Here is a 461,373-nt window from a genome sequence, read left to right as displayed (position 1 = left end):
TATTTTATTCCCTGCTTGTGCTTCTAAATCTGTGGTTGAGCCATTAAAGTAATCCTCTATATATGCATTTGATTTAACAGATTTAGTTATACCCGGACTATGGAAATTACCATCAATCAGCAATACTTTTTTATTGACCAATGAATAGGCATACGCAAGGTTTGTGGCTAAAAATGTTTTGCCCTCACCATCTACCAGGCTATTGATCAATAATATTTTATGATGATCCAAATCCGTATCAACCTCATACCTTATGGATTGCATCAGGTTACGGAATTGCCTTATTTCATGGTCTGTATTCGGCCCTGTCCACAATTGCCGGAGATCTATACCTGAATTACTTAGTAAATTCAGATATCCAAGTACAGGCATGCCTGTGGCGTTTGCGAGCTCCCCCGGTGTTTTAATAGTGGTATCAAAAAAGTAAATAAAGAAGAATACAATTATGCAAAACACGAACATAATGATACCACTCAATATCACTAACAGCATTTTCTTGGATGGCTCAGCTATACCGGGCATGGCTGTCTCAACTTGCTTAAGCTGACCAATATAATTGGAGTCTAAACTGGTTTGATTGTATTTGTTAAGTATCTCCAGGAACTCCTTTTGCGCTACATCTACATTGCTTTCATCTTGCTGTACTACAGCTTCGTGTGGCACAATACCATCAAGTTCGGTATTTAAGCGCTTTAACTCATTTTGTATTGACCCTATTCCGTTTTTGGCAAGTTCGTAGGCTATTTGTAAGGAAAGACGCTGCGTTACAAGTGCCTGTTGATTAGCCAACGGACTGGTAATATACTTATCAGACGATTGCATGATCTTTTCATTTATAGCTTGCTGTAATGAATCGATCCTGCTTTTATAGGCAGGGTTAAAATCACTTTGTATATATTTTTGGTTCAGATCCTTTAATTGATCGGTAAGATTTACTATACTCTGGTTTACCGGCACCATTGCATTTTCAAAATACTTACGATCCTTAGGGTTAAAATGATCATCTATATTTTTTATGGCCGCCTGGTTGGCTATAGCTTCACGTTGGGCCTGCTCCAAGTGGGTTTCAAAATCAGCAAGTTGTGAGTAAAGCGCGCGTGATTGTTCGGGAAGGCTTAAGATCCTGTTCTTTATTTTATAATTTCTGAGCTCAATAATTTTTGCATTAAGCGTATCTCTTTTTGATTGTAACAGGTTACCCAAAAAACCAATAGCCCTGTGCTGGTTCTCTTTTATTGTGGTATTGTAATAGGTAATAAATTCCTGGGTGAGTGTGTTTACTACAAAGGCTGCCAATTCTGAATCATCGGTACTAAAATCCACATCAATAAAATCGCTTGATTGCGCGCGATAAATGCTTAACGTTTTTAATAAGGATTCATCATCATATTTCATCGAGGTTAGCAGGTTATGCAAACCTGCCTGATCCTGGTTATAAAGCGATAATTCTTTATGTTTTACATAAAAATCCTTGTAGGCTGCCAAAGCATGCGCACGTGCAGCTCCGTCCATGGTTGTGAAAAGCTTACTTGGCTTACGGAATGGCTCATTACTGGTTAGGTCATGGATCATTAATTGGTAAGATACCTGGTTAAGCATCTTTTTCGAACGCATGATCTCTATCAGGTTGTCAAAGTTCTGGGCTATCTGCGATTCCTGTTGTGCTTCATTATTGTTATTGCTTAGTGCCTGTTGACTTTTATCAACAATACCTGTAGCTATCTGCGCTTCTGAAGTGTAGATATCAGGTTGGTGGCGTACCAGGAAATAAGTGATTATGATAGTAATTAACGGAATTATTATCAGCGTTAGCTTATGGCGCGAAAGGATCTTAAAATAATTGCCTAGTTCCATTATTTTATATTTTCTAATTTATCGCCTAATAACTCTTCCAGATCTGATTTGGCTATAAGAAGATTTGCCTCAGCTGTTATCTTTGCCTGGTATGCGACAGTTAAATTTGTTTGAGCCTTGTTATAATTATCGTAAGTCTCCTCTCCCAGCTGGAATTTATGCTTCATATCCGTTAATACATTTGTAGCGTCCTGGCAGGTTTGTGTAGCAAGTTTTAGATTGGCTACAGTTTGAATATAGGTATAATATCTTTTCTTAACATTATTTGCCAATTGTAATAAATATTCATCCTGTTCGTAGTTTGCAACTTCCAGGTCGCCTTTCGCGGCCCTTATGGCATAAGGCTTTTCTAAAAAAGTACCCAAATTAAAAAATATGCCTATCTGTATACCATTAAAGTAACTGTAATTAGAGGTTCCGTTTGCGCCGGCAAGTGTGTTAACCCCCTGTGGCTGATAGATGTAGGAAAAAGTGAATGCATCAAAATAGGATGCTTTTGCCTTGCCAATATTACCCTCGGCAATTTTAATATGCCCCTGGTTAACCTTTACGTGAGGATAATTTGCTTTTGCAGCAGCTATTAATTTTTCAACATACGCATCTGATATTTCGGGAATTATGGATTCTTGTGCGGATGCTTTTTGGTATAGGATTATAAATGCAGTTAAAAAAAAAAGTAGTTTTATCTTATTCATATATGGTTAGGCGTACACCTGTTAATGCAATCAATAGCTTAAATTTATAAAAAATTAATTGCACACAAATATTAATATAATTATATGTAATAATATGCACCTAATTTAACGGATAGTAAATTTAATTAAATATACTTCAAACTCATTTAAAGTCTGCCTGAATATATTTAGCAGACCTGTTAAAACAGCTAAAGCTTGCTATTTTATGGTAGAACATAAAATAGCAAGCTTTAGTTTACAGGATGAATAAATAATTATTTTCCGGGCGGCGGGGGAACTGAATCTCTTTTAGCTCCCGGACCTGTACCTGGAGCGTGCATATCTCCGTGATGCATCATGTCGATACCACCCATATCTTTTACTTCATCAGGGTGTGGATTACCGCGGTGGCAGGTTAAGCATTTAATATCACCCATAACCATTCCTAATGAATCCTTTTTACCTTCAAAATATTTACTGTTTATTTTAGCCGTCATCTTAAACATTTCCCGGGCCATGTTCTTTTCCGGTTTTGCATCGCTGGCAAAATCCATTTTACCGTCATCGCCCTTTGCATGGCAAAAATTACAGTGCACACCTAATGCATGCGACCAATCATCCATTACCTGGTGAAGAGCCTCATGAGGTATGTTTTTGGGTAATACTTTCAGATTTTTAGGGCCTGGGTGATCCTCGGCGCTCATAGAGGTTAAGGCTGTAAAAGCAACCACCCCGAGCATACAGGTAATTGTTATAAGTTTTTTGTTGATAAGCATAAATTCAAGTTTGAACATCTAAGATATGAACAAATTTTTATGCAAATTGATTACAAAAAGAAATTTTATAAAAATGTTACCTGAAATTGCTCAGGCCGACTTCAATTCTTTATTCCGTCTGAAGATGGAAAGCAGGAAACCAATCACCATAATAACTGTACCTGTCCACAAGAAATTTATATATGGGAACTCAATGGCACGCATTACAATATATGCTTTTTTGCTTTCTGGCTGATCATAAACGGTGATCTCTACCTTGCTCTTGTCAGGAATGATCTTTGAAAGGCGCAGCTTTAAACCGGCATCATCAACCTTACGGGCAAAATCAAATACGCTGCCATTCTTCACCATAAATACCGGCTCAGCGTCGTATGATTTACCGTGTGATACAACTTTCAGTTCAGCGCCAACAGCAACATCATTTGGCCCCATCGGGATATTCTGAACATGCGCTTCTTTATTTAAGCTCTGCAGAATAATATAACCTTCGCGGAAAGGTATGGTATCCCCTACTTTTACCTCGTGAGGCACAGGCGGGTTATAATTAGCATCGTCATTTTCTTCCCCATGACCGGCATCGCCCTGCATTTCATCATCATATTTTATAGGTGCCATGCTCACATGGGTATACAGATCATGAAATAGATAGTGCTTAGTATCCGGCGATGAAACCAGCCCCATTTTGCGGTTGGCTTGTGAGTTTGGTTTTAAAGTAAACTCTTCAACAACTTTACCATTAGCATCTAAACGCTTATAATCAACCTTAAAATAATGGTTGGGCGCCTTAATCGAGTCGCCGTAATAGGTAACCATATAATCACCCATTTTCTGTGGCTCATTTTTGTAGAGCATTATGTTTTCGCGGGGATTGTTACCCTTTGCAAAGTCGGCACCGTACTCAAGTGTATCATTTTGGGAGATAACTTTACTGGTACCGGCAGCAATTAATGCCCCTACCATTATCAGCCCAAAACCTATATGCGCCACTGCTGAACCAGCGAGTTTTATTTTGCCTTTAAGTACATCGGCCAAAACTTTTGTATTGGCCATTAGCGTATATATAGCACCAAACATTACCAGTACAAACACAAAACGCAGGTGATATAAACCTGTTATGTATACGATAAGGCCGGTAATAACAGCTGAAAATACCAGGTAAATTACTGATGTAATAAAGAATCTTGTAGTATCTGTTTTCTTATATTTTAAAAATTGGGTAATACCTGCCAGTAATGTTACCACAACTGCAAAACCAGCCTGGAAAACATTATATAGCGTGACTGGATTAGTTGGCGGCGCTATATGTGTCTTAAACATAGCGTTCCAAACCGGGATAGAGGTTACCACGATAAGCTGAAGGCATGATAATGCTAAGAATATAGCACCAACAAACATCCAAAATTCACGCGAATAGGTTTCTTCTTCTTTTTTGCTAATCGGCAGTTCCTTCCACCTTAATACAACAAGGATTACAGCAATAATAAAGAATATGGCCACATCAACCACCAAATGCCAGAACATACCCAGATCGGTAAAGGCGTGAACTGAAGTATCACCCAAAATACCGCTGCGGGTAAGGAATGAAGCATATAATACCAGTATAAAACTGATCAGCGTTAAAAAGGTAGCTGTGAAATAAGAGTGACCAGTATTTTTATACACAATCATCACGTGTACAGCGCCAATTAGCGTTAACCATGGAATTAACGCGGCATTTTCAACCGGATCCCAGGCCCAAAAACCACCAAAGTTCAGTGATTCATATGCCCATAATGAACCCATGATAACTCCTGTACCCAATACCATAACAGCAAACAATGAATATGATATGGCAGGCTGAACCCACTCTTTATAGCGTTTTGTCCATAAACCTGCTATCGCGTAAGCAAATGGTACTACCATTGAGGCAAAACCCAGGAATAAGGTTGGCGGATGAATTACCATCCAGTAGTTTTGTAACAGTGGGTTTAATCCGTTACCGTCTTTTATGAACGATAAATATTCAGGGCGACTAAATATAGGCGCTTCTAAGGCTTCTCTTAATAAAATAAAAGGCGAACTACCAATTCGTTGTCCAAATATATCAATGCCTAAAAGCATTGATGATAATAAGGTTTGTGCCAGAGCGATGACAGTAAGCACTGGTTTTTCCCATGATTTTGCTTTCCATATCAGAATATTACCCAATACTGCCTGCCAGAAACCCCAAAGCCAGAAACTACCTTCCTGCCCTTCCCAAAAGCTGGAAATAATATAATATACAGGTAATGTACGGGATGAATGTTCCCATGCATAATGGTATTCAAAAAAATGACTATAAATAACATAGAACAAGCAAGTACCGATACCTACAACAGATATACTGTTTATAAAGTACCCTATACGCCCCATCCAAAGCCATGAATCATCCAGCTTATTGGTGCTGGTTGTGGCGAAGTAATAACTTATAGTTGAGAAAAGTGCGGAACCAAATGCGAGAATGATAAAAAATTGGCCTAATTGCCCTGGTAAAAGGTGTTCGCCCTGGTAAGCTATATTCATTAAATGCGATTAAATTGAGCCTTGTTTAGCGTCGGCTTCTGTAGTTTCTACTTTATCCTGTGTGTATTTAGACGGGCATTTCATTTGTATATGCGATGCATGGAACTCATTGCCCACCATACGGCCAACTAATACAATCTGTTCTGAACGTTCAAAATCCTGTGGTTTGGTACCCGTGAATACCACTTTGCTTTCAGTGCCCTTTTTATCTTTCATGTAGAAAGAAAAATAATTTGCATCCTTATGCGCATCATAATACAGTTCTTTTTGTTTATCTAAATAACCGATCACATGTAAATCACTTTGCGATTGTTTAGCCTCAGTAAAAGAGCCATAAGTACTTGAAGAACCATATGTGCTGATGATAACAGCTATCGCGATAGCAATAACTATGATACCAAAAATTGAGCTTTTTTTCATTAACGGTTTATCTGCTGTAATTCTGTACAAAAATACAAAACGCAAAGTTAATAAAGTTTATTACAAGACATTAATCTTATTTAGAATCATTATCGATAAATTTTCACATTGTCATGCTGAGGTACGAAGCATCTATTAACAAAGCAGCCTGTCGCAGGTAGATGGAATACGGATAGGTTCTTCGCTATCGCTCAGAATGACAGTTTTGTTGGGTAGCTGCTATAAAACAAAGAGCCGGCAACTGCCGGCTCTTTAAATAAATTAATATCAAACATTTCTCACGGCCAAACACCAAGGTTTTGGTATGACACCGCGATCTTATTGATAGCGCCCACAAATGCTGCGGTACGCAATGTGTCAATTTTTTCGGTATTCATAAAGGTTTCCCGTATCTCATGATATGAGCGGATCATGGTATCTTCTAATCCTGAGTTTACCAGTTCAAGCTCTGATGCTCCCTTTACAATGGTTGAACGTTGTACACTGTTTAATGCCACTCCGGTAATGCCTTCAACCATGTTTACAAGGTTTAAGTTGGAGTTTTCTTCAAAGCGCCTGTTCATACGGCCGAATGCAACGTGCGAAAGATTTTTCAGCCATTCAAAATATGATACCGTTACACCACCAGCATTGGCATACATATCAGGGATGATAAGTCCACCTTTTTGGTAGAATGCAGCCTCAGCTTCAGGTGTTGTCGGGCCGTTTGCACCTTCTGCTATAATTTTTGCCTGTATCTTGCCAATGTTTGCACTAGTGATTTGGTTTTCCAAAGCGGCTGGTACAAGAATATCACATGGTTGTTCGAGGCCTTCCATTGAGTCGATAAACTCTCTTTTGGCACCTGCATAACCTAATATTGATCCTGTTGCTTTACGGTGCTGAAAAACAGATTCAACATCTAGTCCGTCTGCATTATAAATAGCACCCTCATACTCACACAAGCCAACTACTATAGCACCAAACTCGGTAAGGAATTTAGCGGAATGATAACCCACATTACCCAAGCCCTGCACAATTACTCTTTTACCTGATATACCTGCTGTAAGGCCTATCTTCTGCATATCCTCGCCTACACTCACACACTCGCGAATGGCGATGGCTACGCCCCTGCCTGTAGCCTCACGGCGGCCTGCAATACCCTGCAATGCAATTGGTTTACCAGTTACAGCGCCCATAGCATCCAGTTGACCAGGATTCATGGTAGCATAGGTATCGGCAATCCAGCTCATTTCACGTTCGCCTGAACCGTAATCCGGTGCGGGAACGTCAATGCTCGGGCCAATAAAGTTTTTCTTGATTAGTTCTACTGTGTAACGGCGGGTAATGTTTTCCAGTTCGCCAACAGTATAGTTTTTAGGGTTGATCTTGATACCGCCTTTAGCACCACCGAACGGAACGTTTACAATGGCGCATTTGTAGGTCATTAAGGCGGCAAGCGCCATTACCTCATCCTCGTTAACCATTTCGCTATAGCGGATACCGCCTTTGGTTGGCGATTGATGGTGCGAATGCTCCACCCTCCAGGCATCAATTACCTCAAAACCATTTCCCTTGCGGATAGGGAAACGAAAACGGTAGACACTGTTGCATGATTTTATCTGATCCAATAAACCTGCATCGTGTTTTGTAAATGTTGCGGCGTGATCAAAGAACTTACACACATCACCAAAAAAGTGATTATCGGGAACGCCAACAGAATTATTCGTGGTCATAGAAATTTAGTTAAAATATTATATTGTTAAAAAACTGCGCAAATTTGGTACAATTATTATCAATATTGCAAATATAAAATAGATAGTGTTTGCTATACACATGGTAACAGCGGTACAAAATCTATGTTTAAACAAGTTAAACTAAATTTTTGAACTAATTTCCTTTTTCGACTTTTTTTAATCTTCTATCGATAGAGAACAGGAAAATGGCTAATCCCGCGAAAATAATGCAGATTGTAGCTATTACAACATATATTTTACCGGAGCTGCGAAACGCGTCGGCCATTTCAACAGATTTATCAGCCTGGGCAAAAACACCAAAACTGCTTAGTAGTAACAACAATAAAAAGGTTAATTTCTTCATATTAATTTATGGCATTCTTCTTATTCTCAACTAAACGGATACGGAAGCGAATAGTAGCTATCCATAGCGCTATAAAACTCCAGCCTAACATGGCCGGGTAAAAGGCAATTTTCATCCCGTTATCCAGGTCATATTTTCCAAAAGCGGGGTTACCACCACTGCCTGGATGCAATGAATCTGTCATCCTCGGTAAAACAAATATCAGCACTACCATTATAGGGAAAGCAAAAATATTGTAGATGGCCGAGATCTTTGCGCGCTTTTGTTCCTCATCAATAGAGTTACGTAAAACCAGGTAAGCACAATACAATAAAAATGCAATGGCTGCGCTGTTTTGTTTAGGATCACCACTCCAAAATTCGCCCCAGGTAAATTTGGCCCACATCATGCCGGTTACCAAACCTAATGAGTAAAATAACAGACCTGTGTTTACACATTCAACAGCTGCCAGATCGTATTCTTCTTTACCGGTATTTAAATATTTAACACTATAAAAAACTGATACCACAAAAACGGTCAGCATCCCCATCCACATAGGTACGTGGAAGTAAAGGTTTCTTATAGTTTCATGAAGTATGGGTAAAGTAGGTACAGGGAAAAGCAAACCTGTTATAAGCGTGGAAAACACCAGCACAACCGCTATCACTTTCCACCATGTTTGATAAATGAACTTCATATTAATTTGTGGCGACAAATGTAAGGATTATTAAACACGAATTGGTGCAATTTGCGCTTATTATTGTCCCGGCGTATAGTCAACAGGCAACAGATCGGAAAGCTTTGATTTTGACCATGTGCCTTCATACAACGGCGCTTCGTTGCCAAAAACTACCCCATTGGTATCAAACAAATAAGGTTTGGTTAAAGTAACTACACTTGTTTCATAATTAGGCATATCCAATGAGTGGTATACATCCTTAAAGTCAGTTTCTTCCCGCTTTTTGGTATAAACAACATACAGATAATAACCTGTATAGCTTACAGCGAACACACCCGATTTTTCGGTTTTGTAGAGAATATCATAATTATGCAAGGTATCCTTACTTAGGTCCTCCCTGTAATATTTTGATAAATTGGATAATGAGATCCAGTAATTTACAGAATCGCGCTTACCTTGTTGTGAAAAATATTTAACTTTTTGCTGTATCTCTTCTTCGCGCGGGCGGTTAGGATTTAGCATACGTGTAAGCCGGTACATCTGGAACCCTTCGTCACCTAACTTATCAGTATAAAGTGATCTGTAAAAATGCATGGGCGAGCCATAATATGCTTCTTCACGCTTCTTCTTCCACTCTTCCTGTTGCTTTTTGTTGCCGGGAAGCGGCTCAAAAAGCCTTTCACCCGAATATGATATAATATGCGATAGTTTGCTGCTGTTAAATTCCTTCACCAAAAATTTCACCCTGTAACCTAATGCATGATTTTCAACCACTAAAAAGTCATCAGTATAAGCCTCCAGATCCTGTTGTGAACGATGATATACCAGGGTCACGGCGTGGGGGTTCATCACTACGCAATATTTGGCATTATCGTCAGTACCGATAAAATCCTTTACAAACTGGGCATAGTTTTTCTTCCAGTCGGCATCGGTTGATATCACCACCTCATGCAATAATGTGTTACGGGTTGCCAGTTCGATATTTAATTTAATCGGCTCCTTGCCTACCAGTACACTTTGGGTATAATCTTCGTAGCCTACTATGGTAACTACCAGGGTATATTGCCCCGGTTTAAGACCGCTTAAAGTAAAACTACCCTCCTCGTTTGTTGCGGTGCCGGCAGTACTGTTACTTAAAAAAACATTGGCCTGCGGTACAGGGGCCTTACTGTCAATTCGGGTTACTTTACCTGTAATTACACCACTTTGAGCAAGCGTAATAAAAGGAAATAAAAAACATAGTAGAAATAGCCAGGAAACACGCATTTAATAAAAATACTTATAATATTTTTTGAAGATGCTAATAAAAGAATTACAAATGAATAAGAGATGAAAATTTTAATCGCATTCTAATCCCTTAATATTAAAGGATTAGAATGCAATGCTTTTTTTAGCTATTACATGGATTGCAGGAATTTTAAAGCCACGTCCCATTAGGTGATGACATATTCAGGAAAGTAGCTTTTGATTGCTCAGTCTCGCCTCAACAACTTCTAAATAAGTTATTTAGTCGCGCCATAAAAAAGGAAAAAGTAATAATGAAGTAGCTATAACTATCACGTTTATAGCACATAATACCCCCATATTACCATAGTTTAAACTACGCTCAAGACCATCCATTGCATTTTTACTTATTTTAATGAGCAATAAAATAACAGGAATAATTACAGGGAAACTTAAAATGGCCATCAATGTGCCATTATTTCCTGCTTTGGATGCGATAGCGGATATCATGGTAAATACTGTTGAGAAACTGATACTACCCAACAAAACTGACAGAAAATAAAATAAAGGATCGCCTAAAGTATTAGGAAAGAAAAGCAGATATACAATTAGTGCGAGTACAGTTAATAACGACATCAACAATATATTATATATAGTTTTTGAAAGGATGATAGCCTGCGGGCTCGCAATAGAATAATAATAAAGCAATCGTCCCCTGCTCTCCTGTACAAAGCTTTTTGTAATCGCATTTACTGATGCAAAAAGTATAATGATCCAGAAAAGCACATTCCAGGTGATCCTGTAATTTGCTGAATTGCTATTTACAAATCCCGCACTTAAACTAAATGAGATATAACAAACAAATACGGTTGATACGATATACAGCAATACTCCATTGAACGCGTATTTTGAGCGCCACTCCAGCAGAATTTCCTTTTTAAAAAGATCCCAGGTTTGTTGGATTAATTGCATGGGGGCGAAGATAGTGATTTGGTTGATTAAGTTAAATTAGGTTAATTTAGTTGGATTAGATTGACTTGGGTTAAAAATGCTAATATTGCACATAGCAATACAATGGACAACCACTCACTTAATCAACCCAATCAACTAGCAACCAACATTGCTTACTACCAAACCCCTGTTGGCGTTGCACGCATTATCGCTGAAGATGAGTTTATTGCATCCATATCTATCCGTGATGAAGAAATTGAGGTTACGTCAACGGGTGATCCGCTATTATTAAAAGCCATGCAACAACTGGATGAGTATTTTGCCGGCAAGCGTAAAGAATTTGACCTGCCTATTAAGCAGCATGGTACACCTTTTCAACAGGAAGTTTGGCAGCAATTGCTCCAAATTGATTACGGCACAACCATAACTTACGGGCAGCAATCTAAACTAATGAATAATCCTTTAGGTATAAGAGCCATCGCGGCAGCAAATGGTAAAAACAACCTGTGGATAGTAGTGCCCTGCCACCGCGTTATTGGCGCTGATGGCAGTTTAACCGGCTATGCAGGCGGTTTGTGGCGCAAAAAATGGTTACTGGAACACGAAGCCCGTATTATGGGCACGGGACAAACTAAGCTGGATTTTTAATCTTTAATAATTTTTGAATTTTACTATGCAGTTCAGTAGCCTGGAATGGTTTTGACAGCACATCATTCATCCCTGCCGAGATGGCTTCCTCCTGCTCATGATCAAGCGCGGCGGCTGATAACGATATTATTGGAATGCTTCTCTTAGGCTCCTCAAAATCAAGTCTTATTATTTTTGCAGCCTGGTAGCCGTTCATTACAGGCATATTGGTATCCATCAATATGATATCATAATGCTGCTGGCGCAGTTTATCAATAGCCTTACTACCATTATCAACTATTTCAAAGGCTACATTCCAGTCAGTAAGCATTTTTGATACAATAAACTGGTTAACCAAATTATCTTCAGCTACCAAAACGTTAATATCATTAAAAGGCTGCAGAATGCCTCCATGGGGATTATTGTCCGTATTTACCGGTTTGGGTTTATTAACTATTGTATACCAGTTACTAAAATTAAATACGCTCCCTTTGCCTATCTGGCTGCTAAATGTAAGCTCGCCGCCTTTTAGTTCAACCAGTTTTTTAACAATGGTTAACCCTAAGCCCGTACCGCCATATTTGGTGGATGTATCATCCTCAGCCTGTTCAAATGAATCAAAAATCTTTGTTAGCTTGTCAGATGCTATACCGATACCGGTATCCTCAACAGTGAATTTTAAATTAACTTTATCATTATGCTGTTGTATTACTGTTACTTTCAGTTTAACATGCCCCCTGTCTGTAAATTTAATGGCGTTACTTAACAGATTCATTAATATCTGGTTTAAACGCAGCGAATCCACATTCAAATATTCGGGAATCAAGGGATCAACCTCCAACAACAAATCGATCAATTTTTCATCAGCCTGGAATTTAAGCAGTTTGTGTACCGATTCAACCAATTCGGCTACATTATTGGCAGATCGTATAATACTAAACTTACCGGCTTCAATTTTTGATATATCCAGTATATCATTAATAACCTCAAGCAATGAGCGTGATGATGTTTCCAACAGATCAAGCATACTTATCTGTTGCTCATTAACCGGGGTTTTACGCAGCATTCTCGTTAAACCGAGTATACCATTAACCGGTGTACGCAATTCATGGCTCATATTGGCTAAAAAGGTTTCTTTTACTTTTTTGCCATATTCAGCCGCTTCTTTTGATTTCAGCAATTGCTCCAGGTAGCTTTTTTGAGGAGATATATCGCTGATATTTATAAATATACTTTTGTTTTTATAAGATGCGCGGCACTCAACCCATATGGTTCTTTTGTCAAAGGTTTCAAACTGAAACTCGGAAACAGAAAAGCTTAGATTATCTTTAATTATCTCACCTAATTTCTTTCTGAATGCCGGTCGTTCACTCTCTATGGCCCTATCAATAATACTTTTATGAATAAGCTCCGACGGTTTGTAACCCAGTATTTTTTCAACCGTCGGATTAATGGTCTGTACACGGAAACTTTGCGCATCAACCACGCATATGATATCAGCCGAGTTTTTTACTACGATCGAGAAATTTTCAAGCTCCTGATTTTTAATCAGCATCTCGGCCTGGTGACGGGCCAGTTGTATAAATGAATCTACTTTAGCTGATGTGATATATGGATCAAGTGGTTTGTACAAATAATCAACAGCGCCGGTATTTAAACCCTTTATCACGTATTTCGACTCTTTGGATATAGCGGTAACAAATATTACCATAATATCCTTTGTACGTGGGTTTGATTTAAGCATATCAACCAGTTCAAAGCCATCAATTTCAGGCATTTGAACATCAATCAATGCTATGGCAATGCTATTATCCCAGGCAATTTTCAGTGCATCATTGGGCGATGTAGTGGAAAATATGCGAATATCATTACGCTTCAATAATGCTTCAAGCGCAATAATGTTCTCTTCCTTGTCATCAACAATAAGAATATTAACAGGGGTCATTCATTAATATGATTTAGTTGATTAAAATTATTGTGTTTTTAAAAGTTCAAAGATATCGGTTGTACGCAAAATATAGTCGGCCGCCTTAATTTCAATTGCTGCATATGGCATCTGGGTCATTTCTGCATCCACGGGGTCCTGCACAATTGTTAGTGATCCGCAATCCCGGAGTTTTAGCAAACCCTCCGCACCATCCTGATTTGCACCTGAAAATAGTATTGCTGTACAATTATTCTTATATACATCAGCAGCGCTTTCAAAGGTTACATCAATTGATGGCCTTGAATACCATATAGCTTCTGAAACGTCCAATCCAAAACACTTTTCTTTTTCAATTAAAGTGTGATAGTTGGCAGGAGCTATAAATATTGTATTTTCCTTTATTAACTCCTTATCACTAATTTCTTTGAGGGACATACGGCTGTTATCTGCAAACAGTTTTTCAATTTCACTGAAGAAATTCTTTTTTCTGTGAATAACTATAATTACAGCTTTATTAAGATTTGCTTCAAAATTTTTCACAATCTGAAAAATCAGGTTAAATGAACCTGCCGATCCGCCAAGCAGCAAAACTTCTGACTTTTGCCAGCGCTGTATTATGTTATTATCAAGTGGCAATTTTCTGGTATATGTTTTCTTTACTATTAATTACTTTAAACTTCTTTTTGAATTTATCTGACCGGATGGTTTCCTTACTACCCATGCACAAAAAGCCAAGCGGCGATAAACTATTATAAAAAAGTTCTAAAACTTTCTCCTGCAATTCAGTTTCAAAATAAATAAACACATTTCTGCATGTAATCATTTGAAACTCATTAAATATAGCATCAGATACTAAGTTATGAATTGAAAACAATGTATTTGGTTTTAATTCACTATGAATTGTTGCAGCATCATACATGATCGTAAAATGATCTGTCAATGATCCTTTTAAACCCGAATACTGATAATTTTCGGCATAACTTTTTATCTTTTTCAGGCTATAAATCCCTCTACGTGCTTCTTTAAGCATTTCGGTATTGATATCTGTACCGTATATGAATGACTTTTTACTTAAACCAGCTTCACGCATTAAAATTGCCAGCGAGTAAACCTCTTCGCCCGATGAACAACCAGCACTCCATATTTTAATGTGCTGATAGGTTGACAAATAGGGTATTACCTGGCTGTTAAGCGCTTTATAGAATGAGGGATCACGAAACATTTCGGTAACGTTCACGGTAACCTCATCTAAAAACTCCTGAAAAAAAGCCTGGTCATTTACCAATATATGTTTAAGATCGTAAAACTCCAGTCGTTTATTCTGCATTATTCTCAGCACTCTTCGTTTTAAGGATGCCTTTGAATAGGAAGAGAAATCAAACCCATGAATTTTTTTTATCAGATCTATTAATTCATCTAATTGTGGTGCCGGCAAAATCCCTTGTTGACTTATCATATAATTTAGCTTCCTAACCACAACTGCATCAATGCTATCAACCTATCTATGTCAACCGGTTTTGTAATATAATCATTAGCTCCGGCTGCTATACATTTTTCACGGTCGTCTTTCATTGCTTTAGCTGTTAAAGCTATTACAGGTAATTTGGCCCATTTGTTTTGCTTACGTATATATCTGGTAGCTTCATAACCATCCATTTTTGGCATCATAATATCCATCAACACTATATCAATGTCATTTATCTGCTCTAATTTGGCAATAGCTTCTTCCCCGTCGTTAGCAATTTCAACTACAAAATCATAGCTTTCCAATGCACTGCTCAAGGCAAATATATTACGCATATCATCATCTACGATCAGTACTTTTTTACCTTTTAAAGCGTCTTTACCCTTATTCATTACCTTGGCTTTTGCGTTAGGTATTACTGCCCCCTTGCTGCTTGCTTCACTAATTTTATTCAGGAAAAGGTTTACTTCATCAATTAACCTGTCTGATGATTTACTTGTTTTTACCACCATAGCGTTTGCGTAATGCATCAGCCTGTTAACCGATATTTTATCAAGTTCCATGGCGGTATTGATGATAACCGGCAGTTCAATAAAGCGATCAACCCCTTTTATTTTATCCAGCAAATCAAGGCCTGATATATCCGGCAAATTTAGGTCAAGAATAACACACTGGTACTCGTTCTCATGCAGCATCCTGAATGCCGATTCGCCATCAAAGGCCTGGTCAACAGTTATACCCTGCCCTTCCATCATATCCTTCAGGGCCTGGCTCTGCGCCTTATGATCTTCAACCAACAATATCTGCTTGAATTTAGCGCCGCTTTGTAGCATTATATCTGTAAAGAGCTTATCAAGTGTACCTGTGTCTATCGGTTTTTTAAGGAAGCTTATAGCACCTTCACGGCGCACACGGTTAGCTGCCGCATCTCCTGCCGACATTAAGTGAACAGGGATATGCATGGTATCTTCTGATTGCTTTAACTCTTTTAGTATCTGCCAGCCATCTTTTCCAGGCAACATAATATCCAGAATTACAGCATCAGGCATATGCTCTTTGATGATCTCAACAGCATTGGTGCCTTCATTTACCATTACCGATTTATAACCATGATCGCGAGAATAATCATGCAAAATATTAGCGAAGTTTTTATCATCCTCAACAATAACTACCAGTGGGTCCCTATCTTCTGCTCTTGCTTTCTTTAACGCCGGTTTCAGGAATTCAGGCTTAGCATTAAAGGTTTCCACAGTTGGCAACAGGTCTTCCTCCACTACCGGTACTTGCTTAGCCTCAAAAGGAATAGTTAGTATAAATTCACTACCTACACCCGGCTCGCTTGTTAAAGTAATTACCCCGCCAAGTAATGTGGTTAATTCACGACTAATAGACAAGCCCAAACCGGTACCACCATACTTGCGGCTTGTTGAACCATCGGCTTGCTGAAATGCTTCGAATATTACTTTTTGTTTGTCTTTTGGTATACCTACACCCGTGTCTTTTATACAAAAGCTAAGTGTTTTTTCAATTGGACCGGGTACAACATTTACACTTATTGTTCCTTTTTCGGGCGTGAATTTAAAAGCATTTGAAAGCAGATTTTTAATTACCTGCTCAACCCTCACCTTATCGGTAAATATCAACTTAGGCACATTACCAACACTATTGTTAAATGTGATGTTTTTGTGCGATGCTACTTCAGCAAACAACATCTCCATATCTTTTAATATGTCGGTTATTTTTACCTGTTCGTTCTGCATCTCCAGCTTACCCGATTCAATTTTTGAAAGATCGAGGATATCATTGATCAGCGTAAGCAAGTCATTACCGGCATTGAAAATTACACTGGCATATTTTATCTGGTCTTCAGAAAGATTTAGTGGCTTATTATCTTTTAAGATCCGCGCCAGCACCAATATACTATTAAGCGGTGTACGCAGTTCGTGGCTCATATTGGCCAAAAACTCCGATTTATACTTGCCGGTAGTCTCCAGTTCCTGAACCTTTATATCAATAGATTTACGGGCTTCTTCAATGGCCTGGTTCTTTTCTTCCAACAAGCTTGCTTTTTCTTCCAGTTCGGCGTTGATGGCGCGCAATTCTTCCTGCTGTGTCCTCAACTCTTCTTCTGATGCTTCCAACATTTCTGTTTTGTTCATCAGTTCTTCGTTGGTAACACGCATTTCTTCCTGCTGTGCTTCCAGTTCTTCGGCCTGCTGCTGGGTTTCTTCAAACAGATCGTGCATTATGGTGCGTGCCTGCGCGGTATTAACAGCTATACCAATATCATTGGCAACAGCCAAAATATAATCACGGCTCTTGTTATCAAGGTCACCATTAAAAGCTATCTCAATAACCCCCTTTAACTGCTTATCAAAAAAGAAAGGCACAATCAAACTCTCAACAAGGGCCTCACTTATAATTGAGCTTTGCAGCGACATGGCGTCATTCAATTTGCCTTTTACAATCGCTTCTTTCCTGTTTTCAGCTGCCTGGCCAATCCAGCCTTCTTTTAGTTTGATTGATTTTTTTAAGGCGCTCAAATCATGGAATGCGTATGCCGCATATAGCTCCAAACGTTCTTCAGCTTCATTATATAAATAAAATGTTCCTGTTACCGCACTTGTATAATGGCATACTTCGGCAAGGATATTTTTAGCAAGCTCTTTTTCGCTTTGCTGGCCCTGTATTTTCTCATTAATGAGTCCAGTACCGGTAAGCAGCCAGTTTTTGGCCTCGTTTTCAGCTAAAACTTTCTCAAGCTCGATGTTGGTAACCCGTACCTCTTCTTCTATCTTTTTCTGCCGATCAAAGGTTTTTTGTATGTAGATGAATAATACAATAATAATAGCCAGGAAAATAAATGAGCCAATAAATATAGTTACAATAGTATAGTTTGCAGCACTCTGTGTTTTTGCACGCCCCTGGGCAAGTTCCACGTCTTCCCGTGTATTTATCCTATCTATAGTGGTACGGATGTCATCCATTGTCTTCTTACCGTTCAGCAACATATCATGTTGCCCCATATACGGTAACCCTACAACATCCCTTACATCAATATTATTTTTGATAAGCTCTAATTGCTTATTGGTCAACAGATAAAGTGAATCAAGATTTTTTTGCTGATGCGGACTTTGTACCGATAATGCTTTTAATTTATCAATATTTGTCTTAATAACCGGAAGCGCTGCTTTATAAGGATCAAGAAAAATAGGCTTATCCGTGGCTACAAAACCTCGCATGCCAGTTTCAGCATCTATCAGTTTTTGTAAAACGTCCCGTGAGGTATGGATCAATTGTTCACTATGCTCAACTTTAGCCTGGTCCTGCTCTAATTGCGTTATACTTAGATAGGAAAAAATAGCGACTAAAAAAACCAGAACTATGGATACTGCAAACCCAGCTAATACCTGGTTGCGGAAAGACAGTTTTAACATTTAATAAAGTTTATTAGTTACAAATATGCTGAAAAAACGGTATCCCCTAATACGTTAATCCACAACCTAAAGTTGTTAATTAATACGCAATAATATTAAACATCCAATTTAATATTATTTTTTCTATTACTTAAAACGCCAACTATGGCCAGTACTGAACCTATGCATAAAACATACCACCCCCATTTGAATCTAATTTTATCAGACAAATAGCCGGCAAGCGAATGAAAGGGGATAAAACTAAAACTGGTGTGGATCCTGAAAAGTGCCGCTATATAAAAAATAATAGTTAAACCCAATGTTATCCATGCAATCAGGCTTATCAACTTAATATTGCTAAATACCGTTGCAATTATACCAACAACCGCTATAAGTAAAAAAACCAAACCATATGGTTTATTTAGTTGGTACATAGTTTGGTTAAAGATACTAAAATGAAGTATAGGGCAAAAGGTTGCCACAATGATCATTATAAAACCTACAAAGGATATAAATGAACTAATGCGCATTGATAAACTATTTTTGGGTTAGTTCCATTTTATCCGCAAAATGGGCGCAATAATCTCTAAGGTCCTCTACTATGTTTTTTTCACCTGTAGCGCGCAAAAAACTATCGCCCATGGTTTGCAGGGTTTCATAAAAAAAGCGTTTCATATCATCAACAGGCATATCTTTTGTCCAAAGATCAATACGTAAGGTGTTTTTATAGCTCTGATCCCAAAGTGCCAGCATCATTGATTTAACCGGAAGCGCCTCTTTATTCTGTGAGTCAGTTGATTCCCACATAATGTTTTCAGGCACATTATTTTCGTCCATATCAATGGTCAGTTTTATTTCAGCTCTTTTTTTCATTCTTATTTAACAAGTAAAAATATAATAATGGTCAAAGTTATAAAGCTTAGCTCTACAATCCACAATTTTTTGATCTCGGGGAAAAAATTTCGAAGCATCAAATCTAAAAATGACACAACAAAAGCAAACAACAGGAATATCCATCCTATTGTACCACCCAGATGCGGCAGGTTAACACCGGTTATACTGGCGCCCTTTATCCATACGTAACCAGCCAGCAGTAAAAGTAACGCGCTGGCAAAATTTAATGGGGTTATTCTTAATTTCATGTACAAATTAATGCTTTTTCCTGAACTTTTTTGCACCGGCAGGTTTGCCATGCCTTGAACTTGGCTGCGCTTTTTCCCGCGCTGCTTTAAATTTTAATTTCTGGTTCAATGTTTTCTTTTCGTGGAAAGCGCCTTTAAAATCAGGATCATCACGACGCTTTTGCATATCGATCTCTTTGGCCTGATCCTGCTTCTCTTCATAAGGTGTAGCCTCGATAAAAACTTCATCAGGTATACCCGTGATAGGGATGGTTTGCCTGATGAGCTTCTCTATTTTATGCACATAATATTCCTCAGAAGGCGTGGCAAATGTAATAGCCTCTCCCGATTGAAAAGCCCGGCCTGTACGCCCAATGCGGTGTACATAATCCTCAATAACCACGGGCACATCAAAGTTTATAACATGGCTCACATCGCTCACATCAATACCACGCGAAGCAACATCAGTAGCTACCAATATTTTCACCTCATCGTTTTTAAATGAGTTAATACTATTGATACGGGTGTTTTGACCTTTATTAGCATGCAGTACCTTTACATCCTTCTCGCCGAATTTACGGAGTAGAAATTTATATACATCCTCAGCAACGGCACGGGTTTTACAAAAAACGATCAGTTTTTTAATATCATCCGGTTCATCCAACAGCTTTTTAAGCAGGTTGATCTTGGTTTTGATATTAGGCACATGATACAAATGCTGATTAACCGTTTGTGCCGGTGTGGCCTGTGGGGTAACCTCTATAATAGTTGGAAACTCCAGGAAATTATTAGAAAGCTGATGGATCTTATCAGACATGGTAGCCGAAAATAGTAGGTTTTGCCTTTTTACAGGCACCACCTCCAGTATGCGGTTAATCTGTGGCATAAAGCCCATGTCCATCATTTTATCAGCCTCATCCAAAACCAAAACCTGTAAAGTTTTGGTAACTATATGCCCGGCCAGATAAATATCCATGAATCGGCCCGGTGTGCCAACAATGATGTCGACCCCTTTATTGATAAGCTCAATCTGTGTTTTTGGGCCGAGGCCACCATATACTGATACTACACGCAGATCGGTATAAGCGGCAAATTGCTTTGCATTCTCCTCTATCTGCATAGCCAGCTCACGTGTTGGTGCTATGATAATGGCCCGCGCGTTATCGCCCTGGGCATATTTCAGCCTCATGATGATGGGCAATACATAGGCAGCGGTTTTGCCTGTGCCTGTTTGCGCAATGCCCATTACATCCTGCCCATTTAGTATAGGCGGGATAGCTTTTTGCTGTATAGGCGTAGCTTCGGTATAACCGGCATCGGCAATTGCGTTTAGTATTTGCCGGTTAAAATTAAAATCTTCAAAAGTTACAGCCATGGGGCAAAGATAAGGTTTTCTTTTAGTTGGGGAGTTTTTAGTCGGAAAGACCTCCGGAAAAGTCGGAAAGTCTGTAAGTCGGGAAAGTTCGAAAGTAAAGCCCTCATGTAAAACTAATCTTTCGGTCTTTCCAGACTTTCGGACTATAAAACCATTAATCTCTCGGACTTACGGTCTTTTCCGACTTTCGGACTATAAACTATAAAACTATATTTGCATTATGAGTTCTATCCTGATAAAATCCGCCACTATAGTTAATGAAAACAAGCAATTTGTTGCCGATATCTACATAAAAGATGGCTTTATTGAGCAGATCGGTAGCCAGATTAATAAACCTGCAGATAAGCTCATCAATGCCGAGGGCTTACATTTGCTGCCCGGTTGTATCGACGACCAGGTGCATTTCCGCGAGCCGGGATTAACGCACAAAGCAAATATTTATACAGAATCGCGGGCGGCTGTTGCGGGGGGTATTACCTCTTTTATGGAGATGCCTAATACTGTCCCTAACGCTTTAACACAGGAACTGCTCGAACAAAAATATGAGATAGGCCGCCATAACTCTTTGGCTAACTACTCATTTTTCATGGGCGCCAGTAATGATAATATTGATGAAGTATTGCGCACCGATATCAATAATGTTTGCGGCGTAAAGGTATTCATGGGTTCATCAACTGGTAATATGCTGGTGGATAATCCTAAAACATTGGAAAATATATTCTCACAATCTCCCATGCTGGTGGCTACGCATTGCGAGGATGAGGCAACTATCCAAAGTAATTTAAATCATTACAAGCAATTATTGGGCGATAATATCACGGTTAAGCTTCACCCTAAGATACGCAGTGCCGAAGCTTGTTATCTGTCATCATCAATGGCGGTTGAATTGGCTAAAAAGCATAATACAAGGCTGCATATTCTACATATATCAACTGAAAGAGAAACACACCTGTTTGCGAATAATATCCCGTTAAAAGATAAAAGGATAACTGCTGAGGCTTGTATCCATCATTTATGGTTTAGTGATGAAGATTATGAAACCAAAGGCAACCTGATAAAGTGGAACCCTGCAGTAAAAAAAGCCAGCGACCGTGAAGGCATCCTAAAAGCAGTTTTAGATGGCCATATTGATGTTATAGCTACCGACCATGCACCACATACAATTGAAGAAAAGGCATTGCCTTACTTACAAGCACCATCTGGCGGCCCATTGGTACAGCATGCATTGCCGGCAATGCTTCAACTACATCATGAAGGCAAGATCACACTTGAGCAAATAGCCGAAAAGATGGCACATAATGTGGCCGTATGCTTCCAGATAGAAAACCGTGGTTTTATACGTGAAGGATATTATGCGGATTTGGTGTTGATTAATTTAAACAAGCCATGGCAGGTAAGTAAAGAAAACATTCTTTACAAATGCAACTGGAGCCCTTTTGAAGGCACTGATTTTCAATCTAAAGTAATACATACAATTGTGTCAGGTAATTTAGCTTATAGTGAGGGTGTTATAATTGATAATTTACCGGGTAAAAGGTTGACTTTTGATAGGTATTAACCAAATTGTCATTGCGAGCGATAGCGTGGCAACCTCGTCGCTTGCATATTGAACGCGACGAGGTTGCTTCGTCGTTCCTCCTCGCAATGACACGGTTTTATATTACTCAATAATCTTCTTCAACCCATCAAACACAGTCTTCCAGTTCTGTTCTGAATGGTCAGCAGCTTCCTGGTTTTTAACACCATCTTGCGTGATAACCAAAGTAGTAACACCGTTGCTTTCGCTTAATTCATAGGTAATATTGTAGTAATTCTCAGGTATATTTTCAAGGCCCATCATACTGCTCCAGTAGGTGTATTTTAATAGTTTGGGCTCATCAATATCCAATATAATACCGCCGTCTTCATACTTATGGCCGTCCCACTCGCCGCTAAATGTAATTGGGCTACCAACTTCCCAGTCGGATTTTAGATCAGTACCAAAGAAATATTTTTTCACCGTAGCCGGATCGGTTAACCCGTGCCACACTTTTGTAATTGGTGCCTTAAAGGTGATGCTTGTTTTTAATGTTAGTGTTTCCATAGTTGTTTTTGTTTATATATTAAATTGCTCAGGCTGTAATTAGTTTTTCCTTTAACATATGCGAGCTGATCAGTTCAAAATCCTTTTCCCCTAGTTCAAAAAATCCGAAACGGAATCTATACCCCCATGAATTCTTGTTTTCAATAAAATCAAGCTGGTTTATTAATGGGGCAATAGGCGTTTCGCTGCAATCGTAGTAGTTAACATTACGTCTGTAGGGAATAAAATCTTCCGACATTTTATATTGATAGAGCTCCTCATCCTTTACCTGCCCTATTGCCGTAAAGGCCTGTAATGCCTTATCGCCGCTATAAGTTTGTTTAGGTGAATAAACTATCACCCAATCACCCGTATGCATTTTTTTTAATGATGATGATTTTCCGTGATTGGCCTGCATAAAGCCACCTTTAACACCTCTTGTAATATGATCTTTTGAGACCACCACAATCCAGTAACGTGCTTGCTTTTCCATATCTGTTTTAATTTTATAGAACAAATATGCGGCCAGCTATTGACAGCTGTATGTCAGCAGGAAAAAGAAAAAATTGATTGCGCTCGTCTGTGACGAGTGCTTAATATGTTTTGGCGATTGCATCGCCAGTAGCGTTACAAACGCTAACCCAGTTTAAGCACTCGTCACAGACGAGCGCAATTATGGTTACTATAGCGATGGGGTTGAAACCCATCACTATTTTACGTCTACAGATAACCGCTGAAGCATACTTTCTGAAAGAGCTATAACCCGCTCCCTTAATTTATCAGGCTTAATGATTTCGGCATGGTCGCCAAACATCATGTACCAGCGGGCAAAACCTTCAATAGATGAAGTAAGGAAAGTCATCTCAGTGATATTCCCCATCTTTTTTTCAGACACAAAGCCGCTGTAATATTTTTGATAATCCAGATTCCCATAAACAACCTTTTCAACCCGTATAATAATTGTTTCCAAATCCTTATCCTTAGCTGTTCGCGCTATATAATCTTTTAAGGTTGGGTGCTGACTGGTAAACTTTTTATCGCTTACACAAAGCTTATTTATACGGTCGATCCTGAAATCGCGGTAATCATTTCTTAAGCGGCAATAAGCGATCAGGTGCCAATAGGTATCAGCAAAAATTATACCCACAGGTTCAATCTCACGCGTTGTATGCTGCTGGCTGTGATGAGCAAAATAATCGATAACTATAATATGCTTTTGCGCTATGCTGTTCAGAATAGTTTGTATATAATCGTTATTGGTGCTTATTGGTTTATTTGAGCCTTTTAGAACTTCTATTTTGTTATCTATATCTTCAAGCAAATCCTTTTCAGTGGTTCGCAGTATCGCCTTTATTTTATACATAGCCGATTTATGATTGGCTATGGTTGATGCATCGGTCAGCTTCTCAACAAATTTTTCAGCAGTTAAAAAAGCGGTAGCTTCTTCCTTGGTAAACATGACTGGTGGCAAGCGGTATCCATCCATAATGGAATATCCCACACCAGCTTCGCCAATAATAGGAATACCGGCCTCCTCCAATGTTTTTACATCACGATAGACTGTACGTAAACTAATATTGAAACGTGCGGCAATATCGCCCGCTTTTACTACCCTGCGCGATTGCAGTTGTATTAAAATAGCTGAAATACGATCGATCCGGTTCATGTTCGCCAAATTAAATAAAACAAACTATATTAGATCAAGATTAATATGTTATGGATGATAAAATTATAACATTTGAAACCTATCATGACCCAATGCTGGCACATATTATCCGCGCCAAATTAGAGGCGCACGATATTCCCTGCTTTATTGAGGATGATCATATGTCGGGTTTAAACCCTGTATACAATCACGCCATAAGTGATATTAAGCTCAAGATATTTGAGCGCGACCTTCGCGAATGCCTGAGAATAATAGATGAAGATAATGAAATACTGCTGGAAGAAGATCTGGAGATAGATCCGGAAACAGAAATAGCTATTATTTGCCCGTATTGCGCATCAACCCATGTTATGCGCATCGAGCCTAATACCGCCCGACCAAGCTGGTTAAATGCCTTATATTCATTTTTTGCATCTATCTTGCCATTCTATTCCTCTAAACAATGGCATTGCGCTAACTGTAAACAGGATTTTGAATAAAAATGAATTTATCCACTATAAAAATTATTATAAAGATCGGCCTGGTTACCGCCGGTATTATTATTTTGTTCGAGGCAACCAGCCTGTTATTTATTTACAAGTATTTTAAGTTCGATTATTATTTAAGTGCTGTTGCGCTATTCTTTTTGCTTGCGGGATACACCGTATCAAAATATAATACTGCAGCTAAAAAACAGAGCACAGTTGAGCCAGATCCATTTTTAAACCTTACCAATAAAGAACAACATATTTTGCAATTAATAATTGAGGGAAAAAGCAATAAGGAAATTGCTGCCTTAAATTATGTTGAGGTAAGCACCATAAAAACACATATCAATAATATATATGCTAAACTTGGTTTAAACAACCGTAAAGAGGCCATAACCCAGTATAAAACCAGGTTTGCTACTGTTGATTACGCAAATATCCACCCTTTTTCCACCTGAAATATTTTGTTTCCGAACTTAATATCCCTCAGCTTTGCATCGTAAACTATTAACATTTTTATGAGATCAACTTTAAAATACGGAATAATAACCGGGGCAGTAGTGGGAATTTTTGCCATTTCTTTTTTTTCAATAGTCAACTGTGTTAACAATAGCGAGGGCTGGGGTATACAGGCTGCAAATATCAGGGGTATTAGTGGTTTACTTACTATCCTGATACAGGCTACGGGCATTTATGTAGCCATGCAAGCTATCAAAAAGCAACAGAATAATTCTTTAACCTACGGACAAGCCCTAAAAACCGGGATATTGATAGCAGTACTTACTGCTGTAATTACAGCCCTTTTCAGCTTTATTTATTGTGAATTCATTAATCCCGGTTATGCGCAGTATATGGTTGCTGAAGCTCAAAAGGTAATGATAGCCAAAGGTGAAACGCAACAACAGATCATCACTGATTCAGCCGCAGTAAGAAAAGAATTTTCAACCGGAGCACAGATTGGAGAGTCTTTAGTTGGGCAATTCTTTGTAGGAACGGTAATATCACTTATTATGGGATTATTCATTAAAACTAAAAAATAATATTTCCATTACATTTTGTGCTGATGTTTAGGCATCTCCACAGCTAATATTTATATTAGCGAAATGTATAACCGTCGCAAATTCATTAAAGTATCTGCTGCAACCGCATCAATTACAGCATTTTCACGCTCGGCTTTCGCCAGAACAATTAATAGTATTGAGCCTTCAGGGTTTCCCATTGTGATCTCCACATGGAATTTTGGGGTTGATGCTAACAAAGAAGCATGGAAAACGCTTGAAAAAGGCGGCCGTGCATTGGATGCTGTTGAGGCCGGTGTAAGGATTCCTGAAGCCGACATGAATAACCATACCGTTGGTCGTGCCGGTTACCCCGACCGCGACGGGCATGTTACCCTTGATGCCTGTATAATGGATGAATTTGGCAACTGCGGCTCTGTCGCAGCTATGGAAGACATAGCCCACCCTATTTCCGTAGCACGTTTGGTAATGGAGAAAACGCCACATATTATGCTGGTGGGCGATGGCGCTACCCAGTTTGCTGTAGAGCAAGGATTTAAAAGAGAAAAACTATTAACCCCGGAATCAGAAAAAGCATGGAAGGAATGGCTTAAAACGGCCAAATATGCCCCGGTATTGAATATTGAAGATAAACAACACGCACCCGGCAACCAGTATAACCATGATACCATTGGTATGCTGGCACTTGATGCTAAGGGAAATATCTCAGGTGCTTGTACGACCAGCGGCATGGCCTTTAAATTACACGGCCGTGTTGGCGACAGCCCAATAATTGGTGCGGGACTATTTGTTGATAACGAAGTTGGTGGCGCCACCTCAACCGGCGTAGGCGAAGAAGTGATACGTAACGTAGGCAGCTTTTTAGTGGTTGAGCTGATGCGTCAGGGTTATCACCCCGAGGATGCATGCAGGGAAGCCGTTAACCGCATCATCAAAAAGAAACCCGATACCGCTAAACAGATACAGGTTGGTTTTCTGGCTATTAATAAAAAAGGTGAACATGGCGCCTATGCCATACAGCCTGGTTTTGAATATGCAGTATGCAACAGCCAAACACAAGATTTGCTAATAAAAGGAAAGAGTTTTTATTAAATAAGTGTCGACCTGCACGAATAATTTAAGCTATATCTTATATTTACTGTTAAAATTACACTTAGCACTTTAAAGCCTCTAAAATTTAAACATGATTTCACTCGAAGTTTGCGCCAACTCCGTTACTTCAGCTGTTGCTGCGCAAAATGGTGGCGCTATAAGGGTAGAATTGTGTGAAAATTTAAAAGAAGGTGGTACTACCCCATCCTTTGGCCAGATATTAATGGCCCGTAAGCTGCTTCATATTAAATTATACGTACTTATCAGGCCACGGCCAGGTGATTTTTTATATAACGATCTTGATTTTGAGATCATGATGGCCGATGTAAGGTATTGCATTGAGGCTGGTTGCGACGGTATTGTAATTGGCATACTAAATGCCGATGGCACCATCGATAAAAAACGTAACGGCGAGCTTGTACGCCTGGCAAAACAATGGGGACTTGGGGTAACCTTTCACCGGGCATTTGATATGTGTGCCGACATGTACCAGGCCCTTGAAGATATTATTGAACTGGGTTTTGAGCGCATACTCACCTCTGGTGGTAAAACTACCGCAATGGAGGGCTCAAACATAATTAATCACCTGGTTGAGAAGGCTGCCGGCCGCATCATTATTATGCCGGGCAGTGGCATCAACGAAAACAATGCCGCCGACCTGGTGCATTTCACCGGCGTAAATGAGATCCACTCATCCGCCCGTACCCGCCTGCAAAGCCAAATGGAGTATAAGAACGATCATATCCTTATGGGGCAGGAAATTGGTGATGAGTATAGCCTGGATGTAACTCACGCCGGGAAAGTAAAAGCGATTTTGAGAGCGGTGAATGTATAATATTTAACAATTCCCTCCCATGGGAGGGGTGCGTAAGACTGCGATGTGGCAGGGAGGGATTTTATCGTATGCAAAGCTATTGGAATAAAACCCCTTCCTCCCCCTTCCCCAAGGAAGGAATCGCACAGCCTCTGCTTTTTAAAAGCATAAGACCCGTTGTTGGTGTCCTCACCAACAATTTCTACTCACCTAAAAGAAGCTCACCGGCAATACAATCTCTATCCTGTTCCGTCCTGTTCCACCAAAAATATCGGGATCAAGTAATCTGCTGTACCTTATACCAAACGAGATCGACTCCTGGTTGAACCATTGGGTATCAAAAAACAATTCAAGACCTGTCGACCGGAAAGTGCCTTTAAATTTGCTCCCATCGGTATAAAAATCAGTGGCATGAGTATAATCATAAAACAGGTTCCCGCGCAAGCGCAAAAAATAAATGGTATTAGCCACTCCCCAGTCAGGATAAGCGATCGGGAAATCATAGCTGGCGCTTGCCTTATTCATATCGTACAGATTTTCGGCTGTATAGCCCCTTGAAAACGGAAAATCATTTGAGAAATCGATCACATTGTTATCATTTCCCTTTTGCTGATGGGCCACATTGATGATCAGGTTATGGTTAACAAACAATCCCGGAAAATAAAAAGTACCATTAGCCAAAAACTGTGTTGCACTTATACCACTAATGGCATTTTTATAATTCAGGGTGATGCTTTGTCCAAACCGGGGATAAATATTCTGCTTAGCCTGTTGAATGCTATTGTTAAATACAATGTAATTATTCAGATAAGTATAGGAGATATCATTAAAATCATGCTGAAACGGCTGTTGAAAGTTAGTACTGCTATAATACAGATCACTACCTATAGCTAATGAAGTTGATAGCTTGCCACTACTCAGGTTCAGGGGTAGTTCCAGACCGCCATGTATAGTAGTTTCATTCCAGTACACATTTTCACCACGATAATAAGCACGCCTGTCAATGGTATAATCCGCACCGCCATCTATGTAAGGGAATAGCGCACCGTATATGCCATCAAACCCAAACTCTTTATAACCCTCGTTACGGTTATAAGTAAATGACAAAGCGGATTGAAAGGTATTCAGCACGTTTTCCCCGGAAAGTGAGAAGGTATAATTAGGATCACTGATATCAGGTATAAGACTATGAAAATTAAACAGGTGATACGATTTGTGATACTTAGTAACCTTTAATGAACTATCAACCACATTGGCTAACAGATCAGTTGATGAATCCCGTTTTAAGGCTGAGATCGCAAAATCAGGCATACCACCGGGCAGACTTACGTCTGGAAGGCTATTCCATTGAATGACACTCTTATCAGCCTCATGCATTTTATAACCAAATGCGGTAAAACTCACCCAGGCCATTTTATTGGCTGATATGGTAGGCTGGTAATTACCAATAGAGCTTTTCAACGAATCATTCGTAAGCTCATAAAGTTTATGATCGTTTACCGACAAGGCGAATAACTTATCATTTATACCTGATACTGCGCTAAAGTAAACAGTATCCCTATGTACTAAAGGGAACGCTATTGGTTGGTAAGTAAATGGCAGTAAATACTTAACATCACCTGTTTTTATGCTGATAAGCGCTAGCGACATTTTGCCTTTGTTATTTCTTACGGCGGAGATCAATCTATCATTATCGTAAAACTTTGGATAAGTAAAAAACAGGCCATCTTTATTGGGGATGGCCGTAATTAATTTACCATCATTCATATCCAATAAATGCAGATCGCTTTTGCCTGATGGCCCTACCTTAACGGCTATAATACGCTTACCATCCGCGCTAAATGATGGCGAAAAGTATTTAGATCTAACCGTTATCCTGTGCTCTTTCCCGGTTTTAACATCTACCACTATTATATCGCTATAATCGCGGTAATTCCATCGCAGGTCCTGCCGGTATGAGGCATAGGCTATTTTGCCATCATGATAATCGAAATAACTATCCAGTGAAAAATCCCGCACACTTATCTTTCGCTCCTTAGCTCCTGTTTTTACCACAAAAACCGGGATATGGTTATAAGTACTTTTCATGTAGATGATAGTACTGTCATTTACATACACAGGATATTCCTGATCGGCGATAAAGTGCTGGTTCTTTTTATACTTGTTACCGGCAAATTGCTGAGGCGTTTGGGTTATAAACTGTTGTTTGTAATAATTCAATCCATCATTCCTGAATTGCACAAAATCTACTCCGGCATACTTTTTAATTGCCCGCTCAAAAGGATAAAGACCGCCTTTGTAAGCCGCAGCATCATGTGTTACATTTTTCCAAAAGTAATCCCCGTATTTTTCACGACCGTAACTTACCAGCATATAGCCCAGCGGGTACCAATCGGGTGTATAATCAAGGTACGAACCGTTGCGCAGTTTCATATAGCTGTAATCCCTGCCATCGGCCCATAAGGCACGATATCCATCAAAAAAATAGGGGATCCTGCCCCTGCCCTGGTCACTTACATGGGTTTCATTAAAAACGGCATCGCCCTCAAAAAACCAGTTGGGGATAGACAACTCATTACCTACCGCCTGCCCGCCTTCGCCAAAAATGACATGTAGCACCTTTGACACACCTACATTAAAATTATTGTACTGCTGTACATGCCTGAACTCATGTATAGCCAATTGCTCGGGCCAGGGCAAACTACCAATAGCAAAGCTATTTTGATCTGGTGTTAAATAAAATTCACTTCGGAAAGGCGCCAGCTGCACGTAGGCATTGGCTATAGTGGTTTGGTTTTGCAGTAAAATGCTTACCTGCTTTTGTTTAAACCCGATGGTTGGCTGTATGACTTTGTTCATCTGCTCAACAATATTGGCCACCCGTAAACCGGCTGAATCTAACCCGAAGGGAAATATAACTTTTGCGGCAGGTGTATTTACCTGATCCCATTTGATGGATGGCGGGTTGCCACCAAACTCCTGTGCTTTGGTAATAGTAGCTGTGCCCACGAGGAGCAATAGCAAAAATGAACAGCGTAAAAAAGGGGGTATTACGGATTGCTTCATAGAGATGTGAAAGTAATCAGAATTTAGAGAAATAAAAGATTAAGGATATAATTGTTTTGTTACAAAGCCCCCTTGTCATTCTGAGCGATAGCGAAGAACCTTTCCGCGTTCATCAGGCGGATAAAATAGATGCTTCGTTCCTCAGCATGATAGGTTGTAGAAACAAATCCGAAATCGAACATCCGAAATTATAAATCCAAATGACACATCATCAGCTAAAACTAGCTACATTTGCCGCTTGTTAATATAGTACCATGGCTAAAGTGTCTATCAACCTGGCAACAGGTTCAATACAAAAGGAAGAAATTATTGTCGGCATTGATTTGGGTACCACCAATTCACTGGTGGCATTCATCAACCCTGATAAAAACCCGCAGGTAATAAATGATGCTGGCAAGGGCGTGTTAGTGCCTTCTGTTGTGCACTTTTCTAACACCGGTGATATCACTGTTGGTAACGAGGCCAGGGAATATTTAACAACTGATCCAAGTAATACTATATTCTCTGTAAAGCGTTTACTGGGGCGCTCCTATAAAGATATCGAGAACTACAAAAGCTTTTTCAGCTATAAAGTTATCGACGACGACAGCGAAAGTCTGGTGAAGATAAAGGTTGGTGACAAATTTTATACGCCGATAGAACTATCCGGCCTGATACTGAAAGAACTAAAAGCCCGTGCTGAACATGCACTAAAAACGCCTGTTAACCGTGCTGTAATTACCGTACCCGCTTACTTTAACGATTCACAACGCCAGGCAACCCGCGATGCAGGTAAACTGGCCGGACTGGATGTTTTACGCATTGTAAACGAACCTACAGCAGCTAGCCTGGCATACGGCATCGGCTTAAATCCTGAAGAAACTAAAACTATAGCTGTATATGATTTGGGCGGAGGTACATTTGATGTATCTATCCTGCAAATACAAAACGGCATCTTCGAAGTTTTGGCTACCAATGGTGATACTTTTTTAGGTGGCGATGATTTTGACAGCGCGATTGTTGATTACTGGATCGATAAAAATCAACTAAACAAAGCCGAACTGGTTGAAAACCATGAACTGGCCCAGCAATTACGTTTAAAGGCAGAAGAAGCCAAAAAATCATTCGCACATCAGAACCTGTTTAATGAAAAGATTGGTGAGATCTGGTGTACACTTGATAAGGCGACTTTTGAGCAGCTGATATTGCCTAAGGTTGAACAAACCATCACGGCCTGCCGTAATGCATTAAAAGATGCAAGCTTAACCATTGATAAGATTGATGAAGTGGTAATGGTAGGCGGATCAACACGTACAGCATTGGTTAAAAAGATGGTGGCTGAGTTTTTCGGTCGCCCGGTGCATGATGAGGTAAACCCTGATGAAGTGGTTGCCCTCGGCGCTGCAATACAAGCAGATATTTTAGCCGGTAACCGCAGCGATATTTTATTGCTGGATGTTACTCCGTTATCCTTAGGTATTGAAACTATGGGCGGCTTAATGGATGTGATCATCCCCCGTAACTCAAAAGTACCTACCAAGGCGGGCAGACAATATACTACCTCTATCGACGGACAGATAAACATGAAAATTGCTGTTTACCAGGGCGAACGCGACCTGATCAGCGAGAACCGTAAACTGGCAGAGTTCGACTTGAAGGGCATACCATCAATGCCGGCGGGTTTTCCTAAGGTTGATATTAACTTTTTATTGAATGCCGATGGAATATTAACCATACAGGCTATTGAACTACGCTCGGGCGTAAAACAACAGGTTGAAGTAAAACCAACCTACGGCATTACTGATGACCAGGTTGAACAAATGCTTTTGGATAGTATCACCCACGCTAAAGAAGATGTTGCCCAACGTATGCTGATAGAAGCCCGTACCGAAGGCGAACAAATGGTTTATACCGTTGAGCGCTTCATCCAGAAGAATAATAGCTTCTTATCAATAAGCGAACTAAGTGAAACCAATAAATTCATCCAAACCCTTAAAGAAGCCTTAACCAGCGGCAACAAGGATTTGATACACAAAGCCATTGATGAGCTTAACGAATTTACACGCCCATTTGCTGAACGTTTAATGGATGTGGCAATAAGTACAGCAATGAAGGGGAAGAGTATAGAGTAATTACTTTGTATTTGTTATTCTGAGCGATAGCGAAGAACCTGTACGCTGACTATACAAGTGTAAAGATTCTTCGCTATCGCTCAGAATGACAATTAAAGTAAAAAAAATCCCCGTTTCCGGGGATTTCTCATTTTAAAGATTCTTTATTTCTTCCTGTTCCTTCAACGCTGCAATATTATTGCTATTGCTGTAGCTATCGGTTTGGCTTGCAAAATCTTCCAATATCGCCGCAATGGTATCCAAATTATCAGCTACCCTTTGGTGCATATCCGGCAGGTCTTTTTCAAGCCTTTTATTGCCCAGATCGATATTGTCTACTTCTATTTTAGCAAGCTTTTGAATGATGGCCTGCTGACTATTTTTCAGATCTTCCAGTTCATGGACAATCTTCTCCATCAACGCAAATTTCTTTAACTTATCCATAGTGTTGTCGTTTTTAAATTATATCAATACAACCCCTATTCAGCTATTTTGTTTGATAATTTGGATTTGTAGTTTATAACTAATAATTTAGTTATATGAAATATTACATCATCCTAGTCCTTATTACCAGCCTTTTTCAACACGCGTTTTCGCAGGATAGCACTAAACAAAATAATGCTTTATTGCTTGATTATTACCAGAATCAACGCTTTGATCTTGCTGCTGATTATCTGAAACAAAACAACCACGAACCGATCACCAACATCAAAATATTAAAAGCCCTCGCCTACTGCAACCAAATGAATGGCAAACTACCTGAAGCCGAGACTTATTATGAACGGGTTTATGCCATTGATTCTACGAGCACCTCAGTATTGTATAGTTTAGGTAGTATCAACTTGCGCCGCGGGAACGAAATAAATGCAGAGGTATTTTATAAAAAGATCATTGCAAAAGACAGCACCAACTTTATTGTATACAAGCAATTAGCCAAGATCAGTCTGGATAAAAAGGACGTGATCCTCGCGGTAAACTATCTCATAAAAGCTAATAAGCTAAATCCCGAGGATGCGGATGTGGCATCGGATCTTGGTGATATGTATATAAGCATGAAAGCATATAATGCCGCCGAAAAGGTTTTAAACCGTGCCATCATAGCCGATCCTGAAAATATGATCTTACTCCAAAGCCTTGTAAAACTGGAATACAACCAGAAAAAGTGGTCGGAAACAGCAAATAATTGTGAGAAACTGGTATTGCTGGGTAATCAATCCAGCTCGATATTAACACAATTGGGCATAGCCTATTATAATTTAAACGAGTACAAATGCGGGATTGAAACATTTGGTCAGATTGCTGACATGGAGCAAACCGAAACAACTTACTATTTTACTGGCGCATGCTATAAAGCGTTAAAAGATTACGACAAAGCCATCAGTTACTTTCAAAAAACGATTACGCAGGGAATATCACCCAACATCAACAGTTATTACAGTGAAATAGCCGATACCTATGAAACACTCAAAAAATACAAAAAAGCGGAGATTGCCTACCAAAAAGCACTCCAATTTACCGAGACCCCGATAACCTGGTATTCGTTAGCTAATTTGTATGATACAGAATTGAAGAATAAAAGCTCCGCCATAAAATATTACAAGAAATTTTTGGCAACCAAGCCAGCGAAGAATCAGCAGAACTATATTGCGTATGCGAAGAGTCGGATTGAACTCCTGAGCAAGTAGGAACCGGGATTTCCACACACTGTCATTTCGAATGAGGTACGAGGAGAAATCTTCTTCGCAAGGCAAAACTGGATGCAAGTCGCAGAAGATTTCTCACTATCGTTCGAAATGACAGATACCAGACCACTATCTATTCATCAACCTCGCCACATACTTCCCAATTATATCAAACTCCAAATTCACAAATGAGCCTACGCGCACGTGCTGCAAATTGGTATGTTCAAAAGTATAAGGGATGATGGCTACGGAAAAAATATTAGCAAAGGAATTAACAACTGTAAGGCTGATACCATTTACACAGATAGAGCCTTTCTCAACAGTAACATTACCCACAGCGGCATCATATTCAAAAGTATATCCCCAGCTGCCGTCAAGCTCAGTAAAAGCCACGCAGGTAGCAGTTTGGTCAACATGCCCCTGAACAATGTGCCCATCAAGGCGCGCATTCATTTGCATGCAGCGTTCCAGGTTTACCAGATCTCCGGTTTTTAATTCACCTATATTGGTTTTATTCAGTGTTTCCTCAATGGCAGTTACGGTATGTTTGCCATCGGCCAATGCGACCACCGTTAAACAAACGCCATTATGCGCTACTGATTGATCGATTTTTAATTCAGCTGCGATAGCTGATTCCACTGTAATATGCAGGTTGCCATGATCGTGTTGCAGATCGGTTACCTTACCTAAAGTTTCTATTATTCCTGTAAACATATGCCCCCTTGCCCCCTAAAGGGGAAATTTTTGAAGCACAAATTTAGTTATTTACATATGAGTTTATTGTAAGCTATATAAAATGACACTACACTAATCAAAAAACTCCCCTTTAGGGGCTGGGGGCTAAAACTAATGCTGATACTTTTGGTTTTGTTACTTTAGTCATAACTATAACCTACCATGCCCAAACAAAGCGCCGGAATACTCTTATATCGAAAAATAAATAACATATTACAAATCTTCCTGGTACATCCCGGCGGACCGTTCTTTAAAAACAAGGACGAAGGCAGCTGGACAATACCCAAAGGCGAGTTTTTGGATGATGAAGAACCGCTTGCAGCAGCTAAACGCGAGTTTCAGGAAGAAACCGGTAAGCGGGTTGATGGCGACTTTATCTCCTTAGGATCTATTAAACAGAAGAGCGGCAAAACAGTGTATGCCTGGGCAATTGAGGGCGACATTGATCAAGAAACTATTGTAAGTAATGTTTTTGATTTGGAATGGCCTCCCCGGTCAGGGAAAATGATTTCTATCCCTGAAGTTGACAGGGCAGATTGGTTTGATATTGATATCGCGAAGCAAAAAATAAACCCAGCGCAAGTGCCTTTGATAGAGCGGCTAAATAAGCTATGAACTAAATATTAAATGATTTGTAACGTTTTTGTGTTTTTAACTATCTTAAGTGAAAATTCTAAACTATGAGGAAATTGTTATTGATCTGCTGCATATGTTTAAGCTGTTTGTTTGCCAATGCGCAATTAAATAAGGAATTAACCGATTTCCAAACCTATTCCAGGGAAATGAGCCAAAAGGTTAGCGAAGCTTCCAAAACGAAAAACAATGAAGCCGGAATTGCTGAAACCAATGAATGGCTCGATCATTATAACAATCTATCGCCTGAGGCAAAGAAAAGCATGATGGACTTTACCCAAAACATGTACTATAACCTGGCATGCTTCTCATCGCTGGAAGGAAAAAAGGCTGTAGCAATAATTTACTTTAAAAGATCAATAGCTGAAGGTTTCAGCGATTATAAACACGCATCAGTCGACAGCGACCTCGATAATATTCGTAATGAATCTAAATTCAAAGACGCCCTTCAACAACTGCATGACAAATTTGACTATGGTTATATATTAAAGCAAGCGGGCCCCTATACCAACTCAACTGCTGCTTTGCCAGCGTTTACTTATCAGTCATCATCTGCACCTGAATTGGTTGAGCTAAAAACCAAATTTAATCTAGACTCTGTGAGCGGTAACGGCGATGAGATAAGCAGGATGAAAAACCTGTTACACTGGGTACATAATGAGATCAGGCATGATGGAAATTCAGGTAATCCTAAATCAAAAAACGCTGCGGACCTGATAGCTGTCTGCAAAAAGGAAAATCGCGGTGTCAATTGCCGTATGATGGCTACCACCTTACGGGATGTTTACCAGGCCGAAGGTTTCCAGGCAAGGATAGTGACCTGCATGCCTAAAGACACGAACGATTTCGACTGTCATGTAATTAACGTGGTATGGTCAAAAACATTAAATAAATGGTTATGGATGGATCCTACCTTTAACGCTTATGTTAGCGACAGCAAAGGCAACTTGCTAAATATTGAAGAGGTTAGGGAACGGCTGGTTAAAGGCAGTGATGACCTTGTATTAAATGATGATGCCAACTGGAATAACAAGGAAAAAGAAACAAAAGATTATTATTTAGGCTATTATATGTCGAAAAACCTATACTGGATTAAATGCTCTGCCAAAAGCGAATGGGACCTGGAAACGCGCAAACCCGGCATGGCCTCAATTGAATATATTAACTTATATCCGGGCAATTACACTACCATATTTCAACCAAAGAAAGCTAACGGTGATATGGTAGAATATGCTGCTAATAATCCAGTCTATTTTTGGCAAAAACCGCAAATCATTAACTAACATAATAAATTTCAGATCCTCTCCTTTGGCTGTATTAGGAGAGGCTTTTTCTGTTCTTTACCCAATTACTGCTTTCTAAAGGAACACCATTGGTTAAATTAATCTTTTTCTCGCCTAATAACTTTTCCATAACCAAAGCAGCAATCAGCGCTTTATCCTCGTTATCTGTTTGTAGTACTTCGGGTGTAAAGTATTTCTTTACAAAATGAGTGTCGAAATTACCCGAGATAAACGCTTCATGCTGCATTACAAATTTACCGAACGCTAATGTAGTTGTGATACCGGTAATGCTGTATTCATCAATAGCGCGAATCATACGTCCAATAGCTTCCTCCCTGTCCTTGCCGTAAGTGATCAGTTTGGCTATCATAGGGTCATAATAAATGGGTATCTCCATACCCTGCTCAAAGCCATCATCAACCCTAACACCCGGTCCTTTCGGAGTCATATAGGTTTGCAATGTACCTATATCCGGTAAAAAATTATTGGCCGGATCCTCGGCATAAACACGCAATTCTATGGCATGGCCTTTTATTTCCAGGTCTTCCTGCTTAAAGCTGATGGCTTCGTCACGGGCTATCTTTATTTGTTCTTTTACCAGGTCGATACCTGTAATAAGTTCAGTTACCGGATGCTCTACCTGCAGGCGGGTATTCATCTCTAAAAAGTAGAAGTTTAGCTGGTCATCCATAATAAACTCCACGGTACCTGCGCCTGTGTAATTAACCGAACGCGCTACATCAACCGCGCATTTACCCATTGCGCTGCGGATCTCAGGTGTTAATACTGATGACGGCGCTTCCTCGATAACTTTTTGATGCCTGCGTTGCACTGAGCAATCACGCTCAAACAAATGCAGGATATTGCCGTGAGTATCGCCCAAAACCTGTATCTCAATATGCCGTGGCGATGAAACATAGCGCTCTATAAACACCGACCCATCACCAAATGCTGAAGTAGCTTCCGATACAGCCAACTGCATCTGCTCTTCAAAATCAGTAACGCTTTCAACTATGCGCATACCTTTACCACCGCCACCCGCGGCTGCTTTTATCAGGATCGGAAAACCAACCTCAACAGCACGTTCCTTGGCATCGTTTATATCTGTAATGGCTTCCTCCGTACCGGGAACCATTGGTATATTATATTTTAAGGCTGCGGCTTTTGCCGATAGCTTGTTACCCATTATCTCCATCGCCTCGGGCGATGGACCTATCAATATCAGTCCTGCTTCCCGCACCTGTCTTGCAAAGGCTGCATTTTCCGAAAGGAAACCATAGCCCGGGTGTATCCCCTCCGCTCCTGTTTTGCGGCATGCACTAATGATCTTATCCCCCACTAAATAGGATTGATTAGATGGCGCTTCACCGATATGCACCGCCTCATCCGCATAGCGCACATGCAGCGCGTCACGGTCGGCATCCGAGTAAACGGCAACCGTTTTAATACCCATTTCCCGCGCTGAGCGCATAATTCTCAAAGCAATTTCGCCGCGATTAGCAACCAGTATTTTTTGCATAAAGTAAATGTAGGAAAGAATCAGGAGTTAAGATTCAGGAATCAGGATTTTCTTTTTTCCCGGATTAAGTTTTCCGAATCCGTCAGTAGAACAGCTTCGGGCGAAAGCAGGCAAAACGATGGTGGCCCTGTGCGTAGCAGGGCATAGCATATTTTTACAGAAGCGTGGGCCTTGCGTGTAGCAACAGCGGGGTAAAAATATAACAGCCCCGGTTTTGCCTGATTTGCAGGGTAAAGGCTTTGTGCGGCAAAGAAGCATTTCTACTGACTTGATTTTTTGTTTCTTTTGTATCAAGACAAAAGAAATAGGCCTTAGCGGCTATGAGCGATACCATGCGACTCAACAGATATTCAAATCTGCAAGTCCGCTCTGTACAGTCAGGGATTGCTTCGTTCCTCGTAATGACGCTGTACAATTTGATAGTTTACATAGTATTTAATTATACAAGTTCATCCACCAAATACAAAATCGACTCATAATTCTCATTCACGGCCTGCGAGAGGGCCATTTCACAAGTTTTAGTCGATGAATAATACCCATCATATTTATGCTCACAAACCTCCAAAGCTTCGGGCATAGTAGCTGATTCTGTTAGTTCAGGAAATAAAAAGCCCCTGTCGCCAGCCATACCACAACAACCTGCATGCAATGGTACAGTTACTTTCGCTGCAAAGTAATTTGCCAAATGCACAAACTTATCCTGTGTATGCATTTTTTGCAATGAGCATACCGGGTGCAATACAATCGAACCTTTTTTTGCTGATACCTTTAACTGCGGCATTACCATATCATGCAGATAATCAACGCTATCAAATATATGCAGTTGATCATATTTTAGTTTATTATCAGCATTAAGCACCGGTCTTAGGTTTTTAAGCGAATAGGCGCATGAACTTACATCTATCACAATTTTTGTTGCGCCTTGCTTACTATCAACCCAAAGCTTTTCAATTATAGCATTGGCCGTATAAGCATCCTTATATCCTTTTGACGAGAATATCTGGCTACAGCAACTACCTGAAATATTTTTTGGTATCTCTACCTTAATCCCCGCTTTAGCAGATACGCTCAGGAAAGTTTCCATTATATTCTTCTTACTACCATTACCACTACCCAACATACGCGAAATACAGCTTGGGAAATACAGCACCTTATCTTTAACATTTGCCGGGTTATCTATTTTTTTTAATACTGACAAATCAGGCGGATAACTGATTTGCTCCGTCCATAAAGGTATCCCGCCAAACAGCTTTTTCATGCCGGATGTAAGATTGGTCATTGTACGTTTACCAAACAGTTTATTGACACCGGCACCTGCTTTTAATGCAAATCGGGCCAGCCAAACAGTAGTTTTAAAGTTTTTAGCAATAATTAAGGCTACTTTATTAGCAAAACCAGAATGGTTTTCTCTCCGTAAACGCTTAACCAGTTCACCTGTATTGATATCAACCGGACAGGCTGTGGCGCACAGGCCATCAACAGCGCAGGTATCCAAACCATCGTATTGATACTGGTTCAGCAGGATTTCATAATTTTGTGTATCCCCGCTTTGCTGCATCTTTTTCAGCTCTCGCCTTATGACTATTCTGCGCCGTGGTGTAGTGGTTAAATTACGGCTGGGGCATTTATGCTCACAGTAACCGCATTCGGTACACTTATCAACTTCTTCTTCAACCGTTGGCAGCAGCTTTATATTTTTTATGTGGACTTCCTTATCATCATTAATAATAACACCGGGATTTAGCAATCCTTTAGGGTCGATGGCTTGCTTCAATTGCTTCATCAGTAAATACAGCTCGCCGCCCCATTCAGTTTCTACAAAAGGCGCCATGTTACGGCCAGTACCATGCTCTGCCTTTAGTGTGCCTTCATGTTTATTAACTACCAGCTCCACCATTTCCTGCATAAAGCGGTCGTAGCGTTCAACTTCGCTTTGATCATTAAATGATGGGGTGATCAAGAAGTGAATATTACCGTCTTTGGCATGCCCGAAAACAATAGCATTGTTGTACTCATATTTTTTGAATAGCTTGTGCAGATCGAGTATTGCATCACCCAGTTTTGCTACAGGGAATGCTACATCCTCCAAAATCACAGTTGACCCGCTAACCCGCACTGCTCCAACTGATGGAAACAAGCCCTTACGGACTTTCCAATAGTAATCCTGCTCTTTAGGATCGCTGGTAAAAACAGGGGCCTGTAGTAATGCTAAGGATGGCACAACGCTCAAAAAGTCATTAACCTTTGCTTCCAGTTCCGCATAAGTACTTTCCTGGAACTCGATCAATAATGCAGCCGCATTCTCCGGCAGATTTTTAATAATCTCCGGCAGATCAGGTAAATGTTCAATGGCATAAAGTGATGCCCTATCCATTAGCTCAACCGCCTTTGCACCGGCATCAATTAAAGGTACCAACGCCTGGCACGAGGTATATATATTGGGGAAATATAATAGTGAGGTCGATTTATATTTATAATCAGGGATGGTTTCCAGTACCGCTTCGGCTATAAAAGCCAGCGTGCCTTCGGCGCCTATCAGCAAATGCGCTAAAATATCAAGCGGGTGCTCAAAATCAATAAATGAGTTGAGCGAGTAACCTACTGTGTTTTTCTGCTGATATTTTCTGCGGATCTTATCATACATGCCACCGTTTGCTGTTATTTCTTTTTTAGTTTGAAAGATGACTTCGCATAAATGCGTGCATTCAGTAGTAAAGCGAGTATAATCTTCTGGATTCTCGGTAGTAAACAGCTTGCCATCAGGTAAAATAAAGCGGATATGCTTTACAGTATGATAAGAATTTAACTTTACCCCGCAGCACATGCCGCTGGAGTTATTAGATAGTATGCCGCCGATCATAGCTGAATTAATACTCGCCGGATCAGGACCGATTTTACTTTTAAAAGGTTTAAGATAGGAGTTTACCATAGCACCGGTAATACCGGGCTGCACACGTACCAAAGCCCCATCAGCTTCAATATTCACCTTATCCCAATATTGGCTCAGGTCGACCAAAATGCCATCAGTAATGGATTGGCCGGATAAACTGGTGCCACCGGTACGGAAAACTACAGGAATATTATGCTGATCGGAAAACTTAAATAAAGCGATGATCTCCGCCTCATTTACAGGCTGCACCACAGCTTTGGGTACCAGCCTGTAAAATCCGGCATCCGAAGCATAAGAAACCAGGTCTATCAACCTGGTTTTTATTCGTTTCGCCGGTAATACTTCCTGTAATTGTTTGCCTATGTCCATCCAATAGCAATATTACAATATTTATTACGATGGCATATAATCAATAGTAAAATCTACTATTGCCCCCTCTTTAGGAAGCTGGGGGGCTCCAGGCCTTTAAAACTTGTTTTGAAGTACCCAAGCCTTCAATACCCAGTTCCACAACATCGCCGGCTTTTAAATATACAGGTTCAGGTTTCATTCCTAGCCCCACTCCCGGAGGCGTGCCTGTTGAAACAATATCGCCCGGCAACAGCGTCATGAACTGACTGATATAATGCACCAGGAAAGGCACATCAAATATCATGGTTGAAGTACTTCCATTCTGCATAGTTTTGCCGTTAACTGTTAGCCACATATGTAAGTTATTTACATCTCCCAGCTCATCTGCAGTAGCTATAAATGGCCCTACCGGCGCAAATGTATCGCAGCCTTTTCCCTTATCCCACTGGCCACCTCTTTCAATTTGGAACTCACGTTCGCTATAATCATTGTGTAAGCAATAGCCCGCCACATGATCCAGTGCGTTTTCCAGATCAACATAACTTGCTTTTTTGCCGATCACAAAAGCCAGCTCAACTTCCCAATCAGTTTTTACACTGTTACGTGGGATAGTGACATTATCATTAGGCCCGGTTAGTGCAGTTGTAGCTTTAAAGAATATGATAGGCTCTGCAGGTATCGGCGCATTGGTTTCCTTAGCGTGGTCTGCAAAATTAAGACCGATACATACAATTTTTGATGGCTTAAACACCGGTGCACCTAAGCGTACATCCTCAGGTAATTCTTCCAATTCGTTTTTATGTGATGCTATATATTCACTTAACTTTTGCAAGCCATCGCCGCCAAAAAAATCTTCATCATAATCTCCTGAAAATCCAGGCAGAGCGTATTTTTTATCATCAATTATTACACCCGGTTTTTCTTGTCCCGGGTTACCGTATCTTATTAATTTCATAGGTAAGTTTTAGTTGTTCAGTTTAGTAAATCCACCGTCAATGGCATAATCGTTGCCGGTAATAAATGAGGCCTCGTCAGAACATAAATATAATGCCAAATAAGCCACTTCTTCGGGCTTTCCCATACGGCCAATAGGCTGTGATGCCTGTAATTTCTTAAACATCTCTTCTTCTCTGCCCGGGTAGTTCTTGGTTAAAAATCCATCCACAAAAGGCGTATGCACCCTTGCCGGCGAAATAGAATTACAACGCACGTTATAACTCAAATAATCCCTCGCAACAGAAAGAGTCATGCCGTTTACTGCACCTTTGGTCATACTATAAGCAAAGCGGTCTGTTATACCTACCAGCGATGCTATTGAAGCCATATTTAATATCACACCACCTTTCTTTTTCAGGTGCGGAATAGCAGCGAATATGGTATGGTACATACCCTTTACATTCACCGCAAATAAGCGGTCAACAGCTTCAGGGGTAACCTGCTCTATATTGCCAATATGGGCAATACCTGCATTATTCACCAAAATATCCAACCCCGATTCTGCTATAATCTCTCCTATAACGTTATCAACCTGCTCTTTTGATGAAATATCACACTTTTTAAATGCGGCTTCGCCGGAGGCATCTGTAATTGCCTTTACCGTATCTTCCGCTCCTTTTTCATCCACATCAATAATATAGATTTTAGCGCCCTGCTGTGCAAATATGGTGGCTATCGCCCTGCCAATCCCGCTTCCACCGCCGGTAATTACCGCTACCTTGTTATCAAGCTTAAACATATAATTCTATTGTTAATTGTTCACGTAAAGGTGTAATAAAATGCCTCAAATTTTAGGAGACCCAAAGTATTGCATCTCTACAGTTTAATTAATTGGTGCAATTTATAAACGACAAATCTAATTCAAACTTATTTTATATCAGTTTTTATCTTAAATATCATCTTGGCTAATTTTGATACAATCTTTGCATAAAAACATAGCTTTTAACTCACATTCTGAACAAGGTCAGATAGCATAAAAAAGCCTCCTTGTTTAAAAGGAGGCTTTAAGCATTATATTAATATTATGATTACCAAACTTGCGCGCGCTCGTTCTCAGGGCGGTAAAGTTTGTCGCCGGGTTTAATATCGAATGCTTTATAAAAAGCAGGCGTATTATATAATGGCCCGTTAACACGGTACATCTCAGGCGAGTGCGGATCGGTGTTGATACGGGTACGCATTCTTTCATCACGATCTTTTATTCTCCATATCTGGGCAAATGATAAAAAGAAACGCTGATCGGGTGTTAAGCCGTCAATCTTTTTATCGCTTTTACCTTCAGGTGTATTTTTAAATGCCTGGTAAGCAATGGTTATACCGCCTAAATCGGCCAGGTTTTCCCCTATAGTTAATTGGCCGTTTACATGCAGGCCATTCAGTATAGTGTATTTATTGTATTGATCAATAACCACCTGTACTTTCTTTTTAAATTTAGCGGCATCTTCAGCTGTCCACCAGTCTTTCAAGTTACCATCTTTATCATACTGGCGGCCCTGGTCATCAAAACCGTGGGTCATTTCATGGCCGATAACCATACCAATAGCGCCATAGTTAATGGCATCATCTGCATCCTTATCAAAGAAAGGATATTGCAATATACCTGCCGGGAAAACGATCTCATTAAATGTAGGGTTATAGTAAGCATTTACTGTTGGTGGAGTCATACCCCATTCGGTTTTATCAACCGGCTTACCCGCTTTTTTTATCATTTCCTTATAATCATGTGCTGCTATGGATTCCTCATTGGCATAGTAAGTATCCTTATTGATCGCCACATCATCATACTTTTTCCATTTATCAGGATAGCCTATCTTTTTGGTGAAGGCGTCCAGTTTTTCAACTGCCTTTTTCTTGGTAGCCGGGCTCATCCAATCTAGGTTCTGGATACGCTCACGATAAACGCTTTGCAGGTTGTTTACCAGATCAAGCATACGTTTTTTAGCTTCCGGTGTAAAATATTTCTCTACATAGATCTGCCCTAATAGCTCGCCCAATCCCCCATCTACTGATTGAACAATTGTTTTCCAGCGCTCATGCTGTGTTTTTTGTCCGTTTAGTATTTTGCCTGAGAAATTGAAATGAGCATCCCTGAATGGTTTGCTTAACAATGTTGATGCACCGCTTAATGCATCAAAAGTTGCTTTATCTTTCCAAACATCTATCGGCGTGGTTTTTAATAAGCCATTAAGTGCTATATAATATTTAGGCTGACCAACTAATACGGTATCAGTTTTCAAATCCATACGGCCAAAGGCATCCTTAAGATCGATATCAGGAACCTGTTTCTGGAAATCAGTTAGCGTGAATTTATTGTAATTCTTAACCGGATCACGTAGCTCAACCGGTGATAAATGTGATTGTGCAATAGCTGTTTCCAGTTTTAATACGCCTGCTGCTTTTTTGCTGGCAGTAGCGGTATCAACACCTGTTAACGCAAACAATTTGGCAATATATTTAACGTAAGCGGCGCGTATTTTTACCGAAGCGGTGTCTGTTTTAAAATAATAATCACGCTCAGGTAAACCCAAACCTGTTTGGTCAAAATGGGCTGCATTTTTATTGCTGATCTTATCATCAGGCGATACATAAAAACCGAACAGGAAACCATCCCCGGTTTTAAAGCCATCAGCAGCTAATTTTATCAGATCTTTATAATCCTTAACTGCATTTATTTTAGCCAGTTGTGGTTTTATCGGGTCATACCCTAACTTTTCAATGGTAACGGTATCCATACCGCTTTTGTACAGGTCGCCTACCTTTTGCTCATTGCTGCCTGCAGCGTTATCTTTTGATGATACATCGTCCAGTATCTTGTGCAGGTTTTTCTCATTATCATCATATAATGTATAAAATGAGCCCCAGCCGCTTTCTGATGCCGGAATAACTGTATTTTTCATCCAGTTACCATTGGCATAGTTAAAAAAATTGTCACCTGGTTTTACGGTTGTGTCCATACCTGTTTTATCAAAAAACACGGTACGTTTAGTGGTGTCCTCACCACCTGATTGATTTTTACTGGTGCATGATATCGCAAGGAGCGCAGGCAAAGCCAGTAACATATAAGAATGTTTTTTCATTTATAATAATTTGGTCTGTTAATTTAGGATTGTAAAATTAATTTTATTAACTAGAAACCAAGTATTTTCAGGATAATTTTTATGCTGATTTTAATACTTTAACTGTTGAAACTAATAAAATCTATACTAATTTTGACTGATGCTCCAAGTTAGTGAACTATTTATTTACCCCATAAAATCATTAGGCGGTATAGCGCTTAATAAAGCAGTCGTAACCGAAAGAGGTTTTGAGTACGACAGACGCTGGATGTTGGTTGATGAGAATAACCGTTTCCTATCCCAAAGGGAAGTTGCGCAAATGGCCTTGCTGAAAGTAGATTTAAAGGATAACGGCTTGCAGGTCACCTACTCAACAGGCGAAAATATACTGATACCTTTTGAGCCTTTAACTCATGAAACCTGCCAGGTTGTTATTTGGGACGATACCTGTACAGCAATTTATGTAAGTAATTTGGTTGACGAATGGTTTACAAAAGTACTCGGCATCCCTTGCCGGCTAGTTTACATGCCCGATAATAGCAAACGCCAGGTTGATGAAGGATATGCCCCAATTGGACAAATAACTTCCTTTGCTGATGCTTATCCATTTATGATAATAGGACAGGCAACATTAGATGATCTAAACAGTCGCCTTGCCGAGGCATTGCCTATGGACAGGTTCAGGCCTAATATTGTATTTACGGGCGGCAAAGCGTTTGAAGAAGACCTATTAGATAATTTTACCATTGGCGATATTCGTTTCAATGGTGTTAAATTGTGCGCACGCTGTATATTAACCACTATTAATCAGGATAATGCAGTAAAAGCAAAAGAGCCATTAAAAACACTGGCTGGTTATCGCAGAAAAGACAATAAAATCTACTTCGGGCAAAATCTTATACATACGGGCAATGGAACAATTAAAGTTGGGGATGCAATTGGGGTAATAAATTACCATTATAATAATGAGAAGTTCCTGGTATAAGGTTTCGAGCTCCTCAAAATTGCCCTTTTTAACCAATAGTATCCGCAGTATTAAACCATTAAGCAATTTACATAACTAATTGATTAATATATATTTATGGCATTGTTTTTGAAACCTATTACTCGATTATATCGTAAATACGCTCTCATTTAACAAAAGATCATGAACTCAATAAATACTTTATTTGCACCGGTGCTAAAAGCAGTTGCTGCACTTGCAAACAACGGTGGCTTATTCAAAAAAAGGATAAAAAAACCTTTTGATCCAAAGATCACTATGGGTTTTAACTATATGCTGGGCATGTAAATTATAATTCGATCTAAAAAAATATAAATCTGATCTTATCTGATACTTGGATTATACATTTGCAAGTCAACACAAATCTTTTACTATATTTGGATTTGTATTTTTAAAAAATGTTATCAAAAAAAACCAAGTACGCTATTAAAGCTTTAGTTGTTTTGGGGAAAAATATGGACAAACCGCCCATGCAGATCTCAAAAATTGCCGAAGAAGAGCGAATACCAAAAAAATTTCTTGAACAAATACTATTAGACCTCCGCAATGCAGGTTTCCTTTACAGTAAAAAAGGTGCAGGTGGCGGCTATAGTTTAAATAAAGACCCCAAAGACATTTTCCTGGTAAGTATAATGCGCATTACCGATGGCCCTATTGCCATGGTACCCTGCGCAAGTCTTAATTTTTACCATAAATGTGATGAATGCCACCAGGAAACTACCTGCGGCATAAGAGATGTATTTGTTGAGGTGCGTGATGCTACCTTGAAAATATTATCCGAAACCAGCATAGCCGATATTATAAATCGGGAAACAACGCTGATATCTAACATTTAAACTATGGAGCCAGGAGTCAAGAACCGAGAATCAAGAGCTTTTTAACGCTATCTTGAATCATGACTCTTGAATCTTAATTCTTGACTCTTTTTAATAAACATTTTTTTGTAAAAAATCATTTTTTTAATTAAAAATCCAGTAATTCCCTATACTATATGTATATTTGGGCGTGAAAATAAATCATACTAATTGCCCTTGCTGTAAAATTAACTGCTATTGCTGTATGAACAGCGATAACCCATTGCTATAAGAGGAAAATAAACAGATACTATAACGCCTCTTTAGCCTTAAAGCCAAAGAGGCGTTTTTATAATATAATAAATACAAGAACATGCAGAGTTTCAGAACGGAACTGGAGAACCCGATAGTTGAGCAGGATATAATAGATCTTGAGAAAAAGATAAGAGCTTTTCGCGAAGGAAAGATACACGACGAAAAATTCAGGAGTTTACGTTTGGCCCGTGGTGTTTATGGTCAGCGCCAGCAGGGTGTACAAATGGTACGTATTAAATTACCCTTTGGTAAGATTACTTTCAAGCAGTTACTGCGTATTTCTGATGTATCGGATGAATACGCCAGCCGCAACCTGCACTTAACCACCCGTCAGGATATCCAGATACATTATGTAAGCCTTGACAGAACGCCTCAATTATGGGCCGAGCTGGAAAGAGACGATATTACCCTGCGCGAAGCCTGCGGTAATACCGTAAGGAATGTTACGGCCTCTCCTACTGCCGGTATCGATCCATTGGAACCGTTTGATGTATCACCTTATGCGCATGCAACTTTTGAATACTTTTTGCGTAACCCTATCTGCCAGGATATGGGCCGTAAATTCAAAATCTCGTTCTCATCAAGCGATCAGGATACTGCCTTCGCTTATGTGCATGATATCGGCGCTATCCCTAAAATAAAAGAAAACGGAGATCGTGGCTTTAAGATATTTTTAGGTGGGGGTCTTGGCGCCCAGCCTATGCTGGCTCACCTTGTTGAGGAGTTTTTACCTGAAGATCAGCTTATACCTTATATAGAATCAATTATCCGCGTATTTGATCGTTATGGCGAACGTAATAACCGTAACAAAGCACGCTTAAAATTCCTGATCCAAAAGATAGGACTGGATGAAGTTGTTCGTTTGGCTAAAGAAGAACGTACTGCTAATAAAGTAAAAACATACGTGGTTAACCGCGATACTATAGATCTGCCGGTATTACCACAGACAACAGAATATCCTGAAGTTACCATCAGCAACCCGTTGCGCTATGAGCAATGGTTAGCTACCAACGTATTTGAGCAAAAGCAAAAAGATTTTTACGGTGTATATATTAAAGTACCTGTTGGCGATATTCCAACTGACACTGCCCGCAAACTGGTTGATATTTTAAGACCATTAGTGGCTGATGAGATCCGCATCACCCAAAACCAGGGCTTACTGTTAAAATTTGTTCGTAAAGAAGCATTGCCTGCTTTATATAACGGCTTAACCGAACTGGATCTGTCAGCTCCGGGCTTTGATAGCCCTGCTGATGTAACCACCTGCCCGGGTACTGATACCTGTAACCTAGGTATCTCAAACAGCATGACCTTATCAAAGGTATTGGAAGACCTGATCTATAACGAATACGAGGAATTTATCTACAACCGTGAGATCAAGATCAAAATAAGCGGTTGTATGAACTCTTGCGGTCAGCATGGTTTGGCACATATTGGTTTCCACGGCAGTTCATTAAAAGCCGGAACAAGGGTACTGCCATCAGTGCAGGTATTATTAGGTGGCGGAACTGTTGGCGATGGTATTGGCCGCGCTGCTGATAAAGTGGTTAAAGTGCCTGCAAAAAGGGCTACCGATGTTTTAAGAGCCGTTTTGGATGATTTTAAAGCAAATTCAATTGCTGATGAAACCTTCCATAATTATTATGACAGACAGGGTAAGGATTATTTTTACCAGTTATTAAAACCATTGGCAAACCTTGCTACGTTGACTGAAGATGAATTTGTTGACTGGGGTCACCAGGAAACATTTGCTACCGCGATTGGTGTTGGTGAATGTGCCAGCGTTATAATTGACCTGGTAGCTACATTATTATATGAGTCTGACGAAAAAATGGGCTGGGCCAATAAAGCATACGAAAATGGTGCATGGGCCGATGCTATTTATCATTCATACAATGTATTTATCACTTCTGCTAAAGCTCTATTGCTAGATAAAAGTATCAGCAGCAGCACACAAGCCGGTATCATCCGCGAGTTTGATGCTCATTATGTTGATAAAGGTGAATTTGCAATCGACGGTTCATTTAGCGACCTGATTTTACAGATCAACAAAAATGAGCCATCGCACGAGTTTGCAGCAAAATATAAAGCTGCCGCCGAAGAATTTTTAGGTGCAAGCAAGGTTAAAAGAGGGGAATTGGTATAATAATGTCAGCTACTGAAATAAAGAAACTGGTTAAAGAACCACGCATTACACTAGTTGGCGCAGGCCCGGGCGATGCTGATCTGATAACCATAAAAGGCATTAAAGCTCTTAAAACTGCTGATGTGGTTTTATATGATGCCCTGGTGAATGAAGAGCTACTGGAATTTGCCCCTGAAAATGCTGTTAAAGTATATGTAGGCAAACGCAGTGGCGACCACTCCTTCTCTCAGGATAACATCAATAAGCTGATGGTTGATTATGCCCTTAACTATGGCCATGTGGTACGCTTAAAAGGCGGCGATCCATTTGTATTTGGTCGTGGTTATGAGGAACTGGATCATGCAGCATCATACAGCATTCTATGCGTAGTTATTCCGGGAATTTCCAGCTCGATAGCTGTTCCCGGCTTACAAAATATCCCGGTTACTCACCGCGGTTTAAGCGAAAGCTTTTGGGTAGTTACCGGCACTACTGCCGATGGCCGTATATCAGCCGACCTATACCAAGCTACCCGTACCAATGCTACTATTGTTGTATTAATGGGCGTACATAAGCTAAAGGAAATTACACAGCTGTTTAAAAACGAAGGCAGAAACAAACTGCCCGTTGCTGTGATCCAAAGCGGATCAACCGAAAACGAAAAAGTTGCCATTGGCATTATTGATACCATTGTGGATATTGTTGAAGAGAAGAAAATATCATCGCCTGCACTTATTGTAATTGGCGAGGTTGTATCTTTACACCCTATGTTCCAACCTATCAGGGAATTTTATGACATTGTTGCCGAAGGATAGTAGTTTAAAACTAATTCAGGATGATAATAGCGAGGGCAATCAATTGTTCCCGGTATTTATTAAACTGAATGAATTGCATACGGTGCTGATCGGTGCGGGTAATGTTGGTTTGGAAAAATTGACAGCTATCCTCAACAACAGTCCGCTTGCAAGAGTAACCGTTATTGCCAAAACTTTCGTGCCCGAGATTCATACTTTAGCCGGTGAGTTTGATGATCTTACCATCATCCAAAAAACATTTGCCGAAACTGATCTTGACAATGCCGATCTGGTAATTGCCGCTACCAATGATAACGAACTGAATACTTACATCCGCCAATCGGCACATGATCGTAAATTACTGATCAATGTTGCTGATAAGCCGGAACTTTGTGATTTTTATCTGGGATCAATCGTTCAAAAAGGTGATCTGAAAGTGGCCATATCCACCAATGGTAAATCACCAACGGTAGCAAAAAGATTAAAAGAAGTTTTAAACGAAGGCTTGCCTTCTGAATTGGACGTTACCCTGCAGCAAATGAGCGAACTGCGCAATTCGCTTTCTGGCGATTTCGCTTTCAAGGTTAAAAAATTAAACGAGGTTACTTCAGTATTGGTTGGTAAAAAACCGGAAACCAATAAAAACCTGATATGGCTAATTTGGAGTGCTATTATATTAGCTATAGGCATTTCAGCCGTGGCATTATGGTATAAAGAACCGACCTTTAAATTATACGTACAGGAAATTCATCCTGTATTTTATTATTTCCTGGGAGCCAGCTTTGTTTTCGCGCTGATAGATGGTGCTATCGGTATGTCATATGGTGTAACTACCACTTCATTCTCACTTACAATGGGTATCCCTCCTGCTGCAGCAAGTATGGGTGTGCATTTGTCAGAGATCATGAGTAACGGTATCGCCGGGTGGATGCACTACCGCATGGGTAATATCAACTGGAAGCTATTTAAAATGTTACTGATACCTGGTATTATAGGTGCTGTTTCAGGCGCGTATATACTTTCATCGTTAGAGCATTACAGCCAGTACACCAAGCCATTTGTATCGTTGTATACATTAATATTAGGTTTAGTGATCCTGTCGAAGGCATTTAACTTAAAACGTAAACGCGGCACAGAAAAAATAAAAAGAATCCCCCTGCTTGGTTTAGGTGGTGGTTTTATTGATGCTGTTGGCGGCGGCGGCTGGGGATCAATCGTGTTATCCACCTTAATAGCCGGTGGCCGTAACCCACGTTTTTCATTAGGTACAGTTAAATTATCACGTTTTTTTATAGCGCTGATGAGTTCGCTTACCTTCATTACCATGCTTAACGGTAACCATTGGGATGCTGTAGCAGGCCTGGTTATCGGCAGCGCGCTGGCATCGCCTATCGCAGCTAAAATATCAAATCAGATATCAACTAAAGCTATCATGGTATCGGTTGGGATAATTGTAATATTGATCAGTATTAAAAGCATTTTCGCTTTTTTAGTTAAAGTAATTTAAAAAATGAGTGCGCTTACAGAACATATAAAACAACAAATAACAGGGCTCGATCCAGTACAGGCATTAACCCTACTGGCTGAATCACATCCTGGTAAAGTTGTATTTTCAAGTAGCTTTGGATGGGAAGACCAGGTGATCACACACATGATCTTCGCTAACAATATCCCTATCAAGATATTCACCCTTGAAACTGGCCGGTTATTTCCTGAAACTTATTATGTTTGGAACCGTACCATGGAAATGTACGGCAAACCAATCCATGCTTACTACCCAAATAATGAACTGCTGGAGCAAATGGTAAATGCTAAAGGCCCGAATAGCTTTTATGAGTCGGTTGATAACCGTAAAGAATGTTGCGGTATCCGTAAGATCGAGCCCTTAAAACGGGCCTTGGCGGGCAACGAGATCTGGATTACCGGTATTCGTGCCGAGCAATCCCTAAACCGCCAGTTTATGCATGATGTGGAATGGGATGAGCAAAACAACCTGTTAAAATTCCACCCGGTTTATAGCTGGACATTGGACGAAGTAAAGAATTATATAAAACAACATAACATACCTTATAATACCTTGCACGACAGGGGTTTCCCCAGCATAGGTTGTGCGCCATGTACAAGAGCAGTGCGCGAAGGCGAAGATTTCCGGGCCGGCAGATGGTGGTGGGAAGATCAGTCGAAAAAAGAGTGCGGATTACATGGGGTAAATGAAATTGTAGAAAAATGAGTAAACATCAACTGGATTATTTAGACGAACTGGAAGCGGAGGCTATTTATATTTTACGGGAGGTAGCCGGCCAGTTTGAGCGCCCTGCCCTGTTATTTTCGGGTGGTAAGGATTCTATTACCCTGGTGCGTTTGGCTGAAAAAGCCTTCAGGCCGGGTAAGTTCCCTTTCCCACTGGTACATATTGATACCGGGCACAACTTTATTGAAACTATTGAATACCGCGATAACATGGTTAAACGCCTTGGCGAAAAACTGATCGTGGGTAATGTTCAGGATTCTATCGACCAGGGCAAAGTGGTTGAGCAAAAAGGAAAGAATGCCAGTCGTAATGCATTGCAAACAGTAACACTATTGGATACCATTGCCGAGCATAAATTTGATGCCTGTATAGGCGGCGCCCGAAGAGATGAGGAAAAAGCACGTGCTAAGGAGCGTATATTCTCTGTACGTGATGAGTTTGGCCAATGGGACCCAAAACGCCAGCGCCCTGAGTTGTGGAATATCTACAACGGTAAAATACACAAAGGCGAAAACGTTAGGGTATTCCCTATCAGCAACTGGACCGAGCTTGATGTTTGGAACTATATCCGCCGTGAAAAAATGGAATTACCATCAATCTATTTCGCGCATGAGCGTGATTGTATCACACGTGGCGGTCAGTTGATGGCTGCATCGCCATTCCTTAATATGGATGAAGAGGATGTGATAGAGCGTCGTAATGTACGTTTCCGCACTGTAGGTGACATGACCTGCACTGCAGCAGTTGAATCATACGCCTATGAAATTGACGATATAATTGACGAAATAAGTGCCTCGAAAATAAGTGAGCGCGGCGCACGTATGGATGATAAGGTAAGCGAAGCCGCAATGGAAGACCGCAAGAAAGGAGGCTATTTCTAATTTCGGAATTACAATTTAGGATGTCGGATTTATAAATCAAAAATTATAGATCCTAAACAATCCGAAATCAAATATCCGAAATCCGAAATTTCAATAATTATGGAAATACTAAAATTTATTACAGCAGGTAGTGTTGACGATGGAAAAAGCACCTTAATTGGCCGCTTATTATATGACAGCGAATCTATTTTGCTAGATCAGCTAGAAGCACTGCATAGCTCTAACCGCAAAAATGATGACGGTACCATCGATCTTGCCATATTAACCGACGGCCTTAAAGCCGAGCGCGAGCAGGGCATTACTATTGATGTTGCCTACAAATACTTTCAAACTGAAAAACGTAAGTTCATTATAGCCGATACCCCGGGCCATACACAATATACCCGTAACATGGTAACCGGCGCATCAAACGCCAACCTGGCTATTATTTTGATAGATGCCCGTAAGGGTGTTATTGAGCAAACTATACGTCATTCCTTCCTGGTATCCTTATTGGGTTTACCGCAGGTTGTAGTTTGTATCAATAAAATGGATATGGTTGATTTTAGCGAGGAAGTTTATAACGACATCGTTAAAAACTACCAGGCTCTGGCAACAAAAGTTGGTCTTAAGAATGTAGTTTTTATCCCCGTAAGCGCGCTCAAAGGCGACAACATCGTTAACAAATCAACAAATATCAACTGGTACAACGGCAAAAGCCTGTTGGACTACCTGGAAACTGTTGAGATCAATATTGATGATACCATAGCACATGCCCGTTTCCCGGTACAATGGGTTGTACGCCCGCAAACTGATGAACTGCATGATTACCGTGGCTACGCAGGCCGTATATCAAGCGGTTCATTCCGCATAAATGATAAGGTTACTGTTTTACCTTCAGGTTTTAGCTCAACTGTTTCAAAAATTGAAGTATTTGATAAAGAACCTGAAGAAGCATTTGCAGGCATGTCGGTAACTGTACATTTGAAAGATAATATTGACATCAGTCGTGGTGATATATTAGTTAATACTGATTATCAACCACAATTATCACAAGTTATTGAAGCCGACCTTTGCTGGATGGATACCCGTGCGCTGGATACCTCGCACACCTATTTTATACAGCACAACAGTAAAGTAACCCGCTGCCGCATACAAGAAGTATTACATAAAGTAAACATCAATACCCTTGAAAAGGAATATGATTCAGACTTTAAGCTGAATGATATCGGCCGTATCATCATCAAAACTGCTGATCCATTAGCATTTGACCCCTACCAGGTTAATAAAGCCAATGGCGGCGCTATTATTATTGATAGCCGTACCAATGTTACTGTTGGCGCTTTGATGTTAAGAGCTGTAGCTGACTAAGGATTTATTATTAGATATGAAAGGCGCATGATTACTTCATACGCCTTTTTTTGTTTACATCCCCTCACCTCACGAGCAATCCTCAACTGGCAGATGGGTGTCACACTGAGGTACTCGAAGTGTGAGGGTAAAGGCCTTTACGCATATGCTTCGAGTGCATGACCCAACCCACTCATTGTTGTAGAGATTTGCTTCGTACCTCGCAATCACGCTCTTTGATGCTTTTGTTTCGCTTAGTCTATAGCTAAAACAAATTATTTTCTTCTTTTTTTAAATAATTCTTGCACAGTAAAATTAAAGATATATATTTGTACTACTAAAAAGATAGACTTTATAGAAATACTAGACAAATGAGCACTCTTAGATTCCTTCAGCAAAAAAACAGTATCCGTTGTTATTCCCAAATAACAACTTGCTGCTGCTGCTGTATGTGCCATTGTTAATAGCCTCCGCTGCTACCCTCTTCGTTCAATACAAACTTCTTAATCAACAATAATTTTAAACTCTTTTAAACAAAGAACATGAAACACTCGTACTTATTAAAGCCCCTATTTTTATTTATACTCCTGTTTTCGTTTGCTGCAGCCAGAGCCCAGCAAAGTGATGACCTGCTAAATGTCCTCATCAAAAAAAATGTGATAACACAGGAAGAAGCCGATTCAATACGATCAGATGCCGCTATCAAAGAACAGAAGAAACGCGATAAAGACAAAGAAAACCAACATGGTATAACCATTGGTAGCCGCGCCTTACAGTTAAGCGGACTTGTACAAACCGAGTATGAAGGTTTTGAGCAAAAAGGTGTTAATAATACATTCCTGCTACACCGTGCCCGTTTGGATGTTAAGGGTGATATAAGTGATAGCTGGAGCTATGAGGTATATACCGAATTTGCCGGTACTACACCAAAATTATTAGATGCTTATACAACCTATAAAATAGCCGATTATTTAAAATTCACTGCCGGTCAGTTTAAAGTTCCTTTTTCACTTGAAAGTTTAATTTCTGATAGCCAGCTTGATTTCATCGACCGTTCACAGGTAGTAAACGCGCTTGCAGGCAGATCAACTGATGTTATCGGTAATCAAAACGGTCGTGATATTGGTATCACAGTGAGTGGCAGCTTTGCAAAAATTGATAGCCGTTACCTGTTTGATTATACATTAGGCGTTGTAAATGGTGCAGGTTATGATGTAACTACCGATAACAATAACCACAAGGATATAGTTGGCAGGTTAACTGTTCACCCTATTCAGAACCTGGATGTTTCAGGCGATTTTTATAACGGACAAGGTTATTATATAGTTGGCACAGCCAAAACTGCTACCAACAATAAAAGGAACCGCGAAGGTGTTGATGCCAGGTATACAATTGGCAATTTAGCTATACAGGCTGAATACGATAAAGGTACAGATGGTACTATCAAAAGAGATGGCTGGTATGGTCAGGCTACCTACTTTGTTCTCCCTAAAAAATTACAATTGGCAGCCAAATATGACACCTACGACCCTAATAACATTACGGCAGATGTTCGTACCAACAATTATACAGGTGGTATAAACTACTTCTTTAATAACTGGGCAAGGTTCACGGTTAACTATGTTGACCGTCGTGAAGAAGTTACCCAGATCAAGAATAATTTATTTGAAGCTCAACTACAGCTAACATTCTAACAAATAGATCATGAAAAACATATTAAATTCACAAACACTAAAGGTTGGTGTATTAGCAATAAGCACGCTGATTGTAACATCATCCTTTACAAAAAAGAATACTCCGCCTCCTGCTGATGACCTGCAGGGAACTATAAGCATATCCGGCGCGTTTGCCCTGTACCCTATCACCGTTAAATGGGCTGATGAGTTCAGAAAGCTGCACCCTAACGTAAAATTTAACATATCTGCGGGCGGTGCGGGTAAAGGTATAACCGATGCATTATCAGGTTTGGTTGATATTGGTTTAGCTTCACGCGATATCAATCCGGCTGAAGTAAAAAAAGGTGCCTACACTGTGTATGTAACCAAAGATGCCGTTATCCCTACCTTTAATACTGCAAACCCTGATGCACCTGCCTTATTAGGTAAAGGTGTTAAAAGAGCCCAATTTGCCGACATATTTGTTACCGGTAAAATAACCGACTGGAAACAGGTTGCAGGTAGGGTATCTGTTCCTATTCATATTTATACCCGCTCTGATGCTGCCGGTGCTGCTGAAACATGGGCTAAATACTTCGACAAAAAACAAGAAGATCTATTAGGAGTAGCCGTTTACGGTGACCCGGGATTGGCACAGGCTGTTAAAAAAGATCCTACTGCTATCGGCTTTAACAATATAGCTTATTTATATGATCTTAAAACCCGTAAGCAGGTAGCCGGTGTACATGCCTTGCCTATTGATGTTAACGGCAATGGTAAAATTGATGCTGATGAGAATTTCTATGGCACTATTGACGAATTAACAGATGCTATAGCTACAGGTAAATACCCTGCGCCACCCGCTCGTAATTTAGGCTTCCTCTTTAAAGGAAAACCGCAGAAAAAAGAGTTGATCGCATTCGTAAAATATGTATTAACCGATGGTCAAAAGTTTGTTGACGAGAATGGTTACATCGCCCTATCAAAACAAAAACTACAGGACGAACTTAAAAAAGTTAATTGAGTGCATTAGCGAATTAGTGATTGAGTGAATTTTCTCATCAATCACTAATTCACTAACTCACTAATTCACTCAATAAATATGCAACTACGCTTAATAAAAGATAAAATCATTTCAAAACTGATGCTGGTGTTTACACTGGCATCAGTTTCTATCGTTATAATCATAGGGATTGGTTTATATTACCGCTCCCTGCCTGTGCTAAATAATTCATCCTGGGGGCAACTACTAAGTTCCTCCGTTTGGAAACCTATGAAGGGGCTTTTTGGCTTTTACCCGTTCATTATGGGTACGCTATGGGTAACGGCTATATCCATTATCATCGCATTACCTTTGTGTTTGCTTACTTCATTCTATTTGTCTGAGTATGCGCATACACGTGTAAAGCGCATACTGATACCGTTTGTGAACCTATTATCAGGCATACCACCGGTTATATTCGGCGTTTGGGGCGTATTGTTTATTGTGCCATTTGTGCAAAATTATATAGCACCTCATTTTGTTGAATATTCAACGGGGTATAGCGTACTGGCAGGCGGACTTGTATTAGCGGTGATGATATTCCCGCTGATAGTAAGTATAGTGAACGAAGTATTAAATACCATCCCGCAGGAGCTAAAAGATGCCTCACTTGCACTTGGCGCTACCAAATGGGAAACTATTAAAAAAGTAACTATACGCAAGGCGCTACCGGGTATTGTAGCAGCAACCGTACTGGCCATATCCCGCGCTTTTGGTGAAACCATTGCCGTGCTGATGGTGTGCGGTAACAACGCGGTTGTACCACATTCAGTATTTGATACGGGCTATCCACTGCCTGCGTTAATAGCTAATAACTATGGTGAAATGATGTCGATACCTTTATATGATTCGGCTTTAATGTTCGCAGCTTTGCTGCTATTTATCATTATCCTGTTATTTAACGTGATATCCAGAATTATTTTAAACCGGTTGGAAAGGAACCTTGCAGGATGATCAAACGCAAATTAGAAGAACTTTTTATCAAGATACTGATGATACTGGCCACTATAATAGTGGTTGGCAGTTTCTTCCTGATAGTAGGTACTATATTTAGCAAAGGCGTGCCTTATATGACATGGGATATGATCACCAAAATACCCGGTGGTGGCTTCTATATTGGCAAGGAAGGCGGTGTATTAAACGCCATCATCGGCTCACTTTATGTGGCAGGCGGGGCGACTGTATTGGGGCTCATAATCAGTATACCCGTAGCTATATTCATCAATATGTACCTATCAGGCAAAAACTTCATCACCAATGTACTACGTACAGTATTTGATGTGCTATTCGGTATACCATCTATTGTTTACGGGGCTTTCGGTTTCCTTATCATGGTATATTTTGGTTTAAGGGCATCACTATTAGGTGGTATTATAGCAGTAACCTTATTAGTGATACCGCTGCTTGTGCGCACACTTGATGAAGTGATACGCACTGTACCCGGCGAGCTGCGTGATGCCGCCCTATCATTAGGCTCCACCCGCTGGGAAACAGCCAAAGTTGTGTTAAGGCAAATAAGGCCGGGAATTTTCACTGCTATCCTCCTATCCTTTGGGCGCGGCATTGGTGACGTGGCATCTGTATTATTCACAGCCGGATTTAGCGATAACATCCCTACATCCCTGCATGAACCTGCCGCTACCCTACCACTGGCCATATTTTTCCAGTTGGGCAGTCCGGTTGAGGAAGTTCAGGGCCGGGCTTATGCCTCAGCGCTTATATTAACTATCGTAGTTTTAATTATTACTGTTTTATCTGAAATACTGATAAAGAAGTTCTCCAAACATAAAATTTAATGACAAGTACTCCACATATCAGTGTTCAAAATTTAAATGTGCATATAGCCAACCAGCACATATTAAAGGATATCAGCATAAATATCCCCAATAAAAAGGTAACCTCAATTATTGGCCCTTCAGGCTGTGGTAAAACAACGTTATTAAAATCATTTAACCGTTTGCTGGATAACACTCCTGATGTAAAAATTACCGGTAAGGTTTTGGTTGATGGCGAAGATATTTATGACCCAAATGCAGAAATAACTCATATCCGCAAAAAAATGGGATTGCTATCACAACGCCCCTATCCACTACCTATGTCTATTTATGATAACGTGGCATACGGCCCGCGCATACATGGCAACCCCAAGAAAGCCGAGCTTGACGAATTAGTTGAAACACAACTAAAAGCAACCGGCTTGTGGAATGAAGTTAAAGACCGTTTAAAGGCCCCTGCTTCAAAGTTATCTATCGGTCAGCAGCAACGCTTGTGCCTGGCACGTGGGTTGGCTGTAGAGCCTGAGATCATCTTAGGTGATGAATCTACCTCAGCATTGGATCCTACCTCTACTCATATTATTGAGGATCTATTTATCGAGCTGAAAGAAAAATACTCCATAGTTTTAGTAACGCACATCTTAAGGCAGGCACGCCGTGTATCAGACTATATCATCTTTGTATACATGGGCAAGATCATTGAGTTTGGCCCGACTGAAGAAGTACTGCTTAACCCAAAACAAGAGCTGACTAAAGAATATGTAAAGGGCTTTATCAGTTAAAATCAATTGTTTAATGCAAGAAGAGCCTCTATCAGTCCCGATAAAGGCTCTTTTTATTTATAAAATATCTATTCAAAAAAATATCATTTTAATCAATATTTTATTATTATCAGTCATTTTTTGATTAAAATAAATCATTTTATATTAATTTATTCACAAAAAGCCTCATATTTGCTTATATACAATGTATTTAAAATAAATTTTAAATAAAATTGACCATTTTTATGATTTTTTGTATTAATTAAGGATAATTTATAGTCAATGTCATTCAATTACAATCGGATAATAATCAAAATTGGTTCAAATGTTTTAACGCAGAATGACGGCTTACCCGATATAAACCGCATAACCCACCTGGTTGATCAGATTGCATCTATCAAAAAACAAGGCAAGCAGGTTATCCTGGTATCATCCGGTGCAGTTGCCTCGGGCAGAAGCTTGATAACCATATCTGAAAAATATGATGCCGTAGCCGCAAGGCAATTACTGGCGTCAATTGGCCAGGTAAAGCTCATAAATACTTACTCTCAATTATTCGAACGTTTTAATATACTGTGCTCGCAGGTATTGGTAACCAAGGAGGATTTCAGGGACAGGATGCATTACCTCAACATGAAAAACTGCCTCGAACTGTTATTACAATGTGATGTTATCCCCGTGGTAAATGAAAATGATGTGGTATCAGTAACCGAACTGATGTTTACTGATAATGACGAATTAGCCGGGTTGATAGCGTCTATGCTGAATGCCCAGGCACTTATCATTTTGAGCAATGTTGATGGTATATATAATGGGGACCCTAAATTAGCCGGATCAAGCGTAATAAATGAGATCAATGGCGAAACGATTGATTTCTCATCATTCGTAAACTCCGGAAAATCACAATTTGGGCGCGGTGGTATGATCACCAAATCAACCATGGCACAAAAGGTGGCAGCGCTGGGTATTGCGGTTCATATTGCCAACGGTACAAAAGACAATATACTAACCGATGTACTAGATAATAATGTGACACACACACGCTTTATACCAAATAAAACAGCATCAGGGAAAAAAAAGTGGCTGGCACATTCTGAAAACTATGCTACCGGTATAGTACAGGTAAATGATGGTGCAAAAACCGCGCTCACATCAAACAGGGCTACCAGTTTACTTCCGGTGGGCTTGGTAAATATCCTGTCCGACTTTAAAAAAGGCGACATTATTAAGCTAGTTGATTGCGCCGAAAAACTCATCGGTTTAGGCATAGCTGAATATAGTGCTGATAAGGCCCGCGAAAGGATCGGCCAAAAAAACCAGAAACCACTGGTACATTATGATTATCTTTATTTGCAATGATTAGCACAATGAGCTACACCTCCTATTTTGAAAACGCGCTGATAGCCGGCAGAAAAACAAGCGCTGCTCCTGCTGTTATTAACCAGGTATTGGAAGACCTGGCAGCTGCTACCATTGCTCAAACCAGGTACTTGTTACAGGAAAATATTAAGGATCTTGACAGGATGGATCCAACTGATCCGAAATATGACCGCCTTAAACTTACGGAAAGCCGCCTACAAGATATTGCCAGTGATATATTAGCTATAGCCAAATTAGAAAGTCCGCTGGGTGAAGTGTTGTTGGATAAAATATTGCCAAATGGTTTACAAATCTCTAAAGTAAGAGTTCCATTAGGCGTAGCAGGCGTTATATACGAAGCGAGGCCGAACGTTACCTTTGATGTTTTCTCGCTTTGTTTTAAAACCGGAAATATTTGCGTTTTAAAAGGCGGCAGCGATGCTGACTTTTCAAACAGGGCAATTATGTCGGTAATACACCAGGTACTTGCAAAGCATAATATTGATGTAAATGCAGCCACCTTATTACCCGTTGAACGCGAAGCTACTGAGGCATTGCTCAATGCTATAGGCTATATTGATGTGCTTATACCGCGCGGCAGTCAATCTTTAATAAATTATGTCCGTAATAACAGCAAGGTACCGGTTATAGAAACAGGCGCGGGTATTGTGCATACTTATTTTGATGAAACTGGCGATCTGGAAAAAGGCGCAGACATTATCTTCAATGCAAAAACCCGGCGTGTAAGTGTATGTAACGCGCTGGATTGTTTAATCATACATAGCAGCCGGTTAAATGATCTGCCTAATATAGCTGAGCGCTTATTAGAGAAACAGGTAGAGCTATTTGCTGATACCAATGCATATGATGCTTTAGATGGCCACTATCCTGCCAATCTTTTAAATAAAGCAGAGCCTGAACATTTCGGCACAGAGTTTCTATCGTTAAAATTAGCTGTTAAAACTGTTGATAATTTAGCTGAAGCGCTGGATCATATTGCCCAATATGGCTCAAAACACAGCGAGGCTATTATTTCAGAGGATGGCGAAAACATTACCACATTCCTGAATAATGTAGATGCGGCAGCTGTATATGCCAACGCTTCAACAGCCTTTACAGATGGAGCGCAATTTGGCTTAGGTGCAGAGATAGGTATCAGTACCCAAAAATTACATGCCAGGGGGCCAATGGGATTAGATGAACTAACCAGTTATAAATGGATAGTTAAGGGCAGCGGACAAACCCGTAATCCATAAAATCAAATTAACTTTAACAAAATAAAAAAAGGTGCCTACCTTGAGTAAGCACCTTGTTTGTTGTTTTGTTTAGTCTTCTTTTTTTAGTTATTAAACCAGGTAATCAAGAATTGCAACAAAGCAAATGGCCACAAGGATTAATCCTTGTAATTTCTGTTCGATTGACAGTTGGGTTAGAGCTCTCATTTTGTTTATTTTAATTAGGGTATAGCAAATATAATTTGTAATGCATTTGTTACAACACGCAATTATATTTTTGCTAATTTTTTAAATAAAAAACCGTAACTCAGTATTCTCTTCAATTGTGCAATTATTTAATAAAATATTCGCAACAAATACGTCCCAATATTAAAATTTACCCTACCGAAAAAAGTGAATAAAACCTCATTTAAATGATTTAAACTTAGTTTTTCTGCTTATTTTCTAAAAAAAGGCTGTACAACCGTATTAAAGACAGGTCTTATTTAATTTAATTATTGCTTTACAAGCCAGTAATACCTGATTAGTGGAATATGCACAGGTCAATAAAATTAAGTAAACAGGCTCACACACATCTGATTAATCCAACGAATTATGTTGAGCAAAAAGAAGCAGGATGGCACCCGCCATTAACCTACAGGAAATAATAAATTATCTGCTGAGGCAATATATTAACTGGCTTACTTGATGTTTGTAGTTGCCCATAATAACTTGAATGGATATCCCAAAACACACACACCTACATTTTAGAGATAAAAAATCATTGTAAATATTCCGCTTGAGCGACGATTTGAAATTGCAAACAATCAAGAAAAATCCCATTCTTAATTCTGGTTCATCTGCTCCAAAATAATTAGGCTATTGGCTACATTTTGGTCTTTTTGAATTATCTTGATTTACAATAACGAAAGATAAATATCACAACGATAAATCTCAGCATATCTAAATAAAGTATTGATATAATCTACATAAATATTTGATTATAAATACAAATTAACCTAAAGTTAATAAGAGATTTATCCCCATTACCAATATTGCAACGGCAAATTATTAACAACTGATAATCAATTAAATAGTGTTTAGTCAGGTTATTTAAATTATCATACGCTCTACCTGACAATTGAAATACTAACTTTAGGACTCAATTATTACAACCTGATTTAATGATATTTAAGAAGATTGCAAGAGCCATTGCCTGGATAATATTGAGTTTTGTATTATTTATTTCAGTTTATCTGCTGGCCGTTTTTGTTTTATCTATGATCCCGGTTGCTAAAGAGCCCGGTACATCCAATAATGTTGCCATCTATATCCTCACCAATGGCGATCATACCGATGTTATTGTTCCGGTAAAAAATGCGGTGAAAGACTGGAGCACGGAGGTCAGATATCAGAACACCATAAGCCGGGATACTATCGCAAAATATGTGGCATTGGGCTGGGGCGATAAAGGCTTTTATCTCAACACCCCTACTTGGGCCCAGTTAAAATTCAGTGTTGCTTTTAGGGCAGCATTCGCTTTAAGCACATCGGCCATACATACTACATTTTGTAATGTGCCGCAAATAGGCACTGATTGCAAAAAGATCATTATCAGTAATAATCAATATGCCCGGTTGGTAGCTTATGTTGACAGCAGCTTTAAGAGAGATGCACAAGGCAATATCATCAACATAAAAACAAATGCCAATTATGATAGCCATGATGCTTTTTACGAAGCCAAGGGAAGTTACAATTTGTTTTACACCTGCAACACCTGGGCCAACAATGCCCTAAAAGCCTGCGGACAAAAAGCTTGTTTATGGACACCTTATGACAGAGGGATATTTTATCACTACCGTTAGTGAATGGTGAGTAGTTTATGCATTTCGAGCATCAAATACGCAACAAAACAAGATAACTATTCACCACTCACTATTCAACTACTCACCAGTACACAAAACTTACCCTTTCCTGACCTTCACCCCTATTAACCTAAATCACAATATCGTATCTTTGCGCCCAATATGAGTAAGCACGGCAGGATATTAGTGGCAATGAGCGGCGGAGTTGATAGTTCGGTAGCGGCAGTAATGCTGCATGAGCAGGGCTATGAAGTTATCGGCCTTACCATGAAAACCTGGGACTATGCCTCTTCAGGCGGTAGTTCAAAAGAAACCGGCTGTTGTAGTCTGGATAGCATTAACGATGCCCGCGCTTTAGCAGTTGGCTATGGTTTCCCGCATTATATATTGGATATCAGGAGTGAGTTCGGCGATTTTGTGATCGACAATTTTGTTGATGAATACCTGGCAGGCCGCACCCCTAACCCATGCGTTTTATGTAACACCCACATTAAATGGGAAGCTTTACTTAAACGTGCCGATAAGCTTGATTGCGAATTTATTGCAACAGGGCATTATGCCAATATCCGCTTACAGGATAGTGGCCGCTATGTAATATCAAAAGGTAAAGACGAAAACAAAGATCAATCATACGTGCTTTGGGGCGTATCACAAAAAAACCTGGCACGTACCAAATTCCCGTTAGGTAGTTATTCTAAACCTGAGATCAGGCAGCTGGCTATGGATATGGGACAGATTGAACTAGCCGGCAAAAGCGAGAGCTACGAAATATGCTTTGTCCCCGATAACGACTACAGAGCCTTTTTAAGGCACAAAGTGGAAGATCTGGAACAACGTGTAGCCGGGGGTAATTTCGTTTTAACAGACGGTACCATAGTGGGCAAGCATCAGGGTTATCCTTTCTACACCATAGGTCAGCGTAAAGGTTTAGGCATTGCTTTAGGGCAGCCTATGTTTGTTACCAATATCGATCCTGTTACCAATACCGTTGTATTAGGTACTGCCGATGCGTTGGAACGTAAACAAGCCTGGGTTAAAAATCTTAACCTTATTAAATACGAAAGCATCAATGAACCAATTGAAGCAGTAACCAAGATCAGGTATAAAGATGCGGGTACTCAAAGTACCATCCTGCAAATGGGCGAGCATATGAAGGTGGATTTCCATCATAATGTTTCGGGCATAGCCCCAGGCCAATCGGCTGTATTTTATGAGGGGAACGACCTGCTTGGTGGTGGTTTTTTAATGTAGATCTCAGTAGCCGTTCCTGTTTTAACATTATCCTTCATTGGCATAAAAACTGCCCGGTTGACACCATTTCGGCGCATCATTCCAAAAAACAAATTTGCGTTTCGCTTTCTTTATGTTTTATTTGCAAAAAATAACCTGATTAAATGGCTAAAAATCTATTAATAGTTGAATCACCGGCGAAAGCCAAAACCATAGAAGGCTACCTCGGCAAAGATTTTACGGTTAAGTCGAGTTATGGACATATTCGTGATTTAGTTAAGTCTGAAGATGCAATAGATATAGCTCATAACTTTGAACAAAAATATGAAGTTCCTGCCGACAAAAAACAGGTAGTTAGCGACTTAAAGAAATTAGCCAAAGAAGCCGACATGGTTTGGCTGGCATCGGACGAGGACCGTGAGGGAGAGGCCATATCGTGGCATTTATTTGAAACATTAGGACTAAAAGAAGCCAATACCAAACGCATTGTTTTTCATGAGATAACCAAGCCCGCAATTTTGCGTGCTATTGAAAATCCACGTAAAATAGATTACAACCTGGTAAATGCACAACAGGCCCGCCGTGTTTTAGACAGGCTGGTTGGTTTTGAACTTTCTCCTGTTTTATGGAAAAAAGTAAAACCATCACTTTCTGCAGGCCGTGTACAATCAGTAGCTGTAAGACTTATTGTTGATCGCGAACGTGAGGTAAATAAATTTAAATCGGAGGCTGCATTTAAAATTGTAGCCATTTTTGGTAAAGGCAAAGAGGCTTTTAAAGCTGAGCTACCTGAAAGGTTTGCCCAACAAGATGATGCAGAAAAGTTTTTACAAGATTGCATCAGCGCTGATTTTGATATAAACTCACTTGAAACACGCCCGGCAAAACGTTCACCCGCAGCACCTTTTACTACATCAACCCTGCAACAGGAAGCCAGTCGAAAACTGGGTTATTCAGTTTCGCGCACCATGCAGGTAGCCCAAAAGCTATATGAATCCGGACTTATCACCTACATGCGTACCGATTCCGTCAATTTGTCTGATACTGCATTAAATGCAGCTGCAGATGAGATCGTATCAGCATATGGTAACAAATATCACCAGCAAAGAAAATATAAAACCAAAAGTGCAGGCGCACAGGAAGCTCACGAAGCTATACGCCCTACTTACTTTAACCAGCATAGTATTGACGGTGATGGTTCTGAAAAACGTCTATACGACCTGATCTGGAAACGCGCCATTGCTTCACAAATGAGTGAAGCCCAATTTGAGAAAACCACCGCAAAAATCGGCATATCAACCCGTAAAGAGGAATTGGTAGCTAATGGAGAGGTGATGAAGTTCGACGGTTTCCTGAAAGTTTACCTCGAATCAAGCGATGAAGAGGATGAACCACAACAGGATGGCGAAAACGCCATGCTGCCACCTTTAACCAAAGGACAGCGCCTGGCCTTACAGGAGATGTCGGCTACAGAGCGCTTTTCACGCCCCCCTGCCCGTTATACCGAGGCCAGTTTGGTAAAGAAATTAGAAGAACTGGGTATCGGCCGTCCATCAACCTACGCTCCTACCATATCAACCATACAAAACCGTGGCTATGTGGTAAAAGAGGAACGTGAAGGCAAACAAAGAGCTTTCAGGGTATTAACGCTTAAAAGCGGCAATATAGTTAAGGAAGAAAAAGTTGAGAATACAGGTGCCGAAAAAGGCAAATTATTCCCTACTGATATTGGCGCAGTTGTAAACGACTTTTTGGTGTTATATTTTAAAGGTATTGTTGATTTCAACTTTACCGCCAGTGTTGAAAAACAGTTTGATGAGATAGCACAGGGATTGAAGGAATGGACGGATATGATCCGTACCTTCTATGATCCTTTTCACAAGGATGTTGAAAGCACCATACAAACTGCTGATAAAGCAACCGGCGAGCGTGAATTAGGCGTACACCCGATAAGCGGTAAAAAAATATCAGTACGTATCGGTCGATACGGTCCGTTTGTGCAGGTAGGTGAAAACGCAACCGATGCAGAGCCGGAGAAGCCTCTATATGCGAGTTTGCGCTCAGGCCAAAGCATTGAGACCATCAGCATTGAAGATGCCTTAGAATTGTTTAAATTACCTAAAAAGGTTGGCATTTTTGAGGACAAGGATATGACCGTTGCCATTGGCAAGTTCGGCCCATATGTAAGGCATAACAGCGCTTTTTATTCGTTGCCGAAAGGTATTGACCCGCTTGACCTTACTGAAGAGCAGGCAATTGAGCTGATATTGGAGAAACGCAAAAAAGATGCAGAAAAGCTGATCAAAGCGTTTGACGAAGATCCTACTGTAAAAATATTGAACGGCCGCTGGGGCCCCTATATTGAATTTGGCAAATTAAATGTTAAGATACCCAAAGACAAAGATCCGCTTGAATTAACCTTTGAAGAGTGTAAAGCACTGGCAGCTATTGCTGAAAAGGAGCCGAAAAAAGGTGGTAAAAAGTTTGCAAAGAAAAAATAATTCAGTTGACTGGTTGATTTAGTTGATTAGGTGAATAGTTTAATTTTATTCTCAACTTAATTAACTCAATCAACCGATATACCCAATCAACCAAAATGATTAAAGACCTTCCGGAAAACATTGTTGAGGATATAGCTATAGCGGTTGCGCTGGAGAAAGAGAGCGTTGAAACCAAGATCTGGTATGTATATTTAATAAATCTTAAAGGTGTACCGATTGAAAACGTGCTGGTCACCTCAAAAGGTTACGGTGAAAAAGATGGCGAACAGGTAAAGACCTCTACCCTGCGCCATATGTTCCCAATTGTTGAGAGCAATTCATTTGTATTGATAGAACCCATTGACGAGGCTACTTTCGGCCTCAATAATGAATACTGGCTGAGCTACTACATCGGCAAGGAGATCTACGATAAAAAATTCATCTTTTTACCCGAAAGCATAGTTGAGCTTAACTTTATAAAACTGCCGGTAGTGAATAAACCAGGGGTTATGATACGGTAATTCTCACTGTCATTTCGAACGATAGTGAGAAATCTTCTTCGATCTGCATTAGCGCAATTGCATGGTGCAAAAGATTTCTCCCCGTTCCTCGTCGAAATGACATTCAAATTTTATAATTTACCTCCATGCTTGAACAATACGACCTGCACAACCTGATGGTGCTTGATATTGAAACTGTACCCCAATACAGCAGCCACGATGAAGTACCTGAAAATTTCCAGAAATTGTGGGATAAAAAAACGCTAAGCCAGCGTAAAGAAGAAACCGCGGAAGATTTTTATGAACGCGCCGGTATATGGGCCGAGTTTGGCAAGATCATCTGCATCTCAGTAGGTATATTCACCGGGGGTAAAAAAACCGGACTACGCGTAAAATCCTTTTTCTCGCACGATGAAAAGGAATTACTGGAGAAATTCTCAGCAATGCTATCCAGCCAGCCCAGCAATTTGATCCTGTGCGCGCATAACGGCAAAGAATTTGATTTTCCGTACATATGTCGCCGTATGCTGGTAAATGGCCTAAAAATCCCTGTACAGCTGGAACTATCTGGCAAAAAACCATGGGAAATAAACCATCTGGACACTATGGAGCTTTGGAAATTCGGCGATTATAAAAATTACACCTCACTTGCCTTACTTGCCGCTATCTTTAATATCCCCACTCCTAAGGATGACATTGATGGCAGCCAGGTGGCGAATGTTTACTGGAATGAAAACCGGCTCGATCGTATATGTATCTATTGTCAAAAGGATGTAGTTGCTACTGCACAGTTGTTAAGGCGATATCGCGGCGAGGACCTGATAACAGACGATTGCATAACCATTGTTGAATAACCTAATAGTTTTAAAGAATACCCATGAATTTATCGCCCGATATCAGGTTAAAAAGAACTAATAATACTGACCCTGATTTTAACTCGCTGGTAAGCTTGCTGGATAAATTCCTGCAGGAATTGAATGGCGAAGCTCAGGCTGATTATACTCCACATAATAAACTGGATTACCTGGATACAGCTGTTGTAATTTATTTAAATGATAAACCGGTAGGCTGCGGTTGCTTTAAGCAGTATAATGATGATAGTGTTGAGATAAAAAGGATGTTTGTTAGTCCCACTGCGCGTGGTAATGGAATAGCATCGGGCATTTTAAAGGAACTGGAATTATGGGCAGCCGAAAAAGGTTTTAAATATACCGTACTTGAGACCCTGAAAACTAATACTGAGGCTGTAAATCTGTATAACAAACAAAACTACAAGGTGATTGATAATTATGGCCCATACATTACGTTAACAAATAGTGTATGCTTGCGAAAAGAGCTGCAAGGGATAGTTTAGCGTAAATGATTTTGCCTGAGTTCAGTTTTTAATTCCTGTATCTGCTGTTGGGCCTGGCGGTTTTCAAGGTAGAAATATATGGCGCAGGCAAGAAATATCTTACCTAACACAAATACGGCTGCAAATACCCATTTCCAACTCTTATGAATCGTCATATGGGTTGACTGTGACTCGGCTACCTCTATATAGTCCCTGTTTGCCGTTTTAAAATCGTAGCCATTTTCCTTGCCCGGTTCTTTAAGCCTTAGTTGTTCATATTCAGGTATAGCAGTTAATTCATTAATACTTGCTTCAATCTTACTCCAGGTTCCGGGCGGAGGCGTAATAGCCATTCGTTCAGCAATAAGTTCCAGGTCATTCTCTAACTCATGCAAAGCAGTTTGTACCTGAGGGTACTTCTCTTTAAAATGAAGAAGTTCCCGGGCCTCGGCTTCAGATGCCATACCCAGTACGTAAGTTTCCAGTATCCCACTTTCTATGTATTCCTGAATATCCACTACCCTTTTTTTATTATTATGAAAGCTTCTTTTAAAGCCATTCGTATCATTTCTTCTGATTTATTTAATTCTTCAGATAATTCTGCAATTGTTTTTCCGCAATAATAAGCGTTATAAAACACGTGCCTTTGTTCATGGGTCATTAAACCCAAAAACCTGTTACGCCCATTATATTTACTTAAATCCGCGCCGTTAAATTGACTGCTGTGTATTGTACCTATAGAATATTCCAAATATTTTTTAGCTAATTGCTGCAATTGGCCCCAGGTATTAGTTCCCTCATCAGCTAATTCGTTAATATGGTCAGGTATAAAATTGTAGATATTTATAAGGTGCTGTTCCGCGAGTTTATTATCTTTTACTATTTCATAAATATAACCAAACAGCATACCCGAGTACCTATCATAAAGCTCGCGTACATTGTATTGATATAAGTTTATTGATATTTGCTTTTCCGTCTTCAAATTAAAACCTGTCTCGCGCGCAAACGCAATATACCTTTTATCGGTATTGTTTGTTAAATTAACTAGTGTAGTATAAAAATAAGGTTTATGTTTTATATTAAAAAAATAATTAATAGCACACTATTTGTAAACAATATGATTTGTTGCCGGTTCATAATCTATAAACAGCATATCAACAGAAATTTCCGGGTAGATGAATATTTATAAACTAATACTTAGTCTATATAAACCCATTGAAAATAACCATGAAGTTGATTTATCCTGCCTGTATTACTGGTATAAAAACTACTTTAGTGCCTTAATACAAATAATAAATGCAAGCATATTTGTTAGGGATTGATATAGGCACTGGTAGTACTAAAGCAGTGGCTGTTAGTTTTAGTGGTGAGCCAATTGATGTTTCACAACATTATTATCCGGTTAAGAGCCCTAAGCCTGGTTATAGCGAACAGGATCCAGCATTAATTTTTGAAGCATTTATCAGTTGTATTACTGATACTGTAAAAAAAATTGGGTATCCGCCTTATGCTGTCAGCCTGAGCAGTGCCATGCACAGTGTTATTCCTGTTGATGCTGATGGAAAAGCGCTGGCTGATATGATTACCTGGGCCGATGCCCGCAGCGAGGATATTGCCCAGAAACTAAGAGCTACTGCACAGGGTGAGTTTATTTATAAAACATCGGGCACCCCTATCCACGCCATGACTCCGCTTTGCAAATTGATGTGGCTTCGGGAAAATCAAAATGCGTTATTTATTGCTGCACATAAATTCATTTCAATTAAGGAATATATATGGTATCAACTTTTTAATGAATTCCAGGTTGATTGTTCTATTGCTTCGGCAACAGGCCTGTTTGATATTATAAACCTTAAATGGAACCCGACGGCTTGCGATTTGGTTGGTATTACAGAGGATAAACTTTCGGAACCGGTAAATACAATTTATAAACGTGCTGATTTAAACAAGGGGCTCGCATTATCATTAAAGCTTAATACTGACACTCCATTTATTATTGGCGCCAGCGATGGGTGCTGCGCAAATTTAGGAAGTTTTGTTACTGAACCCGGAACAGCTTCATTAACCATAGGCACCAGCGGCGCTGTGCGTATTACAAGCAAACAACCCGTATATAATTACCCGGCCATGGTGTTTAATTACTTGCTGAAAAAGGAAACCTTTGTTTGCGGTGGTGCAGTAAATAATGGCGGCATAGCATTAAATTGGCTAATAAAAACATTCCTTAATAAACAATTGCCTGGCCACAGCGATTACGATACTGTTTTCAACCAGATTGCAACTATTGAAGCCGGAAGTGATGGCTTAATATTTCTACCTTATCTATATGGCGAAAGAGCACCCCTTTGGGATACCCAAAGCTGTGGCGTATTTTTTAATATTAAACCCCAACATACGCAGGCTCACTTTTTAAGAGCTGGACTTGAAGGTATCTGCTTTGCTTTGTATGATGTGCTCCAAACTGTGGAACAATCAGCGGCTCCAATTGATCAACTAAATATAAGTGGCGGTTTTATTACTTCAACCGTTTGGACACAGATGCTGGCAAATATTACCGGCAAAAAATTAGTAATCGTTCAACAGGAAGACGCATCTGCAATGGGAGCAATATTTCTTGCTATTGATGCACTTAATTTAGATCTGCATATCTCACAAAAACCACCAGTTACTGAAATGAGCCTGATACCCCATCAGCCCACTCATCAAGCCTACAATCAAGGCTTTTCTGCTTTCAAAACCCTGTACCAAAATTTGAAAGAAACGATGCATCTATTGCATAATATGTAATATTTATCATAACAAGAAAATATAATTTTCCCTATAGGAATATCTGCATATTTTTCTCGAAAACGCAAACTTTAATATTATAAATGTCGTATAATTTTCAATTATACAGTATCAAATCGTTAAGTTTAAGGGATTTTTAATGCATAAAAAATATCTTTTGGAGCTAGTAATAAATATTATTTTTTATTTATTATTTAGCCTTATTTGATGACAATAAGTGTATTATTTATTTATTATAATATTTTTTTCATCCAATTTTTTTAATCGGTTTTACAAAAAAGAGCATGGGGATAAAGCTGCATTTTAACAACCATTGTAAAGAGCTTTTGTAATGAAACAATTTCATTCAATATCAAACAATACAAGTTGCCAAACACGGTTTAGCACAGTGCTAAATAATAATTATAAAACTGACTTTCTTCAGCATTCATTATAATATATATGAAGAGTACTTTACTTGGTTTAATTTTTCTCTTTTCATCTTTCTTCGGTTACAGTCAATGTACTTTAAGTGCATCCATTACATCATCAAGCCCTAATCTTTGTCCGGGAAGCAGTGTAATTTTAACCGCTTCAGCATCAGCAGGCACACCACCATATAGCTATATCTGGAGCACAGGTGAAACAACTCCCAATATAACAGTAAACAAGGTTGGCACCTACACGGTTACAGTAACCGATAAAACTTCTGGCTGCCAGCCTGTTGTACAAAAAATAGCCATTACTAATGTCGCAAATCTTAATCCGCCAACTGCACAAAGTGTTACAGTTTGTCGTAATAGCCCCGCAACTTTAACTGCAACAGGGCCCGGTGGTGATTATCAATGGTACGACGCCCCCGTAGGTGGAAACTTCCTGCTAGACGGAAGTACTTATACTACTCAAAATATTACACAATTTGCTGTTTTCTATGTTCAAACAACAATTTCAGGATGTACAAGTGCAAGAACACCAGTATATGTAAACATTGTTAGCAATCCGATAGCTACAGGAGATACCGTATGTTCTGGCAGTACAGCTACATTATCAGCAACCGGTGCCGATAGCTATTCCTGGTATGATGCACCTTCGGGTGGTAATTTGCTAAGTAGTACTTCAACGTATACTACTCCCCCAATTACAAGCAATGTCAATTACTATTTAGTAGGAATTAAAAGCGGCTGTACCAGCTCAACAATTACAGTACCAGCAAGAGTAATCCCCACCCCTCCTACACCTACGGCTGCAAATATTACTATCTGTTCAGGTTCTTCGGCACACTTGCATGCTGATGCATCATCCGGAATATTTGACTGGTTTAATGTACCTACCGGAGGTACATCTTTAATTTCAAGTCCTGACTATACTACGCCTCAATTAACAGCCACAACCACATATTACGTACAAACATCAATAAGTCAATGTGTTAGTGTAAGAACACCTGTAACTGTTACGGTAAACCCCAACCCGGCACCACCAGTTGCACAAACAGATACCATTTGCCCTAACAACAGCATCATGTTAACGGCCAGCACTACACCTTCAGGCACATATCAATGGTATGACGCACCAACTGGTGGTACAATGCTGTCAAGTACGGTAACTTATACCACTCCGCTTCTTACTCATTCAACAACTTATTATGTTCAAAATAGTAATTCATCATGTACAAGTGGCCGTACACCAATAAATGTCGTTATAAACACGCCGCCTAATGCGCCATCAGCTTCGGAACCATTGATATGTGCCGGTTCAACAGCAACGCTAACGGCAACTGCCCCGGGAGGTATATACCAATGGTATGATAGCGCCAGCGGCGGAAAATTATTAGCTACTGATTCCAGTTATACTACACCAGCATTAACTACTACCACCACCTACTATGTACAAACAACAGTAAATGGTTGTGTTAGCCCGCGAAAAGCCGTGAAAGTTACAATACTTGCACCGGTGGCAGGCCCTAAAGCAGCAGGCACATCGGTTTGTTCGGGCAATGCCACATCGCTTACCGCATCGGGATTTAGTAGCTATACATGGTATGATAAAGCAACAGGTGGCAATTATTTATCATCGGGTGCAAATTATATTACGCCCGCATTAACTGCTACTACTACTTTTTATGTAGAAGGTACAACAATAAATGGCTGTGCTACTATACGTACCGCGGTAACAGTTACTGTTGATCCGGCTCCAACTGCCCCTAAAGCGGTAAGCGGCCCGCCAGTATGCCCTGGATCACCACAAACCCTGACAGCAAGCGCAAGCAGTGGTACTTTCCAATGGTATGATGCAGCCAGCAATGGAAATTTATTAGCCACCGGTGCAACTTATACCATACCTTCATTATCGGCAAGTACAACCTATTATGTTGAAAACATATCTCCTACCTCATGTACAAGTCAATTAACATCGGTTATTGCACAGGTGATCTCTATACCAAGCCCGCAATTTCAGTACTCATCAGGTACATTTTGTACCAGTGGCGGCGGGAATCAAACACCTAAAATTAACAACCCGGGTGGAACGTTTAGTGCTATACCTGCCACTTTGATTATTGCCCCTACAACAGGTACCATTAATACTACCTTAAGCCCCCAGGGGAGATACCAGATATTTTATTCAGAAGCTGGTACCTGTACATCAACGTCCAGTACCTTTATCACTATTACTTCAAATCCAAACCCTAAATTTACTTATGATAGCCCCGTTTGCCAGAGTGGCTCTAATCCTATAGCACTTTTCTCAGCCCCCGGCTCAGGGAGCGCAGGAGTATTTACTGCCTCATCTCCAAACCTGGTATTTTTTAATGCTAGTACAGGTGAAGTAGATCTGCAAAAAAGCAAACCGGGAACATATACTATAACCAATACCATATCAAGCGGGTCTTGTCCTACCGTTTCCGATCCGGAAACCTTAATTATTAGCCAGCCGATAATTTTAACTGCCGGCCCAAATCAATCAGTACCGGTTAATACTCCGGTTCAGTTAGCCGGAACTTTAAATGGCCCATCAGGTGTAACAGTAAAATGGACGACTGGCGGCAAAGGCACAATTACCAACCCTACTTCATTGAAAGCCATTTACACACCAAAGGCTGGTGAAACATCTGTAAAACTTACTTTAACCACAAGTAATTCTGAAGCACCCTGTGCTAATAAATCAGCTTCAGTAACCATAACATTCACTACCAGTACAGTACCTAAAGCACCAACTGCTACTACAAGCGTTACAATCTGCCCGGGCACCACCGCCACGTTAACCGCTACCGCTCCGGGTGGGGCTTATGTTTGGTATGCTGCTGCCACAGGCGGAACCCCATTAGCAACAGGAGCCTCATATACAACCCCTGCATTAACAAATCCTGTCACTTATTACGTACAAACAACTGTGGCCGGCTTAACGAGCCCCAGAACAGCAGTAACAGTTAATATTACAGCATTACCTGTTCAACCAGTAGTTGCGGCTATCGGGCCCATATGCAGTAATTCTTCAGCAACACTTACAGCAAGTAGTGCAGGATCGACAGCGGGCAACTATGCATGGTATGATGCACCTGTTGGTGGTAACCTGGTATCGGTAAGTAACCCATTTATAACGCCGCCTTTAACTTCAAATACATCATATTATGTACAAACTACAGGTAATACCTGTACAGATACAAGAACAAAGGTTAATGTTGTAGTTAATCCATTACCGCAGATAACAAGTGCTCCATCAGCTAATATATGCAGCAGCGAACCGCAAGCATATACTATAACCTCAAATATTGCTTCAGCTACCTTTGTATGGAAACGTGCAGCTGTAGCAGGAATAAGTAATCCGGCGGTTTCAGGTAAAACATCATCAAGCATTACTGAAACATTAACAAATACTACCCTATCGCCAATTAAGGTAACCTATTTGATCACTCCATTAGCTAACGGCTGTTCGGGCGCTGCATTTTCTTATGTTGCTACTGTAAACCCCGAACCATTTGTAAAAAGCGCGGCTGTGGCTACAGTATGTTATGGCATTTCCAGCAACTATACCGTTCAATTTAATGACCCTGCTACTACGTATACATGGACACGTGCAGCAGTACCGGGCATAACAAATTCACCGGTATCAGGGCAAACAGGCACTATACAGGAGGTTTTATTCAATAACACAAACGCTCCTATTAACGTAACGTATGTATTTAACTACCATAATTCAACCTGCGACGGTGTATCGTTCAATCTGGTAGTTACTGTTAATCCAGCAGTAACGATAACCAGTCCCAAAACCGGGGTAGCATGTAGCGGCGTACCTCAAAGCTATACTATTACATCAAACATACCATCAGCCACATTTACATGGGCACGTGCAGCAGTGGCTGGTATAAGTAACCCGGCTGTATCAAATCAAACAACATCATCAATTAACGAGGCATTGGTAAATACCAGCAGCGCGCCTATAAAAGTTAACTACATTATTACACCAATGAGTAACGGATGCGTACCATCAACACCATTCATCTATACAGCAACGGTTAATTTTGTACCTGCACCACCTACCTCAGCTACCAGCAACTCGCCGGTATGCTTAAATAGCACTATTCAATTGAGTACCAATCCAGTTCCGGGCGCAAAATACCTATGGACAGGGCCAAACGGCTTTACATCTACCTTACAAAACCCAACAATTGTTTCGGCTGCTAAAAGTGCCAGTGGCGTATATAGCGTATATCTTATTATTGGTGGATGTACAAGCCCGCCAAAAACTGATACAGTACAAGTTGATGATCCGCCTATTGCTACGGCAGGCGTCAGTTTTCCAACTTGCTTAGTGTCACCGTCAGTACCGCTTAATGGTACTATATCCGGGGGCACCAGTACAGGTATTTGGACAACCGCCGGTAGCGGAACGTTTTCACCTGAAGCCGATTCAATAAAAAATTCACATTACATACCTTCAGCCCAAGATATAGCAAACGGCAGTGTAGTGCTTACTTTAGCTTCCACCAGTAAAGATAATTGCGCCATTTCTACATCTTCCCTGACAGTAACATTCACGACATTTTCAGGTGAGAGCGCGGGAGGCAATATAACTGTATGTTCGCAAACTGAAGGCATCCAATTAAAAGGTTCAATAAAAGTTCCGGGAGCATCAGGCACATGGACAGGAGGAACAGGAAAATTTCTTCCAAATGCCACTGCTTTAAATGCTATTTATGTCCCAGGTGCTGATGATATAAAGCAAGGTTCAGTAAAGCTATATCTAACAAATAATTCAAATAGCAAATGTTATCAGCCAACTGATAGCCTGGTTATAACTTTCATGCCGCCACCAACCGTTAATGCCGGAGGCACCAGGTACGTGTTACGCGGCAGCAAAATAACTTTAGAGCCAACGGTAAGTGACCCAACTGTGAAGTATTTATGGACCCCGAAAATAGACATAGACGATAATACTGTAAAGAATCCCGTTATTACAGGAGATCAGGACCTCACCTATACCCTTTTGGTTACTGACACTTTGGGTTGCACCAGTACAAGTTCGGTTAATATTGTGGTATCGCCTCAATTAAACGTACCTAACGCATTCACACCTAATGGAGATGGCATAAATGACCAGTGGAACGTTGTAGGCCTGGTGGCTTATTATAACGCTACTGTTGATGTTTTCAACAGGTATGGCGCAAAGGTATTTCATTCAGTAGGATATAATACACCATGGGATGGCACCTATAATGGTAGCCCATTACCAATGGGTGTATATTATTATGTAATTGATACCAAAGTTAAAAGCCAGGTACTTTCCGGCTCTGTAACTATTGTTAAGTAATAAATTATTGAAATTAGGTATATAGCATGTGTTAAAATGCTATATGCCTAAACAATTATTATCCCGGTAAAATACGGTTGTGCATTTCAGATAATTTACGGTAGGAGCCGTTCCCCAAAAGTCAATTCTTTTAGTCAGAAAGTTAATACCCGGGGCATATTGTTCCCTTTCCGAGTCGTCGAGTACCATAACGCCTGTTGATTTAAGCGCCGATAAATTGTTTATACAGCAATTTACCCGATCTCTGCCGTCAACTATTATCATATCATACTGATTATCGGTTTGAGTTGCATATTTGCAATACGATCCCCCATATACTAATTCGCAATAAGATAATTTAACATTTGAAGGCATTGTGCTTTTTATTTTATCATACCAAAATTCATTATTTTCAACACTGTACACACCGGCAACTTTATCAGCATAATAAAGGGTTGAATTACCGCTCCCAAACTCAAAGATTTCAAAACCGCACTTAAGCCTTTCTTCTATAAATTTAATATAAGGATAGGTAACCCAGGGCAATGGTTTACCCGACTGATCAACAATAGTTCCTGTGCTTAATGAATTGATCCAGCCGATATCATACAAATAACCTCTCTTTTTAAACGCAAGCAATTCTTTCTCTTCCTTATCGCTTAGTAATGCGAGCAGTTTTTCTCTTTTCATAACAGAGGTTAAAATATAATATATCGCTTTCTTCATAGTATTTATTTGCGGTATTTAAAATTCAGATTTTAATCCGGTAAATGTAAGCATTCGTGCAACTTTGCGTTTTCTTGATACAGATCTGTTATAGTTGAATGATTGGCTACAGACGAGATGAATTAGTTACACTAACTTAACTCATTGTTAATGTTTAGTTAACAATCAAATCCAAATTATTATCTAACATTGTAATTAGCTATTAATCATTTAATTATGGAAAATCAAACACAAGATAAAATAATAAGCACAGGAGATGACCAGGAATTAAATTATTGGTCGAAAGAATTTGGAATAGCCAAAGAGGAACTGATCGCCGTATTTAAACAAGGCGGAACTTTCGCTTCAGCGGTAGAAAATTACGTCAAAAACCTCCAGTATTCTTTATAACTGGCCATAGTGTCAAGTCAACAGTATTTAGCTGTAAGTCTAAAGCCAGATTTCGTTCTTTTTGGATTTTGACTCAAGACTTTGGGCTCTCGACTTACGACATTTTATGATTGACGGACATACCTGATATTATTAAAATTTCAAGCAGAATTGCCAAGCTAATTAACCATTCTGCTTAAAATTTTAAAATTAATGCTTCAAAACCAAAAAGATATTCTTGGGCTACCTCCTATTGAACAATTGTATCTGATAACTAAAAGTTGCAGGCTTTGCATATGAGCAATACTGCTCTAATGGCCGTGAGCCGCAATCACACCAATTTTTCATAGCTAATCCGGCTGTCTTACGGATAACATTCAGGTTATTTATTGTATTTTCGTTTATGCATCACCTGGCCATTCAATTAACCATTCTTTTATCGGTCATCCTGTTTATTGTGATGCTGGCTCAAAAAATCAAGATCGCCTACCCTATTTTGTTGGTGTTAGCCGGTTTGCCGCTTGGTTTTGTGCCGGCACTTAGCGGTATAGAGATAAAGCCTGATTTGATATTTGTGATCTTTCTGCCCCCCTTGCTCTATGAGGCAGCCTGGTACACATCATGGAAAGATCTGTGGAAATGGCGAAGGGTTATCATCAGTTTTGCCTTTCCTATAGTGATCATTACCTCATGTGTGGTTGCATTTGTTTCTTCGGCTTTAATACCCGGGTTTACTTTAGCTACAGGCTTTTTGTTGGGAGGGATAATTTCTCCTCCTGATGCGGTTTCTGCTTCGGCCATTTTAAAAAACATCAAAGTTCCAAAACGATTTGTTACTATAGTTGAAGGTGAAAGCCTTATGAACGATGCCTCCAGTTTGGTGATCTTCAGGTTTGCGCTGGCAGCCGTTGCTACTGGTAGCTTTGTTTTTAGCCATGCCGCTACCAGCTTTGTATTGGTAATTGTGATGGGAATATTAATAGGGATTGCCGTTGGGCTGGTATTTTACGCCATCCACAGGTGGCTGCCAACTACCACTAATATTGATATAGTACTAACATTTATTACGCCTTATGCAATGTATATGATAGCTGAGGAATTTAATTTTTCGGGCGTGCTGGCAGTAGTAAGCGGTGGTTTATTCTTATCAATAAGGCGGCATCAGTTTTTGAGCAACCGCAGCCGGTTACAGGGTGTTAACGTATGGGAAGCCGTAGCTTTTGTGCTGAACGGATTTGTGTTTATATTGATAGGCCTTGAACTGCCAGTGATAATTAAGGGGTTAGGCCCTGGTGGTTTGCAACCCGCGATCATATATAGCTTGATAATTACCGGAGTCCTGATCATAACCCGTTTTGCCAGTACGTTTGGCGCAACTGTATTTACCATATTTATGGCCCGCTTTATTACCGTGCAGGACAAGAATCCCGGCTGGAAAGCACCCATATTGCTTGGTTGGACAGGCATGCGTGGTGTAGTATCACTGGCGGCGGCATTGAGCATACCGGTTACACTATCCTCGGGCGCTGCATTCCCTAACCGCGATATGATCCTGTTTATCACTTTTACCGTGATACTTGTTACGCTTGTTTTACAAGGACTTACACTGCCTGCCCTTGTACGGTTGGTTAACATGCCTGATCCGGATTATACCATATCTATGGAACAACAAAAACAGCTGATCCGCAAAAAACTTTCCGGTCTTTCGTTACAAATACTGCAGGAAAAATATGCCGATCAATTAGCCGGGAATGAAATGCTGAAATCCGTTCAGATTAAATTAACCGCGGATATGACCTTGTTAAAGGATTGGGAAAAGGAAGACGGTGTAGCACGTGCCGATGCTTTTTACAAGGATTACCGGAAAATTATGGCTGATATTATGCAGGAACAGCGAAACCTGTTAAAAACTCTGAATAAAAAAGATAATATCAGTGATGAGCTTATCCGCCAGCAATTGGATCTGCTTGATTTGGAAGAAGAAAAAATGAGGCAGCATTTCGCGTATGACGAAGAATGAGCCTCATTTCAAATTCCTGATTTGTGGGTTATTTTGTTATCATCTCCATATTCCCGCCATTCTTAAACAAATCGTGCGATACAAAGTAACCTTTACTCACTCTCCCGTTTACTTTTATGGCTGTTAATACCCTGCCTTTATTTGGTTTGGTAATGGTAAGTACCTTACCGGTACTTGTTTTCCATTTCACATCATCAAAAAGCGGAACGGTAACAATATACTTTGGATCGGTTGCTGAAAATGGATATAAACCTAATGAACTAAACACATACCATGACGACATTTCCCCCGCATCATCCATCCCGCTTAATTCCAGGCCCTGATCACCTATACCATACAGGTTGTTCATAATGTAATCGAGCATTTTCTGCGTCTTTTCAGGCTTGTTAATAAATATATAAGCAAAGGGGGCTTCATGATCCGGTTGATTACCCTGGCAATACTGCCCCACCATGGTTTCCACGTTACGGGCTATATAATTAGGGTTCCATGGCAAAGTAAACAACGAATCGAGCTTGGCTTCAAAGTTTTTGGGGCCGCCATATAACTTAATCAGCCCGGGCATATCATGCGGCGCATAAAAAGACACCTGCCAGGCATTGGCCTCGCGGTACATATATTCATAATACGGATACTGCGGATTAAAGTTTTTAACCCAGTCTCCATTCTCCAACCGGCCACGCATAAACCGGGTCGACGGGTCAAACACGTTTTTATAATTCTTTGACCTCGCCATTAAGATCCGGTAATTAGCTGTATCACCTAATTTTTTGGCTATCTGGGCAACTGAGTAATCATCATAGGCATATTCCAGCGTAGTTGAAACACCTGCTTTACCTTTTGTCTCTACTACCGGACTAGCTACATCCGGGTCAGATATATACCCCTTCTGCATGTATTCGGTAATGTAGGGACGAGTGCCACCAGCTACATTTGCATTTCTTAACAACAGTTTATAGGTGTCCCGGATATCGAAATCATCAATACCCCTTAAATAAGCACCGGCAATAGAGGATGCAGCATGATCGCCATGAAAAAACGTAGGGATAAAGCCGGTTTTATCCCCGATATCCTTCATAGATTTGATCACATCAAGCGTTACTTTTGGCGAGATGATTTCTAACAGTACATCCTTATTTCGATAGGTATCCCATAATGATGGAACGGTGTAATAATTAAAATCGGCTTTAACTACCTGACTTTTTGCATCAGTATATTCTCCATTTACATCACTGCGCAGGGCCGGCCACAAAAATGACCTGTACAGGCAGGAATAGAACATCCGTTTTTGTTTATCTGTTCCACCTTTTACCTGGATTTTTGACAACAAATTCTCCCAGGTGTTAGTAGCTTCATTCCTGATTTCGTCGAAGCTTTTATTACCGATCTCAGCTTCCAAATTTTGTTTAGCGTTTGCAGTGCTAACAAATGACAAGCCTATTTTAAGCTCGACAGGGCCACTGCTGCCATCAGCTAAATGAACCATGGCATAACCATCATGATGCCCTACCGCAACTGTATCAAGCTTAGCTATTTTAGTGTTTAGTTTGGCATAAAAGTAAATGTTCTCTCCATTTTGAAAACCCTCTATCGCATCATCCCCCACTTGTTTAATTGTCCAGTAGCTTACACGGCTATTGGCTTTTGCCAGATCGAAAAGTATTTGCCTGTCGGTATTATTTTTGTATTCGTATTTATGATAGCCGCATCTTAAGGTTGATGTAAGGCTCACATTTACCTTATAATCGTCAAGGTACACCTGGTAAAAACCGGGCGCCGAGCTTTCATTCTTATGACTGAACCTTGAACCAAATTTATTATCTGTCGGACTTGAAACCGGCAGTATAGGTATATTACAAAGGTTCCAATGTCCTTTATTAGTATGTGCAAAGCCATATATAACGGTATCCTCGTATTGATAACCCGCACCTGAGCCAAATGCAGTAATGGGACTTAACTGCACCATGGCATTTGGCATCGAGCTACCGGGAAACACCAATCCCGCCCATGAGCGCCAACCCTCTGGTAATTTATAGCCGAGAATCTTCGGATCATTAAGCGGCGCCGTACCGATGAAGGTATTCACATATTTGGTATAATTGGCTGTTTGCGCATGTACTGGCGTATAAAATGCTTTTAGCAATATTAGTGCTAAACCCAGTGTATATTTTTTTCTTATTTTCATTTTTAATATTGTATTACTTGTGGCAGAGGGATGATCTTACAGACTTAAAGCATATAATACTGCATTTATTGAATATCCGATTCCGCTTTTAGTTTGGCAGCCGCTTCAATCATTATCATACCGCTTAACTGCGTAGTGAGGTCAGTGCTACCTGATGGTTGTTGGGTCCAATCAGGGCTGATCATCAATGATGGCCGTGCAATGCCTTTAATATATAGTGTTTGTGCATTTTTTTGCAGGAAATTCGAATATTTAGTTTTATCAGCAGCATCAAGATCAGTCAATTCAATCAATAATGTCAGGTACCGCACCGCTACCCCCTTAAATAATCCACCATCACCCTGTCCTTCATTTTTTAATATACCACCTACTTCCAGATCCGGATCAGCAACCAGGTTATTTGCTGTGCGGATGGCATCCTGAAGATACATCTGATCTTTTGTGATATTATAAAGTTCAACGGCAGAGCCAATAAATAACCCCTGATTGTAGGTAAACACCCAGTTGTCGATTTTTCCGTCCTGATTACGGTTAATACCATCATAAACTACGCCGGTTGTGGGATCGACTAAAATAGTTTTCATCCAGGTATACAAACTTTTAGCTAAGGTAAGATCATCCTGATTACCTTGTAATTCATAAAAACGGCTGGCTAGTATGGTGGCATTACCTGTAGATGGTATGTTTTTATAATACAATTGCGTTCGTTGCCAGGCTATCCCTCCACCGGCAACATTATTTGATCCGCCTTTTATTTCGGTATATAATAGCTGAGCCGCATTCAAATAATCGGCATCTTTGGTAATATTATAATCGCGCAGGCTCGCATTGGCCAACCAGCCCATATCATCATAAAATTCATTGGGATATGCTCCGCCATTTGCTGCTTTAATGCCGTTAAGCAGCGTTTTCATACGCTGTGAATAATTGGTGCTGCTGGTTCTCAAATATGCATCGGTTAATACATCAAGCATATGCGCATTAGGCCAGTAATTGAAGGTATTATTACCGCTATTGTTCTGAATAAAGTAATTACGGTCGGCTGATATGAAAGTCACATATGTTTGGCTTTGCAATGAATCGGCCAATGCTGCATAATTATAAACAACAGCGTGTTGTTTTGTTGTATCTACAGGGATGGTTCCTCCTCCGCCCGAATCACTTTTTTTTGAGCAGGAGCTCAAAGCCACCAAAATACAAATGATTTGAACAGGCTTGAAGCTTTTAAATTTATTTGTTTTCATAAGATAGAAATTAACGGGTAAAGGGTTACAGCTAACGCCGCAACCCTTTTTATTATTAATGAAGGCTAATTGTGTTATTGTAGTTTGGTAAGCCCGGACTAAAGTTCACGTTTACATTCACGTTTTTATTATTGTCTGCAGGCAGTATCTTAAAACAAAAATTAAACTGTGAATTATCAACCAGGTACATATACCAGTATGATGCCGGCGTAGTTGAACTTGGGTCAGGATTATCTGAATTGATGCTTCCATACCATTCAGTTGATTGTACCCCAGCGGAGTTCATAATTGTAAACTGATATTTATACCTGCTATCGGCTCCATATGATTCCTGCGGAATAACCAGGGGCCAGTTATCCAGTTCCCACTGGCTATTGCCAATATAAGGTAGTGTAAACCAGATCTTCCCGTCGGGTGCCGACCAGAAGCCAACAGATACAATTTGAGTAAGCGTTGCAGCAGCATTGGTTAGATCGATAGAAATCCTGTACACAGCTTTGTTGCCTGTTACAGTGGTACTACCATTCAACACAACATTTATATTGTTTTGTATGGAGTAAGTGGTTGGCGTGCCTGTGGTTTTATCAATCATACTATAAGTACCTGCCTGTAATGATGTATACAATTCAAATACACCATCTCCTGTTTTCTTGAATGCAATAGCTTTTGATGCATTGGTACCATGCTCTGTAGCTGACCCGGTTAGGTAAAGCGAATCGGGCAGGACAGCAAAACCTGCCGGACGGGTGAGCTGCAGCGTGTGGCTGGTGGTGCTAAGTTTAGCGTTTGTTGCTTTAGAAACAATAACAGTCCACTTTAATGAGCCGGTAGTTGAGGCGGCTATGCCTGCCATTGATGCAATCGCATTTAATTGCTTTTGTGTGATGGTTGCCTGAGCCTGAACACCGGATCCATCAGAAAGCACTTTATAAACCGGATTGCTGAAATCACCACCGGCTTTATCAAAAGCTACTTCATACAATACCAAATCCTGGGTAGTGCTGGCATTCCAGTTAAATACTATACTTGGCCCAGTTGTCGGTTGCAGGTTAATACTTGCATTGTCGGTAGGTGCATTAAGCGTAGTTACCGGGGCTACTGTAAGGTCGAGCGCCCTTGTATCTTTTTTGCAGGAAGTAAAAGCTATAATGGTTATCATAACCATAAAGCTCATTTTTATTAATGTCTTCATTTTTTTCGATTTTATAGGTTATGAATTAATAGCCGGGATTTTGGGTTAAATTTTTATCAAGATTTAACTCCGACTGCGGTATAGGCCACAGGTAATTCTTTGTAGCATCAAAGTGGCGCAATTGCACCCTTATATATCCATTATCAACAGTTGGATCGCCATACCTGGCACCATGCGCATAACCATTAAGCACTGTTTCAGAAAGTTTCCACCTGCGGATATCCTCAGTTCTCAAACCCTCCATTGCCAGCTCAGTGCGCCTTTCACGCATAATGATATTGGTCATATCTGAATTTCCTGGATAGTTCAATGCATTAGGATCGGTAAAACCAGCCCTTTGGCGTAATGCCATGATAGTTTTATTCCAAACATCGGCATTCATTTGCCCAAGGCTGTTTTCAGCTTCGGCATAATCCAATAAAACTTCGGCCCATCTTATCATTTGCAGATTCAAGCCGGAAACAAATCCCGGCAGGTGATTAGGGTCGAAATATTTCCGCCAGTAGTATCCTGACTGTGAAACCGCTTCGTTCCCCGGTGCATATTCATTAAGCGGCGGTTTATTCGGATCTGTTCCTGGCTTTATGTAGATGATCTGTGTGGTGCCATCGGGATTTAACCATTTATACTGATCGTATACAATGGTAGCGGTAAGTCTTGGGTCGCGGTTTACATAAGGATTGTTTTGATCATAGCCTGATGTAGGGTCGGTAATAGGTTTTCCGTTGGTCATGATATAATCATTCACCAGCTCCTGTGTTGGTGCGAGACTATTTACTCGGGCACCCGTTGATATCGGCGCAAAATCAAAATCCTCAGACCATGCCCTGCCTGTTGTACCCGATGAATACTGTAAGGCGAGCATAGTTTCAGTATTTGTTTTGTTCACCGTTGCATCACTAAATAAAGCACCATAATTGCTGGCTAATGAGTAGTTTCCATAGGTAGATGGGTTATTCATTAGTTTTTCGCAAATGGTTACTACGTCCTGCATGCGGTTACCTTCATATAACAGTACTCGGGCCTCCAATGCCAGCGCAGCACCATTGGTTATCCTGCCATTATCAGCAGCAGCATATTGGTCTTTTGATGGTAAACCGGCAGCACATGCTTCCAGCTCACTGGTTACAAAACTTAGTACGGTAGCTCTCGGGCTCCTGCCAATCACTTTAGCCTGGTCTGGTGTTATAACACTGGTGATCAGCGGTACATCACCCCACCATCTCATTAAATTAAAATAATCCCATGCCCTTATAAAGCGCACCTCACATTTCATACGGGCAATTACATCGGCACCTAAGGTTTTATTCTGATCAACATAGGCCAAAAACAGGTTGCATGAGTTTATGGCCGAATAATAATACTTCCAATCATTAATAAATTTGGCTGTTGATGCGTTAAAACTTCCGGTAGCTATAGGGTCGTTACCACTGCCATATGCATTGTCAGACATATCATCATTATAAAAATAAAGATTGCTGTTATACATCAGGCTGTAGTTATTATTTAACGCGTTATTTACGTTTATGCTGGTAGTCCAAAAGTCCTGATCGGTAAACTTATTTGTAGGCACCAGGTCAAGCTTTTTGCAACTGCTGACAGCTATGATAGCCAACGTTGCAATGAATAATTTTTTAAAATATTTCATGGTATGTTATATTTTTAGTGAATTAAAAGGTCACGTCAAGTCCTAAGCCATAAAAGATTGGCATTGGGTATGAGCGTCCGCTGTTTGAAGGAGCCTGAAGGCCTGTATTATTATCAAATGTTGAAGTTTCAGGATCTATAAATTTAAGCTTGGTTAGGGTATACAGGTTTTGACCTATAAGAGATACCCTAAGCTTCTCGATACCGGCCTTTTTGGTCATATCCCTTGGAAATGTATAGCCTATATTTACATTTTTCAACCGTGCATAGGCAGCGTTGAAGCTATAAATATCAGAACCATCGCGCCAGTTATTGGTATTTGAATCAGACCCGATAGCAGCCAACCTTGGGTATTTAGCTCCCGGGTTTGAAGGAGTCCAGAAATCAGTCTGATTTTCAAACAAAGTATTACCATAATTATAATGGAATGGCTCAACATCTTCTCCTCTTATCAGCTCGGTACGTTTGCCAACGCCTTGTATAAATAACGACATATCAAACCCTTTCACTGCTATGCGATAGGTAAAACCAAATGTAAATTTGGGGAAAGGGTTTCCCAAAGGCACCATATCCCTCTGGTCAATAACACCATCCTTGTTCTCATCAACATATTTAAGGTCGCCGGGAGCAAGGTTCAAGCCGGCAGGTTTTGCTGAGCTTTGAACCTCTGCCTGGGTTTGAAATATGCCTGCAACTTTATAACCATAGTATTGCGTTACAGGGTCACCTACCTGCCTTAACAGTGAGTATTCGCCCAGGTTAACAATTTGCTGGCTGGCACCATAACTAAAGGCCAATAGTTTATTGCTGTTATTGGCAATATTAAAGCTAAAGCTTTGTGTAACAGCGTTTGTTCTAAGGGTGTATGAAACGGTAGCTTCCCAACCCCTGTTCTGTACCTTTGATATATTATAATCGGGGAAACCGGCACCAAAAAGTGCTGGAACATCTGAACGGGGAGCAAGTATATCGCTGGTTGTTTTATTAAAATAATCTAATGATACATTTAAGTTATTGTTTAAAAAGGCCGCATCCAAGCCTATATTTAAAGTAGCCGCTCTTTCCCAGGTTAAATCGGGGTTACCTAGAGAATAGCCTGAGCCACCAACAATAACATTGTTAAAGCTATAAGCATTTTGATAAGGAAAGTAAGTAGTTTGATACTGATATGCATTTACATTCTGATTACCCAGCACACCATATGATGCTCTGAATTTTAAGGTATTAACTACACTTTTTATTGGTTGCAGAAATGTCTCATCGGAAGCTATCCATGAACCTGCAATTGATGGGAAGAAACCCCACCTGTGCCCGGATGCAAATTTCGATGAACCGTCTTCCCTGAAATCACCTTCCAGAAAATAACGGTCTTTAAACGAATAATTTACCCTGCCGAAGAATGAATCGAGGCTGGTTTCTGTGGTGTTATTATTACTGTTGTGTGAATTGGCAGCATCAAGCGTAGTACCAGTGGTAGGTGTACCCAATTGTGGATCGGTATATAATTCCTGCAACTGAAAATCTGATGAGTTGAATGACTCATTTGATACGCCTAACAATACATGAAACTTATGATCCTTAATTTGCTTGGTATACTCACCAAAAACCTGTGAATTTATTAAAAGCTGCTTTAGGCTGTAATCATATACAGGGGTATTATTACCTGACACACCTGTTGGCACATCATTAACCTGTATAGTTCTACCAAAGGTACTGTTATCGGTAACTGTACCCCCTATTATACCAGTTAGCTTAAAGTTATTGCTGATGTTTAACTCACCTTTAAGCGTACCAAAAAATTCGTCGTTATCGGTTTGGTTATAGCCCCCCTCCCTTACCGCGCCCAATACGTTAAATTGTGATGATACCGGGTTGGTAAGGTAATTGCCGTTAGCATCCTGCCAGCTGTAATTATAAGGCACACGATCTGCATCAGCAAAAAGGTTATTATCGCCAACAGTATTTGTTTTGTTCCGGTTTTTATCATAACTCAGTATCAGGTTTACTTTAAACTTACCGATAATAGAGGTTTGGTTCATGCGCAGGTTATATTTCTGATAACCATAATCAGCACCCGAGCCGCCGTTACCTACTATATTGCTCCCCTGGTTTTGATAACCTCCTGAAATAAAATACGAGTTGGTTGCGCCACCACCGCTAACAGCAGCGTTCTCTGAGATTAAAGGCGCGTTCTTCAACACATGCTGCACATCCCAGGTACCATTACCTTGCTCTTGCAACTGCTGGATCTGCTCAGGGGTATACGCCGGCGACAAACCTGAATTTACCAGCGATTCATTTTTGTAATAAGCATTTTGCCAGGCATCTACCTTGTGCAAAAGCACATCCGGATGCTGGATACCGTAACTGCTATTGAGTGTAATACTTGGCTTTTCATTTATTTTACCACTTTTGGTAGTCACCAGGATAACACCATTTGCTGCGCGTGACCCATAAATAGCTGCCGAGCCTGCATCCTTTAAGATGGAAACACTGGCAACATCATTAGGGTTAAGGGTATTGATATTACCACCCACAATACCATCAATAACTACTAAAGGGGTATTATCGCCAGTAGTACCTACACCGCGGATATTAAGGTTTACGCCACTACCCGGATCGAGCGTAGTTTGCTGAACAATAAGGTTGGGTGACTCGCCTTGCAAAGCCTGCAACACATTAAGTACTGGTTTGTCGCCAATATCCTTTGCATTAACCTGGTTTACCGCACCTGTTAATGAAATTTTGGTTTGAGTGCCGTAACCAACAACCACAACCTCGTTAAGGTTAGCATTATATTCTTTAAGCTTTATGTTTATTGAACCGTTATCAGGTACCTGCACCTCCTGTGATAAAAAGCCAATAAAGGAAAACACCAGCACAGCTTTGTTCTCAGTTACTGTAATACTGTAATTTCCGTTCTTATCTGTAATAACTGCATTATGAGTATCCTTCTCCTTTACAGTAACACCTGGCAATGCTGCACCTGTGCTGTCTGTTACTTTGCCTGTAACTACCTTTGAGATTGCTTTTTCAATAGGCTTTACTGGTTTTTTAGTAATTAAGATGGTAGTATTTTCAATACTGTAAACCAATGGCTGGTTATTAAAACAAATATCCAGTGCCTGTTTTAAACTCATGTTGTTTAAGTTTAAAGTTACGGGCGAGGCTAAGTTTAACTCATCTTCATTATACAAAAAATCGTAACTGGTTTGAGCCTGAATTTTTGAGAACACCTCCCTAATAGTTGCATTTTTAACCTTTAAAGTAACCTTTTGGGCATACGTTGCCGCCGACACCTGCAGGAAGGTTACCATTAGCAAAATAAGGGTGAATTTCATGATGAGCAGTGTTTTATAGATGCGGCAAGGTCGCCTACCGCAAATAAAATCGGTAAAATTTTTATACATTTGAGTGTTAGATTAGTTAATGGATTGTATTAAGCTGCAACTGTTTATTATCTGACAAAGCCTTGAGCTTTACAGCCAGGGGCGTTACGAGCGCTCCTGGTTTATTTTTTACAGATAATTGTTAATTTGAAGTAATGATTTAGTTCATAACAATTATCCTCCTTCCTGTAATGGTAAAGTGTATCTTACCTACCTTTTCCAGATGTTGCAATAACTCTGCAATGCTTTTTGAGCGGTAAAACGTACCTCCAAATTTTTGATCGTCATAGTTACCATTGTATTCAATATCAACATCATACCAGCGCGATACTTTCTTCATAATACCGGTAATATTATCATGGTCGAATATAAAATAGCCATTCTTCCAGGCCATTACATCATCAATATTTGCATCAGCAATCATAATATTGTTTGAATTGCTATTTATAACAGCCTGTTGCCCGGGTTTAAGCAATGAACGATTTTGATTTTTTGTTACCTGCACCGATCCTTCAAGCAAAGTGGCCTTAATATTATGGTCATCACTATAGGCTTCAATGTTAAAATGCGTTCCTAATACCCTTACCTGCACGTCATCAATACTTACAAAAAATGGTTTGTCTTTATTTTTTGCCACTTCGAAGTATGCTTCGCCGGTAAGTTTAACATGACGCTCTTTGCCCGTAAATTCAGTAGGGTAACTTAATGACGAGGCTGCATTTAACCATACTTTGGTACCATCGGGCAGCACCACCTGGTATTCACCGCCTTTTGGGGTGGTTAGGGTATTGTAAGTTATAGCTTGATCAGTTGCTGCTGTATTGGCCTTGTACACAATCTGGCCATTGCGTGGTTTAAGTACATTAACTGAATTTGTTTTAGCCAAAACCCCGTTGTTTGCATTGGAAAGGTAGATCACCTTACCATTACCCATGGTTAAATAGGCTTTGTTTGAACCTGGTAGTATTTGCGTTTGTTGCGCTTTGACAATATTATTTTTAGTTACCTGTACATTTTTTTGATGTAAAAGATAAAGTACACCACCTGTTATCAATATTAACATGGCTGCTGCTACCTGTAGCCAGCGGTTTCTATTTATTATAAACAGGTTATAGCGCTCTTCTTTTTCGGAAGATGATCTTTTGAAACGTGAATCAGATTGGATGCGTTGTAAAATTTCATGGGTTTGCTGTTCTCCAAAGCTGGGGCCACTTTCCAGATCAATTAATTCAATAATAACTGCATCGGCAATTTTATCAGTACCGGCCTTATCCAGGTAGTCTAATAATTCAATACAATTGCTTTCACTTATAGTATCATTTAAATACTGGTGCAATAAGACTTGCAGCCGCTCTTTGTTCATACCTGGTGTTTATAATTTGCCTGAAATGGCTGGTTTATATAGTAGGAACAAAAAAACCAGGGGGTAGGACTAGTCGGCAGTAAAAAATATATTAATTATTTGTAAGATCTCTCTTTATGGCTCGTTTTTTTACTTTTCACAGGTTATATAAAACCTATCAAGTAGAATTGATTGCTAACTTGCGCGCTTAAAAGTTTGTTTAAGCATCCTATGAATTCCCCTTCTTTTAAATGGACGGTTTTGGTAACCAGTCTTGCTTTTGTAGTCGCGCAGCTTGATGTTTCTATCGTTAACCTTGCTCTACCGCAGATCGGGGGTGCCTATCATGTCGGTATTAGCACATTACAGTGGGTGATAGATGCTTACACATTGGCGTTCGCTATGCTCATGCTTTCGGCAGGCAGTATTAGCGACCGGTTGGGCTCGAAACGGATCTTCCAGATCGGGATGATCATTTTCGGGATAGCTTCGGCAGGTTGCGCCCTTGCGCCTAACCCCATCTGCCTCATCATTGCCCGGATCATCCAGGGTATCGGTGCAGCTATGATGATCCCCAGTTCGCTCTCCCTGCTCAACCAGCGTTTTGCACACGAACCCGACACACGGGCGCGGGCCGTAGGTTTGTGGACCGCCGCGGGTAGCGCGGCTATGGCAGCAGGGCCAACCCTGGGCGGCCTACTAATTGAGCTGGCCAACTGGCGATTTATCTTTCTGATCAATATACCTATCTGTTTGGCCGGTTACCTGATGAGTTTTCGCCTCGTGGATGCGCAAGTTAAAGTTTCAGCAAAACAGTTTGACATTGCAGGGCAGACTACCTGGGCACTCGGTATCACTACTTTGATAGCCACCATTATTGAATGGCCACGATTGGGTTTTGCAAACCCACTGATCATCGGCGGCTTAGCTTTCAGTGCAATCATGTTTGTTATCTTCCTGATCATTGAAAAAAAGACACATCACCCAATGATCCCCCTTCATTTATTTAAATCAGGCTCTTTCAATTCACTGCTGATACTCGGTGCTGTTTTAAACGGCTCCTATTATGGCAGTGTATTTATCTTAAGCCTTTATCTTCAAAAAGTGCTTCATTATAGCTCGCTGGCGGCAGGCTTTGCCTTTGTTCCACTTACTGTTGGCTTTGTGATATCCAATGTGGCCAGTGCCCGTGTCATCAATAATTACGGCCTTTGGAAACCTATATTAGCAGGGCTTATTTTATTTGCTGCTGGTTTTGCCGGCTTGTTTGTTGCCGGGACTTCTACCCCTTATTGGCAGCTTTTTTTTCCTTTCCTGATCATTTCTACCGGTATGGGGCTTGCCGTACCTGCCATGATTAACGGTATACTATCCAGTGTCGATAAAAAACTTTCCGGTACGGCTTCGGCCATATTAACAACAGCACGGCAAACGGCAGGCGCTATAGGCGTTGCAGTATTTGGCGCGATGGCAGTTGGAAGTAACAATGCGATCCTGGGTGGAGTTTTCAAAAGCGCGGCGATCTCCATCGGTTTCACGCTGATAGCGGTCATTTTTATTTACAGGCTGCTTAAAAAAAGCGCCCATTAATGCCATCTGTTTTCAAACATTGTTTGCCAAAGCGGGAATGCTTAATGGTGAAATAAGACAGCAATCACAAAAATCAGATCGGCGGTTTTTAAATGCGTTTTTAGTGTCTTGAGCGCTTGTATCATGTGGTTTTTAACCGTATTAGGCGAGATCTTTAATTCTTCGGCAATCTCTTTATAGGAGAGCCCCTCATTACGACTTAGTTTAAAAACCAACTGTTGCTGCGGGGGGAGTTTTTCAATTATTTTTTGAGTAAATACTTCCAGGTCATGCGCAATTACATCTTCTTCGGTTGAGTTATGCTCCTGTATTGTATTCCGGATCAACACGTTCCGTTGATCGGTTGATTTGCAGATCAGCTTTAATGAATTTATTGACAGGCGTTTGGAAATAACATATAAATAAAGCCATAAATCACCATCGGGATCTAGCTTATTCCTGTTTAGCCAAAGTGTAATAAATGTTTCCTGAACAATCTCCTCACTTTGGCCCTGATCCTTTAAAAAGCGATAGGCTAGCCTATAAGTTTTCGCACTGTAAAGCATATATACTGCTGTAAATGCAGTTTCATCCCCTGCAATTAATCGTTTAATGCTATTACTGTCAATAAATTTATTAATCACTTCGTCAGGTAAGTATAATTGGCGCTTTAAATTTAATAAGTATTATTTCGTATAAACAAATATTTTTTCCCAAACAATACACTATATGAATTGCTACAGCAATTTATATAGTGCTTTAACAAGTTATAATTATATATAGTTTATTGCAAATAATTATCCCCAGTTAAAATCAACTTCCCTGTTATTCAACTTCCATTTTTCTGGCTGCATGGTATCCATCCAATCCAGTGGTTCGCCCAAGGGTTGAATTTTTGCAGCCTGGGCAAAGGCTTTTTTTACCGCTGCTTTTTGTATTTCGCCCATCGCTTCAGGCTGTCCGGAAACGAAAAGCGGAGCGCCACTTTCAGCCAGCAATTGCAGCCATTGCTTATTTCTATCCCAGGCTATATCTGTGGTTATACCTACACAATCGCCATCTACTGCATAAAATTTATTATGCTGTGGCAGGCGGAATGCAAGGGTATTAACTCCCATTTTTCGTGTCCTGTCCCATTCTCTGCCGCTGGTATCATCTCCAATACGGCACATTTCAAATATGCCTGCACTCAGATGGCTCATGGTATTACAGCCTATTACGTAAATATCATCACCCGCGGCCTCGCGAATAGCCCGGTACAGGTCGAGAATGATCTCGGCAGTAGTTTTACTTCTGTCATTAAAATTCCAGCCCGGCGATGTGATACTATCTTTCATACTTGCGCCCCAGCGCCCGGTTATATCATAGGTACTAAAATCATGCTTCACCATTTCATAGCCCCATTGTTTGTATACATCAAAGTTGTGTTTAATGCGTTCTATATTTTCGGGGATGGTTGGGTCAAGCACCGGATTGCGTGGATCATCCCTGCCGGGGATTTTTGGGGCAAGTAAACTTGCTTTTTCGTCGTGGCGGGCACAAAGCGGGCGCATCCATAAACCGGGGCGCATACCTAGCTTCTTGATCTCATCACCCAGCAAATGCATGTCCTTAAACTTATCGTTAGGCTTTGAGAAATCATCGTTCCAGCCGCCATCACCGGGTAATAAAGGTGAATAGGTGGCCCAACCGGCATCAATCACTGAAAATGGTTTATTGCTGGTATCGGTAACCAACTCAGCCATCATAGTGGTGGTTTTCTTTATCAGATCGAATGAGTTATTGCCATAGGCAAAATACCAGTCGTTAATACCATAAATGGGTTTTTTAGGTAAACGAGGTCTTTCGCACATCATGCCGCAAAACCGGTGATCGGTATGGAATGGGTTTTCGCCGGCTTTTCCATCCGTAGCAATAATATCGGCAGCATGCAAAATACGGTTACCTAATAATACACCATTCCCGCCCGAATGGGTATCTAAAGTAAGCTCCAGGCTATCATCGCCTAAACCCCACCAACAAATACTGTTAGCGCCGGTTTTTACGCCAAAACAGGCTGTTTGCCTGCCATCATATATGATCACATACCATGGGTTTTTAACCCCTGCCCTATCTGTTTTCCATTGCAGGTCGCCGTACGAACGCTCCCAATGATCGCCCAGGAATTTAGCAGTTGATGGTGTATTATGTTTCCATTTTAAACGGACAGCATTTAATTGTTGTGTAGGCGAAGTAACGTAAACACCTTTAGCATTACTATTTGCCTTTACCGCTACTTCAATGTCCTTATACTTAAAAACAGATCCGTTAGTAACATCCAGCCGGAACCATTCATCGCCTGATTGCGCCCAAACTTCATCGGGCATATTAATGGCCATGGTTTGGGTCGATGTAGCATAGGTAAGCCCGCTTAATAAAATGGCTGTTGTGGTAGTCGCGGAAAGTTTAAGAAAATGTCGCCTTTGCATAATTATATAATTGAGTATACCTGTGTTATTTGTTATTCAGGGCCTCATGAATAGCTTTTTCAGCAAGGGGCTCCATTACCTTGTAACCATTAAGGTTAGGGTGCAGGCCATCTTTTGACAGATTAGCCGGCAGGCCTTTTCTGGCATCGGCCATAGCTGTAAAATAATCGAGGTAGGTTATTTTATTTTTATCAGCATACGTTTTTAACATTTCATTAAGCGCAGCTATCTGTGGCACGGGATCAATCGCCTGACGCCATGGTATAGTAAAGGCCGGTAATATTGATGAAATAACTACTTTAATATGGTTTGCCCTGGCTAGCTCAACCATTGAAATAATGTTGCCGAATATATCCTCCAATCTTTCAGGTCCGTTATTTTGAGCAATATCATTTATACCCGCAAGTATTACTACCACACTTGGCTTTAAATCAATCACATCCTGACGGAAACGCAGCAACATTTGCCCGGTTGTTTGCCCGCTGATGCCACGATTGAGATAAGAATTGGAGGCAAAAAATGTGGAATCATTATTTATCCAGAAATCAGTGATCGAGTCGCCGATATATACAACTCTTTTCTCGCCGGAAGAAGGGGGCGGTACTTTGCTGTTCACATCCTGATATCTTTTTAGATTGGGCCAGTCCTGCGCTTTAGCTGCGCCAATGGTAAATAACAGTACAAGTACAGTTAGGGCTCTTTTCATCATAATTGGTAAATTGGTTCTGCAATTTGCTAAAAAAGTTTTGCTAAATCGATACTATATTTACTTTTAATTAGATAAAAACATTGGAAGCCCAAGATCCCTGCTTTTAAAGCTTATTTAATACTATGCAGGATATATTACTGATTAAACTGGCAGACTAATCCATATTATTTAGATTCAGTTTTTGATTCAGCGCCATCCGCAACAGGAATATTTATGAAACTATCATTAAACCAATTTACTTTAAGTGGCGTGTTTGCATCATTTATCGTTTCTTTACTAACATCCTTGCCGGTACCATAATTAATTTCGGAGAATGAATTTTTCAGCACATTTAAAACAATTAACAAGCGGCTGCCTTTACTCATCTGTCTGCTCACCAGCCTTGTTCTGGTGAACGGAATAGATTCAATTTTGCCGGGATGCAGCAGTGTTCTTTTACTCATATCCTTTGCATAACTGGCACGCCCGATAAAATAAGATAATTCAAAATATTTACCGTCAGGCATTACTTCATATAATGCTGCGCATACATCCATATCTTTTTTATTGATCATTGCTTTAAATTCACCGCTGAACATACCATTAACAGCTACCGGCTTATCAAACGGTTTGCTGATAAAGAACAGCCCATTACTCCTGTCTAGGTTATCTTTTATAATAGGATAAGGATAATAATCCCCGTAACTGATTTTAGGGTCCGCAAAATTAATTACCTGACTAACTGAACTTTTTTTACTGGGTTTTATGGCTGATAAATCATAATTATTACCTTTTTTAAAGTTTGTTAAATACAGTTTTAGTTGATGATCAGCCATTTTTTCTATAGATGGCTTATGTTGCCATACGTTGCTACCCATTACTTCATAATTGATCTTATCTTTTAAGATTTCCGGCTTCTTCTTCCCTTTCAATATATAATCCAGCCATTGGAAAGTAATCTCCCTGGTACTGATCAATGCCACCGGATCAACTTTGTAATCCCGTAAAACCGGTACACCTCCCTGCTGTGTACCAAAATGATCATACGGACCTATGATCAAATAATGAACAGCTTTAGGATTATACTTCAAATGCTCCAGCATATAATGCAATCCAGAGATTTGCCCGTCATCGTAATAGCCCTCAAAGGTTAGCACAGGGATATTTATACTTGCGAAATCCTTTTCATAAGGCACCTGATCCTGCCAGTACTTATCATAATCAGGGTGTTTAAGCCAGCATTGCAACAATGGGTTTGGTGTTCCGTCTACGCTGTCAATTTTATTATAGGCTGCACCACTTGTGTACCAGTTACTATTCATGTTATGCCAGCGATTCGGGGCGTAATATATTTTATCATCCAAGTATTTATTGTCTGTAACATAAAATGCCCAGCCATAATTGGCGTTGATAAAAACATTGTTTTCCATCGGCAAGCCAATACCGGGGATTGCAGCTACATATGGCACAATTGTTTTAAGCGCTGGGTTATGGTATTTAGCAGCAGCCCATTGGGTAAAACCATTATAACTACCACCATACATACCTATTTTACCGTTGCACCAGGCTTGTTTGCTTATCCAGTCGATTATCGCATTGGCATCTTTACCATCATCTTCATACGGGACTATCTTTTCCGGACTTCGGCCTTTCCCCCTGGTATAGGCAATTACACCGGCATAGCCATAGGCAGCAGGTTCAACAATCCGTGTCCAATTGCTGCTATCGGCATAAATAGTATATTGCAAAACAGCCGGCTGCGGAATATTAACTCCCCTTTTTAATACAACTACAGCATTGATCAAAGCACCGTCCGGAGTTTTTATAAGTTTATCCTCAATAACATAACGTCTGTTGCAATCTTCCTTAATTAAAGGTTTTGAAATCACCTCAACATTTTGATAAAGCTGAAGCACATAATAGTTTCTGCAGAGCGATATTGCATCAGTAACAGTAAGGCTGTCTTTTTTCTCTGTAACTAGCAGCGAGTTCTGAAAATCGCTTTTCAGTTCATCAATACCATCAGATGAAATAAATGACCTATAACTTTTATAGGCGCTTTTATCATTCAATCCCTTAAATAAGCCCCGGAATAACTGGACGTACTCCATTTTAAAAGATGTGTTATTTTTCATCTGCTGTAATCTTGTTTCAGCAAATAACTCATCCTGTAGGTATTGCAGGTTTGTCGGTCCCGGGAACTGGCGTAAAGAGATAATGGTCACTTTTGCATCAGCATACTTCCCTGCAAGTATTTGCAGCCGGAATAAATTATCAAGGTAATTTTCCTGATTGCCCTGACTTTTATATTTCGATAAAACTTCAGTAGTCAATCCTGGCATTTGCCGGGCTATTGCTACACTATCAGTTGCAGCCACTTTTGTAAAATAGATTTGCTGCGCCATACAATAATTGGCTATAATAAGGCATAACAATGCCATACAGAGTTTTCTGTTCATAATTTTAGTCTTAATTTTTTTAATTGTTGATTACGTTCGCCCCATATTTTTGAGCTTTACCGACTGCCTTTCGGATACTTCAAACACCTCACCTGTTTTCATGCTGATGTTCATCCGGCCGCCCTGCACTATGTTTATTTTATCGATGAAATGTATATTAATGATCTGTGCCCGGTTTATCCTGAAAAAAACAGCTTCGTCAAGCTTTTTTTCCAATTGGTTTAATGAGCTTTTGAGGAACACCTTTTTATCATCAAAATATAACCGTGCATAATTATCCATTGATTCTATTAAATATACCTTGCTCCAACTGATAAAGTGATATTGCTGACGGTCTTTAACAAAGATCTGACTCTCGACTGTAGTATTTGCTACTTTTAATCTTAGCTGTTCAATAGCTTTAGCAAAGCGTTCTTCACGTACCGGTTTCATCAAATAATCAATAGCACTCACTTCAAAAGCTTTAACAGCATATTGATCAAATGCAGTAAGGAATATCACTTGAGGCACCTTATCCAACGATTCCAGAAGATCAAACCCTGATTTTTCAGGCATTTGTATATCTAAAAAAAGCAAATCGGGTTGTTTTAATTCGATCAGTAGTTTTGCTTCATCCGCATCCTTGGCCTCACCTATTATTTCAAAATCAGGATAATTTTCCAGTAGCCTTTTTACTTCATCCCTGGCGGTACGCTCATCATCTATGATAATAGTCTTTATCTTTTTCATGAGCGTGGGATAAGTATGGTTGATAAGACATTTCCTCCTGCCTCATTAATGATACCGAATTTTGCCAAACCTTTATATTGCAGCTGCAAACGCTCAGTTAAGTTCTTAATTCCTAAACCTTCATTTTGTTCATCCATATTAAATTCTCCCGGGTTTTGGACGCTGATATTAATGTAATTATCCACCACTACAACTTTTACGCTGACGAGGCCTCCGCTTTTTTGCCTGGCAATGCCATGTTTTATCGCATTTTCTGCAAGCGTTTGGATGCTGAAGCGCAGGATCAATGCATTATTCAATCGATCATCTGCCTCAATACAAAACTGCAAACGTTCTTCAAAGCGTAATTTTTCCAGCTCAAAATAATCTTTGACCAGGGCAAGTTCATCCTTTACAGTAGTTAGTAACACATCGTCGCTGTAAAGTGCCGTCCGTAACAGATCAGATAATAAGTCTATTGCCCTTCGTGCAGATTTGGGGTTTTCAATCACCAGGGCCTTTATATTGTTTAATGAATTGAACAGGAAGTGCGGATTAAGTTGTGCCGATAAACTACTAAGCTGTGCATCCTTGGCAATGATGGCTAAACGGGCATTTTCTTTTGCAATATTGATCTCCCGCTGTGCATAGTGGTACAAATGATAAGCCAGCAGCCAAATGGCCATTAATCTTATACCGGCCATTAACATAATCGCCCAATTAAGCCTAAAAAAAATCATAAATGCCGGTACATTGTCAGGCGCGAGCCAAAATCTGAATAAATAACTTTTAATTACCGTCACCAGTAAATAGGCCAAACCCATTACAAAAATTGCCGGAACAATCCGTTTTAATAGCTGGTTAAAATCTAGCTTTTGCCATTTGTGTTTAATTGCAAAAGGCAATGATATATTACTTTACACCAAGTAAAAATTCTTCATCACTTGAATCAAATATAGTTTAGAAAAGTGATAATTAAACTTCATTTAAGTTATTCACAATTATCTACGTCAATAATTTCTATATAATAATATGGAATGAGATATTCCAACAGGTTGTTGAAAACTAATATTGTTAGTAAGCGATTTATTGGGTATATTTAAATGTGACATAAAATAAGTCACATATTAAGTTATGGCTAACACTAAACAATCTTCAGCAAGTGAGGCATCAAAAGCTGGTAAAGTACTCAGTAATCCTAAATCTTCGGCTATTGCAAAAAGCCTTGCTGGAAGTGTAGTATCACAAGCCAGCGGCAAGGGTGGTAAAAAGTAAGTTAATTAAGATTAAACCCATTTCATGAAAAAACCTTGACTGCCTCCTGACGATTTCAGGAGGCTTTATTGATTGATAATAGGTAAATAAACATGTGGCTCTGGTCTGCTTTTTAGTTCATTTTAAAATTAGAAAAAATCCTTCTTTAGAGTCCAGATTATTTTAACTAAATCATCATTCTTAAAATCTATATCATTCTTATGATTTTCTACAGCATTAATAACAATAGATTGTTTAATCCAACGATTCAAAACAAATGCTTCTTCAGCATCTAAAAATGAGAATTGTAATATAGCTTTATCTTTATCAATGTTATACGATATGATATTGGATAATGGTATGCTTATTCTATTATCTCTTGGGAGATGTAAAAATACTCGCTTATTTGTAAGAATCATTCCATGTATGATGGTCATTAAATATTCACCCTTTAACAAATTATAATGATATGTCAGTGAGTTTAAAGTAATGTTAATTGAAGATGATTCAGTCGGAAAAGTCGTACCAAGTAAATCTTTAAGGTTTTTATTGTTAGGTATGGTAATCTTATCAAGATTATTAGAGTTAATTGAATTATCTAAAAATTCATCTACATCTATGATCAAATTATGAATATTGTTCATTAAGCTTTTTATATATACTGATTCAATGATTTATTTTAGACAAGATTTAGATATCCATCCTTTGGAAGATTTCATGGTTGTTGAATTTGTAAACACACAATAAACAAATCCATTAGATTCCTCCGAACCAACAATATTTTCACCTGCAACTAAATATCCTTTCCTTATAGATTGTACGTCAGCTGGGTTATTATAAAAATAGGCTCTATCGGTAGTTACTGTATATTGAATTTGTCTAGGCGAAACATTATTTGTTAATGTTGTATCGGCTAAAGAGGTATTAACGCTGGATGCTTGTCTTTGGGATGTATCTTTTGTTGCTGGAAGATTAACTTTACAAAAATTACTAAGTGCATTAACTGCGTATTTATTACCTAATTCAGCAGCTTTTTGCCAATCTGAACAGCCATTATCACTACCACCCATTTCATGCTTAGCAATACCCCTGTTACAATAATATTCACCGTTTTTAGGGTCAAGTTCAATTGCCTTGTCATATTCCATAATAGCACCCTCATAGTTCCTACCATAGGCCACTTCATTTCCTAATCTGAAATAATCTTGTGCAGTTGTGGGTTGTGTTGAGGGTGTATTATCAGATGTTGTAGTGGCAGCAGGCTCATTATAATTTTCTGAATCCTCAACTCTTTGCATAGAATCAACACGTCTATGGTCTGCTATGTTATTAGCTTTTTCCTCGTCATCTTGTGGTTTAATGACATATACATACAACAAGCCCATACAAATGAAAAAAGGGATCATAAAACCATCAACAGAATCTAACTTAATGGTTCTTTTCCCCAAATCAGGTCTTAAAAATTTGATGCCAGCTATGTAAAAAAGTATAAAATCAAGGGTATTATAAATTCTTTTAAAAATATAACCAAAGATTAGAAAGAAGGCTAAAAAGAAATAGCCAATTATATATAAAGTCATTAAAGCCTCAATATATCTCACTATCACTTTTATCGCCCAAGAATCTTGAATTCTCATATAAGGATTTTCAGGATTACTAAGGTACAAAATAATCTCAAAAATACAACATATCCGTTGTACAACATCCAAGTTGTTTACTATACTTATGTACTTCCAATGGAAAAGGAAGCACTACTTAAAAAACTTGGTGAACGTATCCGGGATATCCGAAAGGAAAAGGGTATTACACAGGTGCAACTTGCCCATTCCATAGGTAAAGATCAGCAGTCAATCCAACGGCTGGAAGCTGGTAATATTAATCCGTCATATTATTATCTATGTGAGATAGCTGAAGGATTAGATGTCAAATTGGAAGAAGTTATAAAAATCTGATGCTACTTCTTTTTTCCTGAATCAGGCTTCGGTGTGGCTATTAACAAAGTTTTATCTTTTATTATAGAACCTTCAGTAACTTTCACCGTAGTGGGTGGTTTTTTGGCAAAATTGATTTCTTGAAATTTCATAGAACTAAAGATAAACATTATTGATAAAAAGAAGGTAAGAAATACCGAAATCAACAAAAATAATCTACCATATCCAACTCTTTTTGCCCTGTGTTCATTGGTTTTGAAATTTCCATCTCTACAATCAGAAAACATTTCAGCTAAAAAATCATCGGTTTCTTTCTCTACAATAAGATCAGTTTTACCTTCGCTAATCAATTCATCTCTGAAGGCGTTCACATCATTACAAGCTGTTGGATGAGAATAGTCGTAGCCTATAGACCAGTTTGATATATTTACATATGACAATGTATAAGAAACTAAACTACATAGTACTGATATTAGTGTAAGAATTATTAAACCTAAATTTATATAACCCTCAAAGTTTAAAGTTATAGGATGATTAATAACTATGAAACTTACAATGCTTCCAACTCCTGTTAATATGGCGATAGGAATTAGTATTATGTCATCTAATTTATACTTCCACTCACGTTCTGAATTATATAAATCTCTAAAGGATTCAAGTCTCATGTTTTCGCTAATAAGGTTTGTAGTTTTACAGGTTCTATTTCTTTGAAATATACAAAATGTAATTAATAATAACCAAAATACTCCCATTTCTATAAATATCATGGGATAATTAATTAGTGTAAATATCTACTCAAATATTTCTTTAAGTCAAATTTTATTCCTATCTTTACACTATGATTTCGGACTTTAAAAGTATACTGGATTTAATCAAGACTTTCCCGTCTGAGCAGGAGTGCATCACACGCATGGAGCAGATTAGATGGAATGGTAATGTGATATCTCCATTTGACCCAGAATCTAAAATCTATAAGTGTGCAGGTAATAAATACAAATGCAAAAACACTGGTAAATACTTTAATGTAAAAACCAATACCATATTCGATAATACTAAAATTCCATTGGTAAAATGGTTCATGGCTTTGTATGTGTTCTCATCCCATAAGAAAGGAATATCATCTCACCAATTAGCAAAGGATATAGATGTAACTCAAAAAACTGCATGGTTTATTTTACATCGCTTGCGGTATGCTTTTAATCACCCTGATTTCAATATTAAGTTCACAGATGAAGTGCAGGTCGATGAAACTTATATGGGCGGTAGAGAGGCTAATAAACACAAAAAGAAAAAGGCTGGTGGCACACAAGGTAGAAATACAACCTCAAAAAAGCCTGTAATAGGATTAAGAGATAAAGATGGTCATGTCTATGCACAGGTTGTTAACGATGTAGGCCGTAAAACGATAGAAGACATTATAGACAAAATGGTTCCAGCGGGAGCAACAGTTTACACTGATGAATGGTTATCATATAATCGTTTGCATGAAAAGTATAATCATAAAAGAGTAAATCATGGTGCTAAACAATTCGTTAATGAAATGGCTCATACAAATGGTGTAGAGAACTTTTGGTCACATTTAAAGCGAGGCATTGATTCGCAATACCATTGGGTAAGCAAGCATCATTTACAGAGTTATGTGAATGAATTTGTGTTAAGATTTAACACAAGAAAAAAAGGAACGGCAGAACGTTTTGATTATATTTTATCTAATATTGTAGGAAGGTTAACATACGATGACCTAATCGATATTAAAAATGCCGCCCACAGAGTTAAAAATATTAAACCAACAAACCCTGCAATTGGGTGAAGCTAAAATAGCCTATTATCTATTAGAAGATAATCACGTTTACTTTTCTCAAAAAGACTTCAATAGTTATATCGGTTTAACTACTCCAACTGGAAAACCAGTATTATATCAAAATGATAAATCCATTTTTTTCAAAGATAAAGCAGGTGATTCTGATATTGCTGTACCATTGAGAAATATAATTACGGTGTGTGTTGGCAAAATAGAAGACAATATAAAAGGCGATAGCGATCCCAACGTACTATTCAAGTGCCTTTATATTTTATCTATTCTATCCGAAAAAGGACTTGATAAGTTAGAATCTGAAATCAAATCTGCAGAACCTGAGCAAGAGCCTGAGCCGGAAGTGAAATTTGATGATCTGCTTGCAGGGTTAATGAGAGTTCCTCCACCTAAAAAATCTAAATAAATTATTGAAATGGAACATTTTCAAACCTCAAAGAATATTCATTTGGCAATGGAAACTTTTTATGATTTAGGATATAATGATTTAGCAAATGATTTCTTTTTGTATTTAAAAAAATTAATTCAAAATGGTCATATTTTATGTATTTACTGGATAAATAGCCCTAACAAAGATGTATTAACTGAAATTCGTGATGTGATCCATTTAGATAAATTCAAAAATAGCTTAAAGTTACCTTTCCACTCAGTTTAAAAAACCAATGACCGACTTCACAGAAATTAACAAGTTAGATGAAATTCTTAAATTCATAGTTAACCAACCTAAGAATATAACATTCGGAGAAGTGAAAATAATCTTTAATTATCCAAATGAAAAAGAGATAGATGAGATTTTGCACAAACTGGAAAAAGATGGTTTTATACAAAGGATTAATGATTATAAAGACCCATCAAATCAGACTTTGCCCAACTATCTTTCCACTTTTGATGGAAGATTATTTGTTCATAGCGGAGGCTATAAAGCTAAAGCTTTGGAAAACGATAATAATCGTAAGTTGACTGATTCTGAACTTGCCCGGCACCAAATGCTGGATAATCATTTGGAAGCAAACACTTCCCGGCTGAACAGATTGACCTTATGGCTTGCGATTGGTACAATTGTTCTTGCTCTAAGTGAGATTGTGAAGTTTGTGATTTTTTGTCTTTCTTCCCAAAAAACTTTGTAATTAAATTTTTAAATATCTTCATTTAATATAAATACTTTCATTTGGTGTAAAGTAATATATCATTGCCTTGCAAAATTACGGTATAAGTGGGTGATCAATATGTAAACAAAAACATCTGACAAAAATTGAAACAGACCAATGAAAACATTAAAACGGCCGCCAGAGTATCCTATATAACTCCAATACAACGCAGCAACCGACCACCCGATAAGCTGGCATTTCCAATAAAGCGATATGGATATATTTTTTTTCAACTTGTGTTGCGCTGATTTATAAATCAAAGCAACACAATATACTTTATACTTAAAATATAAAGTACAGGAATGAAGTATTTTGGGGATGAGCGCAGTACCTGATTAATAAATCTATCTAAAATTCAACAACATAGCCCAATAAAAACTACTCAACACACCTTGATCGATTGTATATTCAGCAGTTTTGCTAATTTTTCAATTTTTGACGCAATATGTCCTTTCCCCACCGCACAATGATGTGCTGGACCATGAGCGTTCCAAGCCTCTACAAACCCTCTTGCTCCGATCGGAAACCTATAGCGGCTATTGGTATTACCAATTTCCAATATCGGACCAGCAACAGATTCAGCCTCGGCTATCAGTAATTGCACCTTGCCATCAACCGTTTCAATAACTGATAACAGGGTAACCGGGCCATGTTTAACAGACATCTCCACTGATAACCCGCTACCAACCTTACCATGATATACCTGTAAGGGTTTTACCTTTATTTTGCCTTCGGCAATAGCGGGGTGACAAGGCCCATCATGGCCCATTAATACAACATCATCTATAAAATCCATGGCATAATATTCCGTAAATGACCCGCCTGCACCAAAGCTATCCATTATCTTCATGGCCTGTGCATTCTTTATTTCATATTCGCCGGCCACAGGAATACCGCTTGCCGTTAGCAGGGATGTGCCCAGGATAACTGAACTCATAGTATCTTCATTTTGCGGGTTACCTGTTCCTTTATGATAATAAGCCAATGATCCTAAGCTGTATTTTTCAACTAGTTTATCAAGCGCTGCAGCGGTTATTGCTGCACGTTTTATTTCACTGGCAAGGCAATCTTCCTGTACGTCAAACCTGTTATAAAACGCTTCTATCTTTTTGCCGGCCTCCTGTTCACTTATCCCGTTTCTTAAACCGGATAGCTCATCAACCTCAATAATTTCAATATGACCGCCAAAAGTTGCGCATTGCAGCGTTAGATTTGAGTAGATATCCAACATACCGTTATAGTAATTACCCATAACACCGAGCCGGTTATAATACATGGCATGAGCTACTTTAGCGGCTGCAATCCATTCAGCAACCTCAGCCCATACAACAGGATCATTGTGCAACGTACCTGTAATCTGGTAAAAGGGAATATTTGACCGCTTAAAAACGTTAGCAATTTCAGGCACCGGGCACGCTGAACAAAAGCCAAGCCACTCACCTGTCATAGCTGTGCGATCTTTCATTTTATTAAACGCCGAATAATCAATAGCAGCTTCGGGTGCAAGGTTCAATACAATAACGGGTACTTTTGCCTTGCTTACAACCGGTAATACTGTTGATGATAAGGCATAAGTGGTAACATATAAAAATATCAGGTCTACCTCCTCGCGCCTAAATCGGCTGCCCGATTCAAATGCCTTTTCCGGCGTATCCACCAGCCCGAGGTTTACAACTTCGACACCATAGCCTTTTAACTTTTCATGTACCAAATCAACATAAGCGGCAAGGCGCTGTTCAAGCCCCTCAAATTGTTCCCAGTATGCCTGCAGGCCTATACCAAATAATCCGACCTTAAGCACAGGTTTAATATTTTTTTCAGTCATTTTTATTTTTCGCTGTATTGAATAGTAATTGGACTACAAGAAATTTTTAACGTCCCGGTTAACCTGCAACTACTGATCAATACGCATTCAATATTTTTTTTAAAATAATACGATGCCGAAAAACTTCAATAGCTGCTGAATCCCTAATCCTAAGGCTTCAGCGCTATTGGTATTAATTGGCAATCAAATGTATTTTGATTCAGAACGGCGAAAAATAGCTTATTTGATATTTGATATATAGTTTTTGATTCGAAATATTAATTATGTCATTTAGTTAATACGGTATAAAAATCTTAATAATTTTATAACATTGTTATAAACCAGCGGCATGCTTTAATGCCATGTATTGTCTTTTCATGATTTTGATTTATTTGCTTAATTTTCCGGGAGATGATTAATTATTATAAATATCTGCCAGTTAGCCAGGATGATGAAAACTGGGGATTATGTGTTTTAAACACCGGATGCACGCATGTGGAAGCTACAGGGTGCTACCCGTCAAAAACGCATCCCTCACACCATAATTTTGACTGGAGGAATGGCCGTATTTTAAACGAATACCAGATAATTTATATCACAAAAGGTAAAGGCATTTTTGAATCGGACCACTGCAAGATGAAAAACGTAAAAGCCGGCACACTTATCTTTCTCTTTCCAGGTGAAAGACATAGGTATAAACCGGACGATCAAACTGGCTGGGATGAATACTGGATAGGCCTTAAGGGAGAAATTCTGGACAATCTCGTTAAAAGAGATTTTTTCAGGCCGGAAACGCCCTGCTTATATATAGGGTTTAATGAAAATGTATTTAACTTATTTAATTGCATAATTGAAAAAACAAAGCAGGAGACTTCCGGATATCAACCCTCAATATCCGGCGCTGCGCTGCATTTGATGGGAAATTGTCATGCTATTACCAAACAGCATGCATTTGAATCGGAGGAAAATGAAGTAATTGTGAATCAGGCCCGGTTGTTATTTCGCGCCAATATCGCGGAAAATTTTTCCCCGGAGGAGGCCGCTGCTCAGTTGAATATTGGCTATTCCCGGTTTCGAAAAATTTTTAAAAATTACACAGGCTTGTCACCCGGGCAATATTATATTCAGCTTAAGATTGAGCAGGCAAAAGAGTTATTGAACCAACCCGGCATGTCTGTAAAAGAGATCGCGTTCAAATTAAACTTTGAATCTTATTTCTACTTTGCTAAGTTATTCAAAGAAAAAGCTGGCCTATCACCTACTGATTACAGAAAACGGGCAGCAGGGCAGCAATAATATGGTTGCCAGATGTAGCCGCGGACAAAACTAAAAAAGCCTGTTTTCTTAACGAAAACAAGCTTTTAATTAACTATTTGTTCCTATATCAATTGGTATAACCCCACATAGGTGGCACATCATCCGGCTTAGTGCCCCAGCTTTTGTTAGGCTTTGCGCCCATTACAAAATCAAGTTTACCTCCGTTCATAATATCTAGTTGGGTGATATAAGCTTTATGATAAGCTACACCATTCAGCTTTACCGATTGGATATAGCAATTTGCAGGTGAGCTGTTCTTCACTGTTACACTAAAAGTTTTCCCATTGCTCAATTGCATAACAGCATTCTTTAATATAGGCGAGCCAATAGCATAAACACCGTTTGCCGGGTTTACCGGGTAAAAGCCCATCGCACTAAAAGTGTACCATGACGACATCTGCCCACAATCTTCATTACCCTGATAACCTGATGAAGAATTGTTATACAACTCGTTTAAAACCTTAGCTACATAAAACTGGGTTTTCCATGGCTGCCCCGCATAATCATACAAATAAGCGATGTGATGGCTTGGCTCATTACCATGTGCATACTGACCTATAAAGCCAGATGCGTTTCCGTTTACATCACCCGGCTTGTTAGCCAAAGAAAAGAAGGTATCCAATTTAGCGGAGAATGATTGATTACCTCCCATCAATTTGATCAGATCGGGCACATTTTGCGGTACATACCAAGCATATTGCCAGGCATTGGCTTCGGTATAAGGGCTACCGCCGTTACCGCCATAATCCAGCGGGTTGAATGGGGTAACCCATTTACCATCCTTATTTCTGGCCTGGAAGAAACCGGTTTTAGGATTATAAAGATTTTTGTAAAAAGCTGATCTCTTCATAAAATGCTCATAATCCGCAGTTTTGCCTAGTTTTTTGGCTAACTGCGCTACGCACCAATCATCATAGGCCATTTCAACTGTTATAGATACCGATTGTGATTCAATATCTTCAGGTATATAGCCGTACTTTTCCCATGTGGTAAATGGCGAACCGGGATGATCCGTAGTTGCAGATGCCTTTATTGCTTCATAAGCCTTATCAATATTAATACCGGGGATACCTTTTAGTATGGCATCGGTAATTACCGGGATGGCGTGGTTACCTATCATACAATAATTCTCGTCGCCCCATAATTGCCATATGGGCAGGTAGCCATAGGTATCATATTGCCTTATCATGCTGTTAATAAATGCAGCTGTTTTCTCAGGCTGAATAAAAGTATACAGCGGGTGCGCGGCCCTGTAAGTATCCCATAAGGAAAAAGTAGAATAATGCGCCTTATCCGGTGCATTACCAATTGTAAGGTCTGATGCCTGGTAATCGCCATTAACATCTGCCACATTATTTGGCTGAGTAAAGGCGTGGTACAGACCAGTATAAAATATCTGTTTTTGTTGCAGGGTGCCGTCAACTTTTATCTTTCCCAATTCTGTTTCCCATTGGCTTGCACTTTGTTTACTCACCTGGTCAAAATCCCAACCTGCTAGTTCCGCCTGCATATTTAAGCGGGCATTCTGTATGCTAACCGGCGAAAGGGCTACTTTTACTAATATCTGTTCGTTATCAGTTGTATTAAAGTTTAAGGCTGCCCTTAGCGAAGTGCCATTAATTATCGGCATATTTTCAACACTTCTGCGGCCATTAGCCAGCACGGTGCTGGTGAATGGTTTGGAGAATTCAGCATGGAAATAAACCTTGCGCAACTTTGCCCAGCCGGTTAAAATACGGTAGCCTTCAATTGTTGTGTTATTCACTACCCGTATTTCGGCGCCAATAATGTGACATTGCCAGTAACTCCTTTTTTTATCCAGCGAATGGTTCAAATCAATAATAATATGCGCGCTGTCACTCTTTGGAAAAGTATAACGGTGTAACCCTACATGCGAGGTGGAGGTCAGCTCCGCATTAATACCATAATCTTTCAGCATTACCTGGTAATAGCCTGGTTTGGCTGATTCCTGCTGATGCGAAAAAGTGGAACGATAGCCGCTTCCCTTAACTTCGACTTTACCAGGATCCAGCTTAACCGCACCAGTGGTAGGCATTAATAAAACGTCAAACAAGTCGGCTACACCGGTACCGCTTAAATGGGTATGACTAAAACCGACTATGGTTTTATCATTATAATCGTAACCAGATGCCGGGTCGTCCGGCGCATCACGCGTATCCGGGCTCAATTGGACAAAGGCAAACGGCGTTGTTGGCCCCGGAAAATTACTACCTGAAAGGCTGTTTGTATCCACAGCTCCAGTGCCAATAAAAGGGTTTACATATTGAATTAAATTGCCCGGTTTGTTAGTTTGTGCGAATAATAACTGCCCTGAAAGTACAAAGGCGGTTAACAATATTTTTCTCATTATACGATATTAATTAAATACTTCGGCCGCTGTTAATTGTGCGGCTCCCCTCTTAAATCCCTCTTCAGTAGTTTATTTATGCCTGCTTCCCATAACGAATGCGAGTTCACCACCATTCAAAATATCAGCATGGCTGATGAAGTAACTCTTTAATGGTTTGCCGTTCAGTGTTATCTTTTGTATATAAACGTTTTTAGGGCTTTGATTCTTTACGTTGATGGTAAAGCTTTTGCCATCTTCCAGGTTAATGGTAGCATGGTCAACCGCCGGACTGCCAATGGCATACTGATCCGAGCCCGGAGCCACCGGGTAAAAGCCCAGTGAGCTGAAGATATACCAGGCACTCATCTGGCCGGTATCATCATTGCCGCCTAAGCCATCGGGAGTCGATTTGTACATCTTTGGCAGGATCATCCTGATCTTCTCCTGTGTTTTCCAGGGTTGATCCGTCCAGTCGTACAGGTAGGCATCATGGTGGCTTGGCTCGTTGCCATGCACATAGTTACCGATGATCCCATCCTTGGTGATGTCCTCTGTCTCTGCAAAGTATTTGTCCGGCAGGTCATAGCTGAACAAACTGTCCATATACGTAATGAAGCGTTTGTTGCCACCCATCGCTTTTATCAGTCCTTGCGGGTCATGGGGTACATATAGGGTATAGTTCCAGGCATTACCTTCTATAAAACCCATATCGATTGTTGTAAACGGATCGAACTTTGTTTTCCTGAATGTGCCGTCCGCCTCTTTCGGATGCATAAAGCCCGATTTAGGGTCATATACATTCTTCCAGTTTTGTGCATATTTTATAAACTGGTTGTAAATGTCTGTTCTGTTGAGCTTTTTAGCCATCTGTGCGATGCACCAATCGTCATATGCATATTCCAGTGTGGAGGATACTGAGTTAGCATCCTTTTCATCCGGGATATAACCATTGTCCATAAACAGGCCTATGCTTTGGTAATCCCGGTGGGTAGCCGTGGCGATGCAGGCATCCAGCGCTTTGTTGGCATCAAAGGGGGCGTTACCTTTTATCACGGCGTCCGCAATAACCGATACACTGTGATAACCGCTCATACACCAGTTCTCATTAGCGCTGTTGCTCCATACTGGCAGCATGTGCTCCGGGCTTTGTTCGTAATGGGCCAGCATGCTTTTGATCATATCGGCATTCCTGTCCGGCTCAATAATATTAAACAGCGGGTGCAATGCCCTATGGGTATCCCATAAACTAAAGGTGGTGTAATTGGTAAAGCCATCAGCCTGGTGCACGTTCTGGTCAAGGCCTTTGTATTTGCCATCCTCATCCATATAGATCGTTGGATTGATCATCGCGTGGTACATCGAGGTATAGAAGTTGATCTTATCATCTTCGCTTGCCTTGATCTCGATCTTATGCAGTTCCTTTTCCCATAATGCCTGGCCATCGGCCTTTACCTTTTCGAAATCCCAGTCTGGTACTTCTACCTGCATGTTATTTAATGCGCCATCCATGCTTACCGGCGAGATAGCCATTTTTATCTTGATCTTTTCCCCCTCATCTGTATTAAAATCAAACCAGGCCTTTATTTGCTTGCCTGCAATCTCGGGAAAGTTTTTTGTTTGGTTGAACTTAGCCCAGAAACCTTTATAGGGTTCTTTTGGAGTATAATTGGCAAAACCATGGGCGGTAAAATGTTTGTTGAATGCCATGGCAAAGTATAGTGTCCTCGTCCTGGCCCAGCCATTGGTTTGGCGGTAGCCTACCAGCGTGCTATCGTTCAATATTTTCACATAGGTCCACACGTTTTTGCCGGGATAGTTATAGATGCCCGCCATCAGGTCCAGTATAATATGGGCCTGCTCTGTTTTGGGAAATGTATATTGGTGAAAACCTACCCGCGCGCTGGTGGTCATTTCAGCGATGATGCCGCTGGCATCCAGCTTTACTTTATAATAATTAGCCTCGCTTACTTCATTCGCATGCGAGAAGCCTGACCGGTAACCGCTGCCGGGCTTATCGGTCGTACCGGGATTCAGTTGCAGCTTACCTACCGTAGGCATCACCAGGAAATCACCCAGGTCCGAGTGGCCCGTGCCACTGAAGTGGGTATGACTGAAGCCCACAATCGTTTTATCCGTATACTGGTAGCCCGCACAGTATTTATATACATCTGGATTATACTTACCGTTAAGGTCGTAGCTGAGCGTGTCTGTCTCCGGGCTCAACTGTACCATCCCAAATGGTACCGTAGCCCCAGGGAATACATGCCCCATACGATCAGTGCCGATTATGGGGTGGACATACTGTACTAAATTCGGGGTTTGGGCCGTAACATATAGCGCGGCTAAACAGAATACCGCTGTAAATATTTTCTTCATTCTTTTTAATTTTTCCCTGACAAGGAAAATGGAAAATCTTTGTCTTTAATGCCCCTGCTTTTATTGGGTACATCGCTCATCCCTACATTAATTACTGCGCCCTGCATCAAAGCTTTATGGCTTAACCAGTTATAATCATAAGGCACACCATTAAAAGTCATTGTAGTGATGTACTTATTTTTATCGCTGTTTGCCGGGGCATTGATAATTACTTTTTTGCCATCTTCTAACGACAAAGTTACTTTTTTAAACAATGGCGCACCTAAAACATACTGATCACTTGCCGGGGTTACCGGGTAAAAGCCCATTGCCGAAAAAACATACCATGCTGATGTTTGGCCATTATCCTCATCGCCGCAATACCCATCGGGTGTAGCTTTGTACATCCGGTTCATGGTTTCACGGGCCCAGTATTGTGCCTTCCAGGGTTCACCAGCATAATTGTACAGGTAGATCATGTGCTGTATAGGCTGGTTACCATGTGCGTATTGGCCCATATTGGCAATCTGCATCTCTCTTATCTCGTGTATAACACCTCCATAATAGGTGCTGTCAAAAATTGGCGGTAATGAAAATACCGAATCCAGTTTAGCCACAAACTTTTGTTTACCACCCATCAAATCAACCAGGCCCTGAATATCCTGAAAAACACCCCAGGTATAATGCCAGCTATTGCCTTCGGTAAATGCATCGCCCCATTTAAATGGATTGAACGGCGTTTCAAAACTTCCATCCTTATTTTTTCCGCGCATTAATCCCGTTTGCGGATCAAATAAATTCCGGTAGTTCTGGCTGTGTTTTCTGTATACTTCAATTTCTTCTTTTGGTTTACCTAAAGCTTTGCCCAATTCATATATAGCATAATCATCGTATGCATATTCAAGTGTCCGGGCTGCGTTCTCATCGATATTTACATCATAGGGTACATAACCCAGCTGATTATAATATTTTACACCATAACGCCCAACAGCTGATATAGGACCTTCATTATTGGCACCGTGTACCAGCGCATCATACAATGTATTAATATCATACCCGCGCAAGCCTTTAAGGTAAGCCTCGGCAACAACTGATGCCGAGTTATTCCCCACCATAATATCTGCATAACCCGGGCTCGACCACTCCGGCAGCCATCCACCTTCCTTATAATCGTTAACCAGGCCTTCCTGCATTTCTTTATTGATGGATGGATACACCAGGTTCAAAAACGGATAAAGTGCCCTAAACGTATCCCAGAAACCGGTGCCACCAAATAAATAACCCGGCATTATTTTACCGTTGTAGGGGCTATAATGTACAATCTGATTTTGGGTATTTATTTCATACAGTTTATTAGGAAAAAACAACATACGGTACATACATGAGTAAAATGTACGCATCTGATCAATACTTCCGCCCTCTACATTTACACGGTTCAATGTTTTGTTCCAAACTGCTTTTGCTTTTTGGCAGGTAACGTCAAAACTATCATTGCCTAATTCCCTTTTCAAGTTAAGTTCCGCCTGATCAAAACTGATGAATGACGATGCTACCCTTAAATTTACCACCTCGCCCTTTATTGTTTTAAAGCCGATAACTGCACCTGAGTGGGTGCTAGTTATTTCAAGAGAATCTTTGGCAATAGTTTTACCATGCCAGGTTTCGGCAATGGTGAAGGGTTTGTCAATATAAATAACAAAGTAATCTTTAAAGTTATCCATTTTACCACGGCTATACTTAGTGCTGTAGCCTATAATTTTCCCTTCTTTTGGTAAAATTTTTATATAAGAGGCTTTATTGAAAGCATCAACCACAATAAAGGAACTATCTGATTTCGGGAAGGTAAACCTGAACTGTGCAGCGCGTTCAGTAGGTGTAATTTCGGTAGTTACATCGGCATCGGCCAAATAAACGCTATAATAGTAAGGATGTGCTATTTCTGATTTATGCGAAAACCAGCTGGCCCGCCCATCCTGGTCAAATTTCATATGGCCGGTAACCGGCATAATCACAAACTGACCATAATCATTCATCCACGGGCTGGGTTGATGAGTTTGTTTAAAGCCCCTTATTTTGTCGGCACCGTAAGTATATTGCCAGCCATCGCCCATTTTACCTGTTTGTGGGGTCCAGGTATTCATGCCCCATGGCAATGCTATTGCCGGGTAGGTGTTTCCGTTAGAGAGATCAGGCTTTGAGTCTGTTCCCATTAAAGGGTTAATATAATCAACCAGATCATTGGCCTTTTCGGCTTGTTGCCCATATACAGATGCAACTATCAGCATAAAAAAGGCGCTAAAAAATAACTTCATTTAAATAATTGTTTGTTTTGATGTTTAATCAATAGTGATCAGCCACACGTATTTATAGCTATCAATATATTATACCATGTTTAAATTAGGGTTGGCTGAGTAAGCGGCCCAAAGTTCATCTAATGTTTTACCTGTGGCATTTTTCCAGCTGTTATCAGTAAAAGTGTGTGCACGTAGCTGTGCATCAAAATCCTTCACCAAACCTGCTTTTACATTATTTTCAACCCATACCAAAAAACGTGCGGTTACACGGTAAGCATTTTCATAGCTCTGGGTGCTTTTATAGGCAGGTAGCGTCCAGTTTGCACCGGCGTTATCTACGCCAAACTTAAAACGGGCATAATCAGCAATACCTTCGGTTAACCAGCCCGGGCCGTTGCTGTCGCCATAATCCTGTACAATATGCATCACTTCATGCGTAACCACATCAATATCTTTTGGATGTTTGGTCATATACTTCGAGCTGAAAACAACCCGGGCGTTAGCTGTAGCCGCTACACCCCCATATGCCGTATCAATAACAAACTTTACAGTTTTAGTAGCTTTTTTATTATAGGTTTTTGACAGCTTGGGATACACTTCAAAAAATGTTTCAACCAGTTTATCTATTACAGGTTGGCTAAAAGCTGGGTCCTGGTTTTCGACAGTTAAGATATAGCCTTTTTGCTTATATACTTCGGTTGATTGAGCGTAACTGTTATTAGCAAATGCAGCAGCGAATAACAGGCTGAAAAGAAATAGTTTTTTCATGAGCAATGATTTATACGAATTAATTTAAAATGCAAATTTAGTTGGGTAATGTAAATCCGGCACAGTGATTTGTACTGTACCGGATTAAATAAATAATATTTATATAGGATCTCTTGTAACGTGTGGCACATGAACTGTTATCAGGTAAGTACCTTGCTGGAAAAGCTGGAAAGCAAACCTCGGATTTGCGCTATAGATACGATCAGCAGTTGGTGTACTACCGGCATCGTACTTAACAAACTGGCTGGGAATACGGTAATATATAAGATAACCGTATGCCGATTGTTGAAAAGGGAAAGGCGTTATTTCAAAATTACAGGTTAACGATGTATCGGAAGCAATTAATGGATGGAACTTAGCATATGTTTCAAAATCACTCCGATCACCACGCGCAATAATTTCACCTTTACTCGGATTAAATGGCACACCATTTTCATCAACCAGTTTTAAAATAGCCAATGTACCTGTAGTGGACAACTGTTCAATAGTTACTAGAGGGTTACCGGTGTCTCCATTAGCCGTTGTGTTATCCTGGAACCATGCGCTACCCCCGGCATCAATTTCGTATGCAGGCCCGTCAAACAAGGTAAAAGTACCAATGTTCTTATAAATTTTTGACCCATTTTGATTGGTGGCTTTAATATCAAATTCATAAGTACCTAAGGGCACATTAGCTGTAGTTTGATAAAATGTAAATCCGCCGGTATGAATATTAAAGTCAAAACAAGGGCCGTCAACAAGTTTACGATGGGTGTTCAACAACGCTATTGTGGTATCTACATTAGGATTAAATATGGAAGTAAATACATAGTGATTTTGGGGACGATATACAGAGTCTGCATGCTTGTGCGTTGTCGCGTTCCGGATGTCAAGTAACTCATAAGTAACAGGTGCGCTTGAACCATCGCTGTTTACGGGGTCTGTTTGCACAACATTGCCACGTTGTATTTGAATGGGGCTATCCGGATATCTTATCTGGCTGCTCAAATAACCATTTGGAGCTTTTGTGCAGCTTACAACGCCACTGCATAAAGCGGCTGTTATAAAAACTTTATATAGTTTTTTCATATTATAAAAAATTTAACTCCTAATTATTTATTTACGTTATTAAAATAGGTGAAGGTGTGATCGTTACTCAGCACGTGTAAGACCCCGGTTGTAGTTAATATACCCGTGGTTTGACACAGCGTGTTTAAAATCTGGCTTGGATCAAGCTGTTTTACTGTTGTTGAGTCCAAAACCGGCGGAAGCGGGAAATCTTTGGTGGCAACGAGTTTACTCAGGTAAATATATTGAGGTTCTGTTGTAAATAAAGTACTGGTATAATCCGTAGTAGGTAATAGTTGAATCAACCTTACTTCCCCATCATCGGCTGTAGCAAGCGTTCCTGCGGGCGTTAAGTTATCCCTTGTAAATTTCCCTTTGAACATGTAAGCCCTTAACGAATCTTTTAAAGATGAAAAATTCAGGGAATCGAAAGTAAATTTCAGGTTTTCATTATTTTGCTCTGTTTGTAACTCCGCTTGTTTGGCGAGCACAAAATTATGGATGGAATAATTAGTAACTGCAAAAAATGTACCGCTTGAATTTACTTCATCTTTTAAATCCATTTTATTAATCATAATAACCAGCGTATCAAAAAGATGGTTAGTCTTAAGATAATCATAGGTTGTCATATTTACCTTAGCCGTAAATAACGTACCGCCGATAACATCACTTTTTTTGCAGGAATAAAATGCGGTGATTAAAAAAGCACATAGCGTAAAATATTTAAATGTTTTCATGTCTCTTGAGTTTTAAAAGATTAAAGTTTTCCTTGCCAGTAAGGGGTTTGTGTAAGGGTAAAATCGTCTTTAAACATATTGGGATCAACCGGCCATAACCAGCCACCCTTTGGTGAACCATTTAAAAACTGGGCCGACGAGAAACTTTGATTATAATTAGTAAGTTGTTTAGTCCGTACCAAATCATAATAAGATTGCCCTTCGTAAAATAATTCACGTAAGCGCTCTTCCAAAATTGCAGTGGCAAGAGCGGAACCGGCTCCTTGATATGGAACTGTATTAGCCCTGGTACGAATTTGGTTAAGCAGCGTAACAGCTTCCGCGTCCCTGCCTAAGTGATTAAGCGCTTCGGCACGTAATAACATGATATCCGCCAGGCGGAAAATAATGATGTTATTAGATAAGCGCGGATCATTTTGTGCTGAGCCATCGGCATACGTAATATTGCTGTATTTTATAGTTTGCCCAGCACTTGATGTTGGCTGATAAAAGAATTTGCGTATTCTTATATCATTTGTGTCTGTATACAATCTATTAAAATAACTCGTGTTCAAAGGCCACTCCAGGTAAGTTTTCTTAGCAAGGAATGGTGCCTCTAAAGTTGGTATATAACCACCGCCATTTAAAGCTAGGCCTTCATTCTGGCTGTAATCAATATTTATCTCAAAAATACCTTCTGCTGATTTTCCAATAAATATTTTGGAGTAATCGGCTGAGTCAAGAAGTGAGTACCCCCCCTGTGTAATAACCGCGTTGGTTGCTGTATCACATCCCGCGTAATCGCCCATCCATTCTTTAATGTGCGCCTGTAACGCCATTGCCGAACCTTTGTTAGCACGTACCGCTGTTTGACTTACGTCGGTGTAGCCGTACTTTAAATCAGCCTCAGCAATTTTCAAATCCGCAAGGCATTGCGCTAAAACGGTTGCAGCAGGTGAACGTGGAATGTTTACAGCTGTGCTAATATCCAAATCAGGAGCCAATTTAAGCGGCACGTCGCCCCATACCCTACTCATGTAAAAGTAGATGTATGCCCTTAAAAAATAGGCTTCACCGGTTATCTGTAATTTATCATCCTGGTTGGTAAATTTACTGATATCGATACCCGGAACTTTATTAATAATTAAATTAATTTGTTGTATCAGTTGATAATTACTTTGCCAGTTCCATATGCCGGGGCCTACGTTTAAGCCTGTAAACTGACCTAATGCAACATTAGCGTTAGCATCGTCATAAGCAGTATTAGGGCTAAACTCGCCTGCCGGAATGTCACCAAACACATAGTATGAATAATTATTCAACAGCGTTGACCTCAACAAAGCATAAGCGCCGGCTATTGCTGTATTGGCATCTTCACCATCGGTAAAATATGCACTGGTGAATGTTGCATCATGAGGCTGCAGATCTAATATTTTTTTGCAAGATACTGCACCAAATAAACAGGCTAGTGACACAGCGCTGATTATTGATTTCTTAAAATATTTTTTCATTTTCTTGATTTAATTGATGTGATACACTTATAAAGAAAGGTCTAATCCAAGCGTGAATTTTTTAGGTATTGGGTAACCATTACCATTATAAACCCCAAATGCGTCAACTGCTTCAGCATCAGGAACACCTTTTGCCTGAAAAATATGCAGGTTATCAACCATACCATATACTCTCAAGCGTGATAAACCCAGTTTTTTTATTGCGTCCGGGTTAAATGAATAGCCTATTGTTACTGTTTTAACCCGTAAATAATCACCACTTTGAAGCCATGCTGTACTCACTGCAGCATATTTGTAGCGCGTACCTGATACAGAACTCAATGAAGGATATTTCGCGTTATCGCCCGGGTTTTGCCAGTAGTTGATACCTGATAGATCAGGAAATGCACTGTTAACTAAATCATCATATACGTTTGAATTTCCATCATTTGTTGGAACCAAGTGTGATAATTTACCAACCAGGTAGTCGTTGTAAATTGTTCTGTCAAGCGTGAAAGTGCAAAACACAGTTAAACTCCAATTTTTATAAGAAAAATTATTGTTAACACCGCCTACAATTCCAGGATTAGGATTGCCGGATGCAACATAGTCATTCTGATCTAAAACGCCATCTCCGTTTTGGTCTTTCCATATCGGGTCACCGCCTTTAAAAGGATAGCCGTAAAAGTTTAACACCGCGCCTGTAACAGGATTTACAGGTACGTCGGCGTCAGTTTTATAAATCCCGGTTTGCTGGAACAAAAAGTACGTATTTATTGGCTGCCCCTGTCTTAAAATATAACTTGTCGATCCGCCGTTTATTAGAATATCGCGGCCTCCGTTCGGCAGCGAAGTGACTTCATTTTGATTGAATGCTATGTTAAAGTCTGTTTCCCACTGAAATGCACGGGAAGGTTTAAAATAATGTGCGATAAAAGTCATCTCCAAACCTTTATTCTGAGTCCCGATCGCATTGGTGGTAATTGTTGTATAACCTGTTGTTATCGGCACGTCAAGAGAAAAAATACCTTGTGCAGTACTTTTAACATAGGCGTCTGCTACAAAACTAAAACGCCCATCTAACATGGTAAGATCAATACCAATATTGGTTTGTTTTGAATGTTCCCAGGTTAAATCCTTATTACTTATACCACCATTAAAGTTGGGAGATATTGCAGGAATGCCGTTATAAGTGTAAGATAAATTTGCGCCGGTTTGCGGGCTGCTACTGCCAGGGAAAGACCCTGCACCAACGCTATAATTATTATACGATAAATAGTTATTCCCATCATCCGGCTGCCTGCCTGTGATACCAAAGCTTCCACGTAGTTTTAGGAGCGTAAGCCATGAAGATTGATCTTTCAAAAAGGCTTCATCGCTGATGATCCATCCCGCTGAAATAGATGGGAAAAACCCGGCTCTGTTTCCTGAGCCAAATTTAGAAGAGGCATCTTCATTCAATACGCCCGACAAAAGATATCTTCCTTTGTAATCGTAATTTAGCCTTAGGAATTCTGTTTCTATACCATTCTCCTGCAAATCTGAAAAAGCCGTTGAAGCGTTTTTATTAACTACATCAACCACACTGATCTGATCATTTGGTATACCATCAGCTTCTGCATCTGTTGCTCTATACTGATGATATTCCATATTTTGCCCCATTAATAAGTTGATATGATGATCTTTGCCAAGGTTGGTATTGTATTGTATTGTGTTACTCATCAAATAATTAAACTGATTGTCAGCAAAACTCGCGGCATACCCTTCACCGCTTAACCTGTACGCACCCGGCGTGTAAGTATCATGGCGGCTATTGGTTGCCTCATAAGAAATTACTGTATTAAATGACCATTTTTTAGAGATCTGCCAATTGATGTTTGGGCTAATTGAGATGCTATTACTGGTGTTATCGTCGGTGTTAATTGAGGTGTTACCAAAAATAAAGTTCTGCATAGCTGGTGATAAATACAGGTTGGATGATGGAAGCGGACTGGAAGCATAATAGCCACCAGTGAAAGGATCTGCTCCTCCGCTCAAATCACTGACAGATCGGGGCCGATCTAACCTATAATACCTGATCTGCGTGTTTATTTTAAAATTTGAGGCTAAATTCAATCCAATATTACTATTGAAGGTGTAGCGTTTAAGCCCTGATTTTTTAATTATACCATCCTCGTTATAATAATTTAACCCATAACGGTAAGTAACCTTATCATTTCCGCCACTTATTGCGAAATCATAATTATCCACTAACCCGGTTTGGTAAATCTGTTTTCTGTAATCATTGGCGTTATTAAATGCCGGGTTCAAAGTATCTGTTAATATTTGAGGGATATCTTTCAGATTACCATAATCGCCGTAATGTTCGATCAACGCTAATTTAGCCCTGGTTTCTGCAGCACCAGTTAATATTTTATCCAATGCAGGTTTATCAGTTATACCATGATAGGTTGAAAAATTAATTTTTGTTTTGCCGGCAACGCCCTTTTTGGTTGTGATTTCAATCACACCACTCGCCCCCCTTGACCCATATACCGCGGCTGCAGAAGCATCTTTTAAGATAGCGATGTCTGCTATATCGCTGATCGGGATACCTGCCAAAACATCTGTACCGGTTCCACTTCCATAACTGATGGCCGCAATATCATCGGTGGTTTGAGGCACACCATCAATCACATATAATGGACCGCTAACCGCCCTTGCAAGGCTTGCTTTTCCTGCTGCTGTTGTATTATCACTGCTAATGTTTCGAGCCACAGCAGTATTACCCCTTATAGCAACGGTACTACTAACACCAGGCTCACCTGAAAAATTCTGAACATCCAAACCCGCAACTCTTCCCTGAAGTAATGCATCAAATGTTGGTGCCGGAATATCTTCTATAGTTTTTGGATCCAGTGAAGTTATTGCCGCAGTAACACTCCTGCGCGATACCTCCTGATAACCAATTACAACTGCATCTTTAAGCATATGCTGGTCGTTCTTAAGTTCAACAACAAGGTTGGAGTTTGGAGCATTAACCTTAATAACCTCGGTAATATACCCTATCATTCGTATGGTGATAGTTTTACCGCTCTCAACGGTAATTGAAAACTTTCCGTTGTTATTGGTTGGAGTACCGTTGGTAGTACCGGTTATTATAACACTTGCACCGGGTAAAGGCCCGTTCATATCCTTTACTATACCACTTACAGTCACTAATGGCGCACTTCCTGTCGTACTTTGGGCATTAGCCGCAAATACCCCGGCAAATAGCATCGGGATAAGGCATATGCGGTAAAGAATTTTTTTGTAGAAAAATTTAATCATAATTAAAAAATTGATACGTAATGAATGATTGTTGACGTGCTGAGGCCCCGCCTCTGAGGCGGGCAGCTTTAACAGCTTACTTCTTGATTTTTACTTTACTCCTTTTTATCCATGCAAACACATTTATGTTAATGATCTTATATTTAGTTTGATAAAACGTTTTATCAAATGGGCAATAAAATCCCCTACCTGATAAAATCTGGAACGCATATTAAATAGCTCTGGAACGATATTTTGCCCGGAATATATTTTCTTCCGTGCTAAATTAGGACTGTATGATAAGAATTGATCTTACCGGTGATAAAACATGATAAAAGGTTTTACCAAATGCAATGGCCTATATTGGACAAGTGCATAATCCAAAGATATTATAGTAAAATGTTTTATCAAAATATTTTACTATAATATTACTAAATCGATATACTTTTATTAATTCTTCAACAATATGGCAATTTTATAGCCATAAAATGAAAGTTTTACTTTTATATATTATCAATAATTTAATAAAAATTAAACACCAGGAAGTTTCACAGTCAATCAGAGCAATAAAACTCATCAAAAGTTAAGAAATCAAAAAAAGAATTGTGTTTATAGGTGGGCCTATTTTATTTCACCAATAGTTAATAATTCGTTCTATACGGTACTTTTTGCTATGGTCGATCCGCGCTCAATTAGCTGCGCCGGGATCTGCAATTTTATTGTGGAGATATCGTATTTATCGTTAGTCATCTGAGCTAGCAGTACATCAATTGCCGACTTTGCAATTTCATAGGTAGGTTGCTTAATAGTGGTTATGCCGGGAGGGTAAAGGGTAAAAATTTCGTTATCATCAAAACTTATTATCGCCAAATCATCAGGAATATTCACATTAAGCTCGTTTATACTCTGTAACCCGGCAATACCAAGATAATTGGTGGTAAAAAATACCGCATCCATCTGGGGGTTTTGTTTAATAAATGTTTTTATAGCAGCTATTGCCTTTTTATTCTCCGTATCAAATGGCAGTTTGTATATCAGTTTAGCCTTCTCTGTAATATCATTTGCCTTTAAAGCATCCTTATATCCCTGCATACGGTCTTGCAATTGTACCAGATCCAGATCAGCAGTTACAAAACCAATATTTCTGTAGCCTGATTCGATAAGAAAATTAATGGCCATATAGGTGCTGTTATAATTATCAACCAACACATGCGGAATATCATGCCCGGGGAAATAGCCATCTATAAGCACTACCGGCTTGCCATTTTCAACAAGGGATTGAATTTCGGTTTCCAGGCCCTTCATAGGGGTAATTATATAGCCATCAACTAATTGCTGTTGCAGCATCTTAATCGCATCCCTCCCCTTTTGTATATTATTATTAGTACTGCAATATATAACACCGTAACCTGCTTTTTCGGCCACCTCCTCAATCACACGTGCCATGGCCCCGAAAAATGGCCCTCCTATGGTTTCCACTATTAAGCCAATAACTTTGGATACACCTGTACGCAATCCCACAGCCATCCTGTTAGGTTCATAACCTTCATTATGGGCTACTTCTAATATCTTTTGAGAAATTTCCTTACTGATACGCCCCTTACCATTTAATACAAAAGATACAGTGGTAATAGAGGTACCAGTAAGTTTTGCAATGTCCTTAATTGAAATTTTCCTTTTAATCATACAATTTGCACAAGGCAATTAACCGGGCTTATAATTTTAACAGCAACAAGCGTAATACAGTATAAAACTACGAAAAATACTCACTTGGTGTTTAAACACTTGCGCTTTTTTGAATCAAAGTACAAGTTGTTGATAAATCCTTTTACTAAAATAATTATTATATTATCGATACTTAACCTATATTGCAATTAACTAATAATTGGCGCTAATATTATATGCAGCATTTAATATTAATATGAGCATTACTCCTAAACTCAACCGTTTCGATCTATCCATGATTGTCATCAGCCTGGTTATAGGCATGGGTATTTTTGAAACACCAGCACAGGTGGCGCTCAATGTTAGCAACCCCTACCTGTATTTTGGTGCCTGGATTTTTGGAGGAGCCATCAGCTTATGCGGGGCACTTACTTTTGCTGAAATTGGTGCCCGCTACCCTACTACCGGCGGTTTTTATAAGGTTTTCTCGCATTGCTTTCATCCGGCCTTCGCCTTCATGATTAATTGGATAGTTGTGATCAGTAACGCAGCATCGGTAGCCGCAGTGGCCCTTATCGGTGCCGAATACCTAAACCCCTTGCTCCTGCCGCCGCATCTGCAACATACCATAGGTATTAAACTCATATCTATGACTTCAGTACTTATTCTTTATGGCAATAATTTATTCGGCATAAAAATGAGCTCACGGGCACAAAATGTATTTACAGTTTTTAAAATTGGATTGATACTGGTTTTGTGTACCAGTATATTTAAAAGCAATTCACTGGTGGTTGTAAATATGGTAAATACCCCATTGGTGCAAGATAACATAAGCGGTTTTGGTATGAGCCTGGTAGCTGTATTTTTTACTTATGGTGGCTATCAGCAAACTATAAACTTTGGGGGTGATAGCATCAACGCTAAAAGAAATATACCTAAAGCCATATTTATCGGTATGATCACGGTTATATTTCTGTACCTGCTCATCAATTTTGCTTATTTCAGGGCATGGGGGCTTGAAGGATTAAGGCATAAGCCCGCACTGGCGGCCACACTGGCAAGCGCCATTTTTGGCGATGTGGGATATAAGGTAACTTCCTTACTGATGTTTATTTCGGTAATGGCATTTATCAATGTAAATATCATGTCGAATCCAAGGGTATATTATGCCATGGCAGAAGATGGCATATTGCCTCAAAAATTCAAACAGGTTAATCAAAAGACTCAGGTACAGGTATTTGGCTTAAGCTTTTTTGTGGTAAGTGTAATATTTGTATTACTATTTGTTAACTCGTTTCAGAAAATCCTAAATTACGTGATGTTCTTTGATACCATCGGATTATCCACCGCGGCGGCATCCATCTTTATCTTACGAAAAAAGACCAGGCACCTGGATAAAACAGGTATTTATACCATTAAATGGTACCCGGCAATCCCTATTTTATTTATTACTACTTACTGGTTTGTTACCATAACTATTTTTATTAAAAACCCGATGGCCGCTTTCATATGCCTGTGTGCATTCATTGTCGGCCTGATCATATATTTTACTACTAAAGCCAATAAAAGCCCAATTAACCCCTCATGATGGACCTTTCATTTATACTTAATGAGCTTGGCGAAGAAAGAGATAACTATTTCAACGCAGTATCGCCGCCAATAATACAATCCAGCAATTTCAGCTTTAATACAGTAACGGAGATGCGCAATGCTATGTTAGATGAATTTGACACCAATTTATATTCAAGGGGCCAAAATCCAACGCTTACTATACTCAGGAAAAAACTGGCTGCTTTAGATGGTGCTGAGGATGCGTTACTGTTCACCAGTGGTATTGGGGCAATAAGCGTTCCCTTACTTACTTTATTAAAAACCGGTGATCACATTATTGCAATTGAAAACCCCTACAGCTGGACAGCCAAACTTTTTAATGATTTTTTGCCCAAATTTGGTATCACTACAACATTTATAAACGGGTGCGACTTTGATAATTTTGAAAAGGCTGTTCAACCACAAACCCGGCTTATTTACCTGGAAAGCCCCAACTCTTATAGCTATGAATTGCAGGATATAAAAAGAGTTGCTGATTTTGCGAAAGCCAGGGGCATTATGACGATGATCGATAACAGCTATAGTACAGCTTTATTTCAGCAGCCTATAGCCATGGGTATTGACCTGGTAGCGCAATCAGCCACAAAATACATTGGTGGGCATTCAGATGTAGTTGCCGGGGTACTTACCGGTAGCACAACACTTATTAAACAGATTTTCGAACACGAATTCATGAATTTAGGGCCTGCCATATCCCCTAATTCAGCATGGTTACTATTGAGAGGATTAAGGACACTACCGTTGCGTTTGCAACGAAGCTTTGAAAGCACAAAGATAATTACCGAATGGTTAAGCAAACATCCGGCTGTTCAACAGGTCATCTGGCCATTCAGCGCCGATTTTCCACAATCGGCACTAGCCCACCAACAAATGCTGGGTTGTAGCGGGTTATTCAGCTTTACACTAAAAGACAGCACATTTGCTAAAATTGAGCAATTTTGTGATCAGTTATCCCATATATTGATAGCTGTATCATGGGGTGGATACGAAAGTCTGATACTCCCTGTTATTGCATCGGTAAAAAAGCAGCAGTATGATTTGGATAACAAACAGCATCAGCTCATCAGAATGTACATTGGACTGGAAGATCCTGACTATTTGATTAAAGATATGCAGCAAGCTTTTGATCATATCGCCTGATTAACTATTCGACAACTAACTTGTAAATGAAACGCATATGAACAAATAAAAAATCCTGTAAATGTATAACTTACAGGATTTTTTATTTAACTCATCAATCAGTGGTGATCAATGTAATCCATTAAAACACCTACCGGGAATTTAGGATTATTCGGGAAACTTATAAGTAGAAATGATGAATTTATAAATAGATATATTACAATCATTCTGTTCTCAAACTCTTTATAGGGTTAACAATCGCTGCCTTTATAGATTCATAACTAACCGTAAGCCATGCGATGCCCAAAGCGCTAACGGAGGCCGCGAAGAATATCAGCCAGCTAGCATGGATATGATAGGCAAAGCCGGCCAGCCAGCTATTTACTGCATACCATGAAAGTGGTATAGCTATAAATATAGCGATCAGTATTAATCTGGTGATGCCGGAGGATAATAAATAGACAAGGTTAAACACCGATGCACCCAATACTTTACGTACACCTATCTCTTTGGTACGCTGCTCGGCCATGAAAGCGGATAAGCCATATAAACCCAGGCAGGATACAAAAATACCAAGAATAGCAAAGAGGTTAAAGATGTTGCCCATCTGTTGTTCTCCTTTATAAAGTTTGGCCAAATCCTGATCAAGGAAATCAAATTTGAAGGGGTAGGCCGGGTTGAGTTCCTGACTTATTTTTGCTAAAGCCTGTATAGTGGCGTTGGTTTTACCAGGTAACGTTCTTACCACTACAAAACCGCCCATTTTATTAAATGGCATAACTAACGGTTCTATAGCTTGCTGAACCGGTTTAAAATTAAAGTCTTTTACAACGCCAACGATAGTACCCTTGTTATCCCAAAGCGTTAATATTTTACCAACGGCGGTATTCGCATTTAAACCCATTACTCTCGCCATTTTTTCGTTAATCAAGTAGTTGTTTGAATCTGCTTTAAATTCTCTCGAAAAACTTCTGCCAGTCAATAACTTCATTCTGAATGTACGGGTAAAATCTTCATTAACAGCCATTACCGGGATAGACATCTGCGAGCTGGGATCTTTGCCATCCCAGTGTACGTTAAGAGTCCAGCTTCCCAGGTTGGTGGGCAGGTCAGAGGTGATTGCAAAATCACTGGTAAGCGGATTCCCTGACAATTCATTTTTAAAAGCTTGTTGCTTGCCCCAGATATCGCCCGCCATGGGTATATACAAAAGATTGGCTTTCTCGAAGCCGGGATTCCGGTCTCTGATAAATTTAAGCTGATTATAGATAACCACTGTGCCCACCAGCAATATGATGGAAACCATAAATTGGACAACGACCAAAGTATTGCGGAATAGTAAATTGCCACCCATTGATTTTACATTCCCCTTAAGTACTTTAACCGGGTTGAAGCCCGAAAGAAATAAGGCCGGATAACTACCTGAGATAAGCCCGGTTAATAAGGCAATGCCAAAAAGGCTTAACCAAAGCTTCACATCCCATAAATCAATAGCGAGTTTTCTGTTCGCAAGTTCATTAAATACCGGCAGAAACAGATTTACGATCAAAATTGCAAGCAATAAAGACAGAAAAGAAATAAATACTGATTCGCTTAAAAACTGCAGAATCAGCTGGCCGCGTACAGCTCCCGCTACTTTGCGTAAGCCAATTTCCTTGGCCCTCCGGGCTGAACGCGCGGTAGCCAGGTTCATGAAATTTATACAGGCTACTACAAGAATCAAAATAGCAATGATAAAAAAGATGTTTACATATTGCGCATTTCCGTGCCCTGGCAAATCGCCCAGTCTTTCGGGTGCCAGGTGAATTTTGGTTAAAGGCTGCAATTGGAACAAGGCCTTAGTTCCGGGACTATGCTTCTGAAAGATCTGGTCAATTTGTTTTTCCAGTCCTGATAAATTGGGAGCAGAGGGATTAAAACTTTCATCCAACTGAATATAATCCCAAAAATTGAAGTTATCCCATACATTATTTTTCAAATCATTATTCGTTCTTGCTAACGACGTCATTGGAAGAATGAAGTCGAATTGAAGATCGGAGTTAGCAGGAATATTGGCTAAAACACCCGTTACAATTAAGTTTTCCTGGTTATCTTTTCGTATTACTTTGCCAATGGGGTCTTGATTTCCAAAGTACTTTGTTGCCATTGCCTGTGTTATTAAAATGGCATCTACTTGTTTTAATGCGGTGGCACGGTCGCCTTTAACTAAAGGGTAGGAAAAAACATCCATGAAACTTGCATCGGCATAAAAAACATTTTCTTCCTCAAATTTCTTGTTACCTGTCTCCAGCAGGGCAGTATTGCTCGGTTGTATACGAACCATATTTTTCACGGCCGGTATTTCTGCTTTCAACCCACCGGGCATACCTGCCGAGTTGGCCGCACTTTTTGAATCACTAAATTCGCTGGTTATACGATAAATCTGGTTAGCATTTTTATGAAACTTGTCATAACTTAATTCATTTTGTACCCAAAGCAAGATCAGGATACTTGATGCAAGCCCTATGGCTAAACCTGTTATATTAATAATAGAATAAACTTTATCCTTTATTATATTTCTGTACGCAAGTTTAAAATAAGTTTTGAACATGGTTTTGCTGATTTAAATGAGCGGTTAATATATAAGCTACTAACGTAATGTTGTGATACTATTTAAAACCCGTGCCAATAATTTAACTCAATGATAATTAATATTTTACACAAATTTAGTAAACAATATCGTTCGAAAACGTTACAACAACTGTGCGGTTTTATCAGTTATAACCCGTCTGGAAATGGCTATACAGATGATGATCCCCAGATAAGGCTCCTGCCAGCGAATATTTGATTAGATAGGTTACTATAAAAATCCATCAATACAGAATGTCTTTGTTTTTTTGAAGATCAAACCCACAAGCATTTGCCAGATAAATTAATTATTGGGGTTAGCTGTAGTTGCGAAATCTTCGAGGAGGCGAAGTTGAATAAAATCGCGGAAAACAGCTGCCTAATAACCTAATAAAAGGATAAAGCCCCTACAATTACTCCATTTTATTCTCCTATTTTAGTAACAAAACGGCGCATTAAGCATTTAACACTAAATATCTGTTGTGGAAACTATACTGAACATCTCCGACCTTAGCAAAACTTACCAGAGCGCCGGGCGGTCACTGACCGTACTCGAACAAATAAACTTTTCAATAACAGCCGGTTCGACGAATGCGATTGTGGGCCCCTCAGGCAGCGGCAAGACGACACTGCTGGGTCTGTGCGCGGGATTGGACCGCTCCAGTACCGGCACTGTAGAGTTGAATAACATCAATTTAGGTCGGCTAAGCGAAGATCAGCGCGCGCAGGTCCGTAACCAGTACGTAGGCTTTATATTTCAGAACTTCCAGTTATTGCCCACCCTGACCGCCCTGGAAAACGTCATGGTGCCCTTAGAACTGCGTGGTGAAAAAAACTGCAAAGCAAGAGCGACCGAACTCCTGGACAAAGTGGGCCTGGCCGACCGCGGGCATCATTACCCGGCGCAATTATCCGGCGGTGAGCAGCAAAGGGTGTCTATAGCCAGGGCCTTTTCAAACCGGCCAAAATTATTATTTGCCGATGAACCCACCGGCAACCTGGATGCGGAGACCAGCGAAAAGGTGGTGAAATTATTATTTGACCTGAATAAAGATGCGGGAACTACGCTCGTTTTAATCACCCATGACCTCGAACTAGCTGCTAAAACGCAGCGTATCCTGCGCATCAAAGGGGGCCGCTTAATCGCCGACGAAAAAAACAACTAACAGGTCATGGAAAGCTCCCCTATCAATAATCAAAGAAAAATAAATATATCCTGGCTTTTTAAAATGGCCTGGCGCGACAGTCGTAAAAATCGTTCGCGGCTATTTTTGTTTATTTCAGCCATCATATTTGGCATCGCTGCGCTAGTAGCTATCTACGCCTTCAGGTACAATATACAAAACGATATCAACGCCCAGGCGGCCACCCTCGTTGGCGCGGACCTGGTGATCAGCAGTAATAAACCTGTCGACCCCGCTATGCAACCGCTGTTAGATTCCATCAGCCAGACCAGATCGCAGGAACGAAGTTTTGCATCGATGGTCTATTTTCCTAAAAGCCAGGGCACGCGGCTGGTGCAGGTACGTGCTTTACAGGGCGGCTTTCCGTACTATGGCACGATCGAAACCACGCCTTTAGTAGCGGCTGAAAAGTTCAGGAGCCATCAAATGGCCTTGGTTGACCGGACATTGATGCTGCAATTTAATGCCCATGTAAATGATTCGGTAAAGGTAGGTAACCTCACCTTTTTAATTGCAGGCATGCTGGACAAAGCGCCCGGACAAACCGGAATTTCTGCAAGCGTAGCGCCTGTCGTTTATATCCCCTTGCAATACCTGCAGCAAACCGGCCTTACGCAGAAAGGCAGCCGCGTCAGCTATAGTTTTTATTATAAGTTACCTGCCCATGTTAAGACAGGCCAGCTGGTAAAAAAGATCGATACCCGGCTGGATAAAGCGGACATGAATTATGAAACCATAGAAACACGTAAAGAGAGCACCGGACGCTCATTTGAGGACCTGTCCCGTTTTTTATCTTTAGTTGGGTTTATTGCCTTATTGCTGGGCTGTCTTGGCGTGGCCAGCGCGATACATATCTACATCCGCGAAAAGATCAGTTCTATAGCGATCATGCGCTGCCTGGGGGTGAAAGCGGTCGAGGCATTTTTAATATTCCTGATACAAATTGTGGGTATTGGTTTAATAGGCGCGGTTATTGGCGCGGCTTTAGGCACATGCGTTCAACAGCTACTGCCTTTTTTACTAAAAGATTTTTTACCCTTTACGATTTCGGTTGATATCTCATGGCTGGCTATAGGGCAAGGCATTTTGTTGGGGGTGATCATATCCATTCTTTTCGCTTTGCTGCCTTTAATTGCCATTCGCCATATTTCGCCGCTGAACACCTTACGGATGTCTTATGAAGATGTGAACCTTAGCGGGGATCCCCTCAGGTGGCTTGTTTACCTGCTTATCCTTTCTTTTGTAGTACTCTTTACCTTTTTTCAATTAGACAGCTGGCTGGGTACGCTATTTTTCACCATAGGTATCCTCATCGCTTTTTTAATACTTAGTGCTGTGGCATGGCTGTTAATGCGTTTGATGAAGTCAGTGATAAAAGCTTCGTGGAACTACCCCTTGCGGCAGGGCTTTGCTAACCTTTACCGTCCCAATAACCAAACCATGGTGCTTATTGTTTCCGTTGGTTTGAGCACCGCTTTTATCTGTACGCTGTTTTTTATCCAGCAGATTATCATTGGGCAGGTGACTTTGTCAACCAGCGGCAACCAGCCCAATATGCTCTTATTTGACATACAAAGCAGCCAGGAAAATTCTATCGCGGCATTAACACGGCAACAAAATATGCCCATCATACAGCAGGTACCCGTTGTGACCATACGTCTGGAACGGGTGAACGGCAAAACAGCCGCCGAAGTAAAAAAAGACAGCCTGATCAAAGTTTCCGCCAGGGCATTTGTCAATGAGTACCGGGTTACGTACCGGACTTCGCTCAGCCCATCCGAGAAAATAATGGAGGGTGCGTGGGTTGGCAAAGCGGAGCCGAATAAAGAAGTAGCGGTGTCGATTGAAGAGGGCTTTTCCAAACGGACCCATATAAATTTAGGTGACCACCTGGTTTTTAACGTTCAGGCTATACAGATGCCTGTTGTCGTCGGCAGTATCAGGAAAGTCAACTGGAATAAAATACAAACCAATTTCCAGGTGGTTTTTCCAGCCGGTGTATTGGAAGATGCCCCACAGTTTCATGTACTGCTTACGCGGGTATCATCGGCAACGGTATCGGCGCATTTCCAGCAACTGGTCGTTCGGCAATTTCCCAATGTTTCCATTGTCGATCTCGGCCAGGTATTAACTGTTGTCGACGACTTGCTGACCCGGATAGGTTATGTGATCAAATTCATGAGCGCCTTTAGCATCATTACGGGTTTAATTGTGCTCATCGCCTCCGTAAGGATCAGTAAATACCAGCGTATACAGGAAAGTGTGCTGCTCCGGTCATTGGGCGCCAGCGGGAAACAGATCTTTGCCATTACCGCTTTCGAATACTTGTTTTTAGGCATCCTATCCGCTTTAACCGGTATGTTAATTGCTATTATCGCCAGTTGGCTATTAGCTAAATATAGTTTCGAGGTGAGTTATAGTATCAATTATTTACTGGCTCTCGCCATCTTTTTTATCATATCGTTGTTAACAGTTATGATAGGTTTATTAAACAGCAGGAGCGCATTAACTCATTCACCGCTCGAAATATTAAGATCAAATGCTTAAGTCAGCTCATACCCATGAGATCCCTGGTTTATTATTGGCCCTGTTAATCATGGCCGGCTGCGGGCAAAAAACAAGTTCCGGTAATCAGGACACGGCAACTACTGAAAAACAGCCTGCCGCAAACAGCAGCACAAAAAACATTCTTTTCTTTGGTGACAGTTTAACGGCGGGTTATGGACTGGATGACCCCTCCGCTGCTTTTCCGGGTGTCATTCAAACAAAAATTGACAGTACCAAACTACCCTACAGCGTAGTTAACGCCGGCGTCAGTGGCGAAACCACCGCCGGCGGAAAAAGCCGTATTGATTGGGTATTAAAGCAGCCGGTAGCGGTGTTTGTGCTGGAACTGGGCGCAAATGACGGCCTGCGCGGCATTCCCATCAAGGAAACAGCCGATAACTTACAGACCATCGTTGACAAAGTTAAGGCAAAATACCCCCAGGCCAAACTCGTATTACTGGGCATGCAGGTGCCGCCCAACATGGGCAGCGCTTATGCCTCGGACTTTAAAGCCATATTTCCACGTATCGCTAAAAAAAATAAAATGGAGCTTGTCCCCTTCCTCTTACAAGGCGTAGGTGGTGTCCCCTCCTTAAACCAGAAAGACGGCATACACCCCACAGCGGCCGGCGCCAAAATTGTTGCCGGGAACGTATGGGAAATATTGGGTCCGCTACTGGTCAAAGCCCATGGCTAAAGCAATAATATAACATGAATTACATTATCAGTTTAATATAAGTAACTTGCATTTCATAATTAAACAAATTACATTTTATCGCCATGGCTGACCAAACACAAGATAACACCGTAATGTCACATATCAAGAAACTTACCGAAAAGGAAGAATATTTATACGGAAAAGAAAACCTGACAGACGAGGACATTAAGGAATTGCACCAAATAAAATCCGAGCTTGACCAATATTGGGACCTGCTGCACCAAAGGCGTGCACTCCGTGATGCGGGCAGGAATCCAGACAAGGCAGCAATGCGCTCCACTGACACGATCGAAAATTACGAGGAATAACATTTTCCCTTTAACCATTTTTTTTATACCTTCGCCGCCCTTCAAATTTTATAGTTTGAACATTCCCGGCATGAAGCAATTTTTATACGGCATTGATTTTGGAACGACCAACTCGGTACTGGCTATCTATGATGAAGAAGCCGGTGCGCTGCACAGCACCGTAATGATCCCCTCGCTCATTTATTTCTACCAGCAAGCCGGCCCGGGAAGTACACCAAACTATGTCGCGGGTGAAACTGCCATTACGGCCTACCTGGCGGATGGCATGAGGGGGCGTTTCATCAAATCTGTCAAGCAGATATTGTCAAAAAGCAGCTTCACCGAGACCCGTATCCAAAATAAGCGGTATAACGCTGCCGACCTGGTGGCCATTATTCTAAAGGAATTGAAAGCGCGTGCCGATCAGGTCACCGGACAGGATTGTCGCAAAGCAGTGATCGGCAGACCGGTTTTTTTTGACGACGATGATGTGCAGAAAGACACCCTGGCACAAACCCGTTTAAGCAAAGCGGCAGCACTGGCGGGTTTCGATGAAGTCCGTTTCCAGTTTGAACCGATTGGGGCCGCATTTGCCTATGAGCAAACACTGGCAAAAAAGGAAAATGTGCTGGTAGCTGACCTTGGCGGTGGCACAACCGATTTTACGTATTTGGTGCTTGACCCTGAAAAAGTGGGCAACCAGGACCGCAAGAACGACATGATGGCCAGCGGCGGCATTTATATTGGCGGGGATAGCTTTGACTCCGCCTTTATGTGGGAAAAAGGCACACCCTATTTCGGCAAATACACCCAATATGAAGCCACACCTGGCAAAATATTAACTGTACCCAAGTCCCTTTTTGTTAATATCTGTTCCTGGGAGCAAATGAATTTCTTTAACGGGCCGCGCATCAAAAAAGACATAGATGATTACTATTATTTTTCCGGCCGGGACCCGCGGTTTAAAAACCTGGTCACCCTTATCGAAAACAATTTAGGCTATTCGGTATTCCAGGCGATCGAGCAAACAAAAATCGCGCTGTCCGCTAAAGATAAGGCTCTATTCGGCTATGACCAAATGGGCATCTCCATTGATGAGGAAATAACCTTGCCGGCCTATGAGCAGCTCATCGCGAAGGACGTAGCGCGGATCGCGGACTACCTGGAGGAATTTATGCGCCAAAACGGGATCCGACCAGAAAACATCGACAGCCTTTTTCTAACCGGCGGCACCTCCATGGTAGGCAGCATTCAAAAGCTCTTTCAAAGCAGGTTTCCCCATGTTAACCTGAATTCCGCAGACAATTTTCAAAGTGTAGCCAAAGGCCTGGCTTATAGCGGCTATCTATTCCGGAATTGAAAAGAAGCGGCTCCTGCGAAAACGCAAAAAACGCGCGGGAGCGATCTTTTAGTTCAGCTTAACTGATCATTTATAAACCAATACCACCAGTTCAAGTACTTTTACGTAACTCAAAACGATTTTTGACCGCACCGCATTTAACTGTTTTTTACAGATCCGAAAAATGTTCCGGTGATTTGTGCTATCCTTGTCCATCAGGTCGTAACACTCTGTAACTTCTTTTACAACGCTTTTCCTGATTTGTTCATTGAGCCAGATCTTGACCTTTTCATTGAACGCTGCTTTATTAAACATCCTGAAACTTTATTTTTATAACAGTACTAATATATCTAAATTAAAGATACTGATTTACAGATATTTGAAAACTTTTTCAGAGTAAAAGCTATTCCCAATCAGAAGCAAAGCGAAAATTCCATTGGCTTATATAAACAATAATGATGAAATGATGAGAAATCGCAAATTATACTACTTGTTGCCTTCGCCTGGTATATGATAGTTTGAAAGTTCAGCAGCAAGCGGCAATAATTTACCTGCCGAATCTGCAAGCCAATCTTTATATGTATAGAATAGAACCGGCCCCATCAGGACTTTTTGATGAAGAACGCCGAATGTGTTCAAAAACTCTTCCATGCACTGGCTCAGGGTCTGCCCCTTCTTGTTAGGAAATGCTTTAGGATCTGTAAACCCCCATTCTGTTATCCAGAAAGGCTTATCATGCCCGAGAGCCGTAGCATCTTCATCCATGATATGGGTAACCCATGTATTTATATCATTTGAAGCATAGATATGCGAACCGTAACCATCTACATGATAACTGGAATTATCCAGATAATTATATCCATCAACATTACGTAGCAATGCTACAACGCTGGCAGGTTGCTCAAGGTGATGCGGTGGGTTATCCCATGCATTAATAACGTGGGCCATCCCAAAAGTAATGATCTTTGCCTGGGGGAAGTAGCGCGGATCATGAAGCACCATGGCCCCGGTTTTCAGAAATTGACCGTAGCCGCGTAACCAGGTTTTTAACTCTTCCGGCGAAGCTGCGTGGCCGTTCGGCACATCGGCATCATAAGCATAGGTATCATCTTCATTTCCAAACTCTACAGCGTCAACGGTGAGGTTAGCCGCTTTAAGCGCATCAAATAAATTACGCAAACGTGCAGCAAATTTAACCAGGTTGATCTGGCTTAGTTTTTTTTCTTTCCAGCCAACTCTATTGCCTATTCGCCAATTTGGCAAAGTTTCCGGATGATCATAATCCTCATCCATCTGAACGATATTTACCAACACTTTTAGTTTATACTGTTTAGCTGTTTTAACAAGTCCGACAAAGTTGGCTACCCCTTGAGCCGATCCGCTGGTGGGGCCATCCCGAAACCACGCCGCATGAAGGTTTTGAATATCACCCAGTATCTTTTCCTGTATTGATTCGTTCTGCGAGGACAATCCCGAGTAATCAATTCCTGTTTCTAATGTATCGGCGACGGTATCAGGTCGTATCGGGGCGAATACATGCACCCATTTTACTTTCATATCCAATCCCAATGGATTGGCCGGAACTTTACCCGCAAAATCAGCCAATGCAGTGGAGAGGATGACCCCGGCTGTCCCCTTAATGGAATCCGAAATATCCAACGCTGCTACAGGCTCACCATCAACTGAATATATCAAAGATTCGGGTGTCCAAAGTAGTCCGTAATCATGGTATCCTACAGAAAGATCATCAGTAAATTTCTGCATAAAACCTACCGATTGATGTACCGGCTTCCATTTATGCAAAGTCATATGCGAGTAGTTGGGGTATTTTGCTTCTGTAATATCAATCTCAAAGGAATCATCAGTGGTTAGCCAGATCGCATTGTTTAAACCCGAACCCGGCGCAATCTTCATCCGGCACTCAAAGAAGCCATATTTCTGGCGGAAATTGCTCCAGATGGAACCGGTTGACCAGGCTGCCTTATGCCCTGTTACTGGCAGGGTCTTCAAGGTAAGCCCATCCGCATTTACTATCACGCTGGCAGGTGTACGGCATGATTTCAGGGCGGCCAGATCGTCGGATTTGATGGTCCAATCAGCTGCGAACTTAGCAGTATCGCTGAAGTTTTCTGAAAAGACCGGCACAGTTCTGCCCTGGCGATAACTTGCAATTGCGGCTTTATCAGCAGCTGTAACGGGTCGTCGCCTGCCAAACGGCTGATCCGGATATCCCCAGGTGGCCGGGCCAAGGGGCGTGACAGGCTTAATTACTGGTTGAGGTTCCTGCGCCTGTAAACCGGTAAATAAACAAATGTTCAAAAGTATTAAAAGCAACTTTTTCATAATGGATATACACGTAATGATTTGACATACATATGGTGCCCGGCCGGATTATCGGGGATCTTACCAGCATATTCCATAACTGCAGTCGAAAAACGTATATCAGCAGCTTTGGTGATAGCCCCATTTGTTGTAATGGCAGCAACCGGCTGACCATCTACCTCGAAGATGATCTCTTCCGGCGTCCACAACACACCATAGTCATGAAATTCATCGGAGAGGTTGCCGCTAAATTTACTGTTAAAACCGACAGCATGTTGTTTGTCATCCTTCTCCTTATCCCAGTTGTTATTGTTATGAAGCGTAATACGTAAGATATTCGGATAATGAACTTCCGCAATATCAATTTCAAACTTGTCTTCACTAACGAGCCAAAAGGCATTATTTATCCCGCTGATATCCGCTGCCTTTATAGTCGCTTCGAAAAACCCATATTTTTGTTTAGCCTTGCTGATCATCGACCCTGTGGACCATTTGGCGTGGCATTTGGTAGCAGGCAGTGTCTGTAACTGTAAACCGGAGTCGGTTGCCACGATGTTCTCAGGCAGCCGGCAAGATTTTAGATCCGTTCTATCGTCTGATTGTAATACCCACTGCGATTCGAGTTCATCCTGGCTGGTGAAGTTGGTTAATATCACGGGTTGCTTATGTCCTGAGCGATAGCTAGCGATCAAAGCCCGGTCCGCGGCGGTTACAGGCCTACGGGTTCCCCAGGGTTGATTGGGGTTACCCCAGGTTGGCGGCCCAAGTAAAGTAACTGCTTTTGTGGCTGTATTTTGCGCCTGTGCAGCCGTTAAAAGCGAAATGGCGGTAAGAAATAAATAAAATCTTTTTTTCATGTCGTTAACTTTTTATTGATTTAAATTATTTGCTATGGCGATCCTTCCGCTTTCTGTTAAGCTACCGCAGCGAAAGGCACTGGCACGATCTTCCTTAACCGCGTGAATATTGCCCTGCCAGTTATAAAATAATAAACCACCTAGCCTTTGCTGCTTTGCGAGCTGACCAAAATAGCCGCGCATCTCGTTCACCAATTGAACACGCGCGGTATCAATTACCGGGCAGGCATCGGTATTGACGGCAAATCCCCACTCGGTAAACCAGCATGGTTTCCCGTTTTTACTACCTGGCGGCTGGCATTCATCAAGGCCGTTTTGGATCAAATGGGTATACCTGGCTTTAGCGCCGACCGCTGTTCCCGGCCCGGTTCCGGTAGGATAGCAATGAATGCCGTACCCATCCACCAGCTTATCCAAACCATGATCGCGCAAAAAGTTGAGTGTGGCGTCAATACTAACCGCATCAGCCTTTTCATGCTGCGTCCATGTGCCGCCGCTCAGGTCGGCTAATCCGGCGGTGATGATCGGTGTATTCCGGTTGAGTTTGGATTGATCGCGCACATTTTTCAGTACAGTCAGTACCTTCAGGTATTGCAGCAGGCCTTTAGCAAATAGTATGCCCTCCGGATCGCTGGTTAAATCATTCAATCCCAGAACTCTTCCCTCTCCGGGCAAGGGAAAATCAGCGTTAAAGCCTGCCCAGTTCAACTCGTTACCCAGTTCGAGACCTGCCAGTACAATCCCTTTAGCTTCAAGCTTATCTATAAGCCGTTTAAAATAACCTGCACAGCTATCCGGATCAGCTTTAGAAAGCGGCGGTGCCCGCCACAAACCGTTAAATCCTTTTGGGGCAGAAGGCCATGGCGTACCCGGCGCATACGCCATATCTACGATCATTTCTATTTTTATCCCGTGGGCATACACGCGCTGTATGAATTTGATGCCTTTATCGTTGACAACATCTCCGGCACGGATCACTTTGACCCCGGCATTTTGCATCGCTGTTAAAATAGACTCTTGTTCAGCAACGGTAAGATTTTGAGGCACGTTTACTAAATTTACCCCTATTATGACCTTATTATTTTGTGCTTTTACAAGGACAAAAGACAATATCAACATCATGATTAAACAAAGACCTTTTTTCATATCGGTTTATTTTAATATTAATCTGTTTTATAGCCTTTAGAAAGGCTGCAATGCAATTTTCCCACTCTCCGTTAATGCGCCGCAGCGGTAAACATCCCAAACACGGTCGCCCGTCCAGGAATAATAGATAAGTCCTAACAAACGCTTTTCCTGCATTAGCGGGCGAAAATCATCCATCATTTCCTGCACCAAAAGGCTGCGCGCTTTTTCATCCGATGGACAGGCTGTGGCGTCATTTGCAAATCCCCATTCCGTAATCCAGCAGGGTTTACCTGTAGTAGAACCTATCGGATGACATTCAGGGAGGGCGGTTTGCATTAAGCGTCTTAAACGATGCACTGCGGCAGCCTTATCTCCAGGGCCATCCGCCCAGGGATAAACATGAATTCCATAGGCATCTACCAATGAATCCAAACCATTGGCACGAAGAAACCGGATTGTTGCACTAATACTAACTGCGTCATACTTCTTCGGCTGTGGCCAGGGTCCTTCTGGGCCGGTATCCGATAGGCCTGCTGATAAGAGCGGCGTATACTGATTGAGTTTTGAATGATCACGTATTTGCTTTAATACCGTCAGCACTTTTAGATATTTAAGGTAGCCTTTAGCAATTTGCTGTCCTTCAGGATCGTGATAAAGGTCATCCAAACTAAAGTTTTTGCCTTCACCGGGCAATGGAAATTCCGCATTGAATCCGGGATGGTTAATTTCGTTCTCCAGTTCCAATCCGGCCAGTACAATGCCATTAGTATCCAGCTTATCCATCAACTGCTGAAAATACAGCCTGGAAAGTTCAGTGTCTGCATAAGATAGCGGTGGTCCCTGCCACATACCCGGAAATTCCTTTGGTTGGTAAGGCCGTATGGGCGCGTTTGGTGCATATTGAGAGTGAATGATGAGCAGAACCCTGATGTTCTGAGCATAAGCACGCTTTATAAATGCTATGCCCTTGTCCGCGTCGGGGGCAAAGAAACCAATACGGATAACGCTGACACCGGCGGATCTTAGCTCACTAAGGGTAGCGTTCTGTTCTGCCAGGCTCCAATTAAGCGGGTGTACCACATTTGCGCCTATCGTAACCTCCGTGTTGCCCGGAGATCGTTTAGCTGTTAAGTTTTGTGCTCGTGCAACAGTAAAGCAACAGGTTGCAAAAAAATATAAATAAATCCTTTTCATCATCTCATGTTTTATTTTCCAATTATTTTAATAACACTGGATCAAGGGCTGATTTGCCGCTCTCGGTAAGCGCCCCGCACCGAAAGATACTTCCGAAGGAAACGTTTTTTGATAAAGGGTCGCTGTTCCATGAGAAATACAACAACCCAACCAGCCTGCCTTGCTGTACATAGGGGCGGTAGTTATTCATCATCTCCTTAACAAGTAAGGTTCGGTTGGTGTCATTTATAGGGCAATTCATGTCTGTGTTATTGAACCCCCACTCTGTTATCCAGCCGGGCTTTCCACTTTTGCTGCCAATTGACTGGCATTCTTTTAAATCAAAATTTGCTAAGCGGTTCCTTCTGCCGGTAGCAGCCGAAGCATCACCCGGACCATTGCTCCATGGATAGATATGTATGGCATAACCATCCACCAAACTATCCAGGCCATGGGCACGCATATATTCAATTGTTGAGTTGATACTAACGATATCACCCTTCGGCCTACCAGGCAAAGGACCGTCGTTTTGCTCATAATTGCCCAGTCCGGCAGTCAGAATTGGCGTATGTTGATTAAGTTTGGAATGATCCCTGATATCCTTAAGTACAGCCAATACCTTTAAGTACTGAAGATACCCTTTAGCAATCTGCTGCCCCTCCGTATCGTGATACAGATCATCTAAACTAAGTTGTACTCCCTTACCAGGAATGGGGAACTCGGGGTTGGTGCCGGAAAGGTTAATCTCGTTTCCAAGCTCAAACGCAGTTAATACAATTCCTTTAGCTTCCAGTTTGGCAAGTATAGGGGCAAAAGTATTTCTGAATTGCTCAGGATCAGCAGCCGAAAGGGGAACATGTCCAAAGGGATCATATCCGCCGAAATGATAGATCAACCATTCAATTTGAATGCCTTGTTCCCAGGCGCGTTGCGCAAAATCAACCCCTGCATCGTTTAATGTAATACTTGCGCGGATAACATGGACTCCCGCAGATTTTATCTTGCTGAGCATATCGTTCTGTTCTGCAATGCTGAGTTTATATGGATTGATTACGTTAACGCCCACAGCAACAGCTTGATTGTTAATAGAGGGCATTGGTATTATGTTTTGCGCCTGTGCAGCTGTCAAAAGCGAAATGGCGGTAAACAATAAATAGAGTTTTTTTTCCATGCTTTTAATTATCCTGTTGAATAAATTATCATAAGGGTTGAAATGCTTTTTTTTCAGTTTGGGTTAATGTGCCACCATTTATTTTCCGAACTTAAGCTGCTGGATCGCCGCTTTGCCGCTTGGGGTTAACCCGCCGCAGCGATATAAACTATAGGGATCAGGCTGCTTCGACCAGGGGTCAGAATTCCAGGCAAAGTAAGTTACCCCTACCAGGCGGCCCTGTGCCGATGCTTTTGCAAAAATGCCCATCATTTGCTTCACCAACATGGTTCGGGCAGTATCGTTAACCGGGCAATTTTGGTCGGTATTGTTAAAACCCCATTCGGTTATCCAGGCAGGCTTGCCGCTTTTTGAACCCACCGGGCGGCATTCTGCAATATCGACACTGGTGAAACGGGCAACTCTCTTAGCATCCGCCGCCGGGTTCCCCGGCTGCCCTGGTGAGGGATAGCTATGGATGCCGTAGGCATCTACCAGTGTATCCAGGCCATTCGCCTGGAGAAACCCTATGGTAGCAGATAAGCTCACCATATCTTCTTTTTTATTATTATACAGCTTTTCTCCATCCGGCGCACTCACCATACCCGCCAGAATGATGGGTACATGGCGGTTCAGGCTGGATTGATCACGTACTTCCTTCAGCACAGCCAAAATCTTGAGATATTGCAAAAAGCCTTTAGCAATTTGCCTGCCTTCAGGGTCGTTATACAGATCATGCAGACTCAGTATCTTCCCCTCGCCAGGTATGGGGAATTCAGGGTTGAAAGCTGCCCAATTGATCTCGTTACCCAGTTCAATACCGGCTAAAACAATGCCGTTTTTATCCAACTGATCAAATAGGGACTGATAATATTTTTTGGAAAGCTCCGGATCTGCATAGGATAAAGGGTGTCCACTCCACATCTGCGGAAAGTTTTTCGGGTCATAAGGCCTTGAGGGCGCCCCCGGCGGATACTGCGGACTAAGGATAAGCTGCACACTGATGCCGTTAGCCGCTGCACGTTTAGCATAATCGATACCCTTGCCATCTGCGGTGATACCACAACGGATAACCTGGACACCTGCCGCCTTGAGTTGGTCAAAAGCAGCGTTTTGATCCCCCAAATTGGCCCGCATTGGGTTAACAACATTAACGCCAACTACAACCCCACGGTCTCCCTTAACTGTTTGAATCCGGGCGTTTTGCGCTTTCACATTGATAACCCAGGCAATTGTTGCAAAAAGTAGGAAAAGAACTTTTTTCATATTTTCTTTTTATAGTGTTGAAAAGACACTTGTGAGACAAATTTAAATCAATAAGGTTTATTTAACTTTAAGATTTAGATGGGTTTATGATAACTTGGAGAATATGAAGCTATTGATCCCTCATTTCGGAAAATCGACCAATGTATTCTGCAACACTTTGATCATACTTAATACTATAGCCATGGGACTAGCCGGCTAGAAGGGCGTCAGCGCAAGGCGTCCGGTTTCCGTCAAATGATCGCACCGATAGATGGCGAAGCCTTCGCGGGCGTCGAGCCATGCATAGTAAAAGAGTCCGGTGACACGCTTTTGCGCAATATAAGGCTGGAAGTTGGACCGCGTTTCATTGACCAGAGTGATCTGATTCGTTTCACGGGGGGGGCAGGATGTATCGTGATTGGCGATACCCCATTCGGTAATCCAGCAGGGTTTGCCACCTTTGCTGCCTGGCGGCTGGCATTCTGCCAGGACGTATTTCTGCAGTCGTTCCCGGCGTCCCGCCGCGGCGCCCGGGTTTCCCGGGTTATCCGTCCAGGGATACGTGTGAACGCCGTAGACATCTACAAGATCATCCAGACCGTTGGCACGCATGAAATCAAGGGTCGCTGCTGCGCTGACCGCGTCCAGTCGCACTTTGCGGGGAGCATCCGGAGCTTCGCTGAACACCAGACCGGCGCTGACGATCGGCGTATGCTGGTTGAGTTTCGATCGCAAACGGACATCCTTGATGACCGCCAGCAGTTTGAGATATTGCAGATAGCCCTTAGCCACCTGCTGTGCCTCAGGGTCATGAGAGAGATCCCACAGGTTGAATTCTCTGGATCGAGTTGGGGTTTCGGCGGGCAGGCTGAAATCCGCATTGAACATGGGAGAATTGATTTCGTTTCCGAGCTCGAAGCCGGCCAGCGTGACGCCGTCAGCATCGAGCTTGGCGAGCAGCGGCTCGAAGTATTTGCGGAACTGATCAGGATCGGCGGCAGAGAGGGGAGGTCCGCCCCATACACCAAATGCATTGGGCCACGGTCGGCTGGGTGCGCCTGGGCGATATTGCAGTTGGATTAGCCAGAGGATTCGGATGCCCTGTGCCTGGGCACGCCGGGCAAAATCGACTCCCTTATCACCAGGCAGGATGCCTGACCGGATGTATTGAATTCCGGCAGCGTGCAACTGAGTCAAAATGGCATTCTGCTGATCGACGCTCATGGAAGCGATGGCAGCATTCACGCCGAGGAACAGATTCTGCTTCTGCACCGGCTGGGTTCCGAAACACAAGCAGAAGATGCAACTTAGAGCAAAGATTTTACCGACGAGTTTTTCCATAGTAATTTTTGTGGACACAAAATAGAAAAATTCTCTAACAGCGTCAAATGACTGACCAGCAGGCATACTAATTCTTAGATTCGGCTTTGCATTTTGCATTTCATTCTCAGTTCAAAAGATAGTACTCAGGTGGCCCTTTTTGTTAGTTCTTTTGCTTCTTCAGATAGAAGAAGAACGGATTACTGCGCAAGCGATAGCGTGAAGGAGCGCCTGTACATCGCATGATGTGAAGTGCCATCGTTTGCACCTTTTGCATAATACAAATACCCGGTTTTGCCGGTTACGGTCTCCGATGGCCGATCAGGGGATAATAGGGTGGGATACCAGTTGTAGGGAGCTGTTGATGGCGTCACGGTTGCGTCCGGAACCGGTGCAGGCAGCATCACTTGTCCGGCGGTCCAGGTAACCAGGTCCGGCGAGGTAGACATATAGATCCCACCGTTCCCAACGACAATGAGTACGTAAACATTAAGATACGCGTTGAAAGTGACAAAGGGCTGCCGATGGTCTGATGGTACATTTTTATCCAAAATAAGTTGAAGTGGGGTAAATGCGCCGCCAAGACCCGGTGAGGCAAACGATCCGTTCCAAAACTTCTGCCAGCTCCCGGGAACGGCATCATCCGAAATAAGCGAGCGGGCAATGCCGATACCTTCCATTTTGCTTTGGAGGTCGATCTCGCGGAAAAAGATATAAATATAGCCGTTCGCTTCAATCGCAGCCGGTGTTCCAATTCCCGCCCCGGTTGGTGGCTGTGAGGCTTCCTGGGGGTCATAACCGGAGAGAATCTGACCTTCGCGTTGCCAGGTGATCCCGCCGTCGCCGGATCGGGCCAGCCCAATCCCCGCATAAAATGGGATTCCATTGCTATGATTGGTTCCAAACAGGTGATTCTCCGCATGGTAGATCATCAGCAGGTCCGACCCGTTCGCTGCCCGGAACACACTCCCCGAACCGGCATAATCCGCATCGAATGCCGCGCCACCCGCACCACTTGGAGCAAGAAGGGGTATTGGGACACCGTTAGCGGATTTGAGCGGCGACAAGTTCAGCATGTCCGGGGTAGAAAAGCCCACGGTTCCGCCGTCTGCGGCAAACCACATATTGAAACTCCCGCTTGCGTTGGGCAAGTACGACAAATGCTCATCGGGGCTAAACAATAAACCTGGAGAACCCGGTGGAATAACGTTCTGTTCTGGGCCGAGTACGACACTAAACTTGGGTTGGCTCTGTGCCGGCGTAGCCGGGGACTTGCTACATCCGCTGCTCACGACAAGCAGTGTTATCAATACGCTACCTGCGTTTCTTGCAACAATAAACAAAAAAGATTTTTTGCAAGTCATAACCTCATCGTTTTGCTTCGAAAAAGTAAAAACTAAATATTACGTAATTATACAAAAAGCCTGCCCTTTTGTTTGTGTGCCAGTAGCCGTCATAAACAATAACTTTTTATGGTGTCTGGAATTATGCCTGTTTTCTTCACTTTTGGGGAAGGTTAAAATGCCTTCTCCCTAAACTTCATTATCCTCAGGTGTTATTTGCACTTCACCCCCTGTGTGATGTTATTGCTTTTATAATACATGATCTATAACCGCCAAATGTCCTTTAATGCTCCTTTTAAAAAGGGGTAACAGAAATTTGCAGTGGTCCAGATCCTGACAACGAAATATTATTAAAACTTGCATACGTATGGCCCCCTTGTGTATCTTGAGTTTGGCCATTTAGTGTTACATGGCATCTTTGGGTTACAGTGGTTACCTGGATATTATATGTATCAGTGCTATTATAGGTTATGTAATTTTGGGTTGAGGTATTTGTAAAGGTTAAGTTTGCCCCGGGAAATCCCGAATATGCCGGGGTAATACCCACAACTACCGCGTGAAGAGAAGCAGAAGATGGCATAGTAACGGTTATAGGCATAACATAGTGATTCCTGATGTAAATATCTACCTCGCCATTAGGAGAATTATTATTTACTACTACCGTATGCTGGCCAATATCAGTTACTCTGTTTTCAGCAGTCCACTGTATGGGGGCATTAACGCCCGAATTTAATAGTATTTGAATATTGGTCATGGGAACCTCATAAGTCATAGGATAATCAAGGCTGTATTGTACCCCGTATGCCTCTAAAGTCTCAAATGCATAAGTAAGTTGCGGCACATTATTTACTGTCATTGATGAATTTGCAGAAAAGCCACTAAACGATGAATTATAACTATATAAGCTGCCATTTTGGGCAGTCATTGTCATTACACCTTGCAAACTGATTCCTGCAGATACTGTAACCAATGTACCATAAAAATAGTTAGCAGTGCTGCCCTGACCCGAACCATACCAATTGGTGACGGCCCAATAATTCCCTCCACCTGCATTAGATGGCCCCCATTGCAAAACGGGTTGTAAAATATGCGAAGTCGCTGAAAGACCGTCTTGCATGCCATTAAATATATATATTGTTTGGTTATCATTATTAACAGGAGCATCAGGAACAACCCAAGTTGTAGTAAATTTGCTTATTGCGTTAGCCGTATTAGTATTATTCCATACGGCATCCGTTATCCAACCAGTGCCCAAACCGGGTACAACAGCGCTTTTTGTAACGGCAAGGCTGTTATTAGTAATGGTTACCCCACTATTTGTATTAATAACTCCAAAGTCATTAATAGTCTGTTTGGTTTTAGAATCTTTTTCTAATAATCTGCCATTAGATTCGGTAAGTTCATGTCCCGAAGGCAAAAAATGTACCTGCGATTTTTTCTTATAGCCAAATGGAGTACTCACAAGGCTATCTTTTTGCATAAGCAGTAATTTATTCTGAGTGCCGGCCGTGGTTGTTTTTATTTGCATTGAAGAATTGATGCCGCTTTTCTGACAACTGGTAATACTTACAATTGCTGTTGCTATACAAACAATTAATAAAGATAGTTTTTTAATCTTTTTCATGTATTTACAATTAGGGATAGGTTAAAGATGCTGTACTTTTTTACAGACATAAAAAATGATAAGGAAAGGAAAAGATGATTAGGTTTCATACGATGATTAGGTTTCGTACAATATTAAGGTTAAAATTAACACAATAATTTGTTTTCACACCACAAATATTACATCATTCAAAGCACTCGTATTTTTCTTTAGGGTAATAGTGAAAGTAATGTTTATGCCAACGGAGTAGATGCTCTATTTTCTAAAAATCTGCATATCAATCAGATAAACGATTTCTGGTGAGTCAGGGGTAAAACTTTGAGTTGACTCACCAATTACTCACCAGAATAGCGCGAAATAGTGAATAAAACAGTGATTGCCCAAAAACATAAAAGCCTGCAAATAAATAATTTGCAGGCTTTTGTTCTTTTTTGATATCGAATTCGGCGGTGAGGGAGGTACTTGAACCTATGATATTTCGTTTAATTCTATTTTAGCAAGAAACAGCCTTTATACATCAATAAAGGTATATTTATAAAGCACAACTAAAATAAACTTAACCTACCTCACAAAATAGTTGCTACCAAATTTGCTACCAATTTTATAAATACTTATATTCGTTTAAGTTTTTACATAATAAGCGACATTATGAGTACCCTACGTTTTAACCTGCGGGAAGATAAACCCGACAAGGCGAGTAAATGCCCTATTGAATTAATTTATCAGGTATCAGGGCAAAGGAAATATTATCAACCCGAAAACAATAAAGGTAAGCCGGTTAAATTAAACCCTATCAATTGGCAAGCTGAAAAGCAGTTAGCTGTTTATGTTAATCCAACTAAGGCAAAAAAACTATTGCCGGTCGAATTACATAAAGACTTAGATAATGTAATATTGTTAGATAGTGAAATTGAAACGGTAAATGATACTATTGCAAAAGTAAAAACTGATATTAAAGCCATTGAAGATAGGTTTGCTTTGGATAAAATCCCTTATTCGGCAACAATGGTAATAGATGCTTTGAAAGGCAGTTTAACCAGTAAAACCAAAAAAGAAGAGCCAAAGGACTATCTTGTTGATTTGATAGATCAATATGTTGCCGCCCACGCCCTAAACCGGGAAGCGGGGTATTTAACTGTTTTCAAGTCGGTTAAAACCCACTTACTTGCCTATCAGGTTGCCATTAAAGAAACGGTAAGGATTGAAACTATTGATTACAACTTCTTTCAGCGTTTCCAAACATTTTTGATTAATGACGGCAAATTAAAAAACAACACTATTGCAAAAGCCCTAAGCACCCTAAAAACCTTATTAGCCTATGCAGGTAAGACTGGAATTAAGGTGAATGATAATTACAAAGGTTTTTCTATAAAACGTGAGAAACTGGAGGTAATTGCCCTTAATGAAACCGAATTTGCCACTTTGCTAAATATGGATTTATCCAAAAATAAAAGGCTTGACCAGGTGCGTGATGTGTTTTGCTTTTCGTGTGCAAGCGGTTTAAGGATCAGCGATATGCAACAATTAAAAAGAGAGCATATAAAACGGGATGAAATAAACATCACTGTTAAAAAAACCAAAACAGAGTTAACCATTCCGCTAAATGGCATCACTTCTAAAATACTTGAGAAGTACAAAGAGCAGCATAAACCCCTACCCTTGATTAGCAGTCAAAAGCTTAATACCTACATTAAAGAATTGTGCAGAGAGGCTAAAATTAACGAACCTATTGAAATAGTGCGTTTTAGAGGTAGTAAGCGAGAAACAGAAACTTTCCCAAAACATGATTTAATTCATTTACATACTGGCCGGAAAACATTTTGCACGTTGTCACTTGAAAAAGGAATGAGCGCAGAACAGGTAATGAGCATAAGCGGCCATACTGATTATAAGTCGTTTAAAAGATATGTAGATGTAACTGAAAAATTGAAAAAGGTCGTGATGGTAAAAGCCTGGGGCGAAATACCTGTTTTAAAGGTTGTGTAACTGGACAAAGTGGACAGTTAAAAAAAGGTTGATTATTATGTTGTTTTTTTTGATATGAGTATTACTATTACTGATAGAATGTTGAGGGAAATTGAGATATACAAAAATATTTTTCATTCCCAATATTCAAAATACACCCCTGGTCGTGGATTGACATATCCCATGATTTTAGACAAAGATGGCAAAGATGGAATTGATGGTCGTTATATATGTAGCATTCATATTTATTCAGATGATAAAATGTTTGAAATACAATCTTTTAAGGATGAAATTACTAAACGTTATGAAAGCACATCAAACCACAGTCTGTTAAAAGCCGATTTGCTTGAGATTCGAGAATCCGCAACTGAAGTAATGAAATTCTATGATGAAAATCTTACTTATGAGGCTAAGATTGTTAAAGATTTTATAGATCAGTGTAATTCTTTATCGATCGCTGAAAGTCATGATTTAAAAAAAACGCATCAAGCTGTTATAACTATATTAGATTACTCTATTAGCCAAATTTATTTGGGAGTCAATAGTGCTAACGATGTTGGCTTAGGTAATTTTCGGAACAACTACTCCCCTATCTATAATCAGCTAATTGCAGTAAATTGTTGCTTGCAAATTGTTGAGTTTATTGATAAATTATCATTTTCTGAAAGTTTGATAAAAACAAACGAGGACTCCGATATTATTGATAGCTCTTTGAAAAGTCTGTTCAAGGAAGCTTCCAAATATAACGCGGTTATCAATTTGATGGTAAGCGGCGGCAAGATTCTTAAAACATCGGATGGTTTACAATGGCATGGATTTAAGAGAAATGCGAAATATGAAGCGGTAGCTTTTTTAGAAGTGCTTGCCGCCAAAGGGCTGTTAACTAAAAAAGTCGATAACGGTAAATATCAAATAGAAATTTTATCAGGTACATTTTCAGGCTATGATTGTGATGAGAGGACGGCAAGAAAACGGGATGAAATTTTCCTATCTAAAGATAAATATTTCGACCTTTTAAACTCAATTTAATTAATCCATTCCGAACCTTCCGCTTTTTCTTTCCAAACCTTCCGAACCTTCCATATTATTTTATCATATAGTAAAACCAGCTTAAACTTGTTAAAAAACAACAAGTTATGCAAAAAATGATTTTAATAGATGCAACTGAATATGATGATTTAATTAAGCAGGGAAACAAGCCACCCATTGCATTAGAAACCACTAATCAAGTAATTGAACAGCCAATTAATCAACAGGCGCTTTGCCAGTTTTTAGGCATTACAGAGCCGACGATCATAAGGTATAGGAAGCGTGGAAAAATCCCATATTTACAAATTGGCAGTAGAATACTTTATCAAAAGGATAAGGTTATTGCCGCACTTGAAAACAAGAAAAGGGGTTAAGCCATGCAGGAACTTGATTTAATGCCAGGCAATGAACATATTAAAGATAACAATTTAAACACATTGGCTTCCGATGATTTACGTTTCCCCGTAGATGTATTTCCCTCGCCGTTTTATGAATTTATAACTGAATGTTCCAATGCCTTGAATTTTCCGATTGATTACACTGGGACGGCTGTATTGTTGGCTGTAGCGACAATAGTTGGCAAAAGTGCAAAATTGAAAGTTAAAGAGGGTTGGTTGGAATTTCCGGCATTTTTTGCAGCAATTATAGGCAGTCCCGGTGCGAACAAAAGCCACCCTTTAGACAAGGCTTTTGAACCCTTAATCAATATTGACAGATTGATAAATGAAAAAAACAAAGCGGAAAATATTGAATATGAGCAGTATTTGGCACTTTCTAAAAAAGACAAAAAAGGCATTCCACCAGTTGAAAAACCCAAAGTGGTCAAATCAATACTGCACAATTTTACGCCCGAAATACTACATCAACGGTTGGTTGATAACACAAGGGGTTGTGCCGTAGTTAGTGAAGAACTGGCTACTTTTTTTGAAAACATGAATAATTATTCAAAGGGAGACCAAATCAGCACATACCTATCATTTTGGAGTAACAAAGGCACTTCGATTGATAGGGTATCCATGCCAGTGCCATTATTTTTACTCGATCCGTTTTTAAATGTGATGGGCAGTTTACAGCCGAGGGTGTTAACTAAATTATTTCCACCTGGCAAATCAGATAATGGATTTTTACAAAGATTTTTATTTGCGTTCCCTGATAATGCAGACAAAAAACCTATCAATGATAATGAAATTGGCGATGATGTGATTAATAACTACGGCCAATGGATTGAGGATTACCTCCAATCAAATCCTATAGAATTTGACCTGGAAACGGAAAAGCAAAGGCCCAAAATTTATTATTGGAGTAATGAAGCAAAAGCTTTTTTCTACATGTGGCAAGCGTCTAACACAGTTGCAGTAAATGAAAATGCAGAAACCTTGAAAGGTGAAATTATAAACAAATATGATATTCACTTTATCAGATTGAGTTTGATATTTCAATTAATGGATAATTACAGGACTAATGAAATATCTATTAAAGCAGTAGAACGAGCAGCCAAATTATGCTCCTATTTTTTAAACTGCGCTATGAAAGTGGTAAATATTTTAGAAGATGATAGTCCTGTTAATCATCTGCCTAAAAATAAAAAGGACTTGTTTAACAGATTGCCGGCAAAATTTACGACCGCTGAAGCTAATGCCATTGGTGCAACGTTGGGTTTTGACATAAAATTCATACAAAGATTTATGAACGACGAAAAATTATTTCTACGGGCATCCCATGGGAATTATACTAAAAAGGCAAAATGATAATTCTGTAATTAGTCTAAGTCCTTAATGTCTTTATTGTCTTATTTAAAAAGACAAAAAGGACAGAAAAGACACCAATAATCAGTTAATAAACAGTACACTTTTTCAATCATCTTGGTTTATTTAGCTTTGTTGTTTATTTGATTAAACCACGATTGCTACCTATGTGATATTGGAGTAGCTTTTTGAAAAATAATCGATTTAAAGCCCTCTATTAAGGCCGAAATGGCAAATTTAAAGTGGTTTGCATAATTGGTAAAAAATAAACTTTACATATCTTTACTTAAAATAGGTTGATTTAGGTTATGCCATATAAAAAAGGTGAGGGAGGCAGGCGGCAAGGCGCCGTCAATCAGACTACTAAGCTGGTTAGGGAAGTATTTAACGATGTTTTCCATAAACTGCAATCGCATCCGACTGCAAACCTCTATAATTGGGCAATACAAGAACCCGGCGATTTTTATAAACTTGCGAGTAAACTAATACCTGGTCAAGTAAATTTGGATTTAGATGTTCATTCATTTAAACTTTTAAACGTTGATCCCCTCAATAATACTGATATTGAGATAGGCGATGAGGTTGATTCTTAACATCACTATTAATATTTAATATAGATGGTTTACCTTTGCTTACTTTTTACTTTACATAGCTTTCCATTTCAGTCATTAAGCCGTGGTGTTCCCTGAAAATTTGCAAGTAACTGTGTATTGGTTGGAACGATTATTATTCTTTCGGGTGCGATAATGCTTCACGTTCCAAAGCTTCATCGGAAAATATTCTTGATTTTTGCGCCTCTGCCCTAATTTCTTCATTTGTTTGAGCCCTTGTCCTAAGATCATTACTTGAATGTATCATGAACAAAACTTCGGGCTTTACACCCTGTTGTTTTGCTATCTCTACCAAAACCTCTAATTGTGCGGCCTGAAGCTTTAGAAACTTAGGGATGCTAAATACCGCACGTGTAATAAATATTCCTACTACGAAAGCTATGATATAGCCAATGATGTACAAAAATACGTTGTCTGCTGAATCCATTTTTTTATTACGTTATTTTGTTTATAGTTAGTGTTAAAAATTATTCAACTCGCTTTTTTTGATTTTAGGGCTATTTCCATCTTTAATTGATTTGTCTAAACCGGAACTTTCGCAATTTTCCCATAGTTTGTTTTCCACAGAATAAAGAAAAAAAGTATGAATTTCTTTTTTGCAGTTATCATCATAGGACTCAAATAAATCCGAATAAACAGTTATCAAACCATTATACCATTCTTTACTATATTCTTTGGCAATTAAAGGCGTTGTAATCCCAGTAAGATTGTGATAACAACTTGATTTTGTTTCTGTTACTTTCAGTTCACCGTCGCCGTATTTAACAGTTAGAGCATCTTCAATTAACTTGTCATAATCTGATTCGAACTTTACAAGACTATTTTTAAAAAATGTGAGACGAATGTTTGTTATTATTAAGTCGCCATTTATTTTGTATGCAGTTAAAACATATTGCGTAACAAAGGGACAGTAGCTTTGAATTACATCTGCTCCAATACTTCCGCTATCAGCTGTTTTAAGCCTAATTAGTTCTAATCTGCCGCCGGTTATGTTACTTACCCGCTTATTTTGTAGTTCCGAAAAATCGTTACAATCAACAATATCCTCAACATTTTTTTCAGCATAAGCCATCAATACATTTGTGTCGATACCAATTTTAAAAATTCCTATGCCTGTAAATTTATTGGGATCAAATATTTTGGTATTAGGTTTCAGTTTAATTTGATGGTTTTGAGCTATTGTATTTAGACAATTGAATATCAGTAATGTGATAAGGATATATTTTTTCATTGCAAATAATTTATATGTGAATTACTGTACTACGATTTTCCGAATAAGGCCACTGTTGGCCTCGCCTATATACAAGTTACCGTCTTTATCCACCACTACCGCCGTTGGATATGAAAATGTAGCTATTTCACCAACACCATTAGTTGTTCCTTCTGAACCGTTCCCTGCATAAGTACTAACCATTCCAGAAGTGCTAATTTTACGTATAAGATCATTACCTGAATCAGCAACATATATGTTCCCGGCGGCGTCTATTGCAATCCCAGAAGGGCTATCGAAAGAAGCAGCGGTAACATTTCCATTTGTATTACCGGCAGTCCCAGTGCCTGCAAATGTACTAACCATGCCTGCGGGAGTTATTTTACGAATCACATTGTTAGCCTGATCAGCCACATAAATATTCCCCACTGCGTCTATGGTTAGTCCCAAAGGCCGGTTAAAAGACGATGCTGTACCTAAACCGTTGTTGTTACCTGCAACCCCACTTCCCGCAAAAATGCTTGCAATGCCATTAGGGCTAACTTTATAAATAAGTGAGTTATAAGGGTCGGTAATATAAATATTGTCACTTCGGTCAATTGCAATTCCGTATGGCTCACCAATTCCAACTCCGCTTAATGCGTAAGTTGTCACTGCTGCACCACTCGATATTTTTCTAATAACGCCGTTCCCCGCGTCCGCAACATATAAATTACCCAAACCATCTGCTGCTATGCCCACGGGATTACAGAAAGCCGCTGCGTTCCCAATACCATTTTCGTAGTCACATGAGCTTGTTCCATTGGTGCTGATTTTACCGGCAAATATGCTAATTGCCCCTGCTGATGTAATTTTGCCAATATTGTCAATTAGTCCATTTGCTACATATAAATTGCCGGACACATCGATAGTTAAACCTTCGGGATCACCTAAACCTCCAACAGTACTTACAATTATTTTTTTAGCAGCGGTAGACGGATTAGGTTTATTGCTTTTTTTGCAAGCCGTAATAAATGATACTGCAATTAACAGTACAAACAATGTTTTTCTCATAATGTGATTTTTAAGGTTAGTATGATTTGTAATAAAGTTAAATTGAATAGGCCGTAAAAATAATAATAATAATTTACCATTTAGGCATACGTGCCCAAATCAAAGTTGTGTAGGTAAGTCAACTTTGTTGAGAATGGTTGAACTCAATAATAGTGACGGGATATTAGCCTTTGGACAAAAGGTAAGGTCAATTCGTACCGATAAAAATATTTCCATGCAGCACCTGGCTAACATAGCCGATATTGAATTGTCACAAATCCATCGTATTGAAACTGGTAAAATAAACCCCAAACTTACCACTATACTAATACTTGCTAAAGCATTAGAAATAAATCCGTCCGAATTTTTCGTTTAACAATTTTCTTATTGTGTGTAGTGTATGCGCTGAAAATTAGACCTAATGTGCGGGGTGGAATGATCTGCATGATAAAAGGGATACTAAATACATAGCACCCCTTTTAATGTTTTTACTGATAGCGACATCAGCAAACAAATATAATAACTATTGATGTAATAAAATCAACCTTCGAAATTGGGCAGCTTCACGGATTGAATTTTTAATGGGAAAATGGTTTACTCATGTGTTTGGCAGAGCCGGTTATTAACGTTTTATAAAGTTTTTCAATACTATCAGTAGTTTGTAATGATAATTTGTCTTTTAAGTTTCGCCCATCTTTATCTAAAACCTCGAATGAGGTTGTCCTCCCAGTAGCATAATCCATAATACTATCTACTGCTTGATCTTTAAAAAAATGTTCTGCACTTCGGGAATATGCTGTTTCATCATCGGGAGCTTTGAAATTGTATGATTTTACACTTGGAGTAATAAGAGTGGTTAAGTCAACTTCATTTTTAGCAATTTTCAATTCATAAGGCTTATCGCAGGCTGTTAAAGCAAATAGAAAGATAAAATAGAATCGTTTTTTCATAATAAAATAGCCAATTGTTATGTAATATAAACATCCGAGTATTTTTTGATTAAATCTGCTAATCTCAAATATCTTTTTTAGGCAACCGTCCTTAATGAATGCCGAGTTAATTGAAGGGGTTAAGATTATTGTATTTTTGATTTGAAAGATAAAAGGTCAAAGCAACGGGGATAACTATAATTTATCATTTTAAAAAAAAAAGATCCAAAATTGCTACCAATTTTGCTACCAAAAATATTTTTACCAATAAAAAAGCCCTATACATTAAGTATAAGGCTTATTTTACATTTGGTAAGCGGTGAGGGAGGGATTCGAACCCTCGGTACAGTTTCCCGTACGTCAGTTTAGCAAACTGATCCTTTCGGCCTCTCAGGCACCTCACCATATTTTGGGCCTCATGGCCGGTATCACAATAAAACCCCTTTTTTCGGGACTGCAAATATAGTAATTCAGCTAAGCCGTCAAAAAAAAATTTACCTTTCTTAGTAATTTATTCTCACGTGATAAATACTCATCAGCATTCGCTTAAAAATTTCCTTGATGGTTTCGATTTCTTTAAGCGTTATGTCGCTGTCTTTCAGCTGGTCTTGATTGAGCTTGTATTTTACAATGCGATCAACCAGTTCGCTTATTGATTTTTCATCCGGCTCTTTTAATGAGCGCGAAGCGGCCTCAACTGAGTCGGCAAGCATCAAAACACCCCCTTCTTTTGAAAAAGGTATAGGCCCGGGGTACCTGAAAGTGTTCTCATTTATCAATTTTTCCGGAAAATTTTTCAAATACGACTGATAAAAATAGTCAACACGTGTGTTACCATGATGCGTTCGTATAAAATCAATAACAACCTCTGGTATGTTCGCTTTCTCAGCCATTTCAACACCCTTGCTTACATGCCTGATAATAATTTGCGCGCTCTCCTCATAAGGTAGCTTATCATGCGGGTTAAATCCTGAGCTTTGGTTTTCTATAAAGAAAAGTGGATTCTCCAGTTTACCGATATCATGGTACAAAGCCCCTGCCCTAACCAGTAAAGCATTGCCACCAATACTATATATAGCATTTTCGGCAAGATTAGCTACCTGTAATGAATGCTGAAACGTTCCGGGAGCAGTAAAAGCCAGTTCACGCAGTAACGGGGCATTGGTGTTGGTTAGCTCAATAAGTGTAATGTCTGATGTTATAGCAAATAGCTTTTCAAATAAATAGATGAGTGGGTAAGCCAATAAGGTGAGTAATACGCTAACTACGAAAGGAAGAAAATCTACCCAGCTAATATTAATAAAACTGCCCTCCCGTATGAATGATATACCAAGGAATGCCACAAAATAACTGAAAGTAATGATCAATGCTGATATCAGAAATTGCTCACGCCTAATGAGGTGTTTCATGCTGTATATGGAAACCATACCGGCTGTGATCTCAAAATAAGCAAATTCAAAACTATTGGGCACAAAAAAGCCCGCTATTAATACCACCAGCAAGTGTATATTGAGTGCCAATCGGGTATCGAAAAGTATGCGGATAATAATAGGTACAATGCAATAAGGTATATAATACAAGTTGGGCATTTCCAGCTTAATAGCTAATGATAAAGTGCCCAGCATTGCGGTAATTACCAGCAATATAAGCGAAACCAGGCGATTATCATGATAAATATCCTTACGGAAAAGATACAGAAACACCATAAGCAAGGCAATAGCTATTGACACCAGCAATACCTCACCCAAAACCACTAAACGGCGGTCGCCGTTTACCCTTGCATTATCCTCAAATGCTTTTTTGTAGGATTCCAGCTTTTGATAAACCTCATCGTTTACTACCGAACCTTTGCTTACTATAATCTCATCCTTTTGCACCATACCCCGGGTTACAGAAAGGCTCTCTATAGCTTCTTTTTCCAGCCGTGCGGTTAGGCCATCATCATAAACCAGGTTATTTTGCAGCCTGCTGATGATCAGATCCAATAAAAACGACTTATCAATATCCTTTTGTTTGCTTAAAACCTGGTTGCAGTAGTCGAGCGCTTTTTGCTTGGTGAACAGGTCGGCGGTATTTTTATCGGTAGCAATATTTTTGTTTAGTATGGTTACAGGATAATCTGCCGCGTACTGCTGATATTTGGGATTAAGCCTTAAAAGACCGGTATCATAAATATTCTTTAACAGATTGGTACCAATGGTTAGGTATGCCTCTTTCTGCCGGTCGTTTAAACCTGCTGAATGCCATTTTACTTCAAGACTGCTTTTGAAAGTATCTAGTTGCTGCTGCCCTATATCGGTATTTAACTGATAAATGGGTGTTATGCTCGCCAGTGCTGCACGGTGATCATTGTCTATTTCCTGCGGTGTTTTTAGTATAGCGAAGTTATAAGGAGATATAAGGTCTTTTTGTGTCCAAATACGCCCTTTTTCAATCTCATACCTGAATTTTGCCTGTTTTGGGAGTGTCCAAACAATTAAACAAATACTCGCCGCCATCATTAAAAATTTAAGATTACGGGCGTATTTGCGAAGTAAAGCCTTTTGGCGTGAGGGAGATAGATTTGCCATTATTTATTTAAAGCTATCAAAATTACTACTAAGTTTCTGTTTATCTATATTTTTCTTGCATTTGTAATTTAAAAATTGATATCTTTATGATATCAATTTAAAATCATAAAATCATGGATTCTGAAAAAATAATCAACCCACCTTCCGGTTACGTAGCCTTTTTTTTCTTCTTATTGTCAGCTATTGCTGCTATAGTATTATTCTCAACGGATAATCTTATACTGGCACTTATACTCACGGTTATCGATCTTGTTTTTATACTCCCGGGCCTGGCCATTGTGAACCCGAACGAATCAAAAGTGCTCACGCTTTTTGGTGATTATGTGGGCACAGTTAAGCAAGGCGGCTTTTTTTGGGTGAACCCTTTTACCGCAAAAAGAAAAATATCATTAAGGGCCTTTAATTTAAACGGGCAGCAGCTTAAGGTAAATGATAAAGTAGGTAACCCTATTGAAATTGCGGCAGTAATTGTTTGGCAGATAAAAGATACGGCTAAAGCGGCATTTGCAGTTGAAAATTATTTACAATATGTGAATATACAGAGCGAGGCAGCAGTAAGGCATCTGGCAAACTCATTCCCCTATGATAACAATGAAGATGAAACCGCAGATATTACTTTAAGAGGCGGCACTGAACAGGTAAGTCTTTTTTTGGAAAAGGAATTGAATGAAAGGTTAGACAGGGCCGGCATCGAGGTATTGGAAGCCCGTATATCACATCTGGCTTATTCACCTGAAATTGCGCATACTATGCTGCAAAGGCAACAGGCATCAGCCATTATATCGGCCCGCAGGTTGATTGTTGAAGGCGCGGTTGGTATGGTTGAAATGGCGCTGGCTAAATTATCGGAAAAAAAGATTGTTGAGCTTGATGAGGAACGCAAAGCGGCCATGGTAAGCAACCTGCTGGTTGTTTTATGCGGCGACAGAAGCGTTAACCCGGTTGTTAATACCGGAACATTATACCATTAATATTATGTATTTAACACTTGAAACAAAAAGCACGAGTGAGCTATACCTTGTTAGAAAAGGTTGGTTCACTCGCGAAATTGAGTTAACCGATAATACGCATAGCTATGGTAAAATAGTTTATCACCGGCTTTCTAAACGTATTGCAACTGCAATAACAGCTTCAAATACGTGGATATTTAAACGGGCAGATAACTCTTACAGATACATATCGGTTACCGATGAAAATGGTGAAATAATTGGAACCGCAAACCGCGATATTTTCAGTCGGATCACTACACTATCATTGCAGACAGGCTTAGTCGCAAAATTCCATAAGCCTTCTATCTGGTCGCGACACTATGTTTGGGAATCAGACGATTATGGACAAATAATGCATATCTACAGCTATCCGTTTGGCTTAAGGAATGATATTAATATCGATCAAAGTATGGCACCTGCATCATCAATTCTATTCTTAACTTTTTTCGGATCGTATTTGGTCCATTTAAAAAGACAAAGAAATAACGCTATTGTGAGCGGCTTGCTGTATAGTTTGTGGGGCGGGCGCAATTTAAAGCGGAGTTAATACCGGCGTTTATATCATTAACCAATATACATAAATTTCCGGAATACATTTTTATTTTAAGAAGACAGAGAACAGCAGTACATTAAATCATGGCTGAAAAGAAAGCATTTATATTACGTATCAATCCTGAAGTATTAAAGGAGATAGAAACCTGGGCGGCGGATGAATTCAGAAGCACTAACGGGCAGATTGAATACCTTATGCAACAGGCTTTGAATGAGCGTAAAAAAACCAGCATAAAGAAAAAATCAACCTGACTACTACTGCCTTAAATAATATCTCGGCTATTATATGGTTTATAGTGTAAGCAAACACTAAATTGCAGTCCAATTTTATTCTTATTTTATGAAAGAAGTAGTAATAGTTGCGGCTACCCGTACACCAATTGGTAGTTTCGGCGGTAGTTTATCGGCCTTAAGCGCCACACAGCTGGGCAGCATAGTTATCAAATCAGCAATCGAAAAATCGGGCTTAAAGCCAGAGCATATACAGGAAGTTTATATGGGTAATGTAATGTCGGCCAATGTGGGGCAGGCACCTGCTACCCAGGCGGCAATTTTTGCCGGACTACCCTATCTGCCAGCAACAACTGTAAATAAAGTATGCGCATCGGGCATGAAAGCTATTATGCTGGCCGCGCAAAGCATCGCCCTGGGCGAAAACGATATTGTTTTAGCCGGAGGTATGGAGAGCATGAGCAATGTGCCTTATTATTTAGATAAAGCACGCAACGGCTATCGCTTAGGCAATGGACAAATTATTGATGGCTTGGTTAAAGATGGTCTGTGGGATGTTTATAATGATTATCACATGGGGTCAGCTGCTGAGCTTTGCGCTGAGAAATGCCATATAAGCCGTGAGGATCAGGATGCTTTTGCTATTGAATCATACCATCGTTCACAAAAAACACAAAGCGTGGGCAAATTCAAAGATGAAATAACCCCTGTTGAGTTAAAGGATAAAAAGGGCGATATTACTTTATTTACTGATGATGAAGAGCCCCAAGCGGTAAAGTTTGATAAGATTCCATCATTAAAACCTGTATTTAAAAAGAATGGAACGGTTACAGCCGCCAATGCATCTACCTTAAATGACGGCGCTGCTGCTGTTATTTTAATGAGCAAGGATAAAGCTGATGAACTAGGCATAAAACCACTGGCAAAAGTTATTGCCTATGCCGATGCGCAGCAAGCACCTGAATGGTTTACTACTGCTCCATCAAAAGCTATTCCTTTAGCTTTGCACCGCGCAGGTTTAGCTATTGATCAGGTTGATTATTTTGAGATAAACGAAGCTTTTTCCGTTGTAGCTATAGCGAACAATCAAAATTTAAAGCTCAACCCTGCCAAGGTAAACGTTAATGGCGGGGCAGTTTCATTGGGCCACCCGCTGGGTGCTTCGGGTGCGCGAATCATTGTTACCCTTTTAAACGTACTACAGCAAAATAAAGGCAAATATGGCGTTGCCGGCATATGCAACGGTGGCGGCGGCGCGAGTGCAATTGTTATTGAAAATTTACGTTAACTTGTAATAAAATATCATGTCATTGCGAGCGATAGCGTGGCAACCTCGTCGCATTCAATATGCATGCGACGGAGTTGCCGCGTCGTTCCTCCTCGCAATGATAATTTCTTGAATAAATAATTAAATATCTTAGAACTTATAATGAAGCGCTTTCTCCTCTTTGCTTTTTCACTGTTAACCTGCTACCATTGTTTTGCGCAGCATGCTGATGAAAGCGCGAATACAAAACAATTACAGGTATTTCAGGATAGTCTGGCCGACCTGGGAAAAGCGATGGTAAATAAGGAAGCCGGACCTGAACGTATAAATGCCAATTACCAGTTTATTAAAGCATTAGTAACCGCCCTAAAAGTTCCTAACTCATATAATTTCCCTTTCGATTCGGTAAAAGCTGTAACCATTGTAAATTCACCCGATAATACTTTCAGAATCATAAGCTGGCATGTAACCAATGATGATGACAGCTACCGCTTTTATGGTGCTATACAAATGAATACAAACGGCGCTTTACACCTAATCCCTCTTGAAGATTATTCCCCATTATTAAAAAACCCGGAGGATTCAGTTGTTGATAACCGTAAATGGTATGGTGCCCAATATTATAAGATTATAAAAGTTGCTGCCGAAAAACCCTATTATGTGATGCTTGGGTGGAAAGGTTATACGGCAGATGCAACTAAAAAAGTAATTGAAGTACTATCCTTCAACCAAAAAGGGGCGGCTGTTTTTGGCATGCCTGTTTTTGACAATAAGAAGGGGCAAAAAAGAATAATTTTTGAATATACCCGCCAGGCATCGATGCTGTTAAAATATATACCCGAGCAACACCTTATTGTGTTTGATCACTTATCCCCTCCTGATAATAAATACAAGAACAGACCCGAAATGTATGGCCCTGATCTTACCTATGATGGCCTCCGTTTAAAAAATGGCAGATGGGAGTTTGTTCAGGATATGGATATGAGAAATGTACCCAGCGAACAGGATAATAATTATATCGATCCTAAAAAATCGGCAGATAGCATAAAAATGACCGGACAATAAACAGGAATTAAAGTGCTATTAACCGTTTATAATTAAAACATTAACGAGGTAGCGCCAACAACTTTCAATATAAAATTTTGATTTAACAGAATTATAGTATTTTAGCCGAAATTAACTGATCTCATGGTTCAAGACACATTGACTGCGGAGAGCACTCCGAAGAAGTCAAAATACCCAAAAAGCGTACCTTTTATTATAGGTAACGAAGCTGCCGAGCGTTTCAGCTTTTACGGCATGCGTTCAATATTAGTGACCTTTTTGGTGGCTCAATTTTATAATCCCACTAGTGATAAATTACTGTCGACAGTGGCCGATGCCAAGGCAAACCAAATGTCGCATCTATTTGTAACCGTGGCTTATGCACTCCCCTTTGTTGGTGGTTTGGTTGCAGATTGGTTTACCGGGAAATACAAGATCATTTTATATATATCGATAGTTTATTGCATGGGGCATTTGTGCCTGGCCATGTTCGACTCAAGCCTGAGCGGCTTTACCTTCGGACTTGTGTTGGTAGCTATCGGCGCAGGTGGCATAAAATCATGCGTATCAGCCAATGTCGGCGATCAGTTCGACGCTTCGAACCAGGATCTTTTATCAAAAATTTACGGATGGTTTTATTTCAGTATTAATGCAGGCTCCGTATTATCAACACTGGCAATACCTTACATCTATCAAAACTATGGCGCAAAATGGGCCTTTGGTATACCGGGTATTTTAATGGGCTTAGCTACTATAATTTTCTTTTCCGGAAGAAAACTATATGTACGGGTACCTCCATCAGGTGTTAACCGGGACAATTTTGTTTTTATTACTTTTTATGCATTAACACATCTTAGTCATAAAAAACCGGGCGAATCATGGTTGGATGTGGCTAAAGAAGCACATAATCCTGAAAGAGTTGACGGTGTAAAAGCTGTTTACCGTGTAATGGCGGTGTTCTTTTTCGCCCTGGCATTTTGGGCCGTTTGGGATCAGTGCCTTTCAGAATGGGTATTGCAAGCCGCCCACCTCAACCGAACTATCAATTTAGGTTTTTATCAATTCACAGTAATAGCCGGGCAAATATCAACTGTTAACGCGGTGTTCCTGCTTATATTTATCCCGGTGTTTAATTACTGGGTTTATCCATTCTTTGACAAGATCGGTTTGAAAACTACGCCATTGAGGCGCCTTGGTACCGGCCTGGTGTTAACTGCATTAACCTTTGTTATTATCGCCTTAATACAAACAAGCATCGATCATGGCGGTACACCATCAGTATGGTGGCAGGTATTAGCTTATATCGTGTTATCGGCCGCCGAAGTGTTGGTATCCATTACAGGCCTGGAATATGCCTATACCCACTCCCCAAAATCAATGAAAAGCACCATGACGGCTATTTGGCTTTTGGTGGTTTCGCTGGGTAACTATATCACCTCGGGTGTAAACGGATACATCGCCAATAAAGGCACTTTTGCGCCTTACCTTGCAGGGGCAGGCTATTATTGGTTCTTTGTATGCTTTATCTTGGTTTTTGTAGTAGCGTTTATGTTTGTTTCGCCACGTTTAAAAGAACACAACTATATTACTGACCCTTATATAGATGACGCTGAACATAACAAGATAATTGCCGACACAAATAATTTATAAATAAAATATACGTTAGTGAAAAACAGGAAGGTTTAACACCCTTCCTGTTTTTTTATTTTTTATACACTATAAAATCACCTATTTTTGGCGATTGATTTTTCAGCAACACAACCAAACATTTTTTAAGTGCCCGATAGCATAGTTATTATACCAACCTATAATGAGAAGGAGAATATTGAACGGATGATCCGTAAGGTTATGTCCCTTCCTCATGATTTTCATTTACTCATTATTGATGACGGCTCACCTGATGGCACACAGATCATTGTAAAAAACCTGATGAACGTATATCCTGAGCGCCTTTTTATTGAAGAGCGTGCAGGGAAACAAGGTTTAGGCACCGCATATATTCACGGTTTTAAATGGGCATTAGCACATCAGTATGACTATATATTTGAAATGGATGCCGATTTCTCGCACAATCCGGATGATCTGTTAAAATTAAGGCAGGCTATCATTGATGGTGCCGATGCAGCCATTGGCTCGCGCTATATTAATGGTGTAAACGTGGTTAACTGGCCAATGAGCCGTGTACTGATGAGCTATTTTGCATCGGTTTATGTACGTTTCATTACAGGCATAAAAGTTCAGGATTCTACTGCAGGCTTTATGTGCTATAAACGTAAGGTTTTAGAAACCATTAGCCTTGATAAGATAAAGTTTGTCGGCTATGCTTTCCAGATCGAGATGAAATATACGGCTATAAAGCATGGCTTTAAACTGGTGGAGGTGCCCATCATATTTACCGACCGTACAGCAGGAACCTCAAAAATGTCGACCAGCATATTCCGTGAAGCATTTTTAGGAGTGATACAAATGAAGATAAACAGTATTTTCAGGAAGTATCCTGAAGGATGATAATTAGTCCGAAAGACGGCAAGTCGGAAAGACCGAAAGTTTTTCTTTTCATCTGATTTATTCTTACGGACTTTCTGACTTACGGACTTCCCGACTTCATAAAAAAATACTAATTTCGTTGGTAATGAACGAGCATCTTGATCCCGACCGCGAACGCCTCTCTCCTACTGAACGTGATATTGAAAAAGTATTGCGTCCACAGGTATTTGAGGATTTTACGGGTCAGCATAAAATATTAACCAACTTAAAAATATTTGTACAGGCCGCCCGCCAACGCGGCGAATCGCTTGATCACGTGCTCTTACACGGCCCTCCCGGCTTGGGCAAAACCACCCTATCGCACATTATTGCAAATGAGATGGGGGTTGGTATTAAGATAACTTCAGGCCCTGTATTAGATAAACCCGGCGATCTTGCAGGCCTGCTTACCAACCTTGAAACGGGCGACATCTTATTCATTGATGAAATCCATCGCCTTAGTCCGCTTGTTGAGGAGTATTTATACTCAGCAATGGAGGATTTTAAGATTGATATTATGCTTGAAAGCGGACCGAATGCCCGGTCGGTGCAAATTTCTTTAAACCCATTTACATTAGTTGGGGCTACTACCCGTTCCGGACTGCTTACAGCTCCGCTACGTGCCCGTTTTGGTATTAATTCAAGATTAGAATATTACGATGCTAAGCTATTAACTACTATTGTATTACGCTCGGCAACTATATTAAAAACCCCGATAAGCGATGAAGGCGCATACGAAATTGCCCGCCGTAGTCGCGGTACGCCACGTATTGCCAATGCACTGCTTCGCCGTACCAGAGATTTTGCCCAGATAAAGGGAGATGGTAACATTGATACCGCTATTGCCAAATATGCCCTTAACGCGCTGAATGTTGATGAGCACGGCCTGGATGAAATGGATAACAAAATACTGGTAACTATCATCGATAAGTTTAAAGGCGGCCCAGTGGGCTTAAAAACCATTGCCACCGCCGTTGGTGAGGACGAAGGAACTATTGAAGAAGTTTATGAACCCTTTTTAATACAGGAAGGCTTTTTAATGCGCACCGCGCGCGGTCGTGAGGCCACTGAAAACGCTTATAAGCACTTGGGTAAAATTAAACTGGGCGGCAATCCCTCATTATTTTAGTACAACTTTATTATTCAGTACTAAACAGCAAAAAAGTTACAATTACTATTGTAGCTAAAGGTTATAATAACGTGTATATTAACGGCTTGATTGTAATAGTTAACAATCTCAGATCAATAAACCGAATTCTTCCTTTATTCTGCCAAAATGAAAACTAAATTGTTTATCAAAAGCTTGAATTGCTGCAAAATATTTATTTTATCAGTAGCATTAATTAGCATATCTATAACTGCATCATATGCGCAAACGCCTTTACGCCTCGGCGTTGCCGGATTAAACCATAATCACGTATATAATATCTTAAATAAGTACAGGGATGGTAAGGCCGATATTGTAGGTATAGCTGAACCTAATAAAGCCTTATGGGCAAAATTTGGCAAGATCTTTCATATCCCGGATTCATTGTTTTTTACCGATTTGAAAACAATGGTATTAAAGAAAAAACCCGATGCTGTTTTAGGGTATAACGCCGCTGCAAACCATGTGGATATTGTTGAAGTATGTGCGCCGTTGGGTATCCCGGTTATGGTTGAAAAGCCATTGGCTGCTACTTTGGTACAAGCGGTAAGAATAAGGGAACTGGCTGAAAAATATCACGTCAAGGTATTAACCAATTTTGAAACTACATGGTACCCATCAAACTGGGATATTTACAACACCGTAAATACAGGCAGTATAGGCCCCATTAGGCGAATGGTGGCTCATGACGGGCACCAGGGACCGAAAGAAATTGGATGTAGCGAAGAATTTTTAGCCTGGCTTACCGATCCTGTATTGAACGGAGCAGGCGCGCTTAACGATTTTGGCTGCTATGGCGCCGACCTGATGACCTGGATGATGCATGGCGAAAGACCAATTGCTGTAACTGCCATCGCCCGGCATTACAAACCGGATGTTTACCCGAAAGTTGAAGATGACGCTACCGTTATTGTTGAATACCATGGTGCTACAGGTGAAATAGAAGGATCATGGAACTGGCCATTCTCCATAAAGGATTTTGAAGTTTTTGGCGCAACGGGATATTTGCATGCTTTAGATACCAGCCATATAGTTAGTCGCATGCGTGAAAATATTAAAGGTGCTAAAAATGTTGAACCATTGGCCGCTCCAATTAATGACCCAATAGTGTATTTAACCGCTGTGCTTCATCACCAAATACCGGGCACCGATGATCTTTCCTCACTAAAATATAATATTATAGTGATGGAGATATTGGATGCTGCCAAAAGATCTATAAACGAAGGAAGGCGGATAGTTCTGTAAAAACAACTATGTTTAAATGTTTATAAATTAAGATTTATAACAATCAAAATATATTAATTTTGCCGGTGTTTAGAAATATTAATCATCGCCAATTACTTATGTTAAAACAAATTTTCTCTGTATTATCAATAGGCCTTTTGGGCACATTTGCCGCACAAGCGCAAGAAAATACAGCAGCCATAATGGCCCGCAAACAGGTTCCTGTAATATGCTATCATCAGATACGCGACTGGAGGCCCACTGATTCAAAAACAGCAAAGGATTATATCATTCCGCCTGCAGCATTCAGAGAACATATTAAAATGCTGGCCGACAGTGGCTATCATACTATATTGCCTGATCAGTTATATAGCTATTTAACCAAAGGCACTCCGCTGCCAAGCAAACCTATCATGCTAACTTTTGATGATACAGACCTTGACCAGTTTGAAGTTGCCCGCCCTGAGTTAAAAAAATATGGCTTTAAAGGCGTGTACTTTATCATGACCGTATCACTTGGCAGGCCACATTACATGTCATCGGCCCAGGTAAAACAATTATCTGATGAAGGTAATGTTATTGGTAGTCACACCTGGGATCACCACATGGTAAGCAAATACAAACACGATCCTAACCCTAAAAAGGATGATTGGGTAATACAAATTGACAAGCCTACTAAAAAGCTGGAAGATATTACCGGCAAAAAAATAGATTATTTTGCCTATCCATTTGGTATATGGAACAAAACAAACTTACCAGAGCTAAGAAAACGTGGTTTTAAAATAGCTTTCCAGTTAGCTGATAAGCGCTATCCGGAAGACCCGTTGCTAACTGTTAGAAGGATATTGGACAGCGGTTACTGGACAACAAAAACATTCGGCAATAGCGTTAGGCATAGTTTCTAATTTGTTAAAGCATTTAAGTAAAGAGCTCTTTCTAAATTTCAGAAGGGGCTCTTTTTCTTAGTCACTATTACCTATTTTACAGACACCCATCTCACAGCCTCGTCCAGCCTATCTAAGGGAAAACCTTTTGACTGACCGGGAATAATAAATCTAAAAGCATCGCTAAATAATTTCACCTCTCTTTGGTCGGTCACTATGGCTATTCTTTTCCATTGCCTGTAGTGTTTTAGTCCTAATTTCAGGTCTTTCCATAATGCACCCCATGTAAAGCTTGACACCTTGGTATCAAGCACTAACAAAAAATTAATCTTACCCTGGCTGTTAACCTGTTCATTAAGCAGCGGCGCCAATACTCGCTCAAAGTCTTCATCCCTCACCTCACCGGTAGCATGTACACCTGCAACATGCGACGGTAGGTCTTTTATAAATTGCAGCATACTTAAATATTTATATAATAGTTACAAATATTATTCCAGTTAGTAGTAATAAGTAATAAAAAAACAGTTGACCATATGAATGCTGTTCAGCATAAAATTTAAAAACTGTTTAATGTATTATCTTTGTGCCATGCATTCAAACAGGTCGGCTTATAGCGAACTAATTAAAACTGAGGCGAAAAACCTTGGCTTTATGTTTTGCGGTATAGCTAAAGCCGAGTTTTTGGAGGACGAAGCACCCCGGCTGGAGCAATGGCTCAAAAAAAACATGCACGGTGAAATGCGTTACATGGAAAACCATTTTGATAAACGCCTCGATCCGCGTTTATTGGTTGATGGGGCAAAATCTGTCATATCACTAGGGTTAAATTACTACAGTGAGCATAAACAGGCCGATCCGTTGGCACCCAAAATTTCAAAGTATGCTTATGGCGCTGATTATCACCAGGTAATAAAGGATAAGCTCAAGCAGTTGATGGAGATAATCAATGAGAAAATAGGCGAAGTTGGCGGTCGCGCGTTTGTGGATTCAGCACCGGTGCTGGATAAAGCCTGGGCAAAAAAAGCAGGCCTGGGCTGGACAGGCAAGAACTCTAATCTTATCAATAAAAAATCAGGTTCCTTCTTTTTTTTAGCAGAGCTGATCATAGACCTTGACCTGGAATACGATATAGAACCTACGGCCGACCATTGCGGCAGTTGCACACGTTGTATTGATGCCTGCCCTACCGAAGCTATTGTAGCGCCTTATATTGTTGATGGCAGCCGCTGCATATCATACCTCACCATCGAACTTAAAGACGCGATACCACAGGAATTTAAAGGCAAAATGGATAACTGGATGTTTGGCTGTGATATTTGCCAGGATGTATGCCCATGGAATAAGTTTTCGGTATTAAACAATGAACCGTCATTTAAAGCAACACCCGAACTGTTGGATATGAATAAAAACGACTGGACAGATATTACCCAGGAAGTATTTCAAAAAGTATTCAAATCATCAGCCGTAAAACGCACCAAATTCAGCGGCCTGACCCGCAATATTGAGTTCCTGCGGAACAGTTGATTAGTGATTTGAGGTTAGTGATTAGTTACTTGCAGCTAAAATTTTACTAATCTCCAATCACTAACCTCCAATCACTAAAGCCCCTTTTTAAACTTATCTGCCAGCAATTTCAACATATCATCATTAACCGGCACTGCGGGCTCTTCCTTCTTTTTAAAAGGCTTATTATCCGGGCGATAGTTGCTATTGTTATGTGGCTTTTGATATTCCGTTTTTTTAACTGCTTGTGCAGGTGTATTTTCAACCGGTTTTGGTGTGGCGGGGCGTGGTTGCCTCTCAGCTGCTTTTTTAGCGCTAAACCTGGTATATATTTCCTCTAACTTACGTTTAGTATATAAAGGAAAATCGCCCTGCATCATCCATGAATAATAGCTAGGTTCAGAGCTAAATACATCTTCAACCCTTTTGCCTTTGTGCTTGCCAAAATTAATGGTCTCCTCGCCTTGCTCATTGTAAACCAGGCGGCCGGCAAAATCAACAGGCCTGGTTAAATTGGTGAACTTATGAAGCGCCTCAACATCATTTACTACAGGTATGCTCTTATTACCCTTCTTATCCTCCCACTCCATATTTTCATATTTGGCTATCTGGGCAAGTAAAACTTCCATAGTAGCGCGGGTATCAGCTTCAGCTGAGTGGGCATTTATGATCTGTTTATCGCAATAAAACTGGTAGGCCGCCTTTAGCGTACGCTGTTCCATCTGATGAAAGATGTTTTGCACATCAACAAAATGGCGATTATCCAGATCAAACTGAACTCCTGCGCGTAGAAATTCCTCCATCAACATAGGTATATCAAACTTATTGGAGTTAAAACCGGCCAGGTCGCTTATATTTATAAATTCAGCAACAGATGCTGCTATTTGATTGAAGGTTTGCTCATCCTTTATATCCTCGTCATAAATACCATGTATCAGCGATGATTCCAGCGGGATAGGCATTTCCGGGTTTACACGCCATGTTTTTACATCTTCGCTGCCATCAACATTTAGTTTTATAACAGATATTTCAACAATCCTGTCGGCACCTATATTAGTTCCTGTGGCTTCCAGATCAAAAAAAGCCAGTGGTTTCTTTAAATTCAATTTCATCATAATGGATCGGAAATGCAAAGGTGCAAAAGTATAATAACAAAGGGCTGATTAATTTAAAATCTTTTCAAAAAGAACTGTAATTATTTTATAATTTACTGGCACCTAAATAGTTTAACAATTATGAAAAAGCCGTTACTAATCCTCCTGATATTCATCTCCTTAACCATTATTGCAAAAGCTCAGGATTTTGACTACGGCACTTTTAAGCTCGAGGACCTGGAAATGAAGCGTTACGATAAGGATACATCAGCACATGCGGTGGTATTGAATGAGTACGGAAGATCAAAAATAGATGTAACCAGCAACGACAATATCAAGATCATTTATGAATATCATGTTAAGATAAAAATATTTGACAGCAAAGGGTTTGATCATGCAAATGTAGAGGTAATACTTAGGGACAATGATGAGGATAGTGAGACCATTGAAAACATCAAAGGTATAACAACCTACGCCGACGATAATGGATCAATAAGTAAAACCGAGCTTGAGCCGGAAAAAGTTTATAAAAGTAAGATGGATAAATACCATACACTGGTAAAGTTTGCCCTCCCATCTATACGAAACGGATGTATCATTGAGTATAAATACACTACTTATTCCAGATATCTGCAACTTTTCCCACATTGGGAGTTCCAGAGTGATATCCCTAAAATGCATTCAGAATATGATGTGCACATACCAGGGTTTTGGAACTATAATGCCTCGCTTAGGGGAAGCTTAAAACTAACAACAAATAAGGCAGAGATTGAAAGCAATTGCTTCTCTGCAGGAGGAGGCAAAAGTGATTGTTCACATTTAACTTTTGGAATGACAGATATTCCTGCTTTTATAGATGAGGATGATATGACTTCAAGAAAGAACTTCTTGTCGGCCGTGTATTTTGAACTTGCTGAATATACCAACCCATACAACGGCGCTAAAACAAAAATGGCCAAGGAATGGCGGGACGTAGACTATGATCTTAAACATTCTGAATATTTTGGAAGTCTGTTAAAGAAAAAAGACTTATTTAAAGACCGAATCATACCTGTAATTGCGGGTAAAACCGATAGCATGGCCCGTGCAAAGGCGGTTTATGAATATATTCAGAAAACCCTTAAGTGGAACGATTTCTATGCAACCGGAAGTAACGATGGTTTAAGAAAAGTACTTGAAACACATAGCGGCAATGTTGCCGAAATAAACCTGGCTTTGGCTGCTGCTTTAGAGGCTGCCGGCTTCAACGCTCAGGCCGTACTCCTATCTACACGTGAAAATGGCTTTATAAATAAGCTATACCCTGTACAGGAGGAGTTTAATTATGTAGTTGCCAAGGTTGATATTGACAATAAGCCATACCTGCTTGATGCAACAGACCCTTTACTGCCGTTTGGGATACTACCCATGAAGTGCTTAAACGACCAGGGCCGGGTTATGAGCCTTGATAAGCCTTCGTACTGGATAGACATGAACAGTACCCAGCAACGGATAATAAGAACCTCTGCGCTTGACCTGACGCTGCAGCCCGATGGCAAACTAAAAGGAACCATGGTCCAGTATTTATTTGGCTATGCAGCATATGAAGAAAGAAAAGCTATAAAAAAATTCAACTCCGTTGATGAATATGTGGAAAATCTGGATGAGCGTTCACCCAAGTTTAAGATCTTAAATTCTGAGATAAGTAACCTGGACAGCCTTGACATGCCATTGGTTGAAAAATATGAAATTGAAATAAAGAAATATGACGATCTTTATAAGGATCGGCTGGTCTTTAACCCCTATATTACTGATCATATTACACGTAACCCCTACCGTTTGCAGGAACGGAATTACCCTATTGACAGAGGTATGCCGCTTACAGAAAGGTTTACCTTAGTAGTTCACCTACCCGATAATTATATTGTTGATACTCCACCACAGGATATATCCATTGGTTTGCCAAATAAAGGGGGATTATTTGAAACGCTTTACCAGGCTAGTGATAATTCGTTTACATTTTCACACATTATACAGTTCAACAAAGCTATTTACAGTTCTGAAGAATATGCTTATTTAAAAGAGCTTTTTAATAAGATCATCCTGTCTGAAAAAGCACCGATGACTTTAAAGAAAAAAAGTTAATATATAATTTCATAAACAGGATTAATGAAACCCATACTTGTATTTTGCTTGTTATTTATTGCTGCTACTGTTAATGCACAGCAAAATTATGATGCCAGCCTCATATCAAAAGACTTGCTTCCATACGCCCGTGCCGTGGTACGAAATGAACAGATTAATGTTGAGGTAAAAGATTTTGATAATACTGTTTGTCATGTTAAAGAAGCTATAACTGTATTAAATAAAAATGGCGATAGAGCGGCTCGTATTGCGCTATATCATAATAAAAGCATCACCATAAGAGGCGTTAAGGGAGTTATTTATAATTCTTTTGGCACACAAATTAGTAAGTTTTCGGAAAGTAATTTTGAAGACAGGGGTACTACCGATGGTTTTTCTCTTTTTGAGGATATGAGGGTAAAACATTATGAACCTGCTATCACAGACTACCCTTACACTATTGAATATGAATATGAGTTAAGATATGAACAATCGCTTAATATACCAGGTTGGATGCCAAATTCGGAAACCGGAATAGCTGTTGAAAAAAGCTCTTTTAACTTTATCTGCAAGCCCGATTTTAATATTCGGTATAAAGAAATGAATATGCCATCGGGTGTATATATATCAACAAATGCCAATACTGGTTTAAAAACATATGCATGGCAGGTAAATAACCTAAAAGCAATTAAGGAAGAACCATTTGATCCTAATCCTGAGAATTATCTGAGCATGGTTAAAATTGCCCCGGTTAAATTTCAGTACGAAGGTATCGATGGCAGCTTTACCAATTGGAATGAACTTGGCAAATGGATATCAGATAAATTATTGAAGAACAGGCAAGAGGTGTCACCTGCCACAGCCGAGCAGATTATACAAATGACCAGGGGCATTACTGACCCTAAGTTAAAAGCAAAAAAAATATACGAGTATATGCAGGGCCGAACCCGGTACGTGAGTGTACAAATAGGTATTGGAGGGTATCAGCCATTTACTGCGGGTGATGTTGACAGGGTAAACTATGGCGATTGTAAAGCGCTGGTGAATTATACGCAAGCATTATTAAAAGTAGTTGGTATCGACTCTTATTATTGTACTGTTGAGGCTAACCTATCACGTAAAATAAGCTTCCTGAGTGATTTTGCGAGTATGAACCAGGGGAATCATATTATTTTGTGCTTGCCTTTTAAAAATGATACTACCTGGTGTGACTGTACCAGCCAAACCATCCCCTTTGGCTACTTGGGAGATTTTACGGATGACCGTAATGTATTGGCATGCACACCTGAGGGTGGTAAACTAATGCATACCCCTAAATATACAGCAGAAAATAATCTGGAAAAACGAAAAGCCAGCTTTGTAATTTCTGCAACTGGTGACATGACAGGTGAGATGACCACCACCTTTAAAGGGGCTGAATATGATGACCGGGATTGGGTAATTGCGCAATCACAAGTTGAAAGGCTGAAAGCTATGCAGAATATCTACCCGATAAATAATATGAATATTGAGAAGCTGGAATTTAGTCAGGATAAAAGCCTCGATCCTTCTACCACTGAAAACATAAAGCTCAAAGCTCCCGAATTTGCATCAACAGATAATGGGAGAATAACTTTTTTATTAAACCCTGTACACCACATAGCTGTACCAAGGCAGGTACATAACCGTGTTACCAATGTTTATATAAATGAAGGGTATACCGATGAAGATGAGATAACTTACACCTTGCCTACGGGTTACCATCTGGATAGTGAAATATTACACAGAAACCTTGATTTGCCTTTTGGCAAGTATAGCGCTAGTATGAAAGTTGACGGGAACCAATTAGTTTATAAACGTAAATTCCGGTTAAATGACGGCACATACCCTAAAGATACTTACCAGGACCTGGTTGATTTTTACCAATCGGTTGCTGATGCCGATGCACATGAAATAATACTGGTTAAAAATAACTGAAGATAACTATACCGAGTATAATACCCACAATCATAATTACATATAAAAGTATTTCGTTACCGGCAAAGCGTTTATATTTTGTCCAGAATGAATAGTTTTCTTTGGGTTCTTCCATTATGTCACAAAATTACCAATTTATCATAATGGTTTGCAATAAACACGCAATTGTTAATTTACCGAATCAGCTGTAACGGTAGTTGTACCCAGATCAGTTACCGACCCGCATCTTGAAAAGTATTTATAGATGGCACCATGCAATGGTACAATAATTACTCCTTTAGATGAACTTGCGTGAACTATATAGCCATTTTGCAGGTAGACACCTACGTGACTGAATTTTTTACCATCGAAATCAAAAAACACCAGGTCGCCTTCCTTCAGGTCCTGCTCATATTCGCGTTTAATAACCAGTATTTGCTTACTGGTCATGCGTGGGATAGCTATGCCATAAACTTGCTGCTCCAATAAAAAAGCAAGCCCTGAGCAATCTATTCCGTCCTTATCTAAACCGCCAAATCTGTAGGGTGTGCCCATCCATTGATCAATAAAGGCATAAAGGCGGCCATTTTGTATATCATTTTTATCAACCCCCATCATCTCCGAATATTTATCAGCAATACTGGCTTGAGGCTGAACAATTTCGCCCGGCTCGCCTTTCATCACCGCTTTGCGGGGGTGGCATGAAGTAAGAATAGTTAAAGAAATAAGCGCTAAGAATGCAAATTTGGAGTAGCAGTTTAACTTCATACTATAAAAATACCCCTAAACTTTTCTGCCTTAAAAGTCAGTTTATTAACATATTAACATTTTTCGGTGATCGGGATAATTACGTAAAGAATTTACTGGATTTCCCGTGTCATTTTAACCGTCAAAAAGCTAAGCAGCGCTAATACTATCAGCATTGATAACCATATCCATAGCCCAAAATCATGCTTAGGTTGCGCCCCTTTACCAGTGGCATAATCGGGGTTTTTATAGGCAGTGTTTGAAGTTATTACAGGCAACCTGTCTATCGAACAATACTTTAAAAAGCTGAGGTCGTAATTAACAGTTTTGGCGAGTGAGTCGCCGGTAAGTACATAATAATCATGACCACCAGCGAGGTAGCTTATGATATATTGTTTTAACTGATAGGCGTTTACAGACGCAACGCGCAATGGATTATCATCGCCATTAAATATATCAACCCTGATGTACTTTGCTTTGGCGGAAAGCATGATATCTTGCTTACCCGATGAACTTAAAACTGTATCGCAAACCTCATCAATATTTACATTATCAAAGTTTTTATCAGTAGTATACACCACCACCCTTCGGCTGTAATATTTAGGGTCAGTTATGTTTAAATGAAGTTTATTAAGTTGATAAGGTTCAGCAAATCGGATAAAAATACTTGTTTTTTTACCTGTATCTACTTTGTTGAATTTAACAGGTGGTAGTTCAGCATACTCAGGCTGGTTTGATTGGGTTAAGTAAATGCCCGATCTTAATATTTTTACAGGAGCCTTATTCTTACCGTTTATCTGTATCTTAAAATAACGGTAATTACTTATTGGGAAACTAAACGACTGCTCATAATCAGGCTTTCCGCCATCACCGGCATCCTGCAACTGGATATCCTCTTTTATTGCAAACCATGTTTTTAGATCGTCGCTGCCAGTTAAGTTCACATTACGATTCACACTGGTATTTTTCAGATCAACCCAAAGCTGGTTAATATTCAATCTATTTACATTTTCTGAAATATAAATAGTGGCAGTATCAGTTTCCGGGCTTGAATTAACCACGGGAAATTCAATAAAACTATCCTGGTTCCCGGCTGATAAATTATTGCTTAATGCATAAGCCACGGTTTTCCCGGTATTATCAAATAACCGAATATCATACAGACCTTTAGCACTTTTAGCGATCAGGCCCGGGTTTAGTTCAATTTTATAGATCCCCGCTGAATCAATCTTTTTTATATCGGCCCGGTATTTAAAAGCATTCACCTGCGCATAGGTCGTTATGCTTTTTAATATTAAAATACAAAGTAATGCAGCTACTAACTTAACTCTTCGGTTCCCCATCATCAGCAATAATAACTTTAACTTTTTGATACATAAATGAAATAATGAGCAATAGCACACCCAGGCAAAAGAACGCGGCTATTTTACCTGCTGCGGGTATATTCTCAATATCAAATACAAATAGCTTAACCAGGGTAATTGTAAATAAGGTTAGTGATATAATGCGCAGTACCCGTATTTTATAACGCATACCCAGCCACATCAAAGCAAATGATAACACCCCCCAAATAACCGGTAATGCTGTTTTAATATACACAGTTTCAATATGATCCATAGTGGTTCCCTTAGTGTAGAACAGCAGATTGCTTAACAGACATATCTCCAAACTTAAGAACAGCACAATACCAGCTGATAAAATCCAGCTAATTGGCTTAATATAAGCCTGAAAACAAACCCTGCAAACCTTAATAAGGGCATAAAATATAAGCAGAATAAATATTGCACCTATCCAATGCGCAACAAAATGGCTGGTATCTGCAGTGTGCGCGATAAACATGGACGATTGCAGCGAAAAAAATTCCGGGGTTAGCAACAGATATACCGTTATAGTTGCAGCGTATATGCCGACTATTACTCCCCTGCTCATTTTGGTGGTGAAGAACCTGTCCGTTATCAGGCAAAAAACGTACACAAAAGCTGGCAAGTAAAGCATGAGGTATAATATATTCAGATCGGTTGCCGGGTAACGATTTAAAAACTGATGGTTGATCTCTAATGCCCCACTGCAAAATAGCAAGATTATAGCCACATAATTATAAATGGCAGGTGATATGAGAGGACCATTCTCATGCGATTTACTGGCAAAAGCATATAACACCCAGGTGCAAATGGCGGAGAATACAGTAGTAATAAAACCTTTATTAGCAATGATAGCAAAGCGTACATCCTGTGATATATACAACTGCGACCAATCCATCATCAGGCTCAGCAACATGGCTATCCATATAAGCAATGATACCAGCCGGATTAACTTTATGCTCGATTTTTGGTATAGCCAATACAGCAAAACACTTTCGGCAGCCCAAAATAAGGTAATAAAATGCCCATGCAATTGTATTGGGGCGGCTAATGAGATAAAGGTTAATGTAATGCCTATAAGCAGGTAAAGGATATTGATCTCGGCCCGTTTAGTTCTGAAAAGTACGAATGAGAACAACAAGTTTAAAGCCCCAATACTTGCTGAAAACAAGCCGCGGAACTGCTCATCATGCATCATGGTAAGCAAATACAAGCCTGTACTAAAATACAAGGCTGTATTTATGAGCAGTATGCTAAAATCAGAGGTGATGAATTTTTTATTCTCCCTGATGTTGTACGCGATGTTGATCAGGAAAAACATGAGGTATAAAACAGTGATATAAGTAAAACTGATTTGATAAGCGCCAACGGGTAATGTGTAAACAATACCTGCCAGTACCAATACCGTTAAACCAAATGCCGTAATATTAAGTACGCGCCACGATTTGAAGTAGGCAATAACCAACAAACCCGCATTTAAGGTGATTAGATAAATAAACAAAGCATTATAGTTCGCACTGCCGTTACTTACCATAAACGGGCTCGACATGCCACCTACCAATGCTATTACGGCCAGTTCCTGCTTGTCATAAAGCATTGAAAGTGCGACTGCGAAACATGTAATAACAATTAATATAATGAATGAGACTGTTTGATCAAACAGATGAAACTCATGGTAAGCCAGCGTAATGGTAAAGTAGAATATGGCCAGTCCGCCACCAACCAATACCGAACTAAATGCCTTGTAGCTATTACGCAAGCGATGCGCAATGGCTATTAATATACCGCCGCATAATATACCTATTCCAACCCTGCCTGCAGGGCCTACCCAGTTATTATCAATGGCATACTTAACAAAAAAACCGATGGCCAGCACCAGTATGGCAATACCTATCTTGTTAATCAGGTTTTCGCCAATGAACTTTTCCAGATCCGGGTATCGTTCAAAAAAAGAAAGCCGGGGTTCTTCAATTACAGGCTCAGGCTTTGGCGTTTTTCTTATATTTGAGAAAGGATCGTTAATAACCTCTATATGGCGTTCAATCTCAGGCTCTTTAGCTTTGGGCGGAGGAGGTAACGGTATATCAGGCGCTTTTTCTGATACCGGTTTTACAACGTAATCTACCTCCGGCTCAATAACAGTTTTCTGATTTTCTACTGTCGGCTTAGGCACATTAAGCCCGCGGATCATATTCTTAAGATCAATGATCTTTAACTCCAGTTCCCCTATCCTGCTATTGAGCTTGTTATTATTAGTTATTAATAAAACAATAATAATGATAAAGAATATAACATATATGGCATCCATAATTGCGGGTTTGGTTCACTAAATATAGATGAATAATTTAGAAATTATGAAATGCAGCAAACTAACATCCGAAATCGAGAATACGACATCCGAAATTATCAGCCTTTTATCACCCGCTGTATCTCATCCAGTTTCATCAAGGCCTCAACCGGCGTAAGCGTATTTACATCAAGGTTATTCAGTGTGTCACGAATCTTAACCAAAACCGGGTCATCAATACTGAACATCTGCATTTGTACCGCCTGTTTTTGCACCTTACGGATACTTTCTTTTATATGTTCGCCGCCTGTGCGTTCGTTCTCCAGCTTTTTAAGTATATCATTGGCACGGCTCAATACCCTTTGCGGCATACCCGCCAGTTTAGCCACGTGGATTCCGAAACTATGCTCACTCCCACCAGGCACCAGCTTGCGCAGGAAAATAATCTGGTGGCCTACTTCCTTTACCGATACATTAAAGTTCTTGATGCGGTTAAAGGTGTTGCTCAGTTCATTCAGCTCGTGATAATGCGTGGCGAATAATGTTTTGGCTTTCGCCGATGGATGGCTATGCAAATACTCGGCAATGGCCCAGGCTATGGAAATACCGTCATAAGTTGATGTACCACGACCTATCTCATCCAAAAGGATCAAACTCCGGTCTGATATATTATTGAGGATACTGGCCGTCTCGTTCATCTCCACCATAAAGGTTGATTCGCCTGATGATACGTTATCGGATGCACCTACCCTTGTAAATATTTTATCAACCAAGCCGATTGAAGCTGCTTTAGCCGGCACAAAACACCCCATTTGCGCCATTAACACGATCAACCCGGTTTGCCTTAGCAAGGCCGATTTACCCGCCATATTTGGCCCGGTAATAATGATGATCTGCTGCGATTCGGAATCGAGGAATACATCATTCGTGATATAAGTTTCACCCAACGGCAAATTCTTCTCAATAACCGGGTGACGACCGCCTTTTATATCAATAATACGGCTATCATTTACTTCGGGTTTAACATAGTAGTTTTTAATGGAGATAGTAGCAAAATTCAGTAATACATCTAATCGTGCCACCAGTTGCGCGTTCAGCTGGATAGGTTTAATGTATTCAGCAAGTGAATATAGCAGGTCGTTATACAGCCTTGTTTCCAGGGCAAGTATCTTTTCTTCTGCGCCCAATATCTGCTCTTCGTATTCTTTTAATTCAGGAGTGATATAGCGTTCAGCATTTACTAGTGTTTGTTTACGGATCCAATCCGTTGGCACCTTATCCCGGTGACTATGCGTAACCTCCAGGTAATAGCCAAATACGTTATTGAATGATACTTTTAATGATGGTATCCCGGTTATTTCTGCTTCACGTTTTTGTATCTCCAACAAATAACCTTTACCGCCAAACGCTATCTTGCGCAGGCGATCCAGTTCTTCGCTTATACCCTCATTCATTACGCCGCCTTTCACAATCATTACAGGTGGCTCTGGGTGTAATTCCTTTTCTATCTTATCGCTGATAAGTACGCAGGGGTTCAATTGCTCGCCGATTGCTTTTAATGGCAAACTGATCGAGCTTTCACACAATTGCTTAATAGTCTCAATGGCTTTCAAGGCCTTTTTAAGCTGACAAACCTCCCGTGGATTGGCCTTTTGTAAACCGATTTTTGATATCAGTCTTTCCAGATCGCCTATCTGGCGAATGTATTGCTGCAATGTTTCTCTTAACTCTTCCTGCGCTATCAGGTATTCTACCACACCCAAGCGATCGTTAATAGGCTTTATCTCCTTTAATGGCATCACAATCCACCGGCGCAACAAACGTGCGCCCATAGGTGAACAAGTGTTATCCAACACATCAACCAGGGTAAGCGCGTTCTCATTGTTAGAGCCAACCAGCTCCAGGTTACGGATGCTGAACCGGTCTATCCATAAATACCGGTCCTCCTCTATCCTTGATATGGCCGAGATATGCTGCAGATTCCGGTGTTCTGTTTCATTCAGGTAATGTAATGCCACACCGGCAGCAACAATACCTAAATTGAGCTTATCGATACCAAAACCTTTTAACGATTTTACGCCAAAGTGCTTTAGCAGCGTTTCATTGGCATAATCGCCGCTGTAAGGCCAGTCGTCGAGCGTATAGGTATAAAAGCGGTCGCCATAAGTATCTTTAAAATCAGATTGACGGCTTTTGGGGTAGATCACCTCACTCGGCCCAAAACTTTGCAATAGCTTATCAATGTAATCGCTATTACCCTGTGCTGTCAGGAATTCACCGGTTGATATATCTATCAGCGCTATGCCTATGCTATTTTTCTCAAAATACAGCGACGCCAGGTAGTTATTGCTCTTTTGGTTAAGTATATTATCGTTGATAGCAACACCGGGGGTAACCAGTTCAGTAACACCGCGCTTAACAATGGTTTTGGTGGTTTTTGGGTCTTCTAACTGGTCGCAGATCGCTACCCGTTGTCCAGCCCTAACCAGTTTGGGCAGGTAAGTATCCAATGAATGGTGAGGAAAACCAGCCAGTTCGGTATGTGTTGAGGCCCCGTTGCCCCTGCGTGTGAGTACAATGCCTAAAATACCGGCAGCCTTAATGGCGTCCTCACCAAATGTTTCGTAAAAGTCGCCCACGCGAAACAACAGCAAAGCACCGGGGTACTTAGCCTTTATCACGTTGTATTGTTGCATTAAGGGCGTTTCTTTGGTAGCGTCTTTTGCCAAGCGGTATACTCCTTTTTAATAGGTGGGTAAAGTTAATGCATTAGGCGGTGTTTAAACAGATTGTTGAAAATTTAGGCAGATGTGGATTGTTGAACAGCTACATCTTGTTCCATAGTATATATGAAACAAGATGTACTTTTAGATGAAAGTTTAAAAACCAAGCCCTGGTTTTACAGGTATCTTGTCTCCACAGCAGACGGAGCAGGCACTCAAATAAAAACCGCTAATATTAAGACAATAGTTAATATTCAGAACTGTGTAAGGGTTTAACAAATAGTTTTTCGATATAAAAATGCCTTTCTGTTTTATTTAAGGCACTATTTTTAAAAACAGTGCGTTTAACTTAAATATTTTAGCTTAAAGTTCAAACCCCAGAACTACAAGCACCCAAACCGTACATTCTCATAATTCTATATTTTCATATTCATATTTTTTATGATGCTTTTTTGAAAATATAATAAAAAGCTAATCTATCAAATCAAAAACTTACTCTATAAGTTATAGAGTAAAAACAATTGCAATGTTATTGCATTAACTAGCCATATGAAGATATTATTCAGCTATCTTAAAAAATACAAGTGGACCGTACTGCTTGCCTTACTAATGACAGCCATAAACCAATGCTTTGCGTTGTTTGACCCTCTCATCACAGGTAAAATAGTAGATGATTATATTGTTAAAAGAGACCTATACACCCACGACGAATACCTCAGGGGGGTATTAATGCTCATAACCTATGGGGTTGGCGCCGCGCTGATATCGCGTATAGCCAATAATTTTCAGGATTATTATACTATTACAGTTTCACAACGCCTGGGTGCCGATATGTATGCCGATGGCATGAAACATTCCCTGGCTATCCCCTACTACGATTTTGAAGATACCCGTAGCGGTGAAAAACTAGGCGTTTTGCAACGCGTAAGAAGTGATGCTGAAAACTTCATAAAAGCATCTATCAATGTAACTTTTATGGCGTTTTTTGGGATAGTTTTTGTAGCTGCATATTCTTTTTTGATAAGCTATAAAGTAACCATAGTTTTTGTGCTTTCGGTACCCATAATTACTTATTTAAGCTGGACATTATCAAAAAAGATAAAGGTTATTCACCGGGCAATTATATTAAAAACATCTGTATTAGCAGGCCGTACCCATGAATCATTAAGAAATATTGAACTGGTAAAAAGCCATGGCCTTGCCGACCAGGAAATTGAACGCTTAAATACTACAACTCACAAAATTTTAAGCCTGGAAATTGTAAAAACCAAGATCCTGCGGTTTTTAAGCTTTATACAGGGCAGTACGGTAAACGTTGTGCGCAGTATAATGGTTATGGTTTTGCTAATGCTGATATTTGATAAAGAGATATCGCCCGGACAGTATTTTAGTTTTTTATTATACTCATTCTTTCTTTTTGGGCCCCTACAGGAGTTTGGGCATATGGCCTTAACCTGGCGCGAGGCACAGATATCATTAGGTAATTTTAAGCGGCTGATGGCCATGCCGATAGAAGTAATACCTACCGATCCTACTGAGATCAACTCAATAGTTCATATTGAGTTTGACAACGTATTTTTCAAGTATAAACAAAGCAGCCGTTATGCGCTTAACGGTGTATCATTTCATGCGGAAAAAGGAGAAACTGTTGCCTTTGTAGGCCCATCGGGTTCGGGTAAAACTACTTTAATAAAGTTATTGGTAGGTTTATATAAACCCATGCAGGGCGAAGTACTGTATAACAAAACATCATCAAATGATATACACCTTGATGATCTGCGCCGTAAAATTGGTTTTGTAACCCAGGATACGCAACTATTTTCAGGAAACATAAGGGATAACCTGCGTTTTGTTAAACCCAATGCTACAGATGAGGAGTGTTTGGACGCGCTTAATAAAGCCGCTTGCCAATCATTATTAGCAAGGGCCGAAGATGGATTAGATACAATGATAGGTGAAAGTGGCGTAAAGATATCCGGCGGCGAAAAACAACGTTTATCAATTGCAAGGGCATTGTTGCGCCAGCCAAATGTGCTCTTATTTGATGAAGCTACATCAGCATTGGATTCATTAACTGAGGAAGAGATCAGTAAAACTGTGCGTAAATTATCTGAACTGAAAGACCATATTACAATGATCATAGCGCACAGGCTATCTACAATAATGCATGCCAACCGTATTTATGTACTCGAGAATGGCCACGTTATTGAATATGGCTCACACGAAGAGCTTATAAATCTGAAAGGATTATACTACGCCATGTGGAGGCAACAGGTTGGTGAGCGCAAATTACATGAGGAACTTAGCTCATTTACCCGCAAACCCGATCAGATACCCATTATGGCCGGTATACCGTTTAACCCCAAAATTTAGTATAAAACAAAGGCGGGCACTTTATAATATAAATGCCCGCCTTTGTTTTTACTACTTCATCTCCGTTATCTCTATTTTCTTATAAGGATAGGCATCCAATGTTACTGTAGCTATATTATTTTTGTAACAAAACAGCTATTAAACTGTCTACTATATATTAAAAATCATCACTATGGATGCATCACTTATCACCACAAGTACCGGTTTAGAAGGATATCGTATTATTAAACATTTAGGCGTTGTACGCGGTATTACCGTGCGAAGCCGCAGCGCTTTAGGCAACATTGCAGGTGGCTTTCAGTCGCTTTTTGGCGGCCGGCTATCTATTTATGTTGAACTTTGCGAAAACGCCCGTGAAGAGGCTTTTGTATTATTGGCGCAGCATGCCCAGGCTTTGGGTGCTAATGCCATTATAAACATGCGTTACGATGCCAACGAGGTAATGCAGGGCATTACCGAAGTATTGGCATACGGAACTGCTGTAATAGTTGAGAAAATTTAAGGCTTAACTGGCCTTAAGATGATCGGTTTTGTGCACCGGGCTTTTTTCAGGTGGTGTTGAGGTTATTTCACCAAACTCATTGACATAGGCCATCATGCTTTCAAGACTGCCATCGGCCTGGTTTTGCTGGCGCTCCAGCTTACGTTGTTCTTTATCTTCTTTCTTTTTCTGCCTGTTTTTTTCAAGCTGCTTTTTCATGAATGTTGCCTGTGATTTTGCCATAAATTACATTTATTAGTTAGAAAACTCCGTTTAACCACTTTGTTAACAATGTTTCCTGTTTGATTAGACGGAACGGGGGCAAAAATCAATTTCGAGCGCGGCAACAGGATGAGCAGCTAAGGAAAATGGTCTGATCAAAAAAAGAAAACGGTTAGCGGGTTAAGCTATAGAGGAGTGTGAATTATATCCTGTTTAATGCAAATATACGCATTTGGCGGCAACATCCCTAATATTATCGGAGGTTATAGCCTATTTAAAGTATGAGAGTGGTATCTCTTTCCACATGCCATGGGCCAGGTGACCTATAAGCAATTCATATACAAGATAAACTGGCCAAAATATATAAGTAATGAGTAGTACAATAAGATTATGGTTATAATACCAGCTTATCATTAACGAGTATAAGCCTAAAAGGAAATATAATATGCTTGAATCTCTTTTATCCATTTTAATGTCGTACCGGGGTCTAGCTGTGAAATTACACTTTTTTTTGGAAAACAAATAAACTGTATTTTTTTGAAATTGAGTACCGCGTATGTTCGGTTAAAGTAACCTCTAACTTAAAAATATGTTAATTACCTATAATATGTTAATAATTTTTAGTTTAGTTTATATATAAACTAGTTACAATAAACTATGTTTGTTAAAACAAATGTCCCTGTAGGGGGTTAAATTAAAAAAACAATTTAAACTAATTATGGCAACATCACAAAGCGGCGGTATTACCGCCTATTCTGTAAAAACAAAAACCAAGAATGTACCCATGATCGATCCGGTTATCGATGTGAAATCAGGCAGGTATATTGCAACTGGTAAAGACAGTGCAGGCAACAAAATGGCTGCAATTATGAGTAAAGCTACAGCAGAAGGACACATTAGCAGCGGCAATGCTAAAAAAGGCTCTGGCTGGTAAGATATTTTTCGTCTAATTAATAGCATTGTTGCCTGTAACAGGGCTTCAATGCTATTTTTTTATAGGACAGTATCCCTTCCCCACATAGGTATATCATATCGAAAAGGCTATCATCCCCAAAAATCAAATCTTTAACTAAACAAACTCCATAATGCTGAGTAATTTAGAAAGATTGCCTGGCACACAAATCCTCTTGCATTCAGGCCTGTAAAATCCACGTTACTTCTTCATTGGCTATCAACATTATAATATATTTAATTGTAAAAAAAATGTTAAAGCATGTTAAACTACTTATGCTGTGCTTTTAAATAGATATATTTAACCGCTTAACCGCTGTATCTTTTATTTCAATTCATGTTGATGATCTTAAGAAAACTTTTACTTACTGCCTGCTTATCGTTAGTTGTAGCATTATCCGCCTTTGCGCAGGATGATAGCGTGGCACTAACAACTATTATTTCAAAAACCTCAAAATTTGCCACAAACTATCCTGTTGAAAAGGTTTATCTCCATTTCGATAAGCCCTACTATGCTGTTGGCGATACCATATGGTTTAAAGCTTATGTAACCATACAGGATCATCAATTATCGGCATTAAGCAAAATTGTTTATGTTGATATGATCACTAATCATGATTCGGTGGTGCAATCGTTACGCCTGCCTGTAGTTAATGGTGTTGCAAGTGGCAGTATTGTGCTCCCTCAGGTTTCATTTATGGAGGGCAATTACCATGTGAGAGCATATACCAACTGGATGCGGAACTTTGACCCAGCCTACTTTTTTACTAAGAATATAACGGTAGGCAATACTGTAGATGAGAGAAACCCTGTAAATACACATATTTCATTCACCAATTCACTATCAGGCGGAGTCGAAAAAATTGATGCCAAAATTATTTATAAGGATCAGGATGGCGTAGCTTATATCAATAAAAAAGTATCGTGGAAAGTGCAGTCAGATGATGAAACAATTGATAAAGGCAAGGGCACAACCGATCAGAACGGTGTGCTAATCCTTAGTTTTTCAAGTAATAAACGTGGTTCATTCGGAACAGCCGATCTGATTACCGACATTGATCTCAATTATAAAAAATCCATTTCCAACTCGTTTTCTTTAAAAACGGCAGCGATACCAAAAGATGTACAGTTTTTCCCTGAAGGTGGCAATATCATAAATGGCATCCACACAAAAGTTGCTTTTAAAGCCATTAGTTCCAATGGTTTAGGTGTTGAGATTAAAGGCACTGTAACTGACAATGACAACAAAGTTGTTGTAAATTTCACATCGCAGCATTTAGGGATGGGGATGTTTACTTTAACACCTGAAACAGGTAAAAGCTATAAGGCAAACGTAACCTTTCCCGATGGCACACAAAACAGTTATGACCTGCCAAGAATAATGGATGAGGGGATCGACCTATCGGTAAGCAATACCAACCCTGATAGCCTGAACCTTAAAATATCTTCAAATCCTGATTTCTTACAAAAATTCACCAATACGCGGTTTTATATTGTGGCCCAGAGCGGTGGTGTAATTTATTATGCCGCGCAAACTAATTTACACAGCTTAACTTATTCTGCAGCAATACCAAAAGCCAAATTTCCTACGGGCATTTTACAAGTATCCCTCCTATCATCTGAAGGTGATCCGTTAAGCGAAAGAATAGTTTTTATACAACATAATGACCAACTGAACGTAGCTGTAAATACAGATCGCCCTTCATATACGCAAAGGCAAAGGGTTAAAATGACCATGACTGTAAAAAACAAGGATGTGCCGGTTTCAGGTAGCTTTTCATTAGCTGTTATTGATGAAAGCAAGGTGCCATTTGATGAAAACGCTGAAACCACGATTCTATCAACCATGCTGCTAACTTCTGATCTGAAGGGCTATATTGAGAAACCTAACTATTATTTCAACCATGTTGATGACGCTAAAGTAGCCGATCTGGATATCTTGATGCTTACCCAGGGATATCGTCGTTTTACTTATAGTGATATTGTTTATGATAAAACCCCAACTATCTATTTTTTACCTGAACAGGGGATAAACATATCAGGTATATTAAGGGCAAGCAACGGTATGGCTGTATCTCGCGGCAATGTGCATTTAACCATTCCCGATAAAATATACTATAAAGATGTAATTACAGACCCATCGGGTAATTTCCTGTTCCAGGATTTAACGTTCCAGGATTCGTCTCAAGTAATATTAAATGCCAAGAATAATACCAACGGAAAATTCATGGAGATAAATGTTAATGCTGATACTTACCCCACTTTACAAAAAAATGTAAACTCGGCCGATAACGTAGCCAATATTGATAGCATGCTTACTACCTACCTCCTGAACACTAAAAAACAATATGCAGGTAACCGCGTACTTAAAGAGGTAGTTATTAAAGCAAAGAGTGAAGTTAAAAAGCCAAGCCATTTGGATTACCCATCATTAGTGGGATTAAGCCCGCAGCCTGATCATATGATAGATGGTTCGCAGCTTTCGGGGTGTAACGTATTACTTGACTGCCTTAGAGGTGCCGCATTTGGACTGACCTATGATGTTGACGATTTTTACATAACCCGTGACTATATGCAGGGGAACAAAAAAACACCTGTACAAGTATATTTTAACGGTATGCCCGTTGAAACAAACTATCTGAATAATATCGATCCGAAAACTGTAGAATCGGTAGAGATATTTTTAAATAACGGCATAACCAATATAGGCGCCATGAATAATACCAAAGGCGTGCTGGTCATCAACTCCAAAAAGATACCTAAGGGTGAAAAGATCAGCCTTGCTGAATTGAAAAATCTTATCCCGCAAAAGAACCTGATAACTATTAGCCCAATGGGATATGCCAAAGAGCGCCAGTTTTATATACCGAAATATACGGTTGCAAGAACTGCCATGGAAGTTCCTGACTATCGTACCACTGTTTATTGGAACCCCAAAATAATAACCGATAAAGCAACAGGCAAAGCCTCATTTGAATTTTTTAATTCAGACGGAAAAGGAACCTATAAAGCAGTTATTGAAGGACTTGATATTGATGGCAACATAGCACATTATGTTTACCACTATAAAGTAGATTAATAACAATTTACCCCAAACAAAAGGGCGCCGTACTTAATATTAAGTACGGCGCCCTTTTTATTAGCATTAATCTCTCTACACGTTCAAAATACTTTTAACATAGGCACAGCTTTTGGCGATACTTACATAAGGGTCTATATCAGTATAGTTTTCCTGCTCGACAATAAAGTGCTTAATACCTCCCAATTTTGCATAACCCATAATTGATTTAAAATCAATAGTACCATTGCCTACTTCTGTATTCTTCTCGTGGTTAGCTTTATCCATATCCTTTATATGGAAAGCAAAAAACCTACCCGGATGCGCTTTTATAATAGCCGTTGGATCCTGCCCTGTACGCACTACCCAATAAAGGTCCATTTCCATACTCACCAATGCGGGATCAGTTTTAGCTAGTATAGTATCGTAAAAAGTGGTACCATCAACCGGTTTCCATTCAAAATTATGATTATGGTAGCCAAGTTTTAAACCCGACTGTTTACATAACTCACCTGCATTATTCAGTTTATCGGCAATGTTATTAAAGTCGCTAACCGTTTTTATATAGGCATCATTAAGGTGAGGTACTATCACATACTTCATTCCGGTAATATTGGCGGCTTCAATATAAGTTTTTAGCTCATCCGTTTTGCCTGCTCCCAAAAAGCTATCAAATTCAAAATGGCCGCTTGGTGTGCTCAAGCCATTATCCTTTAACAGCTTGCTGAAATCATTTGCATTAAGCCCCCAAAAACCATCAGCTTTACTATAGCCAAAAGGCTCAACTTCTTTATAACCGGCAGTAGCTACTTTTGCTATTACGCCTTTTACATCTGTTTTTATCTGGTCGCGCAGGCTATATAGTTGTAGTCCTACTACCCTATCTTTTGCCATTGCTTTTAACAATTCAGGGGATACCATCAATCCCGCCGACACAAGGCCGGCTTGTGTTAAAAATGTTCTTCTATTAGTCATATAATTGATTTATTCAGTAATTAGAAGCAAGAGCCAAGAATCCGGAAACAAGAAGCTTCGATTTTATTTTATCTTGACTCCTGACTCTTAATTCCTGGCTCTTTTATAAATTAAACTCCTACTTTCCAGCCGTCCCTGTATTCCCTTTTCACAAATTGGTTTACATCGTCAAAATTGGTTACCCGCATGGCATTATTATCCCATTGTAGTGTAATGCTATCACCAGGATAGGTAACTCCTTTGCCATTAGCATTCGGTTTTTGTATGCTATGCCCCCTTATAGATAAATTAGCCATTAATAAGGCCTCTGTTAACGGACCTGCCAGTTTAAATGGAGAGCTTACATCATCAGGTTTGCCTGCAATAGCAGCTTCAACCCATTGTGCATAGTGACCATCTTGCCCGCCAGGCACGCGCTTTATAGTTTTTGGAACATTTACCTCTTTAGTGCGCGAAGTAGGCAGTAATTGCGGGTTGATAGAATAAGTGCTTGCCATCATTTTGCCTTTGGTACCAATAAACAGCATACCGTTACCGTCATCGCCAAATTCTTCGTTAGGGCCTAATTCCGCAGGCCTTTCGGGCTGTATGCCCCCATCCATCCAGTGTACGGTAACATCGCCTTTTGTTTTTTCGGTTTTTGGATAAGTTAATGTGATATGACTTGATGGAGGACAGCTATCAGGATAATAAGCTTTCTCAAAAGGCCCTGTATATACCGTACCTATACTTGACTGCACATTTTTTACATATTGCAGATCAAGCACCCGGAACGGGGCTTCCATTATATGACAACCCATATCACCCAGCGCACCTGTTCCATAGTCCCACCAACCGCGCCAGTTAAAAGGAGCTATGCCATCCATATAATCCCTGTATTTTGCCGTACCCAGCCAAAGATCCCAGTTCAATTCTTTAGGCACAGCTGCTTTTGGCGGCCAATGCACTCCCTGAGGCCATACGGGGCGGTCTGTCCAGCAATAAACGGTGTGTACATCGCCAATTTCACCAGCATCATACCATTCGCGCAATTGCCTTACACCATCATTTGATGCTCCCTGGTTACCCATTTGGGTAACTACTTTATATTTTTTTGCAGCTTCGGTTAAAGCGCGGGCCTCATAAATATCATGTGCCATTGGTTTTTGCACATATACGTGCTTGCCCAGTTGCATAGCCGAAAGCGCAACAATGGCGTGGTTATGATCGGGTATAGATACTGATACGGCATCGAAGCTTTTCTGCTCCTTATCCAGCATTTCGCGCCAATCGCTGTAAAATTTCGCTTTAGGAAATTTACCTACCGTTCTAGCCGCACTACGGGTATCAACATCGCATAAAAATGCTATTTCGGCCTTACCACTGGCATAAAAATTGGCAATATCACTACTCCCTTTACCACCAGCGCCGACAGCTGCTATTACCAGGCGGTCACTTGGGGCTGTATAGCCTTTGCCGCCTAATACGTATCGTGGAACTATCATTATACCGGCAGCTGCTATTGAACTGCTTTTAATAAAACCCCTGCGTGAAGAGTTTAATGAAGAAGTGCTTTTTTCCTCGCTCATAAAATATAATTTGGTTGTTTTTAGTGGTTGAATACCTGTAATAATATCAACAATACAGGTTTATCAAACATAATAAAATATTTAGAAAAAAGCATTTAGCTACAAATATGTTACTCAATATCCCCACCTGTTCATAACCTTCAAATCCAATTTCGAACATTCCAGCGGATCCATGCCCTGGTACTCTTCCTGCTCAATAATAAATTGTGAAGTACCACCTATTTTACGGGCTTCTTTTAATATATCTTTTAGCGGTAATATACCCTTACCAAGTACAGTGTTTTCATATTTGCCATCGGCATTTTTAATCTGGTCTTTTACATGCATCAGCTCAAACCTGCCGGGATATTTTTTAATATAATCAAGCGGCATGGCACCTGTTGGGTACATATTGCCAATATCCATTTGTTGTGCTACTAAGTCGGGGTCGGTGTTGACCAGCATTACATCGTACAAGGGAATGCCGTTAAATAGCGTGGCAAATTCAAAATCGTGGTTATGGTACCCAAACTGCAGGCCTTGTTTATGACATAATTCGCCGCATTTGTTAAACACATTCATGAATTTCTTAAACGCGTCAATATCCTTTAACAGATCATTGTCCATACCCGGGCTTATAAGGTACTTCTGCCCTACTTCAGCAGCATCGGCAACAGCATGCTTCCATTCATCTGTAAAATCGTTGCTGGCGGCATTCCAATGCTGTTGTGTTAATGTTACGTGCCCACTGGTCATGTTTAAATGGGTATCGTCCAATACTTTTTTAAAATCCTTAACCGAATAGCCATAAAATTTACGATCACTGTAACCGGCATGCTCCACCTGAAAATACCCCATATCTGATAATTTTTTCAATGTACCGGCCGGGTCGGCATGCATGGCATCGCGCACAGTATAAAGCTGCAATCCCAGCCGTTCAATTTTTTTGGCCGATGCGAATAGGTGCTCAGGCATAAAAGCGGCACCGGCAGCTAATACCGCACTATTTCTTAAAAATATTCTTCGTGAATTTTGTATCATTATTATTTAGCTATTGGATATACCGGGAATAACAATTTTGAATTGCTTACAAAAGCGATGTGCTTACTATCAGGCGACCATGATGGGGTATTGATAGTGCCCTGCCCACCATATAAATAGGCAATAACTTTTGCAGGGCCGCCACTGATAGGCATTAACCTTAAATAAACATGCCTGTAAAAAGGATGGTCGCCGGGTGATACCTCATTTTTATTAAAGGTGATGAAGACTATCCATTTGCCGTCAGGCGATATATGCGGGAACCAATTATCATAATCATCATTAGTGATCTGCATTTGCTCGCTGCCATCGGGTTTCATTCGCCATACCTGCATTAAACCGCTGCGTACCGAACAGAAATAGATATATTTTCCATCAGGTGTGTACTCAGGCCCGTCATCAAGCCCAGGAGCGGCAGTCAGTCTTACCTCCTCGCCGCCTGCAGAAGGTATACGGTAGATATCGTATTCGTTATTCCTGTCACCACAAAAAACCAAATACTTGCCATCCGGCGACCAGCCATGCATATATGACGGTCCTATTTTATTCATGCGTTTGGCATCACCGCCTTTTGATGGTAGAGTATAGCCTATCGAGCCATCTTTTTCACTATTGCTAATGGCCAGCATTTTGCCATCAAACGAAAGCACATGGTCGTTATTATTATTGGTGGCTACACCAGTATTGAGCACCGCGGGGGTGTTTGTTGCCAGGTCATATTTATAAAGCAGTCCATTGCTGTTATAGATCAAATATTTTCCATCCTTTGTCCAGTTTGGGGCCTGTAATGATTCCGGCGACTGATAAATGATCCTGCTGTTTTGAGTTTCAATGTTGAGGATATGTATAGCGCTGCCGATATGTTGCTGATAGCCATTTTCGCCATTAGCCGGCACCACAATACGCACGTTATGGAATAAGGCTGATTCGGTAACGTTTGGATTATGGGAACACACAAACAGCCCTACGTATACCTCATCACCCAAGTCAAGACTATCTATCTGCTCAGTTACAAAAGTATCCCCATTGCGGGCTACAGACATGATATAGGTATTGCCTTTTCTCTCCAACTGAATAATATCCGCCGATGTGAGTTTAGACTTTATCTCCTCAGTAATAGCACCCGTGGAGCGCCTGAACTGCAATGAAGTTAATCCATCACCATGCACAACAGCGTTGACATGCTTTGAGTCGGAATCGAGCGAAGTCCTTACCATCCAGCCCATTTTACGGTGCATTTCAACACCCTTGCCAATAAAGGCGGCATTGGTGGTAAGTATAAAATCACCTTTCATGCGCTTCCATACAAAATGAAAATTATCATGATTAGTCCATATATTTTGCCCCGAACCTGATATTTTATATTGCTGCAGAGCAGGGTCATAACTGGCCGTACCGGCGGGTTTAACGCTACCTACATCAGATTGACCATCAAATATCCCTAATGTTGTTTGCGCATAAGCTTTATCAAAAAACAGCGCAAGCGAAAAGCATAACAATAAGTAGCTCAGTTTTAATTTCATATAATTGGCGGTTGTATTAGTAATTTAGGATTCACTAAGTTAACTATTACATTATTAAAAGGTATAGTGATTTTTTATCCCAAAGTTGTCTTTTTCCGCCAAAAACAAAAAAAGGAGATGCAAAACACATCTCCTTTATATTTTATTAAAACATCGGTCTTTTTACAGATCGGCAACTAATGCCTTTTTAGTTTCTTTTGCATAAGCCTTAGCTGCTGCCTTAGCCGCCGCGGGCTCGGCACAATAAGCTTGATAAAATTCTTTTTTTGAGTCGCGGTAATGACTTACTGCGCCTATCATGCTTAACAATTTTATATAACACCATGCCAGATCGAGCTGGTAAGGTTTAAAACCTGAACGAGCGCTTTTAGGGTACAAGTGATGGTTATTATGCCATTCGCCTGCTACATAGCCCGGCCATATTTGGTTTATTGACATATCCTCACGGTTATAATCAACACCATCACGGCGTTTATCTTCGCCCTTACCATGGCCTTCATAGTTATAAGTACGTACACCTACAGCCCAAAAACCTGCTGCGCCAAACATGGCACATACCAACCCGAAACCACCTAAAAGGTAAAAGGCCGCGAACCAGAAGCTCCAGTTTAATATCACACTGATAATTGTGCGTACAGGCGAAGCCAATGTTCCCCATTTTTGATATTGCACATAGCTATTAGTATTTACACCGGTATGGCGCATTAAATTAACGCATTTGCCGTAGTTCTTCTCCGTCATGCTACGGTTTATAGGCTGATGATTTACATCGGCCAGAAAGCAATATAAAAACCCGCCTGATGCATTATAAGGATCGCCGGGCTGATCAGATAATGCATGGTGCACGTGGTGCGATATGGCATATATCTCTTCAGGGATAATTCTAAGGGTAAGGTTCTGGGTAAAAAATCGCCAGAATTTATTACTGAACTCATAGGCGCCGTGTGTACAATAACGATGATGCCATATGGTACCATGTGTACCCATAACTATCATGCTATACACGAAAGCTGCTATTAATAGCTTAAACGAGAAGTATTTAAAGATAAAAATGAATAAAAATGGCGCTAAACAAACAACCATCATCCAGCTCATGAATGAAAGCCAGTTCTTTTTGTTTTTAAAGATGTTTAGCCGTTTAAAGAACTCTTTTAGTATTTGATTGGAACTCGGTTCCGAAAGGTTACCACACTCATCTCTCCACCCATACGAGGGCGGCTCCAGCACGCTGTCTAAGAAAGCCATTAGTTTAAAAAATTAGATTTGATCCAGTATCGGAATAAATTAGTAGTCAGTATCGGATAATAGTTATAATTCAGTATCGGAAATTACGCTTGTAAGGTATGTATTAATTATCGAAGCAAAGAAAATATGTTAGAACCCTGGAGAGTAATAATCAAAGGGAACAAAATAAGTGACGGAGCCGAAATAAAATTTCTTACTATATTATAACGATAGGTTCTGTTTTAAAGTATCAATGTGTCATAATAAAATCATAATCTTTATTCAGACACTATACAACGTTCACCACCAAGCATTAATTTACATTGTTCAAAATCATTTGGCATTCTGATCGCATCTGATTCTTTCCTGTAATTTTGCTTTAGCTCCTTACGTCGCCGCGATTCTAAAAACCGCCTTACGTCTTCCCTGTTTTCCAGTATCAAACCCGGAACCTGCACCAGGTTATTATCTTCATCCTTGGCAACCATGGTAAAGTAACTGGTATTGGTGTGTTTTACACTATTGGTTTTTATATCCTCAGATATCACCCTTATACCCACCACCAGCGAAGTATTGCCCACATAATTTACTGATGCCATGAGCGATACCAATTCACCAACTTCAACAGGTTGCAAAAAATCTACTGTATCTATCGAGGCGGTTACGCAATAATTACCCGCATGCTTGGCCGCGCAAACGTAGGCTACCTTATCCATTAATGACAGTAAAACCCCGCCATGTATCTTGCCACCGAAATTGGAATAGGACGGTATCATTAATTCGGTGATCACTGTTTCGGAAAACCGTACACTTTTGTAAGGCAATTCATTGGTTTGGGCTGACATAGTTTTCAAGATTAATCAGGCACAAATTAATCATCATGAATTGTATTATTACAATATTTATTACACATTGCAGAAAATAACATAGATAATATCTATATATTAAAAATACAAACCGAACTAATATCTGTGAGAAAATATATTCTGCTTACTACAATCCTATTTTATACGGGTACTTGTTTTGCCCAGGATTCCGTTAAAAATAAACGGGAAACCGTTGAACAAAAAAACAGACTGACCGAAACCGTTACAGAGACTTTTCATGTGCTCAAAACCGATAAAAAAACCAAAGAAGGTTTATATTCCGCTGTATACAAACGCAAAACAGCACTGGCTATTGGCCGGTATATGGATGATAGACGAGCCGGTACCTGGCATTTTTATGATATTAATGGGCGGCTGGTTGAGAACTTTGATTATGACAGTTTGAATTTGCTATACGAAGAACCAATGGATAGCCTGTCGCAAACTAAAATAGTATATAGCTTTGATAATAAATTTACAGATAGCGACCGCGTTACCAGGCCTTTAAAAATAGGCGGAAGGTGTTTTGGATTTATCCCTTATTTAAAGGTTTATACCCTTTCTGAAGATCTTTATGGCATCAACCTTTATACTGCGGTTGCTATTTTAGAAGTGTTGGTGAGCCCGGGAGGACGGCTTGCGGATTTCAAGGTACATATCCGGTCAAATGGGTACGAAAAGATAACCAGCTTTAGCCCCGACCTTATTGCTGAGGATGATAAAGTGTTTGTACCCGCCACGCTTAACCATAAACCCATACTATCGCGTATATTTATAAAATGCCGGATAACTGGCAGTGGCGATCTGGATGTGGATTGAGGGTATTGAGATAACAAAAAATGTCATTTCGAACGATTTGAGAAATCTTCTTCAACCTGCATAGTTCGCATTGTATAGTGAAGAAGATTTTTCGCTCACACGAGCCAAGCACTATCCCGCTCAAGAGATAGTTTCTCCTCGTAGCTCGTTCGAAATGACAATTATGATATTATCAGCGCTTATTTAGTGAGCGTGATGCCCGTCAGCTCCATGAGCGTGACCATGTGATAACTCTTCTTCAGTTGCAGGGCGAACATTAAGGATATTTCCTTTAAAATGAAGTTCCTGACCGGCCATTGGGTGGTTAAGATCCACAATAATCGCATCTTCAGCAACAGACACTACCTGTCCCTGGAAACGGTTGCCATTATTATCCTGCAAGGGTAATATGCTGCCAATTTCAGGCACATCAGTACCATCGAACATTTCTTTAGGCAGGTTAGCTACAGCTTCATCATCATATTCGCCATAAGCGTCTGCTGCTGATAATTGAAAATCATAGGCATCTCCTGTTGAAAGAGTACTTAAGTTTTCTTCGAATTTTGGAAGCATTTGTCCTGCTCCGAATAAAAATGTTAAAGGCTGTTCTTGAGTAGCGCTCTCAACTAATGTTTCAGTGCCATCCTGATCTACATACAGATCATAAGTTAATGACACTACGTTTTTTGGTGCAATTTTCATTATCAAAGGTGTTTTTACTAAATAAGTATTTTCGAATTAATTTGTTTTAGGGCATCGGTAATATTATCAACCGGTAAACTACATGTTTTATCTTTACATATAAATACCTGGGTTGTATTATTAAACCTATCCTGCAGCAAAGGTAAACTTCCTTTTGTACCTCCCAATATTATTTTATTGGGGATGTAGTTAATTTCTATTTCCATACGGAAAGCTTCGGCATTTGTACCGGTTATTGCTACCTCATACACGCCGAAAACTTCATTGAGCAATAACGAAGCCCAGTTGGAGTATGCAGAACCATATTTAGCCATATGCGGTAAAATGTTACGCAGCAATTGTGCCGAAATATCTAAATACTCCTGTACATCAAACAGCAAGCCCTGTTTTCTTAAATTATGCGCCATTACTGAATTTGATGAAGGTATCACCCCGTCCATGATTTCCGATTTACGGGCAATTAACTGCTCATCCTCATCGCCGGTAAAATAAAATATGCCTGTGCTTTCTTCGTAATAATGTATGATGGCATAATCAGTTAGTATTTGAGCCTGGTTTAGCCAGTTTTCGTCAAAAGTAACTTCATATAATGCAATAAACGCGTCAATTACATTGGCGTAATCATCTAAAAAAGCAATAGAATCATTGTCCTTACCTTTATATATGCGCGATAACCTGCCATCGGCATCCATCATGTTATTTAAAATAAATTCAGCATTTTTAAGCGCTGTTTCCAGGTATTCCGCTTTGTTAAAAGCACGGTAAGCATCACAAAGCCCTTTCAACATCAGGCCATTCCATGAGGCTAGTACTTTGTTATCTAACCCGGGCCTAATACGGTTGGCCCTTGCCTCAAATACCTTTTTGCGCGATGTTTCCACATTGGCTACCATATCCTCCAGTACTATGCCCAGTTTATTAGCCAGATTCAGGTCTTTATCTTTACGGAACAGCACATTGGTTTGTTCTTCTTCCCAATTTCCCTCATCGGTGATATTATAATAGATACTAAACAGCTCGGCATCATCGCCCAATATTTCTTCTATCTCAGCCTTAGTAAACGTATAAAACTTACCTTCAACACCTTCACTATCCGCATCAAGCGCGCTGTAAAATGCTCCCTCTGGTGATGATAGTTCACGGAGCGTAAAAGTTATGATCTCATCCACTACCTGCTTATAAAGCTGTGAGCTTTTCCAGGTATAAGCCTCGGAATATAGGCTAACCAACTGCGCATTATCATACAGCATTTTTTCAAAATGCGGCACATGCCAGCGGCCATCAACACTATAACGGGCAAAGCCACCACCTATATGATCATAAATACCACCAAATGCCATTTTTTTGAGTGTCAGGCTAACCATCTGTGCAATCTCACTATCATTCATGAGGTAGGCATAGCGCATCAGGAACTGCCAGTTATTAGGCATCGGAAATTTTGGAGATGCTCCCATCCCGCCTTCTTCCTTATCAAAATATTTCTTCCAGTTATCAACTATCAGTTGTACATCATACTTACTATATTCAGGATGCTCTTTTACAAAACCGATAGATTCATATTGCTTTATGCCCTCGGTTAATTTGACAGCGTATTCATCAGCTTCAGCAGGTTTTTGTTTGTAGAAATCCGCCAGGTTAAAAAGCAATGAGGTCCAGTCGTTTTTGCGGAAATAAGTACCGCCATAAATAGGCCGCTGATCGGGCAGGCAAATGCAATTTAATGGCCAGCCGCCCCTGCCACTCATCAATTGTACAGCGCTCATGTATATCTGGTCAATATCAGGGCGTTCTTCCCTGTCAACCTTAATACAAACAAAATATTCATTCATCACTGCGGCTACCTTTTCATCCTCAAAGCTTTCATGCTCCATTACATGGCACCAGTGGCAGGCCGAATAGCCTATACTTACCAGTATCAGCTTGTTTTCATCTTTAGCCTTTTTTAAGGCTTCAGCACCCCATGGATACCAGTTAACAGGATTATTGGCATGCTGCAATAAATAAGGCGAGGTGGAATTGGCGAGGTGATTCATATGTATTTATTAACAGCTAAAGTGCAATATTTAAAGCAATTGTAGCATGCAAAAGTTTTCAGATAGCGGAATAGTTTTTAACAATGTGTTTCAAAATCAAAATCCAGTTTATCTGTTTTGTATCATCCTTGTTAACAAATCTTTAATAAAAGTAAAATTTTATTATTTTCGCTGCTTTAATTGACCGAAATGTTATTTATAAAATTTAAACATCTAATGGCTGGGTGTGCCGTATTCTTATTGGCCGCCAATGCAGTATCAGCCCAAACAACCGATTCTGGCAAATACGACCACAACGATATTTTCGGTCCTATTACCTGGCCTGTTACAAGTGGCAACACCCGTTCAGCAAGCGGACAACCTGGTGAAAACTACTGGCAAAACCGCGCCGATTATCTTATACATGCTACTTTAAATGAGGGTAAGCAGGATACTACCATCACAGGTGATGTAACCATCAACTATACAAACAATAGCCCTGATAAGCTGGACTACTTATGGTTGCAGCTTGATCAAAACTTGTTTAAACCCGATTCGCGCGGTGCGGCAGTAACCCCTATAAGTGGTGACCGTTTTGATGTGAAGGGCTTTAGCCGTGGCGGTTATCACATTGAATCTGTATCGGTTACTTATAAAAATCAGACCTATACCGTTAAGCCGATAATATCAGATGCCCGCATGCAGGTTCGGTTAAATACACCGATGGGTGCAAAAGGCGATAAGATAATTGTAAAAGTAAATTACAGCTTTTCTATCCCGGTATATGGCGCCGACCGTATGGGCCGTCAGAAATTTAAACAAGGCTATGTTTATGAAATTGCACAATGGTATCCGCGCATGTGTGTTTACGATGATGCTGAAGGCTGGAACACTTTGCCTTATATGGGCTTAGGTGAATTCTTCTGCGATTATGGTGATTTTGATTATTATGTAACCACTCCGGCAGATATGCTGGTTGTTGGCTCGGGCGATCTGCAAAATGGAGCAGCGGTATTAACCCCAACTCAACAAAGCAGGTTAGCCGAAGCGCGTAACAGCGATAAAACTGTAATGCTGATAAAACCTGAAGAAGTAGATCAGCCAGCAACCCACCCGTTTAAAGGTATATTAACCTGGCATTTTAAAATGCAGAACAGCCGTGACGTATCATGGGCCGCTTCAAAAGCATTTATATGGGATGCAGCTAGGGTTAATTTCCCATCAGGCCGTAAAGGTATTGCCATGTCGGCTTACCCTGTTGAAAGCTCAGGTAACGATTCATGGAGCCGCTCAACCGAATACCTGAAAAGCAGCATGGAAATTTACTCAACCGGATTTTTTGAATATCCATGGAACTCGGCTACAAGTGTATCAGGCGTTGCATTGGGTATGGAATATCCGGGTATTATTTTCTGCCTGAATAATTTAAAGAACAAGCAACTTTGGGGTGATATTACCCATGAGATCGGTCATAATTGGTTCCCGATGATAGTTGGTACTAACGAGCGTAAATACATGTGGATGGATGAAGGTTTCAATACCTATATCAACGTTTACGCTACAGATCGCTTTAACAATGGTGAATATAAGGACACCGCCAAAATAGCCCAGAAAACATTAAGAATCTATAGAAAAAGTATTGATCCGTTGATGACTCCTCCGGAGGCTATCGGCCTTCATGATTACGCGCAATACTATTATAAAACATCATTAGGATTGCAAATACTGCGTAATGATGTGGTTGGACCTGAGCGTTTTGATTACGCTTTCCGCGAATATATTAAGCACTGGGCATTTAAACATCCTTTGCCATATGACTTTTTCAGGGCGATGAATGATGCTACCGGGGAAGACCTGAACTGGTTCTTTAAACCGTGGTTCTTTACCACCGGGAAGCTTGACCAGGCTATACAATCGGTTGAGTATGTGGATGGCGATACTACCAAAGGTGCGATCATTAAACTAGTAAACAAAGGAAAATTGGCAATGCCTGTTGTATTAAAAATAACCCAGGCTAATGGCAAAACAGAAACCATAAATTTCCCGGTTAACATCTGGCAACGTACTGGTGTGTGGGAGTTTAAATACCCATCAACATCAACCATAAAAACTATGGTGCTTGATCCCGAACATGAATTGCCGGATTCAGACCTGAGCAATAATGTTTACTATGCGAAGTAGAAGTTAAGAATCAAGATGCAAGAGTCAGGAGTCAAGAATTAGGAATTTTTCCTATCTTGAGTTCTGGCTCTTTTTTCTTGGGCTTTATTTCATCTTGATTCCTGACTCTTGTTTCTTGATTCTTTTTCCCATCTTGATTCTTTTTTATAGATTAGCTTAACAAAAACATAATACCATCTACCATGACTATCCCCATTTACCAGGCTGATGCTTTTACCGATAAACTATTTGGCGGCAATCCTGCTGCTATTTGTCCGCTTACCGAATGGCTGCCGGACGAAACCATGCAAAAAATAGCTATCGAAAACAATCTTGCCGAAACAGCTTTTTTTGTAAAAACAGCAAATGGGTATAAATTAAGATGGTTTACACCGGAATATGAGATAGACCTTTGCGGACACGCCACATTGGCTGCGGCACATATTTTATATACCGAATTGGGGTATAATGAGGAAGCAATTCATTTTGAAACTGTAAAGGCAGGCACTTTACATGTTAAAAAAGATGGCAATAAATACACTATGGATTTCCCATCCCGCCCCCCTATTCACATTGATGCGCCGATTGGTTTGGTAGAAGCCCTTGGCGAAATAGAACCTGTTGAAGTTTTACGCTCAAGAGATTATTTTTTGGTTTATGAATCAGAGGATGATATCAAGGATATCTCACCTGATTTTTTCGCTTTATCAAAAATGGATACTGTAGGCGTAATAGTTACCGCACCCGGTAAAAATGTTGATTTTGTATCCCGTTTCTTTGCCCCCGGCGCAGGTATTCCAGAGGACCCGGTAACAGGTTCGGCACATTGCAACCTTATACCCTATTGGGCAAAACAATTGGGCAAGAATAAGCTGCATGCCTACCAGCTATCATCACGTAAAGGCGAGCTTTGGTGCGAGCTAAAAGGCGACCGTGTATTAATGAGCGGAAACGCGGTGACTTATTTGAAGGGAACTATTAGCCCCCCAGCCCCCTGAAGGGGGAGTTTTTGATTGGCAAGTTGGGTGCTACGTCCGTTTCCCCTTCAGGGGGTTAGGGGCTTAATATCCCACCGTAAAATGCCCTTTAATATGCATTGGGTTCTCTATTTCATCAACAATAGCAATCGCATAGTCTTCCATTGAAATATGGCTTTTGCCATTGGCATCAGTTAGTAATTGATTACCGCCTGTGCGGAATTTACCGGTACGTGTACCGGGATAAATTTCAGCTGATGGGCTAACAAAGGTCCAGTCCAATTCCTTTTCCGCGTCATAAATAGCCAATGCTTCGCGATGTGCTAATGAAACAGGTTTATATTCAGCAGGAAAATCTGGCGTATCCACCAATTGCAAACCCGGCGAAACTTCTAAACTACCCGCTCCTCCAACAATTATCAGTCGTTTTACATGAGCCTGTTTCAACCCGTTAATAAGCGGTATGGCTACCTCCTTTATGGTTGATGCCGGTATACCCTTTGCCGGACTATAAGCCGACACCACCGCATCCTGGTTAAAAGCGGCTGTTTCCACATCCTGCGAGTTAAACAGGTCTGCTTTGGCAACTTTCAGATGTTCATGAATAACCGTGTAATTTTCGGGGTGGCGCACCGCCGCGGTAACATCATGGCCCCTGTTTAAAGCTTCTGTAACTATACGGCTGCCAATACGGCCACCTGCTCCAAATACTGCTATCTTCATGGTAATTTATGATTTATGATAGCTAAACTAATGTAGGCTATAAAAGTTTTGTTAAGCTGAAAGGATAAAGGTGAAAGCTCAAAGCTTTCCAAAAATATATTTTAGAAATTCACTTTTTTATGACTAATTTGAAAGTTCGGAATTTTCCGAACCGTTACAATTTAAATGCAGCTTACATCTTTAGAAATCAAGGGGTTTAAAAGCTTTGGCGATAAGATCACCATCAACTTTAATGAGGGTGTTACCGCTATTGTAGGCCCTAATGGCTGCGGAAAATCAAATGTGGTGGATTCTATCCGCTGGGTACTGGGCGAGCAAAGCACCCGGATGCTCCGTTCGGAGAAGATGGACAACATTATTTTTAACGGTTCGAAAAGTCGCAAACCCGCTAATCTGGCCGAGGTATCGCTCACATTTGATAATACAAAAAATATATTACCAGTTGAGTTTTCGCAGGTTACGCTAACCCGCAAGCTATACCGCAATGGCGACAGCGAATACCGCCTTAATGATGTACAATGCCGCCTGAAAGACATTACTGACCTTTTCCTTGATACAGGTATCGGCTCTGACTCTTATGCCATTATCGAGTTGCGGATGGTTGATGAGATCATCAGCAATAAAGAAGGCTCGCGCCGTAATTTGTTTGAGGAAGCATCGGGCATATCAAAATATAAACTGCGCAAAAAACAGACTTTCGCCCGGTTAAAAGATACCGAAGCCGACCTGGAACGCGTGGAAGACTTGCTTTTCGAGATAGAAAAGAACCTTAAAATCCTCGAAAATCAGGCTAAAAAAACTGAACGCTATTATCGCATCCGTGATCAGTATAAATCATTGAGCATCATGTTGGCTTCGTTCAGGATAGCATCATTCAGTGAGTCGCTTGCGCGGATTGAGGAGAAAGAGCAGGTTCAGTTAACTGAGAAATCGGGCATTGCGGCCCAGATAGATACGCTTGAAGCCACCTTGCAACAATCCAAACTGGATAGCCTGCATCAGGAGAAAAACCTTTCCATACAGCAAAAAGCCACCAATGAGCATGTAAGTAAGATCCGCGCTTACGAAAGTGAGAAAAAGATAAAGAACGAACAACTGAAATTTCAGCAGGATAAGGAAGCGCGCCTGAGTGAAGAACTGGAACGCGACCGCAACCAACTGAATCACGTGCTGTACAATATAAAACGCCTCTCCGAAGAAAAAATGCAGGAAGATGAGGCTTTGCATACGGTGCAATCCAAAGTAGCTGATCTTAAATTGGCTGTTGATGAGCTTCGTTTAGATCAATCATCATCGCGCAATGAATTGAATGAGTTAACCAGTATTAATAACCGCTTGCAAAACCAGGTTTATAAGGCTGAAAAAGATTTGGAGATCTTACAGATTCAGCAGCAGGCATTGGAGCAGGAAAGTCAGCGCAACATGGAGGATGCTACCAATAAAGAGGTGGAACTTTCCCACTTTAACCAGATAGTAGCTGAATTACAGGAGCGTACCGAAACGCTTGAAAACGAATACAAAGTACTGGTTGATTTTGAACTGCAGTTAAAAGATCAGCTGATAGATATTGATGATCAACTCAGCACGGTTAAGGAAAGCATAATTGCCGATAGCCGTAAGCTGGATGCCAAACAAAACGAGTACAACCTTACCAAAAGTATGGTTGATAACCTGGAAGGTTTCCCCGAATCTATCCGCTTTTTAAAGAAAAATGTAGATTGGTCTAAAAACGTTCCCCTATTCAGTGATATTCTATTTTGCCGCGAGGAATACCGCGTAGCTATTGAGAACTATCTTGAGCCACTGATGAACCACTATGTGGTGAGCAATTATGACGAGGCGATCAGCGCGATAAACCTGCTAAGCAAGTCAGCTAAGGGGCGTGCCCAGTTTTTTGTGCTGGATAGTTACAAGGATGAACTGCGCATAATTAATGATTTTGAAAGCGGTGTTGCTGCATTGCAGGTAGTCGAAGTTGATAAACTTTACCAGCCATTGTGTAATTTTCTGCTGAAGAATGTTTATTTGGTTGATGATAGCAACGAGCAGGTATTAAACAATGCTACCCTACCCGATGGCGTCGTGCTGATAGGTAAAAGCGGAAAGTTCAACAAATCAAAACATACCATGGCGGGTGGCTCTGTGGGTTTGTTTGAGGGGAAGCGTATTGGCCGGGCCAAGAACCTGGAAAACTTAGCCAAGGAAATAAAGCAGTTTGATACCCGTATCAATTATTCGAAGGAAGAATCCATCGGCCTGCAAAGCAGATCGGCGGCATTAAAGGCATCCGGCAAAGCCGAAGAAGTAAAACAAAAACAACAGGAATTAAGCCGACTGAATACCGAACTGATCACTGTTAAAACCCGGCAGGAACAATATCAAACCTTCATTACCAACAGCTTGAACCGCAAGGATGATATCGCCAAAAAGATCAGTACTATTATAGAAGAAACAGCGGCCCTACGCCCTGAGCTTGCGGAACTAAAAACCCAAAAGCAAATACAAAGCGAATTGCTGCTTGAAAAACAAGCCATATTTAATGAGCTTAATGAGCATGTAACCGTACAATCCAATACTTATAACCAGGAGAATATCCGCTTCCATCAGCAGCAAAATAAAGTTTCAGGACTAGTTAAGGATTTAGATTACCGCGAAACACAAAAGGAACACCTGGAAGTCCGCATTAAGCAAAATGCTGTTGAATTTGATAAAGTAAAGATTGCCATACAGGAAAACTTGCAACAATCGGATCTGAATGATGACGACTTGATCGAGATGTACACCCAAAAGGAAGGGCTTGAAAAAGCTACCCAGCAAGCCGAGCAGGAATATTATGAGTGGCGCGGAAAAATAACAGAAACAGAAAACGAGATAACCGACCTGCGCCGCAAAAAGGATAATGCCGCCTTTATTGAAAACGCGCTGAAAGATGAACGCAATAACCTTAAACTGGAATTGAACGCGCTGAAAGAACGCCTTTCAGTTGAGTTTAATGTAGATATACAGGAGCTGATTGATACCGATGCCGCAGTTACCGAAAGCGAAGATGAATTGCGCGAGAAAACCGAGAAGCTCAAAAAGCAGATGGATGATTTCGGCGCTATAAATCCAATGGCTGTTGAGGCTTACAACGAGATGAATGAGCGTTACCAGTTCATACAGGCGCAAAAGAAGGATCTTGCGGAAGCCAAAGCATCATTACTGGCAACCATACAGGAGATTGATGATACGGCTAAGGAAAAGTTTATGGCGGCATTTACAACAGTACGTGATAACTTTATTACCGTTTTCCGCTCACTGTTTAATGAGGAGGATTCATGTGATCTGATTCTGACTGATCCGCAGCACCCACTTGAATCTGATATCGATATTATAGCCCGGCCAAAAGGTAAGCGCCCCCTATCCATCAACCAATTATCGGGTGGTGAAAAAACATTGACTGCTACGGCTATCCTGTTCTCGCTTTATCTTTTAAAGCCTGCCCCTTTCTGTATTTTTGATGAGGTTGATGCCCCGCTTGATGATACCAATATTGATAAATTCAACAACATCATTCGTGAGTTCTCTAAAGATTCGCAGTTCATTATTGTATCCCACAATAAACGTACTATTGCGAGCACCGATGTAATTTACGGTGTAACCATGGTTGAGCAAGGCATATCGCGTGTGGTACCTGTGGATTTAAGGCAATTAGCTGATTAAAGCTGAATGGCGAAAGCCTAAAGCTAAAAGCAAAAAAAACTATTTAATAAACAAAGCCTTTCTCCCTTCAGCTTTTACCTTTTAGCTTTTGACTTAAAAATCATTGGCCTGAATTTATGCTTGTTCAGTTCAAGGGATACAGCCCGGGATTGTTCAACTGAGAAAGTCTTTTGGTTTGACAGGCCTTGTGGAATTTTTAAAGCGAACGTACCGTCCTTAACGTAGTTTAAGGCATATGATAATAGCATTTCTGTAGAGTCGCCAAACTCCTTTGTGATATCATCAGCAGCCAGTTTACCGGGGTATGTGCCAGTGCCAGGTATCATACCCGAATAATAATCACCTTTATTGGCAGAGTTCTCTACATATAATTGCGGTGAGTATAAGTAGTATTTATTTATTGGTATAGGTATTTCACCAACGGGTTTTCCATATGTTGTGCTGCCAATTAATATTATATTTAGCTCGGGTAACAGGTTATTAATTGTAAGCTCGCTTGATGAGGCTGTTTCATTAGTAACAATAAAAAACACCCTGCTTATATTTAACGATAGCTTTTTAACAAACTGTGTTTGGTTATTTGCAGGCAAAAACTGACCGGGGTTAAGGTTGTATTTTTTACTCAGCAAAGGATCTTTATCATTTTGCAGATTACTGTTAAAGTATTGCGTATACATTAAAGTATTGCTTTTTGCTGCAGGTACAATTAAATCATCCAGATATTCAGCTGTTTCTCCTGCCCCGCCACCATTATAGCGCAAATCAACCACCAGTTCATTTATGCCGTTCGTTATAAAATAATCAAAGGCGGTATTTAATTGCGGTTGCGCGTTAGCAAGGGCAGTAAAACTATTAAAAACCATATAACCTATCTTATGCCCGCTACCCTCGTTAAAAACCTTGTAGGTTATTACCGGGTTAACGGTGTAACTCGCGGTTGCCAATGAAACATTGATACTTGTTCCATCGGGTTTTAGCAAGGTCATTTTTATGGTTGGGCTATAATAAATAGCATCGATAACAAAATTCAGATTACTATTATTATCTGACGAGGGTGTAGAAGTACCATTAATATTGGTTATCTGGTAGCCACGTTTTATACCGGCCAAATCAGCAGGCGAACCGGCGTATACATATTTAACACGCAGATCTTCATCAGCTATATATGCTGGTTCAAAGCCAAAGTCACCGTTAGTACCATTGAGAGATGCAGTTTCTGTTCCATCATCAATAAATGAATATTTGGGCACCAAAGGATTTGTAGCAAAATATTCATATGGTGCGTTGGTTGCAGGATTTATTTTCAGCTGCGATATGGAAAATATTTCACTGTTCAAAGCATCCTGATCATTGTCAGATGTGTATGAACGCGGGTCAAATGTGGAGTATGACGGGATGGCATCATTCCACAAATAATCCTCTTTTTCGTAATAATAAATGGAATCTCTTATTTGATCCAGTGTACTGGCAGCTTTAGTACTCTTGTCCTTTTTGCAGGATGCTATTAACCCGGCAGATAGTATAATGATAAAGAAAAATAGTTTTTTCATATACAACGGGTTATATACCAAGGCAGAAATAGTTTCTTTTACGAAAATAAGGTTTAAATCTTATTCATCTATAAAAATTGTTCAGCATTCAGGTAATCTATGCCGCAAGCCTGTGCGCAAAGCCTGTCTTCTTCGGCATTTTCAATCATTAATATATCCCGGCGCTGCAAATTATGCTCCTTTAGTAGTAAATGGACAATATCGGGTTCAGGTTTTGGCGTGGTTTCATCAGCAAAATAACACACCAGGTACTTTTCAAGTCCGTGCCATTCGGTTTGTTTTATTTTGTTTAATTGTTGCTCAGGTTTGCCATTAGTTACTATAAATATTTTTTTGCGGTCAACCACAATATCCTGCATCAGTTCAAGCATATTTTTAAACAGCAATAGTTTTAAAGGCAGCTTGGCGGTCAGCATTTGGTTATCAAGGCTTGCACGATATTTTTCATCCAAATGGAATCTTTCCTTAATGTGATCAAAAACTTTATCCTTTCCCTCATTTTCATAAGTTGATGTCATTAAACCAAGTACAGCCTTGGCATCATGCAGTTCAGTATATTCAATCAGGTTGGCAAACAGGTAATAAACCTGGTATAAGTAATCTTTTTCAGGATAAAGCACATTATCAAGCTCAAATATAAACGCCGTTTTGCGTTTGTCGATGTCTGTGTATTTCATTATGTAATAACTTCATTGTCATTTCGAACGAGGTGCGAGGAGAACTCTCTCTTGAGCAGGTTTGTGTTAAGCCTGTGTGAGCGAAAAAATCTTCTGCGACTTTCACTACCAGCCAGCATATCGAAGAAGATCTCTCAAACCGTTCGAGATGACAAATTTTATAAATTTGGGTAAACAATATCAATTCCGTACTCAGTAAACAATTGCTCCGATTCCTTTAGCAGCACAGCTTCTTCCTCCCGCAAAACATACAGCGTATTTATATTTCTATCCAGGCAAAGCGTTAGCATCTCGTGCATATAGGAAACAGATTTTGGATCAGGAAGCCGGATCATTTTGCCCGTTTTGACCATAATTTCAGGTAATTCCAGGTAATCGCCCAAAAGAATACTCCACGCGTTTAATTTACTCTTAAGCTGATAAGCCTCAGCTGAATTGGCCGCTGTAATAAGTACGTTCACTATTGGGTAATTAAGCCGTCTTTCATTAAAACCTTACGATCCGACAATGCCGCCAGATCTTCATTATGCGTTACGATCACAAAGGTTTGATTAAACTCATTGCGCAATTGCAGGAACAATTCATGCAGCTCGCGCGCGTTTGTGGAGTCGAGGTTGCCCGATGGTTCGTCGGCAAAAATCAATGCCGGGTTATTTACCAACGCACGTGCCACGGCTACCCTTTGCTGCTCACCGCCTGATAATTCATTCGGTTTATGATGCAACCGGTCGCCCAAACCAAGTCGTTCCAATAATTCTGTAGCTCTCTTTTCCGCTTCATTACGTGATTTGCCTGCGATGAATGCCGGTATACACACGTTTTCCAGCGCATCAAACTCAACCAATAAATGGTGGAACTGAAATATGAACCCTATTTTAAGGTTGCGGAAAAGGCTCAGGTGTTTATTGCTTAGCTTGCTCAGTTCCTGATTAGCTATGAATAGCTGACCTGAATCGGGCCTGTCTAAAGTCCCCAGTATATTCAGCAATGAACTTTTGCCGGCACCTGATGCGCCTACTATGGTAACAATTTCACCCTTTTGCACTTCAAGGTCTACACCCTTTAATATTTCAAGCTGACCGTATGATTTATGTATGGATTGCGCTTTAAGCATGAGGCGAATTTAGTGATTAGTGGTTATTAATTATTGATCAGTAAACTTTTTATAGTGTTTAAACAATTTAAACAAGTAGTATAACTACTCACAATTCACCGCTCACTACTCACTAATTCCCCTGTAACCAGATTAATACTCAAATTAATGTAAAAACAATGCACTTATATCTTATCACTAATTATTGTTTTTGAAACAAAATCGTAGTTTTACCGCAAATTCTTTCGAAAACATGAATATTCACGAATATCAGGGTAAAGCCATTCTAAAAAGCTTCGGTGTTAGGGTTCAGGAAGGTATCGTTGCTGATACTGTTGAACAAGCTGTTGAAGCTGCTAAAAAATTAAAGGACGAATACAACTCAAGCTGGGTTGTTGTAAAAGCACAAATACACGCCGGTGGCCGCGGTAAAGGCGGTGGCGTTAAATTGGCTAAAAATTTAGACGAGGTAAAAGAAAAAGCAGGCGCCATTTTAGGCATGCAACTGGTTACCCCGCAAACCGGACCTGAAGGTAAATTAGTTAGAAAAGTATTAGTTGCCCAGGATGTTTACTACCCCGGCGAAAGCGAAACCAAGGAGTTTTATATCAGCGTATTGCTTGATCGCGCTAAAGGGCGTAACATCATCATGTATTCAACCGAAGGTGGTATGGATATTGAAGAAGTTGCACACTCAACCCCTGAGCTGATCCATAAAGAAGAAATTGACCCTAAAGTTGGTCTGCAAGCATTTCAGTCACGTAAAATTGCCTTTAACCTGGGCCTTTCAGGCGATGCGTTTAAAGATATGGTGAAATTCATCACTGCTTTATATAAAGCTTATGATGCTACAGATTCATCACAATTTGAAATTAACCCGGTATTAAAAACATCCGACAATAAAATTTTAGCTGTTGATGCTAAAGTAAACCTGGATGATAACGCCTTATTCCGTCACCCTGATTTTGCCGCTTTGCGCGATACAAATGAAGAGGACCCGATGGAAGTTGAAGCCAGCAAATCAAACCTTAACTATGTAAAGCTCGACGGTAACGTTGGTTGTATGGTTAACGGTGCAGGTTTAGCTATGGCAACTATGGACATTATTAAAATTGCCGGTGGTGAGCCTGCAAACTTTTTGGACGTAGGCGGAACTGCTAACGCTGAAACTGTAAAAGCAGCTTTCAACATCATATTAAAAGATCCGCATGTTAAGGCTATTTTGATCAACATCTTCGGTGGTATTGTTCGTTGCGACCGTGTTGCACAAGGTGTTATAGATGCTTATCAGGAAATTGGAAACATCCCGGTTCCTATCATTGTACGTTTACAAGGCACCAACGCTGTTGAAGCTAAAGCACTGATAGATAACTCAGGTCTGAAAGTTTATTCAGCCATATTACTGAAGGAAGCTGCAGAACGCGTTAAGGAAGTATTGGCGCTGTAATTTATTGGTTCATTAGTTTATTGGTTCATTGGTAACTAGTTGATATAATCATAACAAAAAAGGGGAGCAAATTGCTCCCCTTTTTTGTTTATGTTATCCAAGCGTCATTGCGAGGAACGAAGCAATCCCCGACTGTGCAAATCAGCTTTGCATGTTCGCCTTGTATAGTTTGGGATTGCTTCGTTCCTCGCAATGACGCTTGGTGAAAGAATCGAACCAATGCACCAATAAACCAGTGAACAAATGAACTACCCAATAAAAGCACTCGCCTCAGTTGAAGCCACCTGGCTTACCTTACTATAATCAGGCACAAAAGTATTTTCACTGCTGATGGCCATATCCATTTCAAAATTTAGTGGATAGGGTGTATTTAGCAGGCTACCTTTCGGGATATAAGGGAATAATTCACCATAAGTTTGGATCTGGTTATTGCTTACACGACGATATATAAACATGCGATGAATATCACACGGGTGCTGCAGGCCTGCAGCCCCTATCATTTGTATGGCGCTGCTAACCGTTGCTTTATGAAAACTGGCCACCCTGTCTTTTTTCTCACCAACAACCAGACCTTTCATTAGGCTTTTATCCTGTGTGGCAACGCCGGTTGGGCAGGTATTGGTATTGCATTCCAGCGCTTGTATACAACCTAATGCAAACATCATTCCGCGGGCGCTGTTGCACATATCGGCGCCAAGTGCAAAGTTTTTTACTAAATCAAAACCTGTCGCCACTTTTCCTGATGCTATAATTTTGATATGCTGTTTAAGATCGAAGCCGGTAAGCGCGTCATAAATAAATGCCAATGCCTCACGTAAAGGCATCCCAACAGAGTTGGAGAACTCTAATGGCGCGGCACCTGTACCACCTTCGCCCCCATCAACTGTTATAAAATCAGGATAAATACCTGTAACAATCATCGCCTTACAAATGGCTAAAAACTCACTTTTATGGCCAACGCACAGCTTAAATCCAACCGGTTTTCCTTCAGAAAGCTCACGCAGTTGTTTAATAAAGCTCATCAACTCCAACGGTGTACTGAAAGCGGTATGGTATGGCGGCGATATCACATCCTCTCCCATTTCCACCAATCGTATTCGCGCTATCTCAGGCGTAACCTTTGCGGCTGGCAAAATACCACCATGGCCGGGTTTAGCACCCTGTGATAGCTTTATTTCTATCATCTTTACCTGAGGCAATATGGCACGTTGTTTAAAGGCATTATAATCAATTGTGCCATCCTTGTGGCGGCAGCTGAAATAGCCTGTCCCTATCTGCCAGATAATATCACCGCCGGGTTGCAGATGGTAATCGCTCAATCCGCCCTCGCCTGTGTTATGTGCAAAGTTGCCGATCTTCGCCCCGCTGTTTAAGGCTAAAATGGCATTCTGACTCAACGAGCCAAAGCTCATAGCAGATATATTATATACGCTTGCCGAGTAAGGCTGTTTACATAACGGGCCGCCTACGGTAATCCTCGGATCTAAATTCAGTTTAGTATGATCTAATGCCGCGATACTGTGATTTAACCATTCGTAACCATTTTCATAAACATCCAGTTCAGTACCGAATGGCCGGGTATCATCAACCTTTTTAGCCCTTTGATAAATCACACTGCGGTTTTGACGGTTGAATGGTGTGCCATTGGTATCGCTTTCAATAAAATACTGGTAAACTTTTGGCCGCAGGTCTTCCATCAAAAACCTTAAATGGCCAAATACCGGGAAATTGCGGGTAATGGTATGTTCGGTTTGTAATAGGTCATAAACACCCAATATAAAAATGGGTACAAATATCACCAGCGACCATACGGCCGGTTTCCAGAGAAAGGTCCACCCCACGAGGGCTGCCAGAATTATTATTGCGGAGAAGATGAAGAGCTTACGCATTGGTAACAGTTATTTAATGTAAATCTAAAGGTTTATGCAGAACAAAAACGCAAATTAGTCGTTAAACTTTTCACGCATTGTTGACAGATTGTAATCTTCAATAATAAATAGATGTTTAAACACATATATACTTACATTTGTATCACAAAAAAAACAAAATTTAAAAAATCATGGCAACAACAACAAAATGGGTGTTAGATCCAATGCACTCAGAAGTTCAATTTAAAGTAAAACACTTAGTTATATCAACTGTAAGTGGGTTTTTCAAAAGTTTTGAAGGTGAGTTAGATACTGCAAATGATGATTTTTCAGATGCAAGTATTTCTTTTTCTTTAGACATCAACAGCATCGATACTAACCAAACTCAACGCGATGAGCACTTAAAATCAGCTGAGTTTTTTGACGCTGCCGAATATCCAAAAATTAGCTTCAAATCAAGCTCATTTACTAAAGAAGGTGATGACGAGTATGCTCTTGTAGGCGACTTAACTATAAAAGGTATAACCAAACCGGTTACATTAGCTGTTGAATTTGGTGGCGCTGCTACCGATTTCTACGGTAACACTAAAGCAGGTTTTGAAATTACCGGTAAAATAAACCGTAAAGAATTTGGTTTAACCTGGAGTGGTGTAACCGAAGCTGGTGCGGTAGTAGTTGGTGAAGACATCAAATTACTGATCAACGTTCAGTTTGCGAAACAAGCGTAATTGATTTCGAAATTCGGAATTTTGATTTCGGATTTATATATTTTAACAGGGTTTGTAATAATATTGCAAACCCTGTTTTTTGCTATAAACAAACAAATATTAGTAAATATCCTTTTAACTTCGACCATTATTATTAAATGTTCGTATTAAAGCAAATCCGAAATCGAACATCCTAATTCCGAAATACACGAACATGCTCATAAAGATCTACCCCGAAAATCCAAACCCAAAAGCTATTGAACAAGTAGTTGAAGTGCTGCGCAAAGGTGGGCTTATCATCTACCCTACTGATACTGTTTATGGATTAGGTTGTGATATTACTAATCATAAGGCTATCGAAGCCATATGCCGTATCCGGAACATTAAACCTGAGAAAGCGAATTTCTCATTTATATGCTATGATCTCAGCCACATATCAGATTATATTAAGCCTATCGACAATACTACTTTCCGTGTGTTGAAAAAGGCATTGCCTGGGCCGTTTACCTTTATATTTAATGCCAGCCACATGGTACCAAAGCTGCTTAGCTCCAACAAAAAAACAGTTGGTATAAGGGTACCCGATAATAACATAGCCCGCGAAATTGTAAAGGCTTTAGGAAACCCGATCGTATCAGCATCTATAAAAGATGACGACGAGATCATCGAATACTCAACAGACCCGGAACTGATCTATGAAAAGTACCAGGACCTGGTTGATATCGTAATTGATGGCGGATATGGCGGCAACGTAGCATCCACCATAGTTGATTGCACTGCTGGCGACTTTGAGATCATCCGTGAAGGCAAAGGTGAACTGGAGTTGTATTTGTAATATATCATTTCCAATATTACATTTACTCAATGGCTCGTATAAAACTCTCAAGTAATCTAATTGTATTCAAGTCCATAGTGATTATTTTCATACTGCTTATTTGCGTTGCTATGATTGGTGATCCCAGGCTATCTACACTACTCGGTATATTTATAGCATCAGGCTTTTTTTATTATATGTTTTTTTATTTACCTGATAAAATTGAATTTGACGAGAATAACATGTATCTAATTGATAAGCACAATGAATTAACAATAAGCTTAAAGAATATATACTATGTAAAAAGACCATTATTGGGGTCGAATGGCTTTTATAAAATAAAGTATCATACTGCGGATGGAGATTGCTTTGCTATTTTTTACCCACGCATCTTTACTTCCTCATTAAGGAGTTTTAAAGCATTTGTTATAAAAGAAAATCCTCAAGCTATTACAAGAGACTTTTGGAATATTTTTTAGTTAGATAATTACATTACGGCCTTATCCCTTTCACAAACGCCGGTATCTTCTCCAAATAATTATCTTCAGCTAATAGTTTCACAAACGCGCTTCCTACAATAGCACCGCTGGCGTATTCGCAAGCTTTTGTAAAGGTGGCATTGTTGGAGATCCCAAAACCAATAATAGCTGGGTTATTTAACTCCATAGCCTTAATACGCTTGTAATAATCCTCAATATTGGTTGATACATTTAAGCTGCCACCGGTTATGGATGATGATGAAAGCAGGTAAATAAAGCTATTACTCAGCTCATCAATCTTGCGGATACGATCTTCCGATGTTTGCGGTGTAACCAGGAAGATATTGCTCAGGTTATTATCCAAAAAGTATTTGGAATACATGGCTTCATACTCATACATGGGCAGGTCAGGTACGATAATACCGTCTACCCCTACTTCCGAAGCTGTTTTACAGAATTGCTCTATACCATATTGCAATATGGGGTTCACATAACCCATTAGCAGTATAGGGATGTTTACACTTTTACGCAGATCTTTCAACTGCTCAAACAAAACATGCACAGTCATGCCGTTTTGCAATGCCGTTTCTGAACTATGCTGAATAGTAGGCCCGTCAGCCACCGGATCAGAATATGGGAAACCAATCTCCAGGAAATCAGCGCCGGCTTTTTCCAATGCCTCGGCAATATCAACGGTAGTATTCAGTTCAGGATAACCGGCCGTATAATAGATAGATAGCAGGTTACTTTTTTTTGTATGGAAAAGGTTTTGTAAGCGGTTCATTTGTTAGTTCATGGTTGATAGTTAATAGTTCATGGCAGTGCATATTACTATGAACTATCAACCATGAACTATGAACCAAAATTAAAATCCGAAATATTTTATATAAGTCTCTAAATCTTTATCTCCCCTGCCTGATATGCAGATTATTACATTGTCACTGGCTTTGAACTGCATTTTTTCAAGCTGCGCTAAAGCATGCGCTGTTTCAATGGCCGGGATAATGCCCTCTAGTTGTGAGCAAAGTAATCCGGCTTGCAAAGCTTCATCATCCGTAATGCTTACGTATTGTGCACGGTTTATTTTATACAGATGTGCGTGCTGCGGGCCTATGCCTGGGTAATCCAATCCTGCCGAAACAGAATATGGCTCAACAACCTGCCCGTCATCAGTCTGCATCAATATAGTACGACTGCCATGCAATACGCCTTCCCTGCCTAAAAATGTAGTTGCTGCAGAATGACCGCTATCAACACCTTTGCCCGCCGCTTCAACTGCTATCAGCTTAACCCTTTCATTATCCAAAAAATGATAGAACATACCCATTGCATTGCTGCCGCCACCCACACAGGCCATCACATATTCCGGTAATTCCTTACCGGTATGCTCCAGCAATTGTTTTTTGGCTTCCAGCGATATGATGGATTGGAACCTCGCAACCATATCCGGGTATGGATAAGGCCCAACTACCGACCCAATAATGTAATGTGTATCAACAGGATTAGCAATCCAATCGCGCATGGCCTCATTAGTAGCGTCCTTAAGCGTTTTACTGCCCGATGTAGCCGGAACTACTTTAGCACCCAACATTTTCATACGGGCCACATTTGGCGCCTGACGTGCCATATCAATCTCGCCCATGTAAACAATACATTCAAGCCCCATTAAAGCGCAAACCGTAGCAGTAGCTACGCCGTGCTGACCTGCACCTGTTTCAGCAATGATGCGTTTTTTACCTAAGCGTTGGGCCAAAAGTATCTGGCCGATGGCATTATTAATTTTGTGCGAGCCGGTATGGTTCAGATCCTCACGCTTAAAAAATATGTTTGCACCATATTTTTCAGAATATCTTTTAGCGTGATATAATGGCGAAGGCCTGCCAACATAATCCTTTAATAACTGGTCGAATTCAGCTTTAAAACCAGCATCATTAATAATGTTTAAGTACTGCTGCCTTAATTCCTCAACATTGGGGTAAAGCATCTCTGGTATATATGCTCCGCCAAAATCGCCATAATAGCCTAATTCATTAACTCCGTATTTCATTTGTATCAAATTGTTTAATGGCAGTAAATGCCACTTTTAATTTCTCTATATTTTTCATCCCCGGTGCAATTTCAAAGCGACTGTTCAGGTCGACCCCATAAAACTGTGGGTGTGTAATCTTTTTTATCTCTTCTAAATTATCTAGGCTGATGCCACCGCTCAAAAAGAAAGGGATGTCCAGCTGGTATTTATCCAATATATCCCAGTCGAACGTCTTGCCTGAGCCGCCGTGAATATCTGTCTTTGTATCGAACAAAAAGAAATCAACCTTATCAATATAAGCATTCAATTGCTCAAAATCAAAGCCATCATTTAGTCCGAAAGCCTTTAATACTGTTACCCTATCCTTAAATTCAGCGCAAAACTCAGGGCTTTCATTACCATGTAATTGTATGGCATCAAACTGAAATTGATCTATAAGCGCATCAATATTTTCTGCAATCTCATTAACAAACACCGCTGTTTTGGTAATGGACGAAGGTAAAGCATTTAAAGTTTCCACCGGCACATCAGCAACAAAGCGTGGCGATGGGCCATAGAAAATAAAGCCCATGTAGTCGGGTGTTAACCCAGCCACCTGTTCAATATTTTGTGGATCTCTTAAACCGCAAACCTTAATTTTCATGCTTTAATTATTGATCAAAGTTTTAAAACTGTTCAATGCTTTTTTAGCAGCTAACGCTTCCTCTGCTTCATAAAAACAATCAGCAAAGCTTTTTCCGGGGCAAATTGTTTTAATGGCTAATGCTGCATTACATAAAACCACGTTCGCTTGCGCGGCGGTAGCTTCAACATTAAGCACTTTCATAAAAATATCAGCTGACTCACTTACAGTATGTCCGCCGGTTATTTCAGCCGGATTAAGCTTATTAAAGCCTAAACTTTCAATGCTGTTTATTTTCTCCCCATCAGCGCTGAACGTTTTAAAATCGCAGGTTAGCGAAACTTCGTCATAACCTTCAAGCGCATTTACGATGGTATATTTCTTATCGGATTTTTGATAAAGATAGGCAAATACACGTGCAAGCTCCAGGTTATACACCCCTACCAGTTGATTTTCAGGCTTAGCCGGGTTAACCAATGGGCCAAGCATGTTAAAAAATGTTTTCACACCTAATTCACGGCGTATAGGAGCAACGGTTTTCATAGCCGGGTGGAACAATGGAGCGTGCAGAAAGCAGATGTTAGCTTTATCAATACTGCTCCTGAGCTTATCAGCATCATTTGTAAACTGATAGCCTAAAAACTCTATCACATTTGATGAGCCACAGCCTGACGATACCCCATAGTTACCATGTTTAGCTACTTTATAACCTGCTCCTGCCACTACAAATGATGCCAGGGTAGATATATTAAAAGTATCCTTACCATCGCCACCTGTACCGCAAAGGTCAATCATTTCGCCTGTTTCAAGGTCGATGTTAAGGCAAAGCTCCAGCATGGCATCACGAAAGCCTTCCAGTTCGTTAACCGTAATGCTGCGCATGCAATAGGCAGTCATAAACGCCGCCATTTGCGAGTTGTTATATTTACCCTGTGCAATGTTTATCAAAATCTCTTTTGATTGCTCACGGGTAAATGTTTTATTTTCAAAAAGATGGTTTAATATCTGCTTCATAATTTAAATTCTGTTTGTCATTTCGAACGAGAGTGAGAAATCTTCTGCAACCTGCTCATCGATTTGCGTTTCGTAGAAGATTTCTCCTCGTACCTCGTTCGAAATGACATCGCATAATAGTATAAAAAAAGGGTTACCGTATGGCAACCCTTCTTCTGTATATGTTAAAAAAACAAAAATGGAATTGCCTTACGATTACTCGTTTAGCCACCACCAATTGTTGTTTAATATTTTCACTGTTATTATTGTGCGACAAATATGGAAATAGTTTTTACTAAAAGCAAACAGAATGATAAATTTACGGTGTGAGTTGATTAAGTGAGTGGTTTATTGGGTTAATTAAGTTATTATCCAATCTTAGCAACCACTCACTTAATCAACCAATCAACTTAATCACCAGCAAAAACATGTCCATACCTACTCGAAAAGTTAACCCCGAAGATGATCTTGGTTTCGGTTATCAGCCGGTAATGAAAAACCAGCCCTTAATAAATAAGGATGGTTCGCCGAACGTGAAACGCAGGGGATTGCCCTTCTTAAACACTGCGAATAATTATCATAAGCTGATCACCATGAGCTGGGTGAAATTTTGGGGATTGGTATTTAGTGTTTATGTTGTTACCAACGTTTTTTTCGCCCTCATTTATGTTGCAATAGGCCCCAACAGCTTGTATGGCACACATGAGGATTCAGCACTTACCCGCTTTTGGGAAGCTTTCTTTTTTTCGGCTCAAACCATATCAACCGTAGGCTATGGACATATTAACCCCCGCGGAATGGCGGCAAACAGTGTAGCCGCATTTGAATCAATGATGGGGTTATTGGCATTTGCTTTGGCAACAGGCTTGCTTTACGGGCGTTTCTCAAGACCATCAGCGAGGATTATCTATAGCAAAAACATATTGGTAGCACCATATTTAGAAAATGGACGCGGCTTAATGTTTAGGTTAGCTAATCTACGCATGAATATTTTGGTTGATCTGAATATGGAGGTTATTTTTTCTTACAATGAAGACGTAAATGGGAAACCGGTCCGAAGATTTTTCCCACTAAAGCTTGAAAGAAGATCTGTAAGCATACTAACGCTGAACTGGACAGTTGTACACCCTCTTGACGATCATAGTCCTTTAAAGGATATGACGCTTGACGATCTCAATAAATCAGAAGCTACCTTTGCTATACTGCTTAAAACATTTGATGATGCTTTTTCACAAACGGTACATTCCCGCACAGCTTACCAGGATAAAGACATAATTTGGGGTGCTAAGTTCAAAACAGTACTCGACCGTGAAGATAACGGCCGCATAGTGTTGGATTTGAGCAAAATAAGCGATTACGATTTAGTTGAATTACCGGAATTGGAGACCAAAGCCGAAGCGTAGTATAAATCTACTTCAACAATGAATCTTTTTCTTTCGAAAACACATTATAAACCATTTTATCTAAAAAGCCGGGGATAAATTTACTTAGTGCTACGGTTAGTTTACCCTGGCCCGTCATGATCAGCGTACGTGAACGATTCTCTACACCGTCAACAATAATTTTGGCCACTTCATCAGCGGTCATCATCTTTTCTTCGTGGAGCGTGCTTTCGCCCTGCTGCTTACCATTTTTATCAAGTGCTGTATTGCGGATGTTTGATGCGGTAAAGCCCGGACAAGCGGTTAATATATTTACGCCAGTCTTTAAAGTTTCAACCCGCAACGCATCTAAAAAGCCATTCATCGCAAATTTTGATGCTGAATAACCGGTACGGCCCGGCAAACCTTTATAACCGGCAATGGATGATACACCCACTATTGTACCTTGTGATTTTATAATTGCAGGCAAAGCGAATTTAGTACAATATACTGTACCCCAAAAGTTTACATCCATTAACTCTTTTAAAACTTTAATATCAACATCATTAAACAATGCCCGCATGGATATACCTGCATTGTTTACCAGCACATCAATCTTCTTAAAAGTTAACAGGGTTTGCTTAATCAATTGCTCGCACTCATCCTCAACTGAAACATCGCAATGGATGGCTACAGCCCTGATGCCATATTTCTGCTCAAGGTCCTGCGTTATTTCACATAAAGCTACATATTGGCGCGCGCCTAAAACAAGATTGGCGCCGCGTTTGGCAAATTCGTAAGCTAATGATTTACCGATACCTGACGAAGCACCGGTGATGACTACAATTTTATCTTTCAACTTCATATAACAGGGGCAACTGTGGTTGCGGCACGCCTGCTACTTTAATTTCAGGCATCTTAAATAAATATTTGAAAGCGAATATAAGCATAGCGCCATAAAAATATTTAACAAAATGCCAGTTAAATTTAGGCAGGCTGCGATCGCCTGCATTAATGATATATGTTTTAGGGAAATAGTAATTCTTATAACCGGCAAGCCGCAGGCGGTATGAGAGGTCGATATCATGCCCATACATGAAAAAATGCTCATCAAACAAGCCTGTTTCATCCAAAGCTGCTTTGCGGAGCAGCATAAACGCACCGTTTAAAAAGTCGACCTCCGAAGTTTGAAACTCTTCAACCCAATCCTTGCGGTTACGATCGAGCAGGCGTGATTTGGGAAATGTACTCGCCAGGCCAATAAGCTTAAAAAATGAGATCCATGATGATGTAAGCCCCCGGTTCGACTCCGGTAAGAATCTTCCCTGCGGAGTTACCATACGCACACCCAAGCCACCTGAATCTGTATGCAGATCCATAAACTCAAGTGCTCGCTCTAAGGTTTTTTTGGAGCTTATTATATCCGGATTGACCAGTAAAACATACTCGCCTTTTGCCATGCTGATAGCCTTGTTATAGGACCTTGCCAAGCCTTCATTTGAGTTATTGGCAATAACATGAAACTGCGGGAATTCATTTTTGAGCATCTCAACAGATTTATCAGTAGAGGCATTATCAACTATAAAAACCTCATAATCAATATACTTACCAGCATCAATTAAAGAACTAAGCGTATGCCTGAGCATTTCACAAAAATTGTAATTAACAATGACTACAGACAGCTTCATATTTTATCGTGATAGTGAATTCTCGTATGGAACACGTGTGGCTATTGACCGACCTAAAGTCAATTCATCTACGTATTCTAATTCACCACCAAAAGCTATGCCACGAGCTATAGTTGAGATAGTTATATTGTAAGATTTTAATCTTTTGTTTAAATAAAAAATAGTGGTGTCGCCTTCCATGGTTGCGCTCAGGGCAAAAATCACCTCTCTTACCTCATTTTCCTTTAAGCGCTCCACCAATGTATCCACCTCCAGATCAGACGGGCCTATACCATCCATTGGTGATATCAATCCACCCAAAACATGGTATAACCCATTGTACTGATTAGTATTCTCTACGGCCATCACATCACGTGTATCTTCAACCACACATATTAAGCCCCGATCGCGTTTTGGGGCAGTACATATCTCGCAAACAACATGATCAGATATATTGTGGCAGGTTTGGCAAAACTGTATGTTATTACGTAAATTACTTATAGCACCGCTAAACCTGTCAACCTCGGCCCTATCCTGTTTTAATAAATGCAAAACCAATCGTAAAGCGGTTTTTTGCCCCACACCCGGCAATTTTGAAAACTCCGCAACCGCATCCTCCAATAACTTTGATGAAAAGTTCATGATGCGAATTTACTGATTATTTTAAATAGTCATTGGTTCACTGATTCATTAGTTCATTACTATAAATTTGTAGTTTTGACCACATTATTGGACTCTTGACCAATGAACTAATGAACTACATGAAAAACATTTGCATATTCTGCGGCGCAAACTTTAGCGGCGACCCTTTATTGGAACTGGCCATTAATCAATTAGCTGAAATAATGGTTAGCCGCGATGTATCGCTAATTTTTGGCGGTGGTAAGGTTGGTGTAATGGGTATGATTGCTGATGCCGTACTAAATAAAGGTGGCAAGGCCATTGGTGTAATACCGCAGTTTTTAATGGCTAAGGAAATTGCTCATCCCGGTTTAACAGAACTGCATATAGTTGAAACCATGCACCAGCGCAAACAATTAATGAGCGATCTGTGTGATGGCTTTATTACAATGCCTGGCGGTTTAGGCACAATGGAAGAGTTTTTTGAGGTATTAACCTGGTTGCAATTAGGTTTACATAGCCGACCGGTGGGTATTTTAAATGTAAACGGCTTTTACGACCTGCTATTAAAACAACTGGATGTAATGGTTGAACAACGCTTTTTAAAACCCGTAAACCGCCAACTGGTTTTATCATCCGGCGACCCTATTGAGCTGATTAGTTTGATGAATAATTTCAAGGCTGAAACTGATGAAGCTTGGTTTAAGGATAGAAATCTGATTTAGTTAAAACCGCCAGTATATCCATACCCGCATTTGGGTACCCGATAAATTATACCGCCTTGTTTGGAACTTGTTTGTATTTAATGCATTTCTGCAAACAAAATTCATGTAAATAGCATTTTCCTGTTGTAATTTACCTAAAATTACATTTCACATAACAGCCAATTATGGATCTTGAATTCAATAAAAATGAAGATATTAATAAACAACTTGTTTATGACCTCTCAACCCGCCTAAAAAAGATTTACCTGGGTGGTGGCGAAAAAGCCGCCGCCAAACAAAAAGAGAAAGGCAAAATGCTGGCGCGTGAACGTATCAGCTACCTTTTGGATAAAGACAAGCCCTGGCTGGAGATCGGCGCTTTTGCAGGCGACGGATTATATGCAGAGCATGGCGGATGTCCCTCAGGTGGTGTAATATGCGGCATTGGCTATGTATCGGGCAGACAATGTGTGGTGGTTGCTAATGATGCTACGGTAAAAGCCGGGGCATGGTTCCCAATTACGGCCAAGAAAAACCTGCGTGCGCAGGAAATTGCCATGGAAAACCACCTGCCCATTATTTACCTGGTTGATTCTGCCGGCGTTTACCTGCCTTTGCAGGATGAGATCTTCCCTGATAAAGAACATTTCGGGCGCATATTCAGGAATAATGCCATCATGAGTAGTATGGGCATCGTTCAAATATCGGCTATTATGGGTTCATGTGTGGCAGGTGGCGCTTATTTGCCTATTATGAGCGATGAGGCCATGATAGTTGAAGGAACCGGCTCTGTATTTTTGGCTGGCTCCTACCTTGTAAAATCAGCTATTGGCGAAGATATTGACAATGAAGCGCTGGGCGGTGCAGCAATGCACTGTGAAATATCAGGTGTTACCGACTATAAACAACCAAATGACAAAACCTGTTTAGATAGCATCCGCAATATTTTAAGTATGCTGGGCGATTATAATAAAGCAGGATTTGATCGCATAAACCCAACCCCTCCTAAGCTTGATCCCAAAGATATTTACGGTTTGTTGCCTGATGCACGCGACAAACCTTATGACATGAGGGATATTTTGCTGCGCCTATTGGATAATTCTGAATTTGAGGAGTATAAGGCGGAATATGGACAATCTATCATTTGCGGCTTAGGTCGTATTGATGGCTGGGCTGTAGGTATAGTTGCCAATCAGCGTAAAGTTATAAAATCGGGCAAAGGCGAAATGCAGTTTGGCGGGGTAATCTATTCCGATTCAGCTGATAAGGCCACACGCTTTATCATGAACTGTAACCAGAAAAAAATACCGCTGGTATTTTTGCAGGATGTAACCGGCTTTATGGTGGGCAGCCGCTCCGAGCAGGGTGGCATTATAAAGGATGGCGCTAAAATGGTGAATGCCGTAGCCAATTCGATAGTGCCAAAGTTTACTATAATAATAGGCAATTCATACGGTGCAGGTAATTATGCTATGTGTGGCAAGGCTTATGATCCGAGGTTGATATACGCGTGGCCATCAGCAAAAATTGCGGTAATGGGTGGCTCACAGGCAGCAAAAACCTTATTACAGATACAAGCCGCCGGCTTAAAATCAAAGGGTGAAGAAGTGATCACCAAAGAGAAGGAAGTAGAGCTGTTAAAAGAGATCAGCGATAAATACGATTCACAAACTACGCCGTATTATGCTGCTGCCAGGCTTTGGGTAGATGGCATTATCGACCCGCTGGAGACACGCAAAGTAATATCCATGGGTATTGAGGCAGCTAACCACGCTCCTATTGAGAAAGCGTTTAATGTGGGGATAATTCAGACGTAAATAATGTAGAGACGCAATATTTTTCGTCCCCTGCATATACACCGTAGAGACCCAATACTTTGCGTCTCTACGATTTTTTCTATATTTAGATTTATGAAAAAACTGACCCTTGTTTTATCCCTGTTATTCATCGCAACTGTACAATCCTTTGCACAAAGCGCTATGGAAATCCATCAGCGTGCCATTTTGGTTGATACCCATAATGATGTGTTATCAAATGAACAGATCAATCATTTAGATATAGGCAAATTACAAACTGAAGGTCAGCTTGATCTGGTACGGGCAAAAGAGGGCGGACTGGATGCACAGGTTTTCTCCATCTGGTGCGGGCCGCAATATGGCAAGGGTACAGCTTTCAGATTTGCTAACCGCGAAATTGATTCGCTTTACGCGTTATTGAAACGTTATCCTGATAAAATAACATTGGTACGCAACTCAGCAGAATTAAAAAAGGCAGTAGCCGATCACAAATTTGCTGCCTTAATTGGCGTTGAAGGCGGGCATATGATTGAGGACAGAATGGATTATATCGATAGTCTGCACAACCGTGGCATGTGCTATTTAACCCTAACCTGGAACAACAGCACCTCATGGGCAACATCAGCTTATGAAGAACGATTTAAGCATGATAGCTTAACCCATCACGGTTTAACAGCATATGGCAAACAAATAGTGCATCATTTAAATGACCTGGGCGTAATGATAGATCTCTCCCATCCAAGTGAACAAACTTTTTATGATGTGCTTGCTACAACCAACAAACCTGTAATTGCATCGCACAGCTGCGCTTACGCGCTTAACCCGCACCAACGCAATTTAAAAGATGCACAGCTTAAGGCACTGGCAAAAAATGGCGGCGTGGTATTCGTGAATTTTTATAGTGGCTTTATCGACAGCACCTATCAAAAGAAAGCAGCTGAATTTCGCCACAGGCACCGTGCCGAACTGGATTCACTTATAAAGATCTATAAAGATGAAGACCTGGCTACTGACAGGCTTTATGCTGTTTATAAATCAGAATCTGAACCGATGCGTCCACCATTAAGCCTACTGATAAAACATATTGATTATATAGTAAAATTGATAGGTGCCGACCACGTTGGCATAGGCTCTGATTTTGACGGAGCAGAATCCTATCCAAAAGGCATGGATGATGTGACCGATTACCCAAAAATTACTGCGGAACTATTAAAACTAAACTATAGCGAAAAGGATATTGATAAGATCTTAGGCGGAAATTTCTTAAGAGTATTAAAGGCAAATACAGGTAAGTAACTCGATTATGAGATTTCGTGTAATTATATTGTCACCAATCAACAAAAATCTCAATAATGTTACACACAAATCAGTATAGTATATTGTCTAATAGTTATATTAGTGTTATTGATTACCAGTTATTTAATTTACCCCTTAAACTTAAATCATTTACATTATGAAAAAGCACATCTATTTGTTAGCATTTTTGATGATCTCGCATCAATTGTTCGCACAAACCAAAAAGGTTTATGTAACAAAATCAGGCAGCTACACCGCCAATAGCGATAAAGCTGTATCGTATCTGTTAGTACAGCAGCTCAATGGCGATTCTGCCTATTTGGCAAGGCAATATAACATGAATAATTCCTTAATGGTAAAAGGCACTTATAAGGATGCGGCGCTTACCATACCAAACGGAAAATTTGTTTATTATAATACGGAGAATAACAGTTATGTATCAGCTGTAGGTTATTTTGTAAACGGGAAACGTACAGGAAACTGGAGCGAATTTGCACCTAACGGCCAAACCACACTTGAATATAGCTATGAAAATAACATACTAACCGGCACTTATAAAACTTACGATGCCAACTCAGGCATACGTGGTGAGGGAAACATGGTGAACGGTAAGTTGGCCGGCGATTTCAAATGGTACAATAATGATGGTTTGTTAGTTGCAGGTGCTGTACTTGAAAACGGCAAAATTGTTAAGAAAACAGAATACATGAAGGATGCTAAAGAAAGCATGAACCTGCATGCATATGTTGAACAAAAATTAAAAAAATACAGCAGCGTATTGTACGATTCTCAGTTTACAGTAAAGTATGATATTAGTAAAGATGGTAAAATAACCAACCCGCAAATAGTGAGCGGTTATAACCCTGAAATAAACGCAGCTATACTTAATGCTTTATCAAACCTAAATGCATACAGGCCGGCTACTTATAACAATGCGGCTATCGATCAGAAAACATCAGAAACATTTAATGTTTATAATACGATGAATATGGCTAGTAATTATCGCCTTAATCACCCAATACGTATTTGTAGCATCACTCCTCCTATGCATAATTTTAATTCAACAACATCAATGTAATTAAACAGTAACGATATAAAAAAGGCCCGTACTGCTAATAGTACGGGCCTTTTTTATATAACTTTTTCATTGAGGATCGTTCAGCAACAACTTCAGCACAACAATAGTGATTACCACTATAATTACCAGCAGCGCAATAAATTGCCATAACGCTTTGTTTTTATCTTCCATAAGGGGAATTAAAGATGTGCAATATTAATCAAGATTTCTAAATCAAAACAAAATTCCACAATTGATATGTTTACTAACATCTGACCAACCAAATTACCTTTTTTCGTACATTCGCACTTCATTATTTAATAACAAATGTCTCAAGATATTGAACACGTAAAATGCCTGATCATAGGTTCAGGTCCGGCGGGATATACCGCTGCTATATATGCTTCACGCGCTGATTTGAAACCGGTGCTGTATACAGGTATGCTTGCCGGCGGTCAGCTTACACAAACTACCGAGGTTGAAAACTATCCCGGTTATCCAGATGGTATCATGGGCCCTGAAATGATGGAGAATTTCCGTCAGCAGGCGGAGCGTTTAGGCGCTGATATCCGTTTTGGTTATATCAGTTCGGTTGATTTTTCAAGTCTGCCGCATAAAGTAGTGGTTGATGAGCATAAAACTATAACCGCCGATTCAATTATCATTTCAACAGGCGCATCAGCTAAATGGCTGGGACTTGATTCAGAACAAAAATACAGTGGTTTTGGGGTTTCTGCATGTGCCGTTTGTGATGGCTTCTTTTTCAGGGGACAGGATGTGGCATTAGTGGGCGCAGGTGATACCGCTGCTGAGGAAGCTACTTACCTGGCTAAAATGTGCCGCAAGGTAACCATGATCGTTCGTCGCGATGAGTTCAGGGCTTCAAAAGCCATGATGCACCGCGTATTGCACACGCCAAATATCGAAGTATTATACAATACCGAAACTGTTGAAATACTTGGCGACGGACAAAGTGTAACCGGCGTAAAAGTGCTCAACAATAAAACACAGGAACATACTACAATTGATATAACCGGCTTTTTTGTAGCCATAGGCCACAAACCAAACACCGATATATTTAAAGGCTGGATCCATATGGATGAAACTGGCTATATCATTACCCATCCAGGATCAACTGAAACAAACGTTGAGGGTGTATTTTGCTGCGGTGATGCCCAGGATCATATCTATCGCCAGGCAGTAACAGCAGCAGGCACGGGCTGTATGGCTGCTATTGACGCTGAGCGTTATTTAGCTGCGAAGGAGCATGTGGTAACAGCGTAAACCCAGGTGTCATTGCGAGGAGGAACGACGAAGCAACCTCGTCGCGTTCAATAGCCAGGCGACGAGATTGCCGCGCTACCGCTCGCAATGACATAGTTTTATAATCTCCCAAAACAATTACCGCCCCTTATACCTTTATAATCTAAACAATTATAAATACCATGGGAAAAGGAGATAAAAAATCCAGAAAAGGTAAAATAGCAATGGGTTCATTCGGCAAAAGCCGGCCGCATCATGTAAAAAAAGCTGTTACGGGAGTCCACTTGCAAAAAGAAGAAAAACCTGCTGAAGCTGTTGAAAGGACGGAAAAAGCAAAAAAACCATCCGCTTAGGCGAATGGTTTTTTTATTTTATTGACATTTTTTACACAACAGTAGCTTTGTGTTTTTTCAAAATCCGCTATATTCACAAACTCGTATTTAATTTACTATGTATAAAAAGTTTTTCCTGCTATTTTTTGCTATTGGTTCCCTTTCTATAACAATCACAAACGCCCAGGATAGCGGCCCAAACATGGGGATAATCCCGGCACCCGTATCCCTAAAAAAAGCATCCGGTAGTTTTACCCTGAGCCGGCAAACAGTAATACTGGCCGATAGCACAAATAATAAAGCTGTAGTTTTTTTAGCTGATTACCTGCGCAGTAAAAAAATGCTGAATATTAAACCAGGCATTGATTCCAACAAAAATACACCCAATAGCTTGATATTAACGTCTGCTGGTACAGACAGCCTGCCTGCTGAAGGTTACAGGTTAACCATCACACCACAGCAAATTACCATTGCAGGTAAAGGGGCAGGTTTATTTTACGGCATACAAACACTTATACAATTAATGCCTGCCGATGGTGGCGCTACCATACAATTACCTTGCGTACAAATCACTGATTATCCTCGCTTTGGTTATCGCGGTGTAATGCTTGATGTTTGCCGTCACTTTTTTTCGGTGGAGTTTGTTAAAAAATACATCGACCTGATGGCGGCTTATAAGCTTAATAACTTCCATTGGCATTTAACTGATGACCAGGGCTGGCGCATCGAAATAAAAAAATATCCGAAGTTAACTACAATTGGCAGTCAACGGGCACAAACGGTTATCGGCAATTACCACGACCGTACCCCACAGCAATTTGATAACACTCCGGTTGGTGGTTTTTATACACAGGATCAAATCAGAGATGTAATTAAATATGCTGCCGACAGATATATCAATATCGTACCTGAAATAGAAATGCCGGGCCACTCTGAGGCTGCATTAGCGGCTTACCCGGAATTGGGTTGCGAACCAACTTTTCCGTACAAAGTATCTGAAACATGGGGCGTATTTCATGATACCTATTGCCCATCCGATAAAACGTTCAGTTTTCTCGAGGATGTGCTGACCGAGGTAATGGAGTTATTCCCATCAAAATATATTCACGTAGGCGGTGATGAAGCACCTAAGGATGCCTGGAAAAAATCAGCATTTTGCCAGAAACTTTGTAAGAAACTCGGACTGAAAGATGATCGCAATTCAACCAAAGAAGATAAGCTGCAAAGTTATTTTATACAAAGGGTAGAGAAATTTGTAAACTCAAAAGGCCGCAGTATTATAGGCTGGGATGAAATTTTAGAAGGCGGCCTCTCCCCTAACGCTACCGTAATGAGCTGGCGTGGCGAAGCCGGTGGTATAGCCGCAGCACAACAAAACCATGATGTGGTTATGACCCCAGGAAGCGGAGGTTTGTATATCGACCACTCGCAGGGCAAATTAAGTGAAGAACCATTGAATATTGGAGGATACGACCTGTTATCAAAAATATATAGTTATAACCCTACACCGGCGATTCTTACCCCCGATCAGCAAAAACATATTGTAGGTGTACAAGCTAATTTATGGACAGAGTATATCCCCACCGAAAACAAAGCAGAGTATATGCTGCTGCCACGTATGCTTGCGCTTAGTGAGGTAGCATGGTCGCCATTGGCTAATAAAAACTATACCGATTTTGCCAATAACCGCTTGCCGTCCCATTTAGCATGGCTTGATAAAAACGGTTTTGATTACCATGTGCCACAAGCTATCGGTGCCCAGGATACTATTATATTTGGTTCACAGCTGAATGTAAATTTAAAGCCATCGGTTACAGGTGCCACTGTTTATTATACCATAGATAGCTACACGCCACGCGAAGCTGATATCCCGTATACTATCCCCATGACTTATAATGTACCTCAAGATCAGTACCGTGAGCTGGAAACCATTGTTATAACACCATCAGGCAAACGCAGCAGGGTTACCAGCACATTTGTATATAACAAGTCGCCATTACCAGCGGTCAACTACCAGAGCACTGCAAGCGGCTTAAAATATCTGTTATATACCGGCGCATTTAATAACACAAGCGAGTTGACTGCAGCTGCCGCCGTTGATACCGGTATAGCAAAAAGCTTTAATACAAGCATCATCCGGAAAAATAATCCTGCCTTTGGTATAATTTATAGCGGTTTTATCCGTATTGATAGTGATAACGTTTATGGATTTTCAACACTATCAGATGATGGTTCGGAATTATCTATTGACGATATACCTGTTGTTAAAAACGATGGCAAACATTCCTCAATTGAACAAGGCGGATCAGTGCCTTTGCAAAAAGGATATCACCGTTTTACCTTAAAATATTTTAATGTTGGCACAACAGGCACGCTTCGTGTATATTTGACCATACCGGGTAAACCAAAAGGCGAATTATCGCCAGATGAAATGTATAATTAAGCCGATTTATGAAGATGAATAACAGGTTTTATTTATTGATACTGGCAGCATGTACCATAATAGCAGGCTGTAATAATAATGACGATAAAAAAACGGATACTACCCCTGTAGTGGTAAAAAAGCCTGCCATAATGCAACCATTCAGGTTTCATAAACTGATTGAGGTTTCACCCGGCAATGATTTTGATGTATTAAGCTGGGGAAGAGGGTCGCAAGCCGTGGGGTCGTTCTTGATACTCCATTCCGATTCATCGGGTATGAAATATAATACTACCACAGGTGATCTGGATGGTTCAATTGTAGATGTTTATAACTCTGACATGGACCTTGATGGAAACCCTGAAATACTGATACAGGCCAAAGCCACTGATACAACAAACTATGCCGTTATATATGCCTTTGAATTTAATAACAGCAAAGCCAATAAGCTCGATTTTCCGAAATTAACATCCTCTCAAAGGAAAGGCTACCGCGGTAACGATAATTTCTATATCAAGGAAGGCAAGTTTATGCGTGAGTTCCCGATATATGATGGCGATGGTAAGAATGCCAAACCAACCGGGGCAAAACGCTTATTGCAATATGGTTTGAGGAATAATGAATTTACCGTACAGCAGGTAAGTAAAGATTCAACCTTAAAAAGTACAACTAAAACTACAGCAACACCAACTGCAAAAGCTACTTCTACCGAAAAGAAAAAATCGTCTTCAACATCTAACCAAAGTAGTACTTCATCATCCAAAAAGAAGAAGAAAAAATCGGATGACAATAGTAGCACCACTACACATAAAAAGAAAAAGAAGAAACATCACCATAGCAGCGACGATAATTAATTAAGTTGCTAATAACTCTTTTCTCCAAGCGCCATTGCTTCGCCGCTCGCAATGATGCTTTGTAATATAAAAGACCTCATTTTAAATCGCTATAAGCAAGATTTTATTATGCGCATAATAACTAATAACCATATATTTGAAAATTGGATCAGCTGATTTATGGCTGAAATACATTATTTATGACAGTTCTCACAGGCGATATTAGTGACAAATATGAGTTGGTTGTAGGGTTAGAGGTTCACGCGCAATTATCTACTTTAAGCAAGGCATTTTCATCAGATTCAGCAGCATTTGGCGCTGAACCTAATCATCATATCAGTCCAGTATCATTAGGGCACCCGGGCACACTTCCCCGCCTTAATAAAACTATGGTGGAGTATGCAGTTAAAATGGGCCTGGCCTGCAATTGCACAGTTAACCTGAATAATACATTCGCCCGTAAAAATTATTTTTACGCTGATCTGCCAAAAGGCTACCAGATAACCCAGGATCATAAACCAGTAGTTACGGGTGGTTTTGTACCGGTAAGATTGAGTGACGGCACGGCGAAAGATATCGCTATCCATCACATCCATATGGAAGAGGATGCCGGTAAAAGCATGCACGACCAGCATTTCGATGATTCACTTATCGACCTGAATCGTGCAGGTGTCCCCCTGATTGAAATCGTTACCGAGCCCGACATGCGCAGCAGCGAAGAAGCAGGACAGTTTTTAACAGAGACACGTAAGCTGTTACGCTACCTTGATATTTGCGATGGCAATATGGAGGAAGGCAGCATGCGTTGCGATGCCAATATCTCAGTAAGGCTTAAAGGTGAAACAGCTTACGGCAATCGCTGTGAAGTAAAAAACCTGAACTCTATACGCAATGTACAGCGTGCCATTGAACATGAATTTGCAAGACAGGTAAACGTTATTGAAAACGGCGGTCGTATAGATCAAAACACTTTAAACTTTAATGCTGATACAGGTGAAACATCAGTTTTACGCTCAAAGGAAATGGCTAACGATTACCGTTATTTTCCTGAACCCGATCTGGCGCCATTATTTTTAGATAAGTCGTATATCGACAAAATACAACAGGCTATGCCTGCCCTGCCTAACCAACTTTATAAAAAGTACACTGCTGAATTAGGGCTATCAGATTATGACGCGACGGTTATTACGGCCGATAAAGAACTTGCTTTATTTTTTGAAGAATTAATTAAGCATACCAGTAATTATAAATCGGCAGTACATTTGCTGATGGGGCCTGTTAAATCGCATTTAAATGAAAGTGGTTTGCACATTGGCAATATCGGCGTTAAACCTTCAAACTTGGCCGGGTTAATTAAACTGGTTGATTCAGGACAGATCAATAATACCGTGGCATCGCATAAATTATTCCCTGCCCTGCTTAAATTCCCGGATAAAACCGCGGAAACGTTGGCTGCTGAACTGAACCTATTGATCAGTAATGATGGTGACGATGTGAGTCAGTTTATCCAGGCCGCGATTGCCAAGTTTCCGGATAAGGTTAAAGAATACCAGAAAGGTAAAAAAGGCGTTTTAGGTTTGTTTATGGGCGAAATTATGAAAAGCTCAAAAGGCAAGATCGATCCGCAGAAAACAAATCAACTACTTATTAAAGAACTAGAATCTAAATAAATGAAAAACCGTATCATATTATGCGGCATTGTATCTATCTCAATGCTGATATTTTCGTGCAAGGATAATAGCGCATTTACCATTTCTGGTACTGTTCAAAATCCCGCAAGCTTAAAAACTGTATTCCTGTTAGAGAGCGACAGCACCACCACAAACGTGGTTGACTCAACCAAACTAAGCGAAGATGGTAAATTCCAGTTTAAACATACCGCACCTTATGCTAATCTGTATAAATTACGCGTAGGCGGCAGTGTTTTTGACCTGATAGCTAAAAACGGTGATGCCATTGATTTCAGTACCGATTTGAACGACAATAAACATAGTTACACCATCAGTGGCTCGGATGAATCTGAAAAGATCCAGGAGTTTAACAAGATAAGTAATGTTTATACCGACAAAAACACCAAACTGGCTGATGAATACCAGGCAAAATCACAGGCTTTAGGCAAACAATCAGATTCATTAATGAAAATATATTTGCCGGTATTTCAAAAAAACATAGCTGATTACAGCGTTGTTACTTTGAAATTCATGAATGATAACAAAAACTCGCTGGCTGGCTTTTACGCGGCAACATCACTTGACCCTGATAAATATGAGCAGCAATTAATTGCATATGCAGATCAGATAAAAGATAGTTTTAAGGACAACCCGGGTGTACAGCAGTTCATCAAACAAATGATGCTGATTAAACCGGTATCGATCGGACAGCCTGCACCTGAGTTTACTGTTATAGGTGTAGATAACAAGCCCATCAAACTATCTGATTACAAAGGGAAATATGTTATGCTTGATTTCTGGGCATCATGGTGCGGCCCGTGCAGGCAGGAAAACCCTAATGTAGTTGCGCAGTATGCAAAGTTCAAGTCAAAAGGTCTTAATATCCTTGGTATATCGTTAGATACTGATAAAGATAAATGGCAACAGGCAATCACGGCAGATAATTTAACTTGGAGCCATGCATCAGACCTTAAGAATTTTGAAGGCCCTACAGAAAGGTTATATCATATAGAAGCGATACCATCAAACTTCATAATTGATCCTCAGGGCATTATAGTTGCCAAAAATGTAAGAGGGGCTGATCTTGAAGATTTTTTAAATAAAACATTTAATAAGCCTTAATTAACTGTTAAGATAAAGTAACATTTAACAATTTGTTAATATTAGCTTAACTATTTGCTTCTTTTCAGCGTATACTTTTATACAAAAATTAATCATGAGCAACATATCGAAACAAAAAATACTTATTGTTGATGATGAACCGGATATTTTAGAGCTGATAGAGTATAATTTAAAGAAGGAAGGCTACCAGGTTTTCCTGGCGCATAACGGACAAGAAGCTGTTACTGAGGCCAAAAGATCTCTCCCTGACCTGATAGTACTGGACATTATGATGCCTAAAATGGATGGCATCGAGGCCTGCCGCATTATGCGCACCATGCCCGAATTTAAGAATACCTTTATGGTGTTTTTAACTGCCCGCAGTGAGGAATATTCTGAAATTGCAGGTTTCAACGTTGGAGCAGACGATTATATTGCAAAACCTATAAAGCCCCGCGCTTTGGTTAGCCGTATTAACGCCATATTACGCCGCAACGCCCCTGCCGAAGATGTTACCGATAACAAACTGGAAATTGGCGACCTGGTAATTGACCGCGAGGCTTATCTTGTTTTCCAAAAAGGTGCTAAGGTGGTATTAGCCAAAAAAGAATTTGAGCTATTGTACCTGCTGGCTTCAAAACCTGGTAAAGTTTATACCCGCGAGGTGATCCTGAAAAATATTTGGGAAGACTCAGTAGTAGTTACTAACCGTACTATTGATGTACATATCCGTAAGGTACGTGAAAAATTAGGTGATGATATTATATCAACCGTAAAAGGTGTTGGTTATAAGTTCGGAGCGTAAGAGAGGACCTCTTCAAAGGAGAGGACTCGAAAATATAAACAGAAAGGGCGGTGAAAATTTCACTGCCCTTTCTGTTTAATAACTGTCATGCTGAACATGTTTCAGCATCTCACACGCCAGGTAGCCAATGTGCTGGTTCTATCGAAGAAGACTTAGTTTTTAAAACTTTGTAAGTCTATAACCACTGATGTGCGCAAGGCTGTTATGCTGAGCGCTAGTCGAAGCATGTGGGCAAAGGCCTTTACGCTCATACTTCGACTAGCGCTCAGCATGACACCCACTCCACCTTATCAATAACGCATCAGTAAAAAGCCGAATGATGGATTATCATTCGGCTTTTTTAATATATCAAAAATAATTACTTAGCAGCAACAGCTTTCTTAGCAGCTGTTGATTTTGCAGCGATAGTCTTTTTAGCACCGGCAGCTTCAGTTTTAGCTTTATCGGCAACAACTTTTGCTTTAGCAGCAACTTTCTTTTTAGTATCAGTTGCTGATTTTTTAGCAGCAGCTGTTTCGGTTTTAGCTTTAGCAGTTACTTCTTTTGCTTTAGTATCAGCCTTAGCTTTAACATCAGAAGCAACAGTTTTTGCTTTGGCAGCTGTTACTGATGCTTTATGAGCAACGCTTGCTTTAACAGTTGTAGCTTTATGTTTAGTGGTAGCTTTTTTAGCTGTTACTTTATCTTTAAGATGATCAATTGTATCGACTGCTTTATCTTTTAATTCTTCGGCGTTATCTTTGGTATCATCCCAAAGACTCTCAATCGTTTCTTTAACCTTTTCAAAAAATCCCTTTTCTTCAGGTTTAGTGCTGTTATCGCTCATGTTTTTTACAGTTAGTTGTATGTTAATATTTCATTATAATACAATTACTATACCAATGCAATTCGAGTTTGATTTCCTGTTTTTAGAAGTTAGGTTTAAGCACATATTTATCATAAAAGCGAAAAATATGCTCGGTTGCCTCTTCGGCGGTGTCTACCAAACGGTACAAGTTCAAATCTTCCGGGCTGATGTTATGCTCGTGTTCAAGCATGTTTTTCTCCACCCAATCAAACAACCCCTTCCAGTAGTCAATTCCCACAAACACAATAGGAAAACGGGCTATCTTACCTGTTTGTATCAGCGTCATAGCCTCGAACGATTCATCCATGGTACCAAAGCCGCCGGGCAATATAATAAAGCCCTGCGAATATTTCATGAACATTACTTTGCGCACAAAAAAATAATCAAACTCCAGTATTTTGTCCCTATCGAGGTACTTATTGTGGAACTGTTCAAATGGCAATTCAATGTTCAGCCCTACCGACTTCCCTCCTGCCTCAAATGCACCTTTATTAGCGGCCTCCATAATGCCCGGCCCGCCGCCTGATATTACGCCGTAGCCGCGCTCTGATAGCAAACGGGCGCATTCTTCTGATGTCTGGTAATACTTACTATCATTTTTTGTTCGTGCCGACCCGAATATGGATACACAAGGGCCTATTTTAGCCAGTTTATCAAAACCATCAACAAACTCGGCCATAATTTTAAATATCTGCCAGGAGTCGGTTACCTTAATTTCCTGCCAGTTCTTATTTTCAAACGCGCGTCTTATTTTATCATCATTTGTCATAAATTATATAGATAGAGTAAAAAGTATTAAGCACTAATTGGTGTTTTTGTTTTCGATGCAGAGGTGATTAGCAGCCCGGCAAATGTAATCAATCCGTTCACGATGATGAGTTCGTTATCGAAAACATAACCGCCCAGCAGCGCTTTTGATGAAGTGCTCAGGAAATAACAGATTGCTGGCGATATCAAACAAATAAAAGGCACCAGCTTATCCCTAACCTGCCTGTTTTTCATAAACAAACCAAAGCTGTACAGGCCAAGCAACGGACCATAGGTATAAGATGCCACTTTGAAGATAGCTGTTACAACAGCATCATTATTAATGGCATTAAAAGCGATAATGGTCAGCAGCATCAACACAGAAAAGCCAATATGCACAAAATGCCTGGTGTTTACATTCTTTTTACTGTTGATGGCTTCACGCTTATTAAAACCTAAAAAATCAACACAAAAAGAAGTTGTGAGTGCGGTTAACGCGGAATCGGTAGTGGCAAAGGTTGCAGCAGTTAAACCAAGCATAAAAACCATTGCAGGTATTATGCCTAAGTATTGCAGGGCGATGGTTGGATACAGGTAATCGGTTTTTGCAACCTTAATACCGTTATGTGCCGCGTAGATATAAAGCAATGCCCCTACGCTTAAAAAAAAGATATTGATCACCACAAAAACTGCCGTAAAGCTAAACATATTCTTTTTCGCTTCGCGGATGTTAGACAGGCTCAGGTTTTTCTGCATCAGGTCCTGATCGAGACCCACCATGGCTATGGTAATAAACATGCCACCCAAAAATGCCTTCACAAAATGGAACTTGCTACTCAGGAAATCATTAAAGAAAAAGACTTTGGAGTAGCTGCTATTCTTAACTGCGTCAAAAGCTTCAAATATGTTTAAATGCAGGCTGCGGCAAATGAATATGATCGACAAAAAGACAGATGATACCAGGAACAGCGTCTGCAAACTATCGGTAATAATAATAGTTTTAAGGCCTCCTTTAAACGTGTACGACCATATCAGCAGCAGACATATCAGCACCGTTACGGCAAAAGGCACATGGTAGCTATCGAATATAAATTTCTGCAATACAATTACCACCAGGTAAAGCCTGAAACCCGATCCTATTATCCTGCTGATAAGGAAAATACCGGCGGCAGTTTTATAGCTCCATGTACCTAAAGCAGTTTCGATATAGCTATAAATGGATGTTAATTTAAGCCGGTAGTAAAGCGGCAGCAATACAGTTGCCACGATGATAAACCCTGCGGCATTACCCAATACGAACTGGAAATACTCAAACTGATCGCCGGTTGGCGCGCCAACTTTACCTGGGACAGAGATAAATGTAACACCACTTAAAGCTGTGCCGATCATGCCAAATGCAACCAAATACCATTTTGAATTACGGTTGGCCACAAAAAAGGTATCGTTATCAGTTGATTTACGGGAGGTTAGGTATGATATAACCAGCAATACCAAAAAGTAACCGATGATAAAAGATAAGAGTATTGCGGGAGACATGTTTTTTAGTATTTAGTAGCTGGTATCAAGTAGCAAGATAGTAATAAAACACAAAAAAGAAATGTCATTTCGAACGAGGTACGAGGAGAAAACCTCTGCAGCTTTTCTACCGGTTATAGCAATAAGCAGAAGATTTCTCTCTATCGTTCGAAATGACATTGTGATCCAAACCATTCCCCTAACTTTGCGTTCAATATCTATGAAAATTAACCGACTCGATCATTTAGTTTTAACGGTAAAAGATATAGATGCTACCTGTGCCTTTTACCGGGATATTTTAAGAATGGAGATAGAAACATTTCAGCAAGGCAGGAAAGCATTGAAATTCGGCATACAAAAGATCAACCTGCACCAGTATGGGCATGAGATTGATCCTAAAGCCATCAACCCTACTCCTGGCTCTGGCGATCTTTGTTTTATTGCTGATACGCCGATTGCTGAGGTTGTAGAAACACTCAAAACCAAAGGTATTGCCATTGAAACCGGGCCAGTGGAACGAACCGGCGCTACCGGCAAAATTATATCGGTATATTTAAGAGATCCCGACCAAAATCTTGTAGAAATAAGTAATTATATTTAGCTTGATGAACAAAAGCTTTTTTGAGTTAGATAAGTCGGTTTATTTATCACACATTTTATACCTGATAAAAGTAATTTTAGGTGTTATTATCTGTTACATCCTCTACAAGTCTATTCCTGAATATCCCTTTTATTGGTCGCTGGTTTCGGTTGTAATAGCAACGTCATTAGATCGAAGCACCGATCAGGCTTATGACCGCATAAAAGCAAACGTTTTGGGTTGTATTGTAGGTGCAAGCCTATACCCCATTCAATTGCCTGAATTATTGATTATGTGTATCGGCGTTGTTATAATAGTTTTTTTAGCTATTGGCTTTAAAATAACTAGTACTTTAAGGAGCGCGCTTGCAGCATTCATTATTATATGCCTGCAAATAGAGACTATCAAACACTGGTATATAGCTTTAGAACGTGTAGTATGTGTGGTGGCCGGATGTGTGGTGGCTTTGCTGCTTACGCTATTCTTTAATAAAATTTGGCCGAAAGCAATGCATATGAAGATGACGAAGGAGGTGTGAAAAGATTTAAGTCATGCCGAACTTGTTTCGGCACCCCACATGCTAAGTGATATGCATGTGGGTTACCTGGCAAGTGAGATCCTGAAACAAGTTCAGGATGACATTTACTTTTATTACCTTGTATAATTAGGCGCTTCCTTAGTTATTGTAATATCATGTGGGTGTGATTCACGGATACCTGAAGCGGTGATCCTTACAAATTTTGCATTTTGTAATGTCTCGATATTTTTAGCACCGCAGTAACCCATACTGGCACGTAAACCACCTACATATTGGTAAACAACCTCGGCTAAAGTACCCTTGTATGGCACACGGCCCACAATACCTTCGGGAACCAGTTTCTTGATATCATCCTCAACATCCTGGAAATAGCGGTCTTTTGAGCCTGATTCCATTGCCTCTATCGAGCCCATACCACGGTATGATTTAAAACGACGGCCTTCATATATAATGCTTTCGCCTGGTGATTCTTCAACACCTGCAAATAGCGAGCCTGCCATGATCGAACCTGCACCAGCTGCGATAGCCTTAGCGATATCGCCTGTGTGTTTAATACCACCATCGGCAATAACTGGTACGCCTGTGCCTTTTAAGGCTTCGGCACACTCATAAACTGCGTATAATTGTGGTACACCTACGCCTGCAATAATACGGGTGGTACAAATTGAACCCGGGCCAATACCAACTTTAACACCATCGGCACCAGCATTGGCTAAAGCTAATGCAGCTTCACCTGTTGCTACGTTACCTGCTATAACCTGCAGATCAGGGTAAGCGGCTTTTACTTCTTTTAATTTATTGATAACACCTAATGAGTGACCGTGAGCGGTATCAATTGCGATAACATCCACGCCGGCTTTGTACAAGGCATCTACCCTTTCCAATGTATCGGCAGTAACACCTACGGCTGCACCAACACGTAAACGGCCATGCTCGTCTTTACAGGCATTCGGGAAGTTTTTAAATTTTTGTATATCCTTGAAAGTGATCAGTCCTATCAGCTTGCCATCGGCATCAACTACGGGTAATTTCTCTATTTTATGGTTTTGTAATATAGCCTCAGCCTGTACCAGATTAGTACCTTTTGGCGCGGTAATCAGGTTTTCTTTGGTCATGATATCGCTTACCGGGCGTGTTGGGTCCTTTTCGAAACGAAGATCGCGGTTAGTAAGAATTCCTTTCAGCTGACCTTCACCATTCACTACCGGGATACCACCTATGCGGTATTCTTTCATTATTTTGAAGGCATCAGCTAACAACGCGCTTTCGTGTAGCGTAACCGGGTCCTGGATCATGCCGCTTTCGGAACGTTTTACTTTACGTACCTCATCGGCCTGGCGCTGGATGCTCATGTTTTTGTGCAGCATACCTAAACCACCGGCTTGTGCCATGGCAATTGCCAAAGCCGCCTCGGTAACTGTATCCATTGCTGCGGATACCAGCGGAATATTAAGTTTTATCTTTTTTGTTAAATAAGAACTGGTATCAACCTCGCGGGGTAACACTTCTGAATACGCGGGAAGTAGCAGGACATCATCGTAGGTTAAACCTTCGGCAACAAATTTAGAGGGGTTTGACTGCATAGCAAATAATTATTTGTAGGTATTATTTGCCGGACAAAGGTAGCAATTTATTTCGGATTTCGGAATTTGGATTTCAGAATTGTTTGGATTGGGGATTTGTTGATTTGAATATGACAATTGGGATGCTGATGACCAGTTGCAAACTGGCTGGGCATGGAGCAGAGCATCTGTAGGCTTCAGTTGTAAATTGAAGCCTACAGATGCTCTGAAGAACTGTCATTCTGAGCGATAGCGAAGAACCTATCCACGTTCAATTGTCTGCGCGTATATAGATGCTTCGTACCTCAGCATGACAATTCGTTTAACTCAATACTTCCCCACTATCACCTTATAAAACTCATCAAAATTCAAATACTTATCGGCCAATTTTATTAGGTCTTCGGATGTAATTGCCCTTATAGTTTCGGTATAACGGTCGTAATAATCATAATCCAGACCGGAGAAATACAGGTTTTTGAACTTATCAGCATGAGAGAAAACATTCTCCAAACTACCTAATAATGAACCCAGCATATAGTTACGTACTAAGGCCAGTTCTTCTTCGGGGATAAGTTCTGTTTTAAGAATATTGATCTCTTTTTCAATTTCGCTTACGGCTGCTTTGCATACATCTGCCCCTACTTCGGTAGCTATAAATAATGCACCTGCATGTTTTAATGAACTCATGCCCGAGCCTATGCCGTAAGTATAACCTTTATCCTCGCGGATATTGGCCATCAGCCTGGAGCCGAAATATCCCCCTAAAACGGTATTTAATACCTGTACCGATGGAAAATCAGGGTGCGTGCGGGTGATAAACGGCAAGCCCATACGGATAGCTGATTGCAACGCATCAGGTTTTTCTGTAAAATAAAAATGTTTGGTTGCTGCCTTTAATTTCGGCTGAGTGGTATCAGCTTTTTTATCCGCATTTGTCCAGGAATCGCCAAAAGTATCTTTTAACAGGTCAATTGTTTCCTGCTCAATCTTCCCGGCAATAATTATGGTACAGTTTGACGGTTGGTACATTTGTTTGTAATGCACCAGCAGGTCATCACGGTGCAGTGTTTTGTAATCATCGGCAATACCTGCATAACCATAAATGGTATCGCCATATATCGCTTTGTTAAAGGCACGCCTGGCAACAACATCATTTTTTTGCAGGCTTACCTGTAGCTTTTGCTGCTGGTTACGTACAAAAGTTTCCAGTTCTTTTTCAGGAAAAATAGAATTGGTGAGGATATCCTTTATAACCGGCAAGGTATTTTGCAGGTGCTTATTTAAGCTATACAGTGTTACTTCCGAGTTATCATAACCATACTCTGCTTGTAAAAAAGCTCCATAAAAATCTATGGTATCTGCAATCTGCGCACCGGTCATGGTTTTGGTGCCATCATTCAACATGGTGTTAACTGCCAAATTTAACAGCGGACTATCCGGATCGAAACGCAGGTTGCCAAATATCCACTCAATACGCACCAACTCCTGGTCGCCGGAGTTAAAGCAATAAATATTACAACCATTACTAAGCCTGGTATGCTCGGGCTTTATTAAATTAATATGATCGATGGCCTGGTAAGCAGGCGCTTCTTTTCTGTTCATTTGTATTTTTTAGTCCGAAAGTCGGCAAGACCGAAAGTCCGGAAGTTTTCTTTTACCAGTTATTCTAAACAGATATACTTTCGGACTTTCCGACTTCCGGACTTTCCGACTTATCTGCCAAATAGATCAGTGTTGATGAATTATCTTTTCTGAATAATTTATTAGCCTGTTGTTTTATAGCTGCCGCGGTTACTTCAAGGTATTTTTCGGTTTCATGGTTCAGTTCGTCCGCATCGCCTAAAAGCTCGTAATAAGCGAGGTTCATGGCTTTATCCAGCAACGACATTTCAGAGAAGATAATGGTTGATTCCGTCTTGTTCTTCACCTTGGTTAGCTCATCGGCAGGCACTTCGGTATTTTTTAATATTTCCAATTGCTCCCATATGGCAGCTTCGGCTTGTTCAATACTTACATTTTCTAGTGGTTTGCCCTCAAATACAAACATGCCGGTATCCAAACTGCCGCTCATATAGGCATGCACATCACTAAACACCTGGTTCTCTTTAACTAAGCTCTTATACAAACGTGATGATTGCCCGCGCGAAAGTATATCCGACAGCAACTCACTGGTATGATAGGATTCATCTAAACGCCCTTCCATCTGGAAAGCAATATAAACATCATTCAGCGGCACTTTAGCGGTAACCGTTTCACGGCGCTCATCATGCTGTTCAGGTTCCTGCGGCAAGTCACGGTGATATTTTTCACCTGCCGGTATCGGCCCGAACCATTTTTCGGATAATTGTTTAACCTGCTCCAGGTTTACATCGCCCCCAACTACCATAATGGCATTTTGCGGGTTATAATGTTTTTTAAAGAACGCTTTTACATCTTCTATCCTTGCATCCTCAATGTGTTTTATTTCTTTACCTATGGTTGCCCATCGATATGGGTGTTTTTTATAAACCAACGGGCGCAGTTTTAACCAAACATCACCATAAGGCTGGTTCAGGTAACGTTGCTTAAACTCTTCTATAACCACATTGCGCTGTACATCCAGGCTCTTTTTGTTAAAGGCAAGACTCAGCATGCGATCACTCTCCAACCAGAAAGCAGTTTCAATATTATTTGATGGCAGAGTGATATAATAGTTGGTAATATCATTGCTGGTGAAGGCATTATTCTCACCGCCTACCCTTTGTAGTGGCTCATCATAGCTGGGAATATTTATTGACCCCCCAAACATCAGGTGTTCAAACAAGTGGGCAAAACCAGTTTGCTTGGGGTCTTCGTCGCGTGCGCCAACATCATAAAGTATGTTAACCACCGCCATTGGTGTTGTATGATCCTCATGAACAATGACACGCAGGCCATTATCGAGTGTGAAACGATTGAATTTAACCATGTAGTAATATTCCGTTAAAACGGTTGACAAATGTATAATTTTTTTGATTTGATGATAGACAATTTGAAGATTTGACAATTTGAGGATCACAGATGATTTGAGGATTCGACAATTTGAGAATTTGAATATGCTATTGATTTTCACCAATTTTCAAACAACAGACAATTTGAGAATTTGAAGATGTAGTTTTATATTGTATCATTTCAATAATTTTCAAATCTTCAAATCACCAAATTTTCAAATCAAATCGTGACGCAAACCGAACTCATTCAGCAATTGTCAGTCACCTTTGGTAAAACCAAGGTGAATAAGCTTGCTGTGATCCTGAAGGAGCGGAACTTTGCTTTGCGCGATTTGATCGACACTACCTTTAATCCCGATAAGACCATCGCCTTTCGTGCCGCATGGTTGTTAGAAAACGTTTTCGTGGCTGATCCGGGCTTTTACCTGACCGATTTGGATTATTTGCTTACGCGATTTAAGGATGTTACTTACCCCAGTTGCCAGAGACATTATGCCAAGATCATGATGCACATCACATCGCCAAAAACACCTGTCCAAATAAAGGAGCAGATACAATCATCCGGCATGGAAGCGGTAATTGACCAATGTTTCGACTGGATGATTAACCCGAAAGTGCTAATCGCCGTAAAAGTACATGCTGCCGAAGCCCTATTTAACCTGCGCGATCGTTATCCCTGGATTGCGGAAGAACTGGCAAATCAGTTGCAGTTTTTGATGAAGAATGGTAGTGCCGCTATACAGGCGAGAGGCAAAAAGTTGTTGGCAAAATTATAAACCTGCTTGTCATTTCGAACGATAGTGAGAAATCCTCTTCGACTTGTATAGTTCACCTTGCACATTGCAGAAGATTTCTCACTATCGTTCGAAATGACAGGAGGGCTAATTTTTACTCTCGGTAGGCTTATCCTCCCTGTGCAAATTATCACTCACCTGCCCGTGGTTTAGCTTGGCGTGTATGGCCGATGAACTATTATTAGCGTAAGTGCCATAAGCATTAATCAATACGCCCTTTATGTGGTATTTATCAGATGTTACAGCGTAAACTATCGACATATCATCCGGGTTACTCGGCCCTTCAAAACGATAAAATTCATCTATCTGAAAGTCATCGGCGGTCATATGAATATTTTTTTCTTTATCGCCAACCGTATCGCCTTCAAGACTCAGATTTTGGGTATAGCCCCTTTTCATCAGATCGTTAGTAGCTTCTACTAAATTGTTGTATGTTATCATGGTGATGGTATGTTTAGTGATGATTCGTTATATTTTATAGTTATAACCAGACATTAAACCTATTGTTTGTTTCGAGTCATCCCATACATGTTGTGATGCAGTTCACTACTTTGCAAATACAGAAAATTATTATTTACGGCGCTGTAAATGAGCTGATTTATTTTCTATAAATACCGTTTATTTCTGATAATTTCGCATACCGGTATTTAAATGATTTTCTCCCTAATGAAACCATTATAAAACTGGATCATATCTTAATTATTAAGGCTATTGACAAAAATTAAACCCGCTCATTCAAACATGAAGTTTTTTATCCTTGCTTTCTCTTTTTTATTGACCATCAGCATTACAAGCTATGCACAAAATGGTGTTCCTGATAATTACCCCGTAGCAACAATTTATATAGTTGATGCACAAAACGGTCAGGAAGTTTTAGCTAACAGCGATACTGCGATCTTATTTAAAAATGCGCTTATTGACCTGGTAACCAATACCATCATTGTGCAAAAACAATACAAGCATGTAATGGGCCATAATGCTTATGTAATTACACAAACCGACCCTTCAAACGGAAACGAGTACCAATTGCAGGAAACTACTAAGGTATTCGGTACTGTTGTGCCTGTTTATACTTTTATTTATAATGTAGACCAGAACAAGCTATATTATAATAACCCGCATGGTGCAGGTGGCGACCAAAGTCTTGAAGCACAATGGATATCGCAGAATAATATGGCTAATCTTGACAGGTGCCAGCAGTTTGGCTGGTTCAATAACCTGAGCGCACCACCTGATAATACCCAGCAGCAAACGGATGATACCACACCGGTAGATACGGCAGTTACTGCTACTGTACCACCGCCAGCTTTGCCTACCTACGATCAACCTGAATGCCCGCAGGATGGTTATTTATGGCAGCCCGGCTATTGGGCTTACAGCATTGATGCCAGGGGATATTATTGGGTTCCGGGTGTGTGGGTGGCACCGCCGTCAGAAGGGCTTTTGTGGACGCCGGCTTACTGGTCGTTCAATGGCTTTGGTTATTATTATCATTCCGGATACTGGGGTACCAGCGTAGGCTATTACGGCGGTATTTATTATGGCTATGGTTATGGTGGCCATGGTTATTACGGTGGTGAATGGCGGAGCGGTCATTACCACTACAATACCGCGGTAGTAAGGGTTAGTGTGAACATACATAACACCTATGTTAATAACACGGTTATAGTAAACCAACCAGCCAGGAACAGCAGCAGCTTTAACGGCAGAGGCGGTGTTATAGCCAAGCCTTTGCCACAGGAATTACAGGCGGAACGCCAGCCCCGCATACAGCAAACTCCCGATCAGATCAGGAACCAGCGTGCAGCAAGAAACGACAAAAATCAGTTTGCTTCACCAGCCAATGGCAATAAGCCAATGAATTTCGCAGCACCAAGAGCTCCTGAAAAAAGCGTGATTGCTACACCTAATCAAAGGCCAAATGCTAACCCTGCGGGTAACAATGGCAATCAAAGAGGTGGTTATAATAATCAAAATACAAGACCAGCCGCTGGTAACACAAATACTGTTAACCAAAATCCGGCTGTGAACAACACAACTCCAAGACCAGCCTACAATAATCAAAACACAAGGCCTGCTACTAATAATACCAATACGGTTAACCAAAACCCGGGCACGAATACTGCAACTCCAAGGCCCGCTTACAACAATCCGAATGCAAGAACAGGAACTGGTAATACACCTAACCAAAATTCAGGAATGAGCGTACCTAAAGGTACAGGAAGTGTAACCCCGTCCTCAAATAACGGTCATGGCGGAATGAATCAGAATCAGCCATATGGCGGCCAAAGAAGAGCTCCTGTAACCAAGCCACAGCCGAAGCCTCAAACAAAAAATGAGAAGCAGGATAAAAAATAGATCTGTTAAAGATTGATATTAACGCAAAAGAGCCGCCCTTATAAGGCGGCTCTTTTTATGTTTTGTCTTGATGATTAAACTTTAACCTAATCAACTACTCACTTAATCAACCAATTCAGGTGAGTTCAGGAATACAAAGTTATTATCAAACATATCCAGCTTGATCCTGCTATCCTTGTCGATTTTTCCGGCGAGGATCTGTTTTGATAACTCGTTCAGGATCTTCTTTTGGATAACCCTCTTCAATGGCCTTGCTCCTAATTGCGGGTCGTAACCCAGCTGTGCCAACCAGTCTAATGCTTCATCTGATGCATCAAGTGTGATACCCATTTCGGCCAAAGTTTGTTGCACATGTTTGAATTGCAGTTTCACAATGTCGCCTATTTCATCGCGGGTAAGCGGTGTAAACATGATGATCTCATCAATCCTGTTCAAAAACTCCGGACGGATGGTTTTTCTCAACAACTCGAACAGCTCATTTTTAGTTTTGGCGATGATAGCGTCGCGGTTCTCATCTTCAAGGTTCTCAAAATTCTCCTGTATAATATGTGAGCCGATGTTTGAGGTCATGATGATAATAGTGTTCTTAAAGTTCACCACACGGCCTTTATTGTCTGTTAAACGACCATCATCCAAAACCTGTAACAGGATATTGAATACATCCGGGTGCGCTTTTTCGATTTCATCCAACAAGATCACACTATATGGACGGCGACGAACGGCTTCGGTCAATTGCCCGCCTTCATCATAACCCACATAGCCCGGAGGCGCTCCTATCAATCTTGAAACGGCATGGCGTTCCTGGTATTCGCTCATATCTATCCTCACCATAGCCTGCTCATCATTAAACAGGTATTCGGCTAAGGCCTTAGCCAGCTCGGTTTTACCAACACCGGTAGTACCTAAAAATATGAATGAGCCAATTGGCTTGCGCTTATCCTGCAAACCGGCACGACTCCGCCTGATAGCATCACTTATTGCTTCAATAGCTTCCTCCTGTCCTGCTACACGTTTGTGCAGCTCATCTTCCAGATTCAGCAATTTTTCACGTTCGCTTTGGATCATTTTTGAAACCGGGATGCCAGTCCACCGTGAAACAACGCCAGCAATATCATCAGCAGTGACTTCTTCCTTAAGCATACGGCTGTCGGCCTGATTTTCAAGCAGTGCGGCTTTTAATTGCTCTACTTCTGCCTGTGCCTTAACAATGGTTCCGTAGCGTAATTCAGCTACCTTGCCATAATCCCCGGCACGTTCGGCCTGATCGGCTTCCAGTTTGTAGTTCTCTATCTGTTCAACTTTTAGGTTGATGCCATCTACCAGGTCTTTTTCACCCTGCCATTTGGCACGTAATGAATCACGCTCTGATGATAAGTTGGCGATCTCTTCGCTTAATGACTTAACCTTAACTGTATCTTTTTCACGTTTAATAGCTTCACGCTCAATTTCCAACTGCATTATACGGCGTTCAAGTTCATCAACAGCTTCCGGTACGGAATCCATTTCCAAACGCAGTTTACTGGCAGCCTCATCCATTAAGTCGATAGCCTTATCCGGTAAAAACCTATCGGCAATATAACGCTGCGACATTTCAACGGCGGCAATAATAGCTTCGTCTTTTATCCGCACTTTATGGTGTGCTTCATAACGTTCCTTCAATCCACGCAGGATTGAGATAGCATCCTGGGTATCCGGCTCATCAACCAGCACCATTTGGAAACGGCGCTCCAAGGCTTTATCTTTTTCAAAATATTTTTGGTACTCGTTTAAAGTGGTTGCACCAATGGCCCTTAATTCGCCACGGGCAAGGGCGGGCTTTAATATATTGGCGGCATCCATAGCGCCATCGCCTCCACCAGCGCCTACCAGAGTGTGGATCTCATCAATAAATAATACGATCTCGCCATCGGCCTGAATCACTTCTTTTATAACTGATTTCAGCCTTTCTTCAAACTCTCCTTTATACTTGGCGCCTGCTATCAGCGCGCCCATATCCAGCGAATAAACAGTCTTTGATTTTAAGCTTTCAGGCACATCACCTTTAATAATCCTAAAGGCGATCCCCTCAGCGATTGCAGTTTTACCAACGCCTGGTTCACCAACCAAAATAGGGTTATTTTTTGTACGGCGCGATAAGATTTGTATCACCCGCCTGATCTCCTCATCACGGCCAATAACAGGATCCAATTTGCCCGATTCGGCATATTCATTCAGGTTACGGGCATATTTGTTAAGGGCATTATAAGTAGCTTCGGCATTCTGATCAGTTACCTTGCTATCACCGCGTAAGCTGATGATGGCTTTTTTAAGATCCTTTTCATTTACACCAAAATCCTTTAAAGCGCTGCTGGTTTTATCATTACCAGCTAAAATGCCCAATAGGATATGTTCCACTGATACAAATTCGTCCTTAAATTCTTTAAGATAGGATTGCGCTTTTTGCAGTACTGCATTAGCAGCCGACGACAAATACACATCACTGCCGCTAACCTTAGGGTACGATGCTATTTGCTGATCGAGTATATCGTTTAACCGGTTGAGGTTAACGTTTAATTTTTTTAATAAGTAGGATATAACGTTTTCATCAACCAATAACAAGCCTTTAAGCAAGTGCGCCGGCTCAATAGCCTGCTGCTGATTGCCGCTTGTAATTTCGGAAGCCTTTTGCACGGCCTCCTGTGCTTTTATGGTAAAGTTGTTAAAATTCATGATAAGTACTATTCAAAAAGTCGACCAATGATCCAACTCTGAAAAATTGGCATTTAAAAATTATTTCACCTGCCCTTTTGTCGCCATTAGTTATTGATAATCAATGGTTAATTTACACATAACATCAGTAATTAAACTTTGGTTTTCAATCATCTGAACATCATTACTAACAAATTACTAATGACACAATGACCAATGACTATTCCACTCCCTTTACATTCATTTTTATGCAATAAAACGCGGTAGATGCGGTGATAAATAACACATCCTTATCCTTCCCTCCAAAGCATAAATTGCTTGTCCATGGTTCATCAATAGCTATGTGGCCAATCTTTTCGCCTTGCGGATTGTAAATGGTTACGCCTTTTCCGGTCAGGTAGATATTCCCTTTTTCGTCCAGCGTCATCCCATCCGAGCCCTGGTTTACAGCCAGTGTTTTATTACTTAAAGTGCCATCGGCATTAATGGTGAACTTGTAGGTCTTGTTTGCGCCGATATCGGCAACATACAGGTACTTGCCGTCGGGCGTGCCTACAATACCATTAGGCTTTTTAAGGGTCGCGTCAACCGCAACAGGTTGTTTGCTGTTTTTGGGCAGATAGTAAACTTTTTCGCCATCCAGGTCGGATGTTTTTCTTGTCCAGTAATCACGCTGGTAATAAGGATCGGTCATGTAGATACCGTCTTTAGCATCTATCCAGATATCATTTGGGCCGTTCATCAGCTTACCGTTCAGATTGGTCACTAAAACCTTTATTTTCTTTTTAGGACTGATAGACCATAACTGGTCGTGCTCATCGGCACAGGTAACCAAATTGCCTTTATTGTCAAAATACATTCCGTTCGATCTACCCGCGCTATCTAAAAACAGCGTCAGCTTGCCATTGGTATCATACTCCCAGATCTTATTATTGGGCTGATCGGTAAAAAAAACATCACCTTTTTTATTTACAGATACGCCCTCGGTAAAGCTGAATTGTTTGGCTATTAAATACGCTTTGGCAGTAGTATCATATAAAGCAATGTTTTGTGCTGATACAGAGCAAGTTGAAAGGGCAAAAAATGCCGCTATTAATAATTTATAGTTGACTCTCATTTTTCAAGGTAGATGGCTGTGAATTATTCTGCTAAAGTAAATGCTAATTAAAGATTAATGTACTGTACAAATAAATATTTTCTAACTAAGTTTAACCTTCTTTAAAATCATCAATGAAAATACAATCTACTTTTTTTACCTGTTTATTGGCTGCTATTACATTCAACACTGCCTCAGCTCAGGACAAATTAATTTATAAAGATGCTACCCAACCCATGGAAGTCCGGGCCAAGGACCTGGTATCGCGGCTAACACTAAAAGAGAAAGTAGCGCTGCTGGGCTATAACAGCCAGGCGGTGCCAAGATTGGGCATACCTGCCTACAATTGGTGGAACGAAGCCTTACACGGTGTTGCCCGTGCAGGTGAAGCCACTATATTTCCACAGGCCATTGGTATGGCAGCAACGTTTAATAACGACTTATTAAAGCAGGTTTCAACAGTAATATCAACTGAAGCCAGGGCAAAATATAACCTGGCTATAGCCCAGTATCATCATTTACAATATATGGGACTCACTTTCTGGACACCCAATATTAATATCTTCCGCGATCCCCGATGGGGCCGCGGGCAGGAAACATATGGTGAAGATCCCTATTTAACGGCAACCATGGGCTCGGCGTTTGTAAGGGGTTTACAGGGCGATGATCCTAAATACCTGAAAGTATCGGCCACAGCCAAACACTTTGCCGTACACAGCGGCCCGGAAGCCACCCGCGATTATTTTGATGCCCACGTTGATGAAAAGGACCTCCGCGAAACTTACCTGTATGCTTTCCATGCTTTAGTGGTTAATGCTAAGGTAAATTCGGTAATGTCTGCCTATAACCGTATAAATGGTGTTCCGAATTCCATCAACAAAACCCTGCTCACTGATATTTTGAGAAAAGAATGGGGCTTTAAAGGCCATGTAGTAACGGATTGCGGTGCGCTAAATGATGTTTATGGGACTCATAAAACCCTGAAAGGCCCGGTTGAAACCGCAGCGGCAGCTATAAAAGCAGGTGTCAACCTTGATTGCTCTACAGTTTTGCAAGAGGATATCATTGAAGCCATCAATCAAAAGCTATTAACAGAAAAAGAGGTTGACCAGGCGCTTACTACCCTATTACTTACAGAATTTAAACTTGGCTTTTATGATGATCAAAATACTGTGCCTTATCATAGCTATGGTGCAGATAGTGTACACAATGCGGCACATATAGCCCTCGCCCGTAAAGTTGCCCAACAAGGAATGGTATTGCTTAAAAATGACAACAATATTTTACCACTAAATAAAAGCAAGTATTCCAGCATTATGGTGGTTGGCCCAAATGCTGCTGCATATGACCCTATGGTAGCCAATTATCATGGCGTGAGCAATAAAGTGGTAAATTTTGTTGAGGGCATAACCGCGGCAGTTGGCCCCGGCACCAGCGTTGATTATGACCTGGGCTGTAATTACACTGATACTACCCACTTTGGCGGCATATGGGCGGCAGGTAATGCGGATGTTACTATAGCAGTTATGGGTTTATCACCGGTTTTGGAAGGCGAAGCTGGTGATGCATTTCTATCTGCATCAGGTGGTGATAAAAAAGATTTGAGTTTGCCTGCGAGTGAAATAGCCTATATGAAGCAATTGCGTAAAGCCGATCATAAACCCATTATTGCAGTAATTACTGCCGGAAGTGATATTGATGTAGATGCCATAGCACCCTATGCTGATGCCATAATACTGGCCTGGTATCCTGGAGAGCAGGGCGGTAATGCTTTGGCTGATATTGTATTTGGAAAAGTATCCCCGTCGGGGCATTTACCGTTGACTTTTTATAAGTCTATCAATAATGTGCCTGATTATAATAATTATAATATGAAAGGCCATACTTACCGCTATTATGACGGCCCGGTGCAATATCCGTTTGGTTTTGGGTTGAGCTATACCTCGTTTGCTTATACGTTACAGGATGGCTTGAAAACCAATTACAAATCCACCGATACATTAACAACCACAGTAAAAGTTAAAAACACAGGCGCTGTCGATGGCGATGAAGTACTACAGGCCTACATTGAATATCCACAAGTTGACCGCATGCCTTTTAAGGAGCTGAAATCATTTAAACGCATTTCAGTAGCTAAAGGTGATGAGCAATCAGTTACCATAAAAATACCTGTAAGCGAATTACAAAAATGGGACCTGGCAACACATAAGTGGAAGATATACCCGGGAAATTATAAATTGATATTAGGCAGTAATTCGCAGGATAGTAAACTGAGTATGGATTTTGCGGTTTCTGGTAAATAAAATTGTCATCTCGAACGATTTGAGAGAACTTCTGCGCTATGCATTTTCGCTTTGCATAGCGCAGAAGATTTCCCCTCGTACCTCGTTCGAAATGACAAGAAGAATAATTAATCATCATGTATTCAAAAGATGAAGCATCACAAATACAGCAGGCGTTCTGGACAGCATTCGGGCAATATATCTCTCCGCAATTATCTGCCGATGGCTTAAAGGTAAACTGGGTAAACTACAAAACCGGCATTAAACATTTGTACTTTAAAATGGAGGCCGATAAGCGCTTTGCTACTATTGGTATCGTTATCACTCATTCTGATATAGGCATACAAGAGCTTTTTTTTGAACAGTTTAAGGAATTAAAAGCCATGTTCGGTAGTTATTTAAATGAGGATTGGATCTGGGCTTTGCATGATAAGGATGAATATGGTAAAATCATCAGCCGCATTTACCTCCAACTGGATAATGTAAACATCTATAACCGCAATGATTGGCCGCAATTGATCTCCTTCTTTAAACCAAGAATTATTGCATTGGATGAATTTTGGAGCATGGCGCAATATAGTTTTGAGAGTTTGAAATAATAGTTTCCCTTTGCTCTCTCCATGTCATGCTGAACTTGTTTCACTGTTGTCCGGTAAACTTTTGAATAAAACTTTTACCGGACAGCCGGTTGAGAAATAGCTGCGATATTTTCCATTAAAAACTTTTTTTGAGGCTATAGCGCACTCACAATGCGTCAAATGGCCGGAATACTGGAAATTTACTTTCTTTTTACCGGACAGCCGGTTTTTGAAAAGAGGATAAAGTACTCGGTTTTTAGGGGGCTTGCTTTTGAAATAGACAAAAAAACGCCTTTTTGAAACCCTAAAAGGCATTTTTATATAGCAAACAAAAGTTTACCGGACAACAGTGAAATAAATTCGGGGTGACTATACAAAAACAATTTCCATTTTGCTAACTTTGTTAGCATGGAGCGTTCGGGAAGTGCTGACCTGCCATTGCATTATGGCTATGTGCCTATCTGGCTCGCAGAGCGGATGGCAAAGCTGGGATTGGCTATAGTGGAGAATATACTGATAGATTACGGGAAAGATGACCTGCTTCGCCGCATCAGCGATCCATTTTGGTTCCAGAGTTTAGGTGCAGTTATGGGTATGGACTGGCATTCATCAGGTATTACTACATCTGTTATGGGTGCTTTAAAACGGGCGGTAAATCCGCATAGTAAAGAACTGGGCATTTACATATGCGGTGGTAAAGGTAAGTACTCTAAACAAACTCCTGACGAGCTCCTTAAAATTAGCGAAAGAACCGGCCTTGATGGTGATTACCTGGTTAAATGCAGCAAACTAAGCGCCAAAGTCGATAACACTGCTATACAGGATGGTTTCCAACTTTACACTCATAATTTTATTTTGAGCGATACCGGTAAATGGGCAGTTGTACAACAAGGCATGAGCGATTTGAGCAGTACAGCGCGCAGATATCATTGGTTATCGGAATCCTTAACCTCTTTTGTGGATGATCCGCATACATCTATCTACGGGCAAAATACCGGCTACATTTTAAATATGGCCGATAAACAAGCTGATGGCTCAAGAAATGGAGTTATGCAAATAGCTGCTGAAAACCCGGAACGTATGCTAAAGGAGATCAGTAAACTGGTAATGCCATCGCACCATGATGTGCGGGCAAAAGATGTCGATCTTAAAAGATTGGGCGCCGTGCTTTGGCTGGCACATGAAAAACAGCCGGCCGACTTTCAGGACCTGCTATTACTGCAAGGATTAGGCCCAAGAACATTACAATCATTGGCATTGGTTAGCGAAGTAATCCATGGCACATCATCACGGTTTAAAGACCCTGCACGATTTTCCTTTGCACATGGTGGCAAGGACGGGCATCCCTTTCCTGTACCCATAAAAGTTTATGATGAAACCATCAGCACCCTGCAAACCGCGGTTTATAAAGCTAAACTAGGCCAATCAGAAAAAGCTGAAGCTATAAAAAGACTCTCAAAAATTGCAGAAAACGCCGAGAAGGATTTTACCCCCAATGCCAACTTTGATAAAGTAATTGAAGAGGAACGCAGTAGCTCATGGAAATATGGCGGTAGGACAGTAATGGGTAGAGCTAAGCCACCCGTACAACAGCAATTAAAACTATTCTAAAACAAAAATAGCGATGGGTTTAAAACCCATCGCTATTTTCTATTCTATTCGATCCGTCATCCCGAACTTGTTTCGGGATCTCATGTGATTAGTAGCCAACATGAAGTAGACCTTGCATATGAGATGCCGAAATAAATTCGGCATGACCATTCACTTTGTTCTATTATTATTTTGCTCCGGCTAACTCTTTAGCCTTATCCAAATGCATTTGAAGCATTGGCAAATTGTCAGCAGCAAAAGTTTTTATAGTTTGATTTTTGTCGTCGCTTGCTTCTGTAAACAGGTCAACAGCTTCTTCATGATCTTTAACCATCATTTCCAGATAAGCCTTGTCAAACGCTACACCTGTTTTTTTAGCAAGGCTGTCAATCATTTCCTGGTGCTCACCGCTAACTGTATCCTTCTCAGTCATTAGTTTATCGTATTCCATCCATTTAAGCGTGCTATCAGCTTTGGTATGATCGGTTATTATCATCTGAGCAAAACTTACTACCTGCGGATTAGTTGAGTTTTTTACAGCTAATTGTGATGCCTCTATTTCAGTCATGCCGCCTTCAAGGCCATTTTTAATAAGCGATACACCTACGTCGTCAACCAATGTTTTTTCGTTATAGTATTTTGCTTTCCAGTTATCTATACATGATTGCAGAGATAAAGCCATAGCTAATCCTAATACCGGGTAAATAAGTTTTTTCATTTTAAAATGTTAAAGTTATATTATCGACAAAACATTAAACCGTACCGTTTAATATTTCATGCAAAACAAATCAATTTATTAATAAGAAGCCAAAAATTTGGCAAATATTTTTAGTGTTTATGCCAGATTTCTGCCTGCATTTACAATACCATATACGGTTCTTATAACCAGCTTATCATAAATCTCTGTCATCTCCTCATCACTCTTCTCATTATTAAGGCATTGCAGCGCATAATGCTGTACAATTACCAGTGGCAACACAATACGCTCACGTATACCTATTGAACGCCTTTCAACCGGGTATTCATCCATCAGCGCGTTACTACCTGTTAATTCTATCAGCATAGCTTTGGTAAGGTCATACTCGTCTTTCAGCATCTGCCAAAACGCACCAAACTTTTTATCTTTTTGCAGATAAGCGGTAACGCGAAAATCCGATTTCGACATAGACATCATACAGTTATCCAGCATAGTTTTAAAGAAACCAGATGTATGGTACAGTTGTTTTACTTCCTCCCATTTGTCATCATTTTTCATTTTCTTTAAAGCAGTGCCTACACCATAAAAGCCGGGTATGTTCTGTTTCAACTGGCTCCATGAAGTTACAAAGCTTATGGCCCGCAGGTCCTCCAGTTTCAATTGCGCATCGGCATTACGCTTGGTTGGGCGGCTGCTGATATTGATACGTGAAAGCAATTTTAGCGGACTGAATTTTTCCAGGTATTCCACAAATAAAGAATCCTGTTTTAAATCCATAAACATTTTATAGCTTTCGCTGGCCATATCGGCTATTAACGCTTTATGTTTTATACTTAAAAGATCGTTTTTATTTGGATATAGCTCCGATACAATACCCGCATTTATCAACTGCTCCATGTTAAAACGGGCAGTTTCAATTGATCCGTATTGCGAACTCACTGTTTGTCCCTGTATGGTTAGCTGTATATGCTCATTAGCTATCTCATCGCCCATTGAGGCATAAAAACGGTGTGTTTTACCACCACCACGAGCCGGCGGGCCTCCCCTGCCATCAAAGAAGGCCAAATCAATGCCATATTTTCTGGCCATAGCAGTAAGCTCAACTTTCGCGTTGTATATCGACCAGTTGGCCATCAGGTAACCGCCATCTTTGGTACCATCTGAGAAGCCCAGCATAATGCTTTGGCGGTTGCCTCTATTTGCTAAGTGTTCTTTATAAAAGGGATGAGTATACAGTCGTTCCATTATGGTTGCTGCCAGCTTAAGGTCATTAATGGTCTCAAACAATGGCATAAAATCAACGCTCAGGTCTTCCTTTTTCCAGCCGCTCCATAAAAACAGGTCTATCAGCTGTAAAATATCTGATGCCTGCTGACAATTACTGATGATAAAGCGTTGACAAGCCTTCTCTCCATTAGCCTGCTGAATATCCTTCATCAGCCTGATAGTGTTAAGCGTATCCATGGTGAGGCTATCCACATTATCAGGACATTTAAAATCAGCTTCCTTAAAGGTGATGTGTTTTATTTTTCCTTCTTCGTCAAGATCGTTGTAACCAGCGTAGATACTTTCTTTAATACCATCCTGTTGTTCTATGTATTCGTATACACTACGTAATACACGGCTATCCTGCCTTATATCAAGCGTAGCGAAAAAGCAACCAAACAGGTTAACTTTCCTTATCAGGTCCTCAACTACGTTTACAAATAAGCTGTCGTGGTCTTTTATTAATGTATGCCTAACAGATTGCAGCAAAATCAATAGGTCTTTTTGTACATCTTCCTGTTTTTCCTGCGGATTAAAGGCATTTTTATAGAGAAGCTTCTCAATGGTTTCCAAGGTTTTACCAAAACCCCTGAAAGTAATACGGCGTTTCAACACCCTGAAATCACGGTAATAACAGCGGAATACGATCTGCCTTAAAAATTTAGCCACTGCTTTGGTAGTATCTGTAGTTACGTTAGGGTTACCATCCCTGTCGCCACCCGGCCAAAAACCTAATTCTAAAATCTGGTGATTATCCGCAAGATTTATATCAAACTCTTCTTCCAGTTTTGATTGTATGCCTGATATAGCCTGGTAAAATATATTCTCCAGAAACCAAACCAAGCTAACCGCCTCATCAACTGGCGTTGGCGATGTTTTATTAAAGAAAGGCGTTTTACCTAGCTGTTGTAGCAGCTCATCAATAGTATTTATATCATTGATCTTCAGCGCCTCTATCATATCAGTCATGATACCCAAAACCGTGCCCGGGTAAAACTGTGTAGGATGCGCGGTAAGTACCAGGCGTAACGAGAAATCTTTTAATTTTTCGCTGATCGCATTACGGGCCTGATCGCTGGTAGCTGCTTGCTGCAACAGGCTTTGCAATGATCCTGAATCATCAGGGCGGCCAATTTTGCTAAACGATGAATCCTCTATGGCATCAAACAATACTACCTGCCGCTCAATATACTGTATGAACCTGAACAAACGGTTAATCTGCTCGCGGTGATCGATATCCGGTACATACTTTTTAAAGAATGATTCGATGATCTCCTTTGGAGATTGCTCATTAATAGCACCTTTTTCACAATGCGAACTAAAAAACGGCAGCAAAATACCGGTATCTTTAACCTGGTAAAAAGGCAGCGTTTGAAATAAACTGTTATACAACTCAAAACGGGCAACAACTTCATGGTTGAAAGCGGTTTCTCTCTGGCTGAGTTTTAACGTTGAGGACATACAAATAGGTTGAACATGAGTATAAAATTCCGGTGCATTTAATGAGGTCGCATTAAAGGGGTGAATTTAAATATCTAATTCTGAAAACTAGCAATAAATTGAATATTTATTAACAATTCGTCACTATATATGTTAATATTGATTAAAAAATAGCCATCCGGTTAAATTTTAGAAATTTGCATTTCTAAATCAACCAATTAGCCGCTATGCAGTTCAGGGAGATAAAAAGTTTTTTTTACAGCCAGTATTTTTCCGACGGCTTGCGCATAACTATAGGCGTTTTGATACCGTCGTTAATATTAGCACAACTGCATTATTTTGATGCTGGGGTAAGCATGTCGCTGGGTGCATTATGTATAAGTGTTGTTGACACCCCGGGCCCAGTAATGCATAAGCGCAATGCTATGGCTATATGCAATTTATGTGTATTTATAGTAGCGGTAATTACCGGCTTTGCAAGGTTTAATATTTACACATTAGGGATTGAAGTTACTTTGTTTTCGTTCCTGTTTTCCATGTTCACCATTTACGGCAATCGTGCCGCATCCATTGGTACCGGTGCTTTACTGGTAATGATACTGATGATGGACAAAGCCGAACCACCTTCTGAAGTGCTATCATCAAGCGCCATTATTTTAGCGGGCGGGGTGTGGTATATGCTTTTCAGCCTTGTATTTTTCGGCATCAGGCCTTATCGTGCCGCGCAGCAAACACTTGGCGAAAGTATTGATGAAGTGGCTAAATTTCTACGGATTAAAGCTGCCTTTTATTTACCGGATACCGATATTGATGCAAACTACCATAAACTAGTATCGCAGCAAATAAAGGTTAGCCAAAGCCAGGACCTGGTGAGGGAAATGCTGTTCAAGAGTCGGTTATTGGTGCGCGAATCAACCAGTGCAAGCCGTATTTTGGTGCTTACGTTTATTGACCTGGTTGATATGTATGAAAACATTATGGCTACCCATTATGATTATGCCTATCTGCGCGACAAGTTTAAACATACTGGCATATTAGCCGATGTAGCCAAGATAATTGAACATATGGCCAATGAGGTAGATAAGGCTGCATTTATTGTGTTATCCAACACCAAATATAAAAACCCGGTAGACTTTACTCCTGAGCTGGAAAAGCTGAAAGCAAAGATTGATATACTGGCCCAGACTGAGCCCGAAACAAGCAACATTATCCTGAAAAAAATATTGGTAAACCTGCGTGATATGAACCAGAAGATCACGAGCATTTATAATTATTATAATTCAGATTCGGCCAACCTGCTGTTTGAGAATCGCCGGAGAGTAGAATACTCCAGGTTTGTAACCCACCAGGATTATGCCCCGCATATATTTACTGATAACCTATCCTTCGATTCAGCTGCGTTTAAACATGCTTTAAGGGTAGCTTTGGTTTGTTTAATCGGGTTTATCACTGCCAAAACCATTTCGCAGGGGCATCATAGCTATTGGATATTGCTTACCATCATTGTTATTTTAAAACCAGGTTTCAGCTTATCAAAACAACGCAATTATCAGCGGCTCATTGGCACCATTTTCGGTGGCATTATTGGTATAGCATTATTGATTTTTGTGCCAGATAAAACGGTACAGTTTTTTTGCATGGTATTTTTCATGCTGGGGTGCTATAGCTTTTTAAGGTTTAATTACGTGCTAAGCGTTTTATTTATGACCCCCTATATACTTATTGTATTCAGCTTTTTAGGGGTTAATCATATCGTTCAGGAAAGGATCACCGATACTTTGATAGGTTCTGTTATTGCTTTTATAGCCAGTTACCTTATTTTCCCGGCATGGGAATATGAGCAGATACAGCTAACCCTGCGCGAGATGATATGCGCCAATATAAACTACCTGGTTAAAATAGCCGAAAGCTTATCGGGCAAAACGGTAGATACAACTGAATATAAACTGGCCCGCAAAGATGTTTTTGTAAAATCAGGGAACCTATCGGCTGCGTTTGAACGAATGACATCTGAACCCAAAAGCAAGCAAAAGAATATAAAAGAGATACACAAATTTGTAGTGCTCAATCATATTCTATCATCTTATATTGCTACGGTCGCAGCTGAAATTATTGGCAAAACATTAAACAATTCACAGCCGGATATCATTAGATCCATTAAAAAAAGCCTGGCCGTTCTTAATGACACCAGTGCAAAACTGGGCGGACAAAAAGCCGATTTCAACACCGAAAGGTCAACTCAGGTTAGCCTTGACAATAAACCGGAGCTTTTAGTACCTGACGATAGCCTTTTAAAGGAACAATTAGGATTTATCAATAAGATCAGCGCCGATATTGCGCGAGTGTCGGAGAATATATTAGTTTAGTCTTGAATCCGGAGTCTTTAGTCAATAGTCGACTTCAGACTAAAGACTCCAGACTATAACAACTCCGTCGCCAAATTAGCTAACTCGCTCCGCTCCCCTTTTTGCAGGGTGATGTGGGCATATAATGGGTGATCTTTTGCTTTATCAATCAAATACGACAGCCCGTTACTTTCAGCATCAAGATACGGGGTATCGATCTGGTAAATATCGCCCGTGAAAACAAATTTGCTGTTCTCTCCTGCCCTGCTGATAATAGTTTTTATTTCGTGCGGGGTTAAATTCTGCGCTTCATCCACAATAAAAAATATCTTGCTTAAAGTGCGCCCACGGATGAAGGCCAGTGGCGCTATGGATATTTTATCAGTGGTAACCAGCTCATCAATCTTAGCCTGCATCTTTTCATCGTCATTAAACTGATCCTTAATAAATTTAAGGTTATCCCATATTGGCGCCATGTAAGGGTCTATTTTTGACTTTATATCACCGGGCAAAAAGCCAATATCTTTATTACTTAGCGGAACGATAGGCCGGGTAACATAGATCTGCCTGAAATGCTTGCGCTGTTCCAACGCACCTGCCAATGCCAAAAGTGTTTTGCCTGTACCCGCATTGCCTTGTATTGTAACCAGTTTTATGTCAGGGTGTAGCAGGGCGTGAATGGCAAAAGCCTGCTCCATGTTTTTAGGCGAGATATTGAAAATAGGCTGCTCGGTAACCTTTTCCAGTTGCGCAGTTTGCGAATTGTAAAATGCCGGCACTGATTGATTTTTCCCGTTTAAAATATAAAAATGGTTGTTGAGGTGTTTAATATCAAAGATATCTACCGGTAAACTATCATGCTTATTGAGTTGGCTTATAAGCTTATCGGCTACTTTGTTTAAAGTAGTTTTACCTGTATAAAGCTCATCAACGTTTTTAATCTTGCCGGTTTCGTAATCCTCAGCATATAAATTAAGCGATTTTGCTTTCAGGCGCAGGCATATATCTTTTGAAACCAGTACAACTTTTTTATCCGGATTTTCCTCCTGCAATACCAGGGCTGCATTTAATATACGATGGTCTGTTTTTTCCGAACCAAAAATAGCCGCGGCATCTGCCGCAATGTTTTTAGTATCGATAATTACCTTAAAGCTGCCTTTGCTTTTGCCATTCAGCGGCTGCCACTCGTTAACCAGGTTGTTGCTGGATATATCATCCATCAGCCTGATAAAACTACGCGCCTCAAAATTGCGGGTATCATTGCCGCTTTTCATATTGTCAAGCTCTTCCAGCACTTGTATGGGTATGGCCACATCATGTTCCTGGAAGTTTTCAAAGGCATTATGATCGTATAGGATAACGGAAGTATCTAATACAAATATTTTCTTCTTGTCAGTTTTTCTCGAGCCGTCCTTTTGCATAGATGGCTAATTTAGCTTTTTTGGAACAAAAAAGAGTGATTGGTGGTTGGAGATTGGTGATTAGTTTTTAATCCCGACACTGTCATTATGAGTGGCAGCGAAGAAACTGGCTGTCTCGTTATATTCGGGTGGCAATTGCTTATCGCTCGTATAATAGATCCTTCACTACGTTCAGGATGACAAAAAGCATCCTGTAAATCCCTAAAATCAAAAAAAAACTGGTTCAAAAACGAAAACGGAAGCCCTCCTCTTGCGATTTGAACTTCCGTTTCCAAACTCCTTAGCAGCCATAGCCACTGCGGAGCACCAAGTTTTGTGTATCCCTAACCGACCTGATCTCCTCATCGTTATTTTGCCTACGCTGAAGATCATTATTCTCTGCGAATGCTGACCTATCATTTGTGATGCTCAATACCGGTTTCTGTTGTTATCCCAACGGATTGAACGCTGTCAGCTTCGTTTTCACATTCAATCTGCCACCATTCTCGTGAAATGGCAGTTAGTATGTTCATCGAACGCTGAGGTTGTTATGATCCTGCGGATACGCAACTCCATCGTTATTCGTGCAACGCTTTGATACATCTTTATTCTTAGCGAATGGATGACTCATCGTTTGCTAACGCTGATTACTTCAAGGTCATTATTTCGGCTGCCGTTCTTCGTAAAGTTTTGCAGCACCTATAATACCTTTCTATTGCTTTCCCGGTAATTTGCTTTCGCTATTTTTCGGTAGGCAATGAGATACGTTCCCTGATCTTTAGTTCACCCGAAAGTTCACCCGATTCAGTTTCTTTATCTCCAAGGTTGTCAAAGTACGTCGTTCTTGATATTATCAATATCGGGAGATCCACATTATTTCACAAGCATTTTTTTTATTTTTTCTTAACAGGTTATTAACAGCTATCGGGTTGTTGTAAACATTTGGCTTGTTGCTGATTTTTAGGACCTTAAATTAATTATGGTGATGAATGCGCAACTTTATTAACAGTGTTATTATCCACAAAACCTAAAAAAATCACATTCTTTTATCTGCCTGAAAATTCCTGAAATAAGAAAAGATTGAATTTTCCCTGTTAAAATAGCCTCTTCAAATGAATATTGAATGCGTTACAAAAACGATGAATATACTCCTGAATTCATTGCCGTTGGTTTTAGCCAACGGGTTTAAAGCAAACATATCATGGCTTTAGCCAAACAACCATTTAGGCTAAAGCCATGATATAGGCATTAATATCCCGTCCCATAAATGTGACTGCAATAAAAATTCAATTGTCATACTGGCCGGGCCGAGCCAACCCGGCATCCTACTTCCGCCCTACCACATTCAAAAGCACCGCACTGGTATGCACTATTCCCAATGTATTACCGGGTTTAACAATAAGGTAGTATTTTAAATACCCATCAATAATAGCTTTTATGGTTTTGGTAGTTGATTCCCTGTACTCCGGCATAATATAATCTACCGACCTATCGAAATACATTTGCCCTTTATCATCAACAAACGCCCAAAATGAATAAGAGAAACCTTCATAGGCCTTATTAATGGTGATGTTAAACTCAGGATTCATATACCCATCGGAATCATCAAAATTATTGGATACATCGGGCTTTATTTTCAGATACTTAACCGTAACTCGCGGACTTCTGCTTTCCATAGTAACCGGTATACGTGCAGAAAAAGCGCTGTCGGGTATCCTATTAGCTAATTCGGCTTTCTTTTTAATGAACAGCGTGTCGTTGCGATCGGGTTTGCCCAATGTGGCAGCATTGGTTTTTAATACATTTTTTAGATAATCATTGGAGTAAAAGGTCATGTAAACTAATGAGTGCTTCATATGCAGCGTATCACCCTGCACTTCCAGCACCTGTAGTTTCAGGCTATCCTTACTCATCTGCATCATTTTAAAATACGAGCGTGCTACGTTAAAAATGGAGTCCCCCTCCATAAACACAAAAAAGTTAATGAATTGCTTTTTCTCCGGACTATATACACTTGCCGAGTCGTTAGCCAAAAAGGTAATTTTGTACGATGGCTCCGTTTGGAAACCATTGTTATCAAATGACATTCCGTTCTTCAAACGCCTGCGCACTTCGGTAAAAGGAATGCCATATACCGGCTTAAAAGACAGGGAATCCTTTTTCTTTTCCTCATGATGTGCTACGCGTCCCCTGTTACATGAGCTAACGATCATCGCAAAAACAAATATGATGAGCCCAATTGGCCCTAAAAGCTTATATCTGATAAAATTCATAATCAATGCATTATGCATCCGGAAACCTCAATTTTAATATAGCGCAATATATAGGATTTTCGTAATTTCAACGTTTTAAAACATTATGAAAACTCTATTTATACTACCATTAGCAGTATTCGTGGGAATTATGACCTCGTGCAAAAACAATACAGGCACATCAGCAGGCAATAGCGCTGATTCTGCATCATCCAATCCTTTGCTTACAGCAAGTACCTTACCTTTCCAGGCTCCGCCGTTTGATAAGATAAAAGACTCGGATTATGAGCCTGCATTTGAAGAGGGCATGAAACAACAGCTGGCTGAAATGGAAAAAATAGCCAGCAACCCTGATGCGCCAACATTTGAAAACACATTTGTGGCAATGGAAAAAAGCGGTGTGTTATTGCAACGGGTAAATAACATTTTCAACACGGTTACAGGTGCTAATACTGATAGCGTCCTACAAAAAATACAAGAGGAAGTAGCCCCTAAACTTGCAGCTCATCAGGATGCCATACATTTGAATGCTAAACTATTTAAACGTATTGAAGCAATATATAATAACCGGGCGCAACTTAAGCTCGACCCCGAATCGGCCCGTTTGGTTGAATATGACTACCTGGAGTTTGTGCTGGCCGGTGCAAAACTTGCAGACAATGATAAAATAGTCCTCAAAAAGTTTAATGAGCAGCTAGCTTCGCTTAGCGCTAAATATACCAATCAATTACTGGCAGCCGCCAAGGCAGGTGCATTGGCAATTAGTGATACTAGCGAACTTGCCGGACTATCACAAGGCGATAAAGATGCGCTGGCGCAAAATGCAAAAGCAAAAAAGCTTGATGGTAAATACCTTATAGCTTTACAGAATACTACGCAACAACCCCTACTGCAATCATTAGCAAACCGGGCAACCCGCGAAAAATTATTTAATGCATCATATACACGTGCCGAAAAAAGCGACTCAAACGATACTCGTACAACCATTGTTCAGATAGCCAAACTACGTGCTGAAAAAGCCAAATTACTGGGCTATCCTGACTATGCCTCATGGGTTTTGCAGGATCAAATGGCAAAAACACCACAGGCGGTTGACAAATTCTTCGCTCAACTAGTTCCTGCTGCCACAGCAAAAGCCAAAAGCGAGGCTGCCGACATACAAAAAGTTATAGACCAACAAAAAGGAGGCTTTCAGCTACAACCTTACGATTGGAATTTTTATGCTGAACAGGTTCGCAAGCAGAAATTCGACCTGAATGAAAGCGAGATCAAGCCTTATTTTGAAATCAATAATGTATTGCAGAACGGTGTATTCTACGCGGCCAACCAGCTTTACGGCTTAACATTTAAGGAACGCCATGATATTCCGGTTTATCAAAAAGATGTGCGTGTATTTGACGTGATAGACAAAGACGGCTCACAAATAGGTTTGTTTTACTGCGATTACTTTAAGCGCGACAATAAATCAGGCGGCGCGTGGATGAGTAATATGGTTGATCAATCGAAATTACTGGGTACAAAACCTGTAATATATAATGTGTGCAATTTCACTAAACCAGCCCCCGGTCAGCCCGCATTAATCAGTTTTGATGATGTTACTACTATGTTCCATGAATTTGGCCATGCCCTGCATGGTTTCTTTGGTGATCAGCAATATCTTACCTTATCAGGCACTAACGTAGCCCGTGATTTTGTGGAGTTTCCGTCACAGTTTAATGAGCACTGGGCATTATATCCGCAGGTATTGCAGCATTATGCTACCCATTACAAAACCGGCCAGCCTATGCCGCAGGTTTTGGTTGATAAAATAAAAAAGGCCGCTACCTTTAATCAGGGCTATTCCTTAACCGAGATACTGGCAGCTGCTTCGCTGGATATGCAATGGCACCAATTACCGGCCAGCGCGCCATTACAAGATGTAGATAAATTTGAAGCCGCATCGCTTGCCAAAACAGGACTGAACTTATCACAGGTACCGCCTCGTTATCGTTCAAGTTATTTCTTACACATTTGGGCCAACGGCTATGCGGCTGGTTATTATGCTTATTTATGGACAGAGATGCTGGATGATGATGCCTTCGCCTGGTTTAAAGAAAATGGCGGTTTAACCCGTGCAAATGGCCAGCGTTTCCGCGATATGATATTATCAAGAGGCAATACTATTGAATATGGTAAAATGTACCGCGATTTCAGGGGCCATGATCCAAGTATTAAAGCGATGGAACAAAAACGCGGTTTGATCGCGGAGTAAGGCAACCATTACTCAAAATTTCCGTTATTATACTTGTAGAGACGCAATACTTTGCGTCTCTACAAGTATCCTGGCATTAAATTATGGATGTAAAAGAAATTGAGCGACTGATAAAGATAAGCAAAGAGCATCCGCTTATGCCGGAAACCTATATCCCCTGGCATGAACAACCCAAGCCTGAAGAAATATTTTTGCCTGAAATTTTAACCTCTTTACAGGGGCTGGACATCTATAATACACTAACCGATACGCAGAAACTGGAACTCGGTCGGCATGAATTGGTACAGGTGATCGCCTCCTACGCCTGGGGCGAATGTTTGTTCTGCCTTTTCATGACCCGCCACCTGCTTACCTTACCGGCAGATAATGTGGAACACCGTTTTTTACTGCGCGAACTGATTGAAGAATTCAGGCACCAGGAAATGTTTACACAGGCGATAATGCAAATAAGCGGCAAACCCATTAAGCAATCGGGTATGCATAAGTTCATTGGGCATTTCAGCAATAAATACCTCCCTGCTGACTACCTGTTTATGGGCAGCGTATCAGTTGAACTGGTAACTGATGTTTATGGCAACTATACCCGTAAAAACCCGCAGGTTTACCAGGTTTTACGCAAGATGTTCGATCTGCATAATATTGAGGAGGCGCGACATATCCTTTTCACTAAAAGCTTACTAAAAACATACTCCGCCAAAGCCGGATACATTAAACGCACGCTCTACAGCTATGTAATTTTGCTTAATATTTACTTTGTACGCACCATGTATGTTAAACGAGAAATATATGAGCGCATCGGCATGGAAAACCCGGATAAGGTGTACGAGCTCGCCTCAAAAAACTTTAAACAGAAATTTGCCGATAAGTGCCTGCACGATATTATTGAGTTTGTAGATAGCTGGAAAGGCCTTAACAACGCCACCCGTTGGGCCTGGCGCTGGGTTTTAGGCGCGAAAGTGTAACATTTATTAATATTGTCATTGCGAGCGATAGCGCGGCAACCTCGTCGCGTTCTTATGCATGCGACGAGGTTGCTTCGTCGTTCCTCCTCGCAATGACATGGGTTTATTATTTGTGTGTTATCGTGATTTCCACGCTCCAATCTCCCCCACTCCCAACATGATAATCCTTAGCAAAATCGCCCTGATTTAAGGCGAATGACAACTGCATCAGGCTATTGATATAAGCAAGCGGTTTGCCAACAGGTACAACGGCAAAGGTTTGGCAATAAGGCATTGCTCCTTCGTAAACTTTTTTGTGATCGTGAAAGATAGATACCTGCAATATACCACCAAATTTGAGATTGAGCTTAGCAAACAAACTGGCATCTATATTAGTCCACACATTACCATATTGCACATCAAGTATGGGGATGTCACCCTTTAATACACCATTTTCCAGTACCGCTTTTTGATATGGAATGCTTACAATATTAAGTGGCAACACAGGGCCAACCTGTTCATAGGTGATGACACCGGCGGCCAATCGCGCTGCGGTGTAAGCATAAACATCCCTGCCATGAAAGGTATAAGAATCCTGCGAACCATTGCGTCGGTTTACTTTTTCGTCTATCTCGCGCAGTTCTGCAATGCCGAGTGATTCGGCTATCAGGGTTAAAGTGCCATTATCCGGTGTAACAATAAACTGCCCCGTTTTTGTTTTAAGCACTACCGATTTACGGCTGGTGCCAACTCCCGGATCAACAACCGATACAAATAAAGTCCCGGCAGGCCAGTAAGGCACCGTTTGGTACAAACGATAGGATGCCTCCCATATATTATAGTTGGGTATCTCGTGGGTAAGATCGAATAATTTAAGATCTGGGGAAACGCCCATTGCCACACCCTTCATCGCTGAAACTGCTCCATCCTTCAACCCAAAATCCGACTGAAAAACGACGATCTTGTTTTGAGCAATGGAGAATTGAACAAACAGCAGTAATAAAGCAATACTTAAGATTAGGCGTTTATGCATGGTGAAATCACATTGTTCTTTTATTCCCGCAAGCCGCACAAAATGAAGCTAATGATGTACGATATGGCTTACCACAATTTTCACATTCGGGTCCATATTGACTGATTTGATGATGCATTATGGCATTATACTCATCATCAGCGATATGAAAGCCCGTTAAATTGTTATGATAATCAAGCAGTGGTTTAAATCTGTCCGGCGTAGTGATTTTAAATCCCAGGCTATAAAGTTCTTTGGCTCTTGCAAACTCAACATCATCCAGCATCGGCACATCCATCTTACATCGCCAACACCAAAGGAGTTTCATATTACCCGGATTTCACTATAATCTCTAATCACCAGTCTCTGATCAACTATTACCCAATCACCTCATTAATACTCATTTCCTTAATCTCTTTACTCTCACCCGGACGACCATTTTTAAAGGCTTTACGTGGTTTTAGGCCCAGCAGTTCAAACATGGCCATATCCTCATCAAATGATGGGTTTGGTGTGGTTAATAGCTTATCCCCTGCAAATATGGAGCTTGCTCCGGCCATAAAGCATAACGCCTGTTCAACAGTGCTCATTTCTGTGCGGCCTGCTGATAAACGTACTACACTCTTAGGCATAATTATACGCGCGGTAGCAATCATACGTACCATATCCCAAACAGGGATCCGTGGCTGGTCTGCTAACGGAGTGCCTTTCACAGGTACTAAAGCGTTAACAGGAACTGATTCCGGGTGCTGAGGCAGGTTTGATAATGTTTTCAGCATTGAGATCCTGTCTTCAACTGTTTCGCCTAAGCCTATTATACCGCCGCTGCAAACCGTAATTTTCGCTTTACGTACATGTTCTAATGTTTGCAAACGATCATCATAGCTACGTGTAGTTATAATACGTTTATAGTCTTCTTCTGATGTGTCCAGGTTATGATTGTAAGCATATAAACCCGCATCAGCCAATCTTTGTGCCTGCGATTCGGTTAGCATGCCCAATGTACAGCATACTTCCATATCCAACTCATTGACGGCCTTTACCATATCAATCACCTTGTCGAAATCCTTGTTATCACGTACCTCGCGCCACGCGGCACCCATGCATAATCTTGATGCGCCTCCGTCCTTAGCTTTTTGGGCTACGGCTATAACTTCATGCTTTGGCATAATTGCATGCACATCAACACCTGTATTATAACGCGCCGCTTGCGGACAATACGCGCAATCCTCGGGGCAACCGCCTGTTTTTATTGATATCAGCGAGCTGATCTGCACCTCGGCATAATCCTTATTTTCACGATGTATAGTTGCCGCCTCATAAATAAGGTCGAGCAAAGGCTTGTGGTATATTTCAGCTATCTCTTCTTTTGTCCAGTTATGTCTTACCGCTGTCATGTATATTCTGTTTATAAATTCAAAGTTAAGTAAAAGCTACTTTACATGTGTATGTAATAGCAAATGTGTTGCAAACCATAAAGGCAGTAAAAAGCCCGCACAGTCTGTAAAAGTTGTAATAATGATGGATGATGCAACCGCAGGATCAATCCCTACCCTTTTAAGTATTAATGGTATTGACGCACCGGTTAAGCCGGCTACAATCAGGTTACCCGTCATGGCCAGGAATAATACCAGACCAAGCATAATATTGGCATCATAAAACAAGGCTATAAAAAATACGATCAACCCATTGGCTGCTCCGTTTATTAATCCTACTAAAAACTCTTTAAAAACGGTATTATAGGCTTGGCTATCGGTCAAATCACTTAACGAAATACGCCTTACAGTTACAGCCAATGCCTGCGTTGCCGAATTACCACCCATACCGGCAATAATGGTCATATACGCCGCAAGTATAGGTAACTGTGCTACTGTAGCATCAAAATGACGGATGATTGATGCAGCTAGGTAAGCTGTTCCTAAATTTATGATCAACCAGGGCAGGCGGCTTTTAACAGCATCCTGCCAGTTACCGCTCAGTTCCTCATCCTCTGATACACCGGAGATCTTTAATATATCCTCGGTATTTTCCTGCTCCATTACATCGATGATATCATCAACCGTAATGCGACCGAGCAGCTTCATATGGTCATCAACAACCGGGATGGTTGTTAAATTATATTGTGATATTAATTTGGCTACTTCTTCCTGATCGAGCTCTGCTTTTACAAATACAAAGTCGGTATTTACAATATCTTTTACTTTTGCATTTATACGGGCCTTAACAACATCTTTTAAGGATAATATGCCTATTAATGTATTGGAATCATCAACCACATACACCGTATAAAACTCCTCCATCTCTTCAGACTGGCGGATGATCTCATCCAGCGCTTCCTTTTTATCAAAGTTTAAATTCACTTTGATAATTTCGGAGTTCATGATACCACCCGCGGTATCCTCATCATACTTTAATAAGGCGCGGATACTATCGGCATCTTCCTGATCAAGATCTTCCAGGATTTCCTGCTGCTCATCCTCATCCAACTGCGAGATAATATCCGTAGCATCGTCATAATCCAGCTCTTCAACTATCTCTGAACGCTTATCGGGGTGCAGGTTTATCAATAGTTCCCCGGGGCGGTGTTCCTCATCCATTTCAGAGATAACCTCTGATGCCACCTCGATTGGCAATATGTTGATGATTTTCTCTTTGGCCTCCTGCGGAAGTTTCTCAAAAAGCAATGCAATCTCCGAAGGGTGATACTCCTTCAGAACCCTTTGTAATTCAGCATCATCGCTTTCAAGTGCGACTTTAATGCGCTGCAGGTCGGTTTTGTCGATTTCAAAAGATTGCATACTGTGCTAAAGTAAGTATTTAAAGCTTAAAACAGGATATAAAAAAACACTGGTTATATTAAAATTTCATTAAAATAACTCTTTTTAAGAGCGTCTTCAGATGATGAGTTTTATTACCGCTCCGCTTACTTTTTCAAACCTGGCAATACTCTGATTTACCTGCATCCGCCGTATACCGATCTTCATAATACACGTATTATCAAATTGCTGATCTAAAACGGTAAGGTTATCCTCTTTAATAATGCGCATTACATCATTCATCTGCTGGTAATCGAACTGAATGGTATAAATATCATGCAGCATTTTTTCAATAACGACAGCAGTATTCAATGCTTCCTCCGCAGCTGTGCGATAGGCATTGATCAGCCCGGGCACTCCAAGCAAAGTACCGCCAAAGTAACGCACCACAACCACTAATACATTGGTTATATTGCGGGAGAATAAGGTATTTAAGATCGGCCTGCCGGCTGTTCCAGATGGCTCGCCATCATCATTAGTACGGAACACAGAGCGGTCAATTCCTAAACGCATGGCCCAGCAATGATGATTTGCTTTAGGATGATCTGACCTTAGTTGGGTCAGCAATGGTTTTATATCGCTTTCGGTATTTATAGGATACACAAATGCCAGAAATTTGCTACCGCGATCACGAAATATGCCCTCTGCCGGTTTATCAATAGTGAGAAAAGTATCGTCAAAAAGCATTAAAGGATATTAGAATAAGAAATAACAACTATAGCAGCAATAGCTAATGCTATACCAATTTTATTTATGACAGTTAGCTTTTCCTTAAATACCATTAGGCCAACTACTGAGCCTAATACAATAACGCCGATATTCATGGCTGAGAAAACTATTGATGGGCTACTTGCCAGTGCCTGATGCGCCTTTAAGTAAAACAATATATTGCCAAAGTTTGCTATCCCCAATATCCACCCGAAGAAAATATGGGGCCACGAGAATTTTGCTTTTTTTGTTGCGAACAGATAGACTAAGCCTAACAACCCGATCACAAATGATATTACATAAACCAGTAAAAGCGATGTTGCATACGGCACACCTTTAAACAGAGCCATTTGCTTAAATAATATATCTATCACACCCATACCTAAAAAAACAACAAACAGATAAATCCACGAATTAGCAGGAGCCCTTTGGGTTTTATACCGCTCCCTTTTCCACGGGATAGAACATAGAATTGCAGCAAAGCCTAACACGATGCCGATAATTTTTAGTGTAGTTGGCTTTTCATCAAATAACAAAAAAGCTGCTATAATGGGTATAAAAAGTGATAATCGCTGGGCAATTTCTGTACGTACTATACCTGTAAACCTTACCGATGCGGCAATTACAACAAAAAGTGTTGGCAACAAAAAACCCAGTAGTGAATAAATATAAAATGGGGCCGATTGTAAGCTTTGTATCTGTGGTTTTAAAAATACCCAGGTAAGCAAAATGGCCATTGAATAATTCCAGGTAATAGCCTGGAAAACATCTATCTGGTAACGCTTTGCCAACTTTAACAATATGGAAACGATTACACTGCAACAAATACTTAAAAAAACGTAGAGCATCTTATAGGTTAATTTTGTTGATTGAGTTGAATAAGTGAATGGTACAAATTAGGGGTATTGATTTTTATTAATAAACATCAAACTAAATCAACTTAATCTAACCCAATCAACCACTCGCCAAGTTATTATAAAAAATTGTTAAACGGTCGTTCCCTGATAAAACTTCTTCGCCAATATTACCATTTATAAGCGGGGCTTTAATGCCTTGCTGCAAAATAACATTGCCTGTAAACACCCTTGCTTCGTCCCATAAACCAGCTGCAATAAACGTATTGAGCGTATGGGCGCCACCTTCAATAATAACCGACTGGATGTCCTGAAGGTATAATTGGTACAAGATATACTCCGGCACATACCTGCCGAAATCCTCCAAAGCTATATATTTATTTTTACCGTCGAACTCGGTTTTTATTTCATTAAATATCAGTGTTTCAATTGATTGATCAAATACATTTAAATCGTTACTTAATTTCAATTCACGATCAATTATCACCCGTTTTGGCGATTTACCGGCACCATAACGCACGTTCAACTGCGGGTTATCAATAGCCGCGGTATTTGTACCCACCAAAATAGCATCCTCCTCGCCTCGCCATTGGTGTACCAGTTTCCGTGATTCTACCCCGGTTATCCAAAGCTGACTATTATTTGGAGGTGCAAAAAAACCATCCCCAGTTTGTGCCCATTTAAGTATAATATATGGCCTGTGCTTTTGCACACGCGTAAAAAAGCGCCTGTTCAGCCACCTGCATTCCTGTTCCAAAACACCTGTTACAACCTCAATGCCGGCAGCCTGTAATTTCTCTATTCCCTTACCATTCACCTGGTCGAACGGGTCGCGGCAACCTACTACTACCTTTGGTATTTGGTGTTTGATGATCAGATCAGCACAGGGAGGCGTTTTGCCGTAATGCGCGCAGGGCTCGAGTGATACATAAATGGTTGCTTGCTTCAGCAATTCGGCATAATTATCAAACTTGCCGACAACCTGGTTAACCGCATTTACCTCGGCATGCGCCTCGCCATATTTTGGGTGATAACCCTCGCCTATTATGCTATCGTTATGCACAATAACCGCCCCTACCATTGGGTTCGGACTCACATACCCGATACCCATTGCAGCAAGTTCAAGACAGCGGCGCATATATATTTCATGTTGGGGCATGGTACAAAAGTAGCTTTTATGTTACTTTGTTGCATGAAAACTATTAAGGATGTATTTAACGCCTTTAAACAAAGTTTGGCACCCTTATATGATGCCAGCGAAATTGAGGCGCTCACCTTAATGATAATCAGCGAAATAACCGGATCATCAAAAGCGATGATCAAAGCTTTCCCTGAGCAGGAAATTACATTGCCACAATCAGAAGAACTAAACAATATCCTAATCCGACTGCAAACCGGTGAGCCTATCCAGTATATTTTAGGCCATACTGAATTTTACGGTTTAACTTTCAAGGTAAACCCGTCCGTACTCATTCCCCGGCCTGAAACCGAGGAATTGGTGGCATGGGTGTTAAATTCAAAAGTCAAAAATCAAAAGTCAAAAGTTGCGACTATTTTAGATATAGGCACAGGCAGTGGTTGTATAGCGATCAGCCTGAAAAAGAATTTACCTGAGGCTAAAGTTTCAGCAATTGATATTTCAACCGATGCACTACAGACCGCAAAGCAAAACTCTGAATTAAATGAAGTGAATATTAATTTTATCCAAGTTGATATTCTAAACATCAACCCCGAAATCGAAATACCTAAATCCGAAATCATCATCAGTAATCCCCCCTACGTTACCCTGCACGATAAAACCCAGATGCACACTAACGTAACCGATTTTGAGCCGCATACAGCCCTGTTTGTACCTGAAAAGGATCCGCTGATATTTTATAAAGCTATTGCGAATTTCGCTATGGAAAATCTCATACCGAACGGTCTGCTATTTTTTGAGATCAATGAAAATTTGGGTAAGGAGACAGTTGAAATATTGGAAAGTAAAGGATTTAAGAATATTGAGTTAAGAAAGGATATGAGTGGCAGGGATAGGATGGTAAGAGCAAGCAGAACCGGGATTTAGAACCTGGATTTATTGGATTTTTGAGATACAGGATGTTACTAAGCATGAAATTTTTGTTTCTTTTCTCCCCGTCAGTAGAACAGCTTCGGGTGAAATCAGGCAAAACAATGGTGGTCTTATGCGTGGCAGGGCATAGCAGATTTTTACAAAAGCGCAAAGGCCAAGTGTGTGGCGACAGCAGGGTAAAAATATAGCAGCCCAGGTTTTGCCTGATTTGCAGCGCAGAGGCTTGTGCGGCAAAGAAGCCTTTCGACTGACTTGATTTTTTGCTACCTTTTGTATCAAGACAAAAGTAGTAGCCTCCGCGGCAATGAGCGGCTTCATGCGATATTCAAACTTGCAAATTTGATCTGCATAGTCGGGGATTGCTTCGTTCCTGCAATGACGCTTGGTGATGTTAATATCCTAAAAATCCCTAAAATTCGTTAAACAGCGAAGCCCTCTTGAACTCCATTGAAAATAAATCAATAGTGAAAAATCCTGGTTCTAATTCCTGGGATGAAACTGAATAATCGTTCCTTTTAAAAACTCCCTATCCAAATGCGTATAAATCTCGGTAGTAGTAATACTCTCATGTCCCAGCATCTCCTGTACCGCGCGCAGATCAGCGCCACCCTCAACCAAATGTGTAGCAAATGAATGCCTGAATGTATGCGGACTTATAGTTTTCTTTAACCCGATAGTCTCAGCCAGTTGCTTTATCACCATAAAAATATAAATACGACTTAGCCTTGTGCCGCGCCGGTTTAAAAACACCATATCTTCCTCGCCTTTTTTAATGGCAGTGTGTACCCTCACCTGTTCAATCCAAATCTTCAAAGCTTTTATAGCTGCACCTCCGATTGGTACCAAACGTTCTTTACTCCCCTTGCCTGTTACTTTTATAAATTCAATATCCAGGTACAGGTTTGATAGTTTAAGCTCTGTTAGTTCAGATACACGCAGTCCACAACCATACAAAACTTCCAGTATAGCCTTATTGCGCGCGCCGTCAGGCCTACTCAAATCAATAGCACTTATCATTTTATTGATATCCTCATAACTCAGGGTATCCGGTAGTTTTCGCTGTATTTTGGGCGATTCTAAGAGTTCTGACGGGTCATCCTTTATAATGTCCTCCATCAGCATATATTTATAGAATGCTTTAATGCCCGATAGTATGCGGGCTTGCGAGGATGGTATCATACCCAGCTCATTCACCCAGTTTATAAACAATCGAAGGTCAGCAAGAGTAATACTTTCCGGATTTATTTTAATGGTTTGTGTTTCACTATATTGATACAGCTTTTCTATATCACGGCTGTATGCCTCAATTGAATTGGGAGAAAGAGATTTTTCCAGTTTAAGATAGGCCTGGAAACCTTTTATTGCCGCGCGCCAATTCAAATGATTTTAGTTTTAATGTTTTATACTGTAAGTTTGAACTAATGAAGATACAAATTATTAACGGCCCTAATTTAAACCTATTGGGCGTTCGCGAGAAATCAATTTACGGAAACAGCAGTTTTGATGTCTATTTAGAAGAACTACGCAAGCGCTACCCTGATGTGGAGATTGAATATTATCAAAGCAATATTGAAGGCGAGTTGATTAATAAACTGCATGAAATTGGCTTTAGTTTTGATGGTGTAGTGATGAATGCTGGGGCTTATACCCATACTTCGGTGGCTATTGCCGATGCTATTGCTGCTATAAATACGCCTGTTATTGAGGTGCATATTTCAAACGTTTATAAACGCGAGGAGTTCAGGCACCACTCTATGCTGGCAGCCAGTTGCAGAGGTGTAATTGCAGGGTTTGGGCTCGACTCATACCGCTTAGGTTTGGAAAGCTTTTTAATTAGTTAATTATTATACAATAAAGTTATTATCATAACTATTCAATGCGAAAAACAATTAAATACCAGCTATTATTAATATTTTTATTTACCATTTGTGCTGCACAAAATGGTTTTACGCAGAAAGCGGGAGCACCCAGATCTTTAAGGGAAAAGCAAAGAAAAGCCATGCATTCCCGCGATTCCTTAATGCGTGTAATAAATAAATCCGATACATCGGTAAATAGCCTATTGCAACGTATTGAACAATATACAACCACATTTAACCAAATAAGAAATAATTTAGCTGAAGGCCTTGATACCGCTGATATCGGGCAGCAATTGCCGCCATTGGCAAAAAGGCTCAGCAAAATTGATTCGCTCATCAATACGCACAAATCGAGCACGTTACGCTATTTATTTGTTTTAAGAGATGTTTTAGATCGTAGTCAGACTCAATTGGAAGGCTGGCAATCAGACCTGGACGATATTAATTCGTCATTAATACAAAATCAAACTGATCTTATAAAGTTCAGTAAAGATACCATACTCAAAACATCACCAACTGATAGTGCATTAAAGAAAACCTTTTTTGTACAAAGAAAAGCCCTTTGGTTGTTGTGGAGCAAAACAGATGCGACCAACCGCAGCTACCTTGCAAAAATTAACCTTTTGCAGGATAAGGTATCCATTACTTATACCAATGTCCTCGACGAATCTGATCATATCGACTCCAAAATAAAAACTTTTGCAGACAGGGCCTTTGCCGGTGAATTTGGCTATATATGGGAATCTACTCCAATCTATGATGGCTTTAAGTCCCCTTTAAACAGCACTTTAAAAGTTAACAAACTGCTGTTTAATCTCTTTATTAAAAATGAAACATTAACCCATTTAGCCGGATTTCTTTTCCTTGCTATTATCCTGAGCTGGATAATATTTAACCGTATAAAGGTTAAACGGAACAATGAGCTTTCGGTAGCAATAGCTGATAAAATAGGGTATATTTATAAAAGTCCCATTATTTCATCATTGCTGGTTGCAACCGCGATTGTTCCTTACTTTTATCCGCACCCGCCGGATGTGTTTACAGAAATCTTGTTTTTATTCCCCATGATATTTGTGCTGGTGTTTGTTAAAAGAGAATTTCCATCTAACAAATTCAAATTTTTACATACGCTGTTTTGGTTGACCATACTATATGGCGTGAGTAATTTATTCATCGAAATTACCAATGTCGACAGGTTTGTGATTTTAATTTTGAGCATAATATCTATTGTAACCGGGTTATCATTCTTTAAAATGATAAAGAAAACGCCTGATGCTTATCTTCCATATTCAGGCGTGATAATGCAGATATTCATCGGCCTGCAAGTTATATCCCTGCTGTTAAATATAACAGGACATTTTAGTCTCGCCAAAATAATGGGGGTAACGGCTGCATTCAACCTATGGTTATTGGTTATACTCTATTTTGTTATCCAGATTATTATACAGGCATTATTCCTGCAGTTTCAAACCAAAAAAACCGGGAGCATCCTTGATTGGGTTGATTATGCAATAGTTGAAGAAAAGTTTAAAAAAGTACTCACTTTACTGGCTGCATTGATCTGGTTATTCTTCTTGTTTCAAAATTTAAACCTTGATGATGCCGTCCGCGATTATTTAAGCGACTTTTTAAGTCAATCGCATACTGTAGGCGGCGCCTCATTTACCTTTGAGGGCTTTGTTATTTTCATAGCGGTAATATGGCTGTCATCCATTATATCAAAGATCATCAGCTATTTTTATGATGTTTCGTCGCTTCGTGCTACCGATATGTCGGTATTAAAAAAGAAGAACCGCACATCTACACTGCTGATAAGGCTTGGCGTTTTCTCTGTAGGTTTCTTACTGGCAGTAGCAGCATCAGGATTCCCTCTCGATAAGATCACTATCATCATTAGTGCCTTCGGTATAGGTATAGGCTTTGGTTTGCAAAATATTGTAAACAACCTGGTATCAGGATTGATACTGGCATTTGAAAAGCCTATACAGATAGGTGATATTATTGAGATCGACAGCCGTTCAGGCACTATAAAGGAAATAGGTGTACGCTCAAGCAGGTTAGCTACCAGCGATGGCGCTGAAGTAATTATCCCTAACGGCGACCTGATTTCTCACCATGTAATTAACTGGACGTTAAGTAACAATAACCGCCGTATTGAGTTAATTATAGGCGTAGCTTATGGTTCTGACATTGAAAAAGTTAAAGGCCTGCTAAAAGATATGCTGGCTAACCGCGACGATATCATGTCTGCCCCTGCCCCATCAGTTTTTTTACATAATCTGAATGAAAGTTCTGTTGATTTCCGGATGTTCTTTTGGGCTGCGGATATTAGCACCTGGCTGGAATTAAAGAGCAGGGTTTTAGGTGATATCTACATAAAATTTGCCCAGGAAGGAATAGAGATACCATTCCCAACGCAGGATATAAACCTTCATTTAAAAGATGAACATATTTCAATAAACAAGTTTGAACAACTTCCGGCAGAAGATGGTGAAAAAATAAAACCCAATGAAGGGCAAAATGATAAAGCTGAGGATATAGATCCTGATGCTAATAAAACTCCTTCGGATCCAGCGAAGTAAAAACGTGTTTCTTTTTTATAAAAAACGCTGATACGATACTTCCCTTGTACATGCCTTTTAGCTTTGATCCATCGTGAATTATTTTCACGTACTCGCGTTTAAATAGGTTACTTGCAAAATTGCGGTGGGCTCTGCTTACGGCTCCTGCATCTCTGCGTTTACCTTCATTTAAAAACCGGAGCAGCGCCATCAGGTCCATCCAGTAACGCACCCATATTACAAATACAGATCGCCAGAAAGGCAAATTCTTTTTCAACAGTAACAAGTTGTTCCTGAAGTTAAGATAGGTTTTAAAAGGATTTTCGGTATTCAATGTACCGCCGCCAACGTGAAATACTTCTGATTGTGCGCAATACATTATCTTATATCCCATATTTTTCAATCGCCAGCAAAGATCAATCTCCTCCATGTGTGCAAAAAAGCGTTCATCAAAGCCTTTTGCCTCATCCCAATATTTCTTCTTGATGAATAAAGCTGCTCCTGAAGCCCAGAATACTTCACCGGATTGCTGGTATTGCCCTTTATCTTCCTCTATCTCATAAAACATTCGCCCACGGCAAAACGGGTAACCAAAGCTATCTATAAAGCCTCCGGCAGCCCCTGCATGCTCAAAATGATCTCGTTGCAGATATGATTTTATCTTAGGTGCTGCAGCGGCTATCAGCGGATCACTTTCCATTAATTCGATAACCGGTGCTATCCAGCCGGGATAAACCTCCACATCTGAATTAAGCAGGATATAATAATCAGCCTCTACCTTTTGTAAAACGCGGTTATAACCGCCGGTAAAGCCGTAATTGTCATCATTTTCAATAACGGTTACGTTTGGGTATGTTGTACGGATAAATTCAACCGAGCCATCTGTTGAGGCATTATCGCCCACAACAATTTCAAGGTTAGGCCACACGGAACTTACCACATAGGGCATAAATTCGCGCAAATGTTTAACGCCGTTCCAGTTTAAAATAACGATAGCAACTTTGGGGGTAAAATTCATTTATACAATATCCTCCGGCTTAAACTTCCATCTGCGGTGCGACCATAACCAATACTCAGGTTCTCTTTTTATCATACTTTCCAGGTACTTTACATGTGCCTCAGTTATCTCATGCGGCGCTGTCTCTTTCGGGTTCTCCACCAGGGGCACAAAGGTATAAGTATAATAGCCTCTTTTCACACGTTTTACATCACAAAATATAACAACCGAGTTGGTTAATTTAGCCAATTTCTCAATACCTAAAAATACTGCTGTAGGTTGATTCAAAAATTCAGTAAAATAATGCGCCTCATGCTTAACCGGTGTTTGATCAGCCACCAAAACACTAAAGCTTATTTCGTTTTTGTATTTTACCATAGCACGCGCGGTATCCTTCATGGCCACCAACGTAGCGCCGAAACGCGAACGCATTTTAATAAAAAACTGATCGAAATAATCGTTGGTTAAAGGTTTATAAACAATTATCCGCCTGTTCTCCGTAAAAAAGCCAAATCGCTGCCCAGCCAGTTCCCAGTTGCAGTAATGCCCTACGGCCCCTATTATACTTTTGCCCTCTGCAAAGTAATTATCGATTACTTCGGGATTTGTAGGCCATACATGCTTCACAATAGTTTCTTTCGAAGCACTTATCATTTTTATGCTTTCAACAATCAGGTCAGCCAGGTACCTGAAATATTTTTTTTCAATATCGTGGCGTTCTTTTTCAGTTTTTTCGGGGAAGGCATTACGCAGGTTTTCCTGCACAACTTTGCGTCTATAGCCTGTTATATAGTATATTACGACGAATAAAAAATCGGCGATGAGGTATAAAACCCAAAAGGGTAATAACGACAGCAGGTACAAAAAGAATGCACCTAACCTTGAAAGCCCTTTATTTATCATTATTTTCGCGCGATTTTATCTGCAAACATAAAAAAATATATGATTGAAAACGGTGCTGTTTTACCTATGTGTTATCTTCCACCGGTTGAGTACTTTGTTGAGCTGAATAAACACAAGCCCAACATCATGATTGAGCGCGAGGAACATTTTCCGAAACAAACCTATCGTAACCGTACGAACATCTATTCGCCCGATGGTGTGCTGGTACTTACAGTACCGGTTGCAAAAGGTTCAAGAAATCATACGGTAATAAAGGATGTTAAAATAAGCTACGATTTTAAATGGCAGCGCCTGCACTGGATGGGTCTGCAGGCCTGTTACCGCCGCTCTGCCTATTTTGAATTTTATGAAGATGCCTTTGCCCCGTTTTATGAAAGCAAAGAAACATTCCTGTTCGATTACAATGAGCAATTTTTACAACTATTACTAAAACTGCTTAAAATAAAAACGGATATCACCTACACAGAAACTTATGAAGCGGCCTACCCCACGCTCGCTGATCTGCGGGATGTTATCAGCCCTAAAAAAGAACCTGTATTTGCACAGAAACCCTATTTCCAGGTGTTTGAAGAGAACCACGGCTTTATAAAAAATCTGAGCATTGTTGACCTGCTGTTTAACCAGGGCCCGCAGGCGATGAATTATTTGTAATTATTCTCTTTTTCCGTAGAGACGCAATATTTTGCGTCTCCCGCTTTGATTGAAATTCTGCAGAGATGCAAAGTATTGCATCTCTACGTTATTATCCCTCTAAATATATCTTTCCACAATCACTTGCATTTTGCTAATTTTATTAGCAATTTTGATAGGTGAATCAAAACTCTATCCAGGTAAAAGCCGAGCCGCGTGTGCTGTTTGTTGATATGAACAGCTTTTTTGCCCGTTGTGAGCAACAGGTTAACTTTTGGTTGCGCAACCGCCCGGTGGGTGTTTGCGTGTATACAGGCAAATATGGCTGCGTGATATCTCTCTCAACCGAGGCAAAGGAACGCGGGTTAAAAGCTGGTATGCGCTTAAATGATGTGATGGCGATTTGCCCGGATTTTATCCCGGTTGAAAGTAACCCTGTCCGTTATCGTGAGTTCCACACCAAAATAATAAATGTGCTGAAGCAATATTGCCAGGATGTGGTGCCCAAAAGTATTGATGAGGCCATCATTAACCTCACCAATTACGACCATAGTGACCCACTCACCATCGCCCGGAAAATTAAGCGGGAAATACTGGAAAAGGTAGGCGACTATCTGGAATGCTCCGTTGGTATTGCACCTAATGCCTTTTTAGCTAAGTTGGCATCGGTACGGGGCAAAAAGACTGGCGGCTTAATGATGATAAACCCGCAAAATATTGACGAGATTTTAAGCGGCTTAAAACTGGGAGACCTGCCGGGCATAGGCGCCAACATGTCGTACCGGTTGGAACGTGCCGGCGTAAAAACCCCGCTGGAAATGCGGCATACCTCACCCGAGCGCCTGAAAGCCATCTTTAAAAGCATCGATGGCATTTACTGGCATTACCGCCTCAATTTTATTGAAACCAATATAGTGGCGCATGATTACCGTGGAATGCAGGCCATGCGGCAGATATCCGCAGAAAAAAGAAAAAATATTGAATATATCGATCAGTTATTCATGACCCTGTGCCTTACATTGGAAAAACGGATGGTACATCATAAATTCTATTGTAAATCAATCGGCTTTACCGCCCGATACGAAGATGGCACCCGCTGGGACGATGGTTTTGCTATAACCCTGCCGGTACAGGATGCCGTGAACCTGATGCGGATGATCCGCCTGCGGGTGGAGAAGTTTGAGAAATTAAGTGGTACAGGCCCGGTGTTTAACAATGACATTACCCAAATGCGTGTAGCCGTAACCAATTTTGTGAATACCGGCAATATGTTTTACAGCCTGTTTGATGATATTGAACGCCAGGATACCGCGCTCAAAACCATGCATGAGATAAAAAATAAATTTGGTTCCGACAAACTGATCCGGGCCATGGAAATGACAGACAGCAAGGTAATTAAGGATGTAATAGGCTTTGGTTCGGTTAAGGACCTAACAGACCTGGATTATAAAATGCCCGTCGCGGAGCCATCTAACCCGTCGCCGGGGGAAGAATATATAGAGTACTAATAACAGGTTAATCAAAAGCTCCCTCTTTCGGGGGTTAGAGGGGCTTTTATTATCCGGCTAAAAAAGCTATTTTTGCGGCTAAATGGAGCACATTCGTAATTTTTGTATTATAGCGCATATCGACCACGGTAAAAGTACACTTGCCGATAGGTTATTAGAATATACCAATACCATAACCCAACGCGAATCACAAGCGCAACTGCTTGATGATATGGACCTTGAGCGTGAACGCGGTATCACCATAAAAAGCCATGCCATACAAATGAATTATGAGCTTGATGGGCAAAAATATACCCTTAACCTGATAGATACACCGGGCCACGTAGATTTTTCATACGAGGTTTCACGTTCCATAGCAGCCTGCGAAGGTGCTTTGCTTATTGTGGATGCGGCGCAGGGCATACAGGCGCAAACCATCTCCAACTTATATTTAGCTTTAGAGAATGACCTGGAGATTATCCCGGTACTAAATAAAATGGACCTCCCCGGCGCTATGCCCGAGGAAGTTAAAGACCAGATTGTTGAACTGATAGGTTGTAAACGTGAAGATATTCTGGCGGCATCAGGTAAAACAGGCATGGGCGTGCATGATATCCTGCGTGCCGTTGTTGAACGTGTCCCAGCTCCGGTTGGCGACCCCAAAGCACCATTACAGGCTTTAATATTTGATTCTGTTTTCAACTCCTTCCGTGGCATTATAGCCTACTTTAAGGTTGTTAACGGAGAGATAAGAAAAGGTGATAAAGTAAAATTTGTTGCTACTGAAAAACAGTACCTGGCCGATGAAGTAGGCACTTTAAGGCTGCGCCCTTTTCCGAGGGATGTAATTAAAACAGGTGATGTAGGTTATATCATATCCGGTATAAAAGAAGCTAAAGAAGTAAAAGTTGGGGATACCATCACAACCGTTGAACGCCCTTGCGAAACGGGTATCCAAGGTTTTGAGGAAGTAAAACCAATGGTATTTGCAGGCATTTATCCGGTTGATACCGAAGACTTTGAAGAGCTGCGCGAATCAATGGGTAAACTGCAGTTAAATGACGCTTCGCTTGTTTTCGAGCCAGAATCATCTGCCGCACTGGGCTTTGGTTTCCGTTGTGGTTTCCTGGGGATGCTACATATGGAGATCATCCAGGAACGATTGGAACGCGAGTTTAATATGACCGTTATTACAACGGTTCCTAACGTATCTTACATTGCCTTTACTACTAAAGGCGAGCCGGTAATCGTAAATAACCCATCAGACCTACCCGATCCAAGTAAAATTGATTATGTAGAAGAGCCCTATATTAAGGCTACCATTATATCAAAATCTGAATTTGTCGGGCCAATAATGTCGTTATGTATCCAAAAGCGTGGTTTTATTAAAAATCAGTCGTACTTAACATCTGATCGTGTGGAACTGATATTTGAGATGCCGATGGGTGAGATCGTATTTGATTTTTACGATAAGCTAAAAACCATTTCTAAAGGCTACGCTTCGTTTGATTACCACCAGATAGGTTATCGTCGTTCTGATTTGGTTAGACTAGACATCCGCTTAAATGCTGAACCGGTTGATGCCTTATCATCATTGATATTCCGTGGTAACTCTTATGATTTTGGTAAAAAGATCTGCGAAAAACTAAGGGAATTGATACCACGCCAACAATTTGAAATTGTTATACAAGCATCTATTGGTGCTAAAATTATAGCCCGCGAAACGGTAAAAGCCTTACGTAAGGACGTTACCGCCAAATGTTACGGTGGTGATATTTCCCGTAAGCGTAAGCTATTGGAGAAACAGAAAAAAGGTAAAAAACGCATGCGCCAGGTAGGTAACGTAGAGATACCACAATCGGCGTTTATGGCGGTACTGAAACTTGATTAGCCCCCCAGCCCCCTAAAGGGGGAGTTTTTGATTAGCATGATTGCTGATCGGGAACTGGGCAATAGAATATATCAAACTTATAAATCAAAAATTCCCCCTTTAGGGGGTTAGGGGGCTCAATGCAATTACTCGACGGAAAATACGTATCCGAAAAACTAAAAATCGAAATAGCTACAGAAGCAGCTCAGATTTTGGCAGAAACTGGCCGCAAACCGCATTTAGTAGCGGTGTTGGTTGGACATGATGGTGGCAGCGAAACTTATGTTGCAAGCAAGATAAAGAACTGTGAAGCTGTAGGCTTTAAATCAACTTTGGTACGTTACGAAGGTGACGTTACAGAAGAAGAACTGCTAAAAAAAGTTGAAGAATTGAATGCTGATCCAGATATTGACGGTATTATTGTTCAACTCCCCCTACCCAAACATATTGATCCTGAAAAAGTAACCGAAAAAATAGACTACCGTAAGGATGTTGATGGCTTTCACCCAGTGAATTTAGGGCGTATGCAACGCAATCTGCCATCATTTATCCCGGCTACACCATTCGGTATTACCTTAATGCTGAAAGAATATGGTATTGATACAGCAGGTAAGCATTGTGTTGTAGTTGGGCGCAGTAATATTGTAGGCTCGCCAATGAGCATTTTAATGGCGCGTAATACTTACCCTGGTAACTGTACCGTAACCATTTGCCACAGCCGCACGCCATCTATTAAAGACTTTACTCTACAAGCCGATATATTAATAGTAGCCATAGGCAAAAAGAACTTCATTACTGCCGACATGGTAAAACCAGGCGCTGTAATTATTGACGTGGGTATGAACAGGGAAACTTCAACCGTAACCAAATCTGGCTTTAAGCTTTTTGGTGATGTTGATTTTGAGAACGTTGCCCCAAAGGCATCTTGGATAACCCCGGTACCAGGCGGTGTAGGTTTAATGACCATTATTGGTTTGTTAAAAAACACACTGGCATCAGCTAAGAAAGAGGTTTATAAGTAAATTTATCCGTAGAGACACAATATTTTGCGTCTCCTATACATATGTCAAAGACGCAAGGTATTGCGTTTCTACAGTACACTCATTTCAGAGACGCAATATTTTGCGTCTCTACTTATTTAAAGGCCGTTTTTATTTTATCCCAAAAAGAAGTAATCCCAACATAAATGCCATCTTTCCTGATTTCAACCAGGAAAACATCCACATAATCATTCTGGCCAGTACTGCCTTTCCCTGTATGTATATCGTATGAATAGCGGTGCAGCGGGCAGATCAGCTTTTCATCCTTACACCAACCTACGGACAGATCGCCACCTGCATGTGGGCATTTGGCTGATAAAGCGAATATTTTGCCCTCATATCCTACCAAACAAACACTTTTATTGCCTGCTTTTACTTTTTTAATGAATGGTTTATCTGAATTTTCAATACCCGGTACCTTATACCACTTCATCCCTCAAAAATCTATCTTCAGGTTCATCACGTTCGGATTCTTTATCACCTCATCCATATTGGTGATCAGTGTAACATGTTTTCTATCAGCTGAGAGTACAGCCTTTGAGTTGTCCACCTTTTTTACGGGTTTGGCAAAGTTTAGCACTAGTTTATAAGGCATATCTATTAGCATAGCTTTAGCCATAGCCAGTGTTGATTGTGTTTTCTTTAAAAAGGCATTAAACTTTGCCTTATCAATTATCCGGTAAAACTTATGCGGGGTAACTTCATAGTTATAATAGTCCTGCCCGGCGACCAGTTGCTGCGCATCAAAACCCTTGGAACCTTTATTTTTAGTAACAGCGTTTAGCTGCCCGTTCATGGATATTTTGGAGATATGCTGCAAGTAATACTGAAGATCAGCGGCATTTTTTGCAGTATGGATAATACTTACTTTCATTATACTTTTTTGCAAGTCCATTTTAACGGCCAGTTTGCTGGCTTTGGCCATATTCACCTCATCAAATGTTAATTTTTGTTGGGTGGTATCAGGCAGGGCGCTGTAAAAGTTGAGAGAAGTATCCTTTACCATTGAAAATTGCGGGGTCGCACGTACAGAATCCGACATCAGGTTCATCAGCACCGAAACCGCGCTGCTCATATCAAAACCGTAAACTACATTGCATGAGCCATCGGCCTTAAAATCGTAATGCTCCTCAATATCCACACAGGAGCTGAAGCAAATCAGCACGAAAAAAACCAATATAAGCTGAATTTTTTTCAAGGGGTGAATTTTAAAGTAATACTAGTTAATTTATACGGAAAAGAAAAGTAATTAGTTAAGGGGAAAATCAATTAATTACCTGGTTTCATCATACAAAAAACACCTTTTACCTTTCGCCTTTATCCTTTCAGCTCAAAAAGTTACCTTTGCAAATTATTATGGCACACCAAATTCCGGATGACGGCACATTGCTTCCTTTAATGGAAGAGTTTTATACGATACAGGGCGAAGGATATCACACCGGCAAGGCTGCTTATTTTATTCGCCTGGGCGGATGCGATGTGGGTTGCCATTGGTGCGATGTTAAGGAAAGCTGGGATGCGGAACTACACGCGCTTACCGCTGCCGATACCATTGCCGAAAATGCTTCCCGTTTCCCATCAAAAGCTGTAGTTGTAACTGGTGGTGAACCATTGATCTATAACCTGGATTACTTAACCAGCCAACTTCAGCAAAAAGGCATTAAAACTTTTATCGAAACATCTGGTGCCTATCCCCTTTCGGGCCATTGGGACTGGATCTGTTTGTCACCTAAAAAATTCAAGGGCCCTACAACAAGTGTTGCGGCTAAGGCTGATGAACTTAAGGTGATCATATTTAATAAATCCGACTTTGAATGGGCCGAACAGCATGCTAAACTGGTATCGCCTGATTGCAAGCTTTATTTACAGCCTGAGTGGTCAAAATCAAAAGAAATGACACCGTTAATTGTTGAGTATGTGATGAATAACCCCCATTGGGAAATATCACTACAAACACACAAGTATTTGAATATTCCTTAATTAGTGTAACTTAGAGATATAATTATCCTATCCTAAGTAATGAAAATTGCTATTTTATTGGTATTTCTGTTTTTTCTGTCGGCTTTTTGCTATGCTCAGCAGGAACATTATTCAACAACCGATAGAGATGCATTAAACTATTACAAATCAGCCAATCAAAGCATTGATGACCGCGAATTTGCTATCGCGATCAAACAATTACAACAAGCCCTAAAGGCTGATCCAAATTTCATTGAAGCCCATCTCCTATTGGCTGATGTTTATCGCCAGCAAAGGCAAAACAAATTGGCTATTGAGCAATACCTGGCCGTTACCGGCATTAACCCCGATTTCAGCCGTGCCATATACCTTAAACTAGGCAGTCTTGAGATCAGCGAAGCACAATACGCGCAAGCGCAGATGAGCCTTACCAAATATCTTACCTATCCTAATATTGCCGATCAGGATGTTCGTAACGCTAAAAAGATGCTAAAGGATTGTGAGTTTAGCATTGAAGCTATAAAACATCCGGTATCGTTCAAACCCATAAATATGGGCTCTGAAATTAACACGCCCAATGACGAATACCTGCCTGTAGCCACAGCTGATGAAAGCATGCTGATATTTACCCGTAAAATAAATAATAACGAGGATTTTTATAAAAGCATGCAGGTTGATGGTAAATGGCAAACTGCTACCTATTTAAGCAACCAGATAAATACGCCTAACTATAACGAGGGTGCGCAATCCATATCGCAGGACGGTAAATTATTGTTTTTTACCGGTTGCGACCGCCCTGATGGCCTGGGCCGCTGTGATATTTATATAGCGCAAAAAAAAGGCGACGACTGGGGTAAACCTTATGATCTGCCCCCCCCTATAAATACGCCGGGCTGGGAATCGCAGCCATCTATCAGTGCTGATGGCCGCACACTTTATTTTGTAAGTAACCGCAGCGGCGGCTACGGCGGTTATGATATATGGAAATCAACCATAAGCGCTAAAGGATGGAGCGAACCTGAAAATCTGGGGCCCAATATTAACACGGCTTATGATGAACAATCGCCGTTTATACATGCTGATGATAGTACGCTCTATTTTTGTTCGGACGGTTGGCCCGGATTGGGTGGTAAGGATCTTTTTGTAAGTCATTTAGGAAAAGATGGCAAATGGCAAAAACCCATAAATATGGGCTACCCCATCAATTCAAGTGGCGATGAAAATGGCCTTACCGTTACGGCAAATGGCCGTTATGCTTACTTTGCCTCCAATAATCTAAATGGTTATGGCGGTTTTGACATTTATAAATTTGAACTGCCCGCAAACGTACGGCCCCATATGGTAACCTATGTTAAAGGCATAATAACCGATGCTAAAGATAAACGCCCTTTAGATGCTCAGGTTGAAATAATCGACCTTGAAAAAAATGTGGTTGTTTATGAAGATGACAGCTCGCCGGAGCATGGCGATTTCCTGGCCACGCTGCCGCCCGGGAAGAATTATGGCTTAAATATTTCAAAAAACGGGTATCTCTTTTACTCAGCCAACTTCTCATTGATCGGGCATGAGGCTAAAGACCCATACAACTTAACCATAAACCTGTCGCCTATTGAAATTGGCAATTCAGTAGTATTGAACAACATATTTTTTGATACCAATAAGTTCGATATCAAACCGGATTCAAAGGCTGAGCTGCAAAAACTGATCGAATTTTTAAATCAAAATCCTAACGTTCGCATCGAAATATCCGGCCATACTGATGATGTGGGTAATGATCAGCTTAACCAGGTGCTATCAGAAAACAGGGCGAAAGCGGTTTATCAATATCTTATCGCCAGCGGCATAAAAGCGCAGCGACTGGTTTACAAGGGCTATGGTAAAACACAACCCTTAGTGCCTAACACCAGCGAAGAAAACCGCAGTAAAAACCGCCGCACCGAGTTTAAAATTATCGCCAAATAAGCTGGATATTACCCTATCTGTGCCAGATGATGTTTCATATGCCGCACATAATCTGCAGCAACCCACTCAACTGTGTGGCTACTATCGCCATCATAACTCACCTGTAAGCGATTCGCTGGATAATACCCCAATACACGAATGATCTGCCTGTTTATCAATATCCACAGATCCAATAGTTCCTTAATATCGGCACCCTGGTATTGCTGTGCGGCAACCCATTCATCCTGCGCATATTTCAGCTTAAAATTCTCTTCATAAGTACAACGGACAAAGCGCTGCAAATTGATCTGCGCGCTATCAATCAGGTGCCCAACCGTTTCCTTTTTCGACCATTTATCAGGCGCTGGTTTAGTATCCCAATCGACTGCATCCTGATCAATTTTCAGAAAATCCTCTATCGTATCTATCAAACTATTTATGGTATCTTTCATGTTGCTCATATTTTTTAAAGTTTGATATTTTATATTAATTATCAAAAAACAATTATCTTCAAAACTTAATCGCTGCCCATGGTTCTCAATTATATCTGGATATTCTTTTTTCTGATCGCGTTTATCATAGGCCTGGTGAAGCTTATCTTTTTTGGCGATACCGATATATTCAAACTAATGGCAGAAGGTACGTTTGAATCAGCCCAATCCGCAGTAATGACCATTGCTTTACCCCTGGTGGGCATTATGTCGTTATGGTTAGGCTTTATGAAGATAGGTGAAAAAGCCGGCGCGGTAAATTTTCTTTCGCGCATAGTAGGGCCATTCTTTAACAGGCTTTTCCCCGAGGTACCCAAAAATCATCCCGCTGTTGGGCAAATGATGATGAACTTTTCAGCAAATCTGCTAGGACTTGATAATGCCGCAACCCCACTGGGTTTAAAGGCGATGGAAGGACTACAAGAATTGAATACGGATAAAGATACGGCATCCAATTCTCAGATCATGTTTTTGGTGCTGCATGCATCTGGGTTAACTATCCTGCCTATTGCCATTATTGCACAACGTGCTATTTTTCATTCTAAAGATCCAACAGATATTTTTATCCCCTGTATAGTAGCAACTTACGCGGCCACACTTGCCGGTTTAATAGTAGTATCTATTAAACAGAAAATAAACCTGTTTGATAGAGTAGTTTTGAGCTGGCTATTGAGCATTACAGGGGTAATAGCCTTAGTGATATGGTATTTTGCAAAATTCCTCAATCATACACAGGTATCCGAAATTTCAGGAGTTTTTAGTAACCTGGTTTATTTAATTATACCCGTAATTTTCATTGTCGGCGCTGTACGTAAAAAAATAAATGTTTTTGACGCTTTTATTGAAGGCGCAAAAGAAGGCTTTGATGTTTCGGTTAAAATAATTCCCTATCTGGTAGGTTTACTTGTAGCGGTAAGTTTGTTCAGGACTTGTGGCGCATTAGATTATCTTTCAGCAGGTTTTAAATGGTTTTTCGGTCATTTCGATATGGATACCCGTTTTACTGATGTATTACCAATTGCGTTTATACGCCCGTTAAGTGGTTCAGGAGCACGGGCGCTTATGCTTGATAATTTAAAAATTCATGGCCCCGATGGCTTTCTCGGGCATATATCAAGCGTACTATACGGCACAGCAGATACTACTTTTTATATCGTTGCCTTATATTTTGGCATAGTAAATATTAAAAAAACACGTTACACCATACCTGCCATGTTAATAGCTGATTTTGTGGGTATAGTAACAGCTATTTATATGTCTTATTTGTTTTTTGGGAACTTACGTTAATCGCAAAATAATGCATACAGGAGAAGAAGCTATAGCAAGCGTTACGGCGCAAATAGGGCATACAAAGTATCAAACTACCATTAGCAGCGGCAGGCACAACATTATTGTTGATGAACCGGAAACTATTGAAGGTGGCGATACCGGCATGGAACCGCATGGCTTGTTACTGGGCAGCCTGGGCAGCTGTACCGCTATTACCTTGCGCATGTACATTAACAGAAAAATGTGGCCGGTTGATGAAATTACAGTCAACCTGGAGCTGTTTAAAACCGAAACAGGTGTAACTATAAAACGTTGGTTAAACTTTAAGGGTGAATTATCCGACATTCAAAAGAACAGGCTGCTGCAGATTGCCGATGCCTGCCCAATCCATAAAATTTTGACCGGAAGTATAAATATTGAAACGGCTTTTAAAACCGGTATATAAAAAACAAACCGGGAGGAGTAGTCCCGGTTTGTATCAATCACTCTAAAACAACAACCTCTAAATAAGGAAGCATTCAAATTAATTAGCCGTAGAAACAAAAAAACTATTGACTAATTAAATATGATGGTCAAATTTACCAAATAAAATACCCGGAAGATTTGAAACTAAAGCTTTTTTACTAAAGGTTGACAGTTGCACTAAAAAAGGGAACTATTGAGGCTCAATACTTTAATCCCTTTATAAAAATATCTATCAGCAACAGGCGTTTGGTGTGTATTTCGTCCAAATGTTCCATACGCGGGAATTTGGCTTTTTTGTGAGATATCGCTCCTACCCTAACCCCATGCAGGGCATCAAGTAAAAGATCAACAATTTCATCCGGGTTATCCAATGGCCTTATTCCGCCTTTTTCTATTTCAGCTTTTACAGCATTTACTAATAAAAAAGCTTCTCCCATGCGTATCTGTTCTACTATACTCCATATAGCATCAGGTAAATTCTGTTCATTAAGCCTGAAATAATCGAAAAAGTTATAATTTTTCACAATGAACTCATGGTGCGTATTAACCTGAAAAATGAAAACCTCCCTGAGATCATCCATGTGGTTATCTGTCAATGATTTCAGATAGTCATTAGCCAGTTTGCGCATAACCGCTATATACAGTTCACTTTTATCAGGAAAGTAATAGTAAAGCAGCGCTTTTGACATGGATATGTCGCCGGCAATCTCATTCATGGTTGTTTTTGAATAGCCGTAGTGCAAAAACCGGTGGTGGGCCGCTTCTAATATCTTCTCCCTCTTAATATCCTGTTGATCGGTAGTAACTACACCCATTGGAAAATATATACTGTTTTTAAATTTAAAATTCTACGTAAAATGATGATATCGATTACCAAATTTATGTAATTTATATACTTTGTAATCCTCATTTTGTTTGCACAAAGTAAATTACATTCCAAATCTGTAAAAAATCTGTGGCATTTGACCAATAAAGTCAATTAATCAGAACAATTGCGTTAAACCAACACCTGCCCCTATTACCAGTGCATCTTCAATAGCGCCAATTATTGGATCAATTATACCTGTATTTTTAACGGTTGCCTTGCGCAGCATGTAACTCAAATACGTTGATGCGAATGCAGAGGTTGCCCCTAATAATGTACCGGTTATAACTTTACCACCTGTAGCTTTATTAATGCTTGCCCCGGCTAGCGCACCTGCCAGGCAGCGAAAAGCTACCCCAGCCGGTTTAATACGGTTTGGGGTTGACGGTAGTTTATCAACCACCAGCTCGCTTATTGATAGAATTTTTAATGTATTAGCAACTGCTTTTGATTGCATAAAGCTTAGCAGCGAATGCTCAAGGTTTTTTGTGCGATGGTGGCTTAATATATGGCTGGTTATTACCGGTGCCGATGATGTGCGCATACCGGCTAATGCGCCGATGCCTAATACTTGCCAAAAGGGATGTGAAATTTTAAGTTTCATAAAAATCTGAATAGATAATGCACTCAACAATTGCAATAATCATTCCCAAATGATGTGGTACACAAATTGGATGGTATTACCTACCTCAAATTCATGTTAAAAAAGTTGGTTATCGTAGCTGATCATAAAAAAAGCCACCCGGATTTCTCCGGGTGGCTTTTTAATTATACAATCAAAAAAAATAATTAAACTGTTTCTAGTTCGTGTTTTGGCTGTTGCCTTTTTTCTCTTTTCTTCCTGATGTTTTCTTTCATGTTGTAACGTATCAGGTACATACATGGCACCAATATCAGTGTGATCAGTGTTGCAAAGCCTAAACCAAATATCATTGTCCATGATAATGGGCCCCAGAATGCTACGTTATCACCACCAAAGTAGATATGTGGTTTAAGGTGTGTAAATAACCCGGCAAAATCAATATTGAAACCTACAGCCAGTGGTATTAAGCCTAATATGGCTGCGCTGGCGGTAAGCAATACCGGTGTCATACGTGTACGGGCGGCTTCTACAACGGCATCGTGTATGCTTAAGCCTTGTTCTAACAGCATATCAGAGAACTCAACCAGTAATATACCGTTTCGCACTACCACACCAGCCAGCGCGATGATACCCACGCCCGACATAACGATAGAGAACGTCATATGGAACAAACTCAAACCCAGGAACACCCCGATTATACTAAAAAAGATCTCACTTAATATAATCAATGTTTTACCTATGGAGTTAAACAGTGCCATCAATATAACAAGGATCAACCCAAATGAAATCAGCAATGCTGTGCCAAGGAATGCACCAGTTTCAGCCTGATCTTCCTGCGAACCACCCATTTTGATGGATACATTCTCAGGTAACTTAAAGTTTTTGATCGCCTGCGCTATCTGGGCATTTACATCAGCCGGGGTAAACGGTTTTATAACGTTTGAACCCAAAGTTATCACCCTTCTCTGTTGTTTATGCTTAATATTGGCATAAGTATTAGTATACCTTACATCAGTAAATGCTGATATAGGCACCTGCCTTATACTACCACCCATAGCAATATCACGGAAGGTGATTTTTAAGTTACGCAACGCATCTACATCATTACGCTGATCTTCAGCTGCACGAACATCAATTTCGTAGTTATCCTCTGTAGTATTCCTATAATCAGATGCCTTGGCGCCATATATAGAAGCACCCAAAGCCTGGTTGATCTGGTTTGTTGTGATACCTTCACGGTTGGCACGCTCACGGTCAACATCAAAAATAATCTCCGGCTTATCAGCCTGCACATCGGGTACCAATTGTTCAATACCTGCAATCCCTTGCTGATCCAGGTATTTCTTTAACCTGGCAGAAGTATGTACTAAAGTATCAAGGTTATCACCTGCCATTTCAAGACTGATATCCTTTTGTACCGGCGGACCGCTGGCTTCCTGCGCAACGGCAATCTGCGCTCCCGGAACACCCTGTACTGAACTACGGATCCGTTTTAATATTTCTTTAGTATCTTTTCCGTTCCTCTTGCCAAATTCAACAAAAGCAACAGTGATCTTACCCTTATTATAGTAAGTACCCTGATCTTCATCTGAAGGATCCGTTACACCTACTGATACGTTTGATATGATAGAGGATACAATATCTTTATCAGGCTCAACTACCTGCGCAACCTTCTTTTCTAATTGTTGTACAACCGTATTGGTATAAGCCTGATCTGTACCTATAGGCATAGTCACATACACATACACAAAGTTCGGATCAGAGGATGGGAATAGTTCTACATCCAATTTACTCACTACCGAAAACCCGATAGTAAAGAAGAATAGTACGATTACTCCTAAAAGTACTTTCCATGGATTGTGTACGGCACGCTCCAGCCATCTTGCATACCAGGTTTGGAAACGCGGCCATAAGTTCTTCTGGAACCTATCAATCACCTTTAACAATACAAAGTGGTTGAACAGGAACAGGAATATGATCAGCACCATAAAATTACCAATGCCTATGCTTATGATATTCCCTAAGGCCAGCAGGTAAAAAAATACGGTTACACCTACAAGTATTATGGTTGTACGTGTTGTTTTACGATCAAACGTTTGATGGTCGTGCTCACCTTCATGGTGCGGTTTCATAAAATCAACCGCGAAAACCGGGTTCATGATATAAGCAACCACCAACGATGCCAATAAGGTTATAATAAGCGTTATCGGCAGGAAGAACATGAAGCTACCTATTAAGCTATGCCAGAAAGCCAACGGGATAAATGGTGCAAGCGTGGTCATGGTACCTGAAAATACTGGCATAAAAACTTCGCCGGCAGCTATTTTTGCAGCTTTGGTAATAGGCATTGCACCATTATTAAATATACGGTGCGTATTTTCAATAACCACAATGGCATCATCCACCACAATACCCAATGCCAGCAGGAAGGAGAACAGTACGATCATGTTGAGCGTAAAGCCTATCACAGGCATAAACAGGAAGGCTATAAAACACGATAGCGGAACTGACAATGCCACAAATATGGCATTGGTACTACCCATAAAGAACATCAGGATAACGGTTACCAGTATAAAACCAATAATGATGGTGTTTATAAGGTCGTTAAGTGTTGTACGTGTTTTGTCCGACTGATCTCCAGTTACAGTAATATTTAATCCCTTAGGGAAAATAGTCTTCTGTTTTTGTTTGATCAGGGAATAGATCTCGTCTGAAGCTTCAATCAGGTTTTCTCCTGAACGCTTGCTCACGTTAAGGGTAATTACATTTTTAAAATTCGGATCGTTTGGCGTTTTAAGGCGCGCATAACTTTCCTGATCCTGGAAACCATCTCTTATCTGGGCAATATCACGCAAATAAACTGCCCTACCCTGCGGGTTCCTGATCACCATCGCGGCTACTTCATCTGCACTTTTAAAATCCTCTTTAATATCAACCGCCCGTTGTTCGCCACTTGTTGTAATGGTTCCGGCTGTTGATAGGATATTCTCATTGCCTATAGCTTGTATGATATCTCCATAACCAATCTGTGCAGCCGACATCTTATTGATGTCAACATTGATCTGAATATTTGGCTTTAAAGCGCCTACCTCAACTACCTGTGATATTTGCTTCATACCCTCGATATCATCTTTCAGGTTATCCGCATATTCTTTTAATTTCTTAAGGTCATAGTCACCCGATAAGTTGATGTATAATATAGGCTGATCGGCCACATTAATATCAGATACGGTTGATTCCTTTAAGTTGTTATCATTTTGCGGCAGATCCTGCTTGGCTTTGTCAACAGCGTCCTTAACATCCTGTTTGGCATCCCTTATTTTAACATCAGTGTTAAATTCAGCAGTAATGATCGACACATTTTGTTGTGTGTTAGAGGTAACTTTTTTTAAGCCCTTTAACGATTTCATTTGCTTTTCGAGCTGCCGGGTAACCAATGTCTCGATATTTTGTGGCGACTGCCCCTGGTAAATAGTGGTTACATATATTTTAGGTATAGTAATATCCGGAAAATTCTCCTTTGGCAGGGAATTATAGGATGAAAACCCGAGTAATGTGATTAAAAAGATAAGCACATACACCGCCCGCTTATTGTCGATGGCCCAACTTGATGGCCCAAATTCTTTTTCCTGGTCTTTCATTTTTTTGAAATCAGATTGTATAATTAATTACCAGATTTTAATACGCTTACTTTATCACCGTCGCCAATTTCGCTTGCGCCTTGAGTTATTAACTGATCGCCGCTTGATAAGCCTGATTTTACCTCAGTAAAACCATTTGATGTTTTACCTTCTGTGATAGGTTTACGTTTAGCATAACCATTCTCATTTGTATACACGTAGTCGCCTTCGTCCGATCTTTGGATAGCATTTACCGGTATTGCAATGGTATTATGGTTTGAGTAATTAGCAATTTGTAAAACAGCCGTCATGTTAGGGCGATACTCTTTGTTATGCGGCAGTTTTATTTCGATGCCAAAACTACGTGAACCCGGATCAATAACCTTTGCAGCGAAGCTTACACGTGTAGCTAAGGAATCATTCACATCAGGAAACAATACCTTAACGCTATCACCTTGGTTTACACTACTGGAGTACGACTCAGGTACATCAGCCTTAACTTTCAATACTTCGGCGTTAATAACACGTATACCTGCTGAACCCGGTGCAGCTACCTGTCCAAGTTTCAGATCCATTTGGTCAACAACACCATTTATGGGTGATACAATGCGGTAGAGATCAGCTTGTTGTTTTAATGATGCTACCTGCTTTTGGGCAGTTTGCAAATTAGTTTGAGCCTGTAAGTACTCAACCTCGGTACCTATTTTCTGATCCCAAAGGTTCTTTTGACGCTGATAAAGGATATTTGCGAGGTTAAGCTGAGATTGTGCCTGGCCAACATTTTGCTTCAGCACACTATTATCCAACTGAGCAAGTATCTCGCCTTTGCTTACATGGTCGCCAGCCTTTACATAAAGTGCCGTAATTACAGCGCTCGCTTGTGGATATGCAGTAACGTTGTCCTGCGCATCTATTTTACCCTGTATTTGTACGTAGTTGGTAAACTGGCCGGGCTTTACAATAATAGTACTTACATCGGCCCCTTTGGTTGAATCCGTGCCCACCTGCGCTTGTAAAGCAGCAATTTTTGAACTTAATGTTGCCTGCTGTTTTTTCAGGTCGGCCAGTTCAGCCTTCTTATCAGTTGGTTTTTGCGAGCAGGCCGCTAAAAATAATATTGCCGGTATGTATAATAGTTTTTTCATTGTCTCTTTTTAATATTGTGGATTTAGTGTTTATTGGATTCTACCGTATGCTTTGTCAAGGTCAACTTTGCTTACTAAAGCATCATATAAACCTTGTATGTATGTGTTATCTGCGTCTTCAACTGCAGTTTGTGCCTGTGTAACTTCAATGCTTGAGCCTACACCCTGTTCATATTTTATTTTTGACACGCGGAGTACTTCCTGAGCAAGCGCCCTGTTTAGTTTTTGGTCGTTAAGAGTTTGCAAACCATTTATATAGGCTATTTTCGATTGGCTAATCTGCAGATTTACTGTTTTTTGCATATCATCCAAATCGTTTTGCGCTTTTAAAACAGTTATTTGCGATTGCCTTACCTGGTTAAGGTGCTGAAAGCCTGTAAATATTGGAACGGATAGCGTAAGGCCTATATAAGCTGATGGTAAATTTGTGTTGTAAAGACCGCTAAAACTATTGCTTTGAAAAGATGCAGCATAATTTCCAACAGCTAACAATTTAGGCAAGAATTGTCCTTTTGTGCTTTTTAGATTATACTCATCCAATCTTTTTTGGGTTTCCAATAAATTATACTCAATCCGGTTACGATAAACTGCGGTATCAATAGTAGGATCAGCAGTAGCTGCTTCAAGCTTTATATCTACCAGTTTGTTTGTTAATGTTAAATTTTGATCAATTGGCATTCCTATTTGAAATTTCAATAACTCATAATTTAAAACCAGTAACCTTGCAGTATTTTCCCTGGTGGTAACCAATGAGTTATATTGATAAGTAATACGATCAACATCAATCTTTTCAACAAACCCCTGTTTATTACGTGCAGCGGTTTCATCCATTTGCTGTTTAAGCTGATCTATATCGGCCTGCAATAACCTCAAATGCTCTGCACTTACTAATACCTGGTAATACGCTTTGGTTACCGACACGTTAACTTCAATTTTCGAACGGGTATAACTACGCTCATACAATTGTTTATACGTTTTACGGGCCTGTAAACCAACTATATAATTAGGATCAAAAATTATTTGTGAAATATTTATTCCTGGTGCCAGGTTATATTTTTGAGTAAAACTCACTTTACTTTCTCCTGATGAACTTCCATTAGTTGGCGGCGTTGCCGAAATTACCTGCCCAGTTGCACTGTTAACAACTTTTTGTTGATTTAAAACGCCGTATACCGGGCCGGAAAAAACGTCAGGAAATAAAATGTTCGGTGTTTTTACATAATCCTGAAAAGTTGCTGAACCGCTTATTTGCGGTAAACCTTGCCCTATAGTTTCCTGAACCTTATAACCGGCACTTTTAACATCCAATGCTGCATTTGCCACATCATGCTGATGTTGGTAGGCGTAGTTCACACAATCTTGTATACTAAAATTGTAGGTGGTATCACGCGGGGCCTGCTGCGCATAGCCGTTTACCGCTACAGCACAAAACAGGGCCATTATAAAAACTGTGTTTCTCATTGTTATATATTGTAATAGGTATTACTATGTTCTATTTATTATTGGTAAAGATCAAACTGTTTGTTGACAACCTTATGTCAGCAGTGTATGATCATTCATTGCTTATATTTTTATATTTATCTAAAAGCTTATATCCTTTTAAAGTACATATGCCATAGTTAAAATGTTCCAGAAACTGGTATTGCACTTTCCATGGACTAAATTCAGACAAAGGAAATAATGTTGTATTAAAGCCCATTTCCACCTGCGTAACCCGCATCCTTGCCATTATTTTAACATCAATATCAGGCCTTATATAGCCTTGTTTTATCCCTTTGTTTAAAAGTTCCTCCAGTGTACGTATCAAAACATCAGCCTTAAAGTTTTGAAACTCCTTCCAGGCATCAGGGTGATACTTTTGCATATCATGTATCACAATTGGGTTGATCTTTGAGAATATCTCTTCAGAACATTTCATCATATTGATCATTTCCTCAATCACATCACCCGAAGTACTCATAATGGCGCACATCTGGTCTTCATCTTCCTGCAGCTTCTTTTTTGTAAGGGCAACAACCAGTTCGTTTTTATCCTTAAAAAAGTGATAGATGGTTTTTTTTGATATACCTAAGTGTTTGGCAATATCATCCATCGTAACGCTTTTTATACCTGCTGTTAAAAACAGGTCCTCGCCGCCTTGTATAATTCTTTCTACGGGTATCATTTTTATCTCCGCCACAAAACTATGGAAACATTTTTAGATTTCAAAGTTTCCATTTCAAATTACTTCTTACAGACAACCGGCATATTTGTTACCTTTGCAAAAAATTATATAAAATGACGCTTTCTCCTCTTTCAGCCATTTCCCCTATCGACGGGCGTTACCACAATGCAACTGCTGAACTGGCTGAGTATTTTTCGGAATACGCACTAATAAAATACCGGGTATTTGTTGAAATTGAATATTTTATTGCCCTGTGCGAACATCCATTACCGCAATTACAAAACTTTGATAAAAATCTATCAGAAAAGTTACGCGACATCTATCGAAATTTTTCAGAAGCTGATGCGCTGGACATCAAACAGATAGAAAAAACGACCAACCACGATGTTAAAGCTGTGGAATACTTTATTAAAAAAGAGTTCGACAAGCTGGATATTGCCACTTATAAAGAGTTTATCCACTTCGGCTTAACATCGCAAGATATAAACAATACGGCTATCCCTTATTCGTTTAAATTAGCTTTGAATGATGTTTACTATCCGGCATTAGCTGAACTGATCGGTCTGCTTAAAAAATACGCTGGCGATTGGGATAAAATACCTATGCTGGCACATACACACGGGCAGCCTGCATCACCTACCCGCCTGGGTAAAGAAATACAGGTATTTATTGAGCGCCTGGAAAACCAGCTTGCTTTATTGAAACAAGTACCTTACTCTGCAAAATTTGGCGGGGCTACCGGTAACTACAATGCGCATAATATTGCTTATGGGAATATAGACTGGAAAACATTCGGTAATCATTTTGTGAATGATATTTTGGGCCTGAGCCGCTCACAGTTCACAACACAGATTGAGCATTACGATAATTTTGCCGCGCAATGCGATGCCTTAAAACGCATCAATAATATTTTGATCGATTTGGACAGGGATATGTGGGCTTATATATCCATGAACTACTTTAAGCAAAAGATAAAAGCTGGCGAAGTAGGTTCATCGGCCATGCCGCATAAAGTAAATCCGATTGATTTTGAAAACTCAGAAGGTAACTTAGGTATAGCTAATGCATTATTTGAGCATTTGGCTGCTAAACTACCAGTATCAAGGTTACAGCGCGATTTAACTGACTCAACCGTATTACGTAACATAGGTGTACCGGTTGGGCATACACTTATTGCCATGAAATCAACTATTAAAGGCCTAAATAAACTATTATTGAACGAAACAGTTATAGCAGGCGCATTGGAGGCTAACTGGGCAGTGGTTGCGGAAGCTATACAAACCATTTTACGTCGCGAAGCTTATCCAAACCCATACGAAGCATTAAAAGAGCTTACACGTACTAATACACACATAAACGCTGACACTATAGCTGAGTTTGTTAGCACTTTGGATGTTAGCGATGAGATTAAAGAAGAGATTAAACAAATAACACCGTCTAATTATACAGGGATTTAATGTGCAGATGATTAGGAAGTTTTAATATGCATATCTGCACATCCGCATATTTGCACATCTAACCATCGTCATACACGGGTCATAACTATTATAGTATAGTTTTTAAATCAAAAAGCTATCTAAATTTGTTAAAGAATTTATTGGAGAAAATAAAAATGAATATCAACGTATATACTGAATCAACACCGAATCCGGCAACCATGAAGTTCATTGTGAACAAGTTGCTGATTAACGGTAGCGCCGACTTTGCTACAAAGGAAAGTGCTGAAAAATCACCATTTGCTAAGGAGTTATACAAATTTTCATTTGTTAACGGGGTTTTCTTCGCCAGTAATTTTGTTACGGTAACAAAAACCGAAGGCAGCGACTGGGATGACCTGCTACCTATATTAAAAGAGTTTGTTAAAGGTGCCGTTGAAGCTGAACTAGCGGTACAAACCGAAGAACAACCCGAAGCAGGAAACTTTGAAGGAACTGATATTGAAGTTAAAATACAGCAAATACTGCATGATTATGTACGCCCTGCTGTTGAATCAGACGGTGGTGCTATTACCTACAAGTCATTTGGTGAAGGTGTGGTAACTGTTGAGCTTCGCGGTTCATGCAGTGGTTGCCCGTCATCTACAGTTACCCTGAAAGCCGGTATCGAAAACTTACTTAAACGTATGGTTCCTGAAGTTACCGAAGTGGTTTCTGAAGCGTTATAAGAATCTATTACTACTTAATGTGCGGAGGGGTGTCATCCTGAGGCACTCGAAGGGTAAGCGTAAAGGCCTGCCCGCATACTTCGAGAACCTCAGTATGGCACCTCTCTTTGTTATTTAAAATATTTATCGATATATCCCAGCAACTCCCCTGTTATCTTCCCATTAGTAGCTAACAATTCCCGGGTTTCCATCACTTCATTACCACCCTTATAGTTAACCACATCTCCCCCGGCTTGCCTTACAATCAGTATTCCGGCGGCAACATCCCAGGCGTTAAGGTTATATTCATAAAAAGCGTCAAAGCGTCCGCAGGCTGTATATGCCAGATCGACCGCTGCTGAGCCCAATCGGCGCAAGCCATGTGCACTTTTCATCAACTCGGTAAACAGATTGATATAAGCAGCCTGTTTACTAAAATCATAGTAAGGAAAACCTGTAGCCAATAAACTGGCAGATACGGTTGCATTATCGCTTACCCTTATTTCACGGCCATTTAAATAAGCTGGAGTGTCCTTACTGGCGTAAAAACATTCATCCTGGTTAACTTCATATACTACACCAACAACAAGTTCATCGTATTCCTTAAGCGCTATACTTACAGAGAAAACCGGCAGGCCATGTATAAAATTGGTGGTGCCATCCAACGGGTCAATTATCCAGTTAAAGCGTTCGCCGAGTTTGATCTTTGTTTTTTCCTCGGTGATGAAGCCTGCTTCGGGTAGGATCTTTTCCAAACCTGCAACTATCATTTCTTCAGCTGTTTTATCAACATAGGACACAAGGTCATTTAGGCCTTTATATTCTATTTTATCAGGGCTGAAAACCTTGCGTTGCTGCCTTATAAATTCACCGGCTTGTTTGGCAACTTCAACTACGCTGTTCGTGATTAGATTGTACTGCATGATGTCGTAAAGATAGGCTGAATGAAAAGAGTTTATGTACAAAATAGCTCGCAAAAAACAGACTTAATGCAGCGGTTATACGTGCCACAGGCGGATACATGCCAAAGGTTTGAATAAGCAATTTAATAACCATTAAATTGGCAAAAAAACCAATAACAGCCACAGATGCAAAACGAAAAAACTGCTGTGCGGATGAGGATTTTGATTCGGTAAATACCAAAAACTTGGTTATTAGAAAATTAACAACAACGCCTAAAAAAAATGATATGGCCAATGAAAGCGAAGAATTACGAACAGTGGCGTTTAATATATGATAGCTTTTTTGCGTAAGCAGGTTATGATAAAAAAGATAAAAAACTGATATATCAACCAAAAAACCTGCACCTGCAGAACAAACAAACCGCGCTATTTCGTTTTTTGAGATCTTACGTAGTAATTTATTAGCCATGTTTTAACGTAGTTTTTTTATTGCGATTCAATCCTGATACAATTAAGACTACGCCAAAGATGAAAAGTAAAATTGCAATTAGCTGTGCTTGTGGAAATGACAGACTACCAATATGATATCTTGTATTAACTCTAATGAATTCAATCAAAAAACGCTCTGTACCATTCAGTACAAGGTATATACCGAACATAATACCCGGTGTTCTTATACGATTACGGATGCTCCATAAAAACAGGAACAGCAGTATACAGGTAACCAATTCATAAAATGATGTTGGATAAACCGGAGCCGGCAGCACATGGCAAAATTTGCCGACACAACCGGGGATCTGCACGCCCTCATCATTCACATTATGCGGAAAACTGAATGACCACATCCAATCTGGCGCCCAGCTAAACCAGTGTGGCTTCGGCAGTAAGTTAGGTTTACCCCAGTCACCGTCACCGCTCATCTGGCAGCCTATGCGGCCTAACCCGTATGATAACATCATACCCGGTCCGCCAATATCAAGCATGGTTAATGGCTTTATGCCATGTTTCCAGGCTATGTATAGCACCGCTGCACCGCCGCAAATTAAACCGCCATAAAATGTAAGTCCGCTAAAGCCAATAAGCATCCCTACAGGGTCTTTTAAAAACTCATCCCAATTCTCAAGCGCGTTAAATACTTTTGCTCCTGCAAAACCACATATGGCAGCCCAAAGCAAAATACTCCCCATCAACTCATACGGGTGAACCTTTACTTTTTGTATTTTAGGCTGAGGAAGTACCTGTTTCTTATTTTCGGCATAAGCCCAGTAAGCTATGGCGACTGCAAATATGATCCCGCCTATCCAGCTGCCTTTTGCAGATAATATCATATCCTGCGGACTATCAACTAACTCATGGTAATTAAAAGCCGCGTATATTAATTTATACCCCAATATAAAACCGAAGATGGCATTACCCGCCAATTCCGTTGTTGAAATGGGTTTGCCAATGGTAACTTCTTTCTCAAATGAGTGGATGTAACCTAACTTTTCCTTACGTTTAAATTCCTCTGAAAAAGCCCAGTAAGCCCCAACAAATGCCAGCGCCACAAAAAATCCAAAAGTTTGTACAGGTAAAGGAATATCTATTCCGAAAAGATATTGTAAAAGTGAACTAATGGTTGGGAACATAGGTTATTTTTTGCTGCAATATAGCGGTTAATGCACTAATATTTCTTCAGATTCTGTTATTTCAACATCACCATCGTGTGAAATAGCTGTTAAGCAAACCGTTTTTAATTCGTTTACCAGCACCGGATCGTATTTGGTTTTCACTTTCACATAATTACGGGTAAAACCATGCATAATGCCATCTTTAAAATCCGTTTCAAACAGCACTTCTTCCGTTTTATTAAGCTGGGTTTCGTAAAAAGCCCGGCGTTTTTTATCAGAAAGTATATGCAGCATTTTACTCCGTTCCGCACGTGTTGAGCCTGGTACCACACCCGTCATTTCGCTTGCCAGCGTATTTTCCCTTTCAGAGTAGGTGAACACATGCAGGTATGAAACGTTAAGGTCGTTCAAAAAATTATAAGTGTCGATAAAATCTTCTCGTGTTTCGCCGGGGAAGCCTACAATTACATCAACACCTATACAGCAATCAGGCATTAACTCTTTAATTTTAGCTACACGGTTAGTGTAAAGTTCCCTTTTATAACGGCGGCGCATCAGCCCCAATATTTTATCGGAACCGGATTGCAGCGGGATATGAAAATGCGGCATAAAACGTTTGGATGTAGCCACAAACTCAATAATCTCATCCGTCAATAAATTAGGCTCTATTGAAGATATACGGATCCTGTGGATCCCTTTTACCTCATCCAGCGCTTTAACCAGGTCGAAGAATTTATCTTCGCGTTTACCATCTCTTATGCCAAAATCACCAAGGTTAACACCGGTTAAAACAATTTCTTTTACACCTGAAGCTGCTACTTCTGCGGCTTGTTTAACAACATTTTCAACAGTATCGCTCCTGCTGGCACCACGTGCTAATGGTATGGTGCAAAATGTACATGAGTAATCACAGCCATCCTGAACCTTTAAAAAAGTACGTGTACGGTCACCACCGAACGACCATGATGGTACAAACTGATTTGCCTCAGCAATTGGCTGATTATAAATTACCGCCTTAGGCTTTTTTGTAAGATCAGTTATGTGGTCAACTATCTGGAATTTTTCGGCAGCGCCAAGAACCATATCAACCCCATGTATTTCGGCAATTTCTTTTGGTTTTAACTGCGCATAGCAACCTACAATAGTTACATAAGCGTTGGGCGATATTTTAAGCGCTTCTTTTACTACCCTTTTGCACTTTTTATCGGCATTATCGGTAACTGAGCAAGTATTAATTACATATACATCAGGGGTATCTGTAAAATCAACCGTACTATAACCTGCCTGGGCAAACAGGCGGCCAATAGACGATGTTTCTGAATAATTCAGTTTACAACCCAGCGTATAAAAAGCGACTTTCTTGTTCATTTTCAGGTCGCAAAGATAAGACTTTGATCGCTGATAGTAAACTGCTTATTTAAAACAAAATGAGTCAATAAGATTTAGCATCTTATTGACTCATAAACTATATATATAAATTAAATAGTTACAGGATTTTGGATTATTGAAAATGAATCCTCAATTGCATTATTAATTTGTTTTTTAAACTCGTATGGGTTAGCTATTGGTGAAAAACTTTCTGTTACATTCCCTGATGTAACCACAAGACTTCCATAATTTAATATCCTGCCTAATATACCCTGATCAACACGCAGCCCTTCAGCACGATTTAATTGTAATTCAACAAGCTTTCTTTTTAAAACACCAGTTTTAAGAATAACTTTTCTATTAGTTACTACAAATTCAGATGAGCTACCCCGCATGAAAGCAGAAAGTAAACTAATTATACCTACAAAAGATATTAATCCTCCAAATGCTAAACCTCCGCTATTGCCACCAGCAGCTTCGCCTATTACTATTCCTAAAATAAATAGCAAAATTCCTTTTGCATAGATCCACCAGTGCAGTTTTGCCCTATAAACGATTTTTTCGTTATTGGCTAAGTTTTTTTCAATAAAGCTCATTTTTTGTTTTGGTTAATTGTGATAATAATTGCTAATATATTTAGTTTAATTTAAAACAACTAATAAAAATAAAAAATTATTTATCGCCCCAGCGGTAGGTTTCATTATCCAAACCAACGAGATCAATAATACGATTTACCACTGTCATAGCCACATCTTCTATTGTTTTGGGTTTATTATAGAATGATGGTACAGCCGGGCAGATGATCCCACCCGCTTCGGTAACCGTTTGCATATTGCGGATATGGATGAGGTTTAAGGGAGTATCCCTGGCTACAAGTATTAATTTACGGCGTTCTTTCAATATCACATCAGCTGCACGGGTTACCAGGTCGTCAGATACGCCGCTGGCTATCCTGCCGAGTGTACCCATTGAGCAGGGCACTATGATCATGGTATCGAACTTTGCCGAACCTGAGGCAAATGGCGCCATAAAATCATGTTTACTGTAAAATTTGAATGGTAAATTATTGTATTCCTCGTTATCTAGTTCAAACTTCCATACCTGCTTTGCATTATCAGACATTACAACAGCTACCTCAGTTAACTGATCGTTTAATTGATGTAATTTCTCCAACAAAAGTTTGGCATATATGGCACCGCTGGCTCCTGTTATAGCAACAACAATCTTCTTCTTCATAGCAATTTTATTAACGAACCGGGGCAAAAAAAGTTACAGGCAAAAAAAAAGGGTCGAATACAAGTACTCGACCCTACATCTACCTATGAAAAACATGCCCAAAAATGGGCATACAAATGTACTAACAGTTTCTTAATATTTTAATAATTTTAACAAAAAATATTAATTGATTTTCGGGAAGTTCTTTTCTATAAGTGTTTGAATGATACCATCAACCATACCCACACTAGGCACATATATGTTTTTTATGCCTGCCCACTTCATTACGGTAATGTAAATTTCACATGCAGGTATAATAACATCCGCCCTGTCCTGGTTTAGCCCAAGCACATTAATACGGTCTTTTAGCGAAAAAGAGTTAAGATAATTGTAAAGTGTCTTCAGCTTATTAAATGACATTGGCACATCATTTTTTTCTTCAGATAACTTATATAACTTATTGATATTACCACCAGTACCAATTCCTGATATTCCTTTAAAGGTTTTGGTGTTTTCACGAATAAAATCATGCATTTCGTTCCAGGTTTCTTCTTTATCCTGGTTATCAAGCATACGGATGGTGCCTATATTAAACGAGCGTGAAGCATAAAGCGCACCTTCAGAGAACAATGATAGCTCCGTGCTACCACCGCCAACATCAATATACAGGTAGTTTTTTGATTTGTCGATAGTTTGCTCGGCGTGACTGGCATAAATTATCTTAGCCTCCTTTTGCCCCTGAATAATCTCCAGATCTATCTGCGCTTCTTCTTTTACTCTGAAAACTACTTCCTGGCCGTTTTTAGCTTCGCGCATGGCCGATGTAGCAAAGGCCATATAATCCTGCACCTTGTACACATCCATCAGGTTACGGAAAGCCTGCATTGATTTTATAAGGTATACAGCTTTTTTATCAGAAATATGCTGGTTCAGAAAAGCATCATCACCCAACCTAAGCGGAACCCGGATCAAGGTGTTTTTTTTAAAGGAAATTGAACCGTTATTTTCAATAATATCAGCTATAAGGAGTCTTACAGCGTTTGACCCAATATCAATGGCAGCGTATCTCAAAGTATTTCGTTATTTTTTATTTTTAAGGTAATTGTATATATCTATTTGTGCGCGCGACAAAATCTCAGAATTTGTTTTGTGGTATTTATTAGTGTTGTGGCTATTTATTTCGCGGGCCTTAGTATTATCACTTAATTGTATATCGATGATATCCCTCACCTCCTTGCGCAATTGATCATCATAAATCGGAAAACCAACCTCTACACGGTTATCAATGTTACGTGTCATAAAATCGGCTGATGTAAGATAAACAAGTTCATTACCCCCATTACAATAAACATGCACGCGCGAATGTTCCAGATATTTATCAACAATACTTATTACATCAATATTTTCGCTAAACCCTTTCATTCCTGGCACTAGACAGCACATGCCTCTGATGATCAGATTTATTTTCACCCCTGCGTTATTAGCCTGATATAGTTTGCTTATCATTTGTTCATCAGCCAAACTATTCATTTTTAATATCATGTAAGCCTTTTTACCGGCTTTTGCATTCTTTATCTCGTTATCTATCAGCTTGTAAATAGCAGGTCTTGAATCAATTGGAGAAACTATCAGATGTTCAATATCCTTAGCCAGCGTGTTTTTCCCTAAAGCCCTGAATACCTTTACCAAGTCACCTGTAAGCCTTTTATCGGCAGTAAAAATGGTATGATCAGCATAAAGCTTAGCAGTTTTTTCATTAAAGTTACCGGTGGACAAACAAGCGTAATAAGCCGTTTTTTCTTTCTCGATCCTTTTAACCAAGCATATTTTTGAGTGTACTTTATAGTTTTCAACACCGTAAAGCACGTTTACACCTTCTTCTTCAAGTCTGCGGCTCCAGGTGATGTTATTTTGCTCATCAAACCGGGCCCTTAACTCAACCAAACAGTTAACCTTTTTCCCGTTTTTAGCAGCATTTATAAGCGCATGAACTATCCGTGAGTTTTCAGCCAGGCGATATACCGCAATACTGATCTCCTGTACTTTTGGATCGATAGCGGCCTCACGTAAAAAGTGGATCACATAATCATATGATTGATATGGTGTACTGATCAAATAATCGCGCTTAGCAATCATTCCCATCAGGCTTTTACCAAAAGAAAGCCCGGCAACTGGCATGGGCGGGTATTTTACATACTCCAGCTCAGGCCTGCCCACGTTAGGAAAAGCAATAAAATCCTTGAATTTATGGTAACGGTTACCCGGTATAAGGCTCTCACCATGCAAACCCATTTTACTTACCAGGTATTTAAGCATATCCAAAGGCATTTCAGTATCATACAGCAAACGCATCGGCTTGCCTTTGCGTCTTTTCTGTAAACTTTTGGATAATGAATCAATAAATTTCTCGCTTACTTCCTTATCCAAATCAAGTTCTGCATCCCGGGTAAGCTGTATGGAGTAGGCTTCAATGCTATCGTGTTCAAAAATGAAAAATATATCTTCAAGGCTATACCTTATAATATCATCCAATAAAATAATGAACTTAAGGTTATTGGTTTCAGGTAGTACAACAAAACGAGGCAGGTTATCCGGCACCTCAATTAAAGCCAGCCTGGTTTTTTTATTGCGGGTAAGCTTTACGAAAAAGTAAATAGCCCTGTCGCGCAGTTCCGGCAATTGTAACGATTCGTCAAGCATGATGGGCACCAGCATGGCCAGCAACTTTTCCCTGAAATAATTTTTAACGAACTCACCACGGGTTACGTTAAGCTGCTTATCGTTTAATATGAATATCTTTTCTTCAGCCAGTTGCTTAACAATTATGTTTTCATACAAATTATTAAACTTCTTTTCCTGCTTTACAACCAGTGTTTTTATCTGGTTTAAAACCTTTTTAGGGTTATAGCCTAAAATTTCTTTGGCTTTTTCATTCAGATTGGCTAAACGACTGAGTGTGGCTACCCTTACACGGTAAAATTCATCAAGGTTTGATGAGAAAATGGCCAAAAATCTAACACGTTCAATCAAAGGGACGGTAGGATCCGCTGCTTCCTGTAAAACGCGCTCATTAAAATATAACCAGCTTATTTCCCTATTAATTAGTGGTATGTTCTTAATATCCATATAAATGCCCCCTTTTCAGGCGGATTCTACAAATCTGCTTATTTATTTGTTAACTTAATATTAACTCCTTGCTATGTTAACTGTTTTTATCGTGTCCAATTAATAACAATCGGCATCTTTATTAAGATTATATTTATAAACAATTAGCTTTGTAGCAAATTAAAAACCTCCATTATGCCAACATTTGATATAGTAAGCAAGATAGACGGCCAAACGCTTGATAACGCTATAAATACTGCAAAAAAAGAGATATTGAATCGTTATGACTTTAACGACTCAAAAAGCACCATCGATCTTGATAAAAAAACCAACGAGATAACCATTGTTACCGAAAATGATATGCGCCTGAAAGCTATTCAGGATTCCATTATAAGCCGAATGGTAAAGCAACAGCTTGACCCTAACGCGCTTGACTTTGGCAAGGAGCAATACGCATCAGGCAGTATGATCCGAAAAGAAATAAAGGTAAAAGAGGGTATTGACAAGGAAGTTGCCAAAAAGATAGTGAAGAAAATAAAAGACAGCGGCCTAAAAGTACAGGCCTCAATTATGGATGATCAGGTTCGTGTTCAGGCTAAAAAAATCGATGACCTGCAAGCAGTGATCAGCCTTTGCAGGAGTGAAAGCTTTGAGCAGCCGTTGCAGTATATTAATATGAGGAACTAGATTTATATCGGATTTCGGATATTCGATTTCGGATTTAATTTTTTCAAATCAGAGAATTGAAGCAAATCCGAAATCGAATATCCGAAATCCAACATAAAAAAAGACCGCTCCTCACGGAGCGGCCTTTCTATCAAACTAAACCACTTATTATGAAAACAATCTTTAATATTATTTAACAGCTATTTCTCTTGTTTGAAATTTAGCTTCTTCTCTTTTTGCCACAATTAATTTTAATATACCATTGGCATATTCAGCATCAATTTTTGAATGATCTACAGTTTCAGGTAAAGTAAACGACCTTACAAATGAAGTGTAGTTATATTCGCGTTTGCTGAACTTTTTACCTTCTTCAACATTTTCAGCTTTCTTTTCAGTTGATACGCTTAATACGTTTTTATCTAAATTGATCTTAAAATCTTCTTTCTTTAAGCCGGGCGCAGCCAGTTCAATTTGAAATTCGTTTTCGGTTTCTGCAATGTTTACTGCAGGTACACGTGATACTAATTTATCGCCCAAAAAAGTATCGTTTAATATGGTATCAAACACATCGTTAAAAAATGGGTTAACACCATAATTTTTTTGTCCGTTGTTAAATTTTACTAAAGTCATCGTTATAATATATTAAGTTTTATTCTTTTATTAACTTCGTAACTGTCTGTTCAACTGTTGTACCAACGGTTAAAAAGCACTTTTTGTGCGACATTATGACCGAACAACTTAAAAACAGGCAGACATTTTGACACTACATGGCTGAAAACATCAAGAATTACAAATACAGAACCTTAATTCCCATCCGCTTTTCGGATATGGACGCTTACGGACACGTGAACAACGCGGTATATTTAACCTACTTTGAAATTGCCCGATCGAACTATTGGAAGGAAATTGTACAATGGAACTGGGGCGAAAACGGGATTATTTTAGGTAGATCCGAAATAAACTATCTAAAACCTATAACCCTGAATGATGAGATTGCCTGTTACGTGCGCACCACACGAATTGGCAACAGCAGTTTTGATGTGATGCATGTTTTGGTTAAGATAACACCGAATGGCGAAGAAATTTGCACAACAGGTAAAACGGTATGTATATGCTACGATTATAATGCCAACAAATCGGTATCAATACCCTATGCTGAAAGGCACCGTATGATTGATTATGATGAGCCGGGATTGATTTTGAATACGAATTGAGAAAATCATCTCTATGTCATTGCGAGCGATAGCGTGGCAATCTCGTCGCATACATATAAACGCGACGAGATTGCTTCGTCGTTCCTCCTCGCAATGACAAGGGTGATTAAAACGACTTAATATTCGGCTGCAATAATAATTCCTTATCAAGCTTACCAATATGTTTTTTGTGGCCGGTAACCACAATTGCAGCCTCAAGGCAATTGCCATCCTTACTTATTTTTTTGCGGTACGATGTAAGGTGATGCTCCTTAATAGTTTCTTCCAATGCAAGCAGGTTATCATAATCTGTACCGGTAAAAACTATAGAGTAAAGCTTATCATGGTGTATTTTATCCAAATAATTTTCCAGTATATGAAACAGCGTTAGTACCAAAATAGTTATTACAGATGTAACTATACCCAACGTATAATCCCCTGCTCCCACCGCCATACCAATAGCAGCCGAAATCCATATTACAGCAGCTGTGGTAAGGCCGCTAACTGCTATATTATCTTTAAAAATAACACCGGCACCAATAAAACCTATACCGGTAATCACATTAATATTTACACCCAAACCAGCTCTTTGCGCAATCATGGTAAATATTGCTGAGCCAAGGCATATGAGTATAATGGTGCGAAAACCCGCCGTTTTGTTTTTATACTGACGTTCAATACCTAAAATGCCACCGCATAAAATTGCTATGGCTATTCTTAACAAATCATCGGGGACTAAGTGGAAGTGTTGGGGCATAATTAAAAGATCTTACCGGGGTTTAATATATTATTTTTATCGAACACTTTTTTAATACCACGCCATAGTTCAAAATGCACATTGGTATATTTTATGGGCATAAACTCCTTTTGTACCAGGCCAATCCCATGCTCGCCGGATATGGTGCCACCTAAAGATACGGTAAGTTCAAAAATTTCGGCTATGCCTGTATTTAATTTATCGTTCCAATCGGCATTACTCATGCTGCCTTGTATAATATTTAGGTGCAGGTTGCCGTCACCTGCATGCCCAAAACAAACGGAATCAAAGCCATATTTATTACCTATTTCCTTTATGCCTTTTACCAGTTGCGGCAATGTCGCCCTGGGTACAACCATATCTTCCTTTTTGTAAACGGAGTTTATTTTTACCGATTCGCCTATGGTGCGCCTTATGTGCCATAATTCTGCTTTTTTAGCTGCGCTATCGGCAAACAGTACATCCTTGCAGCCAAAGCTTTCCAAAACCTGGTTTATCTTTTCGCATTCGGCAAAAATTACTTCATTGTCAGTTCCATCAACCTCTATCAATAAAAACGCGGCATCTTCATCTTTCAGATCAAACTGCACACCGTTATAAGCTTTTACCCACTCAAAGCATTTACGCTCCATATATTCAACAGCCGATGGCACTATACCAGCCCTGAATATGGCCGATACCGCCGCACAGGCACTTTCATTTGATGGAAACGAAGCTAGCATCAGCGCATCATTTGTTGGGTGAGGAATAAGCTTGGTTACAATTTTGGTGATGACACCCAATGTACCCTCTGCCCCTATCATCAGTTGCGTTAAATTATAACCCGATGCGTATTTTAGGGTATTAGCACCCGTCCAAATGATCTCACCGGATGGTAGTACCACTTCAAGGTTTAAAATATATTCCCTAATAGTACCATATTTCACAACCCGCGGCCCGCCTGAGCCATGCGACACATTGCCGCCAATAAAACAGCTGCCCTTGCTAGCCGGATCAACTGGATACAGCAGTCCTTTTTCGGCAACAGCATTCATAAATACTTCGGTAATTACACCGGGTTCAACTGTAGCCTGCAGGTTTTGTTCATCAATATTTAAGATCTGATCAAAGCGCTCCATTGATATGAGCAAACCACCCATCACAGATAACGCCCCTCCACTCAACCCTGTACCCGCTCCACGTGGTGTAACCGGGATCATATGCTCATTACATAATTTCAGCAAAGCTGAGATTTCTTTAGCTGATCGCGGCTTAACAACTACCTCGGGGTAATAACTCAGGTCTTCCGTTTCATCATGGCTGTACCTTTCCATATCATCACGACTGGTTATAACCGAATCATTACCCACAATGGCAATTATAGCCTGGAGTATATTATCATCTATTTTATTAAAGGCCATGAATGGTTCACTAATCAACAAAACTTGTTATAGTCACGCTTGAATGCCCAACCTTTCCTTTCAAGGGCGGACTCACTTTTTTTATACATACCCTTACATGATCTACAAAAGGAAATTTACTTTTTATAGCATCAATAATAGATTGCCCCACCGTTTCAATCAACTTGCGGGTGTGTTTCATCTCCTCGCAGGCTATATTATATAGCTGCTCGTAGTTTACGGTGTTGCCTATTTCATCAGCTAATAAATTACCGGTGGGCCTAAAACCAACTGATATATCAACCAAAAACCGGCTTCCCAATAGCTGTTCCTCGGGGTAAAATCCGTGAAAGGCAAAAAACTCTGCGTCGTTTAAATTTATCTCAACCATAAATCAAATGTAATTAAGAATAACAAATTGCCCAATCTAAATAGCTTTCATTAGATTTGGGGGTACCAAAATATAAACGCCATGCCAAAAACTGACCTTTTTGAATCGCCTGATTACTATCAATTAGATGAATTGCTGACTGATGAACACAAATTAATACGTTCCTCGGTAAGGGATTGGGTGAAAAAAGAGTTAACACCAATAATAGAGGACTATGCGCAAAGAGCAGAGTTCCCTAAACAATTAATAAAAGGATTAGCAGAAATAGGCGCTTTTGGCCCAACCATCCCGGTTGAATATGGCGGCGCGGGACTTGATTACATGTCGTATGGCATTATTATGCAGGAGATTGAGCGGGGGGATTCTGGTATCAGATCAACTTCTTCTGTACAGGGGTCATTGGTAATGTACCCTATATATGCTTATGGTTCGGAAGAGCAGCGTATGAAATACCTGCCCAAATTAGCCTCGGGTGAGCTAATCGGTTGTTTTGGGTTGACTGAACCCGACCATGGATCAAACCCCGGCGGTATGACCACTAATTTTAAGGATGCGGGCGATCATTATGTTTTAAATGGCGCTAAAATGTGGATCTCAAACGCGCCGTTTGCAGATATTGCTGTGGTTTGGGCAAAGGATGAAAGCGGAAAAATAAAAGGGCTGATAGTGGAGCGCGGCATGGAAGGTTTTACTACCCCCGAAACGCATGGCAAATGGTCGTTAAGGGCATCGGCCACCGGCGAACTGGTGTTTGATAATGTTAAAGTGCCTAAAGAAAACCTGCTGCCCAATGCATCAGGCTTAAAAGGCCCGCTTGGATGCCTTAACCAGGCCCGCTACGGCATTGCCTGGGGTGCGTTAGGCGCAGCTATGGATTGCTACGATACTGCGCTCAGGTATGCCAAACAGCGCAATCAATTTGGCAAACCAATAGCGGCATTCCAGCTACAGCAAAAGAAACTGGCCGAAATGATAACCGAAATAACCAAAGGACAATTACTGGTATGGCGACTGGCGACTTTAAAAAATGAGAACAGAGCTACAGCAGCTCAAATCTCCATGGCGAAACGTAATAGTGTTGAAGTTGCTATAAACATTGCCCGCGAAGCAAGGCAGATACTCGGTGGTATGGGTATCACCGGCGAATATTCAATAATGCGGCATATGATGAACCTTGAATCGGTAATAACCTATGAGGGGACGCATGACATCCACTTATTAATTACAGGAATGGATATAACCGGCGAGGAGGCTTTCAAATAAGCATTTTGCTTGTAACTAAAATTGGCAAACATTTAAAATCTAAGGCTTTATAAAATCAGCATACCATTGCCCTGATGATTTAATAATGCGCCGCTGTGTATCAAAATCAACGTGTATCAACCCAAAACGGGGATGATAACCCTCGGCCCATTCAAAATTATCAGTCAGCGTCCATACAAAATAGCCGCTTACCTTATAGCCTTCGTTTTTAGCTTTTAAAACCTGCTTTAAATAGTTTTGCAGGTATTCCACACGCCTGGGGTCATGTACTTTCCCATCTTTTACCTCATCGGGGAAAGCAGCACCGTTTTCAGTAACATATATTTTTTTAATGCCTGTGTAAGCATTAAACTTTTTCAATATTTCATAAATAGCAGGCGGGTATACTTCCCAACCCATATCGGTTAAGGCCACATTCCTGTGTTTTGCCCCTATTAAACTTGCATGAACGTACGGTGTAAGCAATGAATACTTCACAATTTCACGTGTATAAAGCTGTATGCCTATGAAATCAAAATCAAACTTCGCGCTTTCCATATCCCCCGGCTGAATGTATTTATCCATCTTTCTTAAAATGGGCAGATCAGCAACAGGATATCCTAAACCTAGGGTTGGTTCAATATATACACGATTCAAAAGGGTATCAACCCGTTTGGCAGCCATTACATCACGCGGTTTATCACTTGCGGGTTCAATATATGAGCAGGAAAATGTGGTGCCGATGTGGGCATCCGGCAATATACTTCGTAGTGTTCGCCCACCTGCTGCCATACATAAAACAGCATGATGTACAGCAGGCATAAAATTACCAAGGCCTTTTCGCCCCGGTGCATGGATACCTAAAAAATAACCCGCACCCGTAAACACGGAGGGCTCATTCATTATCATCCAGTTTTTCACCCTGTCGCCAAAGTTTTGAGCACATACAATAACAAACTCTGTAAACCAGGTGACCATCTCGCGGTTTGTCCAGCCTCCTTTAAGCTCCAGCGCATGCGGCAGGTCCCAATGGTATAGCGTTACCCAGGGTGTTACCCCTTGTTTAATGCAATAATTTATAACACGGTTATAATAGTCAATACCCGACTGGTTTACACTGCCAATTCCATCAGGAAATACGCGTGACCATGATATAGAAAATCTAAAATTCGGAATATTTAGTTGTTTGATAAGATCGATATCGGCTTCGTACCTGTTATAAAAATCACAGGCATCGCCGGGCTTATGACCATTTAAAATGCTGCCTTTTTTGGCCGAGAAAACGTCCCAAATGGATTGCCCCTTGCCCTCATGATCATAAGCACCCTCAATTTGAAAAGCGGCTGTTGCTACTCCCCAGGTAAAATCATCGCCAAAAAGTTTCTTGTTAAAATCTGAAGTTTGCGTAGTAAGTTCCATTAAATTGAGCCAAAACCAAGCCCAAATTGTGCATTATAATTTTATAAAAAGAAATTTTGTGAATTAAACTATTAATGCATGAAAGTAGATTTCATACTTCTTAACATGATCCACTCAGGTAGACTGCTGATAAACTTCAAGAAATTTGATATGATTTTCATAACCTGCTTAATTTTTAATTAAAGATACATGGCCATTATAACCCTATGATATTTATAGTATTATGTTATTGTTAACAACATTTGTGGAGAAAGGTGATATTTTTGTTTGACAATCACGCATGACACCATGAAAACCCATTTTCTAAAGCTAATTGATTATGACCGCTTTGCTAACCTGGAAATTCTAAAACTTATTTTTGAAGCGAATGAGCCGGAAGTTCCGGTACAGTTAATGGCACATTTGCTATTGGCACAGCAAGTTTGGTTTAAGCGGTGTGCAGGCTTGCCCGATATTGGCCGCGTTTTATGGCCCGACTGGAAAGCTGATACTTTCGAAAAGACCATTAACGAAAATCATGATGCATGGGCAGCATTTATAAATGGACTGAATCCTGAGGATTTCAATAAAGTTGTTAGCTATAAAACATCAAGAGGCGATAGCTATGAAAATCAGCTCAGCGATATACTGGCGCATTTAATTAACCATGGCACACACCATCGTGCGCAAGCCGGCCAGCAATTAAAATTAGCCGGACTTGAAAATTTACCTTTAACTGACTACATTTTTTATATAAGATAAGTAATTAATACTGTTTACAAGCCGTTTATTTTGATATTTGCCAATCTATAATATCTAGTCTATGTTTAAGAAAATACTTCCTATAGCAGTTGCCGGTTTTATTTTAACCGGATGCGCCGATAACAAAGCCCAGGAAAAAACGCTTTTAGATTCAGTAATTAAAGTTCATGATAAAGTGATGATGGATGATGGCATGGTAATGAAAAATAAAATGCTGCTAAAGGGCATTGCTTCAAAAGATTCGGCAGCAGCTGTAAAAGATTCTGCTGATTTCTATTCAAAGCTTTTAGGGAATGCGGACGATAGCATGATGACCTGGATGAATAAATTCAATCCTGATTTTACAGGCAAATCGCATAGCGAAGCTATGGATTACCTGCATACACAGAAACAACAAATAACAAAGATCAGCCTACAGCTTGATTCAGCTATTACAGCATCAAACAACTATATTAAAAAAGCCAAATGAGAAATCTAACAGGAATTATTGTACTCGTTCTATTATTTGGTGCCTGCAAAACTAATAACACAAAAAAAACATTGCCCATTTACGGGCAGCGTACAGCAGTTACTAAAACAGTGAACGGACAGCAGGTAACTGATACAGATTACCAAACTATACCGGTATTTAAGTTTGTGAATCAATATGGTGATAGCACGGGCAGCAAAGATCTGGAAGGAAAAATATATGTGGCCGATTTCTTTTTCACCTCCTGCCCCTCTATTTGTCCTATAATGCAGCGTAATATGCTGAATGTTTATAACGAGTTTAAGAGTACGCCCGATTTTAAGATCATCTCATTCACCATCGACCCAAAACATGATACTGTACCTGTGCTAAAAAGTTATGCTGATAAATTAGGCATAAGCGGCAATAGCTGGTGGCTGATGTTGGGTAACAGGGACAGCGTTTATAATCTTGCTGCAAAAAGCTACCTGGTTGCTGTTAGTGAGGATAGCACTGTAGCCGGCGGTTATATGCACCAGGGCTATTTTGTTTTGATAGATAAACAAAAACGTGTTCGCGGCTCATATGATGGTACCGATATGAAACAGGTGAATCAATTGATTGACGACATAAAAACCCTGCAGACAGAACCCGCTCCTGCTGCACAATAGCTATGAAACTTAAAGTAATAAGTGGTATTTGTTTCTTATTATTTGTGCTGATAGTTTCATGCCAGAGCGATGAATCAATTGAGTTTAAGCGCTATTATTCGGCGGGCGCTATAGTGTACCAGGGCCATTGCCAAAATTGTCATGGCACTAATGGCGAGGGCTTATCAGCACTGATACCACCACTTACTGATACCACTTATATTAGGGAAAACCTGAAATCTTTAGCCTGTAACATTAAATACGGCCTTAAAGGGAAGATTAATATAGCTGGCAAATCATTTAACGATGCAATGCCTGCGGAAATTGACCTTACCCCTATTGAAATTGCACAGGCTATAACTTATATCACCAACTCATTTGGCAATAAGCAGGGTACTATAACGGCAGACCAGGTTAATGAAGATTTGAGCAAATGCAGCAATTAAGGCCTGCTATTTCCTGATCATTTTATAATGCCAGATACCAGCTTCTTCAAACTCAGGGCCTGATTTTTCAAAACCCAGCCTTTCATAAAATGGGATAGCCTGTGTTTGGGAGTGCAAATAAACATAATCAGCATCTGCGGGCAGATCAGCCAGAACAGCTTTAACCAATTCCTGCCCTACGCCTGTACCTCTAAATTGCTTTAATACGGCGAAGCGTTCCAGTTTGTAGCCTTTATCTGTTTTGCGCCAGCGCGATGCACCTGCGGGTACGCCATCAGCTCTTGCCAAAAAATGCGTGGATTCATCTTCAAACTCATATTCCAGTTCGGGAGGGCAGTTTTGTTCGCCAACAAAAACCTCGCGTCTTATGGCAAATACCTTTTCAAGGTTGGCGGGGTCACTTACTTTGTTTACTTGTATCTTTTTTAGCTCTGGCATTTGCGTAATGTGGTTTTGCCCTGTACGAAGATAGTTTTTGCCTGTGATTTTCCTCTGCCGCATCAATGGAATGTGTGCAGGTTAAATCATCTTCTTCCTCGACAAGGTCCAACAATTGTACATAAAATTTATGTAATGGGTCAATTTGCTGTCACACAAAAAAAGCGCCAATGTGAGAACATTGGCGCTTTTCTGATTATCAGGATAATTTTTTATTATAATTTGCTGGTTGCATCAATGCAATTCAAATCGGCAAATGCCTGGGTAAGGCGTTTAACAAAATTCTCTTCGCCTTTGCGTAACCATACGCGCGGATCGTAATATTTTTTGTTAGGTGAATCTTCGCCTTCTGGGCTACCAATCTGGCTTTGTAAATAACCTTCTTTTGCCTGGTAGTAATCTTTTATACCTTCCCAATATGCCCACTGCATATCGGTATCAATATTCATTTTTATAGCTCCGTAAGATATTGCTTCAGCAATTTCCTCAGGAGTTGAACCTGAACCACCATGGAATACAAAGTTGATAGGTTTTTCAGCAGTAAGGCTGAATTTATTTTTTACATACTCTTGTGAGTTATGCAAAATAACCGGTTGTAATTTCACATTACCTGGCTTGTAAACACCGTGTACGTTACCAAAAGCAGCAGCAACAGTAAAGCGCGGACTAACTTCTAATAAATGCTCATATGAGTAAGCAACATCTTCTGGTTGAGTATATAATCGTGAGCTATCAACATCAGAGTTATCAACGCCGTCTTCTTCGCCACCGGTTACACCTAATTCAATTTCAAGTGTCATACCCAATTTAGCCATACGGGCTAAGTATTTAGCGGAGATCTCGATATTTTCTTCAATTGATTCTTCAGAAAGATCAAGCATGTGTGATGAAAATAAAGGTTTGCCTGTTTCAGCAAAGAATTTTTCACCGTGATCTAACAAACCGTCAATCCATGGTAATAATTTTTTTGCAGCATGATCTGTGTGCATAATTACTGCAACACCATAATGCTCAGCTAATAAGTGAACGTGTTTAGCTGCAGATACGGCACCTAAAATACATGCTTGCAATTTAGAGTTATCCAATGATTTACCTGCGTAAAACTGTGCACCACCATGTGATAATTGGATAATTACCGGCGAGTTAACTGCCTTTGCGGTTTCCATAACAGCATTTACCGTGTTAGTGCCGATAACGTTTACTGCTGGTAAAGCAAACTTGTGCTTTTTAGCTGCTTCAAATAGTTCCTGCACCTGATCTCCGTGCAAGACTCCTTTATAATTTTTCAAGTCCATTTAGCTTCTTTTTGGGCCTCGAAGTTATAAATTTTCCGGATTTATACTACAATTTTGATCGAGTTTTGCATTTATAGCAATATTTTACCCGCAATGTTCGCAATTTAAGTATAGTCAAGGGTAGTATTTATTGTGATTTTCCGAAAATGATATCTAACATCTAAAAATCTTACATCTAAATAAAAATTCGTTTCTTTGCATCATATTGAAAGAGCTAGATATAGATATGGCCTGGTTTAAGCGCGAGATAAAAGGAATAATTACGACCACTGAGGAAAAGAAAGAAGCACCCGACGGCATCTGGAACAAATGCCCGGAATGTAAGAAACCCCTTCACTACTCAGAGCAAGTTGAAAACCAATATGTTTGCCATTATTGCGGTTATCATTTACGCATAGGATCAAAAGAATATTTCTCCATACTTTTTGATAATAACGAGTTTACCGAGTTATACCCAAACCTGCATTCGGGCGATCCGCTGCATTTTGAGGATACCAAAAAATATGAGGACCGGTTAAAGGAAACCATGAAAAAGACCGGCTTAAAGGATGCTATCCGTGCCGGGTTTGGTAAAATAAACGGGCAGGATATTGTAATTGCCTGTATGGATTTTAACTTCATAGGCGGTTCAATGGGATCCGTTGTGGGCGAAAAAATTGCACGTTCTATCGATTACAGTATTGCACATAAGGTTCCTTTCCTGATGATATCAAAATCGGGCGGTGCCCGTATGATGGAAGCTGCATTCTCCTTAATGCAAATGGCTAAAACATCAGCTAAACTGGCATTGCTGGCACAAGCTAAAGTACCTTATATATCGTTACTAACCGACCCTACTACGGGTGGTGTAACTGCATCATATGCCATGTTGGGCGATATTAACATTGCCGAGCCGGGTTCATTAATAGGCTTTGCAGGTCCGCGTGTTATTAAGGAAACAATAAAGAAAGATTTGCCGAAAGGCTTTCAGACTGCCGAATTTGTACAGGAACATGGCTTCCTTGATTTTATAGTCGACCGCAGGGAAATGAAGGAAAAATTAACTTCATTCTTAAAAATGATGGCTAATTAAGAAGACCTATTATATTATCGATATAAAAAGAAGCTGCCTCTAAAGGGTGGCTTTTTTGTTTTGAAGAAAATAATTAATAAAGATTTTTTCACATTATATAAATACTACAGGATGGTTGTTAACTTTAAGACTCATTAATAAGCACACCAATTTCAACCTGTAATGAAAACCTTTTTTGCATCAACCTTATTAATCCTTAGTTTATTGCTGACAAACTCAGTGCATGCACAATCGGCTGGTAACACCGCTGTATACAAAGAATGGCCTGCCTACTGGATAGCTGCCCCAAATGATGCGGGAACAGAATACGGTGTTTATCATTTTCGTAAAAGCATTAATTTAACAGCAAAGCCTGCTACATATATTGTCCGTGTATCGGCAGATAACCGCTATAAGTTATATGTTAATGGCGTATTGGTATCATTGGGGCCAGCCCGGGGAGATACCTACTATTGGAACTATGAAACGATTGATCTGGCGCCATATCTTACAACAGGTAAAAATACTATCAGCGCGACCGTTTGGAATGACGCCCAATATCGGCCCGAAGCACAGATCACGCTAAAAACTGCCTTTATTTTACAGGGCGATTCAACAAACGAAGAGATCAACACCAATAAAACCTGGAAATGCATCCGCGATAGCGCCTATAAACCTAATAACTGGATAGGCTATTATACCTATTATGTTGCCGGGCCGGGCGAAATAGTGGATATGAACAAAACTGTTAAAGGTTTTACCGCTACTGATTTTGACGATTCTGCGTGGCCATATGCCGCTAACATAGATCATGGCAGGCCAAAAGGAATGTCTGATGCTTTTGGGTGGATGCTGGTACCATCCTCATTGCCTCAAATGGAACGGACTTACCAACGCATTCCGGTTTTACGTAAAGCTGATGGAATCAGCGTGCCGCCATCGTTCCCCGGTACAAAAACCCCGCTTACTATTCCGGCGAATACAACTGTTACCTTATTGCTTGACCAAACCTATTTAACCAACGCCTATTTAACTTTCAATTTTAGTAAGGGTAAAGATGCGGGCATATCCATAAGCTATGCCGAATCATTATTCGATAACTTAAGTAAATATGGCCCGATAAAAAGCAACCGCAACGAAATAGATGGTAAGGATTTTGCAGGCCGTAAAGACAGTCTATTATCAGATGGCAGCGCAAATCAAACTTTTACAACTTTGTACTGGCGTACCTGGCGTTATATACAGGTAAGGGTACAAACTAAAAATGATCCGCTAACCATTGATGATATATACGGCACATTTACTGGTTATCCGTTTAAAAACAATACCATTTTTAATACTGATAACACCGAAATAACAAAAATACTGGAAACCGGCTGGCGCACTGCCAGGCTTGATGCCATTGAAACCTATATGGACTGCCCCTACTATGAGCAACTGCAATACATAGGTGATACCCGCATACAGGCCATGGTATCCTATTATAATAGCGGCGACGACCGTTTGGCACGCAATGCTATTAATTTAATGGATCATTCACGCATAGCCGAAGGGTTAACATTGAGCAGGCACCCATCGTTTAGTCCGCAGATTATTTCTACTTTTTCATTGTGGTATATTGGTGTATTGTATGATTACTGGATGTATCGCCCGGATTCGAACTTTGTTAAAGGCAAGCTTGCAGGTGAAAGAGCAGTGTTAGATTTCTTCAGCAAATACCAGCAAGCCGATGGCTCCTTAAAAAACACCCCATATTGGACCTTTGTCGACTGGGCCAATGCCAAAGGCTGGCGCAGTGGCATGCCGCCAACAGGCAGTAAAGGAAACTCATCTATATTAGACCTTCAATTACTCATGGCCTTTCAACAGGCAGCTAAATTGGAGGCAAAAATTGGTTTGCCTTATCTTGCCGATCTTTACACTAAAAAAGCAGCCCAACTAAAGCAAACCATCCAAACCAAATACTGGAACGTGACTAAAAAACTATATGCTGATACAGAGGATAAGGATTTATACTCACAGCATGCCAACTCACTGGCCATACTTGCTGATGTGGCAAAAGCCGAAGATATGGCTGCTATAAGCAAAAATATTTTAACTGACACCTCCTTAACCCAATGCACTATCTACTTTAAATATTATATGCACCTGGCTTTAATAAAGGGTGGTTTAGGCAACGATTACATAAACTGGCTTGATATATGGCGCGATAATTTAAAAATGGGCCTGACTACCTGGGCCGAACAATCAGACCTGCAACATACCCGCTCCGATTGCCATGCCTGGGGAGCCAGCCCTAATATTGAGTTTTTCAGGACAGTATTGGGCATTGACAGCTATGCACCCGGTTTCGGTAAAATAAAAATAGAACCGCATTTAGGTACACTAAAAAATGTAAGCGGTGAGATTCCTCACCCGAATGGAAAGGTGGCAGTTTCCTATACTTTGGATAAAGATAAGTGGAAGATAAAGATCAGCCTTCCGCAAAAAACTACAGGGATATTGGTTTGGAAAGATAAAAGGCTTGTATTAAAAGCAGGTGAAAACTCCTTTGTGATATAAAAACAATCAGCCGTTTCATGTTGGTGAAACGGCTGATTGTTTTTACAATATCGCGGTATTTTGCCGCTATATATACTTATTAAAGTAGCGGTTTTCTAGTCCTACTGACAGAAATACCACTGTATTTTTTACGGAGCGCTCTGAGTGCGCTTGCACCATTATCACCACCGCCTTCAAGCCCTACAGAGCCAATGTTTATTTGGTTTGTACAATCATGGCTCCCGTGTACACCTTCGGTTTGATTAATGCCTTCAACAGGTCTTTTATTAACGCTGTTCATAAATTTAACTATTAAATTTATACTTAATCAATGTAGTTATTACAGGTTATTTTCAGTACCCGGCTCATGCCCCACCATACGACCTGTTGTACGCCCATGTGGACGGCTCACAAAATCAGTTTCAGCCGGGCCTACCGATGGAAATTCTCTTTTTGTTGGAGGGCTTACATCTGTTTGCTCGCTGAATGAAGCATCGTTACCCTCTTGGGGCTGTGCAACCTCGGTTTCATGCGGATAGCCCGTTTTCTCTTTTTCAGGTTGTTTTCTTTCAGGAACGTGTCCTAACGTTTTATCTTTTACCTTTCCCATGACAAATATTTTTTAGGTTAATAATGGTACAAAAGCACATTATTAATTGTTATTTAAATAAAAGCCATAATCATGCCAATGTCAAAATTAACTGACAAGATTAAAAAATTATGTTAAGAATAAACGGAGTGATTATCAAGAAGATACTACTAAGCATTCACCAGGCAAAGTTCTTTTACTTTAGCTACGGTAAAATCAATCTCGTCCTTAGTAGTATATTTTGAAAAAGAGAACCTTACTGATGGCCGTGATGGATTTGTACCAATAGCAGTTAAAACGTGCGAACCAATATCCGATCCTGAGCTGCACGCGCTACCTCCCGAAGCAGAGATACCTGCAATATCCAAATTAAACAGCAGCATATCAGCCATTTCCATTTCTGGAAAAGAAACGTTCAATACCGTATACAAACTCTTATCCGGGTCTGTTTCGCCATTAAATTCAATGCCGGGTATGCTTTCAACCAGCTGATTTTTCATATAGGTTTTTAAGCCTTGTATGTGTTCCTGGTGCTGTTCCATATCAGCATAAGCCATTTCCAAAGCTTTGGCAAGGCCCACTACGCCGTAAATATTTTCGGTACCGCCGCGCATATTGCGTTCCTGCGCGCCACCATAAATTAATGGCTTAATTTTTATACGGTGATTGATGTGTAAAAAGCCTACACCTTTAGGTCCATGCAGTTTATGTGCCGAACAAACTACAAAATGAGCCTTTAATTTACTCAGATCATGCTTGTAATGCCCCATAGTTTGCACAGTATCACAATGATAAATGGCATTATAGGTTTCACACAGATCGCCGACCTTTTCCATATCCGATAGCGTACCTATCTCGTTATTGGCATGCATAATAGATACAAAACTGCGTTCGTTATCCTTCAGCAAGGTTTCCAGGTGATCATAATCTATATTACCTTTTGCATCAACATTAACAAAACTTAGTTTAATAGTGCCTGCTTTTTCAAGCGCCTCAAAAGTATGGATCACCGCATGATGCTCGATACGAGTGGTAATAGCATGTTTTATATTATGGTCAATAATACCACACCTGATGGCCATATTATCGGCCTCGGTACCGCTTGAAGTAAAAAAGATCTCGGATGGCGAAGTACCTAATAAATTGGCAACAGTTTTCCTTGACCTTTCGATCAATGTTCTGGCCTCACGCCCCTGCGCATGTATAGATGATGGATTACCGTAGGTATTTTCCATTACCTTACACATTTCTTTTATTACCTCGGGGTCGATAGGCGTAGTAGCCGCATTATCTAAATAAACACGCATTTTTTTAGAGATCAGTTTTATTTTTAATTAGTGATTGAGTGGATTAGTGAATGAGCGAATTGAATTATTGTACTCACTCATTCACTAAATCACTCATCCGCTAAATACTTAGTATTTCCTTTATATCGGCAATTATCTTGTTGGCTAAATTATTCGCCACAGTTTCTGAATTACCTTCTGAATAAATACGGATGATTGGTTCCGTATTTGAACGGCGCAAATGTACCCATTCTTTATCAAATTCTATTTTCAAACCGTCAATTGTTGAATGCGGTTGTTTTTTGTATTTTTCTTCAACTTTCAGCAATAGCGCATCAATGTCCATTTCGGGGGTCAGTGTTATTTTATTCTTCGATATAAAATAGGCTGGATAAGACGCCCTTAAAGCTGAAACCGTTTTGCCCGATTTTGCCAGATGTGTTAAAAACAAAGCAATACCTACCAAAGCATCGCGACCATAGTGTGATTCAGGATATATAACCCCGCCATTACCTTCACCGCCTATAATAGCGTTGGTTTCCTTCATTTTATTTACTACGTTAACCTCTCCTACCGCCGCGACATGATATTCGCCACCGGCTTTCTCGGTAACATCGCGCAAAGCACGGGTTGATGATAGGTTTGATACTGTATTGCCTACTGTGTTTTTCAGCACATAATCAGCAACGGCAACCAAAGTATATTCTTCGCCGAACATGCTGCCATCTTCATTAACAAAACAAAGGCGGTCAACATCAGGGTCAACAGCTATACCAAGGGTGGCTTTTTTCTTTACTACTTCCTGTGATAACGCTATCAAGTTCTCAGGCAAAGGCTCCGGGTTATGCGGAAACTTACCATCAGGCTCGCAATATAATTCGTGTACGGTTTTAACACCCAATGCTTTTAATAAAGCAGGAATAAATATACCGCCGGTTGAGTTAACGCAGTCAATAACTACTTTAAAGTCGGCTTTAGTTATAGCCTCCACATCAACTAAAGGCAAAGCCAATACAGCATCAATGTGCTTTTGCAGATAGCTGTCATCTTGGGTTACTTTACCCAGGTCATCAACATCAGCATATTTAAGATCACCTCTCTCGGCAATCTCAAGCACATCTTTGCCATCCGTATCGCTGATGAATTCGCCTTTGCTGTTAAGCAATTTAAGCGCGTTCCATTGCTTTGGGTTATGGCTTGCTGTAAGAATAATACCACCCGCAGCCTGCTCAAGCGGGACAGCTATTTCAACTGTTGGTGTAGTTGATAGACCAAGATCGATCACATCAATACCCAAACCCTGCAATGTGCCAATAACCAGGTTATTAACCATACTGCCTGATATACGGGCATCCCTGCCTATAACTATCTTTTTAATACCCGATTTACTAATGGCCCATGTACCAAAGGCAGAAGTAAATTTTACAATATCTACCGGCGTTAAACCATCGCCTGCGGCACCGCCAATGGTGCCTCTAATACCTGAAATTGATTTTATTAGTGTCAAAACCTTAAAATTATTTGAATCGCAAAATTAAAATATTTAACGGATAGCAGCCTCATTTATTGGTTATATTTGCATTACCGTAAAAATAACCATGCTCGACCATCTTATACAACTAGACAGGCATTTATTCTATTGGATTAATCACGATCTCACTAATCCATTTTTTGACGCAGTAATGCCATGGGCGCGCACACCTAGAAACTGGATCCCGCTATTTATCCTTATATCGGCTTATTGCTTGTGGAAGTACCGGGCAAAGGGTATCATTATCATAGCCTTTATAGGCATCTCAGCAGGCGTTGCCGACTTTACAAGCGCCAGTATAGTTAAACCATTAGTACACCGCCTGCGCCCTTGTGCTGACCCTGTAACAGCACCAACAGACATTGAACGTGTCTCCGCTTGCGGATCCGGCTACAGTTTTCCATCCACCCATGCTACCGACTATTTTGCCGTGGCTATATTTATGGTACTTATATTCCGTAAATATTGGCACTGGATATGGTTTTGGGGTATATTTTGGGCTGGGCTCATCAGCTTTGCGCAGGTATATGTGGGCGTACATTATCCTATTGATGTTACCTGCGGTGCTATTTATGGCTCTTTTGTAGGATGGTTTATATATTGGGTATTCAGGAAATTGCAGAGGCGATATCCAGAATGGATGCCTGCAGTTTAATTTCACCCGATGTAATTCACAACGCCGGTTCAAGCGTCCACGCTTGAACTTAATTTTCCATGAGCGTCCACGCTCATCTGGTCAATGTTTATTAACGAGCGTGGACGCTCGTATTTGTTATCATTCAAGCGTAGGACGCTTGAATGGGCGGTAGATTCAGCATGGCTGGTGGGGTAAAATCCGAAATCGAACATCCGAATTCCGAAATCAAATTACCCTCTCATCTTATCCAGCAGATCACTTAATTTACCGGCTTCTTCTTCGGTAAGGTTATTCTTCAAAAAATCTTTTGATTTAAACTCCAAATCAATCTTTGCTAATAATTCCAGACCCTGATCACTGATGCGGATATCAACTGCACGACGATCTTTTTTATTGGTACAACGCGAAACCAGGCCCTTTTGAAACAGGCGGTCAACTATGCGCGATGCGTCCGACATTTTATCAATCATCCGCTCCTTCAGCAAATTAACTGTTGCTGGACTGGGGTATTGCCCCCTCAAAATTCTTAAAATATTAAACTGCTGCTGGGTAATGTTATACTTTTCAAACTCCCCACGAATGAGGTTAGCAAGCCAGCCCGATGTATAAGAAATATTGATGACAGCTTTCTGATAGTTGTCCTCAAATTTGGTGCTTTGTATTTCTTCGTCTATGCGCATAACCAGTATAATGCCTGTTAATACAAATATCTTTATTTATTTTCAATTTGTTCGTCATCTTCGGCTTTTCCGTAGTTCCAGGGGCAATGCAGGCACTTATTTTTGCAGCAATAGCCCCTTTTTAGGTGATAGGCTTCGGTAAAAACAAAATTGCCATCCTCGTTAATGTAATAGTCGATATTCTCCTGCAGCATCTCAGTTGAGTATTTTTACAAATATATCATCGCCAAAATGTTTCTTCAAATGTGTGCCATTACCATGGAGCGTCCATATCTGTGTGGGCTTTGTGTGTTCAACGGCCTGTAGAATATCGTTCCAGTCCACATGGTCTGATATAAACAGGGTATCATTTTTATTCACCTGCAAATTCTTCCATCCCGATGCAAATAAGCGCTTCACTCCTTTTGCATTTATATAACTATCGAACGTAAAAGGCGGTACAATGTATACATATTCTTCCTGGTTTTTCATCAACCGCCTGCTATACATTTGATATACACCCGGCGAATATCCATACTTTTCATAAATCGCATTAATAGGCATAATACGATGATGCACCAATATCTTTTTCTGCGGCGCATGCTCATTGATCATCTGTATCAGGCGCTGACTTTTCCCCAAACCATACGCACCCAACAAAATATTGATCTTAATATCATTCAGCTTCTGTATCTCTGCAACCGGGTCGGGGTGTAATACCTCCGGATCGGCAAAAGTACTTTCGGTTATCAGTACATCGGTTTTTACCCACTCAATAGGTTCACAGGTAGCGTCCGGCTGCAATTTATAATCGCCGGTATACAAATAGCGCACACTCTCGTACTCCATCAACACCTGCGCCGAACCCAGCATATGCCCTGCCGATATAAAGGTGATCTGTACATCGCCAACAATAAATGAATTATTATAGGCAGCTATGTTAAACACCTTAGCCGCATTTTTACCATACCGTAACTGCATAAAAGCCGCAGTAGCCTCAGTACAATAAACCTGGTTATTCCCGCTGATGGCATGATCAGCATGGGCATGTGATATTACAGCCGTTTGCACAGGCTCTTTAGGGTCGAGATAAAAGTCGCCGTATTTACAGTAAAGGCCGTGTGTATTAAAGGAAAGAAAGTCGTCTTTGATCGTCATGAAAATATATCTCGTATAATTCCCTCCCAAGGGAGGGGTGCGGCTGGATCGTGTGGTGACAGGGAGGGGTTTGTACAACTTGATCGATTAACCCCTCCCTGCCCCTCCCAAGGGAGGGAATCGCACCAGCCAATGCATCTAATTCTGTATTATTAATCGAATAACACCAATGAACTATTGAACCAATGAGCCAATGAACAATTCATGCAAAGCCAAAACCTGCGGTATCACCAGCTCGCTGTTATCATTTTTTATTGCATAATCGGCTAAATCCAGCTTCTTCTCTTCAGTGAATTGCTTAGCATCCCTGCCCCTGACTTCAGCTTCACTTAATCCATCACGTTGCATTACCCGCTGTATACGCATCTCTAATGGAGCAGTAACCATTATTGTTTTATCGCACATTTTATAGGAATCACTTTCAAATAACAGTGCCGCCTCCTTTAAAACATAGGGCACATTTTTAAACTTTGGCACCCAATTATCAAAAGCGCGAAAAACTGCAGGATGCACTATAGCATTCAACTTTGCCAGTTCTGTTTCGCTTTTAAATACAATATTTGATATATGTTTACGGTTTAATGAGCCATCCTCAAAATATGATTCCTGTCCGAAGGTTTGTTTAATGGCACCAATGAGTATTTCATCATTCACCATAACCTTTTTGGCCTCATCATCAGCATAAAAAACAGGTATGCCTAATACTTCAAATATTTTGCTTACCGTAGTTTTACCACTACCAATATTGCCGGTTATACCTATTTTAAGCATTATTTTCGGATGATGAAATCAATATTTGGCGGATCGATGCGCACTATTTTACAAAATGGCGGATACCTAATCAGCTTTACAGGCAAAATAGTATAGCCCTGTAATCTCCACAGATTAAGGTCTGATTCTGCTTCAAAAAAATCCTCATTTATTTCCGCGTACTTTTTTAACGATGTTACAAAGGTAACTTTAACTTTCTGCGGAAATATCTTCACGTTGTAATAATCAAAGTTATTGATGATCTTGACAGGTATTTGCAGGGTTTTCTCTGTAAATTCATCAACAGGTACCACTACATCAACCGTTTTAGGGTACATGCTCATGTTCCCCTCACTAGCGGCCTGCATGTTTAATTTGGTTCTGATGGTTTCGTTTACATCTTCAGCTATTAATGAATCTGTATCCCATTGCGTTATTTTACTGAGGCGGTTAGCCGGTCCCGTTAGGGTAACATAAGCTGGTTTTACTATAGGATTGTTTGATTGTGCAAATTGCTGCTGATATTTTAAAGCAGCCACCAAATGTACAGGCACCCTTTTTACCATACGATAGGAAAAATCAAAATACAGTGTATCCGGGTTAATGGCTATAATTTCATGATTGACATCCTTATCATTTATTTGCTTTAGCTGTGAGCTAAGCACCACAAAATTCCCATTATCCAATGTCCGCAGATCTGCTACTATTGGTGTATTTTCATCATTCATTTTTGAAAACAGCATTTGCCAGCCGGTACCCTTTACGATAACCTCTACCGTATCCGACTGTAGTGAATGGAATGCTCTTTTTTGAGGCGCATTTCTATAGGTTAATACACGCTTTACGTTATAGTCATAAGGTTTTGACAGCGTTGTAAACAACCACGCGAGTGACGCCAATACCAGGCATGTAAAAAATGCTGATAATCGCCTGCGTTCTGCTGCGGATAGTTTTACTATAGCCATGTTTTGAAGTTAAAAGTTAAAAGCCCAATAGCTTAAAGCAAAAAGCTGAAAGATAAAAGCCTGGAATTACCCATGCCTTTCGCCTTCAGCTTTTCATTGCTTTCTGCTTTAAGCTTTATGCTTTCGGCGGTGTGTTCAATGCTTTTGATGCATCTAACGATACCGATGATTTTTCGTAACGGGTTTTGTGGCCGCTTTCGTGTTCAACCAAAAAAGTTGTATCAGCAACTTCTGCAATTCTTCCGTGTGCACCAGATGTTAAAACAACTTTATCGCCTTTTTTAAGCTCATTAACATAGTTTTTCTGATCTTTTTGTTTTTTAACCTGCGGGCGGATCATAAAAAAGTAAAATACGACAACGATAAGTACCAGGGGTACGAAATTACCGTACGTTCCAAATATACTGCTTGCGCCTGCCGCTTGTAATAAAATAGTTGCTATCATGTTTTAAATTAATTTATTTTTTGTTTAATACTTCGCCAACCAGGTGCACTGCATTTTGCGGCGGATTGGTATTGGCAGTAATGGTTATCATTTTATCCTGCAAACCACTTTTTCCTGCACTGTTAAAAGTAACATTTATTTGCCCGCTGTCACCTGGCTTTATAGGGCCGCTTGGCCATTCAGGTTTAGTACAGCCACAGCTTGCAACAGCATTTGATATGATCAACGGTGATTTGCCAGTATTGGTAAAGTTAAACTTGTAATTTACCTTATCGCCCTGGGTTATCTTGCCGAAATCATGCATACTATACTCAAATTTCATGACAGGCGCGTTAGTAGCAACCGCAGCACCTGTGGTTGAAGCTGAATCGGTTGTACTAGCTGTTTTTGCTGATTGGTTACATGCTGATAATAGCAAACCTGCTGTTATTATGCTTAAAAAAAGTTTTTTCATAGTTTATTCTATCAAACCTCTTCCTATTTTCTTTATTTTATTCTGAGCTTTAAGCTCTATCAAAATTTTGTCCAAGATACCGTTTAAAAATGAATTACTTTTAGGAGTACTGAACTCCTTTGATATTTCCAGATATTCATTAATAGTAACCTTAACAGGCACCGAAGTAAAGTTAATAAACTCAGTAATAGCCATTTTCATTAACAAGGTATCCATCATAGCTATACGCTCAGGCTCCCAGTTTTGAGTTTTCGCGCTTATCATTTCCTGGTATTCCTTTTCGTGGCGTATGTTTTGCGTAAATAAATTTACAATAAACTCCCTGTCCTCTTCCCAATTACCGGTAACTTCGGCCAGTTTATTTTTCTCGTGCTCGTCAAAGGCAAAGTTTTTAAATGTTTTTGCTATTAAGGCCTGCAACACATCCTTATCAACCGCCCAAACAATAAATTTATCCTCAAAAACCTGTTCGGCTAATGACGATTTCAAAATTACCTTCTTAAATATGAACTTGATAATATCCTTATCGGTTTGAATAGTATCGCCTGTTTTTTGAAGATATTCGGCGTATTCAGGAGCGTTTTTCAGAATGTTAAACAATGTTTTTGTAAGCTCCGGTTCAAAGCTCCATTCAACTTTATATCGCTTTAGTGCAGTTAAATATTCTTTATTTTCTTTTAATGAAACTACAAACCTGTTACCTAATATTTTCAGATCGGGGTTCAGGTCTTCCTTGGTAGGCAAATGTTTGTTTGAACGTTCCGTTGCATCCGTTTGGGCGTAATCCACCACCTCTGAAATTAATGATAACATCCAGATATACATTTCATATACCTTATCAATGCTTTGCAACAAGTTTTTTTCATGTACCTTGACGTCGCCGCCATTAGTTTGATGATACGCGTACAACGCCTGTAATACTTTTACTCTTAAGTGCCTTCTGTTTAACATGTGTAAGAACGATTTTAGCCCGCCTTCTGGTGGGTTCTTTTAACTATTTAATTATTTATTTAGAATGATGATTTTACTTTTTTAATATCTGCTATACGTTTTTCGGCAATTTTATTTGCCGCCTCAATTGTTGAAATGTTTTCAGTCTTTGAAAGTTTTAAAATATTACGTGTTGCATCGTAAATATTTTCTGTTAGCTGTAATGTGCGCTTTTTGCTAAAGCCCATCAGCTCAGAGTAACAGTTTATTAACCCGCCTGCATTAATTACGTAATCGGGAGCAAACAGGATGCCTTTATCCAGCAACATTTGCCCGTGTATATGCTCGTCTTCCAGCTGGTTATTAGCCGAGCCGGCGATAATGCCGCATTTAAGCTTATTTATGGTTTGTGTATTAACTGTTGCACCTAATCCGCAGGGCGCATAAATATCGGCACTGATATCAAAGATATTATTGTTTGATATAGCCTGCGCCCCATACTTTTTAGCTACCTGGCCTAAACGCTCTTCATTAATATCGCTCGCGTAAACCATGGCATTTTCATCGCGCAGTAACCTTACCAAATTTTCGCCAACATGCCCTATACCCTGTACAATTACCGATTTTCCGGTTAAATTATCGCTGCCATATAATTCCTTTACAGCAGCCTTAATCCCCATGAACACCCCTTGCGCCGCTACAGGTGCCGGATCGCCACTACCACCTATACTTTCAGGCAAACCGGTAACATGCTGCGTTTCCATCCTGATGTATTCCATATCCTTCGGATTGGTACCTACATCTTCAGCTGTAATAAACTCACCATTAAGGTTTTTTATAAAACGGCCGAATTTGCGCAATAGTACCTCTGTTTTATCCTTGCGTGAATCGCCAATGATAACAGCCTTACCACCACCCAGGTTTAAACCTGCAATGGCCGCCTTATAGGTCATACTTTTTGATAGCCTCAGCACATCCTCCAAAGCATCGGCTTCGCTTTTGTAGGCCCACATGCGTGTACCGCCCAAAGCCGGGCCCAATGTAGTATCATGTATAGCTATGATGGCTCTAAGACCCGTGTCCGGATCGCTGCAGAACACAATTTTCTTATGCCCGAACGCCTCAAGCTGGCTAAATATAGAATCGTTTGGTGTCTGGTTCGGCATTATGGCTGACAAAATAAAATTGTTTTCAGGCTTTCGACAAAAGTATGGGTTTTTTTCGTTGCGGCAAAATGATTATGAGTCCGAAAGTCGGGAAAGTCCGTAAGACCGGAAGTTAAATGCAAAGAATATCTGTCACAGGCTTTCAATCTTTGCTTGATTCCAAAGCTTTTTACAAACTTTCGGACTTACCGACTTTCAGTCTTTCCGACTTATTATCTATTTTTGAGCTTTCGGACTTTCGGTCTTGCCGGACTTTCGGACTTCCATAAATATGAAAGACCTCGCTTACCTTAATAAATTCCTTTATAAATATCGCTGGCGGCTCATACCGGGTACCCTGTTTGTTATCATATCCAACATTTTTGGGGTTATGCCGGCATCCATCATCCGCATGGCCTTTGATATGGTAACCGAGAATATTGGCGTTTATCAGCTTTTTGCAGGATTTAACAGGCAGGGCATGATCTATGAGATCTTTGGATCGAGCCTGTTATTGTTTGGTATCCTGGTGCTTATCCTATCATTATTGAGAGGTCTGTTCCTGTTTTTTATGCGGCAAACCATTATATTAATGTCGCGCCATATTGAGTACGATCTTAAAAACGAGATCTATAACCACTACCAGGCATTATCCCTCGCCTTTTACCGCCGTAACAATACCGGCGATTTAATGAACCGCGTAACCGAGGATGTGAGCCGTGTGCGCATGTACCTGGGGCCGGGTATTATGTACACCTTAAATACCGTAGCGCTATTTATTATAGTGATCTATTTAATGCTGACGGTAAATGTACGCCTTGCTGTTTTCTCTATATTACCTCTGCCCATACTGGTTGTTATTGTATTTTATGTGAACAATGCCATCAACTCCCGCAGCGAAAAGATACAGCAGCGCTTATCCATCCTCTCCAGCTTTGTGCAGGAAAATTTTTCGGGTATAAGGGTCATCAAATCATATGTGCGTGAAAACTTTGTCCGCAAAAACTTTGCTGCCGAAAGCGAACAATATAAGCACCACTCTATGGAACTGGTGCAGGTACAGGCGCTGTTCTATCCAATAATGCTGCTGCTAGTTGGTATAAGCAATGTTATTATTATGTACGTTGGCGGTGTTGAGGTAATGAAGGGCAATATAACATCAGGCAATGTAGCCGAGTTTATCGTATACCTTAATCAGCTTACCTTCCCGGTAATAGCCTTGGGCTGGGTGACTTCATTAATCCAAAGAGCCGCGGCTTCGCAAAAACGCATCAACGAATTTTTGCATGAGCAACCCGAGATCATATCACCAGATGTGCCGAAAATAACTATTGACGGGCAGGTAACATTTAACAATGTGTCTTTTCTCTATCCTGATACGGGCATACAAGCACTATCGTCGGTATCATTCACTATTAATCCCGGCGAAATGGTGGCTATAATTGGCCGTACAGGCTCAGGCAAATCAACCATAGCTAACCTATTGATGCGTATGTACGATTGCACCGGCGGCGAAATACTGATTGATCAGCACCCATTAAAACAGCTTAACCTTGAAGGTTATCGCTCGCAAATAGGCTTTGTACCGCAGGAAGTTTTCCTGTTTTCGGATACAATTGCCAATAATATTGATTTTAGCGCTGATGTGCTGGATATGCTACGTGTGGAGCAGGCTGCAAAGGATGCCGCCGTTTACAACAACATTATCGAGTTGGAAAAAGGCTTTCAAACCCTTATTGGCGAGCGTGGTATAACCTTATCGGGCGGACAAAAACAGCGTGTATCCATTGCTCGTGCCATTGTTAAACAACCGCAGATCATTGTTTTTGATGATTGCCTTTCAGCAGTTGATACCCGTACCGAAGAGGAAATATTAAATAACCTGGGCAGCGTAATGCAGGGCAAAACCAGTATTATCATCGCGCACCGCATATCAACCATAAAAAGCGCCGATAAAATATTGGTAATGGATAAGGGGCGCATTATTGAGCAGGGCAACCACGATTACCTGATGGAACAAAAAGGCACCTACTTTGAGCTCTACGAAAAACAATTGCTGGAAGAGGAAGAAAACGCCTGATAATTAATTTTCTTATATTTACGGGCATTAAACCTCTATTAGCCTTTACATATGAGAAAACTAATTTTCATCTGCACATTATTAATACCCTTATTTGGCAAAGCCCAAACTTATACATCCTATAAAGCCACTAATGGCGTTACCTATCATTTAAATGATACGGTAAGGCTAGGCAAAGGCTCCGCCAGCGATGGCTCATTTCTTTATATACAGGACAGAGGCATACCCTCACCCCTGCCAGGCCGCCCTTCACCTTCGCATAATTTACCCAAGACATTTACTAATGGCGGTGTTATTATAAAAAACATAAAAAAGAGTAACAGAAACGGCATTGATAAATATGTATTAGTTGTTGATGCAGGCGGCTTATTCCGCTTTTCATTATATATTGATGATGCCATTTTAGCCTGCGAGGTTATGCCATGCCAAACTTCCGCTACAAAAGAACCATCGCCAACCTATGTTGCCGATGAACTTAAAAAATTAAAGGAGTTATTGGATGCAGGAACTATAACAAAAGCCGAATTTGATGCGCAAAAAAAGAAATTGCTGGGTGAGTAACTAATTTCCTTAGCTTAACGTATTAAAACGATAGCTGAAATAAAAAGCTGAGGACAAATGAAAATTTAATAGTAATTGTTTTAATTAATTTCAATTATATTTATTTAAATACTTGTAAATTGAAATTTTATTTATATTTATGCCAATCAAAACTAAACACAATTGATTTTATATGGGAGATTTTGACAACAGAGAGCGTGAAGAGGTATTCTCAAAGAAGGTAAGAGCAGGTAAAAGAACTTACTTTTTTGATGTAAAGGCAACACGATCAAATGATTATTATGTTACTATTACAGAGAGTAAAAAACGTTTAGAAGACGGAGTCTTTATCAAACATAAAATCTTTTTGTACAAAGAAGATTTTGAAAAATTTGCCGAAGGTTTGAAGGAAACTATCGACTATATAAAAGACAACCAGGAAGTAGTTGAAAAACGCTATGAGTTTAGCGAAACTCCTGAAGTAGCAAAAGCTTCAGCAGATGACGACTTCTCTTTTGACATATAACAGACCAAACAACTCAAAACTTTATTATAATTTATTGCAAAACCCTGCCATGGCAGGGTTTTTTAGTTTAGAAAAATTCGTTATGTTATTTGTGCAATATGCCATGCATAATAATGATAGCTACGTTAAAATAGATGATTAAACCCGTAACATCAACCAGTGTTGCCACAAAAGGCGCTGATGAGGTTGCAGGATCGAGCTTTAGCCTTTTCATTAGCAATGGCAGCATGGACCCGGTAAGCGAGCCCCATAATACTATACCTATTAACGAGAAACCAACAGTAAACGCTATTAAAAGCCAATGAACACCATAAATAGTGCTGAATGAGCTCCAAACAACAATACGCAAAAAGCCAATAACACCAAGCGTAATACCCAGCATTAAACCTGAAAGTATTTCACGGCGCATTACACGCCACCAATCGGCAATAGTAACCTCGCCTAATGCCATAGCCTGTATAATAAGCGTTGATGCCTGCGAACCACTATTCCCCCCGCTCGACATGATCAGTGGGATGAAAAAGGTAAGCTGTATCACTATGGCTATTTCATCGTTAAAATACTGCATGGCTGTTGAGGTAAGCATCTCGCTTAAAAAAAGTATTACCAGCCAGCCCACGCGTTTTTTTACCAGTTTAAACAGGTTTATATCCAAATAAGGTTCATCCAACGCTTCGGTACCTCCTATTTTCTGAATATCTTCGGTATACTCCTCATTGGCTATCCATAATATATCGTCAACAGTAACTATACCCAACAATACGTTAGCATCATCAGTAACAGGCAGCGCGGTACGGTTATTCATCCTGAAAATATTTATAGCTTCTTCCTGCGGATCATTGGCGCTTAATGCTATCAGGCGGCCATCCATCAGATCGCTTACTTTTGTTTCGGGCTTAACCAGTAAAATTTCGCGTATCCGTATATCATCGAGCAAAACACCATTCTCATCGGTTACATAAATAACATCAATGGTTTCAGAGTTTTTGCCATACCGACGAATGTGCGAAAGCACACGGGTAACATCCCACTCCTTTTTTATTTTTATATAATCAGGTGTCATTAACCTGCCCACGCTATCTTCCTTATAGCCAAGTAGTGACAATGCTTCTTTCCGGTCATCTGGCGATAAATGCAGAATGAGCGCCGCAACAGCATCGCCATGCAATTCGCTGAATAAGGCGGTACGGTCATCGGGCGGTAGCCCATTAATGATCTGCGAAACCTTTTCGCCCGAAATATTTTTTATGATGCGCTCCTGTGTAGGAAAATCCAGAATGCGGAATACGTTAACCGCGCGGTTAACCGAAAGTGTATCAATAAATTTAGGGCCATATTCAGGAAGTTCATCTATCAGCTCTTCAACATCTGATATATTTAGGTTGTTAAGATATTCCCGGAGTTTTTTATCATTATTTTGCTCCAGTAACAGGGTTATTTGTTCAACCATTTCTTCCATAAAGATTCTCCTTTTACATATTTTGAAGTACTAATTTACCTAACAATCAGCGTGGGCAAAAGTCGGTTTAATTTTCAAATTATTAGGCGATTTTTTCTGCTATCTTTGCGGCGCTTTCAGCGGTTCGTGGATAATGGTTCATAGCTGCTAGCTAATTATTACTTCATGCTGTTGTTGCTATGAACTATCAACCATGAACTATGAACACAAAATAAAAAACAATGGGACTACAATGTGGTATAGTAGGTTTGCCTAATGTGGGTAAATCAACACTTTTTAACAGCTTATCAAACGCCAAAGCGCAGGCGGCTAATTTTCCTTTTTGCACCATCGAGCCAAATGTGGGTGTAATTACCGTGCCTGATGAGCGCCTTACAAAATTAACTGAGATAGTAAATCCAAAGAGCATTGTGCCCAATGTTATTGAGATTGTTGATATAGCCGGCCTTGTTAAAGGTGCCAGCAAAGGCGAAGGTTTAGGCAATCAGTTTTTAGCCAACATCCGTTCAACCAATGCTATCATACACGTTTTGCGTTGTTTTGATAATGATAATGTGATACACGTTGATGGTTCTGTTGACCCTATTCGCGACAAAGAGATCATTGATACTGAATTACAGTTAAAGGATCTTGATTCGATAGAAAAGAAATTGCAAAAGGTTGAAAAAGCAGCTAAAGTTGGTAACGACAAAGAAGCTAAAAAAACTTATGATGTATTAACTATCTATAAGAATCACTTATTAGCAGGTAAATCAGCCCGTACCGCTCCGGTTGAAGAAGAAGACAAAGAACAAATTGCTGATATATGGCTGCTTACCGCCAAGCCTGTAATGTATGTTTGCAATGTTGAGGAAAGCGCTGTAAATACAGGTAATGCTTATGTCGACAAGGTAAAAGAAGCTGTTAAAGACGAAAATGCACAGGTGTTAATCATCTCTGCACAAATTGAAGCAGAAATAGCTGAGCTGGAATCATACGAGGAGCGCCAGATGTTTTTGGATGATATGGGCCTTACTGAATCAGGCGTAAACAAACTGATAAAATCAGCCTATAAACTACTAAACCTGGCCACCTACTTTACAGCCGGTGTACAGGAAGTACGCGCGTGGACAATCACCAAAGGCTTTACTGCACCACAGGCTGCCGGTGTTATACATACCGACTTTGAAAAAGGCTTTATCCGTGCCGAGGTGATAAAATATGAAGATTTTGTAAAGTTCAATGGTGTTGAAGCTGTGATCAAAGAAAACGGCAAGTTAAGCGTTGAAGGCAAAACTTACATAGTTGAAGATGGTGACATCATGCACTTCAGGTTCAACGTATAGCTTTAAAGAGTCAGGAACTAAGATAAGCGTTAATTTTTTTGATTCCTGACTCTTAATTCTTGACTCTTTATTATAGTTTATTTTTGTCCCATAGCCTTTTGGTGACTACCTGCGCTATTACCTGTTCGCGGTAATTTCTGCTAATAGGGATGCGGTTATTTTGAATATGGATCTCATTCCCCTCAATGCCTTCTATTTTATTTACGGCAACAATGTAGGATTTATGCACCCGTATAAATAACCTTGACGCGAAATTCTCCTCCAAACTTTTAAGGGATAGCATGGTGATGTATTTACCTTTAAGCGTATAAATATTTACGTAGTTCTGCATGCCCTCTATATAAAGAATATCCTCAATCGGTATCTTTTCATATTTGTTGCCGCATTTAATGAAAAAATAATCCTCATCCTGCGCAGGTTTATCCGTGGTGGTTAAAGTGCTTTTATTTAATAACCGGTGATAATCCCTGGCTTTACCGGCCGCTTTAAAAAAGCGCTCGAACGTAATAGGTTTAAGCAAGTAATCGAGCACATTCAATTGAAAGCCTTCAAGCGCGTAGGTTGGGTAAGCTGTAGTTATAACCACCATGGGCGGTTGCTGCATGATCTTTAAAAAATCAATCCCGTTCATTTTCGGCATCTGTATATCCAGGAAAATCAGATCAGCGGGCTGGCGGTCCAGCAGTTGTAAAAGCTCGAGCGGATTTTCGCAGGTACCGTTCAATTGCAGAAAATCCACTTCTCTTACATAGCTTGCAAGCCCTTCTCTTGCCAGTGGTTCATCGTCTATTATAACGCAGCTTATATTGTTCATGCCATTAGTTCAAATGAGGGGCTAAGTTCCAGTTCAGACAACATCAGCTTAAACCGCACAGCAAAGCTGCCGGTATTTTGTGTTATTGATAATTCATATTGACCGGGATAAAGCAGTTCCAGCCTTCGCCTTACATTCTTTAGCCCTATACCGCCATAATTGATCACCTCCTGCAATTCTTCATCCCAGGTACTGTTATCCACATCCATTTCTAGTTGTAAGCCATTCAGTCGTATGTTAATATTGATCCAATTTTTACGGCCGCTTTGCCTTGATACATGCTTAAAGGCATTTTCAACAAAAGTCATCAGTATAAATGGCGCTATGCCCAACCGGGCAACCGGCCCCGGGTCTATTTCCAATGCAACCTCAAGATCATCATGTTGACGAAGTTTCTCCAGCCCGATAAAGTTTTCAAGATAATCCAGTTCCTTGCTAAGCGGGATCTGCCGGTCATTACATTCATAAAGTTGATGCCTCAGCAGCTCAGAAAATCTGGCCAGTGAGTCGGAAGCCATATCAGGGTTTTTATGGATCAGGAAAAAAATGGAATTTATACTGTTGAACAAAAAATGCGGGTTAAACTGGTATTTCAGAAATTTAAGTTCGGTTTCCAGTTTTTCCTTTTCCAATAGCTGCTGCCGCCTGGTGGTTTGCAGCCAGTTTTTGGTAAGCTTAATGCTCATGGCCAATGTCATACTGGCTAAGGTGGATGGTATGGCCTCACCCAGACAATTATATAAACCGCCATACGCCTGGATAACGCTTTTATGAATAAGGAACGCGCTCAGGTAATAGCCTGGTGTTATCAGTAAAGAGGTAATAGCAACAGTAGACAGCAGTAGAATAATATATATAACGAACCTGCTTTTTTCGAGATAGCGCGGGATAAGAAAGTACAAGTTAAAGTAAACCGCGATAGCCTGGAAGATGACATAAAAGGAAAACTTCACCAGCATCGGCGTAAAAAGAAGATAGGAAGCCGCTTTCAGTGGGTTGCCTATTGCTATCGACCACCATATAAAATGATACACGCACCAAAAAGGGATATGGTACAGCTTATACCTGATGAGCCAGTTTGTATCGATTTTGGGGATGGGCATAGTTAAAGGTACGTGAATTGAATGAATTGAGCATACACGATCAATGAACTGCTTTAATTAATTGACCAAATGCATTTATGGGCTGATGACAGGTAAATTCTATCATTAAAGCAGTGTTTTTAGCGTCCAGATGCAACTCATCAGTTATATACGCCCATTGGTCAATCCATTTTTTATAGGATGAATGTTTGATTTTTCTTTGAGGGAACAACCATCAAAATCATGAAAAACTTTGTCATCTTATTATTTATCCTTTTCACTTTACAACATGCCAGCGCTCAGCTGAGTGGTAAAGTAACAAGTGCCGATGGTAACCCTATCCCTTTTGCTGTTGTTAATCTGATACATAGCACAGATAGTTCATTTGTTCGTTCCACCGTAGCAAATGAACATGGATTATTCCAATTGGAAGCAACGACTCCAGGTGTTTACCTGTTAAAGGTTAGCAGCATTGGCTTTAACAACCAAACCTATCCTGCCTTTACACTTACCACCAGCAACCAATCGAAAAATTTCGGGACGATAATACTGCAACCTGCTGCGCGGCAATTATCAGATGTGGTTATCCGCGCAAACAAACCACTGGTGAGCCAGCAAAGCGGTGGTCTGGTGGTTAATGTACAGAACAGTGTATTAACCAAAGGCAGTTCGGTGCTGGAAGTATTAGAACGCTCTCCCGGTGTAATTTTAGATCCCCGGAACAACAGCCTATCCCTAAATGGCAAAAGCGGTGTAATGGTGATGCTGGATGGCAAACTGATCCGGCTACCGATGCAAGAGGTGGTGAGCTTATTAAATGGCATGAGCGCCGATAATATCGCCAATATAGAGCTATTGAATACACCCCCGGCTAAATATGATGCTGATGGCAGCGCTGGCTTGATCAATATCGTCACAAAAAAGAATAAAAAGCCGGGCACAAATGGTTCATATACTTTAACCGGTGGTTATGGTAAAGGCGAAAAGGCTTCGGCTGCGTTCAGCCTGAACCATACATCCGACAAAACAAATTGGTATGGCAATTATGCCTACACCCATGATCGCACCTATGGTCAACTACTGGCTACAGGCACTGAAGACGTGGGTGCCATAGGCGGCCCGGTTACAGTCCACTATTTTGGGGTTAGCAAGCCTATAACCAATCAGCAGCAACTAAGTACAGGTTTTGATACACGGTTAACGCCAACACTGACCTTTGGCAGCAGCATTGACTATACTTACAACACCAATGAGCAAAATCACAATAATAGGGGCTTTTACCAGCTTCGGCCTGATTCGGTATTGCTGTTCAATTCTGGCATTAAAGGAACAGGAAAGGGTCACGATCTCGCAGCCAATATATTTGCTGAAAAAGAGATCAGTAAAGGAGAAAATATACGGGCAGACGCGGATTATATTGATTATGCTGATAATGACCTCACCAACGTACAAAGCACATTTGTAGATAACCACGGCAATCCCGCAGGTGGAAATGACAGCCTGTATGCGCCCATGCAAAGAGATCGATATGTATCTACTGTGCATTCTGGCATTTTTCAGACAGATTACAGTAAATCCTTTAGCCAAAACATCAAATTGGAGACAGGCATTAAAGGAACATATACACGCAGCTCGGGCACATCGGGTATTGAGAACCTGAAGCAAGGTCAATGGGTCAGTAGCCTGAATACATCAAGTAGTCTTATTACCAAGGAAACAATTGGCGCTGCTTATGCCTCTTTATCGGCACAGTTGGACACTGTTACCAGTTTAGTTGCCGGCGCACGATACGAATATTCCGTTAACCGGGCAACGGGGATCAACAGGCAGCTTGGTAAGCTTTTCCCTAATATTTCTATCGATAGAAAACTCAGCAGCACAGAAGACCTGCAACTATCCTATACCGAACGGATCAGTAGGCCTTCCTTTAGCGATCTGGCTTCTTATATTACTTATAACGATCCGGTATCTGTATTTACAGGTAACCCCTATCTGCTCCCAACTATTACCCGGAACTTAAAACTAAACTATAGTAATCATGACTACCTTTTCTCACTGCTATACAGCCGGGATGATAACCCTATAGTACAAGGGCAGGTAGTAACGGGCCCGTCGAAGCAATTGGTTTATATAGCGCCTGAAAATGTAAGCTACCAGAATAATCTTACGCTACAGGCCAATATCCCTATAAAGGTTAATGATTGGTGGCAAATGAACTATAACCTAACCGGCGGCTGGCGGCAGTTTAAAATTGATTATACGCTGGTACCTGTTGCAAAATCATACCTGGGTTATAGCCTCAATTTTAGCGAAACTTTTCAATTGCCACGGCGCTTTACACTGGAGTTATCGGGTTATTATAACTCATTCTCTTATTATGGCGTATCAAAGGTTGATGGGCAGGGAATGCTTAACGCTGGCCTCAAAAAAGATCTGGGCGACCATAAGGGCAGCTTACAGTTAAGCATTACCGATATGCTCCGCAGCGGCAGCTATCATAGTTATATAGGCGCGCTTACCCGTGATGCTTTTAACTCTAAAATATACATCAATTATCAACCCGAAACGGCCATGATCCCCGTCATCAAACTAAGCTATTTTCGCCCATTCGGCAGTACACCGTCCCAAACCCGTAAAAGAAATGAAAACAGTGCAAAAGATGCGCAGGACAGGATAGGCAACTAGAGTACGCGCTTATTTCAGCGGTACAGCCGCCACACCTTCATTAGTGATATGAACGGGTTTTATAAATCCATCCGCATCAAAATACATATGATCAATACAGGTTACCCTATGGTTGGCATCCGTTTCGGTTAATGGCCTGCGATGGTAAACAATATACCACTCATCCGTACCCGGAATTTGTATTACGGAGTGGTGCCCCGCACCGGTTGCAATTCTAGGGTCTTGCTGCAAAACAACACCGATGCGCTTAAAAGGACCCGTTGGTGCGTTGCTCATAGCATAAGCCACACGATAGTTAGGCCCTCCCCAGCCACCTTCCGACCACATTAAATAATATTTTCCCTTCCGTGTAAACATTACCGAGCCCTCCACGTAATCCTGTGGGGTTATGGATTTATAGGTAACACCATCATCAAAGGGAATAAACCCTGTAAAATCTTTGTTTAGCTTAGCGATATTGCAATGTTGCCAGCCGCCATAAATAATATAATACTGGCCATCCTTATCCTTAAAAATAAACTGATCGATGGGTTGTGCACCGTTGTATATCTTACCGATAAGCGGCTTGCCTAAATAATCCTTAAATGGCCCCTCCGGTTTATCGGAAACGCCTACGCCTATGCCGCCAATCTCCTTTTTATCATCATGAATATCATTCGCCCCGAAAAAGAAATAGTACTTACCCCCCATCTCGGTTACTGCAGGTGCCCACATGGCGCGTTTGGCCCACTTTATTGATGCGGTATCAATAATATCAGGGTGCTTAGTCCAGTGTACCAGGTCTTTTGACGACCATGCATCCATATGTACCTGCTCATCATATGGCGCGGAGTAAGTTGGATAGATCCAATACTGCCCTTCAAATATCTTTGCTTCCGGGTCCGCATTCCAGCCCTGAATAACCGGGTTACCCGAATATTCCGTTTTTTGCTGCGCGATGGAATGCCCGCATATCGCAACAAACATTAATCCTAATAAAATCTGCCTGTAAACCGATGGAAATAATTTCATAGTAATTTATAAAGCGTAACGCAGGCAAATCTAATATTCTTGTCAGTAATAAAGCTTGAAAGATACTTTTTTACCTAAATGCATTATTTGATATATTATCGATTTGTTTCGTTAAGATTGAATAGCTTACTTTTACTTTACTTTGCAGAAAAAAACTTAACACATAATAAGAATAATATATACAAGGATTGTAATTTTACAGGTTGATTTAAACAAACTAAGCCTTAATTAACAATCTTTGGACGCTGAATTAAAATCCAGGGATAATAAATTAATCTTACGCAGCATTTCTGACACGAAAAAATAAAGAACAGGCCTATATTGATGAACGAGAAATTAATTAAACCCCTAACAGCGTCAAAAAACCTTTATCGCCTGTTTATCATTTCCCTCCTTTTTATGTTCCTGCTTGCTGTAGGTTCGCTGCTCCTGAAGTACTCTATTGTACAAAAGCTTGACAAGCTGAGCCAGGAGTTTAAAGAGCCCTCTAAAGCAGAAGATATCAGCAATATTCTTTTGGAACTGAATAAAGCTGAAAACGATTTCCAGCAGGCTGGTTTATATGGGCATAATGCCGAACTGGAAAGTTATAAAGCCCGGCTTAAAAATATTTTTAGCCGGATAACAGGTATCATGAAAGATTACCAGGCTGACAGTGCCAGTTATATCTCGGGGAGTAAGCAGCATATTACAGCATCTCTCGAAAAAAAGTTGTTATTATCCCAAAAGGTATTCGACTTGAAACATGATTTTGATTCCATTTTAAGAGTAACCACCATAGCAAGCATTAATACAACGGTGCCTGCAAGCGCAATCAATGCACCTCATTTCCAGCAGCATATTAAAGAAAAGAGTTCTGCCGACACTACCGTGAGTGTTAATAAGAATAAAAACAGCTTATTAAAACGTTTAAAAGATGCTATTGCCAACAAAAACCAGGCTACCAAAACATTGACCATTCGCCGGGAGAAACAGGTCAAAGATTCGGTCACCCGGTCGCTCAACAACAAGCATGAAAAAGTTATAGGAAAACTGTTAAAGCAGTTAAATGACCAAAACAACCGTCTTGTGTTATCCGATAAACAATTAATAGCGGCCAATCTTGGTTTGGTCGGACAACTCCATGAACTTTTACAACGATTAAAAGACATTGATTCTGATGTATGGGAAAGGGGTCGAAGTGAAATATTAAGACAATATCAATCCGCTACTGATGAAATGAATACGTTTAGCGGCATCGCCATAGCGATGGTATTAGTCTTTATTCCATTACTCATTCTATTTATCCGCAAAGCGAGGGAGGCAGAACAAAACTATCTGACAGAGAATGAAAGGGCCGTGGTACTGGCCGGTCAGAAATCAGAGATCCTGGCCACCATGAGCCACGAGATCAGAAATCCATTGACCGTAATCACCGGGGCCGTGTATATGCTTAATAAAACGACGCTTACTGCCGATCAGCAGAAAAAATTAGCCTCTATTAATCGTTCCTCTACCATGCTAATGGAAACGGTGAATAATATCCTGGATGCAGGAAAAATGGATCAGCAACAAGTTGACGTACTCACACTGGTTTCTTTCGATCCTTTTCATGAAATAAGGGAAGCCGTAGAAACTGTTAAATTTATGGCTGAAAACAAAGGGCTAATAATAACATCTGAGTTTGGCGAAAAAACAGGGTTTCTTGTTAAAGGAGATGCATTCCGGCTGAAACAGGTTATGGTCAATCTGTTAAGCAATGCCATTAAATATACGGATAATGGCAGTGTAACTGTTAAAGCACTGATACTGCCGGTAAATGAACAAACCCTTGAACTGGATGTAACCGTTACTGATACAGGCGTAGGTATTCCAAAAGAGTATCAGGCCAAACTATTCACCCGTTATTACCAGGCTAACCATGCCAATAAAAAGCCCGGAACTGGTTTGGGCCTTTTCATTTGCCAACGGCTCATCCACCTACAGGGAGGGAGCATAAGTGTTGATAGTGATGCAGGTAAAGGCTGCCAGATGAGGTTTAAAATCCCTTATCAAAACGATGCTATATAAGGTTTTATGTCTTTACAATCATCATCCCTTTACCTGCTTTCAGCAGTTCCCGTGTAATGTCCCGGGTATAGGCTTTGATTTCCTCCTGGAAACTTTCAACCGAGGCACCTGAGCGGATCTCCTCCAGCCTTTTTTCCCAGTTACCTGTCAGCTCCGCCTGCGCTATACGATGATCTTTTACCACATCATAAACTGCCAATCCGGTAGCAGTTGGTAACAGGTTCTTTTTCTCCCGCAGTATATAATCCCTTTTTATCAGTGTTTCTATAATAGCTGCCCGGGTTGCAGGTGTACCTAACCCGCTATCTTTCATTGCATAACGCAATTCCTCATCATCAATCTCCTTGCCTGCCGTTTCCAAAGCTTTTAAAAGAGAAGCTTCGTTATACATAGGTTTGGGCTTGGTTTGCTTTTCCAATAGGGACTTATCTGTTACCGGCAGGTTCTCACCCTGTTTTACTTTTGGTAGCGATGCATTTTCTTCCTCCTTTTTATCCTCATCCGGTTCATTAAAAACCGCACGCCAGCCGGCATTGCTGATAACCGTTCCGCTTGCTATAAAATTGCTGCCCGATTGTACCGTGATCTTCGTGATCTCCTTAATGCAATCCTGGTGAAAAGCTTCCAGCATCCGGCCCGCTACCAGGTCATAAATAGCTTGCCTGTCTGGCGATAATTGATAAGGAATTTCGCCCGTAGGTAATATCGCATGGTGATCAGTAACTTTTTTAGCATTTACGCTTCGTTTACTCAGTTTTGCTCCGGAAAGAGCAGTCGCCTGCTTACCGAACTCCGGATGGTCTTTAAATTTATCGATCAGTACCGGCACCCCTGCAAATACATCATCGCCAATATAACGGCTGCCCGTACGCGGATAAGTAACCAGCTTACTTTCATACAGGTTTTGTAATAAGGTAAGTGTCTGATCAGCTGTAAATCCTTTTTTCTTGTTAGCTTCCTGTTGCAGGCTGCTTAAGTCGTGCAGTAAGGGAGGTGGTTCTTTTCTGGGTTTTGCTTCTACACTTAAAATATGGCCACCATCAGGAACGCCGGATGCTGTATCCCTTACCTCATCTATGATCAGCTGCGCCTCTTCCTTTGTTTTAAATTTCTCCTCATTCAACGCGCGGAAGACCTGCCCGTCCTTATCCACCATGATACTCACCTGGTAAAAAGGTTCTGGCACAAAATTCTTATTTTCAAGATATCGGGCACAAATCATGGCCAGCGTTGGCGTTTGCACCCTGCCCAGTGAAAGAACGGAACGTGTACCGGCCGATAAACTCAGTGCCTGGGTAGCATTCATCCCTACCAGCCAGTCTGATTGTGATCGGCAATGAGCAGAATTAAATAAAGTATCGTAATCAGATCCCGGTTTTAAGTTCCTAAAGCCATCCTTGATCGCCTCATCGGTCTGAGAAGAGATCCACAGGCGCTTAAAAGGCTTTTTACATTTCAGGTAATAATAAATATAACGGAAGATCAGTTCCCCTTCCCTCCCGGCATCTGTCGCTACAATGATCTCCGTAGCTTCGTCAAACAAACCTTTGATAATATCCAGCTGTTTTCTTACACCCGGGTCATCCACCATTCCATCCTTTGTTTTTACCTTTCGAATAGCCAGCTTAAATTTAAGTGGCAGCATGGGCAAATTTTGAACATTCCAGCCATAAAAGCCATATTCCTGGGGGGCTGCCAGTTGCAGCAAGTGACCGAATGCCCAGGTGAAAGTATAACCTTTACCCTCCATATAGCCGTCTTTTTTGGTGGTTGCACCAAAAACTTTTGCAATCTCACGCGCAACGGATGGCTTTTCGGCGATAATGACTTTCATAACCGCCGAAAGTAGCTAATTGACAATGCAGCCACAAGCACTGTGGAAAAACTAAGCGCCTGTGAATGGATACATTTGCGCGCATTATCGTAAAATTGTAACAGATATGAAGCAGACGGATAGGAACCCGGTAATACAATTAGCCTTTGATTATGTGGAATCCACCAATACCATCGTTTTTCTTACCGGGAAAGCGGGCACAGGCAAAACCACTTTTCTGCAGCAGGTAAAAAAGGATGCAAAAAAGAAGCTGGCGATAGTTGCTCCAACCGGCGTGGCAGCCATCAACGCAGGCGGCATGACCATCCACTCATTCTTTCAGATTCCTTTCGGGCCGGTTATTCCGGGCGGCGATGCCCGGCCAGATGCACACTATAGCCCCGAAAAAAAAGCGCTGCTCTCTGAACTTGAACTACTGATCATCGATGAGATAAGCATGGTGCGGCCCGATGTGCTGGATCAGATAGATCTCATTTTACGGAATATTAAAGAAAACCCATATCCTTTCGGCGGCGTACAGCTCCTGCTGATCGGCGACCTCTCTCAACTCAGCCCTATTATACGTGACGAGGAATGGGCCATGCTGGGCCGGTACTACACCACCCCCTACTTTTTCAGCAGCCTTGTGTTACAAAAGACACCTTTTGTACAAATAGAGCTCGATCATGTATACCGGCAAAAGGAACAGGCTTTCGTTGATATCCTCAACGAAGTACGCAACCAGGCCATCAGCCCGGAAAACCTGGCGCTGCTAAACGCCAGGCACCAGGTGGATTTCCGCCCGCCTGCCGAAGACCCGTACATTACGCTAACTACCCATAATCGTATTGCACAGCAGATCAATAATGAATTGGTAGAAGCGCTGCCCGGGCAGGAATTTGAATTTAAAGCGACGATAAAAGGAGAGTTCCCCAAAGATGCCTATCCTACAGACACCGAGCTCAAGCTCAAAACGGGCGCCCAGGTCATGTTTGTAAAAAACGACAGTTCGGCTGAAAAACTATTTTATAACGGAAAGATCGGCACCATTACCCGCATTGAAAAAGATACGGTATTTGTACAGTGCGGCAATGATCGGGAGATCGCGGTTCAGGCGCTGGAATGGTCTAATATCAAATACAAGCTGGATGAGCAACAGATCAGCGAAACCAATGCAGGCAGCTTTGCCCAGATCCCGCTCAAGCTCGCCTGGGCCATTACCATCCACAAAAGCCAGGGCCTCAGTTTTGATAAGGCCATCATCGATATTAGCGGAGCTTTTGCCCACGGACAGGCCTATGTGGCCCTTAGCCGTTGCCGCACACTTTCGGGTATGGTACTCCGAAATCCAATAAGCGCCCAAAACATTATCGGCGACCCGGCAGTTGCACATTTCAATACACAAGCCAGACTGTTCCAGCCCGATGCTGAAAAACTTGAACTTGACCGGCAGCTATACCAAAAATATCTCCTGGCCGAACTATTCAACTTCAACGGTTTAAGAAACAGGATCGCGGGCTTTGAACAACTGATACCTAATCTTCACACTGACGTTTTATCAGTTGCAGCTAAATTTAGCCGACAGCTAGATACGGAGGATATAGAGCGCATCCGTAAAGCGGCTCATTATTTCCATTCAGCTTTGTCGGCGATCACCGAAAGTCTTCACGCCCTGATTCCCGCCCTGATTGGGAAATCAAAAGAAGGCGCCGCAAAAGCTGACCAGCTCCTGCAATGGATCATGGCCCGGATCAGTCTTATGGGGCATTTTTCTGAAACAGCATTTTCAGTTACAGCTTACCTTACTGCCAGCAAAAATACACTTGCTGCTGCATCAGCAGACAAAAGCCGTTCATATGTAAAAGCACTGAACGCCAAACCCAACGAAAAACTTTATGAGCAAATAGTAGCCTGGCTCAAAAATACTGCCGAAAAAGATCAGGTGATGCCCAATAGGATTATCTCCGAAAAAACAGCGGCTATGATTGCTGAAAAACTTCCGCCCACGCTTAAAGCGTTAAGCGCAATAAAAGGTGTCGGCCCGCAAAAAGCTGAGCAATATGGCCCTGAGCTCATTACCCTGATCCGATCTTATTTGCAGAAATCACAAAACCCGGAAATAGAACAGCGAAGTTTATTCTAAACATCAATAAATCAAATTGAATTTCCAATTTATTTACAATGGTTTCAGGATGTTTTTAAAATAATCTTTCATTTTCATTTTGAACTTATGTAAACGCGGAAATAAGTTATATTTGCGCCGCATTGCTCCCGTAGTTCAACGGATAGAATTATGGTTTCCGGTACCATCGATATGAGTTCGAATCTCGTCGGGAGCACCCAGCGGGACAACGTCAGATTTGAGTCAGTTGTCCCGCTTTTTTCACTATCTAAGTTGCTGTTAATCAGATAAATAAGGTTAAAAGCTTCAGTTAATTTAGTAGTTCGAAGCTTCAAATCCTCCAAAGTGAAGTTTTCGGCTAACATCGAACTTATCAGTTTTCTTTTGGCTTCGTTATCTGATTTACAGTAGATTACATCAATGTTAGTTAGCGTGTAAACGGCTTTCTCGACAACGGCATTAAATTCGTTTGCGGGCATTAAATCGCTTTTTAACTCAGAAATTCTCGTTTCCAATGTTCTAATAGCTGAATCTGATTCTTTTTTAATCTCTCTGTAATCAGCAGAATCTATATCACCATTTAGTAAAAGCTCCCTTGCGCGTGTCGTCTTATTTGTCAGCCCGGTGATCTGGTCAATATATTGCTTCCTGAATAAACGCTCGCTCTTGGTAACATTCTGGTAAGCATCCACAATTACAGTCTTGAAGAGTTCTGCTGTTGCGGGCTTCAATACATAATCTTTCAATCCGTCAACAAAAGCTTCATTTACATCTTCTGCTCTTTTTCTAAATCCGCAGCTGGAAGAACAGTGATAATAATGATAGTATTGTTTACAGCCTTTGGATGCACTGCCTGAAACGATTCTATTACATTTGGAGCAGATCAAAAAGCCTCTTAACGGCAGCATATCTAAAGAGACGATCTTTGTAGCGCCTTGCTTCCGTTTTTTTCGGCCATTGAGCGTATCCTGAACATCATAGAATAAACCTTCTGTGATCAATGGCTCATGCAAGCCTTGTACCCAATAGGTTTCTTCCTCCTTATATTTAGGAATAACTATTTTGCCGCAATAAACGGGATTACGAAGTGCAAGCCAAAAAGTGCTTTTGTTACAGGCCAAACCAAGTTCACGGGCTCTTTTCCATATTTGCTCAATAGAGAACCGATTCTCACTCACTTCTTTAAATGCCCATTGTATTATTGATGCCTGGGGTTCTTTTGAAACGATCCGTTTAATTCCACCCTCTAATATCTGATTGACATAACCGACCGGTGCCGTAGCCATAAAGCGTCCCTCTTTTCTCGCTCTGCGCATACCGTGGAATACATTAAGTGACCTGCGGTCATTCTCAATCTCCGGCGCGGTAAGATAAATAGCCAGCATCATCTTATTTTCAGGTACGGACATATCCAATGGCTGCTCGACAGCCTGCGGCTCTACACCAAGCACCTTTAGGGTATTGATCATCTGGTAGGCATCAGGCGCATTACGACTGAACCTGTCCCATTTGGTAAATAAAACCAAGTCGGTTTTACCTCGCTGCTTACGAAGCAGCGCAAGTAATTTGGCCCACTCAGGGCGAATAAAGGATTTTGCAGAGTGATCCTCGAAGATCACCCTGCGGACGGCGATTTTATTGATCTCGCAAAACTTAAGGAGCACCTCTTCCTGATTACGCTGAGAGTAACCTTTGTCTGCTTGTTCGTCTGTGCTAACACGGATATATAAGTCTGCTGTTTTCATGTCTTAAAGTTCTGATTTACAATCAATTTAGCTAAAAAATACATCAAATCCAAGACTTCAGCCGCCTTTTTTTCATCTATTTCGATACCATTTTTACGCATAATTTCAACCGCTTTCGCAGGCGTTATATTTCTCTTTTCCGCCAGTTTATCCTTCATTATTATTCCAAAAGGAACAATAATGAAATATTCCGTTAAGGCTTTTAGGTGCCTTTAAGGGTCGGAACCTCAAATAAGGTGACCAATAACAAAAAGGTAAATTTTTTTTTCAGCCAGGAAATGAAGATGTTGTCCGCACGGAATGCTGCAAAGCTGCTTTCCGTGCTTTTGGCAGTGAGGTTGTCGGTGAACGGATATAGTGCGCAGCACGTGATGGAGTGAACCGTCTGCCGCAACTGCAAGGTCTTCTTTTATTTTGACAATCGTTTAAATGCACTCTCTCGCATCGTCAAGCTGAAGACTGCAAAAGCGCTTTCAGATCTGCATTCAATTTCCGTAGTGCCTGATTATCTTTTTCCAGTTCATACTTCCTGTAAACAGCCTCGTTGAGCTGGGCTGCCAGCGTTAAGGTGGTATTGCCTATGCCGGTTATGCTGAACAAGGATTGTGGGGACATCCCGTCCAGCAAGCCATCTTTTAGGTAATTTGATATTTCATTCGCCGCGTATTTGACCAGACGAACATCTTTACCTGCAGCATAAATAAATATCTCGGGGTCGATATCAAATAGTTTAGCCAACTTCATGCCTTTAACGATAATAGTTTTAATAATGGTGCTTATAATGCGTTTGGTTGCAATTTCAACCCAATCGAAAAATTGATGGAAGTGATTGAGGAAAATAAGAGTTTATGCAACGAAAAAGTTGCCCTCCTTGAACGCCTTTTACTGGCTGAAAAAGAAAAGAACGATCTTTTAAAAGGCAAATAAATCTTACGTGAAAGGATGCGCCCTCATCAGCGTCATCTAAAACGATCAGGCCCTTTATGCTAAAAAGCTGGCGAGCCGCTTTCTAGCGTATATCAGATATTACCCATATAGCATGCAGGCCTCTATTTTATCTCTTGCTTCCCTTTAGCTCGTCTTGCCATAGTTAATACGGAGACGGGTTAGCAACTTGTATGTTATGAATTCGTTCACTGCGAACTTGTTCGTTGTGAACTTGCCCTTTAAGAACCTGAGCGCAGCGAATCTGTTCACTGGAAACTTGATAATTCGTTCACCGGGAACTTGTTTATGGCGAACTTGATAATTTGTTCACCGGAACTTGTTCGTTGCGAACTTGATAATTTGTTCGAAACGAGTTTGTTCATTGCAAACTTGATGCATTGTTCACCGGGAACTTGTTCTTTCGGGATTTGTATGCAGATTTTTCCCGTGAGAACTGTTGATGAACGGGCGGCGAGTAAGATAGCTGTTCTTTGAATCATTTTATGATCAGAACTCCCATGCCTCAGATCGGCGTTATAAATCTCAATGCCTTAAATCCATGTTTGTAATCTTCTTTATCCGTTAAAAGAGGAAACGAGTTGCGAGTTTCCGATACTCCCTGGTCTTCGCGGAGGTACGGAGCGAAGTTCAGGGCAAGATTGCGACTGGCTGAAAAAAAATTAAGCGCAGCGATTTTTTGTCGGACAGGAGCACATCTTGCAAAGGGAAAAACCAAAAGTGAACTTTGGAACCAGTTCTCCTTGTTCCTTTAACGGGAAACGAACTTGTTCTTTCCAAACAAGATGTAGTCATCAGTTTTTCTTGGCCTACCCATTAGAATTGCTTTACGCCCTAGCAAATCTCAAGGATGATGATCTATATAGTTGACAAAGTTATCGGTAGTGGTTATAATTAATATAAGACTTATAACGAAGTTATTCCGGGAGATTTAACGCACTTAGGCACCAAAAGCGGAAGGCGGATGAAATGTCAAGGCCCACCACTAAAAAATCAATCAAAATGCTTCGATTGTATGCTTTACGTTTCATTCGCCGGTCGCTAACTTTGCCTAATGCGGTGAAATGGGAAGTAAAAAGTAAGGGATGGTTAAAGGCAAATCTGTTAGGAGCATAGCGAGTTTCAGTTTTGCTGTGCAGTGTGAAGACTGACAGTGAATGAACGTTTGTGACAACACGTGGTGTAATGAACTGTCTGCCGAAACACGGGGTTAGTTCATGCGATTCTTCAATTGGACGTTAGAAATATAAATACACAAATGGGCATGTTTTTCGCTGTTTTTACAGCTATAAATTGGCTTCGAAATGCTCACTATTTTGCTCATTTTTCCGCCATAAAACAATGTGTTTTGATAGTTAAGGGTATCTGTCCCACGAACAAGGTATCCCTGGGATATGATATTGTGTTATATAGGCGACGTTGGAGGAGATCCAGGTTTTGCTCGGTTTCAAAATTGGTAATCCTTGTTGTCGATAACCTCTATGTTTCATTTGAAAATTTGATGAGTAGCGAAATGAAGCGGGGACGCTGCTGGAGAATAATTCATAATTATTTCACAATCAATGATTTACATTTTGGCACAAGCTTGGTATACTACAGGCGGAATGAGTCAATAAAGTATTATGATTCTGACCAAGTATATCAACTGTCAGCTAAATCAAAAACAATGGAAATCGTCTACGTAACTACTCATTTGGTGATGGCAATTTGCATTATAAGCATTTTGCATTTGTGTTTGGGCCGTGAAACTTCTGGTGATGAGGAGAAATTACCGGTAACAGACCGATTTTACACGAGAGGGTTAAAATTGGTTAAGGTAATAGCAACGACGGCTTACAGGATAGCGATTGGCGTATTGATATCCTATTTAAAATGACATTTGAACTGCTTTTTAACATAAATAACTACATTATGAAAAATTCAATTAAAATCTGTGTTATTACACTCGCTTTATTTTCATTCGTAAGTCTGCATAGAGATTCTGATGAATGTGACCACTCCATTCCGGCGCAAGCTGTAATTATCACTACCTTTTCCACATGCTTGTATTTACGATTTTCTGTTTTACAACTTTAATGCTTCCTTTTCTAAATCAACGAGTTCTTTCATCTAATGTATGCTAATAATGTCATTTCATCTTTTTTAGATAATCAAGTAGGGAACCAGGCCTGTCGGTTTGTATCATCGTGGCACCGTGTGCAATCAGCCAGCCCCAACTGTCCTTTGTATTGCCATCTTCCCAGGCTATAGTATCATCATGCCCGCCATTGAGGCTCGGCCATAGAGCGTTGATCCATACTTTTGCTCCGTGATCCCTGATAAAATCGTTGTTTTTTAAAATAGAAGAGGTATCTGTTGGAAAGATCAATTCAAAAGCCACTGGTTTGATCTCTTTTTGATACTCATTAATGATTTGTCTGGCCCTTGGTTGGTTAATGTAGACCACCGGCATAAAAGTAATACTATCCAAAATAGCTGGGTATTTTTTCCGGACTACAGCGTATGGCTCGCTGGTTTTAAATATTGCTTGGTTCAAGGTACCGGTTTTTTTGAGTACTTTATAAGCTTCTTCATAATAAGGGAAACTTTTGTCCAGGTTAACCAGTATTTTTCCTTTGGCCAATAACATGACTTCCTCCAGTGTCGGTATAGTGTGTTTACCTGTCACGCCTTGCCCTTCCCGGAGGTGAAATTTCTTGAGCTGTGCAAGCGTATAGTCAGACGGCTTACCTTTGCCGTCAGTCGTCCGGTCAATCAAGTCATCATGCATAATGACTACTACACTGTCTTTAGTCATGTTGAGATCTACTTCTATAACGTCAACGCCCATTTCTATCGCCTGTTTATAGGCCTGTATTGAATTTTCAGGTGCGTTACGCCAATCCCCGCGATGCGCGGCAACCATAATATTTTTATCTTTTGGATTGTGTAACTGGCTGATCAATTTGCTGACCTGGCCTTCAGACCTACTGCAGCAAAGCAATAGCAAGCCTGCTAATATAATTTTCAGATATTGTTTCATAATGGAATAAATTAAAAGGGGAAGAGCTAAATAAGCTCTTCCCCGTAAGAAAGAATGGGAATTAATACCCCGGATTTTGCGTAAATCCTGATTTGTTGGTTGACAAATTCAATTCAGTTTGTGGTATTGGATAAAGGTACTGGTAAGCCTGAATGGTGATTTTGTTTAACCCGGAATTTTGCAAGGCACTTATTGCGGTATTTGTCCGTATCAAGTCAAACCAACGGTGGAGCTCCAAAGGTAATTCCAGCCTGCGTTCTTGCAAAACCGTTGTTCTGAATGTTGCTTGGTCTGGCAAATCAGCCTGCGTAAAAGTAGTGGCATCGGCCCTTGACCGTATTGCATTCAAATAAGTAAATGCATCGGGTGAATAGGCGACCTCATTTTCAGCCTCGGCATACATCAATAATACATCCGCATAACGCAACACAATAAAATCATTTCCTAATGTTTTATTATTAGGATCAAAAGTATCGTAGTACTTTTTAACTGGCTTATCGTTTGCATCCAACGTTACCGTGTTCAGCAAGTCGCGCCTCGTATCTGTTGAACCGTATGCACTTAGCAGTAGCGGATCTAAACCAGGTTGGTTGAAGTATGGATTCAGCGGATGCCCTTCATTTGCAATCGCTTTATTATATCTAACTGCGAAAATAATTTCCGAATTCATTTTATTATTCACATCAAAAACTGAAGCGATATTCGGCAATAGAGTATAGCCATAAGGATTGCCGGAAACGATCAGATCTTTTAATATAGATACAGCTTGCGAATATTTCCCTTCAGTTAAATATACCTTACCCAATAAAGCTTTGGCAGCTCCCTGCGTTGCGCGGCCTAAATCAGCAGCGTTAGGATAGCTTACCGGAAGTGATGATATTGCTTGCGTTAGATCAGCTTCGATTGCGCCATACACAGCTGGTACCGGACTCCTGCTCAGCGCTGCGGCATCAGTAGCCGTAATAGGTGCTAAAACCAAAGGAGCGCTCCCCCATAATCTTACAATATTAAAATAATTCAACGCTCTTAAAAATTTAAGTTCGCCGGTGTATTGAGCTTTTAAATTTGCATCGGTAACGACATCAATATGCACCAGGGTATTATTACACCGTGAAATTCCATTATAAATGTTTCCCCAAGTGGTCTGAATGTCCGTGTTGTCTGCTTCAGCTAAAAACTGGTCGATATTGTATTCCGTTCCGGCGTTAGCACCAGGATTTAAATCTTGCACGTTATCGCCCCGGGCTTCCATCAGGGTTGGGAAAGTGCCATTTGTTGTACCTAAGCCTAAATACTGAACTTGTAAGGCTGCATATGATGCGTTTACCGCGTTCCCGATATCTGCGGTGGTTTTATAAAAGGCAACATCAGTGGCCTGTGATTGCGGAACCAGCGTTAAAAAAGACTTTTTACAAGAAAAAAGTGCTATGCAACTAATGCTGGTTATAAATATGATTTTTTTCATTTTTTTTTAATCTAAATATTAAAACTTAACATTTACGCCAATAATAAAGGTTTTAGCCACCGGATAACTGCCATAATCTACCCCCGGAGTTAGCGGATTAGCATCTACGCTAACCTCTGGATTGTAGCCATTATACTTTGTGAAAGTGAAAGGGTTTTCAGCTGTTACATAGATACGCGCACTCTCTAAACCAATTGATCTTGTCATTTTTCCCGGGAGAGTCGCACCCAGTGTCAAATCCCTTATTCTAAAATAAGAACCGGGCGATAAATGGTATGTGGATATCTGTGCATTAAGGCCGGTTTCACTACGATCAGCTATTGCTACCCTTCCGTTGCCAGGATCAGAAGGTGAATAATAACGCTGTAAGGCGTCAGTAGTATTATTCGCATAGCTTTCAGTAGAATTATAATGCCTTTGAGCAATGTTGGCAATAGTATTACCGTAAACACCCTGAGCAGACGCACTTAAATCAAATATCCCATACTGCACTTGGGTCGAATAACCATAGGTAAATTTAGGCTGATAATTTCCGGTTATTGTTTTATCGTTACCATCAATAATCCCGTCTCCATTCACATCCTCGAACTTAAAATCGCCGGGATGTGCGCCAGGTACTTTTGCTGGTGTATTGTTGATGTCTGCTTGATCCTTGTATATTCCTGTTTGTACCAGTGTATAATAATTCCCAATTGGCTTACCCACCTCCGTGATGAAGTACAGAACGTTATTGGCTTTTGTGATTATAGATTGCTGACCACCCAAGCTCAATACCTTGTTTCGGTTGGCGGAATAATTTACACTGTTACTCCACCTAAATTTACCTATCTGGCTGGAGTTGGATAAAGTTACCTCAATCCCCTTGTTGTTTACCTTGCCGATATTTACTAATTGTGTTGAATAACCGGTTGACAAAGGTACGGGCACATTCAGCAGTAAATTACTGGTATTGTTGGAATAGACATCAATAGTCGCGTTGAGCTGATTTTTAAATAAACCAATATCGGTGCCCAAATTAAAAGCCGCGGTTTTTTCCCAACCTAAATTGGGATTGCCTTGGGTATTCTGAAACAAACCCGGTTGCAACGCCCCACTTCCCGAACCCAAAATGTAATTAGAAGGGCTCAAGGTTGATAAATAAGCGTAATTGCCGATCTGGAAATTTCCGGTTTGGCCATAACTTAACCTCAATTTAAATTGACTTATAAAATCCACCTTTTTCATAAAATCCTCATCACTCACGATCCAGCCTGCAGATGCGGATGGGAAATACCCATATTTCGTATTCGGCCCGAAACGTGAAGAACCATCAGCGCGAATCGCAGCCGATAACAGGTATTTGTCTTTATAGCCGTATTGTAACCTTGCAAGCCCTGACAAAAGCGACCATTCATTGATACCTGTAGTATTAGCAAAATTGGTAACCGTAGTTGCACCGTTTATAGTTTTCACCAAGTCATTCGGGAAACCTGTAGCGGCTATGTCGCTTTCATTGCTTATTTCTTTTTGCAGCGTATAACCAGCAAGTGCCTGTAAGGAATTATTGCCCCAGCGTTTTTTATATGTCAATGTACTTTCCGTAACCCAGTTGGTGATTTGGTTAGCAATGTATTCAGCAGTCGGAGTTGAAGGTGTTGTAAGTGTTAGTGGACTTGGGAATGTAGAGGGATTAAATTCACTTCGATTAAAGTCGCTAATATCTGTACCAAATGACACTTTAAATTTAAGATCAGGAATAATCTCATATTCCGCAAAAACATTGGTTAACAACTTTTTTTCGTAGGTAACATCTGTCCTAAGCATTGCCAGGGCGACTGGATTGATTCCGTTGGACTCGGAATACTGCCATTTATACTGACTAAAATTGTAACTGCCATCAGGATTTTTCACCGAAAAAAATGGTGAAGCCACTAATGCCCCTTCTATGATATTGTTGCTACCGTTATTAAAAGCACCTTCCGTATTATCATACTGAATAATCCCATAATTATAATTAACGCTCGCCCCAAGCCTTAAATGATTGTAATGCGCATCTACATTGATACGCCCGGCGTATCTTTTATAACCTGAATTGATGACTATTCCGTCTTGATCAAGGTAGTTGCCCGAAATATAATACTGTACGTTATCAGACCCGCCCGTCGCAGAAATTGTATGGCTTTGCATTGGTGCCAGCTGAAATATTGCGTCCTGCCAATTGGTGTTAGTAAGACCTTGCTGTCCGTTCAAATAAGGAAATATTTCAGGCGGTAATAGATAAGCAAGGCTGGTATTGGTTGGTGACTGGCCGAGTTTTGCAAGACGCGTTGCGTTATCATCAGAAGCGCTGCCTGTCAAACCAGCTGCCGCAAGCATATTAAAGTAGGTATTATTATGTGCATCATAAATTAACTGAGCATACTGTGTGGCATTTAGCATAGGTATCTCTTTCGTTACCGATTGGATACCATAATAGCTGTTCAGACTGATGGCTGGCTTGTCTTTTTTACCACGTTTGGTAGTAATTATCACTACCCCGTTTGATCCTCGCGAGCCATAAATAGCAGCCGCGGAGGCGTCTTTTAACACATCTATGGATTCAATGTCGTTAACATTGATCGCATCTAATGGATTTACTTTAAATCCTGGTCCGTTAACATCGTTATCCGATAGCGGTACACCGTCAACCACATATAAAGGATCACTGCCGGCGGTTATTGTGCCCGTGCCGCGAACTTTTATGGAAATACCTGCGCCGGGAGCACCATCAGGCTGCAAAACCTGTACGCCTGCCATTTTACCGGTCATGGCTTTATCTACCCCCGTGGCAGGAAAATTATTAACGTCGCTGGCACCCAGCGATGACACAGCCGTAGTTACATCTTTCCGGCTTTGCGTTCCGTAACCAATAACAACAACTTCCTTTAGATTACTGTGTTGCTCTTTTAGAATGATGTTAATTTCAGTCCGGTTCCCAACAGCCACTGTTTGGGTTTCATAACCAACAAATGAGAAGACCAATACAGCTTTTTCATCGGGCACGATTATCCGGAATGTTCCATCATCTTTTGTAGATACAGCTATTTGAGAGTTTTGAATTTTCACAGTTACGCCGGGGATGAATTTATTTTGTTCATCAGAAACACGACCCGTTATTGCGATGTCCTTAACGGCAACCTGTGTTGAAGTGATCGTAGGCGTTACATTTTTAACTTTGAGGACAACGAACTTTTCATCTATGGTATAAGTTAACGGTTCGTTTTTTAAACAAACGTCAAGTGCATTTTCAATAGTGGCATCTTTAACGTTGATTGTTACCGGTTTTAAACGGTTAACTACATTAGCATCGAAAACTATGTCATAGCCGCTTTGCTTACGGATTTCATCTATAACAGCCTTCAAAGGCGTATTAGTTTTGTTTATCGTAATCCTTTGTGCATAAGTGGTGGCGCTTACTTGCATGATACTTATTAATATCATAAATGCGGTAATTTTCATGACCAGGAGAAATTTAGGAGTGTAGGATTTCCTACAAAAATTTGTTGTACAAATTTTCATACATTTGAATGTTTGGGTTAATGATTTCAATAATTGGTTCGCACTTTTTACTGGGGAGTAACCTGAACATTGAACCAGGGGTGTTTGCTGCACTCCTGGTTTCTTTCTTTCAGTCTCCCGGCACCGTTAAGGTGATCGTTGACGTTGATTTCTTTTCATAATTTTAATTTATTTATCTATTTGAACGATCACTCAGTTATGTGTACTGTATGTCCTTCAATTTTGAATTTGACGGCACCAGTCTGTTCAAATGCGTTAAGTACTTTGTTTATATTTCTTGATTTGGAAAACCCTCCACCCAAAAGGATATTTTTAGGATTGTAATCATAAATCACATTAATGTTATACCACCTTGCAAGTTGCCGCATGGCGGTATGCAATTCTTCATCATGGAAAATGAACCTGCCACTCATCCATGCAGTTTCAGCTTCGCTGTCGGCAGTTTGTATTTGGAATGACTGCTGAGTTACCAATGTGTGCTGGCCCGGTTGAAGGAGCTTTTCGGTGCCATTTGCAATTACTTTTGCTGAACCTTCAACAAGCGTTGTTTTTATAGTTGGTTCATCCCCGTAGCTATTGATATTAAATGCGGTGCCAATATCCTCGACTGTTTGATTTCCCGCTTTAACAGTAAATGGATTGCTGGCATTGTGCTTTACTTCAAAGTAAACTTCGCCAGTGATCTCAACATGACGTTTGGAACCAGTAAAAACAGTTGGAAAAGTGATGGAAGATTTAGAATTCAACCACACCTTAGTTCCATCCGGTAATACCAATGGGTATGGGGAGGCTTCGCCAACAGCCGTTGAAAGAGTATTATATTGTACTTCGGATTTTGAACCAGAATGGGTGTAAACAACTTCACTTGCGCTGTTTACATTAATTTGCGTGTTGCCTTGTTGGGCCAGTTTGCCTGAAAGGCCTTTTGACAATATGATTTTTTGACCGTTTGCCAGGGTAAGCGTAGCCTGATTGCGACCAGGCACAATTTCCTGAGATTGAATTTGAGCAATTCGTCTCGGCGGGCTCGGTTTATGAAGCATAAAATAGCTTCCTGCCGAAATCGCCAATAATATGGATGCGGCGGCAGCTATACGCGGCCAAAGTGTTCTGGTTTTAGCAGGGGCATAAACCACCGGCTCGTCATTTTCGGTGATGCCGGCTTCTTCATTCATCACCTCAGTTAAGTAAGCATCAAGTTTACCTTCATTAACTAATTTGATAAAAACTTCTAATTCTTCGTCTGTAGCAGTACGGTCGGTAAATCGCTGTACCAGTAATTTGTAGTAATACTCTTCTTCCATTATTTAAGGTTACAATGGATAAGACGACACTCACATAAGTGGAGGGTAGTGAAAATGAAAATAAATTCTATCGGATCAAAAATGCCGCTATTACTATAGCTAAGGAGACACCGAGTTCAAGCTCTACCGACGTTTTTAATACTTTCATGGCAAAAACCATGTGATTCTTTACTGCACTTTTGGATACACCTAATTCGTGGGCGACTTCTTCGTAAGTATGTCCTTCCTTACGGCATAGGCGGAAGATTTCGCGGGTTCTTCCCGGCAGTTTCGCCAGTTCCCTTTGTAAGAATGCAGTGTAATCTGCATCCAGCAAACGTTCATCTGTTGCCTTGCGCTGCATGACAAAATTTTTCACCACTTCACCTATTGCTTTTTCTGAACGCAGGGCCGCTTTCAGACTGTCAAGTGTATGATTTCTGGCGCTAACCAGCAAATAAGCTTTGAAAGATTCCACATGACTTAACTGCTGGCGGCTATTCCAAAGCTTGATAAATATCTCTTGGGTAAGGTCATCAGCTAATTCGGCAGAATGAACGAATTTATATACAAACTGATAAATATTCCGGTTATAACGCTCATAAAGGACAGTAAATGCCTCAACACGGCCCGAGATTAATTCGGGCAATATTTCCTCATCAGAAAGTGTACTAAGCGGGTTCATTATTGGTAAAACAAATTTACTGAAATAATGCGCCAAATTAAATAATCTATTGTGAACTAAATATTAACAGATTATTGCCATGCAGACAATCATTAATCGGTAGCCATAAAAAAAATTTTGATGACCGATGTTTAGCAATTTAAACTATCACTAAACATTTTCGGTCAATTGAACAAAAAAACTTGTTTAATTGCCAACCACTCGATTGAGCTACTTAGAAAAGATTAGGGCAAAATATGCTTTTTTAAAACTTGTGCGCCCACCTGGGTTCGAACCAGGGACCAAAAGATTATGAGTCTTCTGCTTTAATGTACATCTAAAACTACCGAGATGCTTTAAATTACTTCGTCGTCAAGTATCCTTTGAAGCGCCTGCATGTCTTTACTTACTTTTTCATCAATGACCTTTGCATAATGTTGGGTTGTTTTTATATTAAGGTGGCCGAGCATTTTACTAACGCTTTCGATGGGGACGCCATTGGTTAAAGTTATTGCTATCGCAAATGTATGACGGGCCTGGTTTTGCTCGGTTTCAAAATTGGTAATCCTTGTTGTCGATAACCTCCATATTTCATTTGAAAATTTGATAAGTAGCGAAATGAAGCGGGCAAGCTGCTGATGAATAATTTACAATTATTTCATAATCAATCATTTATATTTTGGCACAAGCTTGGTATAACAACGACGGGATGAGTCAATAAAGTATGATGATTCTGACCAATATATCAACTGTCAGCAAAATCAAAAACTATGGAAATCGTCTATGTAACTACTCATCTGGTGATGGCAATTTGTATTATAGGCATTTTGTATTCTTCTCCCATGCCTTATGAAACTATTAGTGCCCCTAAAAAACTATCATCCACGAAACGATTCTATACCCATGGGTTGAAATTGGTTGAAGTTGCGGCAACGACGGCTTACAGGATAGCGGTTAGCGTATTGATATCCTATTTAAGATAGCATCTAACTACTTTTTTACATAAATATAGAAATGAAAAGTAGCTATCATAGCAAAACCGATGCGATCATAGATCTCCAGGAAAGAGGCTATGACCATGATTTTATTTTAAACAATGAATGCCTCCATTGTGTTCAGCAAAGTCAATTGGTCTGTCCCGATGACTTCGAAGTAACGGAAGCCTACCGTTTTGACGGGAAAAAGAAGATGTGCGACAATTACGTTATTTACGCCATAAGATTATTAAATAATGATATAAAAGGAATTTTGATGACGCCATACAGCACATTGACAAAGGGATTATCTATTCACTTGTGGTCAAAGCTGGCTGCTTATCTCAAATAAAAATTAAATACTCCGGAACAGACATTAAAAAGCATATCCCACCGCTAAAAAGTGACCTACATCACATAAATGTTGCCTTTCGTTAAATGTGATGTAGGTCACATAGGTACGTGAATTTTACTGCGGTAATTTGTCGTGTAATTTAAAATAAAAAAACAACACTATGAAACGTACAGCAAAACCACATTAAAACGGCCATTTTTTACAAATAATTTAGTCCAATATTAATCCACAGAAAAACAAAAAAATGAAAACAAAATCCATTAAAAACAGCGCGTTAAACAAGTATCTAATCGCAGCATTCATTATTATCTGCAGCTTGCTTTTACGGGTTAGCCCGCTAGCAGCGCAAACTTCGCACATTAAAAACATCGTGATCGTACATGGCGCATTTCAGGATGGTTCCGGATGGAAGGCTGTTTACAACATACTTACAAAAAAGGGATATCATGTAACTATCGTTCAAAATCCGCTGACCTCGCTAAACGATGATGTTGATGCAACCAACCGTATACTGGATCAACAAGATGGACCGGTAGTGTTGGTAGGCCATTCATGGGCCGGTGTAGTAATTACCCAGGCAGGTTTACATCCCAGGGTTGCCTCATTAGTTTATGTAGCCGCTTTTGAGCCGGATAAAGGCGAAACCGCAAATTCATGGTCAGAGACTCAAGCAAAAGCACCTTCAATGCGTGTTATAGCAGATCCAAAAGGGGTTGTGTTTTTTGACAGAACAACCTTCCATGAAGGTTACTGCGCCGATCTTCCTAAGGCTTTGGCAGATTTCATGAACGCTTCACAGCAACCTATCGTTGGATCATGTTTTGGCACAACAGTAACCGAAGTAGCCTGGAAAAACAAGCCAAGTTACGGGATAGTGGCTACTGAAGATCATGCCATCAACCCAATGACAGAGCGTAATATGTACAAAAAAGCAAATACTAAAATCACCGAGATCAAAGGCAGCCATGCTGTGTTTATCTCGCAGCCTGAAGCAGTTGCAGCAGTGATCATCAAAGCATCTTATGCAAAGCACTAAAAAGCTGATACCCTAAGTAAATCAAACGCCCGATATCCCTTTACGGGATCGGGCATTGATTGTAGCGTGCTAATCAAGCTAATTCATTAGTTAATCAAAATCTCAAATAACCAAAATCAAATAGCTATTTGATTTTTAAAACAACATCTTCTTATGAAACGTTTTTTTTTATTTGGCGTCGGGATTTTATTATTTGCCGGTGTCGCCAATGCACAAACAGCAGGTGGTAGTAAAGATTTCACCCCATTGCCAAAACCTGCTCCGGAAGAAAAAGTAGCCACTTTTGGCGGAGGCTGTTTTTGGAGTATGAGCGAGGCCATGTCTGAGCTAAAGGGTGTAAACAGGGTAATATCGGGTTATGCTGGCGGAACAACTAAGAATCCGACTTATGACCAGGTAGCATCACTTACTACCGGGCACGCTGAATGCTCACTAGTTTATTACGATCCAAAGGTGATCAGTTTTGAGACGATAGCCCGTGCATTCTTTTTTGCGCATGATCCTACGGAGCTTAACCGACAGGGCCCTGATGTGGGTACCGACTATCGTTCGATAGCCTTTTACCGGACCCCCGATGAGAAAAGTATTATAATGGGATTAATCAAAGAGATTAATAACTCAAAGCATTACCCGAAACCAATAGTTACCCAAGTGGTGCCATTTACCATATTTTATGTGGCTGAGAATTATCATCAGGGATATTACTGGCTCAACCCAGGTTCAACTTACATCATGCAAGTCTCAAAGCCGAAAGTAATCAAATTCGAAAAGGTTATGAACGCGGAATTAAAACCGGAGTTTCAAAAATAATAATTAAAATGACTGTCGTTCCGCCTAACATTTAACGAAATGCTTTCAATTATCTCTTGTATTGTTGTTCATCCGCGTTGTGCCGCTTTCTCATGATGTTTTACTTATGGGAGATTTGCAGATATTTGAATAAATAAAGTGTCAAAGACTCTTCTCCATTTTTTTGCACTTAACTTAGTATATACAATGGAAGCCAAAGAAATCTTAAAAGTGCATGTCGCTAAACTAACTGCGTTAACTGATGAGCAGTTTGATTATTTCTTTTCGCATTTTAAAAAACAGCGTTTTGAAAAAGGACAGGCTATCATTACTGAAGGCGATACGGTAGACTGTGAATACTTCGTGATTTCCGGTTGTTTAAAATCCTTTTTTATTAATGATGATCTGAAAATGTACATCCTGCAGTTTGCTATGCCAACGTGGTGGGCGTCTGATTTTAATGCATTGTATAATCATACCAAGGCTACCATCAATTTAGATTGTATTACCGATGCCGAGGTACTTTGCATTACCAACGGCGACAGGGAAAAGCTATGCCATGAACTTCACAATGTGGAGCATTTTTTTAGATGGAGAACCAATAAAGGATATGTTGCAGCTCAAAAAAGACTGTTATCCTTTATGAATAACGATGCGAAACACAGATATGAAGAACTTTTAAAACTATATCCGGAGCTTTATAACATGGTTCCTAAAAGCCTGATAGCTGCATATTTGGGTGTTTCAAGAGAAACCCTTAGTCGGCTATACCATCCATGAGGCGCGGCGCGGCTCCCAAATAATTTTTCCTTTCAAATGTACTTATCTACTATCGGATTACTGTCGACTATTGTATTCAACTAAAGCGATTTCTTTGATGGCAGTAGTACGGGTATCCGGTTTACACATTAAATTCGGGGAGCTAGCGCTCTGATTAGTTGCCTTGATTCCTGGAGTACTTCTTTTCGATACCCAACTTTTTCATTCGCGAATTCAGTGTTGAAGGATTAAGTTCCAGCAGTTCCGCCGCCCCGCCCTGTCCGTATATTCTCCAGCTACACCGCTCAAGTGCAACCAAAATATGATCCCGTTCGTTTTCAGTCATACTTTTAATGAGTCCTTGTGGACTCAGTGTGGTACCTTTACTTTGACCGGGTAATTTTAGTGAATTAATAATGGGCCCGTTCGTTAGTAAAACACTTCTCGCCATCAAGTTTTCCAATTCCCTTATATTGCCAGGCCAGTCATAGTTGAGCATACTTTGTATTACAGGATCAGCTACACCTGTGATCATTTTATTTTCCTTACGGGCATAAATGTTCACAAAATGATTAGCTAACGATACGATATCATCTTTACGTTCACGTAAAGGAGGGAGTGTGATTGGGAAAATATTTATGCGATAATAAAGGTCGAGCCTAAACCTGCCCGCGACTATCTCCTCTTCCAGGTTTCGGTTGGTGGCTGCTATGATACGAACGTCGATTTTTTTTGTCCGGCCTCCTATAAGCTCCACTTCTTTTTCCTGCAATACTCTTAGTAACTTAACCTGTAGTTCCAGCGGCAGTTCTCCAATCTCGTCTAAAAAAACCGTCCCTTCATTTCCTTGTTCAAACTTCCCTATTCTTTTATCTGTCGCTCCGGTGAACGCGCCCTTTTCGTGACCGAATAGCTCCGATTCAATCAAGTTTGCAGGCAACGCAGCGCAGTTTACTGCTACAAATGGCTTTTGTTTTCGCGATGAGACGCGATGAATACTTTGTGCTATCAGTTCTTTTCCTGTGCCGCTTTCTCCTAATATCAGCACTGATATATCTGATGTGCCCACTATTTTAACATTATCCAATACATCACGCATGCATTCACTGGCCCCAATAATTTCTTTGAATTCGTTTCCTGCTAATGAGCTTGCTGAAGGTTTTGAATTGCTAATTGGTCCCTGATTTTGACGATGTAAATACCAGGCAACATCCAACATCACCAATACATCTTTTTCGCGAAAGGGTTTTACCAGGAAGCCATATGGCTTGGTGGCCTTGGCGGCATCAAGAATTTGTTTGTTTGAATTTGCAGATAAAAACACAAAAGCGATACTTTTATCCCGTAGCGTTTTAGCAAGATCGATCCCGGTTAAATTGCCCTTTAAATATATATCCAGCAATACCATATCTGGCTTCTCATCTTCAATAATTTTTAATCCTTCGCTTACTGAACGGGCAATTGTACAAACCACGTAACCTGCTTTCCGAAGGATTATCCTCAGGTTATTAGCCTCAACAAACTGGTCCTCAACAATGAGTATCCTGATATTCATACATATATCTCCTTTGTTTGGGTTGATTTCAAAAAGCTATCCGGATCATTTAGGGCATCAGGTTTAAAAATAATGGTAATTTTGGTTCCATTGTCGATTTCAAAGCTAATATCAGCATCAATATCTTTACTTAGGCCTTTCATTAACTCCAGACCTAATGAGTCTGATTCTTCCCCACAAACAATTTGAGCCATTCCAATACCGTTATCCGCCAGTTCCAATTCTATTTGTTCTCCATTATCAACCATAGAAATTGAAATTTCACCTTTACAGTTACCCGGAAAAGCGTATTTGATTGAATTGGTTACCGCTTCATTCATGATCAGTCCCAATGGGATAGCGTGTGACAGGCTAAGATTTATCGGATCGATCTTCAGTTTGAATTCGATTTGATTTAAGGTATCGAAGCTCTCTTCCAGCGATTGAACTAACCCACGGATGTATTCCGACATATCAATTGTTTTAATATCATCAGACTGATACAATTTTTGATGTATCAAAGACATGGCATAAATACGGTGCCGGCTGTTTTCTATGGCTTTTAAAGCATCGTTTTCAAGATAAGCCGCCTGCGATTCTAATAAACAGATTACCGTGTGCAGATTGTTTTTTACGCGATGGTGAACTTCTTTCAGTAGCCATTCCTTTTCGGTGAGTAAATGCTGCAGCAACTTGTTTTTATGGGTTATCGATTCGTTGCTCTTTTGCTTTATCCGGTATTGGCGATACAATAGTACTACAATTACAATCAGCATCGAAACGCCAACAAGCGTAAAATCTCTCATCAAATTGGCCTTTTGAAGATTACCTTGTTCAAGCTCGTTACTTTTTTTTAACAACTCATTTTTTTGGTTTAATATTTTAATCTCCGCTATTTTTTTATCGGTTTCGTATTGAACCTCTAACTGCTTAAGCTGCTTGCTTTTGGTTTCGGTAAATAACGAGTCCTTTATCTTGGCATACTTTACATGATAATAAAGTGCCGCCTTGTAATTTCCCATAGCGGAATCAAGTTTAAACCATCGCCCGTAAGATTTTGAAATCAGTGTCGGCGAGTTAGCGTACTTCTTTTTGATGATGGCCTCGTTTTTAAGCAAATACGAGCTTGCTAAGCTATATTGCTTAGTTGCTGTAAAATATTCTATCAAAATATCATTAACCTCAACCAAATCGGCAAAATCATTCGAATGCAGCGAAATTATTTTCAAAAGCTTGTCGGCATACGTTTTAGCCTGTGGGTATAATTTCAGCCTAGTATAAAGGGAACAATAGATGGAGGGAATGTGCGCAATATAAGCAGGGATTTCCGTTTCGAGATATTTCGGATCGACACTTTTTAAAAGCGCGAGCGCTTCGTTGTATTTGTGCAGCCCCTGATAGGTCATAGCTATATTTGAAGTTATCAGTACGACACTTGCACGATCATTATACCTTTCGGCTATTTGCAAGGCGTTTTTAAAATACCCTATAGCCTTTTCCCGTTCGTTCAATTTATCTAATATTACAGCTACCACATTATTAATCTCACAAAGCTGCATGGTACTGTCTTTTACACTTTCGGCTGTTTTTAACGCCTCAAGGCCATATGTCAAAGCATTCCCGAAATTGCCGGTCATGCCATACAGACCTGAATATATAATATAAACACCCTGGATCTGTTTGTAATGAATTGATTGATAAGCCTGGAGAGAAAGCTGGATACTTTTCAATCCCTTGGTATATTCTTGTTGCGTTGAGTAAAGATCGGCCAGGGATTTATAGGCATAAGCCTTTAATTCCACATGGTTTGATTGCTCCAGCACCTTTACGGATTCCTCCCCGAGGCGTACTTTCTCCGGGAGTTGTTTGGAGTCGCTATAATCATAATATTGGGCCATCTCTAAATAAGCGAGGCCCAAATGATACTTATCCGTTGTGTTCTTTAAAAGGGTGATAGCTATTTTGGCATTTTTTTTTCCATCATTCCTTTTACCTCTTTCCCGGTCAAGCATCGATTGTACTAAAGCGATGTACCCATTAATCCCCTGTGATTTTATTTTAGCATTAATAACCTTAGCCTGACCTATAAATACTTCAGCACTGTCGAGATCGGCCCTATGTTCCCCCGTTTTTAAAACGTTATACGCCGCCAACCTTAGTAGCCGGTCTATTTTTATGTTATCATCACTTTTTCGATATACTGATTTTAACAGCTCTTTTGCTTCCTGCGGAGAAATATTGTGCGTTATATCCTGTGCACAAACAATATTGATCATGAATAGTAACAGTGTGGTGAAAACAAATATTTTCATAGCTCTTCAGCATTAATTTAATGATTAACTTAACTCCTCTGCCTTCTACATGTGTTTAAGATTAAGCGAAAGCTGACTTTCGACCGTTGGGCTTATCGGCATTGGAGCCGGAAAAATATTGTGCAAATCCGTTTGCTAAAAACAGCATAAATGTCAAAAATAATACGGAAGAGATACAATAAGGCTTAAAACAATATCGCTTCTTTTTGTTTCGTTTCTCTTCCATATGATAAATTTAAACAGCAGGCATTGAGAATAAATTTGATTTTCGATATAAATTTATGATGTTTTCGTTAGAATTAATAACGTTATTTTCTCATCCCGATATATCAAGATTGATTTCCATGGTTTCATGATATATCAAGGTTTTAAGCAATGGCAAAACAATATAAGTCACTGATAACAAGAAGCTTATTTGTGGCATGAAAATGGGTTGGCCATAACAGAAATAATTAAAAATTAGCTTATTAAGCACTATAAATTTCACCCTGCTCACGATGGATGACGTAAAAAAACTATTAGTCCAGGATGTGCGGGAAATGGTAGCATTATGTATGTTCAAGAAATACATACCTCACCACACAATGTCTAAATGTGACCTACATCACATAAATCAGGCCCGTAATTCAAATGTGATGTAGGTCACACAGTCACCCGAAAAATGCTACCGTACTTTGTTATATAATTAAAAAAGATAAAAAATGAAAACTCAAAAATTTGAAATCGTAAGTACCCAAAGCAATATTGATTGGGTAGGCAAAAAAGTAACCGGCGCCCACAATGGCACTATAGCTGTTAAAGAAGGTGAAATTGTTTTGAATGACGGTAAACTTACCGGCGGTAAATTCATTATCGATACTGGATCTATCAAAATACTGGATGTAACCGATCCTGCAACAAACGCACAATTCGCCGGTCACCTCGCTTCTGATGATTTCTTCTCTATTGAAAAATATCCGGAAGCAATATTAGAAATCACCTCCGTTTCGGGCAACCATGTTGAAGGTAACCTGACCATCAAAGGCATTACCCATCCTGTTGGTTTTGACGCTGCAATCAATGTAAACAGCGATGTATTGACTGCAACCGGCAAACTGTTAATTGACCGTACCAAGTATGAAATGAAATTCCGTTCAGGTAATTTCTTTAAAGATTTGGGCGATACCCTAATCTATAATGATTTTGAACTGAATGTAAGCGTAACTGCTAAGGCTGCCTAAAAGCAGTTTTAGCATAAAAATTAAAGCCATGCCATACGTTAAAATAGAAGTAACCCGTGAAGGAGTTACAAGAGAACAAAAGCAGAAATTGATTAAAGGGGTAACCGACCTGCTCAGCGATGTATTAAATAAAGACCCTCAATTGACCTTCGTAGTGATCCAGGAATATGATCTGGACGACTGGGGCCATGCCGGCGAACAGGTATCAGTGCTGAGGGAAAAAGGTATAACTGCTGAAAGAAAAAAATAAAATGAAAAAGCAAACAATAATAGTCACCGGTGCTTCGTCGGGCATCGGCAAAGAAGTAGCCCGACACTTTTTAGCCAATGGCGACAATGTAGTGATCAATTCATCAACTGCTGAAAAATTAGAGCAAGTTTACCAGGAACTGGGCGCAGGCGAAAACCTGGCGATGGTAGCCGGCGATATAAGCGATAAAAGAACTGGCGAGCAACTTTTAGCAACTGCCTTGGAAAGATTTGGTTCGGCAGATGTGCTGGTAAACAATGCCGGTATTTTTGAAACCAAACCATTCCTTGATGTGGACGAAGCTTACCTTGACCGCTTTCTAAATACAAACCTGAAGGGCACTTACTTCACCACACAGGCCATTATTCCTCAAATGCTGAAGCAGCATGATGGCGTAGTGATCAATATTGGAACTCCCTTGGTGAATCACGGTCTTGGCGGAGTGCCCATTACTGCACAAATGGCATCAAAGGGTGCAATACATGCACTTACTATACAGCTGGCAGCTGAGTTTGGTAAAGATAACATCAGGGTGAATACAATCGCGCCCGGCACCATCCGCACCCCAATGCATGGTGATAAAGCCGATCAAACCGCAGGCTTACATTTACTGAACCGTGTTGGCGAAGTGGAAGATATTGCAGAAATGGTTTTTACCGTTGCAAAGAGTAACTTTATTAACGGCGCCATTATCAATGTAGATGGAGGTTTGGGAGCCGGGCATAACCTTAATTAATTTGAAAACACTTTTATTGACCGCTTTTTTGACCTGCACATTGCTGGTATTAAAAGCACAAAATTTAAAGAAAATGGAAAACAATCAACAAGATTCCTTAGCAATCTCACAAGGATTGGAAAATTATTATTTCAAAGAGATATACGAAGGAGATGTAACTGTGTTGGGCAGCATCTTTAATGCCGACACCTTATTGTTCGGTGATGTAAAGGGACAGCCTTATGCCAAAACCCTTGATCAGTATCTTGACGGCGTTGCCCACCGTCAAAGTCCAAAAGATTCAGGCAAACCTTTTAAAGGAACGATTATTTCTATTGATGTGGTTAACTCCATAGCTGTTGCCAAAGTACATGTCAAAATGTACGAGTTTAATTATGATGAGTTTCTTTCTTTTCATAAGATCAATAGCCGCTGGGTGATCGTTACTAAAATGCTCACCGATGTGACCGAGTAAATTTTAGCACTATGTGGTATCAAACAAAAGCATCTGAAATACTGGGTATACAATACCCCATCCTCCAGGGACCCTTCGGCGGAAATCTTTCATCGATCCGATTGGTTGCGATAGTATCAAATGCTGGAGGGCTTGGGGGCTACGGCGCTTATACATTAAGTCCACAGGAAATCATTGAGGTAGATAAGCAGATCAAATTGGCAACCAACAAGCCCTACAATATTAATTTGTGGGTTTCAGATACAGATGCTGTGGATGGCACAGTTTCAGACGATCTGTTTAAAAAAGCGCAGGAGTTATTCAAGCCTTATTTTGATGAGCTTGGAATAGACTTACCTGGAAAACCGGCATCGTTCAAGTCCCGCTTTGAAAATCAGGTCGAAGTGATCCTGCACCAGCGGCCACCTGTTTTCAGCTTTATGTTTGGTATTCCATCTGCCGATATCCTCGAACAATGCCGCAGACTTGGAATTGTTACCGTAGGTGCCGCAACCACCCTTGACGAAGCCATAGCGCTGGAATCAGCCGGAGTTGACCTGATTATCGCTTCTGGTTTTGAAGCAGGCGGGCATCGCCCGTCATTTCTTGCGCCAGCAGAATCATCTACGACCGGAACATTTGTATTGCTTCAACTGATAAAAGAAAAGGTAAAGACACCAGTTATAGCTGCCGGTGGTATCGCTAACGGTAAAGGTGTTGCTGCAGCCCTGGCACTTGGTGCAGATGCAGCGCAAATTGGTACTGCCTTCCTGGCAACCGATGAATCTAATGCCACAGCCATACATAAACAAATGTTGTTTTCGGATGCAGGTAAGTACACGTCACTATCGCGGGCATTTACCGGAAGATTGGGCAGAGGAATTACCAGTCGCATTGCAAAGGACCTGATACACAAAGAAAAAGCTTTTCTACCCTTTCCATTGCAAACACAGTTTATGTCGCACATAAGGAAAGCAGCTATAGAACAGGAAAAATGGGATATGATCTTATTCTGGGGCGGGCAGATAGCGCCGATATTAAAACATACCAAAGCCGCTGAACTGATGAGGTCTATACTTGAAGAAACAACGGCATACTTTGACCATTTAAAAACCTGAGACAGCGAAAAGGCAATCAATACTATAAACCCCAAGGAACTACTATTACGAACACGCAGCATCTATTGATTGTGTGCCGGATAACTATAATCTAGAATCATAAATTTTCAACCCTATAAAACAAACAAAATGAAACGTACAGCAAAAGCACATTGGAATGGTAACCTTAAAGACGGCAAAGGAGAAATATCTTCTCAAAGTACCATCCTTAACCAAACACCCTATTCGTTTAAAACACGATTCGAATCGGGTATCGGCACCAATCCCGAAGAATTGATAGCCTCGGCACACGCAGGCTGTTTTACCATGTCAGTAAGTGCGACGCTTGAGCGTGCAGGCTTTATAGCCAACGACCTGAACACCGAAGCCACCCTTGATTTGGATATGGTTAACCTTATGGTTACCGGCATTCATTTGGATTTGAAAGCATCATTAATCGACGGTGTATCTGCCGAAGCTTTTCAGGAAATTGCCGAAGGCGCTAAAGCCAATTGTATTGTATCCAAAGCGCTGAGTGTGCCTATTACTTTAAGTGTTACCTACCAATAGCGAGGGAGGTTTAATACTTTTTGGCCATTTTTTATCCAGGTAGTTGCAATTGCAACTACCTGGATAAAAAATGGCGGGGGGCGGAAATGATACAGGGTCTCTGAATAAAATACTATAAAAACACAATATCATGAATACTTCAAAAGTATGGTATGTAACAGGGGCCTCCCAGGGATTGGGACTTACGCTTGTAAAAAAATTGCTTGACCACGGCTATCGTGTTGCGGCAACTTCACGCGATGCACGTACCCTGAGCCAGGCGGTCGGCTTGATAGACAAGGACCGTTTTCTTCCGCTTGCTGTCGATTTAAATAACCTGGATTGTATTGATGAATCCATACAGCAAACCCTTGCAGCCTTCGGGCGGATTGACGTAGTGGTTAACAACGCGGGCTATGGAATGGCCGGAACAGTGGAAGAAATAACCCAACAGGATATCAGGAACATTTTTAATGTTAACGTGCTTGCAACCGTAAATGTGGTTAGGGGGATCCTGCCGGTGATGCGCAGCCAGCGATCAGGTTACATTATAAATATGGGTTCGGTGGCCGGTTTTGTGGGTGCTCCGGGATGGGCCGTTTATTCGGCTACCAAAGCCGCGGTAGCCGCTTTTTCCGAAGTGATCTCGCTTGATGTCAAGGAATTTGGAATTAAGGTTACCGTAGTTGAACCATCCGGGTTCAGAACAGGGTTTTTAACCAAAGATTCTCTGGCATATACCGAAAGTAAAATTGACGGCTACCAGGCTGTTAAGGATACGCAGGAACGGTACCTCGCAGCCAATGGCAAACAACCAGGCGACCCGGACAAAGCTTCAGAAATATTGATAGAACTGGCCGAAAGTGAACAACCGCCGCTTCACCTTTACCTGGGGCAGGATGCTTACAACCGGGCCTCAGATAAATTAAAAGCAATGACAGTCGAGCTGGAACAATGGAAAGAAACCACCATTGAGGCAGATTTTAAATAATGTTTGCCGCCAAATAACAAACAAAAGTTACCATGGAAAAATTAAAAGCCTCGCGGTGGTTTGCATTGCTAATCGTGCTCGCAGCGCCATTCCTTTCGTTGATGGATATATTTATCGTCAACATAGCAATACCTGCCATAAGAAAAGGATTGCATTCAAGTGATGCAGAGCTTCAGATCGTTATTGCCGGCTACCTGTTGGGTTATGCTTCTTTTATGATAACAGGTGGCCGGGCAGGCGATCATTTCGGCCGGAAGAAAATATTCCTGTGGGGGATGGCGGTTTTTACCCTTGCATCTTGCTGGTGCGGTTTATCCCGCTCGGCGTTCGAACTAAATACTGCAAGATTTTTGCAAGGCGGGAGCGCGTCGTTTATGGTTCCGCAGACGATTTCTTATATACAATTACTCTTTACCGAACCTAAAGACCGGGCAAAAGCCATCGGCACGTTCGGACTAATACTGGGCCTGGCCAGTATGTTGGGACAATTCTTAGGCGGCTTTTTTACATACTACCATTTTGCAATTGCCGGATGGAGGCTTATCTTTTTTATTAATCTGCCAATTGGTATCGCAGCCATGATCGCAGCCTGGTTTTTCATTGAAGAAATCCCGCTTCATATAGGGGCAAAATTCGATCTTTCGGGCTCGGTGATTCTTTCGCTTGCTTTGTTTGCGCTGATCATCCCCATCATCCAGGGGCGCGAACTGGGCTGGCCTTTATGGTGTGTTTTAGGCCTGATACTTTCATTTGTGTTATTTGCCTGGTTTATCGTCGACCAGAATAAAAAACTAAAAGAGAAGAAGGAGCCGCTGGTTGATCTGAATTTATTTAAGATCAGAGACCTCAACATCGGGTTGTTGTGTGTGCTTTTTTGTTACATGGTTTATAATTCCTATTTGCTTATCAGCACACTGGTGTTGCAGAACGGTTATCATTTCAACGCACTGTTGACGGGATGTATGTTCGTCATGTTCGGGGTCGGCTTTTCTTTCTCTTCATTTTTTGCTATGCGGTTAGTAACCAAAATCGGCAAAACGGTATTACAGGCAGGAACCATAGTGATGATGATTTCCCTGGGCCTACAGATTTTTATGTTTTCAGGTAGTATCATCGCTCCGCAGATCGTGTTTTTACTGGTACTATTACACGGTATGAGCGCCGGATGGGTAATGCCGCCTATCATGAATGTGACGCTCAGGAGTGTTCCGCACCATTTCGCTGGTGCTGCTTCGGGCCTTTATGCTACTGTTCAGCAAGCGTCCGGAGCTTTGGGCGTCAGTATTATTGGCGGCGTTTTCTTCAATAAACTATCAGCAAACAAGTCCTCACCAGATTACCATGTCGCGTTCAGGAACGGAGCGGGTTTGGAACTCTTGATGCTCGGGATCATGTTTGTCCTTCTTTTGTTCATCCCATCCGGCAAAACGTCCGGCCATTATATAACAGAATAATTTTTAATAACAGTAAACAACGATAGCAATGAAAAACAACAAACGTACCCTTGCCGGTGCAATGATCTTCGGTATTACGTGGGCCCTTATCCTGCTTACTTCCCCAGGCTCTGCCCAAGCGCAGCAGCCGGGCACCAAGCGCACCGAACTACAGCGGCACGATCTCAGTATTCCAGGACGCGAGGCCGTCCAGGTGCGCATCGATTTCGAACCGGGAGCGGTGGCACCTAAGCACACACATCCGGGCGAAGAGGTTATCTATGTCCTCGAAGGTTTGCTGGAGTACAAGGTCGGTGAAGAACTGCCGAAGACCCTCAAGGCAGGCGATGTCTTATTTATCCCGGCTGGAGTGATTCATTCAGCGAAGAATGTCGGTAGTGTCAAGGGGAGTGAGCTCGCAACGTATGTCGTCGAAAAAGGGAAGCCGTTAGTCACGCTGGTCAATTGAGCACTTATTGAAATCGTGAATCCGAAATACTGAAAAAAAATCAAGCATATGTCAGAACAACCACAATATAACCGCCGCCGCTTTTTAAGTGCGGCCGCCGTTACTATCGCAGCTGGGCCGCTCTTCATGATCGGTTCAGCAGATGCAAAGCCTAACAAGATCAGACCAGCAGATGGTCTCTCATTTAAATTGAGTATGAACAATTCATTCGGCACGATAAAACAGATCAATGCCGGCGTTTTGAATGTTGGATATGCGGAAGCCGGATCTTCCAATGGCCCTCCGGTAATTCTTCTGCACGGCTGGCCTTATGATATATACAGCTTTGTAGATGTTACCCCTTTGCTGGTCGCAAAGGGGTACCGGGTAATCGTACCCTATCTGCGCGGTTTTGGAACAACCCGTTTTCTTGCAGATGAAACAATCAGGAATGGGCAGCCTGCTGCGATTGCACTCGATATCATCGCTTTGATGGATGCACTTAAGATAGAAAAGGCCATCCTCGCCGGGTTCGATTGGGGCGCACGCACGGCAGATATCATCGCTGCGCTCTGGCCTGAACGTTGCAAGGCACTTGTCGCTGTCAGCGGCTACCTGATCGGTAGTCAGGCAGCCGGAAAAATACCGCTACCGCCATCGGTTGAATTTCAATGGTGGTACCAGTTCTACTTCGCGACCGAACGTGGCGAGGCTGGCTATGGCAAATACCGCCATGATTTCAACAAGCTGATCTGGCGGCTCGCATCGCCGAAATGGAACTTTGACGATGCCATCTTCGATCGCTCGGCCGCAGCATTCGACAACCCAGACCACGTCGCCATTGTTATCCACAATTATCGCTGGCGACAAGGCCTTGCGCAGGGGGAATCGAAATACGACCACCTGGAAGAGCGACTCGCCAAAGGCCCGGTTATCACCGTGCCCACGATTACCCTTGAGGGTGATGCCAATGGCGCACCGCACCCGCAGCCTGCGGCCTATGCGAGCAAGTTTTCGGGCAAGTATGCGAACAGAATCATCAGTGGAGGAGTCGGACATAACCTGCCACAGGAAGCACCGCAGGCATTTGCCGATGCCATCATCGAGGCGGATGGCTATTCAAAATGAACCAAATTTCAATTAAATAAAGTATCTCGAAGAACAATTAAAGTCCTAAATGCCAGCGCACTGAAATTAAAATATAATTATTATGGAAAATGAAAAAATAATTATTGATTCAAGCTTTTCGGCTATGATCAACGCACCAATTGAAAAGATCAACATCCCGGATTGGTGCTTCACACTCTCTGATCAAGAATACCAGTCGTGCTCACCAGCTCATGTTGCAGCAGGTTTTACAACATCGCCCGAAGGCAAGCGAATGTCTATAAATGTAGAGGTACTTGGTGGCAGCCCAATGGTTCAGCATTATGTAGAACAACTGGCTGAACCGACATACCTGATCCTGGAATCAATTTCAGATGTATTCACGCCTACCGGTCGTGTCAATATCTATGTTCATTGGGAACTCAGTGTAAAAAAGATCGATGATAATACTTGCGAATTTACAAACAGGGTAATTTCAAGACCTACTGAAGGGCTTATCAAGGCTCTTGAAAAACAAGGCATCCCTTTTGAGCTATTTAAAACCCAGCGCCAGCCAGTATCGATCTATCACAATCAAACGGAAACGCCACTGTTCGCAAAAAGCATCGAACGACACGCTTTAGAGAAAAATTAGCAGCGTTTTTATTTGATAAAACAGACAAAAATGAAAGTGCAAACCTATCAGCGAGAGAGAACAGCGTTGCTGTTTATCGATCCCTATAACGACTTCCTGTCGGACGGCGGAAAAGTATGGCCGAGGGTAAGAGAAATTGCCGAGGCGAATAATTTATTAGATAATCTTCGGACAATTGTTAAGTCAATTCGCCGGGCAGGCATCCGGATATTTATCGTTCCTCATAAAAGGTGGGAACCAAAAGACTACCAATACTGGAAATATCCCAACCCGACCCAAGTGGGCCTCATGGACAGGCATACCTTTGAAAAGGGTACCTGGGGCGGAGACTGGCATCCTGATTTTGCTCCACAGGAAGGTGATATCGTAGTGAAAGAACACTGGGCCCAAAGTGGTTTTGCGAATACCGACCTGGACATGCTACTCAAACAGCAGGGTATCACACACGTAATTGCCGTTGGGCTGTTGGCCAACACCTGCGTGGAAAGCACCTGCCGTTTTGCAATGGAACTCGGATATCATGTAACCCTGGTCAAGGATGCAACAGCGGCCTTTACACCCGCAATGATGCACGCTGCACATGTACTAAACGGGCCTACGTATGCACACGCTATTACAACTACCGGGGAGCTTATTGAAGAGTTGCCAGGTTCCCCGGAACCCTGAATATTAACTCATTTTATGGTGTAAATGATCGCTCGTGCAAACTATTTTAAGCCGAATAATAGCAGAATATAAAAAACACTTATAACAAACAGGTTAAGAAATACTTAAAAATCAAAATAATGAAAAATGTAAAAACAGCGAAATATCGCCCGGTCAGCAGGTAGCCCTGGTGCAAAATTTAAATACAATAATGCGTCAAACTAAAAATGTAAAATTATGAAAATCAACAAAATTCTATTCGTTGTTACATCTCATGATGAGTTGGGTAACACCGGCAAAAAAACAGGCTTATGGATTGAGGAATTCGCCGCCCCTTATTATAAGTTTCATGATCTTGGAAAGGAAATTGTTATAGCATCGCCCAAAGGCGGGCAGGCACCGATTGACCCAAAGAGCGACCTGCCGGAAAATAAAACTGAAGCTACCATGAGATATTACAGTGATAAGGAGACTCAGGACAAGTTAAGCAATACGGTATTGTTGAGCGCCGTTTCGGAAAGCGACTTTGATACGATCTTCTATCCGGGCGGCCATGGTCCGATGTGGGATCTCCCTGATGATAAGGATTCCATTAGGCTTATTGAAGCATTTTATAATAATGGAAAACCCGTTACGTTGGTGTGCCATGCTCCAGTGGCTTTAAAAAATGTAAAGACTCCTGACGGCGAATGGCTGATTAAGGAGAAAAGGGTAACTGCTTTTGCCAATACAGAAGAAGAGACCGCGCAACTGACACATGTGGTACCTTTCCTATTGGAAGATATGCTGAAGGAAAGGGGCGCGAATTTTGAAAAAGGAGAAGACTGGAGGCCTTTTGTAACCCGCGAAGGCCTGTTGATCACAGGCCAAAACCCCGCCTCATCCGTTTTGGCTGCCGATACCTTACTTGATTATTCAGAAAGGTTGTAAGCGTATCTTTTTGATTGAATTGCATAATTATGAAATTTTAAAATCGATGACCTTTATATAAAACACTTAACCATGGAAAATATTAAAGATAAAGTAGTTATAATCACAGGAGCAAGCAGTGGTATCGGTGCAGAGACCGCCCGTAAGTTAAGCGCGCTCGGTGCAAAAGTTGTTTTGGCCGCCAGAAGAGAGGACCAGCTGAAATCCCTGGTATCGGAACTGGGTGAAAATGCCATGTATGTCGTAACTGATGTGACCAAAAGCGCCGACTTGAACCACCTCGTTCAACAGGCTATCAATAAATTCGGGCACATTGACGCATTGTTCAATAACGCAGGCATCATGCCGCTCTCATTTTTCGATGAGGGCAAAATCGATGAATGGGACAGGATGATCGATATCAATATCAAAGGTGTGTTATACGGTATCAATGCGGTGCTTCCGCATATGCTAGAAAGAGGCCAGGGCCATATTTTGTCAACCTCCTCCATTGCTGGAATCAAAACAACACCCGGTATCGGAGTTTATTCGGCAACCAAATTTGCAGTACGGGCTATCATGGAAACGTTGCGCGAAGAAGTAGCCAAGACGATTAAAGTGACGACCATTTATCCGGGTGCCACACGATCGGAGTTAGGGCATGATATCACGAGTCCCAAAATCAAGGCCGCCTTTTTCAACTCAAGTGCTCCCCCTTCACCCAAGATGGATGAGTCGGCTATCGCCAACGCTGTAATCTATGCGATCAGTCAGTCGGGTAACACGAATGTGAACGAGATCGTGCTCAGGCCCCTCGGTCAAACGAGGTAAACCTATTCTTAATAACAATTATTTAGTAAAACAAGTTGGCATTTTTGCAGCTTGTTTTGGTGGGGTTTAGAATCCGGGTTCCATAGGCCTTTGGCATTTCGATGACGGTCTTTGTGGTGTTAATGGCTAACTTCTTTAAGTTCAGTATGGTCATTTGGTTGTTTCGCATCTTCGCGATTGCCATACTTGTCTTAGCGATCTTAAATGGCAAGCCCAAAACCGGCAATAATCTTTAGTAGCTTATTAAACCTGACGAGGCCAAATAATTAAGTTATTGGCCTTTGTTCAATAATTATTATTTAGTTGGTTCAAACCCTGTCTCAGGACAATATCTATTCTCCCGAGGTTGGGCTCGAACCTCTTTAGAAATTAGCTAATTCTCTTAGTTGGTTTAACAAAGAGTTCGAAAAGTGTATCGTCGGGAGCACTTAAGGAAATGGACTTAATTGGACATTTCCTTTTTTTATAAGTGCAATCATCTAATTAATAGACAGATAAGACCTGTTTTTAATCACAGAATTAGGGTTCGAACTTTTTCTCACACTCTATTTAAAATAGGAAAAGTGGTTTTAAATCATTTAAACTCAGATTTAGGTGTCCAAATCTCGTTACGGTGTTGTATGAGCCTATGTGACCCTGTTTTTCAAGTCTAACTACTATTACAATTTCGAAGAAATTGTTTTATTCAAATTAAACAATTTGTTTTGCTTTTGACTTTCGTTATATAATAGTGCTTCTAATTGCTTGTCCTGATGATAAACATCGGGATAATTGATTACTATACCTTCCCTTACAACTAGTGTAAGATGCACTCTTTTACCGGTGGTGCTTATCCATCGTAAACGTTCCATATTAATTGCCATTTTACGAATCAATCCTTGTGGTATTACATAACAATCGCCACTGCGCTGGCCCACTAAAAGCCGCATGTGATCCTGCAGATCAACATATAGTTTAGCATTGGGCTGTACCTCATCAATACAGGTTAAAAAAGCATTGCTTTGTAATGCGAGTAATAATACGGCATCGGCTTTAAACAGGGTCGAAGCATCAATTCTTGTTTCGGTGTAAACCGGGTTAAGTTTACCGTAGTGGAGATCATTTATCAAACGGATTATTGCATCGGTTAGCAATATATCATATGTTGCTTTTTTCCTATCACTGCCGTTTTCAATAAGCCTATGTAGGGTTGGATATAGTAACAGATCCGCGTGATAGTCGTCGTGATTCAACCCATATTGTTTTATGCAATCCAATAATAGCATGGCATCCCAGGCATGTGTTTTTACTGTATCCGGCGCTATCCAAGCCAGTTTATTGCCATTTTGCTGATAAAAGCGTTCAACTAAATGCGGGTAATATAAAATGGCATGCTGCCTTTTTATGGATAAAGCAATTACATTTTGGGCCTTTAATTGAAATGGCATAAGCAAAACAATAAGCAACGATAGACTAAACAACTTTTTTACAGGGTTCATATCGCTTTCATTTTAAGTTGAAATTGAACACATAACAAGTCCTGGGTTTTTATGATCCCCCCGAGTTTCCGCGGAGGAACTAAATTAAAATCTGAAAAGTCCAGGTCCCTTGACCCGAGTAAATGGATCACCTTGGCTGAATCTGCCGAAATTTCATAGTTGATCAAATACAACTTCTTTACCCCTGCTATTTCAATCTCCACTTGCCCGGTAATAGATATTGGCTTATTGGAAAGCTGCGGTAATCCGCTTAATGATAAAAAGCGGATATGGAGCCTCGGATATTTTTTAGCCTGCAAAGTTTTCTGCAGGTCATGTGTCATCATGGCTTTATGGCAATCAAAGCTGAGTACAGCCGGGTTAATGCTACCGGACAACACAACTCCTTTTTCACTTTTCCAAACCGTTAACGTATCTGATTGGTCGCAGTTGGGGATATCGCAGGAGAACTTATCAATATTAGTGCTCCCGTTTACACTCAGGCTGCTGTTTTCGCTGATGAGCCATTTGGTTTGAGCGCTTGCAGTAAGACTCATCAGCAGCAATCCGATAATTATTTTACAGGTCATGATTAAAACCCGATTGAGGCCTCTAATACTGCGCCATGAAAGTTACCTCCGTTAAGAATATTAGCAGCCGGGTAACCCTGGTAATTCTGATTCACATACTCTGCCTTAGCCATTATGTTTTTGGTAATAAACCAGCCTAATGAACCTGCTTCGCGGTTAACCGTAATGTTTGATGTGTAACCTTGCAGCAAAGCCGTTACAGTATTGTAACGAAAGCCAACCCAAAAGTTTTCTTTGCCCTGCGGGAACCTGTAGATCAGATCGGCTGCATATTGGGTTGCTTTGCGCTGGTCAACCTCGGTGATCGCGCGGCCCTTAGCGTCTTCTGCCGTTCCGAAAAACTCAAGTCCTTTATATTTAAGGAACAGATTTACCATGGCGGTATTCACCTCTTCGCTAAAACCCGGGTTTAATCTTCCTGAAAACGGACTGTAATCATTCTCACTGGTAATGGTTGTGCCATTGGCTATATTTTGGTTTTCCATTACGTTAAAATAATGTGAACCGGTACGGTCGCCACCAAACAACGTACTGCTGTTAGCACTATGAACTGTATAAGCTGAGCCGGTGATCCTTACACGCAAGTCCTTATTTACCTGTTTATCAAAGCCTATCTTTCCATGAAAGGCTGGGTCATATTGATTGGCTTTATTGGTGGCTGAATCAATTTTTGTACCGGCAACTACGGTGGCATCCAATTCGCCGTTAGTCATGCCGCCCATGATAAAGAAACCAGAGTGGGTATGCACATAAACCTCGGCACCAATCTCGGTAGCAAACTCATCCATAATATAATTCTCAATAAAAGGGTTATATATGGTATTACCGCCATCTGATCTTCTGAAATGCTGATCGCCATAATCCACATCAAACTGGCCAACCTTAATGGTAACGCTTTTCATGATCTCATTGATCACGTCACTTTTAAGGAATAGCAGCTTATCAAACTGGATATAACCGCCTTTTACCCAGGTATCTTCATGATGCCGGGAGGCCAGGTATAGCGTAATATTCATGCGTATACCGTCTTCCAGTTGGGCATCCACATTCAGGTTAGCCATAGGTAGCGCGAAACCATTGGTAAGCGGCTCCAAACTATTAACATTACCAGTAAAACCGGTTTTTGTCATGGGTGTAGCGGTATTAAAGTTCCGTAGTGCCTGGAATTCCATTTCGAAATTCCCGCCGACTTTCACTTTTAACCCCGTAAACGGGATCGTATCTGCTTTAGAGGTTTCAAACACATTTATGCCCCTCATATCATTAGGACGGAAATATTGCAATTGTTCCTGCGCTTTTACTATACTGGTAACCAGGCACAAAAGCAGGATAAGTTTAATTTTCATTTTGTAGGTAGATTAATGTTATATGATTAGTGATTAGCTTATTTTTTTATAAACCAGCGTAAAATTGAGCGTAATGGCATCGCCTGTTTTCATGGCCCCGAGCATAAAGGTTGGTGGCTTTACGGCGTAATCGGTCATGTTCAGTTTTTCAGAACCCGTGCAAGTAATGGTAGCATCGGGGTTGACAACGCATTCCACATTCATGATTACCTCTTTGGTTACACCGGCAATAGTTAGGTTGCCATGCGCTTTTACCAGGTATTTGTTATCCTTTTCAGATGTTACTGTTGCTGATGTGAGTTTATAATCGATGTCTTTGTAGTCCTCAGCCTTTAATGCCTTGTATGCATTCTTGTTCAGGCCGCCTTCGCTGCTTTTCAGGTCTGCTACGGCCAATGTGAATGTTAGCGATTTAACGGATGAGAGCTGCCCCCCGCTGCCTGATTCAAAGTGGAAATCCGCATCGCCCGAAAAGGTTTTTGCATCCATTGTCCAGCTATGCAAAGTAGATGTTCCAGACAATTTCATGTCCATATCCTTTGAATCGTTGATCTTATAGATAGATTGCGCATGCAGCATGCAGCTAAATCCTATGATACAGATCGCTGTAAGTATCAGGGTTTGTTTAATATTATTTTTCATGGTTTTTTGATTATTGTGTGTTATTAATTTTCCAGTAATACCTTTAAAGCTTTTTCCCTTGCCGCATGCTCAAACGTATCATAGGCCTCGATCATCTGATCCAGTTTAAAGCGGTGAGTAATCAGCTTCTTCGGCTCAATTCTTTTTGATTGAACTGTTTTAAAAAGCATAGGCGTGGTAACGGTATCCACTAACCGGGTGGTAATAGAGATATTCCTGTCCCAAAGTTTTTCCATATGAAGGGTCACGCTTTTTCCATGTACGCCGATATTAGCAATGTGCCCGCCTGCCGAAATGATCTCTTCACATAATTCAAATGTTGGTGGCACGCCTACTGCCTCAATAGCTGTGTCAACACCTTTACCATCGGTTAGCTCCATTACTCTTATAAGCGCATTTTCTTTGGCACTGTTAATGGTATGTGTGGCGCCGAATGTTTTGGCAACTGCAAGGCGGTTATCATCCTGATCGATCACAATAATTTCTGCCGGAGTATAAAATTGTGAGGTTAATAAGGCGGCCATACCTACCGGACCAGCGCCTACTATGGCTATGGTATCGCCCGGCTTTACCTGCCCGTTTAATACGCCGCATTCAAAACCGGTTGGTAAAATATCGCTCAGCATCACCAATGCTTCTTCGTCTGAACCTGCAGGTATTGGGTAAAGACTGTTATCAGCATAAGGTATCCTTACATATTCAGCCTGGGTGCCATCAATCATGTAGCCCAGTATCCATCCTCCCTTTTCGCAGTGCGAATACATGCCTTTTTTGCAATACTCACATTTGCCACAGGAGGTAACACAGGAGATGATCACATGATCGCCTTTTTTAAAGTTGCTCACTGAGCTCCCAATCTCTTCAATAACTCCTACCCCTTCATGCCCTAATATCCTTCCGGATGCAACCTCTGGCATATCGCCTTTCATAATATGCAGGTCGGTGCCACATATGGTAGTTTTCAAGACCCTTACAAGGGCATCGGTTGATTCCTTGATTGCTGGCTTTGGCTGTTCTTCCCACGATTTCTTTCCCGGGCCGTAATACACTAATGCTTTCATATTTATTTTTTAAGTGGAATGATATAGAACAAATGTACCCCGGCATCGAACTTCAGTGCCTGATAAGCATCACACTTACAAATGATTAAGGTCATATAAAACAGTATTCATCAAATAAAAAATGCCCGTCAGCATTAACCTGACGGGCATCTCTCATATTTAGCTTGGATAATATATTAAAACACTGCAACCGTTTCCTGAACAGCAGCAGATGGGAAGATCAGTAAAGGTTTGTTTGAGCTATTAGCCATTTTTTGGGTGATGCTTCTACCTAATAATTTTTCAAAATAGCCACGTTTGTGATGAACCAAAACCAATAGATCAATATCAATATGTGCAGCCAGCCATGTTAAGCTATTGATTACATTATCGCCTTTTATATTATGGTAGCTTTTTCTTGAACAAGTAACCTGGTCGAAAAACTTTTTAATCTTATTTTCTTCATTTTTACTATCAGAATTTTCATCAGCAACATGCGTCAGCATTATTTCAGCACCTGAGTGTTCGGCTAAAACTGATAATGACTCCAATACATTAATGTCCGTCTCCCCCATCGCGGTAGCAAAAGCAATCATCTTAAAGGCTTTGAACCGTACCTGGTAAGGAATAACCAATACCGGAAACCCGGCATTTTCTATAATATTCCAGGCGTGGTTCCTTCCAAAAATGTTGGTTATGTTATTTGCGCTATGCTTGCTGATCACTGCCATTACTATTTCATATCTTGCCACCAGCTCTTTAAGTTTTTCGCCTACTAAACCCTCTTCACTATATTGGCTGATGTCGGGCCTAAAATCATTTAGTATATCTCCTTTATCTAACTGACTTTTCAGTCGGGCAACCAGTTCACCCAGGTCATTAATGCTGTTTTCTTCACACACACGCATATGCCACAATTTACGGTCAGATACTTCTTCACCATCAGGCGATTGGTAAATATTACATAGTAACAGGTTCGCCCTGATAGTTTGTGTCAATCCTAATGCGTAATGGGCAACATAGTCAGCATTGATAGAAAAGTCGGTTAATACTAATACAGTTTTCATACTGTAAAACTCCCTTTAAATTATGGGTACCTGCATGACGGGCATCAGCATTTATAATGACACCAATCACCTGATTTTGCAAAAAAGTGACCATCATCACTTTTTCACTTGAAATTCATCACCCATTACCGTTCAGCAATGCTCATATTTGATGTATGGAAAATGCTGCGTTATTAGTTGCCATTATAAAAAACGCTATTGATGGTATTATCACTATTGATGACAGGGGTAAAATTGAATCTATTAACCCGGCAGCCTGCAACCTGTTCCAATATCTGCCGGAAGAAGTTATCGGCAAAAATGTATCTTTTTTAATGCCCCCGCCTGATAAGCAACAACACGATGAATATCTTGAACGCTACCAACGGACTGGGCAGGCCCATATTATTGGTATTGGCCGCGATGTAATTGGATTAAAAAAGGACGGCACTCAATTCCCGTTCAGACTAGGAGTTAGTGAAGTACAGTTTTCAGGCCGGAAGATCTATGCCGGTTTTATACATGATATCAGTCACCAGCGTGAGGCTGAAGAACGATTGAAGGAGTATGCCATACACCTGGAAGATTTAGTTAATGAGAGAACACAGTCATTAGAAGCTACTGTTGAAGAATTAAGAACAGCCCAGGAAGACCTGAGTTTATCATTGGAAAAAGAAAAGGAACTAGGCTTATTAAAGAGCCGGTTTGTATCCATTGCCTCGCATGAGTTTCGCACGCCTTTAACATCTATTCAGTTATCTGTATCCTTAATTGAGAAATATGCTGAGCCTTTTAATAACCCTAACATTATAAAACATGTAGGTAAAATAAAACATGCCGTTGGCAATCTCACTTCTATATTGAATGACTTTCTTTCCCTGGAAAAATTGGAATCGGGCAAGCAGGAACCTACGTTTCATGATTTTAACCTGGTGAAATTTTCAGAAGCTATAACAGAAGAGATGCAGGGGCTGGCTAAGCAAAATCAAAATATCATTTACCAGCACACAGGCACTAAAAGCGCCATCAGGCTGGATCAAAACCTGCTAAAAAACTGCATTATCAACCTGATTAATAACGCCATCAAATATTCAGGTGAAAACACTTTTATTGGTTTTACTACAGAGATAAATGAACGCGAATGTATAATTACCGTTAGCGATAATGGGATAGGTATACCCGATTCGGATCAGAAACATTTGTTCGAAGCATTTTTCCGCGCACACAATACAGGCACCATCCCCGGTACCGGCCTTGGGTTAAATATTGTGGCCCGCTATACCAATCTGATGAACGGAACAATTAATTTCAATAGCGAGGTTAACCAGGGAACATTATTTACCATAACCTTTCCAATGTCATGAGCAAAAAAGTACTGATCATTGAAGACAATGACGATATCCGTGAAAACGTGATCGAGATATTAGAACTTGCGGGTTATACTGTTACTTCGGCCAGCAATGGCAAGGTTGGTGTAGAGCTTGCCTTTAAGGAGATCCCGGATATTATCCTATGCGATATTATGATGCCCGAAATGGATGGTTACGGCGTTTTATATATGCTCTCAAAACGCCCTGAGACTATTGCTATCCCATTTATATTTTTAACAGCTAAAGCCGAGCATTTCGATCGCCGCAAGGGTATGGAGATGGGTGCTGATGACTACCTGACCAAACCATTTGATGATATGGAGTTATTGAACGCCATTGAAAGCCGGCTCAGGAAAAAAGAAGGTCAGCAGGCATTTTACAGCAAATCACTGGACAGGTTAAATTCACTAGTGGCAAAAAGGGATGGCCTTGCGGCATTGCAGCAAATTATTGCCGAGCGTAAAGCACGATCATTTAAAAAAAGCCAGGTTATTTATTACGAGGGCGATAGAGGTAATGGTTTGTATCTGTTGATCAGTGGTAAGGTAAAAACTATCAAGCTCGCCGAAGACGGACGGGAATTAATGACCGGCATTTATTCGGCCGATGATTATTTAGGCATTAACGCCATGCTATCAAACGAGGAATATACAGATACCGCTACCGCTTTAGAAGATAGTTTATTATGCCTGATCCCCAAAGAACAATTGGAGCAATTGCTAAATCTTTATCCTGAAGTTGCCCGCGAGTTTATTAAACTATTAGCCAATGATATCCGCGAAAAGGAAGAACAACTATTACAAATGGCCTATCATTCCGTAAGAAAAAAAATGGCCCAGGCACTGTTGCGCCTACATCGCCAACCTGGCAGTGAAACTGATAGTTTTAAAATTGCCCGTGAGGACCTTGCTGCTATGGCCGCTATGGCCACTGAAACCGTGAGCCGTACCTTATCAGATTTTAAGGAAGAGGGCTTAATTGAGAAAACAGGCAGCACAATTACCATCATTGACCTGGCCAGGCTCACCAAAATGAAAAATTGACTACAATCATTTTTCTGCCTGACCATGCTCATGGCGGGGAAAAATCTGTAATGCTATTATTGCAGCATGAAAGTAGTAGCTTATAGCGTGAAACCTGCTGAAAGGGAATCGCTGGCGAAAGCCAATCAAAAAAAACATGATATTACATTGATCTTTAATTCACTGAGTTTAGAGACGGCTATTTTTGCCGCGGGTAAGCAGGCGGTTATGGTATTTTCCAGCGATGATGTATCGGCTGAAGTAATAAACAAACTGGCGGAACTGGGTATTAAATACATCACCACGCGCTCGGCTGTTACAAGTCATATTGATAAACTTGCCGCAGCCAGCAAAGGAATAAAACTAGCCAATGTGCCTGAACAGCTAAATATAGCTGAGCAAACCATCAGGAACCTAGACTCGTGGGAAATGAATAAATGTGTAGGTAAAGCCTGTACATGCGCGAAAGACTGTAAGCGGTAATTAACACATTACAAAAACCTCCGAGCGTAATGGCCCGGAGGTTTTTGTAACTAGTATCGTGTCAATCATAAAATGTCGCTAGTCGTAAGCCTAAAGTCTTGAGTCAAAATTCAAAAAAAACGAAATCTGGCTTGAAACTTATGACTAAAGACTGTTGACGTGACACTAGGGGATATTATTAAAGGATATATAGCGCCAGCATACCCAAATTAATCAGTACACTCAATAGCTGAAAACCCAATACAACCCTTATACCTGAACCGCCCATACCTACAATTATATTACCCAGGTACAAGCCAAAAGTGATTGGCAAAACAATAATAGGAGCGTGATAATAATATAGGAGAACCGCCGGTATCGGCAGAAAAAGCACACCCTGAAAGATCAGGGAAAATAAGAACCATACAGTTTTGTGTTCAGCCTGCCCGTCTACTACGTTCAGCAATTTTGTCCAGCTATTATTTTTGGCGGTTAATGTGTTGATTGAAGTTTCCATTTTTTGATTTGTTTTATACACAAATGTGCCGTTAATGAACAGCCTCTGGAATGACCATCATCACTCCTGAAATGATATAAAACACTAATTAAATGGGTTATGATGCATATAATAACGCTTAACCTTTATGCGATAAATATCGGATAGTAAGGTAAAGACCAATATGGCCAGTGGAATAAAAAATGCATGAAAACTCAGGTAGCGGAATAAATATGCGCCACCCAAAGCACCGCACATAAAGAAAAAGATTATTGCTGAACGCAATTTTATCCGCGTTTTTAAGGCTGCTTTATCTGTTGTATTTTTCTGAATAATCTGGCCCAGTTCAATCCCAAGATCGGTAAAAGTTCCTGTGAGATGCGTAGTCCTGACGACCGAGCCGGACACGATTGATACCAGTGAATTTTGCAGCCCCATGGCGAACAATAAGCTGCCAGCGAAGATCTCTTTGCCAACCAGGCTTTGATCATATTTATAACCAAATACGGCTACGCCAAGCAAAATGGCTATTTCTATTAATATGGGGATCACATAGGAAAAGCGCTGATTACGCCCGATAAAGGAAATGATAACGCTTGAAATAAAGGCACCTGCCAAAAACAGGAACATCCAAAGCGCCACTACCCGGGCGGTTTTCCAGTCGTGCATTGCAATCCGCTCCGCAAATAAAGCGGCATGCCCGGTTACGTTGGTGGTTAAAACAGCAAAGCCTAAAAACCCCGCGGCATTTACAAAACCGGCGGTTACGCAAAGCAGCGAGGCTAACTTTACATTATGCGCATAGGTACGTTTAGTGCCGAGGTGCCTTAACATATTTTATAAATATCGGCATAATTGTTCAGCTCTTTGCAGGTATGGCCAATGATAGCTGAGCTGCGCTCCAGGAAATACGTTTGGCCTGATCCCGTTGATAATAGGGAACCAGGCTGGGTGATATTTTAATGACTTTCTTTGAGTTTTTCATGGTGGTTAAGTTAATAGTGTTTTCGCAGCATCAAATAATACTGATAGGTGATGATCTCCATGATACATCGGCGTTGGCTTTTTCTCGAGCCCTAATAAGGTATAAACCGCGGTCTGTGCTGTTCTTACAGAATATTCAACTGTAAAAACCACATCGTCGGGCACCTCGGCAAACTGGCCGATAAAGGCAATATTTTGGCAGATCTCAGGCACTACTTCCGGGCGGTCGCCTTTTGTGCGTGTCAGAAATTGACTGGTGATATAGGGCAGCATGCAGGGTATGCAATTACTTGTTTTCAATAATTGCTCGGTTACATCTTCATATCGCAAATGCGCCAGCAGTTCGGTAATGATCTCTGCTCCGGTGCAATCCGACATTCTCTTTTTTACGAAGTTCCCCTCATTATCCGGGAATAAACCATATCCCCAAAATACAGTAACATCTTTTGGCTGCCCAATAAAATGCGGCTGATGAGGTAGAACAACAGACATCAACCAATTGGAATCTTTAAAAGTAACCAGGCCACCAGTACCGGCCACATTGCCGGTGAACTGTTCCATCAGGTAAAAAAAATCGGTTCCCTGGCAGGTTACGGTAAATGATTCCCATTTTGATTCACTTATCCGGTTGTCAAAAATAAAGGGGCGGCCAAACTGAGGTTTATACTTTGCAATGTTATGCCATAGTTTCCAACTGCCATCAGCTTTATTGGTGATCAGCTTTGGTGCTGATTGCATCGAACCTAAACTGGAATCAGCAGTCATCGAGCCTATAGTTACCAGTAACAGATCATCAGCCCCAAAATGAACTTCCTTTTCATTTTCATGTTGAATATAGTGGATACATTTAACCATTTCGACACCCCGGAAATTTGTAAAATCAACAGAAGTAACTTCAGCACCCATTTCAAAATGCACACCTTGTTCATGCAACCATTTAATCAATGGTATCACCAGCGAATCATACTGATTATACGGTGTACGATCTACCCCTGCCAGTGTATTTATCCGTTCAAATTCATGGATAAAACGATGCAGGTAACGCCTAAACTCTACCGCGCTATGCCATGGCTGAAAGGCGAACATGGTATCCCACATGTACCAAAAGTTGGTCTTAAAGAAATCTTCGCCAAACCAATCGTCTATCCGTTTCGAACCTAAATATTCCTCGCTTACTGCCATCATTTCCACCAGATCTAAACGATCCTGGCTACTAAAATCCATCGTAGTAACATCTTCTATTTTACCATTAGCAATAACCCGGGCGTTGGCATGCGTTTTTATCTTTTTATTGAAAGCTTGTATTTCCTCATAAACAGTGATTTTGGGATCAGTAAGCGACGGGATAAATGAGAAAAGATCATAAGTGCATACATAGCTAAAATTGAGCATACGCCCACCTCTCAACACATACCCATTTTCAGGCGATCCCGAGCCATCCAGGCTGCCACCGGGCACTTCCAGTTCTTCATATATCGTGATATGATCACCTGCTATACCTTCTCTGATAAAATAAGCAGCGCTGGCTAAAGAAGCGATACCGCCGCCAACCAGGTAAACATTTCGGTTATTTGAATTTTTCATAATAGGTATTTTAAATTGCAGGAAAAACGAGTAAGGGTATTACGATATGATTTGCCATTTTTTGTGTCTGGCTCCCCCTGAACAAGCTGTCGATAAAATTATGCGAGCGGTGTACCATGGCCAGCATATCAATATCACCATGTTCGCATAACCAATCCAATCCCGAAACGGGGTGATATGCCTTAACTACTCTGTAATAGATATGCGGATAGTTGGCTTTATTAGCCAGTTCGTTCATAAACCATTCGGCAGCATGCTCTTCTTCATCAAAAATATTGGTAATCAATATTTCGGCATTGAGCGGCCTTGCCAACGTTATAAAGGCGTGAATGCATTCCATATCCTTTACCGGATCCTTAAAATCTGTGGCAAAGGCGATCTTTTTCACCTGTTTTATTTTAGCAGCAGGCGGCACAAGCAATAGCGGCTTGTTAATTTCATCAATTATTTCGCGACTATGGTCGCCCAAAAGCAAGGTACTCAAACCGCTGCTGCCATGTGTACCGATAATAACCAGGCCAACATCATTTTGATGGCCTACCCTATTGATCATATCCGTTACGGTCCCTGCTTCGCTTATACAGGTAATGGAAGGATTGAAACTGATCGTTTCTTCCCTACTTTCCATTTGTTCCTTCAGTAGTTTTAATTCCCTGTTACTGTCAGCTTGCAATAAGTCTGACTCTTCCATTGGCCAGCTAACCAGTCCGCTTTGTGGTATTTCCGCAGGTTCGATGATCGCGTTGCAAATGATCATATTCGCTTTAACCTGTTTGGCCAGGCTGTAGCCATAATTCAGCGCGTGCTTTGCATTAGCTGAAAAATCTGTGGGGAAGAGGAACTTTTTCATGGTATACAAAGCTGCTGTTAATCGAAACGCTAAAGAATGATACCCATCACTATTTCAGGTGTTTATCGTCATTCCCAGCTACCCCGATATTCAAGAAATTTGATCCATGTTAGGAGCATTGAACGAAGATCAGATTGAAACCCTGTTAAGGGAACTGCCCGTTGGCCGCATAGGCTGCCATGCAGATGGTATAACCTATATTGTACCGGTAAACTATGTTTACGATGGTATAAACTTGTATGCCCATTCGGCCAAAGGCATGAAAATAGATATGATGCGAAAAAATTCTGAGGTATGTTTTCAGGCTGATTCCATTACCAACCTGCAAAACTGGGAAAGTGTAATTTGTTGGGGGAAGTTTGAAGAGATAACTGATATGCTGGAACGCGAGTATGCCATGCAAAAGATCATCAACCGGGTAATGCCGCTCATGCAGGGAGAAATTGCACAGCCATCGCATGGGTTTACAGGAGATGCGAGCGATGTGGGATTTGATTTTGAACTGATATTGTATAAGATTGTTTTAAGTAAGAAGACGGGGAGGTTTGAGAAGGATTAAAAGGAGATAATCAAAAATTGACTATTTTATTAAAGGTCAGAATATTAAAGCTGCTTATATTCGTTTAGATAGACTCAAATAACCATAAATACACCTTTTCAGAAATTAGCTAACTCTTTTAGCTGTTTAAAAAAGAGTTCGTAAAATGTATCGTTAGGTGCAACCGAAGTTTAAGAAAACGCCTTATTAAGTAAAACACTTACAAGGCGTTTTTTTGTTTAGGGTCAGTGTACCAAAGATGTTGTTATTAAAGCAACATCTTGATACAAGCATCAATAGTATTTCCTGGAATTTTATATTGATAAACTATTACCGAGATTTAAGCTACTTAATTAATTGTAACAGCTTATAAAATATCTCATTATTGTTATAAACGCCTCTGAAATCAAGCGAATGTGGCCCATAAGCAAATACCGGCACCGGAGTACCCGTGTGATCATTAGTACTAAAATCGCCCCAAACATATCCTTTAGCGATATTTCCATCTAATAAAGTAAGCCCTCCTGTTTCATGATCTGCTGTTACAATAACCAGGGTTTCACCATCTTCATCAGCAAATTTTAAGGCTTCCCCTACTACCTTATCAAAGTCGCTGTTTTCTGTTATCACCTGCTTCAGGTTGTTGCTATGGCCGCCATGGTCAATTTGTGATCCTTCAATCATCATGAAAAATCCTTTGGGATCGTTTTTAAAAGTATGGGTAACTTTATTAAATGCCAGCGGCAGATAATCTCCCCTGCCATTCATTTTAGGCCTTGTAACACTGTCATCCATTAAGCCAAGGATTTTTGTTGCAGGCGACTTTAAAAAATCATCAAAATTGCGAATAACGGTGTATCCCCTTTTTTTCATGATATCAATTGGCGTTTCGCCGTTTACCTTCTCCGTAAAATCCGTATACGCTGAACCTAAAAAGATATCAACGGGCGATGATGTGATATCCCTTGCAATAGCTGTTGCATTGCTTCTTTCCGACTGGTGCGCATAAAAAGCCGCAGGTGTGGCATCTGTTAGTTCACATACAACAATATCGGCCGTCTTCTTCCCTGCTTTGGCGCTATAATCTGCTAATGATTTTAATGGCTTACCTGATGGATCAACACCTATTGCCCTGTCATTTGTTTTTTGTCCGGATGCAAAGGCAGTGCCTCCCGCAGCAGAATCAGTAATGTATGCATCGGCCGAATTAGTAATGGAAAAACCAATATTTTGCATCTGGAAGATATTCAGTTGTCCCCTGTTAGCCGTATAGGTAGCGTAAATTTGCGAAAGGCCCATGCCATCGCCTATACATAAAATAATGTTTTTAACTTTTTTAACAGCACCATCAGATTTATAGGTTGGGTGATAAATTGCGTAGGATTGCGGGGCCACATACTCATCTTTCTCTTTCTTATTCAGAAAATCGCCAAGCTCCTCAACTTTATCTGTTCCGATAACATCAACTTTCAACCTGATGAGGGCAAGCCAGCTGCTTTTAGTATCCGGCGTTTCATAAAAACGGATCATTTTACCCGCAGCATGTACACTGTCAATACCAGCGCTAACCCTGGCGACCTCTTCACTGTTTAATACTCCTTTACCATTCCAATGAACATATTTGCTAAACGGAAAACTTACCAGCCCTACTTTTTTCCATTGCTCCGGAGTAAACCCGTCTATGTGATCAACATCAAATGAAATCCATTCGGGATAGTTGACCATCTCTGCGGCGGGCGGCACCGCGCCCGTTAATACTATTGAAAGCCTGCCCGGGTGCCCCGGATAGGAAAAATAAGACTCAAGCGGTTTCAATTCGCTGATCACCAATGGTAAAACTGCTTTGTAATCTTCTTTTATCTCAATGAGCAGCCTTAATTGCCTTTGCTGGTCATGCGCCAGTTTTTCAATTAATGGATCGGTGTATAGAATTTTCAACGATCTATTTTCAGCAACTTCTGCTTTATCATGGGCAACCATTAACTTTCCGTTAACAGCATACACATCAGCTTCTATTGAACCAAAACCTTTTTCATAAGCCCTGTAAAAGGGGATATTGTTTTTATAGTCGTTATGCGAATGCGCATCTGCAACAGTATATACCTTGATCTGTGCATTTACTGACAGATTAATTGTTACCATAACCGCTAACAGTGCGATAATTTTAGTGCTTTTCATTTGAATTTTTTAATGGAAAAAACCGGGGATATCCCCCGGTTTTTAGTTTATTTTATACTACCAGCCTGCATTTTGCTTGAGTTGCCCCTGGCTTATCTGGATATCATTTGGTGGAATTGGCCATACATTGTCCCTGGCCGGAACAAAATTACGTGCAGGCCAAACTACTGATCCATCAGACCCGTGTAATGGTTTGGCATAAGCAGCCTGTGCATCTCCCCAGCGCACCAGGTCAAAATTCCGGTCGCTCCATTCACCAGCGAGTTCAACACGGCGTTCATGCTTTAAATTCACCATAGTTGCTCCTGATACCGGAGTTAAGCCAGCACGCTGACGGATCATGTTGATCTCCGCATCACCACTTTTTCCCTGCATTATTTCAGCTTCTGCTTTAATCAAAATCACTTCAGCATAACGAAGCAGTGGTACATTCAGATCTGTTGAAGGTTCATTTCCGTTTGTGCTAACATGAATTCCACCTGCATAACTGAAAGGCTCCATGTATTTATTAAACTGGTAGCCTGTTAAACTGTTTGAAACACCTCCAATTGGATAAGTATAGGTCTGCCCGAAGTATTGAAAGGTATCGCCTTTTTTCAGGATAGTAGCAGCCAATCTTTTATCACCGGGTTCAAACTCGTCAACCAGCTCTTTAGTGGGCTGATAGTATCCAAACCCGTTATATAAGCCCCATCCTTTGTTTTCAAGCATAGCTCCGGGCAAAATGCTTTCGCCATACTGACTGCTGGCAACAGACCATATATATTCGGAACTGTAATTGTTGGCGATTTTAAATACATCAGCGTAGTTTGGCAATAGTGCATGTTTGCCACTTAAAATAACCGAATCTGCATATTTTTCTGCATTGGAATAATCTTTGGCATGCAGATAAGCTTTAGCCAAATAAGCCCATGCAGCTGTTTTATGAGCTCTTCCATAATCTGTAGTTGCAAGCTGGTTTAAATAAGGCAAAAGAGCTGCGGCTTTTTTCAAATCAGCAATTATATAAGCATAATTATCCTTCACAGATGGTAATTGTAAGGGAAATGCAAGCGGATTAGCACGGTTCTGAACGGGAGCACCTTGCGTAGCGCTACCATAAAGATCGGCAATTTCAAGGTGCATAGTGGCATGAATAAAATAAGCCTGACCAAGTATGAAGTTTTTGGTTGCCTGATCCATGCTGATACCCGGTACATTGGCAATAACATCATTAGCCCTTTTCATTACTTCAAAATGAGCTGACCATGGCGCGTAAATACTTTGCTCGTTTCCGGTACAAACAAAGTTTTTGATGTTTTCCCGGTCAGCAGAAGTACGGCCTACAACCATATCATCACTTGCATTTATAAACCAGAAGAAACCACGGCCGTAAAGGTCTTCATCATTGCTTTGCAAATCATATAAGCCATTGGCAGCCTGTTGGGCATCATCCGCAGTTTTCCAAAAATTGGTAGTAGTTGGGGTACCGGTAGGCTTTATACCATCTAAAGTTCCCTTTTTACAGCCTGACATCCACATCCCACTGATAAGAGTGGTCGCCAAAATAATCCCTTTATATATATTCTTAATTTTCATGATCATTATTTTTACAATAGTTTTTTACAATCCAACATTTAAACCAAGCATCATAATTCTTGCCTGCGGATACAGCCCAAGATCAACACCATTCTGGTTGATCCCTATTTCAGGGTCGAGGCCCGTATATTTGGTAAAGGTTGCCAGGTTCTGCGCATCAGCATAAACCCTGATACTTCTGATACCTAATTTGTCGCAAAATGCTTTTGAAATGCTGTAGCCAAGCGTTACATTTTTAATACGCAGATATGAACCATCTTCTACATAAAAGCTGGATACATTACTAAAGTTCCCATTCGGGTCGGATGCATTAAGTCGTGGTATATTGGTATTGGTGTTGGTTGGTGTCCAGGCATTTTTTGCAGTGGAAAGCAAGTCATAGTTTTGTATAGAGGCATTATCTCCGGTATATTTTACCCCGTTAAACAATTTGTTACCGGCAACTCCCTGCAAAAAGATGCTTAAGTCAAATGATTTATAATTAAAATTAGATGTAAAGCCATAATCAAATTTGGGGAAAGGCGTACCCAGGTAAGACTTTACTAGTTGCCCGGCGCTGTTTGCCGCAAATTTTATATCGCCTGGTTTGGCATTTGGCTGAATGAGTGTTCCATCCGGCTTTTTATAAGCATTTACTTCTGCTTGCGACTGGAATAAACCAAGGTCCTTATATCCGTAAAATGAATACAGCGGGTTGCCCTGAACCAACTCAACCGGAACAAGATTATCTCTTACCGTTGGGTTACCCAAAATAGTTTCCTCTCCCGGCAGTATATCAATGATCTTATTTTTAATATAAGAACCATTCAAGGCAAAGTTGTAATGCAGGTCACCGGCATGGTCCTGGTATTTAATAGCTACTTCAATCCCTTTATTCTGTATCTCACCACCGTTTACAAACGGCGGGTTTGAAATACCATAAACTGCAGCTACAGGCGGACTAAACAAAAACTGTGTATTCTTTTTCTTAAACACATCGGCGTTAAGGTTTAATTTCCCATCCATAAAGCCCAGGTCCAAACCGATATCCGTTTGAGCAGCTCTTTCCCACTTTAAATCTGGATTTGAAAGCCCGTTGATAGCATACCCGGTAACCGATGCAGCAGGATTGCCCAAATATGCTGTTGTTTTGCTCAGGGAAACAGATGTTGGAAAATTAGGCAGGCCGGCAAGGTTTCCTGATTGGCCATAACTGGCCCTTAGTTTGGCAAATGATATAAATGCCTTATCAGGGAAGAAAGATTCTTTACTGATTATCCAACCTGCAGAAACACCAGGATAAGTTTGACTGCGGTATTGCTGGCTTAACTGCGAAGTTGCATCACGGCGGATGATCCCATTGATCAAATATTTGCCTTCATAATCATAACCAACCCTTCCGAAATAAGAGATCAGCGCGATTTCATTTTTTTGACCTTGTAAGGGCGTTCCGCTTGGATAAAGTGATCCATTAACGATATACCGTGCGGAAGGATCCTCGCTTACATAACCATCTGTGTTTACGCTAAAATATTCGGTTACATCATCTTCATAAGTATAACCGGCCAATGCGCTAACATGATGTTTAGTGCCGAATACCTTATCATACGAAAGGGTTTGTTCGGCTAATAAATTGGTGGTATTTGTTTGCTGCTGAAAAAGTTCGTTATCAAAAAACAACTTACCGGGTTCCAGTATCCTGGTATCAAATTGTTTAATGCTCTCCAGGTTTTTGGTTATGCCAAGGTTGGAGCGGAATTTAAAATTTTTCAGAAATGTTACTTCCAGGTAAGGGTTTATGGTGAAACTGTTTACAGCATCACTGTTATCAAGCCGCTTTAAAAAAGCAACCGGGTTAATTACGTCGCCATAAGAGCCGGCATACTTTGCGGGTACGCCGCCAAAGCTTCCGTCCGGATTATAAATAGTGGCATTGGGTGGATAGAATATAGCCGACAGGATAGTTCCCTGGTAGTCATCGTTTGTATTAGCACCCTGGCCATTGTTATAAGAATATGACATATTCTCCCCTATTCTTAACCAATCCTTAATTTTATGGTCAGAATTGACCCTGAAATTATAGCGTTCTGAATAGGTGTTTAAAAGAATAGCTTCATTTTTACGATATCCGCCTGAAACATAAAAAGTAGATTTATCATTACCACCGGTTAAGTTCATGTTATATTCCTGCATTATCCCGGTTCTGAAAATAGCATCATTCCAGTTGGTACGGGTAATGCGTGAATCAGGATTTACTGTAGCGTTAAACGCATCAAGCCTTGGCAAACCTGCATTATCATAAGCAGTATTAATAGCGTCAGCAAAATCAGCGGCATTTAATGATTGTAAAATACGATTGGCGTTTTGAACACCTGTTTTAACCGTAAAATCTAAATTGGTCTTACCAGCCTTTCCCCTTTTTGTCGTGATCAGCACCACACCTCCGGCCGCTTTTGCACCGTAAATTGCTGCATATGAATCCTTCAGTACATCAATCGATGCTATATCACTAGGGTCAAGCGGGCCGCCGGTATAGATAGTACCATCAACCACCATTAACGGTCCTTCATTATTGAACGAACTTTGCCCACGTATGCGAATGCTTGGAAGCGAGGTTGGATCGCCCCCTTCATTCAAAACGGTTACACCGGGAATCTGCCCCTGCAACATTTCGGTAACAGATCCTACAGAACGGTCTTTAACATCTGAAACTTTTAAGGAACCCACAGCACCTGTAACATCGGCCTTTTTTTGGGTACCGTAGCCTACTACCAATACCGCAGACAGGCCGGTGACATCGGCATTTAAGGTTATATTAAGCGGTGAATGATCGGCAGCTACTTCCTGGGTTTTATAACCAATGTAAGTAAACACCAATACATCACCTTCCTCAACTGTTATCGCAAAATGTCCATTTGCATCCGTAGAAGCAATAGCACTAGAAGTTTTGCTGCGAACCACAACACCCGTAAGAGGGCCGTCTTTATCAGAAACAGTACCGCTGATTACCCTTTTACTTACAACCGGCGTGGTGATTTTTTTGGAAATAATGATCGTATTGTACTTTTCCTTATAATCCAGCTGAGTGTTTTTCATCAATGCAGCCAGCACCTCCTTCAGCGGTTTGTTTACAAATGAGACTGCTTTAACCTTTACGCCCTGTACATCGTTCAGCTTGTAGTTAAAGGCAATTGTATTGGTTACCTTTTTTAATTTTTCCAGGGAAACATCAAGCGTTTCATCGCCGAACCTCACCGTTACCATTTGCTCTCCCAAAGAGGTGGATTGTGTTGCACGGGCCCTGCCCGGCGTTAATGATAAAAAGATAAAGAGCAATAAAATTGCCATCATTAACTTTCCAGAAATCTGTGTTAAAAGTTTTTCCATATATTTGTTTTTAGTTATTATTTGTAACAGCCTGTTCGTTTTTAATTTTGGCTGCTACATCCATTTAGCCAATGCTTGTTGTCGCAGGCATTGGTTTGTCTTTATCCTAATCCTATTTAATAGTCAGGTTATTTCCTTTAAGTTGATATTTTCTTCCATCAATCAGTTGTAAGATATCTACCACCTGGCGAATGGTTAATTTATTGGAAAACCTTACCGAGTAGCGTTGCCGGGTATCTTTTTTACCGGTATATTTAAAGTTGACATTGTATCTGTTCTCAAGGTATACCGCTATTTCTCTAAATGATACATTATCCAAAATGAGATCGTCATGCATCCAGCTAAGCAGGTGATCGTCTGAAATATTTCCCCTTACAAAACTCTCCTTCAACTTATTATAAGTTAACAGTTGTTGTGGCGTATACATACCAAGGGTGTGGGCCTGGTCATGAATTTCAACTTTTCCGCTATTAACAAAAACTTGCAGGTCCGGTAAATCCTTATAAAATTTAATATTGAAGGTAGTTCCCAATACCTGGGTAGTAACCCTACCGGTGTGCACTAAAAAGGGGCGTTTCGCATCATGCCGAACTTCAAAATACGCCTCACCCTCCAATAAAAAGAGTTCACGCTTTTTCCCGTTAAAAGCTACAGGAAATTTTATAGTACTGGCTGCATTAAGATGTACAACTGTACTGTCAGGCAAAACAATCTCTTGCATTTCTCCCCGCGGAGCAGTAATGGTTTGATAGGCTATCTGCACCGCTTCGTTATCTGGTTTTTTCAATAGCCTGGAAAAGAAAATACCGGCTACCGTTGTTACTAAAAGAACTGCCGCAACTTTTAACCACGCGGTATTTAGCCTGCGTAGTTTTTGATCACCATTAAGATCATTTTCTATTTTCTCCCAGATTTGCTCTTTTAGCCGGTGTGTTTGTATTGGAATATCATTGTCCTGCTCGAGTTCCTGCATCAGCGTTTTAAGCATCTCCAGTTCCCCGGGAGAACATTTACCCGTGTTAAATTTATTCAGTAGTTTCTTAATCTCTTTTTCCTTCACTTAAAAAGCCTTTATACTTATCAAGTGACCGGTGGGCGGGATGTGTACTATATGAAATGAAAAAAAATTATCAGGAATAATAATTCGCTGATTTTATCGCCAGGTATGGCGTTGTAGTAATGATTTACCGACTTTTTTAGGCGGCTTAATGCATTGCTGATCTGATTACGGACAGTTTGGTGAGAAATGCCTAATTCTGCCGCTATTTGGGTACCGCTCATATCCTGCTCCCGGCTGCATAAATAAACCTGTCGCATTTTTTCAGGCATAGCTTCAATTTCCTTATTAATAACAATATTTAATTCAGAAAAAGCTAATTGATGAATAGTGGTATTTTCATACTGCTCATACTCTTCTGTAATGTTATCTAAAGATGCTGGTTGAAATTTTTGTTTTTTATACCACTTGTAAGTCATATAATTAATTGAAACCACAAGGTAAGCCTCTAATGATCCGCTGATCTGCAGTGTATAGCGGTTTTTCCAAACGGATAAAAACAGGTCCTGTATCATATCCATCGCATCATCTTCATTCCCCGTTTTTTTGATGGCAATAGCAATCAGTTTAGCCGAATAACGCTCATATATTTCACGAAATGCCTGACGATCATCATTTTGAAGTTCCAGGATCAGTTGGGTATCAGAAGCGTGTTTCACAAGCCATATTTGTTTGGCCAAAGAAACACTACTCTTGTTAAGATAATTTTAAGTCCTTGTTAACGCTTGGGAATTTAATAAATCATACCCATGGTAATAATTACGATCAATAATGTATGTTTTACAAAGACCGTAAAGTTTATTATCAGATATGTTTGGAAGACCGCTCTCGAACCAGGTTATGGGAGTATCAGGCGAAGTGTAAGCGTTTTGATTAATATGATAATGATAGCCGGGAACGGTGGACAGCCATTCAGTAACCGACTACAATCCGCGCAAAAAGAATCATAAATAAAGGAATGCACCCATGGATTATTAGGATCGTTGAATGAGGCGATCTTCCTTAAATCTTCGATATCATACCAGGATCACCAATACCTATTTAGACTCAAAGAACCATAAATGCGCCTTTTCAGAAATTAGTTAACTCTTTCAGCTGTTTTAAGAAATAGTTCGAAAAACGTATCTCTGGGAACATCTATCAAATTAAAAAGGATTGTTCGGAAAAGAGCAATCCTTTTTTAATTTGACAACTATCCTTATAAACTACATAAGCTATCGTAATAAAACAGATACAATCATTTTTTCGTTGTTATCTTACATATCATTTTATAGCTTTAAATTTCTATATATATTAGAATATTTAACCAATAATAAACCAGTTAATCAAAACTGAATTTCATGGAAAAAAGACGGGATTTTGTCAAAAAAATGGCAATTACTACTGCCGGTATTGCTATAGGGAACAAACTATCAGCTATGAGTGCCAAAAGCTATAGAAACATTATTGGCGCTAATGACCGTATCTATACAGCAGTAATTGGCATTAATGGCCGTGGCGGGAGCATGTGTGGCACATTTGCCAAACAAAGCAATACCCGTGTATCTGTTTTATGTGATGTTGATACGCGAACATTTGCTAAAGCTATTAAAACGGTAACTGATGCCGGGCAAACTGATGCGCCGCGTACCGAAGGCGATTGCCGCAAATTACTTGAAGATAAATATATTGACGCTATCTATATAGCAACCCCCGATCACTGGCATGCACCGCTTACTATTATGGGATGCCAGGCCGGCAAGCATGTTTATGTAGAGAAACCACTGAGCCATAACCCGCATGAGGGTCAGCTTGCTGTTGCCGCTGCCCGAAAATACAACAAAGTAGTACAAATGGGTGCGCAACGCCGATCAGTGCCGGTATTGATACAGGCTATTGATCAGTTGCATAAGGGGTTGATAGGCCGGGTATATTTTGCCAAGGCATGGTATACCAATAACCGCAAAGCAACCTATCTGAAACCCGGAACCGTACCTACTGAACTTAATTATGACCTCTGGCAGGGTCCTGCTCCCCGCCTAACCTACCAGGATGGCCTGATCCATTACAACTGGCATTGGTTTTGGCATTGGGGAACCGGCGAAGCATTAAATAATGGCACCCATGAGGTTGATGTGGCCCGTTGGGGTTTAGGTGTCGATTTCCCATCACATGTAACCTCTATAGGTGGCAGGTACCAGTTTAAAGATGATTGGCAAACACCTGACACACAGATTATTACTATGGACTTCCCCGACCGTAAATCATTAATGTGGGAAAGTAGGAGCTCCAACGGCAGAAAGATTGAGGGAAGCGACCGCGGTGTAATATTTTATGGCGATAATGGCAGCCTTGATACCGATGGTGGCGGCTATAAAGTATATGACCCCGATGGCAAACTGATCAACGAAGTAGCACCGACGATGAATCAGGCTATACAGGGGCGTAATACTACAAGTCCGGATGTAGGATGGGATAGCCTGCATATAGCAAACTTTCTGGATGCTATCCGTACTAACAGTCGCCCTAGCTGTGATGTGGAGATAGGCTACAAGAGCATACTGGGCATGCAACTCGGTAATATTGCCTGGCGCGTAGGCCGTGATTTAAAAATAGACCCACAAACGGGATTTATTTTAAATGATCCTGAAGCACAAAAATTATGGAGCCGCACCTATGAACCGGGTTGGGAACCTAAAGTATAACAACATCAACCTCATGAAAATATTTATGGCCAGATATAAATTCTACAGCTGCCTGTTTATTGCGTTTTGCATTATTACAAACGTTTACGCGCAGGGTAGCGATCTGCTGTTCCCGCAAAGTCCGGGTATTGTATCTTATACTTATCGCGACAGCTTTCAAAAAGATATGCCGGGAACGCTGGATATTGTTAAGGGCAATGGCATTACCGACATAGAATTCTCGAGCCTTTTTGGGAAAACAGCAGCCGAAATACGCAAGCTGATGGATGAACGGGGGATACATTGTTCATCCTTTGGTGTAAGCTATGATGATTTGATAAATAAAACCGATGAAGTAGCTAAAAATGCAAAAGCATTAGGAGCAAGTTATGTAAGGGTCGCAGGCATACCGCATAAAGGTACTTTCACCTTAGAGAACGCGCAAAAAGCAGTGGAAGACTTTAATAAATATGGCAAAATATTAAAAGAGAAATACGGCCTTGAGTTTATCTACCATAACCATGGTTTTGAATTTGTGCCTTACCAGGATGGTACGCTTTATGATTACCTGGTTAAAAATACTGATCCAAAATATGTAAGCTTTGAGCTTGATATCCTCTGGGCATTTTTTCCGGGACAGGATCCGGCCGGATTGCTTAATAAATATGGTAGCAGGTATAAGGCACTCCATGTCAAAGATTTGAAAAAGGGCGTGCCAGGTAATTCAACAGGAGGCACCTCTGCTGATAATGATGTAGTGCTAGGTACAGGGCAGATAAATATTGCTGAAGTTATGCATGCCGCTATTAAGGCCGGCGTTCAGCATTATTATATTGAGGATGAAAGCAGTAATTCATTAACACAGGTGCCTGAGAGCATAAAATATTTGAATAATTTAAAAAAATAGCAATACATATCCACCTTAAAACATTTATTTATGAAAACAACATTTGGTAAAACGGCCCTGGTACTATTACTAAGCTCTGGCTTGTTTTATACCACGCCCAGCTTTGCGCAGGCCAATAATAAATTAACAAAAGAGGAAAAGCGCGAAGGATGGCAACTATTATTTGATGGCAAAACATCAAACGGCTGGATAGGCGCTAATATGGATACTTTCCCTACCAAACCCGGTGGTTGGATAGTAAAAGATGGTACAATGACCATCCAGAATTCGGGTGGTGAAGAGGCAAAAAATGTAGGCGATATTGTAACTGTTAAGGAGTACAGCGCCTTTGATCTTAAGTTCGATTTCAGGATGACAAGAGGTGCAAACAGCGGGGTTAAATACTTTGTAACGCTGCAGGAACATACAGGCGGCTCTGCTATTGGCCTCGAATACCAGATACTGGATGATGCCGTGCACCCAGATGCTAAACTGGGGCGCGATGGTGACCGCACACTGGCATCATTATATGATCTTATAACTGCCAACAAACCACCAAGCATTATAAGGCCAATAGGCGACTGGAACAGCGGCGAAATTATTGTTTACCCCGATAACCGCGTTGAACATTACCTGAATGGTGTAAAAGTATTGGAATATGTGCGAAAATCCGACGCCTACAGTGAGCTGGTTAAGGTAAGTAAATACAAAGTATGGAAAAACTTTGGCGAAGCCGACAAAGGCCATATCCTATTGCAGGACCATGGCTTTGAAGTAAACTTTAGGAATATAAAGATCAAAACGTTGACGAATTAGAAAGCCGTACCCGTACCGCCAGTTCAAGCGTCCACGCTTGAACTTAAACTTTTGTGAGCGTCCACGCTCATGTATTGTTCTAACGAGCGTGGACGCTCGAGTTCTTTATCATTCAAGCGTGGACGCTTGAATGGGCGGGGGAAATTAACCTGATTATATAAAGTCAGCTATCCATATTTTAAACTCATCCACCGTATTAAACAGCCAGTCGGGGTTTAGCTTTGCTAATTCCCCTGCATTGGTTGTGCTTGCCCATGCAGCAGCGGCTATTGGGATGCCTATCTCTTTGCAATAAATAATATCGCTTGGCGCATCGCCCACATAAATACTTTCGGTTATATCCGCATTCAACCGGCTTAACACATTACGTATACCATTTACCTTATTTGGCCTTTCTGGTGACCCTGTTTCCATTATGGCAAAATACTGCTCTAAGTCAAATTGCTTTAACGATAAGCGTGTACTATGGATCCCCTTACCGGTAACCATGGCCAGTTGCACACCGTTGGTTTTTAAGAACTCTAATAACTCTCTTATTCCCGAAAAAGCAACCGGACAAGTATAATGCAATTGCTCATAATGGTGCAGGTAAGCTTTTACACCGGCCTCTTCATGTGCAGGGATAAGTTTCCGGATAGTACCTTCTTCTGATGGGCCAAAAGTTGCGATGATCTCCTGCTCGCTGATTTCCTTATTTAACAAGGGCTCGACACTCTTTTTAAAGGCCGCGATGCATAAGGGCAAGGTATCGGCAATAGTGCCGTCGAGATCGAAAATTACGTTTTTTATTTTCATAGGTATTACAAATAAACAAATGCCTGTTCATAAATCATATAGGTTTTTGGCTTTTGTTGGGGATGTCCCTATCGGTATTCGAAGATTAAAAAAGGTGTCATACTGAGCGATAGTCGAAGTATGCGGGCAAAGGCCTCTGCGTTTACCCTTCGACTATCGCTCAGGGTGACACCCGTACTTTCCGCCTTTTGCTCGAGTTGTCTCCAACAAACTACAGATACAACTGCACCATGTGCCGCCAATATTTTGGCCTATGCGCATAACAACCCCATACATACAATTGGTTAGGTATACCCTTGTCGCAAAGCAGGTGACTAAAATCTTTATTATCGCTTATAAATGGATCTGTTTCGCCAATGGCCAGTACAATTTCCATATCGCGGATAGCATCCAAATTACAGCAGTCGTGCAGATTAGGGACAAACTGCCGGGGCATGTTAAAATAAATATTTTCATCATGGTAGCCATCAAACAGGTCCCTGAAATCCTGCATCTGTTTGGACAGGTCATACCTGCCGCTCATCCCCACTACTTTTTTAAACAATGACGGGTGTTTCATGGCCATATTTACAGCATGGTAAGCACCCATGCTACAGCCGGCAACTTCAAAATTATCATTACCGTTTTTAGAGCGCATAAAAGGGAGCACTTCGTGCAAAATATACTGCTCATATTGTATATACCTGTTAATACGTACAGATGGGTGTACCCACTGGTTGTAAAAACTTTCGGCATCAATACTATCAACACAAAACAACTGGAGTTCGCCCTTACAGATTCTGTCGCGCAACGCATTTACTATTCCCCAGTTCTCATAATCATAAAACCGGGCCATGCGGGTCGGGAACATTAATACAGCCCTGCCACCATGCCCAAAAACCAGCAGTTCCATGTTGCGCTGCAGCCTGCTGCTATACCATATGTGATATTCCCTATTCATTTTGATATAGCTTATTCATGCAGGAAATATCATCACTGAATATTAATTGAAGGTAAATTAATAGTTAACCATTACCTGCAATATAACTATTTATTACCTCTTTCCATAGCTGATAGCCCTTTTCGCTCAAATGCAGGCCGTCACTAACAAAATATTCTTTTTTAGGGCGTCCCTGGGCATCAATCATTTGCTTAAAAACATCTATAAAATGCCAGTTGCCATCGTGCTTCACAATTTCAGTTTCAATTATATTATTGGTGAATTTAAACTGGTCGACCATGTTCCAACGACTAACGCTTGGCTTTAGTGATACAAAATAGCAGGGAATATCGCCAAACTGCTTATTCACCTTTACCACCAGTTGCTGAAAAAAAATGAACACTTCTTCGGGATGCCGCCCATCGCCCAAATCATTATCGCCTGCGTAAACTACCAGTTTTTTGGGATGATAATTGGTCATTATCCGTTCAAAAAACCATACACAGGCAGCTAGCGTTGATCCGCCAAAACCAAGATTAACGGGTTTAAGGCTCTCAAAATCTGTATATAAGCTTGTCCACAAGCGCATGGTTGAGCTGCCATAGAAAATGGTATCGGCACCAAATCCATTTTTTAAACCATCATTCTCTAGGCGTTTAACCTCATCTTCGTACCAATACATGTATTACTATAAAATTTACTCCCGGTAATATTAAATTTCTTTTCCTAATGTTTCACCAAAAATTGAAATTAATATATTAAACAGGTGTAATTGCCGTTAAATATCATGCCAACTAGCTGCGGTATTGTACATTGAAAATGCGTTTTGGGCATTTTAACCTGTATATATCCCCCCTATTCTCATTTTAAATCATACCTTTACGCCCTACATGGAAGAAAGAAAATACTTACAAACCTGGAAAAAATACCTCCCGGTTATTCGCCTGCATCTGAAAAGAAGCTTTAACGAAGATCAAAGCTTTAAATTAAATATAACAGATTTTGAATCAGCCGGCGACCGGGGTAAATCGGGTTATACATTCAATATCACCATGGAGAATGGTAAGGTAACCAACAATATCAGCGGTTCAGCAGTAGCCCGCGACCTTTTCGAAGCCTTAAAGTCTGATGAAACCATCAAAGCCATGTTGCAGGATAAAAATATTAAGATTAGTGTAGGTAAATCTTTTATACTCAGCATAAAGACCACCCACGTATCAGCTTTTAAATAAGCAAATCATATTAATAGATGATTTTATAAATTATTAACAATGAAACTGCTTTGTGGCTATGCTTACAAGGCTGTTTCACTGTTCGCATTTATATATTCCAGATATTCATATATCGCATATTTTAGCGATTCAAAGTTCTCGTAACTGGCTTCACTTATTTCCACCTCTTTACCATTTTTAAGATCTATACAAAGAGTTCTGTCACTGGCTGAAACTCTTGCCGACTTTTTAGTGCGCGTAACATATATTTTTTGCACATCCCCTTTAGTAATAACTAATTGCCGCTTCATCATATTACCATGCATTAATATGCCATAACCGGATATGGTGATTTTTTGTGGACTAAGTAAAAACCCTAAAACAATTATAACCACCACTATCACAAATAGCGAAAAAAGCATCAACCCGTTAGTAATAAATGCAAGTTCAGGGTTGTCTCCACTATCACGTCGCCCTATTATTAACCATGCAAAATAACCGATCGAAATTATTAGTGCAGGTATCCTTATCCAATACTGCAAACCAACTTTTGAGGTAGCAACTCTATCCATATATGCTTAACCAAACATAATAAATAAGCCTGGCAAAATAAACACGATGGCTCTATTGGATGCTTTTTAGCAAAAAATAATTAGCATATCCCATTATCTGTTTATATTTATAAATAATCATATAAACCTATAAACCAATGAGATCAATCCGCCTGTCACTCATACTTGCATCTTTACTATTTCTTCAATTTAAAACCCGTGCGCAAACCGTTGATCCTGCTATCGCAGACAAAATTAGCCGGGTTGAAAACAATATACTTAAACCTATACAAATTGAGGGCGATGCACCATACAGTATTCAGCAGGATATGAAGGATAACCATATACACGGGGTAAGCATCGCCGTAATACACAATTATAAAATAGAGTGGGCAAAAGGTTATGGTTATGCCGATGACAGTCTTAAAATACCGGTAACCGCTCAGACACTTTTCCAGGCAGCATCCATTAGTAAGTCATTGAACGCGGTAGGCGTGTTAAAACTGGTACAGGATAAAAAATTAGATCTGTATGCTGATATCAATAATTACCTTACTACCTGGAAATTCCCGTATGATTCCTTATCGAAAAACAAAAAAATAAGTGTGGCCAACCTATTGAGCCATACCGCAGGTTTAACAGTACATGGGTTTGGAGGCTATTCAGCAACAGATACTTTACCTACTTTAGTACAGATACTTAACGGAACAAAACCAGCAAATTCACCGGCTATCCGCTCTATGTATGCACCGGGTTTAAAGTCGGAATACTCGGGTGGTGGTATCACTATTTCACAAATGATAGTGATGGATATTACCCACGAATCATATGATAAATACATGTATGATAATGTATTGAAACCATTGGGGATGACAAGCAGCACGTACACCCAACCTCCTGTTAATGTAAAACCGGCATTGTTAGCTGCTGGCTACCGGCCTGATGGTAAAGAGATACCAGGCAAATTCCACACCTATCCGGAGCAGGCCGCCGCCGGCTTATGGACCAACCCTACCGACCTTGCCAAATATATTATTGAAACGCAACTGGCCTACCATGGAAAGTCATCAAAGGTTTTGAACCAACAAATGACGCAGCTCAGGCTTACGCCATATATCGACAATGAGGCAGCTTTAGGCACTTTCGTGATAAACAGGGATAGCACCAAATATTTTTCGCACAGCGGCGCAAATGAAGGCTTCAGATGCGCTTATTATGGAAGCTTTGAAGATGGTAACGGCGTAGTGGTAATGGTGAACTCAGATAATGGTAATATAAATAATGACATTGTAAATAGCGTAGCCAAAGTATATGGTTTTAAAGGCTTAAATATATCAGTAACCCGCAAAGTAATTAAGGTTGATGATGCCATTTTACAAAGCTATACCGGTAAATACGCTATTTCTTCAAAACAGGTTGCCATAGTAGCCAAACAAGGCAGCCAGTTGACTATACAGATGGGTAACCAGCGGCCCTTAAATGTCTATCCGGAAACTAAGAATAAGTTTTTTGTAAAAGAGTTTAATGCCGAGGCTGAATTTATAACAGATGATAAAGGGCAGGTAACTAAAGTTATCTTTTATGAAAATGGCCATTCGAATGAAGCATTGCCTGTGAAATAAATTTTGCCCGACATCTTTTGTCAGACTTACGAAGTTTTAAAACGGCGAAGCCCTCAACGAGGCCATTAAAACAAACAACGAGTTAAACTTCGTAAGTCTTATATCATTTATTACATCTGCAACTATGGCAAAACATTTTTATCCATATTTGCAAACTATGCCCATGCTCCAATCTTACATCAGCCAGCAATTTAACGGTACCATTTGGCGCCTTGAAATTGATGAGCTCAGCGAAACCATTTTTATAGAAACCCGCAACGAGCAGGATAAACAGGTTAGTTTTTCATCTATAAATTTAAACACGGGCCACACTAACTTTAAAGAGCTCACCACTCCTGAGCGCTGGTTAACCGGTATTGAGGCTGCCTATGACGGGGTACTGCTCTTACACAATTACCAATCGGAAAATGGGCCTTTGCATAAAGGTATAATCGCCATTGATGCCATTACCGGCGAAACTTTGTGGGAAAATTACATTAATGCGTTCGATCATTTAAGCGCCGATGGACCAGTGGTTTACAATACCAACATCCAGCCTAAAAAATTATTTATTGCAGATATAAGAACCGGTGCAACAAACCGGGTTTATGATCCGTCTGTTAATCATGAGATACAGAACAGTATAGTGGTACCACAATTGATTGACCCTGCATTATTATCGCCGGAGTTAATCCTTTTTTCACCATTTGGAAATAGTATTCATTATCTGGAATACAATAATTTCAGAATTGTATCTTTGCACACTTTGGAAGCTGAAACGCTAAAACAGTATCTGTATATATTTAATGGTGTTGATAAAGTTTATGACGATTTATTAAATACCAGTATACAGAAATTACAACCAGAGGCGTTTATATTGCATAAAACCCGTTTAATTTATATTAAAGATAAGTCAGTATTAAATATTGTTAACTTATAAATTAGTGTATTATAACATATTATGAAATTTAAGATCTTATTATTTACAGCATTATTATTTACAACATCCGCCTCAGTTTTTGCTAAATCATTGGTTGATTCTATTGGTATTGAAAATAAAGACGGCAAAAAAGTGATCCTGCATAAACTTGATCCAAAAGATAACTATTACTCACTGGGTCGCCTTTATAAAGTAAGTCCAAAAACTATAATTCAATTCAACAACAATGCAGCATTGGTTATTGGCAATGTAATTAAGGTACCTACCGACAGGCCTTTCCTTGAATCGTCATACAATACGCCGCAACAGCAATTACACCCTGCTACGCAGCAAAGCGCACCGGTTAAAACAGAGGCTACGCCGGTAGTTAAACAACAGGCCCCTCCGGTTCAGCAACAGCCGCAGCCACAACAACAAGTTCAACAAGCACAACAAACTCCGCCAGCTAATAACAGTAACCTAACACAGGATTATAAGGTATCGGCAGGTGAAACATTATACTCTATTGCCAAACGCTTTGGCACTACGGTTGAAGATATTACCAGCCTTAATGGCCTTACATCAAGCACACTTGCACCAGGACAAATATTAAAGGTACGTACAGGCACTCCACCGCCAGTTGCCCCGCCAGTAGTTGCCAAACAGGACAATACGGCCATAATGCCAGCGGATAGTAGCAATGCCAGTCATTTTAATGCCAACAAATTTGGTTTATATGAGAAAGATGAAAAAGGCGTAGCCACTTATATTGATGGCACTGACCTTGACCCTAACAAAAAGCTTGTTTTACACCGTACTGCACCAATTGGTACAGTTATAAAAATAACCAACCCCATGACCAACCTTACTACCTATGCCAAGGTGGTAGGTAGGTTTACCGATAATGAATCAACCAAAGATGTGATCATCGTGGTAACTAAAAACGTTGCCGATTCATTAGGTGCTTTGGATAAACGCTTTCATGTAAACATCAGCTACGGCAGCCCGAATGAATAAACCTTTTATAATCGGTATTGCAGGGGGAAGCGGCTCTGGCAAAACCTTTTTTTTAAAGTGTTTTCTTGAACATTTTAGTACTAACGAGGTATGTTTGGTATCGCAGGATGATTATTATTTCCCGGTACCACCTGATATGACCGCAGAGGAAAACAAACTATTTAATTTTGACCTGCCGGATACGATCGATCATCAGCATTTTGAAGATGATATAAACAGCCTGCTTAACTGGCAAACTATAGTAAAAAAGGAATATACTTTCAATAATCCCAGTGCCATCCCTAAAATGCTGGAGATAAAGCCCGCTCCTATTTTAATTGTAGAGGGTTTGTTTATCCTGCATTTCAGAAAAATAGCAGAATCACTGGATCTGAAGATCTTTATTGAGGCTGATGATGACATAGCCCTCCAGCGCCGCCTAAAACGCGATCTGATGGAACGCGGCTACTCGCATGATGATGTAATATACAAATGGATAAACCACGTTGTACCGGCCTATAAAGAGTTCCTATTACCCTACAAAGATGAATGCGACCAGATTATCACCAACAACACCCACGTTGCCGATGATATTATTTGTATTACGGAGAATATTTCGCATCAGTTGAGGGAAAAAGTATTAGGAGATGCTTAATTGTAATGTCGAGAAAAGGCCGTCATACTGAGCGCTAGTCGAAGTATGAGCGCAGAGGCCTTTACCCACATGCTTCGACTAGCGCTCAGCATGACACCCACACATGTAAAATGATTTGTTGGGATTGCTTCGTTACAGCAATGACGCGCGGTGAATATCAAATTACCATTTCAGGAATTTCACCCTCCACAACCAATTTCCCTGCTGTAGCCTTAATAATATCCTCCACACTTATTCCCGGCGCGCGCTCTATCAGCTTAAAACCGCCGCCATTGGGTAATATATCAAGTACCGCCAGTTCAGTCACTATCTTTTTAACGCAATTGATGCCCGTTAATGGCAGTGTACATTGAGGCAACAGCTTTGATTCACCTGCTTTGTTTACATGCTGCATGGCTACAATAATGTTTTCTGCGGATGCCACCAGATCCATAGCGCCGCCCATACCTTTAACCATTTTGCCAGGGATCTTCCAGTTGGCTATATCCCCATTTTCGGATACTTCCATAGCACCCAGTATGGTTAAATTAACTTTCTTAGCCCGTATCATCCCAAAACTCATCGCCGAATCAAATATGGCTGAACCCGGCAGCATGGTGATGGTTTGCTTGCCAGCGTTAATGGTATCGGCATCTTCGTCACCTTCAAACGGGAAGGACCCCATACCGAGCAAGCCGTTTTCTGATTGTAACACTACATCCATGGTTTCGGGGATATAATTAGCCACCAGCGTTGGTATGCCAATGCCCAGGTTAACATAGTAACCGTCCTTTATTTCTTTTGCTATGCGTTTAGCTATGCCTTGTTTGTCTAACATAATTTAAAAAATTATTGTCATTGCGAGGAGGAACGACGAAGCAACCTCGTCGCGTTTAATATGCAAGCGACGAGGTTGCCGCGCTATCGCTCGCAATGACATGTTTTATTAGTCTTCCTTCTTTCTTACCGTTCTTTGCTCAATCCTTTTCTCATAATCCTTCCCCTGAAAGATCCTGTGCACGTAAATCCCGGGCGTATGAATATGGTCAGGGTCAAGCTCGCCTGGTTCAACCAGTTCTTCAACCTCGGCAATAGTTACCTTACCGGCCATGGCCATAACAGGATTAAAGTTACGTGCCGTGCTGCGATACACAAGATTACCCATGGTATCGCCCTTCCAGGCTTTTACAATGGAAAAATCGGCATCAAAAGCCATCTCCATTAAATAATCCTTGCCATTAAAGTTTCGTATTTCTTTACCATCGGCGATCTCTGTGCCAATACCTGCCGGAGTAAATATTGCGGGCATTCCATACCCCGCCGCCATACAACGAGTGGCTAATGTGCCTTGCGGGATCAATTCAACCTCCAGTTCGCCACTTAGCAGCTGGCGTTCAAATTCAGCATTTTCGCCAACATAGGATGACACCATCTTTTTAACCTGCCGCTGTTTAAGCATTAGGCCGATACCAAAATCGTCGACCCCGGCATTGTTGGAGATACAGGTAAGGTCTTTCACCCCTTTTTTAACCAGTGCGGCAATACAATTTTCAGGCAGCCCACATAATCCGAAACCGCCAAGCATTAGGGTCATGCCGTCTTTAATATCATGGATGGCCTCATCGGCCCCATTAACTACTTTATTCATGTTCTATAATTGGTAAGGTAAAATTAAGTTTTTTATTCATCGAATAGCGAGACTTACGAAGTTTAAAAAAATCGTAAGTCTATATCGTCAAACCGTTCATATCTACAAAAAACCAAACAATTAAAAGTTTGAAGCATTAGTATTAATACATCAAACAATAAAAAGTCAATGATATTTACTGATGACCATTTAACGAATGACCGGGACGATCAGCCGTTAACAAAAATACAACCGAATGCCTACCGTGTTAATGATAGCCACACCATTGAGGAAAAACAGCTGAAGAAACATTACTTATTCGGCAAGGGAGACCAGCATGCAAACCCAACAGAAGGTAAAGGTGCAGGCGGACAAAAATTCGGACAAGAAAACCTTACACCTGCCGGCGATGATAAAAACAACCCATCGCAGAACGCGGGATATACCAATGCCTATTTTGCACGTACCGAACCATCGGAAGAACATCCGGAAGATTCAAACTTTACAGCTAAAAACCAGGATGGATCGCCTGATTATAGTAAAGCACGGCCGTATGCATCAGCCAATGAACCTAAACCCGAAAAACGGGAACGCGGCAATGGCGAAAATGATCGTCCCCATCCGCAGGAAGAATATAGCGAAGGCACTGATGATTATGATGGCACCAGCGAACCCAATATACCAGGGCCTAATGAATTACCCGAACAGCAAAAGGTTGGAGAAGATGATGATAAAGACCATATTGAAACGTAGAGAAGATATTTACCTATGTCATGCTGAACTTGTTTCAGCACCTCACAGGACAAGTGACTAATATTTGCTACTTAGCTTATGAGATGCTGAAACAAGTTCAGCATGACATTTATTTATAGATTACCAATTCATATTCTTTGCAACAAAAGCTTCCAGATCATCGGCCATAGCCTGTTGTTCCTTAACATTGGGATGGCCCGGTGTATTTTTGTAAAGGATGAAATGAGTATAAATATTTTTGTCGTTGAGGCCATCAACCGCTTTTTGAATATAGCCCGGCCATGGTGAACCGGTTTGAGTGGCATCCATACTACCCAGTATACAAATGATATGTGCCTTTGGGTATTTACTCCTGACAGTAGCTACAAAATTACGATATGCATTAATAATGAACTCGGGCTTCGGCTTTGTAGTTCCGAAACGGGCTTTGAATTGCGGATTGTTCGGCTTTTCAACTATCCATGAATCATTTTGAAAAAGGTTAATCACCACCAGATCCGGAGTATATTTGGAGAAATTCCATTTACTGGTTGAATCGGTGGCATCAAGCCGGTCATACATTTCAGGCATAATCAGCGGAAACCAGCTAACCGTGATCCCGATACCGCTCTTTGATGTATTGTGAAAGTCAGCGTTAAAATGCCTTGCGGTTAATGTCGCATAGCTGATGTAGCCATCCTCATAAGGTGCGGTGCCCCTATCTTGCCCGGTGCTATCCTCTGCCGCATAGCCACAGCTGATAGAATCACCGAAATATTCAATTTTATGTTTATGTGCAGGCGTAGCAGGTAAAACCTTACCCCCTTTATCAATAGTAAAACCATAAAACCAGGTCTTGCCCATCGCCCATTCGGTACGTTTAAATAATTCTAAGGTATGCTTGCCTGCATTTAGTCCGGTAATTTCATGCTCAAATTTGCCATCGGTAGTTACCTGTTCTTTCTTGATTATTTTTCCGTCAAGCAATATATTATAAAAATTGTCGCCCCGCTCATCACGCATTTTATAATTGATGCCGGTACCCTCAAAATTTATTTTAACCGTAGTACCCGACCACGACAATACAGCGGCAGTATCCTGCAGATCAACCCTACCCATATATTGTATATGCGGATCATTAGCCTTAACAGTAATTTGAGCGCTACAACTAAAACCAGCTACTGCCAGCGTGATACATAAGATAAGGTGCTTATAATTCATTGGTTTATGGTTAGTGGTTATAAGGTTGATTGAGGCCTATTTCAAATATACATAAGTAATCCCATCTCCACCACGGTCGGCATGTTCATCTTCCATACGGTCAACCTGGTCATATTTTTTAAGGTATTGCCTTATCATTTTTCGGAGTATACCATCGCCTTTACCGTGGATGATCTTCAAGTTGCCAAAACCCATCATCAGGGCGCGGTCAAGCAAGCGTTCAATATTACCTAAGGCATCTTCGGTACGCATGCCGCGTACATCAATCTCCGGACTAAAGCTTGCCATATCACTGCTATGCGAATTATAACTTTTCCTTATCTCCTTGGGCACTTCCTTACGGGATACTTTTTGCACTTTGCTCTTCTTAGCCACAGTGCGCAATTCGCCAATGGCAATGATCACATTATCCCTGGCAATCTCTATCACCTGCCCTGTAGTTTCAGAGTCATTTAGTTTTACCCAGTCGCCCGCTTTTAATTCATCATCATTAACTGCGGGCTTTTTAACTTCTGGCTTAATCGTATTCTTTTGCAGCTCACGGTTCAGATTTTCGCGCAGGTCGCGGGTTTTTTCCTTATCGGCATTACTGCTTTTTATTTCAGATATCGTGTTCTCTACCAGTTTATTTGCATTCAGGATGATATTTTTTGCTTCCTGCTTAGCATCACGGATCAATGTTTTTTTATTTTCTTCCAGATAGCTTTTCAGCTGCTCATTTTCCGCTAGTAAGGCATTAACCTGCCTTTGCTGGCGCTCCAGCTTTATACGGGTATCGTTTATTTCCTTCTTTTCCCGCTCAAGATCAACCAGCAAAGTATCCACTCTTTTTTGTCCCGCACTTACCTTACTTTTTGCCAGGTTAAGTACATTCAGCGGCAACCCTATTTTTTGGGCGATCTCAAAAGCGTACGAACTGCCGGGTTTACCAACTTCCAATATATACAGCGGCTTCATCTCCACGTTATTAAATAGCATGGAGGCATTTTCCAACCCCTCGGTATTGCTCGCAAATATTTTAAGGTTGGAATAGTGCGTGGTCACCATGCCCTTAACCTTTTTATGGTTAAGCGATTCCAACACAGCCTCGGCAATCGGGCCACCAAATTGAGGATCGGTACCAGTACCAAATTCATCAATCAATATCATTGATTTTGCGTTGGCCTGCTCCACAAATTCCTTCATTTTCGAGAGGTGCGCGCTATAAGTACTTAAATCACTTTCTATCGACTGATCATCGCCTATATCCACAAAAAACGAAGCAAATACCCCCATTGTACTGGCTTCGGATGCAGGTATCAATAAGCCAGCCTGCAGCATCATTTGCAGCAAGCCAACCGTTTTCATACACACCGATTTTCCACCGGCATTCGGCCCTGAAACCACTACTATACGGGTACCCTCATCTATCTGCACATTAAGCGGCACAACGGTTCTATGCTCTTTTTTAAAATTGAGGAACAGCAACGGGTGGCGCGCGTTTACCAGTTTCAGTCCGGGTTTATTAACCACATCGGGCATTTCACCTTCAACATCAATAGCAAAGAGCGCTTTAGCCCGCACAAAGTCCAGCTTGGTTAATAAACCATGATAGGATAATAAAAGCGGGATATACGGCCTTAATTCATCAGTTAAGCCGGTTAATATCTTGATAATCTCGCGTCGGCGCTCAAATTCCAGGTCGCGGATCTTATTATTCAAGGTAAATACTTCTTCGGGCTCCATATAAACGGTTTGCCCCGAGGCCGACTCATCATGGATAAAGCCCTTGAGCTTACGTTTATTTTCAGCCAGTAACGGTATGCACAGGCGGCCATCGCGCACGGTTAATGAGCCATCAGCCGTCCAACCGCTTGAAGACGCGTTCTTAAATATCTGGTCTATCTTTCTGCGGGCTTCCTGTTCAGCTTTTGAAATACCTGAGGTGATATCAATCAGCTCACGCGAAGCATTAGGCCTTATCTTTCCTTTGGCATCAATTACAAGATCTATTTTTTTAATGATAGCCTTCTCAATAGGCAAATGCTCAAATAAAGCTTCCAGGTTGGGATATTGACCTTCACGGTCATTAAAATAACCTATCACCGAAAAAACGGTATTCAATGACGCCTGTACCTGGTAAAACTCTTCCTCGCTTAAAAAAACACCTTCAACACGTGCCTTATTGGCTAGTGATTTTATATCAAAAAAATTCTGGATAGGCAGTGGGGCATCATTAACTAATATATTTTTAAACTCATTTGCCTGGCTTAAAAATTTACGGATCAGGTCATAATTGTTCATCACCTGTATCTTATCCACCATTTGCTGACCCATCACGCTCAGGCAATGATTTTTTATCAGTTCCTTTACCTCGGTAAATCCCAGTTTATCAACACTACTTTGCGGGTGAAGCATTCTTATTTCTCTGTTTTCTTATTAATGAATCTCTGTGGGCCTGCATTTTCTCAAACCTTGCTCTTGGGTTTACATTATTATGCTGAACAGGCGTGACAGGAGCCTGCATAGCTGGCATAGCACCAGCACCCGGAGTGCCTGGAACAAGTGTTTTTTTGCTATTTACCGTATTTTGTTTTATTGATAGTTTGGTTATTGAATCGGTTTTTACCCGCAGGTTCTCTAAAACCTTATCATACATATCAGCAAGCTCCACTGGTTTGTTACTTGCGTAATATATGAAGCTCTTTCTGAATTGTGCTGAATCGGTATGATGCTTTGCAAATACAGCCTGATATTTGCCCCTGCCATACTTATATAAAGTATCAGGCGTTTGGGACACGGTGATCAAAGTGCCGTCAACTATATGCACATCAGTTAACAAGGCTATCATATTATCTTTATCAATAATACCATCAGGTGTACCATTGCTGCAGGCAGATAAAAAAAGCAATACTAAAAAAAACAAGGTTATATATTTACGCATTCTGTAATTTAGCGGTTTAATTCAGCAAAAATACGGATAAATGAGCATTGCCGATAACATCATCAGCCTAAAAAAGGAAACGGATAGTTTACATGTAATATTATTAGCGGTATCAAAAACAAAACCGCCCGAAGATATACAACAAGCATACGACGCTGGTCAGCGTATTTTTGGCGAAAACCAGGTACAGGAACTGGTTGATAAATACGAAAAACTGCCACAGGATATTCAATGGCACCTGATTGGCCACTTACAAAGCAATAAGGTTAAATACATCGCGCCGTTCATCAGCATGATACAATCTGTTGATAGTCTGAAGCTTTTGCAGGAAATCAATAAGCATGCTTTAAAACATGACCGCATTATTGATTGCCTGTTACAGATATATATTGCCGATGAGGAAACCAAATTTGGTTTGGGCTTTGATGAAGCGATAGAACTGTTACGCTCGGATGATTTTGCCGAACTAAAGAACATTAAAATACGCGGACTAATGGGTATTGCCACCAATACCGACAGCGAAAAACAGGTTAAAGACGAATACTACGAGCTAAAAACTTTTTACGATGGCATTAAGGCGAGCTTTTTCCGTAAGGATAAAACCTTTAATGTGCTATCAATGGGCATGTCGTCCGACTATAAGATCGCGATTGAACAGGGTAGCAATATGGTACGCTTAGGCAGTACTATATTTGGCAACCGGGTAGTTAAACATTGGAAGAATAATTAGTCATTGGTCATTGAGTCATTAGTCATTGGGACCTACCTCCATAAACTATTAGCTCAGCCATAAGACTATACTTTAACAAAACAACTAATGACTATTGACCAATGACTAAAATAAGAACAGCCAAAAAAGAAGATTGCCCGCGTTTAATGGAGCTTATAAACGAGCTCGCGCTTTTTGAAAAATTACCGGAAGAAGTTACCGTAACACTTGAAGAATTTGAGGATGCCGGTTTTGGCAAAAATCCGGTTTGGAAGGCTTTTGTTGTCGAAGATAATCATATTATTGTTGGCTTTGCGTTGTATTACGTGCGTTATTCAACATGGAAAGGCTGCCGTTTGTATTTAGAAGACCTGTTGGTAACGGAGAGCTATCGCGGTAAAGGTGTGGGTAAATTACTGTTCGACCAGGTAATAAAAGAGACCATGGATATGGGTTTTAGCGGGATGGTTTGGCAGGTGCTCGACTGGAATGAACCTGCTATTAAATTCTACAATAAATACGGGGCTAATATCGAATCGGGCTGGCTTAACGCAGCTTTATCAAAGGAACAGTTACTAAACTACTTATAATGAAATTACAATATCTGCCTTTTTTGTTCGTCGTTTTGCTGATGAATGCCTGCAACTGGGGTAAGCCAAACAATTCGCCCAATGGAATCAACAAGGATACGCTTGCTTATGTTTATCAAACCGTAAAACAACGGGCATCTGATTGCGGCGCTAAACCTGATAGCGGCTGTACCGTAGCTGTTGTAAAGTTCCCTGCTTTCAACAACAAAACTTTATTGAATGATAGTGTTAAAAACAGGCTATTTAATTTATTCTGGGTTGATTCAACCATGGAAGCTGACACCGACCTGCAAAAGTATGCACGTGAATTTGTGAGCGTGTACGACCAAAATAAAAATGATCCATCAGTTAAAGGTAAGATCTTCACCATCAACAGCAGCGCAAAAGTGCTGAGGCAGGATTCAAGCCTTACTACTTTAGAAATCGGCGGCTATATGTTTCAAGGTGGCGCACATGGAGCTACGGTAACCGAATTTTTAAACTGGGATACCAAGGCCAACAAAAGCATCACGCTAAACGACATTCTTGTTAAGGATTATAAAGATAAGCTGAATGCGGTAGCGGATACCATTTTCAGGCATGATGAAAAATTGAGTATGGATGCCTCATTAGCGCAGGATTATTTTTTTAAGGATAATCTATTTGCACTCAATAACAACTTTTCAATAACACCATTAGGGCTAAGGTTTTTGTATAACCAGTATGAGATAAAACCATATTCGGCCGGGCAAACGGTTTTGCTTGTCCCCTATGGTAAAATTAAATTACTATTATTGCCACATACGGTAATATCACAATATATTAAATAAATAATGCAGAAAGCCAGTATTAAATTAATTGCATTCCTGGTTTTAATATTAGTTTCCTTCGCACAACAAAAAGCTGAAGCAGCAATAGTAGTCGCTGGTAAAAGGAACATAACCCCTAATGCAGCTGCAAAAGTAAAAGATACCATCGCCTACATAAATAAAGGCATGCACGGTGAAACGAGTAATTGTAAAAACCCAAATGGATGCGGTTTCATCACCGTTAATTATCCTGATTTTAAAGGTAATGAGCCTTTAAATAATGCTATAAAACGAAAAATCATCGATTACTTATCACCATATTGTGAAAGAAAGCTTGATCTTAAAAACTTTGATAAGAGTTTGAAAAAAATAGCTCAATCTTATAATAATAAAAGTGATACCAGTACGGTAGATCAATTGCCTGCTACCTATGAGCTTAATGTTGATGTGATTGTACAAGATTCCAGTTTAATTATGCTTGATTTTTCGCAAGATGATTCGGGGGGGGCACATCCTAATCATAACGATGAATATTTAAACTGGAATATAAAGGCTGACAAAACAATTTCCCTGGATGATCTGCTGGTAAATGATTACGAAAGCCCGCTTACCAATATCGCTGAACAGATCTTTCGAAAAGATGAGAACCTCGGTAAGGATCAGTCTTTAGCAGATTACAATTTCGAAAACAACACGTTCGCTTTGAATAATAATTTTCAAATCACACCCAAAGGCATTAGTTTCTTTTACAACAGTTACGAAATTAAATCATATGCCGAGGGAACAACAGATTTGTTAATTCCATATGCAGCAATAAAAAAATTACTTCGACCCAACACGGTCATAAATCAATATAATAAATAATGCTTGTTTTTAAATTCGGAGGGGCATCAGTAAAGAATGCCGAGGGTATAATAAATCTGGGTAAAGTAGTTAATAAGTATACCGGTAATCAGTTGCTCATTGTAGTTTCGGCCATGGGTAAAACAACCAACGCCCTCGAAAAATTGACCAAAGCCTATTTTAACCAGGCTGATGATGTAAATGAAATTTACGAGGAGATAAAGCAATATCACTATAACATACTGTTTGAACTTTTTGATAGCACCGACCCTGTTTTTGATGAAGTGGCAAACACTTTTGTAGAGATAGATTGGATGCTGGAGGATGAGCCGCATGATGATTATGATTTTATTTATGATCAGATCGTATCTGTTGGTGAACTGGTTTCTACCCGTATAGTAAATGCCTATCTCAATAAAATAAACTTAAAAAGTCAGTGGCTGGATGTGCGTGGATATATCCATACCGATAATACGTATCGTGAAGGTGTGGTGCAATGGCATAAAACCAAGGAAAGCATCCTGCATCATATCCCCGCTTTGTTAGAGAAAAGTATAGTGGTAACACAAGGCTTTTTAGGTGGCACATCCGAGAATTTCACTACTACGCTTGGTCGCGAGGGCTCTGATTATACCGCATCTATATTAGCGTCCTGCTTAAATGCAGAATCGGTTACTACCTGGAAGGATGTACCCGGCATACTTAACGCCGACCCTAAGTATTTTGAGGATACCATTAAGTTTGATGAGCTATCCTACACCGATGCTATCGAGATGACCTATTACGGGGCAACTGTCATCCACCCAAAAACTATAAAACCGCTGCAAAACGCTAAAATACCTTTGTTGGTGAAGCCCTTTAATGATCCGTCTGCAGCGGGTACGGTAATTAAGGAGGATGGGCATAATAATTTTGCAAAACCGGTGATCATCATCAAACAAAGCCAGGTATTGCTGTCGTTATCAGCAAAGGATTATTCGTTTATCTCAGAAGATCATTTAAGCGAGATCTTCCGCCTGTTTGCACAGAGCCATATTAAAGTGAACGTGATGCAAACGTCAGCCCTAAGCTTTTCTGTTTGTTTTGATCATGATGAAGATCGCTTTAAACAATTACTACAAAGCCTGAGCGAAGGTTTTAAAGCAAAATATAACAGCGGTTTAATGCTGATAACCACCAGGCATTATACACCAGCATCGTTAAAAGAATTAACAGTTGGCAAAACGGTATTGCTTGAACAAGTAAGCAGGAATACGGCACAGGTGGTGGTGAGGTAAAAAGGAAAGGAAGAAGGTGTCATGCTGAGCGCTAGTCGAAGCATGTGGGCGGGCCTATACGCACATGCTTCGACTAGCGCTCAGCATGACACCCCTTATTTGAACTTTTCATTTATGTAAACGTTAATTAATAATGAAAATCTACCAGCAAACCATTCAACTTCGTGAGCGCAAACGCGGTTTCCATCTCATAACAACTGAGGTTGTAAACGCGTTACCGCAGGTCAGTGAGTTAAAAACGGGTATTATGCAGGTTTTTATTCAGCATACCTCAGCTTCATTAACCATAAATGAAAACACCGACCCTACCGTAAGGAAGGATTTTGAGATGTATTTTAACAAGGCCGTACCCGAAAATGACCCGGATTATCAGCATGATGATGAAGGTTCAGATGACATGCCAGCACACCTTAAAGCCGCTATGCTGGGCAGTTCGGTAACTATACCTATCCGCAACGGACGTCCGGCTTTAGGCACATGGCAGGGTATTTACCTATGTGAGCACCGGAATTATGGCGGACAAAGAAATCTTGTAATTACCGCCTGGGGAGAGGCATAATTATTAATATTAATTTACATTTGCAGGTAAATTAAATAATACCACTTGGTATATTTTAGTTTAATTTTGAAAACTATTTATAACATAACTTTATATGCTTAAGAGAGTTGTTGTAACCGGCCTGGGTGCTGTAACACCACTGGGAAACGATATAAAATCATTTTGGCAAAATGCTGTAGCCGGCAAAAGCGGCGCGGCCATCATCACAAAATTTGATGCTTCCTTATTTCGCACGCAATTTGCCTGCGAGGTAAAGGGTTTTAATCCTGCTGATTTTTTAGACAGGGCTGATGTTAAAAGGACAGATTCTTTTACACAATATGCAATCGTCGCATCTGACGAGGCAATAAAAGATTCAGGTTTCGACTTTGAAAAAATGGACCCGTTTGATGTGGGTGTGATATGGGGATCGGGCCAGGGAGGTATGGAAACTTTTGAAGAGCAGGTGAGTGAGTATGCCCGTGGCAATGGGCAACCACGCTACAGCCCTTTCTTCGTGCCTAAATTTCTAACCAATATGGCTTCAGGCATGATCTCTATCCGTAACGGGTATATGGGCATCAATTACACTGCAGTGTCTGCCTGCGCAACCTCAAATACAGCTATAATGGATGCTTATAATTACATTCGTTTAGGTAAGGCAAAAATTATTATATCAGGTGGCTCCGAAGCTACCATTACCCCAGCTTCAATAGGTGGTTTTAGTGCTATGAAGGCCATGTCGGCCCGTAATGATGATCCGCAACGTGCCTCAAGGCCATTTGATGTGTACCGGGATGGTTTTGTTATGGGTGAAGGATCTGGCGCCTTAGTGCTGGAAGAATATGAGCACGCGGTAAAAAGGGGTGCTAAAATATATGCAGAGGTAACCGGCGCATCCATGACGGCCGATGCTTATCACATGACCTCAACGCACCCCGAAGGAAAAGGCGCGGCAAAGGCGATGGAACTGGCTTTAAACGAGGCCGGCATAACCATAAACCAGGTTGATTACCTGAATATGCACGCTACCTCTACCCCTGTCGGCGACCTATCAGAGCTTAAAGCAGTACATGCGTTAACCGGTGATGAAAAGTTAACCATGAAAATAGGCGCCACCAAATCAATGACCGGTCACCTGTTAGGTGCTGCCGGAGCAATTGAGGCTATCATTTGCTTAATGGCCATAAAAGACCAGGTATTGCCGCCAACCATCAATACAGAAACATTAGACCCCGCAGTACCAGCCAACTTGAACATTGTTCGCGGTAAAGCTATTGAACATAAAGTGAATGTAGCCATGAGCAACACATTTGGTTTCGGTGGGCATAATGGTATTGTGGTGTTTAAGAAGATATAAGTTAAATTTTCAATCATAAAAAATAGCGATGGGTTTGAAACCCATCGCTATTTTTGTTTATGCCCCTGTCACTAAACCCAATTGTCATTCTGAGCGATAGCGAAGAAACTTACCACCATGTATAAACGCGTGCTAAGATTCTTCGCTATCGTTCAGAATGACAATTTATTATAATAAGAGTAATTACCTCCTTGAATTCAGCATCAAAAACGCATCCTTAGGCGATTTTAAATACGCATCATAAAACTGGGCAGTAAACCCTACATGGATCTCTTCAATATCATTTTCAAAAGCATGTACCAGTTCTTCAGCCACCTGTTGTGGCGGGATGCCGTTACTGCCGCCGATATCCTGTGAAAACTCGGTATCAACTAATGGCGGCATCAATTCAAATACCTTTATAGCGGTTGTTTTTGCCAATGAGAAGCGTAAAGCCTGTGTATAGGAATGCAAAGCCGCTTTACTTGCCGAATAGGTAGGCACATCGTATGATGGCGCTATAGCTAAAACGGAAGTTACGTTTACAATAGCGGCTTCCTTTTGTTTTTCAAGTACAGGCAGTAAATGATCTGTTAAACGAAGTACAGCAAGGTAATTCGTCAATATTTCGGCGCTTGCATTTGCATAGGCTATTGCACCAGGCAATAGCTGATATACTGATGCCTGACCCGCATTATTTATCAATACATCTAAACCCGGATAATTGATGGCTAAAAAATTTACCAGTTTGTTTACATCTTCCTCTTTAGTAATGTCACAGGCAAAAATACCCACATTGTTCAACTTAGCGGCTGCATTTTTAAGCCTTGCTTCGCTCCTGCCGGTGATGATTACTTTGTTGCCTTTTTCAGTTAATAGCTTAGCGATCTGGAAACCGATGCCAGAACCTCCGCCGGTTATTAGTACTGTTTTATTTGAAATATTCATTTTATTGGTTTTTAATATTGTTGTTGATATGTTTGAAATAATGCACAATATTACATCATAAAATATACCAATTGGTATATTTTATGTCAAATTTTTTATGCTTTCATCTGGTTGATCAATAGCTCAACAGTCTGCATTATTTTATCCATATTGCTTTGGCTGTTCGTTACTTTAGCTATCATTATAGCGCCTTCTATCAAAGCAATTATTGATAAGGCTATCTGTGTATGATCAAGGCCTTCTTTAAACTCGCCTGCAGCAACACCACCTTGTATAAGATCCTGTATAGTTTTTTTCCATTTTAATACGGCCTTTGCCGCGCGGTCTTTTAGCAGGCTATTGGTGTCATCAGCCTCAATAGCTGTATTAAGCACAGGGCAGCCACCAACAGGAAACGAACCTCGTGTAAACTGGTCATATACCTGGGCATAAACCATTAGCTTGTCATGGTAGGTGGTTGCCTGTTGTATACGTTGCTGTATAACCTGACTAACCTTACTATAATTATGATCAAACACAGCCAGTGCCACATCTTCCTTATTGCCAAAGTTACCGTATATGCTGCCTTTTGTTAATCCGGTAGCCTCGGTAATGTCAGACATGGAAGTACCCGCATAACCTTTCATATTAAAAATACCGGCAGTAGTTTCAATAATGAACTGGCGTGTACGGTCGGCTTTTGACAGTTTGTTTTCCATATACAAATATACCAAATGGTATTATACTATCAATACTGATCCACATGCAATTTCGTATTTTGATACTAATAGGTTACCTTTGCTATCCAAAAGATACTACTATACTTTTAGATATCATCAAGATGCTTACAGATACCATTAACCGCCCACCCAACAAAGAAGCCTGCGCTGCAAGTATAAATGCTATAAAAGATGCGCTTTACGCTTTGAATGGTAAATGGAAACTATTAATAATTGTGGCTTTGGTTGATGGAGCAAAACGATTCAAGGAAATACAGCGCGACCTGCAAACCATTACACCAAAAGTATTATCAAAAGAACTAAAAGAGCTTGAACTAAATGGTTTTGTTGAGCGAAAAGTTTTCAATACTACGCCGGTTACCGTAACCTATGAGCTTACACCTTATAGCGCCAGCCTGGGCAGCATTATGAATGAATTAAGACTTTGGGGTATACAGCACCGCAAACATATTGTAGAAACAAGCAAAGCACAATAATTATCCTCTCTAATATTAATAATCAGCGTAAGTTTTATTTTGTAAAACTTGTATCATATTATTATATGTTACAACATACAAGGCAAAATATTGTGAAATTTGCAGCCTAATAATCCAACAGAAAAATATTTATAACAATGTATAAAGTAAAAGTAATTTCATCAACAATAAGACCAGGCAGAAAAGGCCCTGTGATAGCCAAATGGATAGCCGATGTAGCACAAAAACATGGTTTTGAAGTAGAACTTTTAGATCTGGGCGAAATAAACCTGCCATTGATGAACGAACCCGTACACCCGCGCCTTAAACAATATGAGCATGAATATACCAAGCAATGGAGCGCTAAAATTGAAGAAGCAGATGCCTTTATTTTTGTAACCGCCGAATACGATTACAGCTACCCTGCGCCGCTTAAAAATGCTTTGGAATACCTGGTACATGAATGGGCCTACAAACCAGCCGGTATTGTAAGTTATTCAATAGGGCCATTTGCCGGTGTAAGGGCAATATCAAACCTGAAACCCGACCTGCTTTCATTAAAAATTATTGGTTTGGCTGAGTCGGTAACTATACCAGCTTACAACCAGTTTTTGAATGAAGATGATGAGTTTGTACCTAATGAACTGCTTATCAACTCAGCAGCTTTAATGCTGAAAGAACTTGTACGCTGGACAAAAGGCTTAAAAGCTATAAAAGAAGATATATAATTTAAAAAGTAATCAATAACAATTAACAATAAAGGCTCTGGTATAATACCAGAGCCTTTATTGTTATTAGCCTTTTTTATGCTCAGGTTTATGAGCACTGTATTTGTTGGATGTTTGATCAGACCGTTGTCCGCCGGAATTACTAATTCCCTTTTCCTTTAACCTTTCATTCTGGTTAGTAAAGGCACGATCGGATTTTGGCTGCCCTTGCCCATTGTTGTTGTTTTTAAAACCTTCCTGATTTTTCATAATACAATATGTTTTAATTTACAATCATTGTGGTGCAAGAATTGTACCGGGATAGCATAAACTATTATTATCCACAAAAAAAGCTGCACCCCTTAACAAGGTGCAGCTACATTAAATTAACTACCTAAACTATATTAATAACTTGCGTTCTGTTTTAAATTAGGATTGGTTTCAATATCATTTAATGGTATTGGCAGATATTCACGTCCAGGAGTATAAGTGTTAAACTCAGGGTCCCTTGATTTCAGGAATGCAAGCTTGACAGGATCCTGTAACCATCCCCAGCGTAAAATATCATCAAAACGGTGACCTTCCAGTGAAAATTCAAGGAACCTTTCGTGTGCTATCTGATCGCGCATTTCCGCCTGTGTCAAGCCTGGTTTAACAGTTGCCAGATCAGCCAATCCTACACGGCTGCGCACCTGCTGGATATATGGATATGCATCACTGGTGCTACCTAATTCGTTTAAACATTCAGCATACATCAGCAATACATCTGAGTAACGCATTAAACGCTCATTAATACCTGAACGCCAGTCGTACTCATTTGCAAAACCATCTTCGCTATTTTCATATTTATGGCACCACAACTGGTTTAATGACGAGCTGTTTGCATAGGCAACCTGAAAACTTACTCCATACAAAGTTTCACCCGGTTTATTATAGAACATACTTACATCAAGGCGTGGATCAACACCACCTGCTGCTGTTGGCTCCTGCATATAATCATTATAAAGTGCCTGTGATGGCTGCACATCGCCAAAACCAAAACTTGCAGCACCGAAGGTTACCGCACGTGCTGATGTACGGCCCCAGCCTGATTCCGGCTCACCACCCCAACCAAGGTCAGTTCCCCCGGCATCACGTGAAAATTGAACTTCAAATACCGATTCGGCATTGTTCTCTGCATTTAAAAAAAAGTTGTCATAATAATTCGGCATCAAACTATAAACACCAAGGTTCATTACTGCTTTAAATTGAGTGGCAGCATCGGTGTAATCCTTTGTAAACAAATAGGTTTTACCTAAGTAGGCCATTGCTGCACCTTTTGTTGCTCTGCCCACCTGATTATCAACAGTAGTTAATGTAGCATAACTCACCGGCAGTAAATTTGCAGCCTGTTTAAAGTCGCTTATTACCTGTTGCCAAACATCAGCCTGCGCTACCTGTTTTTGCAGGTAATCAGTTGTTGATGCAGGTGGAGCAAGCGGCATTGGTATGTTCTTATAAAAATCTGTTAAGTGGAAGTAATACAGAGCCCTTAAAAAGTATGCCTGCCCTAATACGCGGTTTTTAAGATCAGCATCCATTGAGATGGCGGGCACATAGGCGATAACCTCATTGGCACGTAAAATACCCTGGTAATATGCTGTCCATGCAATAGACGATGTAAAACCGCTGGACGCTAAGTTAAACTTTCCGCAGTTATAGATCTGATCCCAGGGACTATTACTGGTTACATCGTCCCCACGTGTGTTTTCTATCACGGGCGAAAAGCGCATGTATGATCCATCGATTATTAAACTTCCGTAAACGGCGTTAATACCTGCTACCGCATCACTTGATGTTTTCCAAAATGTTTGAGTGGTTTGAGCATTTGGATTTACTGTATCCAAACTACTCTTTTTACAGCTTGCTGTTATAAATGACAGTGCTATTAAAGCTGCTATTCCTTTACTATATATATTTTTCATTTGAATGAAATATTAATAATTGTTAAATATTAAAGACCTACTTGTACGCCAACTAATAATGTGCGTGGATTAGGGAATGATCCATAATCAAAGCCCCTGTTAATAGTTCCATCGTTTATGTAATCAGGATCAAAACCTTTGTATTTTGTTATGGTAAATAAGTTTTGGCCCGATAAGTAAATACGGAAAGATTTAAGCGCATGCGTTCTGTTTAATATTGATGAAGGAATAGTATAGCCTAATTGCGCGGTTTGCAGGCGTGCATATGAGCCACTCTGTACAAAGCGGTCTGAATTTCTGTTGTTACCGTTAGGGTCACCTATTACCGGCCTTGGCACGTTGGTATTGGTATTAGTAGGTGTCCAGAAATTTAATTCATCAGTTGATGCATTTGTATACTGACCCGTCATTAATGCCTGGTAAACGCCATCTGCTATTTTACTGCCGGTATTTCCCTGTATAAAGAAAGAGGCATCAAAGGCTTTATAAGTTGCGCTGAAGTTAAATCCGAAGTAAAATTTAGGTATAGCCGATCCCAGGTAAGTTTGGTCGGCATCAGTGATCTGGCCATCGCCGTTTATATCCTTGAATTTCTCATCACCCACTGTAGCGCCAATCTGCGTTGCATGATTTTTTAAATCGGCTGCATTTTGGAATATACCTTGCGAAACATAGCCATAAAGCTCACCAACCTCGCCGCCTACTGCTGTTTTGCTATATGCACCATATATTGGGTTATTGCCGTTACCTAATGATAATACTTTATTTTTAAGTGTTGATGCGTTAGCGCTGATATCATAATGGAAGCCACCTTGTGGTTTGCTATGGTAAGCTACGCTAAGATCTATCCCCTGGTTAGTAAATGTTGCAGCATTAACCACAGGCACATTTGTTGCGCCTACCGATAATGGAATAGGTACTGCTAAAAGTATACCCGTGATTTTATCATTATAATACTCAGCAGTAAATGTTAACCTGTCATTAAAAAGGTTTGCATCAATGCCGATATTTTTGGTTGCTTTTTTCTCCCATTGGTTATCCTGGGAAAATACCTGTGTTTGGGTAGTACCATTCGCAAGCGTATTACCAAATACGTAACTGGCATTTGAGTTTACAACTGTTTGGTAAGGATAATAACTTAAAGCTTCTATATTACCCAATATACCATAACCTGCACGCAACTTTAACAAGGAGATCTGCTCCGGCAATTGTATAAAATGCTCTTTGGCAATATTCCATCCTGCTGATATACCGTAAAAATTACCATAACGGTACTGTGGTGTAAGTTGTGATGAACCATCACGACGGTAATTGGCTGTTAACAGGTAACGCCCGTCATAATCGTAGTTCATACGACCGAAAATAGGTGAGTACAAATAACGCACCCCGCTGTTACCAAATACAGTTTTCTCGGTAGTGTTACTTACGTTATCAAATGCATATAAATATGGCTGCTGAAGATTAGTAGCCTCGCCTAAAATAGTATTATTACTATCTTTTTGATAGGCTGTACCCGCAAGCACTTCAACATGGTGTTTCCCCGCATTAATCTTGTAGCTTAAGGTTTGCTCAATTAATGATGTAAAAGGTTCTCCCCTTGCATCGCTGTAATAAGCATTTACACTTGGATAAAACCAGCCTAGGTCATAAGTTGGCTCGAAATAAAAATTACGGTAATCGGTTCTGTCATAGCTAACAGCTATATGGTAATTTAAATTCTTTATGATCTCTACATTCGCCCATGCTGAACCTAAAAAACGGTCGTGCTGACTTTCATTAGTGATCAGGTTATTTACGCCGATCATGTTTAGTGAGATAGCCCTTTGTGTGTTTTGATCAACACCGCCATAGCCACCTAAGCGCGATGCGTCATAAACAGGCATAGTTGGTATGGCCGTAATTAAATCTACGATCTCGTTACCGGTACCATGCAGCCTTGGATATGCCAGGTTACGGTAATAAGCTTCTGTATAAGCCATTTTAGCACCGTATGAGAATATACCTTTTTTGCCCTGCAGATTCGCACTCATATTATAACGTTTGTAATATGGCCCGGCTACTACTGTTCCTGTTTGATTATAGTAACCAAAGTTTACACTGTATGCAGCAGATTCATTACCGCCTGAAAAACCAAGATCATGGTTTTGAGTATAGCCGGTTTTAAATGCTGCCTTTTGCCAATTGGTATTTACATTAGATATATAGCTGCTTGATGTTGGGTCATTACCCGGCGCTAATGATATGCCGGCATTGGTTTCAGCGGCATCGGCAATTTTTTGATACCCTAACCTATCAGTAACTGATAACTCTTTAGGGTTCTTTTGCTCACCGAAGTAAGCATTATAACTAATTTTCAGTGGCCCGTTCTTGCCTTTTTTAGTGGTGATAAGTATAACACCTGCACCTGCACGAAAACCATATATAGCACTTGCCGATGCATCCTTAATTATCTGTATGGTTTCAATATCGCCTGTAGGGAAATCAAATGGGGTCATGGTTGGCACACCATCAATTACGTATAATGGGTTGTTGTTAGTTAATGAACTTACACCATGTATATGTATGGTAACACCTTCTCCCGGTACTCCTGAGCCATTTACTTCAACACCGGCAACCTGTCCCTGTAATTCGCGGGCTACATCAAAGGTTGTTCTCTTATCAGCGTCCTTTACATTTACAACTGCTATTGAGCCGGTTAAATTTTCCTTTTTCTGTGTACCATAACCTACAACAACTACATCATCCAATGCCTTGTTATTGCTTGTCATTACAACACTTATATCGCCCTTATTGGCAATTGCTATTTCCCTGCTATCAAATCCCAAATAACTAAATACAAGTGTAGCATCAGCAGGAGCGCTAATAGAGAAGGTACCGTCTGTTGCGGTTTGAGTTCCCAGGCTCGTCCCCTTTATTACAACGGTAACGCCAGGCAGAGTTACTCCGAATGTGTCTTTTACTGTTCCTTTTATAGCTATCTTACCTCCCTGAGCAAAACTCATAGCTGGTAAAATCATCAAAAGCAACAACATCAGACAAGACAGACTACTCCTAAGTTTAAGTCTAATTTTTTTCATGAAAATTGGTTTTAATTGGTTTATAAATTGGTTATTGTTAACCAAATATATAAGGAAATATTTAATTGTCAATAAAACAATCAAAGAAAAGTGTTAAAAAAACACTTTTCTTTTTTGATGTTTATTTTTAATGTCACTAAACAGTTTTAGCTATTTACATAAAAAAATGCAAGAGATATATGGAGTAAACAAAGCACCTATTAGTCACTTTAATACACTTAAAACGTAAAACATTTCTAATTTATTTAATAAATAGAATAGTATATTAATACATTTAATAATTATATATACTATATAACATTAATATTGAAAAACCGAATGTAATTTTCAATGAGAAGAAGAGTATTTTTATACCGATTTCAGAAGAAGAGGAGCTTTATTTATTTACTGCTATTTTGCTGCAATCGATGCGACAACGGGCCAACCTTTTTTCCATGATAGTTTTTCAATTCTCAACTTTGATATTCCCCTGTCAGCGGCATCGTATCCGTGGAATATCAGATAATCTGTCCCGTTAAAATTGCATACGGCATTGTGGCCTACGCCATACCAGTTTTTATCACCGGCAAGTACTATAGTGCCACCGCCATGCTGCATCGGTATATTATTTTCATCCACATAAGGGCCAAGCAGTTTTTTTGAGCGGCCAACAATCATTTTATAAGTGCTTTTTGGCCCTTTGCAGCAATAATCAATAGAGGCAAACAGGTAAAAGTATGCACCTTTCCTGAAAATAAAGGGCGCTTCAATAGCATTACCACCAGCATCAACCGGGTTACCATCAACCGAAGGCATATTTGCTGTAGCACTTGCATCCTTTTGCCGACTGGCTAGTGTGATGAGTTTATTTTGATCTTCATCTATACTCAGTCTGTCCTTTTTAAGACGCACAATTTTCAATCCTTCCCAAAATGAACCAAAAGCAAGGTATGGTGTGCCGTTCTTATCCGTTATTAAGTTTGGATCGATAGCATTCCAATTATCTTTTCCGGGGCGGGATTCTATTATTATACCTTTATCAATCCATTTAAAGGCACTATCAGCCGGATTTAATGTTTTATTAATCGCCACGCCTATGCACGATGTATTTTTACCAAACGCCGATACCGCATAGTATAAGTAATACATACCATTATAATAAGAGATATCAGGCGCCCAAATATGGTTCTTAAAACCGGGAATGGAATCAACAGTCCATTGTGGTACCTGGGCAAAAACAGGCTTTTCCTGTTTCCAGTGCAACATATCTTTTGACGACCATACACTTATCCCCCAGCCTGTTGAAAAAACATAATAGGTGCTATCCTGCCTGATCATTACAGGGTCATGTACCGAAATATCAGTTTTTAGTTCCTGCGCAACAGCAAACGCCGATCCGGCTATAAAAAACAGTAAGAACAGGTATATCTTTTTCATTTTATAGCCGGATAGGTTTGTTTAGTTGCTTAATTTAACACGTATAACATTCATTGAATATGGCTTTACGGTCAGACTGATCTTATTACCGCTTAGCTGAATTGTGCGCTGCACCGGGCTGATGCTTGTTGGTTTATCCAAAGAGTTAACAGCCGTCAGATCATCACTACGTAATGTGATCAATGTGGCAGTTGATTTGAGTTTCTTCCCTTTGATAACAAAACCAGCACTTTGCGATACTTTACCTGAATTGATGAACTTTATGATCAGTTCATGCGTCTTACTATCTGTTACAGCCGAAGCGTATACCCCGTTTTGCCCGCTAACTGCCTGGTTATTTAATTTAAGTGGAACAACATCTGTTCCCTTGTATAATGAATACAACTCTTGCACATAATAATTTGGTGTACCGTATGAGCGCAAGTTATCAAACCAGATCTCATCCGGCGTCCACTGCCAGCCATCAACATGGGCAAATAACGGAGCGTATGACGCCATGTTCACCACATCGGCATTACGCTCCAAGCCTGTCATAAAAGCGGCTTCAGATAAGGCACATTGCCAATTATTTTTATTATCAGGGCTTGCAATACCTACGCTTTGGGCAGCATATTCGCCAGCAAATATTTTGGGCCCTTTTCTATCGTAGTTATCGTAGCGTTTTGAATTATCCAGGAACCATTGCGGCGAGCGGTAATAATGCTCATCCAAAATATCAGCGTTCAAGCCCCTGAAAGTATTGTTCAGGAAGTTGAATTTCTCACCGTCAGGATCAGGCCCCAGGCTTGATACCAGTTTCATGTATGGATATTTATCTTTTATCGCTTTAATAAAGATCTTCCAGCGAGGAATATAGTTATCGCCCCATTGCTCATTGCCAATCCCCATCATTTTTAAATTGAATGGTACAGGGTGACCTAATTGCGCACGCAGGTTACCCCATTTGGTATCAGTTGAACCATTGGCAAACTCGATCAGGTCGAGCGCGTCCTGTACATATGGGTCAAGCTGATCTAAAGGAACAGTTTGCCCGGTATTGAACTGACAAGCCATACCGCAATTTAATATTGGTAGAGGTTCAGCGCCAATATCTTCAGCCAATTGGAAATATTCCATAAAGCCTAAACCAAATGATTGATAATAATCAGGCGTTGGGCGATGCTTAAATTCCGTATTCCAGCGGTTGATCAAATTTTCGCGCTTATCAATATCGCCGATGGTTTTTTTCCATTGGTAACGCGTTGCCAAATCGCGGCCCTCCACAATACATCCGCCTGGGAAACGTAAGAAACCGGGTTTCATATCCGCCAGTTTTTGTACCAGGTCGGCACGCAAACCACCCGGCCGGTTTTTCCAGGTGTGTTCGGGGAAAAGCGATACCATATCCAAATCAATAGCACCCGCATTTTTAGCATACACATTCAAGTGCGCCTTTTGTACTGTAGCATTCGATTTAAACTTTACATTATATTTTTCCCAATCCTGATTGCCGGGCTTCAAATCAGCATGACCTAAAACCGTTCCATTGGCATCAGCCAACTCTACATGCAGTTCAATTTTACTATCCGCATGCTGGCGGGCAATAACTGAAAAGCTATAGGTTTCATCCTTTTTAACACCGATGCCTCGGAAACCTTCATTAGCCAAACCATAATAGCCTGAATTTGATTTTACGGTCAGCGTAACAAAATGTGGGTTTTCAGGCCGTTCTTTGGAGCGGTCTATTACTTCTACGCTGCCTTCGCCGCCATCCTTTTTTACCTCGGTCCATCCCATCAAACTTGGGAAAAACTCAAATGAGCGGTTCTTTACCAGTTCGGCATACAAACCGCCGTCGGCAGCCATATTTATATCTTCAAAAAATATCCCGTACATGGTAGGCTGCACGTGTGCTTTTACACTATCAGCCTTAATTATATAAGTTTTTGCAGGGCTTTTTTGCTGTGCCATAGCCGACAGGCAAGTACCAGCAGCGCATAGCGCCCAAAAATATTTCCTCATTATATGATGCTTAAAAAATATATCTGTTTATTATCTTTTCTTACCCCAAACGGCTATACCGGTATTATTTAACCCCGAATATACCAGCGTGGTGGCAACACTATTTTCCCAATCCCGCTCACGCTTTACTATTACATTTTCAGTAGCGCCAGTGCTCCATTTTATAAGCATCCACGGGGCTGTATAGGTCCATGTACCGGTTGCAGTACCGCTTATAGTTCCATCGGCATTAATATTTATGGATGTAGCCACCTGCATGTCAGGCGATACCTGTGTATCGGCATAACCCGGCACTACATGGTAATCCAGTTCAATACGTTCCCATTTTCCGGCCAGATCTGCGGCTGCTACAGCAGTTTGTACTACGTTTGCATAGCGTTCAGGCAGTACAATAGGCCATCCATCAGGAGTCCATTCGATTTTGCGCACATGCAGGTCCATAAAATAAGAGTTTACAGCGGGCCTGCCCTGGTGCGCCATATAATACTGGCCGTTGCCATCATCAAACACACCGCAATGGCCCGTACCCTGCCAGCCACCATGACCGGTAAACTGGTACGGCGCAACAATCATCGGCCCGTGATCGATATTGGTATTTAAATCAACTCCATTATAATCGTAATATGGCCCTGTTGGACTATCGGCCCTGCCAACCCTTACGTTGTACTTGGTTTGCAGCCAGTCGTAAGATATAAACAGGAAATATTTTTTTAAGGTTGGGTTGTAGATCACCTCCGACCCTTCAATATTACCATTATACACACCATTGGTAAAACCACGGTTGGCTATACGGACACCTATATCGCCGCTTGTTGCAGCCAAACCGGTAGTTGGGTTAAGCTTTAATATGTAGATACCATCCCATGCAGAACCATAATACATATACTGATCGCCCGCCGCTGTAGTTACCACCGTAGGGTCAATCGCATTGGTTTGTGTGATACTGTTATTGGTTGATGATACCACCAACCCGGTTTCTGTCCACGGGCCGGCCGGATCGGTTGCAGTTGCCATGCCGATAACACTTAACCTGGGCGTAGCCGATGATAATGAATAGTACAAACGGTACTGGTTACCAACTTTTGACACATATGGCGCCCATAACGCATTATACGGCGTACCACCCTGTGATACTATATATTGCGAACCAAGTGCTGGCAACTGAGAAAACACCCAGCCCACAAACTCCCATTGCACCAGATCTTTCGACCGGCGAATCTGTATTCCCGAACGCACGGTAATACCATAGGCAACATCCGTACTATAACAGTAATAATAATCGCCAAACTTTTTTATAGATGGATCATGTACATTATAAACGGTCCATTTTGAGTAATCCAAAAACGGAGCCACATCAGCATAAGTATCCTCAATGGAGTTGATATTAAATGTGGTAGTAGTTACCGTTGTATCCGTTGTGACTTTGGTGCCGTTGCCACCACTTGGGGTAACGCCTTTTTTTCCGCATGATGATATCAGGGCTACTGCTGCTGCGATAACCGATAAGTACTTTATCTTTTTCATCTATAGTAGTTTACTTATTGTGCATTTAGTTTAATGCCAGCACAATAACTGATGCAGACGGCATGTTTACACTTATAGTATTACTTTTTATAACCGCTCCATTAAATTCTTTTGGTTCGATCTTGTTTGGCTCATCAAAGGAGTTATAATCCTGAACTTTTGCTGATGCCAATATCCTGCCCTTAACTACAGTGAACTTTTTACCATCCAGGTTCAATGATACTTTATGATTTTTGTTTGGGTCGATATTTACGAGTGATATGTGTACAATTCCGTTTTTATCTTTTGATGCCGAAGCTGAAATAGCTGCAAGTTTTTCTGATCCAAATACATAGTCATCGCTGTTAACTGTAACTGGAATTAAAGTTGCATCCTGGTGCACATTGTACATTTCCATTACATGATAAGTTGGCGTAAGTATGATCTTATTACCTTGTGTAAGAATAACGGCCTGCAATACATTTATACATTGTGCCAGGTTAGCCATGCGCACACGGTCGCAGTGATTATTAAAGATATTCAGCGTTGCACCTGCTATCATAGCATCACGCATACTATTTTGCTGGTATAAAAAGCCGGGATTGGTGCCAGGTTCTACATCATACCATCCGCCCCACTCATCAACAACAAGCGCTATTTTCTTTTGAGGATCATATTTATCCATTATTGCCGAATGTTTGGTAACCAATGTATCCATCAGCAAAGCGCTCTTCATAGTTTTAAAATATTGATCTTCGGTAAATTTTATTGCAGGCCCTTTATGATCCCAATCAATAATTGCATAATGGTGTAAAGCAATACCTTCAATTAAGCCTTGTGGAATGTTCTTCATTAGCACATCCGTCCAGTGGTAATCATCAGAGTTTGCACCTGATGCTATCCTGAACATTTTCCCGGAACCGCTCGACATAAAAGTTGAATATTTCTTAAATTCATTTGCATAGTATTCGGGCGTCATATTGCCACCGCATCCCCAGGCTTCGTTGCCTATGCCCCAAAATGCTACTTTCCATGCTTTATCTCTGCCGGTCGTTTTTCTAAGGTCCGACATCGGGTTCTTATTATCAGAAGTTGTGTAAGCAACCCAATCAGATAGTTCTTGTACCGTTCCGCTGCCAACGTTTCCTGATATATAAGGATCAGTTCCAATGGCTTCACACATATTCAGAAATTCCTTAGTTCCAAAACTATTGTCTTCGGTAACGCCTCCCCACCATTTGTTTACAATTGCCGGTCTTTTACTTTTATCGCCTATACCATCTTTCCAATGGTAAGTATCGGCAAAGCAGCCCCCTGGCCATCTTAGGGCTGGTATCTTCATCTTTTTTAAGGCATCGATAACATCATTCCGCACACCATTTGTGTTGGGTATCTTTGAAGTATCGCCCACATAAAAACCATCATAAATACCCCTGCCTAAATGCTCGGCGAAGTTGCTATAGATGTACTTACTGATCGTTGGTTCGGCTTTGTCACTAACCGATACGCTGATATTTGTCTGCGCTTGGGACGTTAATCCGGCAGAAACAAAAAGTATAGACAAAAAACAGGCCCTTAATTTCATATATTTTGAAAATTAATAATTTATAATAAAATGATTATCAGTATCTTAAAGCTACTTAACGCTAAATTTGTAAATAGTGGTTGTATGGTATGTTTCACCCGGTTTTAAAACGGTTGACGGGAATGACGGTTCGTTTGGAGAATCAGGAAAATGCTGAGTTTCCAGGCATAATGCCGAGCGATGCGCATAGGTAGCTTTACCTTTACCATCGCTTAAACCTGTTAAAAAGTTACCGCTGTAAAATTGCAGACCTGGTTCGGTAGTATAAATATCCATTACAATACCAGTCTCAGGGCTTTTTACTGTAGCTATTGATTGGCTGATATCATGCTTGTTCAATACAAAGTTGTGGTCGTAACCTTTGCCTGCCTTTAGTTGATCATCCGTTTTATCAATATCAGCACCAATGGTTTTGAACGAAGTAAAATCAAATGGTGTACCTTTTACTTTTTCAAACTTACCGGTTGGTATAAGCGTGGTATCTACAGGCGTTATATTATCGGCATCTATCTTTAATGAATCGTTGGTGATGGTTGGCGTACCTGCACCATTCAGGTTAAAATACGCGTGATTGGTTAAGTTTACGATAGTAGCCTTATCAGTTGTAGCCGAATATTCTATCTTCAGTGCGTTATCATCTGTTAATGTGTAGGTTATTTTTGAGGTTAACATTCCGGGATAACCACCTTCGCCATCTTTTGAAACATAGGTCAGTTCCAACTGCTGATCACCCACTTTTTTAGCGTCAAATACCTGTTTATAAAACCCGTTAAAACCGCCATGCAGCGTGTTTATTTTATCGTTCAGATCTAACTGATAGCTTTTGCCATCAAGGTTAAATTTACCTTTGCCAATACGATTGCCGTAACGGCCTATTATAGCTCCAAAATAAGTTTCAGCTTTTATTTGATATCCTGACAGGCTATCGTGGCCTAATATTACATCGGTAAGTTTTCCATCTTTATTTGGCACCAACAGGCTCACCAGGCGGCCACCAAAGTTGGTAATAGCCACAGTCACACCGTTTTTGTTTTTCAAAGTATACAAATCAACCTGCTTACCTTGTACGGTGGCTTTAAAATTTGCAGAATCAGGAATTTGCGGCGCCTGCGCAGCAGTTGAGTCCTTATCTGAACCGTTTTTTGTACTTGATGCATGGTTACATGCCACAAACAGTGTTGAAAAACAGGCTGCTGCGAGGATTAATTGGATGTTCTTTTTCATAATTTAAAATGATAGCATTAGCTTATTATAAGTTAACAGGCATTCTGTACTTTATGTGTTTATAATTGAGAGCCGAATATAATTGGTTTAATCCAAATAACAGATTAAGCGCTAATGTATAAAAAATATTATAATTGTAAAAAAAACACTTAAATTATTTTAAATTGTTTTATGGATCAAAATATTTATCATTGCTATTGTTACGTTACATGTGTTCATCGAACAACAATTTGCGTTTCCTAATACCAATATTTTTCTATTTTTGTTATGCACTTTAATCCTTGTTGTAATAAATGATAAAATATGCCAAGCAAAGCCGGTTTATCCAGGCTGTAGATTGTATAGTTTTTGGTTTTGACGGTGATACATTAAAAATTTTATTGATACAACGTGGTTTTGAACCCGAAAAAGGCAAATGGAGCCTTATGGGCGGCTTTGTGCAGGAAAATGAAAGTATTGATCAGGCATCAAACCGCATACTTAAACAGCTCACCGGGTTGGATGGCATGTATCTTGAACAGCTGCACACCTTTGGCGACCCACACCGCGACCCAATGGAAAGAACCGTTTCCACTGCTTATTTTGCCTTAATTGATATTCTTAAGTACGAAAAACAGCTTAATACTGATTATCACCCTGAATGGTTTAGCTTAAAACGTATGCCCAAGCTTATTTTCGATCAGCAGGAAATGGTTGAGCTGGCAAAAAGACGTGTACGCTATAAAGCTGCCCTCCACCCTATCTTATTTGAACTACTGCCCAGCAGGTTTACTATACCGCAATTACAAAGTTTGTACGAAAGCGTTTATAACACATCAATAGACAAACGTAATTTCAGCAAAAGAATATTGGCTACAGGCTTACTCATAAAACAGGCTGATAAGGATAAATCAGGATCACGCCGGGGTGCATTTTACTATCAACTCAATATGCAGAACTATTATGCCAAGTTCCAGGCATTTTTAAACCTGATACCTAACCCTACTAATTTGATATTTTAATGTGATGGGTTTCTATCACTTTTCATGATAAATGCAAAACGGCCTGTCAAAATTGACAGGCCGTTTTGCATTTATAACTAATTAGGGTAATTACCAGAATTTAACGTACAATGCGCTAAGTAATAACAGCGTTACTACTATAAGTGCTAATGTTGATGGCTCAACTTTGAACATTGACTTATCTAAAACAAAATGTTTAGGATTTATCTTAGGGCCGAATAAGCTTACAATCACCATTAGTATCATGGTAAACAGGAAGGATATCCCCATACAGATCAGGAATGGGATTTCATAACCACCATGGCCATTAGGGAATGCCGTATACAAGAAGTTTTCGTGGCCAAACCACACAGGCGCGAAATTAGGTCCGTTAAATATTACAGAAGTTACAAAACCTGTTATAATACCTGTAATAGCCGCGGCACCCGTAGTACGTTTCCAAAAGAACCCTAATATGAATATGGCAAAAATACCCGGGCTGATATAACCCGTATATTTTTGTATATAAGCGAACCCACCTTCGCCACCAATGCCTAAAAGGTCATGCCAGGTTAGCAAAATTGAAAGAAACAAGGCTACGCCAATGATGATTTTCCCCATTCCAACCATACTCTTTTCACTGGCTTCCTTTTTAATGTACTTTTTATAGATATCCATAGTAAAAATAGTGGATATACTATTGGCCTTACCTGCTAATGAAGCTACTATTGCAGCCGTTAATGCAGCTATTGAAAGGCCCTTTAGCCCGTTTGGTAAAAACCCAAGGACCGCTGAATAGGCATTATCCGGGTTTAAATGGCCACCAACCGTCATCTCATGCTGCAAGCCGCCGTTTTTGTACAGAACATAAGCTGCAATACCTGGCAATATTACTATCACCGGCATGGCCAGTTTCATTAAACCTGCAAATAAGATACCTGTACGGGCTGTTTTTAAATTAGCACCTAATGCCCTTTGGGTAATGTATTGGTTACACCCCCAATAGTTTAAGTTCACTATCCATTGGCCTGCAAAATACATGGCTATACCCGGCAGTAAAAGATATTTATCAATATCCTGTTGTGAAGCATTAGGGCCAGGTTTTGGTAACATCATTTTAAAATGATCCGGCGAATGTTCCAGCATAGCATTAAAACCAGCCAGTGCATCCTTACCCAATCCAAAACGTTCACTAACTAATGTCAAGGCTATATAGGTTGTTGCCAAACCGCCTATTACTAATACCAGTACCTGTATAACATCGGTAAAGCCAATAACCTTCATCCCACCAAGCGCGATAATAAGCGAGAATACAGCCAATGCTATAATAATATAGTGAAAACTTTCCTGAGTACCACCTGCTAAGCTATTAATAGCCAACGCGCCGAGGAAAAGTATAGAAGTTAAGTTAACAAACACGTACAGGAACAGCCAGAAGATAGCCATGATTAAACTCACAGTTTGATTATATCTTGTCTCTAAAAACTGGGGCATGGTAAATATCTTATTTTTCAGATAAACCGGAATGAACCATACCGCTACTATAATCAGCGCGATAGCGGCGACCCACTCGTATGCAGCCACAGCTATACCCACCTGGAAACCTTGTCCGCTGGCTCCAATAAATTGTTCTGCTGATATATTGGAAGCAATAAGCGAGGCGCCAATGGCCCACCATGTAAGCGACCCTTCGGCTAAAAAGAAATCGTGACTGCCGGATATAGTGGCTGTTTTTTTTCGGCGATATACCCAATAGCCATAACTTGATACTACAACAAAGTAGATGAAGAATATGACGTAATCAATAGGTGAAAACTTATTCATAATTTAAATTAAATGGTTTGTTTGGTTAAAACTTACCTATGCCTTTTCTTTCCCATCGGCATAGGTAAATATTGATTGGCTATTTGTAGGCTACTTCGTTCCAGCGCAGTTCATTACGGAACTGATCAAGTTTGGTATCCTTACCTATGCGCACAAATTCAATTCCTGCGATATCAGCAAAATCCTGTAAATGCTCAGCGGTTAAATTCTGGCTATATGCCGTATGATGCGCGCCACCTGCATATATCCATGCAGCACAGCCGGTTTTCATATCAGGGTATGGCTTCCATAATACACGTGCCACCGGCAGGTTAGGCAGGTCATTTTGTGGTTCTACCGCTTCCACCTCATTTATCAGCAAACGAAAACGGTTGCCCATATCAATAATTGAAGCGTTAAGCGCCTCGCCACCGGCAACATTAAATACCAAACGCGCAGGGTCAGCTTTACCACCAATACCCAAAGGGTGTACTTCTAATGCTGCTTTGCCGTTTGCCAGTGAGGAATCAACCTCCAGCATATGCGAGCCTAAAACCAATGCATTATTTGGGTCGAAGTGATAAGTGTAATCTTCCATAAAAGCGTTACCGCCCGGCAGGCCGCTGCCCATTACTTTAAAGGCACGCACCAAAGCAGCTGTTTTCCAGTCGCCCTCACCCGCAAAACCATAGCCATCGGCCATTAAGCGTTGCGATGCTATGCCCGGCAACTGTACCATGCCATGCAGATCCTCAAAAGTATCCGAGAATCCTTTAAAGCCGCCGTCTACCAAAAACTTACGTAAGCCTAATTCTATTTTAGCAGCCTCAAATACTGATGAATGTTTTGCTCCGCCTTTTTTCAGGTCATCCGCTAAAGTATAAGTAGCTTCATATTCGTCTATCAGCTCGTTAACAGCCGCGTCACTAATGCCGTTTATCACAGCTACCAGATCACCAATACCATAGGTGTTTACAGCAAAGCCAAATTTTAGTTCAGCTTCAACTTTATCGCCATCGGTAACAGCTACAAAGCGCATGTTATCGCCAAAACGCGCAAACTTAGCGCCCTGCCAGTCGTACCAGCCGGCTGCAGCCCTTGTCCAGGCGCTGATCTGGCCCAATACTTCAGGATCCTGCCAGTGGCCTACAACCACCTTACGGTTTTTGCGCATACGCGATACTATGAAACCGAACTCCCTATCGCCATGGGCGCTTTGGTTCAGATTCATAAAATCCATATCTATGCTGCTCCAGGGGATATCCCGGTTGTATTGCGTATGCAGGTGCAACAATGGTTTTTGCAGGATGCTTAAACCACGGATCCACATTTTGGCAGGTGAAAAGGTATGCATCCAGGTGATGATACCGATACAGTTTTCTGCCGAATTAGCTGCCAGCAAGGTATCATAAATTTCTTCTGTTGATTTTACGGTTGGTTTGTAAACCACACGTACCGGGATTGTACCACTGGCATCAAGGCCTTTTGCTATTTCCAGTGAGTGTTCTGCAACCTTTTTTAAAGTTTCTTCACCGTACAAATTCTGGCTGCCGGTTATAAACCATACTTCAAATGTTTTTAGATCGATCATTATATGTAATTATTGATTTACTGAATTTTAGTGAATTAGTGAGTGGTGAATGGTGAGTAGTGAGTGGTTTTAACTGCTCACCATTCACCACTCACTACTCACCACCTTACTGCCCATAATATGAATCAGGGCCATGTTTTCTTTCAAAATGTTTTTTAATAAGTGAATCCTGTAAGCGCGGGGCCTTAGGGTTTATTTGTTCGGTTAAGTAGGACATGTGAGCAACTGTTTCCAATACTGCACTGTTATGTACCGCCTTGTCGGCTGTTTTACCCCAGGTAAACGGCGCGTGGTTACCTACCAGTATCATTTCTACCTCTTTGTAATCAAAGCCCATGCTTTCAAAATGATTGATGATCTGAAAACCTGTTTCATGCTCGTAATTACCCTTTATCATTTCGTCATTCATTGGCGGTGCGCAGGGGATATCAACCGTTAAATAATCGGCATGTGTGGTACCGAATATCGGGATGCAGCGTTGCGATTGCGCCCATGCCGTACCATACGTTGAGTGGGTGTGTACAATACCGCCGATACCTGTCCAATGCTTGTAAAGCACGGCGTGGGTTTTGGTATCTGATGATGGCCTGAGATCGCCTTCAATTATATTACCGTCAAAATCAACGATCACCATTTTTTCAGGCGAAAGATCTTCATAAGGCACACCGCTTGGCTTAATTGCAAATACGCCCAGCTCACGGTCGACAGCGCTAACGTTACCAAAGGTAAACAGTACCAGGTTCAGCTTTGGCAGCTGCATATTGGCATCGTACGCGCTTTGTTTTATATGCTGATATTTACTCATACTTATATTATTAAAACTAGCTTTTTGCTTGCTGTGCTATTTGAAAAGCAACAAACTCACCTAAGCTATTATATTGTTTATATCGTTTCTGATAAACTTCTTTATATAAAGGGTTTGGATAATACTCCACATCAAACCCACGGCCCATTGCTGCCATTGCTTCCTCAACAGTTGGATAAATACCTGCAACTACCGCGGCAAACATAGCTGCACCTAAAGCGCAAGTGTGTTTAAACTGGTGGATGCGGATAGGCATGCCTAAAATGTCAGACATCATTTGCATTACAAACGGTGATTTTTTTGCTACACCGCCAATGCCAATTAATCCTTTTACAGGTATCCCTTCCGAAACAAAACGGTCAACGATACTTTTAGCGCCAAAGCAGGTAGCCTCGGCCAGTGCCCTGAAAACCCGTGGGGCATCGCTGCCTAAACCAAGGCCGATAATAGCGCCTTTTAAAGTTTGATCAGCATCCGGTGTGCGGCGACCGTTAAACCAGTCGATAGCCAGTTCATTATCATTATCTATCGGCAATAAGGATGCTTGCCTTGCCAGTTCAGGAATGATCAGCTCCGACATTTCAAGCTTTAGTGCCTCAGCGGTTTGCGTATCGATTATTGCGGATTGCGATAGTACGTTATTTAAGGGCCAGGATACAATATTTTTGAACCAGGCATAAGTATCGCCAAAAGCGGATTGACCTGCCTCTAAACCCACCATACCGGGTATAACCGAGCCATTAACCTGCCCGCATATACCGCGCACAAGTTTATCTTTCATTTCGCTGGCTGGTGCAACCAAAATATCGCAGGTTGAGGTACCCATTACCTTGCTCAGGTGATAAGGCTCTATCTGCCCGCCTACCGCGCCCATATGCGCGTCAAAAGCACCGGCGCCAACAACTACATCGGTTGATAAACCAAGTCTTTCAGCCCATTCCGGACTCAGTGTGCCTGCGGCATGATCGGCAGTATAGGTTTCTGTAAATAGTTTTGAAGTAAAGCCATCCAGTAAAGGATCGAGCGTTGCAAAAAATTCATTGGGAGGCAAACCGCCAAACTCTTCGGCCCATAGCGCCTTGTGTCCAGCGGAACAACGTCCACGTTTAATTTCCTCCGCTTTTTTACCGCCTGTTAACAGGAATGGGATCCAGTCGCAATGCTCAACCCACGAATGTGTGGCTTTTCTAACGCTTTCATCAACCCTTAAAACATGTAGCAATTTAGCCCAAAACCACTCAGAAGAGTAGATACCGCCAACATATTTCAGGTAATTAATACCAAATTTAGGCGCGTGCGCATTTATTTCCGCCGCTTCATTGATAGATGTATGGTCTTTCCATAATACGAACATCGCATTTGGATTTTCACTGAATGCGGGGGTTAATGCCAATGGCTGTCCTGCTTTATCAACCGCGACAGGTGTAGAACCCGTAGTATCAACTGAAAGGCCCTTAATATTGCGGGCAACGGTTTCGCCGCCTGCTATTTTAATACAATCTTTTATGGTGATCTCCAGCCCTTCAATATAATCTAAAGGGTGCTGCCTGAACTGGTTATTCGCCGGATCGCAATACAATCCTTTTTGCCAGCGCGGGTAATAATATACTGATGATGCTATTTCTTCGCCATTAAGGGCGTTAATAATTACAGAGCGGACAGAATCGGAACCATAGTCCACTCCTACAACAAATTTATCTTTACTCATATTGGTTTATAATACGTGTCGAATTAACACTAATTTTATCAATAAAAGAAATATTTCCATAAAAATATTTTCAATTATTGAAAACTCAAGCATGTATAGCTAAAATGTTACTATAACATGATAAAATATTATAAGCGGGTGAGTGCCTTAAATTGGCGCAACAGCGGATAGTATTAGTGTCGTTTATATACTTATAAATTTAAGCATAACAAATGATGATGCATACCGTATCTGTTTAGCTACGGAACCGCAGCTATATATGACAAAATAAATGGAGAATGTTATTTCTATACAAAGATCTCGGCGCCCGCGTAAGTCCTTCTATATTCTTTTGGGCCGACGATCTTTTTCTCTTTAAAGATGCGGTTGAAATAGGATAAATTGTTGAAACCGCACTGGTAGGCAATTTCTGAAATGGTATTTGTTGAATCTATTAATATTTTGGAGGCATGCCCTACCCTGATCTCGTTAAGTATATTAACAAATGACATTCCAGTCCGTTTTTTTATAAAACGGGCAAAGGCAGCTTCAGACATATCAACAATCTTAGCCATCTCGGTAAGTGCAATTTGTTTGTTAAAGTTCTTATTCAGGTATTCGAATACCTTCTCCACCTTCTCATTCTTATAATTATAATCTTTACACAAATGACCAGGGTCGGAAAGCATTTTGCTATTTTTAGCGACAGATAAGTCATAAAGCAGCGACATTAATTCGAGCGCAGAATCGAACCCACTCATTGTTTTCAGTTTCAAAATCCGGTCGGCTACATTAATAATTGTTTCCTGCGAAAAGAGTATACCACACTGCGCGTTCTCAAACATCTTTTTAATAAGGCTCAGCTGGTTCCTATTCAATAATTTTTCATCGAACAGATCCTTATGAAATTGTATAGTAACCTCAGTTATATTTTCTTCTTTACATTCATGTGTAAACCAGCCATGGTATAAGCTCGGCCCTACTAAAACCAGCTCCATATCATCAATCACGGCCTCGCTATTTCCCATTATCCGTTTTACTCCTTTACCATTCAAGATAAAGTTAAGCTCATATTCATCGTGATAGTGCAATGGGAAATCGAATACCTTCTTAGTGCGCGAGAATATGGTGAAACAATCATTATCAGTTAATGGCGTAATCTCTTTCATTATATTCCGGTTCATACCAAATAATTTTAATTGTTAATAGGCTTTTAGCGAGAAAATTGGTTGATGAATAATCAGTTTAATTAATGCCGGTTTATAAGCAATAATTACATGATAAATTTAGACGCATACGCTATCGGGTTATAGCACAAATGTTAAGTTATGCATCAAAAATGTTAATCATAAATAATTAGCTGAATATCAATTAATTACATACAAAACAAAAACACATTATATAGCCTATCAATGCATAACTGATACATATAGTTAAAAATGAACCGGTTATAATATTATCACCAGGTAAAACACAAGCAATTAATTGTTTAAATAGTATTACAGTAATTTAAATGATTTACTTAGTTTAGATACATACCAATAATATAAACACAAACATTAAAGAGCGGCTTAAAACTAGTCACCTGGCCATTAAATCTAAATTGATATGCCTCACATTAATTTACCACATGAATTTCCTGGAATAAGGAGTTTGTTTATGTTCCGTCCTGAAACTGCCGGGCCGCTAAATGCGTTGGTTCAAACACTGCTGCACGATCCGCACCCAACATTGAGTCCCGGTGATCGTGAACTGATCGCTACCTATGTATCGGGGTTAAACAATTGTAAATATTGTACTACCATACATGGCGCTATTGCCAAACACCAGTTAGGTGACGATGGGGAGCTCGTAAAACAGGTTCGTAATGATCCGGAAAGCGCGCCTATCAGCGACAAGCTAAAAGCCCTGTTAAAAATAGCGGCCAAAGTACAAACCGGGGGTAAAAATGTTACTGATACCGATGTTGCTTTTGCCCGTGCCGAAGGCGCTACGGATATTGAGATACATGATACCGTATTAATTGCAGCGGCATTCTGCATGTTTAACCGCTATGTGGATGGGCTCGATACCTGGCAGCCGGATG

Annotated in this window: 398 protein-coding genes, 2 tRNA genes and 2 pseudogenes (2 of these 402 only partly in view); 181 read left to right on the top strand and 221 right to left on the bottom strand. The window is 40.5% G+C overall.

Going from position 1 to position 461,373, the window contains the following annotated elements; translation table 11 throughout:
- The 10 genes from BLU33_RS09925 to BLU33_RS09880 all read right to left on the bottom strand — a co-directional run.
- Positions 1-1,854, bottom strand: partial view of a GumC family protein gene (locus BLU33_RS09925; protein WP_091371805.1) — the 5' portion only. It extends 321 nt beyond the left edge of the window; the window shows 1,854 of its 2,175 coding nt (coding positions 1-1,854); it begins with the start codon at positions 1,852-1,854; the stop codon falls past the left edge of the window.
- The gene (locus BLU33_RS09920; RefSeq protein ID WP_091371803.1) at positions 1,854-2,549 is read right to left on the bottom strand and encodes a TolC family protein; all 696 of its coding nucleotides are present in this window, start codon (positions 2,547-2,549) and stop codon (positions 1,854-1,856) included. The genes BLU33_RS09925 and BLU33_RS09920 overlap by 1 nt, the downstream gene beginning before the upstream one ends.
- Positions 2,550-2,803: 254 nt before the next feature.
- Complete coding sequence (locus BLU33_RS09915) at positions 2,804-3,304, bottom strand: c-type cytochrome (RefSeq protein WP_091380390.1); 501 nt, start codon at positions 3,302-3,304, stop codon at positions 2,804-2,806.
- A gap of 90 nt (positions 3,305-3,394) precedes the next feature.
- Positions 3,395-5,845 carry a cytochrome c biogenesis protein CcsA gene (ccsA, locus tag BLU33_RS09910; protein ID WP_091371798.1) on the bottom strand — a complete coding sequence of 817 codons (2,451 nt, stop codon included), beginning with the start codon at positions 5,843-5,845 and terminating at the stop codon, positions 3,395-3,397.
- A 9-nt stretch (positions 5,846-5,854) separates the two neighbouring features.
- Positions 5,855-6,265, bottom strand: a complete 411-nt coding sequence (locus BLU33_RS09905) for a cytochrome c maturation protein CcmE domain-containing protein (RefSeq protein WP_091371795.1) — start codon at positions 6,263-6,265, stop codon at positions 5,855-5,857.
- A 278-nt stretch (positions 6,266-6,543) separates the two neighbouring features.
- On the bottom strand, positions 6,544-7,980 hold the full coding sequence (locus tag BLU33_RS09900) for a Glu/Leu/Phe/Val family dehydrogenase (protein WP_091371793.1): 1,437 nt from the start codon (positions 7,978-7,980) through the stop codon (positions 6,544-6,546).
- Between the two features lie 154 nt (positions 7,981-8,134).
- Complete coding sequence (locus BLU33_RS09895; protein ID WP_091371790.1) at positions 8,135-8,344, bottom strand: CcmD family protein; 210 nt, start codon at positions 8,342-8,344, stop codon at positions 8,135-8,137.
- 1 nt (position 8,345) lies between these two features.
- On the bottom strand, positions 8,346-9,011 hold the full coding sequence (gene ccsA / locus BLU33_RS09890) for a cytochrome c biogenesis protein CcsA (RefSeq protein ID WP_232009449.1): 666 nt from the start codon (positions 9,009-9,011) through the stop codon (positions 8,346-8,348).
- Positions 9,012-9,080: 69 nt separating this feature from the next.
- Positions 9,081-10,268, bottom strand: coding sequence for a carboxypeptidase-like regulatory domain-containing protein (locus BLU33_RS09885; RefSeq protein WP_091371784.1), 1,188 nt, complete (start codon positions 10,266-10,268; stop codon positions 9,081-9,083).
- A 240-nt stretch (positions 10,269-10,508) separates the two neighbouring features.
- Complete coding sequence (locus BLU33_RS09880; protein ID WP_091371781.1) at positions 10,509-11,198, bottom strand: heme exporter protein CcmB; 690 nt, start codon at positions 11,196-11,198, stop codon at positions 10,509-10,511.
- A gap of 102 nt (positions 11,199-11,300) precedes the next feature.
- Between BLU33_RS09880 and BLU33_RS09875 the strand changes: the two genes are divergently transcribed.
- Positions 11,301-11,825 carry a methylated-DNA--[protein]-cysteine S-methyltransferase gene (locus tag BLU33_RS09875; protein ID WP_091371779.1) on the top strand — a complete coding sequence of 175 codons (525 nt, stop codon included), beginning with the start codon at positions 11,301-11,303 and terminating at the stop codon, positions 11,823-11,825.
- On the opposite strand, the gene BLU33_RS09870 is transcribed toward BLU33_RS09875, so the two are convergent.
- The 8 genes from BLU33_RS09870 to BLU33_RS09835 form a co-directional block, all read right to left on the bottom strand.
- Complete coding sequence (locus BLU33_RS09870) at positions 11,809-13,749, bottom strand: response regulator (protein WP_091371776.1); 1,941 nt, start codon at positions 13,747-13,749, stop codon at positions 11,809-11,811. The genes BLU33_RS09875 and BLU33_RS09870 overlap by 17 nt on opposite strands.
- Before the next feature lie 27 nt (positions 13,750-13,776).
- Positions 13,777-14,271 carry a chemotaxis protein CheB gene (locus tag BLU33_RS09865; protein ID WP_232009426.1) on the bottom strand — a complete coding sequence of 165 codons (495 nt, stop codon included), beginning with the start codon at positions 14,269-14,271 and terminating at the stop codon, positions 13,777-13,779.
- Between the two features lie 85 nt (positions 14,272-14,356).
- Positions 14,357-15,187 carry a CheR family methyltransferase gene (locus BLU33_RS09860; RefSeq protein ID WP_172829236.1) on the bottom strand — a complete coding sequence of 277 codons (831 nt, stop codon included), beginning with the start codon at positions 15,185-15,187 and terminating at the stop codon, positions 14,357-14,359.
- Positions 15,188-15,192: 5 nt separating this feature from the next.
- Positions 15,193-18,633 carry a response regulator gene (locus tag BLU33_RS09855; RefSeq protein ID WP_091371770.1) on the bottom strand — a complete coding sequence of 1,147 codons (3,441 nt, stop codon included), beginning with the start codon at positions 18,631-18,633 and terminating at the stop codon, positions 15,193-15,195.
- Positions 18,634-18,728: 95 nt separating this feature from the next.
- A complete protein-coding gene (locus tag BLU33_RS09850) occupies positions 18,729-19,046 on the bottom strand; it encodes a hypothetical protein (protein WP_157682104.1) in 318 nt (105 codons plus the stop codon).
- Between the two features lie 103 nt (positions 19,047-19,149).
- On the bottom strand, positions 19,150-19,485 hold the full coding sequence (gldC, locus tag BLU33_RS09845) for a gliding motility protein GldC (protein ID WP_091371763.1): 336 nt from the start codon (positions 19,483-19,485) through the stop codon (positions 19,150-19,152).
- A gap of 2 nt (positions 19,486-19,487) precedes the next feature.
- Positions 19,488-19,754: a hypothetical protein gene (locus BLU33_RS09840; RefSeq protein WP_091371761.1), complete on the bottom strand. Its 267-nt coding sequence runs from the start codon at positions 19,752-19,754 to the stop codon at positions 19,488-19,490.
- Between the two features lie 7 nt (positions 19,755-19,761).
- Positions 19,762-21,108, bottom strand: coding sequence for a DEAD/DEAH box helicase (locus BLU33_RS09835; RefSeq protein WP_091371759.1), 1,347 nt, complete (start codon positions 21,106-21,108; stop codon positions 19,762-19,764).
- Between the two features lie 220 nt (positions 21,109-21,328).
- Here BLU33_RS09835 and BLU33_RS09830 point away from each other — a divergent pair, with 220 nt between their 5' ends.
- Positions 21,329-22,666 (top strand): dihydroorotase, encoded by a 1,338-nt coding sequence (locus tag BLU33_RS09830; RefSeq protein WP_091371756.1) that lies wholly within the window; start codon positions 21,329-21,331, stop codon positions 22,664-22,666.
- A gap of 102 nt (positions 22,667-22,768) precedes the next feature.
- Here the strand turns inward: BLU33_RS09830 and BLU33_RS09825 are convergent, their stop codons facing one another.
- The 3 genes from BLU33_RS09825 to BLU33_RS09815 all read right to left on the bottom strand — a co-directional run bounded on the left by BLU33_RS09825 (position 22,769) and on the right by BLU33_RS09815 (position 24,836).
- Positions 22,769-23,191, bottom strand: coding sequence for an SRPBCC family protein (locus tag BLU33_RS09825; RefSeq protein ID WP_091371754.1), 423 nt, complete (start codon positions 23,189-23,191; stop codon positions 22,769-22,771).
- A 28-nt stretch (positions 23,192-23,219) separates the two neighbouring features.
- Complete coding sequence (locus tag BLU33_RS09820; RefSeq protein ID WP_091371751.1) at positions 23,220-23,663, bottom strand: EVE domain-containing protein; 444 nt, start codon at positions 23,661-23,663, stop codon at positions 23,220-23,222.
- Between the two features lie 216 nt (positions 23,664-23,879).
- Positions 23,880-24,836, bottom strand: coding sequence for a helix-turn-helix transcriptional regulator (locus BLU33_RS09815; RefSeq protein WP_091371748.1), 957 nt, complete (start codon positions 24,834-24,836; stop codon positions 23,880-23,882).
- A gap of 50 nt (positions 24,837-24,886) precedes the next feature.
- Here BLU33_RS09815 and BLU33_RS09810 point away from each other — a divergent pair, with 50 nt between their 5' ends.
- From BLU33_RS09810 to BLU33_RS09790, 5 genes are all read left to right on the top strand, one after another.
- Positions 24,887-25,315 carry a putative signal transducing protein gene (locus tag BLU33_RS09810; RefSeq protein ID WP_091371745.1) on the top strand — a complete coding sequence of 143 codons (429 nt, stop codon included), beginning with the start codon at positions 24,887-24,889 and terminating at the stop codon, positions 25,313-25,315.
- A 2-nt stretch (positions 25,316-25,317) separates the two neighbouring features.
- Positions 25,318-25,761, top strand: a complete 444-nt coding sequence (locus BLU33_RS09805; protein WP_091371742.1) for a response regulator transcription factor — start codon at positions 25,318-25,320, stop codon at positions 25,759-25,761.
- A gap of 60 nt (positions 25,762-25,821) precedes the next feature.
- Positions 25,822-26,343, top strand: coding sequence for a DUF4199 domain-containing protein (locus BLU33_RS09800; protein WP_091371740.1), 522 nt, complete (start codon positions 25,822-25,824; stop codon positions 26,341-26,343).
- 63 nt (positions 26,344-26,406) lie between these two features.
- On the top strand, positions 26,407-27,414 hold the full coding sequence (locus BLU33_RS09795; protein ID WP_091371738.1) for a N(4)-(beta-N-acetylglucosaminyl)-L-asparaginase: 1,008 nt from the start codon (positions 26,407-26,409) through the stop codon (positions 27,412-27,414).
- Positions 27,415-27,505: 91 nt separating this feature from the next.
- On the top strand, positions 27,506-28,249 hold the full coding sequence (locus BLU33_RS09790; protein WP_091371737.1) for a copper homeostasis protein CutC: 744 nt from the start codon (positions 27,506-27,508) through the stop codon (positions 28,247-28,249).
- A 189-nt stretch (positions 28,250-28,438) separates the two neighbouring features.
- On the opposite strand, the gene BLU33_RS09785 is transcribed toward BLU33_RS09790, so the two are convergent.
- Positions 28,439-31,294: a TolB family protein gene (locus BLU33_RS09785; RefSeq protein WP_091371734.1), complete on the bottom strand. Its 2,856-nt coding sequence runs from the start codon at positions 31,292-31,294 to the stop codon at positions 28,439-28,441.
- A 254-nt stretch (positions 31,295-31,548) separates the two neighbouring features.
- Here BLU33_RS09785 and hscA point away from each other — a divergent pair, with 254 nt between their 5' ends.
- A complete protein-coding gene (hscA, locus tag BLU33_RS09780; RefSeq protein ID WP_091371732.1) occupies positions 31,549-33,405 on the top strand; it encodes a Fe-S protein assembly chaperone HscA in 1,857 nt (618 codons plus the stop codon).
- 132 nt (positions 33,406-33,537) lie between these two features.
- Here hscA and BLU33_RS09775 read toward each other — a convergent pair whose 3' ends face one another.
- Entirely contained in the window at positions 33,538-33,828 is a 291-nt protein-coding gene (locus tag BLU33_RS09775; protein WP_091371730.1) for a hypothetical protein, read from the bottom strand.
- 95 nt (positions 33,829-33,923) lie between these two features.
- Between BLU33_RS09775 and BLU33_RS09770 the strand changes: the two genes are divergently transcribed.
- Entirely contained in the window at positions 33,924-35,069 is a 1,146-nt protein-coding gene (locus BLU33_RS09770) for a tetratricopeptide repeat protein (RefSeq protein ID WP_091371728.1), read from the top strand.
- A gap of 126 nt (positions 35,070-35,195) precedes the next feature.
- Here BLU33_RS09770 and BLU33_RS09765 read toward each other — a convergent pair whose 3' ends face one another.
- A complete protein-coding gene (locus BLU33_RS09765; RefSeq protein ID WP_091371726.1) occupies positions 35,196-35,780 on the bottom strand; it encodes a riboflavin synthase in 585 nt (194 codons plus the stop codon).
- A 183-nt stretch (positions 35,781-35,963) separates the two neighbouring features.
- Between BLU33_RS09765 and BLU33_RS09760 the strand changes: the two genes are divergently transcribed.
- Entirely contained in the window at positions 35,964-36,416 is a 453-nt protein-coding gene (locus BLU33_RS09760) for an NUDIX domain-containing protein (RefSeq protein WP_091371724.1), read from the top strand.
- A gap of 65 nt (positions 36,417-36,481) precedes the next feature.
- Complete coding sequence (locus BLU33_RS09755) at positions 36,482-37,717, top strand: TPR end-of-group domain-containing protein (RefSeq protein WP_091371722.1); 1,236 nt, start codon at positions 36,482-36,484, stop codon at positions 37,715-37,717.
- A gap of 34 nt (positions 37,718-37,751) precedes the next feature.
- On the opposite strand, the gene accC is transcribed toward BLU33_RS09755, so the two are convergent.
- From accC to BLU33_RS09725, 5 genes are all read right to left on the bottom strand, one after another.
- Positions 37,752-39,236 carry an acetyl-CoA carboxylase biotin carboxylase subunit gene (gene accC / locus BLU33_RS09750; RefSeq protein ID WP_091371720.1) on the bottom strand — a complete coding sequence of 495 codons (1,485 nt, stop codon included), beginning with the start codon at positions 39,234-39,236 and terminating at the stop codon, positions 37,752-37,754.
- A gap of 439 nt (positions 39,237-39,675) precedes the next feature.
- Entirely contained in the window at positions 39,676-42,495 is a 2,820-nt protein-coding gene (locus tag BLU33_RS09740) for an FAD-binding and (Fe-S)-binding domain-containing protein (RefSeq protein ID WP_091371715.1), read from the bottom strand.
- A gap of 70 nt (positions 42,496-42,565) precedes the next feature.
- Positions 42,566-43,432, bottom strand: coding sequence for a fumarylacetoacetate hydrolase family protein (locus BLU33_RS09735; RefSeq protein WP_091371713.1), 867 nt, complete (start codon positions 43,430-43,432; stop codon positions 42,566-42,568).
- A gap of 9 nt (positions 43,433-43,441) precedes the next feature.
- Positions 43,442-44,212 carry an SDR family NAD(P)-dependent oxidoreductase gene (locus BLU33_RS09730; protein WP_091371710.1) on the bottom strand — a complete coding sequence of 257 codons (771 nt, stop codon included), beginning with the start codon at positions 44,210-44,212 and terminating at the stop codon, positions 43,442-43,444.
- A gap of 289 nt (positions 44,213-44,501) precedes the next feature.
- Entirely contained in the window at positions 44,502-46,550 is a 2,049-nt protein-coding gene (locus tag BLU33_RS09725) for a M13 family metallopeptidase (RefSeq protein ID WP_091371708.1), read from the bottom strand.
- Between the two features lie 139 nt (positions 46,551-46,689).
- Here BLU33_RS09725 and BLU33_RS09720 point away from each other — a divergent pair, with 139 nt between their 5' ends.
- From BLU33_RS09720 to BLU33_RS09685, 9 genes are all read left to right on the top strand, one after another.
- Positions 46,690-47,514 carry an MOSC domain-containing protein gene (locus BLU33_RS09720; protein WP_091371706.1) on the top strand — a complete coding sequence of 275 codons (825 nt, stop codon included), beginning with the start codon at positions 46,690-46,692 and terminating at the stop codon, positions 47,512-47,514.
- Positions 47,515-47,676: 162 nt separating this feature from the next.
- Positions 47,677-47,820 (top strand): hypothetical protein, encoded by a 144-nt coding sequence (locus BLU33_RS25070; RefSeq protein ID WP_157682103.1) that lies wholly within the window; start codon positions 47,677-47,679, stop codon positions 47,818-47,820.
- A 110-nt stretch (positions 47,821-47,930) separates the two neighbouring features.
- On the top strand, positions 47,931-48,368 hold the full coding sequence (locus BLU33_RS09715; protein ID WP_091371704.1) for an RrF2 family transcriptional regulator: 438 nt from the start codon (positions 47,931-47,933) through the stop codon (positions 48,366-48,368).
- A 331-nt stretch (positions 48,369-48,699) separates the two neighbouring features.
- Entirely contained in the window at positions 48,700-50,787 is a 2,088-nt protein-coding gene (locus BLU33_RS09710) for a HEPN domain-containing protein (RefSeq protein ID WP_091371702.1), read from the top strand.
- A 2-nt stretch (positions 50,788-50,789) separates the two neighbouring features.
- Positions 50,790-51,581 carry a uroporphyrinogen-III C-methyltransferase gene (gene cobA / locus BLU33_RS09705; RefSeq protein WP_091371700.1) on the top strand — a complete coding sequence of 264 codons (792 nt, stop codon included), beginning with the start codon at positions 50,790-50,792 and terminating at the stop codon, positions 51,579-51,581.
- Positions 51,559-53,067: a TSUP family transporter gene (locus BLU33_RS09700; protein ID WP_091371698.1), complete on the top strand. Its 1,509-nt coding sequence runs from the start codon at positions 51,559-51,561 to the stop codon at positions 53,065-53,067. Before cobA ends, BLU33_RS09700 begins: the two co-directional genes overlap by 23 nt.
- A 3-nt stretch (positions 53,068-53,070) precedes the next feature.
- Positions 53,071-53,790 (top strand): phosphoadenylyl-sulfate reductase, encoded by a 720-nt coding sequence (locus tag BLU33_RS09695; RefSeq protein ID WP_091371696.1) that lies wholly within the window; start codon positions 53,071-53,073, stop codon positions 53,788-53,790.
- Positions 53,787-54,692, top strand: coding sequence for a sulfate adenylyltransferase subunit CysD (gene cysD / locus BLU33_RS09690; RefSeq protein ID WP_172829235.1), 906 nt, complete (start codon positions 53,787-53,789; stop codon positions 54,690-54,692). The genes BLU33_RS09695 and cysD overlap by 4 nt, the downstream gene beginning before the upstream one ends.
- A 99-nt stretch (positions 54,693-54,791) precedes the next feature.
- Positions 54,792-56,042 (top strand): sulfate adenylyltransferase subunit 1, encoded by a 1,251-nt coding sequence (locus BLU33_RS09685; RefSeq protein ID WP_091371694.1) that lies wholly within the window; start codon positions 54,792-54,794, stop codon positions 56,040-56,042.
- Positions 56,043-56,296: 254 nt separating this feature from the next.
- Here BLU33_RS09685 and BLU33_RS25065 read toward each other — a convergent pair whose 3' ends face one another.
- Positions 56,297-56,479 (bottom strand): hypothetical protein, encoded by a 183-nt coding sequence (locus BLU33_RS25065; protein ID WP_157682102.1) that lies wholly within the window; start codon positions 56,477-56,479, stop codon positions 56,297-56,299.
- A gap of 84 nt (positions 56,480-56,563) precedes the next feature.
- On the opposite strand from BLU33_RS25065, the gene BLU33_RS09680 reads away from it, so the two are divergent.
- The 13 genes from BLU33_RS09680 (at position 56,564) to BLU33_RS09620 (ending at position 71,256) form a co-directional block, all read left to right on the top strand.
- Positions 56,564-57,715: a porin gene (locus BLU33_RS09680; RefSeq protein ID WP_091371692.1), complete on the top strand. Its 1,152-nt coding sequence runs from the start codon at positions 56,564-56,566 to the stop codon at positions 57,713-57,715.
- A gap of 10 nt (positions 57,716-57,725) precedes the next feature.
- On the top strand, positions 57,726-58,700 hold the full coding sequence (locus tag BLU33_RS09675) for a PstS family phosphate ABC transporter substrate-binding protein (RefSeq protein ID WP_091371691.1): 975 nt from the start codon (positions 57,726-57,728) through the stop codon (positions 58,698-58,700).
- 78 nt (positions 58,701-58,778) lie between these two features.
- Positions 58,779-59,672: a phosphate ABC transporter permease subunit PstC gene (pstC, locus tag BLU33_RS09670; RefSeq protein WP_091371689.1), complete on the top strand. Its 894-nt coding sequence runs from the start codon at positions 58,779-58,781 to the stop codon at positions 59,670-59,672.
- A complete protein-coding gene (locus BLU33_RS09665; RefSeq protein WP_091371687.1) occupies positions 59,669-60,514 on the top strand; it encodes a PstA family ABC transporter permease in 846 nt (281 codons plus the stop codon). Before pstC ends, BLU33_RS09665 begins: the two co-directional genes overlap by 4 nt.
- Positions 60,514-61,275 (top strand): phosphate ABC transporter ATP-binding protein, encoded by a 762-nt coding sequence (locus BLU33_RS09660; RefSeq protein ID WP_091371685.1) that lies wholly within the window; start codon positions 60,514-60,516, stop codon positions 61,273-61,275. Before BLU33_RS09665 ends, BLU33_RS09660 begins: the two co-directional genes overlap by 1 nt.
- Before the next feature lie 261 nt (positions 61,276-61,536).
- A complete protein-coding gene (proB, locus tag BLU33_RS09655) occupies positions 61,537-62,613 on the top strand; it encodes a glutamate 5-kinase (protein ID WP_091371684.1) in 1,077 nt (358 codons plus the stop codon).
- A gap of 8 nt (positions 62,614-62,621) precedes the next feature.
- Positions 62,622-63,869, top strand: coding sequence for a glutamate-5-semialdehyde dehydrogenase (locus tag BLU33_RS09650; protein WP_091371682.1), 1,248 nt, complete (start codon positions 62,622-62,624; stop codon positions 63,867-63,869).
- A gap of 1,142 nt (positions 63,870-65,011) precedes the next feature.
- Positions 65,012-65,692, top strand: a complete 681-nt coding sequence (locus BLU33_RS09645; protein WP_091371680.1) for a TIGR02117 family protein — start codon at positions 65,012-65,014, stop codon at positions 65,690-65,692.
- A 162-nt stretch (positions 65,693-65,854) separates the two neighbouring features.
- Complete coding sequence (gene mnmA / locus BLU33_RS09640) at positions 65,855-66,943, top strand: tRNA 2-thiouridine(34) synthase MnmA (RefSeq protein WP_091371678.1); 1,089 nt, start codon at positions 65,855-65,857, stop codon at positions 66,941-66,943.
- Positions 66,944-67,086: 143 nt separating this feature from the next.
- On the top strand, positions 67,087-69,423 hold the full coding sequence (gene topA / locus BLU33_RS09635; protein ID WP_091371676.1) for a type I DNA topoisomerase: 2,337 nt from the start codon (positions 67,087-67,089) through the stop codon (positions 69,421-69,423).
- Positions 69,424-69,518: 95 nt separating this feature from the next.
- Positions 69,519-69,923 carry a hypothetical protein gene (locus BLU33_RS09630; RefSeq protein ID WP_091371674.1) on the top strand — a complete coding sequence of 135 codons (405 nt, stop codon included), beginning with the start codon at positions 69,519-69,521 and terminating at the stop codon, positions 69,921-69,923.
- A gap of 125 nt (positions 69,924-70,048) precedes the next feature.
- Positions 70,049-70,756 carry a 3'-5' exonuclease gene (locus BLU33_RS09625; RefSeq protein ID WP_091371673.1) on the top strand — a complete coding sequence of 236 codons (708 nt, stop codon included), beginning with the start codon at positions 70,049-70,051 and terminating at the stop codon, positions 70,754-70,756.
- 23 nt (positions 70,757-70,779) lie between these two features.
- Complete coding sequence (locus tag BLU33_RS09620) at positions 70,780-71,256, top strand: GNAT family N-acetyltransferase (protein WP_091371671.1); 477 nt, start codon at positions 70,780-70,782, stop codon at positions 71,254-71,256.
- Here the strand turns inward: BLU33_RS09620 and BLU33_RS09615 are convergent.
- Entirely contained in the window at positions 71,253-71,753 is a 501-nt protein-coding gene (locus BLU33_RS09615; RefSeq protein ID WP_091371670.1) for a hypothetical protein, read from the bottom strand. The two genes, BLU33_RS09620 and BLU33_RS09615, sit on opposite strands and share 4 nt — an antisense overlap.
- Entirely contained in the window at positions 71,753-72,217 is a 465-nt protein-coding gene (locus BLU33_RS09610) for a sigma factor-like helix-turn-helix DNA-binding protein (protein ID WP_091371668.1), read from the bottom strand. Before BLU33_RS09610 ends, BLU33_RS09615 begins: the two co-directional genes overlap by 1 nt.
- Positions 72,218-72,531: 314 nt before the next feature.
- Between BLU33_RS09610 and BLU33_RS09605 the strand changes: the two genes are divergently transcribed.
- Together BLU33_RS09605 and BLU33_RS09600 are read left to right on the top strand one after the other, a co-directional pair.
- Complete coding sequence (locus tag BLU33_RS09605) at positions 72,532-74,022, top strand: gluconokinase (RefSeq protein ID WP_091371666.1); 1,491 nt, start codon at positions 72,532-72,534, stop codon at positions 74,020-74,022.
- 441 nt (positions 74,023-74,463) lie between these two features.
- Positions 74,464-79,806 (top strand): Ig-like domain-containing protein, encoded by a 5,343-nt coding sequence (locus tag BLU33_RS09600; RefSeq protein ID WP_091371665.1) that lies wholly within the window; start codon positions 74,464-74,466, stop codon positions 79,804-79,806.
- Positions 79,807-79,845: 39 nt separating this feature from the next.
- On the opposite strand, the gene BLU33_RS09595 is transcribed toward BLU33_RS09600, so the two are convergent.
- On the bottom strand, positions 79,846-80,475 hold the full coding sequence (locus BLU33_RS09595) for a hypothetical protein (RefSeq protein ID WP_091380379.1): 630 nt from the start codon (positions 80,473-80,475) through the stop codon (positions 79,846-79,848).
- A gap of 252 nt (positions 80,476-80,727) precedes the next feature.
- Here BLU33_RS09595 and BLU33_RS09590 point away from each other — a divergent pair, with 252 nt between their 5' ends.
- Together BLU33_RS09590 and BLU33_RS09585 are read left to right on the top strand one after the other, a co-directional pair.
- Positions 80,728-80,901 (top strand): DUF3606 domain-containing protein, encoded by a 174-nt coding sequence (locus BLU33_RS09590; RefSeq protein WP_091371663.1) that lies wholly within the window; start codon positions 80,728-80,730, stop codon positions 80,899-80,901.
- 382 nt (positions 80,902-81,283) lie between these two features.
- Positions 81,284-82,900, top strand: coding sequence for a Na+/H+ antiporter (locus BLU33_RS09585; protein ID WP_091371661.1), 1,617 nt, complete (start codon positions 81,284-81,286; stop codon positions 82,898-82,900).
- Positions 82,901-82,928: 28 nt separating this feature from the next.
- Here BLU33_RS09585 and BLU33_RS09580 read toward each other — a convergent pair whose 3' ends face one another.
- From BLU33_RS09580 to BLU33_RS09555, 6 genes are all read right to left on the bottom strand, one after another.
- On the bottom strand, positions 82,929-85,085 hold the full coding sequence (locus tag BLU33_RS09580; RefSeq protein WP_091371659.1) for a GH92 family glycosyl hydrolase: 2,157 nt from the start codon (positions 85,083-85,085) through the stop codon (positions 82,929-82,931).
- 65 nt (positions 85,086-85,150) lie between these two features.
- Positions 85,151-86,329, bottom strand: a complete 1,179-nt coding sequence (locus tag BLU33_RS09575) for a glycoside hydrolase family 76 protein (RefSeq protein WP_091371657.1) — start codon at positions 86,327-86,329, stop codon at positions 85,151-85,153.
- Positions 86,330-86,384: 55 nt separating this feature from the next.
- Complete coding sequence (locus BLU33_RS09570) at positions 86,385-87,521, bottom strand: SusE domain-containing protein (RefSeq protein WP_091371655.1); 1,137 nt, start codon at positions 87,519-87,521, stop codon at positions 86,385-86,387.
- Positions 87,522-87,546: 25 nt separating this feature from the next.
- Positions 87,547-89,169 carry a RagB/SusD family nutrient uptake outer membrane protein gene (locus BLU33_RS09565; RefSeq protein WP_091371653.1) on the bottom strand — a complete coding sequence of 541 codons (1,623 nt, stop codon included), beginning with the start codon at positions 89,167-89,169 and terminating at the stop codon, positions 87,547-87,549.
- A 22-nt stretch (positions 89,170-89,191) separates the two neighbouring features.
- Complete coding sequence (locus BLU33_RS09560; RefSeq protein ID WP_197684588.1) at positions 89,192-92,509, bottom strand: TonB-dependent receptor; 3,318 nt, start codon at positions 92,507-92,509, stop codon at positions 89,192-89,194.
- Positions 92,510-92,717: 208 nt separating this feature from the next.
- A complete protein-coding gene (locus BLU33_RS09555) occupies positions 92,718-93,920 on the bottom strand; it encodes a FecR family protein (RefSeq protein WP_091371649.1) in 1,203 nt (400 codons plus the stop codon).
- Between the two features lie 210 nt (positions 93,921-94,130).
- On the opposite strand from BLU33_RS09555, the gene BLU33_RS09550 reads away from it, so the two are divergent.
- A complete protein-coding gene (locus BLU33_RS09550) occupies positions 94,131-95,489 on the top strand; it encodes an MFS transporter (protein ID WP_091371647.1) in 1,359 nt (452 codons plus the stop codon).
- 41 nt (positions 95,490-95,530) lie between these two features.
- Here BLU33_RS09550 and BLU33_RS09545 read toward each other — a convergent pair whose 3' ends face one another.
- The 6 genes from BLU33_RS09545 to BLU33_RS09520 all read right to left on the bottom strand — a co-directional run bounded on the left by BLU33_RS09545 (position 95,531) and on the right by BLU33_RS09520 (position 102,495).
- Positions 95,531-96,112 (bottom strand): RNA polymerase sigma factor, encoded by a 582-nt coding sequence (locus BLU33_RS09545; RefSeq protein WP_091371645.1) that lies wholly within the window; start codon positions 96,110-96,112, stop codon positions 95,531-95,533.
- 153 nt (positions 96,113-96,265) lie between these two features.
- Positions 96,266-97,936 carry an alpha-amylase family protein gene (locus tag BLU33_RS09540; protein ID WP_091371643.1) on the bottom strand — a complete coding sequence of 557 codons (1,671 nt, stop codon included), beginning with the start codon at positions 97,934-97,936 and terminating at the stop codon, positions 96,266-96,268.
- A gap of 25 nt (positions 97,937-97,961) precedes the next feature.
- Positions 97,962-98,645 (bottom strand): SGNH/GDSL hydrolase family protein, encoded by a 684-nt coding sequence (locus tag BLU33_RS09535; RefSeq protein WP_091371641.1) that lies wholly within the window; start codon positions 98,643-98,645, stop codon positions 97,962-97,964.
- 164 nt (positions 98,646-98,809) lie between these two features.
- Positions 98,810-101,083 (bottom strand): CocE/NonD family hydrolase, encoded by a 2,274-nt coding sequence (locus BLU33_RS09530; protein WP_197684587.1) that lies wholly within the window; start codon positions 101,081-101,083, stop codon positions 98,810-98,812.
- Positions 101,084-101,113: 30 nt separating this feature from the next.
- Positions 101,114-101,812, bottom strand: a complete 699-nt coding sequence (locus BLU33_RS09525) for a LytR/AlgR family response regulator transcription factor (protein ID WP_172829234.1) — start codon at positions 101,810-101,812, stop codon at positions 101,114-101,116.
- Entirely contained in the window at positions 101,809-102,495 is a 687-nt protein-coding gene (locus BLU33_RS09520; RefSeq protein ID WP_157682101.1) for a sensor histidine kinase, read from the bottom strand. The genes BLU33_RS09525 and BLU33_RS09520 overlap by 4 nt, the downstream gene beginning before the upstream one ends.
- 430 nt (positions 102,496-102,925) lie before the next feature.
- Here BLU33_RS09520 and BLU33_RS25305 point away from each other — a divergent pair, with 430 nt between their 5' ends.
- Entirely contained in the window at positions 102,926-103,066 is a 141-nt protein-coding gene (locus BLU33_RS25305) for a hypothetical protein (protein ID WP_172829233.1), read from the top strand.
- Positions 103,067-103,194: 128 nt separating this feature from the next.
- Here BLU33_RS25305 and BLU33_RS09515 read toward each other — a convergent pair whose 3' ends face one another.
- Positions 103,195-103,689, bottom strand: coding sequence for a hypothetical protein (locus tag BLU33_RS09515; RefSeq protein ID WP_091371637.1), 495 nt, complete (start codon positions 103,687-103,689; stop codon positions 103,195-103,197).
- Positions 103,690-103,719: 30 nt separating this feature from the next.
- Entirely contained in the window at positions 103,720-104,682 is a 963-nt protein-coding gene (locus tag BLU33_RS09510) for a tetratricopeptide repeat protein (RefSeq protein WP_091371635.1), read from the bottom strand.
- A 99-nt stretch (positions 104,683-104,781) separates the two neighbouring features.
- Here BLU33_RS09510 and BLU33_RS09505 point away from each other — a divergent pair, with 99 nt between their 5' ends.
- Positions 104,782-104,997 (top strand): helix-turn-helix transcriptional regulator, encoded by a 216-nt coding sequence (locus BLU33_RS09505; RefSeq protein WP_091380370.1) that lies wholly within the window; start codon positions 104,782-104,784, stop codon positions 104,995-104,997.
- Positions 104,998-104,999: 2 nt separating this feature from the next.
- Here BLU33_RS09505 and BLU33_RS09500 read toward each other — a convergent pair whose 3' ends face one another.
- Positions 105,000-105,743 (bottom strand): hypothetical protein, encoded by a 744-nt coding sequence (locus BLU33_RS09500; protein ID WP_091371633.1) that lies wholly within the window; start codon positions 105,741-105,743, stop codon positions 105,000-105,002.
- A gap of 71 nt (positions 105,744-105,814) precedes the next feature.
- On the opposite strand from BLU33_RS09500, the gene BLU33_RS09495 reads away from it, so the two are divergent.
- The 4 genes from BLU33_RS09495 to BLU33_RS09480 are packed head-to-tail and all read left to right on the top strand — an operon-like array spanning position 105,815 to position 107,916.
- A complete protein-coding gene (locus tag BLU33_RS09495) occupies positions 105,815-106,786 on the top strand; it encodes an IS1595 family transposase (RefSeq protein WP_091371631.1) in 972 nt (323 codons plus the stop codon).
- On the top strand, positions 106,734-107,195 hold the full coding sequence (locus BLU33_RS09490) for a hypothetical protein (protein WP_157682100.1): 462 nt from the start codon (positions 106,734-106,736) through the stop codon (positions 107,193-107,195). Before BLU33_RS09495 ends, BLU33_RS09490 begins: the two co-directional genes overlap by 53 nt.
- 9 nt (positions 107,196-107,204) lie before the next feature.
- Complete coding sequence (locus BLU33_RS09485; protein WP_091371626.1) at positions 107,205-107,444, top strand: hypothetical protein; 240 nt, start codon at positions 107,205-107,207, stop codon at positions 107,442-107,444.
- A gap of 7 nt (positions 107,445-107,451) precedes the next feature.
- Positions 107,452-107,916 (top strand): hypothetical protein, encoded by a 465-nt coding sequence (locus BLU33_RS09480; RefSeq protein WP_091371624.1) that lies wholly within the window; start codon positions 107,452-107,454, stop codon positions 107,914-107,916.
- A gap of 403 nt (positions 107,917-108,319) precedes the next feature.
- Here the strand turns inward: BLU33_RS09480 and BLU33_RS09470 are convergent, their stop codons facing one another.
- Entirely contained in the window at positions 108,320-109,762 is a 1,443-nt protein-coding gene (locus BLU33_RS09470) for an arabinose isomerase (RefSeq protein WP_091371619.1), read from the bottom strand.
- A gap of 390 nt (positions 109,763-110,152) precedes the next feature.
- Between BLU33_RS09470 and BLU33_RS09465 the strand changes: the two genes are divergently transcribed.
- Positions 110,153-111,037, top strand: coding sequence for an AraC family transcriptional regulator (locus BLU33_RS09465; RefSeq protein WP_091371615.1), 885 nt, complete (start codon positions 110,153-110,155; stop codon positions 111,035-111,037).
- Positions 111,038-111,125: 88 nt separating this feature from the next.
- Here BLU33_RS09465 and BLU33_RS09460 read toward each other — a convergent pair whose 3' ends face one another.
- The 9 genes from BLU33_RS09460 to BLU33_RS09420 all read right to left on the bottom strand — a co-directional run bounded on the left by BLU33_RS09460 (position 111,126) and on the right by BLU33_RS09420 (position 127,052).
- The gene (locus tag BLU33_RS09460) at positions 111,126-113,426 is read right to left on the bottom strand and encodes a GH92 family glycosyl hydrolase (RefSeq protein ID WP_091371612.1); all 2,301 of its coding nucleotides are present in this window, start codon (positions 113,424-113,426) and stop codon (positions 111,126-111,128) included.
- Positions 113,427-113,498: 72 nt separating this feature from the next.
- Positions 113,499-115,784 carry a GH92 family glycosyl hydrolase gene (locus tag BLU33_RS09455; RefSeq protein ID WP_091371609.1) on the bottom strand — a complete coding sequence of 762 codons (2,286 nt, stop codon included), beginning with the start codon at positions 115,782-115,784 and terminating at the stop codon, positions 113,499-113,501.
- Positions 115,785-115,789: 5 nt separating this feature from the next.
- Positions 115,790-118,075: a GH92 family glycosyl hydrolase gene (locus BLU33_RS09450; RefSeq protein ID WP_091371606.1), complete on the bottom strand. Its 2,286-nt coding sequence runs from the start codon at positions 118,073-118,075 to the stop codon at positions 115,790-115,792.
- Between the two features lie 69 nt (positions 118,076-118,144).
- Positions 118,145-118,825: a basic secretory protein-like protein gene (locus BLU33_RS09445; protein WP_091371604.1), complete on the bottom strand. Its 681-nt coding sequence runs from the start codon at positions 118,823-118,825 to the stop codon at positions 118,145-118,147.
- Positions 118,826-118,924: 99 nt separating this feature from the next.
- Positions 118,925-119,893: a DUF5007 domain-containing protein gene (locus BLU33_RS09440; RefSeq protein WP_091371603.1), complete on the bottom strand. Its 969-nt coding sequence runs from the start codon at positions 119,891-119,893 to the stop codon at positions 118,925-118,927.
- Between the two features lie 23 nt (positions 119,894-119,916).
- On the bottom strand, positions 119,917-120,609 hold the full coding sequence (locus BLU33_RS09435; protein ID WP_091371601.1) for a hypothetical protein: 693 nt from the start codon (positions 120,607-120,609) through the stop codon (positions 119,917-119,919).
- Positions 120,610-120,629: 20 nt separating this feature from the next.
- Positions 120,630-122,099 carry a RagB/SusD family nutrient uptake outer membrane protein gene (locus BLU33_RS09430; protein ID WP_091371600.1) on the bottom strand — a complete coding sequence of 490 codons (1,470 nt, stop codon included), beginning with the start codon at positions 122,097-122,099 and terminating at the stop codon, positions 120,630-120,632.
- Positions 122,100-122,126: 27 nt separating this feature from the next.
- Positions 122,127-125,387, bottom strand: coding sequence for a SusC/RagA family TonB-linked outer membrane protein (locus BLU33_RS09425; protein ID WP_091371598.1), 3,261 nt, complete (start codon positions 125,385-125,387; stop codon positions 122,127-122,129).
- 633 nt (positions 125,388-126,020) lie between these two features.
- Positions 126,021-127,052, bottom strand: a complete 1,032-nt coding sequence (locus tag BLU33_RS09420) for a LacI family DNA-binding transcriptional regulator (RefSeq protein ID WP_091371597.1) — start codon at positions 127,050-127,052, stop codon at positions 126,021-126,023.
- Between the two features lie 235 nt (positions 127,053-127,287).
- Here BLU33_RS09420 and BLU33_RS09415 point away from each other — a divergent pair, with 235 nt between their 5' ends.
- Positions 127,288-128,619: an APC family permease gene (locus tag BLU33_RS09415; protein ID WP_091371596.1), complete on the top strand. Its 1,332-nt coding sequence runs from the start codon at positions 127,288-127,290 to the stop codon at positions 128,617-128,619.
- Entirely contained in the window at positions 128,616-129,782 is a 1,167-nt protein-coding gene (locus BLU33_RS09410; RefSeq protein WP_197684586.1) for a trans-sulfuration enzyme family protein, read from the top strand. The genes BLU33_RS09415 and BLU33_RS09410 overlap by 4 nt, the downstream gene beginning before the upstream one ends.
- Before the next feature lie 202 nt (positions 129,783-129,984).
- Here the strand turns inward: BLU33_RS09410 and BLU33_RS09405 are convergent, their stop codons facing one another.
- Positions 129,985-132,351, bottom strand: a complete 2,367-nt coding sequence (locus BLU33_RS09405) for an ABC transporter permease (protein WP_091371595.1) — start codon at positions 132,349-132,351, stop codon at positions 129,985-129,987.
- A 499-nt stretch (positions 132,352-132,850) separates the two neighbouring features.
- Here BLU33_RS09405 and BLU33_RS09400 point away from each other — a divergent pair, with 499 nt between their 5' ends.
- From BLU33_RS09400 to BLU33_RS09380, 5 genes are all read left to right on the top strand, one after another.
- Positions 132,851-133,534 (top strand): ABC transporter ATP-binding protein, encoded by a 684-nt coding sequence (locus BLU33_RS09400; RefSeq protein WP_091371594.1) that lies wholly within the window; start codon positions 132,851-132,853, stop codon positions 133,532-133,534.
- A 6-nt stretch (positions 133,535-133,540) separates the two neighbouring features.
- Entirely contained in the window at positions 133,541-136,099 is a 2,559-nt protein-coding gene (locus tag BLU33_RS09395) for an ABC transporter permease (protein ID WP_091371593.1), read from the top strand.
- A complete protein-coding gene (locus BLU33_RS09390; protein ID WP_091371592.1) occupies positions 136,092-136,796 on the top strand; it encodes an arylesterase in 705 nt (234 codons plus the stop codon). The genes BLU33_RS09395 and BLU33_RS09390 overlap by 8 nt, the downstream gene beginning before the upstream one ends.
- 83 nt (positions 136,797-136,879) lie before the next feature.
- A complete protein-coding gene (locus BLU33_RS09385; RefSeq protein WP_091371589.1) occupies positions 136,880-137,125 on the top strand; it encodes a DUF2630 family protein in 246 nt (81 codons plus the stop codon).
- A gap of 70 nt (positions 137,126-137,195) precedes the next feature.
- Positions 137,196-138,464: an Hsp70 family protein gene (locus tag BLU33_RS09380; protein ID WP_091371585.1), complete on the top strand. Its 1,269-nt coding sequence runs from the start codon at positions 137,196-137,198 to the stop codon at positions 138,462-138,464.
- Positions 138,465-138,530: 66 nt separating this feature from the next.
- On the opposite strand, the gene BLU33_RS09375 is transcribed toward BLU33_RS09380, so the two are convergent.
- The 10 genes from BLU33_RS09375 to BLU33_RS09330 form a co-directional block, all read right to left on the bottom strand.
- Positions 138,531-138,758, bottom strand: coding sequence for a hypothetical protein (locus BLU33_RS09375; RefSeq protein WP_091371584.1), 228 nt, complete (start codon positions 138,756-138,758; stop codon positions 138,531-138,533).
- Between the two features lie 171 nt (positions 138,759-138,929).
- On the bottom strand, positions 138,930-140,786 hold the full coding sequence (locus tag BLU33_RS09370; RefSeq protein WP_091371581.1) for a glycoside hydrolase family 16 protein: 1,857 nt from the start codon (positions 140,784-140,786) through the stop codon (positions 138,930-138,932).
- Entirely contained in the window at positions 140,783-141,622 is an 840-nt protein-coding gene (locus BLU33_RS09365) for a glycoside hydrolase family 16 protein (protein WP_091371579.1), read from the bottom strand. The genes BLU33_RS09370 and BLU33_RS09365 overlap by 4 nt, the downstream gene beginning before the upstream one ends.
- Before the next feature lie 12 nt (positions 141,623-141,634).
- Positions 141,635-142,768, bottom strand: coding sequence for a hypothetical protein (locus BLU33_RS09360; protein WP_157682099.1), 1,134 nt, complete (start codon positions 142,766-142,768; stop codon positions 141,635-141,637).
- A 36-nt stretch (positions 142,769-142,804) separates the two neighbouring features.
- Positions 142,805-143,947, bottom strand: coding sequence for a hypothetical protein (locus tag BLU33_RS09355; RefSeq protein ID WP_157682098.1), 1,143 nt, complete (start codon positions 143,945-143,947; stop codon positions 142,805-142,807).
- A 19-nt stretch (positions 143,948-143,966) separates the two neighbouring features.
- The gene (locus BLU33_RS09350; protein WP_091371571.1) at positions 143,967-145,094 is read right to left on the bottom strand and encodes a hypothetical protein; all 1,128 of its coding nucleotides are present in this window, start codon (positions 145,092-145,094) and stop codon (positions 143,967-143,969) included.
- Between the two features lie 78 nt (positions 145,095-145,172).
- A complete protein-coding gene (locus BLU33_RS09345) occupies positions 145,173-146,339 on the bottom strand; it encodes a hypothetical protein (RefSeq protein WP_091371570.1) in 1,167 nt (388 codons plus the stop codon).
- 195 nt (positions 146,340-146,534) lie between these two features.
- On the bottom strand, positions 146,535-147,659 hold the full coding sequence (locus tag BLU33_RS09340; protein ID WP_157682097.1) for a glycoside hydrolase family protein: 1,125 nt from the start codon (positions 147,657-147,659) through the stop codon (positions 146,535-146,537).
- Between the two features lie 179 nt (positions 147,660-147,838).
- Complete coding sequence (locus tag BLU33_RS09335; RefSeq protein WP_157682096.1) at positions 147,839-149,002, bottom strand: glycoside hydrolase family protein; 1,164 nt, start codon at positions 149,000-149,002, stop codon at positions 147,839-147,841.
- Positions 149,003-149,276: 274 nt separating this feature from the next.
- On the bottom strand, positions 149,277-150,605 hold the full coding sequence (locus BLU33_RS09330) for a hypothetical protein (RefSeq protein ID WP_091371564.1): 1,329 nt from the start codon (positions 150,603-150,605) through the stop codon (positions 149,277-149,279).
- A 627-nt stretch (positions 150,606-151,232) separates the two neighbouring features.
- On the opposite strand from BLU33_RS09330, the gene BLU33_RS09325 reads away from it, so the two are divergent.
- The 5 genes from BLU33_RS09325 to BLU33_RS09305 all read left to right on the top strand — a co-directional run bounded on the left by BLU33_RS09325 (position 151,233) and on the right by BLU33_RS09305 (position 155,916).
- Entirely contained in the window at positions 151,233-152,570 is a 1,338-nt protein-coding gene (locus tag BLU33_RS09325; protein ID WP_197684585.1) for a tyrosine-type recombinase/integrase, read from the top strand.
- A gap of 54 nt (positions 152,571-152,624) precedes the next feature.
- On the top strand, positions 152,625-153,578 hold the full coding sequence (locus BLU33_RS09320) for a hypothetical protein (protein ID WP_157682095.1): 954 nt from the start codon (positions 152,625-152,627) through the stop codon (positions 153,576-153,578).
- A gap of 107 nt (positions 153,579-153,685) precedes the next feature.
- Positions 153,686-153,952: a helix-turn-helix domain-containing protein gene (locus BLU33_RS09315; protein ID WP_091371558.1), complete on the top strand. Its 267-nt coding sequence runs from the start codon at positions 153,686-153,688 to the stop codon at positions 153,950-153,952.
- A 3-nt stretch (positions 153,953-153,955) separates the two neighbouring features.
- Positions 153,956-155,326: a DUF3987 domain-containing protein gene (locus BLU33_RS09310; protein WP_091371556.1), complete on the top strand. Its 1,371-nt coding sequence runs from the start codon at positions 153,956-153,958 to the stop codon at positions 155,324-155,326.
- A 305-nt stretch (positions 155,327-155,631) separates the two neighbouring features.
- Positions 155,632-155,916: a hypothetical protein gene (locus BLU33_RS09305; protein WP_091371554.1), complete on the top strand. Its 285-nt coding sequence runs from the start codon at positions 155,632-155,634 to the stop codon at positions 155,914-155,916.
- Between the two features lie 133 nt (positions 155,917-156,049).
- Here BLU33_RS09305 and BLU33_RS09300 read toward each other — a convergent pair whose 3' ends face one another.
- Genes BLU33_RS09300 through BLU33_RS09290 form a run of 3 tightly spaced genes read right to left on the bottom strand, consistent with a single transcriptional unit; the run spans position 156,050 to position 158,197 of the window.
- Positions 156,050-156,361 carry a hypothetical protein gene (locus BLU33_RS09300; protein ID WP_091371552.1) on the bottom strand — a complete coding sequence of 104 codons (312 nt, stop codon included), beginning with the start codon at positions 156,359-156,361 and terminating at the stop codon, positions 156,050-156,052.
- 33 nt (positions 156,362-156,394) lie between these two features.
- A complete protein-coding gene (locus BLU33_RS09295) occupies positions 156,395-157,165 on the bottom strand; it encodes a hypothetical protein (RefSeq protein WP_091371551.1) in 771 nt (256 codons plus the stop codon).
- Between the two features lie 21 nt (positions 157,166-157,186).
- Positions 157,187-158,197 carry an NHL repeat-containing protein gene (locus tag BLU33_RS09290; RefSeq protein WP_091371549.1) on the bottom strand — a complete coding sequence of 337 codons (1,011 nt, stop codon included), beginning with the start codon at positions 158,195-158,197 and terminating at the stop codon, positions 157,187-157,189.
- Between the two features lie 133 nt (positions 158,198-158,330).
- Here BLU33_RS09290 and BLU33_RS09285 point away from each other — a divergent pair, with 133 nt between their 5' ends.
- On the top strand, positions 158,331-158,552 hold the full coding sequence (locus tag BLU33_RS09285; RefSeq protein ID WP_091371547.1) for a helix-turn-helix domain-containing protein: 222 nt from the start codon (positions 158,331-158,333) through the stop codon (positions 158,550-158,552).
- 202 nt (positions 158,553-158,754) lie between these two features.
- Here the strand turns inward: BLU33_RS09285 and BLU33_RS09280 are convergent, their stop codons facing one another.
- The 3 genes from BLU33_RS09280 to BLU33_RS09270 all read right to left on the bottom strand — a co-directional run bounded on the left by BLU33_RS09280 (position 158,755) and on the right by BLU33_RS09270 (position 161,675).
- Entirely contained in the window at positions 158,755-159,126 is a 372-nt protein-coding gene (locus tag BLU33_RS09280) for a hypothetical protein (RefSeq protein WP_091371545.1), read from the bottom strand.
- A gap of 296 nt (positions 159,127-159,422) precedes the next feature.
- Positions 159,423-159,509 (bottom strand) — tRNA-Ser (locus BLU33_RS09275).
- 99 nt (positions 159,510-159,608) lie between these two features.
- Positions 159,609-161,675 carry an HD family phosphohydrolase gene (locus BLU33_RS09270; protein WP_091371543.1) on the bottom strand — a complete coding sequence of 689 codons (2,067 nt, stop codon included), beginning with the start codon at positions 161,673-161,675 and terminating at the stop codon, positions 159,609-159,611.
- Between the two features lie 113 nt (positions 161,676-161,788).
- Here BLU33_RS09270 and BLU33_RS09265 point away from each other — a divergent pair, with 113 nt between their 5' ends.
- The 10 genes from BLU33_RS09265 to BLU33_RS09220 all read left to right on the top strand — a co-directional run bounded on the left by BLU33_RS09265 (position 161,789) and on the right by BLU33_RS09220 (position 171,560).
- Complete coding sequence (locus BLU33_RS09265; protein ID WP_091371541.1) at positions 161,789-162,646, top strand: SPFH domain-containing protein; 858 nt, start codon at positions 161,789-161,791, stop codon at positions 162,644-162,646.
- A 4-nt stretch (positions 162,647-162,650) separates the two neighbouring features.
- Positions 162,651-163,211, top strand: coding sequence for a hypothetical protein (locus BLU33_RS09260; RefSeq protein ID WP_157682094.1), 561 nt, complete (start codon positions 162,651-162,653; stop codon positions 163,209-163,211).
- Positions 163,212-163,300: 89 nt separating this feature from the next.
- Positions 163,301-163,468, top strand: coding sequence for a ribbon-helix-helix domain-containing protein (locus tag BLU33_RS09255; protein WP_091371538.1), 168 nt, complete (start codon positions 163,301-163,303; stop codon positions 163,466-163,468).
- Between the two features lie 88 nt (positions 163,469-163,556).
- The gene (locus BLU33_RS09250; RefSeq protein ID WP_091371536.1) at positions 163,557-164,735 is read left to right on the top strand and encodes an acetyl-CoA C-acyltransferase; all 1,179 of its coding nucleotides are present in this window, start codon (positions 163,557-163,559) and stop codon (positions 164,733-164,735) included.
- 141 nt (positions 164,736-164,876) lie between these two features.
- Positions 164,877-165,779, top strand: coding sequence for a hypothetical protein (locus tag BLU33_RS09245; protein ID WP_091371534.1), 903 nt, complete (start codon positions 164,877-164,879; stop codon positions 165,777-165,779).
- 123 nt (positions 165,780-165,902) lie between these two features.
- Positions 165,903-167,408 carry a POT-type proton-dependent oligopeptide transporter gene (locus BLU33_RS09240; RefSeq protein WP_091371532.1) on the top strand — a complete coding sequence of 502 codons (1,506 nt, stop codon included), beginning with the start codon at positions 165,903-165,905 and terminating at the stop codon, positions 167,406-167,408.
- Between the two features lie 126 nt (positions 167,409-167,534).
- The gene (locus BLU33_RS09235) at positions 167,535-168,266 is read left to right on the top strand and encodes a polyprenol monophosphomannose synthase (protein WP_091371531.1); all 732 of its coding nucleotides are present in this window, start codon (positions 167,535-167,537) and stop codon (positions 168,264-168,266) included.
- A gap of 124 nt (positions 168,267-168,390) precedes the next feature.
- Entirely contained in the window at positions 168,391-169,413 is a 1,023-nt protein-coding gene (ruvB, locus tag BLU33_RS09230; RefSeq protein ID WP_091371529.1) for a Holliday junction branch migration DNA helicase RuvB, read from the top strand.
- Positions 169,414-169,560: 147 nt separating this feature from the next.
- Positions 169,561-170,676 carry a Gfo/Idh/MocA family protein gene (locus BLU33_RS09225; RefSeq protein WP_091371528.1) on the top strand — a complete coding sequence of 372 codons (1,116 nt, stop codon included), beginning with the start codon at positions 169,561-169,563 and terminating at the stop codon, positions 170,674-170,676.
- A 98-nt stretch (positions 170,677-170,774) separates the two neighbouring features.
- Complete coding sequence (locus BLU33_RS09220) at positions 170,775-171,560, top strand: polysaccharide deacetylase family protein (protein ID WP_091371526.1); 786 nt, start codon at positions 170,775-170,777, stop codon at positions 171,558-171,560.
- Positions 171,561-171,631: 71 nt separating this feature from the next.
- On the opposite strand, the gene BLU33_RS09215 is transcribed toward BLU33_RS09220, so the two are convergent.
- Complete coding sequence (locus BLU33_RS09215; RefSeq protein ID WP_091371524.1) at positions 171,632-171,997, bottom strand: SpoIIAA family protein; 366 nt, start codon at positions 171,995-171,997, stop codon at positions 171,632-171,634.
- A gap of 130 nt (positions 171,998-172,127) precedes the next feature.
- On the opposite strand from BLU33_RS09215, the gene queG reads away from it, so the two are divergent.
- Entirely contained in the window at positions 172,128-173,063 is a 936-nt protein-coding gene (gene queG, locus BLU33_RS09210; RefSeq protein ID WP_091371522.1) for a tRNA epoxyqueuosine(34) reductase QueG, read from the top strand.
- A 74-nt stretch (positions 173,064-173,137) separates the two neighbouring features.
- Here the strand turns inward: queG and BLU33_RS09205 are convergent, their stop codons facing one another.
- Positions 173,138-174,154 carry a 3'-5' exonuclease gene (locus tag BLU33_RS09205; protein ID WP_091371520.1) on the bottom strand — a complete coding sequence of 339 codons (1,017 nt, stop codon included), beginning with the start codon at positions 174,152-174,154 and terminating at the stop codon, positions 173,138-173,140.
- A gap of 123 nt (positions 174,155-174,277) precedes the next feature.
- On the opposite strand from BLU33_RS09205, the gene BLU33_RS09200 reads away from it, so the two are divergent.
- Both BLU33_RS09200 and BLU33_RS09195 read left to right on the top strand, forming a co-directional pair.
- On the top strand, positions 174,278-176,260 hold the full coding sequence (locus tag BLU33_RS09200; RefSeq protein ID WP_091371518.1) for a transglutaminase domain-containing protein: 1,983 nt from the start codon (positions 174,278-174,280) through the stop codon (positions 176,258-176,260).
- Positions 176,261-176,284: 24 nt separating this feature from the next.
- The gene (locus BLU33_RS09195) at positions 176,285-178,195 is read left to right on the top strand and encodes a DUF3857 domain-containing protein (protein ID WP_091371514.1); all 1,911 of its coding nucleotides are present in this window, start codon (positions 176,285-176,287) and stop codon (positions 178,193-178,195) included.
- Here the strand turns inward: BLU33_RS09195 and BLU33_RS25575 are convergent.
- The 5 genes from BLU33_RS25575 to mutS all read right to left on the bottom strand — a co-directional run bounded on the left by BLU33_RS25575 (position 178,182) and on the right by mutS (position 185,298).
- Entirely contained in the window at positions 178,182-178,310 is a 129-nt protein-coding gene (locus BLU33_RS25575; protein WP_262493829.1) for a hypothetical protein, read from the bottom strand. The genes BLU33_RS09195 and BLU33_RS25575 overlap by 14 nt on opposite strands.
- A 53-nt stretch (positions 178,311-178,363) precedes the next feature.
- On the bottom strand, positions 178,364-178,942 hold the full coding sequence (locus BLU33_RS09190) for a C40 family peptidase (RefSeq protein ID WP_091371513.1): 579 nt from the start codon (positions 178,940-178,942) through the stop codon (positions 178,364-178,366).
- A gap of 92 nt (positions 178,943-179,034) precedes the next feature.
- Positions 179,035-180,267, bottom strand: a complete 1,233-nt coding sequence (locus tag BLU33_RS09185) for a hypothetical protein (protein WP_091371511.1) — start codon at positions 180,265-180,267, stop codon at positions 179,035-179,037.
- Entirely contained in the window at positions 180,245-182,590 is a 2,346-nt protein-coding gene (locus BLU33_RS09180; RefSeq protein ID WP_091371509.1) for a DUF2339 domain-containing protein, read from the bottom strand. Before BLU33_RS09180 ends, BLU33_RS09185 begins: the two co-directional genes overlap by 23 nt.
- 98 nt (positions 182,591-182,688) lie before the next feature.
- Positions 182,689-185,298 (bottom strand): DNA mismatch repair protein MutS, encoded by a 2,610-nt coding sequence (gene mutS / locus BLU33_RS09175; RefSeq protein ID WP_091371507.1) that lies wholly within the window; start codon positions 185,296-185,298, stop codon positions 182,689-182,691.
- 543 nt (positions 185,299-185,841) lie between these two features.
- On the opposite strand from mutS, the gene BLU33_RS09170 reads away from it, so the two are divergent.
- Positions 185,842-187,665, top strand: coding sequence for an ABC transporter ATP-binding protein (locus BLU33_RS09170; RefSeq protein ID WP_091371505.1), 1,824 nt, complete (start codon positions 185,842-185,844; stop codon positions 187,663-187,665).
- 172 nt (positions 187,666-187,837) lie between these two features.
- Positions 187,838-188,167: a YbjQ family protein gene (locus BLU33_RS09165; RefSeq protein WP_091371503.1), complete on the top strand. Its 330-nt coding sequence runs from the start codon at positions 187,838-187,840 to the stop codon at positions 188,165-188,167.
- A 3-nt stretch (positions 188,168-188,170) separates the two neighbouring features.
- Here the strand turns inward: BLU33_RS09165 and BLU33_RS09160 are convergent, their stop codons facing one another.
- Both BLU33_RS09160 and BLU33_RS09155 read right to left on the bottom strand, forming a co-directional pair.
- On the bottom strand, positions 188,171-188,389 hold the full coding sequence (locus BLU33_RS09160) for a hypothetical protein (RefSeq protein WP_091371501.1): 219 nt from the start codon (positions 188,387-188,389) through the stop codon (positions 188,171-188,173).
- 249 nt (positions 188,390-188,638) lie between these two features.
- The gene (locus BLU33_RS09155; RefSeq protein ID WP_091371499.1) at positions 188,639-188,836 is read right to left on the bottom strand and encodes a hypothetical protein; all 198 of its coding nucleotides are present in this window, start codon (positions 188,834-188,836) and stop codon (positions 188,639-188,641) included.
- Between the two features lie 250 nt (positions 188,837-189,086).
- On the opposite strand from BLU33_RS09155, the gene BLU33_RS09150 reads away from it, so the two are divergent.
- Positions 189,087-189,302: a hypothetical protein gene (locus tag BLU33_RS09150; protein WP_091371496.1), complete on the top strand. Its 216-nt coding sequence runs from the start codon at positions 189,087-189,089 to the stop codon at positions 189,300-189,302.
- A 360-nt stretch (positions 189,303-189,662) separates the two neighbouring features.
- Entirely contained in the window at positions 189,663-192,398 is a 2,736-nt protein-coding gene (locus BLU33_RS09145) for a hypothetical protein (RefSeq protein WP_091371494.1), read from the top strand.
- A gap of 75 nt (positions 192,399-192,473) precedes the next feature.
- Here BLU33_RS09145 and BLU33_RS09140 read toward each other — a convergent pair whose 3' ends face one another.
- The 6 genes from BLU33_RS09140 to BLU33_RS09115 form a co-directional block, all read right to left on the bottom strand.
- Positions 192,474-193,352, bottom strand: coding sequence for a sugar phosphate isomerase/epimerase family protein (locus BLU33_RS09140; protein WP_091371492.1), 879 nt, complete (start codon positions 193,350-193,352; stop codon positions 192,474-192,476).
- A 110-nt stretch (positions 193,353-193,462) separates the two neighbouring features.
- The gene (locus tag BLU33_RS09135) at positions 193,463-194,920 is read right to left on the bottom strand and encodes a Gfo/Idh/MocA family protein (RefSeq protein ID WP_091371491.1); all 1,458 of its coding nucleotides are present in this window, start codon (positions 194,918-194,920) and stop codon (positions 193,463-193,465) included.
- Positions 194,921-195,034: 114 nt separating this feature from the next.
- The gene (locus BLU33_RS09130) at positions 195,035-195,940 is read right to left on the bottom strand and encodes a sugar phosphate isomerase/epimerase family protein (RefSeq protein WP_091371489.1); all 906 of its coding nucleotides are present in this window, start codon (positions 195,938-195,940) and stop codon (positions 195,035-195,037) included.
- A gap of 2 nt (positions 195,941-195,942) precedes the next feature.
- Entirely contained in the window at positions 195,943-197,463 is a 1,521-nt protein-coding gene (locus BLU33_RS09125; RefSeq protein WP_091371487.1) for a TolB family protein, read from the bottom strand.
- A 162-nt stretch (positions 197,464-197,625) separates the two neighbouring features.
- Positions 197,626-198,708 (bottom strand): fatty acid desaturase, encoded by a 1,083-nt coding sequence (locus tag BLU33_RS09120; RefSeq protein ID WP_091371485.1) that lies wholly within the window; start codon positions 198,706-198,708, stop codon positions 197,626-197,628.
- A gap of 257 nt (positions 198,709-198,965) precedes the next feature.
- Positions 198,966-199,532 (bottom strand): acyl-CoA thioesterase, encoded by a 567-nt coding sequence (locus BLU33_RS09115; RefSeq protein WP_091371484.1) that lies wholly within the window; start codon positions 199,530-199,532, stop codon positions 198,966-198,968.
- 126 nt (positions 199,533-199,658) lie between these two features.
- Here BLU33_RS09115 and BLU33_RS09110 point away from each other — a divergent pair, with 126 nt between their 5' ends.
- Positions 199,659-200,372: a hypothetical protein gene (locus BLU33_RS09110; RefSeq protein ID WP_091371482.1), complete on the top strand. Its 714-nt coding sequence runs from the start codon at positions 199,659-199,661 to the stop codon at positions 200,370-200,372.
- 183 nt (positions 200,373-200,555) lie between these two features.
- Here the strand turns inward: BLU33_RS09110 and BLU33_RS09105 are convergent, their stop codons facing one another.
- Positions 200,556-201,053, bottom strand: coding sequence for an FKBP-type peptidyl-prolyl cis-trans isomerase (locus BLU33_RS09105; protein WP_091371480.1), 498 nt, complete (start codon positions 201,051-201,053; stop codon positions 200,556-200,558).
- 17 nt (positions 201,054-201,070) lie between these two features.
- Complete coding sequence (locus BLU33_RS09100; protein WP_091371478.1) at positions 201,071-203,086, bottom strand: thioredoxin domain-containing protein; 2,016 nt, start codon at positions 203,084-203,086, stop codon at positions 201,071-201,073.
- A 216-nt stretch (positions 203,087-203,302) separates the two neighbouring features.
- Between BLU33_RS09100 and BLU33_RS09095 the strand changes: the two genes are divergently transcribed.
- On the top strand, positions 203,303-205,246 hold the full coding sequence (locus BLU33_RS09095) for a M1 family metallopeptidase (RefSeq protein ID WP_091380364.1): 1,944 nt from the start codon (positions 203,303-203,305) through the stop codon (positions 205,244-205,246).
- Positions 205,247-205,428: 182 nt separating this feature from the next.
- Positions 205,429-206,223, top strand: coding sequence for a PhzF family phenazine biosynthesis protein (locus BLU33_RS09090; RefSeq protein ID WP_091371476.1), 795 nt, complete (start codon positions 205,429-205,431; stop codon positions 206,221-206,223).
- Between the two features lie 63 nt (positions 206,224-206,286).
- On the opposite strand, the gene BLU33_RS09085 is transcribed toward BLU33_RS09090, so the two are convergent.
- Positions 206,287-206,925, bottom strand: coding sequence for an NAD(P)-dependent oxidoreductase (locus BLU33_RS09085; protein WP_091371474.1), 639 nt, complete (start codon positions 206,923-206,925; stop codon positions 206,287-206,289).
- A gap of 165 nt (positions 206,926-207,090) precedes the next feature.
- Between BLU33_RS09085 and smc the strand changes: the two genes are divergently transcribed.
- On the top strand, positions 207,091-210,627 hold the full coding sequence (smc, locus tag BLU33_RS09080; RefSeq protein ID WP_091371473.1) for a chromosome segregation protein SMC: 3,537 nt from the start codon (positions 207,091-207,093) through the stop codon (positions 210,625-210,627).
- 74 nt (positions 210,628-210,701) lie between these two features.
- Here smc and BLU33_RS09075 read toward each other — a convergent pair whose 3' ends face one another.
- From BLU33_RS09075 to BLU33_RS09060, 4 genes are all read right to left on the bottom strand, one after another.
- Positions 210,702-212,177 (bottom strand): S41 family peptidase, encoded by a 1,476-nt coding sequence (locus BLU33_RS09075; RefSeq protein ID WP_091371472.1) that lies wholly within the window; start codon positions 212,175-212,177, stop codon positions 210,702-210,704.
- Positions 212,178-212,245: 68 nt separating this feature from the next.
- A complete protein-coding gene (locus BLU33_RS09070) occupies positions 212,246-212,854 on the bottom strand; it encodes an HAD family hydrolase (RefSeq protein WP_232009425.1) in 609 nt (202 codons plus the stop codon).
- A gap of 158 nt (positions 212,855-213,012) precedes the next feature.
- Positions 213,013-213,315, bottom strand: coding sequence for an ATP-grasp domain-containing protein (locus BLU33_RS09065; protein WP_091371469.1), 303 nt, complete (start codon positions 213,313-213,315; stop codon positions 213,013-213,015).
- Positions 213,315-213,968, bottom strand: a complete 654-nt coding sequence (locus tag BLU33_RS09060; RefSeq protein WP_091371467.1) for an ABC transporter ATP-binding protein — start codon at positions 213,966-213,968, stop codon at positions 213,315-213,317. The genes BLU33_RS09065 and BLU33_RS09060 overlap by 1 nt, the downstream gene beginning before the upstream one ends.
- A 232-nt stretch (positions 213,969-214,200) precedes the next feature.
- On the opposite strand from BLU33_RS09060, the gene sucC reads away from it, so the two are divergent.
- Positions 214,201-215,394: an ADP-forming succinate--CoA ligase subunit beta gene (sucC, locus tag BLU33_RS09055; RefSeq protein WP_091371464.1), complete on the top strand. Its 1,194-nt coding sequence runs from the start codon at positions 214,201-214,203 to the stop codon at positions 215,392-215,394.
- A 248-nt stretch (positions 215,395-215,642) separates the two neighbouring features.
- On the opposite strand, the gene BLU33_RS09050 is transcribed toward sucC, so the two are convergent.
- Positions 215,643-217,283, bottom strand: a complete 1,641-nt coding sequence (locus tag BLU33_RS09050) for an FMN-binding glutamate synthase family protein (RefSeq protein WP_091371461.1) — start codon at positions 217,281-217,283, stop codon at positions 215,643-215,645.
- A gap of 170 nt (positions 217,284-217,453) precedes the next feature.
- Between BLU33_RS09050 and BLU33_RS09045 the strand changes: the two genes are divergently transcribed.
- From BLU33_RS09045 to BLU33_RS09035, 3 genes are all read left to right on the top strand, one after another.
- On the top strand, positions 217,454-217,990 hold the full coding sequence (locus tag BLU33_RS09045) for a YceI family protein (protein ID WP_091371459.1): 537 nt from the start codon (positions 217,454-217,456) through the stop codon (positions 217,988-217,990).
- Positions 217,991-218,183: 193 nt separating this feature from the next.
- Positions 218,184-218,804, top strand: coding sequence for an L-threonylcarbamoyladenylate synthase (locus BLU33_RS09040; protein ID WP_091371456.1), 621 nt, complete (start codon positions 218,184-218,186; stop codon positions 218,802-218,804).
- 29 nt (positions 218,805-218,833) lie between these two features.
- Positions 218,834-219,262, top strand: coding sequence for a hypothetical protein (locus BLU33_RS09035; RefSeq protein ID WP_157682092.1), 429 nt, complete (start codon positions 218,834-218,836; stop codon positions 219,260-219,262).
- 13 nt (positions 219,263-219,275) lie between these two features.
- Here BLU33_RS09035 and trpA read toward each other — a convergent pair whose 3' ends face one another.
- The 4 genes from trpA to trpD all read right to left on the bottom strand — a co-directional run bounded on the left by trpA (position 219,276) and on the right by trpD (position 222,927).
- Positions 219,276-220,046 (bottom strand): tryptophan synthase subunit alpha, encoded by a 771-nt coding sequence (gene trpA, locus BLU33_RS09030; RefSeq protein ID WP_091371452.1) that lies wholly within the window; start codon positions 220,044-220,046, stop codon positions 219,276-219,278.
- 81 nt (positions 220,047-220,127) lie between these two features.
- Positions 220,128-221,309 (bottom strand): tryptophan synthase subunit beta, encoded by a 1,182-nt coding sequence (gene trpB / locus BLU33_RS09025; protein ID WP_091371450.1) that lies wholly within the window; start codon positions 221,307-221,309, stop codon positions 220,128-220,130.
- Positions 221,293-221,934 (bottom strand): phosphoribosylanthranilate isomerase, encoded by a 642-nt coding sequence (locus BLU33_RS09020; RefSeq protein ID WP_091371448.1) that lies wholly within the window; start codon positions 221,932-221,934, stop codon positions 221,293-221,295. The genes trpB and BLU33_RS09020 overlap by 17 nt, the downstream gene beginning before the upstream one ends.
- A gap of 3 nt (positions 221,935-221,937) precedes the next feature.
- Complete coding sequence (gene trpD / locus BLU33_RS09015; protein WP_091371445.1) at positions 221,938-222,927, bottom strand: anthranilate phosphoribosyltransferase; 990 nt, start codon at positions 222,925-222,927, stop codon at positions 221,938-221,940.
- A gap of 407 nt (positions 222,928-223,334) precedes the next feature.
- Between trpD and BLU33_RS09010 the strand changes: the two genes are divergently transcribed.
- Positions 223,335-224,309 (top strand): ion channel, encoded by a 975-nt coding sequence (locus BLU33_RS09010; RefSeq protein ID WP_091371443.1) that lies wholly within the window; start codon positions 223,335-223,337, stop codon positions 224,307-224,309.
- A gap of 7 nt (positions 224,310-224,316) precedes the next feature.
- Here the strand turns inward: BLU33_RS09010 and BLU33_RS09005 are convergent, their stop codons facing one another.
- From BLU33_RS09005 to recR, 3 genes are read right to left on the bottom strand one after another with little or no spacing between them, the layout of a single operon-like run.
- On the bottom strand, positions 224,317-225,132 hold the full coding sequence (locus tag BLU33_RS09005; RefSeq protein WP_091371441.1) for an SDR family oxidoreductase: 816 nt from the start codon (positions 225,130-225,132) through the stop codon (positions 224,317-224,319).
- Positions 225,116-225,913 (bottom strand): glycosyltransferase family 2 protein, encoded by a 798-nt coding sequence (locus tag BLU33_RS09000; RefSeq protein WP_157682091.1) that lies wholly within the window; start codon positions 225,911-225,913, stop codon positions 225,116-225,118. The genes BLU33_RS09005 and BLU33_RS09000 overlap by 17 nt, the downstream gene beginning before the upstream one ends.
- Before the next feature lie 45 nt (positions 225,914-225,958).
- A complete protein-coding gene (gene recR / locus BLU33_RS08995) occupies positions 225,959-226,576 on the bottom strand; it encodes a recombination mediator RecR (protein WP_091371437.1) in 618 nt (205 codons plus the stop codon).
- A gap of 119 nt (positions 226,577-226,695) precedes the next feature.
- Here recR and BLU33_RS08990 point away from each other — a divergent pair, with 119 nt between their 5' ends.
- The 11 genes from BLU33_RS08990 (at position 226,696) to BLU33_RS08940 (ending at position 239,834) form a co-directional block, all read left to right on the top strand.
- Positions 226,696-227,280 carry an LOG family protein gene (locus tag BLU33_RS08990; RefSeq protein ID WP_091380362.1) on the top strand — a complete coding sequence of 195 codons (585 nt, stop codon included), beginning with the start codon at positions 226,696-226,698 and terminating at the stop codon, positions 227,278-227,280.
- A gap of 164 nt (positions 227,281-227,444) precedes the next feature.
- The gene (locus BLU33_RS08985) at positions 227,445-229,076 is read left to right on the top strand and encodes an acyl-CoA carboxylase subunit beta (protein WP_091371435.1); all 1,632 of its coding nucleotides are present in this window, start codon (positions 227,445-227,447) and stop codon (positions 229,074-229,076) included.
- A 93-nt stretch (positions 229,077-229,169) separates the two neighbouring features.
- Positions 229,170-230,351, top strand: coding sequence for a dipeptidase (locus BLU33_RS08980; protein WP_091371433.1), 1,182 nt, complete (start codon positions 229,170-229,172; stop codon positions 230,349-230,351).
- 157 nt (positions 230,352-230,508) lie between these two features.
- Positions 230,509-231,429, top strand: coding sequence for a hypothetical protein (locus tag BLU33_RS08975; protein WP_091371431.1), 921 nt, complete (start codon positions 230,509-230,511; stop codon positions 231,427-231,429).
- Positions 231,430-231,735: 306 nt separating this feature from the next.
- On the top strand, positions 231,736-232,692 hold the full coding sequence (trxB, locus tag BLU33_RS08970; protein ID WP_091371429.1) for a thioredoxin-disulfide reductase: 957 nt from the start codon (positions 231,736-231,738) through the stop codon (positions 232,690-232,692).
- 161 nt (positions 232,693-232,853) lie between these two features.
- Complete coding sequence (locus BLU33_RS08965) at positions 232,854-233,024, top strand: 30S ribosomal protein THX (protein WP_091371427.1); 171 nt, start codon at positions 232,854-232,856, stop codon at positions 233,022-233,024.
- Between the two features lie 97 nt (positions 233,025-233,121).
- On the top strand, positions 233,122-235,446 hold the full coding sequence (locus BLU33_RS08960; RefSeq protein ID WP_091371425.1) for a family 20 glycosylhydrolase: 2,325 nt from the start codon (positions 233,122-233,124) through the stop codon (positions 235,444-235,446).
- A gap of 14 nt (positions 235,447-235,460) precedes the next feature.
- On the top strand, positions 235,461-236,279 hold the full coding sequence (locus BLU33_RS08955; RefSeq protein ID WP_091371424.1) for a hypothetical protein: 819 nt from the start codon (positions 235,461-235,463) through the stop codon (positions 236,277-236,279).
- A 179-nt stretch (positions 236,280-236,458) separates the two neighbouring features.
- The gene (gene gatB, locus BLU33_RS08950) at positions 236,459-237,928 is read left to right on the top strand and encodes an Asp-tRNA(Asn)/Glu-tRNA(Gln) amidotransferase subunit GatB (protein WP_091371422.1); all 1,470 of its coding nucleotides are present in this window, start codon (positions 236,459-236,461) and stop codon (positions 237,926-237,928) included.
- Positions 237,929-239,050: a TlpA disulfide reductase family protein gene (locus tag BLU33_RS08945; protein WP_091371420.1), complete on the top strand. Its 1,122-nt coding sequence runs from the start codon at positions 237,929-237,931 to the stop codon at positions 239,048-239,050.
- Between the two features lie 94 nt (positions 239,051-239,144).
- Positions 239,145-239,834: a response regulator transcription factor gene (locus BLU33_RS08940; RefSeq protein ID WP_091371418.1), complete on the top strand. Its 690-nt coding sequence runs from the start codon at positions 239,145-239,147 to the stop codon at positions 239,832-239,834.
- A gap of 358 nt (positions 239,835-240,192) precedes the next feature.
- On the opposite strand, the gene BLU33_RS08935 is transcribed toward BLU33_RS08940, so the two are convergent.
- From BLU33_RS08935 to BLU33_RS08925, 3 genes are all read right to left on the bottom strand, one after another.
- Positions 240,193-240,660, bottom strand: coding sequence for a hypothetical protein (locus BLU33_RS08935; RefSeq protein WP_091371417.1), 468 nt, complete (start codon positions 240,658-240,660; stop codon positions 240,193-240,195).
- Positions 240,661-240,742: 82 nt separating this feature from the next.
- On the bottom strand, positions 240,743-241,450 hold the full coding sequence (locus BLU33_RS08930; RefSeq protein WP_091371415.1) for an LOG family protein: 708 nt from the start codon (positions 241,448-241,450) through the stop codon (positions 240,743-240,745).
- A gap of 26 nt (positions 241,451-241,476) precedes the next feature.
- Positions 241,477-242,964 (bottom strand): sodium:solute symporter, encoded by a 1,488-nt coding sequence (locus tag BLU33_RS08925; protein WP_091371414.1) that lies wholly within the window; start codon positions 242,962-242,964, stop codon positions 241,477-241,479.
- 199 nt (positions 242,965-243,163) lie between these two features.
- Here BLU33_RS08925 and BLU33_RS08920 point away from each other — a divergent pair, with 199 nt between their 5' ends.
- Both BLU33_RS08920 and BLU33_RS08915 read left to right on the top strand, forming a co-directional pair.
- Complete coding sequence (locus BLU33_RS08920; protein WP_091371412.1) at positions 243,164-243,544, top strand: VOC family protein; 381 nt, start codon at positions 243,164-243,166, stop codon at positions 243,542-243,544.
- Between the two features lie 4 nt (positions 243,545-243,548).
- Positions 243,549-244,061 carry an FUSC family protein gene (locus BLU33_RS08915; protein ID WP_091371411.1) on the top strand — a complete coding sequence of 171 codons (513 nt, stop codon included), beginning with the start codon at positions 243,549-243,551 and terminating at the stop codon, positions 244,059-244,061.
- 113 nt (positions 244,062-244,174) lie between these two features.
- On the opposite strand, the gene guaB is transcribed toward BLU33_RS08915, so the two are convergent.
- The 3 genes from guaB to BLU33_RS08900 form a co-directional block, all read right to left on the bottom strand.
- Positions 244,175-245,644, bottom strand: a complete 1,470-nt coding sequence (gene guaB, locus BLU33_RS08910; RefSeq protein WP_091371409.1) for an IMP dehydrogenase — start codon at positions 245,642-245,644, stop codon at positions 244,175-244,177.
- A gap of 306 nt (positions 245,645-245,950) precedes the next feature.
- Positions 245,951-247,225, bottom strand: coding sequence for a M16 family metallopeptidase (locus BLU33_RS08905; protein ID WP_091371407.1), 1,275 nt, complete (start codon positions 247,223-247,225; stop codon positions 245,951-245,953).
- 64 nt (positions 247,226-247,289) lie between these two features.
- The gene (locus tag BLU33_RS08900) at positions 247,290-248,570 is read right to left on the bottom strand and encodes a M16 family metallopeptidase (protein ID WP_091371405.1); all 1,281 of its coding nucleotides are present in this window, start codon (positions 248,568-248,570) and stop codon (positions 247,290-247,292) included.
- 249 nt (positions 248,571-248,819) lie between these two features.
- On the opposite strand from BLU33_RS08900, the gene BLU33_RS08895 reads away from it, so the two are divergent.
- Entirely contained in the window at positions 248,820-249,368 is a 549-nt protein-coding gene (locus BLU33_RS08895) for a hypothetical protein (protein ID WP_091371404.1), read from the top strand.
- A 105-nt stretch (positions 249,369-249,473) separates the two neighbouring features.
- Here BLU33_RS08895 and BLU33_RS08890 read toward each other — a convergent pair whose 3' ends face one another.
- A complete protein-coding gene (locus BLU33_RS08890) occupies positions 249,474-249,827 on the bottom strand; it encodes a phosphoribosylpyrophosphate synthetase (protein WP_091371402.1) in 354 nt (117 codons plus the stop codon).
- 300 nt (positions 249,828-250,127) lie between these two features.
- Here BLU33_RS08890 and BLU33_RS08885 point away from each other — a divergent pair, with 300 nt between their 5' ends.
- Complete coding sequence (locus BLU33_RS08885; RefSeq protein ID WP_197684584.1) at positions 250,128-251,744, top strand: YXWGXW repeat-containing protein; 1,617 nt, start codon at positions 250,128-250,130, stop codon at positions 251,742-251,744.
- Positions 251,745-251,846: 102 nt separating this feature from the next.
- Here BLU33_RS08885 and clpB read toward each other — a convergent pair whose 3' ends face one another.
- Positions 251,847-254,453 carry an ATP-dependent chaperone ClpB gene (gene clpB / locus BLU33_RS08880; protein ID WP_091371400.1) on the bottom strand — a complete coding sequence of 869 codons (2,607 nt, stop codon included), beginning with the start codon at positions 254,451-254,453 and terminating at the stop codon, positions 251,847-251,849.
- 199 nt (positions 254,454-254,652) lie between these two features.
- On the bottom strand, positions 254,653-255,549 hold the full coding sequence (locus tag BLU33_RS08875; protein WP_091371398.1) for an SMP-30/gluconolactonase/LRE family protein: 897 nt from the start codon (positions 255,547-255,549) through the stop codon (positions 254,653-254,655).
- 113 nt (positions 255,550-255,662) lie between these two features.
- Between BLU33_RS08875 and BLU33_RS08870 the strand changes: the two genes are divergently transcribed.
- From BLU33_RS08870 to BLU33_RS08855, 3 genes are all read left to right on the top strand, one after another.
- The gene (locus BLU33_RS08870) at positions 255,663-257,831 is read left to right on the top strand and encodes a glycoside hydrolase family 3 N-terminal domain-containing protein (protein ID WP_091371397.1); all 2,169 of its coding nucleotides are present in this window, start codon (positions 255,663-255,665) and stop codon (positions 257,829-257,831) included.
- 116 nt (positions 257,832-257,947) lie between these two features.
- Positions 257,948-258,409 (top strand): DUF4268 domain-containing protein, encoded by a 462-nt coding sequence (locus tag BLU33_RS08865; protein ID WP_091371395.1) that lies wholly within the window; start codon positions 257,948-257,950, stop codon positions 258,407-258,409.
- Between the two features lie 387 nt (positions 258,410-258,796).
- Positions 258,797-259,999 carry a DUF763 domain-containing protein gene (locus BLU33_RS08855; protein WP_091371391.1) on the top strand — a complete coding sequence of 401 codons (1,203 nt, stop codon included), beginning with the start codon at positions 258,797-258,799 and terminating at the stop codon, positions 259,997-259,999.
- Positions 260,000-260,165: 166 nt separating this feature from the next.
- Here BLU33_RS08855 and BLU33_RS08850 read toward each other — a convergent pair whose 3' ends face one another.
- Together BLU33_RS08850 and BLU33_RS08845 are read right to left on the bottom strand one after the other, a co-directional pair.
- Positions 260,166-260,696: a DUF4142 domain-containing protein gene (locus BLU33_RS08850; protein WP_091371390.1), complete on the bottom strand. Its 531-nt coding sequence runs from the start codon at positions 260,694-260,696 to the stop codon at positions 260,166-260,168.
- Between the two features lie 117 nt (positions 260,697-260,813).
- Entirely contained in the window at positions 260,814-263,402 is a 2,589-nt protein-coding gene (locus BLU33_RS08845) for a phosphoenolpyruvate carboxylase (protein WP_091371388.1), read from the bottom strand.
- 206 nt (positions 263,403-263,608) lie between these two features.
- Between BLU33_RS08845 and BLU33_RS08840 the strand changes: the two genes are divergently transcribed.
- Complete coding sequence (locus BLU33_RS08840) at positions 263,609-265,747, top strand: FUSC family membrane protein (protein WP_091371386.1); 2,139 nt, start codon at positions 263,609-263,611, stop codon at positions 265,745-265,747.
- A 53-nt stretch (positions 265,748-265,800) separates the two neighbouring features.
- Here the strand turns inward: BLU33_RS08840 and BLU33_RS08835 are convergent, their stop codons facing one another.
- Both BLU33_RS08835 and BLU33_RS08830 read right to left on the bottom strand, forming a co-directional pair.
- Positions 265,801-267,147 carry a PhoH family protein gene (locus tag BLU33_RS08835; protein WP_091371384.1) on the bottom strand — a complete coding sequence of 449 codons (1,347 nt, stop codon included), beginning with the start codon at positions 267,145-267,147 and terminating at the stop codon, positions 265,801-265,803.
- Positions 267,148-268,451: 1,304 nt separating this feature from the next.
- A complete protein-coding gene (locus BLU33_RS08830; RefSeq protein ID WP_157682089.1) occupies positions 268,452-269,399 on the bottom strand; it encodes a hypothetical protein in 948 nt (315 codons plus the stop codon).
- Between the two features lie 85 nt (positions 269,400-269,484).
- Between BLU33_RS08830 and dcp the strand changes: the two genes are divergently transcribed.
- The gene (dcp, locus tag BLU33_RS08825) at positions 269,485-271,629 is read left to right on the top strand and encodes a peptidyl-dipeptidase Dcp (protein WP_091371380.1); all 2,145 of its coding nucleotides are present in this window, start codon (positions 269,485-269,487) and stop codon (positions 271,627-271,629) included.
- An 83-nt stretch (positions 271,630-271,712) separates the two neighbouring features.
- Positions 271,713-272,591, top strand: coding sequence for a diiron oxygenase (locus BLU33_RS08820; protein ID WP_091371378.1), 879 nt, complete (start codon positions 271,713-271,715; stop codon positions 272,589-272,591).
- Between the two features lie 106 nt (positions 272,592-272,697).
- Here the strand turns inward: BLU33_RS08820 and BLU33_RS08815 are convergent, their stop codons facing one another.
- The 7 genes from BLU33_RS08815 to ribD form a co-directional block, all read right to left on the bottom strand.
- Entirely contained in the window at positions 272,698-273,603 is a 906-nt protein-coding gene (locus BLU33_RS08815; RefSeq protein ID WP_091371376.1) for an SAM hydrolase/SAM-dependent halogenase family protein, read from the bottom strand.
- A gap of 7 nt (positions 273,604-273,610) precedes the next feature.
- Positions 273,611-273,910 (bottom strand): hypothetical protein, encoded by a 300-nt coding sequence (locus BLU33_RS08810; RefSeq protein ID WP_091371375.1) that lies wholly within the window; start codon positions 273,908-273,910, stop codon positions 273,611-273,613.
- A 49-nt stretch (positions 273,911-273,959) separates the two neighbouring features.
- A complete protein-coding gene (gene bioB, locus BLU33_RS08805) occupies positions 273,960-274,979 on the bottom strand; it encodes a biotin synthase BioB (protein WP_091371373.1) in 1,020 nt (339 codons plus the stop codon).
- 36 nt (positions 274,980-275,015) lie between these two features.
- Positions 275,016-276,380, bottom strand: coding sequence for a magnesium transporter (mgtE, locus tag BLU33_RS08800; RefSeq protein ID WP_091371371.1), 1,365 nt, complete (start codon positions 276,378-276,380; stop codon positions 275,016-275,018).
- 96 nt (positions 276,381-276,476) lie between these two features.
- Entirely contained in the window at positions 276,477-277,085 is a 609-nt protein-coding gene (locus tag BLU33_RS08795; protein ID WP_091371368.1) for an IMPACT family protein, read from the bottom strand.
- Complete coding sequence (locus tag BLU33_RS08790; protein WP_091371367.1) at positions 277,085-277,954, bottom strand: EamA family transporter; 870 nt, start codon at positions 277,952-277,954, stop codon at positions 277,085-277,087. Before BLU33_RS08790 ends, BLU33_RS08795 begins: the two co-directional genes overlap by 1 nt.
- A gap of 106 nt (positions 277,955-278,060) precedes the next feature.
- Positions 278,061-279,119, bottom strand: a complete 1,059-nt coding sequence (gene ribD, locus BLU33_RS08785; protein ID WP_091371365.1) for a bifunctional diaminohydroxyphosphoribosylaminopyrimidine deaminase/5-amino-6-(5-phosphoribosylamino)uracil reductase RibD — start codon at positions 279,117-279,119, stop codon at positions 278,061-278,063.
- 33 nt (positions 279,120-279,152) lie between these two features.
- On the opposite strand from ribD, the gene prmC reads away from it, so the two are divergent.
- A complete protein-coding gene (gene prmC / locus BLU33_RS08780) occupies positions 279,153-280,025 on the top strand; it encodes a peptide chain release factor N(5)-glutamine methyltransferase (protein WP_091371363.1) in 873 nt (290 codons plus the stop codon).
- Between the two features lie 486 nt (positions 280,026-280,511).
- Here prmC and xerD read toward each other — a convergent pair whose 3' ends face one another.
- Positions 280,512-281,411 (bottom strand): site-specific tyrosine recombinase XerD, encoded by a 900-nt coding sequence (gene xerD, locus BLU33_RS08775; RefSeq protein ID WP_091371361.1) that lies wholly within the window; start codon positions 281,409-281,411, stop codon positions 280,512-280,514.
- 41 nt (positions 281,412-281,452) lie between these two features.
- Here xerD and aroQ point away from each other — a divergent pair, with 41 nt between their 5' ends.
- Together aroQ and BLU33_RS08765 are read left to right on the top strand one after the other, a co-directional pair.
- A complete protein-coding gene (aroQ, locus tag BLU33_RS08770; protein WP_091371358.1) occupies positions 281,453-281,872 on the top strand; it encodes a type II 3-dehydroquinate dehydratase in 420 nt (139 codons plus the stop codon).
- A 35-nt stretch (positions 281,873-281,907) separates the two neighbouring features.
- Positions 281,908-284,472 (top strand): mechanosensitive ion channel family protein, encoded by a 2,565-nt coding sequence (locus BLU33_RS08765; protein WP_091371356.1) that lies wholly within the window; start codon positions 281,908-281,910, stop codon positions 284,470-284,472.
- Here BLU33_RS08765 and BLU33_RS08760 read toward each other — a convergent pair.
- Together BLU33_RS08760 and BLU33_RS08755 are read right to left on the bottom strand one after the other, a co-directional pair.
- Positions 284,441-285,469 carry a glycosyltransferase family 2 protein gene (locus tag BLU33_RS08760; RefSeq protein WP_091371354.1) on the bottom strand — a complete coding sequence of 343 codons (1,029 nt, stop codon included), beginning with the start codon at positions 285,467-285,469 and terminating at the stop codon, positions 284,441-284,443. The genes BLU33_RS08765 and BLU33_RS08760 overlap by 32 nt on opposite strands.
- Positions 285,470-286,351, bottom strand: a complete 882-nt coding sequence (locus BLU33_RS08755) for a lysophospholipid acyltransferase family protein (protein WP_091371352.1) — start codon at positions 286,349-286,351, stop codon at positions 285,470-285,472.
- A gap of 39 nt (positions 286,352-286,390) precedes the next feature.
- Between BLU33_RS08755 and BLU33_RS08750 the strand changes: the two genes are divergently transcribed.
- The 4 genes from BLU33_RS08750 to BLU33_RS08735 all read left to right on the top strand — a co-directional run bounded on the left by BLU33_RS08750 (position 286,391) and on the right by BLU33_RS08735 (position 291,360).
- Complete coding sequence (locus tag BLU33_RS08750) at positions 286,391-287,002, top strand: WbqC family protein (RefSeq protein ID WP_091371350.1); 612 nt, start codon at positions 286,391-286,393, stop codon at positions 287,000-287,002.
- Between the two features lie 158 nt (positions 287,003-287,160).
- Positions 287,161-288,489, top strand: a complete 1,329-nt coding sequence (locus BLU33_RS08745; protein WP_232009424.1) for a DNA polymerase Y family protein — start codon at positions 287,161-287,163, stop codon at positions 288,487-288,489.
- 82 nt (positions 288,490-288,571) lie between these two features.
- On the top strand, positions 288,572-290,359 hold the full coding sequence (gene lepA, locus BLU33_RS08740; protein WP_091371348.1) for a translation elongation factor 4: 1,788 nt from the start codon (positions 288,572-288,574) through the stop codon (positions 290,357-290,359).
- 119 nt (positions 290,360-290,478) lie between these two features.
- Positions 290,479-291,360 carry a bifunctional 5,10-methylenetetrahydrofolate dehydrogenase/5,10-methenyltetrahydrofolate cyclohydrolase gene (locus BLU33_RS08735; protein ID WP_091371345.1) on the top strand — a complete coding sequence of 294 codons (882 nt, stop codon included), beginning with the start codon at positions 290,479-290,481 and terminating at the stop codon, positions 291,358-291,360.
- Positions 291,361-291,472: 112 nt separating this feature from the next.
- On the opposite strand, the gene BLU33_RS08730 is transcribed toward BLU33_RS08735, so the two are convergent.
- Positions 291,473-291,811: a Rieske (2Fe-2S) protein gene (locus tag BLU33_RS08730; RefSeq protein WP_091371343.1), complete on the bottom strand. Its 339-nt coding sequence runs from the start codon at positions 291,809-291,811 to the stop codon at positions 291,473-291,475.
- 3 nt (positions 291,812-291,814) lie between these two features.
- The gene (locus BLU33_RS08725) at positions 291,815-292,576 is read right to left on the bottom strand and encodes a hypothetical protein (protein WP_157682088.1); all 762 of its coding nucleotides are present in this window, start codon (positions 292,574-292,576) and stop codon (positions 291,815-291,817) included.
- Positions 292,577-292,734: 158 nt separating this feature from the next.
- On the opposite strand from BLU33_RS08725, the gene BLU33_RS08720 reads away from it, so the two are divergent.
- Positions 292,735-293,358 carry a 7-carboxy-7-deazaguanine synthase QueE gene (locus BLU33_RS08720; protein ID WP_091371339.1) on the top strand — a complete coding sequence of 208 codons (624 nt, stop codon included), beginning with the start codon at positions 292,735-292,737 and terminating at the stop codon, positions 293,356-293,358.
- Between the two features lie 39 nt (positions 293,359-293,397).
- Positions 293,398-295,299, top strand: coding sequence for an OmpA family protein (locus BLU33_RS08715; RefSeq protein ID WP_091371336.1), 1,902 nt, complete (start codon positions 293,398-293,400; stop codon positions 295,297-295,299).
- An 8-nt stretch (positions 295,300-295,307) separates the two neighbouring features.
- Here the strand turns inward: BLU33_RS08715 and BLU33_RS08710 are convergent, their stop codons facing one another.
- Entirely contained in the window at positions 295,308-295,739 is a 432-nt protein-coding gene (locus BLU33_RS08710; RefSeq protein ID WP_157682087.1) for a DinB family protein, read from the bottom strand.
- Between the two features lie 69 nt (positions 295,740-295,808).
- On the opposite strand from BLU33_RS08710, the gene BLU33_RS08705 reads away from it, so the two are divergent.
- Positions 295,809-297,056, top strand: coding sequence for a nucleoside recognition domain-containing protein (locus tag BLU33_RS08705; RefSeq protein WP_091371331.1), 1,248 nt, complete (start codon positions 295,809-295,811; stop codon positions 297,054-297,056).
- Positions 297,057-297,066: 10 nt separating this feature from the next.
- The gene (locus BLU33_RS08700; RefSeq protein ID WP_091371329.1) at positions 297,067-297,483 is read left to right on the top strand and encodes an OsmC family protein; all 417 of its coding nucleotides are present in this window, start codon (positions 297,067-297,069) and stop codon (positions 297,481-297,483) included.
- A gap of 220 nt (positions 297,484-297,703) precedes the next feature.
- Here BLU33_RS08700 and BLU33_RS08695 read toward each other — a convergent pair whose 3' ends face one another.
- The 6 genes from BLU33_RS08695 to BLU33_RS08670 all read right to left on the bottom strand — a co-directional run bounded on the left by BLU33_RS08695 (position 297,704) and on the right by BLU33_RS08670 (position 305,880).
- On the bottom strand, positions 297,704-298,318 hold the full coding sequence (locus BLU33_RS08695; protein ID WP_091371326.1) for a TetR/AcrR family transcriptional regulator: 615 nt from the start codon (positions 298,316-298,318) through the stop codon (positions 297,704-297,706).
- Between the two features lie 168 nt (positions 298,319-298,486).
- Positions 298,487-298,972, bottom strand: a complete 486-nt coding sequence (locus BLU33_RS08690) for a DUF4126 family protein (protein WP_091371325.1) — start codon at positions 298,970-298,972, stop codon at positions 298,487-298,489.
- Between the two features lie 185 nt (positions 298,973-299,157).
- Entirely contained in the window at positions 299,158-302,592 is a 3,435-nt protein-coding gene (locus BLU33_RS08685; protein WP_091371321.1) for an efflux RND transporter permease subunit, read from the bottom strand.
- 23 nt (positions 302,593-302,615) lie between these two features.
- Positions 302,616-303,716: an efflux RND transporter periplasmic adaptor subunit gene (locus BLU33_RS08680; protein ID WP_091371319.1), complete on the bottom strand. Its 1,101-nt coding sequence runs from the start codon at positions 303,714-303,716 to the stop codon at positions 302,616-302,618.
- 30 nt (positions 303,717-303,746) lie between these two features.
- Complete coding sequence (locus BLU33_RS08675; RefSeq protein ID WP_091371317.1) at positions 303,747-305,177, bottom strand: TolC family protein; 1,431 nt, start codon at positions 305,175-305,177, stop codon at positions 303,747-303,749.
- Positions 305,178-305,268: 91 nt separating this feature from the next.
- Positions 305,269-305,880, bottom strand: coding sequence for a TetR/AcrR family transcriptional regulator (locus BLU33_RS08670; RefSeq protein ID WP_091371316.1), 612 nt, complete (start codon positions 305,878-305,880; stop codon positions 305,269-305,271).
- A gap of 113 nt (positions 305,881-305,993) precedes the next feature.
- Here BLU33_RS08670 and purB point away from each other — a divergent pair, with 113 nt between their 5' ends.
- Both purB and BLU33_RS08660 read left to right on the top strand, forming a co-directional pair.
- Entirely contained in the window at positions 305,994-307,337 is a 1,344-nt protein-coding gene (gene purB, locus BLU33_RS08665) for an adenylosuccinate lyase (RefSeq protein WP_091371315.1), read from the top strand.
- Between the two features lie 155 nt (positions 307,338-307,492).
- Entirely contained in the window at positions 307,493-308,044 is a 552-nt protein-coding gene (locus BLU33_RS08660; RefSeq protein WP_091371314.1) for a NifU family protein, read from the top strand.
- Positions 308,045-308,154: 110 nt separating this feature from the next.
- On the opposite strand, the gene BLU33_RS08655 is transcribed toward BLU33_RS08660, so the two are convergent.
- From BLU33_RS08655 to ppk1, 8 genes are all read right to left on the bottom strand, one after another.
- Complete coding sequence (locus tag BLU33_RS08655) at positions 308,155-308,946, bottom strand: inositol monophosphatase family protein (RefSeq protein WP_091371312.1); 792 nt, start codon at positions 308,944-308,946, stop codon at positions 308,155-308,157.
- Positions 308,912-309,394, bottom strand: a complete 483-nt coding sequence (locus BLU33_RS08650; protein ID WP_091371310.1) for a GtrA family protein — start codon at positions 309,392-309,394, stop codon at positions 308,912-308,914. The genes BLU33_RS08655 and BLU33_RS08650 overlap by 35 nt, the downstream gene beginning before the upstream one ends.
- On the bottom strand, positions 309,387-310,553 hold the full coding sequence (locus BLU33_RS08645; RefSeq protein ID WP_091371309.1) for a prolipoprotein diacylglyceryl transferase: 1,167 nt from the start codon (positions 310,551-310,553) through the stop codon (positions 309,387-309,389). Before BLU33_RS08645 ends, BLU33_RS08650 begins: the two co-directional genes overlap by 8 nt.
- A 27-nt stretch (positions 310,554-310,580) precedes the next feature.
- A complete protein-coding gene (gene mtaB, locus BLU33_RS08640; RefSeq protein WP_091371308.1) occupies positions 310,581-311,903 on the bottom strand; it encodes a tRNA (N(6)-L-threonylcarbamoyladenosine(37)-C(2))-methylthiotransferase MtaB in 1,323 nt (440 codons plus the stop codon).
- Between the two features lie 110 nt (positions 311,904-312,013).
- Complete coding sequence (locus BLU33_RS08635) at positions 312,014-312,499, bottom strand: PH domain-containing protein (protein WP_091371307.1); 486 nt, start codon at positions 312,497-312,499, stop codon at positions 312,014-312,016.
- A 76-nt stretch (positions 312,500-312,575) separates the two neighbouring features.
- Positions 312,576-313,139: a UbiX family flavin prenyltransferase gene (locus tag BLU33_RS08630; protein ID WP_091371306.1), complete on the bottom strand. Its 564-nt coding sequence runs from the start codon at positions 313,137-313,139 to the stop codon at positions 312,576-312,578.
- Positions 313,140-313,301: 162 nt separating this feature from the next.
- Entirely contained in the window at positions 313,302-314,189 is an 888-nt protein-coding gene (locus tag BLU33_RS08625) for a Ppx/GppA phosphatase family protein (protein ID WP_091371305.1), read from the bottom strand.
- Positions 314,190-314,198: 9 nt separating this feature from the next.
- Entirely contained in the window at positions 314,199-316,244 is a 2,046-nt protein-coding gene (gene ppk1 / locus BLU33_RS08620) for a polyphosphate kinase 1 (protein WP_091371304.1), read from the bottom strand.
- 174 nt (positions 316,245-316,418) lie between these two features.
- On the opposite strand from ppk1, the gene BLU33_RS08615 reads away from it, so the two are divergent.
- Positions 316,419-316,910 carry a YajQ family cyclic di-GMP-binding protein gene (locus BLU33_RS08615; protein WP_091371303.1) on the top strand — a complete coding sequence of 164 codons (492 nt, stop codon included), beginning with the start codon at positions 316,419-316,421 and terminating at the stop codon, positions 316,908-316,910.
- Positions 316,911-317,078: 168 nt separating this feature from the next.
- On the opposite strand, the gene BLU33_RS08610 is transcribed toward BLU33_RS08615, so the two are convergent.
- A complete protein-coding gene (locus tag BLU33_RS08610; RefSeq protein ID WP_091371302.1) occupies positions 317,079-317,519 on the bottom strand; it encodes an Hsp20/alpha crystallin family protein in 441 nt (146 codons plus the stop codon).
- Positions 317,520-317,656: 137 nt separating this feature from the next.
- Between BLU33_RS08610 and BLU33_RS08605 the strand changes: the two genes are divergently transcribed.
- Positions 317,657-318,103, top strand: coding sequence for an acyl-CoA thioesterase (locus tag BLU33_RS08605; protein WP_091371301.1), 447 nt, complete (start codon positions 317,657-317,659; stop codon positions 318,101-318,103).
- 106 nt (positions 318,104-318,209) lie between these two features.
- On the opposite strand, the gene BLU33_RS08600 is transcribed toward BLU33_RS08605, so the two are convergent.
- Genes BLU33_RS08600 through folB form a run of 3 tightly spaced genes read right to left on the bottom strand, consistent with a single transcriptional unit; the run spans position 318,210 to position 320,609 of the window.
- Complete coding sequence (locus tag BLU33_RS08600) at positions 318,210-318,839, bottom strand: MgtC/SapB family protein (protein ID WP_091371300.1); 630 nt, start codon at positions 318,837-318,839, stop codon at positions 318,210-318,212.
- Between the two features lie 2 nt (positions 318,840-318,841).
- Positions 318,842-320,239: an FAD-binding oxidoreductase gene (locus tag BLU33_RS08595; protein WP_091371299.1), complete on the bottom strand. Its 1,398-nt coding sequence runs from the start codon at positions 320,237-320,239 to the stop codon at positions 318,842-318,844.
- A 10-nt stretch (positions 320,240-320,249) separates the two neighbouring features.
- Positions 320,250-320,609: a dihydroneopterin aldolase gene (folB, locus tag BLU33_RS08590; protein ID WP_091371298.1), complete on the bottom strand. Its 360-nt coding sequence runs from the start codon at positions 320,607-320,609 to the stop codon at positions 320,250-320,252.
- A gap of 81 nt (positions 320,610-320,690) precedes the next feature.
- Here folB and BLU33_RS08585 point away from each other — a divergent pair, with 81 nt between their 5' ends.
- On the top strand, positions 320,691-321,872 hold the full coding sequence (locus tag BLU33_RS08585) for an acyl-CoA dehydrogenase family protein (RefSeq protein WP_091371297.1): 1,182 nt from the start codon (positions 320,691-320,693) through the stop codon (positions 321,870-321,872).
- A 39-nt stretch (positions 321,873-321,911) separates the two neighbouring features.
- Here BLU33_RS08585 and BLU33_RS08580 read toward each other — a convergent pair whose 3' ends face one another.
- Complete coding sequence (locus BLU33_RS08580; RefSeq protein WP_091371296.1) at positions 321,912-323,270, bottom strand: GH1 family beta-glucosidase; 1,359 nt, start codon at positions 323,268-323,270, stop codon at positions 321,912-321,914.
- Positions 323,271-323,558: 288 nt separating this feature from the next.
- Between BLU33_RS08580 and BLU33_RS08575 the strand changes: the two genes are divergently transcribed.
- The 4 genes from BLU33_RS08575 to BLU33_RS08560 all read left to right on the top strand — a co-directional run bounded on the left by BLU33_RS08575 (position 323,559) and on the right by BLU33_RS08560 (position 325,555).
- Entirely contained in the window at positions 323,559-324,011 is a 453-nt protein-coding gene (locus tag BLU33_RS08575; protein WP_091371295.1) for a DinB family protein, read from the top strand.
- A gap of 61 nt (positions 324,012-324,072) precedes the next feature.
- A complete protein-coding gene (locus tag BLU33_RS08570; RefSeq protein ID WP_091371294.1) occupies positions 324,073-324,480 on the top strand; it encodes a hypothetical protein in 408 nt (135 codons plus the stop codon).
- Positions 324,477-325,130, top strand: a complete 654-nt coding sequence (locus tag BLU33_RS08565; protein WP_091371293.1) for an SCO family protein — start codon at positions 324,477-324,479, stop codon at positions 325,128-325,130. The genes BLU33_RS08570 and BLU33_RS08565 overlap by 4 nt, the downstream gene beginning before the upstream one ends.
- 2 nt (positions 325,131-325,132) lie before the next feature.
- Positions 325,133-325,555 (top strand): c-type cytochrome, encoded by a 423-nt coding sequence (locus BLU33_RS08560; protein WP_091371292.1) that lies wholly within the window; start codon positions 325,133-325,135, stop codon positions 325,553-325,555.
- A 6-nt stretch (positions 325,556-325,561) separates the two neighbouring features.
- On the opposite strand, the gene BLU33_RS08555 is transcribed toward BLU33_RS08560, so the two are convergent.
- Positions 325,562-325,993: a GNAT family N-acetyltransferase gene (locus BLU33_RS08555; protein ID WP_091380353.1), complete on the bottom strand. Its 432-nt coding sequence runs from the start codon at positions 325,991-325,993 to the stop codon at positions 325,562-325,564.
- Between the two features lie 215 nt (positions 325,994-326,208).
- Entirely contained in the window at positions 326,209-327,288 is a 1,080-nt protein-coding gene (fbaA, locus tag BLU33_RS08550; RefSeq protein ID WP_091371291.1) for a class II fructose-bisphosphate aldolase, read from the bottom strand.
- 226 nt (positions 327,289-327,514) lie between these two features.
- Here fbaA and accD point away from each other — a divergent pair, with 226 nt between their 5' ends.
- On the top strand, positions 327,515-328,360 hold the full coding sequence (gene accD, locus BLU33_RS08545) for an acetyl-CoA carboxylase, carboxyltransferase subunit beta (protein WP_091371290.1): 846 nt from the start codon (positions 327,515-327,517) through the stop codon (positions 328,358-328,360).
- A 162-nt stretch (positions 328,361-328,522) separates the two neighbouring features.
- Positions 328,523-330,901: an alpha-L-rhamnosidase-related protein gene (locus BLU33_RS08540; protein WP_091371289.1), complete on the top strand. Its 2,379-nt coding sequence runs from the start codon at positions 328,523-328,525 to the stop codon at positions 330,899-330,901.
- A gap of 79 nt (positions 330,902-330,980) precedes the next feature.
- Here the strand turns inward: BLU33_RS08540 and BLU33_RS08535 are convergent, their stop codons facing one another.
- From BLU33_RS08535 to glmM, 4 genes are all read right to left on the bottom strand, one after another.
- Positions 330,981-331,181, bottom strand: a complete 201-nt coding sequence (locus BLU33_RS08535) for a hypothetical protein (RefSeq protein ID WP_091371288.1) — start codon at positions 331,179-331,181, stop codon at positions 330,981-330,983.
- Positions 331,182-331,220: 39 nt separating this feature from the next.
- Entirely contained in the window at positions 331,221-331,490 is a 270-nt protein-coding gene (locus tag BLU33_RS08530) for a hypothetical protein (RefSeq protein ID WP_091371287.1), read from the bottom strand.
- Positions 331,491-331,639: 149 nt separating this feature from the next.
- A complete protein-coding gene (locus tag BLU33_RS08525) occupies positions 331,640-332,776 on the bottom strand; it encodes a cysteine desulfurase family protein (RefSeq protein ID WP_091371286.1) in 1,137 nt (378 codons plus the stop codon).
- A gap of 100 nt (positions 332,777-332,876) precedes the next feature.
- Positions 332,877-334,262 (bottom strand): phosphoglucosamine mutase, encoded by a 1,386-nt coding sequence (gene glmM, locus BLU33_RS08520; RefSeq protein ID WP_091371285.1) that lies wholly within the window; start codon positions 334,260-334,262, stop codon positions 332,877-332,879.
- Between the two features lie 91 nt (positions 334,263-334,353).
- On the opposite strand from glmM, the gene BLU33_RS08515 reads away from it, so the two are divergent.
- Positions 334,354-334,941 carry a phosphatase PAP2 family protein gene (locus BLU33_RS08515; protein WP_091371284.1) on the top strand — a complete coding sequence of 196 codons (588 nt, stop codon included), beginning with the start codon at positions 334,354-334,356 and terminating at the stop codon, positions 334,939-334,941.
- Between the two features lie 212 nt (positions 334,942-335,153).
- Here BLU33_RS08515 and BLU33_RS08510 read toward each other — a convergent pair whose 3' ends face one another.
- The 9 genes from BLU33_RS08510 to BLU33_RS08475 form a co-directional block, all read right to left on the bottom strand.
- Positions 335,154-335,603, bottom strand: coding sequence for a MarR family winged helix-turn-helix transcriptional regulator (locus BLU33_RS08510; protein ID WP_091371283.1), 450 nt, complete (start codon positions 335,601-335,603; stop codon positions 335,154-335,156).
- A 32-nt stretch (positions 335,604-335,635) separates the two neighbouring features.
- Positions 335,636-335,797: a DUF5522 domain-containing protein gene (locus tag BLU33_RS25300; protein WP_172829232.1), complete on the bottom strand. Its 162-nt coding sequence runs from the start codon at positions 335,795-335,797 to the stop codon at positions 335,636-335,638.
- Between the two features lies 1 nt (position 335,798).
- Complete coding sequence (locus BLU33_RS08505) at positions 335,799-336,740, bottom strand: MBL fold metallo-hydrolase (RefSeq protein ID WP_091371282.1); 942 nt, start codon at positions 336,738-336,740, stop codon at positions 335,799-335,801.
- Between the two features lie 174 nt (positions 336,741-336,914).
- Positions 336,915-337,511 (bottom strand): dephospho-CoA kinase, encoded by a 597-nt coding sequence (coaE, locus tag BLU33_RS08500; RefSeq protein WP_172829231.1) that lies wholly within the window; start codon positions 337,509-337,511, stop codon positions 336,915-336,917.
- Positions 337,511-338,455, bottom strand: a complete 945-nt coding sequence (locus BLU33_RS08495) for a YbbR-like domain-containing protein (RefSeq protein WP_091371280.1) — start codon at positions 338,453-338,455, stop codon at positions 337,511-337,513. The genes coaE and BLU33_RS08495 overlap by 1 nt, the downstream gene beginning before the upstream one ends.
- Positions 338,456-338,570: 115 nt before the next feature.
- Positions 338,571-338,900, bottom strand: a complete 330-nt coding sequence (gene yajC / locus BLU33_RS08490) for a preprotein translocase subunit YajC (RefSeq protein WP_091371279.1) — start codon at positions 338,898-338,900, stop codon at positions 338,571-338,573.
- A gap of 13 nt (positions 338,901-338,913) precedes the next feature.
- Positions 338,914-339,354 carry a DUF1573 domain-containing protein gene (locus BLU33_RS08485; protein ID WP_091371278.1) on the bottom strand — a complete coding sequence of 147 codons (441 nt, stop codon included), beginning with the start codon at positions 339,352-339,354 and terminating at the stop codon, positions 338,914-338,916.
- Between the two features lie 3 nt (positions 339,355-339,357).
- The gene (nusB, locus tag BLU33_RS08480; protein ID WP_091371277.1) at positions 339,358-340,305 is read right to left on the bottom strand and encodes a transcription antitermination factor NusB; all 948 of its coding nucleotides are present in this window, start codon (positions 340,303-340,305) and stop codon (positions 339,358-339,360) included.
- A 59-nt stretch (positions 340,306-340,364) separates the two neighbouring features.
- Positions 340,365-341,450, bottom strand: a complete 1,086-nt coding sequence (locus BLU33_RS08475; RefSeq protein ID WP_091371276.1) for a Glu/Leu/Phe/Val family dehydrogenase — start codon at positions 341,448-341,450, stop codon at positions 340,365-340,367.
- A gap of 271 nt (positions 341,451-341,721) precedes the next feature.
- Here BLU33_RS08475 and BLU33_RS08470 point away from each other — a divergent pair, with 271 nt between their 5' ends.
- From BLU33_RS08470 to BLU33_RS08460, 3 genes are all read left to right on the top strand, one after another.
- Positions 341,722-343,509, top strand: a complete 1,788-nt coding sequence (locus BLU33_RS08470; protein WP_091371275.1) for an ABC transporter ATP-binding protein — start codon at positions 341,722-341,724, stop codon at positions 343,507-343,509.
- Positions 343,510-343,560: 51 nt separating this feature from the next.
- Complete coding sequence (locus BLU33_RS25500; protein WP_091371273.1) at positions 343,561-344,070, top strand: SHOCT domain-containing protein; 510 nt, start codon at positions 343,561-343,563, stop codon at positions 344,068-344,070.
- Positions 344,071-344,242: 172 nt separating this feature from the next.
- The gene (locus tag BLU33_RS08460) at positions 344,243-344,575 is read left to right on the top strand and encodes a DUF3276 family protein (protein ID WP_091371271.1); all 333 of its coding nucleotides are present in this window, start codon (positions 344,243-344,245) and stop codon (positions 344,573-344,575) included.
- A gap of 85 nt (positions 344,576-344,660) precedes the next feature.
- Here the strand turns inward: BLU33_RS08460 and mgtE (BLU33_RS08455) are convergent, their stop codons facing one another.
- Positions 344,661-346,034, bottom strand: coding sequence for a magnesium transporter (mgtE, locus tag BLU33_RS08455; protein WP_091371269.1), 1,374 nt, complete (start codon positions 346,032-346,034; stop codon positions 344,661-344,663).
- Positions 346,035-346,255: 221 nt separating this feature from the next.
- Between mgtE (BLU33_RS08455) and ychF the strand changes: the two genes are divergently transcribed.
- On the top strand, positions 346,256-347,359 hold the full coding sequence (gene ychF, locus BLU33_RS08450) for a redox-regulated ATPase YchF (protein WP_091371267.1): 1,104 nt from the start codon (positions 346,256-346,258) through the stop codon (positions 347,357-347,359).
- Between the two features lie 70 nt (positions 347,360-347,429).
- Here ychF and BLU33_RS08445 read toward each other — a convergent pair whose 3' ends face one another.
- Together BLU33_RS08445 and BLU33_RS08440 are read right to left on the bottom strand one after the other, a co-directional pair.
- Complete coding sequence (locus BLU33_RS08445) at positions 347,430-348,173, bottom strand: LytR/AlgR family response regulator transcription factor (protein WP_091371264.1); 744 nt, start codon at positions 348,171-348,173, stop codon at positions 347,430-347,432.
- Positions 348,170-349,276, bottom strand: coding sequence for a sensor histidine kinase (locus tag BLU33_RS08440; RefSeq protein ID WP_091371262.1), 1,107 nt, complete (start codon positions 349,274-349,276; stop codon positions 348,170-348,172). Before BLU33_RS08440 ends, BLU33_RS08445 begins: the two co-directional genes overlap by 4 nt.
- Before the next feature lie 222 nt (positions 349,277-349,498).
- Here BLU33_RS08440 and BLU33_RS08435 point away from each other — a divergent pair, with 222 nt between their 5' ends.
- Positions 349,499-351,940 carry an outer membrane beta-barrel family protein gene (locus BLU33_RS08435; protein WP_091371259.1) on the top strand — a complete coding sequence of 814 codons (2,442 nt, stop codon included), beginning with the start codon at positions 349,499-349,501 and terminating at the stop codon, positions 351,938-351,940.
- Positions 351,941-351,949: 9 nt separating this feature from the next.
- Here BLU33_RS08435 and BLU33_RS08430 read toward each other — a convergent pair whose 3' ends face one another.
- On the bottom strand, positions 351,950-352,951 hold the full coding sequence (locus BLU33_RS08430; protein ID WP_232009423.1) for a glycoside hydrolase family 43 protein: 1,002 nt from the start codon (positions 352,949-352,951) through the stop codon (positions 351,950-351,952).
- A 324-nt stretch (positions 352,952-353,275) separates the two neighbouring features.
- Between BLU33_RS08430 and BLU33_RS08425 the strand changes: the two genes are divergently transcribed.
- Positions 353,276-355,000 carry a sensor histidine kinase gene (locus BLU33_RS08425; RefSeq protein ID WP_091371257.1) on the top strand — a complete coding sequence of 575 codons (1,725 nt, stop codon included), beginning with the start codon at positions 353,276-353,278 and terminating at the stop codon, positions 354,998-355,000.
- Between the two features lie 4 nt (positions 355,001-355,004).
- On the opposite strand, the gene topB is transcribed toward BLU33_RS08425, so the two are convergent.
- Positions 355,005-356,834, bottom strand: a complete 1,830-nt coding sequence (topB, locus tag BLU33_RS08420) for a DNA topoisomerase III (protein ID WP_091371255.1) — start codon at positions 356,832-356,834, stop codon at positions 355,005-355,007.
- A 106-nt stretch (positions 356,835-356,940) separates the two neighbouring features.
- Here topB and BLU33_RS08415 point away from each other — a divergent pair, with 106 nt between their 5' ends.
- Positions 356,941-358,956, top strand: a complete 2,016-nt coding sequence (locus BLU33_RS08415) for an HRDC domain-containing protein (protein WP_091371253.1) — start codon at positions 356,941-356,943, stop codon at positions 358,954-358,956.
- Between the two features lie 124 nt (positions 358,957-359,080).
- Positions 359,081-359,152 (top strand) — tRNA-Arg (locus tag BLU33_RS08410).
- Between the two features lie 793 nt (positions 359,153-359,945).
- Here the strand turns inward: BLU33_RS08410 and BLU33_RS25495 are convergent.
- From BLU33_RS25495 to BLU33_RS08400, 3 genes and pseudogenes are all read right to left on the bottom strand, one after another.
- Positions 359,946-360,680: pseudogene (locus tag BLU33_RS25495) on the bottom strand (recombinase family protein); the annotation flags it as partial.
- A complete protein-coding gene (locus BLU33_RS25295; RefSeq protein WP_172829230.1) occupies positions 360,677-360,838 on the bottom strand; it encodes a hypothetical protein in 162 nt (53 codons plus the stop codon). The gene BLU33_RS25295 and the pseudogene BLU33_RS25495, both read right to left, overlap by 4 nt.
- A gap of 289 nt (positions 360,839-361,127) precedes the next feature.
- Positions 361,128-361,424, bottom strand: a complete 297-nt coding sequence (locus BLU33_RS08400) for a hypothetical protein (protein ID WP_091371251.1) — start codon at positions 361,422-361,424, stop codon at positions 361,128-361,130.
- A 1,867-nt stretch (positions 361,425-363,291) separates the two neighbouring features.
- Between BLU33_RS08400 and BLU33_RS25060 the strand changes: the two genes are divergently transcribed.
- Entirely contained in the window at positions 363,292-363,501 is a 210-nt protein-coding gene (locus BLU33_RS25060; RefSeq protein WP_157682086.1) for a hypothetical protein, read from the top strand.
- Between the two features lie 252 nt (positions 363,502-363,753).
- Here the strand turns inward: BLU33_RS25060 and BLU33_RS08390 are convergent, their stop codons facing one another.
- The 3 genes from BLU33_RS08390 to BLU33_RS08380 all read right to left on the bottom strand — a co-directional run bounded on the left by BLU33_RS08390 (position 363,754) and on the right by BLU33_RS08380 (position 369,589).
- On the bottom strand, positions 363,754-364,647 hold the full coding sequence (locus tag BLU33_RS08390) for a glycerophosphodiester phosphodiesterase family protein (protein WP_091371246.1): 894 nt from the start codon (positions 364,645-364,647) through the stop codon (positions 363,754-363,756).
- Positions 364,648-364,708: 61 nt separating this feature from the next.
- On the bottom strand, positions 364,709-366,112 hold the full coding sequence (locus tag BLU33_RS08385) for a RagB/SusD family nutrient uptake outer membrane protein (RefSeq protein ID WP_091371243.1): 1,404 nt from the start codon (positions 366,110-366,112) through the stop codon (positions 364,709-364,711).
- Positions 366,113-366,130: 18 nt separating this feature from the next.
- Positions 366,131-369,589: a TonB-dependent receptor gene (locus tag BLU33_RS08380; protein ID WP_091371240.1), complete on the bottom strand. Its 3,459-nt coding sequence runs from the start codon at positions 369,587-369,589 to the stop codon at positions 366,131-366,133.
- Between the two features lie 80 nt (positions 369,590-369,669).
- On the opposite strand from BLU33_RS08380, the gene BLU33_RS25055 reads away from it, so the two are divergent.
- On the top strand, positions 369,670-369,810 hold the full coding sequence (locus BLU33_RS25055; RefSeq protein WP_157682085.1) for a hypothetical protein: 141 nt from the start codon (positions 369,670-369,672) through the stop codon (positions 369,808-369,810).
- A 27-nt stretch (positions 369,811-369,837) separates the two neighbouring features.
- Here BLU33_RS25055 and BLU33_RS08375 read toward each other — a convergent pair whose 3' ends face one another.
- The 3 genes and pseudogenes from BLU33_RS08375 to BLU33_RS25490 form a co-directional block, all read right to left on the bottom strand.
- Positions 369,838-370,953: a FecR family protein gene (locus BLU33_RS08375; protein ID WP_091371236.1), complete on the bottom strand. Its 1,116-nt coding sequence runs from the start codon at positions 370,951-370,953 to the stop codon at positions 369,838-369,840.
- A gap of 67 nt (positions 370,954-371,020) precedes the next feature.
- Entirely contained in the window at positions 371,021-371,617 is a 597-nt protein-coding gene (locus BLU33_RS08370) for an RNA polymerase sigma factor (protein ID WP_091371233.1), read from the bottom strand.
- A gap of 335 nt (positions 371,618-371,952) precedes the next feature.
- A pseudogene (locus BLU33_RS25490) lies at positions 371,953-372,132 on the bottom strand (tyrosine-type recombinase/integrase); the annotation flags it as partial.
- Positions 372,133-372,366: 234 nt separating this feature from the next.
- Between BLU33_RS25490 and BLU33_RS25050 the strand changes: the two are divergent.
- The 5 genes from BLU33_RS25050 to BLU33_RS08345 all read left to right on the top strand — a co-directional run bounded on the left by BLU33_RS25050 (position 372,367) and on the right by BLU33_RS08345 (position 375,530).
- Positions 372,367-372,579 (top strand): hypothetical protein, encoded by a 213-nt coding sequence (locus BLU33_RS25050; RefSeq protein ID WP_157682084.1) that lies wholly within the window; start codon positions 372,367-372,369, stop codon positions 372,577-372,579.
- 31 nt (positions 372,580-372,610) lie between these two features.
- A complete protein-coding gene (locus tag BLU33_RS08360) occupies positions 372,611-372,922 on the top strand; it encodes a hypothetical protein (protein ID WP_091371230.1) in 312 nt (103 codons plus the stop codon).
- A gap of 247 nt (positions 372,923-373,169) precedes the next feature.
- Positions 373,170-373,961, top strand: a complete 792-nt coding sequence (locus tag BLU33_RS08355; protein WP_091371228.1) for an alpha/beta hydrolase — start codon at positions 373,170-373,172, stop codon at positions 373,959-373,961.
- A gap of 153 nt (positions 373,962-374,114) precedes the next feature.
- The gene (gene msrA / locus BLU33_RS08350; protein ID WP_091371226.1) at positions 374,115-374,771 is read left to right on the top strand and encodes a peptide-methionine (S)-S-oxide reductase MsrA; all 657 of its coding nucleotides are present in this window, start codon (positions 374,115-374,117) and stop codon (positions 374,769-374,771) included.
- Positions 374,772-374,957: 186 nt separating this feature from the next.
- Positions 374,958-375,530 (top strand): Crp/Fnr family transcriptional regulator, encoded by a 573-nt coding sequence (locus BLU33_RS08345; protein WP_091371224.1) that lies wholly within the window; start codon positions 374,958-374,960, stop codon positions 375,528-375,530.
- Positions 375,531-375,684: 154 nt separating this feature from the next.
- Here the strand turns inward: BLU33_RS08345 and BLU33_RS08340 are convergent, their stop codons facing one another.
- Entirely contained in the window at positions 375,685-377,064 is a 1,380-nt protein-coding gene (locus tag BLU33_RS08340; protein WP_091371223.1) for a sigma-54-dependent transcriptional regulator, read from the bottom strand.
- Positions 377,061-379,355: a histidine kinase dimerization/phosphoacceptor domain -containing protein gene (locus BLU33_RS08335; RefSeq protein ID WP_091371221.1), complete on the bottom strand. Its 2,295-nt coding sequence runs from the start codon at positions 379,353-379,355 to the stop codon at positions 377,061-377,063. The genes BLU33_RS08340 and BLU33_RS08335 overlap by 4 nt, the downstream gene beginning before the upstream one ends.
- Before the next feature lie 701 nt (positions 379,356-380,056).
- Between BLU33_RS08335 and BLU33_RS08330 the strand changes: the two genes are divergently transcribed.
- From BLU33_RS08330 to BLU33_RS08265, 14 genes are all read left to right on the top strand, one after another.
- Positions 380,057-380,575, top strand: a complete 519-nt coding sequence (locus BLU33_RS08330; protein WP_091371219.1) for a YceI family protein — start codon at positions 380,057-380,059, stop codon at positions 380,573-380,575.
- Positions 380,576-380,603: 28 nt separating this feature from the next.
- Positions 380,604-380,825, top strand: a complete 222-nt coding sequence (locus tag BLU33_RS08325; RefSeq protein ID WP_073406142.1) for a tautomerase family protein — start codon at positions 380,604-380,606, stop codon at positions 380,823-380,825.
- A 1-nt stretch (position 380,826) separates the two neighbouring features.
- Positions 380,827-381,561 carry an SDR family NAD(P)-dependent oxidoreductase gene (locus tag BLU33_RS08320; protein ID WP_091371217.1) on the top strand — a complete coding sequence of 245 codons (735 nt, stop codon included), beginning with the start codon at positions 380,827-380,829 and terminating at the stop codon, positions 381,559-381,561.
- 73 nt (positions 381,562-381,634) lie between these two features.
- Positions 381,635-382,015, top strand: a complete 381-nt coding sequence (locus BLU33_RS08315) for a nuclear transport factor 2 family protein (RefSeq protein WP_197684583.1) — start codon at positions 381,635-381,637, stop codon at positions 382,013-382,015.
- 11 nt (positions 382,016-382,026) lie between these two features.
- Positions 382,027-383,112 carry an NAD(P)H-dependent flavin oxidoreductase gene (locus tag BLU33_RS08310; RefSeq protein WP_091371216.1) on the top strand — a complete coding sequence of 362 codons (1,086 nt, stop codon included), beginning with the start codon at positions 382,027-382,029 and terminating at the stop codon, positions 383,110-383,112.
- 129 nt (positions 383,113-383,241) lie between these two features.
- Positions 383,242-383,661: an OsmC family protein gene (locus BLU33_RS08305; RefSeq protein ID WP_091371214.1), complete on the top strand. Its 420-nt coding sequence runs from the start codon at positions 383,242-383,244 to the stop codon at positions 383,659-383,661.
- A gap of 130 nt (positions 383,662-383,791) precedes the next feature.
- Positions 383,792-384,631 (top strand): SDR family NAD(P)-dependent oxidoreductase, encoded by an 840-nt coding sequence (locus tag BLU33_RS08300; protein ID WP_091371212.1) that lies wholly within the window; start codon positions 383,792-383,794, stop codon positions 384,629-384,631.
- A 32-nt stretch (positions 384,632-384,663) separates the two neighbouring features.
- Positions 384,664-386,085, top strand: coding sequence for an MFS transporter (locus BLU33_RS08295; protein WP_091371210.1), 1,422 nt, complete (start codon positions 384,664-384,666; stop codon positions 386,083-386,085).
- Positions 386,086-386,113: 28 nt separating this feature from the next.
- Complete coding sequence (locus BLU33_RS08290; protein ID WP_091371208.1) at positions 386,114-386,533, top strand: cupin domain-containing protein; 420 nt, start codon at positions 386,114-386,116, stop codon at positions 386,531-386,533.
- A gap of 48 nt (positions 386,534-386,581) precedes the next feature.
- Positions 386,582-387,640 (top strand): alpha/beta fold hydrolase, encoded by a 1,059-nt coding sequence (locus BLU33_RS08285; protein WP_091371206.1) that lies wholly within the window; start codon positions 386,582-386,584, stop codon positions 387,638-387,640.
- A gap of 82 nt (positions 387,641-387,722) precedes the next feature.
- Positions 387,723-388,253, top strand: coding sequence for a hypothetical protein (locus BLU33_RS08280; RefSeq protein ID WP_091371205.1), 531 nt, complete (start codon positions 387,723-387,725; stop codon positions 388,251-388,253).
- Between the two features lie 30 nt (positions 388,254-388,283).
- A complete protein-coding gene (locus BLU33_RS08275) occupies positions 388,284-388,919 on the top strand; it encodes an isochorismatase family cysteine hydrolase (RefSeq protein WP_091371203.1) in 636 nt (211 codons plus the stop codon).
- Positions 388,920-389,135: 216 nt separating this feature from the next.
- A complete protein-coding gene (locus BLU33_RS08270) occupies positions 389,136-389,828 on the top strand; it encodes a type 1 glutamine amidotransferase domain-containing protein (protein WP_091371202.1) in 693 nt (230 codons plus the stop codon).
- A 72-nt stretch (positions 389,829-389,900) separates the two neighbouring features.
- Positions 389,901-390,638, top strand: a complete 738-nt coding sequence (locus BLU33_RS08265; protein WP_091371201.1) for an SDR family oxidoreductase — start codon at positions 389,901-389,903, stop codon at positions 390,636-390,638.
- Between the two features lie 659 nt (positions 390,639-391,297).
- On the opposite strand, the gene BLU33_RS08260 is transcribed toward BLU33_RS08265, so the two are convergent.
- The 6 genes from BLU33_RS08260 to BLU33_RS08235 all read right to left on the bottom strand — a co-directional run bounded on the left by BLU33_RS08260 (position 391,298) and on the right by BLU33_RS08235 (position 396,780).
- Positions 391,298-392,116, bottom strand: coding sequence for a L,D-transpeptidase scaffold domain-containing protein (locus tag BLU33_RS08260; RefSeq protein WP_157682083.1), 819 nt, complete (start codon positions 392,114-392,116; stop codon positions 391,298-391,300).
- Positions 392,113-392,685, bottom strand: a complete 573-nt coding sequence (locus BLU33_RS08255; protein ID WP_091371198.1) for a hypothetical protein — start codon at positions 392,683-392,685, stop codon at positions 392,113-392,115. Before BLU33_RS08255 ends, BLU33_RS08260 begins: the two co-directional genes overlap by 4 nt.
- 2 nt (positions 392,686-392,687) lie before the next feature.
- On the bottom strand, positions 392,688-394,031 hold the full coding sequence (locus BLU33_RS08250) for a hypothetical protein (protein WP_091371196.1): 1,344 nt from the start codon (positions 394,029-394,031) through the stop codon (positions 392,688-392,690).
- Between the two features lie 33 nt (positions 394,032-394,064).
- Positions 394,065-394,673: a YceI family protein gene (locus BLU33_RS08245; protein WP_091371194.1), complete on the bottom strand. Its 609-nt coding sequence runs from the start codon at positions 394,671-394,673 to the stop codon at positions 394,065-394,067.
- A 23-nt stretch (positions 394,674-394,696) separates the two neighbouring features.
- The gene (locus BLU33_RS08240) at positions 394,697-395,734 is read right to left on the bottom strand and encodes a zinc-dependent alcohol dehydrogenase family protein (protein WP_091371192.1); all 1,038 of its coding nucleotides are present in this window, start codon (positions 395,732-395,734) and stop codon (positions 394,697-394,699) included.
- Between the two features lie 176 nt (positions 395,735-395,910).
- Positions 395,911-396,780, bottom strand: a complete 870-nt coding sequence (locus tag BLU33_RS08235; protein ID WP_091371190.1) for a universal stress protein — start codon at positions 396,778-396,780, stop codon at positions 395,911-395,913.
- A 155-nt stretch (positions 396,781-396,935) separates the two neighbouring features.
- On the opposite strand from BLU33_RS08235, the gene BLU33_RS08230 reads away from it, so the two are divergent.
- The 3 genes from BLU33_RS08230 (at position 396,936) to BLU33_RS08220 (ending at position 399,634) form a co-directional block, all read left to right on the top strand.
- Positions 396,936-398,123, top strand: a complete 1,188-nt coding sequence (locus BLU33_RS08230; protein WP_091371189.1) for a PAS domain-containing sensor histidine kinase — start codon at positions 396,936-396,938, stop codon at positions 398,121-398,123.
- Positions 398,120-399,172, top strand: a complete 1,053-nt coding sequence (locus tag BLU33_RS08225; RefSeq protein WP_091371187.1) for a response regulator — start codon at positions 398,120-398,122, stop codon at positions 399,170-399,172. The genes BLU33_RS08230 and BLU33_RS08225 overlap by 4 nt, the downstream gene beginning before the upstream one ends.
- Positions 399,173-399,238: 66 nt before the next feature.
- A complete protein-coding gene (locus BLU33_RS08220; protein WP_091371185.1) occupies positions 399,239-399,634 on the top strand; it encodes a Rossmann-fold NAD(P)-binding domain-containing protein in 396 nt (131 codons plus the stop codon).
- 178 nt (positions 399,635-399,812) lie between these two features.
- Here BLU33_RS08220 and BLU33_RS08215 read toward each other — a convergent pair whose 3' ends face one another.
- From BLU33_RS08215 to BLU33_RS08200, 5 genes are all read right to left on the bottom strand, one after another.
- A complete protein-coding gene (locus tag BLU33_RS08215) occupies positions 399,813-400,130 on the bottom strand; it encodes a hypothetical protein (RefSeq protein ID WP_091371183.1) in 318 nt (105 codons plus the stop codon).
- An 84-nt stretch (positions 400,131-400,214) separates the two neighbouring features.
- The gene (locus BLU33_RS08210) at positions 400,215-400,943 is read right to left on the bottom strand and encodes a YoaK family protein (RefSeq protein WP_091371182.1); all 729 of its coding nucleotides are present in this window, start codon (positions 400,941-400,943) and stop codon (positions 400,215-400,217) included.
- A 25-nt stretch (positions 400,944-400,968) separates the two neighbouring features.
- Positions 400,969-401,094, bottom strand: a complete 126-nt coding sequence (locus tag BLU33_RS25570) for a hypothetical protein (protein ID WP_262493828.1) — start codon at positions 401,092-401,094, stop codon at positions 400,969-400,971.
- A gap of 5 nt (positions 401,095-401,099) precedes the next feature.
- The gene (locus BLU33_RS08205) at positions 401,100-402,677 is read right to left on the bottom strand and encodes an oleate hydratase (protein WP_091371180.1); all 1,578 of its coding nucleotides are present in this window, start codon (positions 402,675-402,677) and stop codon (positions 401,100-401,102) included.
- 10 nt (positions 402,678-402,687) lie between these two features.
- Complete coding sequence (locus BLU33_RS08200) at positions 402,688-403,527, bottom strand: universal stress protein (RefSeq protein WP_091371178.1); 840 nt, start codon at positions 403,525-403,527, stop codon at positions 402,688-402,690.
- A 106-nt stretch (positions 403,528-403,633) separates the two neighbouring features.
- Here BLU33_RS08200 and BLU33_RS08195 point away from each other — a divergent pair, with 106 nt between their 5' ends.
- Positions 403,634-404,086 (top strand): pyridoxamine 5'-phosphate oxidase family protein, encoded by a 453-nt coding sequence (locus BLU33_RS08195; RefSeq protein WP_091371176.1) that lies wholly within the window; start codon positions 403,634-403,636, stop codon positions 404,084-404,086.
- A 324-nt stretch (positions 404,087-404,410) separates the two neighbouring features.
- Here BLU33_RS08195 and BLU33_RS08190 read toward each other — a convergent pair whose 3' ends face one another.
- From BLU33_RS08190 to BLU33_RS08170, 5 genes are all read right to left on the bottom strand, one after another.
- A complete protein-coding gene (locus tag BLU33_RS08190; RefSeq protein WP_091371175.1) occupies positions 404,411-406,243 on the bottom strand; it encodes an alkaline phosphatase in 1,833 nt (610 codons plus the stop codon).
- A 57-nt stretch (positions 406,244-406,300) separates the two neighbouring features.
- On the bottom strand, positions 406,301-407,821 hold the full coding sequence (locus BLU33_RS08185; RefSeq protein WP_091371173.1) for a RagB/SusD family nutrient uptake outer membrane protein: 1,521 nt from the start codon (positions 407,819-407,821) through the stop codon (positions 406,301-406,303).
- 24 nt (positions 407,822-407,845) lie between these two features.
- Positions 407,846-411,187 carry a TonB-dependent receptor gene (locus BLU33_RS08180; RefSeq protein ID WP_091371171.1) on the bottom strand — a complete coding sequence of 1,114 codons (3,342 nt, stop codon included), beginning with the start codon at positions 411,185-411,187 and terminating at the stop codon, positions 407,846-407,848.
- Between the two features lie 112 nt (positions 411,188-411,299).
- On the bottom strand, positions 411,300-412,247 hold the full coding sequence (locus BLU33_RS08175) for a FecR family protein (RefSeq protein WP_157682082.1): 948 nt from the start codon (positions 412,245-412,247) through the stop codon (positions 411,300-411,302).
- A gap of 47 nt (positions 412,248-412,294) precedes the next feature.
- Entirely contained in the window at positions 412,295-412,903 is a 609-nt protein-coding gene (locus tag BLU33_RS08170) for an RNA polymerase sigma factor (RefSeq protein ID WP_157682081.1), read from the bottom strand.
- 681 nt (positions 412,904-413,584) lie between these two features.
- On the opposite strand from BLU33_RS08170, the gene BLU33_RS08160 reads away from it, so the two are divergent.
- Genes BLU33_RS08160 through BLU33_RS08150 form a run of 3 tightly spaced genes read left to right on the top strand, consistent with a single transcriptional unit; the run spans position 413,585 to position 416,609 of the window.
- On the top strand, positions 413,585-414,928 hold the full coding sequence (locus tag BLU33_RS08160) for a Gfo/Idh/MocA family protein (protein ID WP_091371163.1): 1,344 nt from the start codon (positions 413,585-413,587) through the stop codon (positions 414,926-414,928).
- Between the two features lie 13 nt (positions 414,929-414,941).
- Positions 414,942-415,814: a sugar phosphate isomerase/epimerase family protein gene (locus tag BLU33_RS08155; RefSeq protein ID WP_232009422.1), complete on the top strand. Its 873-nt coding sequence runs from the start codon at positions 414,942-414,944 to the stop codon at positions 415,812-415,814.
- Between the two features lie 30 nt (positions 415,815-415,844).
- Entirely contained in the window at positions 415,845-416,609 is a 765-nt protein-coding gene (locus tag BLU33_RS08150; RefSeq protein WP_091371162.1) for a 3-keto-disaccharide hydrolase, read from the top strand.
- 153 nt (positions 416,610-416,762) lie between these two features.
- On the opposite strand, the gene BLU33_RS08145 is transcribed toward BLU33_RS08150, so the two are convergent.
- The 3 genes from BLU33_RS08145 to BLU33_RS08135 form a co-directional block, all read right to left on the bottom strand.
- Positions 416,763-417,404, bottom strand: a complete 642-nt coding sequence (locus BLU33_RS08145) for an HAD family hydrolase (protein WP_091371160.1) — start codon at positions 417,402-417,404, stop codon at positions 416,763-416,765.
- Positions 417,405-417,615: 211 nt separating this feature from the next.
- The gene (locus tag BLU33_RS08140; protein WP_172829229.1) at positions 417,616-418,344 is read right to left on the bottom strand and encodes an esterase family protein; all 729 of its coding nucleotides are present in this window, start codon (positions 418,342-418,344) and stop codon (positions 417,616-417,618) included.
- A 64-nt stretch (positions 418,345-418,408) separates the two neighbouring features.
- Entirely contained in the window at positions 418,409-419,005 is a 597-nt protein-coding gene (locus BLU33_RS08135) for an SGNH/GDSL hydrolase family protein (RefSeq protein ID WP_091371155.1), read from the bottom strand.
- A gap of 208 nt (positions 419,006-419,213) precedes the next feature.
- On the opposite strand from BLU33_RS08135, the gene BLU33_RS08130 reads away from it, so the two are divergent.
- Positions 419,214-419,555: a hypothetical protein gene (locus tag BLU33_RS08130; RefSeq protein ID WP_091371152.1), complete on the top strand. Its 342-nt coding sequence runs from the start codon at positions 419,214-419,216 to the stop codon at positions 419,553-419,555.
- Positions 419,556-419,617: 62 nt separating this feature from the next.
- Here BLU33_RS08130 and BLU33_RS08125 read toward each other — a convergent pair whose 3' ends face one another.
- Positions 419,618-420,106 carry a hypothetical protein gene (locus BLU33_RS08125; protein ID WP_091371150.1) on the bottom strand — a complete coding sequence of 163 codons (489 nt, stop codon included), beginning with the start codon at positions 420,104-420,106 and terminating at the stop codon, positions 419,618-419,620.
- Positions 420,107-420,243: 137 nt separating this feature from the next.
- On the opposite strand from BLU33_RS08125, the gene BLU33_RS08120 reads away from it, so the two are divergent.
- From BLU33_RS08120 to BLU33_RS08105, 4 genes are all read left to right on the top strand, one after another.
- On the top strand, positions 420,244-421,707 hold the full coding sequence (locus tag BLU33_RS08120; protein WP_091371148.1) for a serine hydrolase: 1,464 nt from the start codon (positions 420,244-420,246) through the stop codon (positions 421,705-421,707).
- 124 nt (positions 421,708-421,831) lie between these two features.
- On the top strand, positions 421,832-422,626 hold the full coding sequence (locus tag BLU33_RS08115; RefSeq protein WP_091371146.1) for a DUF4905 domain-containing protein: 795 nt from the start codon (positions 421,832-421,834) through the stop codon (positions 422,624-422,626).
- Between the two features lie 21 nt (positions 422,627-422,647).
- Positions 422,648-423,622 (top strand): DPBB and LysM peptidoglycan-binding domain-containing protein, encoded by a 975-nt coding sequence (locus tag BLU33_RS08110; protein WP_091371143.1) that lies wholly within the window; start codon positions 422,648-422,650, stop codon positions 423,620-423,622.
- Positions 423,615-424,256: a uridine kinase family protein gene (locus BLU33_RS08105; protein WP_091371141.1), complete on the top strand. Its 642-nt coding sequence runs from the start codon at positions 423,615-423,617 to the stop codon at positions 424,254-424,256. The genes BLU33_RS08110 and BLU33_RS08105 overlap by 8 nt, the downstream gene beginning before the upstream one ends.
- Positions 424,257-424,413: 157 nt before the next feature.
- Here BLU33_RS08105 and BLU33_RS08100 read toward each other — a convergent pair whose 3' ends face one another.
- Positions 424,414-425,073 (bottom strand): 3-oxoacid CoA-transferase subunit B, encoded by a 660-nt coding sequence (locus tag BLU33_RS08100; RefSeq protein WP_091371138.1) that lies wholly within the window; start codon positions 425,071-425,073, stop codon positions 424,414-424,416.
- Between the two features lie 108 nt (positions 425,074-425,181).
- Positions 425,182-425,883, bottom strand: coding sequence for a CoA transferase subunit A (locus BLU33_RS08095; RefSeq protein WP_091371136.1), 702 nt, complete (start codon positions 425,881-425,883; stop codon positions 425,182-425,184).
- A gap of 168 nt (positions 425,884-426,051) precedes the next feature.
- Between BLU33_RS08095 and BLU33_RS08090 the strand changes: the two genes are divergently transcribed.
- Complete coding sequence (locus BLU33_RS08090) at positions 426,052-426,615, top strand: hypothetical protein (RefSeq protein ID WP_091371133.1); 564 nt, start codon at positions 426,052-426,054, stop codon at positions 426,613-426,615.
- Positions 426,616-426,735: 120 nt separating this feature from the next.
- Here the strand turns inward: BLU33_RS08090 and BLU33_RS08085 are convergent, their stop codons facing one another.
- From BLU33_RS08085 to BLU33_RS08075, 3 genes are read right to left on the bottom strand one after another with little or no spacing between them, the layout of a single operon-like run.
- Positions 426,736-427,815 carry an SGNH/GDSL hydrolase family protein gene (locus tag BLU33_RS08085; RefSeq protein WP_091371131.1) on the bottom strand — a complete coding sequence of 360 codons (1,080 nt, stop codon included), beginning with the start codon at positions 427,813-427,815 and terminating at the stop codon, positions 426,736-426,738.
- 36 nt (positions 427,816-427,851) lie between these two features.
- The gene (locus BLU33_RS08080; RefSeq protein ID WP_091371129.1) at positions 427,852-430,212 is read right to left on the bottom strand and encodes an endonuclease MutS2; all 2,361 of its coding nucleotides are present in this window, start codon (positions 430,210-430,212) and stop codon (positions 427,852-427,854) included.
- The gene (locus BLU33_RS08075) at positions 430,193-430,738 is read right to left on the bottom strand and encodes a DUF4296 domain-containing protein (RefSeq protein ID WP_091371126.1); all 546 of its coding nucleotides are present in this window, start codon (positions 430,736-430,738) and stop codon (positions 430,193-430,195) included. Before BLU33_RS08075 ends, BLU33_RS08080 begins: the two co-directional genes overlap by 20 nt.
- Before the next feature lie 40 nt (positions 430,739-430,778).
- Between BLU33_RS08075 and BLU33_RS08070 the strand changes: the two genes are divergently transcribed.
- From BLU33_RS08070 to fabF, 7 genes are all read left to right on the top strand, one after another.
- Positions 430,779-431,468 (top strand): YggS family pyridoxal phosphate-dependent enzyme, encoded by a 690-nt coding sequence (locus BLU33_RS08070; protein WP_091371123.1) that lies wholly within the window; start codon positions 430,779-430,781, stop codon positions 431,466-431,468.
- A gap of 101 nt (positions 431,469-431,569) precedes the next feature.
- A complete protein-coding gene (locus BLU33_RS08065; RefSeq protein WP_091371121.1) occupies positions 431,570-432,037 on the top strand; it encodes a GNAT family N-acetyltransferase in 468 nt (155 codons plus the stop codon).
- Complete coding sequence (locus tag BLU33_RS08060) at positions 432,037-432,846, top strand: RsiV family protein (protein WP_091371119.1); 810 nt, start codon at positions 432,037-432,039, stop codon at positions 432,844-432,846. Before BLU33_RS08065 ends, BLU33_RS08060 begins: the two co-directional genes overlap by 1 nt.
- Before the next feature lie 3 nt (positions 432,847-432,849).
- Complete coding sequence (locus BLU33_RS08055; protein WP_091371117.1) at positions 432,850-433,689, top strand: DUF3298 and DUF4163 domain-containing protein; 840 nt, start codon at positions 432,850-432,852, stop codon at positions 433,687-433,689.
- Positions 433,689-434,945 carry an aspartate kinase gene (locus BLU33_RS08050; RefSeq protein ID WP_091371115.1) on the top strand — a complete coding sequence of 419 codons (1,257 nt, stop codon included), beginning with the start codon at positions 433,689-433,691 and terminating at the stop codon, positions 434,943-434,945. Before BLU33_RS08055 ends, BLU33_RS08050 begins: the two co-directional genes overlap by 1 nt.
- A gap of 133 nt (positions 434,946-435,078) precedes the next feature.
- Positions 435,079-435,504, top strand: a complete 426-nt coding sequence (locus BLU33_RS08045) for a secondary thiamine-phosphate synthase enzyme YjbQ (protein ID WP_091371113.1) — start codon at positions 435,079-435,081, stop codon at positions 435,502-435,504.
- A gap of 94 nt (positions 435,505-435,598) precedes the next feature.
- Positions 435,599-436,843, top strand: coding sequence for a beta-ketoacyl-ACP synthase II (gene fabF, locus BLU33_RS08040; protein ID WP_091371111.1), 1,245 nt, complete (start codon positions 435,599-435,601; stop codon positions 436,841-436,843).
- A 183-nt stretch (positions 436,844-437,026) separates the two neighbouring features.
- Here the strand turns inward: fabF and BLU33_RS08035 are convergent, their stop codons facing one another.
- Complete coding sequence (locus tag BLU33_RS08035) at positions 437,027-437,770, bottom strand: SDR family oxidoreductase (protein WP_091380342.1); 744 nt, start codon at positions 437,768-437,770, stop codon at positions 437,027-437,029.
- A 95-nt stretch (positions 437,771-437,865) separates the two neighbouring features.
- On the bottom strand, positions 437,866-438,468 hold the full coding sequence (locus tag BLU33_RS08030) for a TetR/AcrR family transcriptional regulator (RefSeq protein ID WP_091371110.1): 603 nt from the start codon (positions 438,466-438,468) through the stop codon (positions 437,866-437,868).
- Positions 438,469-438,512: 44 nt separating this feature from the next.
- Between BLU33_RS08030 and BLU33_RS08025 the strand changes: the two genes are divergently transcribed.
- Together BLU33_RS08025 and BLU33_RS08020 are read left to right on the top strand one after the other, a co-directional pair.
- Entirely contained in the window at positions 438,513-438,965 is a 453-nt protein-coding gene (locus BLU33_RS08025) for a winged helix-turn-helix transcriptional regulator (RefSeq protein WP_232009421.1), read from the top strand.
- Positions 438,966-439,102: 137 nt separating this feature from the next.
- Positions 439,103-439,672: an NADPH-dependent FMN reductase gene (locus BLU33_RS08020; protein ID WP_091371108.1), complete on the top strand. Its 570-nt coding sequence runs from the start codon at positions 439,103-439,105 to the stop codon at positions 439,670-439,672.
- A 66-nt stretch (positions 439,673-439,738) separates the two neighbouring features.
- On the opposite strand, the gene BLU33_RS08015 is transcribed toward BLU33_RS08020, so the two are convergent.
- The 8 genes from BLU33_RS08015 to BLU33_RS07980 all read right to left on the bottom strand — a co-directional run bounded on the left by BLU33_RS08015 (position 439,739) and on the right by BLU33_RS07980 (position 452,421).
- Complete coding sequence (locus tag BLU33_RS08015) at positions 439,739-439,921, bottom strand: hypothetical protein (RefSeq protein WP_091371106.1); 183 nt, start codon at positions 439,919-439,921, stop codon at positions 439,739-439,741.
- Positions 439,922-440,055: 134 nt separating this feature from the next.
- Positions 440,056-441,615 carry a RagB/SusD family nutrient uptake outer membrane protein gene (locus tag BLU33_RS08010; protein ID WP_091371104.1) on the bottom strand — a complete coding sequence of 520 codons (1,560 nt, stop codon included), beginning with the start codon at positions 441,613-441,615 and terminating at the stop codon, positions 440,056-440,058.
- A 29-nt stretch (positions 441,616-441,644) separates the two neighbouring features.
- On the bottom strand, positions 441,645-444,617 hold the full coding sequence (locus tag BLU33_RS08005; RefSeq protein WP_157682080.1) for a SusC/RagA family TonB-linked outer membrane protein: 2,973 nt from the start codon (positions 444,615-444,617) through the stop codon (positions 441,645-441,647).
- 465 nt (positions 444,618-445,082) lie between these two features.
- Complete coding sequence (locus BLU33_RS08000; protein ID WP_091371100.1) at positions 445,083-446,108, bottom strand: family 43 glycosylhydrolase; 1,026 nt, start codon at positions 446,106-446,108, stop codon at positions 445,083-445,085.
- A 21-nt stretch (positions 446,109-446,129) separates the two neighbouring features.
- Positions 446,130-448,109 (bottom strand): alpha-L-arabinofuranosidase C-terminal domain-containing protein, encoded by a 1,980-nt coding sequence (locus BLU33_RS07995; RefSeq protein WP_232009420.1) that lies wholly within the window; start codon positions 448,107-448,109, stop codon positions 446,130-446,132.
- Positions 448,110-448,139: 30 nt separating this feature from the next.
- Positions 448,140-449,633 carry an arabinan endo-1,5-alpha-L-arabinosidase gene (locus BLU33_RS07990; RefSeq protein ID WP_091371098.1) on the bottom strand — a complete coding sequence of 498 codons (1,494 nt, stop codon included), beginning with the start codon at positions 449,631-449,633 and terminating at the stop codon, positions 448,140-448,142.
- Positions 449,634-449,658: 25 nt separating this feature from the next.
- Complete coding sequence (locus BLU33_RS07985; protein ID WP_091371096.1) at positions 449,659-451,197, bottom strand: alpha-N-arabinofuranosidase; 1,539 nt, start codon at positions 451,195-451,197, stop codon at positions 449,659-449,661.
- A 51-nt stretch (positions 451,198-451,248) separates the two neighbouring features.
- Entirely contained in the window at positions 451,249-452,421 is a 1,173-nt protein-coding gene (locus BLU33_RS07980) for an aldose epimerase family protein (protein ID WP_091371094.1), read from the bottom strand.
- Between the two features lie 293 nt (positions 452,422-452,714).
- On the opposite strand from BLU33_RS07980, the gene BLU33_RS07975 reads away from it, so the two are divergent.
- Positions 452,715-453,422, top strand: coding sequence for an NUDIX hydrolase (locus BLU33_RS07975; protein WP_091371092.1), 708 nt, complete (start codon positions 452,715-452,717; stop codon positions 453,420-453,422).
- Positions 453,423-453,512: 90 nt separating this feature from the next.
- On the opposite strand, the gene BLU33_RS07970 is transcribed toward BLU33_RS07975, so the two are convergent.
- From BLU33_RS07970 to BLU33_RS07950, 5 genes are all read right to left on the bottom strand, one after another.
- On the bottom strand, positions 453,513-455,225 hold the full coding sequence (locus BLU33_RS07970) for a sodium:solute symporter family transporter (protein WP_091371090.1): 1,713 nt from the start codon (positions 455,223-455,225) through the stop codon (positions 453,513-453,515).
- A 79-nt stretch (positions 455,226-455,304) separates the two neighbouring features.
- Positions 455,305-456,795: an L-arabinose isomerase gene (araA, locus tag BLU33_RS07965; RefSeq protein ID WP_091371088.1), complete on the bottom strand. Its 1,491-nt coding sequence runs from the start codon at positions 456,793-456,795 to the stop codon at positions 455,305-455,307.
- 106 nt (positions 456,796-456,901) lie between these two features.
- Positions 456,902-457,600, bottom strand: coding sequence for an L-ribulose-5-phosphate 4-epimerase (locus BLU33_RS07960; RefSeq protein ID WP_091371087.1), 699 nt, complete (start codon positions 457,598-457,600; stop codon positions 456,902-456,904).
- A gap of 16 nt (positions 457,601-457,616) precedes the next feature.
- Positions 457,617-459,308, bottom strand: coding sequence for a ribulokinase (locus tag BLU33_RS07955; protein ID WP_091371085.1), 1,692 nt, complete (start codon positions 459,306-459,308; stop codon positions 457,617-457,619).
- Between the two features lie 287 nt (positions 459,309-459,595).
- Complete coding sequence (locus BLU33_RS07950) at positions 459,596-460,471, bottom strand: AraC family transcriptional regulator (protein ID WP_091371083.1); 876 nt, start codon at positions 460,469-460,471, stop codon at positions 459,596-459,598.
- A gap of 424 nt (positions 460,472-460,895) precedes the next feature.
- Here BLU33_RS07950 and BLU33_RS07945 point away from each other — a divergent pair, with 424 nt between their 5' ends.
- Positions 460,896-461,373, top strand: partial view of a carboxymuconolactone decarboxylase family protein gene (locus BLU33_RS07945; protein ID WP_091371081.1) — the 5' portion only. Its footprint extends 95 nt past the window's final position; the window shows 478 of its 573 coding nt (coding positions 1-478); it begins with the start codon at positions 460,896-460,898; its stop codon lies beyond the right edge, outside the window.

Source organism: Mucilaginibacter mallensis, from assembly GCF_900105165.1.
In the GTDB taxonomy this organism is placed as follows: domain Bacteria; phylum Bacteroidota; class Bacteroidia; order Sphingobacteriales; family Sphingobacteriaceae; genus Mucilaginibacter; species Mucilaginibacter mallensis.
This window is presented reverse-complemented; position numbering and strand designations above follow the sequence as displayed.

Bases quoted from the DNA above. Each gene is read 5' to 3' on its own strand.
- BLU33_RS09920 (WP_091371803.1), bottom strand. From the start codon at position 2,549: ATGAATAAGATAAAACTACTTTTTTTTTTAACTGCATTTATAATCCTA.
- BLU33_RS09915 (WP_091380390.1), bottom strand. From the start codon at position 3,304: ATGCTTATCAACAAAAAACTTATAACAATTACCTGTATGCTCGGGGTG.
- ccsA (WP_091371798.1), bottom strand. From the start codon at position 5,845: ATGAATATAGCTTACCAGGGCGAACACCTTTTACCAGGGCAATTAGGC.
- BLU33_RS09905 (WP_091371795.1), bottom strand. From the start codon at position 6,265: ATGAAAAAAAGCTCAATTTTTGGTATCATAGTTATTGCTATCGCGATA.
- BLU33_RS09900 (WP_091371793.1), bottom strand. From the start codon at position 7,980: ATGACCACGAATAATTCTGTTGGCGTTCCCGATAATCACTTTTTTGGT.
- BLU33_RS09895 (WP_091371790.1), bottom strand. From the start codon at position 8,344: ATGAAGAAATTAACCTTTTTATTGTTGTTACTACTAAGCAGTTTTGGT.
- BLU33_RS09885 (WP_091371784.1), bottom strand. From the start codon at position 10,268: ATGCGTGTTTCCTGGCTATTTCTACTATGTTTTTTATTTCCTTTTATT.
- BLU33_RS09880 (WP_091371781.1), bottom strand. From the start codon at position 11,198: ATGCAATTAATCCAACAAACCTGGGATCTTTTTAAAAAGGAAATTCTG.
- BLU33_RS09875 (WP_091371779.1), top strand. From the start codon at position 11,301: ATGGACAACCACTCACTTAATCAACCCAATCAACTAGCAACCAACATT.
- BLU33_RS09870 (WP_091371776.1), bottom strand. From the start codon at position 13,749: ATGACCCCTGTTAATATTCTTATTGTTGATGACAAGGAAGAGAACATT.
- BLU33_RS09860 (WP_172829236.1), bottom strand. From the start codon at position 15,187: ATGATAAGTCAACAAGGGATTTTGCCGGCACCACAATTAGATGAATTA.
- BLU33_RS09855 (WP_091371770.1), bottom strand. From the start codon at position 18,633: ATGTTAAAACTGTCTTTCCGCAACCAGGTATTAGCTGGGTTTGCAGTA.
- BLU33_RS09850 (WP_157682104.1), bottom strand. From the start codon at position 19,046: ATGTACCAACTAAATAAACCATATGGTTTGGTTTTTTTACTTATAGCG.
- gldC (WP_091371763.1), bottom strand. From the start codon at position 19,485: ATGAAAAAAAGAGCTGAAATAAAACTGACCATTGATATGGACGAAAAT.
- BLU33_RS09840 (WP_091371761.1), bottom strand. From the start codon at position 19,754: ATGAAATTAAGAATAACCCCATTAAATTTTGCCAGCGCGTTACTTTTA.
- BLU33_RS09835 (WP_091371759.1), bottom strand. From the start codon at position 21,108: ATGGCTGTAACTTTTGAAGATTTTAATTTTAACCGGCAAATACTAAAC.
- BLU33_RS09830 (WP_091371756.1), top strand. From the start codon at position 21,329: ATGAGTTCTATCCTGATAAAATCCGCCACTATAGTTAATGAAAACAAG.
- BLU33_RS09825 (WP_091371754.1), bottom strand. From the start codon at position 23,191: ATGGAAACACTAACATTAAAAACAAGCATCACCTTTAAGGCACCAATT.
- BLU33_RS09820 (WP_091371751.1), bottom strand. From the start codon at position 23,663: ATGGAAAAGCAAGCACGTTACTGGATTGTGGTGGTCTCAAAAGATCAT.
- BLU33_RS09815 (WP_091371748.1), bottom strand. From the start codon at position 24,836: ATGAACCGGATCGATCGTATTTCAGCTATTTTAATACAACTGCAATCG.
- BLU33_RS09810 (WP_091371745.1), top strand. From the start codon at position 24,887: ATGGATGATAAAATTATAACATTTGAAACCTATCATGACCCAATGCTG.
- BLU33_RS09805 (WP_091371742.1), top strand. From the start codon at position 25,318: ATGAATTTATCCACTATAAAAATTATTATAAAGATCGGCCTGGTTACC.
- BLU33_RS09800 (WP_091371740.1), top strand. From the start codon at position 25,822: ATGAGATCAACTTTAAAATACGGAATAATAACCGGGGCAGTAGTGGGA.
- BLU33_RS09795 (WP_091371738.1), top strand. From the start codon at position 26,407: ATGTATAACCGTCGCAAATTCATTAAAGTATCTGCTGCAACCGCATCA.
- BLU33_RS09790 (WP_091371737.1), top strand. From the start codon at position 27,506: ATGATTTCACTCGAAGTTTGCGCCAACTCCGTTACTTCAGCTGTTGCT.
- BLU33_RS09785 (WP_091371734.1), bottom strand. From the start codon at position 31,294: ATGAAGCAATCCGTAATACCCCCTTTTTTACGCTGTTCATTTTTGCTA.
- hscA (WP_091371732.1), top strand. From the start codon at position 31,549: ATGGCTAAAGTGTCTATCAACCTGGCAACAGGTTCAATACAAAAGGAA.
- BLU33_RS09775 (WP_091371730.1), bottom strand. From the start codon at position 33,828: ATGGATAAGTTAAAGAAATTTGCGTTGATGGAGAAGATTGTCCATGAA.
- BLU33_RS09770 (WP_091371728.1), top strand. From the start codon at position 33,924: ATGAAATATTACATCATCCTAGTCCTTATTACCAGCCTTTTTCAACAC.
- BLU33_RS09765 (WP_091371726.1), bottom strand. From the start codon at position 35,780: ATGTTTACAGGAATAATAGAAACTTTAGGTAAGGTAACCGATCTGCAA.
- BLU33_RS09760 (WP_091371724.1), top strand. From the start codon at position 35,964: ATGCCCAAACAAAGCGCCGGAATACTCTTATATCGAAAAATAAATAAC.
- BLU33_RS09755 (WP_091371722.1), top strand. From the start codon at position 36,482: ATGAGGAAATTGTTATTGATCTGCTGCATATGTTTAAGCTGTTTGTTT.
- accC (WP_091371720.1), bottom strand. From the start codon at position 39,236: ATGCAAAAAATACTGGTTGCTAATCGCGGCGAAATTGCTTTGAGAATT.
- BLU33_RS09740 (WP_091371715.1), bottom strand. From the start codon at position 42,495: ATGGACATAGGCAAACAATTACAGGAAGTATTACCGGCGAAACGAATA.
- BLU33_RS09735 (WP_091371713.1), bottom strand. From the start codon at position 43,432: ATGAAATTAATAAGATACGGTAACCCGGGACAAGAAAAACCGGGTGTA.
- BLU33_RS09730 (WP_091371710.1), bottom strand. From the start codon at position 44,212: ATGTTTAAGCTTGATAACAAGGTAGCGGTAATTACCGGCGGTGGAAGC.
- BLU33_RS09725 (WP_091371708.1), bottom strand. From the start codon at position 46,550: ATGAAAAAACATTCTTATATGTTACTGGCTTTGCCTGCGCTCCTTGCG.
- BLU33_RS09720 (WP_091371706.1), top strand. From the start codon at position 46,690: ATGCTCCAAGTTAGTGAACTATTTATTTACCCCATAAAATCATTAGGC.
- BLU33_RS25070 (WP_157682103.1), top strand. From the start codon at position 47,677: ATGAACTCAATAAATACTTTATTTGCACCGGTGCTAAAAGCAGTTGCT.
- BLU33_RS09715 (WP_091371704.1), top strand. From the start codon at position 47,931: ATGTTATCAAAAAAAACCAAGTACGCTATTAAAGCTTTAGTTGTTTTG.
- BLU33_RS09710 (WP_091371702.1), top strand. From the start codon at position 48,700: ATGCAGAGTTTCAGAACGGAACTGGAGAACCCGATAGTTGAGCAGGAT.
- cobA (WP_091371700.1), top strand. From the start codon at position 50,790: ATGTCAGCTACTGAAATAAAGAAACTGGTTAAAGAACCACGCATTACA.
- BLU33_RS09700 (WP_091371698.1), top strand. From the start codon at position 51,559: ATGACATTGTTGCCGAAGGATAGTAGTTTAAAACTAATTCAGGATGAT.
- BLU33_RS09695 (WP_091371696.1), top strand. From the start codon at position 53,071: ATGAGTGCGCTTACAGAACATATAAAACAACAAATAACAGGGCTCGAT.
- cysD (WP_172829235.1), top strand. From the start codon at position 53,787: ATGAGTAAACATCAACTGGATTATTTAGACGAACTGGAAGCGGAGGCT.
- BLU33_RS09685 (WP_091371694.1), top strand. From the start codon at position 54,792: ATGGAAATACTAAAATTTATTACAGCAGGTAGTGTTGACGATGGAAAA.
- BLU33_RS25065 (WP_157682102.1), bottom strand. From the start codon at position 56,479: ATGGCACATACAGCAGCAGCAGCAAGTTGTTATTTGGGAATAACAACG.
- BLU33_RS09680 (WP_091371692.1), top strand. From the start codon at position 56,564: ATGAAACACTCGTACTTATTAAAGCCCCTATTTTTATTTATACTCCTG.
- BLU33_RS09675 (WP_091371691.1), top strand. From the start codon at position 57,726: ATGAAAAACATATTAAATTCACAAACACTAAAGGTTGGTGTATTAGCA.
- pstC (WP_091371689.1), top strand. From the start codon at position 58,779: ATGCAACTACGCTTAATAAAAGATAAAATCATTTCAAAACTGATGCTG.
- BLU33_RS09665 (WP_091371687.1), top strand. From the start codon at position 59,669: ATGATCAAACGCAAATTAGAAGAACTTTTTATCAAGATACTGATGATA.
- BLU33_RS09660 (WP_091371685.1), top strand. From the start codon at position 60,514: ATGACAAGTACTCCACATATCAGTGTTCAAAATTTAAATGTGCATATA.
- proB (WP_091371684.1), top strand. From the start codon at position 61,537: ATGTCATTCAATTACAATCGGATAATAATCAAAATTGGTTCAAATGTT.
- BLU33_RS09650 (WP_091371682.1), top strand. From the start codon at position 62,622: ATGAGCTACACCTCCTATTTTGAAAACGCGCTGATAGCCGGCAGAAAA.
- BLU33_RS09645 (WP_091371680.1), top strand. From the start codon at position 65,012: ATGATATTTAAGAAGATTGCAAGAGCCATTGCCTGGATAATATTGAGT.
- mnmA (WP_091371678.1), top strand. From the start codon at position 65,855: ATGAGTAAGCACGGCAGGATATTAGTGGCAATGAGCGGCGGAGTTGAT.
- topA (WP_091371676.1), top strand. From the start codon at position 67,087: ATGGCTAAAAATCTATTAATAGTTGAATCACCGGCGAAAGCCAAAACC.
- BLU33_RS09630 (WP_091371674.1), top strand. From the start codon at position 69,519: ATGATTAAAGACCTTCCGGAAAACATTGTTGAGGATATAGCTATAGCG.
- BLU33_RS09625 (WP_091371673.1), top strand. From the start codon at position 70,049: ATGCTTGAACAATACGACCTGCACAACCTGATGGTGCTTGATATTGAA.
- BLU33_RS09620 (WP_091371671.1), top strand. From the start codon at position 70,780: ATGAATTTATCGCCCGATATCAGGTTAAAAAGAACTAATAATACTGAC.
- BLU33_RS09605 (WP_091371666.1), top strand. From the start codon at position 72,532: ATGCAAGCATATTTGTTAGGGATTGATATAGGCACTGGTAGTACTAAA.
- BLU33_RS09600 (WP_091371665.1), top strand. From the start codon at position 74,464: ATGAAGAGTACTTTACTTGGTTTAATTTTTCTCTTTTCATCTTTCTTC.
- BLU33_RS09595 (WP_091380379.1), bottom strand. From the start codon at position 80,475: ATGAAAAGAGAAAAACTGCTCGCATTACTAAGCGATAAGGAAGAGAAA.
- BLU33_RS09590 (WP_091371663.1), top strand. From the start codon at position 80,728: ATGGAAAATCAAACACAAGATAAAATAATAAGCACAGGAGATGACCAG.
- BLU33_RS09585 (WP_091371661.1), top strand. From the start codon at position 81,284: ATGCATCACCTGGCCATTCAATTAACCATTCTTTTATCGGTCATCCTG.
- BLU33_RS09580 (WP_091371659.1), bottom strand. From the start codon at position 85,085: ATGAAAATAAGAAAAAAATATACACTGGGTTTAGCACTAATATTGCTA.
- BLU33_RS09575 (WP_091371657.1), bottom strand. From the start codon at position 86,329: ATGAAAACAAATAAATTTAAAAGCTTCAAGCCTGTTCAAATCATTTGT.
- BLU33_RS09570 (WP_091371655.1), bottom strand. From the start codon at position 87,521: ATGAAGACATTAATAAAAATGAGCTTTATGGTTATGATAACCATTATA.
- BLU33_RS09565 (WP_091371653.1), bottom strand. From the start codon at position 89,169: ATGAAATATTTTAAAAAATTATTCATTGCAACGTTGGCTATCATAGCT.
- BLU33_RS09560 (WP_197684588.1), bottom strand. From the start codon at position 92,509: ATGAAATTCACCCTTATTTTGCTAATGGTAACCTTCCTGCAGGTGTCG.
- BLU33_RS09555 (WP_091371649.1), bottom strand. From the start codon at position 93,920: ATGAACAAAGAGCGGCTGCAAGTCTTATTGCACCAGTATTTAAATGAT.
- BLU33_RS09550 (WP_091371647.1), top strand. From the start codon at position 94,131: ATGAATTCCCCTTCTTTTAAATGGACGGTTTTGGTAACCAGTCTTGCT.
- BLU33_RS09540 (WP_091371643.1), bottom strand. From the start codon at position 97,936: ATGCAAAGGCGACATTTTCTTAAACTTTCCGCGACTACCACAACAGCC.
- BLU33_RS09535 (WP_091371641.1), bottom strand. From the start codon at position 98,645: ATGATGAAAAGAGCCCTAACTGTACTTGTACTGTTATTTACCATTGGC.
- BLU33_RS09530 (WP_197684587.1), bottom strand. From the start codon at position 101,083: ATGAACAGAAAACTCTGTATGGCATTGTTATGCCTTATTATAGCCAAT.
- BLU33_RS09525 (WP_172829234.1), bottom strand. From the start codon at position 101,812: ATGAAAAAGATAAAGACTATTATCATAGATGATGAGCGTACCGCCAGG.
- BLU33_RS09520 (WP_157682101.1), bottom strand. From the start codon at position 102,495: ATGGCCGGTATAAGATTAATGGCCATTTGGCTGCTGGCTTATCATTTG.
- BLU33_RS25305 (WP_172829233.1), top strand. From the start codon at position 102,926: ATGGCTAACACTAAACAATCTTCAGCAAGTGAGGCATCAAAAGCTGGT.
- BLU33_RS09515 (WP_091371637.1), bottom strand. From the start codon at position 103,689: ATGAACAATATTCATAATTTGATCATAGATGTAGATGAATTTTTAGAT.
- BLU33_RS09510 (WP_091371635.1), bottom strand. From the start codon at position 104,682: ATGAGAATTCAAGATTCTTGGGCGATAAAAGTGATAGTGAGATATATT.
- BLU33_RS09505 (WP_091380370.1), top strand. From the start codon at position 104,782: ATGGAAAAGGAAGCACTACTTAAAAAACTTGGTGAACGTATCCGGGAT.
- BLU33_RS09500 (WP_091371633.1), bottom strand. From the start codon at position 105,743: ATGATATTTATAGAAATGGGAGTATTTTGGTTATTATTAATTACATTT.
- BLU33_RS09495 (WP_091371631.1), top strand. From the start codon at position 105,815: ATGATTTCGGACTTTAAAAGTATACTGGATTTAATCAAGACTTTCCCG.
- BLU33_RS09490 (WP_157682100.1), top strand. From the start codon at position 106,734: ATGCCGCCCACAGAGTTAAAAATATTAAACCAACAAACCCTGCAATTG.
- BLU33_RS09485 (WP_091371626.1), top strand. From the start codon at position 107,205: ATGGAACATTTTCAAACCTCAAAGAATATTCATTTGGCAATGGAAACT.
- BLU33_RS09480 (WP_091371624.1), top strand. From the start codon at position 107,452: ATGACCGACTTCACAGAAATTAACAAGTTAGATGAAATTCTTAAATTC.
- BLU33_RS09470 (WP_091371619.1), bottom strand. From the start codon at position 109,762: ATGACTGAAAAAAATATTAAACCTGTGCTTAAGGTCGGATTATTTGGT.
- BLU33_RS09465 (WP_091371615.1), top strand. From the start codon at position 110,153: ATGATTAATTATTATAAATATCTGCCAGTTAGCCAGGATGATGAAAAC.
- BLU33_RS09460 (WP_091371612.1), bottom strand. From the start codon at position 113,426: ATGAGAAAAATATTGTTAACCGCCTTTGTACTTTCAGGGCAGTTATTA.
- BLU33_RS09455 (WP_091371609.1), bottom strand. From the start codon at position 115,784: ATGAAGAAAATATTTACAGCGGTATTCTGTTTAGCCGCGCTATATGTT.
- BLU33_RS09450 (WP_091371606.1), bottom strand. From the start codon at position 118,075: ATGAAGTTATTTTTTAGCGCCTTTTTTATGCTGATAGTTGCATCTGTA.
- BLU33_RS09445 (WP_091371604.1), bottom strand. From the start codon at position 118,825: ATGAAAAAACTATTTCTTTTCAGCCTGTTATTCGCTGCTGCATTTGCT.
- BLU33_RS09440 (WP_091371603.1), bottom strand. From the start codon at position 119,893: ATGAAAAAACTATATAAAGTTTTTATAACAGCCGCTTTATGCAGTGGC.
- BLU33_RS09435 (WP_091371601.1), bottom strand. From the start codon at position 120,609: ATGAAAACATTTAAATATTTTACGCTATGTGCTTTTTTAATCACCGCA.
- BLU33_RS09430 (WP_091371600.1), bottom strand. From the start codon at position 122,099: ATGAAAAAATATTTTAAGAAATCAATAATCAGCGCTGTGTCACTAGCC.
- BLU33_RS09425 (WP_091371598.1), bottom strand. From the start codon at position 125,387: ATGATTAAATTTTTCTACAAAAAAATTCTTTACCGCATATGCCTTATC.
- BLU33_RS09420 (WP_091371597.1), bottom strand. From the start codon at position 127,052: ATGATTAAAAGGAAAATTTCAATTAAGGACATTGCAAAACTTACTGGT.
- BLU33_RS09415 (WP_091371596.1), top strand. From the start codon at position 127,288: ATGAGCATTACTCCTAAACTCAACCGTTTCGATCTATCCATGATTGTC.
- BLU33_RS09410 (WP_197684586.1), top strand. From the start codon at position 128,616: ATGATGGACCTTTCATTTATACTTAATGAGCTTGGCGAAGAAAGAGAT.
- BLU33_RS09405 (WP_091371595.1), bottom strand. From the start codon at position 132,351: ATGTTCAAAACTTATTTTAAACTTGCGTACAGAAATATAATAAAGGAT.
- BLU33_RS09395 (WP_091371593.1), top strand. From the start codon at position 133,541: ATGGAAAGCTCCCCTATCAATAATCAAAGAAAAATAAATATATCCTGG.
- BLU33_RS09390 (WP_091371592.1), top strand. From the start codon at position 136,092: ATGCTTAAGTCAGCTCATACCCATGAGATCCCTGGTTTATTATTGGCC.
- BLU33_RS09385 (WP_091371589.1), top strand. From the start codon at position 136,880: ATGGCTGACCAAACACAAGATAACACCGTAATGTCACATATCAAGAAA.
- BLU33_RS09380 (WP_091371585.1), top strand. From the start codon at position 137,196: ATGAAGCAATTTTTATACGGCATTGATTTTGGAACGACCAACTCGGTA.
- BLU33_RS09375 (WP_091371584.1), bottom strand. From the start codon at position 138,758: ATGTTTAATAAAGCAGCGTTCAATGAAAAGGTCAAGATCTGGCTCAAT.
- BLU33_RS09370 (WP_091371581.1), bottom strand. From the start codon at position 140,786: ATGAAAAAGTTGCTTTTAATACTTTTGAACATTTGTTTATTTACCGGT.
- BLU33_RS09365 (WP_091371579.1), bottom strand. From the start codon at position 141,622: ATGAAAAAAAGATTTTATTTATTTCTTACCGCCATTTCGCTTTTAACG.
- BLU33_RS09360 (WP_157682099.1), bottom strand. From the start codon at position 142,768: ATGAAAAAAGGTCTTTGTTTAATCATGATGTTGATATTGTCTTTTGTC.
- BLU33_RS09355 (WP_157682098.1), bottom strand. From the start codon at position 143,947: ATGATGAAAAGGATTTATTTATATTTTTTTGCAACCTGTTGCTTTACT.
- BLU33_RS09350 (WP_091371571.1), bottom strand. From the start codon at position 145,094: ATGGAAAAAAAACTCTATTTATTGTTTACCGCCATTTCGCTTTTGACA.
- BLU33_RS09345 (WP_091371570.1), bottom strand. From the start codon at position 146,339: ATGAAAAAAGTTCTTTTCCTACTTTTTGCAACAATTGCCTGGGTTATC.
- BLU33_RS09340 (WP_157682097.1), bottom strand. From the start codon at position 147,659: ATGGAAAAACTCGTCGGTAAAATCTTTGCTCTAAGTTGCATCTTCTGC.
- BLU33_RS09335 (WP_157682096.1), bottom strand. From the start codon at position 149,002: ATGACTTGCAAAAAATCTTTTTTGTTTATTGTTGCAAGAAACGCAGGT.
- BLU33_RS09330 (WP_091371564.1), bottom strand. From the start codon at position 150,605: ATGAAAAAGATTAAAAAACTATCTTTATTAATTGTTTGTATAGCAACA.
- BLU33_RS09325 (WP_197684585.1), top strand. From the start codon at position 151,233: ATGAGTACCCTACGTTTTAACCTGCGGGAAGATAAACCCGACAAGGCG.
- BLU33_RS09320 (WP_157682095.1), top strand. From the start codon at position 152,625: ATGAGTATTACTATTACTGATAGAATGTTGAGGGAAATTGAGATATAC.
- BLU33_RS09315 (WP_091371558.1), top strand. From the start codon at position 153,686: ATGCAAAAAATGATTTTAATAGATGCAACTGAATATGATGATTTAATT.
- BLU33_RS09310 (WP_091371556.1), top strand. From the start codon at position 153,956: ATGCAGGAACTTGATTTAATGCCAGGCAATGAACATATTAAAGATAAC.
- BLU33_RS09305 (WP_091371554.1), top strand. From the start codon at position 155,632: ATGCCATATAAAAAAGGTGAGGGAGGCAGGCGGCAAGGCGCCGTCAAT.
- BLU33_RS09300 (WP_091371552.1), bottom strand. From the start codon at position 156,361: ATGGATTCAGCAGACAACGTATTTTTGTACATCATTGGCTATATCATA.
- BLU33_RS09295 (WP_091371551.1), bottom strand. From the start codon at position 157,165: ATGAAAAAATATATCCTTATCACATTACTGATATTCAATTGTCTAAAT.
- BLU33_RS09290 (WP_091371549.1), bottom strand. From the start codon at position 158,197: ATGAGAAAAACATTGTTTGTACTGTTAATTGCAGTATCATTTATTACG.
- BLU33_RS09285 (WP_091371547.1), top strand. From the start codon at position 158,331: ATGGTTGAACTCAATAATAGTGACGGGATATTAGCCTTTGGACAAAAG.
- BLU33_RS09280 (WP_091371545.1), bottom strand. From the start codon at position 159,126: ATGAAAAAACGATTCTATTTTATCTTTCTATTTGCTTTAACAGCCTGC.
- BLU33_RS09270 (WP_091371543.1), bottom strand. From the start codon at position 161,675: ATGGCAAATCTATCTCCCTCACGCCAAAAGGCTTTACTTCGCAAATAC.
- BLU33_RS09265 (WP_091371541.1), top strand. From the start codon at position 161,789: ATGGATTCTGAAAAAATAATCAACCCACCTTCCGGTTACGTAGCCTTT.
- BLU33_RS09260 (WP_157682094.1), top strand. From the start codon at position 162,651: ATGTATTTAACACTTGAAACAAAAAGCACGAGTGAGCTATACCTTGTT.
- BLU33_RS09255 (WP_091371538.1), top strand. From the start codon at position 163,301: ATGGCTGAAAAGAAAGCATTTATATTACGTATCAATCCTGAAGTATTA.
- BLU33_RS09250 (WP_091371536.1), top strand. From the start codon at position 163,557: ATGAAAGAAGTAGTAATAGTTGCGGCTACCCGTACACCAATTGGTAGT.
- BLU33_RS09245 (WP_091371534.1), top strand. From the start codon at position 164,877: ATGAAGCGCTTTCTCCTCTTTGCTTTTTCACTGTTAACCTGCTACCAT.
- BLU33_RS09240 (WP_091371532.1), top strand. From the start codon at position 165,903: ATGGTTCAAGACACATTGACTGCGGAGAGCACTCCGAAGAAGTCAAAA.
- ruvB (WP_091371529.1), top strand. From the start codon at position 168,391: ATGAACGAGCATCTTGATCCCGACCGCGAACGCCTCTCTCCTACTGAA.
- BLU33_RS09225 (WP_091371528.1), top strand. From the start codon at position 169,561: ATGAAAACTAAATTGTTTATCAAAAGCTTGAATTGCTGCAAAATATTT.
- BLU33_RS09220 (WP_091371526.1), top strand. From the start codon at position 170,775: ATGTTAAAACAAATTTTCTCTGTATTATCAATAGGCCTTTTGGGCACA.
- BLU33_RS09215 (WP_091371524.1), bottom strand. From the start codon at position 171,997: ATGCTGCAATTTATAAAAGACCTACCGTCGCATGTTGCAGGTGTACAT.
- queG (WP_091371522.1), top strand. From the start codon at position 172,128: ATGCATTCAAACAGGTCGGCTTATAGCGAACTAATTAAAACTGAGGCG.
- BLU33_RS09205 (WP_091371520.1), bottom strand. From the start codon at position 174,154: ATGAAATTGAATTTAAAGAAACCACTGGCTTTTTTTGATCTGGAAGCC.
- BLU33_RS09200 (WP_091371518.1), top strand. From the start codon at position 174,278: ATGAAAAAGCCGTTACTAATCCTCCTGATATTCATCTCCTTAACCATT.
- BLU33_RS09195 (WP_091371514.1), top strand. From the start codon at position 176,285: ATGAAACCCATACTTGTATTTTGCTTGTTATTTATTGCTGCTACTGTT.
- BLU33_RS25575 (WP_262493829.1), bottom strand. From the start codon at position 178,310: ATGGAAGAACCCAAAGAAAACTATTCATTCTGGACAAAATATAAACGC.
- BLU33_RS09190 (WP_091371513.1), bottom strand. From the start codon at position 178,942: ATGAAGTTAAACTGCTACTCCAAATTTGCATTCTTAGCGCTTATTTCT.
- BLU33_RS09185 (WP_091371511.1), bottom strand. From the start codon at position 180,267: ATGATGGGGAACCGAAGAGTTAAGTTAGTAGCTGCATTACTTTGTATT.
- BLU33_RS09180 (WP_091371509.1), bottom strand. From the start codon at position 182,590: ATGGATGCCATATATGTTATATTCTTTATCATTATTATTGTTTTATTA.
- BLU33_RS09170 (WP_091371505.1), top strand. From the start codon at position 185,842: ATGAAGATATTATTCAGCTATCTTAAAAAATACAAGTGGACCGTACTG.
- BLU33_RS09165 (WP_091371503.1), top strand. From the start codon at position 187,838: ATGGATGCATCACTTATCACCACAAGTACCGGTTTAGAAGGATATCGT.
- BLU33_RS09160 (WP_091371501.1), bottom strand. From the start codon at position 188,389: ATGGCAAAATCACAGGCAACATTCATGAAAAAGCAGCTTGAAAAAAAC.
- BLU33_RS09155 (WP_091371499.1), bottom strand. From the start codon at position 188,836: ATGGATAAAAGAGATTCAAGCATATTATATTTCCTTTTAGGCTTATAC.
- BLU33_RS09150 (WP_091371496.1), top strand. From the start codon at position 189,087: ATGGCAACATCACAAAGCGGCGGTATTACCGCCTATTCTGTAAAAACA.
- BLU33_RS09145 (WP_091371494.1), top strand. From the start codon at position 189,663: ATGATCTTAAGAAAACTTTTACTTACTGCCTGCTTATCGTTAGTTGTA.
- BLU33_RS09140 (WP_091371492.1), bottom strand. From the start codon at position 193,352: ATGACTAATAGAAGAACATTTTTAACACAAGCCGGCCTTGTGTCGGCG.
- BLU33_RS09135 (WP_091371491.1), bottom strand. From the start codon at position 194,920: ATGAGCGAGGAAAAAAGCACTTCTTCATTAAACTCTTCACGCAGGGGT.
- BLU33_RS09130 (WP_091371489.1), bottom strand. From the start codon at position 195,940: ATGATACAAAATTCACGAAGAATATTTTTAAGAAATAGTGCGGTATTA.
- BLU33_RS09125 (WP_091371487.1), bottom strand. From the start codon at position 197,463: ATGAAATTAAAACTGAGCTACTTATTGTTATGCTTTTCGCTTGCGCTG.
- BLU33_RS09120 (WP_091371485.1), bottom strand. From the start codon at position 198,708: ATGGCTTTCTTAGACAGCGTGCTGGAGCCGCCCTCGTATGGGTGGAGA.
- BLU33_RS09115 (WP_091371484.1), bottom strand. From the start codon at position 199,532: ATGTCAGCCCAAACCAATGAATTGCCTTACAAAAGTGTACGGTTTTCC.
- BLU33_RS09105 (WP_091371480.1), bottom strand. From the start codon at position 201,053: ATGAAAATTGCACCAAAAAACGTAGTGTCATTAACTTATGATCTGTAT.
- BLU33_RS09100 (WP_091371478.1), bottom strand. From the start codon at position 203,086: ATGAATCACCTCGCCAATTCCACCTCGCCTTATTTATTGCAGCATGCC.
- BLU33_RS09095 (WP_091380364.1), top strand. From the start codon at position 203,303: ATGGCTGGGTGTGCCGTATTCTTATTGGCCGCCAATGCAGTATCAGCC.
- BLU33_RS09090 (WP_091371476.1), top strand. From the start codon at position 205,429: ATGACTATCCCCATTTACCAGGCTGATGCTTTTACCGATAAACTATTT.
- BLU33_RS09085 (WP_091371474.1), bottom strand. From the start codon at position 206,925: ATGAAGATAGCAGTATTTGGAGCAGGTGGCCGTATTGGCAGCCGTATA.
- smc (WP_091371473.1), top strand. From the start codon at position 207,091: ATGCAGCTTACATCTTTAGAAATCAAGGGGTTTAAAAGCTTTGGCGAT.
- BLU33_RS09075 (WP_091371472.1), bottom strand. From the start codon at position 212,177: ATGAAAAAACTATTTTTCTTTATCATTATACTATCTGCCGGGTTAATA.
- BLU33_RS09070 (WP_232009425.1), bottom strand. From the start codon at position 212,854: ATGAAATACACAGACATCGACAAACGCAAAACGGCGTTTATATTTGAG.
- BLU33_RS09060 (WP_091371467.1), bottom strand. From the start codon at position 213,968: ATGCTTAAAGCGCAATCCATACATAAATCATACGGTCAGCTTGAAATA.
- sucC (WP_091371464.1), top strand. From the start codon at position 214,201: ATGAATATTCACGAATATCAGGGTAAAGCCATTCTAAAAAGCTTCGGT.
- BLU33_RS09050 (WP_091371461.1), bottom strand. From the start codon at position 217,283: ATGCGTAAGCTCTTCATCTTCTCCGCAATAATAATTCTGGCAGCCCTC.
- BLU33_RS09045 (WP_091371459.1), top strand. From the start codon at position 217,454: ATGGCAACAACAACAAAATGGGTGTTAGATCCAATGCACTCAGAAGTT.
- BLU33_RS09040 (WP_091371456.1), top strand. From the start codon at position 218,184: ATGCTCATAAAGATCTACCCCGAAAATCCAAACCCAAAAGCTATTGAA.
- BLU33_RS09035 (WP_157682092.1), top strand. From the start codon at position 218,834: ATGGCTCGTATAAAACTCTCAAGTAATCTAATTGTATTCAAGTCCATA.
- trpA (WP_091371452.1), bottom strand. From the start codon at position 220,046: ATGAACCGCTTACAAAACCTTTTCCATACAAAAAAAAGTAACCTGCTA.
- trpB (WP_091371450.1), bottom strand. From the start codon at position 221,309: ATGAAATACGGAGTTAATGAATTAGGCTATTATGGCGATTTTGGCGGA.
- BLU33_RS09020 (WP_091371448.1), bottom strand. From the start codon at position 221,934: ATGAAAATTAAGGTTTGCGGTTTAAGAGATCCACAAAATATTGAACAG.
- trpD (WP_091371445.1), bottom strand. From the start codon at position 222,927: ATGAAGCAGATATTAAACCATCTTTTTGAAAATAAAACATTTACCCGT.
- BLU33_RS09010 (WP_091371443.1), top strand. From the start codon at position 223,335: ATGTCCATACCTACTCGAAAAGTTAACCCCGAAGATGATCTTGGTTTC.
- BLU33_RS09005 (WP_091371441.1), bottom strand. From the start codon at position 225,132: ATGAAGTTGAAAGATAAAATTGTAGTCATCACCGGTGCTTCGTCAGGT.
- BLU33_RS09000 (WP_157682091.1), bottom strand. From the start codon at position 225,913: ATGCTCAGGCATACGCTTAGTTCTTTAATTGATGCTGGTAAGTATATT.
- recR (WP_091371437.1), bottom strand. From the start codon at position 226,576: ATGAACTTTTCATCAAAGTTATTGGAGGATGCGGTTGCGGAGTTTTCA.
- BLU33_RS08990 (WP_091380362.1), top strand. From the start codon at position 226,696: ATGAAAAACATTTGCATATTCTGCGGCGCAAACTTTAGCGGCGACCCT.
- BLU33_RS08985 (WP_091371435.1), top strand. From the start codon at position 227,445: ATGGATCTTGAATTCAATAAAAATGAAGATATTAATAAACAACTTGTT.
- BLU33_RS08980 (WP_091371433.1), top strand. From the start codon at position 229,170: ATGAAAAAACTGACCCTTGTTTTATCCCTGTTATTCATCGCAACTGTA.
- BLU33_RS08975 (WP_091371431.1), top strand. From the start codon at position 230,509: ATGAAAAAGCACATCTATTTGTTAGCATTTTTGATGATCTCGCATCAA.
- trxB (WP_091371429.1), top strand. From the start codon at position 231,736: ATGTCTCAAGATATTGAACACGTAAAATGCCTGATCATAGGTTCAGGT.
- BLU33_RS08965 (WP_091371427.1), top strand. From the start codon at position 232,854: ATGGGAAAAGGAGATAAAAAATCCAGAAAAGGTAAAATAGCAATGGGT.
- BLU33_RS08960 (WP_091371425.1), top strand. From the start codon at position 233,122: ATGTATAAAAAGTTTTTCCTGCTATTTTTTGCTATTGGTTCCCTTTCT.
- BLU33_RS08955 (WP_091371424.1), top strand. From the start codon at position 235,461: ATGAATAACAGGTTTTATTTATTGATACTGGCAGCATGTACCATAATA.
- gatB (WP_091371422.1), top strand. From the start codon at position 236,459: ATGACAGTTCTCACAGGCGATATTAGTGACAAATATGAGTTGGTTGTA.
- BLU33_RS08945 (WP_091371420.1), top strand. From the start codon at position 237,929: ATGAAAAACCGTATCATATTATGCGGCATTGTATCTATCTCAATGCTG.
- BLU33_RS08940 (WP_091371418.1), top strand. From the start codon at position 239,145: ATGAGCAACATATCGAAACAAAAAATACTTATTGTTGATGATGAACCG.
- BLU33_RS08935 (WP_091371417.1), bottom strand. From the start codon at position 240,660: ATGAGCGATAACAGCACTAAACCTGAAGAAAAGGGATTTTTTGAAAAG.
- BLU33_RS08930 (WP_091371415.1), bottom strand. From the start codon at position 241,450: ATGACAAATGATGATAAAATAAGACGCGCGTTTGAAAATAAGAACTGG.
- BLU33_RS08925 (WP_091371414.1), bottom strand. From the start codon at position 242,964: ATGTCTCCCGCAATACTCTTATCTTTTATCATCGGTTACTTTTTGGTA.
- BLU33_RS08920 (WP_091371412.1), top strand. From the start codon at position 243,164: ATGAAAATTAACCGACTCGATCATTTAGTTTTAACGGTAAAAGATATA.
- BLU33_RS08915 (WP_091371411.1), top strand. From the start codon at position 243,549: ATGAACAAAAGCTTTTTTGAGTTAGATAAGTCGGTTTATTTATCACAC.
- guaB (WP_091371409.1), bottom strand. From the start codon at position 245,644: ATGCAGTCAAACCCCTCTAAATTTGTTGCCGAAGGTTTAACCTACGAT.
- BLU33_RS08905 (WP_091371407.1), bottom strand. From the start codon at position 247,225: ATGAACAGAAAAGAAGCGCCTGCTTACCAGGCCATCGATCATATTAAT.
- BLU33_RS08900 (WP_091371405.1), bottom strand. From the start codon at position 248,570: ATGGTTAAATTCAATCGTTTCACACTCGATAATGGCCTGCGTGTCATT.
- BLU33_RS08890 (WP_091371402.1), bottom strand. From the start codon at position 249,827: ATGATAACATACAACAATTTAGTAGAAGCTACTAACGATCTGATGAAA.
- BLU33_RS08885 (WP_197684584.1), top strand. From the start codon at position 250,128: ATGAAGTTTTTTATCCTTGCTTTCTCTTTTTTATTGACCATCAGCATT.
- clpB (WP_091371400.1), bottom strand. From the start codon at position 254,453: ATGAATTTTAACAACTTTACCATAAAAGCACAGGAGGCCGTGCAAAAG.
- BLU33_RS08875 (WP_091371398.1), bottom strand. From the start codon at position 255,549: ATGAGAGTCAACTATAAATTATTAATAGCGGCATTTTTTGCCCTTTCA.
- BLU33_RS08870 (WP_091371397.1), top strand. From the start codon at position 255,663: ATGAAAATACAATCTACTTTTTTTACCTGTTTATTGGCTGCTATTACA.
- BLU33_RS08865 (WP_091371395.1), top strand. From the start codon at position 257,948: ATGTATTCAAAAGATGAAGCATCACAAATACAGCAGGCGTTCTGGACA.
- BLU33_RS08855 (WP_091371391.1), top strand. From the start codon at position 258,797: ATGGAGCGTTCGGGAAGTGCTGACCTGCCATTGCATTATGGCTATGTG.
- BLU33_RS08850 (WP_091371390.1), bottom strand. From the start codon at position 260,696: ATGAAAAAACTTATTTACCCGGTATTAGGATTAGCTATGGCTTTATCT.
- BLU33_RS08845 (WP_091371388.1), bottom strand. From the start codon at position 263,402: ATGTCCTCAACGTTAAAACTCAGCCAGAGAGAAACCGCTTTCAACCAT.
- BLU33_RS08840 (WP_091371386.1), top strand. From the start codon at position 263,609: ATGCAGTTCAGGGAGATAAAAAGTTTTTTTTACAGCCAGTATTTTTCC.
- BLU33_RS08835 (WP_091371384.1), bottom strand. From the start codon at position 267,147: ATGCAAAAGGACGGCTCGAGAAAAACTGACAAGAAGAAAATATTTGTA.
- BLU33_RS08830 (WP_157682089.1), bottom strand. From the start codon at position 269,399: ATGAATTTTATCAGATATAAGCTTTTAGGGCCAATTGGGCTCATCATA.
- dcp (WP_091371380.1), top strand. From the start codon at position 269,485: ATGAAAACTCTATTTATACTACCATTAGCAGTATTCGTGGGAATTATG.
- BLU33_RS08820 (WP_091371378.1), top strand. From the start codon at position 271,713: ATGGATGTAAAAGAAATTGAGCGACTGATAAAGATAAGCAAAGAGCAT.
- BLU33_RS08815 (WP_091371376.1), bottom strand. From the start codon at position 273,603: ATGCATAAACGCCTAATCTTAAGTATTGCTTTATTACTGCTGTTTGTT.
- BLU33_RS08810 (WP_091371375.1), bottom strand. From the start codon at position 273,910: ATGAAACTCCTTTGGTGTTGGCGATGTAAGATGGATGTGCCGATGCTG.
- bioB (WP_091371373.1), bottom strand. From the start codon at position 274,979: ATGACAGCGGTAAGACATAACTGGACAAAAGAAGAGATAGCTGAAATA.
- mgtE (WP_091371371.1), bottom strand. From the start codon at position 276,380: ATGCAATCTTTTGAAATCGACAAAACCGACCTGCAGCGCATTAAAGTC.
- BLU33_RS08795 (WP_091371368.1), bottom strand. From the start codon at position 277,085: ATGCTTTTTGACGATACTTTTCTCACTATTGATAAACCGGCAGAGGGC.
- BLU33_RS08790 (WP_091371367.1), bottom strand. From the start codon at position 277,954: ATGCTCTACGTTTTTTTAAGTATTTGTTGCAGTGTAATCGTTTCCATA.
- ribD (WP_091371365.1), bottom strand. From the start codon at position 279,119: ATGCCCCAACATGAAATATATATGCGCCGCTGTCTTGAACTTGCTGCA.
- prmC (WP_091371363.1), top strand. From the start codon at position 279,153: ATGAAAACTATTAAGGATGTATTTAACGCCTTTAAACAAAGTTTGGCA.
- aroQ (WP_091371358.1), top strand. From the start codon at position 281,453: ATGAAGATACAAATTATTAACGGCCCTAATTTAAACCTATTGGGCGTT.
- BLU33_RS08765 (WP_091371356.1), top strand. From the start codon at position 281,908: ATGCGAAAAACAATTAAATACCAGCTATTATTAATATTTTTATTTACC.
- BLU33_RS08760 (WP_091371354.1), bottom strand. From the start codon at position 285,469: ATGAATTTTACCCCCAAAGTTGCTATCGTTATTTTAAACTGGAACGGC.
- BLU33_RS08755 (WP_091371352.1), bottom strand. From the start codon at position 286,351: ATGATAAATAAAGGGCTTTCAAGGTTAGGTGCATTCTTTTTGTACCTG.
- BLU33_RS08750 (WP_091371350.1), top strand. From the start codon at position 286,391: ATGATTGAAAACGGTGCTGTTTTACCTATGTGTTATCTTCCACCGGTT.
- lepA (WP_091371348.1), top strand. From the start codon at position 288,572: ATGGAGCACATTCGTAATTTTTGTATTATAGCGCATATCGACCACGGT.
- BLU33_RS08735 (WP_091371345.1), top strand. From the start codon at position 290,479: ATGCAATTACTCGACGGAAAATACGTATCCGAAAAACTAAAAATCGAA.
- BLU33_RS08730 (WP_091371343.1), bottom strand. From the start codon at position 291,811: ATGAAGTGGTATAAGGTACCGGGTATTGAAAATTCAGATAAACCATTC.
- BLU33_RS08720 (WP_091371339.1), top strand. From the start codon at position 292,735: ATGGCACACCAAATTCCGGATGACGGCACATTGCTTCCTTTAATGGAA.
- BLU33_RS08715 (WP_091371336.1), top strand. From the start codon at position 293,398: ATGAAAATTGCTATTTTATTGGTATTTCTGTTTTTTCTGTCGGCTTTT.
- BLU33_RS08710 (WP_157682087.1), bottom strand. From the start codon at position 295,739: ATGAGCAACATGAAAGATACCATAAATAGTTTGATAGATACGATAGAG.
- BLU33_RS08705 (WP_091371331.1), top strand. From the start codon at position 295,809: ATGGTTCTCAATTATATCTGGATATTCTTTTTTCTGATCGCGTTTATC.
- BLU33_RS08700 (WP_091371329.1), top strand. From the start codon at position 297,067: ATGCATACAGGAGAAGAAGCTATAGCAAGCGTTACGGCGCAAATAGGG.
- BLU33_RS08695 (WP_091371326.1), bottom strand. From the start codon at position 298,318: ATGGGTGTAGTTACTACCGATCAACAGGATATTAAGAGGGAGAAGATA.
- BLU33_RS08690 (WP_091371325.1), bottom strand. From the start codon at position 298,972: ATGAAACTTAAAATTTCACATCCCTTTTGGCAAGTATTAGGCATCGGC.
- BLU33_RS08685 (WP_091371321.1), bottom strand. From the start codon at position 302,592: ATGAAAGACCAGGAAAAAGAATTTGGGCCATCAAGTTGGGCCATCGAC.
- BLU33_RS08680 (WP_091371319.1), bottom strand. From the start codon at position 303,716: ATGAAAAAACTATTATACATACCGGCAATATTATTTTTAGCGGCCTGC.
- BLU33_RS08675 (WP_091371317.1), bottom strand. From the start codon at position 305,177: ATGAGAAACACAGTTTTTATAATGGCCCTGTTTTGTGCTGTAGCGGTA.
- BLU33_RS08670 (WP_091371316.1), bottom strand. From the start codon at position 305,880: ATGATACCCGTAGAAAGAATTATACAAGGCGGCGAGGACCTGTTTTTA.
- purB (WP_091371315.1), top strand. From the start codon at position 305,994: ATGACGCTTTCTCCTCTTTCAGCCATTTCCCCTATCGACGGGCGTTAC.
- BLU33_RS08660 (WP_091371314.1), top strand. From the start codon at position 307,493: ATGAATATCAACGTATATACTGAATCAACACCGAATCCGGCAACCATG.
- BLU33_RS08655 (WP_091371312.1), bottom strand. From the start codon at position 308,946: ATGCAGTACAATCTAATCACGAACAGCGTAGTTGAAGTTGCCAAACAA.
- BLU33_RS08650 (WP_091371310.1), bottom strand. From the start codon at position 309,394: ATGGCTAATAAATTACTACGTAAGATCTCAAAAAACGAAATAGCGCGG.
- BLU33_RS08645 (WP_091371309.1), bottom strand. From the start codon at position 310,553: ATGTTCCCAACCATTAGTTCACTTTTACAATATCTTTTCGGAATAGAT.
- mtaB (WP_091371308.1), bottom strand. From the start codon at position 311,903: ATGAACAAGAAAGTCGCTTTTTATACGCTGGGTTGTAAACTGAATTAT.
- BLU33_RS08635 (WP_091371307.1), bottom strand. From the start codon at position 312,499: ATGAGCTTTATTGAAAAAAACTTAGCCAATAACGAAAAAATCGTTTAT.
- BLU33_RS08630 (WP_091371306.1), bottom strand. From the start codon at position 313,139: ATGAAGAAGAAGATTGTTGTTGCTATAACAGGAGCCAGCGGTGCCATA.
- ppk1 (WP_091371304.1), bottom strand. From the start codon at position 316,244: ATGGATATTAAGAACATACCACTAATTAATAGGGAAATAAGCTGGTTA.
- BLU33_RS08615 (WP_091371303.1), top strand. From the start codon at position 316,419: ATGCCAACATTTGATATAGTAAGCAAGATAGACGGCCAAACGCTTGAT.
- BLU33_RS08610 (WP_091371302.1), bottom strand. From the start codon at position 317,519: ATGACTTTAGTAAAATTTAACAACGGACAAAAAAATTATGGTGTTAAC.
- BLU33_RS08605 (WP_091371301.1), top strand. From the start codon at position 317,657: ATGGCTGAAAACATCAAGAATTACAAATACAGAACCTTAATTCCCATC.
- BLU33_RS08600 (WP_091371300.1), bottom strand. From the start codon at position 318,839: ATGCCCCAACACTTCCACTTAGTCCCCGATGATTTGTTAAGAATAGCC.
- BLU33_RS08595 (WP_091371299.1), bottom strand. From the start codon at position 320,239: ATGGCCTTTAATAAAATAGATGATAATATACTCCAGGCTATAATTGCC.
- folB (WP_091371298.1), bottom strand. From the start codon at position 320,609: ATGGTTGAGATAAATTTAAACGACGCAGAGTTTTTTGCCTTTCACGGA.
- BLU33_RS08585 (WP_091371297.1), top strand. From the start codon at position 320,691: ATGCCAAAAACTGACCTTTTTGAATCGCCTGATTACTATCAATTAGAT.
- BLU33_RS08580 (WP_091371296.1), bottom strand. From the start codon at position 323,270: ATGGAACTTACTACGCAAACTTCAGATTTTAACAAGAAACTTTTTGGC.
- BLU33_RS08575 (WP_091371295.1), top strand. From the start codon at position 323,559: ATGAAAACCCATTTTCTAAAGCTAATTGATTATGACCGCTTTGCTAAC.
- BLU33_RS08570 (WP_091371294.1), top strand. From the start codon at position 324,073: ATGTTTAAGAAAATACTTCCTATAGCAGTTGCCGGTTTTATTTTAACC.
- BLU33_RS08565 (WP_091371293.1), top strand. From the start codon at position 324,477: ATGAGAAATCTAACAGGAATTATTGTACTCGTTCTATTATTTGGTGCC.
- BLU33_RS08560 (WP_091371292.1), top strand. From the start codon at position 325,133: ATGAAACTTAAAGTAATAAGTGGTATTTGTTTCTTATTATTTGTGCTG.
- BLU33_RS08555 (WP_091380353.1), bottom strand. From the start codon at position 325,993: ATGCCAGAGCTAAAAAAGATACAAGTAAACAAAGTAAGTGACCCCGCC.
- fbaA (WP_091371291.1), bottom strand. From the start codon at position 327,288: ATGGACTTGAAAAATTATAAAGGAGTCTTGCACGGAGATCAGGTGCAG.
- accD (WP_091371290.1), top strand. From the start codon at position 327,515: ATGGCCTGGTTTAAGCGCGAGATAAAAGGAATAATTACGACCACTGAG.
- BLU33_RS08540 (WP_091371289.1), top strand. From the start codon at position 328,523: ATGAAAACCTTTTTTGCATCAACCTTATTAATCCTTAGTTTATTGCTG.
- BLU33_RS08535 (WP_091371288.1), bottom strand. From the start codon at position 331,181: ATGAACAGCGTTAATAAAAGACCTGTTGAAGGCATTAATCAAACCGAA.
- BLU33_RS08530 (WP_091371287.1), bottom strand. From the start codon at position 331,490: ATGGGAAAGGTAAAAGATAAAACGTTAGGACACGTTCCTGAAAGAAAA.
- BLU33_RS08525 (WP_091371286.1), bottom strand. From the start codon at position 332,776: ATGCGTGTTTATTTAGATAATGCGGCTACTACGCCTATCGACCCCGAG.
- BLU33_RS08515 (WP_091371284.1), top strand. From the start codon at position 334,354: ATGCTCGACCATCTTATACAACTAGACAGGCATTTATTCTATTGGATT.
- BLU33_RS08510 (WP_091371283.1), bottom strand. From the start codon at position 335,603: ATGCGCATAGACGAAGAAATACAAAGCACCAAATTTGAGGACAACTAT.
- BLU33_RS25300 (WP_172829232.1), bottom strand. From the start codon at position 335,797: ATGCTGCAGGAGAATATCGACTATTACATTAACGAGGATGGCAATTTT.
- BLU33_RS08505 (WP_091371282.1), bottom strand. From the start codon at position 336,740: ATGACGATCAAAGACGACTTTCTTTCCTTTAATACACACGGCCTTTAC.
- coaE (WP_172829231.1), bottom strand. From the start codon at position 337,511: ATGCTTAAAATAGGTATAACCGGCAATATTGGTAGTGGTAAAACTACG.
- BLU33_RS08495 (WP_091371280.1), bottom strand. From the start codon at position 338,455: ATGGCTATAGTAAAACTATCCGCAGCAGAACGCAGGCGATTATCAGCA.
- yajC (WP_091371279.1), bottom strand. From the start codon at position 338,900: ATGATAGCAACTATTTTATTACAAGCGGCAGGCGCAAGCAGTATATTT.
- BLU33_RS08485 (WP_091371278.1), bottom strand. From the start codon at position 339,354: ATGAAAAAACTTTTTTTAAGCATAATAACAGCAGGTTTGCTATTATCA.
- nusB (WP_091371277.1), bottom strand. From the start codon at position 340,305: ATGTTAAACAGAAGGCACTTAAGAGTAAAAGTATTACAGGCGTTGTAC.
- BLU33_RS08475 (WP_091371276.1), bottom strand. From the start codon at position 341,450: ATGCCGAACCAGACACCAAACGATTCTATATTTAGCCAGCTTGAGGCG.
- BLU33_RS08470 (WP_091371275.1), top strand. From the start codon at position 341,722: ATGAAAGACCTCGCTTACCTTAATAAATTCCTTTATAAATATCGCTGG.
- BLU33_RS25500 (WP_091371273.1), top strand. From the start codon at position 343,561: ATGAGAAAACTAATTTTCATCTGCACATTATTAATACCCTTATTTGGC.
- BLU33_RS08460 (WP_091371271.1), top strand. From the start codon at position 344,243: ATGGGAGATTTTGACAACAGAGAGCGTGAAGAGGTATTCTCAAAGAAG.
- mgtE (WP_091371269.1), bottom strand. From the start codon at position 346,034: ATGGAAGAAATGGTTGAACAAATAACCCTGTTACTGGAGCAAAATAAT.
- ychF (WP_091371267.1), top strand. From the start codon at position 346,256: ATGGGACTACAATGTGGTATAGTAGGTTTGCCTAATGTGGGTAAATCA.
- BLU33_RS08445 (WP_091371264.1), bottom strand. From the start codon at position 348,173: ATGAACAATATAAGCTGCGTTATAATAGACGATGAACCACTGGCAAGA.
- BLU33_RS08440 (WP_091371262.1), bottom strand. From the start codon at position 349,276: ATGCCCATCCCCAAAATCGATACAAACTGGCTCATCAGGTATAAGCTG.
- BLU33_RS08435 (WP_091371259.1), top strand. From the start codon at position 349,499: ATGAAAAACTTTGTCATCTTATTATTTATCCTTTTCACTTTACAACAT.
- BLU33_RS08430 (WP_232009423.1), bottom strand. From the start codon at position 352,951: ATGAAATTATTTCCATCGGTTTACAGGCAGATTTTATTAGGATTAATG.
- BLU33_RS08425 (WP_091371257.1), top strand. From the start codon at position 353,276: ATGAACGAGAAATTAATTAAACCCCTAACAGCGTCAAAAAACCTTTAT.
- topB (WP_091371255.1), bottom strand. From the start codon at position 356,834: ATGAAAGTCATTATCGCCGAAAAGCCATCCGTTGCGCGTGAGATTGCA.
- BLU33_RS08415 (WP_091371253.1), top strand. From the start codon at position 356,941: ATGAAGCAGACGGATAGGAACCCGGTAATACAATTAGCCTTTGATTAT.
- BLU33_RS25295 (WP_172829230.1), bottom strand. From the start codon at position 360,838: ATGAAGGATAAACTGGCGGAAAAGAGAAATATAACGCCTGCGAAAGCG.
- BLU33_RS08400 (WP_091371251.1), bottom strand. From the start codon at position 361,424: ATGAAGTTGGCTAAACTATTTGATATCGACCCCGAGATATTTATTTAT.
- BLU33_RS25060 (WP_157682086.1), top strand. From the start codon at position 363,292: ATGGAAATCGTCTACGTAACTACTCATTTGGTGATGGCAATTTGCATT.
- BLU33_RS08390 (WP_091371246.1), bottom strand. From the start codon at position 364,647: ATGAAACAATATCTGAAAATTATATTAGCAGGCTTGCTATTGCTTTGC.
- BLU33_RS08385 (WP_091371243.1), bottom strand. From the start codon at position 366,112: ATGAAAAAAATCATATTTATAACCAGCATTAGTTGCATAGCACTTTTT.
- BLU33_RS08380 (WP_091371240.1), bottom strand. From the start codon at position 369,589: ATGAAAATTACCGCATTTATGATATTAATAAGTATCATGCAAGTAAGC.
- BLU33_RS25055 (WP_157682085.1), top strand. From the start codon at position 369,670: ATGATTTCAATAATTGGTTCGCACTTTTTACTGGGGAGTAACCTGAAC.
- BLU33_RS08375 (WP_091371236.1), bottom strand. From the start codon at position 370,953: ATGGAAGAAGAGTATTACTACAAATTACTGGTACAGCGATTTACCGAC.
- BLU33_RS08370 (WP_091371233.1), bottom strand. From the start codon at position 371,617: ATGAACCCGCTTAGTACACTTTCTGATGAGGAAATATTGCCCGAATTA.
- BLU33_RS25050 (WP_157682084.1), top strand. From the start codon at position 372,367: ATGGAAATCGTCTATGTAACTACTCATCTGGTGATGGCAATTTGTATT.
- BLU33_RS08360 (WP_091371230.1), top strand. From the start codon at position 372,611: ATGAAAAGTAGCTATCATAGCAAAACCGATGCGATCATAGATCTCCAG.
- BLU33_RS08355 (WP_091371228.1), top strand. From the start codon at position 373,170: ATGAAAACAAAATCCATTAAAAACAGCGCGTTAAACAAGTATCTAATC.
- msrA (WP_091371226.1), top strand. From the start codon at position 374,115: ATGAAACGTTTTTTTTTATTTGGCGTCGGGATTTTATTATTTGCCGGT.
- BLU33_RS08345 (WP_091371224.1), top strand. From the start codon at position 374,958: ATGGAAGCCAAAGAAATCTTAAAAGTGCATGTCGCTAAACTAACTGCG.
- BLU33_RS08340 (WP_091371223.1), bottom strand. From the start codon at position 377,064: ATGAATATCAGGATACTCATTGTTGAGGACCAGTTTGTTGAGGCTAAT.
- BLU33_RS08335 (WP_091371221.1), bottom strand. From the start codon at position 379,355: ATGAAAATATTTGTTTTCACCACACTGTTACTATTCATGATCAATATT.
- BLU33_RS08330 (WP_091371219.1), top strand. From the start codon at position 380,057: ATGAAAACTCAAAAATTTGAAATCGTAAGTACCCAAAGCAATATTGAT.
- BLU33_RS08325 (WP_073406142.1), top strand. From the start codon at position 380,604: ATGCCATACGTTAAAATAGAAGTAACCCGTGAAGGAGTTACAAGAGAA.
- BLU33_RS08320 (WP_091371217.1), top strand. From the start codon at position 380,827: ATGAAAAAGCAAACAATAATAGTCACCGGTGCTTCGTCGGGCATCGGC.
- BLU33_RS08315 (WP_197684583.1), top strand. From the start codon at position 381,635: ATGGAAAACAATCAACAAGATTCCTTAGCAATCTCACAAGGATTGGAA.
- BLU33_RS08310 (WP_091371216.1), top strand. From the start codon at position 382,027: ATGTGGTATCAAACAAAAGCATCTGAAATACTGGGTATACAATACCCC.
- BLU33_RS08305 (WP_091371214.1), top strand. From the start codon at position 383,242: ATGAAACGTACAGCAAAAGCACATTGGAATGGTAACCTTAAAGACGGC.
- BLU33_RS08300 (WP_091371212.1), top strand. From the start codon at position 383,792: ATGAATACTTCAAAAGTATGGTATGTAACAGGGGCCTCCCAGGGATTG.
- BLU33_RS08295 (WP_091371210.1), top strand. From the start codon at position 384,664: ATGGAAAAATTAAAAGCCTCGCGGTGGTTTGCATTGCTAATCGTGCTC.
- BLU33_RS08290 (WP_091371208.1), top strand. From the start codon at position 386,114: ATGAAAAACAACAAACGTACCCTTGCCGGTGCAATGATCTTCGGTATT.
- BLU33_RS08285 (WP_091371206.1), top strand. From the start codon at position 386,582: ATGTCAGAACAACCACAATATAACCGCCGCCGCTTTTTAAGTGCGGCC.
- BLU33_RS08280 (WP_091371205.1), top strand. From the start codon at position 387,723: ATGGAAAATGAAAAAATAATTATTGATTCAAGCTTTTCGGCTATGATC.
- BLU33_RS08275 (WP_091371203.1), top strand. From the start codon at position 388,284: ATGAAAGTGCAAACCTATCAGCGAGAGAGAACAGCGTTGCTGTTTATC.
- BLU33_RS08270 (WP_091371202.1), top strand. From the start codon at position 389,136: ATGAAAATCAACAAAATTCTATTCGTTGTTACATCTCATGATGAGTTG.
- BLU33_RS08265 (WP_091371201.1), top strand. From the start codon at position 389,901: ATGGAAAATATTAAAGATAAAGTAGTTATAATCACAGGAGCAAGCAGT.
- BLU33_RS08260 (WP_157682083.1), bottom strand. From the start codon at position 392,116: ATGAACCCTGTAAAAAAGTTGTTTAGTCTATCGTTGCTTATTGTTTTG.
- BLU33_RS08255 (WP_091371198.1), bottom strand. From the start codon at position 392,685: ATGACCTGTAAAATAATTATCGGATTGCTGCTGATGAGTCTTACTGCA.
- BLU33_RS08250 (WP_091371196.1), bottom strand. From the start codon at position 394,031: ATGAAAATTAAACTTATCCTGCTTTTGTGCCTGGTTACCAGTATAGTA.
- BLU33_RS08245 (WP_091371194.1), bottom strand. From the start codon at position 394,673: ATGAAAAATAATATTAAACAAACCCTGATACTTACAGCGATCTGTATC.
- BLU33_RS08240 (WP_091371192.1), bottom strand. From the start codon at position 395,734: ATGAAAGCATTAGTGTATTACGGCCCGGGAAAGAAATCGTGGGAAGAA.
- BLU33_RS08235 (WP_091371190.1), bottom strand. From the start codon at position 396,780: ATGAAAACTGTATTAGTATTAACCGACTTTTCTATCAATGCTGACTAT.
- BLU33_RS08230 (WP_091371189.1), top strand. From the start codon at position 396,936: ATGGAAAATGCTGCGTTATTAGTTGCCATTATAAAAAACGCTATTGAT.
- BLU33_RS08225 (WP_091371187.1), top strand. From the start codon at position 398,120: ATGAGCAAAAAAGTACTGATCATTGAAGACAATGACGATATCCGTGAA.
- BLU33_RS08220 (WP_091371185.1), top strand. From the start codon at position 399,239: ATGAAAGTAGTAGCTTATAGCGTGAAACCTGCTGAAAGGGAATCGCTG.
- BLU33_RS08215 (WP_091371183.1), bottom strand. From the start codon at position 400,130: ATGGAAACTTCAATCAACACATTAACCGCCAAAAATAATAGCTGGACA.
- BLU33_RS08210 (WP_091371182.1), bottom strand. From the start codon at position 400,943: ATGTTAAGGCACCTCGGCACTAAACGTACCTATGCGCATAATGTAAAG.
- BLU33_RS25570 (WP_262493828.1), bottom strand. From the start codon at position 401,094: ATGAAAAACTCAAAGAAAGTCATTAAAATATCACCCAGCCTGGTTCCC.
- BLU33_RS08205 (WP_091371180.1), bottom strand. From the start codon at position 402,677: ATGAAAAATTCAAATAACCGAAATGTTTACCTGGTTGGCGGCGGTATC.
- BLU33_RS08200 (WP_091371178.1), bottom strand. From the start codon at position 403,527: ATGAAAAAGTTCCTCTTCCCCACAGATTTTTCAGCTAATGCAAAGCAC.
- BLU33_RS08195 (WP_091371176.1), top strand. From the start codon at position 403,634: ATGTTAGGAGCATTGAACGAAGATCAGATTGAAACCCTGTTAAGGGAA.
- BLU33_RS08190 (WP_091371175.1), bottom strand. From the start codon at position 406,243: ATGAAAAGCACTAAAATTATCGCACTGTTAGCGGTTATGGTAACAATT.
- BLU33_RS08185 (WP_091371173.1), bottom strand. From the start codon at position 407,821: ATGAAAATTAAGAATATATATAAAGGGATTATTTTGGCGACCACTCTT.
- BLU33_RS08180 (WP_091371171.1), bottom strand. From the start codon at position 411,187: ATGGAAAAACTTTTAACACAGATTTCTGGAAAGTTAATGATGGCAATT.
- BLU33_RS08160 (WP_091371163.1), top strand. From the start codon at position 413,585: ATGGAAAAAAGACGGGATTTTGTCAAAAAAATGGCAATTACTACTGCC.
- BLU33_RS08155 (WP_232009422.1), top strand. From the start codon at position 414,942: ATGAAAATATTTATGGCCAGATATAAATTCTACAGCTGCCTGTTTATT.
- BLU33_RS08150 (WP_091371162.1), top strand. From the start codon at position 415,845: ATGAAAACAACATTTGGTAAAACGGCCCTGGTACTATTACTAAGCTCT.
- BLU33_RS08145 (WP_091371160.1), bottom strand. From the start codon at position 417,404: ATGAAAATAAAAAACGTAATTTTCGATCTCGACGGCACTATTGCCGAT.
- BLU33_RS08140 (WP_172829229.1), bottom strand. From the start codon at position 418,344: ATGAATAGGGAATATCACATATGGTATAGCAGCAGGCTGCAGCGCAAC.
- BLU33_RS08135 (WP_091371155.1), bottom strand. From the start codon at position 419,005: ATGTATTGGTACGAAGATGAGGTTAAACGCCTAGAGAATGATGGTTTA.
- BLU33_RS08130 (WP_091371152.1), top strand. From the start codon at position 419,214: ATGGAAGAAAGAAAATACTTACAAACCTGGAAAAAATACCTCCCGGTT.
- BLU33_RS08125 (WP_091371150.1), bottom strand. From the start codon at position 420,106: ATGGATAGAGTTGCTACCTCAAAAGTTGGTTTGCAGTATTGGATAAGG.
- BLU33_RS08120 (WP_091371148.1), top strand. From the start codon at position 420,244: ATGAGATCAATCCGCCTGTCACTCATACTTGCATCTTTACTATTTCTT.
- BLU33_RS08115 (WP_091371146.1), top strand. From the start codon at position 421,832: ATGGCAAAACATTTTTATCCATATTTGCAAACTATGCCCATGCTCCAA.
- BLU33_RS08110 (WP_091371143.1), top strand. From the start codon at position 422,648: ATGAAATTTAAGATCTTATTATTTACAGCATTATTATTTACAACATCC.
- BLU33_RS08105 (WP_091371141.1), top strand. From the start codon at position 423,615: ATGAATAAACCTTTTATAATCGGTATTGCAGGGGGAAGCGGCTCTGGC.
- BLU33_RS08100 (WP_091371138.1), bottom strand. From the start codon at position 425,073: ATGTTAGACAAACAAGGCATAGCTAAACGCATAGCAAAAGAAATAAAG.
- BLU33_RS08095 (WP_091371136.1), bottom strand. From the start codon at position 425,883: ATGAATAAAGTAGTTAATGGGGCCGATGAGGCCATCCATGATATTAAA.
- BLU33_RS08090 (WP_091371133.1), top strand. From the start codon at position 426,052: ATGATATTTACTGATGACCATTTAACGAATGACCGGGACGATCAGCCG.
- BLU33_RS08085 (WP_091371131.1), bottom strand. From the start codon at position 427,815: ATGAATTATAAGCACCTTATCTTATGTATCACGCTGGCAGTAGCTGGT.
- BLU33_RS08080 (WP_091371129.1), bottom strand. From the start codon at position 430,212: ATGCTTCACCCGCAAAGTAGTGTTGATAAACTGGGATTTACCGAGGTA.
- BLU33_RS08075 (WP_091371126.1), bottom strand. From the start codon at position 430,738: ATGCGTAAATATATAACCTTGTTTTTTTTAGTATTGCTTTTTTTATCT.
- BLU33_RS08070 (WP_091371123.1), top strand. From the start codon at position 430,779: ATGAGCATTGCCGATAACATCATCAGCCTAAAAAAGGAAACGGATAGT.
- BLU33_RS08065 (WP_091371121.1), top strand. From the start codon at position 431,570: ATGACTAAAATAAGAACAGCCAAAAAAGAAGATTGCCCGCGTTTAATG.
- BLU33_RS08060 (WP_091371119.1), top strand. From the start codon at position 432,037: ATGAAATTACAATATCTGCCTTTTTTGTTCGTCGTTTTGCTGATGAAT.
- BLU33_RS08055 (WP_091371117.1), top strand. From the start codon at position 432,850: ATGCAGAAAGCCAGTATTAAATTAATTGCATTCCTGGTTTTAATATTA.
- BLU33_RS08050 (WP_091371115.1), top strand. From the start codon at position 433,689: ATGCTTGTTTTTAAATTCGGAGGGGCATCAGTAAAGAATGCCGAGGGT.
- BLU33_RS08045 (WP_091371113.1), top strand. From the start codon at position 435,079: ATGAAAATCTACCAGCAAACCATTCAACTTCGTGAGCGCAAACGCGGT.
- fabF (WP_091371111.1), top strand. From the start codon at position 435,599: ATGCTTAAGAGAGTTGTTGTAACCGGCCTGGGTGCTGTAACACCACTG.
- BLU33_RS08035 (WP_091380342.1), bottom strand. From the start codon at position 437,770: ATGAATATTTCAAATAAAACAGTACTAATAACCGGCGGAGGTTCTGGC.
- BLU33_RS08030 (WP_091371110.1), bottom strand. From the start codon at position 438,468: ATGGAAAACAAACTGTCAAAAGCCGACCGTACACGCCAGTTCATTATT.
- BLU33_RS08025 (WP_232009421.1), top strand. From the start codon at position 438,513: ATGCAATTTCGTATTTTGATACTAATAGGTTACCTTTGCTATCCAAAA.
- BLU33_RS08020 (WP_091371108.1), top strand. From the start codon at position 439,103: ATGTATAAAGTAAAAGTAATTTCATCAACAATAAGACCAGGCAGAAAA.
- BLU33_RS08015 (WP_091371106.1), bottom strand. From the start codon at position 439,921: ATGAAAAATCAGGAAGGTTTTAAAAACAACAACAATGGGCAAGGGCAG.
- BLU33_RS08010 (WP_091371104.1), bottom strand. From the start codon at position 441,615: ATGAAAAATATATATAGTAAAGGAATAGCAGCTTTAATAGCACTGTCA.
- BLU33_RS08005 (WP_157682080.1), bottom strand. From the start codon at position 444,617: ATGAGTTTTGCTCAGGGAGGTAAGATAGCTATAAAAGGAACAGTAAAA.
- BLU33_RS08000 (WP_091371100.1), bottom strand. From the start codon at position 446,108: ATGAAAAAGATATACCTGTTCTTACTGTTTTTTATAGCCGGATCGGCG.
- BLU33_RS07995 (WP_232009420.1), bottom strand. From the start codon at position 448,109: ATGAGGAAATATTTTTGGGCGCTATGCGCTGCTGGTACTTGCCTGTCG.
- BLU33_RS07990 (WP_091371098.1), bottom strand. From the start codon at position 449,633: ATGAAAAAGATAAAGTACTTATCGGTTATCGCAGCAGCAGTAGCCCTG.
- BLU33_RS07985 (WP_091371096.1), bottom strand. From the start codon at position 451,197: ATGAAATTAAGGGCCTGTTTTTTGTCTATACTTTTTGTTTCTGCCGGA.
- BLU33_RS07980 (WP_091371094.1), bottom strand. From the start codon at position 452,421: ATGAAAAAGAACATCCAATTAATCCTCGCAGCAGCCTGTTTTTCAACA.
- BLU33_RS07975 (WP_091371092.1), top strand. From the start codon at position 452,715: ATGATAAAATATGCCAAGCAAAGCCGGTTTATCCAGGCTGTAGATTGT.
- BLU33_RS07970 (WP_091371090.1), bottom strand. From the start codon at position 455,225: ATGAATAAGTTTTCACCTATTGATTACGTCATATTCTTCATCTACTTT.
- araA (WP_091371088.1), bottom strand. From the start codon at position 456,795: ATGATCGATCTAAAAACATTTGAAGTATGGTTTATAACCGGCAGCCAG.
- BLU33_RS07960 (WP_091371087.1), bottom strand. From the start codon at position 457,600: ATGAGTAAATATCAGCATATAAAACAAAGCGCGTACGATGCCAATATG.
- BLU33_RS07955 (WP_091371085.1), bottom strand. From the start codon at position 459,308: ATGAGTAAAGATAAATTTGTTGTAGGAGTGGACTATGGTTCCGATTCT.
- BLU33_RS07950 (WP_091371083.1), bottom strand. From the start codon at position 460,471: ATGAACCGGAATATAATGAAAGAGATTACGCCATTAACTGATAATGAT.